Origin of the sequence: Pseudomonas sp. R15(2017), from assembly GCF_002112685.1 — a bacterium.
In the GTDB taxonomy this organism is placed as follows: Bacteria; Pseudomonadota; Gammaproteobacteria; order Pseudomonadales; family Pseudomonadaceae; genus Aquipseudomonas; species Aquipseudomonas glycinae.
In genome coordinates this window covers 285,941-743,787 of record NZ_NEII01000001.1, presented here as the reverse complement: position 1 = coordinate 743,787, position 457,847 = coordinate 285,941, and the positions used below count along the sequence as shown (strand labels likewise).

Annotated in this window: 422 protein-coding genes, 1 tRNA gene, 1 other RNA gene, 1 pseudogene and 1 riboswitch (2 of these 426 running past the window's edge); of the genes and pseudogenes, 214 read left to right on the top strand and 211 right to left on the bottom strand. The window is 61.1% G+C overall.

The window, feature by feature from the left end; all coding sequences use genetic code 11:
- Positions 1-562, bottom strand: the 5' portion of a protein-coding gene (locus CAF77_RS03440) for an aminoglycoside phosphotransferase family protein (protein WP_085654024.1). It extends 458 nt beyond the left edge of the window; only the first 562 of its 1,020 coding nucleotides appear in the window; the start codon lies at positions 560-562; its stop codon lies beyond the left edge, outside the window.
- Positions 563-692: 130 nt separating this feature from the next.
- On the opposite strand from CAF77_RS03440, the gene CAF77_RS03435 reads away from it, so the two are divergent.
- The 11 genes from CAF77_RS03435 to CAF77_RS03385 all read left to right on the top strand — a co-directional run bounded on the left by CAF77_RS03435 (position 693) and on the right by CAF77_RS03385 (position 14,902).
- Positions 693-3,506, top strand: a complete 2,814-nt coding sequence (locus tag CAF77_RS03435; RefSeq protein ID WP_064380348.1) for an LPS-assembly protein LptD — start codon at positions 693-695, stop codon at positions 3,504-3,506.
- Positions 3,487-4,803 (top strand): peptidylprolyl isomerase SurA, encoded by a 1,317-nt coding sequence (gene surA, locus CAF77_RS03430; RefSeq protein ID WP_139831551.1) that lies wholly within the window; start codon positions 3,487-3,489, stop codon positions 4,801-4,803. Before CAF77_RS03435 ends, surA begins: the two co-directional genes overlap by 20 nt.
- On the top strand, positions 4,800-5,789 hold the full coding sequence (gene pdxA, locus CAF77_RS03425; RefSeq protein ID WP_085654023.1) for a 4-hydroxythreonine-4-phosphate dehydrogenase PdxA: 990 nt from the start codon (positions 4,800-4,802) through the stop codon (positions 5,787-5,789). The genes surA and pdxA overlap by 4 nt, the downstream gene beginning before the upstream one ends.
- Positions 5,786-6,604 carry a 16S rRNA (adenine(1518)-N(6)/adenine(1519)-N(6))-dimethyltransferase RsmA gene (gene rsmA, locus CAF77_RS03420; protein ID WP_064380344.1) on the top strand — a complete coding sequence of 273 codons (819 nt, stop codon included), beginning with the start codon at positions 5,786-5,788 and terminating at the stop codon, positions 6,602-6,604. Before pdxA ends, rsmA begins: the two co-directional genes overlap by 4 nt.
- 116 nt (positions 6,605-6,720) lie before the next feature.
- Positions 6,721-7,101 carry a Co2+/Mg2+ efflux protein ApaG gene (apaG, locus tag CAF77_RS03415; protein ID WP_085654022.1) on the top strand — a complete coding sequence of 127 codons (381 nt, stop codon included), beginning with the start codon at positions 6,721-6,723 and terminating at the stop codon, positions 7,099-7,101.
- Positions 7,101-7,982, top strand: coding sequence for a symmetrical bis(5'-nucleosyl)-tetraphosphatase (locus CAF77_RS03410; protein WP_064380339.1), 882 nt, complete (start codon positions 7,101-7,103; stop codon positions 7,980-7,982). Before apaG ends, CAF77_RS03410 begins: the two co-directional genes overlap by 1 nt.
- Positions 7,983-8,015: 33 nt before the next feature.
- The gene (gene glpE / locus CAF77_RS03405; RefSeq protein WP_064380338.1) at positions 8,016-8,345 is read left to right on the top strand and encodes a thiosulfate sulfurtransferase GlpE; all 330 of its coding nucleotides are present in this window, start codon (positions 8,016-8,018) and stop codon (positions 8,343-8,345) included.
- 296 nt (positions 8,346-8,641) lie between these two features.
- Complete coding sequence (locus CAF77_RS03400; RefSeq protein WP_011336211.1) at positions 8,642-10,564, top strand: PrkA family serine protein kinase; 1,923 nt, start codon at positions 8,642-8,644, stop codon at positions 10,562-10,564.
- A gap of 205 nt (positions 10,565-10,769) precedes the next feature.
- The gene (locus tag CAF77_RS03395) at positions 10,770-12,041 is read left to right on the top strand and encodes a YeaH/YhbH family protein (protein WP_011336212.1); all 1,272 of its coding nucleotides are present in this window, start codon (positions 10,770-10,772) and stop codon (positions 12,039-12,041) included.
- A complete protein-coding gene (locus CAF77_RS03390; RefSeq protein WP_064380336.1) occupies positions 12,038-13,609 on the top strand; it encodes a SpoVR family protein in 1,572 nt (523 codons plus the stop codon). Before CAF77_RS03395 ends, CAF77_RS03390 begins: the two co-directional genes overlap by 4 nt.
- A 63-nt stretch (positions 13,610-13,672) precedes the next feature.
- Positions 13,673-14,902, top strand: a complete 1,230-nt coding sequence (locus CAF77_RS03385) for a multifunctional CCA addition/repair protein (RefSeq protein ID WP_085654021.1) — start codon at positions 13,673-13,675, stop codon at positions 14,900-14,902.
- A gap of 39 nt (positions 14,903-14,941) precedes the next feature.
- Here the strand turns inward: CAF77_RS03385 and folK are convergent, their stop codons facing one another.
- The gene (folK, locus tag CAF77_RS03380) at positions 14,942-15,460 is read right to left on the bottom strand and encodes a 2-amino-4-hydroxy-6-hydroxymethyldihydropteridine diphosphokinase (RefSeq protein ID WP_064380332.1); all 519 of its coding nucleotides are present in this window, start codon (positions 15,458-15,460) and stop codon (positions 14,942-14,944) included.
- Positions 15,451-15,807: a dihydroneopterin aldolase gene (folB, locus tag CAF77_RS03375; protein WP_064380331.1), complete on the bottom strand. Its 357-nt coding sequence runs from the start codon at positions 15,805-15,807 to the stop codon at positions 15,451-15,453. The genes folK and folB overlap by 10 nt, the downstream gene beginning before the upstream one ends.
- Positions 15,808-15,881: 74 nt before the next feature.
- Here folB and plsY point away from each other — a divergent pair, with 74 nt between their 5' ends.
- On the top strand, positions 15,882-16,451 hold the full coding sequence (gene plsY / locus CAF77_RS03370; protein WP_007959895.1) for a glycerol-3-phosphate 1-O-acyltransferase PlsY: 570 nt from the start codon (positions 15,882-15,884) through the stop codon (positions 16,449-16,451).
- A 23-nt stretch (positions 16,452-16,474) separates the two neighbouring features.
- On the opposite strand, the gene tsaD is transcribed toward plsY, so the two are convergent.
- Positions 16,475-17,500 carry a tRNA (adenosine(37)-N6)-threonylcarbamoyltransferase complex transferase subunit TsaD gene (gene tsaD, locus CAF77_RS03365; protein ID WP_039768071.1) on the bottom strand — a complete coding sequence of 342 codons (1,026 nt, stop codon included), beginning with the start codon at positions 17,498-17,500 and terminating at the stop codon, positions 16,475-16,477.
- Positions 17,501-17,699: 199 nt separating this feature from the next.
- Between tsaD and rpsU the strand changes: the two genes are divergently transcribed.
- The 16 genes from rpsU (at position 17,700) to CAF77_RS03285 (ending at position 38,058) form a co-directional block, all read left to right on the top strand.
- A complete protein-coding gene (gene rpsU / locus CAF77_RS03360) occupies positions 17,700-17,915 on the top strand; it encodes a 30S ribosomal protein S21 (RefSeq protein ID WP_002551877.1) in 216 nt (71 codons plus the stop codon).
- 480 nt (positions 17,916-18,395) lie between these two features.
- A complete protein-coding gene (gene dnaG, locus CAF77_RS03355) occupies positions 18,396-20,363 on the top strand; it encodes a DNA primase (protein WP_064380327.1) in 1,968 nt (655 codons plus the stop codon).
- Between the two features lie 67 nt (positions 20,364-20,430).
- The gene (gene rpoD / locus CAF77_RS03350) at positions 20,431-22,278 is read left to right on the top strand and encodes an RNA polymerase sigma factor RpoD (protein WP_039768067.1); all 1,848 of its coding nucleotides are present in this window, start codon (positions 20,431-20,433) and stop codon (positions 22,276-22,278) included.
- A 125-nt stretch (positions 22,279-22,403) separates the two neighbouring features.
- Entirely contained in the window at positions 22,404-26,150 is a 3,747-nt protein-coding gene (locus tag CAF77_RS03345; RefSeq protein WP_064380325.1) for a bifunctional diguanylate cyclase/phosphodiesterase, read from the top strand.
- A 15-nt stretch (positions 26,151-26,165) separates the two neighbouring features.
- Positions 26,166-26,242, top strand: a tRNA-Ile gene (locus tag CAF77_RS03340).
- Positions 26,243-26,445: 203 nt separating this feature from the next.
- Positions 26,446-27,006 (top strand): PBECR2 nuclease fold domain-containing protein, encoded by a 561-nt coding sequence (locus tag CAF77_RS03335; RefSeq protein ID WP_064380324.1) that lies wholly within the window; start codon positions 26,446-26,448, stop codon positions 27,004-27,006.
- 308 nt (positions 27,007-27,314) lie between these two features.
- A complete protein-coding gene (locus CAF77_RS03330) occupies positions 27,315-27,776 on the top strand; it encodes an Lrp/AsnC family transcriptional regulator (RefSeq protein WP_007959884.1) in 462 nt (153 codons plus the stop codon).
- 146 nt (positions 27,777-27,922) lie between these two features.
- Positions 27,923-29,605 carry an NAD(P)/FAD-dependent oxidoreductase gene (locus tag CAF77_RS03325; protein WP_064380322.1) on the top strand — a complete coding sequence of 561 codons (1,683 nt, stop codon included), beginning with the start codon at positions 27,923-27,925 and terminating at the stop codon, positions 29,603-29,605.
- Positions 29,606-29,617: 12 nt separating this feature from the next.
- Positions 29,618-30,412: a carbon-nitrogen hydrolase family protein gene (locus CAF77_RS03320; protein WP_064380321.1), complete on the top strand. Its 795-nt coding sequence runs from the start codon at positions 29,618-29,620 to the stop codon at positions 30,410-30,412.
- Positions 30,413-30,450: 38 nt separating this feature from the next.
- Complete coding sequence (pqqF, locus tag CAF77_RS03315; RefSeq protein ID WP_064380319.1) at positions 30,451-32,877, top strand: pyrroloquinoline quinone biosynthesis protein PqqF; 2,427 nt, start codon at positions 30,451-30,453, stop codon at positions 32,875-32,877.
- A gap of 159 nt (positions 32,878-33,036) precedes the next feature.
- Entirely contained in the window at positions 33,037-33,111 is a 75-nt protein-coding gene (pqqA, locus tag CAF77_RS03310) for a pyrroloquinoline quinone precursor peptide PqqA (RefSeq protein WP_003444522.1), read from the top strand.
- Positions 33,112-33,195: 84 nt separating this feature from the next.
- The gene (gene pqqB, locus CAF77_RS03305) at positions 33,196-34,107 is read left to right on the top strand and encodes a pyrroloquinoline quinone biosynthesis protein PqqB (RefSeq protein WP_007959878.1); all 912 of its coding nucleotides are present in this window, start codon (positions 33,196-33,198) and stop codon (positions 34,105-34,107) included.
- A 20-nt stretch (positions 34,108-34,127) separates the two neighbouring features.
- Complete coding sequence (gene pqqC / locus CAF77_RS03300) at positions 34,128-34,880, top strand: pyrroloquinoline-quinone synthase PqqC (RefSeq protein WP_064380316.1); 753 nt, start codon at positions 34,128-34,130, stop codon at positions 34,878-34,880.
- A complete protein-coding gene (gene pqqD, locus CAF77_RS03295) occupies positions 34,877-35,152 on the top strand; it encodes a pyrroloquinoline quinone biosynthesis peptide chaperone PqqD (protein WP_011336229.1) in 276 nt (91 codons plus the stop codon). Before pqqC ends, pqqD begins: the two co-directional genes overlap by 4 nt.
- Positions 35,145-36,284 (top strand): pyrroloquinoline quinone biosynthesis protein PqqE, encoded by a 1,140-nt coding sequence (gene pqqE, locus CAF77_RS03290; RefSeq protein ID WP_371915526.1) that lies wholly within the window; start codon positions 35,145-35,147, stop codon positions 36,282-36,284. The genes pqqD and pqqE overlap by 8 nt, the downstream gene beginning before the upstream one ends.
- Positions 36,250-38,058 (top strand): S9 family peptidase, encoded by a 1,809-nt coding sequence (locus tag CAF77_RS03285; protein WP_085654019.1) that lies wholly within the window; start codon positions 36,250-36,252, stop codon positions 38,056-38,058. Before pqqE ends, CAF77_RS03285 begins: the two co-directional genes overlap by 35 nt.
- A gap of 3 nt (positions 38,059-38,061) precedes the next feature.
- Here CAF77_RS03285 and CAF77_RS03280 read toward each other — a convergent pair whose 3' ends face one another.
- Both CAF77_RS03280 and CAF77_RS03275 read right to left on the bottom strand, forming a co-directional pair.
- Entirely contained in the window at positions 38,062-38,220 is a 159-nt protein-coding gene (locus CAF77_RS03280) for a YqaE/Pmp3 family membrane protein (RefSeq protein WP_003228885.1), read from the bottom strand.
- A 206-nt stretch (positions 38,221-38,426) separates the two neighbouring features.
- Positions 38,427-39,710 carry an aspartate aminotransferase family protein gene (locus CAF77_RS03275; protein WP_085654018.1) on the bottom strand — a complete coding sequence of 428 codons (1,284 nt, stop codon included), beginning with the start codon at positions 39,708-39,710 and terminating at the stop codon, positions 38,427-38,429.
- 169 nt (positions 39,711-39,879) lie between these two features.
- Here CAF77_RS03275 and CAF77_RS03270 point away from each other — a divergent pair, with 169 nt between their 5' ends.
- Positions 39,880-40,809 (top strand): LysR family transcriptional regulator, encoded by a 930-nt coding sequence (locus CAF77_RS03270; RefSeq protein ID WP_064380308.1) that lies wholly within the window; start codon positions 39,880-39,882, stop codon positions 40,807-40,809.
- 227 nt (positions 40,810-41,036) lie between these two features.
- On the opposite strand, the gene CAF77_RS03265 is transcribed toward CAF77_RS03270, so the two are convergent.
- The 11 genes from CAF77_RS03265 to bioB all read right to left on the bottom strand — a co-directional run bounded on the left by CAF77_RS03265 (position 41,037) and on the right by bioB (position 55,849).
- Positions 41,037-42,815: an acyl-CoA dehydrogenase C-terminal domain-containing protein gene (locus CAF77_RS03265; protein ID WP_011336234.1), complete on the bottom strand. Its 1,779-nt coding sequence runs from the start codon at positions 42,813-42,815 to the stop codon at positions 41,037-41,039.
- A 184-nt stretch (positions 42,816-42,999) separates the two neighbouring features.
- Entirely contained in the window at positions 43,000-44,796 is a 1,797-nt protein-coding gene (locus CAF77_RS03260) for an acyl-CoA dehydrogenase C-terminal domain-containing protein (protein WP_064380307.1), read from the bottom strand.
- Positions 44,797-44,886: 90 nt separating this feature from the next.
- On the bottom strand, positions 44,887-46,176 hold the full coding sequence (locus CAF77_RS03255) for a GGDEF domain-containing protein (protein ID WP_064380305.1): 1,290 nt from the start codon (positions 46,174-46,176) through the stop codon (positions 44,887-44,889).
- Between the two features lie 210 nt (positions 46,177-46,386).
- Positions 46,387-48,501: a cytochrome-c peroxidase gene (locus tag CAF77_RS03250; protein WP_064380303.1), complete on the bottom strand. Its 2,115-nt coding sequence runs from the start codon at positions 48,499-48,501 to the stop codon at positions 46,387-46,389.
- Positions 48,502-48,761: 260 nt separating this feature from the next.
- The gene (locus CAF77_RS03245) at positions 48,762-50,567 is read right to left on the bottom strand and encodes a phenylacyl-CoA dehydrogenase (protein ID WP_011336238.1); all 1,806 of its coding nucleotides are present in this window, start codon (positions 50,565-50,567) and stop codon (positions 48,762-48,764) included.
- Positions 50,568-50,842: 275 nt separating this feature from the next.
- The gene (locus CAF77_RS03240) at positions 50,843-51,139 is read right to left on the bottom strand and encodes a hypothetical protein (RefSeq protein WP_064380301.1); all 297 of its coding nucleotides are present in this window, start codon (positions 51,137-51,139) and stop codon (positions 50,843-50,845) included.
- Positions 51,140-51,245: 106 nt separating this feature from the next.
- Positions 51,246-51,926, bottom strand: a complete 681-nt coding sequence (bioD, locus tag CAF77_RS03235; protein WP_011336240.1) for a dethiobiotin synthase — start codon at positions 51,924-51,926, stop codon at positions 51,246-51,248.
- Complete coding sequence (gene bioC, locus CAF77_RS03230) at positions 51,923-52,729, bottom strand: malonyl-ACP O-methyltransferase BioC (RefSeq protein WP_064380299.1); 807 nt, start codon at positions 52,727-52,729, stop codon at positions 51,923-51,925. The genes bioD and bioC overlap by 4 nt, the downstream gene beginning before the upstream one ends.
- Positions 52,722-53,453 carry an alpha/beta fold hydrolase gene (locus CAF77_RS03225; RefSeq protein WP_064380297.1) on the bottom strand — a complete coding sequence of 244 codons (732 nt, stop codon included), beginning with the start codon at positions 53,451-53,453 and terminating at the stop codon, positions 52,722-52,724. The genes bioC and CAF77_RS03225 overlap by 8 nt, the downstream gene beginning before the upstream one ends.
- On the bottom strand, positions 53,446-54,624 hold the full coding sequence (bioF, locus tag CAF77_RS03220) for an 8-amino-7-oxononanoate synthase (protein WP_064380294.1): 1,179 nt from the start codon (positions 54,622-54,624) through the stop codon (positions 53,446-53,448). The genes CAF77_RS03225 and bioF overlap by 8 nt, the downstream gene beginning before the upstream one ends.
- A gap of 169 nt (positions 54,625-54,793) precedes the next feature.
- The gene (gene bioB / locus CAF77_RS03215; protein ID WP_011336244.1) at positions 54,794-55,849 is read right to left on the bottom strand and encodes a biotin synthase BioB; all 1,056 of its coding nucleotides are present in this window, start codon (positions 55,847-55,849) and stop codon (positions 54,794-54,796) included.
- A 91-nt stretch (positions 55,850-55,940) separates the two neighbouring features.
- Here bioB and CAF77_RS03210 point away from each other — a divergent pair, with 91 nt between their 5' ends.
- From CAF77_RS03210 to rarD, 5 genes are all read left to right on the top strand, one after another.
- Entirely contained in the window at positions 55,941-56,681 is a 741-nt protein-coding gene (locus CAF77_RS03210; protein ID WP_064380292.1) for a ComF family protein, read from the top strand.
- Positions 56,682-56,739: 58 nt separating this feature from the next.
- Entirely contained in the window at positions 56,740-57,504 is a 765-nt protein-coding gene (locus CAF77_RS03205) for a TOBE domain-containing protein (protein ID WP_064380291.1), read from the top strand.
- A gap of 69 nt (positions 57,505-57,573) precedes the next feature.
- Entirely contained in the window at positions 57,574-59,475 is a 1,902-nt protein-coding gene (locus CAF77_RS03200) for a PhoX family phosphatase (RefSeq protein ID WP_064380288.1), read from the top strand.
- 116 nt (positions 59,476-59,591) lie between these two features.
- A complete protein-coding gene (locus CAF77_RS03195; protein ID WP_064380286.1) occupies positions 59,592-60,566 on the top strand; it encodes a serine/threonine protein kinase in 975 nt (324 codons plus the stop codon).
- Between the two features lie 66 nt (positions 60,567-60,632).
- The gene (gene rarD, locus CAF77_RS03190) at positions 60,633-61,520 is read left to right on the top strand and encodes an EamA family transporter RarD (RefSeq protein WP_064380284.1); all 888 of its coding nucleotides are present in this window, start codon (positions 60,633-60,635) and stop codon (positions 61,518-61,520) included.
- Positions 61,521-61,743: 223 nt separating this feature from the next.
- Here rarD and CAF77_RS03185 read toward each other — a convergent pair whose 3' ends face one another.
- On the bottom strand, positions 61,744-62,262 hold the full coding sequence (locus tag CAF77_RS03185; RefSeq protein WP_011336250.1) for a glycine cleavage system protein R: 519 nt from the start codon (positions 62,260-62,262) through the stop codon (positions 61,744-61,746).
- A gap of 454 nt (positions 62,263-62,716) precedes the next feature.
- Here CAF77_RS03185 and CAF77_RS03180 point away from each other — a divergent pair, with 454 nt between their 5' ends.
- The gene (locus tag CAF77_RS03180) at positions 62,717-64,894 is read left to right on the top strand and encodes a malate synthase G (protein ID WP_085654017.1); all 2,178 of its coding nucleotides are present in this window, start codon (positions 62,717-62,719) and stop codon (positions 64,892-64,894) included.
- A 71-nt stretch (positions 64,895-64,965) separates the two neighbouring features.
- On the opposite strand, the gene CAF77_RS03175 is transcribed toward CAF77_RS03180, so the two are convergent.
- Positions 64,966-65,412: a response regulator gene (locus tag CAF77_RS03175; RefSeq protein ID WP_085654016.1), complete on the bottom strand. Its 447-nt coding sequence runs from the start codon at positions 65,410-65,412 to the stop codon at positions 64,966-64,968.
- A gap of 253 nt (positions 65,413-65,665) precedes the next feature.
- Between CAF77_RS03175 and CAF77_RS03170 the strand changes: the two genes are divergently transcribed.
- The 8 genes from CAF77_RS03170 to CAF77_RS03135 all read left to right on the top strand — a co-directional run bounded on the left by CAF77_RS03170 (position 65,666) and on the right by CAF77_RS03135 (position 74,585).
- Entirely contained in the window at positions 65,666-67,606 is a 1,941-nt protein-coding gene (locus CAF77_RS03170; protein WP_085654015.1) for a putative nucleotidyltransferase substrate binding domain-containing protein, read from the top strand.
- Positions 67,603-68,310: a PolC-type DNA polymerase III gene (locus CAF77_RS03165; RefSeq protein ID WP_011336254.1), complete on the top strand. Its 708-nt coding sequence runs from the start codon at positions 67,603-67,605 to the stop codon at positions 68,308-68,310. Before CAF77_RS03170 ends, CAF77_RS03165 begins: the two co-directional genes overlap by 4 nt.
- Positions 68,311-68,420: 110 nt before the next feature.
- The gene (locus CAF77_RS03160) at positions 68,421-68,939 is read left to right on the top strand and encodes an RNA polymerase sigma factor (RefSeq protein WP_039768032.1); all 519 of its coding nucleotides are present in this window, start codon (positions 68,421-68,423) and stop codon (positions 68,937-68,939) included.
- Positions 68,936-69,907 (top strand): FecR domain-containing protein, encoded by a 972-nt coding sequence (locus CAF77_RS03155; RefSeq protein WP_085654014.1) that lies wholly within the window; start codon positions 68,936-68,938, stop codon positions 69,905-69,907. Before CAF77_RS03160 ends, CAF77_RS03155 begins: the two co-directional genes overlap by 4 nt.
- A 176-nt stretch (positions 69,908-70,083) precedes the next feature.
- The gene (locus tag CAF77_RS03150; RefSeq protein WP_085654013.1) at positions 70,084-72,510 is read left to right on the top strand and encodes a TonB-dependent siderophore receptor; all 2,427 of its coding nucleotides are present in this window, start codon (positions 70,084-70,086) and stop codon (positions 72,508-72,510) included.
- Positions 72,511-72,583: 73 nt separating this feature from the next.
- A complete protein-coding gene (locus tag CAF77_RS03145) occupies positions 72,584-73,714 on the top strand; it encodes a PepSY domain-containing protein (RefSeq protein WP_085654012.1) in 1,131 nt (376 codons plus the stop codon).
- Complete coding sequence (locus CAF77_RS03140; RefSeq protein ID WP_064380267.1) at positions 73,711-73,890, top strand: hypothetical protein; 180 nt, start codon at positions 73,711-73,713, stop codon at positions 73,888-73,890. The genes CAF77_RS03145 and CAF77_RS03140 overlap by 4 nt, the downstream gene beginning before the upstream one ends.
- A gap of 65 nt (positions 73,891-73,955) precedes the next feature.
- Positions 73,956-74,585, top strand: a complete 630-nt coding sequence (locus CAF77_RS03135; RefSeq protein WP_085654036.1) for a glutathione S-transferase — start codon at positions 73,956-73,958, stop codon at positions 74,583-74,585.
- Positions 74,586-74,672: 87 nt separating this feature from the next.
- Here CAF77_RS03135 and creD read toward each other — a convergent pair whose 3' ends face one another.
- From creD to CAF77_RS03115, 4 genes are all read right to left on the bottom strand, one after another.
- Positions 74,673-76,043 (bottom strand): cell envelope integrity protein CreD, encoded by a 1,371-nt coding sequence (gene creD, locus CAF77_RS03130; protein WP_085654011.1) that lies wholly within the window; start codon positions 76,041-76,043, stop codon positions 74,673-74,675.
- Between the two features lie 82 nt (positions 76,044-76,125).
- Entirely contained in the window at positions 76,126-77,541 is a 1,416-nt protein-coding gene (creC, locus tag CAF77_RS03125; protein WP_085654010.1) for a two-component system sensor histidine kinase CreC, read from the bottom strand.
- Positions 77,541-78,221 carry a two-component system response regulator CreB gene (creB, locus tag CAF77_RS03120; protein ID WP_064380262.1) on the bottom strand — a complete coding sequence of 227 codons (681 nt, stop codon included), beginning with the start codon at positions 78,219-78,221 and terminating at the stop codon, positions 77,541-77,543. Before creB ends, creC begins: the two co-directional genes overlap by 1 nt.
- A 73-nt stretch (positions 78,222-78,294) precedes the next feature.
- Positions 78,295-78,798 carry an ATP-dependent zinc protease gene (locus CAF77_RS03115; protein WP_007959815.1) on the bottom strand — a complete coding sequence of 168 codons (504 nt, stop codon included), beginning with the start codon at positions 78,796-78,798 and terminating at the stop codon, positions 78,295-78,297.
- 265 nt (positions 78,799-79,063) lie between these two features.
- On the opposite strand from CAF77_RS03115, the gene CAF77_RS03110 reads away from it, so the two are divergent.
- The gene (locus CAF77_RS03110) at positions 79,064-79,951 is read left to right on the top strand and encodes an acyltransferase (RefSeq protein WP_085654009.1); all 888 of its coding nucleotides are present in this window, start codon (positions 79,064-79,066) and stop codon (positions 79,949-79,951) included.
- Position 79,952: 1 nt separating this feature from the next.
- Here CAF77_RS03110 and CAF77_RS03105 read toward each other — a convergent pair whose 3' ends face one another.
- On the bottom strand, positions 79,953-80,510 hold the full coding sequence (locus tag CAF77_RS03105; RefSeq protein ID WP_011336267.1) for a DUF2780 domain-containing protein: 558 nt from the start codon (positions 80,508-80,510) through the stop codon (positions 79,953-79,955).
- A 263-nt stretch (positions 80,511-80,773) separates the two neighbouring features.
- Between CAF77_RS03105 and CAF77_RS03100 the strand changes: the two genes are divergently transcribed.
- On the top strand, positions 80,774-81,172 hold the full coding sequence (locus tag CAF77_RS03100) for a hypothetical protein (protein ID WP_085654008.1): 399 nt from the start codon (positions 80,774-80,776) through the stop codon (positions 81,170-81,172).
- An 80-nt stretch (positions 81,173-81,252) separates the two neighbouring features.
- Here the strand turns inward: CAF77_RS03100 and fdhA are convergent, their stop codons facing one another.
- From fdhA to CAF77_RS03060, 8 genes are all read right to left on the bottom strand, one after another.
- Positions 81,253-82,452 carry a formaldehyde dehydrogenase, glutathione-independent gene (gene fdhA, locus CAF77_RS03095; protein WP_011336270.1) on the bottom strand — a complete coding sequence of 400 codons (1,200 nt, stop codon included), beginning with the start codon at positions 82,450-82,452 and terminating at the stop codon, positions 81,253-81,255.
- 201 nt (positions 82,453-82,653) lie between these two features.
- Positions 82,654-83,511 (bottom strand): formyltetrahydrofolate deformylase, encoded by an 858-nt coding sequence (gene purU / locus CAF77_RS03090; RefSeq protein WP_007959808.1) that lies wholly within the window; start codon positions 83,509-83,511, stop codon positions 82,654-82,656.
- A 13-nt stretch (positions 83,512-83,524) separates the two neighbouring features.
- Positions 83,525-84,157, bottom strand: a complete 633-nt coding sequence (locus CAF77_RS03085) for a sarcosine oxidase subunit gamma (protein WP_064380256.1) — start codon at positions 84,155-84,157, stop codon at positions 83,525-83,527.
- Positions 84,158-84,289: 132 nt separating this feature from the next.
- The gene (locus CAF77_RS03080; RefSeq protein ID WP_085654007.1) at positions 84,290-87,307 is read right to left on the bottom strand and encodes a sarcosine oxidase subunit alpha; all 3,018 of its coding nucleotides are present in this window, start codon (positions 87,305-87,307) and stop codon (positions 84,290-84,292) included.
- A complete protein-coding gene (locus tag CAF77_RS03075; protein ID WP_085654006.1) occupies positions 87,304-87,633 on the bottom strand; it encodes a sarcosine oxidase subunit delta in 330 nt (109 codons plus the stop codon). The genes CAF77_RS03080 and CAF77_RS03075 overlap by 4 nt, the downstream gene beginning before the upstream one ends.
- Positions 87,634-87,647: 14 nt before the next feature.
- Positions 87,648-88,898: a sarcosine oxidase subunit beta gene (locus CAF77_RS03070; RefSeq protein WP_003206307.1), complete on the bottom strand. Its 1,251-nt coding sequence runs from the start codon at positions 88,896-88,898 to the stop codon at positions 87,648-87,650.
- Positions 88,899-88,918: 20 nt separating this feature from the next.
- The gene (gene glyA, locus CAF77_RS03065) at positions 88,919-90,172 is read right to left on the bottom strand and encodes a serine hydroxymethyltransferase (protein WP_011336274.1); all 1,254 of its coding nucleotides are present in this window, start codon (positions 90,170-90,172) and stop codon (positions 88,919-88,921) included.
- Positions 90,173-90,454: 282 nt separating this feature from the next.
- Entirely contained in the window at positions 90,455-91,165 is a 711-nt protein-coding gene (locus CAF77_RS03060) for a TraX family protein (protein ID WP_085654005.1), read from the bottom strand.
- 127 nt (positions 91,166-91,292) lie between these two features.
- Here CAF77_RS03060 and CAF77_RS03055 point away from each other — a divergent pair, with 127 nt between their 5' ends.
- The 6 genes from CAF77_RS03055 to CAF77_RS03025 all read left to right on the top strand — a co-directional run bounded on the left by CAF77_RS03055 (position 91,293) and on the right by CAF77_RS03025 (position 96,658).
- The gene (locus tag CAF77_RS03055; protein ID WP_064380249.1) at positions 91,293-92,333 is read left to right on the top strand and encodes a low specificity L-threonine aldolase; all 1,041 of its coding nucleotides are present in this window, start codon (positions 91,293-91,295) and stop codon (positions 92,331-92,333) included.
- Positions 92,334-92,647: 314 nt separating this feature from the next.
- Positions 92,648-93,181: a transposase gene (locus CAF77_RS03045; RefSeq protein WP_085654003.1), complete on the top strand. Its 534-nt coding sequence runs from the start codon at positions 92,648-92,650 to the stop codon at positions 93,179-93,181.
- Between the two features lie 248 nt (positions 93,182-93,429).
- On the top strand, positions 93,430-94,254 hold the full coding sequence (locus CAF77_RS03040; protein WP_085654002.1) for an NAD(P)-dependent oxidoreductase: 825 nt from the start codon (positions 93,430-93,432) through the stop codon (positions 94,252-94,254).
- Between the two features lie 90 nt (positions 94,255-94,344).
- The gene (locus CAF77_RS03035) at positions 94,345-94,830 is read left to right on the top strand and encodes an Hcp family type VI secretion system effector (protein WP_064380246.1); all 486 of its coding nucleotides are present in this window, start codon (positions 94,345-94,347) and stop codon (positions 94,828-94,830) included.
- Positions 94,827-96,275 (top strand): hypothetical protein, encoded by a 1,449-nt coding sequence (locus tag CAF77_RS03030; RefSeq protein WP_085654035.1) that lies wholly within the window; start codon positions 94,827-94,829, stop codon positions 96,273-96,275. Before CAF77_RS03035 ends, CAF77_RS03030 begins: the two co-directional genes overlap by 4 nt.
- Positions 96,272-96,658, top strand: a complete 387-nt coding sequence (locus CAF77_RS03025) for a hypothetical protein (RefSeq protein ID WP_064380244.1) — start codon at positions 96,272-96,274, stop codon at positions 96,656-96,658. The genes CAF77_RS03030 and CAF77_RS03025 overlap by 4 nt, the downstream gene beginning before the upstream one ends.
- A 67-nt stretch (positions 96,659-96,725) precedes the next feature.
- Here CAF77_RS03025 and gbcB read toward each other — a convergent pair whose 3' ends face one another.
- The gene (gene gbcB / locus CAF77_RS03020) at positions 96,726-97,826 is read right to left on the bottom strand and encodes a glycine-betaine demethylase subunit GbcB (RefSeq protein ID WP_011336281.1); all 1,101 of its coding nucleotides are present in this window, start codon (positions 97,824-97,826) and stop codon (positions 96,726-96,728) included.
- A gap of 281 nt (positions 97,827-98,107) precedes the next feature.
- On the opposite strand from gbcB, the gene gbcA reads away from it, so the two are divergent.
- Positions 98,108-99,400 (top strand): glycine-betaine demethylase subunit GbcA, encoded by a 1,293-nt coding sequence (gene gbcA, locus CAF77_RS03010; RefSeq protein ID WP_011336282.1) that lies wholly within the window; start codon positions 98,108-98,110, stop codon positions 99,398-99,400.
- 142 nt (positions 99,401-99,542) lie between these two features.
- Here gbcA and CAF77_RS03005 read toward each other — a convergent pair whose 3' ends face one another.
- The 9 genes from CAF77_RS03005 to CAF77_RS02965 form a co-directional block, all read right to left on the bottom strand.
- A complete protein-coding gene (locus CAF77_RS03005; protein WP_064380242.1) occupies positions 99,543-100,787 on the bottom strand; it encodes a metallophosphoesterase in 1,245 nt (414 codons plus the stop codon).
- A gap of 25 nt (positions 100,788-100,812) precedes the next feature.
- Positions 100,813-102,681 carry a hypothetical protein gene (locus CAF77_RS03000; protein WP_064380241.1) on the bottom strand — a complete coding sequence of 623 codons (1,869 nt, stop codon included), beginning with the start codon at positions 102,679-102,681 and terminating at the stop codon, positions 100,813-100,815.
- A gap of 148 nt (positions 102,682-102,829) precedes the next feature.
- Entirely contained in the window at positions 102,830-106,282 is a 3,453-nt protein-coding gene (locus tag CAF77_RS02995) for a GMC oxidoreductase (protein WP_064380239.1), read from the bottom strand.
- A gap of 995 nt (positions 106,283-107,277) precedes the next feature.
- A complete protein-coding gene (locus CAF77_RS02990; RefSeq protein ID WP_064380237.1) occupies positions 107,278-108,048 on the bottom strand; it encodes an electron transfer flavoprotein subunit beta in 771 nt (256 codons plus the stop codon).
- 9 nt (positions 108,049-108,057) lie between these two features.
- The gene (locus tag CAF77_RS02985; protein ID WP_085654001.1) at positions 108,058-109,278 is read right to left on the bottom strand and encodes an electron transfer flavoprotein subunit alpha/FixB family protein; all 1,221 of its coding nucleotides are present in this window, start codon (positions 109,276-109,278) and stop codon (positions 108,058-108,060) included.
- Positions 109,278-111,227 (bottom strand): dimethylglycine demethylation protein DgcB, encoded by a 1,950-nt coding sequence (gene dgcB, locus CAF77_RS02980; protein ID WP_085654000.1) that lies wholly within the window; start codon positions 111,225-111,227, stop codon positions 109,278-109,280. The genes CAF77_RS02985 and dgcB overlap by 1 nt, the downstream gene beginning before the upstream one ends.
- Before the next feature lie 159 nt (positions 111,228-111,386).
- A complete protein-coding gene (dgcA, locus tag CAF77_RS02975) occupies positions 111,387-113,447 on the bottom strand; it encodes a dimethylglycine demethylation protein DgcA (RefSeq protein WP_085653999.1) in 2,061 nt (686 codons plus the stop codon).
- Positions 113,448-113,462: 15 nt separating this feature from the next.
- Entirely contained in the window at positions 113,463-113,993 is a 531-nt protein-coding gene (locus tag CAF77_RS02970; protein ID WP_007926354.1) for a DUF5943 domain-containing protein, read from the bottom strand.
- A gap of 77 nt (positions 113,994-114,070) precedes the next feature.
- Complete coding sequence (locus tag CAF77_RS02965; RefSeq protein ID WP_007959776.1) at positions 114,071-115,048, bottom strand: dipeptidase; 978 nt, start codon at positions 115,046-115,048, stop codon at positions 114,071-114,073.
- Between the two features lie 234 nt (positions 115,049-115,282).
- Between CAF77_RS02965 and CAF77_RS02960 the strand changes: the two genes are divergently transcribed.
- A complete protein-coding gene (locus CAF77_RS02960; protein ID WP_064380231.1) occupies positions 115,283-115,684 on the top strand; it encodes a lysozyme inhibitor LprI family protein in 402 nt (133 codons plus the stop codon).
- A 44-nt stretch (positions 115,685-115,728) separates the two neighbouring features.
- Here CAF77_RS02960 and CAF77_RS02955 read toward each other — a convergent pair whose 3' ends face one another.
- Positions 115,729-116,694 carry a tyrosinase family protein gene (locus CAF77_RS02955; protein WP_085653998.1) on the bottom strand — a complete coding sequence of 322 codons (966 nt, stop codon included), beginning with the start codon at positions 116,692-116,694 and terminating at the stop codon, positions 115,729-115,731.
- A 261-nt stretch (positions 116,695-116,955) separates the two neighbouring features.
- On the opposite strand from CAF77_RS02955, the gene CAF77_RS02950 reads away from it, so the two are divergent.
- A complete protein-coding gene (locus CAF77_RS02950) occupies positions 116,956-117,372 on the top strand; it encodes a DUF3010 family protein (protein ID WP_007959772.1) in 417 nt (138 codons plus the stop codon).
- Here the strand turns inward: CAF77_RS02950 and CAF77_RS02945 are convergent, their stop codons facing one another.
- Together CAF77_RS02945 and CAF77_RS02940 are read right to left on the bottom strand one after the other, a co-directional pair.
- Positions 117,373-118,545 (bottom strand): hypothetical protein, encoded by a 1,173-nt coding sequence (locus CAF77_RS02945; protein ID WP_085653997.1) that lies wholly within the window; start codon positions 118,543-118,545, stop codon positions 117,373-117,375. It abuts the gene before it with no gap.
- A 68-nt stretch (positions 118,546-118,613) separates the two neighbouring features.
- Positions 118,614-119,558, bottom strand: a complete 945-nt coding sequence (locus CAF77_RS02940) for a GlxA family transcriptional regulator (RefSeq protein WP_011336294.1) — start codon at positions 119,556-119,558, stop codon at positions 118,614-118,616.
- Between the two features lie 193 nt (positions 119,559-119,751).
- Between CAF77_RS02940 and choX the strand changes: the two genes are divergently transcribed.
- The 6 genes from choX to CAF77_RS02910 all read left to right on the top strand — a co-directional run bounded on the left by choX (position 119,752) and on the right by CAF77_RS02910 (position 125,022).
- Positions 119,752-120,696, top strand: a complete 945-nt coding sequence (gene choX, locus CAF77_RS02935; protein ID WP_085653996.1) for a choline ABC transporter substrate-binding protein — start codon at positions 119,752-119,754, stop codon at positions 120,694-120,696.
- Between the two features lie 75 nt (positions 120,697-120,771).
- A complete protein-coding gene (locus tag CAF77_RS02930) occupies positions 120,772-121,659 on the top strand; it encodes a 3-keto-5-aminohexanoate cleavage protein (protein WP_064380223.1) in 888 nt (295 codons plus the stop codon).
- A gap of 140 nt (positions 121,660-121,799) precedes the next feature.
- Positions 121,800-122,765 (top strand): L-carnitine dehydrogenase, encoded by a 966-nt coding sequence (locus CAF77_RS02925; RefSeq protein ID WP_011336297.1) that lies wholly within the window; start codon positions 121,800-121,802, stop codon positions 122,763-122,765.
- 55 nt (positions 122,766-122,820) lie between these two features.
- Positions 122,821-123,297, top strand: coding sequence for a thioesterase family protein (locus CAF77_RS02920; protein WP_064380221.1), 477 nt, complete (start codon positions 122,821-122,823; stop codon positions 123,295-123,297).
- A 24-nt stretch (positions 123,298-123,321) separates the two neighbouring features.
- Complete coding sequence (locus CAF77_RS02915) at positions 123,322-124,485, top strand: gamma-butyrobetaine dioxygenase (protein WP_064380219.1); 1,164 nt, start codon at positions 123,322-123,324, stop codon at positions 124,483-124,485.
- 273 nt (positions 124,486-124,758) lie between these two features.
- Positions 124,759-125,022: a hypothetical protein gene (locus CAF77_RS02910; RefSeq protein WP_064380218.1), complete on the top strand. Its 264-nt coding sequence runs from the start codon at positions 124,759-124,761 to the stop codon at positions 125,020-125,022.
- A gap of 125 nt (positions 125,023-125,147) precedes the next feature.
- On the opposite strand, the gene CAF77_RS02905 is transcribed toward CAF77_RS02910, so the two are convergent.
- Both CAF77_RS02905 and CAF77_RS02900 read right to left on the bottom strand, forming a co-directional pair.
- Positions 125,148-126,251 carry a GlxA family transcriptional regulator gene (locus CAF77_RS02905; protein ID WP_011336300.1) on the bottom strand — a complete coding sequence of 368 codons (1,104 nt, stop codon included), beginning with the start codon at positions 126,249-126,251 and terminating at the stop codon, positions 125,148-125,150.
- Positions 126,252-126,918: 667 nt separating this feature from the next.
- Positions 126,919-128,295 carry an L-serine ammonia-lyase gene (locus CAF77_RS02900; protein WP_064380216.1) on the bottom strand — a complete coding sequence of 459 codons (1,377 nt, stop codon included), beginning with the start codon at positions 128,293-128,295 and terminating at the stop codon, positions 126,919-126,921.
- Between the two features lie 434 nt (positions 128,296-128,729).
- Here CAF77_RS02900 and CAF77_RS02895 point away from each other — a divergent pair, with 434 nt between their 5' ends.
- The 3 genes from CAF77_RS02895 to choV all read left to right on the top strand — a co-directional run bounded on the left by CAF77_RS02895 (position 128,730) and on the right by choV (position 131,778).
- Positions 128,730-129,680, top strand: coding sequence for a choline ABC transporter substrate-binding protein (locus CAF77_RS02895; protein ID WP_085653995.1), 951 nt, complete (start codon positions 128,730-128,732; stop codon positions 129,678-129,680).
- Between the two features lie 77 nt (positions 129,681-129,757).
- The gene (gene choW / locus CAF77_RS02890) at positions 129,758-130,603 is read left to right on the top strand and encodes a choline ABC transporter permease subunit (protein ID WP_064380213.1); all 846 of its coding nucleotides are present in this window, start codon (positions 129,758-129,760) and stop codon (positions 130,601-130,603) included.
- The gene (gene choV / locus CAF77_RS02885) at positions 130,600-131,778 is read left to right on the top strand and encodes a choline ABC transporter ATP-binding protein (RefSeq protein WP_064380211.1); all 1,179 of its coding nucleotides are present in this window, start codon (positions 130,600-130,602) and stop codon (positions 131,776-131,778) included. Before choW ends, choV begins: the two co-directional genes overlap by 4 nt.
- Positions 131,779-131,988: 210 nt before the next feature.
- Here the strand turns inward: choV and CAF77_RS02880 are convergent, their stop codons facing one another.
- Positions 131,989-133,929, bottom strand: a complete 1,941-nt coding sequence (locus tag CAF77_RS02880; protein ID WP_223290698.1) for a BCCT family transporter — start codon at positions 133,927-133,929, stop codon at positions 131,989-131,991.
- A gap of 483 nt (positions 133,930-134,412) precedes the next feature.
- Here CAF77_RS02880 and betI point away from each other — a divergent pair, with 483 nt between their 5' ends.
- From betI to yccS, 12 genes are all read left to right on the top strand, one after another.
- Positions 134,413-135,006 carry a transcriptional regulator BetI gene (gene betI / locus CAF77_RS02875; protein WP_011336305.1) on the top strand — a complete coding sequence of 198 codons (594 nt, stop codon included), beginning with the start codon at positions 134,413-134,415 and terminating at the stop codon, positions 135,004-135,006.
- Between the two features lie 108 nt (positions 135,007-135,114).
- Positions 135,115-136,587 carry a betaine-aldehyde dehydrogenase gene (gene betB, locus CAF77_RS02870; protein WP_064380209.1) on the top strand — a complete coding sequence of 491 codons (1,473 nt, stop codon included), beginning with the start codon at positions 135,115-135,117 and terminating at the stop codon, positions 136,585-136,587.
- A gap of 180 nt (positions 136,588-136,767) precedes the next feature.
- Entirely contained in the window at positions 136,768-138,471 is a 1,704-nt protein-coding gene (gene betA / locus CAF77_RS02865) for a choline dehydrogenase (protein WP_064380206.1), read from the top strand.
- Positions 138,472-138,655: 184 nt separating this feature from the next.
- Positions 138,656-139,654 (top strand): hypothetical protein, encoded by a 999-nt coding sequence (locus CAF77_RS02860; protein ID WP_064380204.1) that lies wholly within the window; start codon positions 138,656-138,658, stop codon positions 139,652-139,654.
- Positions 139,654-140,379 (top strand): AzlC family ABC transporter permease, encoded by a 726-nt coding sequence (locus CAF77_RS02855; protein WP_064380201.1) that lies wholly within the window; start codon positions 139,654-139,656, stop codon positions 140,377-140,379. Before CAF77_RS02860 ends, CAF77_RS02855 begins: the two co-directional genes overlap by 1 nt.
- The gene (locus CAF77_RS02850; protein WP_064380199.1) at positions 140,376-140,720 is read left to right on the top strand and encodes an AzlD domain-containing protein; all 345 of its coding nucleotides are present in this window, start codon (positions 140,376-140,378) and stop codon (positions 140,718-140,720) included. Before CAF77_RS02855 ends, CAF77_RS02850 begins: the two co-directional genes overlap by 4 nt.
- 218 nt (positions 140,721-140,938) lie before the next feature.
- Positions 140,939-142,381 carry a TldD/PmbA family protein gene (locus CAF77_RS02845; protein WP_064380197.1) on the top strand — a complete coding sequence of 481 codons (1,443 nt, stop codon included), beginning with the start codon at positions 140,939-140,941 and terminating at the stop codon, positions 142,379-142,381.
- Positions 142,381-143,718 (top strand): TldD/PmbA family protein, encoded by a 1,338-nt coding sequence (locus CAF77_RS02840; RefSeq protein WP_064380194.1) that lies wholly within the window; start codon positions 142,381-142,383, stop codon positions 143,716-143,718. Before CAF77_RS02845 ends, CAF77_RS02840 begins: the two co-directional genes overlap by 1 nt.
- A gap of 159 nt (positions 143,719-143,877) precedes the next feature.
- Complete coding sequence (gene mdtD, locus CAF77_RS02835) at positions 143,878-145,305, top strand: multidrug transporter subunit MdtD (protein ID WP_011336310.1); 1,428 nt, start codon at positions 143,878-143,880, stop codon at positions 145,303-145,305.
- Between the two features lie 121 nt (positions 145,306-145,426).
- Positions 145,427-146,812 carry an ATP-dependent RNA helicase DbpA gene (gene dbpA / locus CAF77_RS02830; protein WP_007959732.1) on the top strand — a complete coding sequence of 462 codons (1,386 nt, stop codon included), beginning with the start codon at positions 145,427-145,429 and terminating at the stop codon, positions 146,810-146,812.
- 167 nt (positions 146,813-146,979) lie between these two features.
- Positions 146,980-148,158, top strand: coding sequence for an NAD(P)/FAD-dependent oxidoreductase (locus CAF77_RS02825; RefSeq protein WP_064380191.1), 1,179 nt, complete (start codon positions 146,980-146,982; stop codon positions 148,156-148,158).
- 268 nt (positions 148,159-148,426) lie between these two features.
- A complete protein-coding gene (gene yccS / locus CAF77_RS02820; RefSeq protein WP_064380190.1) occupies positions 148,427-150,610 on the top strand; it encodes a YccS family putative transporter in 2,184 nt (727 codons plus the stop codon).
- A gap of 146 nt (positions 150,611-150,756) precedes the next feature.
- Here yccS and CAF77_RS02815 read toward each other — a convergent pair whose 3' ends face one another.
- Positions 150,757-151,494, bottom strand: a complete 738-nt coding sequence (locus CAF77_RS02815; protein WP_064380188.1) for an ABC transporter substrate-binding protein — start codon at positions 151,492-151,494, stop codon at positions 150,757-150,759.
- Between the two features lie 256 nt (positions 151,495-151,750).
- Between CAF77_RS02815 and CAF77_RS02810 the strand changes: the two genes are divergently transcribed.
- The gene (locus CAF77_RS02810) at positions 151,751-152,203 is read left to right on the top strand and encodes a GNAT family N-acetyltransferase (protein WP_064380186.1); all 453 of its coding nucleotides are present in this window, start codon (positions 151,751-151,753) and stop codon (positions 152,201-152,203) included.
- A 138-nt stretch (positions 152,204-152,341) separates the two neighbouring features.
- Here CAF77_RS02810 and CAF77_RS02805 read toward each other — a convergent pair whose 3' ends face one another.
- The 3 genes from CAF77_RS02805 to CAF77_RS02795 are packed head-to-tail and all read right to left on the bottom strand — an operon-like array spanning position 152,342 to position 155,319.
- Positions 152,342-152,638, bottom strand: coding sequence for a helix-turn-helix domain-containing protein (locus CAF77_RS02805; RefSeq protein ID WP_064380184.1), 297 nt, complete (start codon positions 152,636-152,638; stop codon positions 152,342-152,344).
- 24 nt (positions 152,639-152,662) lie between these two features.
- Positions 152,663-153,154, bottom strand: coding sequence for a M48 family metallopeptidase (locus CAF77_RS02800; RefSeq protein ID WP_064380182.1), 492 nt, complete (start codon positions 153,152-153,154; stop codon positions 152,663-152,665).
- 41 nt (positions 153,155-153,195) lie between these two features.
- Positions 153,196-155,319: a bifunctional diguanylate cyclase/phosphodiesterase gene (locus tag CAF77_RS02795; RefSeq protein ID WP_064380180.1), complete on the bottom strand. Its 2,124-nt coding sequence runs from the start codon at positions 155,317-155,319 to the stop codon at positions 153,196-153,198.
- 351 nt (positions 155,320-155,670) lie between these two features.
- Between CAF77_RS02795 and CAF77_RS02790 the strand changes: the two genes are divergently transcribed.
- The 11 genes from CAF77_RS02790 (at position 155,671) to CAF77_RS28765 (ending at position 163,503) form a co-directional block, all read left to right on the top strand.
- Entirely contained in the window at positions 155,671-156,339 is a 669-nt protein-coding gene (locus CAF77_RS02790) for a polysaccharide lyase family 7 protein (RefSeq protein WP_011336318.1), read from the top strand.
- A gap of 366 nt (positions 156,340-156,705) precedes the next feature.
- Complete coding sequence (locus tag CAF77_RS02785; protein WP_064380177.1) at positions 156,706-157,068, top strand: DUF6124 family protein; 363 nt, start codon at positions 156,706-156,708, stop codon at positions 157,066-157,068.
- A gap of 379 nt (positions 157,069-157,447) precedes the next feature.
- Entirely contained in the window at positions 157,448-157,870 is a 423-nt protein-coding gene (locus tag CAF77_RS02780; RefSeq protein ID WP_064380175.1) for a hypothetical protein, read from the top strand.
- A gap of 111 nt (positions 157,871-157,981) precedes the next feature.
- Complete coding sequence (locus tag CAF77_RS02775; protein WP_064380172.1) at positions 157,982-158,398, top strand: hypothetical protein; 417 nt, start codon at positions 157,982-157,984, stop codon at positions 158,396-158,398.
- Positions 158,399-159,470: 1,072 nt separating this feature from the next.
- Complete coding sequence (locus CAF77_RS02765; RefSeq protein WP_064380169.1) at positions 159,471-159,929, top strand: hypothetical protein; 459 nt, start codon at positions 159,471-159,473, stop codon at positions 159,927-159,929.
- 175 nt (positions 159,930-160,104) lie between these two features.
- Entirely contained in the window at positions 160,105-160,593 is a 489-nt protein-coding gene (locus CAF77_RS02760; RefSeq protein WP_064380166.1) for a hypothetical protein, read from the top strand.
- A 154-nt stretch (positions 160,594-160,747) separates the two neighbouring features.
- Positions 160,748-161,482: a hypothetical protein gene (locus tag CAF77_RS28785; protein ID WP_139831549.1), complete on the top strand. Its 735-nt coding sequence runs from the start codon at positions 160,748-160,750 to the stop codon at positions 161,480-161,482.
- A 428-nt stretch (positions 161,483-161,910) separates the two neighbouring features.
- On the top strand, positions 161,911-162,507 hold the full coding sequence (locus tag CAF77_RS28775) for a hypothetical protein (protein WP_139831548.1): 597 nt from the start codon (positions 161,911-161,913) through the stop codon (positions 162,505-162,507).
- 130 nt (positions 162,508-162,637) lie between these two features.
- A complete protein-coding gene (locus CAF77_RS29450; RefSeq protein WP_256576103.1) occupies positions 162,638-162,760 on the top strand; it encodes a hypothetical protein in 123 nt (40 codons plus the stop codon).
- 51 nt (positions 162,761-162,811) lie between these two features.
- Entirely contained in the window at positions 162,812-163,204 is a 393-nt protein-coding gene (locus CAF77_RS28770) for a hypothetical protein (protein WP_139831547.1), read from the top strand.
- A 32-nt stretch (positions 163,205-163,236) separates the two neighbouring features.
- Positions 163,237-163,503: a hypothetical protein gene (locus tag CAF77_RS28765; protein WP_139831546.1), complete on the top strand. Its 267-nt coding sequence runs from the start codon at positions 163,237-163,239 to the stop codon at positions 163,501-163,503.
- Positions 163,504-163,643: 140 nt separating this feature from the next.
- Here CAF77_RS28765 and fba read toward each other — a convergent pair whose 3' ends face one another.
- The 6 genes from fba to tkt all read right to left on the bottom strand — a co-directional run bounded on the left by fba (position 163,644) and on the right by tkt (position 169,884).
- Positions 163,644-164,708, bottom strand: a complete 1,065-nt coding sequence (gene fba / locus CAF77_RS02755) for a class II fructose-bisphosphate aldolase (protein ID WP_064380164.1) — start codon at positions 164,706-164,708, stop codon at positions 163,644-163,646.
- 125 nt (positions 164,709-164,833) lie between these two features.
- Positions 164,834-165,166 carry an MliC family protein gene (locus CAF77_RS02750; RefSeq protein WP_011336325.1) on the bottom strand — a complete coding sequence of 111 codons (333 nt, stop codon included), beginning with the start codon at positions 165,164-165,166 and terminating at the stop codon, positions 164,834-164,836.
- A 56-nt stretch (positions 165,167-165,222) separates the two neighbouring features.
- A complete protein-coding gene (locus CAF77_RS02745; RefSeq protein ID WP_007959706.1) occupies positions 165,223-165,444 on the bottom strand; it encodes a hypothetical protein in 222 nt (73 codons plus the stop codon).
- 34 nt (positions 165,445-165,478) lie between these two features.
- The gene (locus CAF77_RS02740) at positions 165,479-166,642 is read right to left on the bottom strand and encodes a phosphoglycerate kinase (RefSeq protein ID WP_011336326.1); all 1,164 of its coding nucleotides are present in this window, start codon (positions 166,640-166,642) and stop codon (positions 165,479-165,481) included.
- A gap of 12 nt (positions 166,643-166,654) precedes the next feature.
- Positions 166,655-167,707 carry an erythrose-4-phosphate dehydrogenase gene (gene epd, locus CAF77_RS02735; RefSeq protein WP_064380162.1) on the bottom strand — a complete coding sequence of 351 codons (1,053 nt, stop codon included), beginning with the start codon at positions 167,705-167,707 and terminating at the stop codon, positions 166,655-166,657.
- Between the two features lie 179 nt (positions 167,708-167,886).
- The gene (gene tkt, locus CAF77_RS02730; RefSeq protein WP_064380160.1) at positions 167,887-169,884 is read right to left on the bottom strand and encodes a transketolase; all 1,998 of its coding nucleotides are present in this window, start codon (positions 169,882-169,884) and stop codon (positions 167,887-167,889) included.
- A 271-nt stretch (positions 169,885-170,155) separates the two neighbouring features.
- On the opposite strand from tkt, the gene CAF77_RS02725 reads away from it, so the two are divergent.
- The 4 genes from CAF77_RS02725 to CAF77_RS02710 all read left to right on the top strand — a co-directional run bounded on the left by CAF77_RS02725 (position 170,156) and on the right by CAF77_RS02710 (position 174,731).
- Positions 170,156-171,151, top strand: a complete 996-nt coding sequence (locus tag CAF77_RS02725) for a metalloregulator ArsR/SmtB family transcription factor (protein WP_064380157.1) — start codon at positions 170,156-170,158, stop codon at positions 171,149-171,151.
- Between the two features lie 18 nt (positions 171,152-171,169).
- On the top strand, positions 171,170-172,360 hold the full coding sequence (gene metK / locus CAF77_RS02720; protein WP_011336330.1) for a methionine adenosyltransferase: 1,191 nt from the start codon (positions 171,170-171,172) through the stop codon (positions 172,358-172,360).
- Positions 172,361-172,563: 203 nt separating this feature from the next.
- The gene (gene ligB, locus CAF77_RS02715; protein ID WP_064380154.1) at positions 172,564-174,237 is read left to right on the top strand and encodes an NAD-dependent DNA ligase LigB; all 1,674 of its coding nucleotides are present in this window, start codon (positions 172,564-172,566) and stop codon (positions 174,235-174,237) included.
- A 98-nt stretch (positions 174,238-174,335) separates the two neighbouring features.
- Complete coding sequence (locus tag CAF77_RS02710) at positions 174,336-174,731, top strand: DUF1090 domain-containing protein (protein ID WP_007959697.1); 396 nt, start codon at positions 174,336-174,338, stop codon at positions 174,729-174,731.
- A 42-nt stretch (positions 174,732-174,773) separates the two neighbouring features.
- On the opposite strand, the gene CAF77_RS02705 is transcribed toward CAF77_RS02710, so the two are convergent.
- Entirely contained in the window at positions 174,774-175,223 is a 450-nt protein-coding gene (locus tag CAF77_RS02705; RefSeq protein ID WP_064380152.1) for a cytochrome c, read from the bottom strand.
- 128 nt (positions 175,224-175,351) lie between these two features.
- Here CAF77_RS02705 and CAF77_RS02700 point away from each other — a divergent pair, with 128 nt between their 5' ends.
- Positions 175,352-176,524, top strand: a complete 1,173-nt coding sequence (locus CAF77_RS02700) for a murein transglycosylase A (RefSeq protein ID WP_064380151.1) — start codon at positions 175,352-175,354, stop codon at positions 176,522-176,524.
- Between the two features lie 49 nt (positions 176,525-176,573).
- Here the strand turns inward: CAF77_RS02700 and CAF77_RS02695 are convergent, their stop codons facing one another.
- Together CAF77_RS02695 and CAF77_RS02690 are read right to left on the bottom strand one after the other, a co-directional pair.
- Positions 176,574-176,957: an MAPEG family protein gene (locus CAF77_RS02695; protein ID WP_064380149.1), complete on the bottom strand. Its 384-nt coding sequence runs from the start codon at positions 176,955-176,957 to the stop codon at positions 176,574-176,576.
- A 39-nt stretch (positions 176,958-176,996) separates the two neighbouring features.
- Positions 176,997-177,830 carry an EamA family transporter gene (locus CAF77_RS02690; protein ID WP_064380147.1) on the bottom strand — a complete coding sequence of 278 codons (834 nt, stop codon included), beginning with the start codon at positions 177,828-177,830 and terminating at the stop codon, positions 176,997-176,999.
- Between the two features lie 219 nt (positions 177,831-178,049).
- Here CAF77_RS02690 and CAF77_RS02685 point away from each other — a divergent pair, with 219 nt between their 5' ends.
- Positions 178,050-179,219: an MFS transporter gene (locus CAF77_RS02685; RefSeq protein WP_064380146.1), complete on the top strand. Its 1,170-nt coding sequence runs from the start codon at positions 178,050-178,052 to the stop codon at positions 179,217-179,219.
- A gap of 105 nt (positions 179,220-179,324) precedes the next feature.
- Positions 179,325-180,590: a sodium:proton antiporter gene (locus CAF77_RS02680; RefSeq protein ID WP_011336336.1), complete on the top strand. Its 1,266-nt coding sequence runs from the start codon at positions 179,325-179,327 to the stop codon at positions 180,588-180,590.
- Here CAF77_RS02680 and CAF77_RS02675 read toward each other — a convergent pair whose 3' ends face one another.
- Complete coding sequence (locus tag CAF77_RS02675) at positions 180,591-181,478, bottom strand: formate/nitrite transporter family protein (RefSeq protein WP_011336337.1); 888 nt, start codon at positions 181,476-181,478, stop codon at positions 180,591-180,593.
- A 73-nt stretch (positions 181,479-181,551) separates the two neighbouring features.
- Positions 181,552-181,959: an acyl-CoA thioesterase gene (locus tag CAF77_RS02670; RefSeq protein ID WP_011336338.1), complete on the bottom strand. Its 408-nt coding sequence runs from the start codon at positions 181,957-181,959 to the stop codon at positions 181,552-181,554.
- 197 nt (positions 181,960-182,156) lie between these two features.
- Positions 182,157-182,255, top strand: a riboswitch (S-adenosyl-L-homocysteine riboswitch).
- A gap of 23 nt (positions 182,256-182,278) precedes the next feature.
- Here CAF77_RS02670 and ahcY point away from each other — a divergent pair.
- The 4 genes from ahcY (at position 182,279) to CAF77_RS02650 (ending at position 187,772) form a co-directional block, all read left to right on the top strand.
- Complete coding sequence (ahcY, locus tag CAF77_RS02665; protein WP_039767963.1) at positions 182,279-183,688, top strand: adenosylhomocysteinase; 1,410 nt, start codon at positions 182,279-182,281, stop codon at positions 183,686-183,688.
- 187 nt (positions 183,689-183,875) lie between these two features.
- Positions 183,876-184,721 (top strand): methylenetetrahydrofolate reductase [NAD(P)H], encoded by an 846-nt coding sequence (metF, locus tag CAF77_RS02660; RefSeq protein WP_064380144.1) that lies wholly within the window; start codon positions 183,876-183,878, stop codon positions 184,719-184,721.
- 147 nt (positions 184,722-184,868) lie between these two features.
- On the top strand, positions 184,869-185,681 hold the full coding sequence (locus CAF77_RS02655; RefSeq protein ID WP_064380142.1) for an ABC transporter substrate-binding protein: 813 nt from the start codon (positions 184,869-184,871) through the stop codon (positions 185,679-185,681).
- Positions 185,682-185,903: 222 nt separating this feature from the next.
- Complete coding sequence (locus tag CAF77_RS02650; RefSeq protein ID WP_011336342.1) at positions 185,904-187,772, top strand: DEAD/DEAH box helicase; 1,869 nt, start codon at positions 185,904-185,906, stop codon at positions 187,770-187,772.
- 139 nt (positions 187,773-187,911) lie between these two features.
- Here CAF77_RS02650 and CAF77_RS02645 read toward each other — a convergent pair whose 3' ends face one another.
- Together CAF77_RS02645 and CAF77_RS02640 are read right to left on the bottom strand one after the other, a co-directional pair.
- Entirely contained in the window at positions 187,912-188,505 is a 594-nt protein-coding gene (locus tag CAF77_RS02645; RefSeq protein ID WP_039768113.1) for a YceI family protein, read from the bottom strand.
- 32 nt (positions 188,506-188,537) lie between these two features.
- Positions 188,538-189,089 (bottom strand): cytochrome b, encoded by a 552-nt coding sequence (locus tag CAF77_RS02640; RefSeq protein WP_011336344.1) that lies wholly within the window; start codon positions 189,087-189,089, stop codon positions 188,538-188,540.
- Positions 189,090-189,512: 423 nt separating this feature from the next.
- Between CAF77_RS02640 and CAF77_RS02635 the strand changes: the two genes are divergently transcribed.
- Both CAF77_RS02635 and CAF77_RS29270 read left to right on the top strand, forming a co-directional pair.
- On the top strand, positions 189,513-191,210 hold the full coding sequence (locus tag CAF77_RS02635; protein ID WP_064380140.1) for an anti-phage dCTP deaminase: 1,698 nt from the start codon (positions 189,513-189,515) through the stop codon (positions 191,208-191,210).
- 61 nt (positions 191,211-191,271) lie between these two features.
- Complete coding sequence (locus tag CAF77_RS29270) at positions 191,272-191,427, top strand: hypothetical protein (protein WP_159085231.1); 156 nt, start codon at positions 191,272-191,274, stop codon at positions 191,425-191,427.
- A gap of 121 nt (positions 191,428-191,548) precedes the next feature.
- Here the strand turns inward: CAF77_RS29270 and CAF77_RS02630 are convergent, their stop codons facing one another.
- Complete coding sequence (locus CAF77_RS02630) at positions 191,549-193,327, bottom strand: flavin monoamine oxidase family protein (protein ID WP_064380138.1); 1,779 nt, start codon at positions 193,325-193,327, stop codon at positions 191,549-191,551.
- A gap of 223 nt (positions 193,328-193,550) precedes the next feature.
- Between CAF77_RS02630 and CAF77_RS02625 the strand changes: the two genes are divergently transcribed.
- Positions 193,551-194,957: an adenosylmethionine--8-amino-7-oxononanoate transaminase gene (locus CAF77_RS02625; protein WP_064380137.1), complete on the top strand. Its 1,407-nt coding sequence runs from the start codon at positions 193,551-193,553 to the stop codon at positions 194,955-194,957.
- A gap of 145 nt (positions 194,958-195,102) precedes the next feature.
- Positions 195,103-195,822, top strand: coding sequence for a 16S rRNA (uracil(1498)-N(3))-methyltransferase (locus CAF77_RS02620; protein ID WP_064380135.1), 720 nt, complete (start codon positions 195,103-195,105; stop codon positions 195,820-195,822).
- A gap of 4 nt (positions 195,823-195,826) precedes the next feature.
- On the opposite strand, the gene CAF77_RS02615 is transcribed toward CAF77_RS02620, so the two are convergent.
- On the bottom strand, positions 195,827-196,729 hold the full coding sequence (locus CAF77_RS02615) for a transporter substrate-binding domain-containing protein (RefSeq protein WP_064380133.1): 903 nt from the start codon (positions 196,727-196,729) through the stop codon (positions 195,827-195,829).
- A 41-nt stretch (positions 196,730-196,770) separates the two neighbouring features.
- A complete protein-coding gene (locus CAF77_RS02610) occupies positions 196,771-198,012 on the bottom strand; it encodes a D-amino acid dehydrogenase (protein ID WP_085653994.1) in 1,242 nt (413 codons plus the stop codon).
- Between the two features lie 108 nt (positions 198,013-198,120).
- Here CAF77_RS02610 and CAF77_RS02605 point away from each other — a divergent pair, with 108 nt between their 5' ends.
- A complete protein-coding gene (locus tag CAF77_RS02605; protein WP_085654034.1) occupies positions 198,121-199,077 on the top strand; it encodes a LysR family transcriptional regulator in 957 nt (318 codons plus the stop codon).
- A gap of 51 nt (positions 199,078-199,128) precedes the next feature.
- Here the strand turns inward: CAF77_RS02605 and CAF77_RS02600 are convergent, their stop codons facing one another.
- On the bottom strand, positions 199,129-199,746 hold the full coding sequence (locus CAF77_RS02600) for a hemolysin III family protein (protein WP_085653993.1): 618 nt from the start codon (positions 199,744-199,746) through the stop codon (positions 199,129-199,131).
- 142 nt (positions 199,747-199,888) lie between these two features.
- Here CAF77_RS02600 and CAF77_RS02595 point away from each other — a divergent pair, with 142 nt between their 5' ends.
- On the top strand, positions 199,889-200,809 hold the full coding sequence (locus tag CAF77_RS02595; RefSeq protein WP_064380129.1) for a LysR substrate-binding domain-containing protein: 921 nt from the start codon (positions 199,889-199,891) through the stop codon (positions 200,807-200,809).
- A gap of 126 nt (positions 200,810-200,935) precedes the next feature.
- On the opposite strand, the gene madM is transcribed toward CAF77_RS02595, so the two are convergent.
- From madM to pilG, 15 genes are all read right to left on the bottom strand, one after another.
- Positions 200,936-201,700, bottom strand: a complete 765-nt coding sequence (madM, locus tag CAF77_RS02590) for a malonate transporter subunit MadM (protein WP_007953314.1) — start codon at positions 201,698-201,700, stop codon at positions 200,936-200,938.
- A 1-nt stretch (position 201,701) separates the two neighbouring features.
- Positions 201,702-202,118 carry a malonate transporter subunit MadL gene (gene madL, locus CAF77_RS02585; protein ID WP_064380127.1) on the bottom strand — a complete coding sequence of 139 codons (417 nt, stop codon included), beginning with the start codon at positions 202,116-202,118 and terminating at the stop codon, positions 201,702-201,704.
- Positions 202,119-202,180: 62 nt separating this feature from the next.
- On the bottom strand, positions 202,181-203,101 hold the full coding sequence (gene mdcH, locus CAF77_RS02580) for a malonate decarboxylase subunit epsilon (RefSeq protein ID WP_085653992.1): 921 nt from the start codon (positions 203,099-203,101) through the stop codon (positions 202,181-202,183).
- Positions 203,098-203,718 carry a malonate decarboxylase holo-ACP synthase gene (locus CAF77_RS02575; protein WP_085653991.1) on the bottom strand — a complete coding sequence of 207 codons (621 nt, stop codon included), beginning with the start codon at positions 203,716-203,718 and terminating at the stop codon, positions 203,098-203,100. The genes mdcH and CAF77_RS02575 overlap by 4 nt, the downstream gene beginning before the upstream one ends.
- Positions 203,712-204,497 (bottom strand): biotin-independent malonate decarboxylase subunit gamma, encoded by a 786-nt coding sequence (mdcE, locus tag CAF77_RS02570; RefSeq protein ID WP_085653990.1) that lies wholly within the window; start codon positions 204,495-204,497, stop codon positions 203,712-203,714. The genes CAF77_RS02575 and mdcE overlap by 7 nt, the downstream gene beginning before the upstream one ends.
- Positions 204,494-205,345 carry a biotin-independent malonate decarboxylase subunit beta gene (locus CAF77_RS02565; RefSeq protein ID WP_064380119.1) on the bottom strand — a complete coding sequence of 284 codons (852 nt, stop codon included), beginning with the start codon at positions 205,343-205,345 and terminating at the stop codon, positions 204,494-204,496. Before CAF77_RS02565 ends, mdcE begins: the two co-directional genes overlap by 4 nt.
- On the bottom strand, positions 205,338-205,637 hold the full coding sequence (locus CAF77_RS02560) for a malonate decarboxylase subunit delta (RefSeq protein ID WP_039767948.1): 300 nt from the start codon (positions 205,635-205,637) through the stop codon (positions 205,338-205,340). Before CAF77_RS02560 ends, CAF77_RS02565 begins: the two co-directional genes overlap by 8 nt.
- The gene (locus tag CAF77_RS02555; protein WP_085653989.1) at positions 205,637-206,509 is read right to left on the bottom strand and encodes a triphosphoribosyl-dephospho-CoA synthase; all 873 of its coding nucleotides are present in this window, start codon (positions 206,507-206,509) and stop codon (positions 205,637-205,639) included. Before CAF77_RS02555 ends, CAF77_RS02560 begins: the two co-directional genes overlap by 1 nt.
- Positions 206,509-208,179: a malonate decarboxylase subunit alpha gene (gene mdcA / locus CAF77_RS02550; protein WP_085653988.1), complete on the bottom strand. Its 1,671-nt coding sequence runs from the start codon at positions 208,177-208,179 to the stop codon at positions 206,509-206,511. The genes CAF77_RS02555 and mdcA overlap by 1 nt, the downstream gene beginning before the upstream one ends.
- Before the next feature lie 230 nt (positions 208,180-208,409).
- Complete coding sequence (locus CAF77_RS02545; RefSeq protein ID WP_085653987.1) at positions 208,410-208,880, bottom strand: chemotaxis protein CheW; 471 nt, start codon at positions 208,878-208,880, stop codon at positions 208,410-208,412.
- Entirely contained in the window at positions 208,873-214,788 is a 5,916-nt protein-coding gene (locus CAF77_RS02540; RefSeq protein WP_085653986.1) for an Hpt domain-containing protein, read from the bottom strand. Before CAF77_RS02540 ends, CAF77_RS02545 begins: the two co-directional genes overlap by 8 nt.
- A 35-nt stretch (positions 214,789-214,823) precedes the next feature.
- Positions 214,824-216,884: a methyl-accepting chemotaxis protein gene (locus CAF77_RS02535; RefSeq protein ID WP_064380108.1), complete on the bottom strand. Its 2,061-nt coding sequence runs from the start codon at positions 216,882-216,884 to the stop codon at positions 214,824-214,826.
- A gap of 13 nt (positions 216,885-216,897) precedes the next feature.
- Positions 216,898-217,437, bottom strand: a complete 540-nt coding sequence (locus CAF77_RS02530; protein ID WP_064380107.1) for a chemotaxis protein CheW — start codon at positions 217,435-217,437, stop codon at positions 216,898-216,900.
- Between the two features lie 10 nt (positions 217,438-217,447).
- Positions 217,448-217,813 (bottom strand): twitching motility response regulator PilH, encoded by a 366-nt coding sequence (gene pilH / locus CAF77_RS02525; protein ID WP_011336365.1) that lies wholly within the window; start codon positions 217,811-217,813, stop codon positions 217,448-217,450.
- Positions 217,814-217,873: 60 nt separating this feature from the next.
- The gene (pilG, locus tag CAF77_RS02520) at positions 217,874-218,278 is read right to left on the bottom strand and encodes a twitching motility response regulator PilG (protein WP_007953330.1); all 405 of its coding nucleotides are present in this window, start codon (positions 218,276-218,278) and stop codon (positions 217,874-217,876) included.
- A gap of 225 nt (positions 218,279-218,503) precedes the next feature.
- On the opposite strand from pilG, the gene gshB reads away from it, so the two are divergent.
- The 7 genes from gshB (at position 218,504) to CAF77_RS02485 (ending at position 224,435) form a co-directional block, all read left to right on the top strand.
- The gene (gshB, locus tag CAF77_RS02515) at positions 218,504-219,475 is read left to right on the top strand and encodes a glutathione synthase (protein WP_085653985.1); all 972 of its coding nucleotides are present in this window, start codon (positions 218,504-218,506) and stop codon (positions 219,473-219,475) included.
- 106 nt (positions 219,476-219,581) lie between these two features.
- Positions 219,582-220,481: an energy transducer TonB gene (locus tag CAF77_RS02510; RefSeq protein WP_011336367.1), complete on the top strand. Its 900-nt coding sequence runs from the start codon at positions 219,582-219,584 to the stop codon at positions 220,479-220,481.
- 59 nt (positions 220,482-220,540) lie between these two features.
- Complete coding sequence (locus tag CAF77_RS02505) at positions 220,541-221,113, top strand: YqgE/AlgH family protein (protein ID WP_064380103.1); 573 nt, start codon at positions 220,541-220,543, stop codon at positions 221,111-221,113.
- Positions 221,113-221,550 carry a Holliday junction resolvase RuvX gene (gene ruvX, locus CAF77_RS02500; RefSeq protein WP_007953334.1) on the top strand — a complete coding sequence of 146 codons (438 nt, stop codon included), beginning with the start codon at positions 221,113-221,115 and terminating at the stop codon, positions 221,548-221,550. Before CAF77_RS02505 ends, ruvX begins: the two co-directional genes overlap by 1 nt.
- A gap of 81 nt (positions 221,551-221,631) precedes the next feature.
- On the top strand, positions 221,632-222,135 hold the full coding sequence (pyrR, locus tag CAF77_RS02495) for a bifunctional pyr operon transcriptional regulator/uracil phosphoribosyltransferase PyrR (protein ID WP_007953335.1): 504 nt from the start codon (positions 221,632-221,634) through the stop codon (positions 222,133-222,135).
- A 27-nt stretch (positions 222,136-222,162) separates the two neighbouring features.
- Positions 222,163-223,167 carry an aspartate carbamoyltransferase catalytic subunit gene (locus tag CAF77_RS02490; protein ID WP_007913665.1) on the top strand — a complete coding sequence of 335 codons (1,005 nt, stop codon included), beginning with the start codon at positions 222,163-222,165 and terminating at the stop codon, positions 223,165-223,167.
- The gene (locus CAF77_RS02485; protein WP_064380100.1) at positions 223,164-224,435 is read left to right on the top strand and encodes a dihydroorotase; all 1,272 of its coding nucleotides are present in this window, start codon (positions 223,164-223,166) and stop codon (positions 224,433-224,435) included. Before CAF77_RS02490 ends, CAF77_RS02485 begins: the two co-directional genes overlap by 4 nt.
- Positions 224,436-224,543: 108 nt before the next feature.
- On the opposite strand, the gene CAF77_RS02480 is transcribed toward CAF77_RS02485, so the two are convergent.
- Positions 224,544-224,978, bottom strand: a complete 435-nt coding sequence (locus CAF77_RS02480) for a TM2 domain-containing protein (RefSeq protein ID WP_064380099.1) — start codon at positions 224,976-224,978, stop codon at positions 224,544-224,546.
- Positions 224,979-225,227: 249 nt separating this feature from the next.
- Here CAF77_RS02480 and CAF77_RS02475 point away from each other — a divergent pair, with 249 nt between their 5' ends.
- Entirely contained in the window at positions 225,228-225,845 is a 618-nt protein-coding gene (locus CAF77_RS02475) for a C40 family peptidase (RefSeq protein WP_039767935.1), read from the top strand.
- Positions 225,846-226,020: 175 nt separating this feature from the next.
- Here the strand turns inward: CAF77_RS02475 and CAF77_RS02470 are convergent, their stop codons facing one another.
- The gene (locus CAF77_RS02470; RefSeq protein ID WP_039767934.1) at positions 226,021-227,055 is read right to left on the bottom strand and encodes a type IV pilus twitching motility protein PilT; all 1,035 of its coding nucleotides are present in this window, start codon (positions 227,053-227,055) and stop codon (positions 226,021-226,023) included.
- A gap of 56 nt (positions 227,056-227,111) precedes the next feature.
- Here CAF77_RS02470 and CAF77_RS02465 point away from each other — a divergent pair, with 56 nt between their 5' ends.
- From CAF77_RS02465 to CAF77_RS02420, 10 genes are all read left to right on the top strand, one after another.
- Positions 227,112-227,798 carry a YggS family pyridoxal phosphate-dependent enzyme gene (locus tag CAF77_RS02465; RefSeq protein WP_064380097.1) on the top strand — a complete coding sequence of 229 codons (687 nt, stop codon included), beginning with the start codon at positions 227,112-227,114 and terminating at the stop codon, positions 227,796-227,798.
- A 23-nt stretch (positions 227,799-227,821) separates the two neighbouring features.
- On the top strand, positions 227,822-228,640 hold the full coding sequence (proC, locus tag CAF77_RS02460) for a pyrroline-5-carboxylate reductase (protein ID WP_064380095.1): 819 nt from the start codon (positions 227,822-227,824) through the stop codon (positions 228,638-228,640).
- Positions 228,641-228,650: 10 nt separating this feature from the next.
- Positions 228,651-229,241, top strand: coding sequence for a YggT family protein (locus tag CAF77_RS02455; protein ID WP_011336374.1), 591 nt, complete (start codon positions 228,651-228,653; stop codon positions 229,239-229,241).
- The gene (locus CAF77_RS02450) at positions 229,238-229,525 is read left to right on the top strand and encodes a DUF167 domain-containing protein (RefSeq protein WP_039767931.1); all 288 of its coding nucleotides are present in this window, start codon (positions 229,238-229,240) and stop codon (positions 229,523-229,525) included. The genes CAF77_RS02455 and CAF77_RS02450 overlap by 4 nt, the downstream gene beginning before the upstream one ends.
- A gap of 189 nt (positions 229,526-229,714) precedes the next feature.
- Positions 229,715-230,854 carry a homoserine O-acetyltransferase gene (locus tag CAF77_RS02445; RefSeq protein WP_011336376.1) on the top strand — a complete coding sequence of 380 codons (1,140 nt, stop codon included), beginning with the start codon at positions 229,715-229,717 and terminating at the stop codon, positions 230,852-230,854.
- 7 nt (positions 230,855-230,861) lie between these two features.
- Positions 230,862-231,482 (top strand): methionine biosynthesis protein MetW, encoded by a 621-nt coding sequence (gene metW, locus CAF77_RS02440; protein WP_011336377.1) that lies wholly within the window; start codon positions 230,862-230,864, stop codon positions 231,480-231,482.
- A gap of 26 nt (positions 231,483-231,508) precedes the next feature.
- A complete protein-coding gene (locus CAF77_RS02435; RefSeq protein WP_011336378.1) occupies positions 231,509-231,943 on the top strand; it encodes a DUF4426 domain-containing protein in 435 nt (144 codons plus the stop codon).
- Entirely contained in the window at positions 231,940-232,536 is a 597-nt protein-coding gene (gene rdgB / locus CAF77_RS02430; protein WP_011336379.1) for an RdgB/HAM1 family non-canonical purine NTP pyrophosphatase, read from the top strand. Before CAF77_RS02435 ends, rdgB begins: the two co-directional genes overlap by 4 nt.
- Entirely contained in the window at positions 232,533-233,738 is a 1,206-nt protein-coding gene (hemW, locus tag CAF77_RS02425) for a radical SAM family heme chaperone HemW (protein ID WP_064380094.1), read from the top strand. Before rdgB ends, hemW begins: the two co-directional genes overlap by 4 nt.
- A gap of 19 nt (positions 233,739-233,757) precedes the next feature.
- Positions 233,758-234,081, top strand: coding sequence for a DUF3392 domain-containing protein (locus CAF77_RS02420; protein ID WP_011336381.1), 324 nt, complete (start codon positions 233,758-233,760; stop codon positions 234,079-234,081).
- Positions 234,082-234,224: 143 nt separating this feature from the next.
- Here CAF77_RS02420 and trmB read toward each other — a convergent pair whose 3' ends face one another.
- The 4 genes from trmB to CAF77_RS02395 form a co-directional block, all read right to left on the bottom strand.
- On the bottom strand, positions 234,225-234,950 hold the full coding sequence (gene trmB, locus CAF77_RS02410; protein ID WP_064380092.1) for a tRNA (guanosine(46)-N7)-methyltransferase TrmB: 726 nt from the start codon (positions 234,948-234,950) through the stop codon (positions 234,225-234,227).
- 9 nt (positions 234,951-234,959) lie between these two features.
- Entirely contained in the window at positions 234,960-235,754 is a 795-nt protein-coding gene (locus CAF77_RS02405) for a thiazole synthase (protein WP_007953385.1), read from the bottom strand.
- A gap of 60 nt (positions 235,755-235,814) precedes the next feature.
- A complete protein-coding gene (thiS, locus tag CAF77_RS02400; protein ID WP_170928909.1) occupies positions 235,815-236,015 on the bottom strand; it encodes a sulfur carrier protein ThiS in 201 nt (66 codons plus the stop codon).
- A 72-nt stretch (positions 236,016-236,087) separates the two neighbouring features.
- Positions 236,088-236,468 (bottom strand): DUF423 domain-containing protein, encoded by a 381-nt coding sequence (locus CAF77_RS02395; RefSeq protein ID WP_011336384.1) that lies wholly within the window; start codon positions 236,466-236,468, stop codon positions 236,088-236,090.
- Between the two features lie 74 nt (positions 236,469-236,542).
- On the opposite strand from CAF77_RS02395, the gene mtgA reads away from it, so the two are divergent.
- A complete protein-coding gene (mtgA, locus tag CAF77_RS02390; RefSeq protein WP_064380090.1) occupies positions 236,543-237,265 on the top strand; it encodes a monofunctional biosynthetic peptidoglycan transglycosylase in 723 nt (240 codons plus the stop codon).
- A 70-nt stretch (positions 237,266-237,335) separates the two neighbouring features.
- Here the strand turns inward: mtgA and rpoH are convergent, their stop codons facing one another.
- The 4 genes from rpoH to ftsY all read right to left on the bottom strand — a co-directional run bounded on the left by rpoH (position 237,336) and on the right by ftsY (position 241,495).
- Positions 237,336-238,190, bottom strand: a complete 855-nt coding sequence (gene rpoH, locus CAF77_RS02385; RefSeq protein ID WP_007953393.1) for an RNA polymerase sigma factor RpoH — start codon at positions 238,188-238,190, stop codon at positions 237,336-237,338.
- Between the two features lie 115 nt (positions 238,191-238,305).
- On the bottom strand, positions 238,306-239,331 hold the full coding sequence (ftsX, locus tag CAF77_RS02380) for a permease-like cell division protein FtsX (protein WP_064380089.1): 1,026 nt from the start codon (positions 239,329-239,331) through the stop codon (positions 238,306-238,308).
- Positions 239,328-239,999, bottom strand: a complete 672-nt coding sequence (gene ftsE, locus CAF77_RS02375) for a cell division ATP-binding protein FtsE (RefSeq protein ID WP_064380087.1) — start codon at positions 239,997-239,999, stop codon at positions 239,328-239,330. Before ftsE ends, ftsX begins: the two co-directional genes overlap by 4 nt.
- Complete coding sequence (gene ftsY, locus CAF77_RS02370; protein WP_085653983.1) at positions 239,996-241,495, bottom strand: signal recognition particle-docking protein FtsY; 1,500 nt, start codon at positions 241,493-241,495, stop codon at positions 239,996-239,998. Before ftsY ends, ftsE begins: the two co-directional genes overlap by 4 nt.
- Positions 241,496-241,641: 146 nt before the next feature.
- On the opposite strand from ftsY, the gene CAF77_RS29265 reads away from it, so the two are divergent.
- The 6 genes from CAF77_RS29265 to CAF77_RS02340 all read left to right on the top strand — a co-directional run bounded on the left by CAF77_RS29265 (position 241,642) and on the right by CAF77_RS02340 (position 247,179).
- On the top strand, positions 241,642-241,833 hold the full coding sequence (locus CAF77_RS29265; protein ID WP_064380084.1) for a hypothetical protein: 192 nt from the start codon (positions 241,642-241,644) through the stop codon (positions 241,831-241,833).
- Positions 241,834-241,839: 6 nt separating this feature from the next.
- Entirely contained in the window at positions 241,840-243,195 is a 1,356-nt protein-coding gene (locus tag CAF77_RS02360; protein WP_064380081.1) for a pitrilysin family protein, read from the top strand.
- On the top strand, positions 243,188-244,675 hold the full coding sequence (locus CAF77_RS02355; RefSeq protein ID WP_011336388.1) for a pitrilysin family protein: 1,488 nt from the start codon (positions 243,188-243,190) through the stop codon (positions 244,673-244,675). Before CAF77_RS02360 ends, CAF77_RS02355 begins: the two co-directional genes overlap by 8 nt.
- A complete protein-coding gene (gene rsmD / locus CAF77_RS02350) occupies positions 244,675-245,283 on the top strand; it encodes a 16S rRNA (guanine(966)-N(2))-methyltransferase RsmD (protein WP_064380079.1) in 609 nt (202 codons plus the stop codon). The genes CAF77_RS02355 and rsmD overlap by 1 nt, the downstream gene beginning before the upstream one ends.
- A gap of 63 nt (positions 245,284-245,346) precedes the next feature.
- The gene (locus CAF77_RS02345) at positions 245,347-246,345 is read left to right on the top strand and encodes a hydrolase (protein WP_085653982.1); all 999 of its coding nucleotides are present in this window, start codon (positions 245,347-245,349) and stop codon (positions 246,343-246,345) included.
- A 3-nt stretch (positions 246,346-246,348) separates the two neighbouring features.
- Positions 246,349-247,179 (top strand): AraC family transcriptional regulator, encoded by an 831-nt coding sequence (locus CAF77_RS02340; protein WP_064380075.1) that lies wholly within the window; start codon positions 246,349-246,351, stop codon positions 247,177-247,179.
- Between the two features lie 4 nt (positions 247,180-247,183).
- On the opposite strand, the gene CAF77_RS02335 is transcribed toward CAF77_RS02340, so the two are convergent.
- Both CAF77_RS02335 and CAF77_RS02330 read right to left on the bottom strand, forming a co-directional pair.
- Entirely contained in the window at positions 247,184-248,038 is an 855-nt protein-coding gene (locus CAF77_RS02335) for a sulfurtransferase (RefSeq protein WP_064380073.1), read from the bottom strand.
- A gap of 28 nt (positions 248,039-248,066) precedes the next feature.
- Positions 248,067-248,738, bottom strand: a complete 672-nt coding sequence (locus CAF77_RS02330) for a TetR/AcrR family transcriptional regulator (protein WP_011336393.1) — start codon at positions 248,736-248,738, stop codon at positions 248,067-248,069.
- Positions 248,739-248,884: 146 nt separating this feature from the next.
- Between CAF77_RS02330 and CAF77_RS02325 the strand changes: the two genes are divergently transcribed.
- The 5 genes from CAF77_RS02325 to CAF77_RS02305 all read left to right on the top strand — a co-directional run bounded on the left by CAF77_RS02325 (position 248,885) and on the right by CAF77_RS02305 (position 253,472).
- Complete coding sequence (locus tag CAF77_RS02325) at positions 248,885-250,315, top strand: coniferyl aldehyde dehydrogenase (protein WP_085653981.1); 1,431 nt, start codon at positions 248,885-248,887, stop codon at positions 250,313-250,315.
- 24 nt (positions 250,316-250,339) lie between these two features.
- Positions 250,340-250,885: a twin-arginine translocation pathway signal protein gene (locus tag CAF77_RS02320; RefSeq protein ID WP_085653980.1), complete on the top strand. Its 546-nt coding sequence runs from the start codon at positions 250,340-250,342 to the stop codon at positions 250,883-250,885.
- A gap of 42 nt (positions 250,886-250,927) precedes the next feature.
- Complete coding sequence (locus CAF77_RS02315; RefSeq protein ID WP_085653979.1) at positions 250,928-252,523, top strand: GMC family oxidoreductase; 1,596 nt, start codon at positions 250,928-250,930, stop codon at positions 252,521-252,523.
- 115 nt (positions 252,524-252,638) lie between these two features.
- A complete protein-coding gene (gene coaD / locus CAF77_RS02310) occupies positions 252,639-253,118 on the top strand; it encodes a pantetheine-phosphate adenylyltransferase (RefSeq protein ID WP_003229157.1) in 480 nt (159 codons plus the stop codon).
- Positions 253,119-253,220: 102 nt separating this feature from the next.
- Complete coding sequence (locus CAF77_RS02305; RefSeq protein ID WP_003195146.1) at positions 253,221-253,472, top strand: YfhL family 4Fe-4S dicluster ferredoxin; 252 nt, start codon at positions 253,221-253,223, stop codon at positions 253,470-253,472.
- Positions 253,473-253,510: 38 nt separating this feature from the next.
- Here the strand turns inward: CAF77_RS02305 and CAF77_RS02300 are convergent, their stop codons facing one another.
- From CAF77_RS02300 to CAF77_RS02290, 3 genes are all read right to left on the bottom strand, one after another.
- The gene (locus tag CAF77_RS02300) at positions 253,511-253,834 is read right to left on the bottom strand and encodes a hypothetical protein (protein WP_011336397.1); all 324 of its coding nucleotides are present in this window, start codon (positions 253,832-253,834) and stop codon (positions 253,511-253,513) included.
- A 69-nt stretch (positions 253,835-253,903) separates the two neighbouring features.
- The gene (mutM, locus tag CAF77_RS02295; protein ID WP_007953423.1) at positions 253,904-254,716 is read right to left on the bottom strand and encodes a bifunctional DNA-formamidopyrimidine glycosylase/DNA-(apurinic or apyrimidinic site) lyase; all 813 of its coding nucleotides are present in this window, start codon (positions 254,714-254,716) and stop codon (positions 253,904-253,906) included.
- Positions 254,717-254,744: 28 nt separating this feature from the next.
- Positions 254,745-255,557: an HDOD domain-containing protein gene (locus tag CAF77_RS02290; RefSeq protein WP_166673436.1), complete on the bottom strand. Its 813-nt coding sequence runs from the start codon at positions 255,555-255,557 to the stop codon at positions 254,745-254,747.
- Between the two features lie 227 nt (positions 255,558-255,784).
- Here CAF77_RS02290 and CAF77_RS02285 point away from each other — a divergent pair, with 227 nt between their 5' ends.
- The 6 genes from CAF77_RS02285 to ilvD all read left to right on the top strand — a co-directional run bounded on the left by CAF77_RS02285 (position 255,785) and on the right by ilvD (position 263,424).
- Positions 255,785-256,324, top strand: coding sequence for a type 1 glutamine amidotransferase domain-containing protein (locus tag CAF77_RS02285; RefSeq protein WP_064380062.1), 540 nt, complete (start codon positions 255,785-255,787; stop codon positions 256,322-256,324).
- A 123-nt stretch (positions 256,325-256,447) separates the two neighbouring features.
- Complete coding sequence (locus tag CAF77_RS02280) at positions 256,448-257,644, top strand: class I SAM-dependent rRNA methyltransferase (protein WP_064380060.1); 1,197 nt, start codon at positions 256,448-256,450, stop codon at positions 257,642-257,644.
- 446 nt (positions 257,645-258,090) lie between these two features.
- The gene (locus tag CAF77_RS02275; protein ID WP_064380058.1) at positions 258,091-259,164 is read left to right on the top strand and encodes a SagB family peptide dehydrogenase; all 1,074 of its coding nucleotides are present in this window, start codon (positions 258,091-258,093) and stop codon (positions 259,162-259,164) included.
- Positions 259,161-260,117, top strand: a complete 957-nt coding sequence (locus CAF77_RS02270) for a diiron oxygenase (protein WP_064380056.1) — start codon at positions 259,161-259,163, stop codon at positions 260,115-260,117. Before CAF77_RS02275 ends, CAF77_RS02270 begins: the two co-directional genes overlap by 4 nt.
- Positions 260,110-261,327 carry a multidrug effflux MFS transporter gene (locus tag CAF77_RS02265; RefSeq protein WP_064380054.1) on the top strand — a complete coding sequence of 406 codons (1,218 nt, stop codon included), beginning with the start codon at positions 260,110-260,112 and terminating at the stop codon, positions 261,325-261,327. Before CAF77_RS02270 ends, CAF77_RS02265 begins: the two co-directional genes overlap by 8 nt.
- 255 nt (positions 261,328-261,582) lie before the next feature.
- On the top strand, positions 261,583-263,424 hold the full coding sequence (ilvD, locus tag CAF77_RS02260; RefSeq protein WP_064380052.1) for a dihydroxy-acid dehydratase: 1,842 nt from the start codon (positions 261,583-261,585) through the stop codon (positions 263,422-263,424).
- A 201-nt stretch (positions 263,425-263,625) separates the two neighbouring features.
- Here the strand turns inward: ilvD and CAF77_RS02255 are convergent, their stop codons facing one another.
- Entirely contained in the window at positions 263,626-264,687 is a 1,062-nt protein-coding gene (locus CAF77_RS02255) for a phosphorylcholine phosphatase (protein ID WP_011336406.1), read from the bottom strand.
- A gap of 241 nt (positions 264,688-264,928) precedes the next feature.
- Between CAF77_RS02255 and CAF77_RS02250 the strand changes: the two genes are divergently transcribed.
- Positions 264,929-266,320 (top strand): L-cystine transporter, encoded by a 1,392-nt coding sequence (locus tag CAF77_RS02250; RefSeq protein ID WP_064380051.1) that lies wholly within the window; start codon positions 264,929-264,931, stop codon positions 266,318-266,320.
- A gap of 137 nt (positions 266,321-266,457) precedes the next feature.
- Here CAF77_RS02250 and CAF77_RS02245 read toward each other — a convergent pair whose 3' ends face one another.
- Positions 266,458-266,970: a dihydrofolate reductase gene (locus CAF77_RS02245; protein WP_064380044.1), complete on the bottom strand. Its 513-nt coding sequence runs from the start codon at positions 266,968-266,970 to the stop codon at positions 266,458-266,460.
- An 85-nt stretch (positions 266,971-267,055) separates the two neighbouring features.
- Between CAF77_RS02245 and CAF77_RS02240 the strand changes: the two genes are divergently transcribed.
- Entirely contained in the window at positions 267,056-268,429 is a 1,374-nt protein-coding gene (locus tag CAF77_RS02240; RefSeq protein WP_064380043.1) for a DUF2868 domain-containing protein, read from the top strand.
- Positions 268,422-269,807: a GTPase/DUF3482 domain-containing protein gene (locus tag CAF77_RS02235; RefSeq protein WP_064380042.1), complete on the top strand. Its 1,386-nt coding sequence runs from the start codon at positions 268,422-268,424 to the stop codon at positions 269,805-269,807. The genes CAF77_RS02240 and CAF77_RS02235 overlap by 8 nt, the downstream gene beginning before the upstream one ends.
- Here CAF77_RS02235 and CAF77_RS02230 read toward each other — a convergent pair.
- From CAF77_RS02230 to CAF77_RS02195, 8 genes are all read right to left on the bottom strand, one after another.
- On the bottom strand, positions 269,804-270,229 hold the full coding sequence (locus tag CAF77_RS02230; RefSeq protein ID WP_064380040.1) for a hypothetical protein: 426 nt from the start codon (positions 270,227-270,229) through the stop codon (positions 269,804-269,806). The two genes, CAF77_RS02235 and CAF77_RS02230, sit on opposite strands and share 4 nt — an antisense overlap.
- Positions 270,230-270,314: 85 nt before the next feature.
- Positions 270,315-270,881 carry a phosphonate degradation HD-domain oxygenase gene (locus tag CAF77_RS02225; protein ID WP_064380039.1) on the bottom strand — a complete coding sequence of 189 codons (567 nt, stop codon included), beginning with the start codon at positions 270,879-270,881 and terminating at the stop codon, positions 270,315-270,317.
- On the bottom strand, positions 270,881-272,014 hold the full coding sequence (locus CAF77_RS02220; RefSeq protein ID WP_064380038.1) for a TIGR03364 family FAD-dependent oxidoreductase: 1,134 nt from the start codon (positions 272,012-272,014) through the stop codon (positions 270,881-270,883). Before CAF77_RS02220 ends, CAF77_RS02225 begins: the two co-directional genes overlap by 1 nt.
- 167 nt (positions 272,015-272,181) lie before the next feature.
- Positions 272,182-273,207, bottom strand: coding sequence for a putative 2-aminoethylphosphonate ABC transporter substrate-binding protein (locus tag CAF77_RS02215; protein ID WP_085653978.1), 1,026 nt, complete (start codon positions 273,205-273,207; stop codon positions 272,182-272,184).
- Between the two features lie 48 nt (positions 273,208-273,255).
- Positions 273,256-274,980, bottom strand: a complete 1,725-nt coding sequence (locus CAF77_RS02210) for a putative 2-aminoethylphosphonate ABC transporter permease subunit (RefSeq protein WP_064380034.1) — start codon at positions 274,978-274,980, stop codon at positions 273,256-273,258.
- Positions 274,980-276,056, bottom strand: a complete 1,077-nt coding sequence (locus tag CAF77_RS02205) for a putative 2-aminoethylphosphonate ABC transporter ATP-binding protein (protein ID WP_064380032.1) — start codon at positions 276,054-276,056, stop codon at positions 274,980-274,982. Before CAF77_RS02205 ends, CAF77_RS02210 begins: the two co-directional genes overlap by 1 nt.
- Before the next feature lie 224 nt (positions 276,057-276,280).
- Positions 276,281-277,144: a LysR family transcriptional regulator gene (locus CAF77_RS02200; RefSeq protein WP_064380031.1), complete on the bottom strand. Its 864-nt coding sequence runs from the start codon at positions 277,142-277,144 to the stop codon at positions 276,281-276,283.
- A gap of 15 nt (positions 277,145-277,159) precedes the next feature.
- Entirely contained in the window at positions 277,160-279,469 is a 2,310-nt protein-coding gene (locus CAF77_RS02195; RefSeq protein ID WP_064380029.1) for a heavy metal translocating P-type ATPase, read from the bottom strand.
- A gap of 83 nt (positions 279,470-279,552) precedes the next feature.
- Between CAF77_RS02195 and cadR the strand changes: the two genes are divergently transcribed.
- Positions 279,553-280,002 carry a Cd(II)/Pb(II)-responsive transcriptional regulator gene (gene cadR, locus CAF77_RS02190; RefSeq protein WP_011336419.1) on the top strand — a complete coding sequence of 150 codons (450 nt, stop codon included), beginning with the start codon at positions 279,553-279,555 and terminating at the stop codon, positions 280,000-280,002.
- A 119-nt stretch (positions 280,003-280,121) separates the two neighbouring features.
- On the opposite strand, the gene CAF77_RS02185 is transcribed toward cadR, so the two are convergent.
- The 3 genes from CAF77_RS02185 to CAF77_RS02175 form a co-directional block, all read right to left on the bottom strand.
- Positions 280,122-281,093, bottom strand: a complete 972-nt coding sequence (locus tag CAF77_RS02185; protein ID WP_064380027.1) for a thymidylate synthase — start codon at positions 281,091-281,093, stop codon at positions 280,122-280,124.
- A gap of 50 nt (positions 281,094-281,143) precedes the next feature.
- The gene (gene lgt / locus CAF77_RS02180) at positions 281,144-281,959 is read right to left on the bottom strand and encodes a prolipoprotein diacylglyceryl transferase (protein WP_039767887.1); all 816 of its coding nucleotides are present in this window, start codon (positions 281,957-281,959) and stop codon (positions 281,144-281,146) included.
- Positions 281,960-282,055: 96 nt separating this feature from the next.
- Complete coding sequence (locus tag CAF77_RS02175) at positions 282,056-282,838, bottom strand: sulfite exporter TauE/SafE family protein (protein WP_064380026.1); 783 nt, start codon at positions 282,836-282,838, stop codon at positions 282,056-282,058.
- Between the two features lie 131 nt (positions 282,839-282,969).
- Between CAF77_RS02175 and CAF77_RS02170 the strand changes: the two genes are divergently transcribed.
- Positions 282,970-283,716 carry an NRDE family protein gene (locus CAF77_RS02170; protein ID WP_064380024.1) on the top strand — a complete coding sequence of 249 codons (747 nt, stop codon included), beginning with the start codon at positions 282,970-282,972 and terminating at the stop codon, positions 283,714-283,716.
- A gap of 124 nt (positions 283,717-283,840) precedes the next feature.
- Here the strand turns inward: CAF77_RS02170 and ptsP are convergent, their stop codons facing one another.
- Positions 283,841-286,120, bottom strand: coding sequence for a phosphoenolpyruvate--protein phosphotransferase (gene ptsP / locus CAF77_RS02165; RefSeq protein ID WP_064380023.1), 2,280 nt, complete (start codon positions 286,118-286,120; stop codon positions 283,841-283,843).
- A gap of 22 nt (positions 286,121-286,142) precedes the next feature.
- On the bottom strand, positions 286,143-286,622 hold the full coding sequence (locus CAF77_RS02160) for an RNA pyrophosphohydrolase (protein ID WP_003229203.1): 480 nt from the start codon (positions 286,620-286,622) through the stop codon (positions 286,143-286,145).
- Positions 286,623-286,765: 143 nt separating this feature from the next.
- Here CAF77_RS02160 and CAF77_RS02155 point away from each other — a divergent pair, with 143 nt between their 5' ends.
- Entirely contained in the window at positions 286,766-287,422 is a 657-nt protein-coding gene (locus tag CAF77_RS02155; RefSeq protein ID WP_007953472.1) for an HAD family phosphatase, read from the top strand.
- A gap of 134 nt (positions 287,423-287,556) precedes the next feature.
- Here the strand turns inward: CAF77_RS02155 and CAF77_RS02150 are convergent, their stop codons facing one another.
- Both CAF77_RS02150 and ilvA read right to left on the bottom strand, forming a co-directional pair.
- Positions 287,557-287,982 (bottom strand): DUF2269 family protein, encoded by a 426-nt coding sequence (locus CAF77_RS02150; RefSeq protein WP_064380020.1) that lies wholly within the window; start codon positions 287,980-287,982, stop codon positions 287,557-287,559.
- Between the two features lie 39 nt (positions 287,983-288,021).
- Entirely contained in the window at positions 288,022-289,536 is a 1,515-nt protein-coding gene (gene ilvA / locus CAF77_RS02145) for a threonine ammonia-lyase, biosynthetic (RefSeq protein WP_011336426.1), read from the bottom strand.
- A gap of 146 nt (positions 289,537-289,682) precedes the next feature.
- On the opposite strand from ilvA, the gene rpiA reads away from it, so the two are divergent.
- Positions 289,683-290,357 (top strand): ribose-5-phosphate isomerase RpiA, encoded by a 675-nt coding sequence (gene rpiA, locus CAF77_RS02140; RefSeq protein ID WP_007953476.1) that lies wholly within the window; start codon positions 289,683-289,685, stop codon positions 290,355-290,357.
- 147 nt (positions 290,358-290,504) lie between these two features.
- Here the strand turns inward: rpiA and CAF77_RS02135 are convergent, their stop codons facing one another.
- From CAF77_RS02135 to CAF77_RS02120, 4 genes are all read right to left on the bottom strand, one after another.
- A complete protein-coding gene (locus CAF77_RS02135; RefSeq protein WP_064380018.1) occupies positions 290,505-291,422 on the bottom strand; it encodes an SdiA-regulated domain-containing protein in 918 nt (305 codons plus the stop codon).
- A gap of 118 nt (positions 291,423-291,540) precedes the next feature.
- Complete coding sequence (locus CAF77_RS02130) at positions 291,541-292,464, bottom strand: SdiA-regulated domain-containing protein (RefSeq protein WP_085653977.1); 924 nt, start codon at positions 292,462-292,464, stop codon at positions 291,541-291,543.
- Positions 292,465-292,728: 264 nt separating this feature from the next.
- Positions 292,729-293,394, bottom strand: a complete 666-nt coding sequence (locus tag CAF77_RS02125; RefSeq protein ID WP_085653976.1) for a fumarylacetoacetate hydrolase family protein — start codon at positions 293,392-293,394, stop codon at positions 292,729-292,731.
- A 40-nt stretch (positions 293,395-293,434) separates the two neighbouring features.
- Positions 293,435-294,829 carry an FAD-binding oxidoreductase gene (locus CAF77_RS02120; RefSeq protein WP_064380014.1) on the bottom strand — a complete coding sequence of 465 codons (1,395 nt, stop codon included), beginning with the start codon at positions 294,827-294,829 and terminating at the stop codon, positions 293,435-293,437.
- 204 nt (positions 294,830-295,033) lie between these two features.
- On the opposite strand from CAF77_RS02120, the gene serA reads away from it, so the two are divergent.
- On the top strand, positions 295,034-296,263 hold the full coding sequence (gene serA / locus CAF77_RS02115) for a phosphoglycerate dehydrogenase (protein WP_007953487.1): 1,230 nt from the start codon (positions 295,034-295,036) through the stop codon (positions 296,261-296,263).
- Between the two features lie 62 nt (positions 296,264-296,325).
- On the opposite strand, the gene CAF77_RS02110 is transcribed toward serA, so the two are convergent.
- Positions 296,326-296,751 (bottom strand): DUF4399 domain-containing protein, encoded by a 426-nt coding sequence (locus tag CAF77_RS02110; protein ID WP_007953489.1) that lies wholly within the window; start codon positions 296,749-296,751, stop codon positions 296,326-296,328.
- 132 nt (positions 296,752-296,883) lie between these two features.
- Here CAF77_RS02110 and CAF77_RS02105 point away from each other — a divergent pair, with 132 nt between their 5' ends.
- Complete coding sequence (locus tag CAF77_RS02105) at positions 296,884-297,462, top strand: transporter substrate-binding domain-containing protein (RefSeq protein WP_064380012.1); 579 nt, start codon at positions 296,884-296,886, stop codon at positions 297,460-297,462.
- 11 nt (positions 297,463-297,473) lie between these two features.
- Here the strand turns inward: CAF77_RS02105 and CAF77_RS02100 are convergent, their stop codons facing one another.
- Together CAF77_RS02100 and CAF77_RS02095 are read right to left on the bottom strand one after the other, a co-directional pair.
- On the bottom strand, positions 297,474-297,959 hold the full coding sequence (locus tag CAF77_RS02100; protein WP_064380010.1) for a DUF523 domain-containing protein: 486 nt from the start codon (positions 297,957-297,959) through the stop codon (positions 297,474-297,476).
- Position 297,960: 1 nt separating this feature from the next.
- The gene (locus tag CAF77_RS02095) at positions 297,961-298,593 is read right to left on the bottom strand and encodes a 2OG-Fe(II) oxygenase (protein ID WP_064380008.1); all 633 of its coding nucleotides are present in this window, start codon (positions 298,591-298,593) and stop codon (positions 297,961-297,963) included.
- 108 nt (positions 298,594-298,701) lie between these two features.
- Between CAF77_RS02095 and CAF77_RS02090 the strand changes: the two genes are divergently transcribed.
- The gene (locus CAF77_RS02090) at positions 298,702-299,454 is read left to right on the top strand and encodes a DUF2059 domain-containing protein (protein ID WP_011336435.1); all 753 of its coding nucleotides are present in this window, start codon (positions 298,702-298,704) and stop codon (positions 299,452-299,454) included.
- 1 nt (position 299,455) lies between these two features.
- Here CAF77_RS02090 and CAF77_RS02085 read toward each other — a convergent pair whose 3' ends face one another.
- On the bottom strand, positions 299,456-300,406 hold the full coding sequence (locus CAF77_RS02085; protein ID WP_011336436.1) for an alpha/beta hydrolase: 951 nt from the start codon (positions 300,404-300,406) through the stop codon (positions 299,456-299,458).
- Positions 300,407-300,503: 97 nt separating this feature from the next.
- Here CAF77_RS02085 and CAF77_RS02080 point away from each other — a divergent pair, with 97 nt between their 5' ends.
- Complete coding sequence (locus CAF77_RS02080; RefSeq protein WP_085653975.1) at positions 300,504-301,079, top strand: DUF6436 domain-containing protein; 576 nt, start codon at positions 300,504-300,506, stop codon at positions 301,077-301,079.
- A gap of 67 nt (positions 301,080-301,146) precedes the next feature.
- On the opposite strand, the gene CAF77_RS02075 is transcribed toward CAF77_RS02080, so the two are convergent.
- From CAF77_RS02075 to CAF77_RS02065, 3 genes are read right to left on the bottom strand one after another with little or no spacing between them, the layout of a single operon-like run.
- Positions 301,147-301,440 (bottom strand): bacteriocin immunity protein, encoded by a 294-nt coding sequence (locus CAF77_RS02075; protein WP_236195744.1) that lies wholly within the window; start codon positions 301,438-301,440, stop codon positions 301,147-301,149.
- Between the two features lie 23 nt (positions 301,441-301,463).
- Positions 301,464-301,715: a bacteriocin immunity protein gene (locus CAF77_RS02070; protein ID WP_064380002.1), complete on the bottom strand. Its 252-nt coding sequence runs from the start codon at positions 301,713-301,715 to the stop codon at positions 301,464-301,466.
- A complete protein-coding gene (locus CAF77_RS02065) occupies positions 301,708-304,083 on the bottom strand; it encodes an S-type pyocin domain-containing protein (protein ID WP_085653974.1) in 2,376 nt (791 codons plus the stop codon). Before CAF77_RS02065 ends, CAF77_RS02070 begins: the two co-directional genes overlap by 8 nt.
- 254 nt (positions 304,084-304,337) lie before the next feature.
- On the opposite strand from CAF77_RS02065, the gene CAF77_RS02060 reads away from it, so the two are divergent.
- On the top strand, positions 304,338-306,749 hold the full coding sequence (locus tag CAF77_RS02060) for a penicillin acylase family protein (protein WP_085653973.1): 2,412 nt from the start codon (positions 304,338-304,340) through the stop codon (positions 306,747-306,749).
- A 7-nt stretch (positions 306,750-306,756) separates the two neighbouring features.
- On the opposite strand, the gene CAF77_RS02055 is transcribed toward CAF77_RS02060, so the two are convergent.
- Complete coding sequence (locus CAF77_RS02055) at positions 306,757-307,722, bottom strand: GlxA family transcriptional regulator (protein WP_085653972.1); 966 nt, start codon at positions 307,720-307,722, stop codon at positions 306,757-306,759.
- A 190-nt stretch (positions 307,723-307,912) separates the two neighbouring features.
- On the opposite strand from CAF77_RS02055, the gene CAF77_RS02050 reads away from it, so the two are divergent.
- Positions 307,913-308,554, top strand: a complete 642-nt coding sequence (locus CAF77_RS02050) for an HD domain-containing protein (protein WP_085653971.1) — start codon at positions 307,913-307,915, stop codon at positions 308,552-308,554.
- 146 nt (positions 308,555-308,700) lie between these two features.
- Here the strand turns inward: CAF77_RS02050 and CAF77_RS02045 are convergent, their stop codons facing one another.
- From CAF77_RS02045 to CAF77_RS02015, 7 genes are all read right to left on the bottom strand, one after another.
- Positions 308,701-309,591 carry an ABC transporter permease subunit gene (locus CAF77_RS02045; protein WP_085653970.1) on the bottom strand — a complete coding sequence of 297 codons (891 nt, stop codon included), beginning with the start codon at positions 309,589-309,591 and terminating at the stop codon, positions 308,701-308,703.
- The gene (locus tag CAF77_RS02040) at positions 309,588-310,469 is read right to left on the bottom strand and encodes an ABC transporter permease subunit (protein WP_170844921.1); all 882 of its coding nucleotides are present in this window, start codon (positions 310,467-310,469) and stop codon (positions 309,588-309,590) included. Before CAF77_RS02040 ends, CAF77_RS02045 begins: the two co-directional genes overlap by 4 nt.
- 35 nt (positions 310,470-310,504) lie before the next feature.
- The gene (locus tag CAF77_RS02035; RefSeq protein ID WP_007953506.1) at positions 310,505-311,647 is read right to left on the bottom strand and encodes an ABC transporter ATP-binding protein; all 1,143 of its coding nucleotides are present in this window, start codon (positions 311,645-311,647) and stop codon (positions 310,505-310,507) included.
- Positions 311,648-311,720: 73 nt separating this feature from the next.
- A complete protein-coding gene (locus CAF77_RS02030; RefSeq protein WP_064379991.1) occupies positions 311,721-312,818 on the bottom strand; it encodes a polyamine ABC transporter substrate-binding protein in 1,098 nt (365 codons plus the stop codon).
- Between the two features lie 187 nt (positions 312,819-313,005).
- Positions 313,006-314,118, bottom strand: coding sequence for a polyamine ABC transporter substrate-binding protein (locus tag CAF77_RS02025; protein WP_011336446.1), 1,113 nt, complete (start codon positions 314,116-314,118; stop codon positions 313,006-313,008).
- Between the two features lie 172 nt (positions 314,119-314,290).
- Entirely contained in the window at positions 314,291-315,655 is a 1,365-nt protein-coding gene (locus CAF77_RS02020; protein WP_011336447.1) for an aspartate aminotransferase family protein, read from the bottom strand.
- Between the two features lie 56 nt (positions 315,656-315,711).
- Positions 315,712-317,070 (bottom strand): glutamine synthetase family protein, encoded by a 1,359-nt coding sequence (locus tag CAF77_RS02015; protein WP_011336448.1) that lies wholly within the window; start codon positions 317,068-317,070, stop codon positions 315,712-315,714.
- Positions 317,071-317,799: 729 nt separating this feature from the next.
- Here CAF77_RS02015 and CAF77_RS02010 point away from each other — a divergent pair.
- The 3 genes from CAF77_RS02010 (at position 317,800) to CAF77_RS02000 (ending at position 320,861) form a co-directional block, all read left to right on the top strand.
- Positions 317,800-319,176, top strand: coding sequence for a glutamine synthetase family protein (locus CAF77_RS02010; RefSeq protein ID WP_039765386.1), 1,377 nt, complete (start codon positions 317,800-317,802; stop codon positions 319,174-319,176).
- Positions 319,177-319,377: 201 nt separating this feature from the next.
- On the top strand, positions 319,378-320,136 hold the full coding sequence (locus tag CAF77_RS02005; protein WP_256576100.1) for a carbonic anhydrase: 759 nt from the start codon (positions 319,378-319,380) through the stop codon (positions 320,134-320,136).
- A 92-nt stretch (positions 320,137-320,228) separates the two neighbouring features.
- Positions 320,229-320,861, top strand: coding sequence for a TetR/AcrR family transcriptional regulator (locus CAF77_RS02000; protein ID WP_085653969.1), 633 nt, complete (start codon positions 320,229-320,231; stop codon positions 320,859-320,861).
- Positions 320,862-321,034: 173 nt separating this feature from the next.
- Here the strand turns inward: CAF77_RS02000 and CAF77_RS01995 are convergent, their stop codons facing one another.
- The 8 genes from CAF77_RS01995 to CAF77_RS01955 form a co-directional block, all read right to left on the bottom strand.
- The gene (locus CAF77_RS01995) at positions 321,035-321,250 is read right to left on the bottom strand and encodes a molybdopterin-binding protein (RefSeq protein WP_007953520.1); all 216 of its coding nucleotides are present in this window, start codon (positions 321,248-321,250) and stop codon (positions 321,035-321,037) included.
- 106 nt (positions 321,251-321,356) lie between these two features.
- Positions 321,357-322,163 carry an aliphatic sulfonates ABC transporter ATP-binding protein gene (ssuB, locus tag CAF77_RS01990; RefSeq protein WP_064379988.1) on the bottom strand — a complete coding sequence of 269 codons (807 nt, stop codon included), beginning with the start codon at positions 322,161-322,163 and terminating at the stop codon, positions 321,357-321,359.
- Complete coding sequence (gene ssuC / locus CAF77_RS01985; RefSeq protein WP_007953525.1) at positions 322,160-322,942, bottom strand: aliphatic sulfonate ABC transporter permease SsuC; 783 nt, start codon at positions 322,940-322,942, stop codon at positions 322,160-322,162. Before ssuC ends, ssuB begins: the two co-directional genes overlap by 4 nt.
- Positions 322,943-322,951: 9 nt before the next feature.
- On the bottom strand, positions 322,952-324,100 hold the full coding sequence (gene ssuD, locus CAF77_RS01980) for an FMNH2-dependent alkanesulfonate monooxygenase (RefSeq protein ID WP_085653968.1): 1,149 nt from the start codon (positions 324,098-324,100) through the stop codon (positions 322,952-322,954).
- Positions 324,101-324,125: 25 nt separating this feature from the next.
- A complete protein-coding gene (locus tag CAF77_RS01975) occupies positions 324,126-325,106 on the bottom strand; it encodes a sulfonate ABC transporter substrate-binding protein (protein ID WP_011336453.1) in 981 nt (326 codons plus the stop codon).
- A gap of 89 nt (positions 325,107-325,195) precedes the next feature.
- Positions 325,196-325,789, bottom strand: a complete 594-nt coding sequence (ssuE, locus tag CAF77_RS01970; protein ID WP_011336454.1) for an NADPH-dependent FMN reductase — start codon at positions 325,787-325,789, stop codon at positions 325,196-325,198.
- 351 nt (positions 325,790-326,140) lie between these two features.
- Positions 326,141-326,779 carry a peroxiredoxin gene (locus CAF77_RS01960; protein ID WP_085653966.1) on the bottom strand — a complete coding sequence of 213 codons (639 nt, stop codon included), beginning with the start codon at positions 326,777-326,779 and terminating at the stop codon, positions 326,141-326,143.
- Between the two features lie 294 nt (positions 326,780-327,073).
- On the bottom strand, positions 327,074-328,411 hold the full coding sequence (locus CAF77_RS01955; RefSeq protein ID WP_085653965.1) for an OprD family porin: 1,338 nt from the start codon (positions 328,409-328,411) through the stop codon (positions 327,074-327,076).
- Positions 328,412-328,776: 365 nt separating this feature from the next.
- Between CAF77_RS01955 and tauA the strand changes: the two genes are divergently transcribed.
- A complete protein-coding gene (tauA, locus tag CAF77_RS01950) occupies positions 328,777-329,766 on the top strand; it encodes a taurine ABC transporter substrate-binding protein (protein WP_064379983.1) in 990 nt (329 codons plus the stop codon).
- Between the two features lie 82 nt (positions 329,767-329,848).
- Here the strand turns inward: tauA and argA are convergent, their stop codons facing one another.
- Entirely contained in the window at positions 329,849-331,147 is a 1,299-nt protein-coding gene (gene argA, locus CAF77_RS01945) for an amino-acid N-acetyltransferase (RefSeq protein ID WP_007951778.1), read from the bottom strand.
- A gap of 135 nt (positions 331,148-331,282) precedes the next feature.
- Complete coding sequence (argE, locus tag CAF77_RS01940) at positions 331,283-332,431, bottom strand: acetylornithine deacetylase (protein ID WP_064379981.1); 1,149 nt, start codon at positions 332,429-332,431, stop codon at positions 331,283-331,285.
- Between the two features lie 156 nt (positions 332,432-332,587).
- Between argE and CAF77_RS01935 the strand changes: the two genes are divergently transcribed.
- Positions 332,588-333,958 (top strand): inorganic triphosphatase, encoded by a 1,371-nt coding sequence (locus CAF77_RS01935; RefSeq protein ID WP_085653964.1) that lies wholly within the window; start codon positions 332,588-332,590, stop codon positions 333,956-333,958.
- Positions 333,959-334,088: 130 nt separating this feature from the next.
- Here CAF77_RS01935 and CAF77_RS01930 read toward each other — a convergent pair whose 3' ends face one another.
- Positions 334,089-334,559 carry an Lrp/AsnC family transcriptional regulator gene (locus CAF77_RS01930; protein ID WP_064379977.1) on the bottom strand — a complete coding sequence of 157 codons (471 nt, stop codon included), beginning with the start codon at positions 334,557-334,559 and terminating at the stop codon, positions 334,089-334,091.
- Positions 334,560-334,685: 126 nt separating this feature from the next.
- Between CAF77_RS01930 and CAF77_RS01925 the strand changes: the two genes are divergently transcribed.
- From CAF77_RS01925 to CAF77_RS01915, 3 genes are all read left to right on the top strand, one after another.
- The gene (locus tag CAF77_RS01925) at positions 334,686-335,024 is read left to right on the top strand and encodes a hypothetical protein (protein ID WP_085653963.1); all 339 of its coding nucleotides are present in this window, start codon (positions 334,686-334,688) and stop codon (positions 335,022-335,024) included.
- Between the two features lie 90 nt (positions 335,025-335,114).
- Positions 335,115-336,899 carry a GspE/PulE family protein gene (locus tag CAF77_RS01920; protein ID WP_085653962.1) on the top strand — a complete coding sequence of 595 codons (1,785 nt, stop codon included), beginning with the start codon at positions 335,115-335,117 and terminating at the stop codon, positions 336,897-336,899.
- A gap of 69 nt (positions 336,900-336,968) precedes the next feature.
- On the top strand, positions 336,969-337,286 hold the full coding sequence (locus tag CAF77_RS01915; protein ID WP_007951791.1) for a DUF2388 domain-containing protein: 318 nt from the start codon (positions 336,969-336,971) through the stop codon (positions 337,284-337,286).
- 55 nt (positions 337,287-337,341) lie between these two features.
- On the opposite strand, the gene gcvP is transcribed toward CAF77_RS01915, so the two are convergent.
- The 10 genes from gcvP to CAF77_RS01865 form a co-directional block, all read right to left on the bottom strand.
- On the bottom strand, positions 337,342-340,215 hold the full coding sequence (gene gcvP / locus CAF77_RS01910; RefSeq protein WP_085653961.1) for an aminomethyl-transferring glycine dehydrogenase: 2,874 nt from the start codon (positions 340,213-340,215) through the stop codon (positions 337,342-337,344).
- 134 nt (positions 340,216-340,349) lie between these two features.
- Entirely contained in the window at positions 340,350-340,733 is a 384-nt protein-coding gene (gene gcvH, locus CAF77_RS01905) for a glycine cleavage system protein GcvH (protein ID WP_011336464.1), read from the bottom strand.
- Positions 340,734-340,782: 49 nt separating this feature from the next.
- Positions 340,783-341,865 carry a glycine cleavage system aminomethyltransferase GcvT gene (gene gcvT, locus CAF77_RS01900; RefSeq protein WP_085653960.1) on the bottom strand — a complete coding sequence of 361 codons (1,083 nt, stop codon included), beginning with the start codon at positions 341,863-341,865 and terminating at the stop codon, positions 340,783-340,785.
- 157 nt (positions 341,866-342,022) lie between these two features.
- On the bottom strand, positions 342,023-343,639 hold the full coding sequence (locus tag CAF77_RS01895) for an iron ABC transporter permease (RefSeq protein WP_085653959.1): 1,617 nt from the start codon (positions 343,637-343,639) through the stop codon (positions 342,023-342,025).
- 155 nt (positions 343,640-343,794) lie between these two features.
- Entirely contained in the window at positions 343,795-344,799 is a 1,005-nt protein-coding gene (locus tag CAF77_RS01890) for an extracellular solute-binding protein (protein ID WP_064379966.1), read from the bottom strand.
- Positions 344,800-344,906: 107 nt separating this feature from the next.
- Positions 344,907-346,124, bottom strand: coding sequence for a 2-octaprenyl-3-methyl-6-methoxy-1,4-benzoquinol hydroxylase (locus CAF77_RS01885; protein WP_170928911.1), 1,218 nt, complete (start codon positions 346,122-346,124; stop codon positions 344,907-344,909).
- A gap of 9 nt (positions 346,125-346,133) precedes the next feature.
- Positions 346,134-346,619, bottom strand: coding sequence for a DUF4442 domain-containing protein (locus CAF77_RS01880; RefSeq protein ID WP_085653958.1), 486 nt, complete (start codon positions 346,617-346,619; stop codon positions 346,134-346,136).
- Positions 346,612-347,799, bottom strand: a complete 1,188-nt coding sequence (ubiH, locus tag CAF77_RS01875) for a 2-octaprenyl-6-methoxyphenyl hydroxylase (RefSeq protein ID WP_064379959.1) — start codon at positions 347,797-347,799, stop codon at positions 346,612-346,614. The genes CAF77_RS01880 and ubiH overlap by 8 nt, the downstream gene beginning before the upstream one ends.
- The gene (gene pepP, locus CAF77_RS01870; protein ID WP_007951809.1) at positions 347,796-349,130 is read right to left on the bottom strand and encodes a Xaa-Pro aminopeptidase; all 1,335 of its coding nucleotides are present in this window, start codon (positions 349,128-349,130) and stop codon (positions 347,796-347,798) included. The genes ubiH and pepP overlap by 4 nt, the downstream gene beginning before the upstream one ends.
- 27 nt (positions 349,131-349,157) lie before the next feature.
- Positions 349,158-349,718, bottom strand: coding sequence for a YecA family protein (locus CAF77_RS01865; RefSeq protein ID WP_007951810.1), 561 nt, complete (start codon positions 349,716-349,718; stop codon positions 349,158-349,160).
- A 124-nt stretch (positions 349,719-349,842) separates the two neighbouring features.
- Between CAF77_RS01865 and CAF77_RS01860 the strand changes: the two genes are divergently transcribed.
- The 4 genes from CAF77_RS01860 (at position 349,843) to CAF77_RS01845 (ending at position 351,261) form a co-directional block, all read left to right on the top strand.
- Positions 349,843-350,052: a TIGR02449 family protein gene (locus CAF77_RS01860; protein ID WP_064379955.1), complete on the top strand. Its 210-nt coding sequence runs from the start codon at positions 349,843-349,845 to the stop codon at positions 350,050-350,052.
- Positions 350,049-350,366, top strand: a complete 318-nt coding sequence (locus CAF77_RS01855; protein ID WP_007951811.1) for a cell division protein ZapA — start codon at positions 350,049-350,051, stop codon at positions 350,364-350,366. The genes CAF77_RS01860 and CAF77_RS01855 overlap by 4 nt, the downstream gene beginning before the upstream one ends.
- A gap of 30 nt (positions 350,367-350,396) precedes the next feature.
- Positions 350,397-350,575, top strand: a non-coding RNA gene (gene ssrS, locus CAF77_RS01850) — 6S RNA.
- An 80-nt stretch (positions 350,576-350,655) separates the two neighbouring features.
- Positions 350,656-351,261 (top strand): 5-formyltetrahydrofolate cyclo-ligase, encoded by a 606-nt coding sequence (locus CAF77_RS01845; protein ID WP_064379953.1) that lies wholly within the window; start codon positions 350,656-350,658, stop codon positions 351,259-351,261.
- Between the two features lie 35 nt (positions 351,262-351,296).
- Here CAF77_RS01845 and CAF77_RS29260 read toward each other — a convergent pair whose 3' ends face one another.
- Positions 351,297-351,452: a hypothetical protein gene (locus tag CAF77_RS29260; RefSeq protein WP_007911192.1), complete on the bottom strand. Its 156-nt coding sequence runs from the start codon at positions 351,450-351,452 to the stop codon at positions 351,297-351,299.
- Positions 351,453-351,649: 197 nt separating this feature from the next.
- Here CAF77_RS29260 and CAF77_RS01840 point away from each other — a divergent pair, with 197 nt between their 5' ends.
- The 4 genes from CAF77_RS01840 (at position 351,650) to CAF77_RS01825 (ending at position 357,023) form a co-directional block, all read left to right on the top strand.
- A complete protein-coding gene (locus tag CAF77_RS01840; protein ID WP_085653957.1) occupies positions 351,650-352,099 on the top strand; it encodes an EVE domain-containing protein in 450 nt (149 codons plus the stop codon).
- 123 nt (positions 352,100-352,222) lie between these two features.
- Positions 352,223-353,188, top strand: coding sequence for an HlyD family secretion protein (locus tag CAF77_RS01835; RefSeq protein WP_011336474.1), 966 nt, complete (start codon positions 352,223-352,225; stop codon positions 353,186-353,188).
- A complete protein-coding gene (gene rbbA, locus CAF77_RS01830; RefSeq protein ID WP_085653956.1) occupies positions 353,185-355,905 on the top strand; it encodes a ribosome-associated ATPase/putative transporter RbbA in 2,721 nt (906 codons plus the stop codon). Before CAF77_RS01835 ends, rbbA begins: the two co-directional genes overlap by 4 nt.
- A complete protein-coding gene (locus CAF77_RS01825; RefSeq protein WP_064379942.1) occupies positions 355,905-357,023 on the top strand; it encodes an ABC transporter permease in 1,119 nt (372 codons plus the stop codon). The genes rbbA and CAF77_RS01825 overlap by 1 nt, the downstream gene beginning before the upstream one ends.
- Before the next feature lie 16 nt (positions 357,024-357,039).
- Here the strand turns inward: CAF77_RS01825 and CAF77_RS01820 are convergent, their stop codons facing one another.
- Positions 357,040-357,447 (bottom strand): flagellar basal body-associated protein FliL, encoded by a 408-nt coding sequence (locus CAF77_RS01820; RefSeq protein WP_007951814.1) that lies wholly within the window; start codon positions 357,445-357,447, stop codon positions 357,040-357,042.
- Positions 357,448-357,597: 150 nt separating this feature from the next.
- On the opposite strand from CAF77_RS01820, the gene CAF77_RS01815 reads away from it, so the two are divergent.
- Complete coding sequence (locus tag CAF77_RS01815) at positions 357,598-358,575, top strand: NADPH:quinone oxidoreductase family protein (RefSeq protein WP_085653955.1); 978 nt, start codon at positions 357,598-357,600, stop codon at positions 358,573-358,575.
- Between the two features lie 14 nt (positions 358,576-358,589).
- On the opposite strand, the gene CAF77_RS01810 is transcribed toward CAF77_RS01815, so the two are convergent.
- On the bottom strand, positions 358,590-359,219 hold the full coding sequence (locus CAF77_RS01810) for a flagellar basal body-associated protein FliL (protein WP_085654032.1): 630 nt from the start codon (positions 359,217-359,219) through the stop codon (positions 358,590-358,592).
- A gap of 225 nt (positions 359,220-359,444) precedes the next feature.
- Between CAF77_RS01810 and glpT the strand changes: the two genes are divergently transcribed.
- Positions 359,445-360,794, top strand: coding sequence for a glycerol-3-phosphate transporter (gene glpT, locus CAF77_RS01805; RefSeq protein ID WP_011336481.1), 1,350 nt, complete (start codon positions 359,445-359,447; stop codon positions 360,792-360,794).
- Here glpT and CAF77_RS01800 read toward each other — a convergent pair.
- From CAF77_RS01800 to CAF77_RS01770, 7 genes are all read right to left on the bottom strand, one after another.
- On the bottom strand, positions 360,770-361,438 hold the full coding sequence (locus CAF77_RS01800) for a gamma-glutamylcyclotransferase (RefSeq protein ID WP_064379938.1): 669 nt from the start codon (positions 361,436-361,438) through the stop codon (positions 360,770-360,772). The two genes, glpT and CAF77_RS01800, sit on opposite strands and share 25 nt — an antisense overlap.
- A 197-nt stretch (positions 361,439-361,635) precedes the next feature.
- Positions 361,636-362,604, bottom strand: a complete 969-nt coding sequence (locus tag CAF77_RS01795) for a CDP-6-deoxy-delta-3,4-glucoseen reductase (RefSeq protein ID WP_085653954.1) — start codon at positions 362,602-362,604, stop codon at positions 361,636-361,638.
- A complete protein-coding gene (gene ubiD, locus CAF77_RS01790) occupies positions 362,604-364,070 on the bottom strand; it encodes a 4-hydroxy-3-polyprenylbenzoate decarboxylase (protein ID WP_064379935.1) in 1,467 nt (488 codons plus the stop codon). The genes CAF77_RS01795 and ubiD overlap by 1 nt, the downstream gene beginning before the upstream one ends.
- 80 nt (positions 364,071-364,150) lie before the next feature.
- Positions 364,151-366,106: an acyltransferase family protein gene (locus CAF77_RS01785; protein WP_085653953.1), complete on the bottom strand. Its 1,956-nt coding sequence runs from the start codon at positions 366,104-366,106 to the stop codon at positions 364,151-364,153.
- A 135-nt stretch (positions 366,107-366,241) separates the two neighbouring features.
- Positions 366,242-367,501, bottom strand: a complete 1,260-nt coding sequence (gene rho, locus CAF77_RS01780) for a transcription termination factor Rho (protein ID WP_011336486.1) — start codon at positions 367,499-367,501, stop codon at positions 366,242-366,244.
- Positions 367,502-367,751: 250 nt separating this feature from the next.
- Positions 367,752-368,081 carry a thioredoxin TrxA gene (trxA, locus tag CAF77_RS01775; protein WP_085653952.1) on the bottom strand — a complete coding sequence of 110 codons (330 nt, stop codon included), beginning with the start codon at positions 368,079-368,081 and terminating at the stop codon, positions 367,752-367,754.
- A 120-nt stretch (positions 368,082-368,201) separates the two neighbouring features.
- Complete coding sequence (locus CAF77_RS01770; RefSeq protein WP_007951828.1) at positions 368,202-368,909, bottom strand: FadR/GntR family transcriptional regulator; 708 nt, start codon at positions 368,907-368,909, stop codon at positions 368,202-368,204.
- Between the two features lie 256 nt (positions 368,910-369,165).
- On the opposite strand from CAF77_RS01770, the gene CAF77_RS01765 reads away from it, so the two are divergent.
- From CAF77_RS01765 to ppx, 5 genes are all read left to right on the top strand, one after another.
- Positions 369,166-369,951 carry a transporter substrate-binding domain-containing protein gene (locus CAF77_RS01765; protein WP_085653951.1) on the top strand — a complete coding sequence of 262 codons (786 nt, stop codon included), beginning with the start codon at positions 369,166-369,168 and terminating at the stop codon, positions 369,949-369,951.
- Between the two features lie 21 nt (positions 369,952-369,972).
- Positions 369,973-370,653 carry an amino acid ABC transporter permease gene (locus tag CAF77_RS01760; protein WP_039765327.1) on the top strand — a complete coding sequence of 227 codons (681 nt, stop codon included), beginning with the start codon at positions 369,973-369,975 and terminating at the stop codon, positions 370,651-370,653.
- Complete coding sequence (locus tag CAF77_RS01755; protein ID WP_011336490.1) at positions 370,650-371,300, top strand: amino acid ABC transporter permease; 651 nt, start codon at positions 370,650-370,652, stop codon at positions 371,298-371,300. The genes CAF77_RS01760 and CAF77_RS01755 overlap by 4 nt, the downstream gene beginning before the upstream one ends.
- On the top strand, positions 371,287-372,024 hold the full coding sequence (locus CAF77_RS01750) for an amino acid ABC transporter ATP-binding protein (protein WP_011336491.1): 738 nt from the start codon (positions 371,287-371,289) through the stop codon (positions 372,022-372,024). Before CAF77_RS01755 ends, CAF77_RS01750 begins: the two co-directional genes overlap by 14 nt.
- A gap of 247 nt (positions 372,025-372,271) precedes the next feature.
- Entirely contained in the window at positions 372,272-373,774 is a 1,503-nt protein-coding gene (gene ppx, locus CAF77_RS01745) for an exopolyphosphatase (protein WP_064379928.1), read from the top strand.
- Between the two features lie 66 nt (positions 373,775-373,840).
- Here the strand turns inward: ppx and ppk1 are convergent, their stop codons facing one another.
- Positions 373,841-376,066 (bottom strand): polyphosphate kinase 1, encoded by a 2,226-nt coding sequence (gene ppk1 / locus CAF77_RS01740; RefSeq protein ID WP_011336493.1) that lies wholly within the window; start codon positions 376,064-376,066, stop codon positions 373,841-373,843.
- An 18-nt stretch (positions 376,067-376,084) separates the two neighbouring features.
- A complete protein-coding gene (hemB, locus tag CAF77_RS01735) occupies positions 376,085-377,098 on the bottom strand; it encodes a porphobilinogen synthase (RefSeq protein ID WP_085653950.1) in 1,014 nt (337 codons plus the stop codon).
- A gap of 208 nt (positions 377,099-377,306) precedes the next feature.
- On the opposite strand from hemB, the gene CAF77_RS01730 reads away from it, so the two are divergent.
- On the top strand, positions 377,307-377,963 hold the full coding sequence (locus CAF77_RS01730) for a DedA family protein (RefSeq protein ID WP_064379925.1): 657 nt from the start codon (positions 377,307-377,309) through the stop codon (positions 377,961-377,963).
- On the opposite strand, the gene CAF77_RS01725 is transcribed toward CAF77_RS01730, so the two are convergent.
- Positions 377,944-379,179, bottom strand: a complete 1,236-nt coding sequence (locus tag CAF77_RS01725) for a sterol desaturase family protein (protein ID WP_085653949.1) — start codon at positions 379,177-379,179, stop codon at positions 377,944-377,946. The genes CAF77_RS01730 and CAF77_RS01725 overlap by 20 nt on opposite strands.
- A 115-nt stretch (positions 379,180-379,294) precedes the next feature.
- Between CAF77_RS01725 and elbB the strand changes: the two genes are divergently transcribed.
- Positions 379,295-379,963, top strand: a complete 669-nt coding sequence (gene elbB / locus CAF77_RS01720; RefSeq protein ID WP_064379922.1) for an isoprenoid biosynthesis glyoxalase ElbB — start codon at positions 379,295-379,297, stop codon at positions 379,961-379,963.
- Between the two features lie 153 nt (positions 379,964-380,116).
- On the opposite strand, the gene CAF77_RS01715 is transcribed toward elbB, so the two are convergent.
- A complete protein-coding gene (locus tag CAF77_RS01715; protein ID WP_085654031.1) occupies positions 380,117-380,572 on the bottom strand; it encodes a YaiI/YqxD family protein in 456 nt (151 codons plus the stop codon).
- A gap of 4 nt (positions 380,573-380,576) precedes the next feature.
- Positions 380,577-382,472 carry an FTR1 family protein gene (locus CAF77_RS01710; protein ID WP_085653948.1) on the bottom strand — a complete coding sequence of 632 codons (1,896 nt, stop codon included), beginning with the start codon at positions 382,470-382,472 and terminating at the stop codon, positions 380,577-380,579.
- Positions 382,473-382,623: 151 nt separating this feature from the next.
- Here CAF77_RS01710 and CAF77_RS01705 point away from each other — a divergent pair, with 151 nt between their 5' ends.
- The 5 genes from CAF77_RS01705 to CAF77_RS01685 all read left to right on the top strand — a co-directional run bounded on the left by CAF77_RS01705 (position 382,624) and on the right by CAF77_RS01685 (position 387,356).
- Positions 382,624-383,997, top strand: a complete 1,374-nt coding sequence (locus CAF77_RS01705) for a COG3014 family protein (RefSeq protein ID WP_085653947.1) — start codon at positions 382,624-382,626, stop codon at positions 383,995-383,997.
- Between the two features lie 203 nt (positions 383,998-384,200).
- The gene (locus tag CAF77_RS01700) at positions 384,201-385,595 is read left to right on the top strand and encodes a COG3014 family protein (RefSeq protein WP_064379916.1); all 1,395 of its coding nucleotides are present in this window, start codon (positions 384,201-384,203) and stop codon (positions 385,593-385,595) included.
- A gap of 15 nt (positions 385,596-385,610) precedes the next feature.
- A complete protein-coding gene (locus CAF77_RS01695) occupies positions 385,611-385,985 on the top strand; it encodes a YcfL family protein (protein WP_064379914.1) in 375 nt (124 codons plus the stop codon).
- A 36-nt stretch (positions 385,986-386,021) separates the two neighbouring features.
- Positions 386,022-386,609, top strand: a complete 588-nt coding sequence (gene lpoB, locus CAF77_RS01690; RefSeq protein ID WP_007951848.1) for a penicillin-binding protein activator LpoB — start codon at positions 386,022-386,024, stop codon at positions 386,607-386,609.
- Between the two features lie 3 nt (positions 386,610-386,612).
- Positions 386,613-387,356 carry a hypothetical protein gene (locus CAF77_RS01685; RefSeq protein ID WP_064379912.1) on the top strand — a complete coding sequence of 248 codons (744 nt, stop codon included), beginning with the start codon at positions 386,613-386,615 and terminating at the stop codon, positions 387,354-387,356.
- A 60-nt stretch (positions 387,357-387,416) separates the two neighbouring features.
- Here the strand turns inward: CAF77_RS01685 and CAF77_RS01680 are convergent, their stop codons facing one another.
- From CAF77_RS01680 to CAF77_RS01670, 3 genes are all read right to left on the bottom strand, one after another.
- Complete coding sequence (locus tag CAF77_RS01680; protein ID WP_064379910.1) at positions 387,417-388,049, bottom strand: LysE family transporter; 633 nt, start codon at positions 388,047-388,049, stop codon at positions 387,417-387,419.
- Positions 388,050-388,163: 114 nt separating this feature from the next.
- Complete coding sequence (locus CAF77_RS01675; protein WP_064379908.1) at positions 388,164-388,745, bottom strand: mechanosensitive ion channel family protein; 582 nt, start codon at positions 388,743-388,745, stop codon at positions 388,164-388,166.
- Positions 388,745-390,655: an ATP-binding cassette domain-containing protein gene (locus CAF77_RS01670; RefSeq protein ID WP_085653946.1), complete on the bottom strand. Its 1,911-nt coding sequence runs from the start codon at positions 390,653-390,655 to the stop codon at positions 388,745-388,747. The genes CAF77_RS01675 and CAF77_RS01670 overlap by 1 nt, the downstream gene beginning before the upstream one ends.
- Before the next feature lie 50 nt (positions 390,656-390,705).
- On the opposite strand from CAF77_RS01670, the gene CAF77_RS01665 reads away from it, so the two are divergent.
- Positions 390,706-391,167, top strand: coding sequence for a TIGR02444 family protein (locus CAF77_RS01665; protein ID WP_085653945.1), 462 nt, complete (start codon positions 390,706-390,708; stop codon positions 391,165-391,167).
- Here the strand turns inward: CAF77_RS01665 and CAF77_RS01660 are convergent.
- Positions 391,164-392,357: an AlgP family protein gene (locus CAF77_RS01660; protein ID WP_085653944.1), complete on the bottom strand. Its 1,194-nt coding sequence runs from the start codon at positions 392,355-392,357 to the stop codon at positions 391,164-391,166. The two genes, CAF77_RS01665 and CAF77_RS01660, sit on opposite strands and share 4 nt — an antisense overlap.
- Positions 392,358-392,549: 192 nt before the next feature.
- Here CAF77_RS01660 and CAF77_RS01650 point away from each other — a divergent pair, with 192 nt between their 5' ends.
- Complete coding sequence (locus CAF77_RS01650; RefSeq protein WP_064379902.1) at positions 392,550-393,215, top strand: FKBP-type peptidyl-prolyl cis-trans isomerase; 666 nt, start codon at positions 392,550-392,552, stop codon at positions 393,213-393,215.
- A gap of 60 nt (positions 393,216-393,275) precedes the next feature.
- Here the strand turns inward: CAF77_RS01650 and CAF77_RS01645 are convergent, their stop codons facing one another.
- From CAF77_RS01645 to CAF77_RS01615, 7 genes are all read right to left on the bottom strand, one after another.
- Positions 393,276-393,734, bottom strand: coding sequence for an Rsd/AlgQ family anti-sigma factor (locus CAF77_RS01645; protein ID WP_041475458.1), 459 nt, complete (start codon positions 393,732-393,734; stop codon positions 393,276-393,278).
- A 185-nt stretch (positions 393,735-393,919) separates the two neighbouring features.
- Positions 393,920-394,471: a disulfide bond formation protein B gene (locus tag CAF77_RS01640; RefSeq protein WP_085653943.1), complete on the bottom strand. Its 552-nt coding sequence runs from the start codon at positions 394,469-394,471 to the stop codon at positions 393,920-393,922.
- Between the two features lie 219 nt (positions 394,472-394,690).
- A complete protein-coding gene (locus CAF77_RS01635; protein ID WP_085653942.1) occupies positions 394,691-395,929 on the bottom strand; it encodes a heme biosynthesis protein HemY in 1,239 nt (412 codons plus the stop codon).
- Positions 395,926-397,068 (bottom strand): uroporphyrinogen-III C-methyltransferase, encoded by a 1,143-nt coding sequence (locus tag CAF77_RS01630; RefSeq protein WP_085653941.1) that lies wholly within the window; start codon positions 397,066-397,068, stop codon positions 395,926-395,928. The genes CAF77_RS01635 and CAF77_RS01630 overlap by 4 nt, the downstream gene beginning before the upstream one ends.
- Positions 397,069-397,084: 16 nt before the next feature.
- Positions 397,085-397,852, bottom strand: coding sequence for a uroporphyrinogen-III synthase (locus CAF77_RS01625; protein WP_064379895.1), 768 nt, complete (start codon positions 397,850-397,852; stop codon positions 397,085-397,087).
- Positions 397,849-398,790 (bottom strand): hydroxymethylbilane synthase, encoded by a 942-nt coding sequence (gene hemC, locus CAF77_RS01620; protein WP_064379892.1) that lies wholly within the window; start codon positions 398,788-398,790, stop codon positions 397,849-397,851. Before hemC ends, CAF77_RS01625 begins: the two co-directional genes overlap by 4 nt.
- A 138-nt stretch (positions 398,791-398,928) precedes the next feature.
- On the bottom strand, positions 398,929-399,675 hold the full coding sequence (locus CAF77_RS01615) for a LytTR family DNA-binding domain-containing protein (protein WP_064379890.1): 747 nt from the start codon (positions 399,673-399,675) through the stop codon (positions 398,929-398,931).
- A 473-nt stretch (positions 399,676-400,148) separates the two neighbouring features.
- Between CAF77_RS01615 and argH the strand changes: the two genes are divergently transcribed.
- Entirely contained in the window at positions 400,149-401,543 is a 1,395-nt protein-coding gene (gene argH, locus CAF77_RS01610; protein WP_064379888.1) for an argininosuccinate lyase, read from the top strand.
- Between the two features lie 127 nt (positions 401,544-401,670).
- Here argH and CAF77_RS01605 read toward each other — a convergent pair whose 3' ends face one another.
- The gene (locus CAF77_RS01605; RefSeq protein WP_064379887.1) at positions 401,671-402,330 is read right to left on the bottom strand and encodes a glutathione S-transferase family protein; all 660 of its coding nucleotides are present in this window, start codon (positions 402,328-402,330) and stop codon (positions 401,671-401,673) included.
- Positions 402,331-402,453: 123 nt separating this feature from the next.
- On the opposite strand from CAF77_RS01605, the gene CAF77_RS01600 reads away from it, so the two are divergent.
- From CAF77_RS01600 to CAF77_RS01590, 3 genes are all read left to right on the top strand, one after another.
- A complete protein-coding gene (locus CAF77_RS01600; protein ID WP_064379885.1) occupies positions 402,454-402,738 on the top strand; it encodes a hypothetical protein in 285 nt (94 codons plus the stop codon).
- A 191-nt stretch (positions 402,739-402,929) separates the two neighbouring features.
- Positions 402,930-403,175, top strand: a complete 246-nt coding sequence (locus tag CAF77_RS01595) for a TIGR02647 family protein (RefSeq protein ID WP_007951883.1) — start codon at positions 402,930-402,932, stop codon at positions 403,173-403,175.
- A 196-nt stretch (positions 403,176-403,371) separates the two neighbouring features.
- Complete coding sequence (locus CAF77_RS01590; RefSeq protein ID WP_064379884.1) at positions 403,372-406,215, top strand: class I adenylate cyclase; 2,844 nt, start codon at positions 403,372-403,374, stop codon at positions 406,213-406,215.
- A 6-nt stretch (positions 406,216-406,221) separates the two neighbouring features.
- Here CAF77_RS01590 and rnk read toward each other — a convergent pair whose 3' ends face one another.
- The 3 genes from rnk to cyaY all read right to left on the bottom strand — a co-directional run bounded on the left by rnk (position 406,222) and on the right by cyaY (position 407,322).
- Complete coding sequence (gene rnk / locus CAF77_RS01585; protein ID WP_064379882.1) at positions 406,222-406,632, bottom strand: nucleoside diphosphate kinase regulator; 411 nt, start codon at positions 406,630-406,632, stop codon at positions 406,222-406,224.
- Between the two features lie 128 nt (positions 406,633-406,760).
- Positions 406,761-406,985, bottom strand: coding sequence for a DUF1289 domain-containing protein (locus tag CAF77_RS01580; protein ID WP_084776915.1), 225 nt, complete (start codon positions 406,983-406,985; stop codon positions 406,761-406,763).
- A gap of 4 nt (positions 406,986-406,989) precedes the next feature.
- Positions 406,990-407,322, bottom strand: a complete 333-nt coding sequence (gene cyaY / locus CAF77_RS01575) for an iron donor protein CyaY (protein WP_007951887.1) — start codon at positions 407,320-407,322, stop codon at positions 406,990-406,992.
- A gap of 239 nt (positions 407,323-407,561) precedes the next feature.
- On the opposite strand from cyaY, the gene CAF77_RS01565 reads away from it, so the two are divergent.
- The 6 genes from CAF77_RS01565 to CAF77_RS01540 are packed head-to-tail and all read left to right on the top strand — an operon-like array spanning position 407,562 to position 412,169.
- Positions 407,562-407,735, top strand: a complete 174-nt coding sequence (locus CAF77_RS01565; protein ID WP_007951888.1) for a lipoprotein — start codon at positions 407,562-407,564, stop codon at positions 407,733-407,735.
- 9 nt (positions 407,736-407,744) lie between these two features.
- Positions 407,745-408,992, top strand: a complete 1,248-nt coding sequence (gene lysA, locus CAF77_RS01560; protein ID WP_064379880.1) for a diaminopimelate decarboxylase — start codon at positions 407,745-407,747, stop codon at positions 408,990-408,992.
- A 4-nt stretch (positions 408,993-408,996) separates the two neighbouring features.
- Complete coding sequence (gene dapF / locus CAF77_RS01555) at positions 408,997-409,827, top strand: diaminopimelate epimerase (RefSeq protein WP_011336523.1); 831 nt, start codon at positions 408,997-408,999, stop codon at positions 409,825-409,827.
- A gap of 13 nt (positions 409,828-409,840) precedes the next feature.
- Positions 409,841-410,566, top strand: a complete 726-nt coding sequence (locus CAF77_RS01550) for a DUF484 family protein (protein ID WP_007951894.1) — start codon at positions 409,841-409,843, stop codon at positions 410,564-410,566.
- 2 nt (positions 410,567-410,568) lie between these two features.
- Positions 410,569-411,468 carry a tyrosine recombinase XerC gene (xerC, locus tag CAF77_RS01545; RefSeq protein WP_064379878.1) on the top strand — a complete coding sequence of 300 codons (900 nt, stop codon included), beginning with the start codon at positions 410,569-410,571 and terminating at the stop codon, positions 411,466-411,468.
- Positions 411,465-412,169: an HAD family hydrolase gene (locus tag CAF77_RS01540; RefSeq protein ID WP_064379876.1), complete on the top strand. Its 705-nt coding sequence runs from the start codon at positions 411,465-411,467 to the stop codon at positions 412,167-412,169. Before xerC ends, CAF77_RS01540 begins: the two co-directional genes overlap by 4 nt.
- A gap of 65 nt (positions 412,170-412,234) precedes the next feature.
- Here CAF77_RS01540 and sutA read toward each other — a convergent pair whose 3' ends face one another.
- The 4 genes from sutA to glnK form a co-directional block, all read right to left on the bottom strand.
- Positions 412,235-412,561 carry a transcriptional regulator SutA gene (sutA, locus tag CAF77_RS01535; RefSeq protein ID WP_007951900.1) on the bottom strand — a complete coding sequence of 109 codons (327 nt, stop codon included), beginning with the start codon at positions 412,559-412,561 and terminating at the stop codon, positions 412,235-412,237.
- A gap of 102 nt (positions 412,562-412,663) precedes the next feature.
- Positions 412,664-413,089 (bottom strand): secondary thiamine-phosphate synthase enzyme YjbQ, encoded by a 426-nt coding sequence (locus tag CAF77_RS01530; protein ID WP_011336526.1) that lies wholly within the window; start codon positions 413,087-413,089, stop codon positions 412,664-412,666.
- 215 nt (positions 413,090-413,304) lie between these two features.
- Positions 413,305-414,642, bottom strand: coding sequence for an ammonium transporter (locus CAF77_RS01525; protein WP_007951904.1), 1,338 nt, complete (start codon positions 414,640-414,642; stop codon positions 413,305-413,307).
- 37 nt (positions 414,643-414,679) lie between these two features.
- The gene (glnK, locus tag CAF77_RS01520) at positions 414,680-415,018 is read right to left on the bottom strand and encodes a P-II family nitrogen regulator (RefSeq protein WP_002555808.1); all 339 of its coding nucleotides are present in this window, start codon (positions 415,016-415,018) and stop codon (positions 414,680-414,682) included.
- Positions 415,019-415,416: 398 nt separating this feature from the next.
- On the opposite strand from glnK, the gene CAF77_RS01515 reads away from it, so the two are divergent.
- Both CAF77_RS01515 and CAF77_RS01510 read left to right on the top strand, forming a co-directional pair.
- Complete coding sequence (locus tag CAF77_RS01515; RefSeq protein WP_007920416.1) at positions 415,417-415,677, top strand: accessory factor UbiK family protein; 261 nt, start codon at positions 415,417-415,419, stop codon at positions 415,675-415,677.
- 401 nt (positions 415,678-416,078) lie between these two features.
- Positions 416,079-416,600 carry a Bro-N domain-containing protein gene (locus tag CAF77_RS01510; protein WP_064379874.1) on the top strand — a complete coding sequence of 174 codons (522 nt, stop codon included), beginning with the start codon at positions 416,079-416,081 and terminating at the stop codon, positions 416,598-416,600.
- On the opposite strand, the gene CAF77_RS01505 is transcribed toward CAF77_RS01510, so the two are convergent.
- Entirely contained in the window at positions 416,595-416,864 is a 270-nt protein-coding gene (locus CAF77_RS01505) for a HigA family addiction module antitoxin (RefSeq protein WP_064379873.1), read from the bottom strand. The two genes, CAF77_RS01510 and CAF77_RS01505, sit on opposite strands and share 6 nt — an antisense overlap.
- Positions 416,865-417,448: 584 nt before the next feature.
- Between CAF77_RS01505 and CAF77_RS01495 the strand changes: the two genes are divergently transcribed.
- The 3 genes from CAF77_RS01495 to CAF77_RS01490 all read left to right on the top strand — a co-directional run bounded on the left by CAF77_RS01495 (position 417,449) and on the right by CAF77_RS01490 (position 419,778).
- A complete protein-coding gene (locus CAF77_RS01495; protein WP_371915525.1) occupies positions 417,449-417,901 on the top strand; it encodes a GNAT family N-acetyltransferase in 453 nt (150 codons plus the stop codon).
- A gap of 34 nt (positions 417,902-417,935) precedes the next feature.
- On the top strand, positions 417,936-418,106 hold the full coding sequence (locus tag CAF77_RS29255; protein ID WP_170928908.1) for a hypothetical protein: 171 nt from the start codon (positions 417,936-417,938) through the stop codon (positions 418,104-418,106).
- Positions 418,107-418,284: 178 nt separating this feature from the next.
- Positions 418,285-419,778 (top strand): YifB family Mg chelatase-like AAA ATPase, encoded by a 1,494-nt coding sequence (locus tag CAF77_RS01490; protein ID WP_064379868.1) that lies wholly within the window; start codon positions 418,285-418,287, stop codon positions 419,776-419,778.
- Between the two features lie 105 nt (positions 419,779-419,883).
- Here the strand turns inward: CAF77_RS01490 and CAF77_RS01485 are convergent, their stop codons facing one another.
- Positions 419,884-421,860: a methyl-accepting chemotaxis protein gene (locus CAF77_RS01485; protein WP_064379867.1), complete on the bottom strand. Its 1,977-nt coding sequence runs from the start codon at positions 421,858-421,860 to the stop codon at positions 419,884-419,886.
- A 181-nt stretch (positions 421,861-422,041) separates the two neighbouring features.
- Positions 422,042-422,962, bottom strand: a complete 921-nt coding sequence (locus CAF77_RS01480) for a LysR substrate-binding domain-containing protein (RefSeq protein ID WP_064379864.1) — start codon at positions 422,960-422,962, stop codon at positions 422,042-422,044.
- Positions 422,963-423,119: 157 nt separating this feature from the next.
- Here CAF77_RS01480 and CAF77_RS01475 point away from each other — a divergent pair, with 157 nt between their 5' ends.
- Positions 423,120-424,514, top strand: coding sequence for a NorM family multidrug efflux MATE transporter (locus CAF77_RS01475; protein WP_085653940.1), 1,395 nt, complete (start codon positions 423,120-423,122; stop codon positions 424,512-424,514).
- 107 nt (positions 424,515-424,621) lie between these two features.
- Here CAF77_RS01475 and CAF77_RS01470 read toward each other — a convergent pair whose 3' ends face one another.
- Positions 424,622-426,292: a bifunctional diguanylate cyclase/phosphodiesterase gene (locus tag CAF77_RS01470; protein ID WP_085653939.1), complete on the bottom strand. Its 1,671-nt coding sequence runs from the start codon at positions 426,290-426,292 to the stop codon at positions 424,622-424,624.
- 264 nt (positions 426,293-426,556) lie between these two features.
- On the opposite strand from CAF77_RS01470, the gene rep reads away from it, so the two are divergent.
- Positions 426,557-428,566, top strand: a complete 2,010-nt coding sequence (gene rep, locus CAF77_RS01465) for a DNA helicase Rep (protein ID WP_085653938.1) — start codon at positions 426,557-426,559, stop codon at positions 428,564-428,566.
- A gap of 57 nt (positions 428,567-428,623) precedes the next feature.
- Positions 428,624-429,196 (top strand): xanthine phosphoribosyltransferase, encoded by a 573-nt coding sequence (locus CAF77_RS01460; RefSeq protein WP_003229440.1) that lies wholly within the window; start codon positions 428,624-428,626, stop codon positions 429,194-429,196.
- Between the two features lie 138 nt (positions 429,197-429,334).
- Here CAF77_RS01460 and CAF77_RS01455 read toward each other — a convergent pair whose 3' ends face one another.
- The 6 genes from CAF77_RS01455 to dadA all read right to left on the bottom strand — a co-directional run bounded on the left by CAF77_RS01455 (position 429,335) and on the right by dadA (position 435,428).
- Positions 429,335-431,257 carry an acetyl-CoA hydrolase/transferase C-terminal domain-containing protein gene (locus tag CAF77_RS01455; protein ID WP_064379369.1) on the bottom strand — a complete coding sequence of 641 codons (1,923 nt, stop codon included), beginning with the start codon at positions 431,255-431,257 and terminating at the stop codon, positions 429,335-429,337.
- Positions 431,258-431,393: 136 nt separating this feature from the next.
- A complete protein-coding gene (locus CAF77_RS01450; protein WP_039765242.1) occupies positions 431,394-431,810 on the bottom strand; it encodes a cytochrome c5 family protein in 417 nt (138 codons plus the stop codon).
- 182 nt (positions 431,811-431,992) lie between these two features.
- Positions 431,993-432,541: a cupin domain-containing protein gene (locus CAF77_RS01445; RefSeq protein WP_003229444.1), complete on the bottom strand. Its 549-nt coding sequence runs from the start codon at positions 432,539-432,541 to the stop codon at positions 431,993-431,995.
- Between the two features lie 88 nt (positions 432,542-432,629).
- Positions 432,630-433,703: an alanine racemase gene (alr, locus tag CAF77_RS01440; protein ID WP_064379367.1), complete on the bottom strand. Its 1,074-nt coding sequence runs from the start codon at positions 433,701-433,703 to the stop codon at positions 432,630-432,632.
- A gap of 95 nt (positions 433,704-433,798) precedes the next feature.
- Positions 433,799-434,152, bottom strand: a complete 354-nt coding sequence (locus CAF77_RS01435; protein ID WP_039765240.1) for a RidA family protein — start codon at positions 434,150-434,152, stop codon at positions 433,799-433,801.
- Positions 434,124-435,428 (bottom strand): D-amino acid dehydrogenase, encoded by a 1,305-nt coding sequence (gene dadA, locus CAF77_RS01430; protein WP_007954487.1) that lies wholly within the window; start codon positions 435,426-435,428, stop codon positions 434,124-434,126. Before dadA ends, CAF77_RS01435 begins: the two co-directional genes overlap by 29 nt.
- A gap of 155 nt (positions 435,429-435,583) precedes the next feature.
- On the opposite strand from dadA, the gene CAF77_RS01425 reads away from it, so the two are divergent.
- Entirely contained in the window at positions 435,584-436,072 is a 489-nt protein-coding gene (locus tag CAF77_RS01425) for an Lrp/AsnC ligand binding domain-containing protein (protein WP_003177284.1), read from the top strand.
- 2 nt (positions 436,073-436,074) lie between these two features.
- Here CAF77_RS01425 and CAF77_RS01420 read toward each other — a convergent pair whose 3' ends face one another.
- Positions 436,075-436,428 (bottom strand): YkgJ family cysteine cluster protein, encoded by a 354-nt coding sequence (locus tag CAF77_RS01420; protein WP_007954485.1) that lies wholly within the window; start codon positions 436,426-436,428, stop codon positions 436,075-436,077.
- A gap of 145 nt (positions 436,429-436,573) precedes the next feature.
- On the opposite strand from CAF77_RS01420, the gene CAF77_RS01415 reads away from it, so the two are divergent.
- The gene (locus tag CAF77_RS01415; protein ID WP_064379363.1) at positions 436,574-437,884 is read left to right on the top strand and encodes an FAD-binding oxidoreductase; all 1,311 of its coding nucleotides are present in this window, start codon (positions 436,574-436,576) and stop codon (positions 437,882-437,884) included.
- Positions 437,885-437,991: 107 nt separating this feature from the next.
- On the opposite strand, the gene CAF77_RS01410 is transcribed toward CAF77_RS01415, so the two are convergent.
- Positions 437,992-438,237: a DUF1127 domain-containing protein gene (locus CAF77_RS01410; protein ID WP_064379361.1), complete on the bottom strand. Its 246-nt coding sequence runs from the start codon at positions 438,235-438,237 to the stop codon at positions 437,992-437,994.
- A gap of 179 nt (positions 438,238-438,416) precedes the next feature.
- Between CAF77_RS01410 and CAF77_RS01405 the strand changes: the two genes are divergently transcribed.
- On the top strand, positions 438,417-439,838 hold the full coding sequence (locus CAF77_RS01405) for a PLP-dependent aminotransferase family protein (protein WP_039765236.1): 1,422 nt from the start codon (positions 438,417-438,419) through the stop codon (positions 439,836-439,838).
- On the opposite strand, the gene CAF77_RS01400 is transcribed toward CAF77_RS01405, so the two are convergent.
- The 4 genes from CAF77_RS01400 to CAF77_RS01385 all read right to left on the bottom strand — a co-directional run bounded on the left by CAF77_RS01400 (position 439,835) and on the right by CAF77_RS01385 (position 444,261).
- Positions 439,835-440,362, bottom strand: coding sequence for a hypothetical protein (locus CAF77_RS01400; protein WP_064379359.1), 528 nt, complete (start codon positions 440,360-440,362; stop codon positions 439,835-439,837). The two genes, CAF77_RS01405 and CAF77_RS01400, sit on opposite strands and share 4 nt — an antisense overlap.
- A 13-nt stretch (positions 440,363-440,375) precedes the next feature.
- Entirely contained in the window at positions 440,376-442,799 is a 2,424-nt protein-coding gene (locus tag CAF77_RS01395) for a fimbria/pilus outer membrane usher protein (protein WP_064379357.1), read from the bottom strand.
- Positions 442,799-443,509: a fimbria/pilus chaperone family protein gene (locus tag CAF77_RS01390; RefSeq protein ID WP_064379355.1), complete on the bottom strand. Its 711-nt coding sequence runs from the start codon at positions 443,507-443,509 to the stop codon at positions 442,799-442,801. Before CAF77_RS01390 ends, CAF77_RS01395 begins: the two co-directional genes overlap by 1 nt.
- A gap of 101 nt (positions 443,510-443,610) precedes the next feature.
- Positions 443,611-444,261, bottom strand: coding sequence for a DUF1120 domain-containing protein (locus CAF77_RS01385; protein WP_064379354.1), 651 nt, complete (start codon positions 444,259-444,261; stop codon positions 443,611-443,613).
- 392 nt (positions 444,262-444,653) lie between these two features.
- Between CAF77_RS01385 and CAF77_RS01380 the strand changes: the two genes are divergently transcribed.
- Entirely contained in the window at positions 444,654-446,189 is a 1,536-nt protein-coding gene (locus CAF77_RS01380) for a phospholipase D family protein (protein WP_139831553.1), read from the top strand.
- Between the two features lie 21 nt (positions 446,190-446,210).
- On the opposite strand, the gene CAF77_RS01375 is transcribed toward CAF77_RS01380, so the two are convergent.
- Together CAF77_RS01375 and CAF77_RS01370 are read right to left on the bottom strand one after the other, a co-directional pair.
- Positions 446,211-447,356, bottom strand: coding sequence for an MFS transporter (locus CAF77_RS01375; RefSeq protein ID WP_064379350.1), 1,146 nt, complete (start codon positions 447,354-447,356; stop codon positions 446,211-446,213).
- Positions 447,357-447,540: 184 nt separating this feature from the next.
- The gene (locus tag CAF77_RS01370) at positions 447,541-449,034 is read right to left on the bottom strand and encodes an aldehyde dehydrogenase (RefSeq protein WP_064379859.1); all 1,494 of its coding nucleotides are present in this window, start codon (positions 449,032-449,034) and stop codon (positions 447,541-447,543) included.
- A gap of 235 nt (positions 449,035-449,269) precedes the next feature.
- On the opposite strand from CAF77_RS01370, the gene CAF77_RS01365 reads away from it, so the two are divergent.
- Positions 449,270-449,632, top strand: coding sequence for a cupin domain-containing protein (locus CAF77_RS01365; RefSeq protein WP_064379857.1), 363 nt, complete (start codon positions 449,270-449,272; stop codon positions 449,630-449,632).
- 206 nt (positions 449,633-449,838) lie between these two features.
- Here the strand turns inward: CAF77_RS01365 and rpmG are convergent, their stop codons facing one another.
- Both rpmG and rpmB read right to left on the bottom strand, forming a co-directional pair.
- Positions 449,839-449,994, bottom strand: a complete 156-nt coding sequence (gene rpmG, locus CAF77_RS01360; protein ID WP_003177274.1) for a 50S ribosomal protein L33 — start codon at positions 449,992-449,994, stop codon at positions 449,839-449,841.
- A gap of 11 nt (positions 449,995-450,005) precedes the next feature.
- Complete coding sequence (gene rpmB, locus CAF77_RS01355) at positions 450,006-450,239, bottom strand: 50S ribosomal protein L28 (protein WP_003177273.1); 234 nt, start codon at positions 450,237-450,239, stop codon at positions 450,006-450,008.
- Between the two features lie 446 nt (positions 450,240-450,685).
- Between rpmB and CAF77_RS01350 the strand changes: the two genes are divergently transcribed.
- Positions 450,686-452,272 carry an ABC transporter substrate-binding protein gene (locus CAF77_RS01350; protein ID WP_064379855.1) on the top strand — a complete coding sequence of 529 codons (1,587 nt, stop codon included), beginning with the start codon at positions 450,686-450,688 and terminating at the stop codon, positions 452,270-452,272.
- Between the two features lie 135 nt (positions 452,273-452,407).
- Here CAF77_RS01350 and radC read toward each other — a convergent pair whose 3' ends face one another.
- Positions 452,408-453,082, bottom strand: a complete 675-nt coding sequence (gene radC / locus CAF77_RS01345) for a DNA repair protein RadC (RefSeq protein WP_039765208.1) — start codon at positions 453,080-453,082, stop codon at positions 452,408-452,410.
- Between the two features lie 135 nt (positions 453,083-453,217).
- On the opposite strand from radC, the gene coaBC reads away from it, so the two are divergent.
- The 5 genes and pseudogenes from coaBC to CAF77_RS01315 form a co-directional block, all read left to right on the top strand.
- A complete protein-coding gene (gene coaBC / locus CAF77_RS01340) occupies positions 453,218-454,426 on the top strand; it encodes a bifunctional phosphopantothenoylcysteine decarboxylase/phosphopantothenate--cysteine ligase CoaBC (protein ID WP_064379854.1) in 1,209 nt (402 codons plus the stop codon).
- Positions 454,427-454,431: 5 nt separating this feature from the next.
- Complete coding sequence (gene dut / locus CAF77_RS01335; RefSeq protein ID WP_011336556.1) at positions 454,432-454,887, top strand: dUTP diphosphatase; 456 nt, start codon at positions 454,432-454,434, stop codon at positions 454,885-454,887.
- Positions 454,888-455,148: 261 nt separating this feature from the next.
- Positions 455,149-456,525 (top strand): annotated as a pseudogene (locus CAF77_RS01325) (phosphomannomutase/phosphoglucomutase); the annotation flags it as partial.
- A gap of 24 nt (positions 456,526-456,549) precedes the next feature.
- The gene (gene argB, locus CAF77_RS01320; protein WP_007954443.1) at positions 456,550-457,455 is read left to right on the top strand and encodes an acetylglutamate kinase; all 906 of its coding nucleotides are present in this window, start codon (positions 456,550-456,552) and stop codon (positions 457,453-457,455) included.
- A gap of 254 nt (positions 457,456-457,709) precedes the next feature.
- Positions 457,710-457,847: the start of a type IV toxin-antitoxin system AbiEi family antitoxin gene (locus CAF77_RS01315; RefSeq protein ID WP_064379849.1), read on the top strand. Its footprint extends 921 nt past the window's final position; only the first 138 of its 1,059 coding nucleotides appear in the window; its start codon is at positions 457,710-457,712; its stop codon lies off the right edge, out of view.

The following is a 457,847-nucleotide window of genomic DNA, read 5'->3' as shown; positions in this document are numbered from 1 at the left end:
TGTCGATCAGCAGATCGCTGACCTTTTGCCACTGCTGCTGTTGGGTGGCATCGAACTCGACGCCCAGCTCGCGTTTCACGTACCACTCGGGGAACAGCTCCAGCTCGCGGCGTAACAACGCGACGTCATAGCTCGGCAGCGGTGCCACCATCGGCAGCTGCTGAAAAGCCAGCAGCGCTTGCAAGGCATCGCTGAATAACGCGTCGGCATTTTCGCTGTCGATCACGTCCAGATAGGTCTTGTTGCCCAGGTCATTGAGCAAAAGAAACCCGCGTTCGAGGTCCTCGGCATAAATTTTCGGCACGTTGATGCCGGATTTCGCCAGCAAAAAGGCGATATCCACGAACGGTTTGCAGTTTTCCTGAGGTGGCGGCGCGTCCATCACGACGAAACTGCGACCGGCGCCTTCCCAGCGGAAATACCGGCGAAAACTCGCGTCGCTGCTGGCCGCGGTCAACGTGGCCGGGGGTACGGCTCCCCAGCCCTGATCTGCAAAAAGGGTTGCCAACTGTTCATCGAGCCAAACTTTCAGGTGTTGCAAGCGTACATCTTGATCAGGCATTGCAAGGGTCTCCGACGGCGCTAGCCGTCAAGCGGGTCATGCTTTATTATCCAGCATCTTTTTCAGACCATCGAGAGGCGTGCGGCCCACACCGCGGGCAGATGGCACGCAGGAAGCCCGGACTAATAAGATGGCATTGAAATCCCCCGCGTTTCGTAAAAAATTTCCGTTGTTGGTAACCGGCAGTCTGCTGGCTATGCAACCTCTGGCCAGTTCATTCGTTGTTGCCGCCGAGCAGTATGACTGCGCCGCCTCGGCAACGGGTGGCTGGGCCTGCTCGCCGAAGACGCCGGCCGCTGCCTTGCCGCCGCGTCCCGTGCATGACGGCAGTGCCGTCAGCGCCGCTGGCGAAGTCCCGGCCGAGAGCGGCTCCACTGCGGAGTCCGGGCCCAAGCCGGTACTGGTTACCGAGTCCAAGGGCCGTGGCTTGAAATCCCGTAGCGAAGACTACAGTCACCTCGACTGGGTTCCGCGCGAGAAGCTCACCGCCGCCCAACTGGCCGAGACCGGTCCTTACTGCTCTGGTTCCTATATCGAACCGATTCGTCCTGGCATGAATGACAAGACGAATAAAAGTGACGCCCCGACCTTCATCGGTGCCAAGGCATCGCGTTATCAGCAGGATTCGCAGGTCGCGAGTCTCGCCGGTGACGTGGTCATGCGTCAGGGCAGCATGCAGGTCGAAGCCGACGAGGCCAACCTGTATCAGGCCGAAAGCCGTGGAGAACTGGCGGGCAACGTGCGCATTCGCGACAACGGCGCGCTGATCGTCGGCGACCACGCCGATGTGCAGCTGGACACTGGCGAAGCCAAGGTCGACAACGCCGAATACGTGATGCACAAGTCGCGCATCCGCGGTAACGCGCTGTACGCCAAGCGTGCCGAAAACGCGATCATCCGTCTGAAGGACGGCACGTACACCACGTGCGAACCGAACAGCAACGCCTGGCAGCTCAAGGGCAACAACATCACCCTGAACCCTGCCACCGGTTTCGGTACCGCGACCAACGTGACGCTGCGGGTCAAGGACATTCCGGTCCTGTACACGCCATACATCTACTTCCCGATCGACGATCGTCGTCAGTCGGGCTTCCTGCCGCCGACCATCGGCTCCGGCAGCGACACCGGCTTCATGCTGGTCACCCCGTACTACTTCAACCTGGCACCGAACTACGATGCCACGTTGTATCCGCGCTACATGAGCAAGCGCGGCATGCTGATGGAAGGCGAGTTCCGCTACCTGACCAAGTCGAGCGAAGGCCAGTTCGGCGCGGCGTACCTCAACGACGAGGACGACGAACGCAAGGGCCAGACCGACTACGACAAGACTCGCTACATGTACAACTGGCAACACAAGGGTGGTCTCGACTCCCGCGTGTTCACCCAGGTGGACTACACCAAGATCAGCGATCCTTATTACTTCCAGGATCTGCAGACCGACCAGATCGGCGTGAAAAGCGCCGACTACGTGAACCAGCAGGGCTCGGTCACCTATCGTGGCGACAGCTACACCGCCCGCTTGAACGCCCAGGCGTACCAGCTGGCGACCGTATCGAACATCACACCTTATGACCGTCTGCCGCAGATCACCTTCAATGGTCAGCTGCCGTATCACCCGCAAGGCCTGGACTTCGATTACGAGACCGAAATCGTACGTTTCGAACGCGATCTGAAAAATGGCAATTTCATCAACGAAGACGGCACATCCGAACTGCGTCTGGACAACAACGTAACCGGTCTGGCTCGCGCCAACGGTAACCGTTTGAACCTCAAACCAGGTGTCAGCCTGCCTCTGGACTGGACATATGGCTTCCTGAAGCCATCTCTGAAATATCAGTACACCCAGTACGACCTCGATCTGGACGGTACCGGCAAGAACCAGATCGCCCAACAGCAGGCCTTCGCCGCTGCAACGGGTACCGACTTCATCAACGGTAGTTACAGCCGTAACCAGAACCGCGGCGTCCCGATCTTCAGTGTCGACAGCGGCCTGTATTTCGACCGCGACACCTCCTGGTTCGGCAAGAACTATCGCCAGACCCTGGAACCACGCCTGTTCTACCTCTATGTACCTGAGGAAAACCAGGAAGACATTCCGGTGTTCGATACCGGTGAGTACACCTTCAACTACGCATCGCTTTTCCGTGACAACCGGTTCTCCGGCTCCGACCGTGTCGGCGATGAAAACAAGCTGTCGCTGGGTGTCACCAACCGCTGGATCGAGGAAGACGGTTTCGAGCGTCAACGCATCAGCATCGGCCAGGCTCTCTACTTCAAGGATCGCGAAGTCCAGTTGCCGGGCATTGATCCAAAGACCCGCGACGACGCGCATTCCAATGTTTCGCCTTACGCACTGGAATACGAATACCGCTGGAACCGCGACTGGCGCACCACTGCCGATTACAACTGGGATCCGGACAGCCGCAGCCCGCGTTCCGGCAGCGCGATGTTCCATTACCAGCCTGAAGACAACCCGAACAAGGTGGTCAACGTCGGTTATCGCTATCGCAACGACCAGGTTCGTTACGACCAGAACACCGGTAAATGGTCGGTGGGCGGTGGTGATTACGGCACCCCTGGCCAGCCTGGCTACGTGAAGGACTACTACAAGATCCAGCAGCATGACTTCTCGGTCATCTGGCCGATCGTTCCGCAGTGGAGCGCGATCAGCCGCTGGCAGTACGACTACAACCGCAATCGCACGCTGGAAGCCTTCGGTGGTTTCGAATATGACAACTGCTGCTGGAAACTGCGCCTGATCAACCGTTACTGGGTCAGCTATGACGAATTCAGTCAGAACGCCCCGGAAAACGAAAAAGGCGACCACGGCGTCTTCCTCCAAATTGTTCTGAAGGGACTCGGCGGCCTCACTGGCGCCAAGGTAGAGAGCTTCCTCGACAAAGGCATCCAAGGTTATCGTCAACGTGAAGACCAAGCTTTCTGATTGTCTGCGCCCGCTGATGCTGGGCGCGCTGTTCCTGGGTACCGCGGCCAACGCCGCGGTGCAGTCCATCGATAAGGTTGTGGCCATCGTCGACAACGACGTGGTCATGCAGAGCCAGCTGGATCAACGCGTCCACGAAGTTCAGCAAACCATCGCCAAGCGTGGCGGCGGTCTGCCGCCTCCGGGCGTACTGGATCAACAGGTGCTCGAACGCCTGATCGTCGAAAACCTGCAATTGCAGATCGGCGAACGTTCCGGCATCCGTATCACCGATGAGGAACTGAACCAGGCTGTGGGCACCATTGCCCAGCGCAACAACATGACCCCGGAGCAGTTCCGCATCGCCCTGTCCCGTGACGGCCTCTCCTATGAAGACGCTCGCGAGCAGATCCGCCGCGAAATGATCATCAGCCGTGTACGCCAGCGTCGTGTGGCCGAACGTATTCAGGTCTCGGAACAGGAAGTGAAGAACTTCCTCGCCTCCGACCTGGGCAAGATGCAACTGTCCGAAGAACTGCACCTGGCCAACATCCTGATTCCGACCCCGGAAAGCGCCAACTCCGAAGCGATTCAGAGTGCTGCACGCAAGGCGATGGAGGTTTACCAGCAGCTCAAGCAAGGCGCTGACTTCGGCCAGATGGCCGTGGCCAACTCTGCCAGTGACAACGCGCTGGAAGGCGGCGACATGGGCTGGCGCAAAGCTGCTCAACTGCCCCCGCCATTCGACCGTGAACTGAGCAGCATGACACCGGGCGACATCACTCCACCGGCACGCACTCCGGGCGGTTTCATCATCCTGAAGCTGCTGGAAAAGCGTGGTGGCGAAAGCCAGATGCGCGACGAAGTGCATGTGCGCCACATCCTGGTCAAGCCGAGTCCGGTTCGCGACGAAGCCAAGACCAAGGAACTGGCTCAGTCGCTCTATAACCGCATCGAAGCCGGTGAAGATTTCGCCGAACTGGCCAAGAAGTATTCGGAAGACCCGGGCTCTGCGCTCAACGGCGGCGACCTGAACTGGATCGACCCGAACGCACTGGTACCGGAATTCCGCGCCGTGATGGCCAAGTCCCCGCAGGGTCAGCTGTCCAAGCCGTTCCAGACCCAGTACGGCTGGCACGTTCTGGAAGTCCTTGGCCGTCGCGCCACCGACAGCACCGAACAGGCCCGTGAGCAGCAAGCGATGACCGTACTGCGTAACCGCAAATACGACGAAGAGCTGCAAACCTGGCTGCGTCAGATCCGTGACGAAGCGTACGTAGAGATCAAACTCCCTGGTGCAGACCAGGCAGCGCAGTGAAACCCAAGCGTTTCGCGCTGACACCCGGCGAACCGGCCGGCATCGGTCCCGACCTGTGCCTGCTGCTCGCCTCGCAAGCCCAGCCACACCCCCTGATTGCCATCACCAGCCGCGACCTGCTCCAAGAGCGGGCCGCGCAGCTGGGGCTGGCTGTCAGCTTGCTGGAAGTTGCGCCTGACAACTGGCCGGACGCTCCCGCGCCCGCCAACAGCCTGTACGTCTGGGACACCCCGCTCAGCGCCCCCGTGGTCGCCGGGCAACTGGACAAGGCCAACGCCGCATTCGTCCTCGAAACCCTGACCCGAGCCGGCAATGGCTGTCTGAACGGCGACTTCGCCGGGATGATCACCGCGCCTGTGCACAAAGGCGTGATCAACGAATCGGGCATCGCGTTTTCCGGTCACACCGAGTTTCTCGCCGACCTGACCCACACCGCCCAAGTGGTGATGATGCTCGCCACCCGCGGTTTGCGCGTGGCGCTGGTCACCACTCACCTGCCCTTGCGCGACATTGCCGATGCGATCACGCCGGAGCGCCTGGAACGGGTCACGCGGATTCTGCACGCCGACCTGCAACAAAAATTCGGCATCGCCCAACCGCGTATCCTGGTCTGCGGACTCAACCCGCACGCCGGCGAAGGCGGACACCTGGGCCATGAAGAAATCGACATCATCGAACCCACATTGGAGCGCCTGCGCGGCGAGGGCATGGACCTTCGTGGCCCGCTGCCTGCCGACACTCTGTTTACCCCCAAATATCTGGAGCACTGTGACGCAGTGCTGGCGATGTACCACGACCAGGGTCTGCCCGTGCTGAAGTACAAAGGCTTCGGCGCTGCAGTCAACGTGACCCTGGGCCTGCCGATCATCCGCACCTCGGTCGACCATGGCACCGCCCTGGATCTGGCCGGCAGCGGCAGGATCGACACCGGCAGCCTGCAAGTCGCCCTGGAAACCGCCTACCAGATGGCCGAGACCCGTTTATGACCGAGCAATACCAACACAAGGCGCGCAAACGCTTTGGCCAGAACTTCCTGCACGATGCCGGCGTCATCGACCGCATCCTGCGCTCCATCAATGCCAAGGCCGGCGACCGCATGCTGGAAATCGGGCCGGGCCAGGGCGCACTGACCGCCGGCATCCTCAACTCAGGGGCAGAGCTGGATGTGGTGGAGCTGGACAAGGACCTGATCCCGATCCTCAACCAGCAGTTTGCCGGCAAGAGCAACTTCAATCTGCATCAGGGCGATGCGCTGAAGTTCGACTTCAATACCCTGAACGCTGCGCCGAATAGCCTGCGCGTGGTCGGCAACCTGCCGTACAACATCTCCACGCCGCTGATTTTCCACCTGCTGAACAACGCCGGCATCATTCGCGACATGCACTTCATGCTGCAGAAGGAAGTGGTCGAGCGTCTGGCCGCCGGTCCCGGTGGCGGTGACTGGGGCCGTCTGTCGATCATGGTTCAGTACCACTGCCGGGTCGAGCACCTGTTCAACGTCGGCCCGGGCGCATTCAATCCGCCGCCGAAAGTCGACTCGGCGATCGTCCGCCTGGTACCGCACGCGGTGCTGCCGCATCCGGCCAAGGATCATCGCCTGCTCGAGCGTGTGGTGCGTGAAGCCTTCAACCAGCGCCGCAAGACCCTGCGCAACACCCTCAAGCAGTTGCTGAGCAATGCCGAAATCGAAGCCGCCGGCGTCGATGGCAGCCTGCGCCCCGAGCAACTCGATCTGGCCGCGTTCGTACGTCTGGCCGACAAGCTCGCCGAACAGCCGGCGAAAGCACCTGAAGCCGACTGACCGGCAATGATCGCTATCGGGCAGGATGCCAACTCTGGTCTACTGCCCGATACTTGCCTAGACTGAATCCCAATCAGCTACGCCCCGCGTCCCGCTTCGTTTTTAAGGCCTTTTGCATGTCCGATCCTCGCTACCAGGTCGATGTCAGTGTCGTTACCCACTATCTGGCAGACCAATCGCAACCCGAGCACGAGCGCTTTGCCTTCGCCTACACCATCACCGTGCAGAACAATGGCGAGCAGCCGGCCCGCCTGATGTCGCGCCACTGGATCATCACCGATGGCGACGGGCATGTCGAAGAAGTGCGCGGCGCCGGCGTGGTCGGCCAGCAACCGTTGATCGGCGCTGGAAAAAGCCACACCTACAGCAGCGGCACGGTCATGACTACCAAGGTCGGCACCATGCAAGGCACTTACGAAATGGTCGCCGACGACGGCAAGCATTTCGATGCGATCATCAAGCCCTTCCGCCTCGCCGTTCCCGGAGCCCTGCACTGATGGCGACGTATGCCGTCGGCGACCTGCAAGGCTGCCTCGAACCGCTCAAGTGCCTGCTCAAGCAGGTCGCGTTCGACCCGACCCTGGATCGCCTGTGGCTGGTCGGCGATCTGGTCAACCGAGGCCCGCAGTCACTGGAAACCCTGCGCTTTCTTTATGGCATGCGCGACTCGCTGGTCTGCGTGCTCGGCAACCATGACCTGCACTTGCTGGCAGCGGCGAAGAACATCGAGCGCATGAAGAAGTCCGACACGCTGCGTGAAATTCTTGAAGCGCCCGACTGCGCCGAACTGATGGAGTGGCTGCGCCAGCAGAAACTCATGCACTACGACGAACAACGTGAAGTGGCCATGGTGCACGCGGGCATCCCGCCGCAATGGTCGCTGCGCAAAGCGCTCAAATACGCCGCCGAAGTCGAGGCCGCGTTGCGTGATGACAACCTGCTTCCACCCTTCCTCGACGGTATGTACGGCAACGAGCCGGCGAAATGGGACAGCGACCTCAAAGGCGTGACACGCCTGCGGGTAATCACCAATTATTTCACCCGCATGCGTTTCTGCACCGCCGAAGGCAAGCTCGACCTCAAGAGCAAGGAAGGCCTCGACACCGCGCCACCGGGCTACAAACCCTGGTTCCAGCACAAGGAACGCAAGACCCGTGGCCTGCGGATCATTTTCGGCCACTGGGCGGCACTGGAAGGCATCGTCCACGAGCCGGGTATTGCAGCCCTCGACACCGGTTGCGTCTGGGGCGGAAGCCTGACCCTGATGAATGTCGACAGCGGCGAACGACTTTCATGCAAATGCGACGAACATGGGGCCGTACTGCCCACCGTCGCACCACTGATCACCGAATCCTCTCCCGTCAGCGCCCCGCGCTAGACTGCGTTTTCAGCCGAGCCACAGGAGCCCGCCATGAGCGAATTCAAACGTATCCCCCCGGAACAGGCCCAGGCCCTGCGCGAGCAAGGCGCCGTGGTCGTCGACGTCCGTGACCCGGCAACATTTGCCGCACTGCACATCAGCGGCTCGAAGCATCTGGACAATCATTCCCTGCATGCTTTCATCCAGGGCGCCGACCTCGATGCCCCCACCGTCGTGGTCTGCTACCACGGCAACTCGAGCCAGGGTGCCGCCGCGTATCTCGTGAGCCAGGGCTTTTCCGACGTCTACAGCATGGACGGCGGCTTCGAACTGTGGCGTACGACTTTTCCTTCGGAAACCGCGCAAGGCACCGCCGAATAATTTTTTTGTAACGCGCAAGCCCCGGCTCCCGTGGGCTCGCGCGGTGGCAGACGAACGGTCTGCCACAACTAATTACGTATCTCGCCTTTACCTCCCGAATTCCCAACTATCCTTAAGCCCAGGCCATCCAAAACAGGGGAGAGCCGGTACACCGGCGCACGGGTCATCGGGAGTGACTTTCGCGATTGTCGATCGCGGAAGGGTTCTGGGGGGTAAACAACAGCTGCCATCGCGGCTGCTGCCAGCATCGACTGAGTGATCCGGCGTCGGCTCCACGTATCGAGCGAGGTGACGTCATGAGTATCTTTAGCCACTTCCAACAACGCTTCGAGTCCACACGCCAGGAAGAATTCTCCCTGCAGGAGTACCTGGAACTGTGCAAAAAGGATCGCAGTGCCTACGTTTCCGCCGCCGAGCGTCTGTTAATGGCCATCGGCGAACCGGAACTGCTCGACACCTCGACCAATTCGAGGCTGTCGCGCATCTTTTCCAACAAGGTGATCCGCCGCTATCCGGCCTTTGAAGACTTCCACGGGATGGAAGAATGCATCGACCAGATCGTGTCGTATTTCCGCCATGCCGCCCAAGGCCTGGAAGAGAAGAAACAGATCCTCTATCTGCTCGGCCCTGTCGGCGGCGGTAAATCGTCCTTGGCCGAGAAGCTGAAACAACTGATGGAAAAAGTGCCCTTCTATGCCATCAAGGGCTCGCCGGTATTCGAATCGCCACTGGGTCTGTTCAACGCCACCGAAGATGGCGCGATCCTCGAAGAAGACTTTGGCATTCCACGGCGCTACCTGAACACCATCATGTCGCCATGGGCCACCAAGCGCCTGGCCGAATTCGGCGGCGACATCAGCCAGTTCCGCGTGGTCAAGCTGTACCCGTCGATCCTCAACCAGATCGCCGTGGCCAAGACCGAACCGGGTGACGAAAACAACCAGGACATCTCCGCGCTGGTGGGCAAGGTCGATATCCGCAAACTCGAAGAGTTCCCGCAGAACGACGCCGACGCCTACAGCTACTCCGGTGCGCTGTGCCGGGCCAACCAGGGCTTGATGGAATTCGTCGAAATGTTCAAGGCACCGATCAAGGTGCTGCACCCATTGCTGACTGCGACCCAGGAAGGCAACTACAACAGTACCGAAGGCCTCGGTGCGATTCCGTTCACCGGGATTCTGCTGGCTCACTCCAACGAATCGGAGTGGCACACCTTCCGCAACAACAAGAACAACGAAGCCTTCATCGACCGGATCTATATCGTCAAGGTGCCGTACTGCCTGCGGGTCAGCGACGAGGTGAAGATCTACGACAAGCTGTTGTTCAACAGCTCCCTGGCCAAGGCCCATTGCGCGCCGGATACCCTGAAGATGCTGGCGCAGTTCACCGTGCTGTCACGCCTGAAGGAGCCGGAAAACTCCAACATCTATTCGAAGATGCGCGTGTATGACGGCGAAAACCTCAAGGACACCGATCCGAAGGCCAAGTCGATCCAGGAATACCGCGACGCGGCGGGCGTCGACGAAGGCATGAACGGTCTGTCGACCCGGTTCGCTTTCAAGATTCTGTCCAAGGTCTTCAACTTCGATCCGCACGAAATTGCCGCCAACCCGGTACACCTGCTCTATGTGCTGGAACAGCAGATCGAACAGGAACAGTTCCAGGCCGAAACCCGCGAGCGCTATCTGCGTTACCTGAAAGAGTACCTGGCGCCGCGTTATATCGAATTCATCGGCAAGGAGATCCAGACCGCCTACCTCGAGTCTTACAGCGAGTACGGCCAGAACATCTTCGACCGCTACGTGCTGTATGCGGACTTCTGGATTCAGGATCAGGAATACCGCGATCCGGAAACCGGCGAGATCCTCAATCGCGTCGCCCTCAACGAGGAGCTGGAAAAGATCGAGAAACCGGCCGGCATCAGCAATCCGAAGGATTTCCGCAACGAAATCGTCAACTTCGTATTGCGTGCCCGGGCCAATAACAATGGCAAGAACCCGACCTGGCTCAGCTACGAAAAACTGCGGGTGGTCATCGAGAAGAAAATGTTCTCGAACACCGAGGACCTGCTGCCAGTCATCAGCTTCAACGCCAAGGCCAGCAAAGAGGATCAGCAGAAACACAACGACTTCGTTACACGAATGGTCGAACGCGGCTACACCGACAAACAGGTACGACTGCTCTCCGAGTGGTATCTGCGGGTCAGAAAATCACAGTAAACCGCGACCGGTCAGACCGGTTGTCGTCAGCCCGAGGCCTGTGCACGCATTTTCTGCTACACAGGCCTCTGGAAGGTGTTCGAAAGGCGGTAGCGAGGTTCAGGCAGCACCCAAAGCGCTTGGGGGAGCGTGTACGTCCCTTGGCATTCGGTTCAATGCTGCATGACCGCTCGCCCCTTTGCAGGACAGCTTCTAAGGAGCAGTCATGAGCTATGTGATCGACCGACGTCTCAATGGCAAGAACAAAAGCACGGTGAACCGTCAGCGCTTCCTGCGGCGTTACCGTGACCACATCAAGAAGGCTGTCGAAGAGGCGGTCAGCCGGCGTTCCATCACCGATATGGAGCACGGCGAGCAGATCAGCATTCCCGGTCGCGATATCGACGAACCGGTGCTTCACCATGGTCGCGGCGGCAAGCAGACCGTGGTTCATCCCGGCAACAAGGAATTCACCGCTGGCGAACACATCGCGCGTCCGCCGGGAGGTGGCGGAGGCCGTGGGCCGGGCAAGGCCGGCAACTCCGGCGAAGGCATGGACGAATTCGTTTTCCAGATCACCCAGGAAGAATTCCTCGAATTCATGTTCGAGGACCTCGAACTGCCCAACCTGGTCAAGCGCAACCTGACCGGCACCGATACCTTCAAGACCGTGCGCGCCGGGATCAGCAACGAGGGCAATCCGTCGCGGATCAACATCATCCGCACCCTGCGTTCGGCTCATGCGCGACGCATTGCGTTATCGGGCAGCAGCCGCGCCAAATTGCGCGAGGTCAAAGAGGAGCTGGCGCGACTCAAACGCGAAGAACCGGACAACTTCGGCGATATTCAGGATCTTGAAGCAGAAATCGAGCGACTCAGTGCGCGTATCCATCGCGTGCCGTTTCTCGATACGTTCGATTTGAAATACAACCTGCTGGTCAAGCAACCCAATCCAAGCTCCAAAGCCGTGATGTTCTGCCTGATGGACGTTTCCGGCTCCATGACCCAGGCAACCAAGGACATCGCCAAGCGTTTCTTCATCCTGCTGTACCTGTTCCTCAAACGGAACTACGACAAGATCGATGTGGTGTTCATCCGCCACCACACCAGCGCCCGGGAAGTGGACGAAGAGGAGTTTTTCTATTCCCGCGAGACCGGCGGCACCATCGTTTCCAGTGCACTCAAGCTGATGCAGGAGATCATGGCCGAGCGCTACCCGAGCAACGAGTGGAACATCTACGCCGCCCAGGCTTCCGACGGCGACAACTGGAACGACGACTCACCGATCTGCCGCGACATCCTGATCAACCAGATCATGCCGTTCGTGCAGTACTACACTTACGTGGAGATCACCCCGCGCGAACATCAGGCCTTGTGGTACGAGTACGAACGCATCGCCGAAGCTTTTTCCGACACTTTTGCCCAGCAACAACTGGTCTCGGCCGGGGATATCTATCCGGTCTTCCGTGAACTCTTCCAGCGCAGGTTAGTGACATGACCGCCAAGACCGCCAAAGAGCAGAAGCGCCAACCCATTTCCATCGGCTCGGAATGGACTTTCGAGCTGATCCAGACGTACGACCGTGAAATCGCCCGTATCGCGGCCCGTTATGCTTTGGATACCTACCCCAACCAGATCGAAGTGATTACCGCCGAGCAGATGATGGACGCCTACGCGTCGGTCGGCATGCCGCTGGGCTATCACCACTGGTCCTACGGCAAGCACTTCCTCAGCACCGAGAAATCCTACAGTCGCGGGCAGATGGGGCTGGCGTACGAGATCGTGATCAACTCGGATCCGTGCATCGCCTACCTGATGGAGGAAAACACCATCTGCATGCAGGCACTGGTGGTCGCGCATGCATGCTACGGCCACAACAGCTTCTTCAAGGGCAACTATCTGTTCCGCACCTGGACCGACGCCAGTTCGATCATCGATTACCTGGTATTCGCCAAGCAGTACATCATGCAGTGCGAGGAGCGCCACGGGATCGATGCCGTGGAGGATCTGCTCGATTCCTGCCACGCCCTGATGAACTACGGTGTCGACCGCTACAAACGTCCGTACCCGATTTCCGCCGAAGAGGAGCGGCGTCGGCAGAAGGATCGCGAAGAACACCTGCAGAAGCAGATCAACGACCTGTGGCGCACGATTCCCAAAGGCGCGGACAAGTACAGCGACAAGGACAACGCGCGCTTCCCGGCCGAGCCGCAGGAAAACATCCTGTATTTCATCGAGAAACACGCCCCGCTGCTGGAACCCTGGCAGCGCGAGATCGTGCGGATCGTGCGCAAGATCGCCCAGTATTTCTATCCGCAGCGCCAGACTCAGGTGATGAACGAAGGCTGGGCGACGTTCTGGCACTACACGCTGATGAACGACCTGTACGACGAAGGCCTGGTGACGGACGGCTTCATGATGGAGTTCCTGACGTCCCACACCAGCGTGGTGTTCCAGCCGGGGTTCGACAGCCCTTACTACAACGGTATCAACCCGTATGCGCTGGGTTTTGCGATGTATCGCGACATCCGCCGCATGTGCGAAGAGCCCACGGAAGAAGACCGCCGCTGGTTCCCGGAAATCGCCGGCAGCGACTGGCTGTCGACCATCAAGTTCGCCATGAGCAGCTTCAAGGATGAGAGCTTCATCCTGCAGTACCTGTCACCCAAGGTGATCCGTGACCTGAAGCTGTTCAGCATCCTCGATGACGATCAGAAGGACGATCTGCTGGTGCCCGCAATCCATGACGAGGGCGGTTACCGGATCATCCGCGAGACCCTGGCCGCGCAGTACAACCTGGGCAACCGCGAACCGAACGTGCAGATCTACAGCATCGACCGCCGCGGCGACCGCTCGCTGACCCTGCGCCACCAGCAACATGACCGCAAACCGCTGGGCGATTCCACCGAGGAGGTTCTTAAACACCTGCACCGGCTGTGGGGCTTCGACATTCATCTGGAAACCCTGCAGGGCGACCAGATCATGAAGACCCATCATGTTCCGCCCCGCAGCGAACACAGCGAGGGGGATTACGGTCGACTCGACCTGGCCGTCATTCATCTTTGATCCCGTTCAGGCCTCCGAAAGTCCGGCGCAAGGGTTATCCTGTCGGGCCAACGGAGGTTTTTTATGCAGATTTACAAGGTCGGCGGTGCGGTACGTGATCGCCTGCTGGGCAAAGCGGTCACCGATATCGATTGGGTGGTGGTCGGCGCGACTACAGAAGAAATGCTCGCCAAGGGATTTCGCCCGGTCGGTGCGGATTTCCCGGTGTTTCTTCACCCGAAAAGTGGCGAGGAGTACGCCCTCGCCCGCACCGAGCGCAAGAGCGGTCGTGGTTATGGTGGTTTCACCTTTCACGCCAGCCCCGAGGTCACGCTTGAAGAAGACCTGATCCGCCGCGACCTTACGATCAACGCCATGGCCGAGGATGATCAGCAAAACCTGACCGATCCCTACCACGGCCAGCGCGATCTCGAAGAGCGGATTCTGCGTCACGTTTCCCCCGCGTTTGCCGAGGATCCGCTCCGGGTTCTGCGTGTTGCGCGCTTTGCCGCCCGTTACGCGGAGCTGGGTTTCAAGGTAGCGCCCGAGACCCTGGAGCTGATGCGTCAGCTCAGCGCATCGGGCGAATTGCAAGCCCTTACGGCCGAACGCAGCTGGAAAGAGATTTCCCGCGCGCTTATGGAAGATCAGCCCCAGGTGTTCATTCAGGTACTGCGCGATTGCGGCGCCTTGAAGGTGCTGATGCCAGAGGTCGATGCCTTGTTCGGCGTACCGCAACCGGAAGCCCATCACCCGGAAATCGACAGCGGCCTTCACACCCTGAGCGTGCTTGAGCAGTCAGCCCTGCACAAACAACCGCTGACCGTGCGTTGGGCCTGCCTGCTGCACGACCTCGGCAAAGGCCTTACTCCAGAAGAGGAATGGCCACGGCACATCGCCCATGAGCACAAAGGCCTGAAGTTGATCAAAGCGGTCAACGAGCGCTTCAAGGCACCGAAGGACTGTCAGGAGCTGGCCTTGCTGGTTGGCCAGTATCACACCCACGGACATCGTGCTCTAGAACTGAAGGCTTCGACCTTGCTTGAGTTGCTGCAAAGCTTTGACGTTTACCGTCGGCCGCAGCGTTTCGAAGAATTCATCGTCGCGTGCGAGATGGACGCCCGAGGCCTCAAAGGGCTTGAGCAGCGCAGTTATCCACAGGCGGATTACCTGCGCGGCGCGGCCAATGTGGCCCGCAGTGTGGCCGTGCAGCCGTTGCTGGAGAAAGGATTCAAAGGCCCGGAACTGGGCGAGGCGCTCAAGCGCGAACGGCTCAAGGCGTTGAAGGCTTACAAGGAATCGGCGGTGCCTTGAAAACACCCGATCCGCCCTCGCAAGGGCGGATCAAACTGTTCAAGACAGATCTGAAGGCGTGAGCTGAGTACCGCGCCACTCAAATCCGACCGGTGCCAGCACCTGATCGATCTGTGCTTCGGCCCACAATGTGGCAAAGCTTTTTCCTGCACCGGGATGCACCCGATCCGGCGCAATCAGCGACAGCGGCCACAATACAAAGGCATTCTTCAGGATCTCCGCGCGGGGCAGGATCAGTCCGTCGAAGTTGCCGGTCAGATCGCCATACAGCAACACGTCGATATCCAGCGGCAAGCCCTTGCGATCCGGCGCATAGCGGCCATTGTCCGCTTCAATGAACTTCAGGCGGCGATCCAGCTCGATCAACGGCAGATCCGTAAGAGCCGACACCACGAAGTTGAAGAACGGCCCGCTCTTGATCCCCACCGGCTGACTTTCGAATACAGGCGAACAGCGGATATCCACGAGAAACGTGGACAAGGCATCCAGACCGGCCTGCAAATGGGTTTCGCGCTCGATATTGCTGCCGAGCCCGAGATAGACCTGGGTCAGCGGCATCCGCGCTCGATCTCCACACCCACACCACCCTTGGCGGCCGGTACGGCACCTGGCTTGGTCAGCTTCAGGCGCACCCAGGTGATCTTGAATTCGCTCATCAGCACCTCAACCAGACGCTCGGCGAAGGTCTCGACCAGTTGATACCGGGATTGCTCCGCAAAGGCCTGGATCCGTGTGGACACACTGGCGTAATCGAGCGCCAGGGTCAGGTCGTCACCGGCAGCGGCCGGGCGATTGTCCCAGGCGAAGCTCAAATCAAGACGCAGGCACTGTCGGATGCCGCGCTCCCAGTCGTAGGCACCGATCACGGTGTCGACTTCCAGGCCCTCGATAAACACTCTGTCCAAGCACTTTTCTCCGCTGCACGACAAGGGCGCAATGCGCCGTTAGAATCAGGGCGTCCTCGCCCGGAATAGTTAGCATGTTTTGGTTACTGGCGATCCTCGCCTACCTGCTCGGCTCTCTGTCCTTCGCCATTTTGCTCAGCCGCCTGACCGGAAATCCGGATCCGCGAATGAGTGGCTCGGGTAATGCCGGCGCCACCAACATGCTGCGCCTGGCCGGACGCAAACTCGCGATCCTGACCCTGCTGGGTGATCTGTGCAAAGGCCTGCTGCCGGTGCTGATCGCTTCGGCAATGGGCCTCTCGCTACAGGATCAGGCGTGGATCGGCGTCTGCGCCGTGATCGGTCACCTGTTCCCTTTGTACTTTCGCTTTCGCGGTGGCAAGGGCGTCGCCACGGCGGCCGGCATGCTGCTGGGCCTGTATCCACCCGCCGCGCTGCTGGCCGTGTGCGCCTGGCTGCTGACGTTTTACCTGACCCGCACCAGTTCGCTGGCGGCGTTGATCGCCACTCCGCTGACCCTGCCGTTGCTGGCATGGCAGGAACCGGCGGCCCTGTTGCCGATGAGCACGCTGACACTGCTGATCGTCTGGCGCCACCGGGGCAATCTACGCGACCTGTTCGCCGGGCGCGAACGGCATTTTTAAATACCGCCCGTGAGCGCCGCTCATCACAGCGCCGACAATTGCTCCATCGGCCAGCGCGCCTGCACACTGATCGCCAGGCTCTCCTGCTGGCCGGCCTGCAACCGCTGGCAGCCGGCAAACGCGATCATTGCGCCGTTATCGGTGCAAAACTCGGGACGGGCATAAAACACATCGCCCTTCATGTCGCCGAGCATTTTCTCCAGCGAAACCCGCAGCGCCTTGTTGGCACTGACGCCGCCGGCGATTACCAGCCGCTTCATGCCCGCCTGTTTGAGGGCACGCTTGCACTTGATGGTCAAAGTCTCCACCACGGCCTGCTGGAACGCCAGCGCGATGTCGCAACGGGCTTGCTCGCTGTCGTCCCCGGCGCTGACGCACTGCTGCCAGGTGTTGAGAGCGAAGGTCTTCAAGCCGCTGAAGCTGAAATCCAGGCCCGGGCGATCACACATCGGACGCGGGAAGGTGAAACGTCCTGCGACGCCCTTCTCTGCCAGCTTGGCGATTTCCGGACCGCCCGGATAATTCAGGCCCATCATTTTTGCAGTCTTGTCGAAGGCTTCGCCCGCGGCATCATCCAGCGTCTCGCCGAGCAGGCTGTATTGGCCGATGCCATCGACCTGAACCAGCTGCGTATGACCACCGGACACCAACAAAGCGACGAACGGAAATTCCGGCGGTTTTGGCTCCAGCATCGGCGCCAGCAAATGGCCTTCCATGTGGTGCACGCCGAGCGCCGGAATGCCCCAGGCAAACGCCAGCGCCTGGGCACACGAAGCACCCACCAGCAGCGCCCCGACCAGGCCGGGACCTGCGGTGTAGGCGATGGCGTCGATTTCGGTCGGCACGCAGTCGGCCTCGGCCAGCACCTGACGAATCAGGGGCAGCATGCGCTTTACGTGGTCGCGCGATGCGAGCTCCGGCACAACGCCGCCATAGACGCGGTGCAGGTCGATCTGACTGAACAGCGCGTCGGCCAGCAGTCCGCGCTCGCTGTCGTACAAAGCGACGCCGGTTTCGTCGCAGGAAGTTTCTAATCCCAGTACTAGCATGGGTTTGCGCCTTGTTTAGGCTGAATTCGAAGGCGCGCATAATAGTCGCCGCGTGATGCCCCGACCAGCGGTTTTCGATCAGAGGCTTTGCATTCCGAGCGATGAGGGGTTAACATCCGCAACCCTTAAAAACCGACGTCTTCAAGTGCTCTTTTGCCGCGAGGATGTTGACCCCGGTAATGAATGAAGGTAGCTCTGGATGCCAGCCGTCAAAGTTAAAGAGAACGAACCCTTCGACGTAGCTCTGCGTCGTTTCAAGCGCTCCTGCGAAAAAGCCGGTGTACTGGCTGAAGTTCGTAGCCGCGAATTTTACGAGAAGCCAACTTCTGAGCGTAAGCGCAAGGCAGCTGCTGCTGTTAAGCGTCACGCCAAGAAAGTTCAGCGCGAACAGCGCCGCGCCGTTCGTCTGTACTAATACATAGACGATCGTAGCAAGCTTCTGCCAAGCCCGGCCCTCAGCCGGGCTAATGGCATTTGCGTAAAACGCTTGATGCTTCACCGTCGAAGCCGCAGATGCGACCGAGACAAACCCGCTTCACCGCGTCAGGCCTGGCTCTTTTGCCAGCGGTGCACGTCTTTTCTGACGAGCCTTTCAAGGCTACTGACGAGCACACCCACTGATTCCTCTTACGACGATCAGCCCAAGGCACCTGCTTGCGTGCCCGCTTCATGAGCTATCCGAGGCCGATCGCCGGCCGCCAGCGGATTCAGCGCAACATTTTCGAATAGTCGAAGACTGATGAACACTAACGTCAGTGGATTTTCGGCAGATACACTTCCCGACAGCGATTACGCAAACGACACCGGTCGAGCCGCCCAATGTGCGCGCATCACTCAATGACCCGCGTCCGGCTGCCTTTCGCAACGGATCCCTTACAGCACAGACGAGAACGCCATGGCCGGGCTGATTCCCCAGAGCTTCATTGACGACCTTCTGAACCGCACCGACATCGTCGACGTGGTCAGCTCGCGCGTGCAACTGAAGAAGGCCGGCAAAAACTACACCGCCTGCTGCCCCTTTCATAAAGAGAAAACCCCGTCGTTCAGCGTCAGCCCCGACAAGCAGTTCTACTACTGCTTCGGCTGCGGCGCCGGTGGCAACGCCCTTGGCTTTCTCATGGATCACGACAACCTGGACTTCCCCCAGGCTGTCGAAGACCTGGCCAAAGCCGCCGGCATGGAAGTGCCGCGTGAAGAAGGCGGCCGCTCGAACAAACCGCGCCAGCCGACCGACTCACCGCTGTACCCGCTGCTCACCGCCGCCGCCGACTTTTATCGACAGGCGCTCAAAAGCCATCCGGCACGCAAGGCAGCGGTGGATTACCTCAAGGGTCGCGGCCTGACCGGCGAGATCGCCCGCGACTTCGGTCTCGGATTCGCACCACCGGGCTGGGACAACCTGCTCAAACACCTGAGCAGCGACACCTTGCAGCAGAAAGCCATGATCGAGGCCGGCCTGCTGATCGAAAACGCTGAAACCGGAAAACGCTATGACCGCTTCCGCGATCGCGTGATGTTCCCGATCCGCGACACCCGCGGACGGATCATCGCCTTCGGCGGCCGAGTACTCGGCGATGACAAGCCAAAGTACCTGAACTCGCCGGAAACTCCGGTGTTCCATAAAGGCCAGGAACTCTACGGCCTGTATGAGGCACGCAAGAACAATCGCAACCTCGACGAAATCATCGTCGTCGAGGGCTATATGGACGTCATTGCCCTGGCCCAGCAAGGCCTGCGCAATGCCGTCGCGACACTGGGCACCGCCACCAGCGAAGAACACCTCAAGCGCCTGTTTCGCGTCGTGCCGAGCGTGCTGTTCTGCTTCGACGGCGATCAGGCCGGCCGCAATGCTGCCTGGCGCGCACTGGAAGCAACACTGCCCAGCCTGCAGGACGGACGCCGTGCACGCTTTCTGTTTCTGCCCGAAGGCGAAGACCCGGACACATTGATTCGCGCCGAGGGCACTGACGCCTTCCGCGCCCGGATCAATCAGCACGCGCAGCCGCTGGCGGACTACTTCTTCCAGCAACTGACCGAAGAAGCCGACCCGCGCTCGCTGGAGGGCAAGGCCCACATGGCCACGCTCGCAGCACCGCTGATCGACAAGGTACCCGGCGCCAACCTGCGCATCCTGATGCGTCAGCGCCTGACCGAGATCACCGGCCTGAGCAGCGAGAGCGTCAGCCAGCTGGCCCAGAGCGCACCGCAGGAAGCGCCGCCGGCCTACGACCCGGGCATTGATTACGACGCCATGCCGGACTACAGCGACTACCATCAGCCGCAGGCACAGGAAATGTATGTGCCGCAGCAGGAGTGGACGCCGAAGAAACCCGGTGCCGGCGGCAAGAAATGGGACAAAAAACCGTGGGACAAGAATGGCAAGCGCGGGGGTGATCGCGACCAACCACGTGCCCCACGCGTGCCGGCCGCCGTCGAACCACCGACCCTGGCCGCCCTGAGAACCTTGCTGCATCACCCGCAACTGGCGGAAAAAGTCGAGGACGCCGGGCACTTCGCGGACGAGAACCAGACCAACGCACAACTGCTGGTGGCACTGCTCGAAGCCGTACAGAAGAATCCCAAGCTAAACTCATTTCAGTTGATCGCGCGATGGCACGGAACCGAACAGGGTCGCCTGCTCAAGGCGCTGGCGGAAAAGGAATGGCTGATTGACGGAGACAACCTTGAACAACAGTTTTTCGACACCATTACTAGCTTGTCAGCCCGCCAACGCGAGCGAAATCTGGAACAACTGCTCAGGAAAGCGCGTCAAAGCGAACTGAGCGCCGAAGAGAAAAATCAACTGCGCGACCTTTTAAGTCGCAATGTTTCCGCATCAAACCCGACCTCAACTGGCGCGTGAGGTCATAGCTCAGGTATAATCCTCGGCTTGTTTTTTGCCCGCCAAGACCTTCAGTGGATAGGGTGTTATGTCCGGAAAAGCGCAACAGCAGTCTCGTATTATTGAGTTGATCAAACTGGGTCGTGAGCAGAAGTATCTGACTTACGCCGAGGTCAACGACCACCTGCCCGAGGATATTTCAGATCCGGAGCAGGTGGAAGACATCATCCGCATGATTAACGACATGGGGATCCCCGTACACGAGAGTGCTCCGGATGCGGACGCCCTTATGCTGGCCGACGCCGATACCGACGAGGCCGCTGCGGAAGAAGCAGCCGCTGCGTTGGCGGCGGTGGAGACCGATATCGGTCGCACCACTGACCCGGTGCGCATGTACATGCGTGAAATGGGTACGGTCGAGCTTCTGACTCGTGAAGGCGAAATCGAAATCGCCAAACGTATCGAAGAAGGCATCCGTGAAGTGATGAGCGCCATCGCGCACTTCCCCGGCACGGTTGACCATATTCTCTCCGAGTACACTCGCGTCACCACAGAAGGTGGTCGCCTGTCCGACGTTCTGAGCGGTTACATCGACCCGGATGACGGCATTGCGCCGCCTGCCGCCGAAGTGCCGCCGCCGATCGACGCGAAAGCGGCGAAAGCCGAAGAATCCGACGACGATGACGATGCCGAAGCTTCCGATGACGAAGAAGAAGCCGAAAGCGGTCCGGATCCGGTCATTGCCGCACAGCGCTTCGGTGCTGTCGCCGATCAGATGGAAATCACCCGCAAGGCCCTGAAAAAGCACGGTCGTCACAACAAGGCGGCGATTGCCGAACTGTTGGCGCTGGCCGAGCTGTTCATGCCGATCAAACTGGTGCCGAAGCAATTCGAAGCCTTGGTCGAGCGTGTTCGCAGCGCCCTGGATCGTCTGCGTCAGCAAGAGCGTGCGATCATGCAACTGTGCGTACGAGATGCTCGTATGCCTCGTGCCGACTTCCTGCGCCAGTTCCCGGGCAACGAAGTCGACGAAAGCTGGTCCGACGCCCTTGCCAAAGGCAAGAGCAAGTACGCCGAAGCCATCGCCCGCGTGCAACCGGACATCATCCGTTGCCAGCAGAAGCTGACTGCGCTGGAAACCGAGACCGGCCTGACCATCGCCGAGATCAAGGACATCAACCGTCGCATGTCGATCGGTGAGGCGAAAGCCCGCCGTGCGAAGAAAGAGATGGTTGAAGCAAACTTGCGCCTGGTGATCTCCATCGCCAAGAAGTACACCAACCGTGGCCTGCAATTCCTCGACCTGATCCAGGAAGGCAACATCGGTCTGATGAAAGCGGTGGACAAGTTCGAATACCGTCGTGGTTACAAGTTCTCGACTTATGCCACCTGGTGGATCCGTCAGGCGATCACTCGCTCGATCGCCGACCAGGCCCGCACCATCCGTATTCCGGTGCACATGATCGAGACGATCAACAAGCTCAACCGTATTTCCCGGCAGATGCTGCAGGAAATGGGTCGCGAACCGACCCCGGAAGAGCTGGGTGAACGCATGGAAATGCCTGAGGACAAGATCCGCAAGGTATTGAAGATCGCCAAAGAGCCGATCTCCATGGAAACCCCGATCGGTGATGACGAAGACTCTCATCTGGGTGACTTCATCGAAGACTCGACCATGCAGTCGCCAATCGATGTCGCCACTGTCGAGAGCCTGAAAGAAGCGACCCGCGAAGTGCTGTCCGGCCTTACTGCCCGTGAAGCCAAGGTACTGCGCATGCGTTTCGGTATCGACATGAACACCGACCATACGCTCGAAGAAGTCGGCAAACAGTTTGACGTGACCCGTGAGCGGATCCGTCAGATCGAAGCCAAGGCGCTGCGCAAGCTGCGCCACCCGACGCGAAGCGAGCATCTGCGCTCCTTCCTCGACGAGTGATACCAGAACCCCCGGCCCAGGCCGGGGGTTTTGTTTTTACGGCAGATTAAATACCCAGCTCCGCCCTCCCCCGCGCACAGCCCGTCTACACTCGAAACATTCCCCCGAGCCATAACGAGACCGTTATGCCCAGACTGGCGTCCGTGCTTTTTTTGCTGCCACTGATGATCTGGACCGCAACGGCTGACGCGCTGACTCTGAACGATGAAGAACGTAGCTGGCTGGCGGCTCACCCGGACCTGCGCCTGGGTGTCGATGCGTCGTGGCCACCCTTCGAGTTCCGCGACGATCAGAGCCGCTATCAGGGCCTGGCTGCGGACTATATCGATGTGATTCGCCAACGCCTGGCGATCAAACTCACGCCCATCGAGCCGGTGAGCTGGACGGTCGTGCTCGAACAGGCGAAAAACGGCACGATCGACCTGCTGCCGGGGATCATGTCTACCCCGGAACGCCAAAGCTACCTCTCATTTACCCGCCCTTACCTCGACTTTCCGATCGTCATCCTCGCCCACGTCGGCGGCCCGCAACCGCGCAAGCTCGAGGAGCTTTACGGTCTGAAAATCGCCGTAGTGGAAAACTACGCCCCCCATGAGCTGCTGCGCACCCATCACCCCGACCTGAACCTGGTGGCAATGCCCAATGTCAGCTCCGCGTTACAGGCCCTGGCCACCGATGAAGTGGACGCAGTGGTTGGCGACCTGGCCTCCAGTGTCTGGAGCCTGCGCCAGCTCAAACTGGATGGTTTGTATGTCAGTGGCGAAACCCCTTATCGCTACCAACTGGCGATGGGCGTTCCTCGGGACAACAAAATGCTGGTGGGGATTCTGGACAAGGTGCTGGCCGACATGTCCCCGGAAGAAATCAGCAGCATTCAGGAGCATTGGGTCGGCAACGTCCTCGATCACCGGACATTCTGGTCGGATCTGCTGATTTACGGGTTACCGGGCCTCTCGCTTCTGGTCATCGTGCTGGCGGTGGTGATCCGCATCAACCGTCGTCTGAGCTCGGAAATTGCCCGACGCATCGACCTCGAACAGGAGCTGCGCAGCAGCGAATACCATTATCGCGGACTGGTGGAGAGTCTTTCGGCCATCGCCTGGGAAGCGCGGATCAGCGATTTCACCTACAGCTATGTGTCGCCCCACGCCGAAGACCTGCTCGGCTATCCGCTGTCTCATTGGCTGATTCCGGGCTTCTGGCGCAACATCATTCACCCGGCCGATCTGACCCGCGCCCAGAGTTTCTGCGATCACGAAGTCTTGGCTGGACGCGACCACAGCCTCGATTACCGGGTGATCACCGCTGACGGCCGCTGCCTGTGGGTGCGCGACATCGTCAGCCTGATCGAACACGGCCACGAGCCGGTGATGCGCGGTCTGATGATCGACATCAGTGAAACCAAACGCACTGAAGAGGCGCTGCGCCTGTCGGAACAGAAGTTCGCGTCGGTATTCCAGCAATGCCCGGACATCCTGGTCATCGCCCGGCTCTCGGACGGCTGCCTGCTGGAGGTTAACGAGGCTTTTGAGGAACAGATCGGGCTCAAGGCCGAAGAGGTGATTGGCCAGACCGCCACCGAACTCAACATCTGGGGCATTCCCGGAGTCGGCCCGGGCCTCCTTCAGCGCCTGCAAGCCGGCAGCATTCGCAACCTGGAGATGCCCTTTCGCCGCAACAATGGTCAGGTGTTCACCGGGCTGATTTCCGCTGAACCCTTCGAGCTCGACACCACGCCGGCGCTGGTCGTGGTGGTGCGCGACATTACCCAGCTCAAGGAAACCCAGCAGCAACTGCAAACCTCCGAAGAGAAGTTCGCCAAGGCCTTCCACGCCTCGCCTGACGGTCTGCTGCTGTCGCGCCAGAGCGATGGTCTGCTGCTGGAGGTCAACGAAGGTTTCAGTCGTATCACCGGTTTCAACAGCGCCATGTCGGTGGATCGCTCGGCGCTGGACCTGGGCATCTGGGTCAACCTCAACGAACGCAAGCAAATGCTCGACCTGCTGCACCGCGACGGGTTCGTTCGCGACTTCAGCTGCCATATCCGCCGCAGCGACGGGCAGATCCGCCTCTGCGAGGTGTCCAGCCGTCCGCTACCGATCGGTGAAGAAGACTGCATGCTGACCATCGCCCGGGACATCACCGAACGCCACCTGATGCAGGAAAAACTGCAACAGGCCGCAACCGTGTTCGAAAGTACCGCCGAAGGCGTGTTGATCACCGACACCCAGCAACACATCAGTGCCGTAAACCGGGCGTTCACCGAAATCACCGGTTACAGCGAAAGTGAAGCGCTCGGTCATACTCCGCGCCTCCTTGCATCCGGTCTGCACGACAGCGCGTTTTATGCGGCGATGTGGCATCAATTGACCGACGAAGGCCATTGGCAGGGCGAAATCTCCAACCGGCGCAAGAACGGCGAACTGTACCCGAGCTGGCTGACCATCAGCGCCGTGCGCAACCGCGACAAGTTCATCACCCACTTCGTCGCAGTATTTGCCGATATCTCCAGCCTCAAGCACGCCCAGGCCAAACTCGACTACCAGGCGCATCACGACCCGCTCACCGGCCTGCCGAACCGCACGCTGTTCGAAAGCCGTCTGTTGATGGCACTCAACAGCCAGCAGGAAAACGGCGGCCAGGGCGCGGTGCTGTTCCTCGATCTCGACCGCTTCAAGCACATCAATGACAGCCTCGGTCACCCGGTCGGTGATTTGCTGCTCAAGGGCATCGCCGTGCGCCTCAAGGAACAACTGCGTGATATCGACACCGTGGCGCGGCTGGGGGGCGACGAGTTCATTATTCTGCTGCCCGGCCTGCAACAACCCGGCGATGCCGACAACATCGCCACCAAATTGCTGAACTGCTTTGGCGCGCCATTCCAGGCCGGCGAGCATGAGTTTTTCATCAGCGCCAGCATCGGCACCAGCCTTTACCCACGCGACGGCTGCGATGTCGCGACCCTGATCAAAAATGCGGACGCGGCGATGTACCGCTCCAAGGCCAAGGGTCGCAACCGGGTCGAAAGCTACACCCGCGACCTCACCGCCCAGGCCAGCGAACGGGTAGCACTGGAGCACGAACTTCGCCGGGCCATCGAACGCGAAGAGTTGTATCTCTATTACCAACCGAAAATCAGCCTCGACGATCACAGCCTGGTTGGCGCCGAAGCTCTGATCCGCTGGCGCCACCCGAACTTCGGCGATGTGCCACCGGAGCACTTCATCCCGCTGGCGGAAGAGAACGGCATGATTCTGCAAATCGGCGACTGGGTGCTGGAAACCGCCTGCCGGCAGATGTTCGAGTGGGGCCAGATCTATGAATCCCTCGGCCCGCTGTCGGTGAACCTCGCCGGCGCACAACTGCGCCAGCCGAACCTGCTGGGACGCATCGAGCAACTGCTCAAGGACAACCGCCTGCAACCGGAATTACTGCAACTGGAAATTACCGAAAACTTCATCATGAGCCAGGCTGAAGAAGCCCTGGCGGTGCTGCACCAGCTCAAACACCTGGGCGTGCAACTGGCCATCGACGACTTCGGCACCGGTTATTCCTCGCTGAGTTATCTCAAACGCCTGCCACTGGACATCCTCAAGATCGACCAGTCTTTCGTCCGCGGACTGCCCGACGACCCGCACGACGCGGCAATCGTGCGCGCCATCATTGCCCTGGGCCGCAGCATGCAATTCACCGTGATCGCCGAAGGCGTGGAAACCCAGGCCCAGCAACAATTCCTCGCCGCCGAAGGCTGTGAACAGATCCAGGGCTACATCGTCAGCCTGCCGCTGCCGCCCGAGGAATTCGCCGCGACGTTTCTTCGCATATCCGTATCGGATTTTTCGGATAGCACAGCCGAGAAACCGTCGCTATAATCCGCGGCCTACTGAGGGCCTATAGCTCAGTTGGTTAGAGCAGAGGACTCATAATCCTTTGGTCCACGGTTCAAGTCCGTGTGGGCCCACCAAACATGAAAAAGCCGCGCTTATGTGCGGCTTTTTTTCGCCTGTCGTTTGGCGATTACGGTCGTTACAAGCGCCATACTCGGAAGACTACCGCGAGGTCTGTAGGTTATTTCCCAAGCTGTGTTTTCACTCAGTTTTCGGCCTTGTTGGCCTTTTCTCCGAACGAGTAATCTCCGGGCGCCGCTGTTCGCCAGGGATTACTTTCATGCTCGTGAATGCTGCGCCACTTATAAAAGAATCAGGTGGCCAACAAACATGGATCGACTTAGCTTTGCCCGACCTGCGAACACTGGCCAGGGAGCTTCGCTCGGCCGCAATTGATGAAGTGAAAAGGGCAGACGATGCGCAAGGAGCCCTCAGAATTCTCCTGACTCATTTCGGATTCATCGATGAGGCATTACTCGCAGTCACTATCCTCACACCGATCAGAAACGTTGCGGTCATGAGGGACAAACTCGCCCACATCGTCGAAAAACGTGCTGACTCACGAGAGCGCTACGTTCGGCATGCGATTGACACGCTGACGGGGCCGTTTGAAATATGGAGAGTGCTGTACGACAACGGCGGATACCGCATGGCTTTCATCAACGCCTATGAGGCAAAAAATGACATGCTCGTCGTGGTAGATGTCAGGCACGGACACGTCCTGTGGAACTTCATGCATGCTCCGGCAAGAGCGATGAACAAGCACCGTCAGGGCGAACTTCTCTACAAGAGATACATTCTTCAGGACAAACAAAAAGAGGAGCCTGTTGGCTCCCCTTGAATATTTGAATCCTGATATTGGCATCCTCAGGAAATGGGATGAAGAGGTCTCACCTTACACCGATGTTGCAGCATCGCTGAGGTACCTACGTCTGCTGAGGCCCTGCAAGGCAGCAGATTTCGCGCTCTTGAGGCCATTTTTGATAAAGGCAGCAGGCAAGTCAAATCATTTGTCTGTTCTTTTGTTTCAGTTAAATCCCCGATCCGGTGGCTGCCTGATCCCCCGCCGCTCAATCAGCGCTCACAAGCGCCTCGCCGTACGAGCCTGTAACATGCAGCCACATTGATCCGTACCGCTGGAGCCTGCCCTTGCCCGACATCCGCCCACCCGTGCTCGATGAAATCGACCGCCAGCTGATCGCTGCTCTGCAAATCAACGCCCGTGAAAGCGTGGCGATGCTGGCCAGACAATTGGGGATCGCCCGCACGACCGTGACTTCACGACTGGCGCGGCTGGAAAAGGCCAAAGTCATCACCGGCTACGGCGTGCGTCTGGGCCAGCGCGTGGTGGACGGCGGATTGCAGGCTTACGTCGGGATCAAGGTGCAGCCACGCTCCGGCAAAGAGGTGTTGCGCCGTTTGAGCGCAATGGCTCAGGTGCAGCAATTGTGCGCGGTGAGTGGCGAATTCGATTATGTGGCGTGGCTGCGGACCGATTCGCCGGAGCAGCTTGATCAACTTCTGGATCAGATCGGCAGCGTAGACGGTGTGGAGAAAACCACGACCTCGATCATTCTCAGCAGCAAGATTGATCGCGGCCATCCAGTCTGACCAATAAAATCGTCAGATTGCAGCACATACACTCAAAACGACGACACATTGCGTCTTATTAACGTGTTCTACGCTCCCTAGAATGGCTGGCATCTTTTCCTATACTCAGACGCGCCTCCAGCGTCGGGTCGCCAGCAAGGTCAGCCATGAACAAGAACAATCGTCATCCTGCAGACGGTAAGAAACCGATCACCATTTTCGGCCCGGACTTTCCTTTCGCCTTCGACGACTGGATCGAACACCCGGCCGGTCTCGGCAGCATTCCCGAGCACAACCACGGAGCCGAAGTGGCCATCGTCGGGGCCGGCATTGCGGGTCTGGTGGCGGCGTATGAGCTGATGAAACTCGGCTTGAAGCCGGTCGTTTATGAGGCCTCGAAGCTTGGCGGTCGTCTGCGTTCGCAAGCATTCAACGGCACCGACGGCATCGTCGCCGAGCTCGGCGGCATGCGTTTCCCGGTGTCCTCCACCGCGTTCTATCACTACGTCGACAAACTCGGCCTCGAGACCAAGCCCTTCCCCAACCCGCTGACCCCGGCCTCCGGCAGCACCGTGATCGACCTGGAAGGAAAAACCCATTACGCACAGAGCCTGAAGGATCTTCCTGCACTGTTCCAGGAAGTGGCTGACGCCTGGGCTGACGCTCTGGAGGCCGGCTCACAGTTCGCCGATATCCAGCAGGCGATCCGCGACCGTGACGTGCCGCGCCTGAAAGAGCTGTGGAACACGCTGGTTCCTCTGTGGGACGACCGCACCTTCTACGACTTCGTCGCCACGTCGAAAGCCTTCGCCAAACTGTCGTTCCATCACCGCGAAGTGTTCGGCCAGGTTGGTTTCGGTACCGGCGGCTGGGACTCGGACTTCCCCAACTCGATGCTGGAAATCTTCCGCGTGGTGATGACCAACTGCGACGATCACCAGCACCTGGTGGTCGGCGGCGTCGAACAAGTACCGCAAGGCATCTGGCGTCATGCGCCGGAGCGCTGCGTACACTGGCCGGCAGGCACCAGCCTGAAATCGCTGCATCACGGTGCCCCGCGCTCCGGGGTAAAGAAAATCGCCCACGCGCCTGACGGACGTTTCGCGGTCACCGACAACAATGGCGACACCCGCGAATACGCCGCCGTACTGACCACCTGCCAGAGCTGGCTGCTGACCACCCAGATCGAATGCGACGAAACCCTGTTTTCGCAAAAGATGTGGATGGCCCTGGACCGCACGCGCTACATGCAATCATCGAAGACCTTCGTGATGGTCGACCGCCCGTTCTGGAAGGACAAGGACCCGGAAACCGGCCGCGACCTGATGAGCATGACCCTCACCGATCGCCTGACCCGCGGCACCTATCTGTTCGACAACGGCGACGACAAACCCGGTGTGATCTGCCTTTCGTACTCGTGGATGAGCGATGCACTGAAGATGCTCCCGCACCCGGTGGAAAAACGCGTGAAACTGGCGCTGGATGCGTTGAAGAAGATCTACCCGAAGGTCGACATCGCCGCGCGGATCATCGGCGATCCGATCACCGTGTCGTGGGAAGCCGACCCGCACTTCCTCGGTGCGTTCAAGGGCGCCCTGCCCGGCCACTATCGCTACAACCAGCGCATGTACGCGCACTTCATGCAGGACGACATGCCGCCGGAGCAGCGCGGCATTTTCATCGCCGGCGACGACGTATCGTGGACGCCGGCCTGGGTGGAAGGCGCGGTGCAGACGTCGCTTAACGCAGTCTGGGGAATCATGAAGCACTTCGGCGGGTCCACACATAAAGAGAACCCTGGCCCGGGTGATGTGTTCAACGACATCGGCCCGATCGCCCTGCCCGAGTAAGAGGAATCTTCAATGCGTGTAGCCCTTTACCAATGTCCACCGCTGCCACTGGAACCCGCCGCCAACCTTCAGCGCCTGCACCAACTGGCGATGGAAGCCAAAGGCGCCGACCTGCTGGTGGTGCCGGAGATGTTCCTGACCGGCTACAACATCGGCAAGGAGGCGGTCGCGACATTGGCCGAGGTCTACAACGGTGAGTGGGCCCAGCAAGTCGGACGGATCGCCAAGGCTGCCGGCCTGGCGATCCTTTATGGTTACCCGGAGCGCACCGCCGAAGGACAGATCTACAACGCTGTGCAGTTGATCGACTCGAGCGGCGAGCGCCTGTGCAATTACCGCAAGACGCATCTTTTCGGCGATCTGGATCGTTCGATGTTCAGTCCCGGCGATGGTGAGTTCCCCATCGTCGAGCTCAACGGCTGGAAGCTGGGTTTCCTGATCTGCTACGACCTGGAGTTCCCGGAAAACGCCCGGCGCCTGGCCCTTGAAGGCGCCGAGCTGATTCTGGTGCCGACAGCCAACATGATTCCTTTCGATTTCATCGCCGACGTTTCCGTGCGCTCTCGCGCCTTTGAAAACCAGTGCTACGTGGCATACGCCAACTATTGCGGCCACGAAGGCGATATCCATTACTGCGGGCAAAGCAGCATCGCCGCGCCGGATGGCAGCCGCATCGCCCAGGCCGGACTAGACGAAGCACTGATCGTCGGTGAGCTGGATCGCCAGTTGATGGCCGACTCGCGCAGCGCCAACCGCTACTTCAACGACCGCCGCCCCGAACTTTACGACGCGCTCAACAAGCGCTAATCCGCTAGCATTGGCACTTCACTGTTCTGGAAGTGCCCATGCCTGCGCCGACTCACCCCCGCCCCCACACCGAAACCCTGGCCAACGGCTTGCGCGTGACCCTGCGTCACGTGCCCGGAGTGAAGCGCAGCGCCGCCGCGTTGCGGGTGGCTGCCGGCAGTCATGACGTGCCGTTGGCGTGGCCGGGGCTGGCGCACTTCCTTGAGCATTTGCTGTTCCTCGGCACTGAGCATTTTCCTGCAAGCCAAGGGCTGATGGCTTACGTGCAAAGTCACGGCGGTCAAGTGAATGCCAGCACCCGCGAGCGCACCACCGATTTCTTCTTTGAGTTACCGCCTGCGTCCTTCCGCGCTGGGCTGGAGCGCCTATCGGACATGCTCGCCCATCCGCGTATGAATCCGGACGATCAGGTGCGGGAGCGAGAAGTGTTACAGGCGGAGTTTGTCGCGTGGTCGCAGGATGCTGCGGCTCAGCAGAAAGAGGCGCTGTTCGAGGGATTGTCGGCAGCGCATCCTTTGCGCGGCTTTCACGCTGGAAACCGCGACAGCCTGCCGGTTGAACAAGCGGATTTTCAGCAGGCGTTGAGAGATTTCCATCAGCAGTTTTACCGCACCGGGCAGATGATCCTGAGTCTGGTCGGGCCGCAGAGTGTGGAAGAACTGCGAGCGCTGGCGGAGCAGTTTGCCGCCGCGCTGACGGCTGGGGATAAAACTTCACAGGCAGCCCCCGTTCGCTTGATGGACACTCCACAGGCAAGTTATCAACAGGTCGGCGAACGGAACGGCAATCTGCTGTTTGCGTTGGAGGGTTTGCCGAAGTCGTCGGCCGAGGCGCTGGCGTTTCTTTGTCACTGGTTGAACAGTGCCAAGCCCGGTGGGCTGCTCGCTCACTTGCAACAGCAGGGATTCGCGGAAGGCTTACAGGCCTGTGTACCCTATCAATTTGCTGGGCAGGCTTTGCTACATATTCAGTTCACTGGGGCATCCGGGTCACTCGACGCTCTCCGCGCACAGTTTCTCGACTGGTTGAGCTTCTTCGCAGCGCAGCAGGACTGGCCGGCGTTGCGTCAGGAGTATGCAATGCTGCTTGAACGGCAGCAGCAGGTCAGCGGCGCGTTGCAGCTGGCGCGAATCGACAGCGAACGACTTGAAAATGGCCTCTGCGATTCGGCCGTTGCGGCGCTGAAAGTGATTCTCGGCAAAATCGGCACTGTGGATAACTTCAGCAGCCACTGGCATCTACCCGCTGCCAATCCGTTCCTGCGCGCAGCCGAACCGCTGGCCAACGCCGGCCTGATCCGCGGCCAGACCAGCGCCCACCGAGGTCTGCGCACGTTCGCTCAGGATCGCTCGCGCAGCCGTCGCGAACGCTCGCCAATGCAATTCAGCCAGGCGCTGCCGGATAACGGTGACGAAGGTGCGGTGTATGTTCGCTGGCAGACGGAAGCAGCGGCCACGGCCGAGCTGCAAGCGAAACTGCAACGCAGTCTGCGGGAGGTTTCCGACGACGCGCGTCAGGCCGGGGTCGAATTGTCCTTCAACGCCACGGGTAATCAGTGGCTGCTGAATCTCACCGGCCTGCAGGACACGCTGCCCGTTGTGCTGGAGCACGCGCTGAAATCCCTGACTCAAGTGGGCGCCGACTCCGCGAAAGGCGAGCCGCAACCTGCGCTGATACCGATCCGCCAACTGCTCAAGGCATTGCCCGAAAAGTGCCTGACAGCGGTAGGCGAATCCGATGACGCCGCGCACCTGTGGACAACTTCCCGCTGGGACGGCCTGGCCTTGGGGCTCAGCCCACAAACCCAGTCAGCCATGGGTCTGGCCCTGAGCCGCATTCCCGGCATCCCGGACAATCAAATTCCCGCACCTTCTGTCATCAACGCCGGGCTCCAGTGGAATCAGATCGACAGCGACTCCAGCGAACACGCCTTGTTGCTGTTCTGCCCGACCGCCAGCCACGAAATCGCCGATGAAGCCGCGTGGCGCATGCTCGCCCACCTGTGCCAGACGCCGTTCTACCAACGCCTGCGAGTCGAACGGCAACTGGGTTATGCGGTGTTCAGCGGGTTGCGCCAGATTCATGGCCAGAGCGGATTGCTGTTCGGTGTGCAATCGCCCACGGCCACCGCCGCGCAATTGCTCGACCACATTCAGCAGTTTCTCGATGGCCTGCCAGCCCTTGTCGAACAGCTGGATGCCGCCAGCCTCACTCAGCAACGCCAGACGCTTGCCGATCAGTTCGATGACAACGTCCTGTCCGGCAAAGATGCGGCCGAACTCCTGTGGCAGGCCCGCCTCGCCGGCCACTCGTCGGATTATCTGCTGCAATTACGCAGCGCAATCGCTCAACTGGATCGCCCGGCGTTGCTGGCCGCCGCACAACGTCTGATCCGCGCCGAGGGCGGCTGGCACGGTCTGGCCAACAGCCCTTCGCCGGGCGCGCCCTGGCACGCGGCTAAATGATCATTACCGGGGCTGCAAGGAGCTTTCTCAAAGATTCACGGGCAAAGCCCCTGAAATTTTGAGTAACATAGCCACCTAACTATTTGGAACATCCCCGCGCTGCCGTGGACTATACCTATGGATAGCGCTATCTCACCCACCTGAAAAAGGAGTCACCCGATGGCTTGGACTAAACCTGCTTACACCGACCTGCGCATCGGCTTCGAAGTCACCATGTACTTCGCCAGCCGCTGAGTCCTGCCTCAAGCAGAACACTGCAGTGCAACGCCTCGGCTCGCCGGGGCGTTTTATTTTCAGCGTTGAAATGATGGAGCGTTCATGTTCGTCCAGATTCTGGGTTCGGCCGCCGGTGGCGGTTTTCCGCAGTGGAACTGCAACTGCGTCAATTGCGCCGGTTTTCGCGACGGCAGCCTGAATGCCCAGGCCCGCACCCAATCGTCCATTGCCATCTCCGATGACGGCGTGAACTGGGTACTGTGCAACGCCTCCCCGGACATCCGCGCGCAGCTTCAGAGCTTCGCCCCGATGCAACCGGGCCGTGCCCTGCGTGACACCGGCATCAGCGCGATCATCCTGATGGACAGCCAGATCGACCACACCACCGGTCTGCTCAGCCTGCGCGAAGGTTGCCCGCATCAGGTCTGGTGCACCGACATGGTCCACGAAGACCTGAGCACCGGTTTCCCGCTGTTCACCATGCTCAAGCACTGGAACGGCGGGCTGGACTGGAACCGCATCGAACTCGACCAGAGCTTCACCGTCGCCGCGTGCCCGAACCTGCGCTTCACCCCGCTGCCTCTGCGCAGCGCCGCACCGCCTTACTCGCCGCACCGCTTCGACCCGCACCCGGGCGACAACATCGGCCTGATCGTCGAAGACCTCAGCACCGGCGGCAAACTGTTCTACGCCCCGGGCCTGGGCAAGGTCGACGCGCCGCTGCTGGAAATCATGGCCGGCAGCGACTGCGTGCTGGTGGACGGGACGATGTGGGACGACGACGAAATGCAGCGCCGTGGCGTCGGCACCCGCACCGGCCGCGAAATGGGCCACCTGGCGCAGAATGGCCCCGGCGGCATGCTCGAAGTGCTGGAACAGCTTCCCGAGCAGCGCAAGGTGCTCATCCACATCAACAACACCAACCCGATTCTCGACGAAGACTCCCCAGAGCGCGCGGAACTGGTTCGGCGCAATGTTGAAGTGGCGTATGACGGCATGAGCATCGTCCTGTAACGAATGCCCGGAGAACCGCAATGACCGACACCCCGCTGTCCCCCACCGAATTCGAGGCGGCCCTGCGCGCCAAGGGCGCCTATTACCACATTCATCACCCGTATCACGTGGCGATGTATGAAGGCCGGGCCACCCGTGAGCAGATCCAGGGCTGGGTCGCCAACCGCTTCTACTATCAGGTGAACATCCCCCTGAAAGACGCGGCGATCCTCGCCAACTGCCCGGATCGCGAGATCCGCCGCGAGTGGATTCAGCGCCTGCTCGACCACGACGGCGCCCCCGGTGAAGATGGCGGCATCGAAGCCTGGCTGCGCCTCGGCCAGGCCGTCGGTCTCGATCCGGATCAATTGCGCTCCCAGGAACTGGTGCTGCCCGGCGTGCGTTTCGCCGTCGACGCCTACGTCAACTTCGCCCGCCGCGCCAGTTGGCAGGAGGCCGCCAGCAGCTCGCTGACCGAGCTGTTCGCGCCCCAGATCCACCAGTCGCGGCTCGACAGCTGGCCGCAGCATTACCCGTGGATCGACCCGGCCGGCTACGAATATTTCCGCACCCGTCTCGGCCAGGCCCGGCGCGATGTCGAGCATGGTCTGGCGATCACGCTGGAGCACTACAAGACCCGCGAAGGCCAGGAACGCATGCTGGAAATTCTCCAGTTCAAACTGGACATCCTTTGGAGCATGCTCGATGCCATGAGCATGGCCTACGAACTGAACCGCCCGCCGTATCACAGCGTCACCGATCAACGGGTCTGGCATAAAGGAATCGCCTTATGAGTTTCGACCGCAGCAAGACCCCGACCTGGCGTCCCGGCTACCGTTTTCAGTACGAACCGGCACAGAAAGGCCACGTGCTGCTGTACCCGGAAGGCATGATCAAGCTCAATGAAAGTGCCGCATTGATCGGCGGCCTGATCGACGGTGAGCGGGATGTCGCGGCGATCATTGCCGAACTCGACAAACAGTTCCCCGGCGTGCCCGAGCTCGGTGACGACATCGAGCAATTCATGGAGGTTGCCCGTGCGCAGCACTGGATCACCCTTGACTGATCTGCCGCCCAAGCCTGAGGTCGGTCTGCCGCTGTGGCTGCTCGCCGAGCTGACTTACCGCTGCCCGCTGCAATGCCCGTACTGCTCCAATCCGCTGGATTTCGCCGAGCAGGGCAAAGAGCTGAGCACCGAGCAGTGGATCAAGGTGTTCCGCGAGGCGCGGGAGATGGGCGCGGCGCAACTGGGATTCTCCGGGGGCGAGCCGCTGGTGCGCCAAGACCTCGCCGAGCTGATCCGTGAAGCGCGCCAGTTGGGTTTCTACACCAACCTGATCACCTCCGGCATCGGCCTGACCGAGCAGAAGATCAGCGACTTCAAGAAGGCCGGGCTCGATCACATCCAGATCAGCTTCCAGGCCAGCGACGAGCAAGTGAACAACCTGCTCGCCGGCTCGAAAAAAGCCTTCGCGCAGAAACTGGAAATGGCCCGCGCCGTGAAGGCCCACGGCTATCCGATGGTGCTGAACTTCGTCACTCATCGGCTCAACATCGACAAGATCGACCGCATCATCGAACTGTGCATTGCGCTGGAGGCCGACTTCGTCGAACTCGCCACCTGCCAGTTCTACGGTTGGGCGCAGCTCAATCGTGTCGGCCTGTTGCCGACCAAGGAACAACTGGTTCGCGCCGAACGCATCACCAACGAATACCGCGCCAAACTGGAAGCCGAAGGGCATCCGTGCAAGCTGATTTTCGTCACCCCGGACTATTACGAAGAGCGCCCGAAAGCCTGCATGAACGGCTGGGGCAGTCTGTTTCTGACGGTCACACCGGACGGCACCGCCCTGCCCTGTCATGGCGCCCGACAGCTGCCGGTACAATTTCCCAATGTGCGCGACCACAGCATGCAGCACATCTGGTACGACTCGTTCGGCTTCAACCGCTTTCGCGGCTATGACTGGATGCCAGAGCCGTGCCGCTCCTGCGACGAAAAAGAGCAGGATTTCGGCGGCTGCCGCTGCCAGGCCTTCATGCTTACCGGCGATGCCAGCAATGCCGACCCGGTGTGCAGCAAGTCAGAACATCACGGCGTGATTCTCAAGGCCCGCGAAGAAGCCGAGCACGCCACCCAGACCATCGAACAACTGGCCTTTCGCAATGAACGAAACTCGCGCCTCATCGCCAAAGGCTGAGCCTTTCAGCGCCACCGCTGCGGTTGCCGCCGGCGTGGACTTCGCCGAATTGCAGCTCGGCGCCCGTGGTTTGTTCTGGAATGAATATCGCCCGACAGACGCCGCGTGCCGGATCTGGCACTGGCGCGATGGTGTGGCGAAATGTCTGACGCCTACGGGTTTCAGCGTGCGCAGCCGGGTGTACGAATATGGCGGTGGGGCGTTTTGCCTGACGCCTGACGGGGTGGTTTTCGTCAACGAGGCGGATCAACAGCTGTATCGCCAGACGCTGGACGGCGAGCCCGTGGCATTGACGTCTGGCGAGTGTCGTTATGGCGATCTGAACTACGCCAACGGGCAGGTGCTGTCCGTTGAAGAGAACGGTGATCGCCATCGGCTGGTGGCTATCGATCTGGCGAATGGCGAGCGTCATAGGCTGATTGAAGGCGCGGATTTTTATGCATCGCCGATCATCAGTCCGGACGGCCAGCGCCTGGCGTGGATCGAGTGGAGCCGTCCGCATCAGCCGTGGACATCCACACGACTGATGCTCGCCGCGCGCTCGGATAGCGGGTTTTCCGTCCCACGCTGTGTGGCGGGTGAAACCCTTGAAGAGTCGATCCAGCAACCGCGTTTCGATGCCAATGGCCGACTGGGCTGTCTGACCGATCGTGGTGGTTATTGGCAACCGTGGGTCGAGTCGGCAAACGGTTTGCAACCGTTAGCTAGCGCCGAAGCCGATCACGCGCCGGCCCCATGGCAACTTGGCGGCTGCACCTGGCTGCCCACCGGCGAAAGCTTTCTGGCGAGCTGGAGCGAAGGCGGTTTCGGTCGTCTGGCGCTCAACGGCGAAGACTTCACCGGCGACTACAGTCGCTTCCGGCATCTGGCTGTCGATGATCAATTTGTCTACTGCATTGCCGCATCACCGATCAGCCCTTCAGCGGTGATCGCCATTGATCGCGACTCGGGCGAAGTGAACGTCCTGGCCGGCGGTGTTGCACCGCTGCCAGCCGAGCGCATCAGCCGACCGCAAACCCTGCGCTACCCCAGTGGTTCGGGTGAAGCACACGGTTTCTTTTACCCGGCCACGAATGGCGATGCGAAACCGCCGCTGGTGGTGTTCATCCACGGCGGCCCGACATCAGCCTGCTACCCGATGCTCGACCCGCGCATTCAGTACTGGACACAACGAGGCTTCGCCGTCGCCGATCTCAACTACCGAGGCAGCAGCGGTTATGGCCGGGAGTATCGGCAGGCGCTGCATCTGAGTTGGGGCGCGGTGGACGTCGAGGATGCGTGTGCGGTCGTGGCCTACCTTAATGATCGCGGCATGATCGACGGCGAACGTGCATTCATCCGTGGCGGCAGCGCCGGTGGTTACACGACGCTATGTGCCCTGGCGTTCCATCAGGTATTTCGCGCCGGCGCCAGCCTGTACGGCGTCAGCGACCCGGTGGCCCTGGCCCGCGCAACACACAAGTTCGAAGGCGATTACCTGGACTGGCTGATCGGCGACCCAGAGAAGGACGCCGAACGCTACGCCGCCCGCACGCCGTTACTGCACGCAGGCAACATCCGCGTACCGGTGATTTTCTTTCAGGGTGAACTGGACGCCGTCGTCGTGCCGCAACAGACCCGCGACATGGTCGCGGCTCTGGAGCAAAACGGCATTGAGGTCGAGGCGCATTACTACGCCGACGAACGCCACGGCTTCCGCCGGGCCGCCAACCAGGCCCATGCGCTGGAGCAGGAATGGCGGTTCTACCGGCGAGTGATGGGTTTGACGGACTGAGACTCAGCGTTTGGCGATGATGTACACCGCATGCACGATCCCCGGGATGTAACCGCACAACGTCAGCAGAATGTTCAGCCAGAACGCGCCGCCGAACCCGACCTGCAGAAATACACCCAGTGGCGGCAACAGAATGGCAATGATGATGCGGATAAAGTCCATGGGGCAGCTCCTGATTGGGGGTTGGCTCACCTGAGCCATACAAGCTAATCGACCTGTGCCGTTTGTCAGGGTTCAGTGCAAACCGCAATCTCGCCATCTGATTGCCATTACCCGGCCACAAAAAAACGCCCCACGCCAAAAGAATCAGGCGTGGGGCGTGCGTTATACCGCGAGACGGTTCTTGAATTCGGGTGGGAAACTTCAGCTCAGACGGCAATTCCTTTGCGGCATTGCAGTTGCGCGGTGCGTACTCGGGAAAAGGCACGGGCCAGGCGCAAAAGCATTTCGTCGATGTTGGCCTTGCTGACAGTGAGCGCCGGGGTGAAGCGCAGGCAGTTGGCTTGTGGGGCGTTGAGCAGCAAGCCTTCGTGAAGCGCGGCTTTAACGACGGCTTCGGCGGAGTCTTCCGACAGGCTCAGTCCCCAGAACAGGCCCTGCCCGCGTAACTCTCCATGCTCATAGCGATGGGCCAGACGGGCGAGCCCTTCGCGCAGATGCTGGCCGTTGTCCCGGATCTGTTCGAGAAAGGCGCGATCCTGCACACTGTCGAGCACCACCAGGCCTGCGGCGGTCATCAGCGCGTTGCCATGATGCGTACCGCCCAATTCCCCAGGATCGAAACAGCAAGCCTTGCCTCGCGCCAGCAACGCCGCCAGAGGCACGCCACCGCCGAGGCCTTTGCCGAGCACGACGATATCGGCGCGCACCCCATAGGACTGTTCGGCGAGCAAGGTGCCACAGCGGCCGATGCCAGTCTGAACCTCGTCGAGAATCAGCAGAATCCCCAACTCCCGGCACAAACGTTCGACACCCTTGAGGTAATGCTCGGTCGCCGGGATCACCCCGGCATCGCTCTGGATCGGCTCGAGCATGATGGCCACGGTCTGCGCATCCACCGCCGCATGCAGTGCCGGCAGGTCATTGAACGGCACCAGATCGAAACCCGGCAGCAACGGTGCGAAGCGGTTGTACAGGTTGCAACTGTCCGACGCCGAAATCGTCGCCAGACTACGTCCGTGACAGCCTTGTCTGGCGACAATGATCCGCGAGGCGCCGCCGCGATGCAGCTGGCCCCATTTGCGCGCCAGTTTGATCGCTGCCTCACAGGCCTCGCTACCGCTGTTGAGCAGATAGGCCTGATCACTGCCAGTGCTCGCACAAAGACGTTCGGCAAGGCTGAGCATGCCGCGGTTGTACAGATTGAAACCGGGATTGATCAGGGCCTGGGCCTGGCTGGCGATAGCCTTGACCAGCGCCGAAGGACTGTGGCCAAGGCTGTTGGCACCGCCGGCCTGGGAAAAGTCCAGGTAGGCGCGGTCATTGCTGTCCCACAGCCAGGAACCCTGGCCGCGAACGAATACCTGCTGCGGACGCTCGACGCTGGGCATCAGGCGCTCGGCATTCAAGCCATCAGCGGCATCCGATTCACGGGTTTCAAAAGCCAGGTCATCGAGGCTCGGCGTCTGGCGCCGCAAACTGAACAGATTCATTGAAAAAAACCTCGATCGAGGTTTTTTGAACTGCCTATGCAAACACTTTCAAAACAAACGCTGGTCATTGCGCTTTCCGGCCCTGTAAGCCTTGTGAATGCGGTTAGACTAGGCCGGTTCACGGCGTCGAGCCATTTCGATTTCCCAGCATTTTCGATAAGTGTTACTTATGGATTTCAAACAACTGCGTTATTTCGTCGCGGTCTACGAAGAAGGTCATGTCGGACGCGCCGCCGAGCGTCTGTCGATCTCTCAACCCGCGCTGTCCCAGCAGATTCGCCACCTGGAACAAAACCTCGACGTCACCCTGTTCGAGCGCAGCAGCAAACGCCTGCTGCCGACCCTTGCCGCCCATACCTTGTACAACCACGCATTGCCACTGCTCGACGGCATGCAGCGTGCACGCGAGGCGTTGGGTAACTTCAAAGGGCAGGCTCTGCGCACATTGGCGATCGGCGTGCTGCAAACCGTGCACACCAGCCTGGTGCCGCAAATGCTGGAGAGAGTGCGCAAGGCCCAGCCGCATCTGGTGGTGCAGATTTATGAACTGACGGGCCTTGAGATCGAACGGCGGTTGCTCAACGGCTCGCTGGACATCGGCATCAGCTATCTACCGCCACGCCAGCCGGGGCTGCACGGCGTGATGTTGTACGAAGATGAACTGACACTGGTCATCCCGGCGGATCATCCGCTGCGGGAATTCAAGAAAGTCTCGATGAGCCAAGCTGCCGAATTGCCGATGCTCCTACTGGGCGAAGAATTTCAGATCCGTCAGATCTGGCAGGCCCAACTGGCCAGCCTCGGACGTCGCCCGCAAGTGCAGGCCGAGCTGAACAATATGGTGGGGATTCTCGACAGCCTGCCGCATACCCGTCTGGCGACGGTGCTGCCCGGTCGTTCGCAAAAGGAGTACGACGATCAGGATCTGCTGTGGAAACCGTTGAGTGAGCCGCGCGTGCCGTTAAAGGTCGGGCTGGTATGTCGCGATGTGCAGCGCCAGCAAGCGCCATTGGCCTTGCTGCGAACGTTGCTGGAAGAGGTGATGCAGCGCGAAGACAAGCCGCTGAAAGGTGCGCCGCCACTGGACGCTCTGAGCTGAAAACTTTTCTGCGGGCATAAGAAAACCCCGCCGAAGCGGGGCTTTGCAGACTGTTTCCCTGACATCCATTTCACTCCGCCACCCTGGCAGAATCCTACGTGTCCGTGTTGTTGCTTTGCGCTTCCTGCGCGACGTCCATGGAAAGTAGATTAGCTCTGGATCCAATCCACGCCTATGGGAGAACAGCAGCACGTCATGTAAGCGATCGCTTACATGACGTTACATCATCAGAACTGCGCAGCGTCCAGCAGGAACAGCGACTCGCTTCCAGCCTTGACCGACGCGCTCAACGAGTGAATCCGCGGCAGCAGACGGGCGAAATAGAACCGCGCCGTGCCGAGTTTGCTCGCGTAGAAATCGTCCTGCGCTTCTTTGCCCAGCGACGCCTTGGCCATCAGCGCCCACATGTACGCGTAAGCGGTGTAGCCGAATACTTGCAGGTACTCGACCGACGCCGCGCCGATTTCGTTCGGGTTGGTTTTCGCCCGGTCCAGCAACCACGAGGTCAGCTCGTCGAGGGTGTCGACAGCATCATTCAGCGGCTTGGTGAACTCGCCCAGATCGGCACTGGCGGTCGCAGTGAAATGGCGGATCTCGTCGGCGAACAGCTTGTAGAACGCGCCGCCGCTGCCGACGATCTTGCGCCCCACAAGGTCCAGCGCCTGAATGCCGTTGGTGCCTTCGTAGATCTGGGTGATGCGCACGTCACGCACCAGTTGCTCCTGGCCCCACTCACGGATGTAGCCGTGGCCGCCGAAGATCTGCTGGCCGTGGACGGTGGTTTCCAGACCCAGATCGGTCAGGAACGCCTTGGCCACTGGCGTCAGCAAGGCCACCAGATCCTCTGCACGCTTGCGGGTGGCGGCGTCTTCACTGAATTTGGCGGTATCGAGTTGCATCGCCACGTAGGTGGAGAACGCACGGCCGCCTTCGTTCGAGGCTTTCATGGTCAGCAGCATGCGACGCACGTCCGGGTGAACGATGATCGGGTCAGCGACCTTGTCCTTGTTCTGCGCGCCGGTCGGCGAACGGCTTTGCAGGCGGTCGCGGGCGTATTCGATGGCGTTCTGGTACGAGCGCTCGCCGGTGGCCAGGCCCTGGATGCCGACCCCCAGACGCTCGTAGTTCATCATGGTGAACATCGCGGCCAGGCCCTTGTTTGGCTCGCCGACCAGGTAACCCACGGCTTCGTCGAAGTTCATCACGCACGTAGCCGAAGCCTGGATGCCCATCTTGTGTTCGATCGAACCGCAGTTCGCCGGGTTGCGCGCGCCCAGGCTGCCATCGGCATTGACCATGAACTTCGGCACCAGGAACAGTGAAATGCCTTTCGGCCCCGCTGGTGCGTCCGGCAGTTTGGCCAGTACCAGGTGGATGATGTTTTCGGTCAGGTCGTGCTCACCGCCGGTGATGAAGATCTTGGTGCCGCTGACCTTGTAGGAACCGTCGGCCTGAGGTTCGGCCTTGGTGCGAATGATGCCCAGGTCGGTGCCGGCGTGTGGCTCGGTCAGGCACATGGAACCGGCCCAGACACCGGCGTACATGTTCGGCAGGTAAGCGGCTTTCAGCTCTTCGCTGGCGTGGGCGTTGATCGACAGGCAAGCGCCGGCGGTCAGCATCGGGTACAGACCGAAGGACAGGCTGGCGGAGTTGACCATCTCTTCGACCTGGGCCGAGACGGCTTTTGGCATGCCCATGCCGCCGTAGGCCGGATCACCGCCAACACCGACCCAGCCGCCTTCGGCATACGTCTGATAAGCCTGTGGGAAACCGGCCGGCGTAGTGACGGCACCGTCGGCCCAGTGGCAGCCTTCTTCATCGGCGGCACGGCTCAGGGGCGCAATGCTTTTGCTGGTGACCTTGCCGGCCTCTTCGAGAATGGCCTCAACGGTTTCCGCGTCCACCGTCTCGGCCAGGGCCGGCAGTTCGGCCCAGAGTTTGGCGACTTCGAACACTTCATTGAGGACGAAGCGCATATCGCGCAGCGGCGCTTTGTAGTCAGCCATGGCAAACCTCGCAAAGATCTAAACAGGTGATTCGTGGAAGGGTGTTTTCGTTGAGCTGGAGTGTAACCCAACAACTTTTGCGACACATAGGGTCAGGCGGTGACTGATTTGTTATTTTTAGTCACAAGCAATCAACCATAAAGAAGCCCGCAATCAGCGGGCTCTTTTGTTTAACAGTGGCGTGTTACAGCGAGAACAACTGCGCCGGCAGTTTCATCAGGCAATCGCTACCCGCCTCGATCGCCGCACGATGCGCAGCGGTGCGCGGGAGCAACCGCTTGAAGTAAAACTCGCACGTCGCCAGTTTGCCCTGACAGAAATCGCCATCACCCTCCCCCGACTCCAGCTGAGTCTGAGCGACCAGCGCCATGCGCAGCCACAGGTAGCCGAGAACGATGTAACCGCTGTACATCAGGTAATCCACCGAAGCCGCGCCGACTTCATCCGGGTTCTTCATCGCGGCCATACCGACCTTCATGGTCAGCTCGCCCCATTGCTGATTGAGGTCATCGAGTTGCGCGACAAACCCGCCCAGTTGCGCATGACCGGCATTGGCAGCACAGAACTTGTGAACGATTTTGGTGAAGTTGCGCAGCAGTTTGCCCTGGCTGCCGAGCACTTTGCGCCCGAGCAGATCCAGCGCCTGAATGCCGTTGGTGCCTTCGTAGATCGGTGCAATGCGGCAATCGCGAACCAGTTGCTCCATACCCCACTCGCGGATAAATCCATGGCCGCCGAACACTTGCATGCCGAGGTTGGTCACCTCCAGGCCGGTGTCGGTCATGAACGCCTTGCAGATCGGAGTCAGGAACGCCAACAGGTCTTCGGCCTCCTGACGCGCCTCGGCGTCCGGGCTCAGGTGCGCGACATCGAGCATCTGCGCGGTGAAATAGGTCAGCGCACGGTTGCCTTCGTTGAAGGCTTTCATGGTCAGCAGCATGCGTCGCACGTCCGGGTGGACGATGATCGGATCCGCCGGTTTTTCCGGTGCTTTGGCGCCGGTCAGGGCGCGCATCTGCAGGCGGTCGTTGGCGTATTTGATTGCGCCCTGGAAACTCGCTTCGCCCAGACACAGGCCCTGCATCCCGGTGCCGAGACGCGCGTGGTTCATCATGGTGAACATGCAATTCAGGCCCTTGTTCGGCTCGCCGATCAGGAAGCCTTTGGCTTCGTCGAAGTTCAGCACGCAGGTGGCCGAGGCCTTGATGCCCATTTTGTGCTCGATCGAGCCGCAGGAAACACCGTTGCGCTTACCCGCCTCACTGGAGGCGTCCGGGAGAAATTTCGGCACGATGAACAGCGAAATCCCCTTGGTCCCGGCCGGTGCGTCCGGCAGTTTGGCCAGCACCAGATGAATGATGTTGTCACTCATGTCGTGCTCGCCGGCGGAGATGAAAATCTTGCTGCCGGTCACTGCATAACTGCCGTCGGCCTGAGGCACCGCGCGGGTCTTGATAATGCCCAGGTCGGTGCCGCAATGGGCTTCGGTCAGGCACATGGTGCCGGTCCACTGGCCCGCAGTAAGTTTGCGCAGATAGGTGTTTTTCTGCTCGTCGGTGCCGTGGGCGTGGATCGCCGACATGGCGCCATGGGTCAGGCCCGGGTACATGCCCCACGAGGTGTTGCTGGAGGCGACCATTTCGCTGATCACCAGCCCCAGCGAACTCGGCAGGCCCTGGCCGCCGTAAGCCGGATCTGCCGCCAGACCGTGCCAGCCGCCTTCCACGTATTGTGCGAAGGCTTGCTTGAAGCCTGTAGGCGTTGTCACCACGCCATTGTCGAAATGGCAGCCCTCTTCGTCGCCGCTGCGATTGAGCGGCGCCAGAACGTTCTCACAGAACTTCGCGCCTTCGTCGAGGATCGCGTTGATCATGTCCGGGCTGGCGTCGTGGGCGCCGAGGGCCGCGTACTGAGTGTGGAAGTCAAAGACGTGGTCGATCAGAAAGCGCATATCGCGCAACGGAGCTTTGTACTCGGGCATGGTGGCTTCTCCTTCAGCAGATTGCTTCAACCTACTGCCGGCCACCCTGCCCCACAATCACTGTCCAGACGCTGAATGCGCCGTCATCACTCAACCTGCGGCGCTGTCCATGCGCACCGCGCCACGGCGGTTCTGACCGAACGCCATCACGCAGTTTCGGCCTGCGCCCTTGGCGCTGTAGAGCGCCTGGTCGGCGGATTTCAGCACCTCTTCCGGGGTGCGCTGTTCCAGGCGTTCGGCCACGCCGATGCTGACCGTGACCGACACGCTGGACGCCCCCGAACCCGAGCGGCGCTGACGGCCCTGCTGATCATCCTGCGGGCGACTTTCCTGATTGCGCAGCTGAATGTTGTAGGACGCAATCGACTCGCGGATGACTTCCAGGTGCGGCATGCACTCTTCGAGGGTCTTGCCCGCAAACACCAGGGCGAATTCCTCGCCACCGTAGCGATACGCCCTACCGCCGCCGCTGATTTTGGACAGCTTGCTGGCGACCAGACGCAACACCTGATCCCCCACGTCGTGGCCGTGGGTGTCGTTGAATTTCTTGAAATGATCGACGTCGCTCATCGCCAGCACATAGTTGCGACCCAGACGCTGCATGCGCTCGTTGAGTGCGCGGCGGCCCGGCAAACCGGTAAGTTCGTCGCGGAAGGCCATTTGATACGCCTCGTGCGCCACCGCCGCCGCAATCATCAACATCACCTGGCTGCACATGATGTTCAGGGTGAACGGCAGGATGAAAGTTTTCGGCAGCATCCAGAACACCCCGAGCAACCCCACCAGTTGCGCCGCGTGCAGAGGACGCGGGTTGCGCCAGTATTGCCAGGCCAGCAGCAGGAACGCCGAGATGAACACCGGATACGACAACTGGATCAGGCTCATCCATGCGCCGTGCAGCGCCGGCCAGCGGATCTCGGAAAGCCACATCAGCAACGCCTGCGGGTAGCTTTGCTCGAGCCCCAGCGCCACGCTGCCAAAGGCCAGCAGCACGGCGAAGCGCGCAACCATGTCCTGAAACAGATGCGTGCGTTCCTGCCATGCGGCGAACAGACCGAACAGCAACGGCAGCAACAGACAGACCAAGTGGAACACCACGGCCGCATCTTCGCGCACCTTGCCGTTGTCGCGGTAATAGTCAGTCTGAGTGTCGAGCAGGAAGTAGGCGATGTACACCGTGACCATCAGGAACAGCTCGCGCTGGCGTCGGTAAACCGCACAGTACGAGCCGCCCAACAGCAACACCAAGGTCGGCAGCACGTTAAACAGTGAGGTGAAGAATACGTTGAGGTCTTTGACGTACGCAGCCGCCAACCCCGCGAGCAACAACAGCAGTGAAGGTAGAAAATGACTGAAACGTACAGCGGAAGAACGCGGCAAGGGAAAAAGCTCCGACCCGTCATAGCAAAGAGATGGCATTGTGCCTGCAATGTGGCCAGTTAAGCACACACAATGTGATCCAGATCACAGGCTGTCTCTTTAACGGCCGAAATCGGCAGTTGCTGAGTAATTCAGTAAGGTTTTTTGCGCAATGGCCGCTAGACGGCCACCATGGCCATCATTCTTGATGGCCATGGTGTGTTTTTATGCTCAGAGATCGTTGTAGAACGGCTGCAATGGCCCCTCTGCTGCCGGCCGGCCTTCAGCACCGTAAGGCTTGAGATTGAGCGATGCGTCCATCGCCTGGCGAGTCGTGACCTTCGGACTGGCCGGGCGTTGAGTCACGGCATTCTCATCGCCGATGTGGCCCTGCGGGATCACCAGCGACGGATGATCGAACGGCGCGCGCTCCCAGGCCACGCGCGGATCGGTCAGGCCGACCTCCATGAATTTCACCAGCGCGTCGATTTCATCGGGCGTCAGGTTCAGCGCCGTCATGTCCGGATCGAGGTTGGAGGTGTTGTGCTGATTCACCGCCGGATGCTCAAAGCCGCTGGTGTTGTTGGCATCTTCACCACGCCGGTCACCGCCACGGTTATAGAACTCCATCACCTGCTTGAGCGTCGAGCGGCTGCCGTTGTGGAAGTATGGCCCGGTCAGAGCGATGTTGCGCAGGGTCGGAGTCTTGAACGCGCCGTCGACCGAATCGCGGAAGCCGACATTCGGTTTGAGCGTGGCATCGCACGGAATCGCCGCACTCAACGGTGCCTCGAACGTGCAGACATCGACGTCCAGCGGATCCACCGACCGGCCGCCCTGCAACACGCTGTTGTACTGCCGGGTGAACGACCATGGATTGCCCCAGGCATCCGCGCCGCCGAGGGCCAGGTCTTCCGAGGTCGGGCGCACACCGGTGTTGTAGAAGCCGTTGTCGTAAAGGGTGGTCAGGTTGTCGGCCATCACCATCCGCTCGATGCGTTCGCGCGGGTGCATCAGCAAGCGGCTGGCGGCGTTGGTCAGCTCCGGTCCGCCGTGGCAATTGACGCATTTGCCCTTGCCGAGAAACAGGTTCATGCCCTCCACCTGTTGCGCGTTCATTGCCGTGTGATCGCCCTGCAGGTAAGCATCGATCGGCGCCTGATCGGACACCAGCGTGGCCTCATACATCTGGATCGCCAGGCCGAAAAACAGCGGGAAGTTGGCCTCCATCTGGGTGTACGGCACGCCGCCCACCAGAACGTTTTGCGTGGCGTTCCACAGCCGGGGCTGGAAGGCGTTCTTGATCAGCTCGCGATAGGTCGGCCGCCGTGCGCCGGACACCGGAGCCAGTACCGAATCCGTGGACGAGATCCGCTGCTGCTTGAGCATCAACGTGTCGAGCATCCTGCGACCAATGTCGGCAAAAGTGCGGCCACCGCAGGACATTTCCACCGGGCTGCCGGGTGGGCCGACGGCTTGCGAGGCGGCAGACGCATCGTTGAGCGCGAGCCGCACTTTGGTCGCGACCGTGCTGCGTTCGCTGGTCACGTAGATCCCGGCATCCGGGTCGCGATTACCGAACGGCGAGAAGCCGTTGAACACGTTGTTGGCCCGACCGTCCCAGAAGTTGCGCACGTTGAACGCGGCGTTGATCACCGACGGCGCATTGCGCCCCGTGCTGCGGCGAACGTTGATGCCGCCGACCTGGAAAATACCGTCCGGCTGCTGAGTACATTTGTCGAAACGCGCCTGATTGGGTTTGACGAAGTTGGCGTCGAACACGCCTTGCGAGCCGACCACATCGTCCGTCGAGTACACGATGGGCGAGTTGCGCTCCAGCGGATTGCTCAGCACGTGGGTCGGGAAGTCGGTTTTCTTCAGCGTGTAGTTCGGGCCACCCTTGCCACCGGACAATGTCGCGTAGGACGCCACGTCACCGGGAATGTCCGAGGCTACGAACGGTTTGTTGAAGATCGACGCGACGTTGGCGTTGGTATGCGCCTGGCCGGGGTTGAGCTGGTTGGTGATGCGGTGGTCGACGCCGGCGTGGTAGTGGCAGGACGCGCAGGCCGTGGACCCATCGCTGCCGATCTCCATGTCCCAGAACAGCGCCTTGCCCAGCAGGATCGCAGCCTGGCGATTGAGCACGTAGTCGGTCATCAGGTCGACCTTGCGCCCGCCTTCGGTTCCGGACGGATCGGGGGGCACCATCCCGCGCAACGATTGCAGCGAAGGCACCTCCGGCACGGGAGGATCGACCACGGCGGGGTCGGCGGCCCAGGCGCTGTGGACTGACAGCGCGATGGGTAACCAGAAGGTCAAACGAGCGAGTCGACTGATGTTCATAGGCTTCACCCTGACTGTTGTTGTTAAGTGCCGGGCGTCTTGCTTCTTTGAGCAGGCAGTTCTGGTTAGCACCGGTAAATCGGGCAGTGCAATTAATTGGCCACTCTTCTGGAAACATTTTGAATCAATAATCGCAAGGGGTCGGCTGAGCAGCGCCCTCATCAATGCTGGGGAATCAGCCCCGGGATTGGGGAAATCCGGGCACAAAAAAACCGCTGCCCCCGAAGGAGCAGCGGTTTTTCAAAAGACTGCGTTGAGGCTTAGTAGCCCAGTGCGAAGTCTTCTTCTTTCATGTCCATCAGGTTGTTGGCGCCCGACAGCATGGTGGCCACGTGCGTACGGGTACGCGGCAGGATGCGCTGGAAGTAGAAGCGCGCGGTTTGCAGCTTGGCGGTGTAGAACGCCTCATCGGTGGTGCCGGCAGCCAGTTTTTCGGCAGCCAGACGCGCCATGTCAGCCCAGAAGTAGGCCAGGCAGGCGTAACCGGAGTACATCAGGTAGTCCACCGAGGCCGCGCCGACTTCTTCGCGATCTTTCATGGCAGCCATACCGACCTTCATGGTCAGCTCGCCCCACTCTTTGTTCAGTGCAGCCAAAGGTGCGACGAACTCTTTGACGGCTTCGTTGCCTTCGTTGTTCTGGCAGAACTTGTGGACGATCTTGGTGAAGCCTTTCAGAGCCTCGCCTTGAGTCATCAGCACTTTACGGCCCAGCAGGTCGAGTGCCTGGATGCCGGTGGTGCCTTCGTACAGCATCGAGATGCGGCTGTCGCGGACGTTCTGCTCCATGCCCCACTCGGCGATGAAGCCGTGGCCGCCGTAGATCTGTACGCCGTGGTTGGCGGATTCGAAACCGACTTCGGTCATGAACGCTTTGGCGATCGGAGTCATGAAGGCCAGCAGTGCGTCGGCTTTCTTCTTCTCTTCTTCGTCCACGCCGTATTTGACGATGTCGACCTGTTTGGCGGTGAAGTACACCATCGCACGGTTGCCTTCGGCGAATGCCTTCATGGTCAACAGCATGCGGCGTACGTCCGGGTGAACGATGATCGGGTCAGCGGCCTTGTCCGGCGCTTTCGGGCCAGTCAGGGAACGCATTTGCAGGCGATCGCGAGCGTACTTCAGGCCGCCCTGGAAACCGATTTCGGCGTGGGCCAGACCTTGCAGCGCGGTACCCAGACGTGCGGTGTTCATGAAGGTGAACATGCAGTTCAGGCCTTTGTTCGCCGGACCGATCAGGAAACCGGTCGCGCCGTCGAAGTTCATCACGCAGGTCGCGTTGCCGTGGATGCCCATCTTGTGTTCGATCGAACCACAGGTCACGGCGTTACGCGTACCGACGGTGCCGTCGGCGTTCGGCAGGAACTTCGGAACGATGAACAGGGAAATGCCTTTGGTGCCGGCCGGTGCGTCCGGCAGGCGGGCCAGTACGATGTGGACGATGTTGTCGGCCATGTCGTGTTCACCGGCCGAGATGAAGATCTTGGTGCCGGAAACTTTGTAGGAACCGTCGGCCTGAGGTTCGGCCTTGGTACGCAGCATGCCCAGGTCGGTGCCGCAGTGCGGCTCGGTCAGGCACATGGTGCCGGTCCATTCGCCGGAGACCAGTTTGGTCAGATAGGCTTCCTGCTGCTCTGGGGTGCCGTGCTCGGAGATGGTGTTCATCGCGCCGTGCGACAGGCCCGGGTACATGCCCCACGACCAGTTGGCTTCGCCGACCATCTCGCTGACAGCCAGACCCAGCGACTCAGGCAGACCCTGACCGCCGTGCTCGACGTCATGGGCCAGGCTTGGCCAGCCGCCTTCGACGAATTGCTTGTAGGCCTCTTTGAAGCCGGTCGGGGTTTTCACGCCGGACTCGCTCCAGGTGCAGCCTTCGGTGTCACCCACGCGGTTCAGCGGTGCCAGCACCTGCTCACAAAACTTGGCGCCCTCTTCGAGAATGGCGTCAACCATGTCCGGCGTTGCTTCTGCGCACGCTGGAAGGCTCTGATAGTGCGCTTCGTAGCCGAGCAATTCGTCACGAACGAAGCGAATATCACGCAAGGGGGCCTTGTAGTCAGGCATAGCGATAAACCTCTGCTGATGTAACCGGGAATGAACGACCGCATTGATTTGTTGTGACGGTCAAACAGTTGTTTGAAACATACGTTTACGCCGAAATCTTGTCAAGCGTCGTTCTTTTGCCATTCGTCATCACATTTTCCGAACGCCGGACACAGCAGCGCGACATGCACCCGACCGGGCCATGTGCACTGAAAAAAGATTAGTTGAGGGAGAAGGACTTACAACGAAAAACGCCGCGAACAGTCGCGGCGTCTGGCAAAGCTCGGATCAAAAAATCAGGCGAACGTATCGATGATCGTACCGAGCATTTCATCGGAAGCCTTCGCGACTTTCGTGCCCAGCTCCACTTGAAACTTGCCTTGGGCCATCTCGGCCATGGCGCTGCCCGGATCCATTTGCTGGCTGCGATCCACACTGCGCAGGCGATCGATCTGGGCTTCGGAAGACTGGCTGGTAACCGAACGCTCGATGGCGTTGTTGGCGATCTGGCTGGCGGCCTGATCGACGCGGTTCTGCCCGGTCTGAATGGTGCTCAGACCTGCATAAAAAGCTGTGTTTCCAGAGATTTCCATGGGAGCTCTCATCCTTGGGAAGGATCAATGGGTGCCATTGAATCAGAGGCGTCAGAAAAACACCCGTCAAAAACACTAATGGCACAGTGCCTTATCATAGCCAAAATCAGTCGAGCAGATCCAGTTGCAAGTGATCGGCGACCGCTTCGGCGCTGACGGCCTTGAGTTTCGGCACCCGCCCCAGGCAGGGTGCCGGAATCCGCTCGGCCAGTGTCGCGAGGTTTTCTTCGAGCCGCGACGTCTTCGGATCAATGATGTTCGCCACCCATCCGGCCAATTGCAGCCCGTCTCGGGCAATCGCCTCGGCGGTCAACAGCGCGTGGCTGATGCAACCCAGACGCACACCGACCACCAGAATCACCGGCAGCTTCAGCGCAATCGCCAGATCCGACAGATTGTCCTGATCCGCCAACGGAACCCGCCAGCCGCCTGCGCCTTCGATCAGCGTGAAGTCGGCGTTCATGGCCAGAATCTCGCGCATCGGCCCCAGCAACGATTGCACGGTCAGCGCCACACCCGCCTCACGCGCTGCCAGATGCGGCGCGATCGCTGGCTCGAACGCCACCGGATTGACCTGTTGATACGTCAGCGGCAACGAGCATTCGGCCTGCAACGCCAGCGCATCGGAATTGCGTAAACCTCTGGGCGTCACTACGCAACCGGACGCTACCGGTTTGCCCGCCGCCGTACTCAGCCCCGCCGACCGCGCAGCGTGCAGCAACCCGGCGGCGACGGTGGTCTTGCCAACGTCAGTGTCGGTTCCGGTGATGAAATAGGCTGCGCTCATAAGGGTTTCTCCAACACGGCGTAGACCACCTGATAAGTCGCCGGCAAGCCCTGCGGCTGACGGAACTGCTCGTAGGCTTCGACCAGCCCCAGAATCCGCGCCCGTCCGGTCAACCCACCCGGCCGGCCAGGGTTCAGGTTATGCGCGCCCAAGGCCTTGAGTTCATGGGTCAGGCTGCGCACATCCGGGTAATGCAGCACATGCAGCCGGTTCTCCAGACAAACACTGCGCAAACCACTGGCCGCGCACAATTGCTCGTAGCGGGCGAATTCGCGGAAGCGGTTGACGTGCACCAGACCATCGACCTGACGCCAGCTGTCGCGCAACTCGTACAGCGTCCCTGCACAAAGACTAGCAAACGCGAAAATCCCCCCCGGCTTCAGCACCCGAAACGCTTCGCCGAGCACCGCTTCGAAGTCTGCGCACCACTGCACGGCGAGGCTGGAGAAGATCAGATCACACGTCGAATCCTGCAACGGTAAACGTTCGGCATCGCCAGCAATAAAGTGCGTGGCCCCACCCAACGGCCGCGCGTGACGGAGCATGCCCTCGGCGATATCCAGTGCCAGCCCCTCACCAAATCGCTCGGCCAGCGCCCGAGTGAAATAGCCGGTGCCACAGCCCAGATCCAGCCAGCGTGCCGGCCGAAAATCCACCGGCAAGCGATTCATCAACTGTGTACCGACATCGCGCTGCAACTCGGCGACGCTGTCATAGCTGGCCGCTGCGCGAGAAAAAGAAGCCGCGACCTGGCGCTTGTCAGGCAAGCCGCCGGGCAACGCCGCAACAGACAAATCAGTCATCACCGCACTCACTCAAAAACGCCTGGATCGCACCCGCCACACCGTGGGGGTCTTCCAGAAGAAACGCATGGCTGGCCTGCTCGATCAGGCCGACCTCGACATCCGCCAGCAACGCGAACAACTCGCCCGCGGCTTCCGCCGGCACCAGCCCGTCCAGCCCGCCAAACAGATGCAATTGCGGACCACGAAACGCCTGCAAGGCTTCGCGTGTATCGATCTGCGCCAACAATTCCAGACCGGCCATCAACGCGGCTGGCGAGGTATTCGGCGCGCCGCCGAGCAACAGCCGCGACAAGCCGCGCGCGTCTTGCGCGCCCTGGGCGCATAACAGAGAGAATCGCTTGAGGGTCGTGCGCGGGTCGGCGCTGCAGCCGGCCAGGAACGCATCGAAGGTCTCGCCGGGCATCGCGCTCGGCCACTGCTCATGGGCGACAAACGAAGGATTACTCGCCAGGGTCAGCAAGCCGCAGCAATGTTCGCCACGCCGCGCCGCCAGCTCGGACGCGAGCATGCCGCCCAGCGACCAGCCGCCGAGCCAGGCATCTTCGGGGATGCGCTCATCGAGTTCGTCGAGCCAGTCCTGCAGATCGCTGGAGTCCAGCTCCGGTAACGGCTCGATGTCGACCTGCAGGTGTTCGTCGAGTCCGCGCAACGCAGCGGCCAGCGGCTCCAGCGGCGAAACGCCGAGCCCCCAACCCGGCAGCAGAATCAGGCGATCACGCATGGCTTGGCTCCGACTTGAGTTGCGCAAAGCAATCGGCCAGTCCTTCTAACAATAGCCGCACCTGTGCCTCGCTGTGGACGGCGGTCAGCGTCACCCGCAGCCGCGCGCTGCCGGCAGGCACGGTCGGCGGCCGGATTGCGGTGACCATCAGTCCACGCTCGCGCAGCATCTGCGACAGACGCACGGCGCGACCGGCATCGCCGATCAGGATCGGCTGGATCGGCGTGAAGCTGTCCATCAGTTCCAGACCGATCTGTTCGGCGCCATGGCGGAACTGGCGGATCAGCGTCTGCAAATGCTCGCGACGCCAGTGTTCGCTGCGCAGCAACTCCAGACTCTTCAAGGTTGCGCAGGCCAGCGCCGGTGGCTGGCTGGTGGTGTAGATGTACGGGCGGGCGAACTGGATCAGGCTTTCGATCAGTTCTTCACTGCCTGCCACGAACGCACCCGCCGTGCCGAACGCTTTGCCGAGCGTGCCGACCAGCACCGGCACATCTTCCTGGCTCAAACCGAAATGCTCGACGATCCCGCCACCGTTTGCCCCCAGCGGGCCGAAACCGTGGGCGTCATCGACCATCAGCCAAGCGCCTTTGGCCCTGGTTTCCCGGGCCAGCGCCGGCAGATCGGCGAGATCGCCGTCCATGCTGAACACGCCGTCAGTGACCACCAGCGTATTGCCGGTGGCTTTCTCCAGACGCTTGGCGAGGCTGTCAGCGTCGTTGTGCAGATAACGATTGAAGCGCGCGCCGGACAACAATCCGGCATCCAGCAACGAGGCATGGTTGAGCCGATCTTCGAGCACCGTATCGCCCTGCCCGACCAATGCGGTGACCGCGCCGAGGTTGGCCATGTAACCGGTGGTGAATAGCAGCGCACGTGGCCTTCCGGTGAGGTCTGCCAGAGCTTCTTCCAATTCGTGATGCGGGCCGCTGTGGCCGATCACCAGATGCGAGGCACCGCCGCCGACGCCCCACTTCGAGGCACCGGCGCGCCAGGCTTCGATCACTTGCGGATGATTGGCCAGGCCCAGGTAATCGTTGTTGCAGAACGCCAGCAGCGGCTGACCGTCGACCACCACTTGCGGCCCTTGCGGGCTTTCAAGCAGCGGTCGCTGGCGATAGAGATTGTCGGCACGACGGGCAGCAAGGCGTGCGGCGAGATCGAAAGACATGCAAGCCTCGAACTGTCAAATCACATGAATCAGGATGGACACCGATCTTGTGGGAGCTGGCTTGCCAGCGATGGCGGCGCCACATTCAACATCAGTGTCAACTGTCAGTCCGCTATCGCTGGCAAGCCAGCTCCCACAGGAGTGTTGCTTCAGCAAATCGGGGCGAGTTTCAGACCGCCGCGTTGTAGAACTGCTCGCTGCTCTTCTGCTCCACCAGCGCCTGCTCGATGGCAGCCTGATGCACTTCGTCGGCGTGCTCTTCGCGGGCTTCCGGCTGAATGCCCAGACGTGCGAACAACTGCATGTCCTTGTCGGCCTGCGGGTTGGCGGTGGTCAGCAGTTTGTCGCCGTAGAAGATCGAGTTGGCGCCGGCGAAGAACGCCAGGGCCTGCATCTGCTCGTTCATCGCTTCGCGGCCGGCGGACAGGCGCACGTGGGATTGCGGCATCAGGATCCGCGCCACGGCGAGCATGCGGATGAAGTCGAACGGATCGACGTCGTCAGCGTTTTCCAGCGGCGTGCCGGCGACTTTCACCAGCATGTTGATCGGCACCGATTCCGGGTGCTCCGGCAGGTTGGCCAACTGGATCAGCAGGTTCGCGCGGTCATCGAGGGACTCGCCCATACCGAGGATGCCGCCGGAGCAGATCTTCATCCCCGCATCGCGCACATAGGCCAGGGTCTGCAGACGCTCGGCATAGGTGCGGGTGGTGATGATGCTGCCGTAGAACTCCGGCGAGGTGTCGAGGTTGTGGTTGTAGTAGTCGAGCCCGGCCTTGGCCAGTGCTTCGGTCTGATCCTGATCGAGACGACCGAGGGTCATGCAGGTTTCCAGGCCCATGGCCTTCACGCCTTCGACCATCTTCAGCACATAGGGCATGTCCTTGGCCGACGGGTGCTTCCACGCCGCGCCCATGCAGAAACGGGTCGAACCGATGGCCTTGGCGCGTGCAGCCTCTTCGAGGACTTTCTGCACTTCCATCAGCTTCTCTTTTTCCAGCCCGGTGTTGTAGTGACCGGACTGCGGACAATATTTGCAATCTTCCGGGCAGGCACCGGTCTTGATCGACAGCAGGGTGGAAACCTGGACGCGGTTGGCGTCGAAATGCGCGCGGTGCACCGTCTGCGCCTGGAACAGCAAGTCGTTGAATGGCTGAACGAACAGTGCTTTGACTTCAGCCAAAGTCCAGTCGTGACGCAGGGTGGCAGTGGTGCTGGCGCTCATGGGCGTTTCCTTGGTTATGCTTGGCTGGCGCCTGGGGAAACGGAATACCCACAGGCACGACACGGATGTTCGGCATATTTAAGGAAGAGTCATGCGCTGTCAACCAGACTACGAGAGACCGGTTTACATCTGGTTAAAAAACAAACAACGCTGCTTGTTGTGTGACGAACCGGCAGACGCGCAAATCCCGATCTGTAGCGCTTGTGAAACCGATTTGCCGTGGCTGGGCGATCAATGCCTGAACTGCGCCCTGCCCTTGCCCGCCTACGGCCTGACCTGTGGCGGCTGCCTGCAGGAACCGCCGGCCTTTGAAACGGTGGCCGTGCCCTGGACTTACAGCTTTCCGGTGGACACGCTGATCACCCGTTTCAAGCACAACGGCAAATGGCCGCTTGGCCACTTGCTCGCCGACGTTCTTGGCCAATTCCTGCAACATCGCTTCGAAGAAGACCTGCCGCGCCCGGACGCCCTGCTGCCGGTGCCGCTTGCGCCGAAACGCTTGCGCCAGCGCGGCTTCAACCAAGCGGCGATGCTCGCGCAGTGGCTGGGCAAGTCACTCGACCTGCCTTGCGAGGAGCACAGCCTTTTGCGCGTGCAGGATACCGACGCCCAGCAGGCCCTCAACGCCAAGGCGCGTAAACGCAATCTGCGTCACGCCTTCGCCTTGAGCCCCGATGCCCAGGTGCAAGGCCGGCACCTGGCCCTGGTCGACGACGTGCTGACCACCGGCGCCACCGCTCAGGCACTGGCCCGTTTGCTGATGGACGCCGGCGCCGCGCGGGTGGATGTGTACTGCCTGGCCCGCACGCCAAAACCCGGCGACGCGGCTTGACGGATACGCTTCGAGCCGCCAACGTCCTCCCTCAACCCTTCAGCACAAAGCGTCCGCCATGGCCCTGCCCTCTCTGTTGTCCCAGCACATCGTCCGCCGTCCGCAGCGCATCGCCTTGCTGCAACACATCGCCGAACAGGGTTCGATCACCCGCGCCGCAAAAAGCGCCGGCCTGAGTTACAAGGCGGCGTGGGATGCCATCGATGAGCTGAACAACCTTGCGCAAAAGCCTCTGGTCGAGCGCGCGGTCGGCGGCAAGGGCGGCGGTGGCGCCAGACTCTCGAGCGAGGGCGAGCGAGTGCTGCGCCTGTATCAAAAGCTGCAAGCCTTGCAGGCCCAGGTGCTGGAAGCGGCCGAGGACGCCAGCGATCTGGACCTGCTCGGTCGGCTGATGCTCAGGACCAGCGCGCGCAATCAACTGCACGGCAAAGTCGTGCTGATCGAAGGCCAGGGCCGCAACGACCTGATCCGCCTCGAACTGGCCGAAGGCCTGTCGATCGACGCGCAGATCACCCACGACAGCACCGTTCACCTGGAGCTGCAACCGGGCACCGAAGTGGTGGCACTGATCAAGGCCGGCTGGCTCGAACTGCTCGCTCCACAGGCCACACCTGCCGTCGGCCACAATCTGTTGAGCGGCCGGATCGAGGCGATTCTCGACGCCGAAGACGGCCCGAGCGAAGTGCGCATCGCCCTGCCCAACGGCCAGACCCTGTGTGCGCTGGCCGAACCGCTGGACTTGCGCACCCGGGGCCTGACGGTCGAGCAAGCGGTGCAGGTGCAGTTTTCCCCGTCGAATGTGCTGCTGGGAACACCGCTCTAAACAGCGCTGCAACGAAAGCGTCATCGACCCGCATTAAGGTGGCTGCCAAAACCATGCAGGGAGCCTGATGTGAGCCTATTAGAAGAAAACCAATCCACAGACCTGGAAAAAATGGTCGGCCTGAGCCGTCGCGGTTTCATCAGCGCCGGCGCGCTGTGCGGCGCGGCGATGTTCCTCGGCGGCAACCTGCTGAGCCGCAGCGTGCTGGCCGCCAGTGTCAGCGCCGGCAACAGCCGTCTGCTCGGCTTCGACAGCATTCCGGCGGCCACCACCGACACCATCAGCCTGCCCAAGGGCTACAAGTCGTCGGTGCTGATCAGCTGGGGTCAACCGCTGCACAAGAACGGCCCGGCCTTCGACCCGAGCGGCAATGGCACCGCGGCTGCACAGGAAGTGCAATTCGGCGACAACAACGACGGCATGAGCCTGTTCGAATTCCCGGGCGAGAAAAACCGTGCGTTGATGGCGATCAACAACGAATACACCAACTACCGCTACCTCTATCCGCACGGCGGCATGCCGCAATCGGCCGAGGACGTGCGCAAGGCCCTGGCCTGCGAAGGCGTGTCAGTGATCGAAGTGCAGCGCAAGAACGGCCAGTGGCAGTTCGTCCAGGGTTCGCGCTACAACCGGCGCATCCACGGCAACTCGCCGCTGCGTATCAGCGGCCCGGCTGCCGGCCACGAGCTGATGAAAACCAGCGCCGACAAGCATGGCAAGAAAGTCCTCGGCACCTTCCAGAACTGCGCCAACGGCAAGACGCCGTGGGGCACTTATCTGACTTGCGAAGAGAACTTCACCGACTGCTTCGGCAGCAGCAACGCCCAGCAACAATTCGACCCGGCGCAGAAACGCTACGGCGTGTCGGCCGCCAGCCGCGAGATCAACTGGCACCTGTTCGACCCGCGCTTCGACATGGCGAAGAACCCCAACGAGCTCAACCGTCACGGCTGGGTCGTGGAGATCGACCCGTTCGACCCGCAATCGACCCCGGTCAAACGCACCGCGCTGGGCCGCTTCAAACATGAAAACGCCGCACTGGCCGAGACCGACGACGGTCGCGCCGTGGTGTACATGGGCGACGACGAACGCGGCGAGTTCATCTACAAATTCGTCAGCCGCGACAAGATCAATCACCGCAACGCCAAAGCCAACCGCGACATCCTCGATCACGGCACGCTGTACGTCGCCAGGTTCGATGCCGGCGACGGCAATCCGGATCACCCGAAAGGCCAGGGCCAGTGGATCGAACTGACCCACGGCAAGAACGGCATCGACGCCAGCAGTGGTTTCGCCGATCAGGCCGAAGTGCTGATTCACGCACGTCTCGCCGCCAGTGTGGTCGGCGCCACGCGCATGGACCGTCCGGAATGGATCGTGGTCAGCCCGAAAGACGGCCAGGTTTATTGCACCCTGACCAACAACGCCAAACGCGGCGAAGACGGGCAACCGGTGGGCGGGCCGAACCCCCGCGAGAAGAACGTCTACGGGCAGATCCTGCGCTGGCGCACCGACCGCGACGATCACGCGTCGAAGACCTTCGCCTGGGATTTGTTCGTGGTCGCCGGCAACCCGAGCGTCCACGCCGGTACGCCGAAAGGCGGCTCTTCGAATATCACCCCGCAGAACATGTTCAACAGCCCCGACGGCCTCGGCTTCGACAAGGCCGGACGGTTGTGGATCCTCACCGACGGAGATTCGAGCAACGCCGGTGATTTCGCCGGGATGGGTAACAACCAGATGCTCTGCGCCGATCCTGCGACCGGTGAGATTCGCCGGTTCATGGTCGGGCCGATCGGGTGTGAAGTCACCGGGATCAGCTTCTCGCCGGATCAGAAAACCCTGTTCGTCGGGATTCAGCATCCGGGCGAGAACGGCGGTTCGACCTTCCCCGAGCACCTGCCGAACGGCAAGCCACGCTCATCGGTGATGGCGATTACCCGTGAAGATGGCGGGATCGTCGGCGCCTGATCGGGCGACGCTCTGATCGTTCCCGTGCGCTGCACGGGAACGATCCCACTCAAGACAGCCCGTCTGCGCTACCATGCTGAGCCGGACGCGGCAGCCTGCTGCGCGCAGGAGTCAGCATGGCCCACCCGTTTGAAACCCTCACCCCAGACCTCGTGCTCGATGCCGTCGAAAGCATCGGCTTCCTGAGCGACGCGCGCATTCTGGCGCTCAACAGTTACGAAAACCGCGTCTATCAGGTCGGCATCGAAGACTCGGAACCGCTGATCGCCAAGTTCTATCGCCCACAGCGCTGGACCAACGAAGCCATTCTCGAAGAACACCAGTTCACCTTCGAACTGGCCGACGTCGAGATCCCGGTGGTGGCGCCATTGATCCACAACGGCGAAACCCTGCACGAACACGCCGGATTTCGTTTCACCCTGTTTCCCCGTCGCGGTGGTCGGGCGCCGGAGCCGGGCAATCTCGATCAGTTGTATCGCCTCGGCCAATTGCTCGGGCGCATGCACGCGGTCGGCGGGACCAAACCGTTCGAGCACCGCGAAGCGCTGGCGGTGAAGAACTTCGGCCATGACTCGCTGACCACTTTGCTGGAAGGCAACTTCATTCCCAGGAGCCTGCTGCCGGCCTACGAGTCTGTCGCCCGCGACCTGCTCAAGCGTGTGGAAGACGTCTACGCCAGCACGCCGCACCAGAACATCCGCATGCATGGCGACTGCCACCCCGGCAACATGATGTGCCGCGACGAGATGTTCCACATCGTCGACCTCGACGACTGCCGCATGGGCCCGGCAGTGCAGGACATCTGGATGATGCTCGCCGGCGATCGTCAGGATTGTCTCGGGCAGCTGTCGGAATTGATGGACGGCTACAACGAATTCCATGACTTCGACCCGCGCGAACTGGCGCTGATCGAACCGCTACGCGCCTTGCGCCTGATGCATTACAGCGCGTGGCTGGCCCGACGCTGGGACGATCCGGCGTTCCCCCGCAGCTTTCCGTGGTTCGGCAGCGAGCGGTATTGGGGCGATCAGGTGCTGGCGTTGCGTGAGCAACTATCGGCGCTGAACGAAGAGCCGTTGAAGCTTTTCTGACACGACACGTCTATACAACTGCCCGTACAATCGCTGCTTTGTTAGCTGCCTAAGCAAGGATTCTGCATGCAAGCCGCCAACCCGCGTCGCGGGTACATTCTGGGCCTGAGTGCCTACATCATCTGGGGACTGTTCCCGCTCTACTTCAAAGCCATCGCCGAAGTGCCGGCGGTGGAAATCATCATTCATCGAGTGCTGTGGTCGGCGCTGTTCGGCGCGCTGCTGTTGATGGTGTGGAAGCATCCCGGCTGGTGGCAGGAACTGCGCGACAACCCGAAACGCCTGGCGATTCTTGCGCTCAGCGGCACCTTGATCGCGGCCAACTGGCTGACTTACGTGTGGTCGGTGAACAACGGCCGGATGCTGGAGGCGAGCCTCGGTTATTACATCAACCCGCTGGTGAACGTGCTGCTGGGCATGCTGATCCTTGGCGAACGCTTGCGCCGCATGCAGTGGCTGGCGGTCGGTCTGGCGGCTATCGGTGTGGCGCAGCAGGTGTGGCAGGTCGGCAGCCTGCCGTGGGTGTCGCTGGTGCTGGCGCTGACCTTCGGTTTCTACGGGCTGATCCGCAAGCAGGCGCCGGTCAAGGCGCTGCCGGGGCTGGTGGTGGAAACCTGGATGCTGGTGCCGATCGCTCTCGCGTGGCTGCTGTTCAATCCGACCGCGACCAGTGCCCAGGCCGAGTTCTGGACCACTTCCGAAGCCTGGTGGCTGGTGGCGGCCGGTCCGGTGACGCTGGTGCCGCTGGTGTGCTTCAACGCGGCCGCACGACATCTGCCCTACACCACCCTCGGTTTCCTGCAATACCTGGCGCCGACGCTGGTGCTTCTGCAAGCCGTGCTGCTGTTCGGCGAGCACTTGTCATCCAGCACCCTGATCGCCTTCATGTTTATCTGGGCCGGTCTGGCGGTGTACAGCGTCGATGCATGGATGAGTCTGCGCCGGCGCAGCTGATCAAAAAACGCACAAACCTTCACAGGCCACGGTTCTCGTGGCCTGTATCGTTCCTTCCCAAGGTTATCCACAGCGTGATCCCCGCCGTTTGTGCGCAAGTCACTGAATGCTGGCGGTTTTTTGATCAATCTTCGGCAAGCCACGGCGGACGTGGCCTGGCGCTCAGTCTCTACAGGTTATCCACAGGCAGGTGCACGTTTAAACTGGATAACCCGATCCGTCTTCACAGGTCGGTGCGCAGCACCAGTTCCACCATCAAGTCATCGGCCAGGGTTTCCAGGCGCGATTGCAGCACGTCCAGCGACAAAGTCAGCGGCACGGCGAGAATCGCTTCGGCGTGGAACAACGGTTCACTGCTCATCGGTGCCGGACGTACTTCGGTCACCAGCCGTTCGAGGTTCACGCCCTGCTCGCTCAGCAGCCGGGTGATGTCACGCACTATCCCCGGACGATCATTGCCCACCAGTTCCATGGCGATCGGTTTCCAGGTGCAGGCCTGTTCGATACCGCTTTCGGCCACCAGCACGCGAATGCCCTGTGCCGACAGTGCTTGTAAGGCATCGACTAATTCGTCGTAAGCCTCCGCCGGCACGCCCACCCGCAGGATCCCGGCGAACTGCCCGGCCATCCGTGACATGCGGCTTTCCAGCCAGTTGCCGCCGTGCTCGGCGATGCATTGGGCGATGCGCTCGACCTGCCCGGGCTTGTCCGGTGCGAAGACGGTGAGTACGAGGTGATCCATGGCGCAGCCCTCTTGTCATGACTTTTGTTATAGAAGAGCAAGTATAGGCAAGCGTTCCACAGACGCCTCAGACGCTCGAAGTCACAAATCGTGTACAACTTTTTATATTTAACTGGAACAATCCATTGGTTTTTTGAGAACATCCCGTTCCGCGCCGTGACCGCAATGCGTCATGGGGTCGCAGAACGACGTAATTAGTCTGATTTTCACAACCGCAACTCATCATGTAGTATGCCGCAGCGCGCACTACATAACGCTGGATCGATGTCTGCCCAAGGCACGTTCGCAACCCTGAAAGCCCCGTCAGCAAGGCCCCCGAGCCGTTGATTGGTCCCAGCCCAGCCGCCAGCGATGGCATGTACTGGTCGAGGGGTTTGTGGTTTAAATGGCCAGAGGCTTCATTGTTAAATTGAAGAGCTGAAAAGCGAAATAGCTGAGCAGAGTGAGGCAAGCAATGACTGAACACGTTCAAGTCGGTGGCCTGCAGGTCGCCAAAGTCCTGTTCGACTTCGTGAACAACGAAGCCATTCCCGGTACCGGCCTCACCGCCGACAAATTCTGGGAAGGTGCCGACAAGGTCATTCACGACCTGGCGCCAAAGAACAAAGCCCTACTCGCCAAACGCGATGACTTCCAGGCTCGTATCGATGGCTGGCACCAGAGCCGTGCCGGTCAGCCGCACGACGCCGTGGCCTATAAAGCCTTCCTGCAAGAGATCGGTTATCTGCTGCCAGAAGCGGCTGATTTCCAGGCAACGACGCAAAACGTCGATGACGAAATCGCCCGTACCGCCGGCCCGCAACTCGTGGTCCCGGTGATGAACGCCCGCTTCGCCCTCAACGCCTCGAACGCCCGCTGGGGCTCGCTGTACGACGCCCTGTATGGCACCGACGCCATCAGCGAAGCCGGCGGCGCGGAAAAAGGCAAAGGCTACAACAAGGTGCGTGGCGACAAAGTCATCGCCTTCGCCCGTGCGTTCCTCGACGAAGCCGCGCCATTGGCGACCGGCTCCCACGTCGATTCCACCGGCTACAAGATCGCTGACGGCAAACTGGTCGTCACCCTCAAGGGCGGCAGCACCAGCGGCCTGCGCAAAGACGCACAGCTGATCGGCTTCCAGGGCGATGCCAATGCGCCGATTGCGATCCTGCTGAAAAACAACGGCCTGCATTTCGAAATCCAGATCGACGCCAGCACCCCGGTCGGCCAGACCGATGCCGCCGGCGTCAAAGACATCCTGATGGAAGCAGCGCTGACCACCATCATGGACTGCGAAGACTCCGTGGCGGCTGTCGATGCCGACGACAAGGTGGTGATCTACCGCAACTGGCTCGGCCTGATGAAGGGCGACCTGGCGGAATCCGTGTCCAAGGGCGGCCAGACCTTCACCCGTACCATGAACCCGGATCGCACCTACACCAAGGTCGACGGCAGCGAATTGACCCTGCACGGCCGCTCGCTGTTGTTCGTGCGTAACGTCGGTCACCTGATGACCATCGACGCGATCCTCGACAAGCACGGCAACGAAGTGCCGGAAGGTATCCTCGACGGTCTGGTGACTTGCCTCGCAGCGATGCACAACCTGAACGGCAACACTTCACGCAAGAACACCCGCACCGGTTCGGTCTACATCGTTAAACCGAAGATGCACGGCCCGGAAGAAGCGGCGTTCACCAACGAGCTGTTCGGTCGCATCGAAGACGTGCTGGGCCTTGCGCGCAACACCCTGAAAGTCGGGATCATGGACGAGGAACGCCGTACCACAGTCAACCTCAAGGCCTGCATCCAGGCGGCCAGCGAGCGCGTGGTGTTCATCAACACCGGTTTCCTCGACCGCACCGGCGACGAAATCCACACCTCCATGGAAGCCGGCCCGATGGTGCGCAAGGCTGACATGAAGGCCGAGAAATGGATCGGCGCCTACGAGAACTGGAACGTCGATATCGGTCTGAGCACCGGCCTGCAAGGTCGTGCGCAAATCGGTAAAGGCATGTGGGCGATGCCCGACCTGATGGCAGCGATGCTCGAACAGAAAATCGCTCACCCGCTGGCCGGCGCCAACACTGCCTGGGTTCCGTCGCCGACCGCCGCTGCGCTGCACGCGCTGCACTATCACAAGGTCGACGTGTTTGCCCGTCAGGCCGAGCTGGCCAAACGTGCCCGCGCGTCGGTCGATGACATCCTGACCATTCCGCTGGCGGTCAACCCGAACTGGACGCCGGAGCAGATCAAGAACGAACTGGACAACAACGCCCAGGGCATTCTCGGTTACGTGGTGCGCTGGATCGATCAGGGCGTGGGTTGCTCGAAAGTGCCGGACATCAACGACATAGGCCTGATGGAAGACCGTGCGACGCTGCGTATCTCCAGCCAGCACATCGCCAACTGGCTGCGCCACGGTGTAGTGACCGAGGCGCAAGTGATGGAAAGCCTCAAGCGCATGGCGCCGGTGGTGGACCGTCAGAACGCCAACGACCCGCTGTACCGTCCGCTGGCCCCGAACTTCGACAGCAACATCGCCTTCCAGGCGGCAGTCGAACTGGTGATCGAGGGCACCAAACAGCCGAACGGCTACACCGAGCCGGTCCTGCACCGTCGTCGCCGCGAGTTCAAGGCTGCCAACGGCCTGTAACCCGCGCAGATGCCGGACATGAAAAAGCCCTGATCTTTCGATCAGGGCTTTTTTTGTTTGCGCCGGATTGGCTAGGGCTCGATGCCCAGCTCATGTCTGACGAGACCGAGCAATTTGGCGGTATCAATCGGCTTGAGCAAAAAATCCACCACGCTCAAATGCATCGCCGCAATCGCATCCTTCACGTCGGCATCGCCGGACACAATGATGATCGGCATCGCCGCCCTGACGGATTCGCGCACCTGGCGGATCAGCTCCAGGCCATCGACGTTGCCCATGCGCAGATCGGTGATCACCAACCCGATCGAAGGTTTTTCCGCGAGCATTTTCAGCGCGGTTTCGCCGCTGGCGGCGGTCATGCAACGGATACCGTCCAATCCCAGAATCTCCGACAACAGCTCCCGGGCGTCCTTGTCGTCATCGACGATCAATACACGCTGCGGTGGCAGATCGGGTTCGAGCATTACAGCGCTGAGCGCTTCCCGCTCGGCGTCGCTCAAAATATCGTGGTCGGACATGGCGTTCTCTACGTTTTCAATTCGATCCCCTGGCACAGTGGTCAGACATCGCTGGGCAGAGCTTCAATGTGCACTTCGTCGGATTTTTTTCCAAGGGGCGAACCGAAGAATTTCCGACTGATTTTGTAGGGCATATCCGAAAACTACCCAACGGCATGCCCAACCTAGACTTACGTCCAATGGGCACCCCGCGCGATGGGGCCGACCATGGCTGCAACGATCCGACAACAACAATTCGAAAAAGACTGCGGTAATGGTTATGAGTAAAGCGGACGCCTTCACCCAGGCAGGGAAAACCGCGGTGTTGCAGAACATTCAGGGCACTTTGCAATTCCTCCAGCGCTTCCCCCCTTTCAATCAAATGGAACACGCTCACCTGGCCTATCTGGTGGAGCAATGCCAGCTGCGCTTCTACGGTCAGGGCGAGAGCATCATCAAACCCGCCGACGGGCCGGTCGAACACTTCTACATCGTCAAGCAGGGCCGGGTAGTCGGCGAACGTCCGCACACGGCCAAGGGCGGCACCGAAACCACCTTTGAAATCACCACCGGCGAGTGTTTTCCCCTTGCCGCGTTGCTCGGTGAACGGGCGACCCGCACCGAGCATCTGGCTGGCGAAGACACCTTCTGCCTGCAACTGAACAAACTGGCGTTCATCAAGCTGTTCGCCCTCTCCAACACCTTCCGCGACTTCGCCCTGCGCGGGGTCAGCAGCCTGCTGGATCAGGTCAATCAGCAAGTCCAGCAGAAAGCCGTGGAAACCCTCGGCACCCAATACTCGCTAAACACCCGTCTCGGCGAATTGGCCATGCGCCATCCGGTGACCTGCAGCTCTTCCACCCCACTGCGCGAAGCAGTGAAGCTGATGCACGAACAACAGGTCGGCAGCATCGTCGCGGTGGATGAGCACAAGGCGCCGCTGGGGATTTTCACCCTGCGCGATCTGCGGCATGTAGTGGCTGAAGGGGTTGGCGATTTCAGCGAGCCGATCGACCGTCACATGACCCGCTCGCCGTTCTATCTGTCGCCGGATCACAGCGCCTTCGACGCGGCGATTGCCATGACCGAACGGCACATCGCCCACGTCTGTCTGGTCAAGGATCGGCGCCTGTGCGGCGTGGTCTCCGAGCGGGATCTGTTCTCGCTGCAGCGGGTGGATCTGGTGCACTTGGCGCGGACCATTCGCAGCGCCCAGCGGGTCGAACAACTGGTGACCCTGCGCGGCGAGATCGGCCAACTGGTGGAGCGCATGCTGGCTCACGGCGCCTCGTCGACCCAGATCACCCACATCATCACCCTGCTCAACGATCACACCGTGTGCCGGGTGATCGAACTGACCCTCGCCGAAAAAGGCGATCCCGGTGTGCCGTTCAGCTGGCTGTGCTTCGGCAGCGAAGGCCGGCGCGAGCAGACGCTGCACACCGATCAGGACAACGGCATTCTGTTCGATGCGCGGGATGCGGTCCATGCGGCGGAGATTCGCGGCAAGCTGCTGCCCATCGCCCAGCAGATCAATACCAGCCTGGCGCAATGCGGTTTCACCCTGTGCAAGGGCAACGTCATGGCCGGCAATCCGCAGCTGTGCCTGTCCCGTGCCGAATGGGCCCGACGGTTTTCCGCGTTCATTCGCGAGGCGACGCCGGAGAACCTGCTGGGCTCCAGCATCTATTTCGACCTGCGCGTGGTCTGGGGCGACGAACAGGGTTGCGAACAATTGCGCCGGGGGATTCTCGATCAGGTCGGCGACAATCGTTTGTTCCAGCGGATGATGGCCGAGAACGCCTTGCGCAACCGCCCGCCAGTGGGACGTTTCCGTGAGTTCGTGCTGACCCGCAAGAACGGCGAGAAAGCCACCCTGGACCTGAAGATTCAGGGCCTGACCCCGTTTGTCGACGGTGCGCGCCTGCTGGCACTGGCCAACGGCATCGACGCCAACAACACCCTCGAACGCTTCCGCCAACTGGTGGATAAAGAAGTCATCGACCGGCTGGATGGCGCCGCGTACGAAGAGGCGTACCACTTCATTCAGCAGACGCGCATGCAGCAGCATCAATTGCAGACCCGGGAAAACCTGCCGTATTCGAACCGGGTCGATCCCGACAGCCTCAATCATCTGGACCGGCGCATCCTGCGTGAATCCCTGCGCCAGGCCCAGCGCCTGCAAAGCAGCCTGACCCTGCGGTATCAGCTATGAGCCTGTTCTCGTGGCTGCGTCCGGCCAGCCCCGTTGTGCCGGACGACCTGCAACAGCGCCTGACGAAACTGCCGGCCATCGGCGAACTGCGCGAGTGCAGCCTGCGCGAGCAACGCTGGGTAGTGCTGGATCTGGAAACCACCGGGCTGAACCTGAGCAAGGATCGGGTGCTGTCGATCGGCGCGGTGGTGATCGAGGACGGTGCGATCGACTTCAGTCAGCAATTCGAACGCACCCTGCAATGTCACGAGTTGAAACTCGGCCCGAGCGTGTTGATTCACGGCTTGGCCCCGAGCGCGATTGCCGCCGGCAGCGAGCCCACCGAAGCCCTGGTCGAGTTGCTGGAGTTTATCGGCGACAGTCCGGTGCTGGCGTTTCACGCTTCGTTCGACCAGCACATGCTCGGCCGCGCACTGAAGGAACATCTCGGGCACAAGTTGCAGACGGTGTTTCTCGATGTGGCGCAGATCGCCCCGCTGGTTTGCCCGCAGGCACATATTCGCGAGGCGGGGCTGGACGAGTGGATCGACTGGTTCAAGCTCGAAGTGTTCGAGCGCCACCATGCGAGCGCCGATGCTCTGGCCACCGCGGAACTGGCGCTGATCCTGTTCAGTCGGGCGCGCCAGCAGCAGATCCACAGTCCGCTGAATCTGCAGCAACGCCTGAGTCAGTGGAAGCGCCGCCAGCAGACGCATTCGTTCTGAATCCGGGTTGTCGCCCGACAACCCGACCGGTGGCCAATTGCTAACCATTCCCACCTCTGCCACAATCGCGAACAATTCTCGTTAGTTAACACTTCCCAGTCGGTGTCGTCGTGTCTTCAGCCCAAAGCCCTCACAGTGAGCTCGTCGGTGCGTTGTATCGCGACCACCGCGGCTGGCTGCTGGCTTGGCTGCGGCGTAACGTGGCTTGCCCGCAACGGGCCGAAGACCTGAGCCAGGACACTTTCGTCCGCCTGCTCGGCCGCGACGAACTGCTGACACCGCGCGAACCCCGGGCGTTTCTGGTGGCCATTGCCAAAGGCTTGTTGTTCGACTACTTCCGCCGGGCGGCGCTGGAACAGGCGTATCTGACCGAACTGATGCTGATCCCCGAGGGCGAGCAGCCCTCGGTCGAAGAACAGCAACTGATCCTCGAAGACCTCAAGGCCATCGACCGCATGCTCGGCAAGCTGTCGACCAAGGCCCGCGCCGCTTTCCTCTATAACCGCCTCGACGGCCTGACCCACGCCGAGATCGCCGACAAACTCGGCGTGTCGGTCCCGCGCGTGCGCCAGTACCTGGCCCAAGGTATTCGACAGTGCTACATCGCGCTGTACGGTGAGCCAACATGAGCCCGGCCAGTTCTAGACCGGTCCCGGCCCATGTGCTGGACGCGGCGATTGCCTGGCAATTGACCCTCGATTCCAGCACGCCGCTGGAGCGCGAAGAGTTCGCCAAATGGCACGCGGCCAACGAAGAACACGCCCGCGCCTGGCGCCAGCTGGGCATGCTCGACCAGCGTTTCAGCGTGGCCAAGGGCCCGGCACGCAGCGCGTTGCTGCAATCGCGCGAAGGCATCCGCCGCCGGGTGCGCAAGCTGGGCAGCGGATTGGCCAGTGTCGTGGCGGTGGTTGGGCTGGCGCTGTTTGCCGGTGAACGTTATCTGCCGCTGGACTACTGGCTCGCGGATCAACGCACATCCACCGGCGAACAGCGCACCGTGCGCCTGACCGACGGCACCGTGCTCAACCTCAATACCCACAGCGCAGTGGATGTCCGCTTCGATGAAAAACAACGCCTGATCGTGTTGCAGGAAGGCGAAATCCTCGTCGAAACCGGTCACGGCGATGCACGGCCGTTCATCGTCGAAACCGCCGAGGGCAGCATGCGCGCCCTGGGCACGCGGTTCCTGGTCAAGCGCGAAGACGCCGGCACGCGCCTGAGCGTGTTGCAGTCGGCGGTGGCGGCGCATCCGCAATCCGATCCGCAGGAACAGATCCTGCGCGAAGGCCAGCAAGTGCTGATCCGCAATAACGGTCTGGATTCGGTGGTGGCGCTCAACCCCGGCGCCGATGCCTGGACCCGCGGCATGCTGGTAGTGGACAACGCGCGCCTGGAAGACCTGGTGCATGAACTCGGGCGCTATCGTCGCGGCCATCTGGGCATCGCGCCGGAAGTCGCCGACCTGCGCATCACCGGCAGCTTCCCGCTGCACGACACCGACAAGGCGCTGAACGCCCTGCTGCCGACTTTGCCGGTGCAGATCGAACAGCACACGCCATGGTGGGTGACCGTGGCCAAGGCGGATCCGAAGCCCTGACATTCGGTGCTGCCTGCCCGCGACAGGCCACCTGCCCCCCCTGAAAACGGACTTTCTGCTGACTTGCGCAGCGATGCCGTTCGTTAATCGAAATTATTTTCATCCAGCCCTATCACTTTTCGAATCTCGTCCGGCACACAGGCAATTGAGAAATATTTCCATTCAGGAGCCGCCGTATGTCCCGTTCGCTAGACACCTTGTTGCGCCCCAGTTTGCTGGCGGTCGCCATTGCCCTCTGCACCCCGCTGGCCAGCAGCCAACTGATCGCCGCTGAACAGGCGTCGAGCGTACGCGCCTACAACCTGCCGGCGGCTCCGTTGTCGACCACCCTGAATCAGATCGCCAGCCAGGGCGGCCTCACGCTGTCGCTGAACCCGTCGCTGGCGGCGGGCAAGACCTCGGCGCCGGTCAACGGCCAATATGACGCGGCCGGCGCCCTGCGCGCGGCCCTGCGCGGCACCGGTCTGCAACTGGAACAGAGCAGCACCGGCACCTACACCCTGGTCGCCGTGCCGGAAGGCGCGATGGCTCTGCCGGAAACCTCGGTGATCGGCGTGGAAAACTTCGAAAGCGCCTGGGGCCCGGTCGAAGGCTACACCGCCACCCGCACCGCCGCCGGCACCAAGACCGACACCGCGCTGGTCGAAGCACCGCGTTCGATTTCGGTCGCCACACGCCAGCAAATGGAAGACCGCGGCGTGCACAGCCTCGATGACGCCGTGCGCTATATGCCGGGGATCACCGCCAGCAGCTACGGCAGCGACACCCGCGCCGACTGGCTGCGCGTACGCGGTTTCGAACCGACTCAGTTCCTCGACGGCCTGCCCCTGCCAAAAGGCGTGTACGCCAACCCGAAACAGGAAACCTGGAACCTCGATCGCCTCGCCCTGCTGCGCGGCCCGGCCTCGTCCGTCTACGGCCAGACCCCGCCGGGCGGCCTGCTGGACATGGTCAGCCGTCGCCCGAGCGATGTGCAGAGCAGCGAAATCCAACTGCAATACGGCAGCGACAACCACCGCCAGATCAACTTCGCCAGCACCGGCAAGATCGATGACGCCGGCCAGTTTCTCTACGGCCTCAGCGGTGTGGTACGTGACAGCGGCACGCAGATCGACCACGTCGACAACAAGCGCTACAACATCGCGCCGAGCCTGACCTGGAACATCGACGACGACACCAGATTCACCCTGCTGACCCAGTTCACCCGCGACGATACCGGCATCACCAGCCAGTTCCTGCCGGTGCAGGGCACCAAGATCGACATGCCGTTCGGCAAGGTTTCCCATCACAAGAACCTGGGCGATCCGGACTGGGAATACTACGACCGCACCTATTACGCGCTGGGCTATGCCTTCGAACATCGCCTGAACGATGTGTGGCAGTTCAAGCAGAACCTGCGCTACACCAAGTCGGATCTGTCGTTCCAGGGCATCACCGTCGGCTCCTACCCGTTCACTCAAGTGGACAATGACGGCAACGTCGGCCGTACCACCACCATCGTCGACGAAGACATCAGCCAGTTCGCCGTGGACAACAACTTCCAGGCCGACTTCGCCACCGGCGACATCCGCCACACCCTGCTGCTGGGTCTGGATCACCAGCGCAGCAACACCAACTACACCTCGATCTTCGGCAGCGCGCCGGAGATCAACGTGAACAATCCGATCCATGGTCAGCCGATCGTGCGTCCGGCGCGCACCACCGCGTTCTATGACTACAACCAGAAGACCTACCAGACCGGCCTCTACGTTCAGGACCAGATGGCCCTGGACCAATGGCGCCTGACCCTCGGCGGCCGGGAAGACTGGGTGCACACCAGCACTCAATTCATCAACAAGGGCGACGCCACCAACACCCAGCGTGACAAGGCGTTCAGCGGTAACGCGGCGATCAGCTACGTGTTCGATTCCGGTTTCGTGCCGTACCTGTCCTACGCCGAATCGTTCCAGCCGACCACCGGCGCCGACGCCTCGTCGACCGAATCGCTCAAACCGACCGAAGGCAAGCAGTGGGAACTGGGCATCAAGTACCAGCCACCGGGCAGCAAGACCCTGCTGACGGCAGCCGTGTATGACCTGACCCAGAAAAATGTCTCGGTCAGCTCGTTCGTCAACGGCGTATCGATCACCAGTCAGACCGGCGAAGTGAAGGTCAAAGGCCTTGAGCTGGAAGCCGTCTCCGACGTCACCGACAACCTGAAGGTCATCGCCGCGTACACCCTGGCCAAGTCCGAAGTGCAGAACGGCGCCGACAAGGGCAACCGTCTGCAACTGATGCCGAATCAGCAAGCCTCGCTGTGGGCCGATTACACCTGGCACAGCGGTGTGCTCGACGGCTTCGGCATCGGCGCCGGCGCGCGCTACACCGGCAACACCTACGGCGACAAAGCCAATACCTGGCTGGGCAAGGCGGACGCGTACACCGTGTTCGACGCCGCCGTGCATTACGACCTCGGCCGTCTGGACAACAGCCTCAAAGGCGCGTCGCTGGCACTCAACGCCACCAACTTGCTGGACAAGGACTACATCTCCACTTGCGACAGCTTCTACTGCTACTACGGCGACCAGCGCAGTGTCGTCGCCAGCGCCACTTACAAGTGGTAAGCGCCTGAGCTGAACAGGCCCTGCAACCAGGCCGTCCCTCGTGGACGGCTTGGGTGTTTTTGAAGGTCATGAAATGAAAAGTAAAACAATTCGCCGCTGGTCCTTGGTCCACACCTGGACCAGCCTGATCTGCACCGTGTTTTTGCTGCTGCTGGCCCTGACCGGCCTGCCGCTGATTTTCCATCACGAGATCGACCACCTGCTGGGCGATGCGCCCGAGTTGCGGGGGATGCCGGCGAACACGCCGCATCTGAACCTGGCGCAACTGGTCGAAGCGGCGGAGAAGCATCGCCCCGGCGAGGTCGTGCAGTACTTCGGCTTCGAAGACGACGAACCGAATGCCGTGCTGACGATCATGGCCAGGACCGCCGGCACCGAGCCCAATTCCTCGCACACCTTCATGCTCGACGCGCGCACCGGCGAAGCCCTGGAAATGCCTTCGGCCAACGGTGGGCTGATGCTGTTCATCCTGCGCCTGCACGTCGACATGTTCGCCGGGCTGCCGGGCAAATTACTGCTGGCGTTCATGGGTTTGCTGTTCGTGGTCGCGATCGTGTCCGGCACGGTGTTGTACCTGCCGTTCATGCGCCGCTTGGCGTTCGGCACCGTGCGCCAGGACAAATCCACCCGCCTGCGCTGGCTCGACCTGCATAACCTGATCGGCGTGGTCACCCTGACCTGGGCGCTGGTGGTCGGCGTGACCGGGGTGATCAGCGCCTGCGCCGATCTGATCATCGCTGCATGGCGCAACGATTCGCTCAACGCCATGATCGCGCCCTACCGCGATGTCCCGCCGCTGATCCACCTCGCCCCGGCCACGCGACTGCTGGATATCGCCAACGAAGTCGCACCGGGCATGAAACCGGACTTCATCGCCTTCCCCGGCACCCGTTTCTCCAGCGAGCACCATTACTCGGTGTTCATGAAGGGCGGCACCCACCTGACCTCGCACCTGCTGACCCCGGTGCTGATCGACGCCAGCACCCTGCAAGTGACGGCGGTCGCAGAACGACCGTGGTACATGGACGCCATGGGCATGTCGCAGCCGCTGCACTTCGGTGACTACGGCGGCATGCCGATGAAAATTCTCTGGGCCACATTGGACGTGCTGACCATCATCGTCCTCGCCAGCGGCGTGTACTTGTGGGTGGTACGGCGCAAGGCCGCGAAACCGATGCTGGAACCGGCGCAGGCCTCTGCATGAAGCCGCGTCAGTCGAATTTCTGGAAGGTCTTCAGCACACCGCTGGTGATCGCGCTGCTGAGTGCGGCGGGCCTGTTCGCGGCGTTGCTGGGCGACGGGATCTGGGATGGCCTGAGCTGGATTGGTCTGGGCATTCCGGCAGTCATTGCCCTGCGCGGATTGCTGCAACGCCGCTGAACGGCTTGAGCCTGACGGGCAACGCGCTATGCTGCCCGTCATTGCCCCTGACCGAGACCCTGCCGATGTCCGCTCCCAGCATGACCCTGTTCCACAACACCCTGTCCCCGTTCGTGCGCAAAGTCATGGTGCTGCTGCACGAGACCGGCCAGCAGGATCGCGTCGCGCTGCAGGACTGCGTGCTCAGCCCTGTCAGCCCGGACGCCGCCCTCAACGCAGACAACCCGCTGGGCAAGATCCCGGCCCTGCGCCTGGCCGACGGCAATGTCATCCATGACAGCCGGGTGATCCTCGATTACCTCGACCACCAGCACGTCGGCAACCCGCTGATCCCCCGCGACGGCTCGGCCCGCTGGCGGCGCCTGACCCTGGCCTCGATGGCCGACGGGATCATGGACGCCTCGGTCATGGTGCGTTACGAGCAAGTGCTGCGCGCCCCGGAAAAACACTGGGACGAATGGCTCGAAGCCCAGCGCGAGAAGATCCGCCGCGCCCTCGCCTTGCTGGAGCGCGACGCGATTGCCGAACTGACCTGTCACTTCGACGTCGCCGCGATCAGCGTGGCCTGTGCACTGGGTTATCTCGACCTGCGCTTCCCGGATCTGGGCTGGCGTGACGCCAATCCGCAACTGGCCAACTGGTTCTTTGAAGTGAGCCAGCGGCCGTCGATGATTGCGACCATGCCGAAGGCTTGACGCACCGGGCGGGAGGCAACGAGGCAAAGATCAGCGTCATCAACACCTCGGCCTCCCGCTGCTCCTCACGCAATCCCACAAACCGGCTCATTGCACCGCTCCGATATCGAATTGCAGCGGTTTGGCCGGTTTCTGCCCGATCCCGTACCAGTCCAGATTGCGGGTCAGCACCATGAACACACCGAGCAGACCGAACAGCAGCAGCGAACCCATCAGCAGCGCGTAATCCTCGGCGCTCAGCAAGCCGTAGAGCAAGCCGTACAACGCCGCCAGCCCCGCCGAAAAACTCAAGCCATGCCGCACGCTGCGCAGCACGTGGCAGACATAGAAACCGATCAACAGCACGCAACCGCTGGCCGACAACAGATACGCCAGGGCAAACCCGATGTGCTCCGACAACGACAGCAGCAACAGATAAAAGAACGCCAGCGCCACACCCACCAACGCGTATTGCACCGGGTGCACCGCCAGGCTTTTCAGCACTTCGAACAGGAAGAACCCGGCGAACGTCAGGACGATGAACAGCAGCGCATATTTGATCGCCCGGTCACTCTTCAGGTACTGATCCACCGGATCGATGAAGCTCACGCCGAAACTGCGCCCGTTGAACGCCTCGCAATCGTTGCCCGACACACAACGGCTCATCGCCTCCTGCAAATTGGTGGAGAAAAACGAGGTCTGCCAATCGGCGGTGAAACCCTGATCGTTGATCTCGCGTTTGGCCGGCAGAAAGTTGCCGATGAAGCTTGGGTGCGGCCAGTTGGCAGCGAGGTTCACCCGACTGGTCTTGCCCACCGGCAGCACTTGCAACGAGCCGGTGCCTTGCAGGCGCAGGTCGAAGCCGAAGGCCAGTTCCGTGGTCTTGCTGGTGTCCAGCGCCGGCAGCGTCACTCGCACACCCTCGCCCAGCCAGCCGACCTGGGTGCCGGGCACGAAGTCCAGACGCTGCGCGCCCAGTTCCAGCTTCAGCGCGTTTTCAATCCCGCGAATGTCGCTGATGCCGACTGCAAGGAACGGCGCATCGAAGGTGTAATCGGCAAAGTCTTCCTTGACTCCCAACTGCGCAGGCACCGAGAAATGCCCGCTGATACGGTTATCGGCATGGAACAGCCGCGCCTCGTAAATGCCACGCGCGCGCAGCTCGGTCTGCACCTGGCCGTCGAGTTCAAAGCGTTCCGGGAGGAAATACAGGCGTCCGCGTTCTTCGCCGATTTCCTGATAACGCTCGTCGCTCTTCTCTTTGGTCTTCCAGGTGCGAACAACTTTGCGATACGGCACAACCATCACCGGCCCGCTGAGTTGCTGGCTGTAGCTTGAGCTTCTGGCGATGTCTTCGAGCACACCGTCACGCAGTTGCTGGCGATCGTCGATGATGCCGTCGATCATCAGCAGCGGTACCAGCAATACCAGGATCAGCAGGGCAATGGCCCCGAGTTTTATCGTCAGACTTTTGTTCATGGGACTCTCCCTGTTTCGATGGGCAGAGTCTGCAAAGAGGATGTGGGGGTTTTGTGGGAGGAATGTGGAGTTTGTGTGGAGACTACAACTGCAGAACGACTTCCACCCCGGCTTCGACGTTGCCGATGCGCATCGAACCACCGTGCAACTTGACCACCTCTTCGACAAAATTGAGCCCGAGACCAGTGCTTTTACGTCCGCTGTCCGGGCGTGGCAGGGAGTAGAAGCGCTCGCTCAAGCGCGGCAAGGCGTAGTCGGGAATCGGCGTGGTTTCGTTGAACAGGCGAAGCTCGACCCGCTCACCGATTTTCTCGGCGCCGAAGCGCAGCAGACCGTGCGACGGGGTGAAATCCAGTGCGTTCTCCAGCAAATTGCCCAGCGCCTGACGCAACAGAAACGGCTCGCCTATCAACGCCAGATCCGGCGCGATGGTTTGCTCGATCCGCAGTTGCCGGCCTTCGATGCGTGCCATTTGAGCCTGTAACAGCTCATCCACCAGCGCCGCCAATGGCACTGCGACGCGTTCCTCAAGACCCTGCCGCTGTTCGACCTGAGCAAGATTGAGCAGGCGCTCGATCAACTGCTGCATCCGGGCACTTTCACTGTCGATGTTGCCGACAAAACGCAATCGCTGATCCGCCGACATCTCGTCCTGCAACAACTCGGCGGCACCACGAATGGCGGCCAGGGGGCTCTTCAATTCATGGGTCAGGGTGTGCACATAGCGCTCGACGTAGGCCTTGCCTTCGAGCTGGGTGCGCATCTGTTCCACGGCGGTCGCCAACTGCTCCAGCTCGCCGCCGCGATAGTGCGGCACCGCCACCCGACGGCCCTCGCTCACGGCCTGGGCGTACACGGTCAAGCGGTGCAGCGCGCGACTGAGCCACCACGACAGCACGGCGCCAAGCAACAGGCCGAGGCCGATCAATCCGGCGCCGTAACCGAGCAAGCGGCGTTCGGTGCGATCGACATAGGGTTGCAGTGAACTGTTGGGTTTGGCCACGGTGACCACGCCGATGATCGCGCCGTTGTCGCGGATCGGCGCACCGACGTGCATCACTGAAGAATTCGGATCATTCGGGTCACTGCGGCTGGAGCGTGCGCCGTATTCGCCGCGCAGGGTCAGGTAGACGTCGTTCCAGCGCGAGTAGTCCTGACCGACCGCAACACCGCTGGAGTCCAGCACCACGATGCCCTTGGCGTCGGTAACGTAGATCCGGTGGTTGACCTGGTTTTTCGCCAGGCCCCAGATCGTCGCCTTCGGCTGGCGTTCGCCATAGGCGCGGAGCAGCTGCGGCCAGCGATTCTGGTTGAGGGTGCCGGCCTTGAAATCGTCCCGCAGGATTTCTGCCATCAGGTTGGCGGTATCGACCAGGGTTTCTTCGGTGGACTGGCGCACGCCGGGGCGGATTTCTTCCATCACCGTGTTGAGCACGAAATACCCGGTCAGGCCGATGAACAGGACGTACACCAGGAAAATCCGCAGCCCCAGCGACATCAGCTGTGCCCCGGACTGTAGCTGTAGCCGAGGCCGCGGTGGGTCTGGATCGGCTCGGCTTCGGCACGCACCAGACGCAATTTGGCGCGCACGCTTTTTATATGGCTGTCGATGCTGCGCTCGTACCCGGCGTCCGCCGCCACCCCCAGCGCATCGAGCAACTGCTCGCGGCTGAACACCCGCTCGGGCTGTTCGAGCAGGCATTGCAGCAGACGGAATTCGTGGCGGGTCAGGCTCAGGGGTTGGCCGCGATAGCTGATCTGTACACGTTCGGGATCGATGCGAAACAGCGCCGAGGACGCCTCGATGGCCGGGCGTGGCGCCATGCGCTTGAGAATCGCCCGGACCCGCGCCGCCACTTCCCGTGGGCTGAACGGCTTGACCACGTAATCGTCGGCGCCGATTTCCAGACCCACCACCCGGTCAATCTCGGCATTGCGCGCACTGAGAAACAGCACCGGCACTTCACTGAAGCGACGCAGTTGCTTGCAGGTTTCGAAGCCACTGATGTCCGGCAAACCGATGTCGAGGATGATCAGATCCGCCGGGGTCTGGCGCTGATGCTCCAGCGCCGCTGCGCCCAGGCTCAGCCAGGTCGTGGTGAAGCCCTCGCCCTGCAAGGCAAAAATCAGCGTGTCGGCAATCGCCGCTTCGTCTTCGACAATCAGGATATGAGGCATGGCGTCCGAGCCTGTGGGTTAAGTGCGCGAACGGTGCCCCAAGCCCGGCGTTACGTCAATGAGACCACTTGCTTCAGCAATCAGGTTTGTCAGCAGTGAAGCGTCGCGCCGGGTTCACCGCCGCGCCGAACTCGCGCAGGGCCTTGGCACCGATCAGCAACGGGTAGTTGAAGTTGCTGCGGTCGGTCAGGTTGACCTCCACGGTACGCTTGACGTCGCCCAGGCACAGCTCCAGATCGACTACCGGGCGCTTGGCCACTTCGGTGCTTTCGCCCTCGTCTTCTTCATCCGAGCGACTCTTGATCTTGCTGATCCGCGCAACCTTGTGTTCGTACACCTTGTTGCTGGCGTCCTTGGTGGCCAGACGGAAACGCACCCAGTCTTCGCCGTCGCGCTTGAACGTCTCGATGTCCTTGGCCGACAGCGAGGCAGTCAGTGCGCCGGTGTCCATCTTGGCCTTGAGCACTTCGCCGCCGATTTCCGGCAGCGCGATGTATTCGTAACGACCGTACAGGGTCGGCTCGGCTGCCAGGACCGGCAGGGCGACGAGGGAAAGCAGTGCAAGGAGGGATTTCACGTAAAGGGCTTCCTTGGGAAATGGGGGCGTCAGACGCGAGATTTTAGACCGTTGTTTACTTGATCGTTCCCACGCTCCGCGTGGGAATGCATCAGGTGACGCTCCGCGTCACAGGGACGCAGAGCGTCCCCGGCGGCGTTCCCACGCAGAGCGTGGGAACGATCAGACTAACGCCCCACAGGTGAAACATTCGTCACCGGCGGATTTGGCCTGTCGGCCGAAGCCACTTATCATGGCGCGCCCATCCGTTTTCCAAGAGTTGCTTATGCGCCGCCTGCTCACCGGCTGTTTCGTCACCCTGCTGCTGTTGTCCAACACCCTGGTGCTGTTCGGCCCGCTGATGGTGTTTGCCCTGCTCAAGCTGATTCTGCCGGGGCGCTTTCGCGACTACGCTTCGTGGGCGGTGATGTGGATCGCCGAAACCTGGGCGGAAATCGACAAGCTGATCTTCCGCCTGTGCATCCCCACGCAATGGGACATTCGCGGCGGCGAAAACCTGCGCAGCGACACTTCCTACCTGGTGATCAGCAATCATCAGTCCTGGGTCGATATCCCGGCGCTGATCCAGACCCTCAACCGGCGCACGCCATTCTTCAAGTTCTTCCTCAAGAAAGAGCTGATCTGGGTGCCGTTCCTGGGCCTGGCCTGGTGGGCGCTGGACTACCCGTTCATGAAGCGCTACACCAAGGCATTCCTGGCGAAGAACCCCGAGTTGGCCGGCAAGGATCTGGAAATCACCAAAGCCGCGTGCGAGCTGTTCAAGCGCCAGCCGGTGACGGTGGTGAATTATCTGGAAGGCACCCGTTACACCGCCGCCAAAAGCACTCAGCAGCAGTCACCGTTCAGCCATCTGCTCAAGCCCAAGGCCGGCGGCGTGGCGTTCGTACTGGCGGCGATGGGCGAACAGCTGGACGCGATTCTCGATGTGACCGTGGTTTATCCACAGCAGAAGATTCCGGGGTTCTGGGACCTGATCAGCGGCAACGTGCCACGCGTGATCGTCGACATCCAGACCCGCGAGCTGGATCCGGCCCTGTGGCAGGGCGATTACGAAAACGATCCGGCGTTTCGCGAGAAGGTCCAGAACTGGGTCAACCAGCTCTGGACCCTCAAGGATCAGCGCATCGCCGAACTCAAGGGCGAGCGCCGCTGAGTCAACCGTTGGTGCCGGTGCCCCAGATGCTGCCCAGGCTTTGCAGCAACGAGCCGCCGACACCCTGCTGACCGAGGTATTGCAGCAGGATCGGGGCAAACTGGCCAACCATCCCGCTGTCCATGCCCAGCGCACCGAAGGCGTTGTTCAGGTCATTGGTGTCCTTGACGTTGCCCAGCGCATTTTCCAGCCCGGCGGACTTGCCCGACGAGCCGAGCAAACCGCTCAGCGCCGCCAGATTGCCAGCGCCGCCCGACAGCTTGTCGATGCCCGGCACTTCCTTGGCCAGCTCGGAATAGTCCGTGTTGCTCAGCTGGTTCTTCGCCAGTCCCAACATCGCACTGGTGCCGCCGACCGCTTGCTGCGGCGTGACGTTCAGCGCGCTCAAGGCACTCAACAGACCGGCGGTTTCCGAGGTCGGTGCCGCGGCGGCGGCCTTGTCCCCGCCTTGCATGCCCGATACCGCACCGGCCACGTCATTCAAACTGAAACCGGCAAACACCGGCCCTGCCGCCAGGGTCAGGAGCGATGCCAGGGCAAAACCGCGTGAAATCTTCATTCAGACATCCTCTTGTGGCGTGGATTGCGCCGGATACAGGCGCTCAAACTGCCGGTTTGACCGGAGGACCGTCGGCATGTTCCAGCCGGTAAAGATCATTTTCCTTTAAAGAAACGCCACAAGACGACGGCCTTTAGCTCAGAAATTTTAAAAACCGACAGCGGTTATTTCGAAAAATGCTTAAAACCTGTCATTTATGACAGTTAACGAATGGAACATTAACAGACAGCATTACAGCTCAATCCCGTAACGGAGTACGAGTAATGTTGAAAAAAACATTTGCTGCTGCGCTGGTCGCCGTTGCTCTCACCAGCACGGCCTATGCCGATTGCCCCGCTGTCACAACATTTATAAAACTGCCGGACGGCAGGTTCGTCGCGCAGATGAACCCCGAATTAGCGATACCGGTTGACGTCGATCCTGCCACTGCCAGTGAATCGGAGGTCCGGAGCCTTCTCTTCACCGCTGTACGCCTCAAGGAAAAAGATGATAAGGATAACGCCAGGGCCGTCTGCCAGTACGAAGATGGGAAAAATCGTCCCTCACTAGCGGCATCTTTGGTCTGGAAACCCGGGAAACCCATCACGCCTTCCGGTCTGAACTGGAAGAACGATCAGTGTGCGACAAAGAGCGGGAACGTTGGGGACTGCCCGTTCCAGTAACGAGCCAAACAACTTAATTTTTGAAGCGTATGCAACGCAAAAGGGCAGCCCGACGGGCTGCCCTTTTTCATCTATGCAACTTACGCCGCACTGAACAACTTATGCGGATCAATCACAAACTTCTTCGGCACGCCGGCATCGAACTCGCCGTAACCTTCCGGCGCCTGGTCGAGGCTGATGACCTGCACGCCCACCACTTCGGCGATGTTGATGCGGTCCCACATGATCGCCTGCATCAGCTGACGGTTGTACTTCATCACCGGGGTCTGACCGGTGTGGAAGCTGTGGGATTTGGCCCAGCCGAGGCCGAAGCGGATGCTCAGGCTGCCCATTTTCGCGGCGGCATCGACAGCACCCGGATCTTCAGTCACGTACAGTCCCGGAATACCGATCTTGCCGGCTACGCGCACTACGCCCATCAGCGAGTTGAGTACGGTGGCCGGGGCTTCGGATTTGACGCCGTCGTGACCATGACCACGGGCTTCGAAGCCCACGCAGTCCACCGCGCAATCCACTTCAGGCTCGCCCAGCAGCGCGGCGATCTGTTCGTGCAGCGGGGTGTCTTTCGACAGGTCGACGATTTCGAAACCCTGAGCCTTGGCGTGGGCCAGGCGGATGGTGTTGACGTCGCCGACGATCACCACCGCCGCGCCCAGCAGACGGGCCGAAGCAGCAGCGGCCAGACCGACCGGGCCTGCGCCCGCGATGTAAACGGTGCTGCCCGGACCGACGCCAGCGGTAACGGCGCCGTGGTAACCGGTCGGCAGAATGTCGGAGAGGCAGGTCAGGTCACGGATTTTCTCCATGGCCTTGTCGCGGTCCGGCAGTTTCAGCAGGTTGAAGTCGGCGTACGGCACCAGCACGTACTCGGCCTGGCCACCAGTCCAGTCGCCCATGTCGACGTAACCGTAGGCACCACCGGCACGGGCCGGGTTGACGGTCAGGCAGACGCCGGTGTGTTGCTCCTTGCAGGAACGGCAGCGCCCGCAAGCCACGTTGAACGGAACGGACACCAGATCGCCGATTTTCAGGCTTTCGACGTCGCTGCCCTTCTCGATCACTTCACCGGTGATCTCGTGTCCCAGCACCAGACCGACCTGAGCGGTGGTACGGCCGCGCACCATGTGCTGGTCGGAGCCGCAAATGTTGGTTGAAACCACACGCAGGATGACACCGTGCTCAATCTTCCTGCCGCGCGGATCCTGCATTTTCGGATAGTCGATTTTCTGTACTTCGACCTTGCCAGCGCCGAGATACACCACACCACGATTGCCAGACATGCTTTCACCTCGCTGTTGTTTTTATGGAACCGCGCCGCCCAGGCAGGCAGCGCGTTAAGTGCTCGGGTACAGATGCTGATGCTTGTGTTGCCTGTTATGGCCTCATCGCTGGCAAGCCAGCTCCCACAGGGATTCTGGTTGGATTCAAATTTTGTGAACGACACAAAACCCTGTGGGAGCGAGCCTGCTCGCAATGGCGATCTAAAGAACGACGGTTCTGTTGGCGTTCAAGAAAACCCTTCTTTCGATGTGATACCCGACAGCCCGGGCCAGGGTCAGGCCTTCGATGTCGCGGCCCTTGGCGATCAGGTCCTCGGGGTAGTGACTGTGATCCACCGCCTCGACGCCCTGGGCGATGATCGGCCCCTCGTCCAGGTCGTTATTGATGTAGTGCGCGGTAGCGCCGACCAGTTTCACGCCCTTGTTGTAGGCCTGGTGATACGGCTTGGCGCCCTTGAAGCCCGGCAGCAGCGAGTGGTGAATGTTGATCGCCTTGCCATCGAGCTTGCGGCACAGCTCCGGCGACAGCACCTGCATGTAGCGGGCGAGGATCACCAGTTCAGCGCCGGCCTCTTCGATCACCTGCCACACCTGCCGCTCCTGGGCCGGTTTGTCGTTGGGGTCGAGGGGGAAATGGTAGTAGGGAATCTGGTGCCAGTCGGCCAGCGGCTTGAGGTCCGGATGGTTGGACACCACCGCCGCCACGTCCATCGACAACTGGCCGATGCGCTGGCGATAGAGCAAGTCGTTGAGGCAGTGATCGGCCTTGGAGACCATGATCACCACTTTTGGCCGGTAGTTCGGCGCAGTCAGCTCGAAGATCATGCCGAACGCCTGACCGCGTTCGGCGAGGCCGGCGCGGAAGGACTGCTCGTCAAAACCGTCGGGCTGACGGAACTCCACCCGAATGAAGAAGCGGCCCGAGAGCCGGTCATCGAACGAGTGGTGCTCGGTGACGTAGCAGCCCTGCTCGAACAGAAAACGCGTCACCGCGTCCACGGTGCCGAGAACGCTGGGGCAGTCGGCGGTCAGAATCCATGTATCCGGGGCGCGGCTCATCGTTTTCTCCTGATCAGGCCTGAACGCTAAGGCCGTATTCGGCGGACGCATCCTGCAACCACAACCACCAGTAATCCGAGAAGCTGCGGCGGATCAGCAGTTCCCAGGTGTCTTCGGCGGTGTGGCGGATCATCAGCTGCGACTTGGCGAACACCGTGCCGACCGCCTTGCCGACCGGGAAGTTGTTCGGGTGCACGTCGTAGCTGGTGGATTTCATCAGCACCTGACGCACGTTCGGGCCGCTCAGTTCGAGCAACTGCTGGCCGCCGCTGACGTTGACGATTGCGATGTGCAGATCGCCCAGCGCTTCGCGCAGTTTCTGCTCGGCAGCGAACTCTTCACCGCTCGGCACGATCAGCAGCCACTCGTCCGGGCCCATCCATTGCAGGCTGGTTTCACCTTTGACGATCACGCTCAGGGCACCCGGCAATTCGATGCCCAACGCTTTGTGCACACCGGCAGCGAATGCGGCATCGTGGCCGTCGCCACGGATGGTCAGATGGCCGAGGAGTTTCTTCTCGCGCACGGTCACGCCGGCGTTCTTGCGGCCCTTGCCGACCAGGCTGGCGAGGTCGGCATGATGCAGCGACGACTCGGCCTTGGCCCCGGTGGTCGGGCGTTGTTGGTAAACGTTGGCTGCGGTCATAAAACACCTATTCTTTTGTTTGATCGTTCCCACGCTCTGCGTGGGAATGCCGCCATGGACGCTCTGCGTCCGCTCTTGGGACGCGGAGCGTCCCGGGATGCATTCCCACGCAAAGCGTGGGAACGATCAGTATCAAATGTTCTGGCGATCGCCTTTCGGATCGAAGAACACCGAAGAAACGATTTCCGCCTCGATCACGCTGCCATCCGCCAGCGGTGCGAACACCCGCTCGCCCATGCGCTTGAGACCGCCCTTCACCACACCCATGGCAAACGAATAGCCGAGGGAGTTGTGCGCATAGCTGGAGGTCACGTGGCCGACCATGGTCATCGGGATCGACTGCTTGGTGTTGAACACCAGCTGTGCACCTTCCGGCAGCCAGACGTTCGGATCGATCGGCTTCAGGCCCACCAGTTGTTTACGCTGGTCACGCACGCAGTCTTCACGGTTCATGCCGCGCTGGCCGATCCACGAGAACGGCTTGGTGCGACCGACGCACCAGCCCATGTTCAGGTCGTCCGGGGTCATCGAGCCGTCGGTGTCCTGGCCGACGATGATGAAGCCCTTCTCCGCCCTCAAGACGTGCATGGTTTCAGTGCCGTACGGGGTCAGGTTGTACTGCTTGCCCGCCTCGACGATTTTTTCCAGCACGCCCATCGCGTAGTCGGCCTGGACGTTGACTTCGTACGACAGCTCACCGGTGAACGAGATGCGGAACACCCGCGCCGGCACACCGCCGACCAGACCTTCTTTCCAGGTCATGAACGGGAACGCTTCATTGGCCAGGTCGATGTCGGTCACGGCGCTGAGCAGCTTGCGGCTGTTCGGGCCGGACAGGGTCATGGTCGCCCAGTGGTCGGTGACGGAGGTGAAGTACACCTTCAGGTCCGGCCATTCGGTCTGGTGGTACAGCTCCAGCCACTGCAGTACGCGAGCCGCGCCGCCGGTGGTAGTGGTCATGACGAAATGGTTGTCGGCCAGACACGCCGTCACACCGTCGTCGAAGACCATGCCGTCTTCCTTGCACATCAGGCCGTAACGGGCCTTGCCCACGTCGAGCTTGGTCCAGGCGTTGGTGTACACGCGGTTGAGGAACTCGCGGGCGTCCGGGCCCTGGATGTCGATCTTGCCCAGGGTCGAAGCGTCCAGCAGACCGACGCTGTCGCGCACGGCCTTGCATTCGCGCTTGACGGCGGCATGCATGTCTTCGCCGTTTTTCGGGAAGTACCACGGACGCTTCCACTGACCGACGTCTTCGAACTCGGCGCCGTTTTTCAGGTGCCATTGATGCAGTGCGGTGTAACGCACCGGTTCGAAGATGTGCCCGCAGTGACGGCCAGCTACCGCGCCAAACGTCACCGGCGTGTAGTTCGGACGGAACATCGTGGTGCCCATCTGCGGGATGGTCACGTTCAGCGAGCGAGCGGCAATCGCCAGACCGTTGACGTTGCCGAGCTTGCCCTGATCGGTGCCGAAGCCCAGCGCGGTGTAGCGTTTGACGTGTTCGACCGACTCGAAACCTTCGCGGGTCGCCAGTTCGATGGCGGCGGCGGTGACGTCGTTCTGCAGGTCGACGAACTGCTTCGGCGCCCGGGAAGTGCCTTTCTCGTGCGGCACCTGGAACAGCGCCAGGGTTGGTTCTTCGAGACGGCTCAGGGCTTTCGGCAACACGGCTTCAACGGTCTGGAAACCGGCTTCGGACGCCGCTCGCACGCCGCCTTCAAAACCGTCAGCCAGGGAGTCGCCGAGACCGTAGACGCCGTTGATGCCACCGACGCACACGCGTTTCTGCGGTGCTTCGCCCGGTACGAAACCGAGGATGTCTTCGCGCCAGATCGGCTTGCCGCCGAGGTGCGACGCCAGGTGAACCACCGGGCTGTAACCGCCGGAGCTGGCGATCAGGTCGCAGTCGAGCCATTCGCCGGGGCTGGTGACCTTGTGGCCTTTGACATCGATCGCCGCCACGCGGGCAGCGGTGACGTGCTTGCTGCCACGGGCCTCGATCACGGCGCTGCCGGTGAGGATGCGAATGCCTTTGGCGCGCGCCTCTTCAACCAGTGCGCCACGCGGATTGCTGCGGGCGTCGGCGATGGCGACGACTTGCAGGCTGGCGTCGAGCCAGTCCAGCGCCACGCGGTAGGCGTGATCGTTGTTGGTCGACAGCACCAGTTTCTTGCCCGGTGCCACGCCGTAACGGCGCACGTAAGTCGACACCGCACCGGCGAGCATGTTGCCCGGCACGTCGTTGTTGCCGTAGACCAGCGGACGCTCGTGAGCGCCGGTCGCCAGCACCACACGCTTGGCGCGGACGCGGTGAATGCGCTGACGCACCTGGCCGATCGGCGCGCGGTCACCGAGGTGATCGGTGAGGCGTTCATGAATGGTCAGGAAGTTGTGGTCGTGGTAACCGTTGACCGTGGCGCGCGGCAACAGCAGCACGTCCGGAGTATTCTTCAGCTCAGCGATGACGCTGGCGACCCACTCCATCGCAGGCTTGCCGTCGAGGCTTTCGCGGGAGTCGAGCAGGCTGCCGCCGAACTCTTCCTGTTCATCGGCGATGATCACCCGGGCACCGCTGCGGGCAGCAGCCAGGGCAGCGGCCAGACCGGCCGGGCCGGCGCCGACGATCAGCACGTCGCAGTGCTGGTTCATGTAGTCGTAGGTGTCCGGATCGACTTCGGTCGGCGAACGACCAAGACCTGCGGCCTTACGAATGTACTTTTCGTAAGTCATCCAGAACGATTGCGGGTACATGAAGGTTTTGTAGTAGAAGCCCGGCGGCATCAGCTTGCCGCCGACCTTGCCGAGAATCCCCATCATGTCGTTGTTGACGCTCGGCCAGCCGTTGGTGCTGGTGGCGACCAGGCCCTGGTACAACGCCTGTTGCGTGGCGCGCACGTTAGGGATCTGGGTGGCTTCGGTAGCACCGATCTGCAGCACCGCGTTCGGCTCTTCGGCACCGGCGGCGAAGATGCCGCGCGGACGTGAATACTTGAAGCTGCGGCCAATGATGTCAACGCCGTTGGCCAGCAGGGCTGCGGCCAGCGAGTCGCCTTCAAAACCTTTGTAGGTCTGGCCGTTGAAGGTGAAGCTCAGCACTTTGTTGCGGTCGATCCGTCCACCGTTGGACAGGCGATTGGTCTGGCTCATACCTTCTCTCCCAGCGCCGTCGTGGCTGTTTTCGCAGTGTCAGCCTTGTCGGTGAATTGCGGCTTGGTGCCGATCTTGTAGGTTTCGAGAATCTCGTAGGTCACGGTGTCGCGGGTGACGTTGAAGTACTGGCGGCAACCGGCGACGTGATCCCACAACTCGTGGTGCAGACCGCGAGGGTTGTCGCGGAAGAACATGTAGTTGCCCCACTCCTCGTCGGTGCAGCTGTTCGGATCCAGCGGACGCGGGATGTGCGCCTGACCGGATGCGTGGAATTCCTCTTCGGAGCGCAGTTCGCCGCAGTGAGGACAGAAGATATGCAACATGGGGATTTCTCCTGTTAGTGGGCGACAGCCGCAGCGCCGTGTTCGTCGATCAACGCACCGTTGTGGAAACGGTCGATGGAGAAAGGAGCGGCCAGCGGGTGCATTTCACCCTTGGCCAGACTCGCGGCAAACACGTTGCCCGAGCCAGGTGTGGCCTTGAAGCCACCAGTGCCCCAACCGCAGTTGAAGAACATGTTCGGTACCGGGGTTTTCGAAATGATCGGGCACGCATCCGGCGTGGTGTCGACGATACCGCCCCACTGACGGTTCATGCGCACTCGCGACAGCACCGGGAACATCTCGACGATGGCCTGGATGGTGTGCTCGATCACCGGGTACGAACCGCGCTGGCCGTAGCCGTTGTAGCCGTCGATACCGGCGCCGATCACCAGGTCGCCCTTGTCGGACTGGCTGATGTAACCGTGCACGGCGTTGGACATGATCACACTGTCGATGATCGGTTTGATCGGCTCGGACACCAGTGCCTGCAACGGGTGCGACTCGATCGGCAGACGGAAACCGGCCAGCTTGGCCATGTGCCCGGAGTTACCGGCGGTGACCACACCGACGCGTTTGGCGCCGATGAAGCCCTTGTTGGTTTCAACACCGATGCACACGCCGTTTTCCTTGCGGAAACCGATCACTTCGGTCTGCTGGATCAGGTCCACGCCGAGTGCGTCGGCGGCACGGGCAAAACCCCACGCCACGGCATCGTGACGGGCCACGCCACCGCGACGCTGAACGGTTGCGCCCATCACCGGGTAGCGGGTGTTTTTCGAGCAGTCGAGGTACGGAATTTCGTCCGCGACTTGCTTGGCGTTGAGCAGTTCGCCGTCCACGCCGTTGAGGCGGTTGGCGCTGACCCGACGCTCGGAATCACGGATGTCCTGCAGGGTGTGGCACAGGTTGTAGACGCCGCGCTGGGAGAACATCACGTTGTAGTTCAGGTCCTGAGACAGGCCTTCCCACAGTTTCATCGCGTGTTCGTACAGGTGCGCCGACTCGTCCCACAGGTAGTTGGAGCGAACGATGGTGGTGTTGCGCGCGGTGTTGCCGCCGCCCAGCCAGCCCTTCTCGACCACGGCCACGTTGGTGATGCCGTGTTCTTTGGCCAGATAGTAGGCCGTCGCCAGACCGTGCCCGCCGCCGCCGACGATGACCACGTCGTAGACCTTTTTCGGGGTCGGCGTGCGCCACATGCGCTGCCAGTTTTCGTGGTGGCTGAGGGAGTGTTTGAAGAGGCCGAAGCCCGAATAGCGTTGCATAGTCATGTACTCCAGAACGCTCAGCGATAAACCGGGAAGTCAGCGCACAGGGCCGAAACCTGCTGGGCGACGTTGGCCTCGACATCGGCATCGCCGAGGTTGTCGAGGATGTCGCAGATCCAGCCGGCCAGCGTCACGCACTGGGTCACCTTGAAGCCGCGGGTGGTCACCGCCGGGGTGCCGATGCGCAGGCCGGAGGTCACGAACGGCGACTGCGGGTCGTTCGGTACGGCGTTCTTGTTGACGGTGATGTGAGCGCGACCGAGGGCGGCGTCGGCGTCCTTACCGGTGAGGCCCTGACGGATCAGGCTGACCAGGAACAGGTGATTGTCGGTGCCGCCGGACACTACATCGTAGCCACGTTTGATAAATACGCTCGCCATCGCCTGGGCGTTGTCGATCACTTGTTGCTGATAGGCCTTGAAGCCAGGCTCCAGCGCTTCCTTGAAGCACACGGCCTTGCCGGCGATGACGTGCATCAGAGGGCCGCCCTGAGCGCCGGGGAATACCGCCGCGTTGAGCTTCTTCTCGATTTCTTCGTTGGCCTTGGCCAGGATCAGGCCGCCACGTGGACCGCGCAGGGTCTTGTGCGTCGTGGTGGTGACCACGTCGGCGTAAGGCAGCGGGTTCGGGTACAGACCGGCGGCCACCAGACCGGCGACGTGCGCCATGTCGACGAACAGCAGGGCGCCAACCTTGTCGGCGATCTGACGGAAGCGCGGGAAGTCGAGGGTTTTCGAGTAGGCCGAGAAACCGGCGACGATCATCTTCGGTTTGCACTCGACAGCCAGACGCTCGACTTCGTCGTAATCGATCAGGCCGGTCTTGGTGTCGATGCCGTACTGCACGGCGTTGTACAGCTTGCCCGAGGACGAAACCTTGGCGCCGTGGGTCAGGTGACCACCGTGGGCCAGGCTCATGCCCAGAATGGTGTCGCCCGCTTGCAGCAGCGCGAGGTACACGGCGCTGTTGGCCGAAGAACCGGAGTGCGGCTGGACGTTGGCGTAATCGGCGCCGAACAGTTGCTTGGCGCGTTCGATGGCCAGCGCTTCGACCTTGTCGACGTGCTCGCAGCCACCGTAGTAGCGCTTGCCCGGATAGCCTTCGGCGTATTTGTTGGTCAGGCCGCTGCCTTGCGCTTGCATGACGCGTTTGCTGGTGTAGTTCTCCGACGCGATCAGCTCGATGTGATCTTCCTGACGTTGCTCCTCGGCATTCATCGCCGCCAGCAGTGCATCGTCGTAACCCTGGATCTGGTCTTGCTTGCTGAACATCGCGTCTCTCCCAGCGGCATCTGTGCGCCATTCGTCTCGGTAAGGCACGGCGCTCAGCCAGTGCCCTTTGATGCGATGGTATGGCCGGCGCAGGGAGGTCAAATGCCTACGGACGCCACGCAAAGGTGCGTTTACGACATGGCCCGAAATGCCATTGCCAGACTCGATCTCGAAAACACCGGAAAACCTTGTGGGAGCTGGCTTGCCAGCGATGGCGGCGGCACATCCGACATTGATGGTGGCTGACCCACCGCTATCGCTGGCAAGCCAGCTCCCACAGGGTTATGTGAAGAGTTGGCGGACGGCGAGCAGCAGCAGGAAATGCGCGGGATAGAGGGCATACGCCCAGCGGTGCATCGGAGGTGGCTGAAGATGTCGCCCATGTCGCAACAGGAACATTCCGAGCATTGGCGCAAACAGACAGGTGGCAATGCCGAGGATGGCGACCATGTTGCCGAACTGCGCGGATTCGTAGAGCACCCGCCATTGATTCGCGGCCAGACACAGCAGGCCCGGCAACAGGCTGAAATACCAGGGTTTGCGAAACACCAGCAGCGTCGCCAGCGGCAGCAGGACGCCGAACAGACCGAACATCAGTCGCTCCGGGAACAACGCGGCCACCAGCAAGGCGCCGACAGCCAGCAATCGCGAAACCAGTGCCTGATCCTGCCAGCCCCGCGCCACCAGCAAACCCAGCGCCAGCGTGGGCATCACGTTCAAGGTGTCGGGCTCGGGAATGTACAAACGGTAGGGAATCTCGCTGAGCAGGCTGAACAGCAGCAACCAGCCCAGATAGCGCCATTCGGTCTTGCGCGTGCCGTCCCGCGCCAGATTCGCCGCCATCGCCAGGCAGAACCACGGGAACGCCAGCCGCCCCGGCACATACAGCCAATCGGCGCTGATCCCGACATATCGCAGGTGATCGAGCAGCATGCTCAGCAGCGCCAGCCACTTGAGCAGATCGAGTGCGCCGTCACGCTGGCTCAGGTGCATAATCGGCTCGCATCCTTGTAAAGTTCTGACAGCGACATCCCGTGTGCTCCCCGGATGATCTTCGGTAAAGTGCGCACCCTCATTGACCAACGGAGCGCCACAAGCGCACCGATCACGGAAGCCGGCCATGACCGACAAGAGCCAACAATTCGCCAGCGACAACTACTCCGGTATCTGCCCTGAAGCCTGGGCTGCCATGGAACAGGCCAACCACGGCCACCAGCGCGCCTATGGCGACGATGAATGGACAGCCCGCGCCTCGGATGATTTCCGCAAGCTGTTCGAGACCGATTGCGAAGTGTTCTTCGCCTTCAACGGCACCGCCGCCAACTCGCTGGCGCTGTCGTCGCTGTGCCAGAGTTACCACAGCGTGATCTGCTCGGAAACCGCCCACGTCGAAACCGACGAATGCGGCGCACCGGAATTTTTCTCCAACGGTTCGAAACTGCTGATCGCCGGCACTGAAAACGGCAAGATCACCCCGGCCTCGATCCGCGAAGTCGCCCTCAAGCGCCAGGACATCCACTACCCGAAACCGCGCGTGGTGACGCTGACCCAGGCCACCGAGGTCGGCAGTGTCTACACCCCGGAAGAAGTCCGTGCCATCAGCGACACCTGCAAGGAACTGGGCCTGAACCTGCACATGGACGGCGCGAGGTTCTCCAACGCCTGCGCATTCCTCGGCTGCTCACCCGCGGACCTGACCTGGAAGGCCGGCGTCGACGTGTTGTGCTTCGGCGGCACGAAAAACGGCATGGCGGTGGGTGAGGCGATCCTGTTCTTCAACCACAAACTGGCCGAAGACTTCGACTACCGCTGCAAACAGGCCGGGCAACTGGCTTCGAAGATGCGTTTCCTGTCGGCGCCGTGGGTCGGCATCCTGGAAAACGACGCCTGGCTCAAATACGCCCGCCACGCCAACCACTGCGCGCAACTGCTGGCTGAACTGGTCAGCGACATCCCGGGCGTGGAACTGATGTTCCCGGTCCAGGCCAACGGCGTGTTCCTGCAACTCTCGGAACCGGCCATCGCCGCCCTGACAGCTCGCGGCTGGCGCTTCTACACCTTCATCGGCAAGGGCGGCGCCCGCTTCATGTGCTCGTGGGACACCGAGGAAGAACGCGTACGCGAACTGGCACGCGACATCCGCGACGTCATGTCGGCCTGATCGCCTCCTCCTTGATCGTTCCCACGCTCCGCGTGGGAATGCCTCCCGGGACGCTCCGCGTTCCTGCCGCACCGCCGATGCAACGCCTGCCACCGCCATGACGCGGAGCGTCGAGGGCTGCATTCCCACGCAGAGCGTGGGAACGATCAAACGCCGACTCTATGTTGACTTTTCCCACCTTCACTACAGACGTCTCTGCTAGCGAGATCACTTTATCGACCCCACTCTTCTCGTTCCCACGCTCCGCGTGGGAATGCATCCGGGGACGCTCCGCGTTCCTCTCAACAGCACCGCAAGATTCAAGGATGAATCCCATGGGCCGAAGCCGCTACACCATCACCGAACCCGAAAAGCCTCACTTCCTGACCTGCACGCTGGTGGAGTGGCTGCCACTGTTCGTCCGCCCTTACCTCGTCGACCACCTGCTCAACTGTTGGCGCTATCAACAAACCCACCGGCAACTGAAACTCTACGGCTACGTGATCCTGGAAAACCACCTGCACTTCGTCGCCCAGGCGCCTGACCTGAGCAAATGCCTGAGCCAGTTCAAATCCTTCACAGCCCGACAGATCATCGATGACCTGCAAAACAGGGGTGCAGAAAGAGCATTGAAGCGCCTTCGCTTCAGCAAACGGGCACACAAGGAAGATCGGGTGTATCAGATGTGGCAGGAAGGTGCTCACGCGGAGATGGACTACAGCGAAGAAGTCATGCGCCAGAAACTCGATTACATCCACAACAACCCGGTAAAGCGTGGTTATGTGGAGCTGCCGGAGCACTGGCGGTATTCGAGCGCCCGAAACTATGCAGGGCTGGATGGGTTGATCGAGGTTCAGCGCTGGTACTGAAGCCCCTGATATCCCACACGCAGATCGCTTCCTGATCGTTCCCACGCTCTGCGTGGGAATGCATACCGGGACGCTCCGCGTTCCTGCCGCACCGCCGATGCAACGCCAGGCACCGTCATGACGCGGAGCATCAAAGGCTGCATTTCCACGCGGAGCGTGGGAACGATCTGAGACCGCGTTACCTTCACTGCTTGGTCTACATTGTCTGTCGAGCCATCGCTCACATAACAATAAGCAGGAGCTTGCGCATGTCGCTAAAAGGCAAAACCTTGTTCATCACTGGCGCCAGCCGTGGCATCGGGCGCGAGATTGCGCTGCGGGCCGCGCGGGACGGGGCCAATATCGTGATCGCGGCCAAGAGCGCCGAGCCGCACGCCAAGTTGCCCGGCACCATCCACAGCGTCGCCGCTGAAGTCGAAGCGGCCGGCGGCAAGGCCTTGGCGCTTCAACTGGATGTGCGGGATGAGGAGGCGGTGCGACAGGCGCTGGCTCAGGCCAATGAACATTTCGGTGGGATTGATGCGCTGGTGAATAACGCCGGGGCGATCAAGTTGACCGGTGTGCAGCACATCGAGCTCAAGCGTTTCGACCTGATGCACCAGATCAACACCCGCGCGGTTTTGCTGTGCAGCCAGGCGGCCCTGCCCTACCTGAAGAAATCCTCCGGGCACATCCTTAACCTGTCACCGCCGCTGAATCTGGCCAGTAAGTGGTTCGCCCAGTACAGCCCCTACACCGTGACCAAGTACGGCATGAGCATGCTGACGGTCGGGATGAGCGAGGAATTCGCCAACTACGGGATCAGCGTCAATTCGCTGTGGCCGCAGACCATGATCGCCACGGCGGCCATCGAATTTCAGCTGGGCAATCGGGAGTCGTTCAAGCATGCGCGCACGCCGCAGATCATGGCGGATGCGGCGCATGTGATTTTGAGTAGCAGCGGGCGGCGGATTACCGGGCGGTTGCTGATTGATGAGGAGATTTTGCAGGAGAGCGGCGTAACCGAGTTCGATCATTACCGCTTTGATCCGGGGAGTGATGCGAAGTTGATGACAGACCTGTTTATCGACTGAGCATTTTCAGAAACGACCTACGCCAGGGCCTACATAAACCAAACAGGCCTCGCCATAGACTGCCGACTCCATTTTCGAGGAGCGCAGACTATGGCGAACCCTGCCTACATGACCATCACCGGCAAGACCCAAGGCCTTATTTCAGCCGGATGTTCGACGCCGGAATCGGTCGGCAACAAATACCAGACGGCCCATACCGATGAAATCATGGTGTTCGCCCTGAGCCATGAAATGCGCCGCGACGCCAATCTCGGAAAACCCGTCCACCGGCCGGTCATCATCACCAAAGCGGTCGACAAATCTTCCCCACTGCTGGCTCAGGCGCATTCGACCAGCGAAGAACTGGACTGCACGATCAGCCTCTACCGCACTTCGCCCCAGGGGCAGCAGGAAAAATTCTATTCGATCACCCTCGACGGGGCGGTTCTCGCTGAACTGTCGCAGGATGTGCCGCACGTGATTCTGCAAAATGATGCCCAGCCTCAAGAACAACTGGCCATTCGTTACCGCGGCATCAGTTGGGTACACCACATTGCAGGCACCACTGGCTATACCTCGTGGGGCGAAGCGGGTTGAGTTCACGGCAGCATGATCTGTGCGATGTGCAGGACGCTGCCGGCAACCTGCTTGGACAGGCACTGACCATCGGAAACCGTCATCTGGCATTTGGCATTGCACGTGTGCAATTTCATCAACAAGTCGCGTACTTCGCCAAGCAAATTACCGAGGAGGTAGCGGACGGACGCCTGACGCCGCAGCAAGGGATCAATGCGCTTGCGCAGGAACAACGAAACCTGTTGATCCAGTCCCGAGCCCTGCAGCAGAACAGACACGGCACGCTCACCGGCGCGGCCAGGACACCACACTTGTCGATGCTTCCACATGCCGCGGCAAGCCCCGATCCGCACCGTTTACTGCGGGCCGTTCGCCAGCAGAATCTGAGAGTGACGCGCCTGAACTCAGCCCCGCTCTCATCTGTGCATCCAGTCAACGACTTGCGATTTTTCCCCCGCGAACACTGGCCCCAGGAATTGCCGGCACCGGAGGAGCCTGGGTTCTACATCGTGCCCAAAAGTCTGTCCGCCGAGAAACTGCAGGCGCAACTGTTTCCGTCGCCCAAGCCGAATGTCATCGCCAAATTCAAAAGCCTCAATCAGCTGGACGACGTGGTGAAAGCCGGAACGCTGATTGTCCTGAGCGACCCGGACAATCAGCAATGCACCTATGAAGAATCACTGCTGATGGAAACCGCGCACATCGTCAGCATGGCGCTGGCGCCGTTGACGGTGGAGGAAGCGGACTTTTTTGCCCAGCACTATGAGGTCATCAGACGGACGCTTTCAGATGGGTCGAAAGTTATTGGGGTTGGTACCGCTATGGCCGCTAACCATCTGGATGGCATAAAAGCCGCTTTGAAAGATATTGAGGAATTGCATACCAGCACGATCAAGGCCAATGGCAGCCTGAATTCAAAGGCATTCAAAAAGCGCCGCGCCGGATTACTTCAACGGCTGGACGGACAGCTCACCGGATTGACCAAGAGAGCCATCGGCCTCCCTGATTACCCAAACCTTAAAATCGCTTTAGGTATTGAGCATCCTCACCGGGTGCACCGTTGGAGAAAGGCTGGCGGCATCGGCCAGACGCCCGGGTACTCCACTCACATTCAAGGCGTAGTGAAAGCCTCGCAATACATCAAATACGGTGGCTGGATTGGTACGGCCGTGGGTGGCGGAGCCTCGGCAATGAAGGTTCAAGATGTCTGTACGAACGGCAGTGCCGAGGCATGCAAAAAGGTGAAATACACTGAAGCCGGAAGTTTTCTGGGTGGAGCTGTCGGTTCTGCTGTGGGTGCAAGCGCGGCCTCCACCATTTGCGTAGCAATCGGGGTATCGACCGCAGGTATCGCTGGGGTGCTGTGTGGGGTACTGGTTGCGGGAGCCGGATCTTTTACGATCGGCTCTGTGGGCGAAAAAGGCGGCGAAATCGCCGGTGAATTGATTTACGAGAAAATCCGATGAGTTATGCAACTGCAAGAGAAGCATTCATTATTCTAAACATCATAAATTTCGCCACACTCATAATAATAAACTGCATATCGCTATATATCGCAAAAACAAAAATAGAGCTAATTATCAGCAGCCTTCAGAACAGCTCAATATTAAGCGGCCTCATCATGCTATGGCATGGCGGGATACATGGGCGGATCTACATGATGGGAGAAATTTTTGGTTTCCTGAAACGCCCGGAAGTCTACATTTACCAAGGAAAATTGAGTGCAACCGATATAATAAATTTTCCACCAGATTTTAAACGCACGCTGCTGACACTGTATAAATATCAGCGAATTTCAGGCTTCATGTTTGTATTCTTTGGGCTTCTCGCCGTATTCGAAGTCATTTAAAAACAGCAACTAATGCCTTCTTGTGATTTCCCCTATGGGAGATCACAAGAAGGCCTGCAAACTAACCTCAATACTCGATCCGAACATCCCCCTTCGGCACACTGCAGCAAGAAAGAATGTACCCCTCCGCCTCGTCGTCCTCGGTGATCCCGCCGTTGTGATCCATCTCCACCTCGCCGCCCAGCTTCAGCACCTTGCACGTCCCGCAGATCCCCATGCCGCAGGCTTTCGGGATCATCAGGCCGACCTTGGCAGCCGCCGCATGCACGGTCTCGCCCGGCGCGACACGGATGCTCTTGTCCGAAGAGGTGAACTCCACCAGGTGCAGATCCGCCGCCGGGACTTCCGGTGCTTCCGCTGCCTGCTCGGCCTGTTCCACCGCGTCGGCACGAGCTTCCGGCGGCGTGGCGCCGAAGGATTCCTCGTGATAGCGCTTCATGTCGTAGCCGGCGTTTTCCAGCAGGCGCTTGACCGCGGTCATGTACGGCGTCGGGCCGCAGCAGAAGACTTCGCGCTCGAGGAAGTCCGGCACCATCAGTTCGAGCATCTTGTGGTTGAGGTAGCCGCGATAGCCGGCCCACGGCTCGCCGAGTCCGTGTTTCTCGCAGATCAGGTGCAGGCTGAAGTTGTCGATCCGCGACGCCATGTGTTCCAGCTCGCGGTGGTAAATGATGTCTTTCGGCGAGCGGGCGCTGTGGATGAACGTCATGTCGACGTTGCCGTTGGTGTCGTAGAACCAGCGCGCCATGGACATCACTGGTGTGATGCCGACACCACCGCTCAGGTACAGCACTTTCGGGCTCGGGAAATCGATGGCGTTGAACAACCCGACCGGGCCGTGTACCGCCAGTTCCTGGCCTTCATGCAGCGTGTCGTGCAGCCAGTTGGACACCTTGCCCCCCGGCACCCGCTTGATGGTCACCGAAAAGCTGTACGGCACCGACGGCGAGCTGGAGATGGTGTACGAACGCATGATCGGCTGGCCTTCGATTTCCAGCTCCAGGGTCACGAACTGTCCGGGCTTGAAGAAGAACAGGATCGGCTGGTCGGCCATGAAACAGAAGGTGCGCACATCCCAGGTTTCCTGGATGACTTTGACGCAACGGACGATGTGTCGGCCATTGGCCCAGGTCTGGGTGGTGACCGGATTCAGGAAGCTGTTCGACATGCTGTTCTCCACGGCCGACTGTCGGCCTTCATGTGGCGATTCTGCGTATAGCGCAGACGGCCCGTTTACCTATCCGCGACATTCACATACTTATCGCGACCAGCCCCCAACCACCGGGGGTTGCGCGTCGGGAACAGATTGCACCATGTCGCCCATGGATAAGGTTCCGGGCAGCGCCGGCCCCACACTCGCCCCCAACACAAACAGATTCTTTACACCTTGCGCTGCAACCCTGATCAGCCACTTTCGCGGCCACGCAGATGGCCTTGAGGAATTCATCGATGGACACCGCAAAAATCAGCCTGGGCGACCCGCTGGAACCCGCACGCAAGGCCACCGCACAAATGCTCCAGGAACGCGAGCGCACCTATTCGCTGCCGCAACCGTTCTACAGTGACGAGCGCCTGTTCGATATCGACATGCAGGAGATCTTCCAGAAGGAGTGGTTGATCGCCGGCATGACCTGCGAGATTCCGGCAAAGGGCAACTACATCACCCTGCAGATCGGCAAGAACCCGATCATCGTCATTCGCGGTGCCGAAGGCGTGGTGCACGCCTTCCACAACGTCTGCCGTCACCGTGGCTCGCGCCTGTGCACCAGCGACAAGGGCAAGGTCGCCAAACTGGTCTGCCACTACCACCAGTGGACGTATGAGCTGGACGGTCGCCTGCTGTTCGCCGGCACCGAAATGGGTGCCGACTTCGACATGAAGCAGTACGGTCTGAAACCGGTGAACGTGAAGACCGCCGGCGGCTACATCTTCATCAGCCTGGCGGAGAACCCGCCGGCCATCGATGACTTCCTGTCGACCCTGAACCACTACATGGAACCGTACGACATGGAAAACACCAAGGTGGCGGTGCAAACCACCTTGATGGAGAAGGCCAACTGGAAACTGGTGCTGGAAAACAACCGCGAGTGCTACCACTGCAGCGGTTCTCACCCGGAACTGTTGAAAACCCTGCTGGAATGGGACGACGTCACCGACCCGCGTGCCGATCAGGCGTTCAAGGATCACGTCGCCGCCTCCGCTGCCGCGTGGGAAGCCGAAAAGATCCCTTACGCCCACGCCAGTTTCGGCCTGCGCAACCGCATCGTGCGCATGCCGCTGCTCAAGGGCACCGTGTCGATGACCATGGACGGCAAACAGGGCTGCGCCAAGCTGATGGGCCGGATCAAGAACCCGGACCTGGGCTCGATGCGCATCCTGCACCTGCCGCACTCGTGGAACCACTGCATGGGCGACCACATCATCGTGTTCACCGTGTGGCCGATCAGCGCCCAGGAAACCATGGTCACCACCAAATGGCTGGTGCACAAGGATGCGGTCGAAGGCGTGGACTACGACGTCGAACGCATGCGCCAGGTGTGGGACGCGACCAACGATCAGGACCGTCGCCTGGCCGAAGAGAACCAGCGCGGGATCAACTCCACCGCGTACCAGCCGGGCCCGTACTCCAAAACCTATGAGTTCGGCGTGGTCAACTTCGTGGACTGGTACAGCGAGCGGATGCTGAGCAACCTCGGCGCCGAGCCTGCACCGTACCTCAAAGGCGTGCCGGTCCAAGGCTGATTGCATCTGACCGATCGTTCCCACGCTCTGCGTGGGAATGCAGCCGGGGACGCTCTGCGTCCCAAAAGCGGACGCAGAGCGTCCATTGAGGCATTCCCACGCGGAGCGTGGGAACGATCATGGCGTCCTTATAGCAACCGCATCATTGCGATGACCACCTCACCGAGCCATCCTCCCCGATAAACTCCTCGAAAATCTCCTCCCCCACCAACCTGATCTTCGCGTACCCGTTCAACACCCGCAGCGGATAGTCCGGATCGTTCGCATCCTGCGTCTCCGAAAACAACACCCGCGAATGCCCGTTCAGCTCGCTGGTGGTGCCATAGGGAATCGCTCCGTGCCCGGCGCAGCGCGCATGCAGTCCACCCTGCGGCGCATAGACAATGCCGTTGTGCAAATGGCCCCAATACCAATAATCCGGCTCACGCCCCAGCGCATCGCACACCGGTTGATACAGCGCAGTCTTGTGGTGCCCGGTGATGTCGAAGCCCTGATGGTGGCTGAGCACCATGAGTTTCTTGCGTTTCGGCAGGCCCTTCATCCATTCGATCTGCGGCTTGTTCAACGTGCCGTCCATGTACAGGTTCATGACGTCCGAGGCGTACGCCGTGTCCAGCCCGACAATCAGCCAGTCATCGTTGATCAGGGCGAAGTAGCTGGTGCCCTGCTGCCCCGGAAAACGCGCCGCCAGTTCCTTGAAGTAACCGTGGGCGCCGCTGTACATCTCGTGGTTGGAATTGAGGGTGAACGAGCCGTGGGTGCCCATCGGCCAGCCGGCCATGTCGGTGTCTTCCTGGGAGTGAGTGCCGGCGTAATAGACATCCCCCAGGTGAATGGTGAAATCGGCATTGGCCAGTTGCATCTGGTTGGCCACCGACACCGCTGGCGCATGGCTGTTGAACGGCCCGGTGCCCCAGTCGCCGGCAATTGCCAGCGTCACTTCGCGCTCCATGGTCACCAGCGCCGGATCGGTGCCGAAAGTCGCGTGATGGCGCAGGTTCTCGATCCACTTCAGCAGCGCCTCGCTCCACAACAGATCCAGCAGCTCCCATTTGCGGCAGCCCAGCAGCGTGCCGTCCTTGAGCACCTTGGTCTGCAATTGATCGGGCGATTGCGGCAACGGCGTCGCGTTGCCGATGCGCAGGATCGACAAGCCGTGGGACAGTTCCCACGGCACCGCCGGCTCGTCGTCCGGCAGCTCGCCGTGCTTGAGCACGTATTGCGCCTGATCATGACCGCGCTGGAGCAATTTGATGATGGCTTGAAACTCCTGCGGCTCCAGCTCGCTGATGAGCTTCATCCAGGCCATTTCGATGCGCGTGAACAAACCGTGCAGGCGCAGCTTGACCTTGTCGTATTCGTGTTTCAGATGCCCGACCGCTGACATGGCGAAATCCTCTATCCGTAAGGGTTCACAGGGTTTTCATGAATTCGATCAGTGCACGCTTGTCGTCGTCCGACAGCGTCGTGCCGTACAGGTGACCGCTGTTGTGGTTGCCTTCCAGGCGCGTGTCGTAGGTGAAGTCCGCCGAGGCCTTGGCCTGGGCGCCGCTGGTCACGAAGCCGACGTTGACCGGGTCGTAGACATCGGAGCCGGTGATGAACACCTGCGGACGTTTTTCCGGCGGTTGCAGCAAGTCCCACAGGGTCGGTACCGAACCGTTGTGCAGGTAAGGTGCGCGCAGCCAGATGCCGTCGGTGGGCGTGTTGCTGTAGCTCTGGGTCTTGCGGTAGGCGCCGAAATCGAACGGCGGTTTCTTGAAGGTGTGGAACGCCGCCACCAGCCCGGTGGTGAACGAGTTCAGCCGATGCGGATCGGTGCCGAGCTGGTCGATGTTGGTGGTCACCTGCCCGGTGTCGGTACGCCCGAAATCATGACAACTGGCGCAATTGGTTTCCCAGATCGGTTTGCCCTGGGCGACTTTGGCCTGATCCAGTGCCCATGGCCACGCCGGCGCCTTGTGCCCGAGCAGCCAGTTGGTCACCCGGTTGAAACTCGGCGGCAGCACCGATTCCGGCGTCGCGCCTACGGCCATCGCAGCGGCATAGTTGCGCTCGTGAATCTTGTTGTTATTGCCGTCCCAGTGCAGGTACATCGATTCCCGGGGTTTCTGGTTCCACACCTGTGGCAGGTCGACGGTGCCGATGGTCGAGTCATCCGGGAAGCCGAACACCACCATTTTCGTCGGGTTGAAGGTGTCGGTACGGCCCGGTCCCTGTTGCGGGCGCAGCTTCTGCCAGGCGTAGGCCTGCTTCTGTTTGAGCAGCGCGGTCTTGGCCATCGGGATGATCAGGTAGCGGTTGTAGAGCTTCTCGAAAAAGCCCAGCTGGAATTTGCTGTTGATCGCCGCCATCACCGCGTCGGTGGTGAATTTCGGATCGCTGGCGCAATCGTAGGCGAACCACTGGAAGGCCTGCAGTTGCAGGGTGTTGGCCGGTGCACTCGGCACGTTGACTGCAACGTCGCTGGCATTCGCCCGGTAGGAGCCGGTGTGGCACAGCGCGCAGTTCGGCTCGACGGTCGGGTATCCGATCTGCCGCTTGGCCATGCCGATCGGCAGGTCCTTGCCGTTCTCGAACAGGAAACCGAAGACTTCCCAGCCACCGGGTTTCGGCAGTTTTTCCGGGCACATCTGCGGCAGCACGGAGAACAGGTAATACGGAATCCGCGCCTCGATACCCAGGCCAATCGCGGCGTATTTGTAGTGATCTTCGTCGGAGGCGTAATCCTGCTCCGGCACCACGCGCAGCATCTGATACCAGGTCTGGTAACCGATGAACGCCAGCAAAGCCACCACGACCAGCGTGCCGACCTTGAACGCGTGACTCTGCCACTGCCGCGCCCACGCCGCCCGCCACTCGCGCCAGCCGTCACACAGCAGGGCCAGTGGTCGGTTTTCAGGGGTGGTGCCGAGGTACAGCAGGATGCCGAGGATCAGGAAAAAGCTCAGGTCGCCCATCAGCATCGGCACGAACACCGAACCCTGACTACTGGTGTTGATCAGGTAAATCCAGAACGCCACGGCGATCAGCCGCGTCAGCACGCACAGCCAGGAATGCACCACGTAGCGTGGCGCATTGAAGCCCGACGGCATGTAGAACACGCTGATGCCCACCAGCAGCATCCCGGCGTTTTCCAGCCACGGGTCGGAGAGCTGCGGCGGCAGGCCGACCACCGATGTCAGCAACCCCGGCGCGAACAGCGCCGGGATCGCGAACACCATGTTCATCGCAATGCCGAGCCAGATGAAGCGTTGAAACCAGCGGATGTAGCTGTCCATATCAGTTCCCCAGATCGTTCCCCCGTCGAAGCGTCGAACCGTCCGCGGGGGAATGCATCTCGTGACGCTCCGCGTCACAAAAACGGACGCAGAGCGTCCATGGCGGCGTTCCCACGCAGAGCGTGGGAACGATCGACACGATCGGGGGCTATCCGAGGGCTGTTTTCTCCAGGTGTTCAAGGATGATCGGATACACATCGACCACCGCGTTCTTGCCGAACATGCAATCGATGTGGCCGTAACCCGGCACCACATGCCGGCTGTAGCGTTCCGGCCCGTGCTTCTCGCAAACCCGCTGATAGGTCTTGAGCGTGCTTTCCGGCAGATAACACTGGTTGTCGGCACCGCTGATGAAGCAGATCGGCATGGTCAGCCGATCAAAGTGCGGCATGTACACATCGCGCCCTTTGAAATCCACCAGATGCCCTTTGCGCACGATCAGCGCCAGGTGCTCGAAGGTCTCTATGTTCGACTCGCCGAACAGTTCGTGCAGGTTGTCATGCAGCGTTTCATTGAGGGTGTCGTGGCGATACAGCGAGGCGTACATGAAGGTGATGCGGTGGCACACCGGGTTGGTGCAATAGCCCTGGGCTTCGATCCGCGCGTAGCCGTTGAGCGCCTTGTCGTAGAGCCGGTTGAACCAGTTCTCCTTGCTGTCGGCGTAAGCGGTCATCGATTTGATGCCGATCGCATCGAGCATCCCCGGCAGGTGCAGCCCGGCCTTCAACCCCGTTGCGGTCGCGACCACAGTGTCGGCGGCAATCTGCGAGCAGACCACCGAACGCACGCCCTGCAAACCAGCGAGCAGCGACATGAAGAACGTGGTCGCGCCGTAGCAATGCACCACGCACTGCACGTCTTTGGCTTTGGTTTCCTGCTGGATCTGTGCTATGGCGGCCTTGAAGTCGTACTGGGCGATCTGGTCGCCGTTCCATTCCTTCTTGCTTGCCGGCAGCAGGATGCTCACCCGGAAATCCAGCAGCCACACGTCGTAGTCGTGCTTGCACAGAAACTCCAGCAGGTTGGTCTGGATCGTGTCGGTCGAGAAGATATTCGAGCCCACACCCAGACCATGCACCAGCATTACCGGGCCTTTGCTGCCGGCCTGATAACGGGTCAGGCGCAACTGCACGCCATCTTCGGTGGAAAAGAAATGCACGGCCGGCGCCGGCGCATCCAGCGGCCGTTTCAGCCGTGGCGGCGCGTCGGGGTTGAAGTATTTGTCACCGGCAAACACCCCGCCATAACTCTCCCAGAGAATTCCGGCGAAGAACTTGCCGAACCGCGCCAGCCCTTCGATCCGCTCACGCTCGTTGCGCGCGTTGAGGACTTTCATGGTGGTCATCTGCTTGGCGAAGTCGGTCGGTTTGATGTGCATCACTCCGGAGCCGATCACCTCGCCGGTCTTGTCCGGCCCACGATACAGCGTGACGTAGAGGGTGCTGGTGTCGTGCCAGATATTCAGCACGCCGTTGTCTTCCGGCACGGTCTTGAAGGCGCTGAAGAAATAGTCGTTGCCGTCTTCGGCGGTCAGTTTCATGTCGTACTTCATGTGACGCGTATCGACCTGCTGCTCGAATTGCTCGAACAGGTTGAACACGCCGTTGCTGGCGGTCAGCGGTTCCGGCGACAGCGCCGGAGCGATCACCGTGCCGACGATGGTCGCGGCGTGTTCCGGCTCCTTGATCATCCGGTTGAGGTCGTTGGCGGTGATGGTCAGGGTGAAATCGATTGGCGAGTTGTCCGCCTCGCCACGTTTGGCGGCCGCCTCGTAAACCTTCAGGTCGGTACTTTGCGCGGCGGTGAAGGCGCGGGAGAAGTAGCCTTTCATGGTTTCAGTGAACTGCACGCCAAGGGTCGGCGACGCGGTCTGCTTGCGCGGCGCCGACGGCAGCGTGTAGTCGATCGTCCAGCCACGGTCGGCCGCCAGCAGGCCCATGTTGCGCTCGCTCACGGCGGAGATGGTCAGCAGCGGATTGACTGCCAGTGACGTCGGGATCACCGCGCCGTCGGTCACGTAGAGGTTGGCGTAGACATCGGTGCCGGTCGCACCACTGAACACCTGGCCCTTGTGGTTGACCACGCCTTGCGCGGCGTCTTCGCCCATCACGCAACCGCCCAGCGGATGCACCGAGACGATGCTGTGCTTGAGCAGTTTGGTCCAGATCGGATTCTCGACCCAGATCCCGCCCAGGGCCTTGGTGCTCTGGTACAGCCGTTCGTTGCCGATCTTGAAGTTTTCCTGCTCGCCGACGCCCGGCCAGTCGATGCGCAGTTGATCCTTGCTGTCGAGAACCATGCGTCCCTGACCGCTGTCGTGGCTCATGATCAGGTAGGTCTGCAGGTTGTGCAGCGCCCCGTGATACGGGCCGCGCAGGAAGCTTTCGGCTTCGCGCTCTTTGTACTTCACCTTGCCGCTGAAGCTGTCGTCGGTGGGCTTGCCGATCATCTCGGCGAACCCGGCCATCGCCGGCACCATCGGCCGGCCAAGGGCGCCAGGGATCGAACCTTCCTCGATGACCATACGACTGCTGCGGTCACCCTCGGTGCGCATGTCGATGATCGAGGTGATGCACGGGCCGACCGGTTGCAGCTCCTTGGCCGAATGCGCGCCGAAACCGATGCCGTTGATGGTCTGCTCGCAGTTATGGCCAAAGCCGAGGATGTCGCCGTTGCCGCTCATGTTCTCGCCGAGCTGGCCGGACATCACCAGACCTTTGTCCCGTGAGCGCAGCAAAATCTCGGTGGAACCGAGGGTGCCGGCAGAAACCACGACGATGTCGGCCTTCACGAACAAGGTCGGGGCGTCGAACTTCTCGCGGCCGCTGTCCAGGTATTGGAAATGCACGATCCAGCCGTTGCCGTCGCGCTCCAGATGCCGCACCTGGGCCTGGCAGAAAATCTCTGCGCCGTGGTTAGTGGCGTCCGGCAGATAGTTCATCAGCGTGGTGTTCTTGGCCTTGTTGTTACAGCCCGAGACGCAGTCGCCGCAGTGGTTGCACGGCAGTTGCTCGACGCCGACGTGGTTGAGGTTGTTGGGCAGTTTGTCGAAGGTCACGTTGATCGGCGGCTTGTAGAAGTGCGCGCCTTGCTTGAGGAAGTCTGCGGATTTTTTGTTGGCATCAAGCTTCGGCAGATTCGGCGAGGTGCTCGGGTAGGGATTGGGCTTGAGCATCTCCCGGGCCTTGGCGTAACCCGCCTTGAGCAAACCGTCACGGTCCTCGCGCACGGCCAGTGGCCAGCGCGGATCCTGGAACACATCGACGGTTGGCTCCAGAGAAACGTTGGCATTGATCAGCGACGTACCGCCGAGGCCGCAGCCGACCACCACGTTCTGCTGGGCGTTGACGTGCAGGTCGAACAACCCGGTGCGCGAGCCGAGGTGGCCGTCCGGGTCGTGCACCTGCAACTCTTCGGTCGCGGCGATCATGGTGTTGGGGTATTCGCCGGGCTGGATTTCCCGGCCGCGTTCCAGCAGACAGACCTTTTTACCGGCCCGGGCCAGGCGCGACGCGGCAATGCCGCCGCCATACCCGGAGCCGATGACGATCACGTCGTAGTGTTCCTTGATTTCGCTGATGGGCGTTGCGATCCGTGTCATGAGGGGGTTCCTCTCTCAGGCAGATGGGGCAACTCTGCGGTTGCCTGCAATCAATGGGCGAACGGGCACCTGGCCTCCGGGAAATCCCGACGGCAGTACAACGGTTTGGGCAGGAATCAGGTGCTACAGACGGGCGTGCTGATTGACGCCACGACGCAACGTGCGCTTGCGCGGCGAAGGTGCCGGCAGCGCGCGGAGCGTGCAGGGACTGAGGGGTAAGCGGTGTGGCTGGGTATCCATCACGCGTTCTCCCTGAACCAGATGTGGATAAGTGACAGCTGTCCTTGTGCCATTGCAGTGAAGACAGGCACCGGATCGAAGTCAAGGCGGGCTCTTAGAACTGTATGAAATCTGATCAATTGCGATTTGGACTAAGCCCGCCGGGGGCTGCAGGGTTTGGCGAACAAGTTATCCACACAGACACCCACAGCTAATGGGGACAACTGTGGATGAACTGGAACAATAATCGGGGTTTTGTGAAGAAAATTGGTGACTTATCCAGATGCAGGGTTTCCATTAGCGATTGATCGTTTTTTGATCAATCCTCTACATAGCACGGATTACCTGGCTTGCAGAGGATGGCGAACACCTTATCCACAGAAGCGCCAACAGAGTTCGGGGGTAACTTGGCGAGTGCTGTGGAAAAGCGCTGAGGGCGTTGATAAATCGGGGTTTGTTTGGGGATTGGCGGGTTAAAAGGTTGAATTGGACGTTTTTTGATCAGATCCTTGTAAGCCGCGGTTTATAGGGCTCTTGGCGGATAGCGAACATCTTATCCACAGAAGCGCCAACAGAGATTGGGGGCAAGTCTGGGCGTTGTTCTGGGGGAAAACCTCAGAAAAAACCGCGAGTTAGACTGGTTGTTTTTTGACCTGAGGGCTGGAGAGCTTGATTGCCGTGGGGTACAGGGAGGGGCGAACACGTTATCCACAGATCCGCCAACAGGGATTGTGGGTAAAGCACCCTCTCCCGAAGGGAGAGGGTCAGCAAAGGTTTCAGCGGACAACACCTTCTTCGATCAGCAGTTTGAGAATGGCTTCAGCACCGGCCTGCGCCGTCACGCCTTTCAGGACTTGCCCACCACCGCCGCTAGCCTTGGCCGTCGCCGCCTTCATCCGGTCCGCCCCGCTCTTGGCCTTGATCACCTTCAATCGTTTCGGCCGTGGCTTGGCCGGTTGCAGAGTCGCCACCGCGAGCAATTCGTCATCCACCACTTCCACGTCTTTAGCTTGAAGAGCGCCACGCCGCGCAGGCCCGTAAGCACTCTGCCGAGGCTTGGGCGCAGCGTTATCCACAGTCGCCAGAAACGGCAGGCGCACCTTCAACCGGCGGCGCTGCCCACGGGGCAACGCTTGCAGCACCAGCGCCGAACCGTCGTTGATCGACTCGACTTGCGCCAGCCCCACCACCAATGGCCAGCCCAGCCCTTCGGCCAGCAGGAACGGCAGCATCCCCGAACCCTCGCCGGTTTCCGCCTGGCTGCCGGTCAACACGACCTGGGCACCAGCATCACGCAGATACTCGGTCAATGCCGGCAACGCATCGGCGCCGGCCGGTTGTTCCAGCACGTGCATCTGCGCAAGCCCCATGCCCAGATAGGCGCGCAGCGCCGGTTCCGCGATGTCGCCGGCGTGCAGCACTTGCAGGTTGTCCCCCGCCAGTTGCAGGCCGAGCTCCACCGCGCGGGCGTCCTGATCGGCGCGACGCGGGCGGCCGGAGGTCGGGTGGGCGCCGATTGAAACCAGACTGATGATCTTTGTGCTCATAACCGTTCCTTAAGCCGCATCGCGCTTGGCTTCGTTGCGGTAAGCCTCTACCGCCGCGATCAAGGCCTGAAGAATTTCCGCGCTCTCACCGATCACCGACAGGTCGGCACGCTTGATCATGTCGCAGCCCGGATCGAGGTTGATCGCCACTACCTTGTCGCAGGCACCGATGCCTTGCAGGTGCTGGATCGCCCCGGAAATCCCCACGGCCACGTAAACTCGCGCGGTGACCCAGGTGCCGGACGCGCCGACCTGACGGTCGCGGGCCATGAAGCCATCGTCCACCGCCACCCGCGAAGCGCCTTCGGTAGCGCCGAGGGCGGCGGCGGTCTTGTGGAAAAGCTCCCAGTCCTTGACCCCGTTGCCGCCGGAGAAGATGAATTCGGCTTCGGCCATCGGAATCGCCGCCGGGTCCACCGCCACGGCGCCCAGATCCTCGATCCGCGACAGGCTGCGTGCGACGGGTGTGGATAACTCCACCGGCAGCGCTTCGTGACGGGTTTCGCTGACAGGTTCCGCGCATTCGGCTGAAGCCAGAATCAACCGCGCCACCGGGCGGGCCAGATCCTGCAGACCGGCACCGGCGCGGCCGATGCACTCCTGATCCTTGACCTGCCACACCCGTGTCGCCGGGCGTTCACCCAGTGCGGCAGCAAAGCGCCGACCGAGTTCGCCGCCGCCACTGCGGCTGTCCGGCAGCAGCCAGTGACGCGGGTTGAACTGGTTATCCACAGCCCGCAGGCCCTGGATCCGTTGCTCCGGTGCATAACCGCTGAACGCTTCGCCTTCCAGCACCAGCAAGCGGTCAACGCCCGCCGTGGCGAAAGCGTTTTCCTTATGCTCACCGAACACCACCGCCAGCACCGCGCCGTCGCTGCCGGCCAGTTGATGGGCCAGGCCAAGCAAGTCGCGGTCGTGGCTGCTCAAGCGGCCGCCGACCATGTCCGGCACCACGCTGATGTAAAACGCCGGGGCCGGCACCTGATGCAGCGGCAGTTGCACTTCCACCGCGGCCGAGCGTTTGACCGCCCCGCCCTGCTGGGCGCCGCTGCGGTCGATGCGCTTGATGCCGTTCGGCCCGATGAAACCGATGCCGTGCGGATTCTTGCGGATGATCCCATTGGGCCCCATCCAGCTGTGTTGCGCCGGTTGCATGGCCGCGTGCAGCGGGTGCAGGCGGTTGCGTGCGATCCATTCGGCGCGGGGGTCGCGGCGGATAATGTCGCTCATCAGTGGGCCTCCGCAGGTTCACGTTTGGCCGGGGTGGCAGGCTTGTTCGGCGCGGCGTCTTCGAGCAGCGCGTCGGCCACCAGTTCGGCAATGTCCTTGATCAGCGGACGCGGTTCGACCACGCCTTCGAGCATCGCCGTGCACTGTGGACAACCCACGGCCACCAGCTCGGCACCGGTCTCGCGGATGTCTTCCATGCGCATGTCGGGGATCCGCTGCTTGCCCGGAATGTCAGTGATCGGCGCCCCGCCACCGCCGCCGCAGCAGCGCGAACGGAAGCCGGAACGTTGCATCTCCTTGATCTCGATGCCGAGGGCGCGCAGCACTTCGCGCGGCGCCTCGTACTCTCCGTTGTAGCGGCCGAGGTAGCACGGATCGTGATAGGTCACGCTGTTGCCTTTGTGCTGACCGAGGTTCAGCGCGCCGGCCTGGATGATTTCCGCCAGGTAAGTGCTGTGGTGCTGTACGAGGTAGTTGCCGTCGAACGCGCCGTACTCGTTTTTCAGCACATGAAAACTGTGCGGATCGCAGGTAACGATGCGGTTGAAGCTGTATTTGGCCAGGGTCTGGATATTGCGCTTGGCGAGCAGCTGGAAAGTCGCTTCGTCACCCAGACGTCGGGCCACGTCGCCGCTGTCGCGCTCTTCCAGCCCGAGCACCGCGAAGTCGACCTTGGCCGCTTTCAGCACTTTGACGAACGCCCGCAGAGTGCGCTGGTTGCGCATGTCGAAAGCGCCATCGCCGACCCAGAACAGCACGTCGGTGGACTTCTTCTCGCTGAGCAGGTTGAGGTTCAGGTCCGCCGCCCAGTTCATCCGTCCGCCCGGGGCAAAACCGCCAGGGTTGTCGGTGGCGATCAGGTTTTCCAGGACTTCGGCGCCCTTGTTCGGGGTCGCGCCTTTTTCCAGGGTCAAGTGTCGGCGCATGTCGACGATGGCATCGACGTGCTCGATCATCATCGGGCATTCCTCGACGCAGGCGCGGCAAGTGGTGCACGACCACAGGGTTTCGGCATCGACCAGACCGTTGACGATCGGTTGATGCGGATTGCCGCTGTGTTCGCCCACCGGTTTGCCCGGATACGGGCTGCCGGCGAACTGGGCATCGGTGCCGCCGGCGAGGCCGACGACCATGTCCTGAATCAGCTTTTTCGGGTTCAACGGCTGGCCGGCGGCGAACGCCGGGCACGCGGCTTCGCACTTGCCGCACTGCACGCAGGCGTCGAAACCGAGCAACTGGTTCCAGGTGAAATCCTTGGGTTTCTCCACGCCCAGCGGCGCGGTCAGATCATTCAGGTCCAGCGGTTTCAAACCGGTGGAACGGCCGCCACCAAAACGTTCGGCGCGACGGTGCCAGGCCAGGTGCAGGGCACCGGCGAAGGCGTGTTTCATCGGCCCGCCCCAGGTCATACCGAAGAACAACTCGGACACGCCCCACAGCACACCGATCCCGAGAATTGCTGCGAGCACCCAGCCGCCGAAGTTCTCCGGCAGGATTCCGGCCACGGGCAAGGTCACCAGGAAGAACGAGGCCGAGAACGCCAGCAGGCTTTTCGGCAGGCGCATCCACGGGCCTTTCGACAGCCGCGACGGCGGGTTGAGCCGGCGCCGATAAACGAAGATCGCCCCGACGAACATCACCGCCGTCATCAGCAGCAACGCGTAGCCAAGAATGCGGTTATGCAGGCCGAAACCGTGCACCAGAATCGCCAGCACAATCGACGCCACCGCCCCGCCCGCCGTGGCAACGTGGGTGTTGGCAATGTATTTGTCCCGCGCCACCACGTGGTGCAGATCGACCATGTAACGCTTGGGCATGGCGAACAGGCCGCCGATCAGATCGACCTTCGAGGCCCGGCCCCGACGCCACATGGCTACCCGTCGCAACGCCCCCAGCACCGCAAGGGCCAGGGCTGCGAACAACAGGATTGGAAGAAGGGTGTTCAACATGGTGAAGCTCCCACCAGTACAGCCTGGAGAAACACGTGACGATCGTTCCCACGCTCTGCGTGGGAATGCCTCAATGGACGCTCTGCGTCCGCTTTGGGACGCGGAGCGTCCCGGGCTGCATTCCCACGCAGAGCGTGGGAACGATCAGTCCATCAGCGTTTAGAAGTCTTTGCACAATCGCAGGGCGTCGTAGATGGCGGCGTGGGTATTCCGCTGCGCCACGCAGTCACCGATGCGGAACAGCAGGTAACCGTCGCCGGTGCTGCTCAGCGAAGGTTGCGGCTGGATCGCGAACAGCGCCTCGACGTCGATCTGGCCCTTGTTGCGCGAGCCGTCCTTGAGGGCGTAGTAGATTTCTTCGTCCGGGCGCACGCCGTTCTCGACGACCACCTGATCCACCACCCGCTCCTCTTTGGCGCCGGTGTATTCGTTCTCCAGCACGGCGACGAGTTTGTCGCCTTCGCGGTAGACCTTCTCCAGCATCATGTCGCCGGTCATGATCACTTCTTTCGGGTACATGCTGCGGTAGTAGGTCGGGAACGACGTACCGCCGATGGCCACGCCCGGTTTGATGTCGTCAGTGACGATCTCGACCTGGCTGCCCTTGTCGGCGAGGAAGTCGGCCACCGACATCCCGGTGAACTCGCAGATCGTGTCGTAGACCAGCACGTTCTTGCCCGGCGCGACCTTGCCGTCGAGCACGTCCCAGCTGCTGACCACCAGCCCTTCGGCAGCGCCCCAGTGTTCGTTCTGCTCCAGGTACGGATGCCCGCCTACGGCCAGCACCACGATGTCCGGACGCAGGTCCATGATGGTGTCGGCGTCCGCCGCAGTGCCCAGACGCAGGTCGACTTTCAGGCGTGCCAGCTCCAGCTGGAACCAGCGGGTGATACCGGCGATCTGGTCACGCTGCGGCGCTTTCGAGGCCGTAGTGATCTGGCCGCCGATGAATTCTTTCTTCTCGAACAGGGTCACGTCGTGGCCACGTTCGGCCGCCACACGGGCAGCTTCCATCCCCGCCGGGCCGGCACCGACGATCACCACCTTGCGTTTCGGCCCGGTGGATTTCTCGATGATGTGCGGCACGCCCATGTATTCACGGGAGGTCGCGGCGTTCTGGATGCACAGCACGTCCAGACCCTGGTACTGACGGTCGATGCAGTAGTTGGCGCCGACACATTGTTTGATCTGGTCGATCTGACCCATTTTGATCTTGGCGATCAGGTGCGGGTCGGCGATGTGGGCGCGGGTCATGCCGACCATGTCGACATAACCGCCCTCGAGAATCCGCGTAGCCTGATTCGGGTCCTTGATGTTCTGCGCGTGCAGCACCGGAACCTTGACCACTTCCTTGATCCCGGCCGCCAGGTGCAGGAACGGCTCCGGCGGATAACTCATGTTCGGAATCACGTTGGCCAGGGTGTTGTGCGTGTCGCAACCCGAGCCGACGACGCCGATGAAATCGAGCATGCCGGTGTCGTCGTAATACTGGGCGATCTGCTTCATGTCTTCGTGGGACAGACCGTCCGGGTGGAACTCGTCACCGCAGATGCGCATGCCGACGCAGAAGTCGTCACCTACCTCGGCGCGTACGGCTTTCAGGACTTCCAGACCGAATTTCATCCGGCCTTCGAAAGTGCCGCCCCATTCGTCGGTACGCTTGTTGACGCGTGGGCTCCAGAACTGGTCGATCATGTGCTGGTGCACGGCCGACAGTTCGACGCCGTCCAGGCCACCGGCCTTGGCGCGGCGCGCGGCTTGCGCGTAGTTGCCGATCACCCGCCAGATCTCTTCCGGCTCGATGGTCTTGCAGGTGGCGCGGTGCACCGGTTCACGGATGCCCGACGGCGACATCAGGGTCGGCCAGTGGAAACCGTCCCAACGGGAGCGACGACCCATGTGGGTAATCTGGATCATGATCTTGGCGCCGTGCTTGTGCATGGCGTCGGCGAGATTCTGGAAGTGCGGGATGATCCGGTCGGTGGACAGGTTCACCGAACTCCACCATTGCTGCGGGCTGTCGATCGCCACCACGGACGAACCGCCACAGATCGCCAGGCCGATGCCGCCCTTGGCTTTCTCTTCGTAATATTTGACGTACCGCTCGGTGGTCATGCCGCCGTCGGTCGCGTAGACCTCGGCGTGCGCGGTGCTGAGCACGCGGTTGCGGATGGTCAGTTTGCCAATTTGAATTGGCTGGAACATTGCTTCGAAAGCCATGGCGGGTTCCTCGACTTACAACGGCTTGACGGTGAACAGGCCGTCGTCGTGGCCTTCTTCGGAGCCACCGTAGACCTGCTCGGCCACGGTGCGGATCTTGCTGCCGCGAGCGGCGAGGATCTGGTCCATGGCACCGGCAAACCACCCGGTGAACATGTAGTCGACCTTGCGCCCGACCTTGCCGTAGACGTAGACGAACGCCGAGTGTTCGAGCTTGACGCTGGCGGTGCCTTTGTCGAGGTCGATGTCCTGGATCTTGAACAGGCCCCAGCCGCGCTGCGACAGGCGCTTCATGTAGTGTTCGAACACCGCGACGCCTTCCAGGCCGTGGCACTCGGCTTCTTTTTCACACCAGTGCCAGGCGGATTTGTAGCCGGCCTTGTAGAGGATTTCGGCATAGGCGTCAGCGCCCAGCACTTCCTCGATGCCCATGTGGTTGTTGACGAAGAAATGCCGGGGCACGTACAGCATCGGCAGGGCGTCGGAGGTCCAGACACCGGTCTCGCTGTCGACTTCGATTGGCAATTGCGGGGCGATCTTGGCCATGGAAACTTAACTCCAGAAAAATTTTGGTGTTGCCCCCGGCGCGGACGGCCGGGGGAAAGTATTCGGGAAGCGGCGGCTTACTCGCCCCAAACGTCTTTCAAGACGTTGACCCAGTTTTCGCCCATGATCTTGCGTACCACGCGCTCGGAGTGGCCGCGCTTGAGCAGGGTTTCGGTCAGGTTCGGGAACTCGCCGACGGTGCGGATGCCCAGCGGGTTGATGATCTTGCCGAAGTTGGTCAGACGGCGGGCGTAGCCCTTGTCGTGAGTCAGGTATTCGAAGAAGTCCTGGCCGTGACCCTGGGTGAAGTCGGTGCCGATGCCGATGGCGTCTTCGCCGACGATGTTCATGGTGTATTCGATGGCTTCGGCGTAGTCGTCGATGGTCGAATCGATGCCCTTGGCCAGGAACGGCGCGAACATGGTCACGCCGACGAAACCGCCGTGGTCAGCGATGAACTTGAGCTCTTCATCGGACTTGTTGCGCGGGTGCTCTTTCAGCCCCGACGGCAGGCAGTGGGAATAGCAGACCGGTTTTTTCGATTCGAGGATGACTTCTTCGGAGGTCTTGGAGCCGACGTGGGACAGGTCGCACATGACGCCGACACGGTTCATCTCGGCGACGATTTCGCGACCGAAGCCCGACAGGCCGCCGTCACGTTCGTAGCAACCGGTGCCCACCAGGTTCTGGGTGTTGTAGCACATCTGCACGATGCCGACGCCGAGCTGCTTGAACACCTCGACATAACCGATCTGGTCTTCGAACGCATGGGCGTTCTGGAAGCCGAAGAGGATGCCGGTCTTGCCCTGCTCCTTGGCCTTGCGGATGTCGGCGGTGGTGCGGACGGGGATCACCAGATCGCTGTTTTCGCGAATCAGTTTCTGGCTGGCGGCGATGTTGTTGACCGTGGCCTGAAAGCCCTCCCACACCGACACGGTGCAGTTGGCCGCCGTCAGACCGCCCTTGCGCATGTCTTCGAACAGCTCGCGGTTCCATTTGGCAATGATCAGACCGTCGATAACGATGCTGTCGGCGTGTAATTCGGCTGGGCTCATCAGGCGTCCCCTTATTGGCGATTCATGCGCCGAATCGTCTGCCGGCGCTTTGGGGCCAGCATATGCCTCGGTGCGCGACCAGCCGGGTGCAAAAACGACAGGGGAATTGCCGAAAGCGTCAATCCGCGACAAAGGGTCGCCAACCGGTCCGACCGGCCACCTGTTCAAGCCCGCGAGCTTGAGCCAGAATCTGCCGCATCCCGGAAACACCACTGGATTAGAGCGGCGACATCAATGAAATCGATCTTCCTGGCCCTGGCCCTGATTGCGACCGGCGTACACGCCGCCGAAGAGTCCGACAACAACCCGTGCGACGCGGTGGAAAACGACATCCAGACCCTGGAATGCTCGACCTACAGCCGCACCACCGCCGAGGACCTGCTCAAGGACAACTACGCCAGCCTGAACGAGCGCATGCAGACCACCTACGGCAAGAACCCGGCGCAACTGGCCGACATCACCGCCAAAATCAAGGCCGCCCAGCAACAATGGCTGAAAACCCGCGACGCCGACTGCGCCGTTGAAGCCTTCCCGGCGACGGACGGCAGCAAGGCGTTCAAGATTGCGCAGAACGATTGCGTGGCGCGGATGAGTGACGAGCGGTCGGAGTTTTTGGAGTCGATCGGGCAGGAGTGAGGAGCGTTCCCGCACGAATGGGCAGGAACGATGACACCCCATTCTCATGACGCCATGAAAGGCGACTTGAAGGGACGCTTCTGCAACGACGGGATGGGCGCGTATTCATAACCCAACGCGCGGATGTCCATGACGTGTCTGACGGTTCTCGTCCATGGCGCCAGCGTGTCATCAAGGTTATGACCGGGTGGCCCACCACTGATCGGCGTGTAATGCGGAGCCCATTGCGGATTGTCCAGCGCCATTTGTGCCTGCCAATTCGCCCAGATCCTGTCGATATTGCAGTGGTGCAGGAAGAACACCGGATCTTCAGGGGAGGTCATGGCCAACATGTTGCCCCCTATCCACAGATGGACGCGGTTGTGCAGCTGCGAACCCGGGGTTGTGACCTGAGGATCACCTCGTTGCGTGATCCACCCCTCCAGTCGATTGCGAAATCCCCTGGTGTATGGGCCGGAATCGTAAGGCGGCGTATCGTACAACCACTCTCGCATCGCCATGTCTACGTCTGCAGACGTCGGAAGCGAGGTCACAAGAACGCCGAACTGACGCTTGAGACCAGGTTCCGTCTCACCGTTTTCCGGGTAGGCCGGAACCGGCCAGTTTCCGTACTGGTGAGCAAAAGGCCCGGTCTGTACTCGATCATGATCACCTGGGCTGCCATTGCCGCCCATCCATTCATCACTCCAGACGGGTGAGTTTGTCGGATCAAACGTGTCCTGAGTCCAATCCCAATACGGCAGAGTCACTTGAGGATCAATCGCACGCAAGTCCGCCTCGAACTGCATCAACATTTCTCGATGCCATGGCAGAAATGCCGGACCGAGGTGGGCTCCGTTTCGATACTCAGGATCTTGCGGTTCCCAAGGATGCACAGTGGGTTTCATCACTTGGTGATGCCAGTGCACATATTTGTCGTACCCCCCATTGCGCTTGAGGGTGAGCAGACAGTTGATGAATGCGGCCCGCTCGACGGCCGTATGCGAGCGGATGTTTTTCCTGACGATCATTGTGCGACTCCTTTGCCGGAACAGTCGTTCTTGGGTTCAGAGCCGGTGATGGCCCTCGCATCAATCTTCGAAGCAATGTCGATAAGGATCTACTGTCAGAAATAACAGGTAGCGGGCTGTATCCGACAAACGGAAATTCGGCGTTGCCCTAACCGAGCGCCGGTGCAAGGCTACTTGCGCGAAGATTGCAGCGGCATTTGGCATCACCGCCAACCAGCTTGAGCTGTAAGCTGCACCTCTTCAGCCAATCAGGGGATTCACATGAACATCTGCGGTATCGAAATCAAAGGCAGTGAAGCGATCATCGCCGTGGCGTCCCTCGACGGTTCGGTGCTGAGCCATGTCGCGTTGAACACCAAGAAAATCGCGCTGGACGATGACGACGAGGCGGCCAACGTGAAGCTGTTCGCCGCTCAGGTGGCGTCGTTCGTGCGCGAGAACTCCATCGATCGCATCGCGATCAAGAAACGCAGCAAGAAGGGTGAATTCGCCGGTGGGCCGACCACGTTCAAGATCGAGGGCGTGTTTCAGTTGCTGGACGGTTGCGAGGTGACGCTGCTGTCACCGCAGACGATCAATGCCCAGGCCAAGAAGCACAATTTCGAGCTGCCAGGCACGCTGAACAAGTATCAGCATGAAGCCTACAAGGCAGCGTGCTCGGCATTGGTGAAGAAGTAGCTAGCGCGCTTTTCGTGCGCTCAGCCAGTCGCCGAAGGACTTGTCTTCCAGCGCATAGCCACCACGGCTCGACTTCCACACCAGTTCCTTGTCGCGCAGGGCATCGATGCAGGCCTGAATGGTCTGGGTGCCCGGCACCACGTCGCTGCCCATGTTTTCCAGTGCCTTGCCGACCGCCATGAGCGTGCTGTCAGTGAACGGTGCAAAGGGCTCGTTGTTCTGTGAGCGCTCCACCATCACCTCCAGCACGGCGCGCTGAGGAATTGTCAGAGCGTTCCACGCGCTCTCGAACTCGGTCCATACGCCTGCGCGCAACAATTCGGCACGGCTTTGCAGCAGTTGCCCCAGATTGCTGGCCTCGCCCAGCTCCAGCGCGACTTCGCCGATGATGGTGCGCAACATTTCCGGGCGTCGCCCCACCAATTCAAAGGCGTCGTCGATATCAGCCGCGCTGAACTGGTTGGTCTCGGCCAGATGGGCGTTGAGGTGCAAGGTGTACGCCTGGGTGAACTCTTTCCCCAGCAGCGGAAAGGGCGTGATGCTCGAGCCGAAGAACGGTTGGCTCTTGCCCAGCACCAGGTGCGCGAGTTTGTCGCGATTGGAACCGGTGAACACCAGATGCAAACCGCTGCCCTCGCCTTCCCGTCCCTGGTTGAGCTGATCCCGCGCTGCCTTCAGGGCAAACATCGCGTTGATGCCTGCGGCGGTGGTGAGCGCGTGCTGGGCCTCATCGATCACCAGCACTACGGATTTTTCGGCGGCGCTGTGGAGCAGTTCCAGTGCTTGCGTCAGGGTCGCGCCGACCGGCAGTTGCGGCTTGGTGAAATCCCAGGACAAGGTGCGCAGAAAGCTGAGTTTTTCGATGCCGATATTCTTCGCCAGTTTGCGAATGCCCTTTTCGAAGGGGACCAACGCGCCTGCAATGGCACTGGCGATCAGGTCAGCAGGGTCTTTTTCCTTGTCGGCCCACAGGTCGACGTAAACCGTCAGCCAGCCTCGGGCCTGGCATTCCGGGATCAGATCCTCGCGCAGAAAGGTACTTTTGCCGGTGCGACGCGGCGCTGCCAGAAACAGGCCGGAGGTGAAATCCTGCAGACCTGCACCCACCAGACCATCGGCAACGCTGCGGGCCAGAGCGGGGCGGCGGAAAACGAAGCCGTTGTTTCGGGACATGGTTTTACACTCAATTATTCAAACGACTGTAATTTATACCTGGAAGTATAATTAACTATAATCGTCCGTCAAACGGCCTCCCGTCGCCGGTCCTCCCGTGGACACCGGGCAAACTTCGCCCGGTAGCTGCGAGTGAAATACGACGGTGATTCAAATCCGCAGGCAATGCTGACTTCCAGCACGCTCATGTCGGTCTGGCGCAGCAGCTGTCGGGCCTTTTCCAGTCTTAGGCGCAGATAGAAATTGCTCGGTGTGTCGTTCAGGTGCAGACGGAACAACCGCTCCAGTTGCCGGCGCGTCACCTTGATCGATTCCGCCAGCTCCAGGGTGGTCAGCGGCGGTTCGCTGTGCTGCTCCATCTCGCCGATAACATGCACCAGCTTCTTGTTGCTGATGCCGTAGCGCGTGGCAACTTCCATGCGCTGGTGGTCCTTGCGCGGACGAATCCGCCCCAATACAAACTGCTCGCTGACCTGGATCGCCAGTTGCGGGCCGTGGGCCTGGGCAATCAGGTCGAGCATCAGGTCGATGGACGCGGTGCCGCCGGCGGATGTGATGCGCCGACGGTCGATCTCGAACAGCTCCTGGGTGACGCTGAGCTGTGGATAAGATTCCTTGAAGGCGTCGATGGCCTCCCAGTGCAGGGTCAGGCGATGGCCATCGAGCAGACCGGCTTCGGCAAGGACGAAACTGCCGGTGTCGATGGCGCCGAGGGTCACGCCTTCGTTGTCCAGCCGTCGCAGCCAGTGCTCCAGCGCCGGGGTGGCGAATTTCAGCGGCTCGAAACCGGCGACCACCAGCAGCGTCGCCCCTTTCTTCAGCGGCTCCAGCGCCGCATCGGCGTTGACCGACATCCCGTTGCTCGCCAGCACCGCCCCGCCATCGGCGCTCAAGACGTGCCAGCGGTACAGCTCGCCGCGAAAGCGGTTGGCCACCCGCAGCGGTTCGATCGCAGAGATGAAACCGATGGCGGAAAAACCCGGCATCAACAGAAAGTAGAAATCCTGGGACATGGCGCGCACTCGAATCGCGGGTAGCGTGCAACGTTGATACGCCAGTTGTCGGCGGCATTCAAGAGCACAGGTCGCTGCAGTGCAAGAGCTGGTCGCCGCAGTGCGTTTTTGCGGGGGCATTGCTGCGTAATTTGAGCATCACCGGCACGACAGATGCCGGGCCCCACAATAACGACCTGCCGAGGAACCCGACATGAAACGACTGATCAGCAGCTGTGTTCTCGCACTCAGCGGTACCGCGTTTTTAAGCGCCAGTGTCATGGCGGCCGATTCCCCATCGTGTCAGAACGTGCGCATGGGCGTGGTGAACTGGACCGACGTGATCGCCACCAGCGCCATGGCCCAGGTTCTGCTCGACGGCCTCGGCTACAGCACCAAACAGACCAGCGCCTCCCAGCAGATCGTCTTTGCCGGCATCCGCGACCAGCGTCTGGACCTGTTCCTCGGCTACTGGAACCCGCTGATGACCCAGACCATCACCCCGTTCGTCGAGGCCAACCAGGTCAAGGTGCTTGAAGCGCCAAGTCTCAAGGACGCCCGCGCCACCCTCGCCGTGCCGACCTATCTGGCGGACAAGGGCCTGAAAACCTTCGCCGACATCGCCAAGTTTGAAAAAGAGTTGGGCGGCAAGATCTACGGCATCGAGCCTGGCTCGGGCGCCAACACCCAGATCAAGGCGATGATCACCAAGAACCAGTTCGGCCTTGGCAAGTTCCAGCTCGTGGAGTCCAGCGAGGCCGGCATGCTCGCCGCCGTCGATCGCGCCGTGCGCCGCAAGGAAGCCGTGGTGTTCTTCGGCTGGGCACCGCACCCGATGAACGTCAACGTGCAGATGACTTATCTGACCGGCAGCGACGACGCCCTCGGCCCGAACGAAGGCATGGCCACCGTGTGGACCGTCACCGCACCGAAATACGCCGAACAATGCCCGAACGTCAGCCGCCTGCTGAGCAACCTGACGTTCACCGCCGAAGACGAGAGCCGGATGATGCAGCCGCTGCTCGATCACAAGGACGCTTTCGAATCAGCCAAACAATGGCTCAAGGATCACCCGCAGGACAAACAGCGCTGGCTCGAAGGCGTCACCACCTTCGATGGCAAACCGGCGGCAGAAAACCTCCAGCTCACCAGCAAATAAACCGCAACGAACGAACCACTTCGCAGGCCGCCACGGGCTGCGAACAGACCCATCACGCCTGAAGGAAAACGCACCATGAACCACGACGTCATCATCACCTGCGCACTCACCGGTGCTGGCGACACGACCGCCAAGAGCCCTCACGTGCCGGTCACCCCGAAACAGATCGCCGCTGCCGCAGTAGAAGCGGCCAAGGCCGGCGCCACGGTCGTGCACTGCCACGTCCGTGACCCGCAGACCGGAAAGTTCAGCCGCGACGTGGCGCTGTACCGCGAAGTCATGGAGCGCATCCGCGAAGCCGACGTCGACATCATCGTCAACCTCACCGCCGGCATGGGCGGCGACCTGGAAATCGGCCCGGGCGAGAACCCGATGGAGTTCGGCCCGAACACCGATCTGGTCGGCCCGCTGACCCGTCTGGCCCATGTCGAAGAACTGCTGCCGGAAATCTGCACGCTGGATTGCGGCACCCTGAATTTCGGCGACGGCGACACCATTTACGTCTCCACCCCAGCCCAGCTGCGCGCCGGTGCCAAGCGCATCACCGAGCTGGGCGTGAAGGCGGAGCTGGAGATTTTCGACACCGGCCACCTGTGGTTCGCCAAACAGATGATCAAGGAAGGCCTGCTCGACAATCCGCTGTTCCAGCTGTGCCTGGGCATCCCGTGGGGCGCGCCGGCCGACACCACCACCATGAAAGCCATGGTCGACAACCTGCCTGCCGACGCGGTGTGGGCCGGGTTCGGCATCGGCCGGATGCAGATGCCGATGGCCGCGCAAGCGGTGCTGCTCGGCGGCAACGTGCGGGTCGGCCTGGAAGACAACCTGTGGCTGGACAAAGGCGTGCTGGCGACCAACGGCCAACTGGTCGAACGCGCCACCGAGATCCTCAGCCGCCTCGGCGCCCGCGTGCTGACCCCGGCTGAAGGTCGCAAGAAGATGGGCCTGACCCAGCGCGGCTGATTCGAATTCACCTCTGATCCTGTGGGAGCGGGCTTGCCCGCGATGAGGTTTTTTCTACCGACAGATTTTTTCGGTAGTACCGACGCTATCGCGGGCAAGCCCGCTCCCACAGGGTTCTGCGAACTCTTTAGGACATGACCATGAGCTTTATCACCGAAATCAAAACCTTCGCAGCACTGGGCAGCGGCGTCATCGGCAGCGGCTGGGTCGCCCGCGCCCTCGCCCACGGCCTCGACGTGGTGGCCTGGGACCCGGCGCCGGGTGCCGAAGCGGCGCTGCGCAAACGCGTGGCCAACGCCTGGGGCGCGCTGGAGAAAAACGGTCTGGCGCCCGGCGCGTCGCAGGATCGCCTGCGCTTTGTCGCAACCATTGAAGAATGCGTGCGCGATGCGGACTTCATCCAGGAAAGCGCCCCGGAACGCCTCGAACTGAAACTGGATCTGCACAGCAAAATCAGTGCGGCAGCCAAGCCGAATGCCCTGATCGGGTCCAGCACCTCGGGTCTGTTGCCAAGCGAGTTCTACGAGAGTTCGACTCACCCGGAACGTTGCGTGGTCGGTCACCCGTTCAACCCGGTTTACCTGCTGCCATTGGTGGAAGTGGTCGGCGGCAAGAACACCGCGCCCGAAGCCGTGCAGGCCGCGATGAAAGTCTACGAATCCCTCGGCATGCGACCGCTGCATGTGCGCAAGGAAGTGCCGGGCTTCATCGCCGACCGCCTGCTCGAAGCGCTGTGGCGCGAGGCGCTGCACCTGGTCAACGACGGGGTGGCGACCACCGGTGAAATCGATGATGCGATCCGCTTTGGCGCTGGCCTGCGCTGGTCGTTCATGGGCACGTTCCTGACTTACACCCTGGCCGGTGGCGATGCTGGTATGCGCCACTTCATGTCGCAGTTCGGCCCGGCGTTGCAGTTGCCGTGGACATACCTGCCGGCGCCGGAGCTGACCGACAAGTTGATCGACGATGTGGTGGATGGCACCAGCGATCAATTGGGCCGGCACAGTATTTCGGCGCTGGAACGCTATCGTGATGATTGCCTGCTGGCGGTGCTTGAGGCGGTGAAGACCACCAAAGAAAAGCATGGAATGAGTTTCAGCGAGTAATCGCATATTGAGCGTCCCACGCAAAGCGTGGGAACGCTCGTGTCTGGAGATAAACATGCCCACCCTCACCACCTACCAAACCCGCATCATCCCCGACTGGGTCGACTACAACGGCCACCTGCGCGACGCCTTCTATCTGCTGATTTTCAGCTACGCCACCGACGCCCTGATGGATCGCCTCGGCATGGACAGCAACAACCGCGAAGCCAGCGGACACTCGCTGTTCACCCTCGAACTGCACCTCAACTACCTGCACGAAGTGAAGCTCGACGCCGAAGTCGAAGTGCGCACGCAGATCATCGGCCACGACCAGAAACGCCTGCACCTCTATCACAGCCTGCACCTGGCCGGCGGTGACAAGGAGCTGGCCGGCAACGAACAGATGCTGCTGCACGTCGATCTGGCCGGGCCACGTTCCGCGCCGTTTACCCCGGACACCCTGGGCCGTCTGCAAGCCATCGTCGCCGAGCAGGCCGATCTGCCCGCTCCCGCTTACATCGGCCGGGTCATCGCCCTGCCCCCAGCCCGGTAAATCCGTCCCTCACAAGGAGCCGCCATGCAAACCGCCGCTGCAGTTGCCGATTTCCGTACTTATCCGTTGATCAGCGCGCTGAACGGCGTGCAGAACCTGGCGGATCGCGTCCTGATCGAATGGGCCGACGGGCGTGTCAGCCCGTTCCACCACGTGTGGCTGCGCGACAACTGTCCGTGTCCGCAGTGCGTCTACAGCGTCACGCGTGAGCAGGTGTTCGAGATCATCGATGCGGCTCCCGACCTGACGCCATCCGCGGTGCACATCGACACCGATGGCTGCCTGCGTATCGACTGGCAGGACGACCACCTCAGCCGCTTCGATGCCGGCTGGTTGCGCGCCCACGCCTACGATGATGAATCCCGCGCCGAACGCCTCGCCGCCAAGCCGAAACCCTTCCTGTGGCGCGGCGATTTGCAGTTGCCGGTGTTCGACTATGCAGCCCTGATGAACGACAACGCCGCACTGCTGCAATGGTTGCTGGCAGTGCGCGACATCGGCCTGACTCAAGTGCGCGGCGTACCCACCGAACCCGGCTCGCTGAAGCTGATCGCCCAGCGCATTTCGTTCATCCGCGAGAGCAACTTCGGCGTGCTGTTCAACGTGCAATCCAAGGCCGACGCCGACAGCAATGCCTACACCGCTTTCAACCTGCCATTGCACACCGACCTGCCGACCCGCGAGCTGCAACCGGGGCTGCAATTTCTGCATTGCCTGGTGAACGACGCCGAGGGTGGCGAGAGTATTTTCGTCGACGGTTTTGCGATTGCCGAAGCGTTGCGTCAGGAAGATCCCGCATCATTCAAGGCCCTGTGCGAGATCCCGGTGGAGTTTCGCAACAAGGACCGCCACAGCGACTATCGCTGCCTGGCGCCGATCATCGCCCTGGACGCGTTGGGCCGGGTCGCGGAAATCCGCATGGCCAACTTCCTGCGCGGCGCGTTCGACACGTCCGTGGAGCAGATGCCCCTGCTGTATCGCGCTTACCGACGCTTCATCGCCATGACCCGCGAGCCACGTTTCCGGGTCATGCAGCGGCTCAATCCGGGCGAGCTGTGGTGCTTCGACAACCGCCGCACCCTGCACGCACGCAATGCGTTCGACCCGGCCACCGGGGCCCGGCATTTTCAGGGCTGCTACATCGACCGGGATGAGCTGCTGTCGCGGATTCTGGTGTTGCAGCGCTAGACCGCGTCAGCGTAAATCGCAGGCAAAAAAAACCCCGATACAAGCCGTGACAGGATCGGGGCGAGGGTACTGTTGAGGAGCTGCCGTGGCGAGGGTGACCAAACCTTCGTGAAGCAAGCTGAGGCCAGTGTGCCCACTCCCCTTGCCGGCAAGTTAGCCGAAAACGACCTGTTCATAGCCGTCGCGGCCACTGCGACAAATCGCCCTTGCCGTGCCTGGGCATGCCTACCAGAATCGAGCCACGACCTCCGTTGCCGAAGAAGGATTCGCGTCATGATGTATGCCGATTTGATCGATCAGGAAGACCTGTTAGGCCAGCTCAAGTCGTTGGGTTTTCAAGTGCCGGGCGGTTCAACTGCCGAGCAGGCCTGTGAGTATGCGGTGCGCGGTCTGGATAACGTTCGCGCCTTTGAACTGCGCAAGATGGTCAAGGACATGTACACCAGCGGCGCCAGCATCCAGCCTGCAGTGCGTCAGGCCATCGACAAACAATTGTTGCCGGCATTGGCGCAATACCAACAAACCCATAGCGCCTGACGTTGCTCACCTGATCGTTCCCACGCTCTGCGTGGGAATGCCTCAACGGACGCTCCGCGTTCGGCCTTTTGGGACGCAGAGCGTCCCGGGCTGCGTTCCCACGCAGAGCGTGGGAACGATACTTATCAGAGCCTCACACTGGCGAATGTGGATTCGTTGCGTGCCTGACTCAGCGCCGACATCGGCCCGGACAGCGGCGACATCACGATGGCCTGCGGCAGCGGCATCATCGCCACCTGCTGGGTGGTGTTGGAGCCGACGCGCTCGTCACGCGGCGGAATGCCGAAGTATTCGCGGTAGCACTTGGAGAAGTGCGGCGTCGACACAAACCCGCAGACCGACGCCACTTCGATGATCGACATCGGCGTCTGCTTGAGCAGTTGCCGCGCACGGATCAGGCGCAGCTTGAGGTAGTAGCGCGACGGCGAGCAGTGCAGGTATTTCTGGAACAGGCGCTCGAGCTGGCGACGGGACACGGCGACGTACACCGCCAGTTCGTCGAGGTCGATCGGCTCCTCCAGGTTGGCTTCCATCAGCGCGACGATTTCCTGCAGTTTCGGCTGGTTGGTGCCGAGCATGTGCTTGAGCGGCACACGCTGGTGATCCTGCTCGTTGCGGATGCGTTCGTAGACGAACATCTCGGAGATCGCGGCGGAGAGTTCACGGCCGTGATCGCGGCTGATCAGGTGCAGCATCATGTCCAGCGGTGCGGTACCGCCGGAGCTGGTGAAACGGTTGCGGTCGAGGGTGAACAGACGGGTGCTCATCGCAACGCGAGGAAACGCTTCCTGCATCGCCGCCAGACATTCCCAATGCACGCTGCAATCGAAACCATCGAGCAGGCCGGCGCAGGCCAGGGCCCAACTGCCGGTGCACACCGCACCGAGGCGGCGCGACTGACGCGCCTGGCTTTGCAGCCAAGACACGTGTTCACGGGTAACCGTGCGTTGAATCCCGATCCCGCCGCACACGATGACGGTGTCGAGGGCCGGGGCTTTGTGCATGGAAGCGTCGGGGGTGATCTGCAGACCGTCACTGGCCCAGACCTGGCCACCATCGACAGTGAGGGTGGTCCAGCGATACAGCTCGCGACCGGACAACTGGTTGGCCATGCGCAGGGGTTCGACTGCGGATGCCAGGGAAATCAGCGTGAAATTGTCCAGCAGCAGAAAGCCGATGGATTGAGGCGCACGGTTCTGGGGTTGAGCCCCGGAGTTGAACGACGTCATCGCGGTATCTCCTCACACAAAGCGGGTGATGGCCTCAGGCGGAGGCTCTTGTTATTGCCATCGTTCTCTTGCGTGAGACGGGCTTTGTTATGACAGAGCAATTGCCATGCCTAAAATTGAATGGCTGTTCAATAACTCCTGAAAACGACGTCGCGACGCGTCTATACAAGCGCTCCGATGAGAGGTGATTCGAAGTGCCATCAGCGGCCGCGAATGCCCTGCCCCGGAGCGTGTGAGCAAATCGGTAGCACTTGTGGGAACTGGCCTGCGCACGATTGTCCTACAGTGTCACCGCAGGCACAGGTGACGGACGGTAGCGCCTTCGAATCAGGCGCTGGAGGTGGGAAAGGCTCTTATCTGATAACGACGCGCCAAAAGGTGGCGCGTTTTGATTCCGGTGTGCACTTAACGCGCAGTTTTGACTGGTCCGGCCTCATCGCTGGCAAGCCAGCTCCCACAATTGAGCGGGTTCCTCTGCCGGAATGCGATCGAATGTGGGAGCGGGCTTGCTCGCGAAGGCCACACCTCAAATTTACTGACTCAACATTCAACCGCGGCCTCATCGCTGGCAAGCCAGCTCCCACAGTTTGTTTGGTGTTGCTGCTATTTTGGTAACACCTCAAAACCCTGTGGGAGCTGGCTTGCCAGCGATTGGGGCGACCAGGTATCAGCATTCCACCGCGCTGACCGCCAACCCGCCCCGCGATGTCTCTTTATATTTGTCATGCATGTCGGCGCCGGTATCGCGCATGGTGCGGATCACCCGGTCCAGCGAAATAAAGTGCTGACCGTCCCCGCGCAACGCCATCTGTGCCGCGTTGATCGCCTTCACCGCCGCAATCGCATTGCGCTCGATGCACGGCACTTGCACCAGGCCACCCACCGGATCGCAGGTCAGACCCAGGTTGTGTTCGAGGCCGATTTCCGCCGCGTTGCACAACTGCTCAGGACTCGCGCCGAGGATTTCCGCCAGCCCTGCCGCCGCCATCGCACAGGCCGAACCGACTTCACCCTGGCAGCCGACTTCGGCGCCGGAGATCGAAGCATTCTTCTTGCACAGAATCCCCACCGCCGCCGCCCCGAGGAAATAGTCGACCACGTTGGCGTCAGTCACCGCCTCGCTGAATTTCATGAAGTAGTGCAGCACCGCCGGAATGATCCCCGCGGCGCCGTTGGTGGGTGCCGTGACCATGCGCCCGCCGGCGGCGTTTTCCTCGTTCACCGCGAGGGCGAACAGGTTGACCCACTCCATCGCGCTGAGGGTCGAGCCGATCACGTTGGGCTTGTTCAATTCCTGAAGGCTGCGGTGCAACTTCGCCGCGCGGCGGCGCACGTTGAGGCCGCCGGGCAGGATGCCTTCGTGCTTGAGGCCCTGCTCGACGCAATCCTGCATCGCCCGCCAGAGTTTCATCAGGCCGGCGCGGATTTCCTCTTCGCTGCGCCAGACCTTCTCGTTGGCCATCATCAATTCGGCCACGCGCAGGTTGTGGGTCTTGCACAGTTCCAGCAACTCCACCGCGCTGGAAAAATCGTAAGGCAACTCGGTGCGATCCAGATCCACCACGCCGCTGGAGGCCTGCGCCTCGTCCACCACAAAACCGCCGCCGACCGAATAGTAGGTGTCGCGATGCAACTCGCCGTGATCGCCTTCGGCAACCAGGGTCATGGCGTTGGGGTGGAACGGCAGGTTCTCGTCGATCAGGCGCATGTCCCGGCCCCATATAAAGGGCACCGACAAACGACCGTCGAGCAACAGCGTGTGGGTTTCGCGCAGGGCCTGAATCCGCGGGCCGATCTGCGACGGGTCGATCGCGTCCGGCCACTCGCCCATCAGGCCCATGATCACCGCGTTGTCGCTGCCGTGACCGACACCGGTGGCCGACAGCGAGCCGAACAGCTGCACCTCGATGCGGCGCACCTGCTCCAGTAGATATTTGTCGCGCAACGACTCGACGAACAGGGCGGCGGCGCGCATGGGCCCGACGGTGTGGGAACTGGAAGGGCCGATGCCGATTTTGAACAGGTCGAAAACGCTGATAGCCATTGCTGCAGAGCTCCTGAGAGTGCCGGTCCGGGGCGTGAAACGCCCGCTGGCGGAGCTGCTACGCTCAAGCTGCGATCCGCCGGAATGCCCGCATCATCAGGCTTTTCCCGGGTCGTTCGGCGTCTGACACCGACGTACTCATGCCCACCAACGCCGTGCCGGTTTCAGCCCGTGTTTTCGCCGTTTTTATGCGGTTCAGATGGCCAGAAAGGGCAGAAAAAAGCTGTAAACGACGTCACTGACACTGGATGCGACCATCCCTGTACTGGATACGACGCACCCTGTAGGCGTCAGATTTTCACTGGTACATGATCGTATCGACTCGATTGCAAGGCGCTGCGGTAGAGCTGTCTCCAGAACGCCATCCAACCGCAACCCATAAGTGCGGTGGTCCAATCGGAACACTGCCAAAAAAAACACCAAGGAGTCCATTCATGAAAGGTTCCCCGTCGTTGTTGTTGGCCGCCATGCTGAGTCTGCCGTTACTGGCTCAAGCCGCAGAACCGGCGCAGTGCAGTACCGTGAACTTCTCCGATGTCGGCTGGACCGACATCACCGCAACCACCGCCACCACCAGCGTTGTGCTCAACGCCCTCGGCTACAAGACCAAGACCACCATGATTTCCGTACCCGTGACCTACAAGTCGCTGGCCGACGGCAAGAACATGGACGTGTTCCTCGGCAACTGGATGCCGACCATGGAAAACGACATCAAGGCCTACCGCGACGCCGGCACCGTGGAAACCGTGCGCACCAACCTCAAGGGCGCCAAGTACACCCTCGCCGTTCCCCAGGCTTTGTATGACAAGGGCCTGCACGACTTCGCCGACATCGCCAAATTCAAGAAAGAACTCGACGGCAAGATCTACGGGATCGAGCCGGGCAACGACGGCAACCGTCTGATCCAGAGCATGATCGACAAGAACGCCTTCGGCCTGAAAGACGCCGGCTTCAAGGTCGTCGAGTCCAGCGAGGCGGGCATGCTGTCGCAGGTCGACCGCGCACAAAAACGCGACACCGCCGTGGTGTTCCTGGGCTGGGCACCGCACCCGATGAACAAGCGCTTCAAGATTCAGTACCTGACCGGTGGTGACGATTTCTTCGGCCCGGATTTCGGCGCCGCCACCGTGGCGACCAACACCCGCAAGGGCTACGCCGAGGAATGCAGCAACGTTGGCCAGCTGCTGAAAAACCTGGAGTTCACCGTCGACATGGAAAGCGAACTGATGGGCAACATCCTGGACGACAAGATGAAGCCTGACGCGGCCGCCAAGGCCTGGCTGAAAAAGAATCCACAGGTGCTCGATACCTGGCTCGCTGGCGTGACCACCATTGACGGTAAACCAGGCCTGGAGGCCGTGAAAGCCAAACTCAACCAGCCTTGAATTAGAGAGCATCGCTTATGCCGGACGGCCTAAGCCGTCCGGGCTGTTTATTTCCTTGCATGCGGACGTTCACTACCATGCTGATTGATCAGAAAATCCCTTTAGGCCAGTACATCGCGGGCTTCGTTGAATGGTTGACGCAACACGGCGCCAACACCTTCGACGCAATCGCCGTGACACTGGAAACGATGATCCACGGCGTGACGTTTGCGCTGACCTGGTTCAACCCGCTGGTGCTGATCGGCCTCATCGCCCTGCTGGCCCACTTCATTCAACGCAAATGGGGCCTGACCGCGTTCGTGGTCGCCTCCTTCCTGCTGATCCTAAACCTGGGGTACTGGCAGGAAACCATGGAAACCCTCGCCCAGGTCATGTTCGCGACCCTGGTCTGCGTGGTCATCGGCGTGCCGCTGGGCATCGTCGCCGCGCACAAACCGATGTTCTACACTTTGATGAGGCCGGTACTCGATCTGATGCAGACCGTACCGACCTTCGTTTACCTCATTCCTACCCTGACCCTCTTCGGGCTGGGCGTGGTGCCGGGCCTGATCTCGACGGTGGTGTTCGCCATCGCCGCGCCGATCCGCCTGACCTACCTGGGCATCCGCGATGTCCCGGAAGAACTGATGGACGCCGGCAAGGCCTTCGGCTGCTCGCGTCGCCAACTGCTTTCACGGATCGAACTGCCTCACGCCATGCCGAGCATCGCTGCCGGCATCACCCAGTGCATCATGCTGTCGCTGTCGATGGTGGTGATCGCGGCACTGGTGGGCGCCGACGGACTCGGCAAACCGGTGGTCAACGCACTGAACACTGCTGATATCGCCCTGGGCTTCGAAGCGGGCCTGGCGATCGTACTGCTGGCGATCATGCTCGACCGTATCTGCAAACAACCCGACGCCAAAGTAGGGGGTGACGCATGAGCATTATTCGCTTCGATAACGTTGACGTTATCTTCGCCAGGGATCCACGCGAGGCGCTCAAGCTGCTGGATCAGGGCATGACCCGTAACGAGATCCTGAAAAAGACCGGGCAGATTGTCGGCGTTGAAAAGGCCAGCCTGGATATCGAGAAGGGCGAGATCTGTGTACTGATGGGCCTGTCCGGCTCCGGAAAATCCAGCCTGCTGCGCTGCATCAACGGCCTCAACACCGTGAGCCGCGGCAAGCTGTTCGTCGAGCACGAAGGCAAGCAGATCGACATCGCGTCCTGCAGCCCTGCCGAACTGAAAATGATGCGCACCAAGCGCATTGCGATGGTGTTCCAGAAATTCGCCCTGATGCCCTGGCTGACCGTGCGCGAAAACATCAGCTTCGGTCTGGAAATGCAGGGCCGCCCCGAGAAAGAACGCCGCAAACTGGTCGACGACAAGCTTGAGCTCGTGGGCCTGACCCAGTGGCGCAACAAGAAGCCCAACGAGCTGTCCGGCGGCATGCAGCAGCGTGTCGGCCTGGCCCGCGCATTGGCGATGGACGCCGACATTCTGCTGATGGACGAGCCGTTTTCCGCCCTCGACCCGCTGATCCGTCAGGGCCTGCAGGATGAACTGCTGGAACTGCAACGCAAGCTGAGCAAGACCATCGTGTTCGTGAGTCACGACCTCGACGAAGCGCTCAAATTGGGTAGTCGCATCGCGATCATGAAAGACGGCCGGATCATCCAGTACAGCGTGCCGGAAGAGATCGTGCTCAACCCGGCGGACGATTACGTGCGCACCTTCGTCGCCCACACCAACCCGCTGAACGTGCTGTGCGGTCGCAGCCTGATGCGCACCCTGGACAACTGCAAACGCATCAACGGCTCGGTGTGTCTGGATCCGGGCGGCGATTCGTGGCTGGACCTGGCCGAAGGCAACACCATCAAAGGTGCGCGGCAAAACGGTTCGGTGCTGAACCTGCAGAACTGGGCGCCGGGGCAAGCCGTGGAAGGGCTGGAGCGCAAACCGACGCTGGTGGACTCGAACATCGGCATGCGCGACGCGTTGCAGATCCGTTACCAGACCGGCAACAAACTCGTGCTTCACGACAACAACCATGTGGTGGGGATTCTCGGGGACAGCGAGCTGTATCACGCACTGCTCGGCAAGAACCTGGGGTAAAGAGAGCAGACACAAAAACGCCGCGAGAGATCGCGGCGTTTTTGTTTTGATCGTTCCCACGCTCTGCGTGGGAATGCAGCCCGGGACGCTCCGCGTCCCATTGGTGCCAAGCGTGAAATCGGCAGCGTGGCTGGAACGCGGAGCGTCCCTTGAGGCATTCCCACGCAGACGGTTCGACGCCTCGACGTGGGAACGATCCTGAATTACAACTCAGCTATACACCCGGCCAAGGAGCTGCCGATGGCTTTCAAACTGATCGAGCACATCGCGTGTGATCTGATCCTGTGTGAAGCCCATCAAGTCGTAGTCCTGGCTGCCGTTGTGCAGGTACACCTCGGCGCGGTAGAAACGCTGGCGCGCTTCATCGGACTGGACCGACTCGCTCGGGGTCGCCAGGTAGCCGTCCAGGCTCACTTCGTAGACAAAAGGGTTGCCCTCTTCCATCTCGACCCGCACGCCCATGCAGCGCTTGGACTTGCCCAGCAGCGTCTGCACTTCCAGACCCTGTGCACGCATTTGCGCAGCGGCATCTTCCAGTGCCGGGCTGACGTGCTTGTCCATGAAGCGCTGAACCACCGATTGGCTCGGTTGCAGATCCAGCTGGGTCAGGCGCTCGCTGAAACCACGACGACCGCGCTCGGCCAGTTGCGCCTGCTCCTGTTCGATCTGCATGTCCTGGCGCATCGCCTTGTGCAAGCCGAACATGAAGCACACCAGCACCACCGAGAACGGCAGACCGGCCAGCACCACCATGGTCTGCATGGCTTCGAAGTTACCGGCGAACAGCAGGCCGATGGTTACCAGCGTGATCACGACCGACCAGAAGATCCGCAGCCAGTGCGGGGCATCTTCGTCGACGTTGCCGCCCTTGCAGGACAGGTTCGCCATCATCACCGCGCCGGAGTCGGCCGGGGTCAGGAACAGCACGAAACCAACAAAGATCGAAACACCGATCACGACTTTCGACGCCGGGTAGTGTTCCAGCAACTGATAGATCGCCATCGACGGCTGTTCCAGCGCCGTCTTGCCCAGTTCCACCGCGCCCTGGTTCATCACCAGATCCAGCGCCGAGTTACCGAAGATCGACAGCCACGCCAAGGTGAAACCCAGCGGAATCAGCAACACGCCAGCCACCAGTTCACGCACGGTACGACCACGGGAAATCCGCGCGATGAACATGCCGACGAATGGGGCCCAGGAAATCCACCAGGCCCAGTAGAACAGCGTCCACAGGCCCAGCCAGCGGTCGGATTTCTCGCTGTCGCCTTCATAGACGTACAGGTCGAAAGTCTTCAGCACCACGCCGTTGAGGTAGTCGCCGATGTTCTGCACGAAGCCGTTGAGCAAGTGCAGGGTCGGACCGAACAGCAGAACGAAAATCAGCAGGCCGCTGAACAGGATGATGTTGAGGTTGGACAGACGACGGATGCCGTTTTCCACACCGGACACGGCAGCGATGGTCGCCACGGTGCTCATCACGATGATCACGATCAGCAGATTGGTGTTGCTGTGTTCCATGCCGAACAGGTTTTCCAGGCCCGAGGACACTTGCAGCGAGCCGATCCCCAGGTTGGTCACCAGACCCAGCAGGGTCACGAACATGCCGAAGCCGTCCACCGCATGACCGGCTGCGCCCTTGACCCAACGCTCGCCCACCAGCGGGTACAGCGCCGAACGCAGGGCCAGCGGCTGGTTATGACGGTAAGCGAAATAGGCCACGGCCAGACCGACCAGCGCGTAGATCGCCCAGCCGTGCAGGCCCCAGTGCAGGAAGGTCAGCTGAACCGCCTGACGTGCCGCCATGTTGGTCGCGGACGCACCTTCCGGCGGATTGAAGTAGTGATCCAGCGGCTCGGAGGCGCCAAAGTACAGCAGCGAAATACCGATACCCGACGAGAACAGCATCCCGGCCCAGGCGCCGTAGCTGAAGTCCGGGGTGTCGTCCTTGCTACCCAGTTTGAGTTTGCCGTAGGAGGAAAACGCCAGGCCCACCACAAACACCAGGTAAGCGGCGATCACCACCATGTAGTACCAGCCGAAGCTGCGGGACAACCAGGCCTGAGCCACTCCCAGCATTCTGCCGGCCTCTTGCGGGGCGATGATCAGAATGGCGGTCAACAACAGAATCAGCGCGGTAGAGGTGTAGAACACCCAACCGTTGACCGTCACCTTCTCGGGCGGGGTCTTTATTAGCGAGGCAGAACTCATGGCACAAATGCTCCAGGCAGTGCGAGAGAAGAACACAAGGCAACACGGAACCCGACCAATCGGTTAGTTGGCAGCCGACCGGCGGGTGATATAAAGACACCCCGAAAAAAGCCCGAACCTGCAGAGTTGGCACCGCGAATCGCCGTCGTGGCCGAGGCTTGGACGTTCATCCGAAACCTGGCCTTGAGCGTCTTGCCCATTCAACACGTCCATCGAACGTCGAACCGCGCCTTGCCCCGCGCAGGTTTCGAGCATTTTCGGATGTCGGTTTTATCGCCACTTACACGTAAGAAAATTCTGTAGGCAGCGACGATTTGTCGCAGATCTTATTCTTTGTTGATTGAACGTTCAATCAAAACAAAATAGACTGGCCCTCAATCCGATCGGCGTTTGTCGTCCGTCGGAAGGCCTAAGGAGATGTGCAAGATGCCCAAGGTCGGTATGCAACCCATCCGCCGCCAACAACTGATCGAAGCCACTTTGCAGGCGGTTGATCAGGTCGGAATGGGGGACGCCAGCATTGCGCTGATCGCCCGTTTGGCCGGTGTCTCGAATGGCATCATCAGTCACTATTTTCAGGACAAGAACGGCCTGATTGCCGCCACGATGCGGTATCTGATGAGCGTCCTCAGCGAGAACGTCACCGCGCGCCGTCAGGCGCTGGCAGACAGCAGCCCCCGGGCGCATCTGCAGGTGATCATCGAAGGCAACTTCGACGCCAGCCAGGTCAATGGCCCGGCAATGAAAACCTGGCTGGCCTTCTGGGCCACCAGCATGCACCAGCCGTCTTTGCACAGGTTGCAGCGGATCAACGATCACCGTCTGTATTCCAACCTGTGCTGCGAGTTCCGCCGTGTGTTGCCGCTCGAAGATGCGCGCACCGCCGCCCGTGGACTGGCAGCTCTGATCGACGGTTTGTGGTTGCGCGGCGCGCTGTCGGGAGACGCTTTCGACACTGCGCAGGCGCAACAGATCGCTTACGAATACATGGATTTCCAATTGGCCAAGCAGGTGAGCTAGAGCACAGAAAAAACGCTCGGCCCCTGAACTGTCACCGACCAGCGATGCCACAGCTACATGGCTCACCCGGTGACCAACGCCAACCACTAATGCACTTGCGAGGACACTATGGCCCGTTTCGAACTGCAAAAACTCTACATCGATGGCGCGTACTCCGACGCCGGCAGCGATGCCACCTTCGAAGCCATCAACCCGGCTAACGGTGAAGTCCTCGCACTGGTGCAACGCGCGACCAAGGAAGACGTCGAGCGCGCTGTGGTCAGCGCCGAAAAGGGCCAGAAAATCTGGGCCGCGATGACCGCCATGGAGCGTTCGCGCATCCTGCGTCGCGCCGTCGACATCCTGCGCGAGCGCAACGATGAACTGGCTGCCCTGGAAACCCTGGACACCGGTAAAGCCTTCTCCGAAACCAAATACGTCGACATCGTCACCGGCGCCGACGTACTGGAATACTACGCAGGCCTGGTACCCGCCATCGAAGGCGAGCAGATCCCGCTGCGTGACACTTCCTTCGTCTACACCCGTCGCGAGCCGCTGGGCGTCGTCGCCGGTATCGGCGCGTGGAACTACCCGATTCAGATCGCCCTGTGGAAATCCGCTCCAGCCCTGGCGGCCGGTAACGCGATGATCTTCAAGCCAAGCGAAGTCACCTCGCTGACCACCCTGAAACTGGCCGAAATCTACACCGAAGCCGGCGTTCCGAACGGCGTGTTCAACGTACTGACCGGCAGCGGCCGTGAAGTCGGCACCTGGCTGACCGAGCACCCGCGCATCGAGAAGATCTCCTTCACCGGCGGCACCGACACAGGCAAGAAGGTCATGGCCAGCGCTTCGGCTTCGTCGCTCAAAGACGTGACCATGGAACTGGGCGGCAAGTCCCCGCTGATCATCTGCGACGACGCCGACCTGGATCGCGCCGCCGACACCGCCATGATGGCCAACTTCTACAGCTCCGGTCAGGTCTGCACCAACGGCACTCGCGTGTTCGTGCCGAGCCACCTGAAAGCCGCTTTCGAAGCCAAGATCGTCGAGCGCGTTGCCCGCATCCGCGTTGGCAACCCGGAAGACGAAAACACCAACTTCGGCCCGCTGGTCAGCTTCCCGCACATGGAAAGCGTGCTGGGCTACATCGCCAAGGGTAAAGAAGAAGGCGCCCGCGTTCTGTGCGGTGGCGAGCGTCTGACCGACGGCGAATTCGCCAAAGGCGCGTTCGTGGCTCCAACCGTGTTCACCGACTGCACCGACGACATGACTATCGTCCGTGAAGAAATCTTCGGCCCGGTGATGGCGATCCTGAGCTACGAAACCGAAGAAGAAGTGATCCGCCGCGCCAACGACACCGACTTCGGCCTGGCCGCCGGTATCGTCACCCGCGACCTGAACCGCGCCCACCGCGTGATTCATCAGCTGGAAGCCGGTATCTGCTGGATCAACGCCTGGGGCGAGTCCGACGCAAAAATGCCGGTTGGCGGTTACAAGCAGTCGGGCGTGGGCCGTGAGAACGGCATCAGCTCGCTGAACAACTTCACTCGCATCAAATCGGTACAGGTCGAGCTGGGCGATTACGTCTCGGTGTTCTAAGACCCGAGTCTCGTATTGCCTGCGAGGGCCTCTTCGCGGGCAAGCCCGCTCCCACAGGTTTGGGGTCGTCCATCAAATCCGTGGCAACTCCCAATCCCTGTGGGAGCTGGCTTGCCAGCGATTCGAGTGCATAGCACTCGCCGAGGCCCGATCTGACCACATCTAAAGAGGGTGCATTCAATGTCCCAAGAATTCGATTACATCATCGTCGGTGCCGGCTCTGCCGGTAACACCCTGGCGACCCGTCTGACTGAAGACGAAGGCGTCACCGTCCTGCTGCTCGAAGCCGGCGGCCCGGACTACCGTCTCGATTTCCGCACGCAGATGCCGGCAGCCCTGGCATTCCCACTGCAAGGCCGTCGCTACAACTGGGCGTACGAAACCGATCCGGAGCCACACATGGACGGTCGCCGGATGGAATGCGGTCGCGGCAAGGGCCTTGGCGGCTCCTCGCTGATCAACGGCATGTGCTACATCCGTGGCAACGCGATGGACTACGACGGCTGGGCGAAACTGCCAGGCCTGGAAGACTGGTCCTACCTCGATTGCCTGCCGTATTTCCGCAAAGCGGAAACCCGCGACATCGGCCCGAACGACTACCACGGCGGCGACGGTCCGGTCAGCGTGACCACTCCGAAAGCGGGCAACAACCCGCTGTTCCACGCCATGGTTGAAGCTGGCGTGCAGGCCGGTTACCCGCGTACCGAAGACTTGAACGGCTACCAGCAGGAAGGCTTCGGCCCGATGGACCGCACCGTGACGCCGAACGGCCGCCGTGCTTCCACCGCCCGTGGTTACCTGGACGTGGCCAAGAAGCGTTCGACCCTGACCATCGTCACTCACGCCCTGACTGACAAGGTTCTGTTCGAAGGCAAGCGTGCCGTTGGCGTGCGTTACCTGGTCGGTGCCGCTGAAGAACGTGTTGAAGCCCGCGCCCGCAAGGAAGTCATCGTCTGCTCCGGCGCGATCGCTTCGCCGCAACTGCTGCAACGCTCCGGCGTCGGCCCGGCGAAACTGCTGGAAAGCCTCGACATTCCGGTGGTTCACGATCTGCCGGGCGTCGGTGAAAACCTGCAGGATCACCTCGAGCTGTACCTGCAATACGCTTGCACCCAACCGGTCTCGCTGTACCCGTCGCTGCTCTGGTACAACCAGCCGGCCATCGGTGCCGAGTGGCTGTTCAACGGCACCGGCATCGGCGCCAGCAACCAGTTCGAAGCCGGTGGTTTCATCCGTACCCGTCCGGAATTCGAGTGGCCGAACATCCAGTATCACTTCCTGCCGGTGGCGATTAACTACAACGGCAGCAACGGTGTGAAAGAGCACGGTTTCCAGGCGCATATGGGTTCCATGCGTTCGCCAAGCCGCGGTCGCGTCCAGGTCAAATCCAAGGATCCGCGTCAGCACCCGAGCATCCTGTTCAACTACATGGCCACCGAGCAGGACTGGCAGGAGTTCCGCGACGGCATCCGCCTGACCCGTGAAATCATGCAACAGCCTGCACTGGACGCCTTCCGTGGCCGCGAAATCAGCCCGGGCATCGAAGTGCAAACCGATGAGCAGCTGGACAAGTTCATCCGCGAGCACGCCGAAACCGCGTTCCACCCGTCCTGCTCGTGCAAGATGGGCACCGACGAAATGGCAGTAGTGGATGGCGAAGGCCGCGTGCATGGCATGCAGGGTCTGCGTGTGGTCGATGCTTCGATCATGCCGATCATCACCACCGGCAACCTGAACGCGCCGACGATCATGATCGCCGAGAAAATCGCCGACAAGATCCGTGGCCGCCAGCCGTTGCCGCGCAGCAACGCACCGTACTATGTCGCTGGCGATGCGCCGGTGAAAGGCAAGGCGATGCGTGATGTAACGCCTGCCGCTCACTGACAACCTACTGGCACCGCCACTAAAAACCGCCACCTCTTTCAGAGGCTGGCGGTTTTTTATTTAACCCTCCCTACTATTTAAAAGTGCAACTTCAGCCGAACAAAACTCGCAATACTTACCAACTTTACCTCTCGATCAAACACACTAGAATGCGCGCCTCCAAAGTACAAACCAAGGAAGAACAATGCCATTCAACTACGCAAATGAGAATATGTCCGCCAGCTTCTTTCGGCATGCATTATCCAAAGAAAAAACCATCACTTTGGACTTCAGCTATTTAAGCGGCGTTATCGAGTCGTGGTGGAAAAAGAACAAGGGTCAAAACCTGCACACCCTAAAAATACAACTTACAAATTTATTCATTAATTATCTCCACCCGGAAGACACCCTCTACTTTGACCAGGTCGGCACCAACAAAGGCATTGCCGCGGTGTGCATCAGAAATATTTTCAGCATCGACTGCCCCGCACTGGCCCTCACCGTCCATGAGGCGCTGGCCGACCTGTTCCACTTGACTGATATCAAGTACGAATACGAAGACCATAAAGCGCTGTACATGAAACCCTCCGCTGAAAAGTATCGGGAATGGGGTAATGGTTACGGGGACATCACCCCGCACTCAGATGACTTGTATGAAAGCCTGGACGTTGACTATCTTGCACTCACGGTGTGCCGGGACACTACTCGCACGCCGACCGCCTATTATTTTCCAGCCGACTTGCTGCTATCACTTGATGATGAAGAAATTCAAACCTTACTTGGCATGCAGGCGATTTTCGTTTCAGGTAAAAACGTCAAAGGCTCAAAAGAGCGCGTTCGAAATGTCGTTGAATACAGTGAACTGTATGGCTACCGGTTTTCACTTGATTTCCGTATCGACATTCACAGCGGCGAGCGAATGCGTGCGCTCAACGGCGGTCAAGAGGTGTTGGACAAAATCCGCGCAGGGCTGCCCACTGCCAAGTGCAATGTCTCCACGGCGCAGACCGGCACGTTCCTGATCGTTGCCAATAACAAGATATTGCATGCTCGCCCCACTCTGAATATCAGCGCCGATGAGGTTCGCTTGCAAGCCGCAACTTCGACGTTGACCACTACGCCGCGCTTGTTGTTTCGCAGCAAAGGGCCTCGCAAGCAGTATTACTCGCTGGACGAAAAGCACGCAGTCCGAGGAGCGGCTTGATGAACGGCTGCCAGTCTTCATCCGACTCCACCTTCGCGCAAACGCTCAAGGCGGGAGGGCGCGACGCTATCACCTTCGGCATCGCGTTCATTTTTCTGTATTTATCCATCGGAATGGTGGGCGCTGCTCAAGCGCTGACATTGAGTCAGACGATGGCAACGACCCTGTTGATTTTTTCGACACCGTTACAGTTTCTACTCATACAAAACTACAACGACGGATGGTTGCTGATCCCGATTATTCTGGCACTCAACGCCCGATTTGTTTTGCTTTCAGCGACGTTGGCACCGCACCTCAAGCAGACGTCGACGCGTAAGACTCTCGCGTCATTGATACTGCTGACACCCTCGATCTTCACGGCATGCATAACGCGCTTCAAGCACAAGACGAGTTTCCCGTTCGCGTATTTTGTTGGCGTAGGCGCACCCATCTTCGCCTTGTCGATCATCTGCACTTACGTCGGCTTTATCGCCGGCGCAGATTTTGCGTCACCGACCGTTGCAGCCGCCATGACGATGCTCTTGCCACTTCAGTTCACTGCGCTGGCCGGCAAGCACTGGCCGCACTACATGGAGGTCTCCAGCTACTGGCTGGGATTCATCGGTGCCCCTTTGCTGGTGTTGCTCTTCAAGGACTACAACTTGCTGATTACGCCGTTTGTGATCGGCGGCATGCTCGTAATGATTGAAAATACCCGTACTCGCCAAGGAACGGCTTCGCAATGACTCTCTGGATGCTGATCGGCTTTGCCGCAATCACGGCGTTTGCATTTCGTGCATTACCGTTTGCTTTCAAAAACACCACGGCGTTGACGCGCACCGAAGGTTCTTTTTACCGCTTCGTCAGTTACAGCGCCCAGGCGATGTTGGGAGTGATCATTTATGACACGGCATTTGCCAGGCTTGATGGCCCGAGTCTGATGCAACAGTTTCAGATTCTGGATGCGCTGAAACTGCTGCTGTTAGTCGGAACATTTGTCGTCGTGGCCAGAACCCGAAAAATTCTGCCAGGTTTCTTTGCCAGCCTGCTGATTTACGTACTCGCATTCGTCTATTTGAATAACTGAAGTTTTACCGCAGAGCCGACCAGGGGCCCTTGGACACGCTTGCTCAAGTACGCCCCTTTTGCCTGACGGCGATGACGGTCACTCACAGAATGTATTTCCCTCTCAGGCGCTACCCTTGATAGTCCCCCCCACGCAGGCCTACTCTAGTCCTCGCCCAATCGTTCCCCCTCCCCGCCGAATTCGCTTTGCCGCCGCTCCCATGACAAGGAGGTTCCCTGATGTTCGATTTCCACCCCCAGCTCAAGCAGCGCTTTGCTGCCTTGCGCACGGGCGCCGAGTTTTTTTCCCTGCGGTATGTACGCGAATCCGGCCAGTACCTGTCGGTGCGCAAGAACGTTGCCGAACCGCCGAGCCTGAGCCGCGACGAAGGCGCGATGCTCACCGTCCGGGTCAACGGCGTCGAAGCCTACGCCGCGACCAATGACCTGTCGCAACAAGGCCTGCAAGCCGCCCTCGAGCGTGCCGAACAACAGGCCCGTCGGATCAAACCGCACGCCCTGCTCGACTTGAGCAAGCAGCCGGTGTCCAGCGACCGCGCCGATTACTTTTCACCCAATCTGGAACAACCCTTCCCGTCCCTGAGCGAATGCTTCGAGCTGCTCGGCGCGGAATCCGCCTCGGTGCCAAAGGATGAGCGCCTGGTGAACTGGGAAGTGAGCATCGGCATCACCCACGTCGAACAGATCTACCTGAGCAGCGCCGGCGCCGAATTGCGCCAGGCCCAGCGTTTCGTCTATCCGGGCCTGAGCGTCACCGCCTACGACGGCAACGACAGCCAGACCCGCAGCCTCGGTCGCGAGAACTTCGGCCAGCAGGGCGGCGCCGATGTGATCAGCCGTTGCGGCCTGATCGGTGCCGGCCCGCAAGTCGCCGATCAGGCGCTGCAACTGCTGCTCGCGCCGAATACGCCACAAGGCCCGCGCGACCTGCTGCTGATGCCCGACCAGATGATGCTGCAGATCCACGAATCCATCGGCCACCCGCTGGAGCTCGACCGCATCCTCGGCGACGAGCGCAATTACGCCGGCACCAGTTTCGTCAAAGCCGCGGATTTCGGCAGCCTGCAATACGGCTCGAAACTGCTCAACGTGACGTTCGATCCGGGCATCCCGGAAGAACTCGCCAGCTACGGCCATGACGACGAAGGCACCGCCGCCAGCAAGCAATTCCTGATTCGCGAAGGCCTGTTGGTCCGTCCATTGGGCGGTGCCTTGTCGCAATTTCGCGCGGGCCTGGACGGCGTCGCCAACAGCCGCGCCTGCGGCTGGAACCGTCCACCGATCGACCGCATGGCCAACCTCAACATCGAGCCGGGCAACCAGCCGCTGGAGCAACTGATCGGCGGCATCGAAAACGGCATTCTGATGAGCACCAACCGTTCCTGGTCGATCGACGATGCACGCAACAAATTCCAGTTCGGCTGCGAATGGGGCCAGTTGATCGAAAACGGCGAACTCAAGGGTGTAGTGAAAAATCCAAACTACCGGGGCATTTCCGCGCACTTCTGGAAGAGCCTGCGCGCCGTCGGCAACGCCGGCACCACAAAGGTGCTGGGCACGCCGAACTGCGGCAAGGGCGAACCTAACCAGGTGATCCGCGTCGGCCACGCTTCGCCGGCCTGCGTGTTCAGTAATGTAGATGTGTTTGGGGGAGACGCCTGATGAGTATTTCCAAGAACCCGTCCGAGGCGTTCAAGGTGCTGGTCAACTGGCTGCGCGATGCCGTGCGCGAGCCGGAACAGTTCACCCTGAGTTACGACGCCGAATCGTCGGCCTTCGTCCGCTTCAACCACGCCAGGGTGCGTCAGGCCGGGCAAGTGCAGCAAGCCGGTATCGGTCTGAAACTGATCGACGACGGTCGCCATGCCGACCTGCACATTACCCTGTCCGGTGAGCAGGCCACCGACCTGCAACGCCTCGCCGAAGGTTTGCAACAACTGCGCGAAACCCTGCCGCTGCTGCCGCAGGATCCGTACCTGTTGCTCAACCACAACGGCTGGCAGAGCCAGAATGTGCAGGAGCATCCGCTGCCGGACACCGAGCAGGTGGTGGCGGAAATCGCCCAGGCGGCCGAAGGCCTGGATCTGGTCGGCTTCTATGCCGCAGGGCCGATCAGCCGTGGTTTTGCCAGCTCTTCCGGCGCTTTCGGCTGGCATCAGGCCAACAGCTTCAACTTCGATTTCAGTCTGTTCCATGAGAACGGTGAAGCGGTGAAAGCCAGCTACGCCGGGCATGACTGGAACAGCGAAGACTTCGCCAGACGCATCCAGCAGGCCCGCGAACAACTCGAGTTTCTCGGTCGACCGCTGCGCACCCTGCCGCCCGGCCAATACCGCGCCTATCTGGCGCCCGCAGCCCTGGAAGAAATCATGGGCATGTTGTGCTGGGGTGGTTTCTCGGCGCAGTCGATTGCCAGCAAGAGCAGCCCGTTGCAGAAGCTGTATGCCGGCGATCAGGCGTTCAGCCCGCTGGTGTCCCTCGACGAGAAAGTCAGCGACTCGCTGAGCCCGGCGTTTTCCGGCGAAGGTTACCCGCGCAGCGATCTGCGGCTGATCATCGAAGGCAAGGCAGGTGATCAGTTGGTCGGTTCGCGCAGTGCCGCCGAGTACGGTCTGACGGCCAACGGCGCCGGCGGTGGCGAATCGCCGAGCGCGCTGAACATGGGCGCAGGTGACCTACCCCAGGCCGAGATCCTCAAGCAGTTGGGCACCGGGCTGTATATCAGCAACCTGTGGTACCTGAACTTCTCCGATCAACCGGCGGCGCGCCTGACCGGGATGACCCGGTTTGCCACCTTCTGGGTCGAGAACGGCGAGATTCAGGCGCCGGTCAGCACCATGCGTTTCGACGACAGCGCCTACAGCCTGCTGGGTTCGCAGCTGGAAGCGTTGACCGCCGAGCGCGAGCTGCTGCTGTCGGCGAGCACCTACAGCCAGCGCAATACCTCGTCGGCGCTGTTGCCGGGGGCGCTGGTGAGCCGATTGACCCTGACCCTGTAAATCCCGGACCTGATCGTTCCCACGCTCTGCGTGGGAATGCATCCCGTGACGCTCCGCGTCACTTTACAGCGGACGCAGAGCGTCCATGGCGGCATTCCCACGCGGACGGTTCGACGCCTCGACGTGGGAACGATCATCCAACAACCCACAAGAGGTTCCATGCCCAACCGCCCGCCTCTCGACGCCATCACCGCCCGCTGGTTGCCATGGGTCGTCGCCATCGCTTTCTTCATGCAGTCCCTCGACGGGACCATCCTCAACACCGCCCTGCCGGCCATGGCCAGGGATCTGGCCGAGGACCCGCTGCGCATGCAGGGCGTGATCATCGCCTACATGCTCACCGTGGCCCTGCTGATTCCGGCCTCGGGCTGGATCGCCGACCGCTTCGGCACCAAGAAAATCTTCTTCGGCGCGATCCTGCTGTTCAGCCTCGGCTCGCTGCTCTGCGCCTTGTCGAGCAGCCTGAGCATGCTGATCGGCGCGCGGGTGATCCAGGGCCTCGGCGGTGCGCTGATGCTGCCGGTCGGACGCCTGGTGGTGCTGCGCGCCTACCCGCGTTCGGAACTGGTGCGGATCATGGGCTTCATCACCATTCCCGGCCTGCTCGGCCCGCTGATCGGTCCGACCATGGGCGGCTGGATGGTCGAATACCTGACGTGGCACTGGATCTTCCTGATCAACCTGCCGGTCGGCGTCATCGGTTGCTACGCGGTGTGGAAATTCATCCCCGACCTGCGCGGCACCGAGCGTACGCGTTTCGATAGCCTGGGGTTCCTGCTGTTCGGCGCGGCGATGGTGCTGATCACCATCGCCATGGAAGGCCTCGGCGAACTGCACCTGCCGCACCTGCGGGTGATGCTGTTGCTGTTCGGCGGCATGGCATGTCTGGCGGCGTACTGGCTGCGCGCCGGGCACATTGAAAACCCGCTGTTCGCGCCGTCGCTGTTCAAGACCCGCACCTTCGCGGTCGGCATTCTCGGCAACCTGTTCGCCCGTCTGGGCAGCGGCGCCCTGCCGTTTCTGGTGCCGTTGCTGTTGCAAGTGGCGCTGGGTTACTCGCCGTCCCAGGCCGGGATGAGCATGCTGCCGTTGGCGGCTGCGGCGATGGTTGCCAAGTGGGGCGCGCGGCCACTGATCGAGCGCTTGGGCTATCGCATCGTGCTGACCGGCAACACCCTGCTTCTGGGAATCATGCTGGCGAGCATGGGTCTGGTCAGCGAGCAGACGCCGTACTGGCTGCTGCTGTGCCTGCTGGCGGTTCTCGGGGCGATCAACTCGCTGCAATTCACCGCGATGAACACCGTGACCCTGATCGATCTCGACGACGCCAGCGCCAGCAGCGGCAACAGCCTGCTGTCGGTGGTGGCGCAGTTGTCGCTGAGCCTCGGTGTGGCGTGCGCCGGTGCGCTGCTTGGCGGCTTTACGGCGGAAGTCGGCAACGACGGCGTTGAGACCGTGTTGGGCGCATTTCAGCTCACGTTCGTGACCGTGGGGATCATGGCGATGCTGGCGGCGACGATTTTCTCGCAGCTGTCGAAAGAGGACGGAAGGCGCGCCAAACGCCGGGAAGAACATATCGAGCATTGACCGGGGTCTGCGTGGCGAGGGAACCGGCCCTCGTCACAGGCTTTGCGTTCGTCCAGAACTTTCGAGGAAAGTGGCCAGAGGCTGCTACACTGCGCGACATTTTGTTTTGCAGGCCAGTCCCGTGACCACCATCGCCACCGCTTTTAATACTTTGCCGCTGTCCGCCGCCATGCTGGCTAACCTCGACTCCCTCGGTTATGCCCAGATGACGCCGATCCAGGCGCAGAGCTTGCCGGTGATCCTCAAGGGGATGGACCTGATCGCCCAGGCCAAGACCGGCAGCGGCAAGACCGCCGCGTTCGGCATCGGCCTGCTGAACCCGATCAATCCGCGCTACTTCGGTTGCCAGGCGCTGGTAATTTGCCCGACCCGCGAACTGGCCGACCAAGTCGCCAAGGAAATCCGTCGCCTGGCCCGCGCCGAAGACAACATCAAGGTCCTGACCCTGTGCGGCGGCGTGTCCTTCGGCCCGCAGATCGGCTCGCTGGAGCACGGCGCGCACATCATCGTCGGCACGCCGGGGCGCATCCAGCAGCACCTGCGCAAGGGTTCGCTGGTCCTCGACGGCCTCAACACGCTGATCCTCGACGAAGCCGACCGCATGCTCGACATGGGCTTCTACGACGCCATCGAAGACATCATCGAACAGACCCCGGCCCGCCGTCAGACCCTGCTGTTCTCGGCCACCTACCCGGTGGGCATCAAGCAACTGGCGTCGAAGTTCATGCGCGATCCGCAAACGGTCAAGGCCGAAGCGTTCCACGACGACACGCAGATCGAGCAGCGCTTCTACGAGATTTCCCCGGAAGAGCGCATGAGCGCGGTGACCAAGGTTCTGCATCACTTCCGCCCAGCCTCCACCGTGGCCTTCTGCTTCACCAAGCAGCAGGTTCAGGAAACCGTCGATCACCTGACCTCCAAAGGCATTTCCGCCGTCGGCCTGCACGGCGATCTGGAACAGCGTGACCGCGATCAGGTGTTGGCGATGTTCGCCAACCGCAGTACTTCGGTACTGGTTGCCACCGACGTTGCCGCCCGTGGTTTGGACATCGACGCGCTGGACATGGTGATCAACGTCGAACTGGCCCGCGACTCGGAAATCCACATTCACCGCGTCGGCCGTACCGGTCGTGCCGGCGAGAAAGGCATCGCGGTCAGCCTGGTGGCGCCGTCCGAAGCGCACCGCGCGCAAGCCATCGAACAACTGCAGAAGACCCCGCTGAACTGGGATCAGGTGGACAACCTCAAGTCCCAGGGCGGTGCCCCGCTGCAACCGCCGATGAGCACGCTGTGCATCGCTGGCGGGCGTAAGGACAAAGTCCGTCCGGGCGACATTCTCGGCGCACTGACCGGCGAAGCCGGCATCCCGGGCGCCCAGGTCGGCAAGATCGCGATCTTTGACTTCCAGTCCTATGTGGCCGTCGAGCGCACCGTGGTCATGCAGGCGCTGCAGCGTTTGAACAACGGCAAGATCAAGGGCCGTTCGCTGCGCGTCCGGGTTTTGTAAGAACGCTTAAATGATCGTTCCCACGTCGAGGCGTCGAACCGTCCGCGTGGGAATGCCGCCATGGACGCTCTGCGTCCGCTTTTAAATCGTGACGCGGAGCGTCACAGGATGCATTCCCACGCAGAGCGTGGGAACGATCTGCGTGGTCATTGTGTGAGGACACCGTTTTGCGCTCTACCGAAGTCGTGATCATTGGCGCTGGCGCCGCAGGGTTGATGTGTGCACTGACCGCCGCCGGGCGTGGGCGTCAGGTGTTGCTGCTCGACCACGCGAACAAGGCCGGCAAGAAAATCCTGATGTCCGGCGGTGGGCGCTGCAACTTCACCAACATGTACACCGAACCGAGCAATTTCCTCTCGCAGAACGCGCACTTCTGCAAATCCGCACTGGCCCGCTACACCCAGTGGGATTTCATCGGCATGGTCGCCAAGCACGGCGTGCCGTATCACGAGAAGAAGCTCGGCCAACTGTTCTGCGATAACAAATCCAGCGACATCCTCGGCATGCTGCTGGACGAGTGCGATCAGGTCGGCGTCAACCTGCACCTCGACACCTCGATCCAGACCATCGAGAAGGTCGAGGGCGGTTACCTGCTCGACACCACCCTCGGCCAGATCCAGTGCCAGTCGCTGGTGATCGCCACCGGTGGCCTGTCGATCCCGACGTTGGGCGCCACCGGTTTCGGTTATCAGGTCGCCAAACAGTTCGGCCACGACCTGCTGCCGACCCGCGCCGGTCTGGTGCCGTTCACCATCACCGATCAGCTCAAGGATTTGTGCACCGAACTGTCCGGCACCTCGGTGGATTGTCTGGTCAGCTGCAACGACCAGAGCTTTCGCGAGAACATCCTGTTCACTCACCGTGGCCTCAGTGGTCCGGCGATTCTGCAGATTTCCTCGTTCTGGGAGCCGGGCGACACGGTCGAGATCAACTTGCTGCCCGATCACGACGCCGCAAGCTGGCTGCAACAGCAGACTGCCGAACGCCCGAACAGCGAACTGAAAACGCTGCTCGGCGAAATCTTCACCAAGAAAATGGCCAACCTGCTGGCGGACAACTGGTTCGTCTCCAAACCGATGAAGCAGTACACCCATGCCGAACTGGCGGACATCGCCGAGAAGCTGGGCAGCTGGAAAGTCGTCCCGGCCGGCACCGAAGGCTACCGCACTGCCGAAGTGACGCTGGGTGGCGTCGACACCCGCGAAGTTTCGTCCAAGACCATGGAATCGCTGAAAAGCCCGGGCCTGTACTTTGTCGGCGAAGTGCTGGATGTCACCGGGCATCTGGGCGGATTCAACTTCCAGTGGGCATGGGCCTCTGGCTACGCTGCCGCGCAGTACGTCTGACCCGACACTAAATACAAAAACCTGTGGGAGCTGCGGTGCGACGATTCGACTTGCCAGCGATAGCGGGCTGACATTCAACAGTGATGTTGGAGCTGCCGGCCTCATCGCTGGCAAGCCAGCTCCCACAGTTTCTTTTCCAACCTGGAAATTGAGTTCGACACAACGACCCAAAGGAACACTTTTTGCTGTCAGATGTGATCGGCGCCATTGCGTCGGCGTCATTACTGGCTCAATTTAGCGGCATCGCCTCGGAAGGCCTTCGCACTTCATGTCCTCGACCTCGTTTCGTCAGTCTTTGCGGCGCCTGTGGGCGCTGGATAAATTCAGCTACAGCGTGCGGGTGTTCATCGCCCTGACCGGCAGCATGGCGCTGTGCTGGTATCAGGATGAAATGGGGCTGCTGATCCCGTTATTCCTCGGGATTATCGCCAGCGCCCTGGCCGAGACCGACGACAGTTGGCAGGGCCGCCTCAACGCACTGGCGGTGACACTGGTGTGTTTCAGCGTTGCGGCGCTGTCCGTGGAATTGCTGTTCCCCTACCCCATCGTGTTCGTCATCGCTTTGGCATTGGCCAGTTTCGGCCTGACCATGCTTGGGGCGCTCGGCGAGCGTTATGGTGCGATTGCTTCGGCGACCCTGATTCTTTCCGTCTACACCATGATCGGCGTGGATCAGCGCGGCGGCGCGGTCACGGATTTCTGGCACGAGCCGATGCTGCTGGTGGCCGGCGCCGCGTGGTACGGCCTGCTGTCGGTGCTGTGGCAGGCGATGTTTTCCAATCAGCCGGTGCAGCAGAGTCTGGCGCGGTTGTTCCGCGAACTGGGCTATTACCTGAAGCTGAAATCTTCGCTGTTCGAGCCGATCCGTCAGCTGGACGTGGAGGCGCGGCGACTAGAGCTGGCCCAGCAGAATGGTCGGGTCGTCGCAGCCCTGAACAGCGCCAAGGAAATCATCCTGCACCGGGTCGGCAACGGTCGTCCTGGCTCGAAAGTCAGCCGTTACCTGAAGCTGTACTTCCTGGCGCAAGACATCCACGAACGCGCCAGCTCTTCCCACTACCCCTACAACGCCTTGGCCGATGCGTTTTTCCACAGCGATGTCTTGTTCCGCTGCCAGCGGCTGTTGCGCCAGCAAGGCAAGGTCTGCCGTGCATTGGCCGAATCGATCCAGATGCGCCAGCCATTCATCTACGACGCGAGTTTCGCCGAAGCCCTGAGCGACCTGCACGCCTCCCTCGAACACCTGCGCATCCAAAGCAACCCGGCCTGGCGCGGGCTGCTGCGTTCATTGCGCGCACTGGCGGCCAACCTCGGCACCCTCGACCGCTTGCTCAGCGACGCCAGCAACCCCGACGCCTTGGCCGATGCCACCGACAGCAGCCTGCTCGACCGCTCGCCGCGCAACTTCAAGGACGTGTGGATTCGCTTGCGCACGCAGCTGACGCCAACCTCGCTGCTGTTCCGTCACGCCCTGCGCTTGCCGCTGGCGTTGAGCATCGGCTACGGCATGGTGCATTTGATTCACCCGTCGCAGGGTTACTGGATCATCCTCACGACACTGTTCGTCTGCCAGCCGAACTACGGCGCCACCCGGCGCAAACTCGGTCAGCGGATTTTCGGCACGGCGATCGGTCTGACGATTGCCTGGGCGCTGTTCGATCTGTTCCCGAATCCGCTGGTGCAGTCGTGCTTCGCCATCGCCGCCGGCGTGGTGTTCTTTACCAACCGCACCACCCGCTACACCGTGGCCACTGCCGCGATCACGATCATGGTGCTGTTCTGCTTCAACCAGGTCGGCGATGGTTATGGTCTGTTTGTGCCGCGGTTGTTCGATACCTTGCTCGGCAGCCTGATCGCCGGGCTCGCGGTGTTCCTGTTCCTGCCGGACTGGCAGGGTCGGCGCCTGAATAAGGTGCTGGCCAACACCCTCACCTGTAACAGCATTTACCTGCGCCAGATCATGCAGCAATACGCCGCCGGCAAGAGCGACGACCTCGCTTATCGCCTGGCCCGGCGCAACGCGCACAACGCCGACGCGGCACTGTCGACCACGCTGGCGAACATGCTGATGGAGCCGGGGCATTTCCGGAAGGAAGCCGACGTGGGCTTCCGCTTCCTGGTGCTGTCGCACACCTTGCTCAGCTATCTGTCAGGCCTTGGCGCACACCGCGAAACCCAGTTGCCGGCCGAGGTGCGCGAACACCTGATCGACGGCGCCGGGGTGAGTCTGGCGGCGAGCATCGATGAGATCGCCCAGGGTCTGGCGAGCAAACAGCCGATAGCGATTCAAAGCGATGAGGAAGAAGCGCTGGCCAATGAGCTGGAGCAGATGCCGGACGAAATCGACGAAGGCCAGCGGCTGGTGCAGACGCAACTGGCGCTGATCTGCCGCCAGCTCGGCCCATTGCGCACGCTGGCGGCGCATCTGATCAAGGACACCGCCGAGAATTGAGTTGGCCGGACAGGCCTCTTCGCGGGCAAGCCCGCTCCCACAGTGTCGGTGTGGTACACAAAATATGTGGACTACCGCTGTACCTGTGGGAGCTGGCTTGCCAGCGATGAGGCAATCAATCACACCGCAAATTCTGGATCAGCCCCTTACATCCCGTGCTGCCTGAGCAGCTTGTCATAGCTGCCATCGGCCTTCATCGACGCAATCGCCTTGTCGAACCCGGCCACGATCTGTTCGTGCTGCGGGTTCTTCAGGCTGACCAGGATGTGCAGGCTGTTCTCGCTCAGCGGCTTGGGCAGAAACTCCACCGCGTTGCGCACTTTCGGTGATTCCCGGGCCAGGTAATAGCGGGCGACGTATTCGTCTTCCAGGGTCAGCTTGACCCGATCCGCCGCCAGCATGCGCACGGCCATGGCAAAGTTATGCACAGGGACTTTCTGCAACGCGGTGTCAGCATCGAACGGCGCCGAATAGGCATAGCCGCGCACCACCGCAATCGGATAGGTGTGCAGCTCCTGCAGGTTGTTGTATTCGATGGGTGCGTCCTTGCGCTTGAGGAAGCGCACGCGATTGAGCAGGTACTCGGCGGAAAACTGGCCCAGCTTCGTGCGCTCGTCGTTGTACCAGGCGTTGACCAGCACGTCGTAACGTCCTTCGCCAACCCCCATCAACGCCCGCGCCCACGGCACCTGCTCATAACCGCTGGCATAACCGGCACGGGCCAGGGCCGTGCTGACGATGTCGGTCGCCAGCCCACCGTTGACCAGTGTGTCATCGGTAAAGGGCGGCCAGACGTCGAACACCAGACGCAATTTCTCCGCTGCCGCGCTTTGACCCAGCAACAGCAATCCGATCAAAGCAAAGGCTCGATGCAATCGCGGCATGCTTGAAAATCCTTAGCGGGCGGGCCGCCCGGCGTGTTTTCAGTCAAAACCCCAAGGCCCCTTACCGGCGAATCCCAGGCCCTAACATTAGCTCATTGAAGCCATCGCACAGCGCTTCCCAGCAGATTACACAAAGTACGGCGGGCCGCGATATTGGAATGATGGCATTTTGGCCTTTGTCACAGATTTCTCAGCCATACAGACATATTTCGACGCGGCGCTTAGTATCGGGCGACGTAGTTCAAGGAATCGGAAGATGACAATCGAGTGGGTCTGCAAACATCACAGCGATCTGGGACTGGAGCAGCTGTATGCCATTTTGAAATTGCGCTCGGAAGTGTTCGTGGTCGAACAGCGCTGCGCGTACCTGGATCCGGACGGTCAGGATCTGGACGGTGACACCTGCCATTTGATGGGCTGGGACGGTGATCAGCTGGTGGCATACCTGCGCCTGCTGGACCCGGAATCCCAGGGCGGCGACGTGGTGATCGGCCGCGTGCTGACGGCGCCGGCCGGGCGTGGCAAAGGACTGGGGCATGAAATGATGGAACAGGCGCTGAAACAGGCGCAGAGGCGTTGGCCTGAAGTGCCAATCTATCTGTCGGCCCAGGCGCATTTGCAGGGGTATTACGGGCGGTACGGGTTTGTCGTGGCGGGTGAGGAATATCTGGAGGATGACATTCCGCACATCGGGATGCGGCGTTCCTGAAACCCTCATCGCTGCGATGCGGCGGCCCGACAAGCCAGCTCCCACAGGTTTATCTGTCGCTCACAATGACTGTGTTCACTGAAGATCCCTGTGGGAGCTGGCTTGCCAGCGATGGCGCCAGCCCTGTCAACACAGGACTCAGGGATACTCGAGAACAGCTTTTATCTGCCGCAAATTCCGCTCGATCCACCCCCGATCAATCGCCCCCCAATCACGAATCCGATAGCGCCCCGCATGATTGCGCGCGCCCTCTTCCTGTTCGAACTCGCAGACAATATCCAGATCCGCCAGCGCCGCAATGGTGTCCTGCGCCGTGCGCCGGGGCATGCCGGTGACCTCGGTCAGCGCCGGCACACTGCTGGCCAGGCCGCTGTCGATCAGGTACGCCACGTACAAGCGCCGGTAGAAACTGCTCTTGGTCTTGCTTACGTCCATGCATGCGCTCCGCTGTTTGATCTTTTATTGCATGTCTCGCCAGGTCAGATACACCCGCAGGTCGAACTCGACCTGGTGGTAGCCCGGCAGCATGTGCTCACATAACTTATAGAACGCCTTGTTGTGATCCGACTCCTTGAAGTGCGCCAGTTCATGCACGACGATCATCTTCAGAAACTCAGGCGCGGCCTCCTTGAACAGCGAGGCGATACGAATCTCTTTCTTGGCCTTGAGCTTGCCGCCCTGCACCCGCGACACCGTGGTGTGCAGGCCGAGGGCACGATGGGTCAGGTCGAGGCGGTTGTCGAACAGCACCTTGTCGATGGCCGGGGCGTTGCGCAGGTATTCCTGCTTCAAGTCCAGCGCGTAGCCGTACAACGCCTTGTCGCTCTGCACATCGTGGCGGCCCGGATAGCGTTGGCTCAGGTAATCACCGAGGCGGTTGTCAGCGATCAATTGGCGCACCTGATCCTGCAGATTCGCGGGATAGGCCTGGAGGTATTTCAACGCAGTCATGGGGCGGCACGGGTCATGAAAAGGCCGCCAGTGTAGCGAATTCAACCGGCCAACGCGCTCCAGTCGAACGGCTCGGTAAAGCGTGCGGTGTCCTCGGCGACCAACGGCCGCGCCACCAGAAAGCCTTGTACGTACTCACAACCATGAGCTTGCAGCCACCGGTATTGCTCAACGGTTTCCACGCCTTCGGCAATCACCAGCAAGCCGTATTCCTTGCACAGATTGATGACCGTGCGCACCAGCGAAGCATCACGGGACGAGTCCGGCAATCGGGCGATCAGGTGGCGATCGAGCTTTAGAGTGTCCAGTTCCAGATCGCGCAAATGCGCCAGCGAGCAGGCCCCGGAACCGAAATCGTCCAGCGCCACCCGCACCCCGAGATTGCGCAGCAGCTTCAACTGCTTGCGGGTCTCGTCCGGGTTGATCGTCAGCGCCTCTTCAGTCACTTCCACTTCCATCTGGTGCGGCTGCAAACCATGGCGCTCCAGCACCTGGCGCAATTCGGTGACCAGATTCGGCAGGCCGAACTGGGTGTTGCTCAGGCTCACACCGATCACCAGTTCCTTGGAAAATTCGGCCTCCCACGCCTTACGCTGCCCGGCGCTGCGATGATAGATCCAGCTGCCGAGGCGGCTGATCAGCGTCGCCTCTTCCAGCAACGGCAGGAACAACCCCGGCGGCACGTCGCCGACGCTCGGGTGCTGCCAGCGCAGCAACGCCTCGAAACCACGAACGCGACCATCACCAATCGCCACCTGCGGCTGATACACCAGATTGAAATCGCGATTCTCGATGGCGTTGCGCACACTCTCTTCCAGCATCAGCCGCGACCGCGCACGGCCATTCATTTCATGATCGTAGAAGCGATATTGCTGACGCCCGGCACGCTTGGCCTCGTACATGGCAATGTCCGAGGCACGCAGCAAACCGTCGAGGTTGTTGCCGCAATCGGGGTAAGTGGCGATGCCGATGCTCGCGCCCAGGGCAATATCGAGACCTTCGATCTGCTGACAGATCGACACCCGCTCAATGAGTTTCTCGGCAATCTTCGCCGCTTGCTCGGGGAATTCCAGATCCAGCAGCGCGGTGAATTCATCGCCGCCCATCCGCGCCAGAATGTCGAACGGTCGCAGGCAGGCTTTCAATTGTTCGGAGACCCAGCGCAACACTCGGTCCCCGGCATCATGGCCGAGGGAATCGTTGACCCTTTTGAAGCCGTCGAGATCGAGGTACATCAACACCCAACTGCTGTCCGTGCGCTCACCGCGCAGCAGCAGGTTTTCCACAGTCTGGTAGAAACCCCGGCGATTGAGCAGCCCGGTCAGCGGATCGGTGACCGCCTGAAATTCCAGCTGCTGATGCAGATGGCGCACCACCGACATGTCCAGCACCGTCACCACCATCGCGTGCTGTTCACTCGGCAGCGGCGCGCAGGACAAGGCCACCGGCACTTGCTGGCCCGGCGCGGTACGCAGCAACGCGTCGTGTAAGCGCAACGTCTCGCCACGTTTGTAACTGGCATAAAACTCGGAATCGGCCCACAGCGGAATGTGCGGTTTCTGCAGGAAATCGAGAAACTCCTGCCCTTCCAGTTCCTTCACCGGCGCATTGAGCAGCCGGGAAATCGCCGGGTTGGCGAAGCGAATCAAGCCATCCTCGCCCAACACCAGAATGCCTTCGGCAGCGTTGTCCAGCACCGAAGCATTGAAGGCCCGCGCCGATTCCAGATCCTGGCTCAAGCGCTGCAAGGCCCGACGATTGCGCTGGTGTTCGAGCAGCGCCTGGACTTTTGGCTTGAGAATCTGCGGATCGAACGGTTTGAACAGATAATCCACCGCACCGCTGGCATAACCCTTGATCACGGCGTCCTGGGACTGCTCGTTGGCGGTGAGGAAAATAATGGGGGTCAGGCGCGTGCGCTGACTGCCGCGCATCAGGCGCGCGACTTCGAAGCCGTCCATACCCGGCATCTGCACATCCAGCAGCACCAGATCAACGTCGTGTTCGAGCAGCAGGCTGAGGGCTTCAAAACCGGAAGCCGCGGTAATCACCTGCCAGTCCTGGCGCTGCAGCAATGCGCGCATGCTGATCAGATTTTCAGGGTAGTCATCAACGATCAAAAGGACTGAGCTGCCTTCACCTGGCTGGGGTTGCGCGCATTCCATGCTGCTTCTCTTGTCGGGACATCTCGTGTCGGGGCATCTCGGATCAGCGTTCCGGGCGGTTCCTCGTGAAAACCGTACAGTCACTGAGCCTTCACTCTAGTCCGGGATCTGTAAAAGCAATAGCTGTCATCCAGCCATCATTTAACCAAACCGGTCATCAGCCGACTAACGGTCACGGCTGCAAGGCCCGAATTCCGGGAAAGGTGGCATTTCGACAGGATGTTGACGCCAATCATCCGCCAGACGGCCGTTAACAAAAAATCCCTCTACGCTTATAAAGGCCGCCCCCAAGAGGCGCGGGCTAGAGCTTCTGGCACGCGCGTGCAAGAGAAACAGAGTGGAAGAACCGACATGATCGACCTCGCAACCTGGAACCTCAGCGTTCCCGTTGGCAGCCCGCCCTACACCGTCGAAACCTCCAAACTGGTGAACGGCTTCAAGGATCAGTACTTCCATTCCGACACCGGCACCCTGTTCTTCTGGTCCCCGGTGACCGGTTCGAAAACCGAAAACGCCATCTACCCGCGCACCGAACTGCGCGAGACCTACAGCAATGGAACGCTGCGCAACTGGTATTACCCCGACGCCGACAACCTGCTGCGCGCGACCCTTTCGGTCAACAAGGTGCCCAGCTCCGGCAAGATCGTCATCGGCCAGATCCACGCCTATGAAAGCCAGAAGCCGATGCTTAAGCTTGAATACCAATACAAAGAAAAAACCGAGACCGGCAACCTGGTGATCAAGCTGCGCACCCATCCGGATCAGGACGAAAGCCGGGTCATCACCCTCGCCACCGGGATCAAACTCAATCGCGAATTCAACTACCTCATTCACCTGAGCCCCGGCGGTGCACTGGGCGTGAGTGCGGCCGGGTATCAGTGGGATTCGCAGATCAGCGCGACGTGGCGCAACAAACCGCTGTATTTCAAGGCTGGCGTGTATGTGCAGGACAACACCGGGTACACCAGTGAGGGTGGGCAGGTGACGTTCAGCAAGCTGGATATTGATCACGATAAATAGCAGCCGCGCGACCGTTTAAGGCTGCTGTTTAAAGGCAGTGCGCGTAACGTCCCGAAGCCTACAACGGCTTGCGTCGCTGCCTACCACTACGCCAGAATCCGCCGGCTTGTGCGCCTGGAGGGCCATCGGTAACTTGATTCGGGTCACTGATTCGCAGTGATCGGGTTTAGTAGCCCGTGGTTTCAAGCTTGGTGCACAAGCATCTGTCAGTCAGGAATTTTTGATTCCTGCACTCGATGGCGACTGTGCGCAGGGCACCTTCGGGTGCGCCGGCTTGCTCGAAACCCCGGTCTACTAACCTGCGTACAGTTGCCTCCACTTTGATTAGTAGCCAGAGCGGAGGCACTCCAATCAGGTTTCGAGCAAATGATTAAATCTACGCCTCATCCACCGGTCGCAGACCCGGCCTCCCCCTACGATTCCCTCGACCCCAAAAAACTCAACGAAGCCGCCGAACGCGCCCTCGACCATTACCTCTGCCCCGGCGCCCGCATCATGGCCACGGTCAACGAACCCGACCGCATGTACTTCGCCAACCCCGCCTACAACACCGAATCCCTGCTGGCCAACGCCAGCGAAACCCTCGGCTCCGCCAGCGAAATGCTCAACAACTTCGCCGCCTCCCTCACCCCCGCCGACCGCAAGACCGCGATAGGCATTGCACAACTGGTGATGCTGGGGGAACTGGCAGTGAATCAGGCGCTGGATCACGTAGAGCCAAAGGAGTAATGCCAGCCGAGTGAAGCGAAACAAGCGCTTCTGCACTGTAAATCCATTCAACTCTTTTGAATAAGCCTCAGAAAAATGCTCCAGCTTGATTGGGGCACTTTCTGAGGCACGCGTAAAAAAGCACTGAGCCGACGATGGCTAAATGACCCGTTGAGCATCACACGAACAGAGCCACCCAGCTTGTATACCAGCCAATCTCAATAGAATTCACGCCGTCAAAAGATAACCAGCATCAACATATATCCATTCGCTTTTAAAGCAATAAAGAATCGATATAAAAAACTGTCAGATATGACAGTTAAAAAAATCCAGAAAACAACTCACTCTGTTGACGCACAAACCAACAACTTTCTGTTAACCGAGAGAGAGAGAGAGCATCATGGCCAAGTACGTCGTACTCCAAGAAGTAAAACTTTTTTACAGCGACTCCCAAAATCACCCGTTATACTCACCATTCGGGGTTAACATGAAAGACCAGAATAATGCCGCCTACCGAATTCACGGACTACCTTATGGACCTTACCAGCGCCTATCCGGCATCAGCATGAAACTCCCCCCCAACACACCAGATGCAGGGGCTTTGTCCCTCTACATTGACAACGTAACAACAGGTCTCCCCAACAACACTTACAGTTACACGGTGACGACCGCCAATGCAACCTCCGTGGTATTTTATGTTAAACCCGTTGAAATGTTGATAGTTGGTCCCGGACTCTGGGATTTCTACGGAAACATGTATGACCAGCCCAACGATACTTATTACATCTTCACCACGAAAAACGCAACCATGCAGCTCCCTTGATCGTTCAAACCCAACGATTTAAAGCTTTGGTTGATGTAGAGAAAAAGGAAGTTAGTATTTTTTAAGGACCCCTGCCAAAAACAACTTCCGAACCAGCAGGAGGCTACTAGCATGCAAACTTTCATCACAACACCGGCACCGGAAATCTACTACTCTGACGGACCGATAAAAGCCGGACCGATACTCGGATTTGACTATAAAGACACAAAGAATGTTGCCTACACACTCTACAACAAGAACTACGGCACTTTTCAAAGATTCCAAGGATTTAGCATTCTGTTGGATGACGCAACAAAAAGCCAAAGCGGTGATCAGCTGGATTTTTACATTGAAAGTGACAGGGGAATCCCCTCCTATATCTCTATCTACAATATCGTAGTAACCAATAATACCCGTCAGCGCCTATATGTGACGAAAGCAGAAATGGAAAAACTGGGAGTGGGTAAGTTTTGGTTATATGGATCGATCACCTCAGGTAACCGGGTCTATATCATCAGTCCGAGAACGTTAGAGTTTCAAAAGCCATGATATGGATTGCGCTGAGTGATCTGAAACCGACCCGATACAGCTTTGGCTCATGGTAATCGACAAATATATCCAGACACCCTAAGGATTCCCAAAACGTCGCTTATACACGATATGGAAAACCCAATGGGCAATTCCAGAAGTTAGATGAACTCACTGGGCTATTAACTCATCAATCCCTTTACACACGGGCCAAACGCTTGATGCATATCATCTTGATTGCGCCCCCTCAACAACAAAGGAATGTTCCAAAATGACAACCTACACTGAACAGCCTCCAGCCATTCCATTCCCGACTGCACCATTACTGACAACAGCGATCGCTTCTGGCCCACCAGTACCACCAGGATCGCGCCCAGCGACCTCACCGATATTACAAGAACCAAATAATTCCCCATCCGCGAATCCACTTTACTACAATCTAGTTTATATACTTCCCCTCTATACGCGAATCAACGACAAATTGACATTTTAACTTATTGACCAGACATTTAGCTCCACCGTCATTCACACCCGGACCCTGGATCTGCCACTATTAAATTCTTATATCAATTACAAGGGAAGCCAGTACTGGTATGAACTTCTAATTAAACAACTGATTACGCAGCCAGGCACCTATGACTTGAGATGCATTCACAGCAATTCATCAGGACAGCAGGTAGGCATTTCAAACTCAAGAACCTACCTGGCGACCTGATATAAACGTTCAGATTACACTTCGCCGCGATACTGCCGCCATACCACCGCAAAACCGCACTGGGTATCGCTAGTGGTGATAATTGCGGAGCTGGCTGTAAATCAGACGCTGGATCATGTCCTGCCAAGAATGTAATCACTGATCTGCAAGCGAGAAACCAAGAACCCGCCAATGGCGGGTTCTTTGGTTTACCCTCACTTGTTGTTTGAATCATCTTTTATCAACAAATGTGAAACACCCTCAATTCAATCCTGTTAGATATTTCCGGACTGAATAGAGCCCAGATCAAAAAATCATAAAAAACTGTCAACTCTGACAGTTTCAATCAACAAAAAAAGAATTCAATCTGATGCAACACCCTTCAAGGAGATTGAAAAAATGAACGACTCAGGTAACAAGCCAAAAATCTTTTTCACCCCTGGCAGCAATATCTGCGTGATAGTATTAGAAGACCAAAAACGTAAATTAATGGAAGGCAAAATCAAGTCCATCGACAAAGAACTAGGAACTTTAGATTTAACTTTAAAAACTACAAACACCCCATGGACCGTGAAGTTAGAAAGCATAGAATATGTGCTCCTTGATGAAAAATTCAAAGCTCTCATGTTCAGAAAATTGAGCACCGATAAAAACGTAGATTCTTTAATGGACGACCTAGTTGATGTTGAGAACGCCCCGCCAAAACCACCTCAAGCACCCCAACGTTTACTTACTGTCAGGTACGACATGAACGAATTATTAACTATAGAATCAGTAAGCTTTTCAGCTAACCTTGATGATGTTATTTCACACGCACAATCAATGCAAGAATCTGATTTATTATTAGCTGCAAGGTAATAAAAAATCAACTTAAGAAAAACATCCCAACAGCATGGAAGGTAAACGTCATGGCAACTACCGTCCGCCCTCCTCCATTCTTCATTAGATAAGGGGACGGACTTATGTAATCCCTGTGGCCGACGCCGAAAAAAGAATCCAATCTGACGCAACACCCTTCAAGGAGATTGAAAAAATGAGCGAATCAGATAACAAACTAAATATGATTTATATTTTTTATATGCTTGACAGCAAGATCAGCTTGATATCATTAGACAACAAAAAACCTAAAGTACTGAAAGGAAAACTCAGGTCCGTCAACAGCAAACTAAGAACTTTAGAGTTGGAATCAGAAAATAACATCAGAAAAATCGTAAACCTTGATGACATACAAAAAGTAAATTATGAAGAAATTAATGACCGCGCTTTTATAGTAAGCGAATTTAACTTCGATACATCTAGAAATTTTTCTCCACCCGACCTAAATGATGTGAGGCACGCCTCGTCAACACCGACCCAAACGTCCCCAGTATTCGAACCTCAATTTACCAGTACCAGCAATATTGTCATTATCAAAAAACAAACCGATTCGTGCGTATACACTTGGGATAAAGCACCTTTCATGGATCCTTTTTTCTTGCTCATGAGAGCTTTAAAAAATCCTTTTGTCTTAGTTTTAAGCTAATAACAAAAAAATCAACAAAAGAAAAATACCCCAGCAGCATGAAAGGTGAGAATCAAAGGTGACCAGAATCAAAGGTGACAGATTTATTTTTCTGAAATCAAAATCGGAACAAAAAAATCTGTCACTTTTTTCTGTTCTTTAATGGAGAATCCTAATGAGCATTAACGATGACACCATTAGCGTGAGCTACTTTCGATCCAATATCATTCAATTGATAGCACAATCAGATAATAAAATAAAATTAGTGAATGGAAAAATAGCAGAAATAAACACTGACTCTATCCTTATCATCCCGAATACCGGCCAGGCTGTTAACATCCCCGCATCACAAATAAAAGCGATAATCATCGACCAGCCAAACACAGAGCACGTTTATCCGCCAACGCAAAACACATTAAGCGGTTTTATGACGAGAATAGACCTCCCAATTGTTTCTAATGGAAACTTTGGTGCTGGAAATCAATTATCCCATAAGCCACCCGCTTCCACATTGGATTACCAAAACCCGGCGAATTCATTACATTATGGTGAACTCTTTGTTGCTGGTGACAACTCTACTATCCCAGGTATACCGGGTAAATATGATTCAAGGCAAGCCACCTACTCCAACTTCGGACCAATACTAACGTGGAAAGTCCAGTCGATCACAGTAAATGAAGAACCCCTTGAGGTTTTACCAGCAACTCGCGTCATCCATCCACCAGCCGGCATCTCGTCCGCCGACTGGGACAAAAAATTCAATAATGATTCATCAACATCTACGAAGAACAGCTACCCGCAGCCAACTTTGACTGAAAAAATACTGACCGTAACCGTTTTCGCAAAAAAAACAATAGAAACATCGGAAATGCCCGTTACTTTCACCCTTACCAAATATGCACCTTCCTGAAACTAAGAAAAGCGGGACTAATTTAAGAATAGAAGGGACAGATTTATTTATCTTCTGATCGATTACATGAATCTGCCCCCGGCTCTACCCTGGTTTCAACTCAGCCGACAGGAATCAAATACGGGTCGCGCTTCATACTTAGCCGACAGAGTCATTCAGTGCCACTAGCCGCCCTGCATCCCATTCCCGCTGTATATCAGCAAACAACTCACCGTTCACTCGGCCCTGATGATTCGCCAAGGCCTGAGTCATCGCCTCGGCAATACGCCCGATGATCAAGGCTGGCTTCTACGGAAGACTGCGTTTTCACACAGCTATTACTGATCGGACTCGGTGACATAGCGAACCGGTATAAAAACCTGTCAGATGTGACAGTTCCAATGCCAGAAGAAATACCGCATCGTAGATGCTAAAGGGAGGTAAAGAAAATGAATAAAAATGTTCTCGTTCTATATCGAAATTATGTTGCCTTTAATGCAATTGTCAAAAACAGGCTACGAAGTGGAACCATTGAAGAAATTCAGAAAGAAAAAATCATAGTAGTTGATGAAAATGACAGTCTAATAGAGATCCGTCCAAAGGATATTCAGGCACTCATCCTGCAAACGAATAAGAACAACGAAATTCTTATTGTGTCCGACTGTTGTGCATCGAGTAGAAATGATACTGATGCTCAACATAACAACACGCCAGGTATCACATGGACTGTAACTTCTGCCGAAATTCGTGAAGTTAACCCTGGTCAACGGGGGACTGAACCCAATCTACGTCCACTCTTAATACCGTCCTACATCCAGCAACAAGGTGGCAAATATACTGAGAAAGACTGGGATACTCAAACCAATCCAGCTTATGTCAGTGGCACCCAAGGTAAAGAGCTGAATCAGTCCTATATTTGGCAAAAATTAACGTTAATGACTGCGAGACTTGATCCTCATCCAAACTACGAGTTTGCCGCTACAATCAAAGCTGACGAAACCACTGAAGTAGTCGAACTTTGGGGGAATAGACTAAGGCAAATATAATCTGATAACAGCTCTCACGTTGCGACCTCCAATCTGGACAAGCCAGCAGTTTCAACTGACATCTTGGAGATCAAGGTAAAGACACAGCTTAAACCTTGAGCGCTAAAACATTTAACACACAGGACTTGTCATGCAAAACTTCACCACAACGCTGGCTTCGCAACTTTATCAGTCCGTCCCCATGATCAAATACGATCCGATCGGATTTGATTTCAAAGACCTGAAAAACCCTGAACATCGTGATGAGCTTTAATAAACGGCTGGATCCAAAATACAGTCGAATCAAATATCAATGGTGACTCAAATGATCAGTATTATTACAGGCAAATCAACAAATTACATTGCTATACAGCCAACAGCTGCACCTACAACGCAGCCAATACCAATAGCGCTTATTTCGGTTGGCGCTTTTGTATTAGTCTGGCTGTCGGACGGTACGCTAGTTGCTGGCGAAGTTATTGGCTTCGACACCGTCAATGAGACAATCATTGTGAAAGACGAGCGCACCGGTATCTCCACGCCTGTTCCCACAGCCACCTCTATAGTTGCAATAAAAAACGTGTTTGGTCCGATAATTATTGATGAAAGCAGCCTTGGCAATTCCAGCAACTCAAATAACACATTGATCATTTCTCAAACCATCAACCAAGCACTTAAATATATGCAGTCACCCATAGCCGCTCACATGAATAAATAAAGACTAAAACATTCGGAATGGAGATCAGGAAAATGGCCAAACAACCATGGGCTTGGGAAGAAGGCGAAGAAGTAACATTTGAACATAATGGGAAAATTCACCAAAAGATGATTTTCAAAGGAGTTGATACTAAAGCGGGAGCAATTATAGCCTCAGCTCCCAGTTCTCCGGCAAAACTCATAGTTTACCATCTAAAAGACGTTACTCCTTTAACAGTACTTGATACGTCGAGTTTTTTTGCCACCGCACCAAGTCCAAAGCAGAGCATCATAATTTATGAATTCATAAATTTTAAATGATCTACTGAGCTCCAAATTATTGATGGAATAACCCGTGTTTACAGACGAGTTACAGCTCATACGGCGCCGAGGTCCAGCTTCCGGGCAAAAAAAATCCGCCTTTCGGCGGATTTCTTATTCAATCAGCTCAACATACAGTCTCAATTGACCTTGGCGTTCAACTCACCCTTCAGATAACGCTGATACATGTTTTCCAGCGAGATCGGCTTGATCTTTGAAGCGTTGCCGGCAGTACCGAAAGCTTCGTAACGAGCGATACATACATCGCGCATGGCCTTCACGGTTTCGCCGAAGAATTTACGTGGGTCGAACTCGCTCGGGTTGGTGGCCATCAGGCGACGCATGGCGCCGGTGGACGCCAAACGCAGGTCGGTGTCGATGTTGACCTTGCGCACGCCGTGCTTGATGCCTTCGACGATTTCTTCAACCGGTACGCCGTAGGTTTCTTTGATGTCGCCGCCGTACTGGTTGATGATCGCCAGCCACTCTTGTGGCACCGACGAGGAACCGTGCATCACCAGGTGGGTGTTCGGGATGCGTTTGTGGATTTCCTTGATGCGGTCGATTGCCAGCACGTCGCCGGTAGGTGGCTTGGTGAACTTGTAGGCGCCGTGGCTGGTGCCGATGGCGATGGCCAGGGCATCAACCTGGGTCTTCTTGACGAAGTCAGCCGCTTCTTCCGGGTCGGTCAGCATCTGGCTGTGATCCAGAACGCCTTCGGCGCCGATGCCGTCTTCTTCACCGGCCATGCCGGTTTCCAGCGAACCCAGGCAGCCCAGCTCGCCTTCAACCGAAACGCCGCAGGCGTGAGCCATGGCTACGGTTTGTTGGGTCACGCGGACGTTGTATTCGTAGTCGGTCGGGGTCTTGCCGTCTTCGCCGAGGGAGCCGTCCATCATGACCGAGCTGAAGCCCAGCTGGATCGAGCGTTGGCAGACGTCAGGGCTGGTGCCGTGGTCCTGGTGCATGCACACCGGGATGTGCGGAAATTCTTCGATCGCCGCCAGGATCAGGTGACGCAGGAACGGGGCGCCGGCGTATTTGCGGGCACCGGCCGAAGCCTGAACGATCACCGGGGAGTCAGTCTTGTCAGCGGCTTCCATGATGGCGCGCATCTGCTCAAGGTTGTTGACGTTGAAGGCTGGAACGCCGTAGCCGAACTCGGCTGCGTGGTCCAGCATCTGGCGCATGCTGATAAGTGCCATTGTGTGTCTCTCTCCCGGTTTGGGTCGTTAATCGTGCCAGCCTGCCGGAGCGGCGGCGGCTATTCAAGTGATTGCAGATCGGGGGTTGAGGCCCGGCCTGGTGATTCGATACAGCAAATTCTGTTTTATTCGGCTTTGCAGCCCCGGCCGATCAGATCATTGGTGGCGACCCAGTAAACCAGGCCTTCCTCACCTTTGATGTGAAACGCCAGCATGTCATCGCTGTACAGCGCGCCCGAGGCGCCCGGCTCTTCTTTCAGTCGATAGACCTGATCGCCACCGCCCAGGCGCACATCGACTTCCTTGCGGGCGGCATCGGTGAAGCGCCAAAGCACCTTGGCCTGGCTGTCGCAGGTCCAGGTGGTCCAGTTATCGACAGGGGCGGACGACTGGAACGGGTTCCACTGCGCGCAACCACCCAACAATCCCAGTGCCGCAACGGCGATCAGGCCTTTCATCCGTGTTCCTCGACCGGCAGCGCACGCCGCCGGACTTGAGTAAAGAGTCAGACCGGTCAAGGACAACCATGTTCCTTGGCCGGGGTTTGCGTCTCGTATTTGTCCAGACCGTCCGGGCCCGAGCGCTTGTTCAGCACCGGGTTGGTTTCGGCCTGCCAGTCGGCCTGGTAGCAGCCTTTCTGTGCCTCGCCGGGTGCCGGTGTCGGCTCGGCCTTCGGGTTACTCCCGCAGGCCGCCAATGTACCGGTCAGCAACAACAGCGCTAACGACTTGACCATCTGAACACTCCTTTGCCTGGCCAATCGGGCGGCCTCAGGCCTTGGCCCGGCTTTCCAGGACTTCAACGGCCGGCAGCACCTTGCCTTCGACGAATTCGAGGAACGCGCCACCGCCGGTGGAAATGTAGGAGATCTTTTCCGCCACGCCATATTTATCGATGGCCGCCAGGGTGTCGCCACCGCCGGCAATCGAGAACGCCGCGCTTTCGGCGATGGCTTCGGCCAGCACTTTGGTGCCGTTGCCGAACTGGTCGAATTCGAACACGCCGACCGGGCCGTTCCACAGGATGGTTTTCGACGACTTCAGCAGTTCGGCGAAGTTGGCCGCGGTTTGCGGGCCGATGTCGAGGATCATGTCGTCAGCAGCAACATCAGCGATCAGCTTCACGGTCGCTTCGGCGCTTTCAGCGAACTCCTTGGCAACAACCACGTCCACCGGCAGCGGCACGCTGACCTTGGCGGCGATGGCGCGCGCGGTGTCCAGCAGGTCCGGCTCGTACAGCGACTTGCCGACCGGGTGACCGGCCGCCGCGAGGAAGGTGTTGGCGATGCCGCCGCCGACGATCAGTTGATCGCAGATCTGGCTCAGGCTGTTCAGGACGTCGAGTTTGGTCGAGACCTTGGAGCCGGCAACGATGGCAGCCATTGGCTTGGCCGGGGCGCCCAGGGCTTTGCCCAGTGCGTCCAGCTCAGCAGCCAGCAGCGGGCCGGCAGCAGCGACCTTGGCGAACTTGGCCACGCCGTGGGTCGAACCTTCGGCGCGGTGCGCGGTGCCGAAAGCGTCCATCACGAACACGTCGCACAGGGCAGCGTATTGCTGGGCCAGTTCGTCGGCGTTCTTTTTCTCGCCCTTGTTGAAGCGCACGTTTTCGAACAGCACGATGTCGCCGGCCTTGACGTCAACGCCGCCCAGGTAGTCAGCCACCAGCGGCACTTCGCGGCCCAGAGCCTTGCTCAGGTAGTCGGCGACAGGCTTGAGGCTGTTCTCGGCGGAGAATTCGCCTTCGGTCGGACGACCCAGGTGCGAGCAGACCATCACGGCCGCGCCTTTTTCCAAGGCCAGCTTGATGGTCGGCAGCGAAGCCAGGATACGCGCATCGCTGGTGACAACACCGTCCTTGACTGGGACGTTGAGGTCTTCGCGGATCAATACGCGCTTACCTTGCAGATCGAGGTCGGACATCTTCAACACGGTCATGGGTCGCACTTCCTACGGTTTTTTTGAAGTCGCTGTTTGCAGATAGTGTTCTGCAACATCCAGCATTCGGTTGGCAAAACCCCATTCGTTGTCGAACCAGGCCAGGATGTTCACCAGCCGAGGGCCGGAAACGCGGGTCTGACTGGCATCGACGATGGCCGAATGTGGGTCATGGTTGAAATCACAACTGGCGTGAGGCAATTCGGTGTAGGCCAACAGACCTTTGAGCGGGCCGCTGGTGGCGGCGTCGCGCAGGATCCGGTTGACCTCTCCGGCGTCGGTGTCGCTCGCGGTCTGCATCGTGATGTCGAGGCAGGACACGTTGACCGTCGGCACGCGTACGGCTTTGGCCTGAATTCGCCCGGCAAGTTCCGGCAGCAGGCGCTCGATACCACGCGCCAGACCGGTGGACACCGGAATCACCGACTGGAACGCCGAGCGGGTGCGGCGCAGGTCTTCGTGGTGATAGGCGTCGATCACCGGCTGATCGTTCATCGCCGAGTGAATCGTGGTGATCGACACGTAATCCAGACCGACCGCCTGATCCAGCAGCCGCAACAGCGGCACGCCGCAGTTGGTGGTGCAGGAGGCGTTGGACACCAGCAGTTCGTCGCCGGTCAGGCAATCCTGATTGACGCCGTAGACGATGGTGGCGTCGACATCCGCCTCGCTGGCCATCGGCTGCGAGAACAGCACTCGTGGCGCGCCGGCGTCGATAAAGCGCTGGCCGTCTGCGCGAGTGTGGTAAGCGCCGGAGCATTCGAGCACCAGATCGACACCTAGCGACGCCCAATCGATGCCTTCGGGGGTGGCACTGCGCAAAACCTTCACGCAGTCGCCATTAATATGCAGACAATCGCCGTCGACCTTCACCTCGCCGGGGAACCGGCCGTGGGTGGAGTCGAAGCGTGTCAGGTATTCGATGCTGGCCATGTCGGCCAGATCGTTGATCGCGACAATCTCGAACCCGGCCTTCTCGCCTCGCTCGAACAACGCACGCAAGACGCAACGACCAATCCGGCCGTAGCCGTTGAGTGCAACTTTGTAGGGACGCGGTTGAGGCATGGGGGTTCTCGATATACGCAGGCAGACGCAATGCTTATTTGCGACACATCACATGTGGGAGCTGGCTTGCCAGCGATAGCGTCCGGTCAGGCAACATGTATGTTGAAGCGGATGGCCCTATCGCTGGCAAGCCAGCTCCCACAAGGATTGCGGTGATCATGAGATCACCGCGATGTGCCTTAGTCTTCCAGCAGTTCTTCAGCCTGACCCAGGATGTTTTCCAGGGTGAAACCGAACTCTTCGAACAGTGCCGAGGCCGGAGCCGATTCGCCGTAGGTGGTCATGCCGATCACGCGACCTTCCAGACCCACGTACTTGAACCAGAAGTCGGCGTGAGCCGCTTCGATCGCAATACGTGCGCTGACCTGCAACGGCAGGACCGATTGCTTGTAGCTGGCGTCCTGAGCGTCGAACGCGCTGGTGCATGGCATGGAAACCACGCGCACCTTGCGGCCCTGCTCGGTGAGTTTGTCGTAGGCCTGAACGGCCAGACCAACTTCCGAACCGGTGGCGATCAGAATCAGCTCAGGCTCGCCTGCGCAGTCCTTCAGCACGTAGCCACCACGGCTGATGTCGGCGATCTGGCCGGCATCACGGGTCTGGTGCTGCAGGTTCTGACGCGAGAAGATCAGCGCCGACGGGCCGTCCTTGCGCTCCAGCGCGTTTTTCCAGGCCACCGCCGATTCAACGGCATCGGCTGGGCGCCAGGTGTCGAGGTTCGGCGTGCTGCGCAGACTGGTCAGTTGCTCGATCGGCTGGTGCGTCGGGCCGTCTTCGCCCAGACCGATGGAGTCGTGGGTGTAGACGTGGATCACGCGCTGTTTCATCAGGGCGGACATGCGCACGGCGTTGCGGGCGTATTCCATGAACATCAGGAAGGTCGCGCCGTAAGGCACCAGACCGCCGTGCAGGGCAACGCCGTTCATGATCGCGGTCATGCCGAATTCGCGCACGCCGTAGTACATGTAGTTGCCGCTGGCATCTTCGGCGCTGACGCCTTTGCAGCCTTTCCACAGGGTCAGGTTGGAACCGGCCAGGTCAGCCGAACCGCCCAGCACTTCCGGCAGCAGCGGGCCGAACGCGTTCAGGGCGTTCTGGCTGGCTTTACGGCTGGCGATGGTTTCGCCTTTGGCAGCAACGTCGGCGATGTAAGCGTCAGCCTTCTCGGAGAAGTCGGCCGGCAGCTCGCCGCTCAGGCGGCGGATCAGTTCGTTGGCTTCGGTCGGGAACGCGGCGGAGTAAGCAGCGAAACGCTGGTCCCACTCGGCTTCCACAGCGCGGCCTTTTTCCTTGGCATCCCACTCGGCATAAATGTCGGCCGGGATTTCGAACGGGCCGTGGTTCCAGTTCAGCGCCTGACGGGTCAGGGCGATTTCCGCGTCACCCAGCGGGGCGCCGTGGCAATCTTCCTTGCCTTGCTTGTTCGGCGAACCGAAACCGATGGTGGTCTTGCAGCAGATCAGGGTCGGCAGCGGGCTCTTGCGAGCGGTCTCGATGGCGGTCTTGATCTCTTCCGGGTCGTGACCGTCGACGTTGCGGATCACTTGCCAGTTGTACGATTCGAAACGCTTCGGCGTGTCATCGGTGAACCAGCCTTCGACTTCGCCGTCGATGGAGATGCCGTTGTCATCGTAGAAGGCGATCAGCTTGCCCAGGCCCAGCGTGCCGGCCAGGGAAGCGACTTCGTGGGAAATGCCTTCCATCATGCAGCCATCACCCAGGAACACATAGGTGTGGTGGTCGACGATGTTGTGGCCCGGACGGTTGAACTGCGCGCCCAGGACTTTTTCTGCCAGGGCGAAGCCCACGGCGTTGGCCAGACCCTGACCCAGCGGGCCGGTGGTGGTTTCAACGCCCGGGGTGTAACCGAATTCCGGGTGACCCGGGGTGCGGCTGTGCAGTTGACGGAATTGCTTGAGGTCGTCGATCGACAGGTTGTAGCCGGTCAGGTGCAGCAGCGAGTAGATCAACATCGAGCCGTGGCCGTTGGACAGCACGAAGCGGTCACGGTCGGCGAACGATGGATTGCTCGGGTTGTGCTTGAGGTAGTCGCGCCAAAGCACTTCGGCGATATCTGCCATACCCATGGGGGCACCGGGATGGCCGCTGTTGGCTTTTTGCACGGCATCCATGCTGAGGGCACGAATGGCGTTGGCACGCTCACGACGGCTAGGCATCGCTGATCTCCTGGGTGTGAATAGATTGAAACGGAAAAAAGGAGGGCATTTTCCCTCACCGGAGCGCCTCGGGGCAATGACAGATAGTCATCCGGAGGCGTTTTTCCAATGGATAACATCGGTTTCGGTTGGTGAAACCTTTCCGCTGTTCGTTTGTAGAGTTAACCGGGCAGTGAGAAGTGCAATCGAATACGCCATCCATCGAGCAATATCAAAACTTTTTGATATAGACCTTGCGATGCCTTCCGGCCGTCACTAGACTGCCAGCCCTATGAACTTACGCGTGCCTTCCATTCGCCATGACGATTGCGACGAGCTGGCGGCCCTGTGCAAGGCCGGCGGCGATCCGCTGCGGCTGAATGTATTGCGCGCTCTGGCCAACGACTCGTTCGGCGTACTGGAACTGGCGCAGATTTTCGGTATCGGCCAGTCCGGCATGAGCCATCACCTTAAAGTGCTGGCGCAGGCGGATCTGGTGGCGACTCGCCGCGAAGGCAATGCGGTGTTCTATCGCCGCGCCCTGCCTCACACTGAGTTGCTGGGCGGCAAGTTGCACGCTGCGTTGTTAGAAGAAGTCGACAATCTGGCACTGCCGGCGGACGTGGAAACCCGGATCGCACAGGTTCACGGGCAACGCGCGGCCAACAGCCAGGACTTTTTCGCCCGGGTCGCGGAGAAATTCCGCGCCCAGCAGGATTTGATTGCCGGCCTGCCGCAGTACCGTGAAAGCGTGCTGGCCCTGCTCGACAAACTGAACTTCAATGGCGCTGCCACGGCCATTGAAGTCGGCCCCGGCGATGGTGCATTCCTGCCGGAACTGGCGCGCCGCTTCGGCACCGTAACCGCACTGGACAACAGTGCGGCGATGCTCGAACTGGCCCGCCAGGTATGTGAACGTGAACAGCTGGCTAACGTCAGCCTGCAATTGGCCGATGCATTGAATGGCGTGAGCCTTCAGGCCGATTGCGTGGTGTTGAACATGGTGTTGCACCATTTCGCCGCGCCGGCCGAAGCGCTCAAGCACATGGCCAGCCTGCTGCAACCGGGCGGTAGCCTGCTCGTGACAGAGTTATGTAGCCACAACCAGAGTTGGGCCAGGGAGGCCTGCGGTGATCTGTGGTTGGGGTTTGAACAGGACGATCTGGCCCGTTGGGCCACCGCTGCGGGACTCGTTCCCGGGGAAAGCCTCTATGTAGGCTTACGTAATGGTTTCCAGATCCAGGTTCGCCATTTTCAGCGACCGGCTGGCGACACTCACCATCGGTAAATTCAGGAAAACATCGAGATGAGCGAATACTCCCTCTTCACCTCCGAGTCCGTGTCTGAAGGACATCCGGACAAAATCGCCGACCAGATTTCCGATGCAGTGCTGGACGCCATCATCGCCCAGGACAAGCACGCACGCGTTGCGGTGGAAACCCTGGTCAAGACAGGCGTGGCCATCGTTGCCGGTGAAGTGACCACCAGCGCCTGGGTTGACCTGGAGCAGATCGTTCGTGACGTGATCTGCGACATCGGCTACACCAGCTCCGACGTCGGCTTCGACGGCGCTACCTGCGGCGTGATGAACATCATCGGCAAGCAGTCCCCTGACATCAACCAGGGTGTTGACCGTGCCAAGCCTGAAGATCAGGGCGCCGGCGACCAGGGCCTGATGTTCGGCTACGCCAGCAACGAAACCGACGTGCTGATGCCGGCCCCGATCACCTTCTCGCACCAGCTGGTACAGCGTCAGGCCGAAGCCCGTAAATCGGGTCTGCTGCCTTGGCTGCGTCCGGACGCCAAGTCGCAAGTGACCTGCCGTTACGAAGGCGGCAAGGTTGTCGGTATCGACGCCGTGGTTCTGTCGACCCAGCACAACCCGGAAGTGTCGTACAACGACCTGCGCGAAGGCGTGATGGAGCTGATCGTCAAGCACGTGCTGCCTGCCGAACTGCTGAGCAAGGACACCCAGTTCCACATCAACCCGACCGGCCAGTTCATCATTGGCGGCCCGGTAGGTGACTGCGGTCTGACCGGTCGCAAGATCATCGTCGACAGCTACGGCGGCATGGCCCGTCACGGCGGCGGCGCGTTCTCCGGCAAGGATCCATCCAAGGTTGACCGTTCGGCGGCCTATGCTGGCCGTTATGTTGCCAAGAACATCGTGGCGGCCGGCCTGGCCGAGCGTTGCGAAATTCAGGTTTCCTACGCGATCGGTGTGGCCCAGCCTACCTCGATCTCGCTGAACACTTTCGGCACCGGCAAGATCAGCGATGACAAGATCATCAAACTGGTCCGTGAAGTGTTCGACCTGCGTCCATACGCGATCACCACCATGCTGGACCTGCTGCACCCGATGTACCAGGAAACCGCAGCCTACGGCCACTTCGGCCGTGCTCCGCAGACCAAGACCGTTGGCGAAGACACCTTCTCCACGTTCACCTGGGAAAAAACCGACCGCGCCGACGCTCTGCGTTCCGCTGCCGGCCTGTAATTTTCCTGGTGGTACAAGAAGCCCCGCACGGTTCGCCGTGCGGGGCTTTTTCATTCGTACCCTGTGGGAGCGAGCTTGCTCGCGAAGAGGCCCGAGTCAACAACATCACATCCGGATCGGAAACAGCTCGCAAAACACCCACCTCTCTCAACAACAAATCCTCGCCTAGCCTTCAAGCATCTCCCTGAGCAAGGACGCTCACGATGCTTGCCACACTGCGCCTGTTTTTGTTTTTCCTGCCGGTTTTCCACCTCAACGCCTTCGCTGGCGACTGCCCCGACTGGGCCGCCGCCCGGGCATCGAGCGAAGTCGCCGCCCTGCAACAACAGATCGATCGCTGGGACGACGCCTATCATCGCGAAGGCCGCTCGGTGATCGCCGATGAGCTCTACGATCAGTCCCGCCTGCGCCTGAACCAATGGCGCCAGTGCTTCAAACTTCCTTCACCGCCCGAGCCGGTGCGTGCATCAGGCCCGGTTGCGCACCCGGTCGCGCACACCGGCCTGGACAAACTTCATGATGCGGCGAACATCGCCACCTGGCTGCGCGACCGCCAAAACGTCTGGGTACAACCCAAGGTCGATGGCGTGGCGGTGACCCTGATCTATCGCGACGGCCGACTGCATCAGGCGATCAGTCGCGGGGATGGTGTTCGCGGGCAGGACTGGACGGCGTCGGCCAAAAAGATCGGAGCCATTCCGCAACAGCTGACGCAACCGCAGGATCTGCTGGTGCAAGGCGAACTCTACTGGCGCTTGAACGGACACATGCAGGCACGTGCCGGCAGCGCCAACGCCCGCGCCACCGTGGCCGGCCTGCTGGGACGCAAGGATCTCGACGCGGAACACGCCGCCGGCATCGGGCTGTTTGTCTGGGACTGGCCGCAAGGGCCGAAGGACTTGCCGGAGCGAATCGCGGCCCTGACACAATTCGGTTTTCCTACCACGGAGCCCTACACCCAGGCCGTCGCCAGCCTGAACGACGCGCAACACTGGCGCGATCACTGGTATCGCTCGCCATTGCCATTCGCCACGGACGGCGTGGTTCTGCGCCAGAGCCTGCGACCGCCCGCCGAGCGCTGGCAGGCTCGTCCGCCCTACTGGGCTGTCGCCTGGAAATACCCGTTCGCCCAGGCACTGGCCGATGTGCGCAAGGTGAACTTCAAGGTCGGCCGTACCGGGCGCATCACGCCGGTGCTCGAGCTGTCGCCGGTGATGCTCGATGACCGGCAGATCAAACGAGTCAGCGTCAGTTCGCTCAGGCGCTGGCAGGAACTGGACATCCGCCCCGGCGATCAGGTCGCAATCAGCCTGGCCGGGCTGACGATTCCGCGCCTCGACAGCGTGGTACTGCGCAGTACCGAACGCGCTGTTCTGGATGTTCCACTGGCCAGCGACTTTCACGCCCTGAGCTGCTGGCAACCGACGCCGGGCTGCGAAAGCCAGTTCCTCGCGCGCCTGACCTGGCTCAGCGGCAAGCAGGGACTGGCGCTGCCGCATGTCGGTCGCGGCACTTGGGAGAAACTTCTGGAAACAGGCCGCCTGAACAGCCTGCTGGATTGGTTGACCCTCGACGGCCCGGAGCTTGCTAACATTGCCGGTCTCGGCGAGCGCAGCAGTGCCCGCCTGCTGCACAGTTTTCACAGCGCCCGCCAACGACCGTTTGCGCAGTGGCTCAAAGCCCTGGGTTTGCCGCCGACAGGTCAGGCAACACTTGCCGATTCATGGCAGGCGCTGGCACAACGCAATACCGAACAATGGCAGGCAGAAGCCGGGATCGGCCCGGGCCGTGCGGCGCAATTGAGCGCCTTTTTTCGCGACCCGCAGGTGCTGGCCCTGAGTAAAACCTTGCAAGCCGCCGGTGTCGACGGCTTCTGAATGCGCAATCCCCGGCCAACCGGGAACCCAATGTCCGCCGGAGCGCTCCAACAGCGCAGTGCTTCACCGATACGATTGCCTTTGCACATGGAGCTTTTATGAAATTTCTCGCACCGCTCGCCCTGCTGTCTTTCTGCGCAGTCCTCGCCGCCCCCGTGATGGCCGACGAAGACGCGCCGGGCCTGACCGGTTGTGCCGCCAAGAAGCAGGGCATCATCAACCAGATCGAACAGGCCAAGTCCCGCGGCAACGCCGACCAGCAGGCCGGCCTCGAAACCGCCCTGCGCGAAGTCACCGAGCACTGCACCGACGCCGGCCTGAAGAAAGAACGCGAAAACAAGGTGCTCGACGCCAAGCACGAAGTGAGCAAGCGTCAGGCTGATCTGGACAAGGCCATGAAGAAAGGCGATCCGGAGAAGATCGACAAGCGCAAGAACAAGCTCGCCGAATCGCGCAAGGAATTGCAGGACGCGCTGGACGAACTCGACAAGTAAGAAAGCCGGGGATCACAGCCAAAAACCGTGATCCCTTGAACATCAGTGGTCGCGAAACTCTTTATGGCAGGCACTGCAGGCATCTTCGACTTTCTGCACGGCAGGCCCCAGGTTACTGGCTTTGTAGGGTTGAACCTTGCTGGCGATCACCAGTTCACCGGTGGCCGCTTCAAGGGTGCGGGCCATTTCCTGGAAGCGCGCCTGTTTCTGCCAGACATCATCCTTGGCGCTGGTGTGATCTTCTTCGCGCACCTGCGGGAAATGTTTCCACGGCTCATGGGACAACGCATCGAGCTTGACCGCGCCTTCGGCGAATTTCGCTCCGTCGAACGGGATGCGCCCACGCAACATGCCACCCAGGTCTTCACCGGTCTTGAGCATCTGCTTGAAGATCGCCTTGCGCTGACCCAGCGGGGAATTCGGGTCGACACCGCCACAGGCGGACAAGCTCAGACAGGCCAGCAATACAACAGAAATTCTTTTGAGAGTCATGGTGGCTTCAGGTCACGGAAATCGGCGGCCAGTATCCTCGGGTCACCGCCAAACACCAATAGCCCTATTAACAATAAGGGTTGCTTGAGCGCATGGAGCACTTCTGCAACCGGCACAGGAAATTCTCCATGAACAGCCGTTTCAAGGCCTGGCGTCATCCGCTCATCGCTACCCTCCCGCTGCTGGCGATCCTCGCCGGCTGCACCGGTGGCGACAGCGCCAAGCCGAAAACCCACGCCCTGGCCACCTACTCCAGCGCCACCTGGGAAGCCCTGCCGGCGGTGTCCGATAGCGATCTGGTCGCCGGTTTCGGTTCCTGGCGCAGCGCCTGCACCCGGCTCAAGGCTGACCCGGTCTGGGGCCCGACCTGCGCGGCAGCTGCCAACGTGCCGCAGAGCGCTGGCGACATTCGCACCTTCCTCAAGCAGAACCTTGACGTGTTCGGCCTGCGCGCCGAGAACGACAATCCCAACGGCCTGATCACCGGCTACTACGAACCGGTGTACCCCGGCAGCCTGACGCAAACCGCCACCGCCAACGTGCCGGTGTATGGCGTGCCCGAAGACATGATCATTGTGTCGCTGGACAGCATTTACCCGGAGCTGAAAGGCAAGCGTCTGCGCGGACGCCTCGAAGGTCGTGTGCTCAAGCCTTACGACGACGCGGCGACCATCGAGAGCCAGGGCGTCAAGGCGCCGGTCGTGGCGTGGCTGACCGATCCGATGAACCTGCAATTCCTGCAGATTCAGGGTTCGGGGCGGATCCAGACCGAGGACGGTCGCCAGCTGCGCATCGCCTATGCCGACCAGAACGGTCACCCGTACCGACCGATCGGCCGCTGGCTGGTGGAACAGGGCGAGCTGAAAAAAGAAGAGGTGACCATGGGCGCGATCAGCAACTGGGCCAAGGCCAACCCGTCGCGCATTCCGGAACTGCTGGCGAGCAATCCGAGCTACGTGTTCTTCACCCGCAACCCGGACAGCAACGAAGGCCCGCGCGGTTCGCTGAATGTGCCGCTGACCGCTGGTTACAGCGCGGCGGTGGACCGCAAGGTCATTCCGCTGGGCAGCCTGCTGTGGCTGTCGACCACCCGCCCGGACGGCACGCCGTTGGTACGCCCGGTTGCGGCACAGGACACCGGCGGCGCGATTGCCGGCGAAGTTCGTGCGGATCTGTTCTGGGGCACCGGTGATGCCGCCGGACAATTGGCCGGCGACATGAAGCAGCAAGGGCAGATCTGGATGCTCTGGCCGAAAGGCGCGGCGTTGCCGCAAGTGCCGCAGGTGGCCGACAAGCCGTAAGTACAATGCAAAAGATCGCAGGCCTCGTCAGCCTGCGATCTTTTCAGGTTCAGACCGAAACGAAGAAGAAGCTGGCAATCAGCGCCATCCCGACGAACCAGACCAACGAGCGCAAAGCCGCCCAGTCCGCCAGATAGCAAATGATGTAGAGCAGGCGACTGGTGATGAACAGCACCGCCAGCACATTGACCGTCACCAGCTCTGCCGTGCCCACCAGGTGCGCGACGATCACCGCCGCCGCAAACGCCGGCGTCACTTCAAAACTGTTCAGCTGCGCCGCATGGGCACGGCGCGCCACACCATCCACGCTGTCCAGAAAGTCCCGGGGATCATGATTGTCCCGCAGTCTGAAACCACCCGAGGCCTTGGCCACGACGGTGCACAGATAGGGCAGAAAGATCGCGATCAACACACACCACAAAGCCACCGTCATAACACCGTCCTTCTTTCGAGTTTTAGAGTTGCCGGGCGGTCAGAACTTCATCACCAGCATGCCGACCAGTACCAGCCCACAGGCTAAGAGCCGCGGCCGGCCGAAAGGTTCTTTCAGGTAACGCATGCCGAACAGCACCACCAGGATCACGCTGATTTCACGCAACGCCGCCGCTTCGGCAATCGAGCCCAACTTCATCGCCCACAGCACCAGAGCGTAGCTGAACAACACGCAGAACCCGACCGCCAGCCCCAGCTTCCATTGCTCGCGCCAGAACAGTTTGAACGCCGGCCTTTTCGCTACCCCCGCCAGCAACGGGAATGGCCAGGCACTGAGCAGCGTGACCCAGACCAGGTAATCCAGCGGATGCGACCAGCGCCGCAATGCCTGACCGTCGATGTAGGTGTAGCAACCGATGCACAAGCCGATCAGCGCCACTACCGGCAGCATCGCCCACGGCAAATGTTTCCCGCCGCCGCCCTGCCAGAGCAGGCAAGCCATGCCCAGCGGGATCAGCAGGATCCCGAAGATTTGCTGGGTGGTCAGCACCTCGCCGGCGAAGATCAGGGTCAGCGCCAGTACCACCAGCGGCGACAGTCCGCGCATCAACGGATAGACCAGCCCCAGGTCGCCAACCCGATAGGCCTGGATCAACAGATAGCGATAAAGCAGCTCGAACGCCGCCGACGCCAGAATCCACGGCCAGATTTCCGGCGGCGGCAGGCTGATGAAAGGCAACGCCAGCGCGACGAACAACAGCGCCACGCTGTCCATGCAGGCCACCACCAGCAGCCGTTCGGCGCTGAACTTGATCAACGTGTTCCACGCTGCGTGCAACAGCGCCGCCACCAACACCAGAGCTGTCGCCAGCACGTGCCACTCCTTTGTTCTTGTTGTTGAGCCTGAGCCAATTAGTCAGATTATTGATTCGCGATGTGTCAGCAGCTGTTTATACTGCAAGCGACCACGCCGCACTCAGTTGCGCACAGACAAATTCCAATAATTCCTGCCTGCCCCGTTCTCGTCCGAGACCGGTCGCCGGCCTGCGTATGCCTGATCAAAGCGTCAAGACTACCGACAGAGACCTTGCGCATGCCACTCGCCTTGCTTGCACTCGCTGTTGCCGCTTTTGGCATCGGCACCACTGAATTCGTCATCATGGGCCTGCTGCCCGATGTCGCCCGCGACCTTGCGGTGAGCATTCCCCATGCGGGCCTGTTGATCACCGGCTACGCCCTGGGCGTGGTGTTCGGTGCGCCGATCCTCGCGATCGGTACCGCCAACATGCCGCGCAAGGCCACGCTGCTGGGCATGACGCTGATGTTCATCCTCGGCAACGTGCTGTGCGCGCTGGCGCCGAACTACGCAACGTTGATGGCGGCGCGGGTCGTCACCGCACTGTGCCACGGCGCGTTCTTCGGCATCGGTTCGGTAGTGGCCGCCGGGCTGGTCGCGCCGAACAAACGGGCGCAGGCGATTGCCATGATGTTCACCGGCCTGACCCTGGCCAACGTCCTTGGCGTACCGCTGGGCACTGCGCTCGGTCAGTACGCCGGCTGGCGCTCGACCTTCTGGGCGGTCTCGGTGATCGGTGTGATCGCGGCCCTCGCCCAATGGCTGTGGTTGCCGAAACACATCCCGATGGACAAGGCCAACCTCGCCAGCGAGTTCAAGGTGCTGGGCAAGGTCAACGTGTTGCTGGCGCTGGGCATGAGCGTTCTGGCCTCCACCAGTCTGTTCAGCGTGTTCACCTACATCGCGCCGATTCTGCAGGACATCACCGGCGTCAGCCCTCACGGAGTGACCGTGATGCTGCTGTTGTTCGGCGTCGGCCTGACCGGCGGCAGCATGCTCGGCGGGCGCCTGGCCGACAGTCGTCTGCTGCCGTCGCTGGTGGGTGTCGCGCTGGCGGTGGTGGTGATTCTGACGGCGTTCAGCCAGACCAGTCGCTCGGTGGTTCCCGCGGCGATCACGCTGGTGCTGTGGGGAATTTTTGCCTTCGCCCTGTGCCCGATCCTGCAACTGCTGATCATCGATCAGGCGCATGAAGCACCGAACCTAGGCTCGACCCTGAACCAGAGCGCGTTCAACCTCGGCAATGCCGCCGGGGCGTGGATCGGTGGACTGGTAGTAGCCAGCGGCGCGGATCTGGCGGACTTGCCGTGGACCGGCGCGCTGGTGGGCGTGCTAACGGTGCTGACGGCGCTGTTTTTCATCTACCTGCAACGTCGGGGTGTCGCTGCGGTCAATGTGTCCGGCTGATTTTCCCGGGGGACACAATTGTGTCCCCACCCGGCGTCAGTCCATCCAACCCTTGCGTCCATGAACGGGCGCGATGTCTTTCCACCCCCATCCAAAGGACCCCGGATGCTTGAACTCGTCGCCGCTTTCATCTGCCTCACCACCCTCCTCACCTTTGTGAATTTCCGCTTCATCGGCCTGCCCCCAACCATCGGCGTGATGGTTACCGCACTGATGTTTTCCCTGTTGCTGCAAGGCCTGAGCCTGCTCGGTTACCCCGGTCTCGAAGAGCGCGTACAGCAACTGATCGGCCAGATCGACTTCGGCGATCTGCTGATGAACTGGATGCTCTCGTTCCTGCTGTTCGCCGGTGCGTTGCACGTGAACCTCAACGACCTGCGCAGCTACCGCTGGCCCATCGGCCTGCTGGCGACCTTCGGCGTACTGATCGCCACCGCCGTGATCGGCAGCCTCGCCTACTACATTTTTGCCCTGTTCGGCTGGCACGTGAGCTTCCTTTACTGCCTGTTGTTCGGCGCGCTGATTTCCCCGACCGACCCGATTGCGGTACTCGGCGTGCTGCGTACGGCCAACGCCTCGAAGCCGCTGAAGACCACCATCGTCGGCGAATCGCTGTTCAACGACGGCACCGCCGTGGTGGTGTTCACCGTGTTGCTGGGCATCGCGCAACTGGGCGAAACCCCGACCGTCGGCGCCACGGCCATGCTGTTTGCCCATGAAGCCATCGGCGGCGTGCTGTTCGGCGGGCTGATCGGTTATCTGGTGTACCTGATGATCAAAAGCATCGAGCAGCACCAGATCGAGGTCATGCTGACCCTGGCGCTGGTGATCGGCGGTTCGGCGATGGCTACCGAGCTGCACGTCTCGGCGCCGATCGCGATGGTGGTCGCCGGTCTGATCATCGGCAACCTCGGTCGCAACCTGGCGATGAACGACATGACCCGCAAATACCTGGACGGTTTCTGGGAATTGCTCGACGACATGCTCAACGCCCTGCTGTTCGCGCTGATCGGGATGGAGCTGTTGCTGCTGCCGTTCAACTGGCTGCACGTGGCGGCGGCAAGTCTGCTGGCGCTGGCGATTCTGCTGTCGCGCCTGCTCACCGTGGCCCCGGCCATCGTCTTGCTGCGGCGCTGGCGCACCGTGCCGCGCGGCACTATCCGGATTCTGACCTGGGGTGGTTTGCGCGGCGGTGTTTCGGTGGCACTGGCCCTGGCCCTGCCGTTGGGCCCGGAGCGCGATCTGCTGCTGAGCATCACCTACATCGTGGTGCTGTCATCGATCCTGTTGCAGGGCCTGACCATCGGCAAACTGGTCAAACATGCAACGCGCGACGAGCCGGCGAGCGCTGCCGAGCCCGCGCACCATTGATCATTTCTTGATCTGCTGCGGATCGGGCTTTTCGGCCTGATCCGCAGACTCTTTCGGCTTTCCGCTTTCACTGCGGATCTGCGCATGACTGATCAGGGCGAAGATGAAACTGCCGCCGATGATGTTCCCCGCCAGGGTCGGCCCGGCAAACACCGCCCAGAAGTCACTCCATGGCAGCTCGCCGGCAAACACCAGATACGACACCTCCGCCGACCCCACCACGATGTGAGTGAAATCGCCCAGTGCCATCAGATAGGTGATGAGGATGATGATCCACATCTTCGCGCTCTCCATGGACGGAATCATCCAGACCATGGTGGCGATCATCCAGCCCGAGACAATGCCCTTGGCGAACATCTGACTCGCATGGTTCTCCATGACCTTGCGGCCGATTTCGAGGAAGGCTACGTCAGTCTTGCTGTCGAAGATCGGCAGTTCGAGCATCACGTAGGCCACCAGAATCGTCCCGCACAGGTTGCCGAACAGCACCACCGTCCACAGCCGGATCAACCGGCCGAAATTGGCCAGGGTCGGCTTGGTCATCACCGGCAGCACGGCAGTCAGGGTGTTTTCGGTAAACAGTTGCTGGCGGGCGAGGATCACCGCGAGAAAGCCTGCGCAGTAGCCGAAACTGGCGATCACCTTGAATTCATCGCCCTCGGGCAGACGCGAGTTGAGCAGGCCCATGCCCATCAGCGACAGGCCCATGGTCAGCCCGGCCGCGAGCGCCGACCACCACAGCGCGGCGATGCTGCGCTCCAGTTCCTGGTCGCCCTGTTTGCGGATGATTTCATGCAGAACCGCCGCGCGGGGCGGCTGGTTTTTCTCGACTTCGTGTTGTTCCTTGGCCGAGAGATCGGGGGTCTTGCCGTCTGTTGGTGTGGTCATGGCGGGAAACCGGTGGCGGGGTCATAAGGCTACGACACGCGCCGCTCGGCTTCCGTTCGCCGGTGTGACGCGATTACTCGGTAACGGGCACGTCATCCTTGAACTGGTCTTTGACATACCTGATCTCGGTTCGCCCGTGCGGCGCCGGCAAGCCGTCTTCGCCGAGGTTGACGAAGACCATTTTCTCGACGGTCAGGATGCTCTTGCGGGTGATCTTGTTGCGCACTTCACAGGTCAGGGTGATCGAGGTGCGGCCGAACTCGGTGGCGGTGATGCCCAGTTCGATGATGTCGCCCTGGCGCGAGGCGCTGACGAAGTTGATTTCGGAAATGTACTTGGTCACCACGCGCTGGTTGCCCAGTTGCACGATGGCGTAGATCGCCGCTTCTTCGTCGATCCAGCGCAGCAGGCTGCCGCCGAACAGGGTGCCGTTGGGGTTGAGGTCTTCGGGTTTTACCCACTTGCGGGTGTGGAAATTCATCTTCACTCCTGAGCGTCTTGCCGAATGATGGGGCCATCTTGGCAGACTGAGCGGTCATGCTCCATGAGGCATCTACTATGGTCGCGATTGGCGATCTTCATCTGGCCGACAGAAACCCTTTGGAAGATCAGTCTAGACGGCTATAATCGCCCCCGTTTCAAAACGGTAACCTTCACTTGATACCGTTTTCCCGCCACCTGTCCGAGGGGCGCTGCAGCAGGTTCAACCTGTCAGGCTCGGATGGGGCGTTGACCGGCTCAGGCCGGACACTAAACGCACAACGGCGCCCATTCGCATACATTACGAATGGAGGCTCTTCATGAGCGCTGTTATCACGCCTGCAGATTTTAACGATTACAAAGTTGCCGACATGTCCCTGGCTGCCTGGGGCCGTCGCGAAACCATCATCGCCGAGTCGGAAATGCCGGCCCTGATGGGTCTGCGCCGCAAGTACGCTTCCGAGCAGCCTTTGAAAGGCGCAAAAATCCTCGGCTGCATCCACATGACCATCCAGACCGCCGTGCTGATCGAAACCCTGGTTGCCCTGGGTGCCGAAGTGCGCTGGTCGTCCTGCAACATCTTCTCGACTCAGGATCAGGCCGCCGCTTCCATCGCCGCTGCCGGCATCCCGGTTTTCGCCTGGAAAGGCGAGACTGAAGAAGAGTACGAGTGGTGCCTGGAGCAGACCATCCTGAAAGATGGCCAGCCATGGGACGCCAACATGATCCTCGACGACGGCGGCGACCTGACCGAGCTGCTGCACAAGAAATACCCACAGGTCCTGGACCGTGTTCACGGCGTGACCGAAGAAACCACCACCGGCGTACACCGTCTGCTGGACATGCTGGCCAAGGGCGAGCTGAAAATCCCGGCCATCAACGTCAACGACTCGGTGACCAAGTCCAAGAACGACAACAAGTACGGCTGCCGTCACAGCCTGAACGACGCCATCAAGCGTGGTACCGACCACCTGCTGTCCGGCAAGCAAGCGCTGGTCATCGGTTACGGTGACGTGGGCAAGGGTTCGGCCCAGTCCCTGCGTCAGGAAGGCATGATCGTCAAAGTCTCCGAAGTCGACCCGATCTGCGCCATGCAAGCCTGCATGGACGGTTTCGAACTGGTTTCGCCGTTCATCGACGGTATCAACGACGGCACCGAAGCGAGCATCGACAAAGCGCTGCTGGGCAAGATCGACCTGATCGTGACCACCACCGGTAACGTCAACGTTTGCGACGCAAACATGCTCAAAGCCCTGAAGAAGCGCGCCGTTGTCTGCAACATCGGTCACTTCGACAATGAAATCGACACCGCTTTCATGCGCAAGAACTGGGCATGGGAAGAAGTGAAGCCACAGGTACACAAGATCCACCGTACCGGCGCTGGCTCGTTCGATCCACAGAACGACGACTACCTGATCCTGCTGGCCGAAGGCCGTCTGGTGAACCTGGGTAACGCTACCGGTCACCCAAGCCGCATCATGGACGGTTCGTTCGCCAACCAGGTTCTGGCGCAGATCTTCCTGTTCGGCCAGAAGTACGCCGACCTGTCGCCAGCCCAGAAAGCCGAGCGTCTGACCGTTGAAGTACTGCCGAAGAAACTCGACGAAGAAGTGGCCCTGGAAATGGTTCGCGGCTTCGGCGGCGTGGTCACTCAACTGACCAAGCAACAGGCTGACTACATCGGCGTGACCGTCGAAGGCCCGTTCAAGCCGCACGCTTACCGCTACTAAGAGCAGCTGCGAGCTTCAAGCTTCAAGCGGCAAGCAAGGTCAAAAGCCGGACTTGCCGTACGAAGCTTGAAAGCTCTGCCCCTATTTCAAAACAGTTTCAGGCAGCCGGTTTCACGCTCGATAGATCAGCGCACCACCGCTTCTCTCGCAGCTTGTAGCTTGCCGCTCGTAACTGGAGGCTTCCTCCATGTCCCAAGACCGTCGCTACAGCTTCGAGTTCTTCCCGACCAAGACCGATGCTGGGCATGAAAAACTGCTCGCCACTGCCCGTCAGCTGGCCACCTACAACCCTGACTTCTTTTCCTGCACCTACGGCGCGGGCGGTTCGACCCGTGACCGCACGCTGAACACCGTTCTGCAGCTGGAGAGCGAAGTCAAAATCCCCGCCGCACCGCACCTGTCGTGCGTCGGCGACAGCAAGGACGACCTGCGCGGCCTGCTGAACGAGTACAAGGCTGCCGGCATCAAGCGCATCGTCGCCCTGCGCGGTGACCTGCCGTCCGGCATGGGCATGACCAGCGGCGAGCTGCGTCACGCCAATGAACTGGTTGAATTCATTCGTGAAGAAACCGGCAATCATTTCCACATCGAAGTCGCCGCCTACCCGGAGATGCATCCGCAGGCGCGCAACTACGAAGACGATCTCGCCAACTTCGTGCGCAAGGCCCGTGCCGGCGCCGACAGCGCGATCACCCAGTACTTCTTCAACGCCGACAGCTACTTCTACTTCGTCGACCGTTTGCAGGCGCTGGGCGTGGACATTCCGGTGGTGCCGGGGATCATGCCGATCACCAACTACAGCAAACTCGCGCGCTTCTCCGATGCCTGCGGTGCGGAAATCCCGCGCTGGATCCGCAAGCAGCTGGAAGCCTACGGCGATGACAGCCAGAGCATTCAGCGCTTTGGTGAGCAAGTTGTCACCGATATGTGCGAACGCCTGCTGCAAGGCGGCGCGCCCGGCCTGCACTTCTATTCCATGAACCAGGCCGAACCGAGCCTGGCGATCTGGAACAACCTGAAGCTGCCGCGCTAAAAAGACGTAAACGCAGAACCAGAAGATCGCAGCCACGACAGTGCCTACAGCGCTTTCGCCGCTGCGATCTTTTGCTTTTAACGCCCGAAACAGAGCTTCTGCGGCCAGTTTCTGGCTCTTTGCCGTTTCTCGTCGTAATCTCAAGCCATGCCTTTGATCACGCAGTTATTCGCCGTGCTGGTTTTTGCTTGCCTGAGCTTTACCGCTCGGGGCGAGAAGCTGCGTATCGTCACCGAACCGTGGGCGCCGTACGTCTATGAACAAGACGGCAAGAACCTCGGCCTGGACTACGAAACCACCGCCATCGTGTTCAAGCGTTTGGGCATCGAAGTCGAATGGCAGTTTTTGCCGTGGAAACGCTGCCTGTCGATGCTCGAAACCGGCCAGGCCGACGGCGCACTGGACATCTTTCACAGCGACGAGCGCGACGCCACCCTGCTCTACCCGAGCGAACCGTTGTCGGACGTCGAATTCGTGATGTTCTATGCCAACGACCGCCCGCACCCTTTTCGCAGCCTCGAAGACCTCAAGGGTCTGACCATCGGCACCTCACCGGGCTATCTGTACAGCCCCGATTTTCGCGAATCGACCTTGTTTACTCGGGAACCGGCCCCGACCCACGAAGCCAATTTCGGCAAACTGGTGCGCGGGCGCATCGACCTGCTGATCACCGATCGCCGCGTGGGTCAGCATTTGCTCGATGAACTGGGCATTCGCGACAAGATCACTGAGAACCCGACCGTCATCAGCCGCCAGAGCCAGTTTCTGGCCGTGCGGCGCAACGCCGGGATGGATTTGCTGGTGCAGCGCTTCGGTGCCGAGCTCAAGCGTTTCAAGCGCGAACCGGCCTATACCGAGCTCAGTGCCCGCTACGGCGCGGCCCCCGCCCTGACGGCGCCACTGGGCACCGCCACCGCCAGCGGCAAAACCGTTGAGCAGCAGGAAAGCGGCGCGCAGTGATTGCTCTGTTATACTCCGGCGTTCCCGCCAGGCTCACGCCCGGACGCCCGGAACCGTAACAGGCCTCCTGACCCGCTACAGCGCAGCTTTTCAGCCCGCGCGAGCGCTCCGGACGTGCCTTCGGAACCGCAGCAGGACCGGACGGGATTGCGTCCTCTTAAACGCCATTCGCGCCAGGCAAGACTCCCATTGGGCCAAGCCCTAACTAAAACAGGATTACTCATGTCCTTTGCTTCCCTCGGTCTCTCCGAGGCTTTGGTCCGCGCTATCGAAGACGCGGGCTATACCGAGCCTACTCCGGTGCAACAGCGGGCCATTCCCGCCGTGTTGCAAGGTCGCGACCTGATGGTTGCGGCTCAGACAGGTACTGGTAAAACCGGCGGTTTCGCCCTTCCTATCCTGGAGCGGCTGTTCCCCAACGGTCACCCGGACAAATCCCAGCGTCACGGCCCGCGCCAACCGCGCGTGCTGGTGCTGACCCCTACCCGCGAACTCGCGGCGCAGGTTCACGACAGTTTCAAGATCTACGCCCGTGACCTGAAATTCGTCAGCGCGTGCATCTTCGGCGGCGTCGGCATGAATCCGCAGGTTCAGGCCATGTCCCGTGGCGTTGACGTGCTGGTGGCGTGCCCCGGTCGTCTGCTCGACCTGTGCGGCCAGGGCAGTGTCGATCTGTCCCATGTCGAAATCCTCGTGCTCGACGAAGCCGACCGCATGCTCGACATGGGTTTCGTCCACGACGTGAAGAAAGTCCTCGCCCGTCTGCCGGCCAAGCGCCAGAACCTGCTGTTCTCGGCGACCTTCTCCAAAGACATCACGGATCTTGCCGGCAAACTGCTGCACAACCCGGAACGCATCGAAGTGACGCCGCCGAACACCACGGTCGAGCGCATCGAACAACGCGTCTTCCGTCTGCCGGCCAGCCACAAGCGTGCGCTGCTGGCCCACCTGATCACCGCTGGCGCGTGGGAACAGGTGCTGGTGTTCACCCGCACCAAGCACGGCGCCAACCGTCTGGCCGAGTACCTGGACAAACACGGCCTGCCGGCTGTGGCGATCCACGGCAACAAGAGCCAGAACGCCCGCACCAAAGCCCTGGCCGACTTCAAGGCCGGTGAAGTGCGCATTCTGGTTGCCACCGACATCGCGGCACGCGGTCTGGACATCGACCAGTTGCCACACGTGGTCAACTTCGAACTGCCGAACGTCGATGAAGACTACGTCCACCGTATCGGCCGTACCGGCCGGGCCGGTCGTTCGGGCGAGGCGATCTCGCTGGTCGCACCGGACGAAGAAAAACTGCTGAAAAGCATCGAACGCATGACCAAGCAGAAAATCGCCGACGGCGACCTGATGGGCTTCGATGCCAGTACCATCGAGGCCGAGAAGCCTGAAGTTCGCGAGCGTCCGGACATGCGCAACCCGCGCAATGCCCGCGGCCCACGCGGTGACGGCCCTAATGGCGGCGGCGGTGGCGGCGGTCGTAAAGACAAAGGCAAAGACAAGGGCAAGGAAAAACCGGCCGGCGAACGTGGCGAGCGTCCAGCCCGTCAACAGAAGCCGCGCGAAGGCACCCCGGCCCGCGAACAACGCCAGCCAAGCCAGCCGCCACGCGCCGCTGCTGATCGCGCTCCGGACGAGTTCCTCGACGACGATATCGATAACTTCGGTAACCGCGTCGACTACGTGCCGAAGCAGGCTCCGACCGGTGGTCGCAACCGTCGTCCAGGCGCTCCGGCGCAAGGCGCAGGTTCAGGCGCACCCCGCGGCGGTCAGTCGCAAGGTCGCCAGAACGGCCCGCGTAACAGCAACGGCTCGAGCACCGGCACGCCGCCAGGCAAACGCAGTGGCCCACGCAACGGTGCACCGCGTGACGGCCAGGGTCGCCGCGACGAAAACTCGCGCAACCGCCGCCCGGCCCGTGATGATCAGCAACGCGCTGAACCGGCCGTGCAGAACCCGCGCAGCAGCGGGCCGAAGATCATGCACAAGGAATCGAAAGCCGACCGCTTCCCGACGCCTGAGCAACTGGATCAACTGCCAAGCCGTCCACGCGGTGAAAAACCGGCCTTGCTGACCCGCAATCGCTGAGTTTTCGACTGCAATGAAAAATGCCCCGGCCTGAAAACCGGGGCATTTTTTGTGCGCCGCTGAAACGAAAGTGGCGGCAGGCAATAAAAAACGCCCCCGATCGCAAGACCGGGGGCGTTTTTTGTATGGCCGGCGAAAATTACTTCGCTTTGACACCTTCGAACGAGATGTACAGGTCGACTTTGTCAGACTGTGGACCCAGGTCCATCATCTTGCCGAAATCAGAACGCTTGATGCTGGTAGTGCCTTCGAAGCCGGCACGGTAGCCGCCCCATGGATCCTTGCCTTCACCCAGGAAAGTGGCCTTGACCACGATAGGCTTGGTCACGCCGTGCAGGGTCAGGTCACCGGTCACGTCGGCAGTGTCTTTGCCATCGGCGTTCTTGCCGGTGGACTTGACGCTGGTGGAGACGAACTTGGCATCAGCGTATTTGCCCACGTCCAGGAAGTCTTTGCTGGAGATGTGCTTGTCACGCTCGGCGTGGTTGGTGAACACGCTGGCGGTCTTCACGTCGAACTCGATCTTGCTGTCTTCAGGCTTGGCGGCGTCGAAGCTGAACTTGCCGCTGATGTCCTTGAAGGTACCGGTGATGTAGCTGTAGCCCAGGTGGCTGATCTTGAAGTCAACGAAGGCGTGCTGGCCTTCTTTGTCGACTACGTAGTCAGCGGCCATCACATTGGCGGACAGGACGGCAGAGCCGATTGCCAGAGCGGCCAGAGTCTTTTTCAACATGCTTTGTTTTCCTTTGGAGTCGAGGTTGAACATCAGGCTTTGCGTCCCAGCATTCGTGTCAGGGTCGCATCACGATCGATAAAGTGGTGCTTCAATGCTGCCAACGCATGAAGGCCGGAAAAAATTACCAGCGCCCATGCCAGGTACAGATGAATCACACCGGCGGTATCTGCCTGATCCGGTAGTCCGGAAACCAGTGCAGGAACTTCAAACAGGCCAAACACCGGAATCCCGACACCGTCTGCGGTGGAAATCAGGTAACCGGCAATCATCACGGCGAACAGCGCAAGGTAGAGAAACCCATGGCCGAACTTGGCGCCGATGCGGGTCATGCGGCTGTAGCTCTGGAGCGTTGGCGGCGGTGGGCTGACAAAGCGCCACAACACCCGCAACACCATCACAGCCAACAGCACCAGACCGATGCTCTTGTGCAGATCCGGCGCGTCTTTGCGCCAGGTGCTGTAGTAATCCAGCCCCACCATCCACAGACCCAGCGCGAACAGCCCGAAGACCGCCAGCGCCACACCCCAGTGCATGAAGATGCTGACCCAACCGTAGCGCGAAGAAGAGTTACGTAGCTGCATTGCCCAAATCCTGTGAGAACTGCGAACCAAGACTAGCGAGTTATCTATCGAATTAAAGCGGAAAATTTCGCTTTGAAATATCGAGAAATACGATCAAGAGCTTCTGACCGTCGCGTTAAGGAAAGATTAACCCATAGCAGAATCACACGTCTTAGCGAGAAAAATCATACAAACCCGCCACCCTCTGAGGTAGTCGCTCGCCAGAAATATCCTCAATTCATTTAGGCACTCAAAGCGAGTTGAGTGGGATAGCAGGACTGGAGCTATGCGATGTTTTAACCATCGGAACCAAAAATTCGAAGGGGCTTTCGCATCTGGACCTACGACAGAGTGGCTACTACTCTCAGGTGAGGCAAACGTAAGTCCATCGTCCAGAAGCCGGAACAATGCCTAACGGACCGCAATTCAACACAGGGAAAAAAGATGCGTTTTGACGGCGAACTCGAAGAACTAAAACAAAAATTAAGCTCTCTCCGGCATGCTGGAGAATGGAGAGTCGTCAATCCAAACCAATATCAATTCAGAGCTAATAGTAAGGGGATCATGAATTGGTTCCCCTCAACGGGGAGTATCACATTTCAAGGAAACCCGAGATCCGCCGAACAATTAAGACTACTTGTTGAAGGATTGCTGATCAGCGGCACTGATTCGGAACACCCACACATCGAACGAACCTCGATAGAGGTAGAAGCTGCTTTCGCTGAGTTATCTACAAGCTCGACAGAGACAGGCGCATATTTTCTCGATGATTCCTACTCTGACTCTGAGTTGGTTATCGGCCTGGTTGGGACGATTGGCACCAACTTAAACGAAATTGCAAGACTCATAAACGAACGCCTGTCTAAATTCAACTACACGACAGAAAGTATAAAAATATCTACAGATATAATCTCTACATTGGGTTCCCCACTTTCAAGCACAGATGAATTTGGCAGGATCAGTTCCTTTATGGAGGAAGGAAACAATCTTAGAAAAAACAGTAAAGACAACTCAATACTTGCTCTCGGGGCTGCTGCCAGGATCAACTTCCTACGAGGAAAGCAAGAGGCCTTGCGCAGAAAAGCTTTTATTATCAACTCACTGAAAAATCCAGCCGAAGTACAAAGACTACGAAAAATATACTCGAACGGTTTTTTCTTGATTGGTGTCCACGCTGACCACACAAGACGACATGACTATCTGACAAAAGAAAAATCGATTCCAGAAGAGCAAGCCTCTAAATTAATCGACAGAGATGCAGATGAACGTGATGACTATGGGCAGCACACGAAAGACACCTATCACCTATCCGACTTCTTCATCGACTACAACGGCAACTCCGACTCATTGAAAAAACAGATATGGCGAGTTTTTGATCTGCTTTTTGGCAAACCCTACGTTACGCCTACATTCGATGAATACGCAATGTTCATGGCCTTCTCAGCCTCACTAAGATCTGCTGATCTTTCTCGGCAGGTGGGTGCGGTTCTAACAAAAGACAGGTGCATCGTCTCGACTGGAGCTAACGATGTACCAAAAGCACACGGAGGGCTGTACTGGCCTGAAGTAGACGACGTTACCCAGGAAATCGTCGACGCAAAGGATGGGCGTGACTACATGAGAGGAGAAGACTCTAACGCCACACAGAAAAAATTGATCATTGACAGCATTCTTGAAGTAATCCCAGAGGAATACAAAGAAAAACTAAAGCCCTTGATCAAGGGCAGCAAAATAAAAGACATCACCGAATATGGAAGAGTTGTTCATGCAGAAATGGAGGCACTTCTTTCAAGCTCAAGATTGGGCATTAGCACATCAGGCAGCGACTTATACTGCACAACGTTTCCCTGCCACAATTGCGCAAAGCATATCGTTGCGGCTGGAATCAAGAGAGTCGTATATGTTGAGCCATACCCGAAAAGCAAGGCACTGGATTTCCACTCAGATTCCATATCACTAAATCAGAGAAGCAACAACGTTGTATTTGCACCGTTTATCGGAGTTGGCCCACGAAGCTTTTTCAACCTATTCTCCACTAATCTCGGTAGTGGCTATCCAGTAACCAGAAAATCCGAGGATGGTCAGGCTCTTGACTGGAATGAGTCCGATGCTAAATTACGCACCCAAATGCTGCCTTGCTAGTACATTGAACGCGAAACCATAGCTGCAACCCTCCTATCAAGGTACCTAGAGGAAAGCCAAAATGACGCCCACTAAAGAAGAGTTTCTCAACCATTTAGCGGAATCTCGCCGTACTGTTGAGCAATGGCCTTCTTGGAAGCAAGAGGCACTCAAAGCATCTCCTCAGCAGCATTCTTCTTCATCAGCTCCATCTGCTCAGCACAAAGAAAAGCGCTGAACTGTCTCCTCGGCTCTTATCCGATGGAGCTTGAAGCCCAACCTAGGGCAGATTAACCAAAATGGTTGATCCATAAAAAAGCGCGGCCTGAAAGCCGCGCTTTTTCATTCACCGCAAAGCCTTACTGCGCTGTGGTCTCGGTGCTTGCCGCCGGTTTGGCCGCTGGCTTCTTCGCCGGCTCAGCCTTTTTCGCTGCAGGTTTGGCCTGGGCTTTTTTCGCCTCGGCCTTCGCCGCAGGTTTCTTCGCTGCTGGCTTGGCTGCCGCTTTTTTCGCCGGCTCGGCTTTCACCGGGGTCGCTGGCTTCGGTGCTTCCACCGGAGCTGGCGCAGGAGCCGGGGTCGGTGCAGGCGCTGGAGCGGCTGGAGCGGGTGCCGGCTCTGGCGCTTTCACTGGCTCTGGTTTCTTGTCGTCGTCCGAACCGCCGAACAGGTTGGTGAAGAAGTTGCCTTTCTTCGCCGCTACTGCCGCGCCCGCACCCGCTGCTGCGGCGGTGGCCGCTGCCGGGCCGACCTTGACCGGCTCAAACGATTTGCCCGCCGCCAGGTCTTCAACCTGACTGGCCGCGCGCTGGCCGGTGCGCAGTGCGCCTTCCAGGGTGCCCGGGTACAAGGTGTCGGTGTGTTCGCCGGCAAACGCTACGCGCTGCAGCGGACGCTCCCACAGGCGCCAGAATTTGCTGATCTGGCCAGGGCCGAAGGCGAGGTAGGAACCGCCGGTCGACGGGTCGGTGCTGTAGCGACGGATTTCATAACCGGTGAATGCGCCACGGGCCTGTGGATAAAACGCGTGCAGACGGATCAGCACCTGATCGACCATCTGCTTGTCGCCGAAGGCCTGCATGACGCGAGCGTTGTCGCCGGACAGGTTGATCACCACATTGGCGCCACCCTTCAGGGCCGGCTCGATCCACAACATGCCAAGGCCGGTGTTGCTGTAGATCTCGCCGGACATCCGCGCCTTGCTTTCCCACACCGGCGTCTTGAACTTCAGCATGATCTGGTCACGCCAGCCGTAGTTGGTGCCCTTGATCGCAGCCAAGTGCTGGGCGTCCAGCGCCGGGGTCAGCTGGATCTTGTTGAGGGCGCGCAACGGCACCGCCAGCACTACATAATCGGCCTGGTAGCCGACGCTGCCGACCTTGACGGTTACGCCGTCCTTGTCCTGAGTGATGGCAGATACTGGCGAGTTGGTCTTGATGGTTTTCAGCTGCTTGACGAAGGCCTGGGCCAGCACCGGGCTGCCACCGACCAGACGCGAAGCGCGCAGGTCACGGTCGGACACGCCGCGGTACACCCGGCTCTGCTGCGCAAAGTACAGCAGCGACAGGCGCGAAGGCTCGTCGTAGTGGGTGCGGATATCCTGGTTGATCAACTGACGCGCGGTGGCCGGCAGGTTCTGCTTGTCGAGCCAGCTCGAGACGTTGATCTGGTCGAGGGCGTGCAGAGTGTTGGTCGCCGCCGGGTTTTGCGGATCGTCGATCGAACGCGCCAGATCGTCACGGGTTTTCTCGTAGCGCTTCAACGCTTCGGCCGTGGCAGGTTGTTTGGTGGTCAGGTCGGCGGCGGAGAAATACTCGCCATCGATCAGGTAACCCGGGGTCCGAACGAATTCAGGCGCCGGCGTGGTGCTCAGCTTGAACGTCGAAACGTACTTGTTCAGCACCGGTTGAGTCTTGTCGTTGCCGATCCACTCGCTGGTGGCCATGCCCGAACGACCGCCCAGGCTCGGTTTGGCTTCGAGCAGCGTGACCTGCCAGCCCTTGTTCTGCAGTTCGTAAGCCGCCGTCAGGCCCGACAGGCCGCCGCCGATCACGATTGCGGTTTTATCCTTGGCCAGCGCCGTAACGCTGAACAGCCCCAACACCACCAGCGCACAGGCGCGCAGCCAACCGACAGACATTCAGCGAACTCCGGAAATACACGTAGGAAAAAGCAGTTTTGCGGGTCAGACGACCCAAAGAACCGCGAAGAATACGTCAGCCATCAAAACGCCGCCAGCGACGTCTATCGGCCCATACAAAGTAGCTCAATCGACACAATGGGTTGTTCCGGCGCGACGCATTGCATAGGCTTGCGCGATTGTTTGCCCGCGCCTGACGCGAGCCGCCTCGAGGAGACTGAACATGGGCCTGAACAACCAGTGGATGCAACGCGATCTCGCGGTGCTGTGGCATCCCTGCACCCAGATGAAAGACCACGAACAGCTGCCGCTGATCCCGATCAAGCGCGGTGAAGGCGTCTGGCTGGAAGACTTCGAAGGCAAGCGTTATCTGGACGCGGTCAGCTCCTGGTGGGTCAACGTGTTCGGCCACGCCAACCCGCGCATCAACCAGCGCATCAAGGATCAGGTCGATCAGCTGGAACACGTGATTCTGGCCGGTTTCAGCCATCAGCCGGTAATCGAGTTGTCCGAGCGACTGGTGAAGATGACGCCGGAAGGTCTGAACCGAGTGTTCTACGCCGATAACGGCTCGTCCTGCATCGAAGTCGCGCTGAAAATGAGCTTTCACTACTGGCTCAACCGCGGCCAGCCGAACAAGAAACGCTTCGTCACCCTGACCAACAGCTACCACGGCGAAACCATGGCGGCGATGGCGGTCGGTGACGTGCCGTTGTTCACCGAAACCTACAAAGCCTTGCTGATGGACACCATCAAGGTGCCGAGCCCGGATTGCTACCTGCGCCCGCAGGGCATGAGCTGGGAAGAACACTCGCGCAATATGTTCGCGGCGATGGAGCAGACGCTGGCCGAGAATCACGACAGCGTCGCTGCGGTGATCGTCGAGCCGCTGATCCAGGGCGCGGGCGGCATGCGCATGTACCACCCGGCGTACCTCAAGCTGTTGCGCGAAGCTTGCGACCGTTACGGCGTGCACCTGATCCACGACGAAATCGCCGTCGGCTTCGGCCGCACCGGGACCATGTTCGCCTGCGAACAGGCCGGCATCCGCCCGGACTTCCTGTGTCTGTCGAAAGCCCTGACCGGTGGCTATCTGCCGTTGGCCGCGTGCCTGACCACCGACGAGGTGTACAGCGCGTTCTACGACGACTACCCGACCCTGCGCGCCTTCCTGCATTCCCACAGCTACACCGGCAACCCGCTGGCGTGTGCGGCGGCGTTGGCGACCCTGGATATTTTCGAACAGGACAACGTGATCGAGAACAACCGGGCGCTGGCGCAGCGCATGGCTTCGGCGACGGCGCACCTGGTGGATCATCCGAATGTTTCGGAAGTCCGTCAGACCGGCATGGTGCTGGCGATCGAGATGGTCAAGGACAAAGCCACGAAAGAGGCTTATCCGTGGCAGGAACGTCGCGGTCTGAAGGTGTTCCAGCATGCGCTGGAGCGTGGCGCGTTGCTGCGCCCGCTGGGCAGCGTGGTGTATTTCCTGCCGCCGTACGTGATCACCCCGGAGCAGATCGACTTTCTTGCCGAAGTCGCCAGCGAAGGCATCGACATCGCCACCCGCGACAGCGTCAGCGTGGCAGTGCCGAAGGATTTCCATCCCGGGTTTCGTGATCCGGGCTGATCCAAACACTTAAGTTGACGGCTCGTTCCCATGCTCTGCGTGGGAACGCCTCACAGGACGCTCTGCGTCCGCTCTTGGGACGCAGAGCGTCCCGGGCTGCATTCCCACGCGGAGCGTGGGAACGATCTAATCAGAGAGACCCGAAATGAGACTGTCCCGCTTCTTTATCGACGCCCCGCTGAGCACCGGCGAACACGAACTGCCGGAAGCCCAGGCGCATTACATCAGCCGCGTGCTGCGCATGGCCGAGGGCGATGCGGTGCAGTTGTTCGACGGTTCCGGCCACGAGTTTCGCGGATCGCTGGTGGAGGTCGGCAAGAAACGCGTGGTGGTGCAGATCGACGAGCAGTTCGCCGGTCAGGTCGAATCGCCGCTGCAGATCCACCTCGGCCAGGGCCTGTCCCGGGGCGAGCGGATGGACTGGGCGATCCAGAAAGCCACCGAACTGGGCGTGACCGAAATCACCCCGATCTTCAGCGAGCGCTGCGAAGTCCGCCTCAAGGACGAACGCGCCGACAAACGCCTGCTGCACTGGCGTCAGGTGGCGATCAGCGCTTGCGAGCAATGCGGTCGTTCGCGAGTACCGGTGATTCATCCACCACTGTTGCTGGCTGACTGGCTGAAACAGACGCAAGCCGAACTGAAACTGGTGCTGCACCCGGTGGCCGAGCCGCTGGTCAGCCATGCCAAACCATCGACCCTGGCGTTCCTGATCGGCCCCGAAGGCGGCCTGTCCGACACCGAAGTCGAGCAAGCCAAGGCCAACGGTTTCCACGCCGCCCGCCTCGGCCCGCGCGTGCTGCGCACCGAGACCGCGCCGGTTGTGGCACTGGCGGTGGCGCAGCAACTGTGGGGTGACTTCTAACCCGTCACTGCACCGGATCACTGGTTGGTCTGGCGATGATTGCCTTGAGTTCGCTGGTCATCGGGAACTCAAGGTTCAGGCCCTTCGGCGGGATCGGCTGTTCGAACCACTTGCGGTAGATCCCGTTGATCTCCCCAGAGCTGTACAGGTCGGCCAGCACACCGTTGACCAGCGCGAGGAATTGCGGATCATCCTTGCGCACCATGCAGCTGTAGATTTCCCGCGACTGCTCCTCCCCCACCACGACCCAATTGTGCGGATCGCGCGCCTTGGCCCGCTCGCCGTAAAGTAGCGCATCGTCCATGTAGAACGCCGCCGCACGTCCCGATTGCAGCATCTGGAACGCCTCGCCGTGATCCTTGGCACTGATCACGAACATGTTCAGTTTGTGGTCGAGGTTGTAGCTCTTCAGATAGCGCTCGTTGGTGGTGCCGGCGGTGGTCACCACGTTCTTGCCGCGAAGGTCATCGAAGCTGTGGATGCCGCTGTCCCTGGCGGTCAGCAACTGCCCTTTGACGTAGATGAAACCGTAGGAGAACGCGACCTGCTTCTGCCGCTCGGCGGTCACCCCGGTGGAGCCGCATTCAAGGTCGACCGTGCCGTTCTGTACCAGGGGAATCCGCGTCTGCGAGGTCACCAGGTTGTACTTCACCTTCAGCTCCGGCAGCGCCAGTTGCTGCCTGATGCGCTCGACGATCTTGCCCGCAAGCTCCACCGAATACCCCATCGGCTGCCCGGTGTGATCGCCCACATACGAGAACGGCACCGACGCATCGCGATAACCCAGGGTGATGCTGTTGGTGCTGGCAATCTTGCCGAGCGTACCGGTCAGCGGCACTTCATTGGCCTGCGCCTGAGCGCCGAAAACCAGCGCCAGAGTGCAGCCGAGCAACGTGATTTTTTGCATTGTTATTCTCCGTTGTGGGTGGGGTGTTTTAGCAGAAACTGTCACGCCGCACGGGGATTGAACCCGTGCAGATCAATGGATGTGCGCTGCTCGCCAATCAGCTCGCTGAGCAACTGCCCGCTGCCGCAGGCCAGGGTGAAACCCAGCGCGCCGTGGCCGAGGTTGAGCCATAGATTGCGATACGCGGTGGCGCCCAGCAGCGGAACGCCGGTGGGGGTGGCCGGGCGCATGCCGGCCCACTCCACGGCCGCATCGTAGTTGCCAGCGTCGGGAAAGGTGTCGCGGGCCTGACGCGTGATCAGCGCCAGTCGCTCGGGGTCCACCGCCGGGTCGAAACCGACGATGTCGACCATCGCCGCCACGCGCAGTTGTTCGCCGATACGCGCGTAGACGATCTTGCGGTCGTAGTCGGTGATGCTCACGTCCGGCGCCCGGTGCTCGTTGCCGATCGGCACGGTCAGGCTGTAGCCCTTCAGCGGATACAGCGGCAGGCGCAGGCCGGGCAGCGCGAGTAACGGGCTGCGATGGCCGGCGGCGATCACCAGTTGTTCGACCGGCAGGGTTTCGTCGCCAAGTTCAATGGCCGTTACCGCGCCGTGGCTGTGGCGAATGCCCGTGACTGCCTGACCGAGGCGAAACTCGCAGCGACCCGACGCCTTCAAGCGCGCCGCCAACTGCTGGCAGAAGCCATGACAGTCGCCGACTTCTTCATCCGGCGTGTAGATCGCGCCCACAAACGGCGCATCGGTCAGTGCCGGTTCCAGTTGCGCACATTCGGCGGCGGACAACACCTGCTGTTGCTGCGGATCGGCGAGCCCCTTGCGCGCATGCTCAAAGCTGGCGGCATGGCGGAAGCTCACCAGTTTGCCGTTGCGCCGCCAGTTGAAGCCGGCGAGTCCGTCGTCCTCGCGCCAGCGTTTCAGCGTGCTCTGGCTGAACAGCGCCAGACGCAACAGATGCGCGGCGTTTTCACGGTTGACCGAAGTGCGGCACGCAGCGAGAAACGAGGCCATCCAGCGCCACTGTGCCGGGTCCAGGCGCGGGCGCAACTTGAGCGGTGAATCGCCGCGCAGCATCCAGCCGATCGCCTGCAACGGTACGCCGGCATCGGCCAGCGGCGCGACGTAGCGATAGGACAACTGGCCGCCGTTGGCAAAACTGGTTTCGCTGCCCAGCGACTGCCGCGCCTCGACCACCGTCACCTCGAAACCGTCGCGCACCAGCGCCCAGGCCGTCGCCAACCCGATCACGCCGCCGCCGATGATGCACACACGCTGAGCCATGTCCGTCCTTAATGCTGTTTGAAGACGAGGCCGAGGTTAGGGTGAGGTGACAGGCGCCGAACAATGAATAAAGATGCCAAACCTATAAACAAAGGTTATGGGATCGTCATGCGCCTTCGTCATATCGAGATTTTCCAGGCCATCCGCCAGACCGGCTCGGTCAGCGCTGCTGCGCAGTTGCTGCACGTCTCACAACCGGCGGTGACGAAAGTGCTGCAGCACGCCGAACAGCAGTTGGGCTTTCCATTGTTTCTGCGGGTGCGCGGAAAGTTGCAGGCGACCCCGGAAGCGCTGGAGCTGGAGCGCGAAGTCGACAAGGTCACCGAAAGCCTGCAAGGCGTGCGGCGTCTGGCCCAGAGCCTGCGCCGCGAACCCGGCCACAGCCTGCGGATCGGCGCGACCCCGGCGCTGGCGCTGTCGTTGCTGCCGCCGGCGATCCGGCAGTGGACGGCGCAGTTCCCGGACATCGCCTGCGAACTGTCGAGCGCCCACAGCCGCGAGCTGATGCAGAACCTGCTGATGCGCGAAGTGGACGTGGCCCTGACGTTGCAGTTGCCGGACCATCCGGGGCTGAAGGCCCAGGCATTGGCCTCGGGGGTTCTGGTGGCATTGGCGCCGAGAGGTTACTGGCCGGAGGAAGACTCCGGTCAGCCGTTGCCGCTGATGGCGTTGGCGGGAGCGCCGCTGATCGGGCTGTCCAGCGCCGATCCACTGGCCGCGCGCCTCGACAGTTATCTCGAAGCGGTCGAACCGCCGCCGCGTGTGCGGATCGCCGTGCAGACTTACTCACTGGCGCGGGCGATGGTGGAATCCGGCGCCGGCGTGGCGGTGATCGATCCGTTCACGGCACTCGGTGCCTCGCCGACCAACACCGTAATCCGCCCACTCGCCCCGCCGCTGCCGATCACACTTTACGCGGTGACCCGCGCCACCGAACCGCCGCCGCATACCCTCGACGATCTGTTGCAGATATTCGCCAGTCGCGCACAGATACAACTGCAAACCCTGGTCCCTGTGGGAGCTGGCTTGCCAGCGATTGCGGTGGCCCCATCAACACCTGAGTGACTGACACTCCGTCATCGCGGGCAAGCCCGCTCCCACAGGATTTGGGCTGTTCTAAAGGACGTAAAACAGAATCGCCACAAAGTGCAGCAGGCTCCCGGCGATCACAAACAGATGCCAGATCCCGTGGGCATGCCGCAACCGATGGTCGAGGGCGAAGAAGATGATCCCCACGGTGTACAGCACGCCACCCGACGCCAGCCAGGCAAACCCCGCCGTCCCCAGCGCCGCGATCAGCGGTCTGACCGCCACCAGCACGATCCAGCCCATCACCGCGTAGATCACGATCGACAGGATCCGCGCCTCCGAGCGCGGCTTGATCTCCTGCAGGATGCCGATCAGCGCCAACCCCCAGACAATCCCGAACAACGTCCAGCCCCACGGCCCGCGCAGCGTCACCAGGCAGAACGGCGTGTAACTGCCGGCGATCAGCAAGTAGATCGAAAAGTGATCGACCTTCTTCATGATCGCTTTCTTGCGCCCGCGCACGCTGTGGTACACGGTGGACGCGCTGTAGAGCACCAGCAAGGTGAAGGCGTAAATCGCCACGCTGACGATCTTCCACGGGCTGCCGTCGAGGCTGGCAATCACCAGCATCCAGACGCCCCCGACAAACGCCGCTACCGCCCCGACCAGATGCGTCCAGGCGTTCAGTTTTTCTCCGTGATACATGTGTCGCACACCTCGATTTCATTTACCGCAGCGCGCAAGGCTCGGGCCTTGAGCGTAAAAGCGCAATGTTTCCGTTCAACACGGGCAGGCACCTGTCCTGATATTTGGGCACAATCGAGCGATACCAAGAAGAGTCCGCGCCATGCTGATCGACGAAGAATTGACCCTGAAGAAACTCGAGGTGTTCCTCGCCTTCATGCGTACCGGCAACCTCGCCCGCGCCGCCGCCGAGCTGCAGACCAGCAACGTCAGCGTGCACCGCGCGATCCATTCGCTGGAAAGCGCCCTGCGCTGTCCGCTGTTCAAGCACGAAGGGCGCAACCTGACACCGCTGGAAAGCGCCTACGTGCTCGAAGAGCGGGCGCAGAAGCTGATTCAGGACGTGGTCGAAAGCGTACGCCTGACCCGCGAAGCCGCCGGGTTCTCGGCTGAACGCTTCAAGCTCGGCTCGTTGTATTCGCTGACGGTGAAAACCGTGCCGCAGCTGATCATGGGCCTGAAGATCCGCCGCAGCGAACTCAATATCGACCTGATCCTCGGCTCGAACATCGACCTGCTCTACAAGCTGAAAAACATGGAAGTCGACGCGATCCTGGTGTCGCTGGACGACACCGTCAACGACCCGGACTGCGAGCAGATTCCGCTGTTTTCCGACGACATCTTCCTCGCCACCCCGGCCGATTCGCGCTTCGCCCAACGCAGCGAAGTGGACCTGGCGGAGGTGCGCGACGAAACCTTCATCACCCTCACCCAAGGCTTCGCCACCCATCAGGACGGTATTCGAGTGTTCAGGCAGGCGGGGTTCGAGCCGAAGGTGGCGATGCAGGTCAACGACATCTTCACCTTGCTGAGCATGGTCAGTTCCGGGGTCGGTTATGCCTTGCTGCCGGGGAGGATCGCGGCGGTGTACGAGAACCGGGTGAAGCTGATTCCGTTGCAGGAGAAGTACCGGTTGCAGCAGCACATCGGGGTGGTGTTTTTGAAGGCCAAGGAGCGGGATCCGAATTTGCTGGCGTTGCTGGCGGAGTGTCGGATGTATGCGAATCGCCAAGGCTCACAATGATCGCGGCTGATGATCGTTCCCACGCTCCGCGTGGGAATGTCTCAATGGACGCTCTGCGTCCGCTTTTGGGACGCGGAGCGTCCCGGGCTGCATTCCCACGCAGAGCGTGGGAACGATCTTCAGAACCTAGCCAACGATTCCGCGAACAATGAAGAACAGCAGCGAAGGCCCAAGCAGGCAGCCAAGCCCAGTGTGGAAGGTCGCCGTCAACGCCCCATAAGGCACCAACCGCCGATCCGTCGCCGCCAGCCCCGCCGTCACGCCACTCACCGTCCCGGCCAGCCCGCCAAACACCATCGCCGAACGCGGGTTATCCAGGCCCATCCAGCGCGCCGCCACCGGCGTGCCAACCATCACCAGAATCGCCTTGATCAACCCGGTGGCAATCGACAGCGCCATCACATCCGACGTCGCGCCAATCGCTGCACCAGTCACTGGCCCGACGATGTAAGTCACCGCACCGGCGCCGATGGTGGTCATGCTCACCGCATCGCGATAACCGAACGCGTAAGCCATGCACGCACCGACAATGAACGGCAGGATTGTGCCCAGCAACAGCGCGATCACGCCGATCATCCCGGCCTTCTTCGCCTCGGTCGCCTGCACTTCAAACGCTGTGGCAACGATGGCGAAATCCCGCAGCATCGCGCCACCCATCAGGCCGATGCCGGAGAACAGCGTCAGGTCCGCCAGGCCTTTCTGCCCGCCGGTCATGGTGCCGCCGACCCAGGCCAGCACCAGGCCGATGACGATGGCAATCGCCGAGCCGTGAATCCGTCCGAAGGTCAGGCGTTTGGAGAGAATCACCGAAACCCACATGATCACGCCGACGAAGGCGAACGCGGTGATCAGACCGTTGTGTTCCAGACCTTTTTCAATGAGATCCCACATATCAGCGACCTCCTACCGGTGTGCCGACCGGGGAGATTTCCGCCGGTTCGTCGGGCAACGGTTCGCCCTTGTGGGTACGGCTGATCAGGGCAATCGTGCAGCCACAGACCAGCACCGAACCGATCGCCGCCAGCACCGCCACCGGGCCGCCGTGCAGGGCGGTGACGACGTTCTGTTGTGCGGCCATCGCCACCACCACGGGAATGTACATGGCGCCCCAGAAGCCGACGCCCATCTCGCAATCCTTGGTCATGCCGCCGCGTTTCTGCATCCACAACCGCGCGCAGATCAACAGGATCATGGCGATGCCGACCCCGCCGACGTTGGATTTGACGCCCAGAAGAACACCGAGCATGTCACCCATGATCACCCCTGCCAGCGTACAGATCGCCAGCAGCGCCACACCGTAAATAATCATTGTTGTAGTCCTCAAAGTGCATCGTCGAATTGTTTTTGTTGTTCGAAGCCTGAGTCGGTGATTTAGGGTCGTCGGCCCTCCTCTTCACGCAACAGCGCCTGCAAGGTGTCGAGCCGGGCACTGTCGAAGGCAGTGACAGTCCCCTGTTCGAACACCCGGCGCGCCAGCCCGGTCAGCACCGCACCGGGCGGCAGTTCGATCTGTAGACGTACGCCGCGCTCATAGGCGCTTTGCACGGTGCCGCGCCAATCCACCACGCGGCACATGTTGAAGGCGAGGTCGTCGCGCAGCGCTTCTACCTGGATCACAGGCCTTGCGCGACTGCCACTCAGGTAAGCGATTTTCGGTGATTTCAGTTCAACCCTGGTGAACGCTTCGGCGAGGGTTTGCGCAGGCTCATCCAGCAACGGGCAGTGCGACGGCACGCTGACCGCCAGACGTTTCGCCAACCCGGCACCACGACTGCGCGCCAGCTCGGCGACCGCTTGCATCGCCTTGTCGCTGCCGGCAATCACCACCTGGTTATCGGCGTTGATGTTGGCCAGGTACACCGGTGTTTCTGCGCTGTGCACCTGCGCCAGCAGCGTTTCGACTGTGGACAATTGCAGGCCGATGATCGCGGTCATGCCGAAGCCCTGTGGATAAGCCTGCTGCATCAACTCGCCGCGCAGGCTGACCAGATGCAACGCATCACTGAAGCTCAACGCTCCGGCGACCACCGCTGCCGGGTAGGCACCGATGGACAGACCGGCGACGTAATCTGCGGTGAGGCCGTCCTGCAACAATCGCCGCGAGGCTGCGACCCCTGCGATCAACAGACAGAGCTGAACCGCCCGCGTGCTGCGCAACGCTTCGCTGGAATCCAACTGCAAGACATCTTCACCGAGGCTGTCGCTGGCCTCGATCAGCGTTTGCCGAGGCAAACACTGGAGCATGCCGGGCTGCTGCGCGCCCTGGCCGGGAAACACCAGCAGACTGCTCACGCTGCCTGCTCCTGCGGGTTCCACGGATCAGACACCAGACAGGCTTCATGGGCGTTTTTCAGCAGCACCCGCGAAGCATTTCCGGCCCATTCGCGCAGGGCGACAGCACCGAACGGCGTCTGCAATTGCAGGTCGACCCGGCAGATTGCCTGATCGAAAACCGCGACCAACTTGCGCGCCTGATTACGGGTTATGAGTTGCGGTGTACGCAGAATCAAGTCGAGATCGCTGCGCTCGTGCATTGCCGTAAATCCACTGGCCAGCTCAAACCCGACGCTGCCACTGACACCCCAGGTCCAACCGCAATCGTCGAGCACCGGCCGCAATTGCCGCAGCGCCTGCATGACCGGCAGATCACGCGCGCTCTCGACCTGACAAAGCGCTTCCGGGCTGACCCGACAGGCAATCGAATCCACAGACATAAACGCCGCCAGCCGCTGCTCGCGCAACCGACCGCGCACGCCCACCGCCACGCATCCGTCTTCACTCAACGCCCGCCGCACCACCACCGGTTGCCCGGCAGCCAGCGAATCAATCGCCCACTGCGGCGCATCCGCCGGCAGTTGCTCAGGCGTCATGCCCCACAGCAAGTCGTGGGCGAGAACGCTGTTCACCACTGCGCCCTCAGCAGCTCACGTACGCGGCTGGAGGCTTCGCGGTTTTTCGCGCCGAGACGATTGCTCAAATCAGTCGCCGCAATATCGCCGATGGCTTGCTTCAGGCATTCGCCGACCCGCGCCAGATCCTCCGCTGTCGGCTGTTCGATCTGCTGCACCGACAGGGTTTCCCAGAGCAACCCAAGGCTGGCGTAGCTGTCGATGTCATAGGCCATCGGCGGCACGCTGGACGCCAGGGCTTCCAGTTCTTCAACGCTGCGCAAGGTCACCCGCGCCGCCGACGCCTTGCCCATCGCATGCACCATCACCCCCGGATCACGCAGAGCGATCAAGCGGTTGGCCTGGTAGCCGTGAGCCAGAAACGCCCCGGACATGGCCTTGCCCACCAGCAGCGCAATCACCGGATGCCCGGCCAGCCGCGCGCGGGCATAAGCATCTGCCGCACCGGCCAGGGCCTGATGAATGCCGAGGGCTTCTTCGCGGCGACCGTAGGCCTGACTCGGCACATCGACGATGGCGATCAAGGGACGCTTTTGCGCTTTGTCACGGTCGGCGGTGATCGCGTCATCCACAGCCTTGGCCAGACCCCAGCCTTCGAGCAAACCGACTTCGCCGTTGCGAGCGCGAGGGAAACGGTTGTGCGGATCGGCGACCACCGCGATAAAACGCCCGAGTGCCCCGTCAGCGACCTTCAGCGATGGCGGCAAACCTTCAACCGCATTCGCGCCAGCGCTCAAGGCGTTGAACCAGTTCAAACCGCGCACGGAATACCCGCTCATGAGCGCTCTCCTTGATACAGATCGCGAACCACTGAAGGCTCGATTTGCTTGTCAGTGTCCAGGCTCGTCAGGCGTTGCAGGAACCACTCGGCTCGTTGACTGCGCGGTTGCGCTGGCAGGCCTTGTTGCAGCAACTCGCCGACCTGCTGGCGAATCTGCGCCACGTCATCGGCGACATAACGGTCCACCAGACCACTGGCAAACCGTTGCTCGCCACCGGTCAGGCTCCAGATGAAGGGCCGGTCGCGGGAGTCGTATTCCTCGATCCCGGCTTCCTGTTCGATTACCTGCGGGCCGTTCAGACCGAGGCGCGCTTCCTGGGTCACCAGCAAATAGCTGCACAGCGCAGCGGCAATCGACATCCCGCCAAAACAACCGACGCTGCCGGCCACCACGCCAACCACCGGTTGGTACTGCTGCAAGTCGACAATCGCCGCGTGGATGTCGGCAATCGCCGCCAGGCCGAGGTTGGCTTCCTGCAAGCGCACGCCGCCGGTTTCCAGCAGCAGGATGGCGCGGGTCGGGATGCCTTTGCGGTTATCTTCGGCGGCCAGTTCCAGCGCGCCGGCGATTTTTGCGCCGCCGACTTCACCGAGGCTGCCGCCCTGAAACGCGCCTTCGATGGCAGCGATCACCACCGGTAAACCGTCGAGGCTGCCCTTGGCGATCACCACGCCGTCATCGGCCTGCGGCACCACGCCCTGACGTTCAAGCCACGGCGACATGACGCGTTGAAACGGGTCGAGCAGTTCGCGAAAGGTGCCAGCGTCGAGCAAGGCTTTTGCCCGCTGCCGTGCGCCGAGTTCGACGAACGAATGTTTGTGCAGAAGCGCTGAGGTGTCAGTCATGGCCGATCTCCTCGAAGCCTTGTTCCAGGCGCAGACGCACCACGCCCGGGGTCGCGCCGAAGTCGTGGATATCGATGGCCATCGCCGGTGGTGTGGTGCCGTCGAACATCCGCGCAAACAAATGCTGCCAGCGCTGCTCGGCACCGTTGACCGAGGTCTGCACATTGATCGTCAGCTTGCCGGCCAGGCCCGGTTCGATCAGCACTTCCAGATCGCCCGAACCGACACAGCCGACCAGCGCCCGACCGCGTGGCGGCTGCCCGGCGGGGAATTCAAAGGATAAGGTTTCCATCAAAACGCTCCCTGAAGGATGCCGGCGCGCTCGATTCGATCAAGCAGCAGAGTGGCGGCGAGCAAGTCGGCGGCGCCACCGGGCGAGGCATTCAATGCGATGAGTTGTTGATCCAGTTCGTGCAGGCGACGGCGACCGGTGAGGCTGGCGCTGCCGCCGGCGTCGAGCACTGCCTGGGCGCCGTGCTGCATGGCGTGCAGGCCCTGTTCGCCGGCGCGGTACAGGACGCAGGTGTCGGCGAGGTCGGTCATGATTGCGAGCAACGTATCGAGCCGGGCGTTCTGTTCGCCATGGCCGGCGGCGCGGCTGCGCTTGAGTTGCGGCAGACCACGTTGCACCACCGACGGGAAGCCGAGTTGCGCTTCTTCCCGGGCACCGCGAGCGCCGTAGCGTTGGGCGACTTGCGCGCCATGACTCAGCGGGCGCGGCGCATAACGGTCATCGAGCAATGCCAGACGTGCGGCGCGCAGAGTAACGGCGCCAGCGCTGGTGGACTTGGTATCCAGCGCAGCCGCCGTGACCAGCAGGCCCAGCGCCCAGATCGCCCCGCGATGGGTGTTCACGCCGTGGGTGGTGGCGAGCATCGCTTGCTCGCCTTCCCGGCCGATGCGGCCGATGGCTTCGCGCAGCGGCAAGCAGATTTCGCCGAACTCAAGCGCGGCTTCGGCCATTTCCTTGAACGCCGGCCACAGCGCCAGCGCCGAGGCGTGCATCAATCCCAAATGCAGATCGGTGTGCGCACCGTTGCCGCGCCGGTCGACCAGCGCCGGTTTCGGCGACAGATCGGCCTCGTCGATCAGCGCGTCCACGGCCAGATCCGCCAGCCGTTCCGCGAGGGTGATGGTTTTCGGTTGCAGGTTGAGTGCGTGCATTACCAGCTCCTGAACTTGGCGGGCGGGTTGTAGAGGCCGCCGGACCACTCGACCAGATCGGCCACGCTCTTCGCCGCGAGCAATTCGCGGGTGGCGTCGGTGCGACGGATGCCGAGGTCTTCGGGCAAGGCGATCAGGCCTTCACGGCGCATGCGTTCGGTGTCTTTCGGGTTGTGCCGCAGTCCGATGGCGGTGACGCCGGCCACCGCAGCGATCATCGCCTGACGCTCTTCCAGCGAGCGCGCCTTGTACAGGTAGGCGATGCCTTCTTCGGTGAGCAGGTGAGTGACGTCGTCGCCGTAGATCATGATCGGCGCCAGCGGCATGCCGCTTTTCTTCGCCACCTCCACCGCGTCGAGGGTTTCGACGAAGGTCGGTTTGCCGCCCTCCTGGAAGGTCTCGACCATCTGCACCACGAGTTTCTTGCCGCGTTCGAGCATCGGTTGCTGCGAGTCGTCATGACGCATGTCGAGCCAGGCTGGAGTGCCGTGGCGCCGACCGCGTGGGTCGTGCCCCATGTTCGGTGCGCCGCCGAAACCGGCGAGGCGACCTCGGGTGACGGTGGAGGAATGACCATCGCCATCGACTTGCAGGGTCGCGCCGATGAACAGGTCCACCGCGTATTGCCCGGCCAGTTGGCAGAACATCCGGTTGGAACGCAGCGAGCCGTCACGGCCGGTGAAGAACACGTCGGGACGGGCGGCGATGTAGTTTTCCATGCCCAGTTCGGTGCCGAAGCAATGCACACTTTCGACCCAGCCACTCTCGATAGCCGGGATCAGCGTCGGGTGCGGGTTGAGCGTCCAGTTCCGGCAGATCTTGCCCTTGAGGCCGAGGGATTCGCCGTAGGTCGGCAGGATCAGCTCGATGGCGGCGGTGTTGAAACCGATGCCGTGGTTAAGCGACTGCACGTTGTGTTTTTCGTAGATTCCGCGGATCGCCATCATCGCCATCAACACGTGCACTGGCTTGATGTGGCGAGGGTCACGAGTGAACAGCGGCTCGATGTAGAACGGTTTGTCCGCCACCACCACGAAATCGACCCACGACGCGGGGATGTCCACACGGGGCAGCTCGCTGACATCGTCCACCAGTTGATTGACCTGGACGATGACGATGCCGTCGCTGAACGCTGCGGGTTCGATCAGCGCCGGAGTGTCTTCGGTGCTTGGGCCGGTGTAGATGTTGCCGGCGCGGTCGGCCATGAACCCGGCCGAGAGCACGACGTTGGGGATCAGATCCACCACCAGCCGGGCGTAGAGTTCGATGTAGGTGTGGATCGCGCCGATTTCCAGCAGACCGTCTTCGAGCAACTGGCTGATGCGCAGGCTCTGGGTGCCGGCGAAGGAGAAATCGAGCTTGCGGGCGATGCCGCGTTCGAACAGGTCCAGATGCTCGGAACGGCCGACGCTGGGCATGATCATGTGCAGGTCGTGGAGCTTTTCCGGATCGGCCATGGCCAGAGAGCGCGAAAGGAAATCCGCCTGCTTCTGGTTGTTGCCCTCCAGCACCACACGGTCGCCGGGCAGGATCAGCGCCTCAAGCGCCGCGACGATCCTGTCGGTGGGCAACACCGCACCGTCGGCCAGCCCGCGCACCTTGTCGAGGCGCCGCTGCTTCTCGTCACGCCGCCGCGTCCAGCGCGAATCGGGGGATATTGTTGTTGTCATGCTCACTCCACGGGGTTCGCTGTCGTGGAGCTACCTTAGGAGTGTGATGGAGGGGCATCAATCAAGCGCGGTGGCGAACCGTTACGCTCAGCGTAACGAATGCTGGCCTCATCGCTGGCAAGCCAGCTCCCACAGTGATTGTGGTGATCGAAGTTTTTGTGAACGACCTAGAACTTTGTGGGAGCTGGCTTGCCAGCGATGAGGCCAGTGAGATCGCCGCAGACCCTGGTTCAGTGAACCAGTCCGGCATCCACCAACAATTTCTCCAATGCCAACAAATCCGGCACCTTCGCCACCTGCTCCCCCACCTGCACCGCCGCCTGCTCCAGCGTACACAGCGGCACATCGACATAACTCAACTGGCTGTCGAGCTTGTACGAGCGCGGAATCCCCTGCACCAGCAGCGCAATGAACTTCAATTCCGGCCGCCCGCCGAGGGCATTGAGGATGACGATCCGTGCCCGCTCGCCGATGACGATCTTGTTGCCGCACGCCGACTCGAAACTCAGCAGCGGAATCCGCCGCTCGCGCCAGGTCACCCGACCGAGATACCACGGCGGTGTGTCGAGATCGAAGGCGCTGGACTGGTAGTCGATCAGCTCGGCGACGGCGACGTTGGGCAGGATCAGGTTGCGATCCGCCAGCGGCAGCAGCAGCCCGGTGAGTTGGCTGGTGCGCTGGTTGTGCCGGCGTTCATGCATGTTTTTTGCTCCACAGGGCGATGCTTTCGAGCAGCACCGATTCCTGGTACGGCTTGCCGAGGTAGTCGTTGACGCCGATGGCCATCGCGCGGTCGCGGTGTTTCTGCCCGGTGCGCGAGGTGATCATGATGATCGGCAGATGTTGCAGGCGCTCGTCCTGGCGCACCTGAGTCGCCACTTCGAAGCCGTCCATGCGCGGCATTTCGATGTCTAGCAGCATCAGGTCCGGCATGTGTTCTTCCAGCAGCAACATCGCATCGACCCCGTCCTTGGCGGTCAGCACGTTCATGCCGTGGCGTTCGAGCAGACGGCTGGTAACCTTGCGCACCGTCACCGAGTCGTCGACCACCATCACCAGCAACGGCTTGTGCGGTTCGCTCTCGATTTCATGGCCGGCCGGACGCTGCGGCAACCGCGCCTGCATCGCGCGGATCGGCGCCAGCAGGTCGAGAATCAGCACCACCCGACCATCGCCGAGAATCGTCGCCCCGGACACGCTCTGCACCGATGCGAACTGCGGGCCGAGGCTCTTGACCACGATCTCGCGGGTGCCGGCCATCGTGTCGACCTGCACGGCGATGTGCCGGTCGCCGCACTGTACCAGCAACACCGGCACCGGCAGGCTCTGGCCGGACAGTTTCGGCCGTGGTGCGGTTTTCAGCAGCTCGCCCAGGTAGCACAGTTCATAACGCTGGCCGCCGTACTGATAACTCGGCGGATCGAGACGGAAATGCCCTTCCAGTTCATTCGGCAGCACGCGGACGATACCGTCGATGGTGTTCAGCGGAATCGCATACTGATCCTCACCGCACTGCACCATCAACGCACGGTTGACCGACACGGTGAACGGCAGGCGAATGCGGAAGTGCACGCCCTGCCCCGGCACCGAGTCGATGCTCATGGTGCCGCCCAGTTGCCGGACTTCTTCGTGCACCACGTCCATGCCCACGCCGCGCCCGGAAATCTGGGTGATTTTCTCGGCGGTGGAAAAGCCTGGCTGGAGAATGAACTGCAACACCTCGCGGTCGCTGATCTCGGCGTCCGGCGCCAGCAAGCCGCGCTTGATCGCCTTGCGCCGAACGGCATCCAGCGGCACACCGGCGCCATCGTCGCGGATGTCGAACACGATGTCGCCGCCCTCGCGGGACAGGTCGAGGCTGATCTGCCCTTGCGCCGGTTTGCCCGCCGCCAACCGGACTTCGGCCGACTCCAGACCATGGTCGACGGCATTACGCAGCATGTGCTCCAGCGGTGCTGCCATGCGTTCGAGGACGTTGCGATCCATCTCGCCTTCGGCGTTGCCGACGCTGAACGCCACGTCCTTGCCCAGCTCCTCGGCGACCTGGCGGACGATGCGCTTCAGACGCGGCAACATGCGCTCGAACGGCACCATGCGCGTGCGCATCAGGCCTTCCTGCAACTCGGTGTTGATCCGCCCCTGCTGCTGCAACAGGTTCTCGGCGTCGTGGGTGCTCCGGTCGAGGGTTTCCTTCAAGTCCAGCAAGTCGGAGGCGGACTCGAACAGCGCTCGTGACAGTTGCTGCAACTGGGAATGACGGTCCATTTCCAGCGGGTCGAAATCTTCGTAGCCGAGGCGCTCGGCATCCACTTGCTGACGGCTGAGGATCCGCCCCTGGGTTTCGGTGTCGAGCCGGCGCAACTGGTCGCGCATGCGTTCGATGGTGGTTTCCATCTCGTGCAGGGCGGTCTGCGCATCGCTGACCTGCTGCTCGATGCGCCCACGGAAAATCGAGGTTTCGCCGGCAAGGTTGACCAGTTCATCCAGCAACTCGGCGGAGACCTTGACCATGTCCGCCCCGGCCTCGGGCGCCGGGGCGGCAGGCTCGGCCTTGACCGCAACCGGGGGCACGGGCGCCGGGGTCTGCACAACCAGCGGATGGCTGAAATTCTGGATCGCGCTGATCAGCCGATCCGCCGGAGGACATGGCTGGCCGGCGCGCACCGCGTCGAGCATCTGCGCCAAGCGGTCCTGGCCGCGCTGCAACAGCGCGAACAGTTCGGCGCTGCCCTGCAGGGTGCCGGCGGACAGGCTTTCGTAAAGGTTTTCCAGCTCGTGGGCGAGGTCGCCGATCGGGCCGATTTCCACCATCCGCGCGCCGCCCTTGAGGGTGTGCAGGTCACGCAGCAGGGTTTCCACTTCCTGGCGATTGCCGGGTTCGGCCTGCCAGCGCAGCAACGCGGCGCCGGAGTTTTCGATAATGTCGAAACCTTCCTCGAGGAAGATCTCCAGCAGCTCCGGATCGTGTCCGGGGCCGTCCTGTGTGACGCGGGCTGACGACGTTTCGGGACTGGCGCTCGGGTCCTGACGAAAGCGGCGGATCGCCTCGATCAGGTCCTGCGCCGGGTCCAGCGGCTGGTGCCGGTGCAACTGTTCGAGGAATTGCGCCAGACGCTCGTGGCTCTGGCGCAGCAGTCGGTCGAGGGCTTCGCTGTGGCTGTAACGCCGATCCACCAGCCCTCGGTAAAGGCCTTCCAGCTCATGGGCCAGATCGCCGACCGCCGCCACCTCAGCCATCCGCGCGCCACCCTTGAGCGTGTGCAAATCCCGTTGCAGCGACGACAGCGGTGCGCCGTTTTCCGGATCCTTCAACCAGCGCTGCAAGGCTTGCCCGGCGCTGTCGAGAATGTCCACCGCTTCTTCGAGGAAGATCTCGACGATCTCGTCGTCCGGCCCGCTGTCGAGGCTGTTTTGTTGCAGTTCTGCGGTGGCGCTGCCCAGTTCGCGGATGCTCGGGGTGCGGCTGCCGTCGCTACGGATCAAGCCCATGGCCGACGGATCGAGGCTCTCGTCGAGCAGTTCGTGCAAGGCGCGGATGCGCTGCGGTTGCGGGGTGATTTCCTGGCCGGCGGCCAGTTCGTCGAGCATGTTGATCAGCGCTTCGTGGGCCTGCTGCGCCTCATGGAAAAACCGCTCGCTGACCGCCAGGCTGCTTTCTTCGACCGCGCCGTAAAGATCGAGCAAGGCTTCACACAGCACATCCACCGGCAGCAGATCCGCCAGGTGCGCGCCCTCGCCCAGGGTGGTCAGTTCATCCAGCAGCGCGCTGAGTTCCTGACGTTCGCCGGGGTGCTGCTGCCAGCGCTGCAAAAGGTTTTCGGCGTCGAGCAGGATGTCCATGCCCTGGGCCAGGAAATTGTTGATCAGTTGCGGATCGCGCTTGACCCGCACCGCACTGCTCGGGGCATTGAGGATCGATTCCAGACGCTCGTCGAGCAGGGTTTCGGTGCGTTTGATCAGTGACTGCGCACCGACAATCGGCGCCAGTGGATCGTGTTTGAGCTGACGCAGACCGACACGGAACAGGCCCTCGGCTTCGAGCAGCAGTTCCACTTCGTCGAGGTCCAGCGCCAGTTGATGGGCCTTGAATTCCCGGGCCAGTTTATCCAGCGGCGCCGCCAGTTCGGCAATCGGTGACACCCCCGCCATCGAGGCGCTGCCCTTGAGGGTGTGCAGGGCTCGCTGCAACTCGTCGCTGGCCTGCAACGGCACATGCTCGGCAGCCTGATCGAGAAAACGATTGAGGCTGGCGAGGTGGGTTTCGGCTTCGTTGCGGAAGATCTCCAGCAACAGCGGATCGAGGGCCGCGACGTCTTCCACGTCTTCGGCAGGCAGCGGTGTGTCGCCCTTGGCCAGCGCATGGGCGCGGGCCGCCAGTTGATCGACATCGTGGCGCTGACGCTGGCCATTGGTGGCGAATTCGGCGATCAGGTCCGGCAACAGCAGCAGCGTGTCGGCGAGTAACTGGCTCACCGCCGGGCCGGGTTCGACACTGTTTTCCAGCACGCGGTTCAGCAGGTTTTCCACCGCCCAGGCCAGCTCGCCGAGGACCAGCGCGCGCACCATCCGGCCGCTGCCCTTCAGCGTATGGAAACCGCGGCGCAGTTCACTGAGGGCGGCGCGGTCATCAGGCTCGGCAGACCAGCGCGGCAGGTATTCGCTCAGCACCTCGAGCACTTCACCGGTCTCTTCGAGGAACACTTCGCGCAGCTCGTCGTCCACCGGTTCCTCATCGGCCGGTGGCGGCAGCAGGCTGCCCGGCGTGGTCTGCGCCGGCGGATTGACCGCCGAGACCGGGCTGGCCAGCACTTCGGCCAAAGTTTGCACAATCTGCGGGTCATCCAGCTCCTGCAAATCCTGCATCACCAGCGCTTCGCTGGGGCTGAGCACATCATCGAGCACCGGCACCTGCGGCTCGCCGGGCTGTTCGTCAGGGAAGAAGCCGAGACTGGCGAGGCTTTTCTGCGCGATATCCAGCAAGTGCTCGCTCGGTGCCTGCGGATCGTCGGTCAAGCGCTCGAGGTAGTACTCGAGGCTGGTGATGGCATCGGCGAGGCTGTCGAGTTGCTGCCAGCCCGGCTCGTGAGGGTCGAGCAACAGATGCTCGCGGATAAATCCATTGCAGGCTTCGAGCAGGCTGGCCGCCCGCGCCAGCGGAATCATCGCCAGCGCGCCGCGCACCTGAGTCAGCAGCGCCGGCAGGCTTTGCAGTTGCTGGCGATCCCAGTCGGCGTCAATGTAGTCGACGATCATGTCCTTGGCCTGTTGCAGGCAGATGCGCGCTTCCTTGATCACGATCTGATGAATCTGCGTCAGGTCGGTGGTCGGCAGGCGCGAGTCTTCCGGGCTCTCCGGCTCGACGGTGCCGACCATCCCGGCCAGGGTCGCTTCGACGTAGAGCAAGGCGCCGGCGACGTCCATCAGCGTGGCGTCGTTCGGTTCGCGCTGGCCTTGCGCGAGGCTGAGCACCACCGCCAGTTGATCGATGATCACCTTGCGCGGCTGGCCGAAACCGAGCACCGCCAGGGTGTCGGCGATCTGCCGCAGCGGCGCCAGCAGGCTGTCCAGATCCGAGGTGTGCTGGCGGTCGCTGCGCACGAACAGGTCGAGGCGCTCCTTGACCCGCACCAGCTCTTCGCACAGCGCTGCGAGCACCGAGCGCATGGCATCGCGGTCGGGGCCGGCCAGGCGGGCGCGTTCTTCGTCGACCATCGCGCTGTCGGGCAGCGCGTCGTCCAGGGAGTAGCGATCTTTCATGGTCAGCATCTGCCCGGTGGGATGTTCGGCTTTGGCGATATAAAACAGCAGGCTTTTCAGCAGTTCAGGCGGTGGCGGCTGGTTGAGGCCGGGCATGCCCTGTTCGAGCAGGCGCTTGAGTTCCTTGTCGGCGTCCTTGAACAGACTGCGCAGCGCCGGGCTGTTGGCGATCCGCCCTTCGCGCATGCCTTCGACCAGCGCCGAGGCGACCTGCCACAACGGGCTCAGCGGCGAGTTACCGCTGATTGCTTCAAGCCGGGTAAAGACTTTGGCCAGATAAGCGAGATGCGTCTGGTCATCCTGCTCGCGGAGCAGTCCGACCAGCGCCATTTGCAGCATCTGGCGCAATTTGCGCAGCACATTCGGCAGTTCTGCCGGTTCAAGCAGGGCCAGCGCTTGCGGACTCAGGGGTGACAGCTCGGGCAGTTGCGGGCTGAACAGGCTGGTTTCCGACAACCGGCTTTCGCCCCGGGCACTGCGCAAGTCGTTGATCAGCGGCAGCACCACCAGCGGCAGGTCACGGCGGGCGCCCTGCACGCGGTCGAGGTAGATCGGCAATTGGCCCAGCGCCTGCAGCAACAAGTGCAGCGCTTCGTCACGATGGCTGACGCGGTCGTTCTGCAACGCTTCGACCAGGTGTTCCATCTCTTCGGCCAGCAGCGCCGCGCCGTAGAACTCGACCATCTGCAGGCTGCCGTGCACCTGATGGATGCAGGCCAGGCACTCGCCCAGTCCCGGCACCGACTGCGGATCGTCGAGCACGGCTTCGATGGCCTGATGCGCCTGCCTCAGCGTCTCGGCTATTTCACCCTTGACCCATTCGAGGGCCACGTAGTCGTGCCGGTCACCCATAACCACTCCGCTCGACATGAACTCGCCCGCAGGCCTCACGCCTTGTCCGCGACGGGCGCAGGCGTCGTCGGCAAGGTGAACCCGGACACCGAGCGCCGCAACTGGCTGGCCATTTTCGCCAGGTTGCCGATGCTCTCGGCGGTGGCCGTGGAGCCGGACGAGGTCTGCGAGGTGATCTGCTGGATCACGTTCATCGTCAGGGAAATCTGCCCGGCCGAAGACGTCTGCTGCTGCGCCGCGTTGGAAATGCTCTGAATCAGCGCCGCAAGGGTCTTGGACACGCCTTCGATTTCTTCCAGGGCCACACCGGCATCCTGCGCCAGCCGCGCGCCGCGCACCACTTCGGTGGTGGTCTGCTCCATGGAAATCACGGCTTCGTTGGTGTCGGTCTGGATCGCCCGCACCAGCGTCTCGATCTGCCGGGTCGCGGCGGACGAACGTTCCGCCAGCCGTTGCACTTCGTCGGCTACCACGGCAAAACCGCGCCCGGCATCACCGGCCATCGACGCCTGAATCGCGGCATTGAGGGCGAGGATGTTGGTCTGGTCGGCAATGTCATCGATCAGGCTGACGATGTCGCCGATCTCCTGGGACGACTCGCCCAGACGCTTGATGCGCTTGGCGGTGTCCTGGATCTGTTCGCGAATGTTGTCCATGCCGTGGATGGTGTTGTGCACCACCTCGTTGCCCTTGTTGGCGATCTCCACCGAACGCTCGGCCACCGCCGAGGATTCGGCGGCGTTGGCCGACACCTGATCGATCGATTGGGCCATGTCGCTGATCGCGGTCGAGGCTTCGGAAATCTGCTGGGCCTGATGCTCCGAGGCCTGGGCCAGGTGCATGGCGGTGGCCTGGGTTTCCTGCACCGCAGCGGCGACCTGGCCGGCGGTGAGGTTGATGGTGGCGACCAGATCGCGCAGCTGGTCGACGGAATAGTTGATCGAATCGGCGATGGTCCCGGTGAAGTCTTCGGTCACCGAGGCGGTCACCGTCAGGTCGCCGTCGGCGAGGTCTTCGATCTCGTCGAGCAGGCGCATGATCGCGTTCTGGTTGCGCTCGTTTTTCTCGGCGGTCTCGCGCAGTTGACGGTTGGTTTCCCGGACCATGACCATGCCGATCAGAATGATAGAGGCCAGCGCCAGCAGGCCCAGCACATAACCGCCGATGGTGTCGGTGCTGCGCCCGCCTGCCAGGTTTTCGAAACGGCTGGCCAGGTGCGAGGCTTCGTCGAGCAGAGTCTGCGACAGGCTGAAGATATTGGTGGCCGACTCACGGACCTTGAACAGCTCCGGCGAGGTTTCAAGGATTTCATCCACCGAACCGGACACGAACTGGAACAGCTCGGAAATTTCGCTCAAGCGCGCACGGGCGTCGCGGTCTTCGACCTGGCTGATCTTCAGCGCCGGGTTGCCTTGCAACATGCCATTGAGCACCTGACCGAAGCGCGCGGCGTCGCGACCAAACGCGTCGGCAGCCTGCTGGGAGTTTTCATCGCCCGAGAGCACGGTGTTCACCGCGCCGAGAATCCGTTCGGCCAGCAGCGACTGACGCTGGGCCATCGCCACCTGCGCCGCCGGGGCGCCGCGTTGCAGGAGGATTTCCACGACCTTTTCGTATTCGATCTGCAACTGCGGCACGGTTTCGGCCAGGGTCGCGGCCACCTGATGCAGGGACAGCACGGTCTGTTCGCTGGAGAGAATCGCGTCGGTGTTTTTCAGCAGGCGTTCCCAGTCCAGCTGCACGGCGCGCATTTCCGGGCGCACGACGGACGGCGCCGGCGGCAGGCCGGTGCTCGGGTCGCCCTTCTTGAGATAACCCCAGCGCTGGGCAAAATCATTGCGCGCATCGCTGAGCAGCTTGAACGCGGCGGCCTTGCCGGCGGCAGCCTCGGTGGCGTTCTTGGCGATCCGCTGCGACAGCACCCGCAGCTCGCCGGCGTGGCCGATGTACTGCTTGTCGTAGTTGGCCTGGGTGTTGAGGTAAGCGAAGTTGGCGAACAGCAGCATGATGAACACGATCAGTGCGATAAACAGCACGATGATCTGCGAGCGGCTGCGCGAGCCTTCTGCGGGCTTGCCTGTTTTTGCTTTGATCATCGGTCCTCGCCTGTTAAACCGCGACGTGCATGAAACTCGGTGACTGCGCCAGCGCAAACAGGCTGAACACCCGCCAGTTCTGCTCGCGCCGGAAATACCCTTTGACGAACTCGCCCTTGGAGCCTTGCCGTTTACGGATCGAGACGGGTTCGAAGCTGTCCTGATCGAAGTGCTGCAGACCGAAGACCTCATCGACCAGCACACCGGCAAACACGTCCTGATGCTCTACCACCAATACCCGCCGCTGCTTGCGCATCGGTGACAGCTCATGGCCGAAGAATCCGCACAGGTCCATGACCGGCAGCAGCCGCCCGCGCAGGTTGGCCACGCCTTTGACCCAAGGCTTGACGCCCGGCAACTGGGTGACACGCAGTTCGGGCAGCACTTCGCTGACTTCGCCCATCGGCGTGACGTACCAGTGCTCGCCCAGACGAAAGCCGATGCCGCTCCAGCGATCCTGGCGCGCCGGTTGCGACGGCAGGTCCGCCGCCAGCAGGCGACAGCGCTGGTCGATCTGCCACAACAGTTCGAACGCGGTCAGCGACTCGCTCATGGCGGCGCGTTCAACCGGCCAGCACGTTGTTCAGGGTCTTGATCAGCGTGTCTTCGTCGACCGGCTTGGTCAGGTAGTCCCTGGCGCCCTGGCGGGTGCCCCAGACCTTGTCGGTCTCCTGATCCTTGGTGGTGATGATGATCACCGGGATGTGGCTGGTTTCCGCATCCTTGGTCAACTGACGGGTGGCCTGGAAGCCGTTGAGGCCGGGCATGACGATGTCCATCAGTACCGCATCGGGTTTTTCCTGACGGGCCAGGGCCACGCCGTCGGCGCCGTTTTCGGCTTTCAGCACTTCGTGCCCGTGCTTTTCCAGCATGCCGGTGAGTTTGTACATTTCGGTCGGCGAATCGTCGACGATCAGGATACGTGCCATGGTCTTCCCCATTTTTCTTGTCGACACCGGGCCCGCTGGCCGAGCGTCTCTGTGCGTGTCTTACTGCGGCAAAGCGGCAGCGAAGCCCGGAACATGGGCCGAAATCGCGTCGAGCAGTTCTTCCTTGCTGAAAGGCTTGGTCAAAAATTGATCGGAACCGACAATCCGCCCCTTGGCCTTGTCGAACAGCCCGTCCCGGGACGACAGCATGATCACCGGCGTGCCCTTGAACGCGTTGTTGTTCTTGATTAAAGCGCAGGTCTGATAACCATCCAGACGCGGCATCATGATGTCGACAAAGATGATCCCGGGATGGTGGTCGGCGATCTTCGCCAGGGCGTCAAAACCGTCGATCGCGGTGATGACTTCGCACCCTGCATTTTTCAACAGGGTCTCGGCGGTGCGACGAATCGTTTTCGAGTCGTCGATCACCATGACCTTCAAGGCGCTGGACTGCTGTTCCATAAGGGGGCTCTACCGTCGCCTTTGCGAATCAATTTGTCCGTTTTGCGATGCGTAATGGCTGGAAACCCTTGATGTTCAAGGGCCAGCACGACATGGCAGCCTTTTTAGCACAGTCTCCAGATGCAATCTATCGACGGGTTTTTCCTTGACCGAAAACCCGCCCGGCGCCACTCTGGCGGCACTTTTTTCATACCGATCCGGTAGCCAATTTTCGAGGAAAACCCAATGAGCGTTCGCGTCGGGATTGTCATGGACCCTATCGCCAGCATTTCCTATAAAAAGGATAGCTCGCTGGCCATGCTGCTGGCGGCGCAAAAGCGCGGCTGGGAACTGTTCTATATGGAACAGAAAGACCTTTACCAGGGTGAAGGCCAGGCACGGGCGCGGATGAAGCCGCTGAAAGTCTTCGCCAACCCGGAAAAATGGTTCGAACTGGGCACCGAGCAGGATTCGCCGCTGAGCGACCTGAACGTGATCCTGATGCGCAAGGATCCGCCGTTCGACATGGAGTTCGTCTACTCCACCTACCTGCTCGAACAGGCCGAAGCCGCGGGGGTGCTGGTGGTCAACAAGCCGCAGAGCCTGCGCGACTGCAACGAAAAACTGTTCGCCACGCTGTTCCCGCAGTGCACGCCGCCGACAGTGGTCAGCCGCCGCGCCGACGTGCTGCGTGAGTTCGCCGCCAAACATGGCGACGTGATCCTCAAGCCGCTGGACGGCATGGGCGGCACCTCGATCTTCCGTCACCGCGCCGGCGACCCGAACCTGTCGGTGATCCTGGAAACCCTGACCGCCCTCGGCGCCCAGCAGATCATGGGCCAGGCCTACCTGCCGGCGATCAAGGACGGCGACAAGCGCATCCTGATGATCGACGGCGAACCGGTGGATTACTGCCTGGCGCGGATTCCGGCCCAGGGCGAAACCCGTGGCAACCTCGCGGCCGGCGGCCGTGGCGAAGCCCGTCCGTTGACCGACAAGGATCGCTGGATCGCCGCTCAGGTCGGCCCGACCTTGCGCGCGAAGGGCCTGCTGTTCGTCGGCCTGGACGTGATCGGCGAGCACCTGACCGAAATCAACGTCACCAGCCCGACCTGCATCCGCGAAATCGACAATGCCTTCGGCACCGACATCGGCGGCCTGCTGATGGATGCGATCGAAGGCAAGCTGCAAGCGTCGAGCCGCAAGCCGCAAGCTTAAAGCCAGTGGTGTGCAGCTTGTCGCTTGAGACTTCAAGCTTGCAGCTAAAAACCAACATTGCGTTATCATGCCGAGCCCGTAAAAACGCGATGTTGGTTTTTCTCGAATGACACTTCCGTCCGATCTGCCCGCTGAACTCGCCCATAAAGGCGTGCGCCCGGTCGATCGCCTCGGATTTACCCTGTTTCTCGCGGCGCTGATCCATCTGGCGCTGCTGCTCGGCGTGGGTTTCACCATGGTCGAGCCCAAGCAGATCAGCAAAACCCTGGAAATCACCCTCGCCACCTTCAAGAGCGAAAAGAAGCCGGCGAAGGCCGATTTCCTCGCCCAGGAAAACCAGGAAGGCAGCGGTACCCTCGACAAGAAGGCGATCCCCAAGACCACCGAGGTCGCGCCGTTCCAGGCAAACGAAGTCAAGAAAGTCACCCCGCCGCCCGCCGCCAAGCCGGAAGTGCAGGAAGCCGCACCCAAAGCAGCAGTGACGACCGTCGCGCCGAAACCGAAAAAGGCACCGACCAAGAAAGAAGAAGCCAAGACCGAGACCAAACCGACGGTCGACGCCCCGACCTTCGACAGCTCGCAGCTCTCCAGCGACATTGCCAGCCTCGAAGCCGAACTGGCCAACGAACAACAGCTGTACGCCAAGCGCCCGCGTATCCACCGACTGAGCGCCGCATCGACCATGCGCGACAAGGGCGCCTGGTACAAGGATGAATGGCGCAAGAAGGTCGAGCGCATCGGCAACCTCAATTACCCCGACGAAGCCCGGCGCAAGCAGATCTACGGCAATCTGCGCCTGATGGTGTCGATCAACCGCGACGGCTCGCTGTATGAAGTGCTGGTGCTGGAGTCCTCCGGCCAGCCGCTGCTGGATCAAGCGGCGCAACGCATCGTGCGGCTGGCGGCACCGTTCGCACCGTTTACCGGGGACCTGTCGGACATCGACCGACTGGAAATCATCCGCACCTGGAAATTCGCCCGGGGCGACCGGCTGTCCAGTAACTGAGCCGATCTTTTGCCCGCTCCAGCTTGTCAGTTCGCCCCCCGAACGCCACACTAGCGCACATGAAAAACGTCAGCCCCAGCTACCTCAAGCATCACTTCCTGATCGCCATGCCACACATGGCCGACCCGAACTTTGCCCACACCTTGACCTACATCGTCGAGCACACGGCCAATGGCGCCATGGGGCTGGTGGTCAACCGACCGCAAGAGCTGAATCTGGCCGACATCCTCGAACAATTGCGCCCGGACATCGATCCGCCAGCGCTGTGCCAGCATGTGCCGATCTTCATCGGCGGCCCGGTGCAGACTGATCGCGGTTTTGTCCTGCACCCGGCCGGCCAGACATTCCAGGCCACCGTCGAGCTGGAGGGCGATCTGGCCCTGTCCACCTCGCAGGACGTGCTGTTCGCCATCGCCGACGGCGTGGGCCCGGCGAAAAGCGTGATCACTCTCGGCTACGCCGGCTGGGAAGCCGGGCAACTGGAGGCCGAACTGGCCGACAACGCCTGGCTGACCTGCCCGTACGACGCCGACATCCTGTTCAATACCAGCAGTGAACTGCGCCTGGAAGCGGCGGCCAGGCACCTGGGGATCAACCTCAGCCTGCTGACCAGCCAGGCAGGACACGCCTGATGGCCCTGCGCCTGATCCTCGGCTTCGACTACGGCACCAAACAGATCGGCGTGGCGGTCGGCCAGGTGATTACCGGCCAGGCCCGCGAACTGTGCACCTTGAAGGCGCAGAACGGTGTACCGGACTGGAATCAGGTCGAAGCCCTGATAAAGGAATGGAAACCCGACGCCGTGGTGGTCGGCCTGCCGCTGAACATGGACGGTACGCCCAGCGAGATGTGCGCCCGCGCCGAGAAATTCGCCCGTCGCCTCAATGGCCGCTTCAACCTGCCTTTCTATACCCACGACGAACGCCTGACGACCTTCGAAGCCAAGGGCGAGCGACTGGTGCGCGGCGGACAGAAAGGCAGTTACCGCGACAACCCGGTGGACGCCATCGCCGCCGCCCTGCTGCTGCAAGGCTGGCTCGACGAAAACACCGCACTATTTGAATCCTGACAAGCGCTACGGCGCTTTTCTTTTGGTTACAACCCGAGCCACGGTTCGCGAGAACCGGCTCGACCCCAAGAAGGAGCAACCATGAGCCTGCCCAATCCCGCCGATCTGATCAGCCAGATGGCGACCCGCCTCAAGGCGCACCTTGCCCAGCGTGATATCAGCGAACCGCGTTACATCGGCATCCGCACCGGCGGCGTCTGGGTCGCCCAGGCTCTGCTCGCAGAGCTGGGCAGCGACGCGCCATTGGGCACGCTGGATGTTTCCTTCTACCGCGACGACTTCAGCCAGAACGGCCTGCACCCGCAAGTGCGCCCGTCCGCCCTGCCCTTCGAAATCGAAGGCCAGCATCTGGTGCTGATCGACGACGTACTGATGAGCGGCCGGACCATCCGCGCCGCCATGAACGAACTGTTCGACTACGGCCGCCCGGCCAGCGTGACGCTGGTCTGCCTGCTGGACCTGGACGCCGGCGAACTGCCGATCCGCCCGAACGTGGTCGGCGCGACCCTGTCGCTGGCCGCCCACGAGCGGGTCAAGCTGTCCGGGCCGGAGCTGGCCCTCGAACTACAAGACCTTGCCCTTTAATCCGCCCTATTGAGAGTCCCCCTCGCGATGACGCCTCTAGATACCAAGCGCCCGCTGCAGCTCAATGATCAGGGCCAGCTGCGCCACTTCCTCTCGCTCGACGGCCTGCGCCGCGAGTTGCTGACGGAAATCCTCGACACCGCCGACTCGTTCCTCGAAGTCGGTGCCCGGGCCGTGAAGAAGGTCCCGTTGCTGCGCGGCAAGACCGTGTGCAACGTGTTCTTCGAAAACTCGACCCGCACCCGCACCACTTTCGAACTGGCGGCCCAGCGGCTGTCGGCGGACGTGATCACCCTGAACGTGTCGACTTCGTCGGCCAGCAAGGGCGAAACCCTGCTCGACACCCTGCGCAACCTCGAAGCCATGGCCGCCGACATGTTCGTCGTGCGCCACGGTGACTCGGGCGCCGCGCACTTCATCGCCGAACATGTCTGCCCGCAAGTGGCGATCATCAACGGCGGCGACGGCCGGCACGCGCACCCGACCCAGGGCATGCTCGACATGCTGACCATCCGCCGCCACAAGGGTGGCTTCGAAAACCTCTCGGTGGCTATCGTCGGCGACATCCTGCACTCGCGGGTGGCGCGCTCGAACATGCTCGCCCTGAAGACCCTCGGCTGCCCGGACATCCGCGTGATCGCACCGAAGACCCTGCTGCCGATCGGCATCGAGCAATACGGCGTGAAGGTCTACACCGACATGACCGAAGGCCTGAAAGACGTCGACGTGGTGATCATGCTGCGCCTGCAGCGTGAGCGCATGACCGGCGGCCTGCTGCCGAGCGAAGGCGAGTTCTACCGCCTGTTCGGCCTGACCACCGCGCGCCTGGCCGGCGCCAAGCCCGACTGCATCGTCATGCACCCGGGGCCGATCAACCGCGGCGTGGAGATCGAGTCGGCGGTGGCCGACGGCCCGCACTCGGTGATCCTCAATCAAGTCACTTACGGCATCGCGATCCGTATGGCCGTGCTGTCGATGGCCATGAGCGGACAGACTGCCCAGCGCCAATTCGAGCAGGAGAACGCCCAGTGAAGCTCAGCATTCTCGGCGCCCGCGTCATCGATCCAAGCAGCGGCCTGGATCAAATCACCGATATTCACGTTGAAGCCTGCAAGATCGTCGCCCTCGGCGCGGCACCGGCCGGCTTCACCGCCGTCGAAACCATTGATGCCCAAGGCCTTGTCGCCGCTCCAGGCCTCGTAGACCTGAACGTCGCCCTGCGCGAGCCGGGCTACAGCCGCAAAGGCACCATTGCCAGCGAAACCCGCGCCGCAGCGGCCGGCGGCGTGACCAGCCTGTGCTGCCCGCCGAAAACCAAACCGGTACTCGACACCTCGGCCGTGGCCGAACTGATCCTCGACCGCGCCCGCGAGGCCGGCAACACCAAAGTGTTCCCGATCGGCGCGCTGAGCAAAGGTCTGGATGGCGAACAGCTGGCCGAACTGGTGGCCCTGCGCGACGCCGGTTGCGTAGCGTTCGGCAACGGCCTGGAAAGCTTCCGCAACACCCGCACCCTGTGCCGGGCGCTGGATTACGCGGCAACGTTCGACCTGACGGTGATTTTCAACTCGCAGGATCACGACCTGGCCGACGGCGGCCTGGCCCACGAAGGCGCCACCGCTAGCTTCCTCGGCCTGCCGGGCATTCCGGAAACCGCTGAAACCGTGGCTTTGGCCCGGGATCTGCTGCTGGTCGAACAGACCGGCGTGCGCGCGCACTTCAGCCAGTTGACCAGCGCTCGCGGCGTGGCCCTGATCGCTCAGGCCCAGGCTCGTGGCTTGAAAGTCACGGCGGATGTCGCCCTGTATCAGCTGATCCTGACGGACGAAGCGCTGATCGACTTCAGCAGCCTGTATCACGTGCAACCGCCGCTGCGCACCCGCGCCGACCGCGACGGCCTGCGTGAAGCGGTGAAGTCCGGCGTGGTCTCGGCGATTTCCAGCCATCACCAGCCCCACGAGCGCGATGCCAAACTGGCACCGTTCGGCGCGACCGAGCCCGGTATCAGCAGCGTCGAGCTGTTGCTGCCGCTGGCGATGACGCTGGTCGAGGATGGTCTGCTGGACCTGCCGACCCTGCTGGCCCGCCTGAGCACCGGCCCGGCCGAAGCCCTGCGCCTGCCGGCGGGCAAACTGGCGGTGGGTGGCGCGGCGGATATCGTGCTGTTCGATCCGAAGGCTTCGACCGTTGCCGGCGAAACCTGGCTGTCGAAGGGCGAGAACTGCCCGTTCCTCGGCCATAGCCTGCCGGGTGTGGTGCGTTACACCTTGGTGGATGGCCGGATCAGCCATCAGGCTTGATACCGAGTTGCCCCCAATCGCGAGCAAGCTCGCTCCCACAGGGATTTGTGCAGTCACAAATCCCAGGTTACACACAGAACATGTGGGAGCTGGCTTGCCAGCGATGACTTACTGAAAGGCACCGCGCCCTTCGGCATTACGCACCGACACCTGATCGTTCAGCGTCCAGAAGTCATACAGCACGCCAATAAAGAACAACCCGCCGGTCAGCAGGTACAGCAGGCCGCTGATCCACTTGCCCTGATACATCCGGTGCACGCCGAGCGCGCCGAGGAAGGTCAGCAGGATCCACGCCACGTTGTATTCAATTGGGCCCGCCGCGAAACGCAGGTCGGCTTCGCGGTCCATCGCCGGGATCAGGAACACGTCGATCAGCCAGCCGATCCCCAGCAATCCAAAGGTGAAAAACCAGATCGTGCCAGTCACCGGTTTGCCGTAATAGAAGCGGTGTGAGCCTGTGAAACCGAAAATCCACAACAGGTAGCCGATCACCTTGCTATGGGTGTCTTTTTCCTTCACACGGGGCAGTTGATAGCCGTTCATTAAGACCTCGATACACGCGATAGATAAATATTCTTTAATTCTTTGTGACTTTTTTACAGGTAGCCGACGTATGGCAAATGCTACCGTGTGTCCCGTCAAAGCCTTATAGCACCGGACTTCTGTCCGACAATTGCGTCTTTTTGCCGCTTATTTGGTTCCGTTGGCACCCGATTGAATCGACCAACGGCCTCGGAAGTGACAAAAAAGCTGTTATAAAGTTGCGCGCTAACACACCAAGAGCCCTGCCTAATGCGTCCATTTTTCAAGACATGGCTAACCATTTGCCTATTAATGCCACTGGCCGCCCACGCCACCAATCGTGAGCAACGTCTTCCCAACGTTAACGGTTTCACCCCTAAATCCCATGCCTCTGCTCCTTCGAACAAAGGCAAACAGGTCAAGCACACCACGCTGAGCAGCACCGGCCGCAGCAAGTTGGTGCCACCGATGGCGACCAAGGAAAGCAGTAATGTCCTCAGTCGCGCGGTAAACGTCCTCGGTACGCCATACCGTTGGGGCGGCAGCAGCCCGAGTAAAGGCTTCGACTGCAGCGGTCTGGTGAAATACGCGTTCAACGACGCCACGTTCGACCTGCCACGCACCTCGAACGCCATGGCCAGCGGTCACGGCGAGAAAGTCGAACGCAAGGACCTGAAGCCGGGCGACCTGATTTTCTTCAACATCAAGAGCCGTCGGGTCAATCACGTTGCCATCTACCTGGGCAACGACCGTTTCATCCATGCACCACGGCGCGGCAAAGCGGTGAGCATCGACACACTGAACAAGCCGTACTGGGAAAAGCATTACGTGGTGGCCAAACGCGTATTGCCGAAAGAACAGGGGCAGATGCGCGTCGTTCAGCGCTAACACCATACCGATCGTTCCCACGTCGAGGCGTCGAACCGTCCGCGTGGGAATGCCTCAATGGACGCTCCGCGTCCGCTTCGGCAGGGACGCAGAGCGTCCCGGGCTGCATTCCCACGCAGAGCGTGGGAACGATCAGAACAAAAAATCGCAGCCCACGGGCTGCGATTTTTTTTGCCTAGAAGTTATCCGGCGTACGCGCCTTCTCACGTGCATGTTCGCGGCTGATCAAGCCCTTGGTCACCAGATCCTTCAGGCACATGTCGAGTGTCTGCATCCCCAGCGAGCCGCCGGTCTGTATCGCCGAATACATCTGCGCCACCTTGTCCTCGCGGATCAGGTTACGGATCGCCGACGTTCCCAGCATGATCTCGTGCGCCGCCACCCGGCCGCCGCCGATCTTCTTGATCAGCGTCTGCGACACCACCGCCAGCAACGATTCCGAGAGCATCGAGCGCACCATGGACTTTTCGTCCCCGGGGAACACGTCCACGACACGGTCGATGGTCTTGGCTGCCGAGGTGGTGTGCAGCGTTCCGAACACCAGGTGCCCGGTCTCGGCGGCGGTCAGCGCCAGGCGGATGGTTTCCAGATCGCGCATCTCGCCCACCAGGATCACGTCCGGATCCTCACGCAGCGCCGAACGCAATGCGGTGGCGAAACTGCGGGTATCGCGATGGACTTCGCGCTGATTGATCAGGCATTTGCGCGATTCGTGGACAAATTCGATCGGGTCTTCAATGGTCAGGATGTGGTGATGGCGATGGGTGTTGAGGTAATCGATCATTGCCGCCAGCGTCGTCGACTTGCCGGAGCCGGTCGGCCCAGTCACCAGCACCAGCCCGCGCGGCGCATCGGTGATCTTGCGAAAGACGTCGCCCATGGCCAGGTCTTCCATGGTCAGCACTTTCGACGGAATGGTCCGGAACACCGCCCCGGCGCCCCGGTTCTGGTTGAAGGCATTGACCCGAAAGCGCGCCACCCCGGGGACTTCGAAGGAAAAGTCGGTTTCCAGATGTTTCTCGAAGTCCACCCGCTGGGTGTCGTTCATGATGTCGTAGATCAGCTCGTGCACTTGCTTGTGATCCAGCGCCGGCAGATTGATCCGCCGTACATCGCCATCCACGCGAATCATCGGCGGCAGACCGGCCGACAGGTGCAGGTCGGAAGCGCCCTGTTTGGCGCTGAAGGCCAGCAGTTCAGTGATATCCATAGCGTCCCTCAATTCCAGTAGAATGCCGCGAACCTTCAGACCGCTGGCGCCTCTTGATGTCCACGATAGCAGACAACATTCTCCAGGTTAGTTCGCGCATCCAGGCAGCGACCAAAGCCGCCGGGCGCGATGAAAACAGCGTCCAGCTGCTGGCCGTGAGCAAGACCAAACCGGCACAAGCCCTGCGCGAAGCGTACGCCGCCGGCCTGCGCGACTTCGGCGAGAACTACCTGCAAGAGGCCTTGAGCAAACAGCTCGAACTGGCCGACCTGCCCTTGATCTGGCACTTCATCGGCCCCATTCAGTCGAACAAGACCCGCTCGATTGCCGAGCATTTCGCCTGGGTGCACTCCGTGGATCGTCTGAAAATCGCCCAACGCCTGTCCGAACAACGCCCGGCGGATCTGCCGCCACTGAACATCTGCATTCAGGTCAACGTCAGCGGTGAAGCCAGCAAGTCCGGCTGCACGCCGCAGGATCTGCCAGCCCTGGCCCAGGCCATCAGCGCCCTGCCGCGCCTGAAGCTGCGCGGGTTGATGGCGATTCCCGAGCCGACCGACGATCGCGCCGAGCAGGACGCTGCATTCGCCGCCGTTCAGAAGTTGCAGGCCAGCCTCGATCTGCCGCTCGACACACTTTCCATGGGCATGAGCCACGACCTCGAGTCGGCCATTGCCCAGGGCGCGACCTGGGTCCGTATCGGTACGGCCCTGTTCGGCGCCCGCGACTATTCCCAATCTTGACCATTTCCAGATAAGGACCTGACATGAGCAACACACGTATTGCCTTTATCGGTGCCGGCAACATGGCCGCCAGCCTGATCGGCGGCCTGCGGGCCAAGGGTCTGGAAGCTGCACACATCCGCGCCAGCGATCCGGGTGAAGAAACCCGCGCCAAAGTCAGCGCCGAACATGGCGTCGAAACCTTCGCCGACAACGCCCAGGCCATCGACGGCGCCGACGTGGTGGTACTGGCGGTCAAGCCACAAGCCATGAAGCTTGTGTGCGAAGCGATTCGCCCAAGCCTGAAACCGAATCAACTGGTGGTCTCCATCGCCGCCGGCATCACCTGCGCCAGCATGACGGCCTGGCTCGGCGAGCAGCCGATCGTGCGCTGCATGCCGAACACCCCGGCGCTGCTGCGTCAGGGCGTGAGCGGCCTGTACGCCACAGGCAAAGTGAGCGCCGAACAACGCCAACAGGCTGAAGAACTGCTGTCCGCCGTAGGCATCGCCCTGTGGCTGAACGAAGAGCAGCAACTGGACGCGGTCACCGCTGTCTCCGGTTCCGGCCCGGCGTACTTCTTCCTGCTGATCGAAGCCATGACCGCCGCCGGCGTCAAACTCGGCCTGCCGAAGGAAACCGCCGAGCAGCTGACCTTGCAGACCGCGCTGGGCGCCGCGCACATGGCGGTGTCCAGCGACGTCGACGCGGCCGAACTGCGCCGCCGCGTGACCTCGCCGGCCGGCACCACGGAAGCTGCGATCAAATCGTTCCAGACCGGCGGCTTCGAAGCCCTGGTGGAAAAAGCACTCGGCGCCGCCGCGCACCGCTCGGCCGAAATGGCCGAACAACTGGGCAAATAAGGAGCCTTACATGATTGGATTGAACACCGCAGCGGTCTACGTGCTGCAAACCCTCGGCAGCCTGTACCTGCTGATCGTGCTGCTGCGCTTCGTCCTGCAACTGGTGCGGGCGAACTTCTACAACCCGCTGTGCCAGTTCGTGGTCAAGGCCACCCAACCGTTGCTCAAGCCACTGCGCCGGATCATCCCGAGCCTGTTCGGCCTCGACATGTCGTCGCTGGTGCTGGCGATCCTCGTGCAACTGGCGCTGATGGCGCTGACCCTGCTGCTGACCTACGGCACCACCGGTAACCCGCTGCAACTGTTGATCTGGTCGCTGATCGGCGTGACGGCGCTGTTCCTGAAGATTTTCTTCTGGGCCATGATCATCAGCATCATCCTGTCCTGGGTCGCACCTGGCAGCCACAATCCGGGCGCCGAGCTGGTGAACCAGATCTGTGAACCGGCCCTGGCGCCGTTCCGCCGCATCCTGCCGAACCTCGGCGGTCTGGACCTGTCGCCGATCTTCGCCTTCCTCGTGCTGAAGCTGATCGACATGCTGGTGATCAACAACCTCGCGGCGATGACGATGATGCCGGAAATCCTGCGCCTGCTGATGTGAGCTGGTTTCGCTGGGACGGTGACGACCTGATTCTGGAATGTCACCTGCAACCGGCCGCCCGCAGCGATGATTTCTGCGGGCTGCACGGTGATCGCCTGAAAATCCGCCTGACCGCGCCGCCGGTCGAGGGCAAGGCCAATGCCTACCTGATGGGGTTTCTGGCCAAGGCTTTTGGGGTTTCCAAAAGCCAGGTCAGTTTGCTCAGTGGTGAGCTGAACCGGCAGAAGCGGGTGAAGATCTGCTCGCCGAAGAAGTTGCCGGATCTGCCCGGACTAGTCAGCTGATCGTTCCCACGCTCTGCGTGGGAATGCATCCCGGGACGCTCCGCGTCCCCCGCCGAAGCGGACGCGGAGCGTCCAATGAGGCGTTCCCACGCGGAGCGTGGGAACGAGCGCAAATCAGGCCTGATCGTTGCTTGCCGCTAACCCCACCGGTCTTTAGACTTACGCCTCATTTCAACGAGAGCAGGGTCGATGCCAGCTGCCTTTCCCCCCGATTCTGTTGGTCTGGTGACGCCGCAAACGGCGCACTTCAGCGAACCGCTGGCCCTGGCCTGCGGCCGTTCGCTGGCCGATTATGACCTGATCTACGAAACCTACGGCACGCTGAACGCGCAAGCGAGCAACGCCGTGCTGATCTGCCACGCCCTGTCCGGCCACCACCACGCTGCGGGTTATCACAGCGTCGACGACCGCAAGCCCGGTTGGTGGGACAGCTGCATCGGCCCCGGCAAACCGATCGACACCAACAAGTTCTTCGTGGTCAGCCTGAACAACCTCGGCGGTTGCAATGGTTCTACCGGCCCGAGCAGCCTCAATCCGGAAACCGGCAAGCCGTTCGGCGCCGACTTCCCGGTGCTGACCGTGGAAGACTGGGTGCACAGCCAGGCACGCCTGGCCGACCTGCTCGGCATCGGCCAGTGGGCGGCGGTGATCGGTGGCAGCCTGGGCGGCATGCAGGCGCTGCAATGGACCATCACGTATCCGGATCGCGTTCGCCACTGCCTGGCCATCGCCTCGGCCCCCAAGCTGTCGGCGCAGAACATCGCCTTCAACGAAGTGGCGCGCCAGGCGATCCTCACCGACCCGGAATTCCACGGCGGCTCGTTCCAGGAACACGGCGTGATCCCCAAGCGCGGCCTGATGCTGGCGCGGATGGTCGGGCACATCACGTACCTGTCCGACGACTCCATGGGCGAGAAATTCGGCCGTGGCCTGAAGAGCGAAAAGCTCAACTACGACTTCCACAGCGTCGAGTTCCAGGTCGAAAGCTACCTGCGTTATCAGGGCGAAGAGTTCTCAGGGCGCTTCGATGCCAACACCTATCTGTTGATGACCAAGGCGCTGGACTACTTCGATCCGGCAGCGAACTTCAACGATAACCTGGCGAAAACCTTCGAAGGTGCAAAAGCCAAGTTCTGCGTGATGTCGTTCACCACCGACTGGCGCTTCTCCCCGGCCCGCTCGCGGGAACTGGTGGATGCGCTGATGGCGGCGCGCAAAGACGTCAGCTACCTGGAAATCGACGCGCCGCAAGGCCACGACGCCTTCCTGATTCCGATCCCGCGTTATTTGCAGGCGTTCGGCAATTACATGAACCGCATTACGTTGTGAGAAAGCCATGAGAGCTGATCTGGAAATCATCCAGGAATGGATCCCCGCCGGCAGCCGCGTGCTCGACCTCGGCTGCGGTGACGGCGAGTTGCTGACCTGGCTGCGCGACCACAAGCAGGTCACCGGCTATGGCCTGGAAAACGACCCGGACAACATCGCCGAGTGCGTGGCCAAGGGCATCAACGTCATCGAGCAGGACCTGGACAAAGGCCTGGGCAACTTCGCCAGCAACAGCTTCGATATCGTGGTGATGACCCAGGCCCTGCAAGCCGTGCACTACCCGGACAAGATCCTCGACGAAATGCTGCGGGTCGGCCGCCAGTGCATCATCACGTTCCCGAATTTCGGTCACTGGCGCTGCCGCTGGTACCTGGCGAGCAAGGGTCGGATGCCGGTTTCGGAATTTCTGCCGTACACCTGGTACAACACGCCGAACATCCACTTCTGCACCTTCGAAGACTTTGAAGAACTTTGTCGCGAACGTGAGGCGAAGGTCATTGATCGGCTTGCCGTGGATCAACAGCACCGCCACGGGTGGGCCAGTAAGCTATGGCCTAATCTGTTAGGTGAGATCGGTATCTACCGCGTCAGCAGCCCGGGGCTTGCGGATCACAGAATCGCGGTCTGAACCACGACATTGCGAGGAGAACGAACATGGGACGCTTGATTACCGCGCTATTGGCCGCCTGCCTGAGCCTGTCGGCCGTGGCCGCCGATGCCATCAAGGGCGAACGCAAGGAAGTGTTCGGTGATGTCACCGTGCATTACAACACCTTCAACTCGACCTTCCTGACGCCGGACATCGCCAAGGCGGCCGAGCTGATCCGCAGCAAGAACCAGGGTGTGATCAATGTTTCGGTGATCAAGGACGGCAAGCCGCTGATCGCCCAAGTCACCGGCACCGTCAAGGACCTGACCAGCCAGAGCGTGCCGCTGACTTTCCGCCAGATCACCGAACAGGGCGCGATCTATTACATCGCCCAGTACCCGGTGGAGCAGCAGGAAACCCGCACCTTTGAAATCAAGGTGCAGACCGGCGACAAGATCAACACCCTCAATTTCAACCAAGAGCTTTTCCCTGGCCAATGATCAATCTCAAGCAACTCGTACTGGCCAGCCATAACGCCGGCAAACTCAAGGAACTCCAGGCCATGCTCGGCGACTCGGTGCAACTGCGCTCGATCGGCGAATTCAGCAGCGTGGAGCCGGAAGAAACCGGCCTGTCGTTCGTCGAGAACGCGATCCTCAAGGCCCGCAATGCCGCGCGCATTTCCGGTCTGCCGGCGCTGGCCGACGACTCGGGTCTGGCGGTGGATTTCCTTGGCGGTGCGCCGGGCATCTACTCGGCGCGCTACGCCGACGGCAAGGGCGATGCGGCGAACAACGCCAAACTGCTCGACGCCTTGAAGGACGTGCCGGAAGCCGAACGCGGCGCGCAGTTCGTCTGCGTATTGGCACTGGTGCGTCACGCCGACGATCCGCTGCCGATCCTCTGCGAAGGCCTGTGGCACGGGCGCATTCTGACCGCCGCCAGCGGTGAGCACGGTTTCGGCTACGACCCGTTGTTCTGGGTGCCGGAGCGTAATGTGTCCAGCGCCGAACTGAGCCCGAGCGACAAGAACCAGATCAGCCACCGCGCCCGTGCAATGGATCTGCTGCGCCAGCGTCTGGGCTTGAAATGACCGATAGTTCCTCCGCGTCGTCGCTGATTATCGGCGGCGCCGCCTCCTCGTCTCGGGCGCCGTTGCCGACGCTGCCGCCCCTGGCGCTGTACATCCACATCCCGTGGTGTGTGCGCAAATGCCCGTATTGCGACTTCAACTCCCACACCGCCAGCCCGGTGCTGCCGGAACAGGAGTACGTCGACGCGATGCTGGCCGACCTGGATCAAGATCTGCACGCGGTGTATGGCCGTGAGTTGAGTTCGATCTTCTTTGGCGGCGGCACGCCGAGCCTGTTCAGTGCCGAAGCCCTGGGCCGTTTGCTGGAAGGCGTGAAACAGCGCATCCCGTTTGCCGATGACATCGAAATTACCCTGGAAGCCAACCCCGGGACCTTCGAACAAGAGAAGTTCGTCGCCTACCGCAAACTGGGGATCAATCGCCTGTCGATCGGCATCCAGAGCTTCCAGCAGGAAAAACTCAAGGCCCTCGGCCGTATCCACAACGGCGATGAAGCGGTACGCGCCGCCGGCATGGCGCGCCAGGCCGGGTTCGATAACTTCAACCTCGACTTGATGCACGGCCTGCCGGACCAGTCGCTGGACGATGCCCTGAGCGACCTGCGCCAGGCGATCGACCTGAAGCCGACCCACATTTCCTGGTATCAGCTGACGCTGGAGCCGAACACCGTGTTCTGGAACCAGCCGCCGGTGCTGCCGGAAGACGACACGCTGTGGGACATTCAAGAGGCCGGACAGGCACTGCTGGCCGAGCACGGTTACGCGCAGTACGAAGTTTCGGCCTACGCCCAACCGGGTCGCCCGGCGCGGCATAACCTCAATTACTGGAGCTTCGGCGACTTCATCGGCATCGGCGCCGGCGCCCACGGCAAGCTCAGCCATCCGGACGGGCGCATCGTGCGCACCTGGAAGACGCGCCTGCCGAAGGACTACCTCAACCCGGCCAAAAGCTTCCAGGCCGGCGAGAAAGCCCTGACCAACGACGAGATGCCGTTCGAGTTCCTGATGAACGCCCTGCGCCTGACCGCCGGCGTCGAATCGCGCCTGTACCCGGAGCGCACCGGCCTGCCGCTGGAGAGCCTCGACGAACACCGGCGCGAGGCCGAACAAAGCGGTCTGTTGCAGGTCGAACCGTCACGTCTGGCGGCCACCGAGCGCGGACAACTGTTCCTCAACGACTTGCTGCAGAAATTTCTGAGCTGACCGCTCTTAAGGAAACCGCATGGATTTGATACTCGACCTGCTCGCCACCGTGTCCCGCTGGAGCCGCAGCAACCTCTCGGAAATCGCGCTGGCGCTGGTGGGCTGTCTGCTGGTGCTGTTCGGCGCCGACTTCAAGGGCTGGGTCGAGCAACGCCTGGGTAGCATTGCCGGCGCCCTGCGTGTGCCGCTGATGGCCCTGCTGTGCATGATCGGCAGCGGCGCGGCGCTGATCTACGCGACGCCGTGGGTGGTGAAGGGGCTGAGCCAGTTCAACAACTACAGCCTGGCGCCGGTGTTGTTGGTGGTGCTGGTGTTGATTGGCGTGGTCGCCGACCGCCGCTGATCTCCACGTGCTCGTTCCCACGCTCCGCGTGGGAATGCAGCCCGGGACGCTCTGCGTCCCTGAAGCGGACGCGGAGCGTCCATCGAGGCATTCCCACGCAGACGGTTCGACGCCTCGACGTGGGAACGATCACTGCGCAGTACTTACGACTGCTTCTCGAACTTCAGATCCCAAACGCCATGCCCAAGACGTTCGCCGCGGCGTTCGAACTTGGTGATCGGGCGTTCGGCCGGGCGGGGTACGCACTTGCCGTCTTCGGCAAGGTTGCGATAGCCCGGGGCGACGTTCATCACTTCCAGCATGTATTCGGCGTACGGCTCCCAGTCGGTGGCCATGTGCAGAATGCCGCCAACCTTCAGCTTGCTGCGCACCAGCTCAGCGAAAGACGCCTGAACGATACGGCGCTTGTGGTGACGGCTCTTGTGCCACGGATCCGGGAAGAACAGCATCAGGCGATCGAGGCTGTTGTCGGCGATGCAGCGGTTGAGCACTTCGATCGCGTCGCAGTCGTAGACCCGCAGGTTGGTCAGGCCCTGAGTCAGCACGCCGTTGAGCAGTGCGCCGACACCCGGGCGGTGAACCTCGACACCGATGAAATCCTGCTCCGGCGCAGCGGCGGCCATTTCCAGCAGCGAGTGGCCCATGCCGAAACCGATCTCCAGCGAACGCGGCGCGGAACGGCCGAACACCTGGTCGAAATCCACCGGCGCATCGGCCAGCGGCAGGACGAACTTCGGCGCGCCCTGATCCAGGCCGCGCTGCTGGCCTTCGGTCATGCGCCCGGCGCGCATCACGAAACTCTTGATGCGGCGATGTTGGCGCTCGTCGCCTTCTTCCGTCTGGATTGGCGTGTCGTTCGATTCAGTCATCAATAGCTCTTACTTGATCAGACCATCCAGCGGCGAAGAGGCGCTGGCATAGAGTTTTTTCGGCATGCGGCCGGCGAGGTAGGCCAGGCGGCCCGCGACGATCGCGTGTTTCATGGCTTCGGCCATCATGATCGGCTGCTGAGCATGGGCGATGGCCGAGTTCATCAGCACGGCGTCACAGCCCAGTTCCATGGAGATGGTGGCGTCGGAAGCGGTACCGACACCGGCATCCACCAGCACCGGAATTTTGGCTTCTTCGAGGATGATCTGCAGGTTGTACGGGTTGCAGATCCCCAGGCCCGAACCGATCAGACCGGCCAGCGGCATCACCGCGATGCAGCCGATTTCCGCCAGTTGCCGGGCGATGATCGGGTCATCACTGGTGTAAACCATCACGTCGAAACCTTCCTTGACCAGTACTTCGGCGGCCTTGAGGGTTTCGATCACGTTGGGGAACAGGGTTTTCTGGTCGGCCAGCACTTCCAGCTTCACCAGGTTGTGGCCGTCGAGTAGCTCACGGGCCAGGCGGCAGGTGCGCACGGCCTCGACCGCGTCGTAGCAGCCGGCGGTGTTCGGCAGGAAGGTGTAGCGATCCGGCGACAGCACTTCGAGCAGGTTCGGCTCGCCTTCGATCTGGCCCAGGTTGGTGCGGCGCACCGCGAAGGTGACGATCTCGGCACCCGAGGCTTCGATGGCCAGGCGGGTTTCTTCCATGTCACGGTACTTGCCGGTACCGACCAGCAAACGCGACTGGTAAGTACGACCGGCCAGAACGAAAGGCTTGTCGCTACGAACGATGCTCATGGGAAATCCTCTGTTGGGGTGAGGGTCTTGCAGAATTCTCGGCCCATGCAGGCCTGGCGATCAGCCGCCGCCGATGGCGTGCACGACTTCGACGTTGTCGCCGTCGTTCAAAGTGGTGTCGGCATGCTGGCTGCGCGGGACGATATCCAGATTGAGTTCGACCGCGACGCGGCGTCCGGTCAGGTCCAGACGGGTCAGCAGGGCCGCAACGGTTTCACCGTCGGGCATTTCAAAGGATTCACCGTTCAACTGAATGCGCATGCGCAACGCCGCCATCACTTTTTAGGGGGTGGCATTCTAGCCCGATCATGACCTAAAGGTCAGCACCAAGCGTCAAGCGGTTGGCTGCAGGCGCCAGGCGGCGAGTCCGAGGCACAGCCAGCCAATCAGGAACGCCAGGCCACCGAACGGGGTGATGATGCCGAGCTTGCCGATGCCGAGGGTGGTCAACAGGTACAGGCTGCCGGAGAACAGCAGGATGCCGATGGTGAACGAGATGCCGGCCCAGGCGACCAGACGCCCCTGAAGCTGCGTGGCCAGCAGCGCCACGCCGAACAGCGCCAGCGCATGCACGAGTTGATAGGTGACGCCGGTGTGGAAGATCGCCAGGTATTCGGGTGTCAGGCGGTTTTTCAAGCCATGGGCGGCGAATGCGCCGAGGCCGACACCGGTGAAACCAAAAAAGGCAGCCAGCATCAGAAAGCTACGCAGCATGTAGAACTCCAGTCAGACTCGATCGGCAGGGTCTGTATAATGGCCCGCTCAACCGGTTCGGCCAAGCCATCTCTATGCTGCGTTTATTTCTCCGTCGTTTCACGAAGGCCCTGCTCTGGTTCGCGGGTGGCAGCGTATTGCTGGTGCTGGTGTTTCGCTTCGTGCCGCCACCGGGCACGGCGCTGATGATCGAGCGCAAGATCGAATCCTGGGTCGACGGCGAGCCGATCGATCTGCAACGCACCTGGAAACCGTGGGACGAGATCTCCGATGACTTGAAGGTCGCGGTGATTGCCGGCGAAGACCAGAAATTCCCCGAGCACTGGGGGTTTGACCTGCGTGCAATCAAGGCGGCACTGGCCCACAACGAACTCGGCGGCTCGATTCGTGGCGCCAGCACCTTGAGCCAGCAAGTATCGAAAAACCTGTTTTTGTGGTCAGGTCGCAGCTACCTGCGCAAAGGCCTGGAAGCATGGTTTACCGCACTGATCGAAGTTTTCTGGCCCAAGCAGCGGATTCTCGAGGTGTACCTGAACAGCGTCGAGTGGGATGACGGCGTGTTTGGTGCCGAAGCGGCGGCAAGGCATCACTTTGGCGTAGCCGCCAAGTCATTGTCCCGGCAGCAGGCGAGTTATCTGGCGGCCGTGCTGCCGAATCCCCGGGTCTGGAGCGCCAGTCATCCGACCGCTTATGTGTCGCGCCGCGCCGGCTGGATTCGCCAGCAGATGAGCCAGCTGGGTGGCGACAGCTATTTGCTCACACTCAATGATTCGCGCCGCGCGCCCTGGGCCCAATGACTTTCCGACAGGCAAACAAAAACGCCCCGATCATCACTGATCGGGGCGTTTTTTATTGCCGGACTACCGGTTATGCGGCAATCGACAATTTGAGCTTGTTCATCGCGCTCTTCTCGAGCTGACGGATCCGCTCGGCCGACACGTTGTACTTCTGCGCCAAGTCGTGCAGCGTGGCTTTCTCTTCTGCCAGCCAGCGCTGGTAGAGGATGTCGCGGCTACGTTCGTCCAGCACTTCCAGCGCTTCGTGCAGGTTGTGATTGGAGTTGTCGCTCCAGTCGGCATCTTCCAGTTGACGCGCCGGGTCGTACCGGTGGTCTTCCAGGTAGTTGGCCGGCGACTGGAAAGCACTGTCGTCGTCCGCTTCCGCAGCCGGGTCGAAAGCCATGTCATGGCCGGTCAGGCGACTTTCCATCTCACGCACTTCACGCGGCTCGACGCCGAGACTTTCCGCCACACGGTGGACTTCCTCGTTGTTCAGCCAGGCCAGACGTTTCTTCTGGCTGCGCAGGTTGAAGAACAGCTTGCGCTGGGCCTTGGTGGTCGCGACCTTCACGATCCGCCAGTTGCGCAGGATGAACTCGTGAATCTCGGCCTTGATCCAGTGCACCGCGAAGGACACCAGACGCACGCCCATTTCCGGGTTGAAACGCTTCACGGCCTTCATCAGGCCGACGTTGCCTTCCTGGATCAGGTCAGCCTGAGCCAGACCGTAGCCGGAATAGCTACGGGCGATGTGTACAACAAACCGCAGGTGGGCGAGCACCATCTGCCGAGCCGCCCCCAGATCCTGCTCATAGTAGAGACTCTCGGCCAGTTCACGCTCCTGCTCCGGCGTCAGCAAAGGAATGCTGTTGACGGTGTGCACGTAGGCTTCCAGGTTTGCGCCTGGGACCAATGCATACGCAGGTTGCAAAGAATTGGACATACGGAAAAACCTCCGACTTACATACTCATGCTTTTCAGCATTGCGAAAAATTGACCGGAAACTCAAATGAAAGTTTCCTTAACCACTGAAAGGTCAATCACGCGCAAAAAAGATTCTACTTCGGCGCCAGCTCCCTGAGATGACGTGCGACTGCAATCCATGCACCGATATAACCCAACAGCACCGCGCCAAGCAAGAGCGACAGACCGTCGGCCACTGGCACGCCGGCCAGTGCGAAATCACTGCCGTACAAACCGGCCAGCCCGACCACCGCATCGTTCAGCCAGTTCAGGCCGAACGCCAACACACCCCAGGACAGCAGCCCCGCACCGAAGCCATACAGCGCGCCCATATAAAGGAAGGGACGACGCACATAACTGTCGGTGCCGCCGACGAGTTTAATCACTTCTATCTCGGTGCGGCGGTTTTCAATATGAAGACGAATGGTATTGCCTATCACCAAAAGTAATGCGGAAACCAGCAACACCGTCAGACCGAACACGAAACGGTCGCCGAGCTTGAGGATGGCGGCCAGACGCTCGACCCAGACTAGATCAAGTTGCGCCTGTTGTACCTTGGGCAGCTCGGAAAGTTTTTGTCTTAATGCTTCCAGGGTCGACTTGTCGACCTCGTTCGGCGTCACCAGTACCACGCCCGGCAGCGGGTTTTCCGGCAGCTCGCGCAGGGCTTCGCCCAAGCCGGACTGCTGCTGGAACTCTTCCAGCGCCTGATCGCGGCCGACATATTCAGCATCAGCTACGCCCGGCATGCCCTTGATCTGGTCGCGCAATGCTTCGCCCTGAGCCGGAGTCGCCTCGAGCTCCAGGTACAGCGAGATCTGCGCCGCGCGCTGCCACGAGCCGCCCAGGCGCTCGACATTGTTCAGCAACAACGAAAGGCCCATCGGCAGACTCAGCGCAACTGCCATCACCATGCAGGTGAAGAAGCTGCCGATCGGCTGCTTGCCGAGACGGCGCAGGCTGTCGATCCAGCTGGCGCGATGGCTTTCGATCCAGGCACGGAACAACGTGGCGAAATCCGGGCCGTCGTCATCGTCGTGCTTTTTCTTCTTTGGCGGTTGCGGATCGGCGGCCTTCGGGGCCACGCGCTCGGAAACCTTCGGACTGCGTGTTGCACTCATACGCCGGCCTCCCCGTCGCCGATCAATCGGCCGCGTTGCAGGGTCAGCATGCGATGGCGCATGCGCGCGATCAGCGCCAGGTCGTGACTGGCGATCAGCACGCTGGTGCCCAGACGGTTGATATCTTCGAACACGCCCATGATCTCGGCCGCCAGACGCGGGTCGAGGTTACCGGTCGGTTCGTCCGCCAGCAGCAGGGCCGGACGGTGAACGATGGCCCGGGCAATGCCGACGCGCTGTTGCTGACCGGTGGACAGGTCGCCCGGATACAGATCGGCCTTGTCCGACAGCGCCACGCGCTCCAGCGCTGAGTCGACGCGCTTGGCGATTTCGACCTTGGACAGCCCGAGAATCTGCAACGGCAGCGCGACGTTGTTGAACACCGTGCGATCGAACAACAGTTGATGGTTCTGGAACACCACACCGATCTGCCGACGCAGGAACGGAATCTGCGCATTGCTGATGGTGCTCAGGTCCTGCCCGGCCAGCAGCAGCTTGCCACTGGTCGGACGCTCCATCGCCAGCAACAGGCGCAACAATGTGGATTTACCGGCACCGGAGTGGCCGGTGACAAACAGGAACTCGCCGCGACGGACTCGAAAGCTCAGCTCATGCAAGCCGACGTGACCGTTCGGGTAGCGTTTACCGACCTGTTCGAAACGAATCATGAACGCTCCCGCTCGGCAAACAGTGCCTGGACAAAGGGTTCGGCTTCAAAGGTACGCAGATCGTCGATGCCTTCACCGACGCCGATATAGCGGATCGGCAGGCCGAATTGCTTGGCCAGGGCGAAAATCACCCCGCCCTTGGCGGTCCCGTCGAGCTTGGTCAGCGCCAGGCCGGTCAGTTCGACGGTCTGGTTGAATTGCTTGGCCTGGTTGATGGCGTTCTGGCCGGTGCCGGCGTCGAGTACCAGCAGCACTTCGTGCGGCGCATCGGCGTCGAGCTTGCCGATGACCCGGCGAACCTTCTTCAGCTCTTCCATCAGGTTGTCTTTGGTGTGCAGACGACCGGCGGTGTCGGCGATCAGCACGTCGATGCCACGAGCCTTGGCGGCCTGCACGGCATCGAAAATCACCGAAGCCGAGTCCGCGCCCGTGTGCTGGGCGATCACCGGAATCTTGTTGCGTTCGCCCCAGACCTGCAACTGCTCGACAGCCGCAGCACGGAAGGTATCACCGGCGGCCAGCATGACTTTCTTGCCTTCCAGTTGCAGTTTCTTCGCCAGTTTGCCGATGGTGGTGGTCTTGCCGGCGCCGTTGACGCCGACCACCAGAATCACGAACGGCTTGTTCCGGGAAGCGATCTTCAGCGGCTGCTCGACCGGTTTGAGCATTGCGGCCAGCTCGGCCTGCAGGGATTTATACAGGGCGTCGGAATCGGCCAGCTCTTTACGTGCGACCTTCTGGGTCAGGCGCTGGATGATCACCGATGTTGCCTCGACGCCAACGTCGGCCGTCAGCAGGCGGGTTTCAAGATCGTCGAGCAGATCGTCATCGATGGCTTTCTTGCCGAGGAACAGGCTGGCCATGCCTTCGCCGATACTGGCGCTGGTCTTGGACAGGCCTTGCTTGAGACGGGCAAAGAAGCCGGCCTTGGTTTCCTCGGTACGCGGAGCCTCGACCTGGGTTTCAACCTGGGATTCCACTGGCGCTACGGCGACAGGTGCAGGTGCAGGTGCAGGTGCAGGTGCAGGTGCAGGCTCGGGCACTTCGACAATCGGAGCAACCGGAGCAGCAACCACAGGTTCTGGAATGAAAGGAGCAGCGTCCACCACCGGCGCCTGAACAGGCTCTGGCGTGAACGCCACCGGCGCAGGAATCGGCGGTGTAACGTGCGGCGCGGCCTCTTCAACCAGCGCCACCGGCTCTTCCGCCACCGGTAAGCTCAGCCACGGTTCGCTGGCCGGGGTCAGCGGCAACTCGGCGGCAGCCGGCGCTTCAGGCTCGACCTCGGCCACCGGTTGCAGCACCGGCTCGGCGATCGGCAGCACGACCGGTGCCGGCGCTTCTTCTATTACGGGAGCGGGCGCAGGGGCCGGTTCAGGAATGGCAGTCGGCTGTTCGACAACGGGTTCCTGCGGTTTCTTGCGCAGCCATCCGAACAGGCTTTTCTTCTCGCCAGCCGCAGCTGGGGTCTTCTTGTCGTCGTTGGAACCAAACATGGAGGACGGCTATCTCACGGTAGCGACGCGCCACAGGGGCGCCCCGGCAAATAAATATTCGATGCAGAACAGACTGTGTTTCACCCAGCTTGTTCACGCGCAACATTTTGTCGAGGCACCAACGGCACCTCAAAGGAATCGTTTTAATGAAGGACTGGCCGGCAAAATCGGCGAAAAAGCGAAGTTTAGCTGATAAACCAAAGCCTTCTGCCGCAAACCCATACAACCTGATCAAGTTTCAAAACCGGATAGGCGTGGTCGCCGGTAAAACGGATCAGTATCCTAGCACCCTCTCGCCCGCCGACGCTAAGACCAAGCGGGCAGCCCAACAGGTTTAAAAACGAATGAATGCTCTAGCCCGCCGCGCCGCAGGCCTGCTGCTCAGCACAGTCTGCCTGCCACTTTCGGCCCTGGCGGCCGACCCGCAACCGACCCACGAATTCACCCTCGACAACGGCCTGAAGGTTGTCGTGCGCGAAGACCATCGCGCGCCGGTGGTGGTGTCGCAGGTCTGGTACAAGGTTGGTTCCAGCTACGAAACCCCGGGCCAGACCGGTCTGTCCCACGCTCTCGAGCACATGATGTTCAAGGGCAGCGAGAAAGTCGGCCCCGGCGAAGCCTCGCTGATCCTGCGTGACCTCGGCGCCGAAGAGAACGCGTTCACCAGCGACGATTTCACCGCTTATTACCAGGTGCTGGCCCGCGACCGTCTGGGCGTGGCCTTCGAACTGGAAGCCGACCGCATGGCCAACCTGCGCCTGCCGGCCGACGAGTTCGCCAAGGAAATCGAAGTCATCAAGGAAGAGCGCCGCCTGCGCACCGACGACAAGCCGATGGCCAAGGCTTACGAGCGCTACAAGGCCATGGCCTACCCGGCCAGCGGTTATCACACACCGACCATCGGCTGGATGGCCGACCTTGAGCGGATGAAGGTCGAAGAGCTGCGTCACTGGTATCAGTCCTGGTATGTGCCGAACAACGCCACGCTGGTGGTGGTCGGTGACGTGACCCCGGACGAGGTGAAGACCCTTGCTCAGCGCTACTTCGGGCCAATCGCGAAACGCGACGTACCGCCGGCGAAAAAGCCGCTGGAACTGGCAGAACCGGGTGAACGCCAGATCACCCTGCACGTGCAGACTCAACTGCCGAGCCTGATGCTCGGTTTCAACGTCCCGAGCATCGCCACCGCCGAAGACAAACGCTCGGTCAACGCCTTGCGCCTGATTTCGGCGCTGCTGGACGGCGGCTACAGCGGTCGCATCCCGACCCAACTGGAGCGCGGCGAAGAGTTGGTGTCCGGCGGCTCGTCGAGTTACGACGCCTACACCCGCGGTGACAGCCTGTTCACCCTGTCGGCCACGCCGAACACCCAGAAGAAAAAGACCATGGCCCAGGCTGAAGCCGGTCTGTGGAAACTGCTGGAACAGCTGAAAACCACCGCGCCGTCCGCTGAAGAACTGGAACGCGTGCGTGCGCAGGTTATCGCCGGTCTGGTCTTCGAGCGCGACTCGATCACCAGCCAGGCCACCGCCATCGGCCAGCTGGAAACCGTCGGTCTGTCGTGGAAGCTGATGGACACCGAACTGGCCGACCTGGAAAGCGTCACCCCGCAAGACATCCAGAATGCCGCCAAGCTGTATTTCACCCGCGAACGTCTCAGCGTCGCCCACGTACTGCCACTGGAGACGACTCATGAGTGAGCGCAAAACCCCACGTCTGCTGCTCGGCCTGATCGCCGTGGCCATCATCGGCTCCGCTGCGTTCTATCTGGTGCCGAGCGACAACACCAAGGCCAGCGAAGCGCTGGATAACGCCAAGTCCAGCCAGAAGCTGCAATCGCTGGCCGAACTCGACGGCAAGGCCCCGGCCAGCCGCAAGCTCGACGTGCAGACCTGGAACACCGCCGAAGGCGCCAAGGTGCTGTTCGTCGAGGCTCGCGAACTGCCGATGTTCGACATGCGCCTGATCTTTGCCGCCGGCAGCAGCCAGGACGGCAACGCGCCAGGTCTGGCCCTGCTGACCAACGCCATGCTCAACGAAGGTGTGGCGGGCAAGGATGTCGGTGCCATCGCTCAAGGTTTCGAAGGCCTGGGCGCGGATTTCGGCAACGGCGCCTATAAAGACATGGCCATCGCGTCGCTGCGCAGTCTGAGCGCTGCCGACAAACGCGAGCCGGCGCTGAAACTGTTCTCGGAAGTGGTGGGCAAACCGACCTTCCCGGCCGATTCCTTCGCGCGCATCAAGAACCAGATGCTCGCCGGTTTCGAGTACCAGAAACAGAACCCCGGCAAACTCGCCAGCCTGGAGCTGATGAAGCGTCTGTACGGCGATCACCCGTACGCCCATTCCAGCGACGGCAATGCGCAAAGCGTGCCGAAGATCACGCTGGCACAACTGCGTGAGTTCCACGCCAAGGCGTATGCCGCCGGCAACGTGGTGATTGCGCTGGTGGGCGATCTGTCCCGCAGCGAAGCCGAGGCGATTGCCAATCAGGTGTCCGCTGCGCTGCCAAAAGGCCCGGCGCTGGCGAAAGTCGAGCAACCGACCGAGCCGAAAGCCGGCATCGGCCACATCGAGTTTCCGTCGAAGCAGACCAACCTGATGATCGCGCAACTGGGCATCGACCGCGACGACCCGGACTACGCCGCGCTGTCGATGGGCAACCAGATCCTCGGCGGTGGCGGTTTCGGCACCCGGCTGATGAGCGAAGTGCGCGAGAAACGCGGCCTGACCTACGGCGTGTATTCGGCCTTCAGCCCGATGCAGGCTCGCGGCCCGTTCATGATCAATCTGCAGACCCGCGCGGAAATGAGCGAAGGCACCCTGAAACTGGTGCAGGACGTGCTCGCCGACTACCTCAAGACCGGCCCGACCCAGAAAGAACTGGACGACGCCAAGCGCGAACTGGCCGGCAGCTTCCCGCTGTCCACCGCGAGCAACGCCGATATCGTCGGCCAGCTCGGCGCCATGGGTTTCTACAACCTGCCGCTGAGCTATCTGGACGACTTCATGCGTCAGTCCCAGAGCCTGACGGTCGAGCAGGTTCGCGACGTTCTGAACAAACACTTGAGCACGGATAAACTGGTCATCGTCAGCGCTGGCCCGACCGTGCCGCAAAAGCCGTTACCGGCCCCATCTGATAAACCTGCCGAGCAGCCGCTCGGGGTTCCGGAGCATTAATGGCCAGTCCAAAGAAACCTGTACAAAAACTGCACAACGGGGTGAACCAGTTGCGCATCATCGGCGGCGAATGGCGCAGCCGAAAACTGAGCTTCCCTGATGCGCCGGGCCTGCGTCCGACGCCGGACCGGGTGCGTGAAACCCTGTTCAACTGGCTTGCGCCTTACGTTGCCGGGGCCAAGGTACTCGACCCGTTCGCCGGTAGCGGCGCGCTGTTTCTCGAAGCGCTGTCCCGTGGCGCGGCCATGGGCCAGGCGCTGGATGCCAGCCACGTCGCGGTCTCCAGCCTGAAAGAACACCTCGGCACCCTGCGCTGCACCAACGGCCAGGTGCAGACCGCCGATGCGCTGCGCTACCTGGAAACGCAGACCGCGACCGCGTTCGACCTGGTATTCCTCGACCCCCCGTTCAACCAGAACCTGCTGCCAGCGGTGTGCACGCTGCTGGAAGAGCGCCAATGGCTGGCCGATGATTCGTGGATCTACACTGAAAGCGAAACCGCGCCATCGACCCTCGGCCTGCCGGGCAACTGGCGCCTGCACCGCGAGCAGAAATCCGGGCGGGTGTACTACGCGTTGTGGCAACGTATGGCAGTGATCGCCGGTTAACCGACCGGCCTGAAAAAGCGGCGAGTCTCAGCCGAGGCTCGCTGCGCTGCATCGAGAGCAATCGTGTCCCCTTCGTCAAAAACGTTCATCCCCGCCTTCGGCCTCGGCAATCCGCACCTGCAAACCCTGTGGGGGCCGCTGTGGCGTAAAACCGTGCACCTTGATCGCCAGCGCGAACGGCTGTGGCTGGACGACGGCGACTTTCTGGATCTGGACTGGTATGGCCCGCACAGCGCCGAGGCGCCATTGGTGCTGGTGTTGCACGGCCTGACCGGTTCTTCCAATTCGCCTTACGTGGCCGGAATCCAGGCAGCGCTCGCCGCACAAGGCTGGGCCAGTGTTGCACTGAACTGGCGCGGCTGCTCCGGCGAGCCGAACCTGTTGCCGCGCAGCTACCATTCCGGCGCCAGCGAAGACCTCGCCGAAACCCTCCGCCACCTGAAAGCCAAGCGGCCACTGGCGCCGCTGTATGCGGTCGGCTACTCCCTTGGCGGCAACGTGCTGCTCAAGCATCTGGGGGAAACCGGCAGCGCCAGCGGCGTGTTCGGTGCGGTGGCGGTGTCGGTGCCGTTTCGCCTGGATCAATGTGCCGACCGTATCGGCCAGGGTTTCTCGAAGGTCTATCAGGCGCACTTCATGCGCGAGATGGTGGCGTACATCAAGAACAAGCAGCGCCAGTTCCAGCACGACGGCCGCGAGGACGGTCTCGCTGCACTGGCGGCCCTCGGCTCGCTGGAAAACATGCGCACCTTCTGGGATTTCGATGGCCGGGTGACGGCGCCTCTGCACGGTTTCGCCGATGCCGAGGATTACTATCGCCGCGCGTCGAGCCGTTACTTTCTCGGCGAGATCCGCACGCCGACCCTGATCATTCAGGCGGCGGACGATCCGTTCGTGTTCCCCCACAGCCTGCCTTCGGCCAATGAGTTGTCGGCCACGACCCAGTTCGAATTGCAGAATAAGGGCGGGCATGTCGGCTTCGTCGACGGCACACTCCGCCAGCCGGGTTATTACCTGGAACGACGGATTCCACAGTGGCTGGCCGACGCGGGGCGCGAGTGAGTCATGAACGATCAGGGCGAGTCGATCCGTTTCTGGCAAGCCGCGCCTCTGGCCGGTGTCGAGCTGTTGACCGCGCGCTACATCGAGCATCGTTTCGCCCCGCACGTCCACGACGGTTATGTGATCGGCATGATCATGGCCGGCGCCCAGCGCTACCGTTATCGCGGCGCCGAACACCTGGCGGGCAGCGGTACGCTGGTGCTGATCAATCCGGACGAAGTGCATAACGGCCACAAGGGCACCGAGGACGGCTGGCTGTACCGGGCGTTTTATCCCGACACCGGGCAAATCGTCGCGCTGTTGAATGAACTGGAACTGCCGACCGCACCGATGCCGGCCTTCGCTGCGACGCTGTATCGCGATCCGGATCTGGTCAACGGTTTCTGTCAGTTGCATCGCTTGCTGGAAAGCCCCGCCACCGCGTTGCAACAGCAAACGGTGTGGCGAGAAATGATGATGCTGCTGTTGCAGCGTCACGCGGCGGTGCAGATCAACGGCAAGCCCGGCAAAGAGCACCGCGCGGTAGCGATGGCCAAGGAGTTGCTGCACGCGCAACTGGCGGCGCCGCCCTCGCTGGAAGAACTGGCGGCGGCGGTGAATCTCTCGCCTTTCCACTTCGCCCGGGTTTTCCGCCGCGCCACCGGCATGCCGCCGCACAGCTGGCTGATGCAGCAGCGGATCGCCTGCGCGCGGGGTTTACTGCAGAGCGGCTGCCTGCCGGTGGAAGTCGCCACGCAGTTGGGATTTGCCGACCAGAGCCATCTGAGCCGGCAGTTCAAACAGGTTTATGGCGTAGGCCCGGCGGCCTATCGCAGTGCGCGGCTGGATCGCTGATGGCTTACTCGCCCGTAGCGATACCGCGCGACGGCTCGTTGATCCACTCGCTCCACGATCCGGCATACAGCGAACCCAACGGGTAACCCGCCAGGCACAGGGCGAACAGGTTGTGACACGCCGTCACCCCGGAGCCGCAGTAAGCCACCAGATCGCTCGGCGAACGCTCGCCGAGTTTCGCGGCGAAACGCTGTTTGAGCTGATCGGCCGGCAGGAAACGCCCGTCGCTGCCCAGGTTGTCGGTAAACGCCGCGCATTGCGCGCCGGGAATGTGCCCGGCGACCGGGTCGATCGGCTCCACTTCGCCCTTGAAACGCGGCAAGGCGCGGGCATCGAGCAGGGTCAGGGCCGGCTGACCGAGGCGCTGCTGCAATTGCTCGGCGCTGAGCAGCAGGCTCATGTCCGGCTGGCCGCTGAAGCTGCCCCGGCCCGCTGACGGTGGATCAAGACTCAACGGCAATCCCGCCGCATGCCAGGCCTTGAGTCCGCCATCGAGAATGAACACGCCGTCGCGCTTGCCCAGCCACGCCAGCAACCACCAGGCCCGCGCCGCATAGGCGCCCGGGCCGTCGTCATACAAAACCACGTCACTGTCATTGTTGATGCCGAATGCTTGCAGGCGTTCGATCAGCGCCGCCGGCTCCGGCAGCGGATGGCGGCCGGTCACGCCCTTGATGACCGGGCCGCTGAGGTCGCGTTCAAGATCAGCGAAATGTGCCCCGGCAATGTGCCCCTCGGCGTAGCTGCGCTGGCCGTAATCCGGGTCTTCGAGGGCAAAACGGCAGTCGAGAATCACCAGCCCCGGTTGCGCCTTGCGGGCATCCAGTGCGGTCGGGCTGATCAGTTGCGCAATCGGCATAGCGAACGACTCCAGTGAGGAAATGGAATTACGGTCTTTCTTCGAGGGCCTGGGCCAGCGGCACGTAGAACTCTTCGAACAAGGCGTTGACCTCATCGCGGGCCTGCTCGGTGACAAACCCCGCTTCCAGCACCAGCACCTGATACACGCCACGCTTGATGGCCTGTTCACTGAGGTAATTGGAGTTCTCCCGGGTCGTGCACAGGAAGCGCACCCACGAGGTGAGGATGATCCACGCGTTGAGGGTCAGGGATTCGATCTGCACTCGGTCCATCTTCAGGATCCCGGCAGCGACAAAGCCTTCGTAGATCGCTGCGCCCTGGATTACGCAGCGCTGGGAGAAGCGGCGATAACGCGCGGCCAGATCCGGATCGCTGTCGAGCAAGTGTTCGAGATCGCGGTGCAGAAAGCGGTAGCGCCACATCGCCGACAGCAATTCCTTGAGATAGAAGCGCTTGTCTTCGACCGTCGCGGCACGGCCCTGGGGCGGACGCAGGAAGCTGTCCACCAGGCTTTCGTACTCACTGAACAGCACGGCGATGATCGCCTGCTTGTTGGGGAAGTGGTAGTACAGATTGCCCGGAGAAATCTCCATGTGGGCGGCGATGTGATTGGTGCTGATGCTGCGCTCGCCCTGCTGATTGAACAGCTCGAGGCTGTTCTGCACGATGCGCTCGCTGGTTTTGATCCGTGGGGCCATGGCTTGAGCTTTAATTCAGAGTGCGTTGGGGGGCATCTTACGACCTAACCGGAACGGGATAAAACCAGGATGCGCAAGGAAGCCATTTGACTTTCTAGAGCATTGACTCTAAAAAGCTCGTCATAACAATACCTACGGAGCTGACAATGACTGCCGATATTGCCTACCTGCAAACGCTGCAACAGCCGCTGGAAGAGCTCAACCGGCTGTTCAACGCGCAGCGCGCCGCCTACGCCGCCAACCCGATGCCGCCTGCAACCCAGCGCCAGCAATGGCTCAAGGCCCTGCGCGATTTGCTGAGCAGCGAACGGCAGGCCCTGATCGACGCCATCAGCTCCGACTTCAGCCACCGCAGCGCCGATGAAACCCTGCTCGCCGAACTGATGCCGAGCCTGCACGGCATTCACTACGCCAGCCAGCACATCAGCCAGTGGATGAAACCTTCGCGACGCAAAGTGGGTGTGGCTTTCCAGCCGGCGTCGGCGAAAGTCGTGTATCAGCCCCTCGGAGTGGTCGGCGTCATCGTGCCGTGGAACTATCCGCTGTTTCTCGCCATCGGCCCGCTGACCGGCGCGCTCGCGGCCGGCAACCGGGTGATGCTCAAGCTCAGCGAATCGACCCCGGCCACCGGCCTGTTGCTCAAGGAACTGCTGGCGCGGATCTTCCCCGAAGATCTGGTGTGCGTGGTGCTCGGCGAGGCTGATGTCGGCGTGGCGTTTTCGAAAATGCGTTTCGACCACTTGTTGTTCACCGGTTCCACCAGCGTCGGCAAGCACGTGATGCGGGCAGCGGCAGAGAACCTGACGCCGGTGACCCTGGAGCTGGGCGGCAAGTCCCCGGCCATCGTCTCCCGCAACGTTCCGCTCAAGGACGCCGCCGAACGCATCGCCTTCGGCAAGACCCTCAACGCCGGGCAGACCTGCGTTGCCCCTGACTATGTGCTGGTGCCGGAAGAGCGCGTCGGCGGATTCGTCGAAGCCTATCGCCAGGCCGTGCGCGGGTTTTATCCGACGCTTGCCGACAACCCGGACTACACCGCCATCATCAACGAGCGCCAATTGGCGCGGCTCAACAGCTACCTCAGCGACGCCACCAGCAAGGGCGCGCTGCTGATTCCGCTGTTCGACCAGGGCCAGGGCCGGCGCATGCCCCACAGCCTGCTGCTGAATGTCAGCGACGAGATGACGGTGATGCAGGATGAAATCTTCGGCCCGCTGCTGCCGATCGTGCCGTATCAGGATCTGGATCAGGCATTTGCTTACATCAATCAGCGGCCACGTCCTCTGGCTCTTTACTACTTCGGCTACGACAAACGCGAACAGAAACGCGTGCTCAGCGAAACCCATTCCGGTGGCGTCTGCCTCAACGACACGCTGCTGCATGTGGCGCAGGACGACATGCCGTTCGGCGGCATCGGCCCGTCGGGCATGGGCCATTACCACGGGCACGAAGGTTTCCTGACGTTCAGCAAGGCCAAGGGCGTGCTGGTCAAACAGCGCTTCAACGCGGCGAAGCTGATCTACCCGCCCTACGGCAAATCCATTCAGAAACTGATCCAGAAACTGTTCATTCGCTAACGTCACCGCCGGGTAATAACAACAATGCACCCAAGCCTGACCGAAACACCTGCCCTGTCGCGCCGTGGGCTGCTGAAATTCAGCCTCGGCGCCACGGCTTTCCTCACCACCGCCGGCCTTGGTGCCAGCCTCAGCGGCTGTTCTTCGAGCGTTTCAGCCAACGGGTTCGCCACGTTGCGCAGCGGCGATCTGCTGTTTCTGCGCGCACTGATTCCGGTGATGCTGGATGGCGCCGTTGCTGTGGAAAAGCTGCCCGCCGCTGTCGATGGCACCCTGAAGTCGCTGGATTACAGCCTCGATCACCTGTCGCCGGAAATGCTCAAGCTCACCCGGCAACTGTTCGATGTGCTGGGCATGGCAGTGACGCGCGGACCATTGACCGGGATCTGGGGCAGTTGGGAAAACGCCAGCCCCGAAGCGATCCGCCACTTCCTCGAACGTTGGGAAAACAGCTCGCTGAACCTGCTGCGCATGGGCCACAGCTCATTGCTGCAAATGGTGATGATGGCCTGGTACACCCGCGACGGATCGTGGGCCCATTGCGGTTACCCCGGCCCGCCCGCCGTTTGAGCCTGGCGACCCACGCAAAACAATAATAAGAGAACCTGATCGATGCCCGTACCCGACCCGTTTCGCGAAGGCCTTGCCCGTGGCTGGAAAACCTACAACGGCGCACAACTGAACGATGACCTGACCCTGGAAACCGACGTGGCCATCATCGGCAGCGGTGCCGGCGGCGGCACCACGGCGGAAATCCTCAGCGCCGCCGGCTATAAAGTGCTGCTGATCGAAGAAGGCCCGCTCAAGACCAGCAGCGATTTCAAACTGCTGGAAGACCAGGCCTACAGCAGCCTCTATCAGGAAGGCATCGGCCGCATGAGCAAGGACGGCGCGATCACCATCCTTCAGGGGCGCGCAGTCGGCGGCACCACGCTGATCAACTGGACATCGAGTTTTCGCACCCCCGAGCCGACCCTGGAACACTGGGCCAAGGAACACAACGTCAAAGGCCACAGCCCCGCCGACATGGCGCCGTGGTTCGAAAAAATGGAGCAGCGTCTCGGCGTCGCTCCGTGGATGGTGCCGCCCAACGCCAACAACGACGTGATCCGCAAAGGCTGCGAACAGCTCGGCTACAGCTGGCACGTGATCCCGCGCAACGTGCGCGGCTGCTGGAACCTCGGCTATTGCGGCATGGGCTGCCCGACCAACGCCAAACAATCGATGATGGTCACGACCATTCCGGCAACCCTGGAAAAGGGCGGAGAATTGCTGTATCTGGCCCGCGCCGAAAAGCTTTTGATCAACGGCGACAAGGTCACCGGCCTGCAATGCGTGGCGCTGGACGAACGCTGCGTCGAGCCGACCGGACGCACGATCACCGTCAAGGCGCGGCATTACGTGCTGGCCGGCGGCGGGATCAACAGCCCTGCCCTGCTGATGCGTTCGGATGCACCGGATCCCCACCAACGGTTGGGCAAGCGCACCTTCCTGCATCTGGTGAACATGTCCGCCGGGCGTTTCGACGAGGTCATCAACCCGTTCTACGGCGCGCCGCAGTCGATCTACTCGGACCATTTCCAGTGGAGGGACGGCACCACCGGCCCGATGGCCTACAAACTTGAAGTGCCGCCGCTGCACCCGGCGCTCGCTGCCACATTGCTCGGCGGTTTCGGTCAGGAAAGCGCGCAACACATGGCGGACCTGCCGCACACCCACGCGATGCTGGCCCTGCTGCGCGACGGTTTTCACCCGGACAGTCAGGGCGGCAGTGTCGAGCTGCGCGGTGACGGCTCGCCGGTGCTCGACTATCAGGTGTCGCCTTACACTTGGGAGGGTCTGCGCCGCTCATTCCACAGCATGGCCGAGATCCAGTTCGCCGGTGGCGCCAAAGCGGTGATGCCGATGCACGCCGATGCGCGCTATGTGAACAGCCTGGCCGAGGCCCGCTCATTGATCGACAGCCTGAGTCTGGAGTTGTATCGCACACGTCTGGGCAGCGCCCACGTCATGGGCGGTTGCGCCATGGGCGAGGACCCGAAAACCGCCGTCACCGACAGCCTCGGCCGCCATCATCAACTGCGCAATCTGTCGATTCATGACGGCTCGTTGTTCCCCACCAGCATCGGGGCCAACCCGCAGTTGTCGGTGTATGGTCTGACGGCGCAACTGGCGACATCCCTCGGCGAACGGTTGAGAAACCCGTGAAAAAGACGAAATTTCCGATCGTCTATAGTGCTTTCTTACCCAACAGGCGACTTTCCCCACCGGGACGGCTGCGATACCATCCGACTCCCCAACGGATTCCCGCCAGGACGACGCGATGAACCGAGTGTTGTACCCAGGTACCTTCGACCCTATTACCAAGGGCCATGGCGATCTGGTCGAACGCGCCTCGCGCCTGTTCGACCATGTGATCATCGCCGTCGCCGCCAGCCCCAAGAAGAATCCGCTGTTCCCGCTGGAACAACGGGTCGAGCTGGCCCGCGAGGTCACCAAACACCTGCCGAACGTGGAAGTGGTCGGCTTCTCGACGCTGCTGGCGCATTTCGCCAAAGAGCAGAACGCCAACGTGTTCCTGCGTGGCCTGCGCGCGGTGTCGGACTTCGAGTACGAATTCCAGCTGGCCAACATGAACCGCCAGTTGGCGCCGGATGTGGAGAGCCTGTTTCTCACCCCGTCCGAGCGTTATTCGTTCATTTCCTCGACCCTGGTGCGGGAAATCGCGGCCCTGGGCGGCGACATCAGCAAGTTCGTCCACCCGGCGGTGGCCGACGCCCTGACCCTGCGCTTCAAGAAGTAACGACCGTTCAAACGGCGCCCGCGTGCACTACGGGCGCCAATGCGGCACAATTGCGCGCATTGATTCATAGCGCCCGGGCTCCCCGCCCCGGCTGGAGTTAGCATGTCCCTGATCATCACCGACGATTGCATCAACTGCGACGTCTGCGAACCCGAGTGCCCGAACGCCGCCATTTCCCAAGGCGAAGAGATCTACGTGATCGACCCGAACCTGTGCACCCAGTGCGTCGGCCACTACGACGAGCCGCAGTGCCAGCAGGTCTGCCCGGTGGATTGCATTCCACTGGACGAAGCCCATCCGGAGACTGAAGAACAGTTGATGGAGAAGTACCGCAAGATCACCGGCAAGGCTTGAGCCACTGAATCCGATCGCAGCTCCCGGCTGCGATCGCGTCATTCGCGCTGCTCGAATCCCTCCCCTGTGCAGCCCAGGCATCGCACGAATGCCGCTTTCGCCGGCGCCACCACCAGCGCCTCCCCCGCATCGCCAATCCCGCCACCCAGCGCGGTGAACGGCAACGACACGACGAACGCCCCGGCACCGATCACCGTTGCCACCACCAGCAATGGTCGGGCAATCAGCAGATCGCCGAGCATGGCGTAGGCCGGTGGATTCTGGATGGCGTAACGAGGGTCACCGCTGCCGCCTTCCGTGGCCTGAACGGTCAGGCTCAAGCACAGCAGCAGGGCAACGATGAGGGTTTGCAAGGACTTCATGGCACGATCCTTCGGGCTGAACAGTGAGACAACTCACTATAGACCGTAGGACTTTTTCGGACGCTTTGTTCAGCTTTGGCAGCGCGGGCACCAGACGCTGGCGCGCTGGCCGAGCTTCATTTCCCGCAGGCCCGTGCCGCAGACCTTGCAGTGCTCGCCGCCGCGACCGTAGACAAACAGTTCCTGCTGGAAATACCCCGGCTGCCCGTCGCCACCGATGAAATCACGCAACGTGGTGCCGCCGCGCTCAATGGCCGCCGCGAGGATGCGTTTGATCTCGATCGCCAGCTTCAGATACCGCGCCCGGGAAATGCCCTTGGCCTCTCGCCGCGGATCGATTCCGGCGGCGAACAGCGCCTCGGTCGCGTAGATGTTGCCGACCCCCACCACCACCGCGTTGTCCATGATGAACGGCTTGACCGCCATCGAGCGCCCGCGTGATAGCTGATACAACCGCTCGCCATCGAACAGATCGGTCAACGGCTCCGGACCCAGGCGGATCAGCAACTCGTGATTGAGCGGGTCGGTGCTCCAGAGCATCGCCCCGAAGCGCCGTGGATCGGTGTAGCGCAGGGCCAGGCCCGACTCCAGCTCGATATCGACATGCTCATGCTTGGCCGCCGGCATCCCGACCTCAACCAGCCGCAGGTTGCCCGACATGCCCAAGTGGCTGATCAATGTGCCGACTTCGGCGTTGATCAGCAGATACTTGGCGCGCCGCTCGACCAGCACGATGCGCTGCCCGGACAGGCGCACATCGAGGTCTTCGGGAATCGGCCAGCGTAAGCGCCGGTCACGCACGATTACGCGGCTGACCCGTTGGCCTTCCAGGTGCGGAGCAATGCCGCGGCGGGTGGTTTCGACTTCCGGCAGTTCAGGCATCAGTTCCTCGAATCATCAGCTTCTTGAATCAGTGCGCGCCAAGTTCGCGGATCGTCTGCTTCAACGTCTCGAAGTCGTAATCGGAAAGCCCGATATACTCGAGCACCAGCGGCCCGACGGCCTGCCATTCGAAGTCTTCGGTCTGGTTGCCCAGTACCCGGTAGGACGCGCAGATGTGCTCGGCCATTTTCAGGATCGCCAGCAGGTTTTTCATCTGACTGTTGCGCGAGGTCTCGTCGCTGAAGATCGCCAGGGCATTGTGATGGTTGGCGATGGCCGCGCTGACATGCTCCGGCAGGCGCCAGGACTTTGCGGTGTAATAGCCGACGACCGAGTGGTTGGTGTTGTAGACATCGTTCTCGGTGTCCACGACCCGGCGCTCGGCACTCGCATTGGCATAGGCCGTCTCCAGCGTGGTCATGTAGTCGGGGAAACGCTGAAGCATCAGCGGCACGCCGCAATCATGGAAAAGACCCAAGGCATAAGCCTCGTCGCTCGCCTCGGTGCCGACGCGCTTGGCCAGGGTCAGACAAGTCATGGCCACGTCCTGGGCGGTGTCCCAGAAACGGTTGAGGGTGACGATGGTGTCATCGTTCATTTCGCCCTTGATCGACATCGCGTTGATCAGATTGATGATCGAGCGACTGCCCAACAGATTCACCGCGCGCTTGATCGAGGTGATCTTGTTGCTCAGGCCGTAATAGGGCGAATTGACGATTTTCAGCAGCGAGCCGGACAGGCCAGGATCCTGGGAGATCAGCTTGGCGATCGTCTCCAGGTCGGGGTCGGGCATGTACTGCTCCATTTGCAGATCCACCATGATCTGCGGCTGCGCGGGCACACTGATGCCCTGCAGGGACTGTTGAATCTGTTCGGTGGTCAGCTCTTGGGACATAAGTACACACTCTGGGACAGGCGGCGATTCTAACCTCTAAAAACCGACGCACGACACACCAGTGGGCAATTCGCAGGAACTTTCACTTTCCACCAGCCTTCGGAATCTGTAGTGCCCGGAACAGATTCACGTCTGTCTCGGACAGTATTCCCAACAGACTCAGGAGCTTAACGATGGCGACTTCTCTCAGCGGCAAGCGCGTCGCTTTTCTGGTAACCGATGGTTTCGAGCAGGTCGAACTGACCGGCCCCAAACAGGCACTTGAGCAGGCAGGAGCGCAGGTTGACATCCTCTCTGCCGAAGCCGGCAGCGTCAAAGGCTGGAATCACGATAAACCGGCGGACGACTTCAAGGTCGACCAGACCTTCCAGGGCGCAAGCATCGATCAATACGATGCCGTGGTGCTCCCGGGCGGTGTGCAGAACTCTGACACCATCCGCATCGACCAGGACGCCCAGCACCTGGTCAAGACCGGTGCCTCCGCCGGCAAACCGATCGCAGTGATCTGCCATGGCAGCTGGCTGCTGATTTCGGCAGGACTGGTCAATGGCAAGACCATGACCAGCTACAAGACCGTCAAGGACGATCTGGTGAATGCGGGGGCGAACTGGGTTGATCAGGAGGTAGTAAAAGACGGCCACCTGATCAGCAGCCGCCAACCGGACGACATTCCGGCGTTCAGCAATGCGCTGATCGACGCGCTGTCGGCATAGAGCATAAGCGTATGGATACGGGGCGGGCCTGCTCGTGATGAGGTCTGCCGCGTTTCATCGCACACCAAACCCGGCATAAGGCGCAACACGGTATACTCCCGCTCTTTTTTCCGGAGCGACGTCATGTCCCTGCCTAGCTTGCGCCTCAAAGCCAACGCCGACCGTCGCCTGCGCGCCGGTCACCTGTGGATCTACAGCAACGAAATCGACGTGGCGGCGACCCCGTTGCACGGCTTCAAGGCCGGCGACCAGGCGATTCTCGAAGCCGCCGGCGGCAAGCCGCTGGGCATCGTCGCCATGAGTCCGAACAACCTGATCTGCGCCCGCCTGCTGTCGCGCGACATCAAGCTGCCGTTGGACAAGTCGCTGCTGGTCCATCGGCTCAACGTGGCCCTGTCACTGCGCGAGCGCCTGTTCGACAAGCCGTTCTATCGTCTGGTCTACGGTGATTCCGACCTGCTGCCAGGCCTGGTGGTCGATCGTTTCGGCGACATCCTCGTGGTGCAGCTCGCCTCGGCAACCATGGAAGCCCATAAAGATGACGTGATCGCGGCGCTGACCCAAGTGCTCAAGCCAAGCGGCATCCTGTTCAAGAACGACTCCGCCGCCCGCGATGCCGAAGGCCTCGAGCGCTACACCGAAACCGTATTCGGCGTGGTGCCGGAGTGGGTGGCTCTGGAAGAGAACGGTGTGAAATTCGAAGCGCCGGTCATTCAAGGTCAGAAAACCGGCTGGTTCTACGACCACCGCATGAACCGCGCCCGCCTGGCTCCTTACGCCAAAGGCAAACGCGTGCTGGACCTGTACAGCTACATCGGTGGCTGGGGTGTGCAGGCGGCCGCATTCGGCGCCAGCGAAGTGTTCTGCGTCGACGCCTCGGGCTTCGCCCTCGACGGTGTTGAGCGCAACGCTGCACTGAATGGTTTCGCCGACAAGATGACCTGCATCGAAGGCGACGTCTTCGAAGCCCTGAAGGAACTCAAGGCCAGCGAAGAGCGCTTCGACGTGATCGTTGCCGACCCGCCTGCGTTCATCAAACGCAAGAAAGACCTGAAAAACGGTGAAGGCGCGTACCGTCGCCTGAACGAGCAAGCCATGCGCCTGCTCAACAAGGACGGCATCCTGTTCAGCGCTTCGTGCTCGATGCACCTGCCGGAAGATGACCTGCAGAACATCCTGCTGACCAGCGCCCGTCACCTGGACCGCAACATCCAGCTGCTGGAGCGTGGTGGCCAAGGCCCGGATCACCCGGTACACCCGGCCATCCCGGAAACCCGCTACATCAAGAGCATCACCTGCCGCCTGCTGCCCAACAGCTGACAGACGCACGGCGTTGAAGCTATCGAAAGGGGAGCCCACGGGCTCCCCTTCTTTTTGTCTTGAACTTTGTTTTCCTACATTTATCGTCCTGCCGATGTGCAGGATATTTCCTTACATGTTTTATTTATTGGAATTTAACTTACACACTCACTTCCAGCCATAGATCACTCCGACAAAATTACTGGACAATTCCTACTTAATATTTGCTTGCGATTAATCCATTACAAACTATTATTAAGTCGTCACCACGAAGGTGACACCCACTAACCACGAAGCAAAAATGAACAAGGAGTTCAATCATGAAAGCAATTACTCTGGAATCCCGCACCCTCGCAAACCTGGCTTTTCTGGTCGCACCTAAAGCCCGTTAAGTAAGGTGGGCGCTGGGTATAGCCGGCTACCCAGCGCCTCTGACAAAGCACTTATCCAGAGCAGCGTGCCCTAACATGCATATAAATCCTTATTTATTCATACTGCCACGAACGCCCGGCCAGATAGTCTGGAATTACAAAGACCATACTCAACATGAACTTGATCTGGAACATTCCTCCCGACTGGCGCAACTTATCCACGACCCTGACCTATATGACAACAGCAACATAATAGACACACAGTTATTAAATGCGGGAATACTGACTTCTTCAAAAGTTCCGACACCTGTCTGGGGCTGGGATGAACTGTCCAGGATCTACCATATCGGGACTCGGAATATTCCGTGCGAATACACGCCCCGAAACATTCAGGAATGGTCCAGGCAATACCTCGAACACTGCAACACAGTGCTTGCCACTGCACCTGCGCACGACATCCTTGCGGATACAGGTTCGAACGCACTCATCGCCCTGCCCTCACCGCTGGTATTGAATGACGACAGCCTGTCGAATTCACTGATCCGGCGAAAGACCTGCCGCTCCTTCACCGGCACCGCCGTGTCACTGGACGATGTCGGCACCTTGCTTTACCTGTCCCTCGGTTACCTGCGAGAGCGCGAAGCCGACTGCGACGACAGCATCGCCGAAGGCCTTGGCGCGCGGCGCAGCAGTCCTTCCGGGGGCGGCCTCAATGCCTGCGCCGGGTTCGTGTTTGTACAGAACGTCGACGGACTGACGCCTGGGGTTTATGCCTACCACCCCACCGAACACGCCCTGAGCTTCATCAACCCTTTGCCCGACACCGCACCTGGCAATCTGCTGGGGGGCCAGCACTTCATCAATAACCTGCCATTGGGGCTGTTCATCACCGCCCGCTTCGACCGGCTCTGGTGGAAATACCCGCACTCGCGCGCCTATCGAATGGCGCTCGTCGAAGCCGGGCATCTTTCGCAGACGTTTCAACTGGTGGCTACAGCGCTCGGCATGAACACCTGGCTCACGGGTGCGTTTTCCGATGATCAGGTCGAAACGTTGCTGAAGTTCGAAAACAGTGCGGAACAACCCTTGTTCTTCGTCGGTTGCGGGGAAAGCGACGGCCAGGCGATGTGTCAGGAAATGCGCGACCTGCTGCGTGAGGCCCAGCCATGAGCGCTCTCTCCAGGGAGCCGGTCTTTCAATTCTCCCTGAATGACTGGAACACCCGCGCCTCGGTCCGCACCAGCACCCACGATTATCGTTTGCCGGCCAACGTGCAGGAACAACTGGAGACCCGGCACTGGTTTCCGCCGACGTTTCTACCGTACCTGGCCCATCCGGTCATCGAAGCAGCGGGCCGCTCGATGCTGCATCGGCTCACGGCCCGGCATCTGGTGCATTTTCTCGACTACACCACGCTGCTCGAACACCGGATCGTCAATCGCGCCGTCGAAACCATTGTCCACGGCGAGCTGCCCGTCGCGGTGCCGGCGCCGATGAAAACCGCCGCGCTCCAGCTCTACACCGACGAGGGCTACCACGCCCTGTTTTCCAACCAGGTGGCGGAGCAGATCGCCAGCCTCTACGGCATCACCAAGCGTCCGGTCATGCCCAGGCGAATCACCCGGATGAACCTGCTGATCGCACGCACAGACCAGCAGCAAAGGCCGCTGGCGTGCTTCTTACTGGGTTTCGTCTCGGAAACCATCATTGCCCGTGAACTGCTGGATGTCTGCCGCGACAGTCTGGTGTCCGGCGTCAACGACATGTTGCGCGATCACCTCACCGACGAAGCGCGCCACAGCCGGTATTTCACCGAAGTGTTCCACTATCTCTGGCTGCACCTGGACCCAAGGCAGCGAACGTTCACCGCGACGACCTTGCTCGACATTCTGGAAATCTTCTTCGAAGTGGATGAGCACTGGCTGCGGGAAAGCCTCTGCGGCGCGGACATTGCAGGCACCACGGTAATGGAGATTCTCGGCACGATCACAACGGCCCAGGCCAGTCGCCAGCGGGCACGCACCGGCAGCCTCGCCACAATGAGCGCGCTGAAGAAAGCCGGATTTTTCGCCGAACCTCAAAACCAGACACTTTTTGCCAGGGCAGGACTGATTGATGGATGACGGACAATCTGCGGTGACCCAACGACAGCGGCGCGGAGCTGTCAGCCTTTTGCTGGCGATGGTGCTGCTCGGCGTCTTTCCGCTGGATGTCCTGCTGCCTTCGTTTCCGGCACTGGCTGAGCACTTTCGCAGCACTCCGGCGGATATTGCCCTGTCGATCAGCCTGTTCGCGGTCGGGATTGCCTTCGCCCAGTTGCTGATCGGGCCCCTGTCGGATGTGATCGGACGCAAAGGCCTGCTGCTCGCAGGCATGAGCGTATCAATGCTCGGCGCCCTCGGATGCGTGATGACCTCGGATTATTCGCTGTTTCTGGTTTTTCGGGTGGTGCAGGCGCTGGGTTGCGGCTGTTTCGTGCTGTCACAGGCGCTGGTGCAGGATCTGTTCGAAGGCGAGGAACGTGATCGCCTGCGGATTCTGATGGTGACCGCCACCGGGATCTTCATTTCCGTATCTCCATTGGCCGGAACCTTGCTTCAGGCCGCGCTTGGCTGGCGCGGCAGCTTCTGGGTGTTCTCCGCACTGTCCGCCATCGTGCTACTCAAGGCATGGTGGTTTCTGGACAACAGCCGACCGGCAGCCCGTGGTACATCCACCCATTTCCTGAGGGCTTACCGGCGGGTACTGGGAGACTTCGACTTCGTCGGTTACTGGCTGATTTCAGCCTTCGCCTTCGCCTGCCACTTTTCGTTCATCGTGATTTCGCCGCTGATTTTCATGGACCGCCTGCAACTGTCTGCTTATGACTTCTCGCTGATCCTGCTGATCTACGGCGCCGCGTATGTGATCGGGGGCATCCTCGCCAGCGTACTGAGCAGACGCATCAACGGTAGCCAGCAAATTGTTGTCGGGCTGAGCCTGATCCTGTTCGCCGGCCTGACCATGCTGTACCTGGCATCGAACTTCGCACTGACCCCGACCACGGTGCTGATCCCGATGTTGATCTGCACCGCTGGCACCACCATCGCCCGGCCCGCCGCCACGTCGCGGGCTATGAGCCTGTATCCCGAAAATGCTGGCACGTCTGCATCCGCCGGCAGCACGCTGATCTTCATCTGCGGCGGCTTGATCAGTGCGTTGATCAGCCTGAGCCCTGCCAACCTGCAATCCACGCTGGGCTACTGCTTCGTGATACTCAGCGGAGTGGCACTGGCGTTGAACGCGCGGATCAGCCGTCGCAACGATCTGGTGGGGCAACCGGACAGCGATTAACCCTGCCGGTCGTCATCCCGCACGCTTCGTCAGCACTGGAACAACGTTTTGCGCCATTCCCTCCTGACGCCAGCGGTGTAGAATCGCGAGATTCATCGCCATTCATCCCCGGCGGGTTTATGAGCTCAGGCTGAGACCAGCGGCGATCCCGCAACGTCATCGGCAACATCAGGACACACGGCCATTTCTGAGTGTTCCAGACGTCAATAGAAGCTCACTCCCCTTTGATACCTGATTAGCCGCCCGGAGTGCTCCATGCCAGATTACCGCTCGAAAACATCCACCCACGGCCGCAACATGGCCGGCGCCCGCGCACTGTGGCGCGCCACCGGGATGAAGGATGACGACTTCAAGAAGCCGATCATCGCCATTGCCAACTCCTTTACCCAGTTCGTACCGGGCCACGTTCACCTGAAGGACCTGGGTCAGCTGGTTGCCCGTGAGATCGAACGCGCTGGCGGCGTTGCAAAAGAATTCAACACCATCGCCGTGGATGACGGCATCGCCATGGGCCACGACGGCATGCTGTATTCGCTGCCGAGCCGCGAGATCATCGCCGACTCCGTCGAGTACATGGTGAACGCCCACTGCGCCGACGCCATCGTCTGCATCTCGAACTGCGACAAGATCACCCCCGGCATGCTGATGGCCGCGCTGCGCCTGAACATCCCGGTGATCTTCGTCTCCGGCGGTCCGATGGAAGCCGGCAAGACCAAACTGGCCAGCCACGGTCTCGACCTCGTCGACGCCATGGTGATCGCCGCCGACTCCAGCGCTTCTGACGAGAAGGTTGCCGAGTACGAGCGCAGCGCCTGCCCGACCTGCGGTTCGTGCTCCGGCATGTTCACCGCCAACTCGATGAACTGCCTGACCGAAGCCCTTGGCCTTGCATTGCCGGGCAACGGTTCGACCCTGGCCACCCACAGCGATCGCGAGCAACTGTTCCTGCAGGCCGGCCGCACCATCGTCGAACTGTGCAAACGCTACTACGGCGAGAACGACGAGTCGGTACTGCCGCGCAACATCGCCAACTTCAAGGCGTTCGAGAACGCGATGATGCTCGACATCGCCATGGGCGGTTCAACCAACACCATCCTGCACTTGCTGGCCGCTGCCCAGGAAGCCGAGATCGACTTCGACCTGCGTGACATCGATCGTCTGTCGCGCAAGGTGCCGCAACTGTGCAAGGTCGCGCCGAACATCCAGAAGTACCACATGGAAGACGTGCACCGCGCCGGCGGCATCTTCAGCATCCTCGGTTCGCTGGCCCGTGGTGGCCTGTTGCACACCGACCTGCCGACCGTGCACAGCCGCAGCATGGAAGAAGCCATCGCCAAGTGGGACATCACCCAGACCGACGATGAAGCCGTGCATCACTTCTTCAAGGCAGGCCCGGCCGGTATTCCGACGCAAACCGCGTTCAGCCAGTCGACCCGCTGGGAAACCCTGGACGACGACCGTGAAAACGGCTGCATCCGCAGCTTCGAACACGCCTATTCGAAAGAAGGTGGCCTGGCCGTGCTGTACGGCAACATCGCCCTGGACGGTTGCGTGGTGAAAACCGCCGGTGTCGACGAGTCGATCCACGTGTTCGAAGGCAACGCGAAGATCTTCGAAAGCCAGGACAGCGCCGTGCGCGGCATCCTCGCCGACGAAGTGAAGGAAGGCGACATCGTCATCATTCGCTACGAAGGCCCGAAAGGCGGCCCGGGCATGCAGGAAATGCTCTACCCGACCTCGTACCTGAAATCCAAAGGCCTGGGCAAAGCCTGCGCCCTGCTGACCGACGGCCGTTTCTCTGGCGGCACTTCTGGTCTGTCCATCGGCCACGCTTCGCCAGAGGCTGCGGCCGGCGGCGCGATCGGCCTGGTGCAGGACGGCGACAAGGTGCTGATCGACATTCCGAACCGCTCGATCAACCTGTTGATCAGCGACGAAGAGCTGGCGGCACGCCGGGTCGAGCAAGACAAGAAAGGCTGGAAACCGGTCGAGAAGCGTCCTCGCAAAGTGACCACTGCCCTCAAGGCCTACGCCCTGCTGGCGACCAGCGCCGACAAGGGTGCGGTGCGCAACAAGGCGATGCTCGACGGGCTGTAAGCGTCAAATCGCAGAAACAAAAATGCCCCGCCAAGTGCGGGGCATTTTTTTGCCTTCAGGTTTTGATCGTTCCCACGCTCCCGCGTGGGAATGCCTCAAGGGACGCTCTGCGTCCAGTGACGCGGAGCGTCACGGGCTGCATTCCCACGCAGAGCGTGGGAACGATCATCGCGCTCTGCTCGGAAGCGATCACCGTAGCAATTACTGGATTTCTTCCGGTTTGACGATCACCCAGTTCTTGTCCGCCGTCACCGGCAAACCTTCTTTCGCCTGGGCCGCCGCGTGTTTGGCCATCATGCCCTGGATCTGGGTCATGTATTTGTCCTTGCGGTTGACCCACAAGTGAATGCCGCCCTTGGCCACGTCTACATCATGGAACAGCATGTAGCCGTCGCTGGTCGGCGTGTCGCCACCCACCAGTACCGGTTTTTTCCACTCGTCGATGTAGGTCAGAATTGCCGCGTGCTTGCCGGCCATCCAGGTCGCCGGGGTCCACAGGTACGGGGTCAGTTCGAGGCCGAGGTTGGCTTTCTCGTCATATTTGCCGGCGGTGATCTGCTTGCGCGCGGTGGTCAGCTCGCCGGTTTCGCGGTTCTTAAGCAACGTGGTCACGCCGATCACGTTCTGCGGTTTGACGTTGTAGCCGTACTTCGGATCGGCCGCGACCATGCGCACCAGTTCTTCGGAGGCGGCGGTCATCACGTAGACCTCGATGCCGTTCTCCATCAGCTTGTTGTACAGCTCTTTCTGGCCAGTGAAGATCTTCGGCGGATTCACATCCAGATTCTTGACCACATCACCTTCGTAATAAGTCGCCGGCACCGGTTTGCCCGAGGCCATCAGCTCATCGACGTAGCCCTTGAGTTCCTTGAGGGTGAAGCCGGAAAACACCTGCGCGACCCATGGATAGCAGACCATGTCGTCGACTTCGCAGAGGCGGTAGTAGTAGCTGAACAGGCTTTCCTTGTGGTCGGCGGTGTCCTTGAACGGCATCAGTTTGAGGGAGGGGTCGAGCTTGTCGCGGGTGATCAGACCCTTGTTTTCCATGAACGGCAGCAACGACTCTTCGAGGTCGTAGCGGTAACTGGTGTTGTCCATGTCGAACACCGCGTAGTTACCCTTGTTGGCGTTGGCGGCGATCATCGCGTCCAGCGCCTTGGCCTGATCGGCCGGCCAGTGTTTCAGGTCGGTGGCGAATGCCTGAGTGGCCAGGCCCATCCCCACAGTCAGTGCGACAGCCAGAAATTTCGGTGTGAACTTCATTGGCGCTTTCTCCCTGGGTCAAAGAATTCGACGCTAACAAATATGTGTGACAGTCCTCGTCTGTCAGCGACCGTCCACGTCCGTTTCGCGCCAGCTGCATCCCCGAGAGCGACACGCGCTTATTCCAAAAACGACGGTCAACCTTTGATTTCGGTATTAAATCATTGGAAATCAAGCTGTTAGGCTTGCCGGTTCGCAACAGCCCCGGAAGGCTGTTGGCAAAGTCTTTTCTGGAGTTCTCATGAATCTGCCCCTGATTCTCAACTTGCTGGTGTTCCTCGCCCTGCTCTTCGGCTTGGCGCAAACCCGTCACACCTCGTGGAGCCTGGCGAAAAAAGTCCTGCTCGCGCTGGTGCTGGGCGTGGCACTCGGCGTCGCGCTGCACACGATTTACGGCGCCGGCAATCCGGTGCTGAAAGCCTCGATCGGCTGGTTTGATCTGGTCGGCAACGGTTACGTGCAACTGCTGCAAATGATCGTGATCCCGCTGGTATTCGCCTCGATCCTCAGTGCCGTGGCCCGTCTGCACAACGCTTCTTCGCTGGGCAAGATCAGCTTCCTGACCATCGGCACGCTGCTGTTCACCACCGCGATTGCGGCGCTGATCGGCATCGGCCTGACCAACCTGTTCGGCCTGACCGCCGAAGGCCTGGTTGCCGGCACGCAGGAAATGGCCCGTCTGCAAACCATTCAGACCGACTACGCCGGCAAGGTCGCCGACCTGAATGTGCCGCAACTGCTGCTGTCGTTCATCCCGCAGAACCCGTTCGCCGACCTGGCCCGGGCCAAGCCGACCTCGATCATCAGCGTGGTGATTTTCGCTGCGTTCCTGGGGGTTGCCGCGCTGCAACTGCTCAAGGATGACGTCGAGAAAGGTCAGAAAGTGATCAACGCCATCGACACCCTGCAAGCCTGGGTGATGCGCCTGGTGCGTCTGGTGATGAAGCTGACCCCCTACGGCGTGCTGGCGCTGATGACCAAAGTGGTCGCCGGTTCCAACCTGCAGGACATCATCAAGCTCGGCAGTTTCGTGGTGGTGTCGTACCTCGGTCTCGGCCTGATGTTCGTGGTGCACGGCCTGCTGGTGTCGGCGGCCGGGATCAACCCGCTGCGTTTCTTCCGCAAGATCTGGCCGGTGCTGACATTCGCGTTCACCAGCCGCTCCAGCGCAGCGAGCATTCCGCTGAGCATCGAAGCGCAGACCCGTCGTCTGGGCATTCCGCAATCGGTGGCAAGCTTCGCTGCTTCGTTCGGCGCGACCATCGGCCAGAACGGCTGCGCCGGTCTGTACCCGGCGATGTTGGCGGTGATGGTTGCGCCAACCGTCGGCATCAACCCGCTGGATCCGCTGTGGATCGCGACGCTGGTGGCGATCGTGACCCTGAGTTCGGCTGGTGTGGCGGGCGTGGGTGGCGGTGCGACCTTCGCCGCGCTGATCGTGCTGCCGGCCATGGGCTTGCCGGTTTCGCTGGTGGCGTTGCTGATTTCGGTCGAGCCACTGATCGACATGGGTCGCACGGCGCTGAACGTGAGCGGTTCGATCACCGCTGGCGCGATTACCAGCCAGGCGATGCAGCAGACCGACAAGGCACTGCTGGATGCCGATGAGCATGCGGAGCTTGCTCAGGCATAAGTCTTGATACTGATCGTTCCCACGCTCCTGCGTGGGAATGCCTCTAGGGACGCTCCGCGTCCAGTGACGCAGAGCGTCACGGGCTGCATTCCCACGCGGACGGTTCGACGCCTCGACGTGGGAACGATCACATTGAGCTAAACCCGCTCCCAGACTTCGAAGTTGTAAGCCGGTTTGTCGCCTTCAGCCGGATTCGGCACGTTCGACACCAGTTTCCACTGGTTCAGATCGAACTCCGGAAACCACGCATCGCCTTCCGGGCTCAGTGCCACACGGGTCAGATACAGACGATCCGCCTGCGCCAGCCCCTGCGCATACAACTGCGCCCCGCCAATCAGCATCAACTCATCGACGCCCTGCTCTTTCGCCCACGCTTCGGCGCGAACCACGGCCGCTTCCAGCGACGGATAGACTTCCGCGCCTTCCAGCACCAGATCGGTCTGGCGGCTGACCACGATGTTCAAGCGGCCCGGCAGCGGACGACCCAGCGAATCCCAGGTCTTGCGGCCCATGATGATCGGCTTGCCGAGCGTCGTGGCCTTGAAGTATTTGAAGTCCCCCGGCAGGTGCCAGGGCATGCTGTTGTCGACGCCGATCACACGGTTTTCACCGAGGGCTGCAATCAGGCTGAGGGGGAGTGATTTAGTCATGCCGGCGAGGATACCAGAGCCGCCCTTACCCCGATAAGCGCCACAGCGGTTATGCTCACGGCTCAATCAAGCAACGGGATGCCGCGTGACTGAACTGACTTCACTGCAAAACCTCTGGCTCACCGAAACCGTGCGCCTGCGCGAAGAACACGCAGGCCCGCTGGACGATCTGGAAGCCAATCGCCTGGCCCGCGCGGCTGGCGGCGATCTGCCGGGACGCATTCAACGCCGCGCCCTGTGGCTGGCCGAGCGCGATGGCCTGACCTCCGCACTCAAGCACTGGCTGCAAGGCGCACGCCTGGCGCTGGTGCTGCTGGCGATCTTCGCCGTGTTGAGCGGCGCAGGGCTGGCCTTCGCTGCACTGGGCCAGACGCCGGTCAATGTGTTCTGGGCGCTGGGCAGTCTGCTCGGGCTGAACCTGATTCTGCTGCTGAGCTGGTCGCTGGGGCTGATCTTCGCTGGCGAACACGGCGCCACCCTAGGCCGCTTGTGGCTGTGGCTCAGTGAAAAACTCGCCCGCGATGCCAAGGCTGCCCAACTGGCGCCGGCCCTGCTGTTGATGCTGCAACGCAAGAAGCTCAATCGCTGGGCGCTCGGCACGCTGGTCAACGGCCTATGGCTGCTGGCGATGTTCAGCGCGCTGGTTTTGTTGCTGACACTGATGGCGACCCGGCGCTACGGCTTCGTCTGGGAAACCACGATTCTCAGCGCCGACACGTTCATCAACATGACCCAGGCCCTCGGCGCATTGCCGGCGCTGCTGGGCTTCAACGTGCCGACCGTGGACATGATCCGCGCCAGCGGCGACACCGCGCTGAACATCGAAAGCGCCCGTCAGGCCTGGGCGACCTGGCTGGTCGGCGTGCTGGTGGTGTACGGCGTGCTGCCGCGCCTGCTGTTGGCGCTGTTTTGCTTCTGGCGCTGGAACAGCGGCAAAGCGGCGTTGCGGCTGGACCTGAACCTGCCCGGCTACGCCCAACTGCGCGAACGCCTGATGCCGACCAGCGAACGCCTCGGCATCACCGACCCCGAGCCTGCGCAATTGCACCGCGTCGAAAGCACCGTCGGCGAACACGCCAGCGACGGGGCGTTGCTGGTGGCGATCGAACTCGACGATCAACACTCATGGCCGCCGACACTGCCGAAAAACGTCAGCAACGCCGGCATCCTCGACAGCCGTGAATCGCGCAACAAACTGCTCGAACAACTCAGCCGCTTCCCGCCGGCGCGCCTTGCGATTGCCTGCGACCCACGACGTTCGCCGGATCGCGGCAGCCTGGCGCTGATTGCCGAGCTGGCGCGCAATGCCGCCGCGACCCGCGTCTGGCTGTTGCAGGCGCCGCAAGGACAAGCGCTGGACGCCGAACGCCTCGGTGACTGGCACGTGGCGTTGCAACAACTGGAACTGCCGTTCGCCGATTGCGCCCCGTTGAACTGGCTGGAGCACGGACATGACTGATGCCTGGAAAGCGCCGCTGAAACTGGCGGTGGTCGGCCACACCAACGTCGGCAAGACTTCGCTGCTGCGCACCCTGACCCGCGACGTCGGCTTCGGCGAAGTCTCCCATCGCCCGAGCACCACGCGGCATGTCGAAGGTGCACGGTTGTCGGTGGATGGCGAACCGTTGCTCGACCTCTACGACACGCCCGGTCTGGAGGACGCCATCGCCCTGCTGGATTTTCTCGAGCGTCTGGAACGCCCCGGCGAACGCCTCGACGGCCCGGCACGGCTGGCGCGGTTTCTCGATGGCAGTGAAGCGCGCCAGCGTTTCGAACAGGAAGCCAAGGTGCTGCGGCAACTGCTCGATTCCGATGCCGGCCTGTACGTGATTGACGCCCGCGAACCGGTGCTGGCCAAGTACCGCGACGAACTGGAAGTGCTGGCCAGTTGCGGCAAGCCGCTGCTGCCGGTGCTGAATTTCGTCAGCAGCGCCAACCACCGCGAACCGGACTGGCGTGAAGCCCTGGCGCGCCTCGGCCTGCATGCGCTGGTGCGTTTCGACAGCGTCGCCCCGCCCGAAGATGGCGAGCGGCGGCTGTATGAAAGCCTCGCACTGTTGCTGGAAAACGCCCGCCCACAACTTGAACGGCTGATCGCCGATCAACAGGCCCAACGCCTCGCCCGCGAGCAAAGCGCCGCGCGCTTGATCGCCGAACTGTTGATCGACTGCGCCGCGTGCCGACGCAGTGTGGCGAGCAACGCCGAACAGGAACAACAGGCCATCAGTGAACTGCGCAAAGCCGTGCGCCAGCGGGAACAACGCTGCGTCGAAGCGCTGCTCAAGCTCTACGCCTTCCGCCCGCAGGACGCCGCCGCCAGCGATCTGCCGCTGCTCGACGGGCGCTGGGGCGATGACCTGTTCAACCCGGAAACCCTCAAGCAACTCGGCGTGCGGGTCGGCGGCGGGATTGCCGCCGGAGCCGCAGCCGGTGCGGGTGTGGATTTGCTGGTCGGCGGCATCACCCTGGGTGCCGCCGCCCTGGCCGGTGCCATTGCCGGCGGCGCCCTGCAAACTGCCCGCAGCTACGGCAACCGCCTGCTCGGCAAGATCAAAGGGCAGCGAGAGCTGACGGTCGACGACAACGTGTTGCGCCTGCTGGCCCTGCGTCAGCGGCAACTGCTGCAAGCGCTGAACGCCCGAGGCCATGCGGCGCTGGACAGCATTCAGGTGGCGACGCCGCAGGACAAGACCTGGCGCGAGGGCAAGCTGCCGGAGGCGCTGAACATTGCCCGGGCCCACCCGCAATGGTCGTCGCTCAACTCGCATCCGAAACTGAATCAGGCACAGCGTCAGGAACAGATCGACGAGCTGGTCGGCAAGGTTCTCGAACTCTAGAACCAGCCGAGCTTGAGGAACTGTTTGACCAGCGCCGTCACCCGGCTGCGATCGGTGCGATTGGCGCGCCCGTCGTTGTCGACGTCCGAACACAGGACAACCTCGAAGCGGCCATCGTTATCCAGGTCGTGGACGGCGGCCTTGTAAGCAATGGTTTCGCCCTGGTGAAAGTGCAGCCTCACTGATTCCGGTGTTCCATCGCTGCCGGGGTTCAGAGCGAAGATCCGCAGATGTCGCGTGTCCTCGTCGGCCGCGTTGAACCAGGCGCATTTCAGATAGGTTCGGGTGAAGCTGCGCAGTTGCGCGACTTCACGGGCAGAGGCTTCGCGCCAATCCTGTTCGGTGTGATGAAAGCGCAACTGGACAGTGTCCCCTGCGCCGCTGCCGGACCGATCCCGGGCAATCACTTTCATAAAACGCATCCGTGCGCTCCTTCGGCAAAAAACCAGTCTGGGCCGAAGGGGCAACACGCGCCATGCACCGTTTCCCGGTTTGGCGTAAGAAGGTTCAGCGCGCCTCGCGGGACAGTACGGTAAAAGCCTTGCCCTTCAACAACGCAAGATCCATCACCGGCACCGCCATTTCCTTCGCCAGTTCATCCCACTGGCGCATTCGCAGGCTGACGGCGCACAACGGATCCTGCTCGAACGCATCCGCTTCAGCCTCGGTCATCACCCCGCCCTGATATTCCAGGGTGCGGCGGCTGGCTTCGCTCAAGCGGTGGTAATAGCTCGGATCCCTGAGCGTCAGATAGCGCTTGGCCTGGACGTGATACTCCACCAGCCGCGCCATGCGCTCGCTGAAGCCGGCCTCACGCAAGTAATCCGCGCCGAGGCGTTCGTGGCTGACCACGCCGTAACCGCCCATGTTCTCCGCGCCTTCGGCACACAAATGGCCGATGTCGTGGAAGAACGCGGCGAGCACCACTTCATCGTCAAAGCCTTCGGCGATGGCCAGTTGCGCTGCCTGGGACATGTGCTCGATCTGCGACACCGGTTCGCCGATGTAGTCGCTGGCGCCGAAGCGCTCATAGAGGCCGAACACCCGATCGATGACTTGCTCGTGACTCAACATCAGTGCTCTCCAAATAGCTGTGCAACATTGCGCTCGGCCATGGCCGGGCCGACGCTCATGCCGACGCCGCTGTGCATCAGCGCCACACTCAGCCCCGGCGCCGGACGCAGGAATGAAAACGGCCCCGGCCCCCGGGAACCATAGACACCCTGCCAGCGCTCGACCACTTGCACCTTGCAACCGAGGGTGTGCTCGGCCAGTTCGAGCATCCAGTTGTCGACCTGCTCGGCGTTGAACGGTGATGGATCGCTGCCGTAATGGTGCGAATCGCCGATGATCAGCTCGCCATAAGGTGTCGGGCTGATCAGCAGGTGAATGCCGTTTGCCTGCAGGTGCGGTTGTTCGCGCAGGATTAGCGCCTGCACAGCCGCCGCTTCCGGCAAGTCAGCGAAGGCGCCGTAATGCACGCAGCTGAGGCCGGTGAGCAAGGCGTGTTGCAAGTTCAGGTCGATCTGCGGCCGGACGCGGAGCATTTGCAGGCGGCAGATTTGCGGGTCGAGGGCGGCAATCGGCTCGGCCAGCAAGGTCTGATAATCGTGGCCGGAGCAGACGATGATCTGTTCGGCGGAGAAGATCCCGGCGGTACTGTGCAGGCGCCCCGGTTCGACGTCGCGCACCAGCGTCGAGAAGTGAAACTCGACCTTGAGTTCGCGACGCAGGTATTCGATCAGCGCCGGAATCGCTTCCCGGGAATACAGCTGTTGATCGTCCATTCCGTGCAGCGCGGCGCGGTGATGGCTGAACTGGCCGCCGTACAGATCGCGCAACGCGGCACCACGCAGCAGCTCGACGCGGTAGTCGTGCTCAACGGCACGCCCGGCGCAGAACGCTTCGAGCAAATGTTCTTCGGCCTCGGTGCGGGCGAACAGGTACGAGCCGTTGCGCTTGAGTTGCAGGCCGGCGAGCTGCGCCCACTGGCCCCAGATGTCGCGGCTGGCCTTGGCCAGTTCGAGCATCGGGCCCGGTGGCTGGCCGGTGACCAGCGCCTGGCCGAAGTTGCGCACCGAAGCGCCGAGCGGCGTGGCGGTGCGCTCGAAAACCGTGACCTTGAGACCGCGCCGGGCGGCGGCATAGGCGTGGGACAGGCCCAGGATGCCGGCGCCGACGATCAGCAAGTCGTTGTGTTGTGTCATGCAGCTACCTCAATGATCGTTCCCACGTTGATCGTTCCCACGCTCTGCGTGGGAATGAATACCGTGACGCTCTGCGTCACAGAGGACGCGGAGCGTCCTTGGCTGCATTCCCACGCGGAGCGTGGGAACGATCAAAGCTCCGTCAGGGAACGATCGGGTAAGAAGATTTACTTGGCCGCGACTTTCTCGGACTTGCCGTCATAGCGCTTGCGCCATTCGGTCAGGATCTCGTCGCGGTTCTTCGAGGCCCAGGCGAAGTCGTTCTTGATCAGGCGCTGCTCGTAGTCGGCCGGCAGTTCGGTCTGCGGCTTGGCGATGCCCGGCTGGGCGAGGACAGCGAAGTTTTCCTTGTACAGGTCCATCGCCGGGGCACTGGCGGAGAAGTCGGCCAGTTTCTTCGCGGCTTCTTCATGCGGCGTGCCTTTGATCACGGCAGTCGCCTCGATCTCCCAGCCCAGGCCTTCCTTCGGCAGGATGATGTCCAACGGCGCGCCCTGACGCTTGAGCTGAACGGCCGGGTACTCGAAGGAAATGCCGATCGGGAACTCGCCCGCTGCCGCCAGTTTGCAAGGCTTGGAGCCGGAGTGAACGTACTGGCCGATGTTCTGGTGCAGGCCGTCCATGTAAGCCCAGCCCTGCTTCTCGCCGAAGGTTTGCAGCCAGGCGCTGACGTCGAGGAAACCGGTGCCGGACGAGGCCGGGTTCGGCATCACGATCTTGCCTTTGTACTCAGGCTTGGTCAGGTCCTGCCAGCTCACCGGTTTGCTCAGGCCCTGCTTTTCGGCCTCGACGGTGTTGAAGCAAATGGTTGCGGCCCAGACGTCCATGCCGACCCAGGCTGGCGGGTTGGCGGCGTCGCGGTAGTTCGCGCCGATCTTGCCCAGATCTTTCGGCGCATAGCTTTGCAGCATGCCTTGCTGATCGAGGATCGCCAGGCTCGACGCCGCCAAGCCCCACACCGCGTCAGCCTGCGGGCGATCCTTTTCGGCCAGCAGTTTGGCGGTGATGATCCCGGTGGAGTCGCGCACCCACTTGATCTCGACGTCCGGGTTGGCCTTTTCGAACGCCTCTTTATAGGACTTCAACTGCTCGGCTTCGAGGGCGGTGTACACCGTCAACTCGGTTTTTGCCGCGAAGGCATTCAGGCTGAAAGCAGCGAGCACAGCAGCGGCCAGGGCCATAGGCTTGAACATGATCGTTTTCCTGTCTTTTGAGTTGAGGGGGAGTTGAACGGGATGGAATCAGTGGCCCGGCGCCGTTTGCCGCCAGGCCTGGGAACGGCGCAGCAAGCCGCGCGAAGCCCACGCCAGCAGCAAGGACACGCCCGCCGAGGTGAACAGAATCAGGGTCGACATCGCCGCCGCGCCGCCAACGTTGCCGGCGTCGTCCATGTTCAGCACCGCCACCGCCGCGAGGATGGTGTCGGGGCTGTAGAGGAAGATCGCGGCGGACACGGTGGTCATGGCCGATACGAACAGGTAGCGCACGATGTCCAGCAGCGCCGGCAGGCAGATCGGCACGGTGACCCGCAGGTAATGCCGGTACAGCGGTGTTTTCAGCGACAGCGCGGCGGCTTCGAACTCGGCATCGAGCTGACGCAGCGCGGTGGTGGCGGTCATCTGCGCGGTGGTCAAATAGTGAGCAATGGTGCAGACGATCAGCAGGGTCATGGTCCCGTACAGCACGTGCAGCGGGTTGCCGGTCAGGTTGAAAAAGAAGACGTAACCCAGACCCAACACCAGGCCCGGCACCGCCATCGGTACGAAACTGAGCATGCGCAGTGTCAGATTCAGTCCGCGCTGGCTGCGGGTCTTTTCCATCAGGTAGGCGCCGGTGAAGATCAGCACACTGCCGATCAACGCCGTGCCCAGCGCCATCTTCAAACTGTTGCCGTAGGCCAGCCAGCCACCGCCGGCGGTCTCGTTGAACTGGTAGTGGTTGAGCGACAGCGACAGGTTGTACGGCCAGAACTTCACCAGCGACGAGAACACCGCCATGCCGAACACCAGCAGCAACGCGGCGCTGATCAGCAGGACCACGCTGAGATAAAAGGCATCGCGCTTCCTCGATGGCGCCGGTTTGAACACCTGGGCGCGGCCGCTCATGGCGTCGCCGTGACGCCGACGCAGCCAGGCATCGACGCCGAAGCTGAACAGCGCCGGCAGCAGCAGAACCATGCCGATCAACGCGCCGCGACCAAATTGCTGCTGACCGACCACTGCTTTGTAGGCTTCCAGCGCCAGCACTTGATAGTCGCCACCGACCACCACCGGTACACCGAAATCGGTGATGGTCAGGGTGAACACCAGACAGAACGCGGCGAACACGGCCTGACGGGTCGCGGGCCAGGTGATGCTGCGAAAGGCCTTTGCCGGACTGGCACCCATGCTCGACGCAGCGTCGAACAATCGCGCGTCCGCCAGCGACAGGGCTGACAGCAAAATCATCAAGGCGTGTGGGAAGGTGTAGATCACCTCACCCAGAACAATGCCCCAGAAACCGTAGATGTTGTCCGCCAGCAGCCCGCGCAACATCCCCTGATTGCCGAACAGATAGACCAGCGCAATCCCCGGCAGCATCGACGGCGCCATCAGCGGCAGCAGGGAGATCCCGCGCCAGATGCCTTTTGCCGGAATCAACGTGCGCTGCAAGGCGTAGGCAAACAGGTAGGCCAGCGGTACGACGATGGCCGCGACGCTGAGGGAAACCTTCAGGCTGTTGCCGAGCAGCCAGTGGAAATTGTCGCTGCTCACCAGTTCCTTGGCGGCGAGCCAGCCACCGCCCTGCCCGGCTTCGCTGCTGAAGCCGCGCCAGAAGATCGCCAGCAATGGCAACAGCACCGCCACACCGAGCAACACCAGCAGCAGGAGTTTGCCGCCGAGGACGAAGATCCGGTCGCCGACCTCGGCCCCGGACACCTGCCGCGCCTGCTTGTGCGGGAGCGGCAGTGCGAGGTTGCTGTTCATCAGGCAAACACCTGCAGGCTGCGTGGCGGCAAGGCGACCATGATCTGCTGGGCGCCGAGGCGCGGCATGGCTTCCGGTGCCAGTTCAGCGAGCAAGGCGTGACCGGGCAATTGATCGAGTTCGAAGCTCATGCGGCAGCGGTTGCCGAGGAAGGTGATCTCGCGGACCTTGGCCGGGAACAGGTTTTCCTCATGCACCAACGGATTGACGTTGATCGCCTCCGGGCGGCAGAACAAGCGGCCCGACGGGCTGTGGACGCTGCCGTCGGCCAGGCGCAGGTTCATCCCACCGACCTTGGCGTGGCTGTCGCTGCTGCGCTGGAATGGCAACCAGTTGCCCTGGCCGACGAACTCGGCCACGAACGGCGTGGCCGGGCGGTTGTAGATGTCCTGCGGGGTGGCGTACTGCTCGACCTTGCCGTTGTTCATCACGGCGATGCGGTCGGCCATCAACATGGCTTCGTCCTGATTGTGGGTGACCATCAGGGTGGTGATGCCGAGGTTGCGTTGCAGTTGACGCAGCTCGGTGCACAGATGCTCGCGAACCCGGGCATCGAGGGCCGACATCGGTTCGTCGAGCAGCAACAGCGACGGCGCGGGGGCCAGGGCGCGGGCCAACGCCACCCGTTGCTGCTGGCCGCCGGATAACTGGCCCGGGTACTTTTTCTCACTGCCGGTGAGGCCGACCAGTTCCAGCATCTGACCGACGCGACGGCGCACTTCATCGCGACCGCTGCCGGCGAGGCCGTAGGCAATGTTCGCTTCGACGGTCAGATTGGGGAACAGCGCGTAGGACTGGAACAGAATGCCGTAGTCCCGAGCCTGGGGCGCGAGGTGGGAAACGTCGCGCTCGCCGAGATACAACTCGCCGCTGTCCTGTTTCTCCAGGCCGGCGATGCAACGCAACAATGTTGTCTTGCCACAGCCCGACGGGCCGAGCAGACACACCAGCTCACCGGCCGCGACATCGAGGGAGACGTTATCCAGCGCCGTGAAAGCGCCGAAACGCTTCTGCACGCCGCGCACTTTCATCGGCGCGCCGGGATTGGTCAGGGCAGTTGCGATTGCAGGGTTCATGGACAGGCCTCATCAAGCAGATGAGACGAATCCTAGAGTTGTAATGCGTCGGTCATGTGGCAGTGAGGCAAAAACGACCGATAGTGGTATTCAGGATTTTTGGTTCACCACAGATCGTTCCCACGCTCTGCGTGGGAATGCCTCAACGGACGCTCCGCGTTCGGCTCTGGAAGGGACGCGGAGCGTCCCGGGCTGCATTCCCACGCAGAGCGTGGGAACGATCACTAAGCCGGGGACATTTCCTGCGCCAGTCCGAGAAACGCCGCCGGCAACCGGGCGTTCTTGCGTTCCTTGAGGCAGTAAAGGTATTCGGGGATCTGCGGCGCATTTTCGAGCGTCAGCACCCGCAACTGCGGATCGTGCGGCACTTCCTGGCGGGCGATGATGCTGATGCCGATGTTGCGCAGCACCGCTTCGCGGATCGATTCGCGGCTGCCGATTTCCAGCAACGGGCCAAAACTGACCCCGGCACTGGCCAGCAACTCTTCGGTGAGCCGTCGAGTGGTTGACCCCGGTTCGCGCATCAGCAAGGTATGTCCGGCCAGCGCGCTCAGCGTCACATGGTCGTGCGCCGCCAGCGGATGATTGCGATGCACCGCCAGCACCAGCGGGTCGCTGCCGAGCACACGGCGGATCAGCCGGGCATCGTCGAGCAATTGCGACGACGCCGCGACATCCACCCGGTAATCCTCCAGCGCTTCGAGCACGTGTTGCGAGTTGCCGATTTCCACCGACACCTCCACCTGCGGCAGACGCTCGCGGAAGGTCTTCACCAGATCGAGGATGTAATACGGCGCGGTGGCGGCGATGCGCAGCGTGCCCTGCACCTGGCCGCTGTTGCGCAGGAAGAACTCGATATCGGCTTCCTGCTGCAACAAGGCTTTGACCATCGGCAACAGCCGCGCGCCTTCGTCGCTGACACTCAGGCGCCGGCCGCCCCGGTAGAACAGCTCTACCGAATACTGGCTTTCCAGATTGCGGATCTGGGTGGTCACGGTCGGTTGACTGAGGCCGAGCTTTTTCGCCGCCAGCGTGATGCTGCCCAGGCGGGCCACCATGTAAAACGCTTTCAGCTCGGCACTCAGCACAACCGTCCCTCGTCTCTATTTGCGCAACAGGCGCAAACCGTTGAACACCACCAGCAGGCTTACGCCCATGTCGGCAAACACCGCCATCCACATGGTGGCGAGCCCGGCGAAGGTTACCCCAAGAAAGATCGCTTTGATCACCAGCGCCAGCGCGATGTTCTGTTTCAAGATAGTGGCGGTATCGCGCGACAGGCTGATGAAGGCCGGTATCTTGCGCAGATCGTCGTCCATCAGGGCGACATCGGCGGTTTCGATGGCCGTATCGGTGCCGGCCGCCGCCATCGCAAAACCGATCTCCGCCCGAGCCAGTGCCGGTGCATCGTTGATACCGTCGCCGACCATGCCGACCCGACGGCCCTGCGCGTAAAGGTCTTCGATGGCTTGCAGTTTGTCGGTCGGCAGCAGGTCGCCCTTGGCCTGATCGATGCCGACCTGCGCCGCAATCGCCTGCGCGGTGTGGACGTTGTCGCCGGTCAGCATCAGGGTTTTCACGCCCAGGTCGTGCAGTTGGCGGATCGCCTCGCGGCTGGTTTCCTTGACCGTGTCGGCCACGGCGAACAGCGCCAGCGGGCCGGAGCTGTCGAGCAGCAACACCACGGACTTGCCTTGTTTCTCCAGCGCGAACAGCTGTTCTTCCAGTTGCGGCGAGCACAGGCCCAGTTCTTCCACCAGTCTGTGGTTACCCAGGTGGTAGACCTGACCGTTGACCTCGCCTTTTACCCCGCGGCCGGCCAGCGCTTCGAAGTTATCCACAACCCGCGCCGCCAAACCTTTATCCACAGCAGCGTTGGCGATGGCCAGCGACACCGGGTGATCGGAGCGCCCGGCCAGCGCGGCGGCAATTGCCGGGGCCGTGGCGTCGGCGGTCGGGTCGAGGGACAGGTAATCGGTCTGCACCGGTTTGCCGTGGGTGAGGGTGCCGGTCTTGTCGAGGGCCAGATAGTCGAGTTTGAAACCGCCCTCCAGGTACACGCCGCCCTTGACCAGAATGCCTTTGCGCGCCGCAGCCGCGAGGCCACTGACAATGGTCACCGGGGTGGAAATCACCAGCGCACACGGGCAAGCGACCACCAGCAGCACCAGCGCACGGTAGATCCAGTCGAACCACGCGCCCCCCATGAACAGCGGCGGGATGATCGCCACGGCCAGCGCCAGGACGAAGACCACCGGGGTGTAGATTTTCGAGAATTGATCGACGAAGCGCTGGGTCGGCGCTCGCGCGCCTTGCGCCTGCTCCACGGCGTGGATGATTCGCGCCAGAGTGGAATTGTTCGCCGCGGCGGTCACCGCATATTCCAGCGAACCGGCCTGATTGATGGTGCCGGCGAACACTTTGTCGCCGACGGTTTTTTCCACCGGCAGGCTTTCGCCAGTGATCGGCGCCTGATCGATGGTCGAACTGCCGCTGACGACTTCTCCGTCCAGCGCGATACGCTCACCGGGTTTCACCCGCACGCGGGCGCCGAGATCGATGCTTTTCACATCCAGTTCGACCCAGTTGCCGTCCGCCTGCAACACAGTGGCCTGCTCCGGCGTCATTTGCATCAAACCGCTGATGGCGTTGCGTGCGCGATCCAGCGAGCGCGCTTCGATCAGCTCGGCCACGGTGAACAGGAACATCACCATCGCCGCTTCCGGCCATTGGCCGATCAATAAGGCGCCGGTCACGGCGATACTCATCAGGGCGTTGATGTTGAGGTTGCGGTTCTTCAGGGCGATCCAGCCCTTCTTGTAGGTGGTGAGGCCGCCGCTGAGGATCGAGATCAGCGCGATGATCGCCACCACCCAGGTCGGGGCGGCGCTGGTGAAGTGGATTACTTCGGCAGCGAGCGCACCAACGCCGGACAGTGCCAGTGGCCACCAGTGTTTTTTCACCGGCGCTGCAACCGGCGATTCAACGCCTGCTTCCAGCGGCTCGGCCTGCATGCCGAGGGATTTGATCGCGTCGATGATCGGCGCGGTGTCCGGCAAATTGTGGGTCACGCCGAGCACGCGGTTGATCAGGTTGAATTCCAGCTGCTGGATCCCGGCCAGTTTGCCGAGCTTGTTCTGGATCAGGGTCTGTTCGGTCGGGCAGTCCATCGCTTCGATGCGGAAGCTGCTCAGCCGGGCGTCGGCGCTTTTTGCCTCGCTCAGTTGAACAAGCGAAGGTGCGGCGACTTTCGACGAACAGCACGAGTCTTCACTCGAATGAGCCGGCGCAGGCGCAACGGTTTTCGACCCGCAGCAGGAATCGCCGCCGTGGGCATGTTTATGCACAGGCTGCAGTTTGTGACTGTGATCGTGCCCGTCGCCGGGCTTGTGGGTGTGCAGGGAATCGCTCATTGGTCGCGTCCATGAAGGTGCCTGTTGCCAAGTAAAGACCCTGTAGCCACTATAGGGTCAAGCACCCTTTGGAGATTGCCGTCATGAAGATCGGAGAACTGGCGAAACAGACCGATTGCGCCGTGGAAACCATCCGCTACTACGAGCGCGAAAACCTGCTGCCGGAGCCGGCCCGCAGCGACGGCAACTACCGCGTCTACACCCAGGCCCACGCCGAACGCCTGACCTTCATCCGCAACTGCCGCACCCTCGACATGACCCTTGAAGAAATCCGCAGCCTGCTCGCCTTGCGCGACAGCCCGCAGGATCAATGTGAAAGCGTGAATGCGCTGATCGACGAGCACATCCAGCACGTCAAGGCGCGAATCGATGGGTTACTGGCGTTGCAGACGCAACTGCTCGAGCTGCGCCAGCGCTGTGGCGAAGGGCCGGAGGCGGATCAGTGCGGGATCCTGCAGCGGCTGGAAGTCAGTGGCGGAGTTGTGGCAACCGAAGTCGAACATTCCCATGTGGGCAGAAGCCACGGCCACTAACGATTGACGCTCGTTCCCATGCTCCGCGTGGGAATGCCGCCATGGACGCTCCGCGTCCAAAGTGACGCGGAGCGTCACGGGATTCATTCCCACGCAGAGCGTGGGAACGATCCTGCCGACTAGACCGCCATCGGCGCGGTCATCGGCGCATGGTGCTCGTAGCCTTCCAGGGAGAAGTCGCTCGGCTCCACCAGCTCCAGCCATTCCGGCTGATAAACACCGGTCTTGGCAAACTCCGGCACGCGGTCCGAAATCTTCAGCTTCGGCATGGCGAACGGCTCGCGCTTGAGCTGTTCGTTGAGCATGTCCAGGTGGTTCTCGTAGACGTGTGCATCACCGATGAAATAGGTGAACCAGCGCGGCGTGTAGCCGGTCAGGCGACCGATCAGGCTTAGCAGCGCGGCGCCTTCGGTGAGGTTGAACGGCGTGCCCAGGCCCAGGTCGTTGGAGCGGATGTAGAGGGTCAGAGAAATCTCTTTGGTCTCGACATTCGGGTGGAACTGGTACAGCAGATGGCACGGCGGCAAGGCCATTTCATCGAGCTGGGCGCAGTTCCAGCCGTGGAACAGGATGCGCCGGCTGCCCGGGTCCTTGATGATCGTGTCGACGCACTGGCGCACCTGATCGATGGCCTTGTACAGCACCACGTAGGCCTGGCCGTCTTCTTCGCCCTGAGCAATCTGCTTGTAGCCGTTGCTCAGGGTTTGTTCGATGGCGGCGGTGTTGCTCAACGGGATCTGCTTGTACGCCGGCCATTTGCGCCATTGCACGCCGTAGATTTCGCCGAGGTCGTCTTCGCCCTGACGGAACGGATTGGCCAGCCACTGGGCGTTTTCGTTGGCGTTCTGATCCCAGACCTTGCAGCCCAGCGCACGGAATTCGGCGGCGCTGTTCACGCCACGCAGAAAGCCGCACATCTCGCCGATGGCCGATTTGAAGGCCATCTTGCGGGTGGTGATCGCCGGGAAACCTTCCTGCAGATCGAAGCGCAGCATCGCGCCCGGAAAGCTGATGGTGTTCACGCCGGTACGGTTGGCCTGTTTGGTGCCGTTGTTGATGACGTGCGACACCAGATCGAGATATTGCTTCATGAGTTACCTGTGTCCTTGAGCCCCGGCAGACGTCGCCGGGGTTCGAATATTTAAGCTGTCGGTGCAACCGGCGCCGCCGGGGCGCGGTGGTAGGCCAGCCAGATCAGGAACAGCCCGCCGATGATCATCGGTACACAGAGTACCTGACCCATGGTCAGCCAGTTCCAGGCCAGATAGCCCAGTTGCGCGTCCGGCACGCGGACGAATTCGACGATGAAACGGAAGATGCCATAGAACAGCGCGAACATGCCCGAAACCGCCATGGTCGGCCGCGGCTTGCGCGAGAACAGCCAGAGGATCAGGAACAGCGCCACGCCTTCCAGCGCGAACTGATACAGCTGCGACGGGTGACGCGGCAGTTGCGCCGGGTCGCTGAACGGCGGGAATACCATGGCCCACGGCACGTCGGTGGCCTTGCCCCACAGCTCGGCGTTGATGAAGTTGCCGATGCGTCCGGCGCCCAGACCGATCGGCACCATCGGCGCCACGAAGTCCATCAGCTGGAAGAACGACTTGCCGTTACGCTTGCCGAACCACAGCGCGGCCAGCATCACGCCGATGAAACCGCCGTGGAACGACATGCCGCCCTTCCACACTTCAAAAATCAGTGTCGGGTTGGCGAGGTAAGCGCTCAGGTCGTAGAACAGCACATAGCCCAGACGCCCGCCGACAATCACACCCATCGACAGCCAGAACACCAGGTCGGACAGCTTTTCCTTGGTCCAGGTCGGGTCGAAACGGTTGAGCCGGCGCGATGCCAGCAGCCACGCGCCGCCGATGCCGACCAGGTACATCAGGCCGTACCAGTGGATTTTCAGCGGACCGATGGCCAGGGCCACCGGATCGATCTGCGGGTAAGGCAGCATTGCGACTCCTCGTTAGCATTCAAATCTTCAAAAATTCCCGGGCGACGCTGTCACCTCAGGATTAAGCCAGGATTGCGACCTGCCAAAACCGACGGCTCAGAACAGAAAGCTCAGGCCCACGCAAAACAGCAAAGCCGCGAACAGCCGTTTCAGCAACTTCGGCGACAGCCTGTGCGCCAGCCGCGCGCCGAGACGGGCGAACACCATGCTGGTCAGCGCAATGCCGAGCAGTGCCGGCAAATACACAAAACCGAGACTATGGGCCGGCAGCAACGGATCATGCCAGCCCAGAATCATGAAACTTATTGCACTGGCCACAGCAATCGGCAGACCGCAGGCCGACGAGGTCGCCACCGCCTGCTGCATCGGCACGCTGCGCCATGTCAGGAACGGCACGGTCAGCGAGCCGCCGCCAATCCCGAAAATCGCCGATGCCCAGCCGATCACACTGCCGGCCACGGTCAGACCGAGTTTACCCGGCACCGTTCGGCTGGCCTTGGGCTTGACGTCCAGCGCCAGCTGCGCCGCGATCACCAGGGCGAACACACCGATGATCTTTTGCAGGTTGGGTCCGGAGATCGCTTCGGCGGTCAATGCACCGAAACCGGCGCCGAGCAGAATGCCAACGGTCATCCACTTGAAGATCGGCCAGCGCACCGCGCCGCGTCGATGATGCTCGCGCACGGCATTGACCGAGGTAAAGATGATCGTCGCCAGGGACGTGCCGACCGCCAGATGGGTCAGGATCGACGGATCGAAGCCCTGCAAGGTGAAACTGAACACCAGCACCGGGACGATGATGATCCCGCCGCCCACCCCGAACAGCCCGGCCAGTACGCCCGCACAGGCGCCCAGCGCCAGATAGAGCAGAAATTCCATGACTGCCTCCCAAGGCGCGTCCCCAAAACCGGAGCGGCATGGTAACGGATGGATACCCTTCGGCTCCACTGGCGATGGATGCACGGACGATGTCTGCGTAGAGTGGGCAAAAAACACACAAGGACCACCTTATGTGCCTGATTGTTTTCGCTTGGCGGCCGGGGCATGCCCAGCCGCTGATCGTCGCGGCCAACCGTGACGAATTCTACGCCCGGCCCAGCCTGCCGCTGGCGCAATGGCCCGAGTCGCCGCAGGTTCATGCCGGACGGGACCTTGAGGCGGGGGGAACCTGGCTCGGACTGGGTGCCAACGGTCGTTTCGCGGCGCTGACCAACATTCGCGATCCGCATCAGCCGCCGGCTCGACGTTCTCGGGGCGAGCTGGTGGCGGGATTTCTGACCGAAAACCTGTCGATCGATGACTATTTGTCCGACGTTGTCGCCCGTTCGCCGGACTATGCCGGCTTCAACCTGCTTCTGGGCAATGCCAACGAGCTGTGGCACTTCAATGCGCGGTCTTCGGAACCGGTGATGTTGCAGCCCGGCGTCTATGGTCTGTCCAACGCCGGGCTGGATACACCGTGGCCGAAACTGCTCAAGGCCAAAGCGGCATTGAGTGCCGTGCTGGATGATCCGCAGCCCGAGCGGTTGTTGGCTTTATTGAGCGATGCGCAAACGGCACCGTTTGCCGATCTGCCGGACACCGGCGTGGGGCTGGCGACCGAGTCGTTGTTGTCGAGTGTGTTTATTGCCAGCCAGAGTTACGGGACGCGGGCGAGTACGGCGTTGATCGTGCAGGCTGATGGGACGCGGCGGATGGTGGAGCGCAGTTTCGGGCCGTATGGCGGGCACTTGGGGGAAGTGGAAATTCTGATTTAGGCGTTGCTATACGGACGCCATCGCTGGCAAGCCAGCTCCCACAGGATGCTCGGTGGACACATATTTTGTGAACACTGGAGGAAACTGTGGGAGCTGGCTTGCCAGCGATGAGGCCCTCAGAATTTCAGAGGGATTTGACCGCCGCCGGATTGACCATCTTCGCCAACCCAAGATTCTTCAACGCCAGTTGCAGCGAGCTGTGGATCACCTGCGGGTTGTCGATGGTCATCAGTTCCGCCAGCAGATCCCTGGCCTTGCTCAGGTTGATCTGACGCAGCATCCACTTCACCTTCGGCAGGTTGGTGGCGTTCATCGACAGGCTGTCGAAGCCCATCGCCATCAACAGCACCGCTGCCGCCGGGTCACCGGCCATCTCGCCGCAGATGCTCACCGGCTTGCCTTCGGCATGGGCGTCGCGCACCACGGTTTGCAGGGCTTGCAGCACCGCCGGGTGCAGGTAGTCGTAGAGATCGGCCACCCGTGGGTTGTTGCGGTCCACCGCCAGCAGGTACTGGGTCAGGTCGTTGGAGCCGACCGACAGGAAGTCCACCATCCGCGCCAGTTCCCGGGTCTGGTAAACCGCCGCCGGAATTTCGATCATCACGCCCACCGGCGGCATCGGCACGTCGGTGCCTTCGTCGCGCACTTCACCCCAGGCCCGGTGGATCAGGTGCAGCGCCTCTTCGAGCTCGTGGATGCCGGAGATCATCGGCAGCAGGATCCGCAGGTTGTTCAGGCCTTCGCTGGCCTTGAGCATCGCGCGGGTCTGCACCAGGAAGATTTCCGGGTGGTCGAGGGTGACGCGGATCCCGCGCCAGCCGAGGAACGGGTTGTCTTCCTTGATCGGGAAGTACGACAGCGACTTGTCGCCGCCAATGTCCAGGCTGCGCATGGTCACCGGTTGCGGGTGGAACGCGGCGAGCTGCTCGCGGTAGATCGCCAGTTGTTCCTTCTCGCTCGGGAAGCGCTGGTTGATCATGAAAGGCACTTCGGTGCGGTACAGACCGACACCTTCGGCGCCGCGCTTCTGCGCCCGCGCCACGTCCGCCAGCAGGCCGGTGTTGACCCACAGCGGCATGCGGTGGCCATCAAGGGTCACGCACGGCAGGTCGCGCAGGGTATCGAGACCCAGCGCCAGTTGCTTCTCTTCCTCCACCACCTCGGTGAACTGCTTGCGCAGCACTTCGCTGGGGTTGGTGTAGACCTCACCCTTGGTGCCATCGACGATCATGTCGATGCCGTCAACCTTGGCGTATGGCAGGTCGACCAGGCCCATCACCGTCGGGATACCCATGGCCCGGGCGAGGATCGCAACGTGGGAGTTGCCCGAGCCCAGTACCGAGACCAGACCGACCAGCGTGCCTTCCGGCACCTCGCCGAGCATCGCCGGCGTCAGTTCTTCGCTGACCAGAATGGTTTTTTCCGGGTAGACCAGGTTTTGCTGGCGCTCCTCCTGCAGATAGGCGAGCAGCCGGCGGCCGAGGTCCTTGACGTCCGACGCCCGCTCACGCAAGTACTCGTCGTCCATCAAATCGAAGCGATTGACGTGATCGGTCACGACCTGGCGCAGCGCGCCCTGGGCCCATTGACCGGTCTTGATCACGTTGGTGATTTCGCTGCCCAGCGAGGCATCGTCGAGCATCATCAGATAGACGTCGAACAGCGCGCGCTCTTCCGGACGCAGCTGGGTCGCCAGTTTGGCCGACAACGCACGCATGTCGGCGCGCACGCCTTCGATGGCGGTCTTGAACAGCGCCAGCTCCGCGTCGATGTCGGTGATGGTTTTGTCCGGCACCACGTCCAGATCCGCCGGTGGCAACATGACCACCGCGGTACCGACCGCCGCACCCGGTGAACCCGGCACGCCGACGAACTTGGCTTCCTGAATGCCCTTGCCCTGACGGCCCAGACCACGGATGGAACCTGTGGCCTCGGCGTGAGCGATTACGCCCGCGAGCTGCGCGCTCATGGTCACGAGGAAGGCTTCTTCACCCTCATCGAACTGGCGGCGTTCTTTCTGCTGGATGACCAACACGCCGACGACGCGGCGGTGGTGAATGATCGGCGCCCCGAGGAACGAGGCGTAGCGCTCCTCGCCGGTCTCGGCGAAGTAGCGGTAGCGCGGGTGATCCGCGGCGTTTTCGAGGTTCAGGGGTTCTTCACGCGTGCCGACCAGGCCGACCAGACCTTCGTTGGGTGCCATGCTGACCTTGCCGATCGAGCGCTTGTTCAAGCCCTCGGTGGCCATCAGCACGAAGCGGTTGGTCTCTGGATCAAGCAGGTAGACCGAGCAGACCTGGCTGCCCATGGCCTCTTTGACGCGCAACACAATAATCCCCAACGCCGCCTTGAGATCCTTGGCGGAGTTAACTTCCTGGACGATCTTGCGCAGCGTATTGAGCATGGCTCGGGGTCGAACTCCGTCGTCAGTCGCGCGCTAAAAGGCGCGGGGCAAGCTCTTTGAGAGCGCGGCGATACACTTCGCGCTTGAATGTCACCACCTGGCCCAACGGATACCAATAACTGACCCAGCGCCAGCCATCGAACTCCGGTTTACCGGTCAAATCCATCCGCACCCGCTGCTCGTTGGAGATCAGGCGCAGGAGAAACCACTTCTGTTTCTGGCCGATGCACAGCGGTTGGCTGTGGGTTCGCACCAGACGTTGCGGCAAACGATAGCGCAACCAGCCCCGGGTACAGGCGAGAATTTCAACATCTTCGCGTTCCAGGCCAACTTCTTCGTTCAGCTCGCGGTACAAGGCGTCTTCGGGCGTCTCCTCGGGGTTGATTCCCCCTTGTGGAAACTGCCAGGCATCTTGATTGATACGGCGAGCCCATAGCACCTGGCCGGCGTCATTCGTCAGAATGATCCCGACATTAGGGCGGAAACCATCGGGGTCGATCACGGCAACAACCTCGCAAACGCATGTCGCCGCATTGTTCCACAAAGGTTGTGAAGGCGGCAACGAGGCTTCCTACCTTATGTGCACTCTTGTGAAAAGACCGTATTCTGGTCACCTTTTTACTGACTTTTCAGCGGGTAACTGCAATGCGCCTGGCTTTATTCGATTTGGACAACACCCTTCTGGGCGGCGACAGCGATCACGCCTGGGGTGACTATCTGTGCGAGCGCGGCTTCCTCGACCCGATCGCCTACAAGACACGCAACGACGAGTTCTACCAGGATTACCTGGCCGGCAAACTGGATAACGCGGCCTACCTGAACTTCTGCCTGGAAATCCTCGGCCGCACCGAGATGGCCGTGCTTGAGCAATGGCACAACGATTACATGCGCGACTGCATCGAGCCGATCGTTCTGCCCAAGGCGCTTGAGCTGCTGAAAAAGCACCGTGATGCCGGCGACAAACTGGTGATCATCACTGCCACCAACCGCTTCGTCACCGCACCGATCGCCGTGCGCCTGGGCGTCGAAACCCTGATCGCCACCGAGTGCGAAATGCAGGACGGCCGCTACACCGGACGCAGCACCGACGTGCCGTGCTTTCGCGAAGGCAAGGTGACGCGCCTGAACCGCTGGCTGGAGGAAACCGGGCATTCGCTGGAAGGCAGCTATTTCTACAGCGACTCGATGAATGACCTGCCACTGCTGGAGCAGGTGGCGAATCCTGTGGCGGTCGATCCGGATCCGAACCTGCGGGCCGAAGCCGAGAAACGTGGCTGGCCGGTAATCAGTCTGCGCGACTGATGACGTCATCGCTGGCAAGTCGAATCGTCGCACCGCAGCTCCCACAAGTTCTCAAGCGCTCACAAAGTCTGTGTTCACTGAAGATCCCTGTGGGAGCTGGCTTGCCAGCGATTGGGTCGACTCGGTGTGAAGCCTTAAACCGGCTTGGCGCCCATCAACCCGGCAATCGCGATAAAGCAGACCAACCCGAACAACGCCAGCCCCAGACTGAACCGGCCCACGCCGCCCGGCGTCTTGCGCAACCGGTTCAAGCGCACCAGCAGCCAGAACCACGCCAGCGCCGCCACGGTGTAGAGCACGCTCGAGGCCAGAATCCACGTCTGCCCCAGCGGCCAGCCCACCAGATGCACCATCCACCAGCCAGTGAACGGCATGCTCACCAGCGCCAACACGATCAACAGCCAGACAAACAGCCATGGCCGCTGCAACGTACGGCTGCCCGCCGTCGTATCACCGTTGCGCCGTGCGCGCCAGACCCGGATTCCCAAGCCCAGCGCACCGAGCAACAGCACCGCAGTCGCCAGCATGTGCGCCGCTTTCAGGGCGGTTAACGTTTCCATGATCCGATTTCCTTATGGCCTGCCCATCAGCGTAGCCGTTCAGCCAAGAAACAGCTGATAGGCCGGGTTGTCGCTTTCGTCCCAGTACGGGTAGCCGATTTCCTCAAGGGCTGCGGGCACCAGATGACGTTCGTCGTGGGGCACTTGCAGGCCCGCCACTACTCGTCCGTCTGCTGCGCCGTGGTTGCGGTAGTGGAACATCGAGATGTTCCAGCGACCGCCGAGCTTGTTGAGGAAGTTGAACAGCGCGCCCGGACGCTCCGGGAACTCGAAGCGCAGCACCACTTCATCGACCACATGCGCGGCGCGACCGCCGACCATGTGGCGGATGTGCAGTTTGGCCAGTTCGTTGTCGGTCAGGTCGAGTACCGGGAAACCCTGCTCGGTCAGGCTCGCCAGCAGCGCACTGCGCGGATCGTTGTCCGGATGAGTCTGCACGCCGACGAAGATGTGCGCTTCGCTGCCATTGTTGTAGCGGTAGTTGAATTCGGTGATCTGGCGCTTGCCGATGGCCTCGCAGAAGGCCTTGAAGCTGCCGGCCTTCTCCGGAATGGTCACAGCGATGATCGCTTCGCGGCCTTCACCCAGCTCGGCGCGCTCGGCGACGTGGCGCAAGCGGTCAAAGTTGACGTTGGCCCCGGAGTCGATGGCCACGAAGGTCTGGCCGCTGACGCCGCGCTGCTCGACATACTTCTTGATACCGGCCACGCCGAGGGCGCCGGCCGGTTCGGTGATCGAACGGGTGTCGTCGTAGATGTCCTTGATCGCCGCGCAGATCTCGTCAGTGCTGACGGTGATCACTTCGTCGACGTAATCCTTGCAGATGTCGAAGGTGTGCTGGCCGATCTGCGCCACCGCCACGCCGTCGGCGAAGATGCCTACAGTCGGCAGCACCACTCGTTCGCCTGCCGCCATCGCCGCTTGCAGGCAGTTGGAGTCGTCGGGCTCGACGCCGATGACCTTGATGTCCGGACGCAGGTATTTCACGTAGGCCGCGATGCCGGCGATCAGACCGCCGCCACCGACCGGAACGAAAATCGCGTCCAGCGGCTGCGGATGCTGACGCAGAATTTCCATCGCCACGGTGCCCTGCCCGGCAATGGTGTGCGGATCGTCGTACGGGTGGATGTAGACGTAGCCTTTTTCATCGACCAGTTTCAGCGAATAGGCCAGCGCTTCCGGGAACGAATCGCCGTGCAGCACCACCTTGCCGCCACGGGAGCGCACGCCTTCGACCTTGATCTCCGGGGTGGTCTTGGGCATCACGATGGTGGCTTTCACGCCCAGCACTTTCGCCGCCAGGGCCAGGCCCTGGGCGTGGTTGCCCGCCGACGCGGTGACCACGCCACGGGCGCGCTCTTCATCGCTCAACTGGGTCAGCTTGTTGTAGGCGCCGCGAATCTTGAACGAGAACACCGGCTGCAAGTCTTCGCGCTTGAGCCAGATGTCGTTGCCCAGCCGCTCGGAGAGCTGGCGGGCGTTCTGCAGCGGGGTTTCTACGGCAACGTCATAAACGCGCGAGGTGAGGATCTTCTTGACGTACTGTTCGAGCATCGGAAAGCATCACTGGCGGTTGGGCGGGACCAGCGAGTCTAACCCGCCTTTTGGGCGCACGACCACACGAATCCAGAGGTTTTAGCCCGGCTTGAGGCTATAATGCCGGCCTTTCCGTTCTTACCTTGCCCGCTTCCGGAGCCCGCATGACCCAGGATCAACTCAAACAGGCCGTGGCCCAGGCCGCCGTCGACTTCATCCTTCCGAAACTCGACGACAAGAGCATCGTCGGCGTCGGCACCGGCTCCACCGCCAACTGCTTCATCGACGCCCTCGCCCAGCACAAGGGCGCGTTCGATGGCGCGGTCGCGAGCTCCGAAGCCACCGCTGCGCGCCTCAAGGGCCACGGGATTCCGGTGTATGAGCTGAACACCGTGAGCAACCTGGAGTTCTACGTCGACGGCGCCGATGAAAGCGACGAACACCTGAACCTGATCAAGGGCGGCGGCGCAGCCCTGACCCGCGAGAAGATCGTCGCGGCCGTGGCCCAGACCTTCATCTGCATCGCTGACGCCAGCAAACTGGTGCCAGTGCTGGGCGCGTTCCCGCTGCCGGTGGAAGTGATCCCGATGGCCCGCAGCCACGTGGCTCGCCAGCTGGTGAAGCTGGGCGGCGACCCGGTCTACCGCGAAGGCGTGCTGACCGACAACGGCAACATCATCCTCGACGTGCACAACCTGCAGATCACCAACCCGGTGGAGCTGGAAGCACAGATCAATGCGATCGTCGGCGTGGTCACCAACGGTCTGTTCGCGGCGCGTCCGGCGGATCTGTTATTGCTGGGTACTTCCGAAGGTGTGAAAACACTGAAGGCCGAGTAAGCCGAAACTGCTCACATTTTTTGTGGGCAGATGAAAAACCTGTGGGAGCTGGCTTGCCAGCGATAGCGGTGTGTCATTCGACTTGTTTGGCGACTGATCCTCCCTCGTCGCGAGCAAGCTCGCTCCCACAGTGTTTTGTGGTGCGAATTAGTTTTGCGCAGGCTTTCTGAAGACGTAGAACAGATTCGGCTCGCTCACCAGATACAACGTCCCGTCATCATCCATCGCGATACCTTCCGCCTGCGGCACGGTTTTCTTCAGGCCCTGCCGGCCACCGTTCAACGACATGGTGCTCAACGGGCGCCCGTCCACATCCAGCTCCAAAATCAGCCTTGACTCATCGGACAGCGCCAGCAAATGGCCGCTGCGCTCGTCGTATTGCAGGCTCGACAGATCGCGCACGAACATCCCGGCATCGCGCTTGGGATTGTTGATCACGTGCACTGCGTAGGACTTTTCCGGATTGAAGTGCGGGAAACCGTGCACTTCATAAATCAGCATCGGATCCCGCTCCTTGGCCACGAACAGGCGTTTGCCCACCGAGTCGTAAGCCAGGCCTTCAAAGCCCTTGTTGCCGCTCATGTGCACACCGAGGGTCATTTGCTCGGCATCCGCTGCATCAAGGAACGTGGTGTCGTGCTCCAGGCGAATCTTGATCAGCCGCTGCTGGCGCTCGTCGGTGATCACGTAGGTGTCGGCACTGATGAACTCCACCGCCTCCGGATCGCCAAAGCCGATCAAGGCGACACGGCGCAGGATCGTGCCGTCCAGCGACAGCTCGATCAGTTCGGCATTCTTGTTGGTTACGGTGAACAGGCTTTTGCGCACCGGATCGTAAGTCAGCGCCGAGACATCGTCGTCCAGCCCGTCGATGACCTTCGCTTCGATCTCCACCCGATACTGATCCAGCCCGATCGCCTCGCTGCTCATCGGTTGCCAGAGCGCATGCAGGTTGAACCAGGCACGCTCGAACAGACGCATGTATTGGCCGATCGCAATCAGCGCGATCAGGGCAATCACCGACAGGATGATGAATAGAGGCTTGGGACGGGCAAGTCGACGCATTCGGGGCAGGCTCGGTATCAAAACAGGCGGATGAAATATCACGCCTGTCTGAACTGAAGCTTAATGGCCACTTGCCTCAAGCCACAACTCCACAGATCTGCAATTGCTGTAGGAGTCGTTACTTCTGCTTTTCGAAGCGGTAGAACAGGTTCGGCTCGCTGACCATGTACAGCGTGCCCGAGTCGTCCATGGTCACGCCTTCGGCGCGGGGAATGGTTTTCTTCAAACCGTTGAAACCGCCGAGCAGGGTCATGAAGCTGACTTGTTCGCCCTTCTCGTCCAGCTCCAGCAACAGGTGCGAATCGGCAGACAGCACCAGGGTGTGCCCGGTGCGCGGGTCGATCGCCAGGGCCGACAGGTTGCGAATATCGAGTTCGTCGCTGTCGAGTTTCTGCTTGTCGCCCTTGAGGGTCTGGCTGCCGTCGCTTTTCCAGGTGAACAGCGCGGGTGGACGCTCTTCGCCCAGCAGCAGTTGCTGGTTGCGGGCGTCCCAGGTGATGGCTTCGAAGGCTTTGTTCTGATCCTTGGACGGGCCCAGGTCGTATTTCGGGAAATCATCGCGTTTCAGTTCGCGGGTCTCGGCATCGACCTTGACGATGGAGAGCAGGTGCTCGCGCTCATCGACAATCGCCATCAAGCCGTTCTCCATCACCGTCAGGCCTTCCGGATTGCTCCAGCCCACCAGCGGCATCTTGCGCAACACGTCACCTTGAAGGGTGAGTTCGACCAGAAACGGATTCTTGCCCATCACTGAAAACAGGGTTTTGGTCTGCGGGTTATAGGACAAATCCGAAGCTTCGTCCTTTTCCATGCCCGGCAGCAGCTTGGCGTCGATGACCACCCGGTAGTCCGGGAGCCAGACGCTTTCCTGTTTCTCGGCCGGGCTTTCGAAACGCTCCAGAACCCACAACAGGCCACGGTCATCCCAATGCATGGCAAACGCCAGCCCGTACGCAGCGACGGCTGCCAACAAAAGCCAGGAATACCAGCGCAGGGCGAAGCGTGAACGGCGGGGTGGGTTGAGCTGAGTTTGAGATGACATCGAAGGACGCGTTCCGAAAATTCAGGCTACGGGTAATAGCACAAAGAGGCCGGCTCAGACGCCAGAATGACCGGAATTATCCGGACAAAATGTGAAAAAAACGGCAAATGGCCGGATTGCCTTATGCCTTTGCGAGCGACCACACAAAAACAAATGTGGGAGCCGACCTGCTGGCGATGACGGTGGATCAGTCGAATGAAACATCAACTGACAGTCCGTCATCGCCAGCGGGCTGGCTCCCACAAAGGTATTTCAGTGTTGCCGTCAGCGAACGCTGCTGGTGAAGCGACTGGCGCCCGGCAGCTCCAGCACGATCTCATCGCCAACGTTCAGCGGGCCGACGCCCACCGGCGTACCGGTGAGGATCACGTCACCGGCCTGCAGCGAGAAGCAGCCGGCCATGTGCTGGATCATCGGCACGATCGGGTTGAGCATCGCGCTGCTGTTGCCGTCCTGGCGAACTTCGCCGTTGATGGTCAGGCGGATGCCGATGTCGGTCAGGTCGGCGAAAGTGCTGCTGACCACGAACGGCGCAATCACCGCTGCGCCGTCGAACGACTTGGCGATTTCCCACGGCAGGCCCTTGGACTTGAGCTCGGCCTGCTTGTCGCGCAGGGTCAGGTCCAGCGCCGGGGCGAAACCGGAGATCGCGTCCAGCACTTCTTCACGGCTCGGTTTGGTCGACAGCGGCTTGCCGATCAACACGGCGATTTCCGCCTCGTAATGCACCGAGCCACGCTCGGTCGGAATGCTGAACCCGCCTTCCAGCGGCACCACGCAACTGCCGGGCTTGATGAACAGCAACGGCTCGGTAGGCACCGGGTTGTCCAGCTCCTTGGCGTGTTCGGCGTAGTTACGGCCGATGCACACCACCTTCCCCAGCGGAAAATGAATCCGCGTACCGTCGACATACTGGTGCTGATAGCTCATTACCGACTCCTGCCTTCATTGATTCATCAGGGATTGCCAATCAAACCGCGAAAATCTTGCCCGGGTTCATGATGCCGTTCGGGTCGAACACCGCCTTGACCGCTTTCATGTATTCGATTTCCACCGGCGAGCGGCTGTAGGTCAGGTAGTCGCGCTTGGTCATGCCCACGCCGTGTTCGGCGGAAATCGAACCGTTGTACTTCTCGACGGTTTCGAACACCCACTTGTTGACGGTGGCGCACTTGGCGAAAAACTCGTCCTTGCTCAGGTTGTCCGGCTTGAGGATGTTCAGGTGCAGGTTGCCGTCGCCGATGTGGCCGAACCAGACGATTTCGAAATCCGGGTAATGTTCGCCGACGATCGCATCGATTTCCTGCAAAAATGCAGGGACTTTCGAGACGGTGACCGAGATGTCGTTCTTGTATGGTGTCCAGTGGGAGATGGTTTCGGAGATGTACTCGCGCAGCTTCCACAGATTCTGCAACTGGGTTTCGCTCTGGCTCATCACGCCGTCCAGCACCCAACCCTGCTCCACGCAGTGTTCGAAGGTTTCCAATGCGGTGTTGGCCACTTCTTCGGTGGTCGCCTCGAATTCCAGCAAGGCATAGAACGGGCAGTCGGTTTCGAACGGCGCCGGCACATCGCCACGGCCCATGACCTTGGCCAGGGCCTTGTCGGAGAAGAATTCGAACGCAGTCAGGTCGAGCCGGCCCTGAAAGGCGTGCAGTACCGGCATGATCGAATCGAAATCGGCGGTGCCGAGGACCATTGCGGTCAGGTTTTTCGGCGCACGATCCAGGCGCATGGTGGCCTCGACCACAAAACCCAGGGTGCCTTCGGCGCCGATGAACAGCTGCCGCAGGTCATAACCGGTGGCGTTCTTGATCAGATCCTTGTTGAGTTCCAGCACATCGCCCTTGCCGGTCACGACTTTCATGCCTGCCACCCAATTGCGGGTCATGCCGTAGCGAATGACCTTGATTCCGCCGGCATTGGTGCCGATATTGCCGCCAATCTGACTCGAACCGGCCGAAGCGAAGTCGACCGGGTAGTACAAGTCATGTTCTTCGGCAGCGTTCTGCAATTGCTCGGTGACCACGCCCGGCTGACAGACGGCGGTGCGGTCGGTCAGGTTGATGTCGAGAATCTGATTCATGTAGTCGAACGACACGACCACTTCGCCATTGGCGGCCACGGCCGCGGCGGAAAGCCCGGTGCGCCCGCCCGACGGCACCAGCGCCACTTTATGTTCGTTGGCCCAGCGGACGACGCCCTGCACCTGCTCAATGGTCTTGGGGAACACGATGGCGCTGGGCGCCGGGGCGAAGTGTTTGGTCCAGTCCTTGCCGTAAGCGTTCAGGGAGTCGGCATCGGTCAGGACTTTGCCAGGCTCGACCAGGGTCTTCAGTTCATCAATCAGGGCAGGATTGGTCATCGACGGAACTCTCGAACAATTCATGGTCATCCTGAGAACGCTTCACGTCGCAGGAATGAGTGATTAGCGGGGTGGCTATGCTAGCATACCGACCCCGCAGGCCAGTGCCCAAGGCCGGCTCTGCGGTGACGGCTTTCTTGTCGTCCAGGTCAATGTCTGTTGACCATTTCCTGCCATTTTTCTCCGGGATACAGGTTTACGCAGATGAGCAAGACTTCTCTCGATAAGAGCAAGATCAAGTTCCTTCTTCTCGAAGGCGTCCACCAATCGGCTGTCGACGTCCTCAAGGCGGCGGGCTACACCAGCATCGAATACCTGACAGGCTCCCTGCCGGAAGCCCAGCTCAAGGAAAAGATCGCTGACGCTCACTTCATCGGCATTCGCTCACGCACCCAGCTGACCGAAGAGATCTTCGATCACGCGAAGAAGCTGGTCGCGGTCGGCTGTTTCTGCATCGGCACCAACCAGGTTGACCTGGAAGCGGCCCGCGAGCGCGGCATCGCCGTGTTCAACGCACCGTACTCCAACACCCGCTCCGTGGCCGAGCTGGTGCTGGCCGAAGCGATCCTGCTGCTGCGCGGCATCCCTGAGAAAAACGCTTCCTGCCACCGTGGCGGCTGGATCAAGTCCGCAGCCAACTCCTTCGAGATCCGTGGCAAGAAACTGGGCATCGTCGGCTACGGCTCGATCGGTACTCAGCTGTCGGTCCTGGCTGAAGGTCTGGGCATGCAGGTGTTCTTCTACGACACCGTGACCAAGCTGCCACTGGGCAATGCCACCCAGGTCGGCAACCTGCACGAGCTGCTGGGCATGTCCGACATCGTCACCCTGCACGTTCCGGAAACCGCTGCGACCCAGTGGATGATCGGCGAGAAGGAAATCCGCGCCATCAAGAAGGGCGGCATCCTGATCAACGCTGCACGCGGCACCGTGGTCGAACTGGATCACCTGGCCGCTGCGATCAAGGACAAGCACCTGATCGGCGCCGCCATCGACGTGTTCCCGGTCGAGCCGCGCTCCAACGACGAAGAGTTCGAAAGCCCGCTGCGTGGCCTGGACAACGTGATCCTGACCCCGCACATCGGCGGCTCCACCGCTGAAGCGCAGGCCAACATCGGTCTGGAAGTGGCAGAAAAACTGGTCAAGTACAGCGACAACGGTACTTCGGTATCGTCGGTGAACTTCCCGGAAGTGGCCCTGCCGGCGCACCCTGGCAAGCACCGCCTGCTGCACATCCACGAGAACATCCCGGGTGTGATGAGCGAGATCAACAAGGTCTTCGCCGAAAACGGCATCAACATCTCCGGTCAGTTCCTGCAGACCAACGAGAAGGTCGGCTACGTGGTAATCGACGTCGACGCCGAGTACTCGGAACTGGCGCAAGAGAAGCTGCAACACGTCAACGGCACCATCCGTAGCCGCGTGTTGTTCTGATCAAGCGTTGAGCGACAAAAAAAGGGAGCCTTCGGGCTCCCTTTTTCATTCACGCGAAAACGTCATTCGACGTTGACGGTGATCTTCTTCGACACGATCGGCGGATCGAACGCCATGTGGCCGCTGTCACCCAGCTCCAGCTGCAGGGTGTGCTTGCCCGGCGCGAGTTTGATGTCAGCCTGGGTCTGCGCCTTGCCGAAGTGCATATGGTTGGCGTCGGTTGGCACCACGGAACCGGCCGGGACGATTTCCTTGGCATCGATCAGCAGGTGGTGATGACCAGTGTTCTTGGTGACGTCACCGGCCGGTGCCAGCGCGATGTCCTTTACACCGAACTTGACCGTGAAGGTCTGCGGAACCGTGGCTCCGTCCTCGGGAGAAACGATGAACACTTCGGCGCCCTTCGGTGCCGGTGTGGCCGCACTGGCCAGTACCGAAACACCCATCAGCACACCGGCCAACGCTGCACGTGACATAAAGCTTTTCATTTTCTTCTCCAGTTTTTCCGTAAAATCCGCACGGTCATGACAACTTCATGACCATTCGTTGTCGAAGGCACTCGACAACCATAGCAAAGCGAGCCTGGAAAACAGGCCGATATCGATTTCAAAGGAGTGACCATGCGTTTTCTGCCTGGCCTGATCTGCCTGCTTCCCCTTCTGAGCCCTATGGCTCACGCCGAACTGATTGATGACGTAAACGACCGTGGCGAGTTGCGCATTGCCCTTGAGGCTAATACACCGCCCTTCAATTTCAAGGACGGCGACACGCTCACGGGGTTCGAGGTCGAGCTTGGGCAACTGCTGGCCAACGAACTGGATGTGCGCGCCGACTTCATCGTCACCGACGAGGCCGATCTGCTCCAGGGCGTTGAAAGCGGCAAGTACGACGTCGCGCTCAACCACATAGCACTGACCCCGGAACTCAAGGATCGTTTCGACGTGAGCGAGCCTTACACGCAGGTCAATGCGCAATTGCTGGCGAAGAAGGACGAACAACCCCGGCCGATGGTGCTGGTGCAGACGCTGACGGAAGAGAAACCGAAGATCGGGCCACCGGTTGAACTGGCGATCCCGTTCCAGAAGGGCAATCCGGCGTTTCACGCGAGCCTGGAGAATGCGTTGCAGCGGATCAGGGCGGATGGGCGGCTGGAGGCGTTGTCGAAAAAATGGTTGAGCGTGCAGGCTACGGAAAACTGAAGTGAACGTGACTAGTCGAGCAAGCTGAGGGCCTGTGCGGCTTGCGGCAGTTCGAGTTCGCTGAAGACCTGCACCCCATGGCGCTTGAGCAAGGCTGCCGTGACACCTTCGCCACTCACCTTCACCCCACTGAACGTCCCGTCATAGGTCAACAGATTCCCGCACGACGGGCTGTTGGCTTTGAGCACCGCCACCCGAATCCCGTGCTTTTGCACCAGCGCCAACGCCTGCCGCGCACCGTCGAGAAACTGCGCACTGACGTCTTCGCCCTCGGTGGTGATCACCGAGGCGAGCCCGTCCAGCACATCGCTGCCCTGCCCGCCCGGAATCTCCGCTGCCGCGCGTGGCGTCGGCAAACCACCGGCGACTTCCGGGCACAGCGGCACTACCCGGCCTTCGTTCGTCCACTGCTCCAGCAGATCGAACGGCCCGCTGGCTCCACCGTCATAACGCACGCGGTGGCCCAGCAGGCAACGACTGACCAGAATCCTGTGCATATCAGAACGGCTCGTTGCCACGGCGGCGGAACCAGCCTGTCAGCGACAGCCGCTCGCGGCTGGCTGGCAACACTTCATGAGGCACTTCACCGGAGAGAAACACCACCAGACAACCGCCCGTAGGCTGTACGTCATGAACGCGGTCATTCTCCAGGTACATGCGCAGTTGCCCGCCATCCTCCGGCAGCCAGCCGTCATTGAGGTAGATCACCGCAGAGACCATGCGCCGGTCATCGTCGCGAAAACGGTCGACATGCTTGCGATAGAACGCACCCGGCGGGTACAGGGCAAAATGGCACTCGAAGTCTTCAAGCCCCAGGAACAGGCCCCGGTTGAGCGCCTCGCGCAGGCTGTCCATCAGGTTCAGATAGCGGTCGCTGGCCTCGGCCTGACCGGGGTCGATCCATTGGATATGGTCGCCACGAATCCCCTCGCGGATCTCCGTAAACGGGCCACGTCCGACCCCCGCCGGCGCCAGTTCACCTTCGGCGTCACGTTTGCGGCACTCGGCCGCCAGTGCGCGGGTCAAATCCGCAGGCAGGAAAATGTTCTGCTGCGACCAGCCGCGCTCGGCCAGGTCGTCGACGATACGTAACAGCAGCGGGTGATCAGAGGATATTTGCATGGCGCGCATAGTATGCCTGCGGCAAGAAATCCGACAGAGCCACGCGGCGGCTTGATACGAATTCTCGACAAGTACTGGCACCGCACGGAGAATAGTCGGCTGCCGACAGGAGTCCTTATGCGCCGTTTGCTTTTTTCACTGTTGATGTTCTGCGTTTTGCCCGCCTGGGCGGACGGCCACGACCAGCTGTACAAGGTCGCCGGCTGGCCAGAACAACGCGCGCATTTCAACGACGCCCTGAGTGCCGCGCAGCAGCGTTACCAGAACAGCCTGCCGCCGGCGGTGTTTCAGGCGCTGGTGAACAACAGCAACCAGCGCTTCGCCCCCCAGGCCGTGGATCAACGGGCCGAAGCGCAGCTGCGCAAGAACCTCGCCGATCCGCAACCGGCCCTGTCGTTCTTTCAATCACCGCTGGGCAAGAAGATCGTCGCCGCCGAGCTGCTGGCGACCCGCCGCGATCAATTGGCAAAGAACGCCAAGGGCCTGCCGAAGATGCCGGCCAGCGACAGTCGTTTGCTGATCATCGGCCACCTCGCCCAGGCCCTGCCCGCCCGTGAAGCCGGTGCCGAAGTCAGCCTGGCGATTGCCGGCGTGGCGGCGGACAGTCTGAGCTCGATGATCCCCGGCCTGCTAGGCGGCGGTCAGGCCCAGGGCATGTTGAACGGTCAACGCCAGCGCCTGATGGATCAGATCGGCGCCGACCTGAACAACACGCTGCTCTACGTCTATCGCGACCTGTCGGATGAAGAGCTGGAAGAGTTCGCGACCTTTGCCGAATCCACCGAAGGCAAGGCCTACTATCAGGCCGCGCTGGCCGCGATCCGCGCTGGGCTGGCCGTGGGCCAGAGCACCTCGAACCTCAGCCAGTGATCTAGGGGTTGCGGCCCTTGATCCGCTTGCTCAAGAACTCGAAATACTCCTCGCGCATTTCCGCCGTCTCGTTGGCCAGGTGATGCCGCGCCTCGGCCAGCAACAGAATCTGTGGCCGGTCGAACTTCCATTTCAACACTTGCAGGTTGTGCTGCCAGTCCACGGTCATGTCCGCCTGGCCCTGAACGATCAGTGGCCGGCGCGGACTTTTCTTCGCGTATTCCACCCGGTTGATCCAGCGTGACAACGCCCCGACCCACGCGGTCGGCAAGCGTTTTGGCTGCAACGGATCGGCCTGCAGGAACGGCAGGAAATCCGGGTCGTTGGAGTTCTCGCTGAAACGCCGGGCGATGCCCCTGACAAATGGCCTGAGCAGGTAATAACTGAACTGCGACCAGCCCCAGGCACGCGGACGCACCAGCGGCGCCAGCAGAATCAACTGCCCCTGCGCCGGGCTGTTTTCACCATGATTGAGCACGTGATCGACAATGATCGCGCCGCCGGTGCTTTGCCCGCACAAATGCCACGGCTGCGGCAGTGCAATCGAACGCGCCTCGGCGAACAGGCCTTGCAGCGCATCCTGATACTCGGAGAAATCGCGGATGCTCGCCCGCTCGCCACTGGACAGACCATGCCCCGGCAGATCGCATGCGATCACCGCGAAGCCCTGATCCAGCGCCCACTCGATCACATGCCGGTAAAGACCGGTGTGATCATAAAAACCGTGCACCAGAAACAGCGTGGCCTTGGCGGTTTCTGCCGGCCACCAGCAATGACTGACCAGTTGATAGCCATCGATGTCGAACCGGCCCATGCCACGCCAGACATCGCGCTCCGGAAAGTCGGTCTTGTAGAACCGCTGATACGCCTTCGCCTCTTCGGACAACGGCTGCCACTCGGCCAAAGGCTTGAGGCTCGCACGCAGATGATCGGGATCGAAGGCAACAGACATGGGCAATTCCAGAACGGTAAACGGACTTTATCGGCCTGCGATATTCATCTGTCGCGGCAAGCATGGCAAGCTAGCCGGCCTTCGAGGATCGAAAACCATGCGTTCGCCCTACCGCACCGCACTGTTTGCCAGCCTGCTCGCCATCGTGTGTGCCGGCGTGCTGTGGGCCGCGTACAACTGGTTTCAGGGCCGCTACCTGCGCGCCTTCAGCGAACACACCGCGGTATTTTCCGGCGATCCGCTGCGCCTGCCCGCCGACCTCGCCGGCCCCGGCAACATCCGTCTGGTGCATTTCTGGGACCCGGCCTGCCCATGCAACGTCGGCAATCAACAGCACCTGACCGAGATGGTCGAACAGTTCGGCCCCAAGGGCGTGGAATTCTTCGCGGTGCAGAAGGCCGGCAGCCACGGCCAGTTGCCCGCCACCCTCAGCAATCTCAAAACCATCGCGGTGTTGCCCGGCTCCGAACAGATTCCCGCGAGCCCGGCCGTGGCGATCTGGGACCGCAGCGGCAGACTGGCGTACTTTGGCCCGTACAGCGAAGGCCTGACGTGCAACTCCAGCAACAGTTTTATCGAACCGATCCTGCAAGCGTTGAGTGATGATCGTCCGGTCAATGCGACTCATACGTTGGCGGTAGGGTGTTATTGCCCGTGGATTAGTGGGGAGTGAACGGCTTCGCACTGACAATAAAAACTGCATCAACCAAAGACGCCAGAGACATATTGACACTTGAAAACTAAACCGCCTTGAATCCCGGTTTGTTATTAGCAGCGCGCCATTCTTTAACCTCCTTTACAATCCCTTCAGGACTGTCATCCCTATCATCTCTTGGGTAGTAGATAAGATCCGAGCCGTCCGGGTGTTCTGTTAACCGCCTGAATTCCAATACCAGCTTTACATCTTCCTCCTCTGTTCGAGCACTAGCATCACAAATTGAGATTACAAAATCCAAAAACTCTCTTTCCGTATAGTCCGAAATATTTAACAAGCCACCACCATCCTGTAAAAAAGCCCCTGGCAAAACTGCCAGGGGCACAACCACACTTATGAATATCAAACCTCTTTAAAACCAGACTTTCCGTTAGCTGCACGCCACGCCTTGACCTCTGCAACTACAGCTGCCGGTCCACTTTTTCCTGGCTCCGGATAAAAAATCAGATCCGATCCAGATGGATGCTCACTCAAGGCCTTAAACTCGAAAACAGCATCGATGTGTTCCTCTTCACTTTCATAGTCGTTGTCATAAATTCTCGTAACAAACTTCAGAAACTCCGACTCTGACATTTCGTTAATTAACTTAATCATTACCTGACCCTCTATGCATACCAATATGTCTCCGTGGAGTCATTGCGACTATGTTGTCAACCTCATAAACCCCGCCACCTTCAGAAATATATTTCCTGTGATGCAACTCAATTTTCACACGCTTTCCAACTTGCTCACTCTCTTTAACAAAAGGCGATTGGCCGTCTTTCATACTAGCTAGGGCGCTGCGATCAAACTGAGCCGCCAACTCCGGATCCCCAGCCACCGCCTTCCAAAACGCCTCCCGAAACGCCCGAAAATTCCTGAACTCCCGCCCTCGCAACTGATCGGCAATCTGCGCCGGCACCGGCGCGCCTTCGCCCTGCGATGCGCTTCCGAGCCAGTTGCCCGATACCGCCTGCCCCACACCTGATGCGACACCCGGATCCTCCCGCCGATCCCGAAACATCGTGTAGTTCGGTGGCAGCCCGGAGTCCTGCGGGAACACCAGAACATAGTCATCGAATCCGGCTTCGAAAATGCCCGGGAACGAATCGAAGCGTCCCTCGACCGGGACTACCGTCGCCCCAGTATAGGCAGGCACCTCCGGCTGCCCGGCCGGTGAGGTCGTCGAGCTGTTTCCCGGATTGACGATCGGGGTCCACGTCAGGGTGCGTGGTGGAACATCGGAGGTGGTCGCGGTGTAGACGTTGCGTTCGGTGTCGTAGGAGGCCGCCACCACCCTGACGGCCGACGGAATATTCCGCCCATCAGTCTTGACGACAAAAACCTCTGACTGCCCGTTCGCGTCGGTCTTTGAACTGACGCGGAAAGGCATGTCAACCGTACCGCCAGCCGCCGCGATGGCGTGCAGATCGGGTGCGAAATCTGGTGCGAGGTCCGACAGCGGCGTGCTGAACGCGTAACGGTCAGGCAATTCGCCGTTGCCCAGTTTCGACGAGTAGACCAACGCTGAAACACCGACGACAGCGCCAGCCCCGACACTCGCAGCAAGACTGCCCAAGCCCGCGATGGCGCTGCGAACGGCCCCTTGCAGACTGGCCGCAGCAGCCTCGGCAACTGCCACGACTCCAGCTGAAGTCATGAACAACGGCCCTGTCGCCGAAGCGGCACCTGGCGCGCGGAAGGTATGGGCGTTGCGAATGGCTTCTGCCGCTATGCGCGCTTGTTCCTCGGCAAGGCGCCTTGCCTCTGCTTCGGCGGCAATACGTGCCTGTTCCTCGGCAACACGCCTGGCTTCAACCTCCGCGGCTATACGCGCCTGCTCCTGCAAATGCCGGGCCTCTAGCTCCCGGGCAATGCGTATCTGCTCCTGCAGACGCTCCACCTCTTGGGCGCGGGCAATCAGACCGGCAAATGCGTCCGCCGCCGCTGCCATATGCCGGGCACTTTCCGAGTGCAGGAGTGAAGCGTGATAGTCCTGCCAGCGCTTGCCCAGATCGGTAGTGGCCTGCAAGTCGACCAGGTTCTTCAGCGCTTCGAGCTCAGGCTTGCTCAACGGGGCGTTGATCGCCGGATTGGCGATTGCATAGGGCCGGACGGCTGCCTGCTCGACAGCACGAATGTTGTCCGCTGCGATTTTATAATTCGTGAGTGTTTGAGAGAGACTGCCTCCGGTTGAGCCCGCTGCAGCGGCGATTCTTTCAACCAGAAAACCCGGCAGGAAATGCAGGCGAATATTCGTTTCCAGATTCACCACGGATAACCTTTCGGCAGAAAGAATCTGCTGGGCGTCCCTCGTGGTTTGAGTCGCGGCTTCAACCTGGCTTCTTCTTGCGGCCAGTTCCGGAAGTTGATTGGCGATAATGGCCATCACCCAGGAAAGGCGCCGGAGCTCCATTGCCGAGCGATAGGCCCTGTCGATGGCCGCATAGGCGACGGAAACATCCGGAACCGGCAATGCCAGACTGTCTCGTATCTTCTTGAAGGACAAATCCTTCATCAGGAAAAATGGATTATGTCCATACAGCGAGTAAGCGATCTCGGTATGAGCCCGATACTCCAACAACTTTGAATGAATAACCTGAATGGTTATTTCCTGATCAGCCTTGACCTTCTGAGCCGCAGAAAGTCCAGCACTGGCTGCTTGCCTCGCCCTCTCTACTTCATTGTTTGATGCCGCGCCGATATTGCTGAATACTCCAGCATACTCAAGATCAATATATGCCTGAGCATTCTGTTGCTCCTGCATCAAATCATTCCAGATGAATGGAGTTAACGGATCAAGTTTCCCAGACCCTTGGCCCGTCCCTCTATGCGGCCCTTCATTCAACCCCCAACTTCCCGAGAAAAACCCACCCTGTCCCAATCGAACTGGCGTCACCCCCTTGACGGGTATTGGCGCCAGTTCATATCTGCCCGGCCCGGTCTGCTTGTGAGGTCCAAGATAATTTTCAATATCACTCATACGACTTCTCCATGTCAGTTATTCCATGTATCGAATTCGCAAAATTCGTTTTATTCCTCTGCTTTTTTTCGAGGTCTTTTATAGGCCCGCCCCGTTAAACGCAGCAACAACAAACTTGTAGTGCACTTCCCGAAAACCTGAAGGAAACTTCCTATTCAAGAAATACTGTGTTATGAAATCCCGGTTGCGATCTTCAACTAGATCAGCACCATCAATGCCTTCATATAAATAGAACGACAGGGAGCAGATTTTTCATGAAAAAAGGCCTGACCGTACTTGCGTTGCTGATCGTCATTCCCGCCATCGGGGTCGGCGGTTACCTCTACAGCAAGCAACCGACGCGTCAGGGCCAGGTGGAGTTGCGCAACCTGCAAGGCTCGGTGACCGTGCGTTACGACGAGCGCGGCGTGCCGCACATCCGCGCGGAAAACGAGACCGACCTCTACCGCGCCCTCGGTTATGTGCACGCCCAGGATCGCCTGTTTCAGATGGAGGCCATGCGCCGCCTAGCCCGTGGCGAACTGGCCGAAGTGCTCGGGCCTAAACTACTCGACACCGACAAGCTGTTCCGCAGCCTGCGCATCCGCGAGCGCGCTGCCAGTTACGTGGCCGGTCTCGACAAGCAGTCACCGGCGTGGAAGGCCCTGCAAGCCTATCTGGACGGCATCAATCAATATCAGGACTCGCACGCCGCCCCTGTCGAGTTCGACGTGCTGGGCATCCCCAAGCGGCCGTTCACCGCTGAAGACAGCATCAGCGTCGCCGGCTACATGGCCTACAGCTTTGCCGCCGCGTTCCGCACCGAACCGCTGCTGACCTACGTGCGCGATCAACTGGGCGCCGATTACCTCAACGTCTTCGACCTCGACTGGCAGCCCAAGGGCGTGCTCGCCAAGGGCCACGCCAGCAGCGCACCGGCCCTCGCCGCCGAAGACTGGAAAGACCTCAACACCCTCGCCCGCGTCAGCCAACAGGCGCTGATCGACAACGGCCTGCCACAGTTCGAAGGCAGCAACGCCTGGGTGATCGCCGGTAGCCGCAGCAAAAGCGCCAAGCCCTTGCTGGCCGGCGATCCGCACATTCGCTTTTCGGTGCCGTCGGTGTGGTACGAGGCGCAGCTGTCGGCGCCGGGCTTCGAACTCTACGGTCATCATCAGGCGCTGGTGCCGTTTGCGTTTCTCGGCCACAACCTGGATTTCGGCTGGAGCCTGACCATGTTCCAGAACGACGACCTCGATCTGATCGCCGAGAAGGTCAATCCGGACAACCCGGATCAGGTCTGGTATCGCGGCCAGTGGACCGACATGGTCAGCACCGAGCAACAGATTGCGGTGAAAGGCCAGGCGCCGGTGACCATTACCCTGCGCCAGTCGCCCCACGGCCCGATCGTCAACGATGCTCTCGGCAGCGCCGCCGGGAAAACCCCGATTGCGATGTGGTGGGCCTTCCTGGAAACACCGAACCCGATCCTCGAAGGTTTCTACCAGCTCAACCGCGCCGACACCCTGGCCAAGGCCCGCGCCGCTGCCGCCAAGGTGCAGGCGCCGGGGCTGAACATCGTCTACGCCAACGCCAAGGGCGATATCGCGTGGTGGGCCTCGGCCCTGCTGCCCAAGCGTCCGGCCGGGGTGAAGCCTGGCTTCATTCTCGACGGCAGCAGCAATCAGGCCGACAAGGACGGCTACTTCCCGTTCAGCGCCAACCCGCAGGAAGAGAACCCGGCGCGGGGCTATATCGTCTCGGCCAACTTCCAGCCCGTGTCACCCACCGGCATGGAGATTCCCGGCTATTACAACCTCGCCGACCGTGGCCAGCAGCTCAACCGCCAGCTCGCCGACAAGAACGTGAAGTGGGACAACGAGGCCAACCAGAAGCTGCAACTGGGCACTGCCACCGGTTATGGGCCGCGTCTGTTGGCACCGTTGCTGCCGGTGCTGCGTGAAGTGGCGGGCAATCCCGCCGAGCAGAAGCTGATCGAACAACTGGGCCAATGGCAAGGCGACTATCCGCTGGATTCGGTCAGTGCGACGGTGTTCAACCAGTTCCTCTACGACCTCGCCGACGCGGCAATGCGCGATGAGCTGGGCAATGATTTCTTCGAAACCCTGCTGTCGACCCGAGTGATCGATGCCGCCCTGCCCCGGCTCGCGGCGAATGCCGATTCACCGTGGTGGGACAACCGCAGCACGCCGAACAAGGAAACCCGCGTCGACGTCGTACGCGCCGCGTGGCAGGCGAGCATGGCCCACCTGAAGTCGACCCTCGGCGACGACGCTTCCGGCTGGCAATGGGGCAAGGCGCATACGCTGACCCATGGTCATCCGCTGGGTCAGCAGAAGCCGCTGGATCGCATTTTCAACGTCGGCCCGTTCGCCGCACCGGGCTCACATGAAGTGCCGAACAACCTCTCGGCGAAGATCGGCCCTGCACCATGGCCGGTGACCTACGGCCCGTCGACCCGTCGGTTGGTGGACTTCGCAGATCCCGCTCACAGCCTGACCATCAACCCGGTCGGCCAGAGCGGCGTGCCGTTCGACAGTCACTATGACGATCAGGCGGAAGCGTATGTGGACGGGATGTATGTGCAGGCGCATTTCAGTGATGAGGAGGTTACGGCGAATACGCGCAGTACCTTGAAGCTGTTGCCGGCGCGAGCGGCGCAATAAGCGCCACTCAAACCATCGCCGCAAAATTCAGCCGGAATTGCTGCGGCGTCACCCCCAGCCGCCGGTTGAACACGCTGCGCATATGTTGCGCATCGCGAAACCCGCACTGATACGCCACCGTCTTCAGCGGCGCCGTGGTGCTTTCGAGCATCACCCGCGCCGCATCCACCCGCGCCCGTTCGACGAACTCCGCCGGGGTGACTTTCGCCTCCCTCGCAAACACCCGGGAGAAATTCCGCGCACTCATGTTCGCAGCGTTCGCCAGGTCGGCAATGGTCAGGTCGCCGGTGAGATTGGCCAGCACATACAGCTGCACCATCGCCACCGCCGACGTCGGCTCGGCATGGGGCGTGAGGAACGGGCTGAACTGCGACTGCCCGCCCGAGCGCTGGGTGAACACCACCAGCCGCTTGGCCACGCTCAGCGCGACCTCGGCCCCGTGATCACGCGCCAGCAGGTACAGCGACAGATCGATCCCCGCCGTCACCCCCGCCGAGGTGTAGAGCTGGCCGTCCTCGACGTACAACCGATCGGCCTCGACCCGGCTCGACGGGCACAACTGCGCCAGCGCCTCGGCGTCGTTCCAGTGGGTGGTGACCGTGCGCCCGTCCAGCAGTCCTGCACGGGCGAGCATGAACGCACCGTTGCAGATCGAGCCGAATCGCCGCGCCCGTCCACAGGCGTCACGCAGCCAGACATCGAACGCCTCGCCGAAATCCAGGAACGGCAACTGCGGCCCACCCGCCACCAGCAGCAAATCGTAAACCTGCAACGCTTCGCTGAAATGCCGATGCGCACTCAGGGTCAGCCCGTTGGAACACGCCATCGGCCCGCGCTCGACGCCAATCACCTCGAGCCGGTAATGATCCTCCGGCGCCAGGAAGCGGTTCGCCTCGGCGAACACGTCCATCGGCCCGCTGACGTCCAGCGCCTGCACGCCGGGGAACACCACGATGGCGACGGTTCTGTTCATGGCAATGAAGGCTCCCGGGGAATGGCGGATCAGCGCCAACCCTAGCCAATCCTAGCCGCAGAAGCGAGCTGGCACGATTTGCAGGTGCAATGGCAAGAATCGCAGCCATGGATCGATTGTCCGGTCTGGCCCCCGGGAACAGACTTTCCCCATCAGCGCCGTGACGGCGTTTTCGACGAGGAAGCTCAACATGACCACGACCATCGCCGGTATCCGGATCCCCGACAGCGCCCTCGCCCGGGCCACCACCGAATACATCCGCGACATCGAATCCGACCTGCTTTACCACCACTCGCGCCGGGTGTTCCTGTTCGGTGCCTTGAGCGGTGAGCGTCAGCAACTGGCCTACGATCCGGAGCTGCTGTACGTCGGCGCGATGTTTCACGACCTGGGTCTGGTCGAAGGGCACCGCAGCGATGACGAGCGCTTCGAAGTCGATGGTGCCAACGCAGCCGCCGCGTTTCTCAAGCCGTACGGGTTGAGCGATGACGACATCGAGCAGGTCTGGCTGTCGATCGCCCTGCACACTACGCCGGGTGTGCCGAAGCATCTGCGCCCGACCGTGGCGCTGGTGACGGCGGGTGTCGAGATGGACGTGCTGGGCATGGACTACGCGGCGTTCACTACGGTGCAGCGTGAGGCGGTGGTGCATGCGCATCCACGGGGCGAGGGCTTCAAGGAATGCATCATCTGCGCGTTCGCCGACGGCTTGCGTCATCGTCCACAGACGACGTTCGGCAATGTGAAGACCGATGTGCTGAAGGATCAGGTGCCGGGGTTCAAGCCGATGAATTTCGTTGAAGTCATCCGCAGTTCTCCGTGGACTTCCTGATCACCACAAAACACTGTGGGAGCGGGCTTGCCCGCGATGGCGGTCTGACATTCAACATTGCAGTTGACTGTGATGACGTCATCGCGGGCAAGCCCGCTCCCACAGGAAGTGAGGTTGATCACAGAGTTGTGATCAACCTCACTGGCTTAAGCCGCTTCCGGCGTCGGCGCCCGGCGCACGTCCGGTTGCTTCCACGAATCGGCTGCGCCTTCTTCGATGGCCTGCTGAATCGCTTTCTTGCGGGCTTCTTCGGCACGGCGGCTGAAGAACCAGACCAGGAAGGTCACCAGCGATACCGCCAGCAGAATCAGGCTGGCCACGGCGTTGATCTCCGGCTTCACGCCCAGGCGCACCGCCGAGAACACTTCCATCGGCAGGGTCGTCGAACCCGGGCCGGAGACGAAGCTCGCCAATACCAGGTCATCCAGCGACAGGGCGAACGACATCATGCCGCCCGCCGCCAGCGACGGCGCGATCATCGGGATGGTGATCAGGAAGAACACCTTCCACGGCCGCGCACCGAGGTCCATCGCTGCTTCTTCGATCGACAGGTCCAGCTCGCGCAGGCGCGCCGACACCACCACCGCCACATACGCCGCACAGAACGTGGTGTGCGCGATCCAGATGGTGACGATGCCGCGTTCCTGTGGCCAGCCGATCATCTGCGCCATCGCCACGAACAGCAGCAGCAGCGACAGACCGGTAATCACCTCAGGCATGACCAGCGGCGCGGTCACCAGACCGCCGAACAGCGTGCGGCCCTTGAAGCGGGTGATGCGGGTCAGCACGAAAGCTGCCAGCGTCCCCAGCGCCACCGCGGCAACCGCGGTGTAGCAGGCGATTTCCAGCGAGCGCACCACCGAACCCATCAGTTGCGAGTTGTCGAGCAGGCCGACGTACCACTTCACCGACCAGCCGCCCCACACCGTTACCAGTTTCGAGGCGTTGAACGAGTAGATCACCAGGATCAGCATCGGCAGGTAGATGAACAACAGGCCGAGCACCAGCATCAGGCTGGAGAAACGGAAGCGCTTCATTCTTTACCCTCCATTTCCTTGGCCTGACTGCGGTTGAACAGGATGATCGGCACGATCAGGATCGCCAGCATCACCACCGCCAGGGCGGACGCCACCGGCCAGTCACGGTTGTTGAAGAACTCTTGCCAGAGCACTTTACCGATCATCAGGGTTTCCGGACCGCCGAGCAGTTCCGGGATCACGAACTCGCCCACCACCGGGATGAACACCAGCATGCAGCCGGCGATGATGCCGTTCTTGGACAGCGGCACGGTGATTTTCCAGAAGCTGTTGAAGGTGCTCGAACCCAGGTCGGACGCGGCCTCCAGCAGGCTGGTGTCGTGCTTCACCAGGTTGGCGTACAGCGGCAGGATCATGAACGGCAGGTACGAGTAGACGACGCCGATGTATACCGCGAGGTTGGTGTTGAGGATCTGCAGCGGCTCGTCGATCAAACCCATGCTCATCAGGAAACCGTTGAGCAGGCCGTTATTGCTGAGGATGCCCATCCACGCATAGACGCGGATCAGGATCGCGGTCCAGGTCGGCATCATGATCAGCAGCACCAGCACCGTTTGCAGCTCTTTGCGGGCGCTGGCGATGGCGTAGGCCATCGGATAACCGATCAACAGGCACAGCAGCGTGCTGAAAAACGCCATCTTCAGCGAGCCCAGGTAGGCGGCGATGTACAGTTCGTCGTCGCCGAGCATCGCGTAGTTGCCCAGGTTCAGCAGCAATTGCAGCTTCTGCTCGGCGTAGGTGTAGATCTCGGTGTACGGCGGGATGGCCACGTCCGCTTCGGCGAAGCTGATCTTCAGGACGATGAAGAACGGCAACATGAAGAACAGGAACAGCCAGATGAACGGAACCCCGATGACCAGCTGACGGCCACCGGGAATTATTCGATTGAGCCGGCGTTTGAATTTGCGCATGTTCATGAGCGAAGTACCACGCCGCTGTCATCTTCCCACCACACGTAGACCTGATCGCCCCAGGTCGGACGTGCGCCACGACGTTCGGCGTTGGCCACGAACGACTGCACCAGCTTGCCGCTTGGCAATTCGACGTAGAACACCGAGTGACCGCCGAGGTAGGCGATGTCATGCACCTTGCCGCTCGACCAGTTGTATTCGCAGGTCGGCTGATCGGCGGTGACCAGCAGTTTTTCCGGACGGATCGCGTAGGTCACGGACTTGTCCTGCACCGAGGTGCTGATGCCGTGGCCGACGTAGATCTGCCGGTCGAGGTCCTTGCAGGTGATGGTCGCGTGGCCTTCGGCGTCGTCGATCACTTCGCCTTCGAAGATGTTCACGTTACCGATGAATTCGCAGACCAGACGGCTGGTCGGGGTTTCGTAGATATCGATCGGGCTGCCGATCTGGGCGATCCAGCCCAGGTGCATGATCGCGATGCGCTCGGCCATGGTCATGGCCTCTTCCTGGTCGTGGGTCACCATCACGCAGGTCACGCCCACGCGCTCGATGATCTCAACCAGTTCCAGCTGCATCTGCGAACGCAGTTTCTTGTCCAGTGCGCCCATCGGCTCGTCGAGCAGCAGCAGTTTCGGCCGCTTGGCCAGCGAACGCGCCAACGCCACACGCTGACGCTGGCCGCCGGACAACTGGTGCGGCTTGCGCTTGGCGTACTGGCTCATCTGCACCAGCTTGAGCATCTCGGCCACGCGGGCGTCGATCTCGGCCTTGGGAATCTTGTCCTGTTGCAGGCCGAAGGCGATGTTCTGCGCCACGGTCATGTGCGGGAACAAGGCGTAGGACTGGAACATCATGTTGATCGGTCGCTCGTACGGCGGCATGTCGGTGATGTCGACGCCGTCGAGAAAAATGCGCCCCTCCGTGGGCCGTTCGAACCCTGCCAGCATCCGCAGCAGAGTGGATTTGCCCGATCCCGAACCGCCGAGCAGGGCGAAGATCTCGCCCTTCTTGATTTCCAGGGACACATCGTCCACGGCAACCGTCTCGTCGAACTTCTTCGTGACCCGGTCGATTTTGACCAGCACCTGTTTCGGTGTCTGGTCGCCCTCGAGGGCTTTCTTATAGGCGCCGGAGGCAACTGCCATTTACAAAACTCCCAGAAAAAAAGAGTGCAGTTCGCCCACGCAAGACGAACCCAGGATAGTTTGTACGTTGAAGCTATTTACCCGACTTGACCTTGGTCCAGCTGCGGGTCATCAAACGCTGAATGTTCGGTGGCAGCTCGGTCGACACGTAGGTCTTGTCGAGCACAGCCTGCGGTGGATACACCGATTCGTCGGTGCGGATGGACTGCTCCATCAGCTTGCCCGAACCCGGATTGGGGTTGGCATAACCGACGTAATCACTGACCTGGGCGATCACCTCAGGTTTCAGCAAATAGTTGATGAAGGCGTGGGCCTCTTTAACGTTGGCCGAATCCTTCGGAATCGCCAGCATGTCGAACCACAGCGCGCCACCCTCTTTCGGAATCGAATAGGCGATGTTCACACCTTTCTTGGCTTCTTCGGCGCGATGTTTGGCCTGGAAGATGTCGCCGGAAAAACCGATGGCCACACAGATGTCGCCGTTGGCCAGATCGCCGATGTATTTCGAGGAGTGGAAGTAGGTCACGTACGGACGTACCGCCAACAGTTTGGCCGTGGCCTTCTCGTAATCCTTGGTATTGGTGCTGTTGGCATTCAGGCCCATGTAGTTGAGCACGGTCGGCATCATTTCATCGGCCGAATCGAGGAACGCCACGCCACAGCTGTGCAGTTTCTTGATGTTCTCCGGCTCGAACAGCACGCTCCAGGAGTCGATCTTGTCGACGCCGAGCACGGCTTTCACTTTGTCGACGTTGTAGCCGATGCCATTGGTGCCCCACAGGTACGGCACGGCGTACAGGTTGCCCGGATCATTCTGCTCCAGGCGCTTGAGCAGCACTGGATCGAGATTGGAGTAGTTCGGCAGCTGCGCCTTGTCGAGCTTCTGGAACGCGCCCGCCTTGATCTGCTTGCCGAGGAAGTGGTTCGACGGCACGACCACGTCGTAGCCGGTACGTCCGGCGAGCAACTTGCCTTCCAGGGTTTCGTTTGAATCAAACACGTCGTAGACCGGCTTGATCCCGGTGTCTTTCTGGAAATCGGCCAGAGTGGTCTCGCCGATGTAATCCGACCAGTTATAAATATGCACCGTACCGGCGGCCTGGGCACCGACAGCGAACGTCAGGCCGGCAGCGGCCAGCAGTGCATTGCGCAAGGAAGAAAAAATAGGCAAGTGGAGGTCCTCTGATTTAGTTGGGCCCAAGTTGCCCCGTGCTGCGTGACAGTCACGGTTGCCCGGCAACAAAACCGGCGCGCAACTTACCTTCGAAAAACCGTTCCAGCAAAACTTTCTGTCATTTAATTGCACCGCTGGCCGCCTTCGCTTGGGCGACGGCCAGCGGTGACTGGTTCAAACCGGCTTATTTACCGGATTTGATCTTGGTCCAGCTGCGAGTGATCAGGCGCAGGGTGGCCGCGTCCAGATCGCTGATCGCGTAGAGCTGCTTCTTCACTTCAGCCGAAGGGTAGATGCTCGGATCGCTGGTGATTTCCTTGTCCACCAGGGCGGTGGCCGCCTTGTTGCCGTTCGGGAAACGCACGGCGTTGGTGATTTCGGCCATCACTTTCGGCTCGAGCAGGTAGTTCATGAACTTGTAGGCGGCTTCGACGTTTTCGGCATCCTTGGGAATGGCGACCATGTCGTAGAAAGTACCGGCACCTTCTTTCGGAATGGTGTAGGCCAGTTTGACCTTGTCACCGGCTTCCTTGGCGCGGGTCTTGGATTGTTCCAGGTCACCCGAGTAGCCAACCGCTACGCAGATGTTGCCGTTGGCCAGGTCCGAGATGTACTTCGAGGAGTGGAAGTAAGCCACCGAAGGACGAATCTTGAGGAACAGGTCTTCGGCGGCTTTCAGGTCAGCCTTGTCCTTGCTGTTGGTCGGTTTGCCCAGATAGTGCAGAGCCGCCGGAATCATTTCGGTCGGCGCGTCGAGGAAGCTCACGCCACAGCTTTTCAGCTTCTCGATGTTCTCAGGCTTGAACACGATGTCCCAGGAATCGATCTTGTCGATGCCCAGTGCAGCCTTGACCTTGGCCGGGTTGTAGCCGATGCCGATCGAACCCCACATGTACGGGAACGCGTGTTTGTTGCCCGGGTCGCTGGCGTCACCAACGGCCTTGAGCAGGTCTTCGTCGAGGTTCTTCCAGTTCGTCAGCTTGGACTTGTCCAGTTCCTGATAAACACCGGCCTTGATCTGCTTGGCCAGGAAGTTGTTGGAAGGCACCACGATGTCGTAACCGGATTTGCCGGCCAGCAGCTTGGCTTCCAGGGTTTCGTTGCTGTCGAAAACGTCATAGACGACCTTGATGCCCGTCTCTTTTTCGAAATTGGCAACCGTGTCCGGCGCGATGTAGTCGGACCAGTTGTAAACGTGCAACACCTTGTCGTCCGCCTGAACCGCACCCGCCATCACGCCCATCAGGGACATGGCGAGCAGAGTCTTGCCAGCGAGCTTTTTGCCTAATGCCTTCATGCGTTAATGCTCCAAATTTTTCTTTTTTGAACCACTTTGTTCAGCGGCCGAACCCGGACAACTGGAACCGCGGCTAGTCTGGCAAGATCCGAGGCGGTCTTTCAAGAAAAGACCAGCCTTTCTGACAGCTCAGAGCGACAGCGCAACAGCTCCATCGCTCTGAGCCTAGCACTTAGCCCTGCAACGCACTGAGGGTCAGGTCCAGACACTTGCGTGCCTTTGTAACCAGTTCATCGATCTCCGCCTTACTGATCACCAGCGGCGGCGCGATGATCATGGTGTCGCCCACGGCACGCATGATCAGCCCGTTGTCGAAGCAGAACTGGCGGCAGATCATGCCCACACCCTTGCCTTCGTAACGCTTGCGAGTGGCCTTGTCCTGCACCAGCTCGATGGCCCCCAGCAGGCCGACTCCGCGCACTTCACCCACCAACGGGTGATCGTTCAGTTCGCGCAGACGTTTCTGCAAATACGGTGCCGTTTCTTCATGGGCACGTTCGATGATTTTCTCTTCGCGCAGAATCCGGATGTTTTCCAGACCCACCGCCGCCGCCACCGGGTGACCGGAGTAGGTGAAGCCGTGGTTGAAATCGCCGCCCTCGTTGAGTACCGCCACCACTTCGTCGCGCACGATCAGGCCACCCATCGGGATGTAGCCGGACGTCAGGCCTTTGGCGATGGTCATCATGTGCGGCTTGAGATCGTAGAAATCGCTGCCGAACCATTGGCCAGTACGGCCGAAACCGCAGATCACTTCATCGGCCACGAACAGAATGTCGTACTTGGCGAGGATTTCCTTGATGCGCGGCCAGTAGGTGTCCGGCGGAATGATCACGCCGCCAGCGCCCTGGATTGGCTCGGCAATAAAGGCACCGACGTTGTCCACGCCGACTTCCAGAATCTTTTCTTCCAGCTGATTGGCCGCCCAGATCCCGAACTCTTCCGGGGTCATGTCGCCGCCTTCGGCAAACCAGTACGGCTGAGCGATGTGGACGATGCCCGGAATCGGCAAATCGCCCTGCTCGTGCATGTAAGTCATGCCGCCCAGGCTTGCGCCGGCCACGGTGGAGCCGTGGTAGCCGTTCTTGCGGCTGATGATGACTTTCTTGTTCGGCTGGCCCTTGATCGCCCAGTAGTGGCGAACCATACGCAGCATGGTGTCGTTGCCTTCGGAACCGGAGCCGGTGAAGAACACGTGGTTCATGCCTTCTGGCGCCACGTCGGCGATGGCCTTGGCCAACTCCAGTGCTGGCGGGTGGGCGGTCTGGAAGAACAGGTTGTAGTAAGGCAGTTCGCGCATCTGCTTGGCGGCCGCATCGGCCAGCTCATCGCGCCCGTAACCGATCGCCACACACCACAGACCCGCCATGCCATCGAGGATCTTGTTGCCCTCGCTGTCCCACAGGTACACGCCCTTGGCGTTGGTGATGATCCGTGGACCTTTTTCTTTCAGCTGCTTGAAGTCGCTGAACGGAGCCAGGTGGTGATCGCTGCTGAGGGCTTGCCACTCACGGGTTTGCGGGTTGTTGCTGGTCATGCCAATTCTCCTTGTTATCGGTGAAGGCGCGGCGGCTGCCCACCGCGCCCGGCGTATCAGACGGCGAAGAGCAGGTACTCACGCTCCCAGGAACTGATCACGCGCTTGAAGTTTTCATGCTCGGCCCGCTTGACCGCGACGTAGCCGGTGATGAAGGTCTTGCCCAGGTACTTCTCGATGGTCGCGCTGTTTTCCATGCGCTCCAGCGCGTCTTCGATGGTCAGCGGCAGGCGCAGGTTGCGGCGCTCGTAACCACGGCCCACGACCGGCGCGCTCGGGTTGATGCCTTCGACCATGCCGATGTAGCCGCAGAGCAGGCTCGCGGCAATCGCCAGGTACGGGTTGGCGTCGGCGCCCGGCAGGCGGTTTTCCACGCGGCGGTTCTGCGGGCCGGCATCCGGGACGCGCAGGCCCACGGTGCGGTTTTCTTCGCCCCACTCCACGTTCACCGGTGCCGAGGTGTCCGGCAAGAAGCGGCGGAACGAGTTGACGTTCGGTGCGAACAGCGGCAGCAATTCCGGGATCAGTTTCTGCAGGCCACCGATGTGGTGCAGGAACAGCTGGCTCATGGTCCCGTCGTCGTTGGAGAACACGTTTTTGCCGGTCTCGATGTCGATGATGCTCTGGTGCAGGTGCATCGCACTGCCCGGCTCACCGGTCATCGGCTTGGCCATGAAGGTCGCCGCCACGTTGTGCTTGAGCGCGGCCTCGCGCATGGTGCGCTTGAACACCAGAATCTGGTCGGCCAGCGACAGGGCATCGCCGTGACGGAAGTTGATTTCCATCTGCGCCGTGCCGTCCTCGTGGATCAGCGTGTCGAGGTCCAGCTCCTGCAATTCGCACCAGTCGTAGACGTCTTCGAACAGCGGATCGAATTCGTTCGCCGCTTCGATGGAGAACGACTGGCGACCGATTTCCGGGCGCCCGGAACGACCGACCGGCGGCTGCAACGGATAGTCCGGGTCGTCGCTGCGCTTGGTCAGGTAGAACTCCATTTCCGGCGCCACGATTGGCTGCCAGCCCTTGTCGGCATAGAGTTTCAGGACTTTCTTGAGGACGTTGCGCGGCGACAGTTCGATCGGGTTGCCTTGCTTGTCGTAGGTGTCGTGGATCACCTGGGCGGTCGGCTCGATGGCCCAGGGCACCAGGTACACGGCGTTCTGGTCGGGACGGCAGATCATGTCGATGTCGGCCGGGTCGAGCAGTTCGTAATAGATGTCGTCTTCGACGTAGTCGCCGGTCACGGTCTGCAACAGAACGCTCTCTGGCAGGCGCATGCCTTTTTCGGCGATGAATTTGTTGGTCGGCGAGATCTTGCCCCGGGTGATGCCGGTCAAGTCGCCGATCATGCATTCGACTTCTGTGATCTTGTGGTCTTTCAACCAATCGGTGAGCTGGTCGAGGTTGTTACTCATATATGCCTCTGGGCTGAGTCTCCTGACAGATGTCAGGCAATGTTTGACGCACCTGGCGTCGCGTTAAAGGGCCTTGCTTGCGCGCAGTGCCGGCTTACGCCCGGCACCGCGCATAGACAATGAAGGAGGAGCTTACCTGCCCTTTACGCTGGCGTTGCATTTCCTGTGCACATCCAGGGTGTGCAGAATCACGGGCACGGCGACGGGCGCGATGCAGACCGGGAGCGGGAAAGAGATCTATATTGAAAGGAGTACCGCTGAAGAGGGTGCCTTCGCACACGTCCAGAATATCGGACGCTGCCGCTCGATCTGCCATGGATCGGGATATCGCAGAAACGTTGCAGGCCTTGCTGGCCACGCTGCGGACGGACGTGTCGCCACTGATGTGAGAAGCATGCAGACCGGACTGCAAAGAGCAGTCGGTGACGCCGATTAACGGCAGGCGAGACATGAAGCACCCCGGTATTATTGCTGTTATGGGTTTGATCGGAGCTTAGCCTTGTTCATTTTTTTACACAACACCCCCGTAAAAAATACAACACGGCCTGCTCAAGCCTGCGGGTGGCACGTCCTCCACGGATAAAAAAACGCCCCAAAGTGCCCCATAAATGCCCTCGCGGCGCTTTTTCAGGGCACAAAAGGCCTCGCTTGACTTCGGCAGGCCGTTCGGGTTGACTGAAACCAGAAAAGATCAATGATTGATATTTTTAACAACAAAGGTGTTGCATCATGTCGGTACCCCCGCGTGCCGTTCAGCTTAACGAAGCGAACGCGTTCCTTAAGGAACATCCTGAGGTTCTGTACGTTGACCTTCTGATTGCGGATATGAATGGTGTGGTGCGCGGCAAGCGCATCGAACGCACCAGCCTCCACAAGGTTTACGAGAAAGGCATCAACCTGCCGGCCTCTCTATTTGCTCTGGATATCAATGGTTCGACGGTGGAAAGCACCGGCCTGGGCCTGGACATCGGCGACGCCGACCGTATCTGCTATCCAATCCCCGATACCCTGTGCAACGAGCCATGGCAGAAGCGCCCGACCGCGCAACTGTTGATGACCATGCACGAACTCGAAGGTGACCCTTTCTTCGCCGACCCGCGCGAAGTGCTCCGTCAAGTTGTCGCAAAGTTTGACGAGCTCGGCCTGACCATCTGCGCCGCGTTCGAACTCGAGTTCTACCTGATCGACCAGGAAAACGTGAACGGCCGCCCTCAGCCGCCGCGCTCGCCGATCTCCGGCAAACGCCCGCATTCGACCCAGGTTTACCTGATCGACGACCTCGACGAATACGTCGACTGCCTCCAGGACATTCTGGAAGGCGCCAAAGAGCAAGGCATTCCGGCCGACGCCATCGTCAAGGAAAGTGCCCCGGCGCAGTTCGAAGTGAACCTGCACCACGTCGCCGACCCGATCAAGGCATGCGACTACGCGGTCCTGCTCAAGCGTCTGATCAAGAACATCGCCTACGACCATGAAATGGACACCACCTTCATGGCCAAGCCGTATCCGGGCCAGGCAGGCAACGGGCTGCACGTCCACATTTCGGTGCTCGACAAAGAAGGCAAAAACATTTTTGCCAGCGAGGATCCCGAGCAGAACGCCGCGCTGCGTCACGCGATCGGCGGTGTGCTCGAGACCCTGCCCGCGCAGATGGCTTTCCTCTGCCCGAACGTCAACTCCTACCGTCGTTTCGGCGCACAGTTCTACGTGCCGAACTCGCCGAGCTGGGGCCTGGACAACCGCACCGTGGCCCTGCGCGTACCGACCGGCTCCGCCGACGCGGTCCGTCTGGAACACCGTGTTGCCGGCGCCGACGCCAACCCGTACCTGCTGATGGCTTCGGTGCTGGCGGGCGTGCATCACGGCCTGACCAACAAGATCGAGCCGCCGCCTCCGACCGAAGGCAACAGCTACGAGCAGAACGAGCAGAGCCTGCCGAACAACTTGCGTGATGCCCTGCGCGAGCTGGACGACAGTGAGGTGATGGCCAAGTACATCGATCCGAAATACATCGATATCTTCGTTGCCTGTAAGGAAAGCGAGCTGGAAGAGTTTGAACATTCCATCTCCGACCTTGAGTACAACTGGTACCTGCACACCGTTTAAACGGTTGCAGTAACAAAAAACGCCGCAGGCTATTGAGCCTGCGGTTTTTTTTGCCTGGCATTTTCCGTTGAATATTGGCGCAACAAACAAGGACCAGTCCTACGGACTGCTCCGATACGACCTACATATTGGCCCTGACCGCACTCTCACACTCGGAAACGCCGCAACTTGGCCGGCTAACTTTCCTGAGTACTGAGAACAATGACCCTGAAAAAACAACTGTTGGGCGCGACGCTCACTTTGATCATCGCCGGCGTGTACACCACGACCTGGGCGAGCCCGGGACATCTCCCCGCCTGGAGTTACACGGCGCCCAGCGGTCCTGAAAACTGGGGCGATTTGCATGGGGAGTACGCGCTTTGTTCGTCCGGCAAAGTGCAGTCGCCTATTGATATCAACGACGCGACCGTAACAGCGCTTGCACCACTGGTCTTCTCCTATCAGCCAAGCGCCGCGACAGTCCTGAACAATGGCCACACAATCCAGCTTTCACCGACGGATTCAGGCAGTCTGACGCTGGCCTCCGACAACTACAGCTTTGTGCAAATGCACTTCCACACGCCAAGTGAAGAATCCATTCAGGGCCGCACCTATCCAATGGACGCGCATCTGGTTCACCGCAACGCAGCAGGTGAACTCGCGGTGGTTGCGCTGTTGTTTGAAGAGGGCACACACAATCCGGCACTGGAAGTGATCCTGGCGGCCATGCCCACGGTCACAGGTGATGTCGTGAACCTGGAATCAATCGACATTGCAGCATTTCTGCCCGCATCGCATCACTACTACGCCTACATGGGATCTCTGACGACACCTCCATGTGCAGAAGGCGTGCGCTGGCAGGTGCTTTCCAGCGTGGTGCAGCTCTCGTCGGCACAACTCCGGGCTTTCCAGGCCTTGTACCCGATGAATGCACGTCCGGTTCAGCCACTCAATGGCCGGAGTGTGCACGTCGGTAGCTAAACCGCAGTGGCGGGCAGTCCGGGCAGCAGGCCTTGTACAGACAAGGCATCAGACGCCTCGTACAATGCCTGCTGCCCTCGCAGGAGACTTCCATGACTCGACTCGCCCCTCCACGCAAACCCCGTGCCCGCAGTCAGGCGCGGATCGATTCGATACTCGACGCCGCGCGCACGCTGCTGGCCGCCGAGGGTGTGGCGAGCCTGTCGATCTACAGCGTGGCCGAGCGCGCACAGATTCCGCCCTCCTCCGTCTACCACTTCTTCGCCAGTGTCCCGGCGCTGCTCGAAGCCCTGACGGCAGATGTGCACGCAGCCTTCCGCGCCTGCCTGCAAGCGCCGATCGATCACGATGCCCTGCGCGACTGGCGCGACCTGTCGCGGCTGGTCGAGGAGCGGATGCTGGAGATCTACGGCGAGGATGCCGCCGCCCGCCAGCTGATCCTCGCGCAGCACGGCCTCACCGAAGTCACCCAGGCCGATCGCCAACACGACCTCGAACTGGGCGACCTGATGCACAAGCTGTTCGACCATCACTTCGAACTGCCGCGCCTGCCGGATGACGTCGATGTGTTCGCGCTGGCCATGGAGCTGGGCGACCGCGTCTACGCCCGTTCGGTGCAGCAGCACGGGCAGATCACCCCGCGCATGGCCGAGGAAGGCATGCGGGTGTTTGATGCCTATATCGGGCTGTATCTGCCGCCCTATCTGCCCAAACGGATTCTCTAGCGATGATCGTTCCCACGCTCTGCGTGGGAATGCAGCCCGTGACGCTCCGCGTCACTGGACGCGGAGCGTCCCCAGAGGCATTCCCACGCGGAGCGTGGGAACGATCAACATCAGCGATCAACAAAAAACCCCGAAGGGCTCACACCCTTCGGGGTTGTTTTTTACTCACAGGCTTACAACTTGGCGATGGACACCTCGGTGGATTTCACGAAGGCGATCACTTCGCTGCCGACCTCCAGTTCCAGCTCCTTGACCGAACGGGTGGTGATCACCGAAGTGACGATGCCGGAAGCGGTCTGCACGTCGATTTCCGACAGCACGTCGCCGAGAACGATCTCCTTGATCGCGCCTTTGAACTGGTTGCGTACGTTGATGGCTTTGATAGTCATGATATTTCTCCTGAGGTCGAAATAAGCCGCAAGTTGCGAGCTTCAAGCTGCAAGCAAAAGCACTGAGCTTCTACTTGCAGCTTGTAGCTTGCTGCTCGCAGCTGCTTCATTGCGCCCAACGCAGTTGCGTAGGCAAGGGTGAAACGGGTTCCGGCGCCGGCGGTTCGCCGGGCAGGGACAACACACGGTTGAGCACTTCGGTTTCCAGCGCCGCCAGGCGATGGGAGCCACGGACCCGAGGGCGCGGCAGCTCCACTTGCAAGTCGAGGCCGACTTCGCCGTCCTCGATCAGAATCACCCGGTCGGCAACCGCCACCGCTTCGCTGACGTCGTGGGTCACCAGCAACACGGTGAAACCATGCTGTTGCCAGAGACGTTCGATCAGTTGCTGCATCTCGATCCGGGTCAGCGCATCCAGTGCGCCCAATGGCTCGTCCAGCAGCAACAGACGCGGTTGATGAATCAGCGCCCGGGCCAGCGCCACGCGCTGCTTCTGCCCGCCGGACAGTGCCGCCGGCCATTCGTTGGCGCGATCGGCGAGGCCGACTGCATCCAGCGCCTGCAAGGCTTGCGCACGCCAGTTGCCCTTGAGGCCGAGACCGACGTTGTCGATGATCTTTTTCCACGGCAGCAGCCGTGCTTCCTGGAACATCAACCGGGTGTCATCCCGCGCATCGCCGAGCGGTGCAGCTCCGGCAAGCAAATCGCCGCCACTAGGTTGATCAAGGCCTGCGAGCAAGCGCAGGAATGTGCTCTTGCCACATCCGCTGCGACCGACCACGGCGACGAATTGCCCCGCCGGAATGTGCAGATCGATGTCCCGCAGCACTTGTCGCGTGCCGAAGGTCTTTTGCAGGTTGCGCACCACCAGCGGAATCCCGCGCAGCAGGCGTGGAGGTTGTTGAGCGGTCATGCCGCACCTCCTTTCGCCACTTGATACGCCGGATGCCAGCGCAACCAAACACGTTCAAGGCCACGGGCCGCGAGGTCGGCCAGTTTGCCGAGCACCGCGTACATCAGAATCGCCAGCACCACCACGTCGGTCTGCAGGAACTCGCGGGCGTTCATCGCCAGATAACCGATGCCGGAGCTCGCGGAGATGGTTTCCGCCACGATCAGCGTCAGCCACATGAAGCCCAGGGCGAAGCGCACGCCGACCAGAATCGAAGGCAGCGCACCCGGCAGAATCACCTGCCAGAACAGGCTGAAACCGGACAGGCCATAACTGCGCGCCATCTCCACCAGCGCCGGATCGACGTTGCGGATGCCGTGATAGGTGTTGAGGTAGATCGGGAACAAAGTGCCCAACGCCACCAGGAAAATCTTCGCCGACTCATCGATGCCGAACCACAGGATCACCAGCGGAATCAGCGCCAGGTGCGGCACGTTGCGGATCATCTGCACCGAACTGTCGAGCAGGCGTTCGCCCCACTTCGACAGGCCGGTGATGAACCCCAGTACCAGACCGATGCTGCCGCCGATGGTGAAACCCAGCGCGGCGCGCCAGCCGCTGATCGCCAGGTGCGTCCAGATTTCGCCGCTGCGCACCAGGCTCACACCGGCTTCGATCACCGCCACCGGCGCCGGCAGAATCCGCGTCGACAGCCAACCGGCCGACACCGACAACTGCCACACAGCCAGCAACAGCACCGGCAACGCCCAGGGCGCGAGGCTGTGGATAAATTTCTTCATGGCGGCGCCTCAGCTCTGGGACGCGACTTTGGGAAGAATGTCGTTGGCCACCATCTCGCCGAACGGGCTGACGTAGCCGGCGCTTTTTGGCAATTCCGGACGCTCGACGTCGAGGTGCGGGAACAGCAGTTCAGCCACCCGATACGATTCTTCGAGGTGTGGATAACCGGAGAAGATGAAGGTATCGATGCCCAGATCCGCATATTCCTTCACCCGCGCCGCCACGGTCGGGCCGTCGCCGACCAGCGCCGTCCCGGCACCCCCGCGTACCAGACCGACGCCGGCCCACAGGTTCGGGCTGACTTCGAGGTTATCGCGGCTGCCACCGTGCAACGCGGCCATGCGTTGCTGGCCGACCGAATCGAACCGCGCCAGCGAAGCCTGGGCACGTTTGATGGTGTCGTCGTCCAGATGCGAGATCAGGCGATCTGCCGCTTGCCAGGCTTCAGCGTTGGTTTCCCGCACGATCACATGTAGACGAATGCCGAAGCGCACGGTGCGGCCGAGCTTGGCGGCTTTGGCGCGAACCTGTTCGATTTTCTCGGCAACGGCTGCGGGCGGCTCGCCCCAGGTCAGGACCATTTCCACTTGTTCGGCGGCCAGATCCTGCGCGGCTTCCGAAGAACCGCCGAAGTACAGCGGCGGACGCGGTTGCTGGATTGGCGGATAGAGCAATTTGGCGCCCTTCACGCTGATGTGCTCGCCGTCATAATCCACGGTTTCACCTTCCAGCACGCGGCGCCAGATCCGGGTGAATTCCACCGAGGCCTGATAGCGCGCTTCGTGATCGAGGAACAGACCGTCGCCGGCCAACTCTTCCGGATCGCCACCGGTCACCAGGTTGAACAGCGCACGGCCACCGGACAGGCGATCCAGCGTTGCTGCCTGACGCGCTGCCACCGTCGGGGAAATGATCCCGGGGCGCAGGGCGACAAGGAACTTCAGACGCTGGGTCACCGGGATCAGCGAGGCCGCCACCAGCCACGAGTCCTCGCAGGAACGGCCGGTGGGAATCAGCACGCCGCCGAAACCCAGTCGATCCGCCGCTTGCGCGACCTGTTGCAGATAGCCGTGGTCGACGGCGCGGGCGCCTTCGGCGGTGCCAAGGTAATGGCCGTCGCCGTGGGTAGGCAGGAACCAGAAGATGTTGAGGCTCATGGAGTGGTCTCCTTGGGGATTCGATTTACTGGGCTTGGGTGACCGAGCTTTGGGCCACAGCGGCCGGTGGGGTCCAGATCACGTCCTTGATGCTCAACGGCTTGGGAATCAACTTGAGCTGGTAGAAGGTGTCGGCGATTTTCTGTTGCGCGGCGACCACTTCCGGGGTCAGGAACAGCGCGCCGTAGCCCTGGCGTTTCACCGAGGTCAGGGTGATGTCTGCCGGCAGGCCGAGCAACGGCGACACCTGTTGAGTCACGTCTTCAGGATTGGCCTTGGACCATTCGCCGACGGCGCGCACTTCTTCCACGAGCGTCTTGATCACCTCGGGATTTTTCTGTGCGTAGGGTTTGGTCGCCAGGTAGAACTGGTGGTTATCGACGATGCCTTTGCCGTCACGCAGGGTGTGCGCTTGCAGTTGTTTCTCGGCGGCGGCCTGGTACGGATCCCAGATGACCCAGGCGTCGACGCTGCCACGTTCGAACGCGGCGCGGGCATCGGCCGGCGGCAGGAATACGGTTTGAATGTCGCTGTACTTGAGGCCGGCGTCTTCCAGCGCACGCACCAGCAGGTAGTGGACGTTGGAGCCTTTGTTCAGGGCGACTTTCTTGCCCTTGAGATCCGCCACCGATTTGATCGGCGAATCTTTCGGCACGAGGATCGCTTCGCTGTTCGGCGCTGGTGGTTCGTAAGCGACGTAGAGCAGATCGGCACCGGCCGCCTGGGCGAAGACCGGCGGGGTTTCGCCGGTGACACCGAAGTCGATCGAGCCGACGTTCAGGCCTTCCAGCAGTTGCGGGCCGCCGGGGAATTCAGTCCATTGCACGTCGACGCCTTGGGCGGCGAGGCGTTTTTCCAGCGTGCCTTTGGCTTTGAGCAGCACCAGCGTGCCGTACTTCTGATAACCGATCCGAAGCGTCTCGGCTTGAGCTTGAGTGATGGCGCCGAAGGACACAGCCGCAGCAAACAGAGCGACCAGACCACGACGCAAAAATACAGTGCGCATAGCGCTCTCCTTTTTGCTGTTGGGTTTTGGCTGCACCTGCTTGGCCGTTGGCGGCTGAGTAAGGTGAGTACTTCAAGTTTCGGTGTGGCTCAAATGCTCCAGCGAGCACTCAACAAACGTTCGTTCAACAACCCCGGCTCCAGCGGCTTCGGCCGGCGGGCCATGGCGCTGACAAACTGGTCCAGCGCTTCATGCAGCCGCTGCTCCAGCGCCGGCGCCAACTGCGCCTGGGCACTGCCTTCGCCGTAAGCGATCTGGCTGTCCTCGGCAAATATCCCTTGCAGCATTTCCTGGGCCTTCAACGCCGACAGCACAGGCTTGAGGGCGTAATCGACCACCAGCATGTGGGCGATGCTGCCGCCGGTGGCCATCGGCAGAACAATCTTGTGGTTCAGCGCACGCTCGGGCAGCAGATCCAGCACGGTCTTCAGGGCGCCGGAAAACGACGCCTTGTACACCGGCGTCGCGATCAGCAGGCCATCGGCGTTTTCAATCTGTTGCAGCAGGTCGAGCACCTTCGGGCTGTCGAAGCGGGCGTGGAGCAGGTCTTCGGCCGGGAAGTCCCGCACCTGATAACTCACCACTTCCACCCCTTGCTGCTGCAACCAGCGCTGCGAGCGTTCCAGCAACACCCCGGAGCGGGAACGTTGACTGGGACTGCCACCGAGTGAGACGACCAGCATTCAGAGAATTCCTTGCGTGTTACAGGCGATTCGCGGGTTGCGATCTCGCTTCGATGTGAGTGACCTTACCAGCTGATTCATATATCCATAAATCATATTTATTCATTTGGTTATTCTTTATGGAGATATGCATTTCCCTTTCCAGCGGGCAAAAAAACAGGCCGTGAAAACGGCCTGAAACCCTGCATCGTGTTCGTACTGATCGCTCCCTAGCACTGATGATCGTTCCCATGTCGAGGCGTCGAACCGTCTGCGTGGGAATGAATCCATGGACGCTCCGCGTCCACTGTGACGCAGAGCGTCACGGGCGGCATTCCCACGCGGAGCGTGGGAAAGATCTTCCCAGTAAGATTATTTGTTCGGCTGTGGGGTCAGGCGCAGGTACGGCTTCACCGCGCGGTAGCCCTTCGGAAAGCGCTGCTTGATTTCGTCTTCGTCCTTGAGCGACGGCACGATCACCACTTCTTCGCCGTCCTGCCAGTTGGCCGGGGTGGCCACCTTGTAGTTGTCGGTGAGCTGCAGCGAATCGATCACCCGCAACATCTCGTGGAAGTTGCGCCCGGTGCTCGCCGGGTAGGTGATGGTCAGGCGGATCTTCTTGTTCGGATCGATCACGAACAGCGAACGCACGGTCAGGGTGTCGTTGGCGTTCGGGTGGATCAGATCGTACAGATCGGAAACCTTGCGATCGGCATCGGCCAGGATCGGGAAGTTGACGATGGTGTTCTGGGTTTCGTTGATGTCCTCGATCCACTTGTGGTGAGAGTCCACCGGGTCGACCGACAGGGCAATGGCTTTCACGCCGCGCTTGCTGAACTCATCCTTGAGCTTGGCAGTGAAGCCCAGCTCGGTGGTGCAGACCGGGGTAAAGTCCGCCGGGTGGGAAAACAGCACGCCCCAGCTATCGCCCAGCCATTCGTGAAAACGAATCTTGCCGGCGCTGGAATCCTGTTCGAAATCGGGGGCGATGTCGCCAAGTCTGAGGCTCATGGTGCGGCTCCTGATAAGGGGTTGGAGACCTCAACTGTAGCTTGGGATTCGTTCTTCTGAAAAAGAATAAATAACTAGATATTTATATCTTTATTGAATATTAAACTTCTGTTCACTGGACGCCCCGCAGCATCGCGACGAACATCGCCCTCAAGGTTCGAGAAGGCCTTGAGTTGCTGTAAAGAGGGAAACATCGGGAAAGGCTTACGGGGGTGAGCCGGACCCGAAAACGCAAAAGCCCCGTCCGGCGCGATGCCGGACGGGGCTTTTTTACATCAGTGCAGGATCGCGCTATTACAGCAGCGGGATCGAGTAGCTGAGGATCAGACGGTTTTCGTCCTGCGAACGGGTGTTCGGCAGGTCGGTGCGCCAGGTAGCGTTTTTCCACATGAAGCCAACGTTTTTCAGCGGGCCTTCCGGTACGACGTAACCGATGGTCAGGTCACGTTCCCACTCGGTGTGGTCACCGCTAGGGGTATCGATGTTGTCGCCACGCAGGTAAACGACACCGGCGGTCAGGCCAGGTACGCCCACTTTGGCGAAGTCATACGAGTAGCGACCCTGCCAGGTGCGTTCGCCGGCACGGCCGAACTTCTGGATCTGCATGTCGGTGATGGTGTAGTTCGACGAGCCGTCACCCTGGTTCAGCCAAGGGAAGTCGCTGTCGCCGTTGCTCACCTGATAGCCACCACCGAAGGTGTGACCGGCAACGGAGTACAGGAACAGGCCGCTGTACAGGTTGTTGTCCACTTTACCTTTGGTGACGTTGCCGCCGTAGTAGCCAGTGGTGAAGTAGTTGCTGTCGTGACCGTTTGCACCATCGTCACGGCTGTTGAAGTAACGGAAGTCCGACTTCAATACGCCCGGGCCGATTGCCCAGTTGTGTACCAGACCCAGGAAGTGCTGCTTGTAGAAATCTTCCAGGTTGCCGTAGTAGTACTGGGCAGTCAGGTCTTTGGTGATCTTGTAGTCGCCACCAGCGTAGATGAACTTGTTGCTGTCACGGCCTGCGGCGGTACGGCCGTTGGCGCCGGAGATCGAAAGTTGCTCGTTGTTGCTCGAGTTACGACCTTTCACAGCTTCGATCTGGCCACCGACCAGGGTCAGGTCCTTGATGTCGCCGGAAGTGATCTGGCCGCCCTGCCAGGTTTGTGGCAGCAGACGACCGTCGTTGGTCACGATCACTGGCAGTTTTGGCTGCAGGGTGCCCAGTTTCAGCTCGGTCTGGGAGATCTTGGCTTTGGCAGTCAGGCCAAGGCTGGAGAAGTTATCAACGGCTTCGCCATTGTGCTCGCTCGGGAACACGGTGCCGCCGTAGGAGCCGGCGTTGGTACGGGTCGCTGCAGTAGCGCCGTTGGTGCCGCCGCCCGAATCCAGACGCACGCCCAGCAGGCCGATAGCGTCGATACCGAAGCCCACGGTGCCTTGGGTGTAGCCGGAGATGAAACGCAGATCGAAGCCCTGGCCCCACTCTTCGTTCTTGTTGGCGCCAGCGCCATCGCGGTTATCAGTGTTGATGTAGAAGTTACGCAGCCCCAAGGTGGCCTTGCTGTCTTCGATGAAACCGGCTGCGCCTGCCTGCTGCGCAATAACCCCTACGGCCACGGCCAGGGCCAAGGTGGACTTGTTCATGTATCGCTCCTCTCGTTTCTAATTCTTGTGTTCCTGGTCCGGGGTCTGATGCCCCTGGATCCTAAGATGCGCGATTAGCGCCAGACCGTGACTGACAAGTCAATCGTAACCTTGTATGTCTACGACCAAGGTCTAATCGCAGTTATTTGGTCCCTGCAGGGTAAAGACTTCCTGATAAACCCAAAAAGAATTTATTAATTCTTTTTGATACCTTTCAGCTATATGGCCAGCCATTTGCCATCTTCACCGGGATACAGCGTATCGGCGACTAAGCTCATTACTAAATGGTATTTATTAGCCTTTTTTTAGATCGATTAGCTTTGACGCAACCCCGATTCGTCAATCCCTATCAAAAAGGCGACGCCATGATGGCCAAACGCGCACTATCTAGTCAATTTGTTACAGTTTGTGTATCGGCGCTGATTTCTTTTTCAACCCAGGCCGCCAACCTCACCGTGGGTTACCAGACCGGTATCGACCCGAGCAAAGTCCCCCAGGCCGACGGCGTATACGAGAAGACCATCGGCGAGAAGATCGACTGGCGCCGGTTCAACAGTGGCCCGGAAGTTGTGACAGCCATTGCCTCCGGTGATGTGCAGATCGGCAACCTCGGCTCGAGCCCGTTGGCGGCCGCCGCGTCGCGCAATCTGCCGATCGTGGCCTTCATCGTCTCGGCGCAGATCAATGCCGCTGAAGCGCTGGTGGTGCGTAACGGCAGCGGTATCAACAAGCCCGAAGACCTGATCGGCAAGACCATCGCCACCCCGTTCGTTTCCACCTCCCACTACAGCCTGCTCGGAGCGCTCAAGCACTGGGGCCTGGACACCTCGAAAGTCAAAGTGGTGAACCTGCAACCCGCTGAAATCGCAGCCGCCTGGAAACGTGGCGACATCGACGGCGCCTTTGTCTGGTCGCCGGCGCTGGGTGAAATCCGCAAGACCGGCAAGACCCTGACCGACGCCGCGCAGGTCGGCCAATGGGGCGCGCCGACCTTCGAGGTCTGGGTAGCGCGCAAGGACTTTGCCGAGAAGCATCCTGAAGTCGTGGCCAAGTTCGCCAAAGTGACCCTGGACTCGTTCGCTGATTACGCCGCCCATAAAGACAGCTGGACGGCCGACTCGGTGCCTGTGCAGAAAATCGCCAAACTGACCGGTGCCAATGCTGCCGACGTTCCGGAATTGCTCGCAGGTTCGGCCTTCCCGGACGCCAAGGCGCAACAGACCACGGCGCTGCTGGACGGCGGCACGGCGAAGGCGATTGGCGAGACGGCGAAGTTTTTGAAGGAACAGGGCAAGGTCGAAAGCGTTTTGCCTGACTACTCGCCGTATGTCAGTGCGAAGTTTGTAGCCGAATAACCGCTATCGCGAGCAAGCTCGCTCCCACACGGGTTCAGTGAACCTTTGTGGGAGCGAGCTTGCTCGCGATGAGGGCGTCATATCACAGAGACTTTTCGAAGATCTTCGAATTGCGCTGATAGTTATAGAGAGAAGCCCGCGCTGCCGGCAGGCGCTCGACGCTGCTCGGTTCGAAACCGCGCTCGCGGAACCAGTGGGCAGTGCGGGTGGTGAGGACGAACAAAGTCTTCAGGCCCTGCGCCCGGGCACGGGTCTCGATGCGTTCGAGCAGTTCGTCGCCGCGACCGCCATGGCGATACTCGGGATTCACCGCCAGGCACGCCAGCTCGCCGGCATCCGAATCGGCAATCTGATACAGCGCCGCGCAGGCGATGATCATCCCTTCACGTTCGACCACGCTGAACTGTTCGATCTCGCGCTCCAGTACTTCACGGGAACGGCGCACCAGAATCCCCTGCTCTTCCAGCGGACTGATCAGGTCGAGCAAGCCGCCGACGTCTTCAATCGCCGCCTCGCGCACCAGTTCGAATTGCTCCTGGGCCACCAGCGTGCCGCCACCGTCACGGGTGAACAGTTCGGTCAGCAGCGCGCCGTCCTCGGCATAACTGACGATATGGCTGCGCGCCACGCCGCCACGACAGGCTTCGGCGGCGGCATCCAGCAGTTCGGCCTGATAGTTGCTGCCCAGACGCTGCAGATGTGCCGGCACTTGTTGCGGACGCAGTTCGCGCACCAGTTTGCCGTTTTCGTCGATCAGACCGAGGTCGGCGCCGAACAGCAGCAGCTTGTCGGCGCCCAGATCGATGGCGGCGCGGGTGGCGACGTCTTCGCAGGCCAGGTTGAAGATTTCACCGGTCGGCGAATAGCCCAGCGGCGACAGCAATACGATGGAGCGCTCGTCGAGCAGACGGTTGATGCCTTTGCGGTCGACCCGGCGCACTTCGCCGGTATGGTGATAGTCGACACCTTCCAGCACGCCGATCGGCCGCGCCGTCACGAGGTTGCCGCTGGCCACCCGCAGGCGCGAGCCCTGCATCGGCGACGAAGCCATGTCCATCGACAGCCGCGCTTCGATGGCGATGCGCAACTGGCCGACCGCGTCGATCACGCACTCCAGGGTCGCGGCATCGGTGATGCGCATGCCGTGATGGTAATGCGGGGTCAGGCCGCGTGCGGCAAGGCGAGTTTCGATCTGTGGACGGGAACCGTGAACCAGCACCAGCCGCACGCCGAGGCTGTGCAGCAATACGATGTCATGGACGATGTTGCCGAAATTCGGATGCTCGACGCCGTCGCCCGGAAGCATGACGACGAAGGTGCAATCGCGGTGAGCATTGATATAAGGAGACGCGTGGCGAAGCCAATTGACGTATTCGGGCATGAACCTGGGCCTGTAATAAATAGCAGCCGGAAAAGGGGCGAAACGGAAAACGCACAGCGGGCTGATGGTTATCGTCGGAACAGGCTTGGCGACACGCGCGCTCTCCTCATGAATACGGGTGGGTGTGTGGGCAATTTATACAGTTTTGAGACAGTAATGTTCGATCAACTGCCGCAATAGATGCACGGTAGGCTGCAAACGTGACATTTCGAGGTACTCGTCCGGCTGGTGCGCACAGGCAATGTCGCCAGGGCCGAGCACGATGGTTTCGCAGCCAAGGCGCTGAAGATAAGGCGCTTCGGTGCCGAACGCTACCGCTTCGGCCGTGTGGCCGGTGAGTTTTTCGGCAATTCGCACCAGTTCCGCGTCTTCGGCCTGCTCGAACGGCGGCACTTCGGGAAACAGCGGCGCGTAATCGATCTTCACTTTATGCCGTTCGGCGACCGGGTTGAGCTTGCGCAGAATCTCGCTGCGCAAGACTTTCGGGTCCATCCCCGGCAACGGCCGCAGGTCGAACTCCAGTGAACACTGGCCGCAGATACGGTTGGGGTTGTCGCCACCGTGGATACAGCCGAAGTTCATGGTCGGCTGCGGCACGCTGAACTGCGGGTTGTTGAATTCGCGCTGCCACAGCAGGCGCAGGCCGCGCAGCTCGCCGATGGCATCGTGCATCGCTTCGAGGGCGCTGTGTCCCAGACGCGGATCCGACGAATGGCCGCTCTGCCCGAGGATATCAATGCGCTCCATCATGATGCCCTTGTGCATGCGGATCGGCTTGAGCCCGGTCGGCTCGCCGATCACCGCCGCCCGGCCCAGCGGCCGCCCCGCTTCGGCCAGCGCCCGGGCACCGGACATCGAACTTTCTTCATCGCAGGTGGCGAGGATCAGCAGCGGCTGCTTGAACGATTGATCGAGCAGCGGTTGCACGGCTTCGATGATCAGGGCGAAGAAGCCCTTCATGTCACAACTGCCGAGACCGACCCAGCGACCATCGACTTCGGTGAGTTTCAGCGGGTCGGTTTTCCACAGCGCATCGTCGTACGGCACCGTGTCGCTGTGTCCGGCCAGCACCAGCCCGCCGGGGCCGCTGCCGAAACTGGCGAGCAGATTGAATTTTCCGGGGCTGACCTGCTGGATGTCGCAACTGAAGCCCAGATCTCCCAGCCATCCGGCGAGCAGATCGATCACCGCCCGGTTGGACTGGTCGAGGCCCGGCTGGGTGCAGCTGACCGACGGCGCGGCGATCAGTGCAGCGAACTGGTCTTGCATGGACGGCAAAGGCATCGCTGACTCCAACTCCCGGATTGAGGTTCATCATAGAACCATCCGGCGCCGAGAATAAACCGCCGCAAAGCGTAGGAAGGTTCAGTCCTGTACACTGCACGACCTTGGCAGCCACACATTCCCCCGGCTGCGCTCCCGATCCTGGATTTTCCGGCCATGCAGAAAGAAACCGAAATCAAACTCCGCGTCAGCCGCGAAACCCTCGCCGCCCTGCGCGAGCACCCTCTCCTGAAAAAACGCAACAAAAGTGGCTGGGAACGCCGTGAGTTGATGAATCAGTACTTCGACACGCCTGAGCGTGACCTGGCCCGGGCCAAGGTTGCCCTGCGCCTGCGCAAGGACGGCGAAGAGGTGATTCAAACCCTCAAGACCCGTGGCCAGAGCGTCGCCGGCCTGTCCGAGCGTAACGAGTACGACTGGAACCTGCCCAAAGCCAAGCTCGACGTGAAGAAACTCGACGGCGAATGCTGGCCCGAGTCCCTCGCCGAGCTGGACAAGAAAACCCTGAAGCCGATCTTCACCACCGATTTTGTCCGCGAACGCGCCGAAATCGCCTGGGGCCGTGGCAAGACCAAAGTGGTCATCGAAGCCGCGCTGGATCTGGGCCACGTGGTAGTCGGCAAACAGAAAGAAGAAATCTGCGAGCTGGAACTGGAACTGCGCGAAGGCGAGCCTGCCGCGCTGCTGGAACTGGCTGCCGAACTGGCCGAAACCCTGGCCCTGATGCCGTGCGACATCAGCAAGGCCGAGCGCGGCTATCGCCTGTATGACGCCAACAGCTACTCGCTGAGCCTGCCGGCGCCGGCCATTACCGCCGAAACCCCGCTGGACGACGCCTTCGCCGCCCTGGCCTGGCACTTGCTCGGCAGTAGTCAGCGTCTGGCCGAACAGTATCGTTTCAACGGCCACTGGCGCCTGCTGCAGGACTGGGTCGAGAACCTCGCGGAAATGCGCGCCCTGCTAAGCAGCCTCGGCCAGGCCGCGCCGCGTGCGTCGACCCACGACCTGCGCGTTGCCCTTGATGCCCTGCTGGAAGACTGGCGTCCGCTGGTACAGGTCGGCATCGAAGACGAAGACGTGCGCAAAGCCGCGCCGGAGCAGTTCCTCGAAGAGCTGGAAGATCCGCGCTGGGGCCTGTTCTCGCTGAACGCTTCGCGCTGGTTGCTGGCCCGCACCTGGGCTGCCGACCGCAACACCCGTGGCAACCGCCAGGGTGCCGCGCAGTTGCAAAGCTGGCTGCCGCGCCTGCTGGGCGAAGAAGCCACTTCGCTGCAACTGCAGCGTTATCAGCAGCAGCCGGAAGATCTGGCCGAGCAACTGCCGCGCATCGAACGCATCCAGGTCTGGCTGCACCACGCGCGCAACGTGCTGGAAATCCCGGAAATGGATCGTCTGTACGGCGAGCTGAACAAACTGGCGCAACTGGCCAACGAGCCGACCATCACCGAAGAGCTGCTCGATGCACGCAAGCATCAGGCGATTGCGGTGTACCAGAACCGCGCCTGGAAAATGCTGCTGCGCATGTAATTCCGGCGAAAGATCGTTCCCACGCTCTGCGTGGGAATGCAGCCCGGGACGCTCCGCGTCCCAAAGCGGACGCAGAGCGTCCATTGAGGCATTCCCACGCGGAGCGTGGGAACGATCATCCCCCGCGTGATCAGCGCAGTACCGGCAAACTGGTCGTGGACTTGATCTCCGACAACGCCACAATCGAGTTCACTTCCTGAATCCCCGGCACCAGCGACAGCTTCTCGAAGAAGAACCGCTCATACGCCTCGATGTCCGCCGCGACGATCCGCAGCAGGAAATCCACCGCCCCCATCAGCACGTAACACTCCAGCACTTCGGGAAAGCCGCGAATCGCCTCGGTGAACTCAGTGAAGTTCGACCGGCCGTGGGCGTTGAGTTTGATCTCGGCGAAGATCTGCGTGTTCAGACCGATCTTCTTGCGATCGAGCAAGGTCACCTGACCCCGAATGATCCCCTCCTCCTTCATCCGCTGAATCCGCCGCCAGCACGGCGACTGTGACAGGCCCACCTGTTCGGCGATCTGTGCGCTGGACAAGGAAGCGTCCTCTTGCAGCAGGGCGAGAATGCGCCGGTCGTAGCTGTCCAGATCGCTATGCATAAATAATCCTCAAAATCACCCAGTAGCGAATTGATATACCTGTTCAATCGCCTGTTCAGCTCATCTTAGACAAGAAATGCCCGGCATCGAATGTAAAAATTCCTCCACTGATTCCGGAGACCTGTCATGCCACACCTCGAAGCCGTCAACACACCTGCGCCCCGTGCCGATGTGTGGCACGCCAGCAACGCCCATTGCCTTGCGCAATATCAGATCCTGGCTGAGGCCGAGCCGGATTTGCTGGTGCGGGTGCTGAACCTGTTCGCCTTGCAGTGCCTCACGCCGGAGCAGGTCAATGTCCAGCGGCTGGACGATCTGCTGTCGATCGACATCATCATGGGTGGCCTGAGCTGGCACCGCGCCCAGGTGATCGCGGAAAAACTTCGTAACCTGATCAGCGTCTGCTCGGTGAACCTGCAAAACCCCGACGCGGCGTGGGATGCACCGGCGCAGGCGGCCGGCTGACAAGAACCGAAACGTCTTCGTCGGGTAGTGGCCCAACGGTCGGCAGGGCCACGACTATCCTTTGCGCACTGTCGTTCAAAAGGAGCCCGCATGTCCGTTCAACTCGCCACTCAGGATCGCTGGCTGGATCTCAATGAGGTACTGCGTGAACTGGTCGCCCAAGGCTTCATCTGCCAGGACTCGGCGGATCAAGCGCTCAACGCCCGGCGTCGGCATGCCGCCCACGGCCAGAAACACCCGCTGGAATTCATCGCCAGCCAGCAACTGGACGATCTCAGTCGTCCGGGCAAACACCTCGACCTGGAAAGCCTGACGCTGTGGCTGGCGCAGCAGGCCGGCCAGCCGTACCTGCGGATCGACCCGCTGAAGATCAACGTCGCCGCCATCACGCCGCTGATGTCCTATGCCTTCGCCCAGCGCCACAAGATTCTCGCGGTGTCGGTCGATCGCGATGCAGTAACCGTGGCCAGCGCTCAGCCCTACGTCAGCGGCTGGGAGGCCGATCTGACTCACGTCCTGAAACTGCCGATCAAACGGGTGGTGGCCAACCCGGCGGACATTCAGCGTTTCAGCGTCGAATTCTTTCGCCTCGCCAAATCGGTCAGCGGCGCCAGCAATGCCGATGCGCAGGGCGGCAACCTCGGCAACTTCGAACAGTTGCTCAACCTCGGCGCCAGCGATCAGGAGCCCGACGCCAACGACGCGCACATCGTCAACATCGTCGACTGGCTGTTCCAGTACGCCTTCCAGCAACGGGCCAGCGATATCCACATCGAACCCCGGCGCGAGCAAGGCACGGTGCGTTTTCGCATCGACGGCGTGCTGCACAACGTCTATCAATTCCCGCCGCAGGTGACGATGGCCATCGTCAGTCGCCTGAAAAGCCTTGGCCGGATGAACGTCGCCGAGAAGCGCAAACCCCAGGACGGCCGGGTCAAGACCAAGACTCCGGACGGCGGTGAAGTCGAGTTGCGGCTGTCGACCCTGCCCACCGCGTTCGGCGAAAAAATGGTGATGCGGATCTTCGACCCGGAAGTGCTGCTCAAGGATTTCGATCAGCTCGGCTTTTCTGCCGACGACCTGCGGCGCTGGCAGGACATGACCCGCCAGCCCAACGGCATCATCCTGGTCACCGGGCCGACCGGTTCCGGCAAGACCACCACGCTGTACACCACGCTGAAAAAACTGGCGACTCCGGAGGTCAACCTCTGCACCATCGAAGACCCGATCGAGATGGTCGAGCCGGCCTTCAACCAGATGCAGGTCCAGCACAACATCGACCTGACGTTCGCCGCCGGCGTGCGTGCGCTGATGCGGCAGGACCCGGACATCATCATGATCGGCGAGATCCGCGATCTGGAAACGGCCGAAATGGCGATCCAGGCGGCGTTGACCGGACACCTGGTGCTCTCGACCCTGCACACCAACGATGCGCCGAGCGCCATCAGCCGCCTGCTGGAACTCGGCGTGCCGCATTACCTGATCAAGGCCACCGTGCTCGGCGTCATGGCGCAACGACTGGTGCGAACCCTTTGCCCGCACTGCAAGGCGCCGCTGACTCTGGACGAAGAAGACTGGCAAACCCTGACCCGGCCGTGGCAGGCACCGCTGCCGGGCAATGCGCAACGGGCCATCGGTTGCCTGGAGTGCCGTGACACCGGTTATCACGGTCGCGCCGGGGTCTACGAAATCATGCAACTGAGCGACAGCCTCAAGGCCTTGATCAGCCCCGACACCGATCTCACCGCGATCCGCCGGCAGGCGTTCAAGGAAGGCATGCGCAGCCTGCGATTGTCCGGCGCGCAGAAAGTTGCGGCGGGGCTGACAACCCTTGAAGAAGTATTGCGGGTGACACCACAGAGCGAGCAGAAATAAGTGCTCACGGAACCGGATCGGGGAAACGACGATCCAACCGGTTATTCAACACCAGTGGAGTCACCCAACATGCGTCTCAAACTTGCTGTCGCTACCCTCGCCTTGCTGTCCCTCCCTGTTGGTTCAGCGATGGCCGACAGCTTTTGGCGTAACGTCATTTCGTCCGGTGCCACCACCGGCTCGACCTACCTGACTTTCAAGGATCACAAACTGATCGTTGCCGCCCAGGACGACGCCGGCAGCTTCGTCGCCAGCGACGGCGGTATCCGTGGCCCGTACCTGGAAGCCGCGATGCAGAAAGTCCGCGCCGACAACCCGGGCCTGCAGGCCACCGACATGGAACTGGCGAACGCGATTCTGGCGAAGAACGCCGTGGCGTCGGAATAACCTTCCGGACAAACAAAAATGCCGCTCACACGAGCGGCATTTTTTTGCCCGCTGATCAGCGGTAATCGTCAACCGGCACACAGGCACAGAACAGGTTGCGGTCGCCATAGACGTTATCGACCCGGTTCACCGCCGGCCAATATTTGTGCGCCTTGGTGTGCGCATCCGGCGTGATGCCCTGCTCGATGCTGTACGGCCGTTCCCACACGCCGGTTATATCGGCCAGGGTATGCGGTGCCCGTTTGAGCGGGTTGTCCTCGGCCGGCCAGTTGCCGTTCTGCACCTCGGTGATTTCTGCGCGAATGCTCAGCATCGCGCCGATGAAGCGATCCAGTTCGGCCTTGGACTCGCTCTCGGTCGGCTCGACCATCAAGGTGCCCGGCACCGGGAACGACATGGTCGGCGCGTGGAAGCCGTAATCCATCAGGCGCTTGGCGACGTCCTCTTCGCTGATGCCGGTCTGCGCTTTCAGCGGGCGCAGATCCAGAATGCATTCGTGGGCGACCCGCTCGTTGCGACCGGTGTACAGAACAGGGAACGCACCGGACAGGTGCTGCGCCAGGTAATTCGCCGCGAGGATCGCCACTTCGCTGGCATCCGCCAGTTGCGGCCCCATCATCGCGATGTACATCCAGCTGATCGGCAGAATGCTCGCACTGCCCCATGGCGCGGCGCTGACCGCTCCGTTCTGCGGTTGCGGCCCGTCGATCGGGATCACCGGATGGTTGGCAACGAATGGCGCCAGGTGCGCACGCACGCCAATCGGCCCCATGCCCGGCCCGCCTCCGCCGTGGGGAATGCAGAAGGTCTTGTGCAGGTTCATGTGTGACACGTCGGCGCCGATGTCCGCCGGCCGCGCCAGCCCGACCTGAGCGTTGAGGTTGGCGCCGTCCATGTAAACCTGGCCGCCGTGCTGGTGGATAACTTCGCAGATTTCGCTGATGCCTTCCTCGTACACGCCGTGGGTCGACGGGTAAGTCGCCATCAGGCACGACAGCCTGGCCCCGGCCTCGGACGCCTTGGCTTTCAAGTCCTCCAGATCGACATTGCCAGCGTCGTCACACTCGACAATCACCACGCGCATCCCGGCCATCTGCGCCGAGGCCGGGTTGGTGCCGTGGGCCGAAGAAGGGATCAGGCAGATATCCCGCCCGCCCTGCTGGCGGCTCTCGTGGTATTTGCGGATCGCCAGCAGCCCGGCGTACTCGCCCTGGGCGCCGGAGTTGGGCTGCATGCAGATCGCATCGAACCCGGTGATCGCGCACAGCCAGCGCTCCAGCTCCTCGATCATCAGCGTGTAACCAACGGCCTGCTCCCGGGGCACGAACGGGTGCAGATTGGCGAATTGCGGCCAGGTGATGGGGATCATCTCGCTAGTGGCGTTGAGTTTCATGGTGCAGGAGCCCAGAGGGATCATCGACTGGTTGAGCGCCAGATCCTTGTTCTCCAGTTGCTTGAGGTAGCGCAGCATCTCGGTTTCGCTGTGGTGGGCGTTGAACACCGGGTGACGCAGGTACGGCGTGCTGCGCTGCAGCGTGTCGGGAATGCCGTAGGCCAGCGTTTCGGCGTCGAGATCATCGATGCTCAACCCGTGATCGGCGCCCAGCAGCACATCGAACAGTCTGGCCACGGTGTTTTCATCACAGGCCTCGTCGAGGCTCAGACCCAGTTGGCCACGACCGAGGATGCGCAGGTTGATCTGCGCGGCCTGGGCGCTTTCGATGATCGCGGTTTGCGCCCCGCCCACGTCCAGCGTCAGGGTGTCGAAGAAGTGTCGGTTGAGACGCTGGATGCCATGGCGCTCAAGCCCGGCAGCGAGAATGCAGGTCAGCCGGTGCACGCGCTGGGCGATTCGTTTCAGTCCTTCCGGGCCGTGATAGACCGCATAGAAACTGGCGATATTGGCCAGCAACACCTGGGCGGTGCAGATGTTCGAATTGGCCTTCTCCCGACGAATATGCTGCTCGCGGGTTTGCAGGGCCATGCGCAGCGCGACGTTGCCACGGGCATCTTTCGACACGCCGATGATCCGTCCCGGTATCGCCCGTTTGTATTCCTCGCGGCTGGCGAAAAACGCCGCGTGCGGGCCGCCGTACCCCATCGGCACGCCGAAGCGCTGGGATGAACCGAACACCACGTCGGCACCCAGTTCGCCCGGCGGGGTCAGCAGCAACAGACTGAGCAGATCGGCCGCCACGCAGGCCAGCGCCTGCTGCGCGTGCAGGTGATCGATCAGCGGCCGCAGGTCGCGGACTTCGCCGTGGGTGTCGGGGTATTGCAGCAGTGCGCCGAACACCTGGTGCTGCTTCAAGTTATCCACAGCGTCGACGATCAGCTCGAAGCCGAAGCCTTCGGCGCGGGTCTGCACCACGGAAATGGTCTGGGGATGACAGTTTTCGTCGACGAAGAACAGATTGCTTTTCGACTTTGCCACACGTTTGGCCAAGGCCATGGCTTCTGCCGCGGCGGTGGCTTCATCGAGCAGCGAAGCGTTGGCCAGTTCAAGGCCGGTGAGGTCAATGGTCAGTTGCTGAAAGTTGAGCAACGCTTCGAGCCGGCCTTGGGCGATTTCCGGTTGGTAAGGCGTGTAGGCGGTGTACCAGCCGGGATTTTCCAGCACGTTGCGCAGGATGACGGTCGGGGTCAGGGTGCCGTGGTAGCCCATGCCGATCAGGCTGGTCCATACCTGGTTCTGTTCGGCATAACCGCGCAGTCTGGCCAGCGCTGCCTGCTCGTCCAGCGCCGGTGGCAGGTCCAGCTCGCGGTTGAGGCGAATGCCCGGCGGCACGGTCTGTTCGATCAGCTCGACCCGGCTGCCGAGGCCGAGGCTGTCCAGCATCGCCTGTTGCTCGGCAGCATCGGGGCCGAGGTGGCGGCGCAGAAAGGCATGGGGATCGCGTAACTGGCTCAGGGATAGCAACTGGGACATGACGGGCTCTCTCTTGGCTGGCGGCTCGGCGTCAATGCAACACGGTCAAACCAGCATAGCAGCCACCCCGACGGCCAAAGTCCCGGGCAGAAAAAAGCCCCGACGGGTCGGGGCTTTGCGGTGTTGCGTGAAGCTTATTCGCCGATGGCAGCCTTGTAGGCGGCAGCATCGAGCAGCTTGTCCAGCTCGGCCTTGTCGCTTGGCTTGAGCTTGAAGATCCACGCGGCGTACGGGTCGTTGTTCAGTTCTTCCGGCGAACCGGCCAGGTCTTCGTTGACGGCAATCACTTCGCCACCGACCGGGGAGTAGATGTCGGAAGCGGCCTTCACCGACTCGACGACACCGGCGGTATCACCGGCGGCGAACACCTTGCCCACTTCTGCCAGCTCGACAAACACCACATCACCCAACGCTTCCTGGGCATGATCGCTGATGCCCACGGTGACGGTGCCGTCGGCTTCCAGACGCGCCCATTCATGACTTTCGGCAAAACGCAGTTCAGCTGGGATGTTGCTCATGCTCGGTGTCCTCAAGAAATTGTCAGCGGTCGTGCCCGCCGGAAAAGGTTTAGATCAAGGTTTTGCCGTGACGGACAAAGGTCGGTTTGACCACGCGTACCGGATACCACTTGCCACGGATTTCCACTTCGGCGCGGTCGGCAGTCGCCATCGGTACACGCGCCAGGGCAATCGACTTGCTAAGCGTAGGAGAGAAACTACCACTGGTGATCTCCCCTTCGCCAACATCAGCGATACGAACCACCTGATGGGCCCGCAAAACCCCGCGCTCTTCAAGCACCAGGCCGACCAGTTTGTGCTGCACGCCGGCGGTTTTTTCCGCCTCCAGCGCATCGCGACCGATGAACCGACGCGTGGCCGGCTCCCAGGCGATGCTCCAGGCCATGTTCGAGGCCAGAGGCGAAACGTCCTGGTGGATGTCCTGACCGTAGAGATTCATGCCGGCCTCGACCCGCAGCGTGTCGCGGGCACCGAGGCCGATGGGGGAAATGCCGGCGCCCACCAGATCGTTGAAGAACCCGGGGGCCTGATCGGCCGGCAGGGCGATTTCCAGACCGTCCTCACCGGTGTAGCCGGTGCGCGCAATGAACCAGTCGCCGTCGACGTGGCCCTCGAAAGGCTTGAGCATCTGGATCAGGTTGGCGCGGGACTGGGTCACCAGCTCGGCAATCCTGTGCCGGGCATGGGGACCTTGAATGGCGAGCATCGCCAGCTCGGAGCGTTCGGTCATCTGAACATCGAAGCTGCCCAACTGTGCCTGCATCCAGGCCAGGTCCTGATCGCGGGTGGAGGCGTTGACCACCAGACGATAACCGTCCTCGAGGCGGTAGACGATCATGTCGTCGACGATACCGCCGCGCTCGTTGAGCATGGTGCTGTACAACGCACGGCCGGGGCTGTGCAGGCGTTCGACGTCATTGGCCAGCAAATGCTGGAGCCAGACCTTGGCCTGGGGGCCGGTGACATCGATCACGGTCATGTGGGAAACATCGAACACCCCGCAATCGCGACGCACCTGATGGTGTTCCTCGACCTGCGAGCCGTAATGCAGAGGCATGTCCCAACCGCCAAAATCGACCATCTTCGCGCCAAGGGCGAGATGCAGGTCATACAGAGGCGTACGCTGTCCCATGGGTTTCTCCTTCCGGGCGTGGCGAAGGTGCGGGGCGCTGCTGCACGGATCGGAAAACCCTGTCAAAAAGGGCTTTCAGCCGATTTCAGCGACAGGGTCTGTCAGACGGACCGCACCGAATGCCGCGCATTGTAGCCGCATGATTCAGGACTGACGACTAAGTGTTTCTGTGCGCCGAGCGTCGGATCAAACCGATGACCGGCAACAGACCGACCAGCACTAACGTCAGCGCCGGCAACGACGCCCTCGCCCATTCGCCTTCGCTGGTCATTTCGAAGATCCGCACCGCCAGCGTGTCCCAGCCAAACGGGCGCATCAGCAGGGTGGCGGGCATTTCCTTGAGCACGTCGACGAACACCAGCAGCGCGGCGCTGAGCGTGCCGGGCAGCAGCAACGGCAGATACACTTTGAAAAACAGTCGCGGCCCACTGACACCCAGGCTACGTGCCGCTTCAGGCAAAGAAGGCCGTATACGCGCCAGACTGCTTTCCAGCGGCCCATAGGCCACGGCCACGAACCGCACCAGATACGCCAGCAGCAACGCCGCCAGACTGCCCAGCAGCAACGGCTTGCCCGCCCCGCCAAGCCAGCCGGACAGCGGAATCACCAGCTCCCGGTCCAGATAACTGAACGCGAGCATGATCGACACCGCCAGCACCGAGCCCGGCAAGGCATAACCGAGATTGGCCAGACCGACTGCGGAGTTGATCGTCCGGGTCGGCGCCAGACGCCGGGCGAAGGCCAGCAACATCGCCACGCTGACTGTGATCAACGCGGCCATGCCGCCCAGATACAGCGTATGGAGAATCAGCCCGGCGTAGCGCTCATCCAGATCGAAGCGCCCGCGCTGCCAGAACCACACCACCAGTTGCAGCACCGGAATGACAAATGCACAGGCGAACACCAGACCGCACCAGCCGGTCGCCGCCCAGGCCTTGGGCCCGCGCAGGTGATACAGCGCCTTGACCCGTGGCCGCTCATTGCTTGCCCGATTGGCGCCACGCGCGCGACGTTCGCCGTACAACACCAGCATCACCACCAGCAGCAACAGGCTGGCCAGTTGCGCAGCGCTGGGCAGGCTGAAGAAGCCGTACCAGGTCTTGTAGATCGCAGTGGTGAAGGTGTCGAAGTTGAACACCGACACCGCGCCGAAATCCGCCAGGGTTTCCATCAGTGCGAGTGCCACGCCGGCACCGATGGCCGGCCGCGCCATCGGCAATGCCACACGCCAGAACGCTTGCCACGGTGACTGGCCGAGGACTCGTGCAGCTTCCATCAATCCCTTGCCCTGCGCGAGAAATGCGGTGCGCGCCAGCAGGTAGACATAGGGATAAAACACCAGCACCAACACCAGAATCACCCCGCCGGTGGAGCGCACTCGCGGCAGGCGCAGGCCAGTGCCGAACCATTCTCGCAGCAGGGTTTGTACCGGGCCTGCGAAGTCCAGCAGGCCGACGAACACGAACGCCAGCACGTAGGCCGGGATGGCGAACGGCAGCATCAGTGCCCAGTCGAGCCAGCGGCGGCCGGGGAATTCGCAGAGGCTGGTGAGCCAGGCGAGGCTTACGCCGATCAGTGTCACACCGAGACCGACGCCGAATACCAGCGTCAGGGTGTTGCCCAGCAGGCGTGGCATCTGGGTTTCCCACAGGTGCGACCAGATCTGGTGGTCGATGGTTTGCCATGAGAGCAGGAGCACGCTGAGGGGGAGCAGCACCAACGCGGCGATGGCGAAGACGATGGGGTACCAGCGGCGTTGGGCGGGGTGGGCCAAGGAAACAGTCTCGTTCAAATGATTGTGCCCACGTTTTGCGTGGGCACACATTCTGTGACGCTCCGCGTCACGCTGTCGATGATGCGACGCAGAGCGTCGGGGACTGCATTCCCACGCAGAGCGTGGGAACGATCAATGTTGTTGTATGTAAAAACTCAGTTCCAACCCGCCCGATCCATCATCCGGATCGCTTCAGCCTGACGCTTGCCCGCCACTTCAACCGGCAGCGTATCAGCCACGAACTGCCCCCACGCCGCCACTTCTTCCGAAGGCTTCACCCCCGGATTCGCCGGGAATTCCTGGTTCACATCGGCAAAGATCTTCTGCGCCTCAGGCGTGGTCATCCACTCGACCAGCGCCTTGGCGGCTTCCGGGTGCGGCGCATGTTTGGTCAGGCCGATGCCCGACAGGTTGACGTGTACACCACGATCCGCCTGATTCGGCCAGAACAGCTTCACCGGCAGTTCCGGCTTCTGCTTGTGCAGGCGGCCGTAGTAGTAAGTGTTGACGATGCCGACGTCGCACTGGCCAGCGTTGATCGCTTCCAGCACCGCGACGTCGTCGGAGAACACGTCGGTGGACAGGTTGTTGACCCAGCCCTTGAGGATCTTCTCGGTTTTTTCGGCACCGTGGACTTCGATCATGGTGGCGGTCAGCGACTGGTTGTAGACCTTCTTCGCCGTGCGCAGGCACAGGCGGCCTTCCCAGTTCTTGTCGGCCAATGCTTCGTAGGTGGTCAGTTCGCCCGGTTTCACCCGTTCGGTGGAATAGGCGATGGTCCGCGCGCGCAGGCTCAGGCCGGTCCAGGCGTGGCTGGAGGAGCGATATTGCAGGGGAATGTTGGCGTCGATGGTTTTCGAGGTAAACGGCTGGAGAATGCCCATCTGCTCGGCCTGCCAGAGGTTGCCGGCATCGACGGTCAAAAGCAGGTCGGCGGTGGCGTTCTCGCCTTCGGCCTTGATCCGCTGCATCAGCGGCGCTTCCTTGTCGGTGATGAACTTGATCTTCACCCCGGTCTTGGCGGTGTAGGCATCGAACACCGGCTTGATCAGCTCATCGATACGCGAGGAGTAGACCACCACCTCGTCGGCGGCCTGGGCGGCAGTGCTGCCGATCAGGGTCAGGGCCAGTGCGGTCAGAACACGCTTGGATGCCAACATGGGAGCGGTCTCTCGGTCGGGAAAAGTGGCCCAAATGATAAGGACTCACATTTACGAGCTCAATCGATCACTTTCCCAAGGAGTTACCAGATGTTGCACGACCGTCGTCAGGCCTTGGCCAGGGCCGGCAAGTCCCCGGTCAGCCCCAATGCTTCACGCACAAACAACGCCTTGGCCTCGGGCATCTGCTCGACGATTTTCAGCCCGGTGTTGCGCAGCCAGCGCAGCGGCAGCGGGTCAGCCTGGAACAACCGCTCGAAGCCTTCCATCGCCGCCATCAGCGCCAGATTGTGCGGCATGCGCCGACGCTCGTAGCGGCTCAGGACTTTTACGTCCGCCAGGCGTTCGCCACGTTCGTTGGCTTGCAACAGCACCTCAGCCAGCACCGCGGCGTCGAGGAAACCCAGGTTCACACCCTGCCCCGCCAACGGGTGAATGGTGTGTGCGGCATCGCCGATCAGCGCCAGGCCTTCGGCCACGTAGCGCTTGGCGTGACGCTGACGCAGCGGCACACACAGGCGCGGGTCGGCGCTGATGACCTCGCCGAGGCAACCTTCGAACGCGCGCTCCAGCTCACGGCAGAAGTCCGCTTCCTCCAGCGCCATCAGCCGTTCGGCTTCGCTCGGCGTGGTCGACCAGACGATCGAGCACCAGTCCTGCTGACCGTCACGCTCCAGCGGCAAAAACGCCAGCGGCCCGTGATCGGTGAAACGCTGCCACGCGGTCATGCGGTGCGGCTTGCTGCTGCGCACGCTGGTGACGATGGCGTGATGCAGGTAATCCCACTCGCGAGTGGCGACACCGGTCAGACGGCGCACCGCAGAATTGGCGCCGTCTGCCGCGATCACCAGCGGCGCGCGCAAGGTGCGGCCGTCGGCCAGGGTCAGCAGCCAGTCGTCACCGGAACGGCGCATCTGCTCCAGCCGCGCGTTGGCCAGCAGGCCCAGGTCGCAATCGTGCAGACGGTCGAGCAAGGCATCCTGGACCACGCGGTTTTCGACAATGTGGCCGAGCACATCGGCGTGCACGCTGCTGGCCGAGAAATGAATCTGGCCGGTGCCGCTGCCGTCCCAGACGTGCATGTCGGTGTAAGGGCTGCTGCGTCGATTGACGATACCGTCCCATACGCCGAGGCGATCGAGGATCCGCTGGCTGGCCGCCGACAGTGCGCTCACCCGTGGCTCGAACGGTGCGTCGCCATTGAAGGGTTTGACGCTCAACGGGCTGCCGTCGAGCAGCAGGACTTCCAGCCCGCTGCCCTGCAACGCCAGCGCCAGGGCGCTGCCGACCATTCCGGCTCCGACAATCAGCACATCCGCGCGCATTTCCATGCTTTAAGCCTGTCTCGCTGGCGGCTTGAGCCGCACGTAAAGGGTTTTACCGACCCGCGCCACCAGGTTGCCGGCGCCGTCATGAATGTCGACCTGCAACTGCGGCAGGTATTTCTCGCCACTGGCGGTCTGCCGACGGATCTCGTCGAGCAGGGTGTCGTCGATGTTGAACCGGGCGAACACCGGGCCTTTGCCCGGCGATATGAAATCAATGTCGGCGGCCTTGTCCCAGACGATGTAGCGCGAGCCGAGGTTCTCCATGAGCATCAACATGAAGAACGGATCGACCATCGAATACAGACTGCCGCCGAACTGGGTGCCGACGTAATTGCGGTTGTACCAGCCCAGGCCCATCGAGACCTGGATGTCACGAAAGTCATCGCTGATGTGCTGCACCCGGACACCGGCGCCGAAGTACGGCGGGTAGAGCGTCATGATCCAGCGCATCAGCCGCGCCTTGCCAAACCGTCTGATCAGCCACTCACGCATCCGGCCGCGTCCCCAGCCCCATGGCCTGACGGGCGAACCAGCGTTTGGCCGGTGGCAGCAGATCGAGGCCGAGCAGGCCGATGTTGCGCCCCAGCGACACCAGCGGCTGAGTGCTGCCGAACAGGCGCGTAACCTGATCGGAGAAACCGACGGTGAGGTCCTGATCGAGACGCTGACGCTCGCGATAGGCCTGCAGCGTGGCGAAATCTCCCAGCGGTTTGTCGCTGGCCAGCAGCGCGGCGGCCAACGCATCGGCATCGCGCAGGGACAGGTTGAAACCCTGCCCGGCAATCGGGTGCAGGCTGTGGGCGGCGTTGCCGAGCACGGCCAGATGCGAGCGCACCTGCTCTTCGGCTTCCACCAGCGACAGCGGATACAGATGTCGCGCGCCGACCTGCTTCAGGGTGCCGAGGCGGTAACCGAACACGCCTTGCAGCTCGCTGAGGAAATCACGTTCGCTCAGGTCGGCCAGCCGTTGCGCGTCCATGCCCAGACGGGTCCAGACCAGCGCGCAGCGGTTTTCCGGCAGCGGCAGCAGCGCCATCGGACCTTCGTCGGTGAAGCGCTCGAAGGCCATGCCGTTGTGCGCTTCGCTCGGCGTGATGTTGGCGATCAGCGCGCTCTGGTTATACGGACGCTTGCGTACGTTGATGCCCAGTTGCTCGCGCAGACCGGAACGGCCGCCATCGGCGAGCACCGCCAGATCGCACTCGACCGTGGTTTCATCGTTGAGGGTCAGGCGATAGCCGTCGGGCAGCGGCTCCATGCGGGAAACTTCCGCCGGGCAGCGCCAACTGATCACCTCTTTGTCGAGGTGCTGCCACAGGCACTGGCCGAGCCAGGCGTTTTCCACCACGTAACCGAGCGCCGGGACGCCCTCTTCCATCGCCGACAGGCGAGCGGTGGAGAAACGACCACGGTCGGACACATGAATCTGCTTGATCGGCTCGGCGCGGCGGGAGATTTCCTGCCAAACGCCCAGCCGTTGATAGATCTGTCGGGAGCCGAAGGACAGCGCCGACGAACGTGCGTCATAGCTTGGCTGCCACGTATCACCGGGGGCGAACGGTTCGATCAGCACGATCTTCCAGCCACGGGCCTTGGCCCCGGCCTGCAAGGCCAACGCCAGACTGGCACCGACCAGACCGCCACCGATGATTGCCAGATTGACCCGACTCATGCCGCGCAGGTCCGTGCTTGCGCCATCAGGGCTTCGATCTCGGCGACGGTTTTCGGCACGCCGCCGGTCAGGATTTCACAACCGCTCTTGGTCACTACCACGTCATCCTCGATGCGCACGCCAATGCCGCGCCATTTCTTCGCTACGTTCTGATTGTCCGGGGCGATGTAGATGCCCGGCTCCACGGTCAGCGCCATGCCGACTTCCAGCACCCGCCATTCGCCGCCGACCTTGTATTCGCCGACGTCATGCACATCCATCCCAAGCCAGTGGCCGGCGCGGTGCATATAAAACGCCTTGTAGGCCTCGGTAGCGATCAATTCGTCGACTTCGCCCTGCAACAACCCCAGCTTCACCAGCCCGGCGGTGATCACCCGAACCGTGGCTTCGTGCGCCTGGTTCCAGTGCTTGTTCGGAGCAATTTCGGCGAATGCCGCTTCCTGCGAGGCCAGCACCAATTCGTAGATCGCTTTCTGCTCGGCGGAAAACTTGCCGTTGACCGGCCAGGTGCGGGTGATGTCGCTGGCGTAGCAGTCGATCTCGCAACCGGCGTCGATCAGCACCAGATCGCCGTCCTTGAGCAGCGCGTCATTTTGCTGGTAATGCAGGATGCAGCTGTTGCGCCCGGCAGCGACGATCGAGCCGTATGCCGGCATCTTCGCCCCGCCCTTGCGGAACTCGTAATCGAGTTCGGCTTCGAGGCTGTACTCGTACAGCCCGGCACGGCTGGCCTGCATCGCCCGGATGTGAGCCTGGGCGGAAATCCGCGCCGCTTCGCGCATCACCTTCACTTCTGCCGCCGATTTATACAGGCGCATGTCGTGCAGCAGGTGATCCAGGGCAACGAATTCGTTCGGCGGCTGAGCGCCGAGGTGCGCCTTGGAGCGGATCACGTTGATCCAGTCCATCAGGTGGCGGTCGAATTCCGGGTTGCTGCCCATCGCCGAATACACCCGGTCGCGGCCTTCGATCAGGCCCGGCAGAATGTCGTCGATGTCGGTGATGGGGAAAGCGTCATCGGCGCCGAAATCGCGGATCGCACCTTCCTGGCCGGCGCGCAGGCCGTCCCAGAGTTCGCGTTCGGCGTTGCGTTCACGGCAGAACAGCACGTACTCGCCATGTTCGCGACCGGGCATCAGGACGATGACCGCCTGTGGCTCGGGGAAACCGCTGAGGTACTGGAAGTCGCTGTCCTGGCGATAGACGTGCTCGACATCGCGGTTGCGGATGGCGACCGCGGCGGCTGGCAGGATCGCGATGCTGTTGGGTTCCATCTGCGCCATCAGCGCCTTGCGGCGTCGGGCGTATTCCGCTTTCGGGATATGGATCATGGGCAGATGGCTTTCCCTGGCACGCGATCAGTGCAGCGACGGCTTGGCCGCTGGCGGCACGTCGGCCTTTTTGGTTTCGGAGAACAGCAGCAGCGGCGCTACTCGCAGGTACTCCATGACTTCCATATAGTCGCTTTCGCCGTCTTCGGACTCTTCCAGTGCGTCTTGCACCTGGGAGATCGCTGCCAAATCCTGCAACACTTCGGTAGCTTCGGTGCTCAGCATGCTGCTGTCGCGGCAGTTCAGGCCGAAACCGGTGAGGAAGCCCTGGCACCATTCGCCCAGCGCGGCGGCGCGCTCGGCCAGAGGTGCGTCATCGTTCGGCAGCAGCAGAACCACGGTGACGTCGTCGCCGGTGAGTTCGCTCTTGACCATCTCTTGCAGACCGATCAGCGCGTTGCGAACGTTGTCCTGCGGCTCGCTTTCAAGCAGCTCGGCGGCGTCGATCAGCCACTCTTCGGCATTGAAGCCGGCGCCGGCACAACTGCGGCCGAGCAACAGGCCGTGCAGTTCGGCAGGCGAAACGGAGTGACCGCTGGAGTTCAGCAGGGTGGCGAAGCCTTGGTACGGGGAATTCTGAATGGGCATGGGCAGCTAGGCGCCAGACGGCGCTATGTCTAGAATGAGGCCTTGTATCCTACATCGACAGACTCGCCAAGACCATTAAAGGCTGTCCGCCAGCCAAACCCATCAGACCGAATCAGTGGACACAATGGAAGACACCGACCTGCAAGCGCTGATGGCCAGACTCGAACTGCTGATTACCCGAGTCGAGCAACTAAAGAGTCAAAATGCACTCTTACATGCTCAGGAAAAGACCTGGCGCGAGGAACGCGCGCACCTCATTGAAAAAAACGAAATCGCCCGGCGTAAGGTCGAATCGATGATTTCGCGCCTCAAGGCCCTGGAGCAAGACTCATGAGTTCAAGCAATAGCGTTACCGTGCAGATCCTCGACAAAGAGTATTCGATCATCTGTCCCCAGGAAGAGCGCAGCAATCTGATCAGCGCCGCCCGCTATCTGGACGGCAAGATGCGCGAAATCCGCAGCAGCGGCAAAGTCATCGGCGCCGACCGCATCGCCGTGATGGCCGCGCTGAACATCACCCACGATCTCTTGCACAAAGAAGAGCGTCCGGACATCCAGGCCAGCGGTTCGACCCGTGAACAGGTGCGTGACTTGCTCGATCGTGTCGATCTGGTGCTGGCCGACGATCCGGACATCAGCAAGGGCTGATTCGCCAGGCCGCTTGAGTTATACTCGCCGCACTCCCTGGGGTGCTTGCCAGTTGACGATGTCCCTGAGCCGATTTGCACTACCCTGGGGGTTGCACGTTGGGCTGGTGTGCATGTCCGCCAGACGGAAAGCCTTAAAGCCTACTGCATCCTCCACCTTGAACTCTCGGGTTCAAGGGCTAAGTCGACAGCGGCTCATCCGGGGAGCCTGATTCGAATCCGATGCCGGTGCATGCCGGCATCGGATTTTTTATGCGTACGTTTTCGTCCCACCCTGCCGAAGCCGAACCATGACCGAACCCGCGTTGCTGCCCCGCCCCCAACTGCGCCGCCTGTTGCGCAAGGCCCGCCGCTCGCTGACGCGAAGCGAACAACGCCAGGCCGCAGAAGGCCTGTATAAACAACTGGCACAAGACCCGCACTTTCGCCGGGCAAAACACATTTCCCTGTACCTGCCCACCGACGGTGAAATCGACCCGCGCCTGTTGCTGCGCGCCGCCCAGCGTCGGGGCAAGAAAACCTACCTGCCAGTGCTCAGTGCCTGGCCACGGACCAAAATGGTCTTTCAGCAAATCCGCCCCGGCGAAAAACTCAAACCCAACCGTTACCGCATTCTTGAACCGCGCGCCAATCTGGCGCGTCAGCGCAAGGTCTGGGCGCTGGATCTGGTGTTGTTGCCACTGGTGGGGTTTGACGATGTCGGCGGACGCCTGGGTATGGGCGGCGGATTCTACGACCGCAGCCTGGCGTATCTGGCCCGACGACAGAACTGGCGCAAGCCGACGCTGCTGGGCCTGGCCCATGAATGTCAGAAAGTCGAACGTCTCGCGCAAGCGAGCTGGGATGTACCGTTGCAGGGAACGGTGACAGACAAGGCGTGGTATTTCGCGAGATAGACGCCGCGCGGATCAGCGGCGTCGAAAAGGCAGTGTCAGCGCTTGAAGGCTGTCGACTGTTGTACTTGTTGCGCCACTTCAATCGGTGCATCGGCCTTGTTGGCCCACAGACTTTGCGCATAACCGGTGGTCACGACGCCCAGACCGAACAAAATTACCAAAGTCCACAGCAAATCCGGTTTGCGTTTCATCGATTGCCCCCCTCAAGGCACATCATCACGATGACAGCAGCGGTTTCCATTCGTAGGCCGTGCAGCAGCGTCAAGCTTTAAAGGCCGGCATTTTGCGACAACGTGAACCTCTGCGCAAATGCTGACGTCAACCGACCGTCGGTTTGTCATAAAATTGCCGGACAACCTGCCCAATGACCGCTTGAGGAGCACACACCATGGCCTACTGGCTGATGAAATCCGAGCCCGACGAGCTCTCGATCAAGGGCCTGGAAAAGCTCGGCAAAGCGCGCTGGGACGGGGTTCGCAACTATCAGGCACGCAATTTCCTGCGGGCCATGGCGGTGGGAGACGAATTCTTTTTCTACCACTCCAGCTGCCCGGAGCCGGGAATTACCGGAATCGGCAAAATAATCGAAGCCGCGTACCCGGATCCCACCGCACTGGAACCGCAAAGCCATTACTACGACCCGAAAGCCACCCCGGATAAAAACGCCTGGAGCGCAATTGATGTCGCCCACGTCGAAACTTTCAGCCGGGTCTTGAAGCTGGATTATCTGAAACAGCAGACCGCGTTGGCCGAGATGCCGCTGGTGCAGAAGGGCTCGCGACTGTCGGTGATGCCGGTGACGGCCGAGCAGTGGGCGGCAGTACTCGGTTTGCGCTGAGAGGCGTTGCCCCTTGCGACTGACATGACTCAGCGCTGCCTGCGTCGCCGATCATTTGACAGACATCAAGCGATGCCATCGCTTTACCCGTCAGACTGAACGCCCAAGCCGCAGGATGCCCTCATGTCAACGTACCGACGCTCCTCTCTGTTATACGCCGGCGCCCTCATCCTGTTGTTGATGGCGGCCGGAGGCTTCGGCTACTGGAAGTCCATGAGCAACCGCCTTCCCGAGGGGCTTCACAGCGCAAACGGGCGACTCGAGGCCACGCAAGTGCAGATCGCCAGCAAGACCCCGGGACGTCTCGCCGAGGTCTTGGTCGATGAAGGCGACAAGGTCAGCAAAGGGCAACTGCTTGCTCGAATGGACACCCGAACCCTCGAGGCCCAGCGCAATCAGGCCGAAGCCGAGGTTATCCGCGCCCGCGAGAACCTCGCCGCCGCCCAGGCCAACGTACAGTTGCGCCTGAGCGAGCAACTGCTGGCCCAGCAGGAACTTGGCCGCTCACAGTCGTTGTTCAAGCATGGTTTTGTCAGCGCGCAGGTCATCGATCAACTGCAATCACGGATCGGCACCGCTAGCGCTGCTGTGACTGCTGCCCGGGCACAGGTCGCTGCAGTCAGCGCGGCCATCGGTGCAGCCCAGGCCCAGGTTGCGCAACTGGCCAGCGAGATCGATGACAGCCGTCTGCGCGCGCCGATCGACGGGCTGATCCAGCTGCGCATGGCCGAACCCGGCGAAGTGCTGGGTGCCGGCGGCCGAGTCCTGCTGCTGATCGATCCCGGCGACCAATACATGAATCTTTACTTGCCGGCCTCCGTCGCCGGGCGTCTGGCGGTCGGCGATGAAGCGCGGATCCTGCTCGACGCCCTGCCCGACCAGGCATTGCCGGCGAAAGTCAGTTTCGTGGCGGCCAAATCGCAATTCACACCCAAAGAGGTCGAAACCCGCGACGAGCGGCAAAAACTGGTCTTTCGCGTCAAGTTGCGCCTGACCCGACCTGGCGACGTCCCCCAGGCCAAGCCCGGCATGCCCGGCACGGGCTATGTGCGCACCGCGCCGATCGACTGGCCGGCACATCTACAATGAACAGCGTCGCGGTTCACGCGAACGCCATCACTCACCGCTATGGCGAGCGGCAAGCCCTGGATGGCATCGCGTTCAGCCTGCCGGCCGGTACCCGCTGCGGCTTGATTGGCCCTGACGGAGCGGGCAAATCCAGTCTGTTGGGGCTGATTGCGGGCGTGAAAGCCCTCCAGCAAGGGCAACTGGAAGTGCTTGGCGGTCCGATCCAGGATCGCAGCCACCGCAACACGCTGTACGCGCGTATCGCTTTCATGCCGCAGGGATTGGGCGGCAACCTGTACCCGGAACTGTCGATCCGCGAGAACGTGCAATTTTTCGCCACCTTGTTCGGCCTCTCCGCCGACGAAAGCGCGCAGCGCCTGCACAACCTGTTGCTCGCCACTGATCTGCTGAGGTTCGCCGATCGACCGGCCGGCAAACTCTCCGGTGGCATGAAACAGAAACTCGGACTGTGTTGTGCACTGATTCACGAACCGGATCTGTTGATCCTCGACGAGCCGACCACCGGCGTCGATCCGCTCTCGCGCCGCAAGTTCTGGGAGTTGATCGACGATGTTCGGCGCCAACGACCGCAGCTGACCCTGCTGGTCGCCACGGCCTACATGGAGGAAGCTGAACAATTCGAGCATTGCCTGATGCTCGACGGCGGCCGGATGATCGCCACCGGTCTGAGCCGCGAACTGGCTGCTGTCACGCCCAGCGGCAAGCTTGATGACGCCTTCACTCATTTTCAGGGTGAAAGCCGTCACGCCACTCAACCGCTGCACATCCCGCCTTATACCGGCAACACCGACATTGCCATCGAAGCTCACGACCTGACGTTGCGTTTCGGCAACTTTACGGCTGTGGACCACGTCAGCTTCGCGATCGGGCGAGGCGAGATTTTCGGTTTCCTTGGCTCCAATGGCTGCGGCAAGACCACCACAATGAAAGTCCTGACCGGACTGATGCCCGCCAGCGAAGGTAGCGCAACGCTGCTGGGCAATCCGGTGGATGCGAAGGATCTGGCCACGCGCAAACGGGTCGGATTCATGTCTCAGAGCTTTTCGCTGTATGGCGAACTCAGCGTGCGGCAGAACCTTGAACTGCACGCACGCCTGTTCGATTTGCCGAAAACCGAGAGCGCCCGGCGCATCGACGCGCTGATTCAACGCTTCGATCTGCACGGTGTCGCCAATCAATCGTCCGGGGCCTTGCCTCTGGGAATACGCCAGCGCCTGTCACTGGCGGTCGCGGTCTTGCACAGCCCGGAAGTGCTGATTCTGGATGAGCCGACCTCTGGAGTTGATCCCGCGGCGCGAGACGATTTCTGGCGTCTGTTGATCGAACTGTCCCGTGATCAAGGCGTGACCATTTTCCTTTCCACCCATTTCATGAACGAAGCTCAGCGTTGCGACCGCATCTCCCTGATGCACGCGGGCAAAGTGCTGGCCTGTGACACGCCGACGGCACTGCAACAACAGTTTGGCGGCGAGTCCCTGGAGGCGGCGTTCGTGACCTGCCTTGAACAGGCTCAGGGTAGTGCCGAAACCGCTCCGCCTCCCGCGCCGTCACCGGCCCCGAAGGCGCCGGCCAGCTCCGTCAGGGAGCAGGTTTTCAGTTTCGGTCGTCTGACGGCAGTGGCTCGCCGCGAAGGCAAAGAACTGATCCGCGACAAAGTGCGCATGGCGTTTGCACTGCTGGGTGCCATTTTCATGATGGTGATTTTTGGCTTCGGGATTTCCCTGGATGTAGAGAACCTGGCCTTCGCCGTGTATGACCAGGATCAAACGCCACAAAGCCGCGCCTATCTGGAGGCCTTCCGCGGCTCCCGCTATTTCGCCGAACAGCCGCCCATCGAAGATGCACAGGCTCTGCATCGCCGGCTGCAACGTTCGGAAATCAAGCTGGCGCTGGAGATCCCGCCCGGATTCGGCCGCGACCTGTACGCCGGACATCGACCGGAAGTCGCGGCGTGGCTGGATGGCGGCATGCCCTTTCGCGCCGAGACCAGTCGCAACTACGTCGAGGCCGTCCATCTGGCCAATCTTGAGCAACTTGCCGAACAAAGCAGCCCGGCATTGACCCTGCCAGCCCCGGCCACGCTGCAGACCCGCTTTCGCTATAACCAGGATGTGGTCAGCGTCAATGCCATCGGCCCCGGCGTGATGGCGCTGATTCTGGCTTTCATTCCGGCGATGCTGACTGCGCTCGGCATCGTGCGCGAGAAAGAGCTGGGCTCGATCACCAATTTCTACGCCACGCCCCTGACCCGCCTCGAATTTCTGCTGGGCAAACAACTACCCTATCTGCTGGTCAGCCTGGTCAACCTCGCCGTGCTCGTGGCGATGAATCGCTGGCTGTTCGGCGTGCCCTTCAAGGGCAGCCTGCCGACCCTTGCGTTCGGCGGGCTGCTGTATGTACTGGCCACTACCAGCATGGGCCTGCTGATTTCAGCGTTCACCCGAACGCAGATCGCGGCGATCCTCGGCACCATGATCATCACCAGCCTGCCGACCATCCAGTTCTCGGGTCTGATCGTGCCGCGTTCTTCGCTGGAAGGAGCCGCCGCCGTGATGGGCTTGCTGTTTCCGGCCGGTCACTTCCTCGACATCGCCGTAGGAACGTTCACCAAAGCTCTGGACCTGCGTCAACTCTGGCCACAATGTCTGGCGCTGGGCGGCTTTTTTATCGGGTTCACCGGCTTGAGCCTGATCATGCTGAAGAAGCAGGAGGCCTGATGCACAAACTCGTACACATCCTGCGATTGGGTCTCAAGGAACTGACGAGCCTGCGCCATGACAGCGTGTTACTGCTGTTCCTGTTCTACGCCTTCACCGTGGCCATCTATATGCCAGCCGCCGGTTCAGTGATCGGCGTGCATAACGCCAGCGTGGCGATTGTCGACGAGGATCACAGCGCCCTTTCGCGCCAATTGGCTGAGGCGCTGCAGCCTCCGGAATTCCAGACGCCGGTAACGCTGCCCTACGAGCAACTGGATGAAGTCATGGACAGCGGCCGATACACGTTCGTCATCAATATCCCCGCCGGTTTTCAGACCGACCTGCTCGCGGGTCGCCAGCCAGCCCTGCAAGTCAACGTCGACGCCACCGCCATGAGCCAGGCGTTCATGGGCGCCGGCTACATCAGCCGAATATTTCAGCGTGAATTATTGGCATATTCAGGCCAGGGTGATGTGCAGACCGGGTCTGCGGTACAACTGACGACTCGAGCCCTGTTCAATACCAATCTTGAGGGCGGCTGGTTTCTGGCCGTGATTCAGATCGTCAACAACATCACCATTCTGGCGATCATTCTGACCGGCACCGCGCTCCTGCGCGAGCGCGAACACGGCACCCTGGATCATTTGCTGGTGCTGCCACTGACCGCACTGGAAATCATGCTGGCGAAAGTCTGGAGCAATCTGCTGGTGGTGGTGCTATGCACCTGGCTGTCACTGGAAGTGATTGTCAAAGGTGCGTTGGGCGTACCTTTATCCGGCTCATTGAGCCTGTTTTTGCTGGTCACGGCCGTTTATCTGTTCGCCAGCACCGCGCTGGGTATCTTCCTGGCAACGCTGGCGCGTTCGACACCGCAGTTCGGCCTGCTGGCCATCCCGGTAATTATCCCGATGCTGCTGTTGTCGGGCGGCAGCACACCGCTGGACAGCATGCCGCAGTGGTTGCAATGGGTCATGCAAGGGTCACCGTCCACCCACTTCGTCAGCCTCGGCACCGCGATCCTGTTTCGCGACGCCGGGCTGAGCGTAGTGTGGCCTGATTTGCTGGCGCTGGTCGTGATCGGTTTACTGTTCTTTTTCATCGCCCTGGCACGGTTTCGCAAGAGCCTGGCGTCGTGAACAACCGCGACGATGTTTACTGAATGATCAGGTTGTTGAACAACAGATCCTCGACCACCGGCTTGCCGGTCTCGTCATTCATCACCTGCTGGGTCTGCTTCAAGGCTTCCTGACGCAGTTTTTCCTTGCCCTCGATGCTGCCCATCGCATCGGTGGTCTGCTGAGTGAACAGCGCCACCAGTTGATTACGGATCAACGGCTCGTTGGCCTTGACCAGTTTGGTCGCCTCTTCGCCGGTCACCCGCAGTGCCACGTCGGCCTTGTAGACCTTGAGCTTCGGGGTGCCATCGAGCCCGTAGTTGCCCACGAACGGCGGGCTCAGGGTGATGTAGTTGACCTTCGGCGCCTCGCCCTCTTTGGCTTCTTCGGCCAGCGCTGCCACAGGCAGAGACAGGGCCAGCAACAACATGATCCACGCTTTCACAATTCGCTCCTTATCCGGTTTGCGGCCTAGCATAACGACCCGCCGCGCAAGCACAAGCTTATGGCGGACTATCAGGGCCGGGCATGCTCGTTGACCCGTTGACTGCCACACCTACACTTATCGGCCATCACTCCCAAAGGAATAGCCCTGATGAAAGCCGTGCTGTGCAAAGCCTTCGGCCCTGCCGAATCGCTGATGCTGGAAGACGTCGCCAGTCCTGTCGCCAAGAAGAACGAAATCCTGCTGGACGTGCACGCCGCCGGGGTCAACTTCCCGGACACGCTGATCATCGAGGGCAAATACCAGTTCAAGCCGCCCTTCCCGTTCTCGCCCGGTGGCGAGGCCGCCGGCGTGGTCAGCGAAGTGGGTGAAAAGGTCAGTCACCTGAAAGTCGGCGACCGGGTCATGGCCCTGACCGGCTGGGGCAGCTTCGCCGAGCAGGTCGCAGTGCCGGGCTATAACGTGCTGCCGATCCCGCCCTCGATGGATTTCAACACCGCCGCCGCGTTCAGCATGACCTACGGCACGTCGATGCACGCCCTCAAGCAGCGCGGCAACCTGCAACCGGGCGAAACCCTGTTGGTGCTTGGTGCTTCCGGTGGTGTTGGCCTGGCCGCCGTGGAAATCGGCAAAGCCATGGGCGCCCGGGTGATTGCCGCCGCCAGCAGCGCGGAAAAACTTGCCGTGGCCAAGGCTGCCGGTGCCGACGAGCTGATCAACTACAGCGAAACCAGCCTCAAGGACGAGATCAAGCGTCTGACCGACGGCCAGGGCGCCGACGTGATCTACGACCCGGTCGGTGGCGACCTGTTCGACCAGGCCATCCGCGCCATCGCCTGGAACGGCCGCCTGCTGGTAGTCGGTTTCGCCAGCGGACGCATTCCCGAACTGCCGGTCAACCTCGCCCTGCTCAAGGGCGCAGCGGTACTCGGCGTGTTCTGGGGCTCCTTCGCCCAACGCCAGCCGCAGGACAACGCGGCGAACTTCCAGCAATTGTTCGGCTGGTTTGCCGAGGGCAAGCTGAAGCCGCTGGTGTCGCAGGTCTATCCGCTGGGCGAGGCGGCGCAGGCGATCAATGACCTGGGACAGCGCAAGGCAGTGGGTAAGGTTGTGGTGCAGGTGCGCTGAAGGCGCGGCTCGCCTCAACTGCCGGGCGACTGTGCAGTGTCGCCCGGCAACAGATGCTCCTGAACCTTCAGGCTGCGAGACGGAATCAGCCGACCCTCGTCGTCGAAGCGCAGAACGATCAGCCAGTCGAAGACATCATCCGGCCATTTTCGCTGCCCCATCAGCGCTGTTGCGTCGCCGCCGAAGGCTTTCAGCAGTTTGTTGATGTGCCCGTGGTGCCAGGCGATCAGCACCGTCGGCGCCTGATTGCTCTTGCGCAACAGCTTGACCAGTTCATGCACCTCGCCGTTGATATAAGGCTGCTCGATAGACAGATTCAGACGCTCGGCCAGCGGCGTCAGGGTCAAACGTGAGCGCGAGCTCTCGGGACTGTCGCCGGCGGCGATCAGCCGCTCCGGGATCAGCGTCTGGCCATCGAGCTTCAATGGATTGAAGTAGTCGGCATAGGCGCGGGCCCGTTCTTCGCCCCGGGCATTGAGCACCGATCCCTCAGTCGGCTTTTCCGCATGGCGGATGATCAGCACCGTGGCATTGCGCAAACCGGACTGGGCCGGGTGATCGGCGTAAATCAATCCCAGCACCGCAACAGCGATAACCGCCGCCGCCAATAATCGGCGCATGAGCATGCGAACCTTCAAAGCCATCATTCATCTCTGCTGATCAATCGGTCGACGGATCGCGAGTCTAAGCCAGTCCACATTCACAAGTAGTGAAAACGCCCTGTTCTTACAGCAGAGCGACAGGTTCGTAAAAGAATGTGCGACTTCCAACATTTACCACTGTTTTGCCGATGGGAAGCGGTGCTATTTTCGGTAACGAAACTGTAACATTCGCATCCGCAGTCAAAACAAGAAATCTGGAGCTCTTGAATGTTTGCTTTCTTTCGTCCTGCCGCACATCAGGCTCCATTGCCTGAAGAAAAAATCGACAGCACCTACCGACGCCTGCGTTGGCAGATCTTCGCCGGCATCTTCTTTGGCTACGCGGGTTACTACCTGCTGCGCAAGAACTTCTCGCTGGCCATGCCGTACCTGATCGACGAAGGCTACAGCCGTGGCGATCTGGGCCTGGCAATGTCGGCCATCGCCATCGCGTACGGCCTTTCCAAGTTCCTCATGGGCCTGGTGTCCGACCGCTCCAACCCGCGTTACTTCCTGCCGTTCGGCCTGCTGGTATCGGCCGGGGTGATGTTCATTTTCGGTTTCGCGCCTTGGGCAACCTCCAGCGTGACCATGATGTTCATCCTGCTGTTCATCAACGGTTGGGCCCAGGGCATGGGCTGGCCGCCGAGCGGACGCACGATGGTGCACTGGTGGTCGCAGAAGGAACGTGGCGGCGTGGTGTCGGTGTGGAACGTGGCGCATAACGTCGGTGGCGGTCTGATCGGCCCGCTGTTCCTGATCGGCATGGGCCTGTTCAACGACTGGCACGCAGCGTTCTACGTCCCGGCTGCCGTCGCCCTGGCAGTAGCGGTATTCGCTTTCGTCACCATGCGCGACACCCCGCAATCGGTCGGCCTGCCGCCGATCGAGAAGTACAAGAACGACTACCCGGAAGGCTACGACGCCAGCCACGAAGACGAATTCAGCGCCAAGGAAATCTTCGTCAAATACGTGCTGCGCAACAAAATGCTCTGGTACATCGCCATGGCCAACGTCTTCGTCTACCTGCTGCGTTACGGCGTGCTGGACTGGGCGCCGACCTACCTGAAAGAAGCCAAGGGTTTCACCGTGGATAAAACCTCGTGGGCCTATTTCTTCTACGAATGGGCGGGGATTCCGGGCACGCTGCTGTGCGGCTGGATGTCGGACAAGATCTTCCGTGGCAATCGTGGCCTGACCGGCATGGTGTTCATGGCTCTGGTGACCGTCGCGACGCTGGTGTACTGGCTGAACCCGGCCGGCAACCCGACCATCGACATGATCGCGCTGTTCTCAATCGGCTTCCTGATCTACGGCCCGGTCATGCTGATCGGCCTGCAGGCGCTGGAACTGGCGCCGAAGAAAGCCGCCGGCACTGCCGCAGGCTTCACCGGTCTGTTCGGGTATCTGGGTGGTTCGGTCGCGGCCAGTGCAGCGATGGGCTACACCGTGGACCATTTCGGCTGGGATGGTGGTTTCGTGCTGCTGGTGGGCGCGTGCCTGCTGTCGATGGCCTTCCTGGCCCCGACCCTGTGGCACAAGCAAGTCGCCAGTCAGAGCCGCGAAGCAGTCGCCTGATCGGCCTTTGACTTACAGCGCTTGAGCCGCGCCTCCAGATTCCGGTCTGGCATGGCGTGGCTGCGCAGGGCGTGAGCGGTCTGCTCGACATAATCGCGAGTAGTGCCGTAACGTCCGCAAGCGCTTTCGAACACCTGGCTCAGCACATGATCCGGCAAGTTGCCGGCATAGCTGGGCAGGTGTCGCTCCAACACGAATCCCAAGGCCTGAACCTGGCTGCCATCTTCGAGTCGGCAGTTGAGCCAGTGTGGGCGATAGGACGGGAACGGCATTTCGCGTTTCCACAACGCATACAGCGCGCTGTCCAGGTTCTCTTCCGGCAACCGATAGGCGAAGCCGCTGCACGAACCGCCACGATCCAGACCAAAGACCAGACCCGGCATTTCCGGCGTGCCGCGATGCTCGTGAGACCACAGGTACAAGCCACGATGGTAGCCATGCACGCGCCCGCGCACCCGCTCGACGGCTGTGCATTCCGGCCGCCAGATCAGCGAACCGTAGGCGAACAGCCACACCGGCCCGCCCTTGTGGCGTGCCATGGTCGATTGCATGGAAGCGAGAAGTTGTTCGTGCGTCAGCTGCGGCCCAAGATCGAGCCGCGGAGGGTAAGCCAGGTTCAGAAAAGCGTTTTCAATGGCGCTCATGGCGAATAGCGTTCAGCTCCCCGCGGGTGAAGAATTACTTAATAGAACGCACCGCTGTAACAATAAGGCACATATGTTTTAAGGCAATTTGAGTGCCATGGCACAGTTCTTAATTGATTGCCTGATGGATATATAACCTACCGGTATTTATGTAATTACATAAATACCGATCGGCTATATGGAGAGTTATAACGAACTCAGGAGCGGGGTGCGTAAGCAAATACATCCGCACGCATCTGATGGGCATCCATCCCGGCTTCGACCAGCGCATCCAGCGTGCCGTAGACCATGGCCGGAGAGCCACTGGCATAGACGTGCAGCGATTTCAGATCAGGGAAATCCTCACATACCGCTTCGTGCAGCATGCCGCAGCGCCCTTCCCAGCCGCACTGATCACTGACGACCTTGTGCAGGAAAAGATTGGGCAACTTCAGCCATTCGTCCCAATGCTCGATTTCATAAAAATCTTCCGGACGACGCACGCCCCAATACAGATGCACCGGGTGTTTGAAGCCCGTGGCCCGGCAATGCTCGATCAGGCTGTGGATCTGGCCCATGCCAGTACCAGCGGCGATCAGCACCAGCGGCCCGTCCGGCAGTTCCGCCAGGTGGGTATCGCCGAACGGCAGTTCGACCCGCACCATCGGGTTGCGCCTGAGCTGATCGATCAGGCTCAGCGCACTGGATTCGCGCGCCAGCACATGGATTTCCAGATCACGCCCGCCGTGGGGCGCCGAAGCCATGGAGAACGCCGATTTCTCGCCGTTCTCGCGCTCGATCATCAAATACTGACCGGCGTGATAGCGCGGCGGCTTGCCGGCCGGTGCCCGCAGGCGCACACGAAAGGTATCGCCACCGACTTCCCGGCATTCGATGACCTGACACGACACGCTGCGCACCGGCAGTTCTCCCAGCGCGAGCACGCCATCCCACAGCACGATGCAGTCTTCCAGCGGCTCCGCTATGCAAGTGTAGAACTCGCCGTGGTCGTGCACCTTGCCGGCCTGTTCGACCCGACCTTCCACCAGCAGCGCCGCACACACATGGCAGTTACCATTGCGGCAGCTTTGCGGGCATTCGTAGCCCAGGCGCCGTGCACCATCGAGAATCCGCTCTCCGGGCTGTATCTCGAGCATCGCTCCGGAGGGCTGCAGGGTTACACGCATCAATCTATTCCTAACTGATTCCAGATGGCATCGATCCGTTGGGTGACGGCGTCATCCTTGACGATGACGCGGCCCCACTCGCGAGTGGTTTCGCCCGGCCACTTGTGGGTGGCGTCCAGGCCCATCTTCGAGCCAAGCCCCGACACCGGCGAGGCGAAGTCGAGGTAGTCGATCGGCGTGTTGTCGATCATCACCGTGTCGCGCTTGGGGTCCATGCGCGTGGTGATGGCCCAGATCACGTCGTTCCAGTCCCGCGCGTTGATATCGTCGTCGGTGACGATAACGAACTTTGTGTACATGAACTGTCGCAAAAACGACCAGACACCCAGCATCACGCGCTTGGCGTGGCCCGGATACGACTTCTTCATCGTCACCACGGCCATGCGGTACGAGCAGCCTTCCGGCGGCAGGTAGAAGTCGGTGATCTCCGGGAATTGCTTCTGCAGGATCGGCACGAACACTTCGTTCAACGCCACGCCAAGAATCGCCGGCTCATCCGGCGGACGGCCGGTGTAGGTGCTGTGGTAGATCGGCTTGATCCGGTGGGTGATGCGCTCGACGGTGAACACCGGGAAGCTGTCGACTTCGTTGTAGTAACCGGTATGGTCGCCGTACGGGCCTTCATCGGCCATCTCGCCCGGATGAATCACACCTTCGAGGATGATTTCGGCAGTCGCCGGCACTTGCAGGTCGTTGCCACGGCACTTCACCAACTCAGTGCGGCTGTCGCGCAGCAGACCGGCGAAGGCATATTCGGAGAGGCTGTCCGGCACCGGCGTCACCGCGCCAAGAATGGTCGCAGGATCCGCGCCAAGGGCCACGGACACCGGGAACGGCTGGCCCGGATGCTTCTCGCACCACTCACGGAAATCCAGCGCGCCGCCACGGTGGCTGAGCCAGCGCATGATGACCTTGTTGCGGCCGATCACTTGCTGACGGTAGATGCCGAGGTTCTGTCGATCCTTGTTCGGGCCTTTGGTGACGGTCAGGCCCCAGGTGATCAGCGGCGCCACGTCGCCCGGCCAGCAAGTCTGCACCGGCAGCATCGCCAGATCGACGTCGTCGCCTTCGATGACCACTTCCTGGCACGGTGCGTCTTTGATGACTTTCGGCGCCATCGCGATGATCTTGCGGAAGATCGGCAGCTTCGACCACGCGTCCTTCAAGCCCTTCGGCGGTTCCGGTTCCTTGAGGAACGCCAGCAGCTTGCCGATTTCGCGCAGTTCGCTGACCGACTCGGCGCCCATGCCCATGGCCACCCGCTCAGGAGTGCCGAACAGGTTGCCGAGCACCGGAATGTCGTAGCCGGTCGGTTTTTCGAACAGCAGCGCCGGGCCCTTGGCCCGCAGCGTGCGGTCGCACACCTCGGTCATTTCCAGCACCGGCGAGACGGGAATCTGGATGCGTTTCAACTCTCCGCGCTGCTCAAGCTGCTGCACGAAATCCCGAAGATCCTTGAATTTCATTGACGATGGCACCCTCAAAATAGGCGTACATCCTACCTGCTCTGACGGGCAAACAGCAGCCCGTCAGCATCAGGCCTCGCTCAATTGTGGCTCGTCCCCAGCAGCAGAGGCGCAAACAGCGGGCTCAGCCGGGAGCTCCCCGCGTCCGAAAGATGATCCTCATCCTTGTACTGCGAATGGCCGTTGACCTCGATGCTGCAGACGCCATTGCTGCACATCAGCGGTGTTGGATCGATCACGTGCACACCCGGATCAGCGGCGCTCATGGATTCGAACAGGCGGCTGAGGAAATGCTGGCGCGCCAGATGCTCCTCAAGCGGACGACCCAGCCCTTCGGCGGACCTTCCGATCCGCGCCAGGCTGGTCAAGCGGTTGATGGCGCCTTTGCGTTGCAGCGGCACCTCCTTGAACAGCCAGACTTGCGCCCCCGTCGCCCTCAATGCGGCAACCCGCGCTTTCAGCGCTGCGGCCATGCGTTGCTCGGCCTGGACGGTATCGTCTTGCGAATTGAGCAGCACCTTCTTATCGCCGTCTTCGCGGCCATACACGTAAAGGCTCCAGTTGGACGCCAGCACCACATCCTTGATGCCGAGGCTGCGCACACGTTCCATGGTCTGTTCGTTGAAATCCTTGCAGCGCTGACGCGGGTCGTCGCTGAGAATCGGCGGGCACGCGCTCATGCTGTACAGCCAAACCGGACGCCCCTCGCGACGGGCATTATTCTCGATGGCCGGCAGCAAGGCGGCGGCATGGCTGTCGCCCCAGAACAATTGAGTGGCCGGAACATCCTCGTTGCCACCCACCAGACAGGCCTTGTCCAGCTCTTTATCCTGAGTCACCAGCATGCATTTCATCTGCCCTGCACGCCACTCACGGGACTGTGCATACTCCAGCGCTTTACCGGTCAGACGCTGAGGGACACCGTCGGCGGAACGGATCGCCGACCCCGTCGCCACGAGTGCAACGATGGCGGCCAGACCGCCTGCCAGCACTGCATTACGCGAGGCGAGCAAGCGTTTTTCGCGAAACGGCAGCTCGATATAGCGCAGACTCAGCCAGGCCAGGCCCAGCGCCAAGGCTATCCAGCCGATTGCTTCAACAGGCTGAATACCATCGATGGAAATCGCGTTGGCGTAGACAAACACCGGCCAATGCCAAAGATAGAGCGAATACGAAAGCAAGCCGACCCAGACCAACGGCCGCAGACTCAAGAGCCGCCCGGTGAGGCTCGCACCTTGCGCGCCCGACCAGATCAGCGCCGTCGTCCCCAGCACCGGCAACAACGCTGCCCAGCCCGGAAACACGGTGGATTTGTCAAAAGTGAACACCGCGACCAGCACTGCCGCCAGACCGGCCAGCCCCACGGCCTGATACAACCACGGACGCACCGCCTGCTTCGGCGCCGGAATTACCGCGAGCATCGCACCGCAGAGCAACTCCCAGGCCCGGGTAGGCAGCGAGAAGAAGGTGAATTCCGGCTTGTGTTCGATGTTGGCGATGTTCAAGCCGAACGATACCAGCAACACGGCGAACAGCATCCAGCGCCAATGGCGGAAATAGCGGATCAGCACCGCCATCAACAGCGGAAAGAAGATGTAGTACTGCTCCTCCACCGCCAGCGACCAGGTATGCAGCAGCGGCTTCAGATCCGAGGCTGGCTGGAAATAGCCGTCCTCGCGCATGAACAGAATGTTGGAGATGAACAGCGACTGATAGCGCACTGTTCGCCCGAGTTCGGCGAAGTCCTTGGCCGTCAGCAGCAACCAGCCCAGTGCCAGCGTCACCAGCATGACCACGCTCAGGGCAGGAATGATGCGGCGGGCACGGCGTGCCCAGAAATCAATGAAGCTGAAGCGTTGAGCGCTGATTTCGCGGAATAGAATCGTTGTGATCAGGAAGCCGGAAATGACGAAAAAAACGTCAACCCCGACAAAGCCGCCACTGAATGTACTGAATCCAAAATGAAACAGTACGACGGGAATAACCGCCAGAGCTCGTAATCCGTCGATATCACGGCGACTGCCAAACGTGTGCATGACCTTTCTCGTTCTGGATACAGAGTCCTTGGAAAGCGCGAAAGTTATCAGCCACGTGCATTTCAATCCAGATACAAATAATCCGTCGCGAAAAAAAAGCGCCCTCATGGGGCGCTTTTTTCAAACAACAGAGTATTACTTGCGCTTCATCGACAGGAAGAACTCGTCGTTGGTCTTGGTCGTCTTCAGCTTGTCGACCAGGAACTCGATGGCTGCCACTTCGTCCATCGGGTGCAGCAGTTTGCGCAGGATCCACATACGCTGCAGCTCATCGTCGGCAGTCAACAGCTCTTCGCGACGAGTACCGGACTTGTTGATGTTGATGGCCGGGAACACACGCTTCTCGGCGATACGACGGTCCAGTGGCAGCTCCATGTTGCCGGTGCCCTTGAACTCTTCGTAGATCACTTCATCCATCTTCGAGCCGGTTTCAACCAGCGCAGTGGCGATGATGGTCAGCGAGCCGCCTTCTTCGATGTTGCGCGCGGCGCCGAAGAAACGCTTCGGTTTCTCCAGGGCGTGGGCATCGACACCACCGGTCAGCACCTTGCCGGAGCTCGGGATCACGGTGTTGTAGGCACGGGCCAGACGGGTAATGGAGTCGAGCAGGATCACCACGTCCTTTTTGTGTTCGACCAGGCGCTTGGCCTTCTCGATCACCATTTCAGCCACTTGCACGTGACGGGTCGGCGGCTCGTCGAAGGTCGAGGCAACCACTTCGCCGCGCACGGTGCGCTGCATTTCGGTCACTTCTTCCGGACGCTCGTCGATCAACAGCACGATCAGGTGAACTTCAGGATTGTTACGGGCGATGTTCGCTGCAATGTTCTGCAGCATGATCGTTTTACCGGCTTTCGGCGGTGCAACGATCAGACCGCGCTGGCCTTTGCCGATCGGGGCGCACAGGTCGATCACACGACCGGTCAGGTCTTCGGTGGAACCGTTGCCAGCTTCCATCTTCATGCGCACGGTCGGGAACAGCGGGGTCAGGTTCTCGAAGAGAATCTTGTTCTTCGCGTTCTCAGGACGATCGAAGTTGATCGTGTCGACCTTGAGCAGGGCGAAATAACGCTCGCCTTCCTTCGGAGGACGGATCTTGCCAACGATGGTGTCACCGGTGCGCAAGTTGAAACGGCGGATCTGGCTCGGCGAGACATAGATGTCGTCAGGACCGGCGAGATAGGAAGCGTCAGCGGAGCGCAGGAAGCCGAAGCCGTCCTGGAGAATCTCCAGCACGCCATCACCGGAGATTTCCTCACCGCTTTTAGCGTGCTTTTTCAGCAGGGAGAAAATCACGTCCTGCTTGCGCGAACGGGCCATATTTTCTATGCCCATCTGTTCGGCCAATTCGAGCAGTTCGGTAATCGGCTTTTGCTTGAGTTCAGTCAGATTCATATAGGAATGACGTAATCATTTATGGAGGGGGGGAAATTAAGCTTTTGGCTTAATGAGGCCGCGCCGCGGAGAAGGCGACAGGATCGCTTACTTATTCGAAAAGGAGTGCGTCGGCGACGGCTAGCAGGGGGCAGTGGAGAAACCAGTGCGGGGCCGAATGTACCACCTGAGTTTCGGAGCGTCTAGCCCTGAATACGCAAAAAGCCCCGCAATTTGCGGGGCTTTTTCAGGACAATCCTTACCGCGACGCTTAGAGGTTGGCGTCGAGGAAAGCAGCCAGTTGCGACTTCGACAGAGCGCCGACCTTGGTCGCTTCCACGTTGCCGCTCTTGAACAGCATCAGGGTCGGAATACCACGTACGCCGTGCTTGGCAGGGGTTTCCTGGTTTTCGTCGATGTTCAGCTTGGCGACGGTCAGCTTGCCTTTGTAAGTCTCTGCAATCTCGTCCAGAACCGGAGCGATCATTTTGCAAGGGCCGCACCATTCAGCCCAGTAGTCGACCAGGACAGCGCCTTCGGCCTTGAGTACGTCGGCTTCGAAGCTAGCGTCGCTAACGTGTTTGATCAGATCGCTGCTCATGGAATTCTCCAGGTTGTAAGCAAAAAAACGTGGCCCATCATAGCCGCCCTTCCCTTGTTCAGGAAGCCGCAGATGATTGAGTCTTGCTATGGCACTCGATTAGTTTGGGTATAGCTCAAGTCACGCGCTGGCGGGGGCGATGAAGGAAATTCCGGTGCGCAGGGCCGCGTTGCGCACGTGCTCCTGCATGGCTTTCTGTGCAGCGGCTGACGCCCGACGGGCCAGTGCGCGAAGGATCTTGCGATGCTCTTGCCAGGTTTCCATGGCCCGTTCGGCGCGGATGAACGGTAGTTTCTGGCTCTCCAGAAAGATGTCGGCGCTGGCGGTGAGGATGCTCAGCATCGCCTGATTGCCGCTGGCCAGCAGGATCCGCCGGTGGAATTCGAAATCCAGTTTCGCCGCTGCCTCGAAGTCACCGGCGCGCAGTTGCTCGCGCATGGCCGCGACGTTGTCTTCCAGTTCATCCAGATCAAACGTGCTCAACGTCACCGCCGCCAGCCCGGCCGCGAACCCTTCCAGCGCATATCGCAACTGAAAGATTTCCAGCGGCGAAGCCTGGGCTGCAAACGGCCAGGCCGGTGCGCCCTCACCGCGCGGCAATTCCACAGGCGCCTGCACGAACACACCTTTACCCGGCTGGATGCTGACCACACCCAGCGCACTCAAGGACGACAACGCCTCACGCAACGAGGCGCGGCTGACGCCCAGCTGAACCGCCAGATCCCGTTGCGAAGGCAGCGCATCGCCGGGGCCGAAGCCCTGCTCGGTAATCAGTTTGCGGATCGCTTGCAGCGCCACTTCGGGTACGGCGCGGGAGATCGAGTTCATGGTTTTCCAGACGGACCAGGCCAAGGTGCGGCCAGTTGTAATGCTATTCGAGGCATCAGGCAAGTCGTGCCCCAGCGGGGTTCGGCGGCGCAAGCCGATGCGCTATCGCAGTGCGAAACCCGACCTGACTGTTCAGACCAGTAAGACCGAACAAACCCGCTAAACCCGTGGCTTTGCGTAGCGAAATCGGCGTTTTGGCACGGCCCGTGCTCTGTCCGATCGCAGAATTCACTTCCCGCCGATCCGGAGATTGTCCATGACGAAGCGTTACAGCGCCCTCCTCGCCGCCCTGTTTGCCGGTCTGATGCTGAGCCAGGCCCCCGCCCATGCCGACGGTCTGGATGACGTGGTCAAGCGCGGCACCTTGAAAGTCGCGGTGCCCCAGGACTTCCCGCCGTTCGGCTCGGTCGGCCCGGACATGAAACCGCGCGGCCTCGATATCGACACCGCGAAACTGCTGGCCGACCAGCTCAAGGTCAAACTCGAACTGACCCCGGTCAACAGCACCAACCGCATTCCGTTCCTGACCACCGGCAAGGTCGATCTGGTGATTTCCAGCCTCGGCAAGAACCCCGAGCGCGAGAAGGTCATCGATTTCTCCCGCGCCTATGCGCCGTTCTATCTCGCTGTGTTCGGCCCGCCGGACTCGGCCGTCAGCACCCTCGACGACCTCAAGGGCAAGACCATCAGCGTCACCCGTGGCGCCATCGAAGACATCGAGCTGACCAAGGTCGCTCCCGAAGGCGTGACCATCAAACGCTTCGAAGACAACAACTCGACCATCGCCGCCTATCTCGCAGGCCAGGTCGACCTGATCGCCAGCGGCAACGTGGTGATGGTCGCGATCAGCGAAAAGAACCCGAAACGCGTACCGGCGCTGAAAGTGAAGCTCAAGGATTCGCCGGTCTACGTCGGCGTGAACAAGAACGAGCCGGCGCTGCTGGGCAAGGTCAACGAGATCCTGACCACCGCCAAGGCTGACGGCGCACTGGAAAAAAATGCGCAGACCTGGCTCAAAGAGCCGCTGCCGGCCGACCTCTGACCGGCGACGCGGGAGACTTTCATGGCCTATCAGTTCGATTTCTTGCCGGTGGTGGAAAACACCGACCTGCTGCTGCGCGGGGCGTTGTTCACTCTTGAGCTGACGGCCATCGGCGCGCTGTTCGGGGTTGGCGTGGGCATCGTCGGGGCGCTGGTACGGGCGTGGAACATCCGCCCGTTCTCGGCGATCTTCGGCGTGTACGTGGAGTTGATCCGCAACACGCCGTTCCTGGTGCAGCTGTTCTTCATCTTCTTCGGCCTGCCGTCCCTCGGCGTGCAGATTTCCGAGTGGCAGGCAGCGGTACTGGCGATGGTGATCAACCTCGGTGCGTACTCGACCGAGATCATCCGCGCCGGCATCCAGGCGATTCCGCGCGGGCAGCTGGAAGCAGCGGCGGCGTTGGCGATGAGCCGCTTCGAAGCGTTCCGCCACGTGGTGCTGCTGCCGGCACTGGGCAAAGTGTGGCCGGCGCTGAGCAGCCAGATCATCATCGTCATGCTCGGTTCGGCGGTGTGTTCGCAGATCGCCACCGAGGAGTTGAGCTTCGCCGCCAACTTCATTCAGTCGCGCAACTTCCGCGCCTTTGAAACCTACGCCCTGACCACCCTCATTTATCTGTGCATGGCGCTGCTGATCCGGCAGTTGCTGAACTGGCTCGGTCGGCGCTACCTCTCGAAAAGCAGCGCAAGGAGCAGCCAATGAGCGACTTCACGTTCTGGGACATCCTGCGCAACCTGCTCACCGGCCTGCAATGGACGCTGGCGCTGTCGCTGGTGGCGTTCATCGGCGGCGGGATCGTCGGGTTGCTGATCCTGATCATGCGCATCTCGAAGAACCCGCTGCCCAGCAGCATCGCCCGCACCTGGATCGAACTGTTTCAGGGCACACCGCTGTTGATGCAGCTGTTTCTGGTGTTTTTCGGCGTGGCGCTGGCCGGGGTGGAGATTTCGCCGTGGATGGCGGCGGCGATTGCCCTGACGCTGTTCACCAGTGCTTATCTGGCGGAGATCTGGCGCGGCTGCGTCGAGGCGATTCCCCACGGTCAGTGGGAAGCTTCGTCGAGCCTGGCGCTGAATCCGCTGGAGCAACTGCGCTACGTGATCCTGCCGCAGGCGCTGCGCATCGCCGTAGCGCCAACCGTGGGTTTCTCGGTGCAAGTGGTCAAGGGGACCGCGGTGACCTCGATCATCGGCTTCACCGAACTGACCAAGACCGGCGGCATGCTCGCCAACGCCACTTTCGAACCGTTCATGGTCTACGGCCTCGTCGCCCTGGGCTACTTCCTGCTCTGCTACCCCCTGTCCCTCAGTGCGCGCTACCTGGAAAGGAGACTGCATGCCTCTGCTTAGAATTTCCGCCCTGCATAAATACTACGGCGATCACCACGTGCTCAAAGGCATCGACCTGAGCGTCGAGGAAGGCCAGGTGGTGGCGATCATCGGCCGCAGCGGCTCGGGCAAGTCCACCCTGCTGCGCACCCTCAACGGTCTGGAATCGATCAACGACGGCGTGATCGAAGTCGACGGCGAATACCTGGACGCCGCCCGCGCCGACCTGCGCAGCCTGCGGCAAAAGGTCGGGATGGTGTTCCAACAGTTCAACCTGTTCCCGCACCTGACGGTGGGCGAAAACGTGATGCTCGCGCCGCAAGTGGTACAGAAAGTGCCCAAGGCCAAAGCGCAGGAACTCGCGCGGCGGATGCTGGAACGTGTGGGTCTGGGTGAGAAGTTCGATGCCTTCCCTGAGCGTCTCTCCGGCGGTCAGCAACAGCGCGTGGCGATTGCCCGGGCGCTGGCGATGTCGCCGAAGGTGCTGCTGTGCGACGAGATCACCTCGGCGCTGGATCCGGAGCTGGTCAACGAAGTGCTCAGCGTGGTCCGCCAGCTCGCGAAGGAAGGCATGACGCTGATCATGGTCACCCACGAAATGCGCTTCGCCCGGGAGGTCGGGGACAAACTGGTGTTCATGCATCAGGGCAAGGTGCACGAGGTGGGCGATCCGAAAGTGCTGTTTGCCGATCCGCAGACGCCGGAACTGGCGAATTTCATTGGCACCGTGGAAGCGACTGCCTGAAACAGCCTGCTACCCGATCGTTCCCACGCTCTGCGTGGGAACGCAGCGCGGGACGCTCCGCGTCCCAAAAGCGGACGCAGAGCGTCCGTTGAGGCATTCCCACGCAGAGCGTGGGAACGATCAGCGTCGTTGAGTGCGCAACGGTCCCTGGCTTTTATGCGCAGGATCAAGGGTTTGAACCATGCGCGTTGGCGGCAGCGTTTGATCGTGGCACGATGTCGGGGTTATCGACCGAGACCCCCTGACCATGCCGCAATCCCAAGCCAAGAATCTGTCCCTGATCGCCGCGATCGACCTGGGCTCCAACAGCTTCCATATGGTCGTGGCCAAGGCCCAGAACGGCGAAATCCGTATTCTCGAACGGCTCGGAGAAAAAGTTCAGCTGGCCGCCGGCATCGACGATGAGCGCCAGCTCAACGAAGAATCCATGCAGCGCGGCCTCGACTGCCTCAAGCGCTTTGCCCAACTGATCAACGGCATGCCGCTGGGCGCCGTGCGGATCGTCGGCACCAACGCCCTGCGCGAGGCGCGCAACCGTGGCGAATTCATCCGCCGTGCCGAAGAAATCCTCGGCCATCCAGTGGAAGTCATCTCCGGCCGTGAAGAGGCCCGCCTGATCTACCTCGGCGTGTCCCACACCCTCGCCGACACCCCGGGCAAACGCCTGGTCGCCGACATCGGCGGCGGCAGTACCGAATTCATCATCGGCCAGCGTTTCGAACCGCTGCTGCGCGAAAGCCTGCAAATGGGCTGCGTGAGCTTCACCCAGCGCTATTTCAAGGACGGCAAGATCACCCCGGCCCGCTACGCCCAGGCCTACACGGCGGCGCGGCTGGAAATCATGAGCATCGAACACGCCCTGCATCGCCTGACCTGGGATGAAGCCATCGGCTCCTCGGGCACCATCCGCGCCATCGGCCTGGCGCTCAAGGCCGGCGGTCACGGCACCGGCGAAGTGAATGCAGAAGGTCTGGCGTGGCTCAAGCGCCGCCTGTTCAAGCTCGGCGATGTCGACAAGATCGATTTCGAAGGCATCAAGCCGGATCGTCGGGCGATCTTCCCGGCGGGCCTGGCGATTCTCGAAGCGATCTTCGACGCCCTAGAACTGCAACGCATGGATCACTGCGAGGGCGCGCTGCGTGAAGGCGTGCTGTATGACCTGCTCGGCCGCCATCACCACGAAGACGTGCGCGAACGCACCCTGACCTCGCTGATGGAGCGCTACCACGTCGACCTGGAACAGGCCGCGCGCGTCGAGCGCAAAGCCCTGCATGCTTTTGATCAAGTGGCAGAGGACTGGGAACTGGAAGACGGCATCTGGCGCGAACTGCTGGGCTGGGCGGCGAAAGTCCACGAAGTCGGGCTCGACATCGCCCACTATCACTACCACAAGCACGGCGCTTACCTCATTGAGCACTCGGACCTCGCCGGGTTCTCCCGCGAAGATCAGCAAATGCTTGCCCTGCTGGTACGCGGCCACCGCCGCAACATCCCCAAGGACAAGTTCGCCGAGTTCGGCGACGACGGCGACAAACTGATCCGCCTGTGCGTGCTGCTGCGTTTCGCCATCCTGTTCCACCACATCCGTGGCACCCAGGCGATGCCGCAAGTGACGCTGCATGCCAATGGCAACCACCTCGACGTGGAATTCCCGGAGAACTGGCTGGATGAAAACCAGCTGACCCAGGCGGATTTCGGGCTTGAGGCCGAATGGCTGACGCGGGTGGGGATTGTTCTGACCGTGCATTGAGTAACGGGCAGGCACAAAAAAGGCGATCCGGATGGATCGCCTTTTTTATGGCTATGAAACCTGCGGTCAGCTGCTGACCGGCAGAATCGGGCTGCCCAATCGCTCCAGCAGAGTCGCCTGGGCACTGCGCGGGTTCTGGTTGCCGGTTGGCGTGTTGCGGATGTAGCGGCCGTCCGATTGCAGGCTCCAGCTGTGGGTGTTGTCGGTCAGGTACAGCTCCAGCTCTTTCTTGACCCGGGTCAGCAGCTTCTTGCCTTCCACCGGGAAGCAGGTCTCGACGCGCTTGTCGAGGTTACGCTCCATCCAGTCGGCGCTGGACAGGAACATCTGCTCCTCGCCACCGTTGAGGAAGTAGAACACTCGGGTGTGTTCAAGGAAGCGACCGATGATCGAGCGCACGTGAATGTTGTGCGATACCCCGGCGATGCCCGGACGCAGGCAGCACATGCCGCGCACCACCAGATCGATGCGCACGCCGGACTGGCTGGCCTTGTACAGCGCGCGGATGATCTTCGGATCGGTCAGCGAGTTGAACTTGGCGATGATGTGCGCCGGCTTGCCGTCGAGCGCAAATTGCGTCTCGCGGGTAATCATGTCGAGCATGCCCTTCTTCAGGGTGAACGGCGCATGCAGCAGCTTCTTCATGCGCAGCGTCTTGCCCATGCCGATCAATTGGCTGAACAGTTTGCCGACGTCTTCGCACAAGGCGTCGTCGGAAGTCAGCAGGCTGTAGTCGGTGTACAGGCGGGCGTTGCCGGCGTGGTAGTTACCAGTGCCGAGGTGCGCGTAACGCACGATCTCGCCCTGCTCGCGGCGCAGGATCAGCATCATCTTGGCGTGGGTCTTGAAGCCGACCACGCCGTAGATCACCACCGCCCCGGCCGCTTGCAGACGGCTGGCCAGTTGCAGGTTGGATTCTTCGTCGAAGCGCGCACGCAGCTCGATGACCGCCGTCACTTCCTTGCCGTTACGCGCGGCGTCCACCAGCGCATCGACGATTTCCGAGTTGGCGCCGGAGCGGTACAGGGTCTGGCGCACGGCCAGAACGTGCGGATCCTTGGCGGCCTGGCGCAGCAGATCGACCACCGGGGTGAACGACTCGAACGGGTGCAGCAGCAGGATGTCCTGCTTGCTGATCACGCTGAAAATGTTTTCGCTGTTTTGCAGCAGTTTCGGGATCTGCGGCGTGAACGGCGTGTATTGCAGCTCCGGATGGCTGTCCAGGCCGGTGATGCTGAACAGACGCGTCAGGTTCACCGGACCGTTGACCTGATACAGCTCGGTCTCGCTCAGGTTGAACTGCTTGAGCAGGTAGTCCGACAGGTGTTTCGGGCAGGTGTCGGCGACTTCCAGACGCACGGCATCACCGTAACGGCGGGAGAACAGCTCGCCACGCAGGGCGCGCGCCAGGTCTTCGACGTCTTCGGAATCGAGCGCAAGGTCGGCGTTCCGGGTCAGGCGGAACTGGTAGCAGCCCTTGACCTTCATGCCCTGGAACAGATCGTCGGCGTGGGCGTGGATCATCGACGACAGGAACACATAGTTGTCGCCGGGGCCGCCGACTTCTTCCGGCACCTTGATGATCCGCGGCAACAGACGCGGCGCCGGGATGATCGCCAGACCGGAGTCGCGACCGAAGGCATCGATACCTTCGAGCTCGACGATGAAGTTCAGGCTTTTGTTCACCAGCAACGGGAACGGGTGCGTCGGGTCGAGACCGATCGGGGTGATGATCGGCGCGATTTCGTCGCGGAAGTAGCGACGCACCCAGGTTTTGATCTTGGTCGTCCAGTGACGACGACGGATGAAGCGCACCTGATGCTTTTCCAGCTCTGGGAGCAGGATGTCGTTGAGGATCGCGTACTGGCGGTCGACATGACCGTGCACCAGCTCGCTGATGCGGGCCAGGGCCTGATGCGGTTGCAGGCCATCGGCGCCGGCCTGTTCACGGGCGAAAGTGATTTGCTTCTTGAGGCCGGCGACGCGGATTTCAAAGAATTCGTCGAGGTTGCTGGAGAAGATCAGCAGGAACTTCAGCCGCTCCAGCAACGGGTAGGACTCGTCCAGCGCCTGTTCCAGCACGCGGATGTTGAACTGCAGTTGCGACAATTCCCGGTGGATGTACAGGCTGCTGTCATCCAGACCGGGAATCGCGATCGCCGGAACCGCCACGACGGGCTCTGCCGCCTGCGCGGGTGGCGCAGGCTCGAGTTCCGGCGGGGTTTCGGTAATCTGCTCGACCACGGGTTGAGCGTCTTTTACGGCAACTTCAGTGAGTCCTTCGGTATTCATCGAATGTTCCTGGGAGGGCTATTTCTGCTCTCGTAACAATTGAGCGGCACGGACAGCAAAGTAAGTCAGGATGCCATCAGCGCCGGCACGTTTAAAGGCGGTCAGGGATTCGAGGATCACGCCTTCGCTCAACCAGCCATTCTGGATCGCCGCCATGTGCATGGCGTATTCGCCGCTGACCTGATAGACGAAGGTCGGCACTTTGAAGGCATCTTTTACCCGGAACAAAATGTCCAGGTACGGCATGCCGGGTTTGACCATGACCATGTCCGCGCCTTCAGACAAGTCCGCACCCACTTCGTGCAGCGCTTCGTCGCTGTTGGCCGGGTCCATCTGATAGGAGGCCTTGTTCGCCTTGCCCAGGTTCGCCGCCGAACCCACGGCATCGCGGAACGGGCCGTAATAGGCGCTGGCGTATTTGGCCGAGTAGGCCATGATCCGCACGTTGACGTGACCGGCCAGCTCCAGCGCTTCGCGGATCGCCTGGATGCGGCCGTCCATCATGTCCGACGGGGCAACCACCTGGGCGCCCGCAGCAGCGTGGGACAAGGCTTGTTTGACCAGTGCATCGACGGTGATGTCGTTCTGCACATAGCCTTCTTCATCGAGAATGCCGTCCTGACCGTGTGTGGTGAACGGGTCGAGGGCGACGTCGGTGATCACGCCCAGTTCGGGGAATCGGTCACGCAGCGCACGAGTGGCGCGCTGGGCGATACCTTCGGGATTCCAGGCTTCGGCGGCATCGAGGGATTTGAGTTCAGGCGGGGTGACCGGGAACAGCGCCAGCGCCGGAATTCCCAGCTCGACCCATTTGGCGGCTTCTTCAAGCAGCAGATCGATGGTCAGGCGCTCGACACCCGGCATCGAAGCCACAGCTTCGCGGCGATTTTCACCGTCGAGCACGAACACTGGCAGGATCAGGTCATCGACCGTCAACACATTCTCACGCACCAGCCGCCGGGAAAAATCATCACGGCGATTGCGACGCGGGCGGGTGGCAGGGAACAGACGGTTGGCTGGGGTAAAGCTCACGGCAGACTCCTGAGCCCGCGCAAACGGGCGAGCGTGACAGTTATAGATGGCCATTATGACGGTCGTATGACAGTTATGTGCACCCCTGCGACAGGTAGTCGCTTTCCATTGTCCGTGTAGGAAATGTTCACGTCGAGACACATTTCGACACTTTCCTGAATGTGTCCGAAGGGTTAGGCTGCGCGTTCATTTCGCCAGCACCCAGACAATGCTCCAACAATTTCTGCATGACTTCGGCTACTTTGCCCTGTTTCTCGGGACGTTTTTCGAAGGCGAAACCATCCTGGTGCTCGCGGGCTTCCTCGCGTTCCGTGAATACATGGACATCAAACTGGTGGTGGTCGTGGCGTTCTTCGGCAGCTACGCCGGCGATCAGCTGTGGTACTTCCTGGGCCGCAAGCACGGACGCAAATTGCTGGCGCGCAAACCGCGCTGGCAGATGATGGGCGACCGCGCGCTGGAACACATCCGCAAGCACCCGGACATCTGGGTCTTGAGCTTTCGCTTCGTGTACGGCCTGCGCACGGTGATGCCGGTGGCGATCGGCCTCTCGGGCTATCCGCCGGGACGTTATCTGCTGCTCAACGGTATCGGCGCCGCGATCTGGGCCACCGCCCTGGCTGCTGCCGCCTACCACTTCGGCGCCGTGCTCGAAGGCATGCTCGGCAGCATCAAGAAGTATGAGTTGTGGGTACTGGGCGCGCTGTTGATACTCGGCCTGGGCCTGTGGCTGCGCCGCCGGTTCAAGAATGCCCGGCTGGCGAAAAAGGTTTACGAGGAAGAACAGGCCGAGCTGCTGGCCAAGGCCGAACGGCACAAAACCGAAATGACCAACGCCGCCGATCCTAAGACGCCAGCCGAGTAAGCCGCTGGCGACAGCCATACAGTCCGATGCCGCTGAGCAGGCTGTAACAGAGCAGACCGACCCATATCCCCGGGCTGGCCGGCCACAGCCCGACCAGCGGCGCCAGCCACGCCAGCGGCAGGTTCGATGCCAGCCGCAATACTTCCAGTTTGCCCGCCCACGGTCGATTCTCCAAGGCCACGCCCAACACGAACAAACCGAACGCCACCGCGCCCCAGCCGAGTACCAATGCTCCGGTGGGCAGACTGTGTTCCAGATTCATCAGATAACTGCCCAGCGCCACATAGACGCCAAACTGCAACCCCACGTACCACTGCTGACGGCTGTTCAGCGGCACTTCGAATTTGCGGAACTGACTCAGGTCCGGTTTGCACATCGGGTACTTTGCCGCGACGTCTGCCGGACGCCAGCCGGTGCGCATGAACCAGATGCGGATCTTGTCCCAAACATGCTCGGCACGGCGCGCATCGTCCCACAGTTGTGCGTAGAACTGCAGGTTGGCCCACAGCGGGTTCCAGCTCGCCAGCGGCGTGGTCACGCCGAAAATCACCGGCTCGTTGTCGTCCTCTTCCTGGAACGAGCCGAACAGACGGTCCCAAATAATGAACACCCCGCCGTAGTTGCGATCCATGTAGAGAGCGTTCTGTGCATGGTGGGCCCGATGATTGGACGGCGTGACGAAGCACCACTCGAACCAGCCGAGCTTGGGAATGTGCCGGGTATGGACCCAGAACTGATACAGCAGATTCAGCGCCGCAACGCTGACGAACACCAGCAAAGGCACCCCGAACACGGCCATCGGCAGGTAGAAGATCCAGCTCAGCAGAAACCCGGTGCTGGTCTGGCGCAAGGCCGTGGAAAGGTTGTAGTCCTCGCTCTGGTGATGCACCGAATGCGCCGCCCAGAGGATGTTCCGTTCATGACCCATGCGATGCAGCCAGTAATAGCAGAAGTCATAGAAGACAAAGGCAAACACCCAGACCCAGACGCTGTCCGCAGGCAAGCTGAACAGCGCCAGATGCTCCAGGGCAAACCCATAGGTCACCAGGCCCACGCCCTTGGTCAACAGGCCGGTGGTGGTCGACAACACCCCGGTGCTGATGCTGTTCACCGCATCGGCCAGGCGATAGTTGCTCACCCCGCGCCAACGGTCGGCGATGAGCTCCACCGCAATCAATACGAAGAAAAACGGTACCGCATACAGGATGAAGTTCATGACGCGCCCTGGCCGGAGTCTGTAGCACAGATCCTAGGTGTAGCCGCGGCTTGATCCTATGGCAACGAACGACAAATTAGAGGACATTTAGCGCCATGAATCTGGAGAGAAACCCATGAGCAAAAAAGTTGCAGTGATCCTGTCCGGTTGCGGCGTTTACGACGGCGCCGAGATCCACGAGAGCGTCATCACCCTGTTGCGCCTCGACCAGCGCGGCGCCCAGGTACAGTGCTTCGCCCCGAACATCGCGCAATTGCATGTGATCAATCACCTGACCGGTGAGGAAATGCCCGAGTCGCGCAACGTGCTGGTGGAATCGGCGCGCATCGCCCGGGGCAACGTCAAGGATCTGCGCGAGGCCGATGTCGAGGACTTCGATGCGCTGATCGTGCCTGGCGGTTTCGGTGCGGCGAAGAACCTGTCGAACTTCGCCATCGAAGGCGCCGGCTGCAGCGTGCAGCCGCAAGTGCTGGCGCTGGCCGAAGCCTTTGCCGAAGCGGGCAAGCCTGTTGGCCTGATCTGCATCTCGCCGGCACTGGCCGCGAAGATCTACGGCCCGGGCGTGACCTGCACCATCGGCAACGATGCCGACACGGCCGCCGCCATGAACAAGATGGGCGCCACCCATGAAGACTGCGCGGTGACCGATATCGTCGAAGACAAGGCGCGCAAACTGGTGACCACCCCGGCGTACATGCTGGCGCAGACGATCAGCGAGGCGGCTTCGGGGATCAACAAGCTGGTGGATCGGGTGCTTGAGCTGACCCACGAAAACGACGCCTGACCGGCGATAGCGATCGTTCCCACGCTCCGCGTGGGAATGCAGCCTTGGAGCTCCGCGTCTGCCTTGCATCGGCGGTGAGGCTGGGACGCGGAGCGTCCCGAGAGGCATTCCCACGCAGACGGTTCGACGCCTCGACGTGGGAACGATCAATGTTCAGGTTTTGCGGGTGAGCCTGGTGAGGATCCGGTCCAGCGCATTGGCGAACGCCTGCTTTTCGCGGTCACCGAACGGTGCCGGGCCGCCAGTGACCTGGCCCTGTTCACGCAGGTCGGTGAACAGATTGCGTGTCGCCAGCCGCTCCCCCATGTTCTGCGCGTCGAACTCCTTGCCTCGCGGGTCCAGCGCTGCAACGCCCTTCTTCACCAGCCGGTCGGCCAGCGGGATGTCGCTGCAGATCACCAGCTCGCCCGGCACCGCGTGTTCCACCAGATAATCATCCGCCGCATCCGGGCCGCTCGGCACCACGATCAGCTTGACGATCGCCAGCGCCGGTTTGCTTTGCGGTTGCCCCGCCACCAGCACCACTTCGAAGCGACGCTTGAGGGCGAACTTGACCACCAGTTCCTTGGCCATCTTCGGGCAGGCGTCGGCATCGATCCATACGCGCATCATCTCAAGCCGCCACTCGGCGCTTTTCAGCCACCCAACTGCGGCCATACAGCACGATGATCGCCGCAATCGCCACGGCCTGCGCCGTCAGCGAGTAGGCATCGGCATGAATCCCCAGCCAGTCGAAATCGAAGAACGCCACCGGCCGGGTGCCGAAGATCCCGGCTTCCTGCAACGCCTTCACACCATGACCGGCAAACACCACCGACAGCGCGCAGAGCAGCGCCGCGTTGATGCTGAAGAACAGCGCCAGCGGCAGTTTCGCCGAGCCGCGCAGGATCACCCACGCCAGACCGAACAGCAGCACCAGCGCCGTCGCACCTCCAGCAAGTACCGCGTTATGCCCGGCGGGACCGGCCTGCAGCCACAGGGTTTCGTAGAACAGGATCACTTCGAACAGTTCGCGGTACACCGAGAAGAACGCCAGGATCGCAAACCCGAAACGGCCGCCTCCGCCAACCAGATTCTGCTTGATGTAATCCTGCCAGGCTGCCGCGTGCCGACGGTCGTGCATCCACACCCCGAGCCACAACACCATGACGCTGGCGAACAGCGCCGTGGCGCCTTCCAACAGTTCACGCTGGGAGCCGCTGACATCGATCACATAGGCCGCCAGCGCCCAGGTTCCCAGGCCAGCCAGCAACGCCAGCCCCCAGCCGACGTTGACGCTGCGCACCGCCGATTGCTGGCCGGTGTTGCGCAGGAACGCGAGGATCGCCGCCAGCACCAGAATCGCTTCCAGACCTTCGCGCAGCAGAATCAACAGACCGGAGATGTAGCTCAGCGACCAACTCAGACCGTCGCTGCCCAACAGGCCGGCAGATTCCTTGAGCTTGGCCTTGGCCGCGTCCAGACGCTGCTCGGCCTGCTCCACCGGCAAGCCGTCCTGCAGCGATTGCCGATAGGCCATCAGGGATTTTTCGGTGTCCTTGCGCACGTTGGCGTCGACGTTGTCCAGCGAGCTTTCGACCAGTTCGAAGCCTTCCAGATAAGCCGCAACCGACAGGTCATAGGCTTGATCGTGCTCACCGGCGCGGTACGCCGCCAGGCTCTTGTCCAGGGTCGCGGCGGTGTAGTCGAGCAATTGCGCCGGGCCGCGCTTGACCTGCGGCGGCTGCGCCCGTTGCACACGGAAGATCGCGGCGGCTTCAGGGCCCTCGGCAGCCTGCACTTCGGCCGGGGTCTGGCGGGCGAGGTCGGCGATGTTGTAGGTCTTGTCGGATTTGGCCGTGGCCGGATCGGCGCTGAACTGCGCGATATAGGTCGCCAGATCCCAGCGCTGACGGTCGTCCAATTGATCGGCAAAGGCTGGCATGTCAGTGCCTTCGACGCCCTGGCCGAGGGTGCTGTAGATCGCATACAGGCTCAGGTGATCCATCCGCGCAGCGTCGCGCAGATTGGCCGGTGCCGGCGTCATGCCGAGGCCCGCCGGGCCGTCGCCGGCACCCGCGTCGCCGTGGCACACCGAGCAGTTTTGCGCGTAGAGCGGCGCACCACGGGTCGGATCAGGCGTGATGATCGGGGCCTGGCTGACTTCATAAGCCACCGCCAGTTTCGCCCCCAATTGCCGGGCCTGACGGGCGACGTCTGCACCGTCCTGTTTCGCGGTGATCGCGGTGTGCAAGGCACTGACGCCTTGTTCCAGCGCCGCTTTCTCCGGTTTGGCCGGCAGGCCGGCGATCAACCCTTGCAGCACCTGGGTGAATTCCAGCTGCTCGCGGTACTCGCCGTCGTCGATGACTTTGCCTGCCTCTACCGTCGGCGGGTAATCGGCGCTGATGTAATCGAGCAGGTGCAGCGCTTGCGGCGCGCCTTCCACGGTGTCGGCCAGCAGATTGAAGCTGCTCAGGGCGCACAACGGGAACACCAGCCAGGCCAGAAATCGGGACGCGGCAGTCATGAATGAGTCTCAAGTGGAAATGCGAAGTTACATATTGTTCACTTCGAGCGCGATTCCCTCAAGCTTTCTCTCCAATACCCGGCACATGGCCATTGCCCGCCCCTATAATCCGTCACCTATCGCCTCTCTGTTCAAGGAAGAGCTGCACTCCATGCGCCAATGCTTGCTGCTCCCGGTATTAATCAGCGCGATCCTGCAACTGAGCGGCTGCGCGGCTTATCGCAATTACGATCTGGAAATGCAGCAGACCAATGACCGGTTGATGCTCGGCGACTATCAGGGCGCCCTGGATGTGCTGGAGTGGCACAACCCGTGGGAAGACAAGGACCTGCTCTACTACTTCGAGAAGGGTTCGATTCTCAGCTTCGCCAACGCCCGCCCGCAGAGCCAGAAAGCCTGGCGCAGCGCCGACCGGATGGTGTTCCAGCGTGAAGAAGCCGTGCCTTCCGCCCCCATGAAGCTGCTCAACCGGTTTGCCTATGAAATGGGCACCATGCTGGTCAATGACAAGCTCAGCCGCTACGAAGGCTATGACTACGAAAAAGTCATGCTGACCACACAGATGGCCCTCAACCAATTGGGTGAAAGTGATTTCGACGGCGCCCGGGCAGACATCAAGAAGACCCACGAACGTGAAGCACTGATCGCCCGCCAGCGGGAGCGCCAGTATGAAGAGCTCGAGGAACAGGCCAAAGCTCAAGGCATCGTCGTGCAATACAAAGATCTGCAGGGCTATCCCGTCACCACCCTGGATGCGCCGGCGGTGATTGAACTGAAGAACGGCTACCAGAGTGCTTTCAGCCATTACCTGGCCGGATTCACCTATGAAGCGCTGGGTGAACGGGATCTGGCCGCACCGGGTTATCGCCAGGCGATCGAGTTGCGCCCGAACACGCCCTTCCTCGAACAGGCGTTGCGCAATCTCGACAAACCGCCGGCCAAGGATGATGAAAGCGATGTTCTGATCGTCGTCCAGAGCGGTCTGGCGCCGGCCCGCAGCTCGGTAACGGTGCCGATCCCGGTGCGGCTCAATGAAAACCTGGTCATTACCGCGCCGATCTCGTTTCCCATCCTGGTGCCGGACACCATCACACCGGCGTTCGACCACATCCTGGTGGATGGCCGCAAACGCCCGCTGACCTTGATCAACAGCGTCACCGACATGGCGTTTCGTACGCTGCGCGATGACATGCCGGCGATCATTTCCCGGGCGATGTTCCGCGCCAACATGGCCGCCATTTCCCAGGCCCAGGAAAACGAACGCAATCCGGCCAAGGCCTCGCTGGTCGTCACCGAGCACGACCCCTTTGAGGAGGCCGATACCAGAACCTGGCGCACGCTCCCCGACAAGACACTGGTGGCACGCATTAGACTGAAGAAAGGCGATCATCGATTCAATGCACCCAATGCGCCCGGAGCGTCATCGGTCATCCTGCGCATCGACCGCGATCACCAGTTGGTCAACCTGCGAGTTCTGAGAGATGTCGCCAACGTCATCGGCAATGCCAGATTGCCGGATAAGTAATGGCACCCAACTAAACCATGCAATTAAAAAGCTATTACATAGCCAGCATCGCCCGCTTATAATGCCGCGCCCGCGCTATCGCGTTGCGGCATTAAAGCTCCTCTTTTTATGAGGAATTGGCAGGAGGCCAGCGCCACTGCCGATCGGTCCCAGCAGCCCGACCCGCACCCGAGGCTGTCGCTACTCATGGAAGAAGTACCCCCATGGCATTCCGCGCTCCCACTCTGATCGCGCTCAGCGCTGTCACCCTGCTGTCCGGCTGTTCGGCGTTTCGCAACTACGATTCCGAACTGGCCCAGACCAACCAGCAACTGGCTACCGGCAACGTCGACGCCGCCCTGACCCTGCTGGAAAAGAACAACACCGGCCCGGACAAGGACCTGCTCTATTACTTCGAGAAGGGTGAACTGCTGCGCGCCAAGGGCGATCTGTCCGGCAGCCAGAATGCCTGGACCAGCGCCGACCAGGTGGTGGGCAAGTGGGAAGACTCGGTCAAGCTCGACACCGACAAGTACCTGGCCCAGTTCGGCAGTTTCCTGGTCAACGACAAGGTGCGCCGTTACGAAGGCTACGACTACGAAAAAGTCATGCTGACCACGCAGATGGCCCTGAACCTGCTGGCGGTCAACGATTTCGACGGCGCCCGCACCGCGATCAAGAAGACTCATGAACGCGAAGCGGTGATCGCCGACCTGCGCGACAAGGAATACCTCAAGAGCGAAGAGGAAGCCGAGAAAGAAGGCATCAAGACCGAATACAAGGATTTGCAGGGCTACCCGGTGGCCAGCCTCGACGCACCGGAAGTGGTCGGTCTGAAAAACAGCTACCAGAGTGCGTTCAGCCATTACCTGGCCGGTTTCGTCTATGAAGCCCTGGGCGAGAAAGACCTCGCTGCGCCGGGCTACCGCAAGGCTGCCGAGTTGCGCCCGAACACCCCGCTGCTGGAGCAGGCGCTGGTCAATCTCGACAAGCCGGTCAAGAGCGACGACAGCGACATTCTGATCGTGGTGCAAAGCGGTCTGGCGCCGGCCCGCGATTCGATCCGCGTGCCGTTGCCGCTGCCAATCTCCAACAACGTAGTGATTACTCCGCTGTCGTTCCCGATCATCAAGCCTGACACCTCCACCGCGACGTTCGCGCAGATCGGCGTCGATGGCCAACAGGTCGACCTGACCGCACTGAACAGCACCACCGCCATGTCCCGTCGCGCCCTGCGCGATGACATGCCGGGGATCATCCTGCGCACCACCGTGCGCGCGATCACCAAAGGTGTGGCGCAGAAGAAGATCAACGAAACCAACCCGCTGGCGGGTCTGGCGGTGGGTATTTCTTCAGCTGTGCTCGAAGGTGCCGATACCCGTACGTGGCGTACCCTGCCGGACACCACACAAGTGGTACGTCTGCGCTTGAAGAAAGGTGAGCACCAAGTCACTCTGCCGAGCGCCGTCGGTGGCTCTCAGGTCAAGGTCACCGTCGACCAGCGTTATCAGGTGATCACCCTGCGCGCCGTCGGCAATCAGGTGTTCGCTGCCGGCATCGCCGCCCACGTCACCCCGAGCGCTGGCGCCACCGCCGTGGCCAGCCTCAAACAACCTTAAGAACGGAGTCTTTGCATGCGCTTCAAACTCATCGCCGTCGCCGCCCTCGCCCTTTTGGCGAGCGGCTGCGCCACACCGCCACCACCGGAGCCGGGCAGTGCCGCGAGCAAGGTCGTGGCCATGGGCCCGCAGAAGCACATCGTGGTCGGCGCGATGCGCGTGGCTCGCGAAAACGGCTTCATGACCGTCAACGTGCAGTTGAGCAACACACTCAACAGCAACAAGACGTTCTACTACCGCTTCGCCTGGCTCGGCGCGGAAGGTTTCCCGATCGCCGAAGAAGAAGTCTGGAAAAGCCAGATGATGTACGGCGCCCAGACCAGCTTCATCCAGGGCATTGCCCCGACGCCGAAAGCCGTGGATTTCCGTCTGGAACTCAAAACGCCTTAAGCCCGACACCCTATTCCCGATTCAGAGAGCATTCCCATGTTTGCACGCTTTTCCTTCATCGCCGTCCTCGCCCTGCTGGCCAGCGGTTGCGCCAACACCTCGCCGACCCTGGGCAGCAAGAACATCAGCTACGGCGACACCAAGGCCGTTGAAACCGTGACCAACGAGTTCGGTTCCACCGACCTGCAGATGATCGCCGAGTCGATGACCCGTTCCCTGGCCCAGTCCGGCATTCTGCAGGGTCGTCCTGTGGTGCAGGTCTACGACGTGAAGAACAAGACCAGCGAATACATCGACACCCGCGAAATCACCACCAGCATCAAAACCCAACTGATGAAGTCCGGCACCGCCCGTTTCGCCAGCGACAACACCGCGATGCAGAGCCAGGTTGACCAGCTCAAGCTGCAAAACCAGAGCGGCCTGTACAAGAAGAGCACTGTGGCCAAGACTGGCAACATGATCGCCGCCAAATACCGTCTTGAAGGTTCGATCAGCTCGATCGTCAAGCGCAGCAGCGACTACAAGGACGTCTTCTACAAATTCAGCCTGCAACTGATCGACGTTGAAAGCGGTCTGGCCGAGTGGATGGACGAGAAAGAGATCCGCAAAACCACGGAGCGTTAATCGATGCGCACATGGATTGGCATGATGGCCCTGGCTTGCGCGTTCAGCGTGCAAGCGGCCCCGAAAGTCGCGGTGACGGATCTGGCGTACCAGGAACGTGTGGAGCAGTACATCCACATCGTTTCGGCCCAGAACAATTACCGTGAGGGTTACTACAGCTCCAGCGGTTCTTCGAGCTACAACGAGCTCGAAGCCACCACCAGCTATATCGAACAGACCGAACTGCGTAAATTCACCGGCGACATCAAGGGTGAAATCCTGCGTACCGGTATGTTCCAGCTGGTGCAGGGCACGCCGTACACCGCGTCGTCCAAGGGTGACGTCTACGACGTGATCAAGCGGATCAAGGCCGGCAACTTCAAGGGTGCCGACTACGTGCTGTTCGGCACCGTGTCGGACATCGACTTCACCCAGGACGTGAACGAGCTGGCGAACACCGACAGCTATTCCGCCGTACTGGGCCTGACGCTGGTGGCCGATTTCAGCCTGATCAACACCAAGACCTTCGAAATCACTTCGGCCTTCACGGCGATGGGTGAAGCGCAGGACACCAAACTGGTGAACCATCGCGACATCAGGATCTCGCTCAACCGCCCGCGTGTGGTGCGTGACGTGTCGAAGGCGCTGGGCGAAGACGTGGCCGGACAGCTGAGCATGCAGCTCGGCGGCGGAAGCTACGAGCAGCCGCGTGAGCCGCAGCAACGCAACAATCTGCCGCGAGATACCGCGCCGGTAATCCTGCGCTGATCAACCGCCGGAAACGAAAAAGGCGACCTGAGAAGGTCGCCTTTTTTGTGCCTGTACGCTTTATGCGGCCGCTTTGCGCAACGTCGCCATGAACGCCGCCGCGCCGATGAACAGCCCGGCAAACGTGCGGTTCATGCGTCGCTGCTGTGTCGGTGTGCGCAGCAGACGCAGCACCTTCGACGCCAGACCGGTGTAGCCGGCCATGACGATCAGATCGACCGCGATCATGGTCACACCGATCACCACGTACTGGATAAATAACGGCGCATGCGGATTGATGAACTGCGGCAGCACCGCCAGCATGAACACCAGCGCCTTGGGGTTGCTGATGTTCACCAGAAAGCCACGAAACACCAGAGCCAGCGGCTTGCCGATCGGCCGGACCGCCGCGTCGTCACTCATGTCCATCGGCTGTGCGCGCCACTGCTTGATCGCGAGGTAAACCAGGTAGGCAACACCGAACCATTTGATCGCATGAAACGCTGTGGCCGAAGCGGTGAGGATCGCGCCGACGCCGGCGCCCACAATGGCAATCTGCATAGCCAGGCCGATCTGCAGGCCCAGGGCATTCCAGTAACCGCGCCAGAAACCGTACTGCAGGCCGCTGGACATCGACGCAATGGCGCCGGCACCCGGAGAAAGACTGATCACCCAGCAGGCGGCAAAAAACGCCAGCCATGTTTGAAGCTCCATCGCACACCTCGACTCGGACTCGTGACAATCCTCAAAACTAATGCGGTTTGGACTGGATGACTACCGTTTTTTTGTCGGATGTTGTGGCCGCCGACCAACGTGGCCGGCGTCCGGTCACTTTTCGAAACCGCTGGAAGGAAAGACATCCGTGCCGCGCCAGCGTCGCACCGAACGCTGGAAGAACAGGCTGTTGGGTACTTGCACCATGGCGCTGCCGGTGCCGAGCTCTTCAGCTTCGATCAAGGTGGTATAGAGCAGATTGATCGCCACCACCCGGCCTTTGACGCCGGGCTTGTCGGTGGTGTCGACCAGTTCGACCACATCGCCAAGACGGAACGGGCCGACGGTGAAGATCAGAATTGCGCAGAGCAGGTTCGACAGCACACTCCACATGGCGAAGAACGCCACCGCCGCCACCGCGACGAAGCCCGACAGTGCGGTCCACAGCACTGTGGCCGAGACCCCGAGGCGCTCCAGCACGAAGATCAGCGCACTGCCCATGATCAGCCAGCGCAGACCGCCCCGCAGCGGCATCAGCAACTGCGGCGGGAACGGATACTTCTCGCCCAGGCGAGTCAGGAATCGGGCGACGACGCGCTGGGCGAAGTAGCCGGCCAACAGGATCAGCAAAATCTGCACGCCGAGCCAGATCGGCTCGACCCACATCGCCGGCAATGGAAGTTTGAAGACTTCCATCAGGACAACGCCTCCAGCTCCGCCTGCATGCTTTCCAGGGTTTCCAGGGCTTGCATCCACGCTTCTTCAAGTTCGCCTTCGCGGACTTTCAGCTTGGCCTGTTCGGCCAGCAGGTCACGCAATTCGTTCTTGCGCGCCGGCTCGTAGAGGTCGCTGTCGCCAAGGCTGGCATCGACCCTCGCCAGCTTCTCGTGCAGCTTGCCGAGCTCGGCTTCGAGCTTGTCAGCCTCGCGCTTGTGCGGCGCCAGTTGCTGACGCAGCGCAGCAGCGGCTTGACGCTGGGCCTTCTTGTCGGTCTTGTCCGGGTTGACCGGTGTGTTGCTGACCGGCGCATTGCGCTGACGGTATTCCACCAGCCAACGGGCGTAGTCCTCGAGGTCGCCATCGAACTCCTCGACCTTGCCGTCTGCGACCAGGAAGAAGTTGTCAGTGGTGCTCTTGAGCAGATGCCGATCGTGGGAAACCACCAGCACCGCGCCGCTGAATTCCTGCAACGCCATGGTCAGCGCCAGGCGCATTTCCAGATCGAGGTGGTTGGTCGGTTCGTCGAGCAACAACAGGTTCGGCCGTTCCCAGGCGATCAACGCCAGAGCCAGACGGGCCTTTTCGCCACCGGAGAAATTCAGCACAGGCTCGTCGATCCGCGCGCCCCGGAAGTCGAAACCACCAAGGAAATCGCGCAGGGTCTGCTCGCGCTCGGTCGGTGCCAGACGCTGCAAGTGCAGCAACGGGCTGGCCTTGGAATCCAGCGAATCGAGCTGATGCTGGGCGAAGTAGCCGACCACGGTGTTCTCACCGCGAGTCAGGCGCCCGGCCAGCGGTGACAGCTCGCCGGCAAGGTTCTTGATCAGGGTCGACTTGCCCGCGCCGTTGGGGCCGAGCAAGCCGATCCGCGCGCCGGGGGTCAGTTGCAGCTTGACCTTCTCCAGAACGGTTTTCTCGCCATAACCCAGACGCGCATCGGACAGATCGATCAGCGGGCTGGAGATCTTGGTCGACTCGCGGAACACGAAATCGAACGGCGAGTCGACGTGGGCCGCCGACAGCTCTTCCATGCGCTCCAGCGCCTTGATCCGGCTCTGGGCCTGACGGGCCTTGGTCGCCTGGGCCTTGAACCGGGCGATGTAGCTTTCCATGTGCGCACGCTGTGCCTGCTGCTTCTCGTAGGCCTGTTGCTGCTGGGCCAGACGCTCGGCACGGGCGCGTTCGAACGCGGTGTAGCCGCCACGGTAGAGCGTCAGCTTGCGCTGATCGACGTGGGCCACGTGATCGACCACTTCATCAAGGAAGTCCCGGTCGTGAGAAATCAGCAGCAAGGTGCCGGGGTAACTTTTCAGCCACTCTTCGAGCCAGATGATGGCGTCGAGATCCAGGTGGTTGGTCGGCTCATCGAGCAGCAGCAGGTCTGATGGGCACATCAAAGCCTGCGCAAGGTTCAGACGCATCCGCCAGCCACCGGAGAAATCTCCTACCTGACGATCCATCTGCTCGTTGGTGAAACCGAGGCCGGCGAGCAACTTGCGCGCCCGCGCATCGGCGGTGTAGCCATCGGCGCTGTCGAGCTCGGCGTGCAGACGGGCCAGCGCGGTGCCGTCGTGGGCCTCTTCGGCTGCCGCGAGCTCACGCTGTACTTCGCGCAGACGCAGGTCGCCGTCGAGCACATAATCGACCGCCAGGCGCTCGAGTGTGTCGACCTCCTGGCGCATGTGGGCGATACGCCAGTCGGCCGGCAACAGGCAGTCACCCGAGTCCGGGTGCAACTCACCGCGGAGCAAGGCGAACAGGCTGGATTTGCCGGCACCGTTGGCACCGATGAGGCCGGCTTTGTGGCCGGCGTGCAGGGTCAGCTCGGCGTCTTCTAGCAGACGTTGCGGGCCACGCTGTAAAGTCAGGTTCTGAAGTCGGATCATAATGGCGGCGGAGTCTACCAGCTTCGTTCGCAACTGGCGCGAGTAGCACGATGTCCTCTGACCTGTGGAGCTTTGCCCTTGCCGTCTACGCCCGTCCCGGCGTGGAGGATGCCTGCCTGCGCCTGCAATCGGCGGGGGCCAACGTGTGCCTGATGCTGTGCGGTTTATGGCTGGAACAACGCGATGCGACCTGTGACGAGGCACGTGCGCGGCAGCTTCTGGAACTGACAGAGCCCTGGGACCGGGACGTCGTGCAACCGTTGCGCGCATTGCGCATGCAGTGGAAAACCCTGGCCGACACCGATCCGGTGCTCAAGGGGATGCGCGAGCAGATCAAGGGATTGGAGCTGGAGGCGGAGCGTGCGCTGCTGTCGCGACTTGAAGGCGCCGCGCAAGGCTGGAAGCGTCATTCGAAGGAATCGAGTGACTGGCTGGAAGTGCTGGCCGGCCCTGCGGCCAACCTGAACCGCGACGCGCTGCAGGTGCTGCGCGTCGCGGCGACCGGCGCTTAGGAAGCGCTGGAAGGGTTGCTGGCGACGCTCGACACCGGCGCCGGGGATGGCGTGGTTGGGGTGGTCGAGGTAGTGGCGGGTGCAGGCGTTGCGGCCGCAGCCGGAGTTGCCGGTGCGGCAGGTTTGGCAGCAGGCGCCGTGGCCGGTTTCGCTGCAGCTGGTTTTGCTGCTGGCTTGGCAGCGGCAGGTTTTTTCACCGCAGGTTTTGCAGCAGGTTTTGCTGCTGGCTTGGCAGCCGCTTTAGCGGCGGTCGCTGGCTTGGCTGCGGTTGCTGCAGGCTTCGCGGCGGCAGCCGGTTTTGCAGCGGGTTTGGTTGCCGCTTTTGCCGCAGGCTTGGCGGCTGGTTTCGCCGCCGCTTTGGCAGCAGGTTTGGCAGCAACCGGTTTGGCAGCGGTTTTCGCCGCAGGCTTGGCAGCAGCCGTTTTGGCGGCTGGTTTAGCGGCGGCTTTAACGGCTGGTTTTGCTGCTGGTTTAGCGGCCACTTTGGTGGCTGGCTTGGCAGCAGGTTTTGCAGCGGCGGTTCTGGCCGGAGCCGCCTTCGCAGCAGCGGTTTTCGTCGCTGGTTTGGCGGCTGGTTTTGCAGCAGCCGGTTTGGCGGCAGCTGGTTTGGCAGCAGCTGGTTTGGCCGCTGTGGTTTTCGCCGCAGGTTTGGCAGCGCTGGCTGCTGCGGGTTTCTTCGCGGCTGGTTTTGCAGCGGCTTTCACTGGGGCTTTCGCAGGCGCTTTGGCCGGTGTTTTCGCTGCAGGTTTGGCGGCCGCTTTTTTCGCAGGCGCCGCTGCAGGTTTGGCCGAACGCAGGGACAACGCCTTGCCAACAGCCTCTTGAACACGACCGACACCCTGGGCCAGTTTCAGGCTTTCCTGGGCATCGCGCTTGAGTTGCAGAATGTAGCTGCGAGTATCGGACTGACGCTCCTTCAGCGCATCGAGCAGATCTTCGAGTTCCTTCACGGCAGCCTTGGCCTTGGTCTGCGCCTTGGCTTTACCGGCCGCTGCTGCGTCCTGCAATTTGGTGCGGGATTTGTGCAGTTTTTCTTGCGCCTTGCCGCGTTGCTTTTCCAGTTTGGCGAGCAGTTTTTCAGCATCAGCCAAGGCTTGGGAGCAAGCGTTTTCCAGATGCTCGAGCAGGCTGCCCGAGAGTTGTTGGAGTAAATGCAACGGAGTGTTTACAGGCTTCTTGGTGGCCGACATGGTTTACCTCCTGGCTGACGTGAGTGCGGCTCATACTAGACCTCTGCTGCTACCGCCGCTAGGGCATGTTGACAGTATCGAAAGCACTCGGTTGCAGGCTTGCGAAAAACTTCTGCGCATTGGCAAAAGCAGTTCACCGTTGCAGACGTTCGCGCTGGCATAATCCACCGCAATTCTGGATGGAGAGTGCCCATGTCGCGCTACCTTTTTTTATCCCTCTGCATGATTTTTTCCGTGGTTCAGGCCGACGAAAAAACCACTGCAAATGATGCCCACGATCTGGCTTACAGCCTCGGTGCCAGCCTCGGTGAACGACTGCGTCAGGAAGTGCCGCAGCTCCAGATCCAGGCGCTGATCGAAGGTCTGCAACAAGCCTATCAAGGCAAGCCGCTGGCGCTGAGCGAGGCACGCATCGAGCAGATCCTGGCCGATCACGAATCGCAGACAGCCGAGCAGGCAGCCATGCCTTCGACTGAAGCGGCGATGGAAAACGAGCGACGGTTTCTCACCGCCGAAAAAGCCAAGCCGGGTGTGAAGGAGCTGGCCGACGGCATCCTGTTGACCGAGCTGACGCCGGGGAATGGCACGAAGGCCGGCCCGGATGGAAAAGTGCAGGTGCTGTACATCGGTCGACTGCCCGACGGCACCGTGTTCGATCAGAACAGCCAGCCGCAGTGGTTCAATCTCGACAGTGTGATCGCCGGCTGGCGCACCGCGCTGCAGAACATGCCGGTCGGCGCGAAGTGGCGTCTGGTGATCCCATCGGATCAGGCTTATGGCGCCGACGGTGCCGGTGACTTGATCGCGCCGTTCACACCGTTGGTGTTCGAAGTAGAATTGCGCGGCGCGACCAGTTGATCGCCCAATAAAAAACGGTGCGCCTGGGGCGCACCGTTTCTGTGTCTTGCGAGGTTCGATTCAGGCCTGAACCGAATCCTCTTCCTTGTGTGCGGTATGCAGCACTTCGATCAGGCAGTCTTCCAGTTCGAAGCGTTCATGGAGCAGACCGCCCAGCTCCTTGAACTTCTCGGCAACGCATTTGCCTTCATCGCAAAGGTCGTTGAACGCGAGCAGCTTTTCAGTAATGACATCGATCCGTGGATAGATCGTCTCGGCCAGTTCCAGACCGCGCTTGTCGTTGAACGCCTTGGCCTCGCCCGTCAGCTGTTCGTAGATCTCGAAGTGGCCGGCCGAGACGTAATCGACCAGCACGCCACAGAATTCCTGCAAGGGCTTTCGATCCTCGGACAGCGCCTGAGGTTTGGCGCCCAGCCTGTCATAGGCAGCGATCAATTCCTCACGCTCCTGCAGCCAGCGGTCGATCAGCAGATGAACTCCACCCCAACGTTCCTGAGCATTCTGACAACTTTCGAGCATGGCGATCTCTCTTCCCTTGTGGGTCATGCTGCCCTACACCCGCGCCCCTTCTTGTGACTATTGCTTTGAGAGGCGGCCGGGCAGAGCGTCATCGAGCAACACAATTCCAATGACACGTGCGGGCCAGATTATGCCCGCACGCCTATGGCTTCAAGGTACGCAGGAGAGAAAGTTCATACAAGTGTTTAATCCCTGACCAGCGCCGGGTGCGACGGTTGGCCGCTGAGTGGTCGCTGCAAAGCCATCCAGACCTGTCGCAGCAACTGGTAAGCGGCAAGGATCGACATCCCCACGAAGAACAGCAGGCTCCACTCCGGAATGCTCAGATCGAACAGCGTCCAGGACAATTCCGTGCAATCGGCCGTGTCATTGAACATACGCATCAGTGCGCATAACCACGGCAGGCTGCTGAACAATTCCTGGGGATCGGGCGTGCAATGCGCCAGCCTCTGCAGCGAGTCACCTTGCAACAACACTTGCCGCCACGCCGCCGTCATACCGCCGAGACTGCTCAGCAACACCGTTATCCAATACATGGACAGACCGAAACGCTGAGGTCCATGGATCGCCGCCACTCCACAAAAAACGGTGAGTGCGCTCATGAACAGACGCTGGACCAGGCACAGACTACAGGGCACCAGACCGATTGCGTATTCGAGGTAATAGGAAGCTCCCAGGGCCAGAATCCCCGCAGTGAAAGCCATAAAGAACAGGGAACGTGAGCAGGCCAACGACATGGCTTATCCGTAACAATAAAGACAGGCAGTTACGGTAGAGGAAAGGGCCTTGGGCTTTCAAGGCAGGTCAGTGACGACACTTCACCAGAAGTGTAGGGAAATCCCGACAGACGCAGAAGGATTCGGTGTAGTCCGATGTAGGACTTTGCTCAGGAGGAGATTTACCGGTAACTATTCAGTCACCGGGTAAAAAAGGAGGAGCACGCTCCTCCTTTCTGATCACGCTCGAACGGCTACAGGCAATGGCGCAGCCAGCAGGCGTTCATCCAGCATACCGAGACCTTCCTGGAACAGCAGGTTGCTGCGCTCGGTATCACCCAGTCGAGCCAGCAGACGTGCCAACTCGGCGCACGCTTCCGGATTGCGCTGCACTCGCAGGCTGCTTTCCAGATAGTCCCGCGCCTTGCCCCACAGACTGGCTTGCAGGCATAAACGGCCCAGTGTCAGCAGCAGGCTGGCATCACCCGGATGATCCTTGAGCCAACCTTCAGCCGTCTGCAACTGACGCGCCGGATCGCTGCCTCGCACCAGACCATAAAGGCGCGCCAGATGGCTGTCGTACTTGCGCTTGAGCGCCGTGCGCAGCACTTCTTCCGCTTCGACCTGTGCACCCAGCTGGCGCAGCTGCTCGGCGTAGGCCAGCACCAGCGCAGGTTCCTGACGCTGGGCAGACGTCAGTTGCTGCCAGGCCCGATTCAGCGACTGCAAACCGACCGCACCATCTTCTTCACGCTGGGCCGCCAGGGACAGGTTCTCCCCCCAGGCGCGACGCTCGAGCTCGGTCAGCTCGGCCGGCGGAAGGACTTTGTCCTTGCGCAACTCCGGCAACAGGCGGATCACGGACGACCAGTCACCGCGCTGCTGATGCAGGCGCTGCAACTGGCGCAGGGTCTGGGCATTGTGCGGATGGCGTTCATGCATCGCCTGCAAGGTGACCAGCGCCCCATCGGTATCGCCACGATCGGTCTGCAACTGCGCATGGCTGAGGGCGATCGCCAGCTCGGCCTGCGGCTGACGCTCGAGGGCGCGCTCCAGCAGGCGATCGCTTTCCTCGTAGTTGCCTTGTTCGTTGGCGGCGCGGGCTGCACCCAGGTAATACAGCAACGGTTGACGCTCGGCCTCGGCGGCCCGGTAAAGATGACGTTGGGCACTGGCCCAGCGACCCTCTGCCAGGTCAAGCTGACCGTGCTCGATCGCCACCTGCACGCGGCGGCTGCGATTGCGGCGCGACCATGGATTGACCACGCCGCCGGAGGTCAGCACCAGCTCGACCAGCGCCTTGATACCCCAGACCAGCAGCCACAGCACCGCCACCAACGCGAGGGTCGCCCACAGGCTCGATTCATAACGAAAGCTTTTGTAGGCGACCAGCACGTATCCGGAATGCTCGGCAATCGCCAGGCCCAGCGCCGCCGTTGCCGCGATCACCAGAAACACGATCACATACAGGCGCTTCATGGTGTCGCCTCCTGCGCGGTGCTGGCGGCCGGCTTGGCGAAGGGTTTCACCGACTCTTCGGCGTTGACGTTACGGCGCTCCAGGTACGCCTGCACCGCGCTCAAGGTTCCGGCGAGATCCGGCGTGTTGACGGTAACCGGTTGCTTGCTCAATTCCGCGACCTGCTCGAGCATGATTTTGCTCTGCGGGTTGTCCGGGTTGAAGTTGCCCGTGAGGACGTCACGCGCTTCGGACAGTGCCTGGGTGTACACCGGCGCCTGACCGTTGAGCGCGGCCCATTGCGCCTGTTCGAGCGAAAGGCTCAGGGCCAGGCGCACCTGGCTCAGGCTCTGGCCGGCGAGCAGCGGCCGGACGTTTTTGTCGGCATTGAAATCGATGCGGATGTAGCGCGAGATCTGATCCCACCACTGCGCCCAGCGACTGGCGCCGTCGCCATCGGAGGTCAGGCCCAGCAGCGAATCGCCGCGATCCTTGTACTCCGGCGCCAGTTCGGTGAGGCCGACGACCTGATCACGCAAGGCGCCCAGGCGCAGGAACAGCCCGGTACGATCCGGCTGCTCGGTACTGCGCAGCGCTACAAGGGTTTTCGCCACTTGCTCGCGGGCGGCGAACGAGCCGGGATCATTCTGCTCGCGCAGGATTTCATCGGCACCCTGAACCAGCGCCTGAGCGCTGCTGATGTCCTGCAGGGCGGAAAGACGCAGGCTGGCCAGGCGCAGCAAGTGCTCGGCCTCGGCCAGGCGCCAGTCCTTGCGGCTGGCGCCGAGGACGGTTTCCAGACGTTGATTGAGGCGCTGCTGATCGCTCTGAAGTTGCGACACCAGACGCTGGCGATCAGCAAGTTCATCGGCGCCGGGCAATTGCCCGAGGCGCTCGGTCAGTCGCTGCTCGTTGAGCTTCAGGGTCTGGGCCTGATCGTTCAACGCCTGAACCTGACTCAACTGATTTTGCGTGTTGGCCTGCAGGTGTCGCACCTGCCAGACACCCCAGCCACCCACCGCAACACCGGCGGCGCCGAGCAGCAGCGCGAGAATGGCCAATCCGTTGCCTCGGCGCGGTTCCGCGGCCGGTGGCGGTGCATCAACCGGTGCATCGATCACAGGTTGAACGTCATCTTTAGGCAAGGCTGTTTCGCTCACGTATCCATCCTTTGCATTAGAGAACGGGCACGGGATGCTCCCGTAACGCCGTCAGCAAGGCCGCAGCACTGGCGCCGCGACAATCCACAACTGTTCGGGCCCCGGCGGCATGTGCCTGCTCGGAGACCCTTGGGCTTGGAACAAACAACGGCAACTGCGCAAGTACAGGCCAGCTGTCGCCGGCCAGTTGGCGCAGGTGCTCGAAACCCTGTCCACTGCTGACCACCAGCCCGTTCAGGCGTTCCGCTGCAATCCTGCGGGGCAGTTCCTGCGGCGGATAGTCCGGCAGGTCGCGACGGTACAACTCCAGATATTCGACACTAGCACCAAGCGCGCGCAGGCGCTCGGCCAGCAGTTCGCGTCCGCCCTTCCCGCGCAGGATCAATACCTGCGAACCGGGCACGGCCACCGCCGTCAGCAGACGCGGCATTTGCAGCAAGGCTTCGCTGTCGTCGCCCACGTCCGGGAAGCTCACATCCAGCCCGCGATCGCGAAGGATGGCGGCGGTCGCCGCCCCCACGCTGAACCACGGCATGGTCGGCGTCGCCAGCCGCAGAGCGTCGAGCAGATCCACCGCGATCCGTGCCGCCGGCTTGCTGACCACGATCACCGCGCTGTAACGCGGCAGTTGCGCAATCGTGTCGCGCATTGTGTCAGAGACCGGTAGTGGCGTGATTTCCAAAAGCGGCAGACAGCTGCTGAAAATCCCTTGTTCGGTCAGCACGGCAGCGAGCGCCGAGCAGTCCTCCGCCGGGCGCGTCAGCAGCAGGCGCCAGGCGGTCACTCGTGACCTGCCTCGCCGTAGACTGCCTTGAGAATATCGTCAGCGCCCTGGCCGAGCAGGTCTTCGGCAACCTGTACACCGAGCGTCTCGGCTGCCGTACGCGGTGCACGGGCTTGTGCGCTGAGCAGTTTGCCGCCGCTCGGTTCGCCCACCAGACCGCGCAGCCACAACTGATCGCCTTCGAGCACGGCGTAACAGGCGATCGGCACCTGGCAGCCGCCATTCAGGTGTTTGTTGAGCGCCCGTTCGGCGGTGACACGGTCAGCGGTGTCGGCGTGATGCAGGGGTGCGAGCAAGGCGTGGATTTCAGTGTCGGCGCTGCGGCATTCGATACCGACGGCGCCCTGGCCACCGGCAGGCAGACTGTCGTCGACGCTGATGGCCGAGGTGATGCGATCTTCGAAACCGAGGCGGATCAGGCCCGCTGCCGCGAGGATGATCGCGTCGTACTCGCCGGCGTCGAGCTTGGCCAGCCGAGTATTGACGTTGCCACGCAGGAAGCGGATTTCGAGATCCGGACGGCGCGTCAGCAACTGCGCCTGACGCCGCAGGCTGGAAGTGCCGACGATGCTGCCGGCGGGCAATGCATCGAGGCTGGAATACGTATTGGAGACAAACGCGTCACGCGGATCTTCGCGCTCGCAGATGCAGAACAGACCGAGGCCTTCGGGGAAATCCATCGGCACGTCTTTCATCGAATGCACGGCGATGTCGGCTTCGTTTTCCAGCAGCGCGGTTTCCAGCTCCTTGACGAACAGGCCCTTGCCGCCGATTTTCGACAGGGGCGAATCAAGCAGCTTGTCGCCGCGACTGACCATGGGCACCAGCGTCACCAGCAGGCCCGGGTGGGCGGCTTCCAGACGGGCTTTGACGTATTCGGCCTGCCAGAGGGCCAGAGCACTTTTGCGGGTGGCGATGCGGATTTCGCGAGAGGACATGGATCAATCCGTACTGAATAGATACGGCGGATAATAACAGCTCAGCCAAATCCACTTTGACCTGAATCAGATACGGCGTGGCCTCCCTGGCCTGCGATGCCTGGTGAAAGGAACGAAGAACCGCCCGGAGCCTGCGGATTAAAGCCCCTGCATCATTTTTCGCACGCCCGCCACATGTCGGCGGCTGACAATCAGCGCGTCACCGTTGAGGCCCTTGAGGAACAACTGGAAGTGGCCCAGCGGTGTCCGTTGCAATCGCTCGATGCGGTCGCGGGCGACCAGCGCGTTGCGGTGAATCCGCACGAAGCGCTCGCCGAATTCGTCTTCCAGCGCCTTGAGCGGTTCATCCAGCAGGACTTCGCCAGCTTCATGACGCAAGGTCACGTATTTGTGGTCGGCGATGAAGTACACCACCTGATCCAGCGGGATCAGTTCGATGCCTTTGCGGGTACGGGCGCTGATGTGGCTGCGCGGGCCGTTACCGCTTTCGGCGGCAGGACGGGTCAGGGCCGAGAGCTGGGCCCGGTTGGGACGTTCGGCCCGCTTCAGGGCGTCTTGCAGATGTTCGGTTCGCACGGGTTTCACCACATAGCCCACGGCGCTGGCCTGCAGGGCTTCCACGGCAAATTCATCGGGACCTGCGCAAAACACCACGGCCGGCGGGGTTTCGCGTTCGCACAGACGGGCAGCCACCTGCAGGCCATCGAGGCCCGGCATGCGGATATCGAGCAGTACGATATCCGGCTTGTGGCTGTCGATCAGTGCCAACGCCTCTTCGCCATTGGTGGCGCTCGGCTCCAGGACTGTGTAACCCTCGAGCTCGCTCACCATTCGGCTGAGTCGCTCGCGGGCCAGTGGTTCGTCATCAACGATCAGGACATTCATATTGCGCTGGATTCCTGCGTGAGTCTCGCACAAGGATAGCGTAGACAAGTGGAGTGACGTCCGTCACCGCGATCCACGCTAAGACTAGCGCGAGCGTCAAAAAGTGCCGTACGTCGGCCGGCAATATTTGCCGACACCTGCAACGTACCGCCCGACGCCCGTCGCCGACTGCGTTTTACGCAGGGTATGCCAATGGCCAATACACCCACCCCTCTCTCTTCTTATAGCCGGCGGCCGGATCTTTGCCCGATCCGTGGCCATCCGACCCCTATGTCCTACTGTAGACGCTCGTCGGGCCGATATTGCTCAATCGGAAAATATCCTTGTGCAAATCCCCCGAAGACGCCGACGACCATGACGGAGCGAATGAGAAAAAAACGTATCGACCAGTGTCAGCGACAGGATTGGCAACCCTGTTATTATCCGCGCCAGCGTTTCACGCCTTCTTTCTTCAAGCCGATACGAGCGAATTCATGAGCACTGACAAGACCAATCAGTCCTGGGGCGGCCGCTTCAGTGAACCCGTCGACGCCTTCGTCGCCCGCTTCACCGCCTCCGTCACTTTCGACCAGCGCCTGTATCGCCACGACATCATGGGCTCGATCGCCCACGCCACCATGCTGGCCAAGGTCGGCGTGCTGACGGATGCCGAGCGCGACAGCATCATCGATGGCCTGAAGACCATCCAGGGCGAAATCGAGGCCGGCCAGTTCGACTGGCGCGTCGACCTCGAAGACGTGCACATGAACATCGAAGCACGCCTGACCGACCGCATCGGCGTCACCGGCAAGAAGCTGCACACCGGCCGCAGCCGCAACGACCAGGTCGCCACCGACATCCGCCTGTGGCTGCGTGACGAGATCGACTTGATCCTGAGCGAAATCACCCGCCTGCAAAAAGGCCTGCTGGAGCAGGCCGAGCGCGAAGCCGCCAGTATCATGCCGGGCTTCACCCACCTTCAGACCGCTCAGCCGGTGACCTTCGGGCACCACATGCTGGCCTGGTTCGAAATGCTCAGCCGCGACTACGAGCGCCTGGTCGACTGCCGCAAGCGCACCAACCGCATGCCGCTGGGCAGCGCCGCGCTGGCCGGCACCACTTACCCGATCGACCGCGAATACACCGCGCAACTGCTGGGCTTCGACGCCGTCGGCGGCAACTCGCTGGACAACGTGTCCGATCGTGACTTCGCCATCGAATTCTGCTCGGCCGCGAGCATCGCGATGATGCACCTGTCGCGCTTCTCCGAAGAGCTGGTGCTGTGGACCAGCGCGCAGTTCCAGTTCATCGATCTGCCGGACCGTTTCTGCACCGGCAGCTCGATCATGCCGCAGAAGAAAAACCCCGACGTGCCCGAGCTGGTACGTGGCAAGACCGGTCGAGTATTCGGCGCCCTGATGGGCCTGCTGACCCTGATGAAAGGCCAGCCCCTGGCCTACAACAAGGACAACCAGGAAGACAAGGAACCGCTGTTCGACGCCGCCGACACCTTGCGCGACTCGCTGCGTGCCTTTGCCGACATGATCCCGGCGATCAAGCCCAAGCACGCGATCATGCGCGAAGCGGCGCTGCGCGGTTTCTCCACCGCCACCGACCTGGCCGACTACCTGGTTCGCCGTGGCCTGCCGTTCCGTGATTGCCACGAGATCGTCGGCCATGCCGTGAAGTACGGCGTCGACACCGGCAAGGATCTGGCGGAAATGAGCCTGGAAGAACTGCGTCAGTTCAGCGACCAGATCGAGCAGGACGTGTTTGCCGTGCTGACCCTGGAAGGCTCGGTGAATGCCCGTGACCACATCGGCGGCACTGCGCCGGCACAGGTCAAGGCAGCCGTTGCTCGCGGTCAGGCATTGATCGCCAGCCGCTAAAAGCCAAAAACATCGCTGGCAAGCCAGCTCCCACGGGTTCAGTGTCGAACATGCAATTGTGTTTCAACCGAAAACCCTGTGGGAGCGGGCTTGCCCGCGATGACTGGTTTCAAAGCGCTACAAAATTCTACTTTTTGGCTGCGATCATCGCCAAAAACGCCGGCATCGCCGCATCCTTGTCCGCCGCAATCTTCTGCACGTGCGGATTCTGCTCAAGTCGCTCCAGCAGTGCCTTGGCCTTCGGCATCTGCGCCAGCAAATCCAGACCGAACAGCTTGTGCCCCACCGCTGTCGCGAGCGGGACGCTGTAGAGAAAGTACAAATCCGCAATGCTCAGGCTGTCGCCCGCCACATACGGGGCGAACTTGCCGTGACGGCCCAGCGCCGCAAAGCCCAGCAGTAATTCAGCCTTGGCTTTCTCCTTGATCGCCTCCGGCAGCGCCGTGCCGAAAAACGCCTCGCCATAGCAGGCACGGGCCGGCAGCTCGATGTACAGCTCGATTTCCTTGGCCACCGCCAGCACCTGAGCGCGGGCAAACGGCTCGGTCGGCAGCAGCGGCACGCCTTTACCTGCACTTTCGAGGTATTCGAGCATCACCATCGTTTCATTGATATAGCCGCCTTCGGCCCCCAACACCGGCACCTTGCCGCGCGGGCTGATGGCCAGGGACTCCGGCGTTGGCGTCGGGTAGAACGTGACCTCTTCGAACGGCAGGCCTTTTTCCAGCAGCGCCAGCTTGACCATGTTGTAGTAATTGCTGACGGAGAATCCATAGAGCTTGAACATCACATAGCCTCCAGGCCGTGCGGGGTGGGCAGTGCCTGTTTATAGGTCGCTCCAGGGAATCCTGCCAGCAGCATCACGCTGCTGAATGCGGGTAAACTGGCGCCTTTCCTTGAGGAGCCTGCCATGAGCGAGCCGACTGACATCGACAATGATGAAGAAGAGTTCACCGAATCGACGCTGATCGAAGCGATCGAGAACCAGATCGAAAGTGACAACCCGCCAGCGGCCAAGGCAACCTTCAACAAGCTGACGCTGGTCGGTTACGAGCGTGATGACATCCTGAATCTGATGGCCCACGTGCTGGCCTACGAAATCGACGCGATGCTCGACGAAGACCGCGCGTTCGATACCGAGTGGTACGAAACCGCGCTGCGCGCACTGCCCGAGCTGCCCCCGGAAAAGCAGTAAACAGCCCCGCCCTGTGGGAGCAGGCCTGCTCCCACACAATTTGTCACCCATCTTCGCGGCCTTCTGCCGCCCCCTGACTACACTGGAATCCACCCCGGGACAAAAACCCTGACACGCGCACTGGACAGGCCGCGCCGGCAGGTTCACCTTAGGGGCGCTGTCGTCCAATTCCTAGAAAGTCTGGAGTCCTTATGTCGCTTACCCCTGAGTTGGTTGCCGAACTGGAAGTCCTCGCACTCTTCAACCTGGACAGTTCCCAGGAAGGTCTGAAAATTCATCAGACCGCTGCCCCGAAGCACATTGCCGCCGCACAACGCCTGTTCGAAAAAGAACTGACAGACCAGCCTGATGGCGGTTACCTGACCAGCCTCGGTCGCGATGCCGCACAAAACGTGCAAACCGTACTGACGATTCTCAAAGAGCAGCAAACCGCCTGATCCTCCCGACTTTGCCCACGGAAACCCCTGCCACGGGATTTCCGCGGGCCAGCCATGAAAACGTCCCCCATCGCCGCGCGATAGAAATCTGACGTCAAAAAACAAATTCAGCTTAAAACTCCTGCCGCTCAGGCGCTAAACTCCCGGACACCCGAGACCCCTTGCCTCCGAGCCCTGCGCGCCGGTTTGAGCCGACATGACCCGCACCCATGAAATCCGCCCCGACCTGGACGAAGGCATCGACCGCAAGGTACTCAGCCAGCTACGTGCACGTTTTCTGAAACTCAATGAAGGCCGCCTGAACCGGGCGCTGGAAGGTCTGTCGACGCGCCAGCAAAGCGTGCTCACGCTGCTGCCACTGTTTTTCCACGTCAATCATCCGCTGCTGCCCGGCTATGTCTCGGGCAGTACGCCGGCCGGGCTGTCGAATTACGAACCCGACGCCGATGTGCTGGCCGAAGCTCAGCGCCTGACGCGCTCGTTCTCCTATAAGCCGCGTCACGGCAGCAACCCGCCACGGCCGATTCACGGGCTGTTCCTGATGGGCAGCCTCGGCACGCTGGCCCAGGCCGACCAGAGCGACTTGGATGTGTGGGTCTGCCACGCCCCCGACCTGAGCGACAGCGAACTGGCCGAGCTGCGCAAGAAATGCCAGTTGCTCGAAACCTGGGCGGCCAGCCAGGGGGCCGAGGCGCACTTTTTCCTGATCGACCCGGAACGCTTCGTCAAAGGCGAGCGCGATACCCAACTCAGCTCCGAAGATTGCGGCACCACCCAGCATTACCTGCTGCTGGACGAGTTCTACCGCACCGCGATCTGGCTCGCCGGGCGCACGCCGATCTGGTGGCTGGTGCCGGTCTATGAAGAACGCGCCTACGATGCGTATACCCACACCCTGATTTCCAAGCGTTTCATCCGCAACGATGAAACCCTCGACCTGGGGCCGATGGCGCACATTCCGCCGGGCGAGTTTGTCGGCGCCGGGCTGTGGCAACTGTTCAAGGGCATCGAATCGCCTTACAAATCGGTGCTCAAGCTGCTGCTGACCGAGGTCTACGCCAGCGAACATCCCCACGTGCAGTGCCTGAGCCTGCGCTTCAAGCAGGCCGTATTTGCCAACCGGCTGGATCTCGACGAGCTGGACCCGTATATGGTGGTCTACCGCCGGATCGAGGAATACCTCACTGCGCGCAACGAGCCGGAACGCCTGGAGCTGGTACGCCGGGCGCTGTACCTCAAGGTCAACCGCAAGCTCACCGGCAACACCCGCACCCAAAGCTGGCAGCGCTCACTGTTGGAAAGACTGGCCAGCGAATGGCATTGGGATCAGCGGCAACTGGCGCTGCTCGACAGCCGCAGCCAGTGGAAAGTCCGCCAGGTCAGCGCCGAGCGCCGGGCGCTGGTAAACGAGCTGAACTACAGCTACCGCTTCCTGACCCAGTTCGCCCGCAGCGAGCAGACCGTCAGCCTGATCAACAAGCGCGACCTCAACGTTCTCGGCCGGCGCCTGTACGCAGCGTTCGAACGCAAGGCCGACAAGGTCGAGTTCATCAACCCCGGCATCGCCCCGGATCTGGCGGAAGACACCCTGACCCTGGTGCAATCGCCGAACAAAAAGGAACCGGGCCAAACCCAGTGGGGCCTGTACAACGGCAGCCTGACGGCGCTGGAGTGGGAACACTTCGCGCCGATCAAGCGCAGCCGCGAGTTGCTGGAACTGCTGACCTGGTGCCACCGCAACGGCGTGATCGACAGCAGCACCCGACTGGCGCTGCACCCCGGCACCAGCGATTTGAGCGAGTTCGAGCTGTTCAACCTGCTCGGCAGCCTGCAACAGAGCATCGCCCTGCCCTTGTCGACCGTTGCCGAAGAACCGCTGTTGCGTGCCGCCGTGCCGAGCGAAGTGCTGATGCTGGTGAATGTCGGGGTCGATCCGCTCAAGCATCACCGCGACCTGAACATCCTGATGACCACCGAACGCACGGATTCGCTGAGTTACGCCGGCGTGCGCGAGAATCTGGTGCTGACCCTGGATCAGGTCACGCTCAACAGCTGGAACGAAGTGCTGGTCAACCGCTTCGACGGCCCGCATGCCCTGATGGACTGCCTGCGCGATTACCTCAACAACCTGCCGCGCGGGTCGCAACAACCATCGCTGCGAGTGCGCTGTTTCTGTCACAACCGCGCGCAATTCATTGCGCGCCGGGTGGAAGAAATCGTCGACACCGCGCAGACCCTGTTGCTCAGCGACCTGAATCACCGCTACCTGATCCAGGTGCAGCAGTATTACCACGTGCTGGAACTGGTGCCGGGCCAGGTCAGCCATGTGGCCCTCGCCACCCTGCCGGCGCTGCTCGAATACCTGGGCGAGGAACAGCCGCGCTACAGCCCGCTGCACCTGGATCCGATGGCACTGGAAGACCACGATCTGGCGTTGATCCTGCCAATGGGCCAGCCCGAATGCATTCAGGTGTTCTACCGGATCACCGAACAAACCGCCGAGCTGTACGTACTCGACGAATTTAATGCGCTGTGGCAACAGCACCTGCCCTATCACGACGAGCAAAGCCTGTTGGTGCCATTGCAGCGGTTCCTGCAATCGATCCAGTTCCGGCGCGAAGCGCTGCTGCCGATGGACTCGGGCCACGCCGCCAGCCTTGAAATCTTGTATTACCAGTTATTGCCATCAGGACCGGGGCGCGCGCGACGGGTCGAAATGCGCCCCGCACCGCAGACGCCGGTCAACAAACCGTTCTACGACGTGCAGGCGATCGTCGGCAAAGCCGCGCCCGGCGAAGTGCAGGTCACGCTGTATTGCAATCAACGGGAATTCAGCGAACTGGAACATGGCGACCAGCTGTTCAGCGTGGTCGCCCGGGAGATCGTCGGACAGCGCCGGGAAAGCGAGCGCTACCGCTGCTACATCACCGACCTGGACCTGTCGGGTGTGATCGGTGACGGGCAGAGTTCAAGCAATCTGTATCTGCGTTACAAGGCCGACCTGGAACGCTCTCTGAACGAGGCGCTCGAGCAGGTCTGAGGCGGGTTACTCCGGGAAATCACCGCCGTTGGCCGGCTGCGATTCGACTTCGAGCAAAGTCAGTTTCAGGGTCTTGCCGCCCGGGGCCGGCCAGTCGATGTGCTGACCAACCTTCAGGCCCAGCAGCGCACTGCCGACCGGAGCCAGGATCGAGATTTTGCCTTCGTCGGCGTTGGCGTGCTTCGGATAGACCAGGGTCAGGTGGTAGTCCTTGCCACTGCTTTCTTCACGACAGTGCACGCGGGAATTCATCGTCACGACATCGGCAGGTACTTCATCGTGACCGACCAGGGTATCGGCGCGGTCCAGTTCGGTTTGCAGCGCGATCACGCCCGGCAGCGTGTCATCCAGGCTGTCGATCAGGCGCTCCAGACGTTGCACGTCCAGACGGGTAAGGGTGATGGAAGGTGCGGTCATGATCCGGGCAGACTCCTTTCTTCTGCACACAAAAAAAGCAAAACCCCGCCAAAAAAGACGGGGTTTTCACCAGGCCTCGATGGGTTGAGGCGTTTCCGGACACTAACACAGCTCAAAAAATATACAAGCTACGCCCCGGCGAGCTGCCGGCGCTGAGCCGCTCGCGCGCAAATCACCCGGCGGCGCTCGTCATCGGCCGAGCGCCACTCGCGGATGTCTTCGACATGGCGCATGCAACCGAGGCAGACCTTCTGCTCATCCAGCCGGCACACGCCAGTGCACGGCGAAGGCACGGCCGGGCTGACGTTGCTGTAAAGCGGCTTCGGCGGACGGACGGGCGCAGTATCAGTCACGAAATCACAGGCCTTCGAAATCGAATTCGGTGCCGGCCTGCTGCTTGACGATGCGCTCGAGCATTTCGCCCAGCTGCTCTTCGCTCTTGTCGCACATCCAGCGTTCGCTTTCTTCGTCGTAGTCGAAGTGGAAACCACCGGACACGGCGGCCAGCCACAGCTGACGCAACGGTTCCTGACGACTGAAGATCAGCTGGGTGCCGTTCTCGAACTTGACGGTCAGCACACCGGCCGAGTTCTCCATGTCGATGTCCAGGTCGCTGTCGTCGAAGATGTCTTCCAGTTTTTCCTGGGTTTCATCGACCAGATCGTGGAAACGGGCTTCGGACAAACTCATTGCGGCAACCTCAAAAAATGTCTGATCAGGCTCAAGCGCCGCAAGATACGGACGCTGCCAGCCGATTGCAAAGGATAACGACCAAGCGCCCTGCCCGGCGACGAAATATCCACCCGCCACGCGGGAATAGTTTCCGCGCCGCAGCCCGAGCCCCGCCGGACGGGAGTTCCGTCGCATAGGCAAGCTGCCGGGTGGCCGGTATACTCCGGCGCAATTAACGCATTTTCAAGGATTTCGCCATGAAGCGCCTGATCTCTTCCCTTGCTGCGCTCGTCGCGGTTGCCTGTCTCGTTTCGGCCTGCGGTCAGAAAGGCCCGCTGTACCTGCCCGATGAAGATCAGGACCCGGCCGAGCAAGCCCAGTCTTCGCAAAAGCAGCCTGTCTCCAAGGCACACAAGCACGACGTCTACTAAGGGATCGCCATGGACGCTTTTAACTACCGTGGCGGGGAACTGTTCGCGGAAGGTGTGGCGCTGTCCGCCATCGCCGATCGCTTCGGCACTCCTACCTACGTCTACTCCCGCGCGCACATCGAGGCCCAGTACCTGGCCTACGCCGATGCGCTGGCCGGCATGCCGCACCTGGTGTGCTTCGCGGTCAAGGCCAACTCCAACCTCGGTGTCCTGAATGTCCTGGCGCGTATCGGCGCCGGTTTCGACATCGTATCCCGTGGCGAGCTGGAACGTGTTCTGGCCGCCGGCGGCAGCCCGGACAAGATCGTGTTCTCCGGCGTCGGCAAAACCCGTGACGACATGCGCCGCGCGCTGGAAGTCGGCGTGCATTGCTTCAACGTCGAATCCACCGACGAGCTCGAGCGCCTGCAAGTGGTCGCCGCCGAACTGGGCGTTCGCGCGCCGATCTCGCTGCGCGTGAACCCGGACGTCGATGCCGGCACCCACCCGTACATTTCCACCGGTCTCAAAGAGAACAAGTTCGGCATCGCCATCGCCGACGCCGAAGACGTGTACGTGCGTGCCGCGCACCTGCCGAACCTGGAAGTGGTCGGCGTCGACTGCCACATCGGTTCGCAACTGACCACTCTGCCGCCGTTCCTCGATGCCCTCGACCGCCTGCTGGATCTGGTCGATCGCCTCGGCGATTGCGGTATCCACCTGCGCCACATCGATCTCGGTGGCGGCCTGGGTGTGCGTTATCGCGATGAAGAGCCGCCATTGGCCGCCGATTACATCAAGGCTGTGCGCGAGCGCCTGGTCGGTCGTGATCTGGCGCTGGTGTTCGAACCGGGCCGCTTCATCGTCGCCAACGCCGGCGTGCTGCTGACTCAGGTCGAGTACCTCAAGCACACCGAGCACAAAGACTTCGCCATCGTCGACGCGGCCATGAACGACCTGATCCGCCCGGCGCTGTACCAGGCCTGGATGGACGCGACCCCGGTCAAGCCACGCGAGACCGCTGCACGCAAGTACGACGTGGTCGGCCCGATCTGCGAAACCGGCGACTTCCTTGCCAAGGATCGCGAACTGGCGCTGGAAGAAGGCGATCTGCTGGCCGTGCATTCGGCCGGCGCCTACGGTTTCGTGATGAGCTCCAACTACAACACCCGCGGCCGCGCCGCCGAAGTGCTGGTGGATGGCGATCAGGCCTTTGAAGTGCGTCGCCGCGAAACCGTGGCCGAGCTGTTTGCCGGCGAAAGCCTGCTGCCGGAGTGACCCCATGCTGCTGCGTTTTACCAAGATGCATGGCCTGGGCAACGACTTCATGGTTCTCGACCTGGTCAGTCAGCACGCGCATATTCAGCCCAAGCACGCGAAAATGTGGGGCGACCGGCACACCGGCATCGGTTTCGACCAGTTGCTGATCGTCGAAGCGCCGAGCAACCCGGATGTGGATTTCCGTTACCGGATCTTCAACTCCGACGGTTCCGAAGTGGAGCAGTGCGGCAACGGTGCGCGCTGCTTCGCCCGCTTCGTGCTCGACAAACGCCTGACCGCCAAACGGCAGATCCGCGTCGAGACCAAGGGCGGCATCATCGAACTGGACGTGCGTAACGACGGCCAGATCGGCGTGAACATGGGCGCCCCGCGCCTGGTGCCGGCGGACATCCCGTTCCAGGCGCCGGAGCAGGCCCTGAGTTATCAGGTCGATGTCGACGGTACGCCGGTCGATCTGGCGGCGGTGTCCATGGGCAACCCCCATGCGGTGCTGCGGGTCAGCGATATCAACACTGCACCGGTGCATGAACTGGGGCCGAAAATCGAACACCATCCGCGCTTTCCGGCGCGGGTCAATGTCGGCTTTCTCCAGGTCATCGACCGCCATCGCGCGCAACTGCGCGTGTGGGAGCGCGGCGCCGGGGAAACCCAGGCCTGCGGCACCGGTGCCTGCGCTGCTGCTGTAGCGGCGATCAGTCAGGGGTGGATGGATTCGCCACTGTTGATCGACCTGCCGGGCGGGCGTCTGTCCATAGAGTGGGCAGGCCCCGGCCAACCGGTGTTGATGACCGGCCCGGCAGTGCGCGTATACGAAGGACAAGTGCGTCTTTGAGTGAGCAGAAGCCATGACCGATAAGCCTCAGGTACCCGCCCGACAGTCCGGTGAATCAGCGTCCGAGAGCCTGGAGGCGGCAGCAGTTGCCGCGTACCTGGAGGCTCATCCGGACTTCTTCGTCGAGCATGAAGAACTGCTGCCGTCCCTGCGCATCCCCCATCAGCGCGGCGATACCGTCTCGCTGGTCGAGCGCCAGATGGCCATCCTGCGCGACCGCAACATCGAGATGCGTCATCGCCTCTCGCACCTGATGGACGTCGCCCGGGACAACGATCGCCTGTTCGACAAGACCCGTCGCCTGATCCTTGCACTGATGGACGCTGCCACCCTGGAAGACGTGGTGATCAGCGTCGAAGACAGCCTGCGCCAGGATTTCCAGGTGCCCTTCGTCAGCCTGATCCTGCTCGGCGACAACCCGGCCCCGGTTGGCCGCTGGGTGACCCACGCCGACGCGCAGACCGCCATCGGCGGATTGCTCACTGAGGGCAAGAGCGTCAGCGGCAGCCTGCGCGAACATGAACTGGACTTCCTGTTCGGCGAAGAGCAGCGCAAGCAGATCGGCTCCACCGCCGTGGTCGCCGTCAGCCATCAGGGCATCCACGGAATCCTGGCCATCGCCAGCCGTGATCCGCAGCACTACAAGAGCTCGGTCGGCACGCTGTTCCTCAGCTACATCGCCGAAGTCATGGGTCGCGTGCTGCCACGGGTCAACAGCTCCCTGCGCTCGGTACGCTGAGCATGGAACGACAACTGGACGCTTACTGCGAACACCTGCGCAGTGAGCGGCAGGTGTCGCCGCATACGCTGTCGGCCTACCGCCGCGATCTCGATAAAGTCCTCGGCTGGTGCATCAAACAGAACATTGGCAGTTGGCAGGCGCTCGACATCCAGCGCCTGCGCAGCCTGATCGCCCGTCTGCATGCCCAGGGCCAGTCCTCGCGCAGTCTGGCGCGCCTGCTTTCAGCGGTGCGCGGGCTCTATCACTATCTGAATCGTGAAGGTCTCTGCGATCACGATCCGGCCACCGGCCTGGCACCGCCCAAAGGCGAGCGCCGCTTGCCGAAAACCCTCGATACCGACCGAGCGCTGCAATTGCTCGAAGGCGCAGTCGAGGACGACTTTCTGGCCCGGCGCGATCAGGCGATTCTGGAATTGTTCTATTCCTCCGGCCTGCGGCTGTCAGAGCTGACCGGGCTCAATCTCGATCAGCTCGATCTGGCGGACGGCATGGTTCAAGTGCTCGGCAAAGGCAGCAAGACACGCCTGTTGCCGGTCGGCAAAAAGGCCCGTGAAGCACTGGAGCACTGGCTACCACTGCGGGCGCTAACCAACCCGGCAGACGACGCGGTATTCGTCAGCCAGCAAGGCCGACGCCTCGGCCCGCGCGCGATTCAGGTTCGGGTCAAACTCGCCGGCGAGCGCGAACTGGGGCAGAACCTGCACCCGCACATGTTGCGGCACTCCTTCGCCAGCCATTTGCTCGAATCCTCCCAGGACCTGCGCGCAGTGCAGGAACTGCTCGGCCACTCGGACATCAAGACCACCCAGATCTACACCCACCTGGACTTCCAGCACCTGGCGGCGGTCTACGACAGCGCCCATCCACGGGCCAAACGCATGAAAGGCGACGATTCATGAGCATCCAGTTGATCACCTTCGACCTCGACGACACCCTGTGGGACACCGCCCCGGTGATCGTCAGCGCCGAAGCGGTTTTGCGCGAATGGCTGAGCGAACATGCGCCGAATCTGGGCGCGGTGCCGGTGGAGCATCTGTGGTCGATCCGCGAGCGGGTGCTGGCCAGCGAGCCGGGATTGAAGCACCGCATCAGCGCGCTGCGCCGACGAGTGCTGTTCCATGCGCTGGAGGAAGCCGGGTACGCCCATGGCGAAGCTTCGGATCTGGCAGACAAGAGTTTTGAAGTGTTTCTGCATGCGCGGCATCAGATCGAAGTGTTTCCGGAAGTCGAGCCGATCCTGGAAACCCTCGCCAAACACTACGCCCTCGGCGTGGTCACCAACGGCAACGCCGATGTGCGTCGGTTGGGGCTGGCGGATTACTTCAAGTTTGCGCTGTGCGCCGAAGACATCGGCATCGCCAAGCCGGATGTGCGACTGTTCCATGAAGCGTTGCAGCGCGGTGGCGTGAGCGCCGAGGCGGCGGTGCATATCGGTGACCACCCGGGGGACGACATCGCCGGGGCGCAGCAAGCGGGATTGCGTGCGATCTGGTTCAACCCGGCCGGCAAGGTCTGGGAAGCGGAGCGCCTGCCGGATGCCGAGATTCGTAGCCTGAACGATCTGCCCGCGGTGCTCGCCCGCTGGAACAGCCGCGGCTAACTTTCTTTCGCCCATGAAAAAGCCCGCAGCGACGGCGGGCTTTTTCAGCAAGCGAGCGACACGCCTCAGATAGGGCGGCTGCCGTACTTGTTGTCCGGTTTCTTGGGCGGATCGGCGACCACGTTGGCCTCCACTTCCTGCACCTTGCCGCCGCGTGCAAGGAACTCTTCCATGGCCTTGGCCAGGGCATCGCGTTCCTTGTTCTTGGCTTCGATGCTCGGCAACTCGTCGACCGACACCGCAGCCTTGGCCTTGCCTTTGGCAGCCGGGGCCGGCGTATCGTCACCGCCATCGTCTTCAGCAACGTCTTCCGCTGCTGCTTCCAGACCGTCTTCGGCCTCGTCTTCGTCGCCTACTTCGAGGTCGTCGTTTTCCAGATCATCGTCGCTCATGTTCTACCTCATGACTTGCGAAAAGCAGATTAGTTATAGACCAGCTTTGGCGACTGTCGAAAGTCGCCGGAAAAAAATCGGTAACCATTGGTGACCAACGGTTTATGCCCCTTCACCGTGCAAGGTGGCGAGGACTTTACGGGCACCGCCATGATCACGGTGCTCGCCCAGATAAACGCCTTGCCAGGTACCCAGTGCCAGTCGGCCCGCCGTTACCGGCAAACTGATCTGACAGCCCAGCACGCTGGCCTTGAAGTGCGCCGGGAGGTCGTCCAGGCCTTCGTCGTTATGCTCATAGCCGTCTGCTCCTTGTGGGATCAGACGATTGAAAAATCGTTCGAAGTCGCGACGTACCGCCGGATCGGCGTTCTCGTTGATGGTCAACGACGCCGAGGTATGCTGCAGCCACAAATGCAACAGACCGACCCGGCATGCCTTGAGTTCAGGCAGGCCGGCGAGCAACTCGTCGGTCACCAGATGAAAGCCCCGGGGCCGTGCCCGCAGGGTTATCAGAGTCTGTTGCCACATACAGTTCTCCGCACGTTCGGGGCGCATTCTAGCGCGCTCTGGAAAAAAACAAAGGCCCTAATATTCCTTCAATGATGTAAGCCTTTGGCCGCAGAAAAACACTCGTCGTAAACACGACCAAAGCAGTACGAAAAATCCTTTCAGCTGTATCAGGGGAGACAAATTCCAGACAAAAAAATGCCCGGCGAACCGGGCAAGTTTTTTGCGGCGCGTGCTTACAGGTTGTAGCCGCGCTCGTTGTGTTGTGCCAGATCCAGGCCGACCGATTCTTCTTCCTCGGTCACGCGCAGACCCATCACGGCATCCAGTACCTTGAGGATGATGAAGGTGACGATCGCGGTGTAGATCACGGTGAAGCCGACGCCTTTGCACTGAATCCAGACTTGTGCGGCGATGTCGGTGACGGTGCCGAAGCCACCCAGCGACGGTGCAGCGAACACACCGGTCAGGATCGCGCCAAGGATACCGCCGATACCGTGCACGCCGAAGGCATCCAGGGAGTCGTCATAACCGAGTTTGCGTTTCAGGGTGGTGGCGCAGAAGAAGCACACCACGCCTGCCGCCAGACCGATGACCAGGGCGCCCATCGGGCCCACGGTGCCCGCGGCCGGAGTGATCGCCACCAGACCTGCAACGACGCCGGATGCGATACCCAGTGCGCTTGGTTTGCCGTGGGTGATCCACTCGGCGAACATCCAGCCCAGTGCAGCAGCGGCGGTCGCGATCTGGGTCACCAGCATCGCCATGCCGGCGGTGCCGTTGGCGGCCGCAGCGGAACCGGCGTTGAAGCCGAACCAGCCAACCCACAGCATCGCCGCGCCCATCAGGGTGTAACCCAGATTGTGTGGCGCCATCGGGGTGGTCGGGAAGCCTTTGCGCTTGCCCAGAACCAGGCAGGCAATCAGACCGGCCACACCGGCGTTGATGTGCACCACGGTGCCGCCGGCGAAGTCGAGTACGCCCCAGTCCCACATCAGGCCGCCGTTGCCGGACCAGACCATGTGCGCGATCGGTGCATAAACCAGGGTGAACCAGATGCCCATGAAGATCAGCATCGCGGAGAACTTCATCCGCTCGGCGAACGCACCGACGATCAGCGCCGGGGTGATGATCGCGAAGGTCATCTGGAAGGTGATGAAGACCGCCTCGGGGAACAGCGCCGCCGGGCCGGTCAGGCTCGCTGGCGTGACACCGGCGAGGAACGCCTTGCCGAAACCACCCACGAACGAGTTGAAGTTGACGACGCCCTGCTCCATGCCGGTGGTGTCGAACGCGATGCTGTAGCCATAAATGACCCACAGGACGCTGATCAGACCGGTAATGGCGAAGCACTGCATCATCACGGAAAGAATGTTTTTCGACCGAACCATGCCGCCGTAGAACAGCGCGAGGCCGGGAATGGTCATGAATAGCACGAGGGCTGTGGAGGTGAGCATCCAGGCGGTGTCGCCGGAGTTCAGGACTGGAGCTGCCACTTCGTCTGCCGCCATGGCCAGGCCGGGCATTACGATAGACAACAGGGCTCCTAGCCCTGCGAATTTACGCAGAGTCATATTGTTTTCTCCTGGGGCGTTGGGTTTGTGGCGGCGTTTAGATCGCGTCGGTATCGGTTTCGCCGGTACGGATGCGGATCGCCTGTTCCAGATTGACCACGAAGATCTTGCCGTCACCGATCTTGCCGGTGTTGGCAGCCTTGGTTATCGCCTCGATAACCCGATCCAGATCCTTGTCGTCGATGGCAACGTCGATTTTCACCTTGGGCAGAAAATCGACCACATACTCCGCGCCGCGATACAGCTCGGTGTGACCCTTCTGCCGACCGAAGCCTTTGACTTCAGTAACGGTAATGCCCTGCACGCCGATTTCGGACAGCGACTCGCGCACGTCGTCCAACTTGAACGGCTTGATGATGGCAGTGACTAGCTTCATGAAACTCTCTCCCGAATTGATGGACTTGCCCCAGGAAAACAAACCCGACTCAAGTCTAAGCGCAGTGCCTGGCTTTGTAACGCTTCGTTGTCGACGCCAGCTAACCGCTCCAGACGAAACTCCCCGCTCCGTCTGCCGCACTGCATTCGTCACAGCGACTGCATCAGTGCATGGGTCGAAGGTGACTAAGCAGAAAGCTTGCCATCTCGCCAAAAACCACTGATTTCAATCCCTTGGCCGCTGCCGCAGATGCCATCACCCAAATGGCACTCGGGATACGCACAACAACGGTGCGTGGCCGTGCATCCAGTTGCGCGAAAAGCGTGCATCCGTGCCTGCACCAATGACTATAGACACTGCGTGATACACTGCCGGCCATAGTTTCCAGGACATATCCCATGCTCGCGCCCAAAGACTTCCTCGACGCCCTGAGCGGCACCGCCTCCCGCCTGTTCAGCGGCGACACGCCCTTGCCAAAAGCCGAAATCGAAAGCCAGTTCAAGATGCTGCTGCAAAGCGCCTTCAGCAAACTGGACCTGGTGAGCCGCGAAGAGTTTGACAGTCAGATGGTAGTACTGGCGCGCACTCGCGCCCGGCTCGAGAGCCTTGAGGCGAAGGTGGCGGAAATGGAGGCGAAGCTGACGCCGCCGGCTGAGTAACACCTCGTGTCTTTGTGAATGCGGTCCCTTGTGGGAGCGGGCTTGCCCGCGAATGAAGGTCGGAACGACCTTCCCGCGATTCAGGATTCGCTATCGACTTCCGGCAGAATCCTACAGATTGCAACCCCGCCGTCCGATTGCGCCGTGAAGCCCTGATTCCTAAGCTCACCCAATGCTGAATGTTCAGCACTGGGTTTGGCGACCCGGCAACATTTGACGCAGCGCGATGATGTTCGAACGAGGGAAATACTCCCACCTCGAATTATGGCGGCTGTGCGTGGGAGACCTTCGGGTCTGCCGGTTTTCGAATGTCCCGGTTCGCCAATCCGCGCATAGCTGCCACCCTTTTTGTTTGGCGACGATCAGAGGCAGCTTTCTTCACCACATTCGAGAACCGAGTCATGGACGAAAGCTATTTAATTCCCAACGTCTTCATCCGCCACAAACTCCACCTTCACGCCCTTCTTATCCAGAACCAACCCTGGTTCTCCGCCCGCGACCTAGGCCGCCTGCTGCACATCTACCTCAACGAACGCATGCTGCGAAAACTCGACCCCGACCAATACCAAACCCGCAAAACCCTGATCCACAACCAGATCGAAAACACCCTCCTGATCAGCGAATCCGGCATCTACGCCCTCCTCGTCTATCACTACTGCCCCGAATACCGAGCGCTACGCGAATGGCTCACCCATCAGGTCATCCCCACCCTGCGCGACGCCCAGCACCCCACCACAAGCGAACGCCCACAGCTAAGCCTGCTGAATTGGCCCGAGATGTCGTTGAGTTTGCTGCACTGGAATAACCAGCCGTGGATTCGGTTGCAGGATGTGCCGCAGATGGTGGTAGAGCGGAAAAAACGAAAACACCCGGTGCCGAGCAGTTGGTGGAAAAGGGCTTCGCGGATGCTGCAATCGCTATAGGCCCGCATGCCGGAGCTGGGCCCTGCGTAAATCGTAAGTCGACTGAAGATTCATCCAGAACTCAGGCGTGGTGTTGAGGTGAATTGCCAGTCTGATTGCCAAATCGGCGCAGATCCTGAGTTGGCATTTCACAAGCTTCTCGATCTCGGTTTCAGGCCAGTTTGTGGGCATGGCCAAGTCCATGACCGTCATGCCCAACGGCTCCATGAATTCCTTATTCAGAACCTCACCCGGATGAATCGGGCGCATACCATTGCGGTCCATTTTTCGCCTCCAGAGGCTGCACTGAGCGGCCAAACTGGAGCATCCGACTTTGCGATACAAGACCGTCGAGTCGCTTTCGCTGGCGTCCTACAACTATTAGGGCATGCCCCTACAAAAATCAGCGTCTACGCCTGGTTATGCAGTCCTTACACCTGTCATTACATTGGCAAACGAAAATGCACCCATCAGGATGGAGGTCTCTGTGAAGGATAAAGAGAGGAAGACAAAGCTACTTCTGATTGTTGAACTACACCTTGAAGCACTCCGACTGGCTGGAAATATGTCAGCCAATCAACGGAGGTTTATTGAAGTCGCCCTTACGTGCGGACCTGAGCTTGAGCCAAGCGGCTTGTTGGCGGGCAGAAAATCCTGAATCCGTCCAAACCAACGTCCTTCACTTACGTAAGTACCGTCCTACAAGGACTGTCCCCCATGCCTGATTACGTGAGTATCCCTGCCTTCGCTACCTTCTGCGGCCTGATCCAAACAGAACACAGACAATGCGAAGAAAAGGAAAAGGTACCGAGCTCCGTAATCAGACACTCAAATCTGAAGCCCGCAAACTTGCACACCGAACCGTATCTATGGATCCGGAAGCATTAGCGGCCGGGGTGGATGCAACATCACTCGGAATTGAGCCAATTACTCCTGTAGCAATCAATGCATACCACCAGTGGAGCGGGCCCGTGAGCTATCCATGGGATGACGTGCTGAAGTGGAAAACCAAAGACGCAAAGGGTCTGGACCTGGCTTTTTGGTACGAAGGAGAACTGTGCGGCTTGTGTTACGCAACTCCGCGCAAAAGCACGATCTGCATAAAAATCATCCTTTTGCAGGGACGAACTGGCAGAACCCACACCTTGCGAGGCTGGATCGCACCCATGGCGCTACTGACAACTGAATTCTACGCACGGAGACTGGGATGTACTGAAATTGAGGTCCAGGAACCTGACTCTGGCGCCATCCCTTACTACCAAAAACTTGGCTTTCATTTCGACACAACCGACCGCCTTGTCTTTCCACTGGACGACCAATAAGATCGATTCATTCCTCCAGACACGAGAGGTGTCTATGAAACAGAAGAAGCGGAAAAAACAGCCGTTACTTGCATCCAGGCTTCGTGTAGAAGGGCCCAGTTTGGCCGATACGATTTCTGCCAGTCAGCGGAATTTTTTGAAGGTCGCCGCGACCTATGGCAAAGAATTGGAGCCAGATGGCTGGCTCGCCGGTGGCGGAACCTGAATCCCGAATTAAAAGACCGCCTGGTTGGCGGTTTTTTTTACGCCTGACGATTAATCATTTCGACTCCAGCAACATCCAGTGAAGGTTTGCCCAGGCAGCCGTCCCTCCAACACTCTCCTCCCCGACTACCCTTAAAAAACCGCAGGAAGCGGCCCCAGATTCAACTCAAGGAAAGACCATGTCACTCGCCATCGTCCATAGCCGCGCCCAGATTGGCGTGGATGCCCCCGCTGTCACCGTTGAAGTTCACCTCGCCAATGGCTTGCCCTCGCTGACCATGGTCGGCCTGCCCGAAGCGGCGGTGAAGGAGAGCAAGGACCGGGTGCGCAGTGCGATCATCAATTCCGGGCTGCAGTTTCCGGCGCGGCGGATCACCTTGAATCTGGCACCGGCGGATCTGCCCAAGGATGGCGGGCGGTTCGATCTGGCGATTGCGCTGGGGATACTGTCGGCGAGTGTGCAGGTGCCGACGTTGACGCTCGATGACGTGGAGTGTCTGGGTGAGCTGGCGTTATCCGGCGCCGTGCGGGCGGTGCGCGGGGTGTTGCCGGCGGCGCTGGCGGCGCGCAAGGCCGGGCGGACGCTGGTGGTGCCGCGGGCGAATGCCGAGGAGGCGTGTCTGGCGTCGGGACTGAGGGTGATTGCGGTGGATCATCTGCTGGAGGCCGTGGCGCATTTCAACGGGCATACACCGGTCGAGCCTTACGTCTCTGATGGGCTGATCCATGCCGCCAAACCCTATCCCGACTTGAATGAGGTACAAGGCCAACTGGCCGCCAAGCGGGCACTGCTGATTGCCGCCGCCGGTGCGCACAATCTGCTGTTCAGCGGGCCACCGGGGACGGGCAAGACGTTGCTGGCCAGTCGTTTGCCGGGCTTGCTGCCACCGCTGGCCGAGAGTGAAGCGCTGGAAGTGGCGGCGATTCAATCCGTCGCCAGCGGGGCGCCGCTGACTCACTGGCCGCAGCGCCCGTTCCGCCAACCGCATCACTCGGCCTCCGGGCCGGCACTGGTCGGAGGCAGCTCAAAACCGCAACCCGGCGAAATCACCCTCGCCCACCACGGCGTATTGTTTCTTGATGAACTGCCCGAGTTTGACCGCAAGGTGCTGGAGGTCCTGCGCGAACCGCTGGAATCCGGCTGCATCGTCATCGCACGGGCCAAGGAACGGGTGCGGTTTCCCGCCCGATTCCAGCTGGTGGCAGCGATGAATCCCTGCCCTTGTGGATATCTTGGCGAGCCCAGCGGCAAGTGCTCGTGCACGCCGGACATGGTGCAGCGCTATCGCAACAAGTTATCGGGGCCGTTGCTCGATCGGATCGATTTGCACCTGACGGTGGCGAGGGAAGCGACAGCGTTGAACCCGGCGGTGAAACCGGGAGAGGACAGCGCCAGCGCAGCCACATTGGTCGCCGAGGCCCGCGAACGCCAGCAAAGACGCCAGGGGTGCGCCAATGCGTTTCTCGATTTGCCGGGGCTGAAGAAGCACTGCAAGTTATCCACAGCCGATGAAACCTGGCTGGAGACGGCGTGCGAAAGACTGACCTTGTCGCTGCGCTCGGCGCATCGGCTGCTCAAGGTCGCGCGGACACTGGCGGATCTGGAGAAGCGTGCGGATATCAGTCGCGAACATCTGGCCGAAGCGTTGCAGTATCGGCCGGCGACTCAGTAAGTGCCGAGATTGTGGTGGCCCCAAACGCAAGCAGGCTCGCTCCCACAAGTCCAACATAGATCCTGTGGGAGCGAGCCTGCTCGCGATCGCTATTTCAGAGACGCCTCAACGGAAGCGGTCGACCTCTTGGCGCAGGTCGGCTGCCAGGCCTTCCAGCTCCTTGGCGGTGATGGCCAGGTTCGACACCACTTCGCGCTGCTCGCTGTTGGCCATCGCGATGCTCTGCAAGTTACTGCTGAGCAAAGTCGCGGTGCTGCTCTGCTCCTGAGTCGCGGTGGTGATCGCGGCAAACTGCTCACCCGCCGAGCGACTTTGCTCGTCAATGCGCGCAAGTGCCGAGGCCACGTTGGCGTTACGCGACAGGCCTTCCTGCATCAGCAGGTTGCCCTGCTCCATGGTGCTGATGGCGTTACCGGTTTCCTGCTGAATGCTGTGAATCATGCTGGAAATTTCATCCGTCGCCTGACGGGTACGCGAGGCCAGGCTGCGCACCTCGTCGGCCACCACGGCAAAGCCGCGACCTTGCTCACCGGCACGGGCCGCTTCGATGGCCGCGTTGAGTGCCAGCAGGTTGGTCTGTTCGGCAATCGAGGTGATAACGCTGACGATGCCGCCGATTTCCTGGGAGCGCTGACCGAGCGTATTGATCACGGTCGCGGTGGTGTTCAGTGCGCCGGCAATCTGCTCCAGCGAGGAAGACGCCTCTTCCATCGACGTACGACCGATCTGAGTCTGCTGGGCGTTTTCCTGGGCCAGACGCTGGGTGTTGCCCATGTTGTCGGCAATGTTCAGCGAGGTGGCGGAGAACTCCTCTACCGCGCCGGCCATGCTGGTGATCTCGCCGGACTGCTGCTCCATGCCTTCGTACGCGCCACCGGACAGACCGGACAGCGCTTGAGCCCGGCGGTTGACCTCTTCCGAAGCGCGGCGGATGTGCTCGACCATGGTCGACAGTGCCTGACTCATCTGGTTGAACGCGCGAGCCAGCTGACCGATCTCGTCGTTGCTCGACACGCTCAGGCGCACGCTCAGATCACCGGCGCCCAGGGCTTCGGCCTGACGCACCAGATCGCCCAGCGGCGCCAGCTTGCTGCGCAGCAACCAGACCACGGAGCCGACCGCCAGCAACATCGCCAGCAGGCTGCCGATGGCCAGTTGGGTGCCGACGCTCCAGGTCACCGCGCGGATCTCGGTCTTCGGCATGCTTGCCACCACCGACCACGGTCCACCCTCGAACGGCACGGCGATGCTGTAGAAGTCTTCGGACTTGTCGCTCCAGAACCGGCCTTTACCCGGCGCCTTCGCCAAATCGTTGACCACAGGAATCGCTTGATCGAGCGCCTGCACGCCCGCCGGCGCGACCAGCCATTGATTCTTCTCGTCCAGCAGCGCCAGCGAGCCGGTCTGGCCGATGCGGAAGCGCTTGAGGTTGTCGAACTGGGCGTTTTGCGCGTCGGTGTAATCGAAGCCGACGAACAACACCGCAATCACCTTGCCGCTGCTGTCTCGCACCGGGGTGTATTGGGTCATGTAGGAGCGATCGAACAGCAGAGCGCGACCGACGTAGCCCTGCCCTGCCATCAATTTCGCATAGGCCGGGTGAGCGTGATCGAGCACGGTGCCGATGGCGCGGGTGCCATCCTGTTTGGTCAGCGAGGTGCTGACGCGGATGAAGTCTTCGCCGCTGCGCACGAACAGCGTGGCGACACCCGCCGTCATCTGTTTGAACTCGTCGACTTCCTTGAAGTTGTTGTTCAACACTTCGCTGCCTAGGTGCAGGCCCGGCGTCTGGGTGCCGGCCACGGTCACCGGCTCGCTCGGATGAATGCTCAGACCTGCACTGAAGCGCTTCTCGAACAGCCCGCTCAGGCGCTGGGTGCTTTCACGCAGCGTGCCGTGGAAGGTGCTCAATTGGTCGGCGAGCAGGCGTGCCTCGCTGGCCAGGTGTTCTTCACGGGTGGCGAGGTTGGCGGTATCCAGCGAACGCAAAGCAAAGACGGTACTGCCGCTGATGACTATCGCCAGTATCACGGCGAGCGCGAGGCCCAGCTGCGAGGCGATCCGAGCGCGAGGTTGAGACATGGACAGCTCCTGGCCGAACTTCCGATCCTCCTTGATCGCAGCTCGGATAATTTTCTAATGGGGGGTGAATCGTGGAGACCGGCACGACGGTTCCACATGCACGTATTCGGCGGTAAAACCGAATACTTGAGCGAAAAACAGGGTTATGGCGAAAGGCCGGCATTGTGCAGGCTCGAACGATTCAGCTCAAGCGCGTGACCGCCGGCAGCGCCATGCCGCGCACTTCGTTTTGCAGGAAGTCGCTGAGGCGGCGCAAACGTTCACCTCCCGGACGGGTCTTTGGCCACACCAGGTAATAATTCAGTCCGCTGGCGACCGCCGTCGGCCACGGCAGACTCAGGCGCCCTTGCGCGACATCCTCGGCCACCATCAGCAGATCGCCCATGGACACCCCATAGCCCCGGGCCGCCGCGATCATGCCCAGTTCCAGGGTATCGAAAACCTGCCCGCCCTTGAGCGACACCTGATCTGACAGCCCCATGTGCTCCAGCCAGCTACGCCAGTCCCGGCGATCCGGCGTCGGGTGCAACAACTCGGCGCTGGCCAGTCGCGCCACATCCCAGGGCTGATCGTTGAGCAGGTTCGGCGCGCCGACCGGAATCAGCTCTTCGGGAAACAGCAGACTGGCTTCCCAGTCCAGCGGAAAATGCCCGTCGCTCAGCAATACTGCGCAATCGAAGGGCTCGTTGTTGAAGTCCACCGAATCCACATCCATCCACGCACTGGTCAGTTGCACCTCATTGCCGGGCTGCAAATGGCGGAATCGACTGAGCCGCGCCAGCAACCAGCGCATGGTCAGGGTCGACGGGGCCTTCATGCGCAGGATGTCATCTTCCGCACGCAAGGTATTGCAGGCTCGCTCCAGCGCGGCGAAGCCTTCGCGGATGCCCGGCAGCAGCAGGCGTGCCGACTCGGTCAGTTGCAGGTTGCGCCCGCTGCGATGGAACAAGCGGCAGGCGAAGTGCTCTTCGAGCGTACGGATGTGCCGGCTCACCGCACTCTGGGTAATCGACAATTCTTCAGCCGCCCGGGTGAACGAACTGTGGCGCGCCGCCGCTTCGAATGCGCGCAGGGCATACAAGGGTGGAAGACGACGGGACATGCACAGCGCTCCAATAGCGGGATTGCGTCAACTTAGCAGAATCGCGGCAGGATGAGTTTTAATCATGCCACCCATCCTTTTTATCCCTTTGTGCAACCTGCGCCAAACCCTGAGAATCGACGGTCTCTTGCCCCCTCTTTTAAAAGGATGTGAAAACATGCAGCGTCCTGTGCGTACCGAACTCTGGGCCATCCTGCGGCTGGCGGGGCCGTTGATCGCCTCGCAGTTGGCGCACATGCTGATGGTGCTGACCGATACCCTGATGATGGCGCGCCTCAGTCCCGAAGCGCTGGCCGGCGGTGGCCTGGGCGCGGCCACTTATTCATTCGTGTCTATTTTCTGCATCGGCGTGATCGCGGCGGTCGGCACCCTGGTGGCGATTCGTCAGGGCGCCGGCGACATCATCGGTGCCGCTCGCCTGACACAGGCCGGGCTGTGGCTGGCGTGGCTGATGGCGCTCGGTGCCGGGCTGCTGTTGTGGAACCTCAAACCGGTGCTCCTGCTGTTCGGCCAGACCGAGACCAACGTCAACGCCGCCGGACAGTTCCTGATCGCCTTGCCGTTCGCCCTGCCCGGCTACCTGAGCTTCATGGCCCTGCGCGGTTTCACCAGCGCCATCGGCCGGGCAACACCCGTGATGGTTATCAGCCTCGCCGGCACGGTGGCCAACTTCCTGCTCAACTACGCGCTGATCACCGGCATGTTCGGCCTGCCAAAACTCGGGCTGACCGGTATCGGCTTGGTCACGGCGATTGTCGCCAGCTGCATGGCACTGGCACTGGCCTGGCATATTCGCCGGCATCCGGCCTATGACGCCTACCCGTTGCGCGAAGGCCTGTCGCGGCCGAACCGGCAGTACCTGAAAGAGCTCTGGCGCCTGGGCCTGCCGATCGGCGGCACCTACGCAGTGGAAGTCGGGCTGTTCGCTTTCGCGGCGCTGTGCATGGGGACCATGGGCAGCACCCAACTGGCGGCGCACCAGATTGCTCTGCAAATCGTCTCGGTGGCGTTCATGGTTCCGGCGGGGATGTCTTATGCGATCACCATGCGCGTCGGCCAGCATTACGGCGCCGGGCAATTGAGCGATGCGCGGATGTCCGGACGGGTCGGCATCGTCTTCGGTGCGGTGGTGATGCTGGCGTTTGCGATGGTGTTCTGGTTACTGCCGAATCAGCTGGTCGGTTTGTTCCTCGACCATAACGACCCGGCGTTTGCCGAGGTGATTCGTCTGGCCGTCAGCCTGCTGGCTGTGGCGGCGTGGTTCGAGCTGTTCGACGGCACCCAGACGATTGCCATGGGCTGTATTCGCGGGCTCAAGGATGCCAAAACCACGTTTCTGGTCGGACTCGGTTGCTACTGGCTGATCGGCGCGCCGGCCGCGTGGCTGATGGCGTTCCATCTGCACTGGGGGCCGACCGGCGTCTGGTGGGGTCTGGCGCTGGGGCTGGCCTGCGCGGCGGTGAGCCTGACGCTGGCGTTCGAATGGAAGATGAAGCGGATGATTCGGCTGGAACCACAATCTCAAGGCTTCAAGATCGCTCAGCCAGAATGAGTTTCACTGTGGGAGCGAGCTTGCTCGCGATGAGGGTGTGTCAGTGACTAATAATCCGACTGATACTCCGCCATCGCGAGCATGCTCGCTCCCACAGTAATTTGAGGCTAAACCACGATACCCAGCGGCGGCTGACTGGCATCAGCCACCAGGTAATCAACCAGTTCCGTCAACGGCAACGGCTTGCTGATCAGGTAACCCTGCACCTGATCGCAGCCGAACCCGCGCAGCAGATCCAGCTGCTCACGGGTTTCCACCCCTTCGGCCACCACTTCCAGGTGCAGGTTGTGCGCGAGGTTGATCATCGCGTGCACCAGTTTGCGGTTCTCTTCGCGTTGCTCCATGCCGCCGACAAAGCTCTTGTCGATCTTCAGCAAGGTGATCGGCAGGCTGTTGAGGTGCACGAACGATGAGAACCCGGTGCCGAAATCATCCAGCGAAAATCGCACGCCGAGACGACCCAAGGCGTCCATGGTCTGCTTGACCAGATCACTGCGGCGCATCACGGCGGTTTCGGTGAGTTCGAATTCCAGCCACTGCGCCTCGACCCCGCGCTCGGCGATCAGACGGCTGAGCGTCGGCAGCAACTGGCTGTCCTGAAACTGGCGGAACGACAGGTTGATCGCCATGTGCAGCGCCGGCAGACCGCGCTCGCGCAGGGCCTGCATGTCGCGCAGGGCCCGGGAAATCACCCAGTAACCCAGCGGCACGATCAGCCCGCTCTGCTCGGCCAGCGGCACGAATTCGCTGGGTGGCAACAGCCCGCGCTCACTGTGGCGCCAGCGCACCAGCGCTTCGAGACCGACGATCTGACCGTCCTGCAGGTTCAGGCGCGGCTGGTAATGCAGCTCCAGCTCGTCACGGCGCAAGGCCCGGCGCAGCTCGCTTTCGAGGTCGGCCATGCTCCGCGCGTTGCGGTTGATTCGCTCGTTGAAGATATGAAAGGTGCAGCCCTGAGTGCTCTTGGCTTGCTGCATGGCGATGTGCGCGTGCCACATCAACGGATCGGCGCCGCCCTGGGCCCGGGCATGGGCGATGCCGAGGCTGGAGCCAATCAACAGGCTTTCGCCATCGACCCAGTAAGGTTCAGCCAGCGCTTCGGTGATGCGCTCGGCCATCCATTCGGCCCGTTGCGGGGCGCGGCGGGTGTCGATCAGCAGGGCGAATTCGTCACTGCCCAGGCGCGCCAGTTGATCGCCGACTTCCAGCTGACTTTTCAGCCGCGCCACCACTTGCAGGATCAGGCGATCACCGGCCTGATGGCCGAGGGCGTCGTTGGCGTGGCGGAAGTTGTCGAGATCGAGGTGCCCGAGGGCGAGGCCGCGACCGTCGTTTTCCGCCAGACGGGCCGTGAGCAGGGTCTGGAAGCCTTGACGGTTGGCGATGCCGGTCAGCGGGTCCTGTTCGGCCAGGCGTTGCAAGGTGTTTTCCAGCACGCCGCGTTCGCGCACATGCCGCAGGCAGCGTCGAAGCATGTCGGTATCGAGGGCATCAAGTACCAGCCAGTCACTGACGCCGTCGGGCGCAGTCGCCGGCTCGTGTTCCAGAAGCAATACCGTCGGCAGGCTGCAACGGCCGGGGGCCGGCTGCAACGCGGGAACGGTCAATAACACCGCGTGGCGGTTGTCTTCGAACAGACTGCTGACCGACTCCCAGCTCGGCGCGCTGATCAGCACCGCCGCACTCCCCAACGGAGCCAGACACTCGCGCAATAACGCTGTCCACGCTGGCTCTTCGGCCAGTAGCAGCAAACGCAAGGGTTCGACAGGCGTAGTCAAGCTGACTCCCTAGACTCTGCAATGATGTGGGCGGCGGGCATTATGCCGTTGCGGCAACCAATGACCAAACGACAACGGAAAGCAAAACGTTATTTTGTGTCACGAATGAGAACATTAGCCGCAAAATCACCGCGCATCCTGCGTGAAAGTAACAAAACCGGCAAATTTGAATCGCGTGCTGCGTCACAAGTCGGAGAGAGCAGCACAAATCGCTGAGCCTGTTAAAATGCCGGCCCATTTCGTCAACGACTCCCGAATTTTCGTATGTCCCGACTCAATCCCCGGCAGCAAGAAGCCGTGAACTACGTCGGCGGCCCTCTATTGGTGCTCGCCGGTGCTGGCTCCGGCAAGACCAGTGTGATCACGCGCAAGATCGCGCACTTGATCCAGAACTGCGGCATCCGTGCCCAGTACATCGTCGCCATGACCTTCACCAACAAGGCCGCGCGCGAAATGAAAGAGCGGGTCGGCACCCTGCTGCGTCCAGGTGAAGGACGCGGGCTGACGGTCTGCACCTTCCACAACCTTGGCCTGAACATCATCCGCAAGGAACATGAACGACTGGGCTACAAACCCGGTTTCTCGATCTTCGACGAAACCGACGTCAAGTCGCTGATGACCGACATCATGCAGAAGGAATACGCAGGCGACGACGGCGTCGACGAGATCAAGAACATGATCGGCGCCTGGAAAAACGACCTGATTCTGCCGGCCCAGGCCCTGGAAAACGCCCGCAACCCCAAGGAACAGACCGCCGCCATCGTCTACACCCACTACCAGCGCACGCTCAAGGCGTTCAACGCGGTGGACTTCGACGACCTGATCCTGCTGCCGGTGAAACTCTTCGAAGAGCACGCCGACATCCTCGAAAAGTGGCAGAACAAGGTGCGTTACCTGCTGGTCGACGAATACCAGGACACCAACGCCAGCCAGTACCTGCTGGTGAAAATGCTCATTGGCAAGCGCAACCAGTTCACCGTGGTGGGCGACGACGACCAGTCGATCTACGCCTGGCGCGGCGCACGGCCGGAAAACCTGATGCTGCTCAAGGACGACTATCCGTCCCTGAAAGTGGTGATGCTCGAGCAGAATTACCGCTCCACCAGCCGCATCCTGCGCTGCGCCAACGTGCTGATCTCGAACAACCCGCACGAATTCGAAAAACAGCTGTGGAGTGAGATGGGCCACGGCGACGAAATCCGCGTGATCCGCTGCCGCAACGAGGACGCCGAAGCCGAGCGCGTGGCCATGGAAATCCTCAGCCTGCACTTGCGCACCGACCGCCCATACAGCGATTTCGCAATCCTCTATCGCGGCAACTACCAGGCCAAGCTGATCGAGCTGAAACTGCAACACCATCAGGTGCCGTACCGCCTGAGCGGCGGCAACAGCTTCTTCGGCCGTCAGGAAGTGAAAGACCTGATGGCCTACTTCCGCCTGATCGTGAACCCGGACGACGACAACGCCTTCCTGCGCGTGATCAACGTGCCGCGCCGGGAAATCGGCTCGACGACCCTGGAAAAACTCGGCAACTACGCCACCGAACGCAAGATCTCGATGTACGCCGCCACCGACGAGCTCGGCCTGTGCGAACATCTGGACAGCCGCTTCACCGATCGCCTGTCGCGCTTCAAGCGCTTCATGGACAAGGTGCGCGAGCAGTGCGCCGGCGAAGACCCGATCTCCGCCCTGCGCAGCATGGTCATGGACATCGACTACGAGAACTGGCTGCGCACCAACAGTTCCAGCGACAAGGCTGCGGACTACCGGATGAGCAACGTCTGGTTCCTGATCGAAGCCTTGAAGAACACCCTGGAAAAAGACGAAGACGGCGAAATGACCGTCGAGGACGCCATCGGCAAACTGGTTCTGCGTGACATGCTGGAACGTCAGCAGGAAGAGGAAGAAGGCGCCGAAGGCGTGCAGATGATGACCCTGCATGCGTCCAAGGGCCTGGAATTCCCTTACGTGTTCATCATGGGCATGGAAGAGGAAATCCTCCCGCACCGCTCCAGCATCGAAGCCGACACCATCGAAGAAGAACGCCGCCTGGCCTACGTGGGCATTACCCGCGCGCGCCAGACCCTGGCATTCACCTTCGCCGCCAAGCGCAAACAGTACGGCGAGATCATCGACTGCGCGCCAAGCCGCTTCCTCGATGAACTGCCGCCGGACGACCTGGCCTGGGAAGGCAACGACGACACACCGACCGAAGTCAAAGCCGTGCGGGGCAACAGCGCATTGGCTGATATACGCGCGATGTTAAAGCGCTAGAATTGACCACTTTTTACTAGACCTTCGACGCACAAAGCGTCAAATGAGGACAGCTTCATGGAAGCATTGCACCAGAAAATCCGCGAACAAGGCATTGTGCTTTCCGACCAGGTCCTGAAGGTCGACGCCTTCCTGAACCACCAGATCGACCCGGCCCTGATGAAGCTGATCGGCGACGAATTCGCCACGCTGTTCAAGGATTCGGGCATCACCAAGATCGTCACCATCGAAGCGTCGGGCATTGCCCCGGCGATCATGACCGGCCTGAACCTCGGCGTGCCGGTGATCTTCGCCCGCAAGCAACAGTCCCTGACCCTGACTGAAAACCTGCTGTCGGCGACCGTCTACTCGTTCACCAAGAAGACCGAAAGCACCGTGGCCATCTCTCCGCGCCACCTGACCAGCAGCGACCGCGTGCTGATCATCGACGACTTCCTGGCCAACGGTAAGGCGTCCCAGGCGCTGATCTCGATCATCAAACAGGCCGGCGCCACCGTCGCGGGCCTGGGCATCGTGATCGAGAAGTCGTTCCAGGGCGGCCGTGCGGAACTGGATTCGCAGGGTTACCGCGTCGAGTCGCTGGCTCGCGTGAAGTCGCTGAAGGATGGCGTGGTTACGTTCATCGAGTAATCGCTGATAGGCGCAAACACACTGCAATACCTGTGGGAGCTGGCTTGCCAGCGATGGGGCCATATCCTTCAACATCCTAGTTGAGTGATACACCGCCATCGCGGGCAAGCCCGCTCCCACAGGTTTTTTTGTTGTTTGTTATTGCGCGGTGGCCTTCAGGCCGGTGAGGAGCAACCGCTGAAACAGGTCTTCCTTCAGACCTTCGGGATCAGTGAGCTGCATGCGCGCCAGATGCTCGGGATACAGCGAAGCCTCAGGAGCATCCAGCGCTGCCTTGCCCAACTCCAGAATCTCCGTCAGCTTGAACTTGCTCTTGAGCCAGTTCAGCGCCCGCAACAGATCCTTCTCGACCTCAGTGAAGTCGCAGCCCAGCGGATACTCCGGAAACAGATTCGGATGCCGCGCGGCAATCGCCTGCAAGCGTTGCGGGGTGTTGTCGGTAAAGCGCGGATCGAGACGGAAATCCTTCGGCAGCTTGCCGACTTTCTGCGCCTGTTCGATCAGGCCCTGCTGGAAGCGTGAATCGCTGATATTGAGCAACGCCTCGATCACCACCGCATCCGACTTGCCGCGCAGATCGGCGATGCCGTACTCGGTGACCACGATATCGCGCAGGTGCCGTGGAATCGTGCAATGGCCGTATTCCCAGACAATGTTCGAGCTGACATCGCCGCCGGATTCGCGCCAGCTGCGCAGCAGCAGGATGGAGCGCGCATCGTGCAGCGCATGCCCCTGGGCAACGAAGTTGTACTGCCCGCCGACGCCGCTGAGCACCCGCCCGTCTTCCAGTTGATCCGCCACTCCGGCGCCCAGCAGGGTCATGGTGAACACAGTGTTGATGAACCGCGCATCCAGACGCTGCAGGCGTTTGAGCTCTTCCTGGCCGTACAGCTCGTTGATATAGCTGATGCGGGTCATGTTGAATTCGAGGCGTTTGCTCAGCGGTAACTCGCGCAAGCGTTCGTAGAAACTGCGCGGCCCGAGGAAGAAGCCGCCATGCACTGAAATGCCGTCGATTTGCGACGCCTCGTCGAGGATTCCGGCGTTGGCCTGCTCCTGAGTCTGTACATCCGGGTAAACCTTGCGCCGGATGATCCCGGCCTCGGCCAGCACCAGCAGACCGTTGACGAACATTTCGCTGCAACCGTACAGGCCTTTGGCGAAGGGCTCGATGCCGCCCTCGCGTTCGATCAACTGCGCCCACTGGCTGAGGTTCACATCGGCCAGCAAGGCCTGGTAACCGGCGTTGTCGGCCTGCCGCGCCAGCAATGCGGCGGTCAGCGCGTCGCCCATCGAACCGATGCCGATCTGCAAGGTGCCGCCATCGCGTACCAACGTACTGGCGTGCAATCCGATGAAGTGATCCTGAAACCCGACAGGCATGTTCGGCGTGGAAAACAGTGTGCTGCTGTCCTTCTCGTCGATCAGCAGGTCGAAGGTATCGATGTCGACTTCGGCGTCGCCCGGCATGTACGGCAACTCGGTGTGCACCTGGCCGACCAGCAGAATGGTCTCCCCCGCCGCCCGACGTTTGGCGATCATCGGGAACAGGTCGAGGGTGATGTCAGGGTTGCAACTGAGGCTCAGACGATCCGGGTGTTCGCTGCTGCTGGCAAGCAACTGCGCCACCAGGTTCAGGCCGGCGGCGTTGATGTCGCGGGCGGCGTGGCTGTAGTTGCTGCTGACGTAATCCTGCTGGGCCGGCGCGCTGTTGAGCAGGCTGCCCGGCTGCATGAAGAATTGCTCGATGCGGATGTTGGACGGCAGGCTGTCGCGGTGCAGGTCGGCAAGGAATTCCAGCTCCGGGTAATTACCGAACACCCGCTCGACGAAGGGCTCGATGAAGCGCTTCTGCAAACCGTCGCCCAGCGTCGGGCGGCCGAGGCACAGGGCGGTGTAGATCGTCAGTTGCCGTTCGGGCAATCCGGCGACCCGCCGGTACAGCGCGTTGACGAAGGGATTGGGTTTGCCCAGCCCCAGCGGCAGGCCCATGTGGATGTGCGCCGGCAACCGCGCCAGCACGTCGTCCACAGCCTGTTCGATCGAACACAACTGCACCATCTGAAGCCTCCTGCCCGTTCCGTGAATAGAGGTACGACCGAGATTGCCGGTTGTTTGCTGCAATGAACAGCCTCAGACCTGAACCGCGGGCACAAAAAAACCGTCCGAAGACGGTTTTTTTCGTCAGAAGCGCGGCTTATTTCAGGCCGGACATCTTCTGGATGGCGCCCTTCAGCTCTTCATCGGAGCAGTCGGCACAGGTGCCTTTCGGCGGCATGGAATTGATGCCGGTGATGGCCTTGGCCAGGATGCCGTCGAGGCCGCCCTGGTGATCGGCGCGCTCTTTCCAGGCTGCGGTGTCACCGATTTTCGGCGCGCCCAACAGGCCGGAGCCGTGGCAAGCGTTGCAATGTTTGGCAATCACTTCGTCCGGCGTCTTGGCGCCGCCACCGCCGCCTGCCGAAGCAGCGACTTCCATCCCCTTGCACTCTTGCCCTTGAACACACACCTGGCCGACCGGCTCAAGGCGTTTGGCAATGTCGTCATTCGTCGCAGCTTGAGCGCTGACAGCCCAGAGGGCCAGTACGGTTGCTGGTGCAGCCAGCATTTTCATAATTAGGTTCACGCGTTCACCCTCAATGGTGGCTATTCACGCCTGCGGCCACGGTTCGCAGGCGGGCGCAAGTATAGCGGTTAGCCCGCTTCACTGAAACAACCCCAAAGTCGAAGGGGTTATATCGCGCTGTGGAAAAACGTTTCGGGTGCCTTCGCCGGTATGGCCTGGCGCCTCTTTGTTTAAAAATTCGCCGGCGTGGCTGCGCTGATTAGTCGCGCCGGTGCATCGAACGGATTACGGAAACGATGCGGCTTGGTACTTTCAAAGTAGTAGCTGTCGCCGGCTTCGAGGATAAAAGTTTCAAGGCCCACCACCAGCTCCAGGCGCCCTTCCACCAGAATCCCGGTTTCCTCGCCTTCGTGGGTGAGCATTTCCTCGCCGGTATCCGCGCCCGGCGGGTAGATTTCATTGAGGAACGCGATGGCCCGGCTCGGGTGCGCGCGGCCGACCAGTTTCATGGTCACGGCGCCGTCGGAAATGTCGATCAGCTCGTTGGCCTTGTAGACGATCTGGGTCGGTTTTTCCTGCAGGATCTCTTCGGAAAAGAACTCGACCATGGACATGGGAATCCCGCCAAGAACTTTCCTCAGCGAACTGATCGAAGGGCTGACGCTGTTCTTTTCGATCATCGAAATGGTGCTGTTGGTGACGCCCGCGCGCTTGGCGAGTTCACGCTGGGAAAGCCCTTTGAGCTTGCGGATCGATTGCAGTCGTTCACCGACGTCCAAGGCTGGAGCCTCCTGATGTTGTAGAAATATTGAGCGTTATCATGGCGACAGCGTTCAGTATTTACAACACTTGGGCCCCGCTTGCGCTTCAACCCTCGGAATAGAGCCTTGGCACCCGTCGCAGGTTGCAGAAGATCTGGTACGGAATGGTGTCCGCCCACTTCGCCACGTCGCTGGCGAGGATATTCTTGCCCCACAACTCGACGGTCGAACCGAGGCCAGCTTGCGGCACGTCGGTCAGGTCGATGCACAGCATGTCCATCGACACCCGGCCAAGAATGCGGCTGCGCTGGCCGGCCACCAGCACCGGGGTGCCGGTCGGTGCCTGACGCGGGTAACCGTCGGCATAACCCATGGCAACCACGCCGATGCGCATCGGTTTGTCGGTGATGAATTTCGCACCGTAACCCACCGGTTCGCCAGGCGGCAGTTCGCGCACGCTGATGACTTTCGACTCCAGGGTCATCACCGGTTGCAGGCGCTCGGCCACAGCGTTGGCTTCTTCGAACGGGGTGGCGCCGTACAGCATGATGCCCGGGCGCACCCAGTCGCTGTGAATCTGCGGCCAGCCCAGCACCGCCGGCGAATTGCGCAGGCTGACTTCGGCCGCCAGGCCCTGACGCGCAGCTTCGAACACTGCAACCTGATCGGCGCTGCTCTGCTCGTGCAACTCATCGGCCCGGGCGAAGTGACTCATCAGCACGACTTTCGCCACTTTGCCGCTGGCCAGCAAACGCTGGTAAGCCGCTGGGTAATCCTTCGGATGCAGGCCGACCCGGTGCATGCCCGAATCGAGCTTCAGCCACACGGTGATCGGTTTGCTCAACGTCGCCTGCTCGATCGCTTCGAGCTGCCACAGCGAATGCACCACGCACCAGAAGTCGTGCTCGACGATCAGCGCCAGCTCATCGGCCTCGAAAAAGCCTTCGAGCAACAGCACCGGCGCAAGAATCCCGGCGGCACGCAGCTCCAGGGCTTCTTCGATGCATGCCACCGCGAAGCCGTCCGCTTCAGCCTCCAGCGCCTGGGCGCAACGCACTGCGCCATGGCCGTAGGCATCGGCCTTGATCACCGCCAGTGCCTTGGCACCGGTGACTTCACGGGCGATACGGTAGTTGTGACGCAGGGCTTGAAGGTCGATCAGGGCACGGGCAGGACGCATGGCAGCAGACTTCTTGGCGGTCATGGGAATAAAAACCGGCGCTGGCTGACGGCGTGAACCGCCAACAGCACCGGGAGAGGGATCTTTACAACGGGTTACGGCAACGCGGCGACGATGGAGATTTCGACCAGGATGCTCGGCTTGGCCATCTTCGCTTCAACCGTGGCACGGGCCGGGGCGGCGCCTTTGGGCAGCCATTGATCCCACACCGAATTCATGCCGGCAAAGTGCGCCTCGATGTCGTTCAGGTAGATCGTCGCCGACAGCAGGTGCTGTTTGTCGGTACCGGCCAGATCAAGCAAACGCTCGATGTTGGCGAGGACGTCGCGGGTCTGCTGTTCGACACCGGCGTTGAAGTCATCGCCGACCTGCCCGGACAGATACACCGTACCGTTGTGGCTGACGATCTGACTCATGCGCTCATTGGTGAGCTGGCGCTGGATTGCCATGCTTTGCGGACTCCTGGGTGGTGTTGCCATAACGGGAAATATCGAGGCCTTCGGCGCTGATCTGCGGCTTTTTCTTCGCCATCAGGTCAGCCAGCAAGCGACCGGAGCCGCACGCCATGGTCCAGCCGAGGGTGCCGTGACCGGTGTTCAGGAACAGGTTCTTGAACGGGGTGGCGCCGACGATCGGCGTGCCATCCGGGGTAGTTGGACGCAGGCCAGTCCAGAAACTCGCTTCGGCCAGATTGCCGCCCTGAGGATAAAGGTCGTTGACGATCATCTCCAGGGTTTCGCGCCGACGCGGGTTCAGCGACAGATCAAAACCGGCGATCTCCGCCATGCCGCCAACGCGGATGCGGTTGTCGAAACGGGTGATCGCAACCTTGTAGGTCTCGTCAAGAATGGTCGAAGTCGGAGCCATCGCCGGGTTGGTGATCGGCACGGTCAGCGAGTAGCCCTTCAACGGATACACCGGGGCCTTGATGCCCAGCGGCTTGAGCAGCTGCGGGGAGTAGCTGCCGAGGGCCAGCACGTAGCGGTCAGCGGTTTCCAGCTTGCCGTCGATCCACACGCCGTTGATGCGGTCACCGGCGAAGTCGAGGCGCTGGATGTCTTGACCGAAACGGAATTCCACACCGAGTTTGGTGGCCATTTCAGCGAGGCGGGTGGTGAAGATCTGGCAGTCGCCGGTCTGGTCGTTTGGCAGGCGCAGGGCACCGGCAAGGATGTCGGTGACACCGGCCAGCGCCGGTTCGACGCGGGCAATGCCGGCGCGGTCGAGCACTTCGAACGGCACGCCGGATTCTTTCAGTACGGCGATGTCCTTGGCGGCGTTATCCAGTTGTGCCTGGGTGCGGAACAACTGCGTGGTGCCAAGGCTGCGGCCCTCGTAGGCGATGCCGGTCTCGGCGCGCAATTCGTCGAGGCAGTCGCGGCTGTACTCGGACAGGCGCACCATGCGCTCCTTGTTCACCGCGTAACGGTTGGCGGTGCAGTTGCGCAGCATCTGCGCCATCCACAGGTACTGGTCGATGTCGGCGGTGGCCTTGATTGCCAGCGGCGCGTGGCGTTGCAGCAGCCACTTGATGGCTTTGAGGGGTACGCCCGGCGCAGCCCACGGCGAGGCGTAGCCCGGCGAGACCTGGCCGGCGTTGGCGAAACTGGTCTCCATGGCCGCGGCGGGCTGCCGGTCGACCACCACCACTTCAAACCCGGCACGGGCCAGATAGTAAGCACTGGCGGTACCGATGACGCCGCTACCCAAGACCATAACGCGCATTTTTGTATCCCTCATCGCGGCGTGCCGCGCATGTGTGTTGTCAGAGCAATGATGCGCGCAGTGTAAAAAAGATTTGCCAGTGCTTTTCACTGTATAAGCGCCTATATTTGGCGACAATTCTCGGCAAAAACCCTTTTCACGGAGGCGCATCCCCTATGCGTACCAACACTCAGACCAAACGTGAGCTGGACAAGATCGACCGCAACATCTTGCGGATCCTGCAGGCGGACGGACGGATTTCATTCACCGAACTAGGCGAAAAGGTCGGACTCTCCACCACGCCGTGTACCGAGCGGGTGCGGCGCCTGGAGCGCGAGGGGATCATCATGGGCTACAACGCCCGCCTCAATCCCCAGCATTTGAAGGGTAGTCTGCTGGTGTTCGTCGAGATCAGCCTCGACTACAAATCCGGCGATACTTTCGAAGAGTTCCGACGCGCGGTGCTGAAATTGCCCCATGTGCTGGAATGCCATCTGGTTTCAGGGGATTTCGACTATCTGGTGAAGGCGCGGATTTCCGAGATGGCCTCGTACCGCAAGCTGCTGGGCGACATCCTGCTCAAGCTGCCGCACGTGCGCGAATCCAAGAGCTACATCGTGATGGAAGAAGTGAAAGAGAGCCTGAGCCTGCCGATTCCGGACTGAGCTCAGACCAGCACCTGCCGGTTTTCGGCCATGTACTCGAACACCTGCTTCTCGACCCGTGGATGAATCAGCTCCACCGGGCGCCGGCCGTTGGGGCACGGCAAGGTTTGGGTAGTGCCGAACAACCGGCAGATCAGCGGCCGCTCGTCATACACCGTGCAGCCATTTGGCCCCAGATGCACACAGTTGAGTTCTTCCATGGCCGCGTCCTGCTCGGCGCGGGTCTTGCGCGGCAGGCGGGACATTTCTTCGGGTGAGGTGGTCACCGGCCCGCAGCAGTCATGGCAGCCCGGCACGCATTCGAACGTGGGAATCTGCTGACGCAGGGTGCGGATTTTCTGACTGTTGCAGCTCATTGCAGCGGTAACCGGAGCGAAATAGGCGGCAATTGTGCCGCAAAAGCCGTGATCCAGACACCACGGGCCGACCAATGTTGCCCGTCCTCGTGCCTGCGGCTTATGCTCCGTCAAATTTTCTCGACACCCGCTCAGGATGACGCCCATGAATGCCCGCGCCCACGCCTCCGCGAGCCAACCCCACGTTGCCTCTTACTACGCCGCCAGCAGCCTGCCGCAACCCGACCATCCGGTGCTGCAAGGTGAACTGATCGCCGACGTGTGCGTGGTCGGCGGCGGTTTCTCCGGGCTGAACACCGCGCTGGAGCTGGCGGAGCGCGGCTTGAGCGTGGTGTTGCTGGAAGCGCACCGGATCGGCTGGGGCGCCAGCGGTCGCAACGGCGGGCAACTGATTCGCGGGGTCGGTCACGGCCTCGATCAGTTCTCCAACGTGATCGGCACCGACGGCGTGCGTCAGATGAAGCTCATGGGCCTGGAAGCGGTGGAAATCGTCCGCCAGCGCGTCGAGAAATTTCAGATCCCCTGCGACCTGACCTGGGGTTACTGCGACCTCGCCAACAAACCTTCCGACCTTGAAGGTTTTGCCGAAGACGCCGAAGAGCTGCGCAGCCTCGGTTACAGCTACGAAACCCGCCTGCTGCAAGCGAACGAGATGCACACCGTAGTCGGCTCCAAACGCTATGTCGGCGGTCTGATCGATATGGGCTCAGGGCACCTGCACCCACTGAACCTGGCACTCGGCGAAGCCGCAGCGGCCCAACGACTCGGGGTGAAGCTGTTCGAGCAATCGGCGGTCACTCGCATCGACTACGGCCCGGAAGTCCGGGTGCATACAGCGCAAGGTTCGGTGCGGGCGAAGACCCTGGTGCTGGGCTGCAATGCCTATCTCAACAATCTGAATCCGCAACTCAGCGGCAAGGTACTGCCGGCCGGCAGCTACATCATCGCCACCGAACCGCTGAGCGAAGAACAGGCCCACGCCCTGCTGCCACAGAACATGGCGGTCTGCGATCAGCGGGTGGCGCTCGATTACTACAGGCTCTCGGCCGACCGTCGCCTGCTGTTCGGCGGCGCCTGCCATTACTCGGGGCGCGATCCGAAGGACATCGGCGCGTACATGCGGCCGAAGATGCTTGAAGTGTTCCCGCAGCTCGCGTCAGCGAAGATCGATTATCAGTGGGGCGGGATGATCGGCATCGGTGCCAACCGTCTGCCGCAGATTGGCCGGCTCGCCGATCAGCCGAACGTGTATTACGCCCAGGCCTATTCCGGCCACGGCGTGAATGCCACACACCTGGCAGGCAAGCTGTTGGCCGAAGCCATCAGCGGCCAGCACAGCGGCGGCTTCGACCTGTTCGCCAAGGTGCCACACATCACCTTCCCCGGCGGCAAGCATCTGCGCTCGCCGCTGTTGGCGTTGGGGATGTTGTGGCATCGCCTTAAAGAGTTGGTCTGAGATCGTTCCCACGCTCTGCGTGGGAATGCATCCAGTGACGCTCTGCGTCACAGCGGACGCGGAGCGTCCGGGGCGGCGTTCCCACGCAGAGCGTGGGAACGATCCCTCTAAATCCGCCAGAACGGCTTCACCCCCTCCTCCAGCGCCTGCTCGCGGGTTAGCCCGATGTCCTTGAGCTGTTCCGGCGTCAGTCGCAGCAACGCCTTGCGCGTATGCAGACGATGCCAGAACAGGTCCCAGCGACTCAGGCCGGACGGTGCGTTGCACATGCTCTCGTTGCGCGCATTGTCCTGTTGCCCTGCCTCCAGTTCCTGACTGTGTAATGTCAGCCGCACATCGCTCAAGCCGCTCATTTTCGCTGCTCCTGTTTACTTGGGTAGCCAGAGATTCCATGATGCGCGGGCGAGCAAAAGCATTACAGATTCAACACATCTGTATTATTTCCATACAGATTTGCTGTCTCTGCGACTGAATTGTCGATTTACGCCGCATCTGTACTGGTTTAACGAATCATCTGCATCGAGGCAGTGTCATGACGCTCTATGTGAATCTCGCCGAACTGCTCGGCACCCGCATCGAACAAGGCTTCTACCGCCCAGGTGACCGACTGCCGTCAGTGCGTGCCCTGAGCGTCGAACACGGGGTCAGCCTGAGCACGGTGCAGCAGGCCTATCGGATGCTGGAAGACAGCGGCCTGGCCACGCCGAAACCCAAGTCCGGGTACTTCGTGCCGGTCGGTCGCGAGTTGCCGGAACTGCCGGCGGTGGGGCGTCCGGCGCAGCGGCCGGTGGAAATTTCCCAGTGGGATCAGGTGCTGGAACTGATTCGCGCCGTGCCGCGCAAGGACGTGGTGCAGCTCGGTCGCGGCATGCCGGACATCTCGTCACCCACGATGAAACCGCTGCTGCGTGGGCTGGCCCGTATCAGCCGCCGTCAGGACATGCCCGGTCTGTATTACGACAATATCCACGGCACCCTCGAACTGCGCGAACAGATCGCCCGGCTGATGCTTGATTCCGGCTGCCAGTTGAGTGCCAGCGATCTGGTGGTCACCACCGGTTGCCACGAAGCCCTGTCCACCAGCATCCACGCGATCTGCGAGCCCGGCGACATCGTCGCGGTGGACTCGCCAAGCTTTCACGGCGCCATGCAGACCCTCAAGGGGCTGGGCATGAAAGCCCTGGAAATCCCCACCGATCCGCTCACCGGGATCAGCCTTGAAGCGCTGGAACTGGCGCTGGAGCAATGGCCGATCAAGGTCATCCAGCTCACCCCCAACTGCAACAACCCGCTTGGCTACATCATGCCGGAGTCGCGCAAGCGCGCCCTGCTCAACCTGGCCCAGCGCTTCGACGTGGCGATCATCGAGGACGATGTGTATGGCGAACTGGCCTACACCTACCCACGTCCGCGCACGATCAAATCCTTCGACGAAGACGGCCGTGTGCTGCTGTGCAGTTCGTTCTCCAAGACCCTGGCGCCGGGCCTGCGCATTGGCTGGGTCGCGCCCGGCCGCTATCTCGAGCGGGTGCTGCACATGAAATACATCAGCACTGGCTCCACGGCACCGCAACCGCAGATCGCCATCGCCGAATTTCTCAAGGCCGGGCACTTCGAACCGCATTTGCGGCGGATGCGCACGCAATACCAGCGCAATCGCGACGTGATGATCGATTGGGTGACCCGTTATTTCCCGGCCGGCACCCGCGCCAGCCGCCCGCAGGGCAGCTTCATGCTCTGGGTCGAACTGCCGGAAGGTTTCGATACGCTGAAACTGAATCGTGCGCTGCACGATCAGGGCGTACAGATTGCCGTCGGCAGCATCTTTTCCGCCTCGGGCAAATACCGCAATTGCCTGCGCATGAACTACGCGGCCAAACCCACAGCACTGATCGAAGAAGCGGTGCGCAAGGTCGGCGCGGCGGCGATCAAGCTGTTGGCCGAGGCCGATTAATCCACCATAAAGGCGCCCTGACCTTCAAACCGCACCGGATCGACGGGGCGGCTTGAGGCGTCATCGACCCGCGCATCCAGCTCCAGCTCCACTTCCAGCAGACTGCCCTGGATACCGGCGTCCGCCCGCCATGGAACAACGTGGATGCCCGGTCGCAGAAAATCACCTTCGACCGGTTGGCCGCTGTCCAGGCGCCAGTGCACCGCCGCACCGTCGACACGAGCAGCCACGATACGCAGTTGCAACGTGCCCGCCGCCCAACGGAAACGTTGCGGATCGGCGGGGGGCGCGACAAATGCCCAGCGCATCAAGCGCACGTCGGGACAGTGCACCCGCAAGTGCACGCTGCGCAAACCAAAGCCCGGGCCCCGACCATCAAGCGCCTTGCGTTGCAGCAGGTCGGCGCGCGTTGCGCTACCCAGGTTCACGCTCGTGGGCGACAGACTCGACTGACACGTCTCGGCGCTGAACGCCTGTTGAAATACCAGACACGGCAACACGATCCAAACCGGCAGAAATTTCATCAGATGCACTCGTTCAGGACAGCTCGGCCGGAGCGCAGGTGGCATCGACCCGCTCGATGAGCGCGCTGTCTTCAGGGGATTCGGGAAGCGGGAAACGCAATACGCACCGCGTGTTGTCAGGGAGCTGCACATGCAGGCGCTGACCCGCTTTTGCGTCGGGCAGAAAAATCGTTCCGGCGTCCTGGACCGTCGTCAGGTAGCGCCCCTGTTCATCGTGAACGCTCAGTCCCTTGGCCAGCCATTGCCGGTCGACGGTCATCGCATTCAGCAACAATCGCCGGACAGTGACGAGCGAGAAGTCCAGATGCTGCACCGAACCACGGGCGGGCTGCACTTCCTTCACTCCGTCGAGCACTTCAACGTTGCGCGACAGGCTGAGCGGGTCGACTTCCAGCCGTGCCGTCGACCAGGCCGGCAGGCTCGCCGCGACTGCGTGGCCCGAGCCATCGGTCCAGACCGGCCCTTGAGGCGTGTTCAGTTTCACGCCCGATCGATCACCGGCCTTGAGTACGCCGAAAGTGTCGCGCAGGGGATAGGGCGACAACGTTGCGCCATCGCGATGCAATGCCACACCACCGCGCAGCCCCACGTCGTAATCGGTCGCGCCGGATCGCTGGCCGACGCCAACGTCCAGGCTGGTGTAGCGCGGCAGCGCAGTGAAACGTACTCCGTAACCGGCCGCCGTCTCATCGCGGTATTCGGCGTTGGCGTTGTAGGCCAGGTTTTCACTCAGTACATCGCTGACAGCCACGCCCCGGCGCACGCCGGATCGATCATCACGGCGCAAATAGCCGCGCAGTCTTCGCTGGCCACCCAGCGCCATTCCCAGCGTCAGGTAAGCGGAGTTGCCCAGGCGATCAGATGCCGTGTCGCCGATGGCACGTTCCAGGTTCAACGACAGGCTGATGCGCTCAGGCAACGTACGCGACCAGGACAGGCCTAGACGCGACTGCGACGGCTCACCCTGAGTCGAATATCGCGACCAGGTCGCTCCAAACGCGCCCCATTGATCCACCGAACCGGTGAGAGAAAACACCAGGTGATCGCGACCGGGAGACTCAGCCCGGTGAAGCGCCTGATTCCAGCCGGTGTCTGACAGCGTGCGAAAATTCCGACTCTGGCGCACCGCAACCAGACTCGTCGACAGCTGCCCGGACAGCGGCGCACTCAGCGTCAGCTGCGTCTGGCTGCCTCCCGCGCCACTGGAGCGGTCATCGGACAGCACCTGCTTCACGCCCAGTGCGTAGCCGCCGGCCCATTGTCGTTGCAGGCCCCAGCCTGTCGACAGGTAGTCGGTTGCCGCGAGCACACCGGCGGTCAGTCGGGTGGCCTGCCCCCAATCCCAATCCTTGCTGAACGCCGTGAAAGAAGGCGTTTGTCGGTCGTCCGAGCCCAGCCGTCGCACCGTGCCCAGCGCGAAGTTGAACCCGCTCGGCCCGGCCCATTGCGCTTCGTGGAGACTGGCCGCCGGCACGCGCAAGCGGCGCGCCTGGCCATCCTGTTCGTGGACGGTCACGTCCAGATCAATCTGGTTGCTCAGCAATGGCAGCGCTCGCAGCGTGAACGGTCCACTCGGCACCATGGTGGTGTAGATCATCACGCCGTTCTGCCGGACTTCGATGCGGGCCGGCGAATACGCGACACCCTCCACCTGCCCCCGCGCACCGTCCTGCGCCGTTCGCAACTGGGCGAACGCCGCTTCCGGCAGGATCTGCACACCGTTGAATGGTTCACCGGCAAACAAGGTCGACGCGAGATTCAATTGCCCGACCTGCAGACTGACTTCGGCGTCTTCCAGGGTTCGCGCACCGTAGGCATACAGGTGCTCGAACCGCGAGTTGCCGGAGGTCGACGTGTAAGACTGCCGACTGCGCAATACCCAATCCCCGGCGTTCACGCCGACCTCTGAGCCCAGGCTTTGAAACCTGTCGTGTTGGCCTTCGTGCTGACTGCCGACCATCAACGCGTCGTAGTTGAAAACGCCGGCCATTCCGCCATGAGCGAAGTTGTTGGGCGCACGTTCCGGCAGCATCAGACGGTCGGTCGGTACCAGCAGATCAATCCGTTCGCGTCCCGGATCCAGATGCGCGACCGCTTCGGGAAATCCCTCCACCAACGTCGTGCACTGCTCCGGTCGCAACTTGGCCATCGAGGGTGGCGGGTGTACTCCGGCAGCATTCAGCCATTGGGGTTGCAGGCACAGTTCTCCGCGCTCGTTGAACGACACCCGCACACGGCCTCTGGCCTGTCCGTTGACCTCAAGCGCCACGGAATGCTCGCCTTGGGCGAAGCGCGGCGCCTCACGAAAGTACACCGCCAGCGCTGGGTCGATGCCGCGATCCCTCAACACTTGAGCGTCGAACTCCAGTGACTCGGCCGCCAGCACGGTGCCGTTGACCGCCAGCAGCAACACGCCCCAACGAACGCAGACCTTCATCAGCGGGTAACCGGTGCATCGTAATGGTCGACCGCAAAGCCGTAGGTGGTGGCCGGAAAAATCCTCACTGCCATCGTCTGAGCCGAGGCGTGCAAGGGGAAATCGGCGTGCAGTCGCTCGCCGGGCAAGATGTAGGTCTTCGGCAGGTTAACCGAGCGGGTGCCCGGCAGAGGCAAAATGGTTTTCGCCAGCCGAACCACATAGGGGCTCGGATTGACGACCTGCACACCAGCGGCATCTATTGACCAGGTCAGCCGTTTCCAGGGCTCGCGCTCCACCGGCAATCCGGCGGGGCGCAGAATCACCGGCAGGTTCTGACGGACACCGAGGGTGACCCGCGCTCCGGCGGCGTCACTGGTCGGCTGGATCCCCTCGAAGATCACCCGCTTCAGGCGTTCAGTCTTCAACGGTTGCTGACTTTGCAGAATGAATCGCACTTGCTGAATGCCGTCCGGTTCGACACGAGCGATGGGCGGGGTAAAGACCAGCAGTACATCGTCGCTGTCCTCGATATTCTCGACGGTGGTGTGCAGCAATGCGGGGCGCGTATCGGTATTGCGCACATTCATGACCGCTTCACCCATACCCTCCTCCACCAACAGTATCGGCGTCTGCGGAACCATTCCGGCGGCGTGGGCCAGCGGCACTGAAAGCCATGCGAACAGGCACAGCGCTGCAGTCTTGAGAGCAGACTTGAAAGAAATGAGCATCGGGATAATCCGTGAAATCCTGGATGCGGCCCGACAAATGCCGGACCGCGCTCGCGTGTGCCAGCCGGTCCCGGTGCCTGAGAGACACCGGGACGCTGTCATCAGAGGTAGAACATGTCGAACGTCACGGAGCCGTCCAGCGGGATTTCGTTGGCAATCGGCAGGGCGTTGCTTGGGCCGATGATCGGCAGCAGCTGCATCGGGAAACCGTGATGACGAGCCGCAACCGGACCGGTCGCAGCGCTGGCGCCCCACGAGTACAGTTGCGGCGCATTGCTGACCAGCGTGCTGGTCGGCACACGCCATGCCGGGGCCGCCAGCGTCCGGGTCAGCAGCGTCTGGGCATTGCCGTCGGTCTCCGGAATGCCATGGCGCAAGGCGAAACCACCAATAGGCGTACCGTTGATTTCACCCAGCCCGAAAAACAGTGCCGGATCACTCTGACCGGCACCATCACTGATGCCGGGCAACTTGGTGCCGGCCCGGTTGTCACGCACCGACACTTCCACGGGGGCCGGTGCGTCGCAATTGATGTGCAGGGACACATCGCGACCGCCCAACAGGGTCTGTGTGGTCGTATTCAACGTCGCCGCCGAAATCTTGCGCAGATCCACCGTGCCGCCACCGGCAAAGGCCGGAATGCAGGAGGTCGGAATAATGGTGCCGATGACATTCAGGTCAACGCTTTCTGCCATTGCCATTGTTGGCAGCAGCGCCGCCGCCAGTACTGCAAGACGGTATGTCTTTTTCATAAGCCGTAATCTTCCATTTGATTGACAGTTCAATCCCTACAAACCTGGTATGTAAGTAAGCGGGCTGATGATTGCGGCTTATGAGAGATAAATCTGTAGGAAACGGGAACGCTTAAACAGCGAAATCACGACTGGTTTAATAGGCACTTTGAGCCTGGTGGCGGGGTCCTACGCTGCCGTGGCCGGATGCTTTGAACCGCCATGTCTACAGGGCCCGAGTTTCAGTGCGCCTGAAAGCCCACAGCCATGAACCAGGCAGCCGCTCTGTCAGAGATCGGAAGGCCTGACGGTTAAGCCGATAACGGGCGGCGTGCGCCGTGCCATACTCCTGACCTCGCCCACACCCGGAACGACCCGACTTGAGCTCCAGACACTTCCTGCCGCCTGCACTGATGTCCGCCCTGCTGCTCACCGGGTGCGCTTCGCTTGATGTTCCGCGTGACCCGAGCCAGGCACTGCCGGCGTCCGACTCCGCGTTCGGCCGTTCGATCCTGGCCCAGGCGGCGCCCTACAAGGGCCAGTCCGGCTTTCGCCTGCTGTCCAACAGCACCGAAGCCTTCACCGCCCGCGCCGAGCTGATTCGCAACGCTCAACGCAGCCTCGACTTGCAGTACTACATCGTCCATGACGGCATCAGCACGCGAATGCTGGTGGAAGAAGTGCTGAAGGCGGCCGATCGTGGCGTGCGGGTGCGGATCCTGCTGGACGACACCACCAGTGACGGCCTCGATCTGATCATCGCCACCCTGGCGGCACATCCGCAGATCCAGATCCGCCTGTTCAATCCGCTGCACCTGGGGCGCAGCACCGGCGTGACCCGGGCGGCCGGGCGGCTGTTCAATCTGTCGCTGCAACACCGGCGGATGCACAACAAGTTGTGGCTGGCGGACAACAGCGCGGCCATCGTCGGCGGACGCAATCTGGGTGACGAGTACTTCGATGCCGAGCCCAACCTGAACTTCACCGATATCGACATGCTCAGTGTCGGGCCGGTCGCCGAGCAGCTCGGACACAGTTTCGACCAGTACTGGAACAGCGCCCTGAGCAAGCCGATCGACGAGTTCCTCTCCAGCAAACCCACGGCCAAAGACCTGCAGAACACCCGCACGCGCCTGGAAGAATCCCTGGAGGAAACCCGCAAACAGAATCACGCGCTGTATCAGCAGTTGATGACCTACCGCACCAACCCGCGCATGGACATCTGGCGCAAGGAGCTGATCTGGGCCTGGAACCAGGCACTGTGGGACGCGCCGAGCAAGGTGCTGGCCAAGGGCGAACCCGATCCGCAACTGCTGCTGACGACCCAACTGGCGCCGGAGCTCACTGGCGTCAACAAAGAACTGATGATGATTTCTGCCTACTTCGTGCCGGGACAGCCGGGGCTGGTCTACCTGACCGGCCGCGCCGATGCGGGCGTGTCGGTAAGCCTGCTGACCAACTCGCTGGAAGCCACCGACGTGCCGGCGGTGCACGGCGGTTATGCGCCGTATCGCAAGGCGCTGCTGGAGCATGGCGTGAAGCTCTACGAACTGCGGCGCCAGCCTGGGGATAATTACGGCAGCGGCCCGCACCTGTTTTACAGCAAGTCCTATCGCGGCTCGGATTCGAGCCTGCACAGCAAGGCGATGATCTTCGACGGGAAGAAATCGTTCATCGGCTCGTTCAATTTCGACCCGCGCTCGGTGCTGTGGAACACCGAAGTCGGGGTGCTGGTGGACAGCCCGGAACTGGCTGCCCATGTTCGGGAGCTGGCCTTGCAGGGCATGGCACCGGCGTTGAGTTACGAGGCGAAATTGCAGGATGGAAAAGTCGTCTGGGTTACCGAAGACAACGGCCAGATGCACACATTGACCAAGGAGCCCGGCAGTTGGTGGCGGCGCTTTAATGCGTGGTTCAGCACTACGGTGGGACTGGAGCGGATGCTGTAGCAACCCGCTCCGGCCGGCTTATCAAGCGGGCTCCGGCACCTTGCCGAACGCCCCTTGCCGCGACAGCAGTATCACCAGCCCGAACGCCCCGGCCGCCATCAGCCACGGCAACGCATGCCCGCTGATCCACTGACTGCCCGCCCCCGCCATCAACGGCCCGATCAGACAACCGACGCCCCACAGCTGCGCGACATGCGCGTTGGCGCGCACCAGCGCATCGTCGCGGTAGCGCTCGCCAATCAAAATCAGCGACAGGGTGAACAGGCCACCCGCACTGGCGCCGAACAGCACCCACAGCGGCCAGATCAGCAAGGTGTCGAGCAGCATCGGAATCGCCAGACTCGACAACATCAATACCACGGCGCAACCGGTAAACAGGGTTCGCCGTGACAGATAATCGGCCAGCGCACCGATGGGCAATTGCAGCAGCGCATCGCCCACCACCACGGTGCTGACCATCGCCAGCGCAATCTCCGCAGTGAACCCCTGTTGCAGGCAATACACCGGCAACAGGGTCAGGATCATTGCTTCGAACGCGGCGAACAGCGACACCGCCCAGGCGATGGCCGGCAGCTCGCGAGCGAAGCCCCACAGATCCCCGAAGGTCACGCTGCTGGCCTCACTGCTCGGCGCGCCACTGCGGCCCAACAGCAGAAACGGCGAAGCGATCAGCAGACCGACACCCACCCAGAAGCCGTAATCGTGATCGGTGCCAAGCGCACCCAGCAGTAATGGACCAGACAGTTGGCTCAACGCATAACTGCTGCCATACAGTGCCACCAGTCGTCCGCGCCAGTGCTCGACCACCAGTTGATTGATCCAGCTCTCGCCGAGGATGAACACGATGGTCAGAACCACGCCGATCATCAGCCGCAATACCAGCCAGATCGGGTAACTCGGCAGCAGCGCCAGCAGGCCGATGGACAGCGCCCCGGCCCACAGGCACAGGCGCATCAGGTTCGCCGTACCGAAACGCGCGGCCAGATGACTGGAAATCTTCGCCCCCAGCAACACGCCAATGGCCGGCATTGCCGCCATCACGCCAATGGCGAACGAGCCGTAACCCCAACCCTCCAGGCGCAATGACACCAGCGGCATGCTGACACCAAGGGCCAGGCCGACACTCAAGACAGACGCCAACACGGCGAAATACGTCGCCCAACGCATGTTCCACGCTCCTGTGGATAATTTTTATGTGCACCACAAAAGACTGTGGGAGCGAGCTTGCTCGCGATAACGGTTTCACATTCAGCAAATGTGCTGACTGATACACCGCTTTCGCGAGCAAGCTCGCTCCCACAGGGATCTTTGTATCGTTCGGGAGCCCGCCTCGGCAGGCTCCCTCAACGGTTTACAGCTTGATCCAGGTCGCCTTCAGCTCGGTGTATTTGTCGAACGCGTGCAGCGACTTGTCACGACCGTTGCCCGACTGCTTGAAGCCGCCGAACGGCGCGGTCATGTCACCGCCATCGTACTGGTTGACCCACACGCTGCCGGCCCGCAGGGCCTTGGCGGTCAGGTGCGCCTTGGAAATGTCCTGAGTCCACACCGCTGCCGCCAGGCCGTAAGGCGTGTCGTTGGCGATGTTGATCGCTTCCTCGGCGGTATCGAACGCGATGACCGACAGCACCGGGCCGAAGATTTCTTCCTGGGCAATCTTCATCGCATTGCTCACGCCGTCGAAAATCGTCGGCTCGACGTAGGTGCCACCGGTTTCCTGAAGGATGCGCTTGCCGCCGGCCACCAGTTTGGCGCCATCGGAGTGGCCCGACTCGATGTAGGACAACACGGTGTTCATCTGCTGGGTATCGACCAGCGCGCCAACGTTGGTGGCCGGATCCAGCGGGTTGCCCGGTTTCCAGGTTTTCAGCGCCTCGATCACCATCGGCAGGAATTTGTCCTTGATCGAACGCTCGACCAGCAGACGCGAACCTGCGGTGCAGACTTCGCCCTGGTTGAAGGCGATGGCGCTGGCGGCGGATTCGGCAGCGGCTTGCAGATCCGGCGCATCGGCAAACACGATGTTCGGGCTCTTGCCGCCGGCTTCCAGCCACACACGTTTCATGTTCGATTCACCGGAATAAATCATCAGCTGCTTGGCGATCTTGGTCGAACCGGTGAACACCAGGGTGTCGACATCGTTATGCAGAGCGAGCGCCTTGCCGACGGTGTGGCCGTAACCCGGCAGCACGTTCAGCACGCCTTTCGGAATGCCGGCCTCGACTGCCAGCTCGGCGATGCGGATGGCGGTCAGCGGGGATTTTTCCGATGGCTTGAGGATCACCGAGTTACCGGTCGACAGGGCCGGACCGAGTTTCCAGCAGGCCATCATCAGCGGGAAGTTCCACGGCACGATGGCGCCAACCACGCCCACTGGCTCGCGGGTCACCAGACCCAGTTGATCGTGCGGCGTAGCGGCGACTTCGTCGTAGATTTTGTCGATCGCCTCACCGCTCCAGCTCAGCGCTTGCGCAGCGCCCGGCACGTCGATGTACAGCGAATCGCTGATCGGCTTGCCCATGTCGAGGGTTTCGAGCAGGGCCAGTTCTTCGGCGTGCTGCTTGAGCAGGCCGGCGAAACGGATCATGGTGGCTTTGCGTTTGGTCGGCGCCAGGCGCGACCAGACGCCGGAGTTGAAGGTGGCGCGGGCGTTTTCCACGGCGCGCTGGGCGTCGGCGGCGTCACAGCTGGCAATCTTGCCCAGCAGACGGCCATCGACCGGGCTGATGCACTCGAAGGTCTCGCCGGAGACGGCATCGGTGTACTCGCCATTGAGGTAGGCGCGGCCTTCGATCTTCAGGTCGCGGGCGCGTTGTTCCCAGTCGGCACGAGTCAGGGTGGTCATTCGAGTGTCCTCCTCTTGTTCAATACGAGCGCCGCGATCGTCGCGGTCGTCCTCAGGAATACTGCCCGGCCAGCCTGCTTTTCGGCCCAAGGCATCCGCCACCCTAAACCAGCGGCCGGGGTTGTTTCAATATATTTGACATAAGCTCGCCATACGGCCTTGCGGCGTTCAATTTAATCAACATAGACTTTGGCCCTTTCACGCCATCGCGCCGTCATTACGGGAGAAAACAACAATGAACATCCAGCACGTCGTCGACATCAGCCTGACCACAACCGAAGCCGAACGCTATCGCCCGGACCCGGCCAAAGTGCTCAAGGGCGATCCCGAACAAGCGGTGTTCAATCAGTACGACAGTCCTTGCGGGCAAATGGGTGTCGGCGTGTGGGAAGGTGCGGTCGGGCAGTGGACGGTGAACTACACCGAACACGAATACTGCGAGATCCTGCAAGGCGTATCGGTGCTGCGCGACAGCGAAGGCAATGCCAAGACCCTGCGCGTCGGTGATCGCTTCGTGATTCCGGCCGGTTTCCGTGGCACCTGGGAAGTGCTGGAAGCCTGCCGCAAGGTCTATGTGATCTTCGAACAGAAGGCTTGAGGTTTTCGTTGACTGATCTGGCCCCAATCGCTGGCAAGCCAGCTCCCACAATTTCGGCGGTGTGCACAAATCTTGTGAACGCCAATTACCCCTGTGGGAGCTGACTTGCCAGCGATGAGGCCCGCACAGGCACCACAAAATCCTGGGCAACAAAAAAGGCCCGTATCGTGAGATACGGGCCTTTTTCGTAAGTCAGGAAAAATCAATTACTTGATTTTGCCTTCCTTGTAGATCACGTGCTTGCGAACAACCGGATCATATTTCTTGATCTCGATTTTGTCCGGGGTAGTACGCTTGTTCTTGTCGGTAGTGTAGAAGTGACCAGTACCGGCGCTCGAGATCAAACGAATCAATTCACGCATGATTAGCTCCCTTAAACCTTGCCGTCGCGACGCAGCTCGGCCAGCACAACGCTGATGCCACGCTTGTCGATGATACGCATGCCTTTGGCGGAAACGCGCAGGCGTACGAAACGTTTCTCTTCTTCAACCCAGAAGCGGTGATGCTGCAGGTTCGGCAGGAAACGACGACGGGTTTTGTTGTTTGCGTGGGAAATGTTGTTCCCAGTCACCGGACCCTTACCGGTAACTTGACATACTCTAGACATGCCTCAGCCCTCTAAAACCACATGCCCAACCCGGCATGGGTTGGCCGCTTAATCTCTAGTCATTGTGGCGCCAGGCGCCGCGATTCTTTAGAGGTCTTACCGGCTACACCTACAAGCGAAGGAACCGGGCCCCTAGAAAAGAGCGCTGCTTTATACCAGAAAGACCACGGAGCAACAACTTTCCGTGCGCAAAGAATGGCTAAAAAGCCGCTTTTCCCGGCCGCAAGCGCCTTGGACAAAGGCTGCCGGCAATTTTTACCATTCGTCGAAGAAAACCGATCATACCCGCTATCGCGACTTTTCCTGCCGTCACTTGCGACAAATCCTCCGCCGCGCAGCCCCGAAAATGCAAAAAGGGGATAGTCATTTGCAATCGCGACCACTAGGGTAGGACTTTTCCAGACTGCACTTGCAGATGGGCCTTCGATCTGTAAAGGAAGCCGACCATGCGCCTCGCTGCCCTCCCCCTGCTCTTCGCCCCGCTGTTACTGAGTCCACTGGCCCAGGCCGCCGCCCTGAGCGTCTGCACCGAGGCCAGCCCCGAGGGCTTCGACGTGGTGCAGTACAACTCGCTGACCACCACCAACGCCTCGGCTGACGTGCTGATGAATCGTCTGGTGGATTTCGACACCGCCAGCGGCAAGGTCGTCCCAAGCCTGGCCGACAGCTGGGAAGTCAGCACCGATGGCCTGACCTACGTGTTCAAGTTGCATCCGCAGGTGAAGTTCCACACCACCGACTACTTCAAACCGACCCGCGAACTGACCGCCGAAGACGTCAAATTCAGTTTCGATCGCATGCTCGACCCGGCCAACCCGTGGCACAAGGTCGCCCAGAGCGGCTTCCCCCACGCCCAGTCGATGCAGTTGCCGAGCCTGATCAAGAAGATCGACGCACTGGATCCGCTGACCGTGCGCTTCACTCTCGATCATCCGGACTCGACGTTCCTCGCGACCCTGAGCATGGGCTTCGCCTCCATTTATTCTGCTGAATACGCCGACAAGCTGCTGAAGGCTGGCGCGACCGACAAACTCAACAGCCAACCGATCGGCACCGGACCGTTCGTCTTCACCCGATTCCAGAAAGACGCCTCGATCCGCTACAAGGCCAACCCGGACTACTTCCGCGGCAAACCGGCAGTGGACCCGCTGATCTTCGCCATCACTCCGGACGCCAACGTGCGTCTGCAAAAGTTGCGGCGCAACGAGTGCCAGATCGCCCTGTCGCCAAAACCATTGGACGTACAGGCCGCGAAGCAGGAGCCGACGCTGAAAGTCGAAAAGACTGACGCGTTCATGACCGCCTTCGTCGGCATCAACAGCCAGCATCCGCCGCTGGACAAACCGGAAGTGCGCCAGGCGATCAACCTCGCCTTCGACAAGGCCAACTACCTCAAGGCTGTATTCGAAGACACCGCCGAAGCCGCCAACGGTCCGTATCCGCCGAATACCTGGAGCTACGCGAAAAACCTGCCGGGTTACGCCCACGACGTGGACAAGGCCAAGGCACTGCTCGCCAAGGCCGGATTGAAGGACGGTTTCCAGACCACCATCTGGACGCGTCCGTCCGGCAGCCTGCTCAACCCGAATCCGAGCCTCGGCGCACAACTGCTGCAATCGGATCTGGCGGAAATCGGCATTCAGGCAGAAATCCGCGTGATCGAATGGGGCGAGCTGATCCGCCGCTCCAAGGCTGGCGAACATGACCTGCTGTTCATGGGCTGGGCCGGCGACAACGGTGATCCGGACAACTTCCTCACCCCGCAGTTTTCCTGCGCGGCGGTGAAGTCCGGCACCAACTTCGCCCGCTATTGCAATGCCGACCTGGACAAACTGATCAGCGCCGGCAAGACCACCAGCGAGCAAGGTGTGCGCACCAAGCTCTACGAACAGGCACAGGCGCAGATCCAGCAGCAGGCGCTGTGGCTGCCGCTGGCACATCCGACGGCGTATGCGCTGACGCGTAAAGACGTGCAGGGTTACTCGGTGAGCCCGTTCGGGCGGCAGGACTACTCCAAGGTCACCCTTAAATAACCCGCCACAACACAGAACCTTTGTGGGAGCGGGCTTGCCCGCGAATGCGGTGGATCAGCCAACACAGTTGTCGACTGACACTCCGATTTCGCGGGCAAGCCCGCTCCCACAGGGGCTAGCGTTTGTTCTTGAAAGCTACATCCAGCCACATTCCGCCATCGACAACGGCTCACCATCGCCCACGATGAAGTGATCGAGCACCCGCACATCGATCAACTCCAAAGCCTTTTGCAAGCGCTTGGTCAATAATCGATCAGCCTGACTCGGATCGCTGTTTCCCGACGGATGGTTGTGGCACAGGATCACCGCCGCCGCGTTGTTGGCCAGGGAACGCTTCACGACTTCCCGGGGATGCACGGCGGTGTTGTCGATCGAGCCGCGAAACAGCGTTTCAAAGGTCAACACTTGATGTTTGGAGTCCAGAAACAGGCAGCCGAAAACCTCGTGCGGCTCGTGGCGCAACATGGCTTTGAGATAATCACGGACCACTTGTGGATTTTCCAGCGCCGTTTTCTGCCGCATGCGCTCGGCCAAATGTCGCCGCCCCATCTCCAGTACAGCCTGCAGTTGGGCAAACTTCGCCGGCCCCAGGCCTAATTGCTCGCTGAACGCCCCAAGATCAGCCTCCAGCAACGCACGGAGACTACCGAACTGATTCAACAAGTGTCGCGCCAGATCCACCGCGCTTTTGCCGGATACCCCGGTTCGCAGAAAAATCGCCAGCAATTCGGCATCGGAAAGACTTCCCGAGCCCTGTTCCAACAGCTTCTCCCGCGGCCTTTCCGCCGCCGGCCAATCGCGAATACTCATACACATTCCTTGTCTGTGGGCGCCGCTGTTCCGTAGCGGTCGCTGTGATATCGTAGCCCATCTTTTTTGCGGGCGAATTCACCCTGGGGAGGGGGTTTCGCCACGTATGTCACCAACGAAATGAAAGGCAGACCTATGCAGCGGCTGTATCGGAAACGCATCGTTCTGGGCGTCGGCGGCGGCATTGCTGCCTACAAGAGCGCCGACCTCGTGCGCCGCCTGATCGATCAGGGCGCCGAAGTGCGCGTGGTCATGACCCGCGGCGGCAGCGAATTCATCACCCCGCTGACCATGCAGGCGCTGTCCGGCCACCCGGTTCACCTGGACTTGCTCGACCCGGCTGCCGAAGCGGCGATGGGCCACATCGAACTGGCCAAATGGGCCGATCTGGTGCTGATCGCTCCGGCCACCGCCGACCTGCTCGCTCGCCTGGCCCAAGGCATCGCCAATGATTTGCTAACGACATTGGTGCTGGCCACCGACGCCATCGTCGCAGTCGCCCCGGCCATGAACCAGGCCATGTGGCGCGATCCGGCGACCCAGGCCAACCTGCAACTCCTTGAAAGTCGCGGCCTGAAGACCTTCGGCCCGGCCTCGGGCAGCCAGGCCTGCGGCGACGTCGGCATGGGCCGCATGATGGAAGCCACCGATCTGGCCCAGCTTGCGGCGGACTGCTTCCAGCGTCAGGCATTGACCGGCAAACACGTAGTGATCACCGCCGGCCCGACCCAGGAAAACATCGACCCGGTGCGCTACATCACCAACCACAGCTCCGGCAAAATGGGCTTCGCCCTGGCGGAAGCGGCGGTGGAAGCCGGCGCCCGCGTGACCCTGATCAGCGGCCCGGTGCATTTGCCGACGCCGGATCGCGTCACCCGGATCGACGTGGTCAGCGCCCGCGACATGCTCGCCGCGTGTGAAGCCGCGATCCCTTGCGACATCTTTATCGCCTCGGCGGCGGTTGCGGACTACCGTCCGGAAGTCGTCGCCCCGCAAAAATTGAAGAAAGACCCTACGAGCGGCGACGGCTTCGTCCTGCAAATGGTGCGCAACCCGGACATCCTGGCCACCATCGCGACCCGTCCCGACCGTCCGTTCAGTGTCGGCTTCGCCGCCGAGACCGAACACCTGCTCGACTACGCTGCGCGCAAGCTGAAGGACAAGAATCTCGATCTGATCGTCGCCAACGACGTCGCCAACCCGAGCATCGGTTTCAACAGCGAAGAAAACGCCTGCAGCGTCATCGACCGTGCGCTGCACGCCACGGTTTTCGCCCAGACCAGCAAGGGCAAAATCGCTCGCCAACTGGTCACTTTTATCGCCGAACGTCTGAACCAGGTTTAATTTACATGCACGCTTTGCAAGCCAAGATCCTCGACCCACGCATCGGTACCGAATTCCCGCTGCCGCAATACGCCACACCGGGCTCCGCCGGTCTCGACCTGCGCGCCATGCTGCAAGAGGACATCGTGATCAAGCCGGGTGAAACGGTGCTGATTCCTACCGGTCTGTCGGTCTATATCGGCGACCCGAACCTCGCCGCGCTGATCCTGCCGCGCTCGGGCATGGGCCATAAGCACGGGATCGTGCTGGGCAACCTCGTCGGCCTGATCGACTCCGACTACCAGGGCCCGCTGATGGTGTCCTGCTGGAACCGTGGCCAGACCGAATTCACCATGCCGGTCGGCGAGCGCCTGGCTCAACTGGTACTGGTACCCGTGGTGCAGGCGCACTTCGAAATGGTTGAAGAGTTCGTCGAGACCGAGCGCGGCACGGGTGGTTTCGGCCATTCCGGCACCAAGTGATCGGCTGAAAACCCGTCGTGGCGAGGAGGCATCCCCCGCCACGAACTTCAAAATGTCATCTGCAAGGTTTAGCGCTGAAAATCAACGCATTGGCAGGCCAACACCACGCCGGACAAGGCGTCATGGCCCTTTCACACCACGAACTCTCTGTGAAAACCGCCGTCATACCCTTCAGTTTGAGCTTGCCGTCGAATAATCGTCGGTGTGTCCAGCCACTTTCGAGATGGAGCATTTTTGCAGATGAGCACCCCCGCCCAAGTCGCCCCGAAGCTTCCTGACAGCATCTTCCGCGCCTACGACATTCGCGGCACCGTGCCGGAATTCCTCAATGCCGAAACCGCCTACTGGATCGGCCGCGCCATCGGCTCCCAAAGCCTGGCCCAAGGCGAACCGAACGTGTCCGTCGGTCGTGACGGCCGCCTGTCCGGTCCGGAACTGGTTGCCGAACTGATCCGCGGCATCGCCGAGAGCGGCTGCCATGTCAGCGACGTTGGCCTGGTGCCGACGCCTGCGCTGTACTACGCCGCCAACGTGCTGGCCGGCAAATCCGGTGTGATGCTCACCGGCAGCCACAACCCGTCGAACTACAACGGCTTCAAGATCGTGATCGCCGGCGACACCCTCGCCAACGAACAGATCCAGGCCCTGCACGAGCGCCTCAAGACCGGCAACCTGAGCAGCGGCACCGGCAGCGTGACCCAGGTCGAGATCCTTGACCGCTACAACACCGAAATCGTCCAGGACATCAAACTGGCCCGGCGCCTGAAAGTCGTGGTCGACTGTGGCAACGGCGCGGCCGGCGTAATCGCCCCACAACTGATCGAGGCGCTGAACTGCGAAGTCATCCCTCTGTACTGCGAAGTCGACGGTAATTTCCCGAACCATCACCCGGATCCGGGCAAGCCTGAGAACCTCGTCGACCTGATCGCCAAGGTCAAGGAAACCAACGCCGACATCGGCCTGGCCTTCGACGGCGACGGCGACCGCGTCGGCGTGGTGACCAACACTGGCACCATCGTGTTCCCGGATCGCCTGCTGATGCTGTTCGCCCGTGACGTGGTGGCGCGCAACCCGGACGCGGAGATCATCTTCGACGTCAAATGCACCCGCCGCCTGATCCCGCTGATCAAGGAATATGGCGGTCGGCCGCTAATGTGGAAGACCGGTCACTCGTTGATCAAAAAGAAAATGAAACAGTCCGGCGCACTGCTGGCCGGTGAAATGAGCGGGCACATTTTCTTCAAGGAGCGCTGGTTCGGTTTCGACGACGGCATTTACAGCGCCGCACGGCTGCTGGAAATCCTCAGCAAGGAAAAATCTTCGGCCGAAGAGCTGTTCGCGACCTTCCCGAACGATATTTCCACGCCGGAAATCAATATCCATGTGACCGAAGAGAGCAAATTCAGCATCATTGATGCACTGCACGATGCACAGTGGGGCCCAGGCGCCGACCTGACTACCATTGACGGCGTGCGGGTCGACTACGCCAAAGGCTGGGGCCTGGTGCGCGCGTCCAACACCACACCGGTGCTGGTGCTGCGTTTCGAGGCCGATGACGAGGCGGAACTGCAGCGCATCAAGGCTGTGTTCCATGCCCAACTGAAACGCGTTGCACCTGATCTCCAACTACCGTTCTGATTGCTGATTCACCCGGAGCCCTGAATGACCCTCGAACGCGATGCCGCCGCCAACACTGCCAAGGTCCTGTCCGAAGCGCTGCCTTATATCCGCCGATACGTCGGCAAGACCCTGGTGATCAAATACGGCGGCAACGCGATGGAAAGCGAGGAGCTGAAAACCGGCTTCGCCCGCGACATCGTGCTGATGAAGGCCGTGGGCATCAACCCGGTGGTCGTGCACGGCGGTGGCCCGCAGATCGGCGATCTGCTCAAGCGCCTGTCGATCGAAAGCCATTTCGTCGACGGCATGCGCGTCACCGACGCCGCGACCATGGACGTGGTGGAAATGGTCCTCGGCGGCCAGGTCAACAAAAGCATCGTCAACCTGATCAACCGTCACGGCGGCAGCGCCATTGGCCTGACCGGTAAAGATGCCGGGCTGATTCGTGCGAAAAAGCTCACCGTCACCCGCCAGACCCCGGAGATGACCCAGCCGGAAATCATCGACATCGGTCATGTGGGCGAAGTGGTCGGGATCAACACCGAACTGCTGAATCTGCTGGTCAAAGGCAACTTCATCCCGGTGATCGCGCCGATCGGTGTGGGTGAAAACGGCGAGTCGTACAACATCAACGCTGACCTGGTGGCCGGCAAGGTCGCCGAAGCGCTGAAAGCCGAGAAGCTGATGCTGCTGACCAACATCGCCGGCCTGATGGACAAGTCGGGCACCGTGCTGACCGGCCTGAGCACCCAGCAGGTCGACGACCTGATCGCCGACGGCACTATCTATGGCGGCATGCTGCCGAAGATCCGCTGTGCGCTGGAAGCGGTTCAGGGCGGTGTGGGCAGCTCGCTGATCATCGACGGCCGCGTACCGAACGCGATCCTGCTGGAAATCTTCACCGACACCGGTGTGGGTACGCTGATCAGCAATCGCAAGCGTCCGTAATAACCGAAAACGAAAAGATCGCAGCCTTTAGCAGCTCCTACGAGGATTCCGAATGTAAAGGAGAATCCCGCAGGAGATTCTGAAGCCTGCGGTTTTTTTATAGCCGTACGGCAGCCGCGCCGGTACGCTTCTTTACGCGATTTCATTACTTTTCTATCTTTCAGCATCTGATGAAATTATCAAATTGAGTGAAAAATGTAGTTTTTTTTCATCAGAATGATTATTTTCAGCATTCGTTGAAAAGGAGCTGTTTGATGAAAGAGCTCGAAAAAAATTCAAAAGACGCGCTTCACGGCCTTATTGCAAAAATTCCGATTCTTGAAGTTAAAAGCCTTAAATCGACTGAGCACTCCGAAGCCTGGGAGCCTGACTTCGTTGTCGAAATCATCACA

Coding starts and splice junctions, on each gene's coding strand:
- rpmB (WP_003177273.1), bottom strand. CDS start 450,239: ATGTCTAGAGTATGTCAAGTTACCGGTAAGGGTCCGGTGACTGGGAAC.
- thiS (WP_170928909.1), bottom strand. CDS start 236,015: ATGCGCATTCAGTTGAACGGTGAATCCTTTGAAATGCCCGACGGTGAA.
- alr (WP_064379367.1), bottom strand. CDS start 433,703: ATGCGTCCTGCCCGTGCCCTGATCGACCTTCAAGCCCTGCGTCACAAC.
- CAF77_RS02150 (WP_064380020.1), bottom strand. CDS start 287,982: ATGGAAACGTTAACCGCCCTGAAAGCGGCGCACATGCTGGCGACTGCG.
- lysA (WP_064379880.1), top strand. CDS start 407,745: ATGGACGCTTTTAACTACCGTGGCGGGGAACTGTTCGCGGAAGGTGTG.
- CAF77_RS02085 (WP_011336436.1), bottom strand. CDS start 300,406: ATGTCTGTTGCCTTCGATCCCGATCATCTGCGTGCGAGCCTCAAGCCT.
- gbcB (WP_011336281.1), bottom strand. CDS start 97,826: ATGTCGAACAGCTTCCTGAATCCGGTCACCACCCAGACCTGGGCCAAT.
- trmB (WP_064380092.1), bottom strand. CDS start 234,950: ATGACTGAATCGAACGACACGCCAATCCAGACGGAAGAAGGCGACGAG.
- CAF77_RS02620 (WP_064380135.1), top strand. CDS start 195,103: ATGAGACTGTCCCGCTTCTTTATCGACGCCCCGCTGAGCACCGGCGAA.
- purU (WP_007959808.1), bottom strand. CDS start 83,511: ATGAGCCGCGCCCCGGATACATGGATTCTGACCGCCGACTGCCCCAGC.
- CAF77_RS03155 (WP_085654014.1), top strand. CDS start 68,936: ATGAGCCCGGCCAGTTCTAGACCGGTCCCGGCCCATGTGCTGGACGCG.
- CAF77_RS01885 (WP_170928911.1), bottom strand. CDS start 346,124: ATGCGCGCGGATGTGCTGATTGTCGGAGCCGGAATGGTCGGCAGCGCC.
- CAF77_RS02545 (WP_085653987.1), bottom strand. CDS start 208,880: ATGCATGAACGCCGGCACAACCAGCGCACCAGCCAACTCACCGGGCTG.
- CAF77_RS28785 (WP_139831549.1), top strand. CDS start 160,748: ATGAGCATTAACGATGACACCATTAGCGTGAGCTACTTTCGATCCAAT.
- CAF77_RS02895 (WP_085653995.1), top strand. CDS start 128,730: ATGAAAGGTTCCCCGTCGTTGTTGTTGGCCGCCATGCTGAGTCTGCCG.
- CAF77_RS29270 (WP_159085231.1), top strand. CDS start 191,272: ATGACGCCCACTAAAGAAGAGTTTCTCAACCATTTAGCGGAATCTCGC.
- CAF77_RS02675 (WP_011336337.1), bottom strand. CDS start 181,478: ATGACCACACCAACAGACGGCAAGACCCCCGATCTCTCGGCCAAGGAA.
- CAF77_RS01405 (WP_039765236.1), top strand. CDS start 438,417: ATGACGCTCTATGTGAATCTCGCCGAACTGCTCGGCACCCGCATCGAA.
- CAF77_RS01695 (WP_064379914.1), top strand. CDS start 385,611: ATGCGCTTCAAACTCATCGCCGTCGCCGCCCTCGCCCTTTTGGCGAGC.
- ilvD (WP_064380052.1), top strand. CDS start 261,583: ATGCCAGATTACCGCTCGAAAACATCCACCCACGGCCGCAACATGGCC.
- CAF77_RS02015 (WP_011336448.1), bottom strand. CDS start 317,070: ATGAGTAACAACCTCGACCAGCTCACCGATTGGTTGAAAGACCACAAG.
- mdcE (WP_085653990.1), bottom strand. CDS start 204,497: ATGAGCGGGTATTCCGTGCGCGGTTTGAACTGGTTCAACGCCTTGAGC.
- CAF77_RS03105 (WP_011336267.1), bottom strand. CDS start 80,510: ATGAAGATTTCACGCGGTTTTGCCCTGGCATCGCTCCTGACCCTGGCG.
- CAF77_RS01460 (WP_003229440.1), top strand. CDS start 428,624: ATGGAAGCATTGCACCAGAAAATCCGCGAACAAGGCATTGTGCTTTCC.
- lpoB (WP_007951848.1), top strand. CDS start 386,022: ATGTTTGCACGCTTTTCCTTCATCGCCGTCCTCGCCCTGCTGGCCAGC.
- dgcB (WP_085654000.1), bottom strand. CDS start 111,227: ATGTTGAACACCCTTCTTCCAATCCTGTTGTTCGCAGCCCTGGCCCTT.
- CAF77_RS01380 (WP_139831553.1), top strand. CDS start 444,654: ATGTCCGCCCTGCTGCTCACCGGGTGCGCTTCGCTTGATGTTCCGCGT.
- CAF77_RS03145 (WP_085654012.1), top strand. CDS start 72,584: ATGAAAAGTAAAACAATTCGCCGCTGGTCCTTGGTCCACACCTGGACC.
- CAF77_RS28770 (WP_139831547.1), top strand. CDS start 162,812: ATGATCAGTATTATTACAGGCAAATCAACAAATTACATTGCTATACAG.
- CAF77_RS01680 (WP_064379910.1), bottom strand. CDS start 388,049: ATGGAGCTTCAAACATGGCTGGCGTTTTTTGCCGCCTGCTGGGTGATC.
- coaBC (WP_064379854.1), top strand. CDS start 453,218: ATGCAGCGGCTGTATCGGAAACGCATCGTTCTGGGCGTCGGCGGCGGC.
- CAF77_RS02360 (WP_064380081.1), top strand. CDS start 241,840: ATGAATGCTCTAGCCCGCCGCGCCGCAGGCCTGCTGCTCAGCACAGTC.
- CAF77_RS02840 (WP_064380194.1), top strand. CDS start 142,381: ATGAGTATTTCCAAGAACCCGTCCGAGGCGTTCAAGGTGCTGGTCAAC.
- CAF77_RS02130 (WP_085653977.1), bottom strand. CDS start 292,464: ATGTCATCTCAAACTCAGCTCAACCCACCCCGCCGTTCACGCTTCGCC.
- CAF77_RS02740 (WP_011336326.1), bottom strand. CDS start 166,642: ATGACCGTGTTGAAGATGTCCGACCTCGATCTGCAAGGTAAGCGCGTA.
- rbbA (WP_085653956.1), top strand. CDS start 353,185: ATGAACAGCGTCGCGGTTCACGCGAACGCCATCACTCACCGCTATGGC.
- CAF77_RS03055 (WP_064380249.1), top strand. CDS start 91,293: ATGACCGACAAGAGCCAACAATTCGCCAGCGACAACTACTCCGGTATC.
- CAF77_RS29255 (WP_170928908.1), top strand. CDS start 417,936: ATGAAACAGAAGAAGCGGAAAAAACAGCCGTTACTTGCATCCAGGCTT.
- lgt (WP_039767887.1), bottom strand. CDS start 281,959: ATGCTGCCTTACCCGCAGATCGATCCGGTGGCCCTGGCCATCGGTCCG.
- CAF77_RS01995 (WP_007953520.1), bottom strand. CDS start 321,250: ATGACTATCAAAGCCATCAACGTACGCAACCAGTTCAAAGGCGCGATC.
- fba (WP_064380164.1), bottom strand. CDS start 164,708: ATGGCACTTATCAGCATGCGCCAGATGCTGGACCACGCAGCCGAGTTC.
- ppk1 (WP_011336493.1), bottom strand. CDS start 376,066: ATGAATACCGAAGGACTCACTGAAGTTGCCGTAAAAGACGCTCAACCC.
- metF (WP_064380144.1), top strand. CDS start 183,876: ATGTCCCAAGACCGTCGCTACAGCTTCGAGTTCTTCCCGACCAAGACC.
- rpmG (WP_003177274.1), bottom strand. CDS start 449,994: ATGCGTGAATTGATTCGTTTGATCTCGAGCGCCGGTACTGGTCACTTC.
- CAF77_RS02420 (WP_011336381.1), top strand. CDS start 233,758: ATGGATTTGATACTCGACCTGCTCGCCACCGTGTCCCGCTGGAGCCGC.
- CAF77_RS03140 (WP_064380267.1), top strand. CDS start 73,711: ATGAAGCCGCGTCAGTCGAATTTCTGGAAGGTCTTCAGCACACCGCTG.
- CAF77_RS02210 (WP_064380034.1), bottom strand. CDS start 274,980: ATGAACAGCAACCTCGCACTGCCGCTCCCGCACAAGCAGGCGCGGCAG.
- CAF77_RS02610 (WP_085653994.1), bottom strand. CDS start 198,012: ATGGCTCAGCGTGTGTGCATCATCGGCGGCGGCGTGATCGGGTTGGCG.
- rsmD (WP_064380079.1), top strand. CDS start 244,675: ATGGCCAGTCCAAAGAAACCTGTACAAAAACTGCACAACGGGGTGAAC.
- creB (WP_064380262.1), bottom strand. CDS start 78,221: ATGCCTCATATCCTGATTGTCGAAGACGAAGCGGCGATTGCCGACACG.
- rdgB (WP_011336379.1), top strand. CDS start 231,940: ATGATCAATCTCAAGCAACTCGTACTGGCCAGCCATAACGCCGGCAAA.
- CAF77_RS02925 (WP_011336297.1), top strand. CDS start 121,800: ATGAGCTTTATCACCGAAATCAAAACCTTCGCAGCACTGGGCAGCGGC.
- xerC (WP_064379878.1), top strand. CDS start 410,569: ATGGAACGACAACTGGACGCTTACTGCGAACACCTGCGCAGTGAGCGG.
- CAF77_RS02000 (WP_085653969.1), top strand. CDS start 320,229: ATGACTCGACTCGCCCCTCCACGCAAACCCCGTGCCCGCAGTCAGGCG.
- CAF77_RS03110 (WP_085654009.1), top strand. CDS start 79,064: ATGCGCCGCCTGCTCACCGGCTGTTTCGTCACCCTGCTGCTGTTGTCC.
- CAF77_RS02930 (WP_064380223.1), top strand. CDS start 120,772: ATGAACCACGACGTCATCATCACCTGCGCACTCACCGGTGCTGGCGAC.
- CAF77_RS02055 (WP_085653972.1), bottom strand. CDS start 307,722: ATGAACAGAACCGTCGCCATCGTGGTGTTCCCCGGCGTGCAGGCGCTG.
- rho (WP_011336486.1), bottom strand. CDS start 367,501: ATGAATCTGACTGAACTCAAGCAAAAGCCGATTACCGAACTGCTCGAA.
- CAF77_RS03435 (WP_064380348.1), top strand. CDS start 693: ATGGCATTGAAATCCCCCGCGTTTCGTAAAAAATTTCCGTTGTTGGTA.
- CAF77_RS02995 (WP_064380239.1), bottom strand. CDS start 106,282: ATGACACGGATCGCAACGCCCATCAGCGAAATCAAGGAACACTACGAC.
- pqqD (WP_011336229.1), top strand. CDS start 34,877: ATGAGTTTCGACCGCAGCAAGACCCCGACCTGGCGTCCCGGCTACCGT.
- CAF77_RS02710 (WP_007959697.1), top strand. CDS start 174,336: ATGAAATTTCTCGCACCGCTCGCCCTGCTGTCTTTCTGCGCAGTCCTC.
- CAF77_RS02805 (WP_064380184.1), bottom strand. CDS start 152,638: ATGGACGTAAGCAAGACCAAGAGCAGTTTCTACCGGCGCTTGTACGTG.
- CAF77_RS03070 (WP_003206307.1), bottom strand. CDS start 88,898: ATGCAACGCTATTCGGGCTTCGGCCTCTTCAAACACTCCCTCAGCCAC.
- CAF77_RS28775 (WP_139831548.1), top strand. CDS start 161,911: ATGAATAAAAATGTTCTCGTTCTATATCGAAATTATGTTGCCTTTAAT.
- CAF77_RS01730 (WP_064379925.1), top strand. CDS start 377,307: ATGCTCCAACAATTTCTGCATGACTTCGGCTACTTTGCCCTGTTTCTC.
- CAF77_RS01715 (WP_085654031.1), bottom strand. CDS start 380,572: ATGCGCGTATGGATCGATGCCGACGCCTGCCCGAAGATGGCCAAGGAA.
- CAF77_RS02765 (WP_064380169.1), top strand. CDS start 159,471: ATGAACGACTCAGGTAACAAGCCAAAAATCTTTTTCACCCCTGGCAGC.
- plsY (WP_007959895.1), top strand. CDS start 15,882: ATGTTTTGGTTACTGGCGATCCTCGCCTACCTGCTCGGCTCTCTGTCC.
- CAF77_RS03400 (WP_011336211.1), top strand. CDS start 8,642: ATGAGTATCTTTAGCCACTTCCAACAACGCTTCGAGTCCACACGCCAG.
- CAF77_RS01700 (WP_064379916.1), top strand. CDS start 384,201: ATGGCATTCCGCGCTCCCACTCTGATCGCGCTCAGCGCTGTCACCCTG.
- CAF77_RS03245 (WP_011336238.1), bottom strand. CDS start 50,567: ATGCCTGACTACAAGGCCCCCTTGCGTGATATTCGCTTCGTTCGTGAC.
- cadR (WP_011336419.1), top strand. CDS start 279,553: ATGAAGATCGGAGAACTGGCGAAACAGACCGATTGCGCCGTGGAAACC.
- CAF77_RS01760 (WP_039765327.1), top strand. CDS start 369,973: ATGGCCTATCAGTTCGATTTCTTGCCGGTGGTGGAAAACACCGACCTG.
- CAF77_RS03320 (WP_064380321.1), top strand. CDS start 29,618: ATGCGTGTAGCCCTTTACCAATGTCCACCGCTGCCACTGGAACCCGCC.
- CAF77_RS01725 (WP_085653949.1), bottom strand. CDS start 379,179: ATGAACTTCATCCTGTATGCGGTACCGTTTTTCTTCGTATTGATTGCG.
- CAF77_RS02300 (WP_011336397.1), bottom strand. CDS start 253,834: ATGAAGTCCTTGCAAACCCTCATCGTTGCCCTGCTGCTGTGCTTGAGC.
- CAF77_RS01795 (WP_085653954.1), bottom strand. CDS start 362,604: ATGCGTGTAACCCTGCAGCCCTCCGGAGCGATGCTCGAGATACAGCCC.
- argB (WP_007954443.1), top strand. CDS start 456,550: ATGACCCTCGAACGCGATGCCGCCGCCAACACTGCCAAGGTCCTGTCC.
- CAF77_RS01670 (WP_085653946.1), bottom strand. CDS start 390,655: ATGATCCGACTTCAGAACCTGACTTTACAGCGTGGCCCGCAACGTCTG.
- CAF77_RS03345 (WP_064380325.1), top strand. CDS start 22,404: ATGCCCAGACTGGCGTCCGTGCTTTTTTTGCTGCCACTGATGATCTGG.
- rpsU (WP_002551877.1), top strand. CDS start 17,700: ATGCCAGCCGTCAAAGTTAAAGAGAACGAACCCTTCGACGTAGCTCTG.
- rnk (WP_064379882.1), bottom strand. CDS start 406,632: ATGACCGCACCTTCCATCACCCTTACCCGTCTGGACGTGCAACGTCTG.
- CAF77_RS02340 (WP_064380075.1), top strand. CDS start 246,349: ATGAACGATCAGGGCGAGTCGATCCGTTTCTGGCAAGCCGCGCCTCTG.
- CAF77_RS01640 (WP_085653943.1), bottom strand. CDS start 394,471: ATGTCGTTGGCCTGCTCACGTTCCCTGTTCTTTATGGCTTTCACTGCG.
- folK (WP_064380332.1), bottom strand. CDS start 15,460: ATGCCGCTGACCCAGGTCTATCTCGGGCTCGGCAGCAATATCGAGCGC.
- ahcY (WP_039767963.1), top strand. CDS start 182,279: ATGAGCGCTGTTATCACGCCTGCAGATTTTAACGATTACAAAGTTGCC.
- proC (WP_064380095.1), top strand. CDS start 227,822: ATGAGCAACACACGTATTGCCTTTATCGGTGCCGGCAACATGGCCGCC.
- CAF77_RS02435 (WP_011336378.1), top strand. CDS start 231,509: ATGGGACGCTTGATTACCGCGCTATTGGCCGCCTGCCTGAGCCTGTCG.
- CAF77_RS02625 (WP_064380137.1), top strand. CDS start 193,551: ATGGGCCTGAACAACCAGTGGATGCAACGCGATCTCGCGGTGCTGTGG.
- choX (WP_085653996.1), top strand. CDS start 119,752: ATGAAACGACTGATCAGCAGCTGTGTTCTCGCACTCAGCGGTACCGCG.
- CAF77_RS02265 (WP_064380054.1), top strand. CDS start 260,110: ATGGATGACGGACAATCTGCGGTGACCCAACGACAGCGGCGCGGAGCT.
- CAF77_RS02535 (WP_064380108.1), bottom strand. CDS start 216,884: ATGATCAAAGCAAAAACAGGCAAGCCCGCAGAAGGCTCGCGCAGCCGC.
- CAF77_RS02555 (WP_085653989.1), bottom strand. CDS start 206,509: ATGCACGCACTCAACCTGCAACCGAAAACCATCACCCTCGCGGAACGG.
- CAF77_RS01515 (WP_007920416.1), top strand. CDS start 415,417: ATGCTCGCGCCCAAAGACTTCCTCGACGCCCTGAGCGGCACCGCCTCC.
- dnaG (WP_064380327.1), top strand. CDS start 18,396: ATGGCCGGGCTGATTCCCCAGAGCTTCATTGACGACCTTCTGAACCGC.
- CAF77_RS02135 (WP_064380018.1), bottom strand. CDS start 291,422: ATGCGTCGACTTGCCCGTCCCAAGCCTCTATTCATCATCCTGTCGGTG.
- CAF77_RS02305 (WP_003195146.1), top strand. CDS start 253,221: ATGTCCCTGATCATCACCGACGATTGCATCAACTGCGACGTCTGCGAA.
- ubiH (WP_064379959.1), bottom strand. CDS start 347,799: ATGAGTCGGGTCAATCTGGCAATCATCGGTGGCGGTCTGGTCGGTGCC.
- CAF77_RS02635 (WP_064380140.1), top strand. CDS start 189,513: ATGCGTTTTGACGGCGAACTCGAAGAACTAAAACAAAAATTAAGCTCT.
- CAF77_RS02845 (WP_064380197.1), top strand. CDS start 140,939: ATGTTCGATTTCCACCCCCAGCTCAAGCAGCGCTTTGCTGCCTTGCGC.
- CAF77_RS02530 (WP_064380107.1), bottom strand. CDS start 217,437: ATGAGCGAGTCGCTGACCGCGTTCGAACTGTTGTGGCAGATCGACCAG.
- CAF77_RS02670 (WP_011336338.1), bottom strand. CDS start 181,959: ATGAATTTCCACACCCGCAAGTGGGTAAAACCCGAAGACCTCAACCCC.
- sutA (WP_007951900.1), bottom strand. CDS start 412,561: ATGAGCGACGATGATCTGGAAAACGACGACCTCGAAGTAGGCGACGAA.
- CAF77_RS02445 (WP_011336376.1), top strand. CDS start 229,715: ATGCCAGCTGCCTTTCCCCCCGATTCTGTTGGTCTGGTGACGCCGCAA.
- CAF77_RS02780 (WP_064380175.1), top strand. CDS start 157,448: ATGGCCAAGTACGTCGTACTCCAAGAAGTAAAACTTTTTTACAGCGAC.
- CAF77_RS02900 (WP_064380216.1), bottom strand. CDS start 128,295: ATGGCTATCAGCGTTTTCGACCTGTTCAAAATCGGCATCGGCCCTTCC.
- pqqC (WP_064380316.1), top strand. CDS start 34,128: ATGACCGACACCCCGCTGTCCCCCACCGAATTCGAGGCGGCCCTGCGC.
- CAF77_RS01420 (WP_007954485.1), bottom strand. CDS start 436,428: ATGAGCTGCAACAGTCAGAAAATCCGCACCCTGCGTCAGCAGATTCCC.
- mdcA (WP_085653988.1), bottom strand. CDS start 208,179: ATGACAACAACAATATCCCCCGATTCGCGCTGGACGCGGCGGCGTGAC.
- hemC (WP_064379892.1), bottom strand. CDS start 398,790: ATGTCCTCTCGCGAAATCCGCATCGCCACCCGCAAAAGTGCTCTGGCC.
- CAF77_RS03225 (WP_064380297.1), bottom strand. CDS start 53,453: ATGCGTGATCGCCTGATTCTGCTGCCGGGTTGGGGGCTCGGCGTTTCG.
- CAF77_RS02510 (WP_011336367.1), top strand. CDS start 219,582: ATGACACTTCCGTCCGATCTGCCCGCTGAACTCGCCCATAAAGGCGTG.
- CAF77_RS02455 (WP_011336374.1), top strand. CDS start 228,651: ATGATTGGATTGAACACCGCAGCGGTCTACGTGCTGCAAACCCTCGGC.
- CAF77_RS01955 (WP_085653965.1), bottom strand. CDS start 328,411: ATGAACAAGTCCACCTTGGCCCTGGCCGTGGCCGTAGGGGTTATTGCG.
- epd (WP_064380162.1), bottom strand. CDS start 167,707: ATGCCTCAACCGCGTCCCTACAAAGTTGCACTCAACGGCTACGGCCGG.
- gbcA (WP_011336282.1), top strand. CDS start 98,108: ATGGACACCGCAAAAATCAGCCTGGGCGACCCGCTGGAACCCGCACGC.
- metW (WP_011336377.1), top strand. CDS start 230,862: ATGAGAGCTGATCTGGAAATCATCCAGGAATGGATCCCCGCCGGCAGC.
- cyaY (WP_007951887.1), bottom strand. CDS start 407,322: ATGAGTTTGTCCGAAGCCCGTTTCCACGATCTGGTCGATGAAACCCAG.
- CAF77_RS02785 (WP_064380177.1), top strand. CDS start 156,706: ATGATTAAATCTACGCCTCATCCACCGGTCGCAGACCCGGCCTCCCCC.
- CAF77_RS02245 (WP_064380044.1), bottom strand. CDS start 266,970: ATGACTAAATCACTCCCCCTCAGCCTGATTGCAGCCCTCGGTGAAAAC.
- CAF77_RS02645 (WP_039768113.1), bottom strand. CDS start 188,505: ATGTTGAAAAAGACTCTGGCCGCTCTGGCAATCGGCTCTGCCGTCCTG.
- gshB (WP_085653985.1), top strand. CDS start 218,504: ATGAGCGTTCGCGTCGGGATTGTCATGGACCCTATCGCCAGCATTTCC.
- CAF77_RS01595 (WP_007951883.1), top strand. CDS start 402,930: ATGTCGCTTACCCCTGAGTTGGTTGCCGAACTGGAAGTCCTCGCACTC.
- CAF77_RS02695 (WP_064380149.1), bottom strand. CDS start 176,957: ATGACGGTGGCTTTGTGGTGTGTGTTGATCGCGATCTTTCTGCCCTAT.
- CAF77_RS02235 (WP_064380042.1), top strand. CDS start 268,422: ATGACTGATGCCTGGAAAGCGCCGCTGAAACTGGCGGTGGTCGGCCAC.
- CAF77_RS02100 (WP_064380010.1), bottom strand. CDS start 297,959: ATGCACAGGATTCTGGTCAGTCGTTGCCTGCTGGGCCACCGCGTGCGT.
- madM (WP_007953314.1), bottom strand. CDS start 201,700: ATGTGGGATCTCATTGAAAAAGGTCTGGAACACAACGGTCTGATCACC.
- ftsE (WP_064380087.1), bottom strand. CDS start 239,999: ATGATTCGTTTCGAACAGGTCGGTAAACGCTACCCGAACGGTCACGTC.
- ftsY (WP_085653983.1), bottom strand. CDS start 241,495: ATGTTTGGTTCCAACGACGACAAGAAGACCCCAGCTGCGGCTGGCGAG.
- CAF77_RS02905 (WP_011336300.1), bottom strand. CDS start 126,251: ATGACGTCGTTCAACTCCGGGGCTCAACCCCAGAACCGTGCGCCTCAA.
- bioD (WP_011336240.1), bottom strand. CDS start 51,926: ATGAGCGCAGCCTATTTCATCACCGGAACCGACACTGACGTTGGCAAG.
- CAF77_RS03175 (WP_085654016.1), bottom strand. CDS start 65,412: ATGTCCGACCACGATATTTTGAGCGACGCCGAGCGGGAAGCGCTCAGC.
- pilH (WP_011336365.1), bottom strand. CDS start 217,813: ATGGCACGTATCCTGATCGTCGACGATTCGCCGACCGAAATGTACAAA.
- CAF77_RS02095 (WP_064380008.1), bottom strand. CDS start 298,593: ATGCGCGCCATGCAAATATCCTCTGATCACCCGCTGCTGTTACGTATC.
- CAF77_RS02960 (WP_064380231.1), top strand. CDS start 115,283: ATGAAATCGATCTTCCTGGCCCTGGCCCTGATTGCGACCGGCGTACAC.
- CAF77_RS01425 (WP_003177284.1), top strand. CDS start 435,584: ATGCGTACCAACACTCAGACCAAACGTGAGCTGGACAAGATCGACCGC.
- elbB (WP_064379922.1), top strand. CDS start 379,295: ATGAGCAAAAAAGTTGCAGTGATCCTGTCCGGTTGCGGCGTTTACGAC.
- CAF77_RS02605 (WP_085654034.1), top strand. CDS start 198,121: ATGCGCCTTCGTCATATCGAGATTTTCCAGGCCATCCGCCAGACCGGC.
- CAF77_RS01800 (WP_064379938.1), bottom strand. CDS start 361,438: ATGAGCGCCATTGAAAACGCTTTTCTGAACCTGGCTTACCCTCCGCGG.
- CAF77_RS02155 (WP_007953472.1), top strand. CDS start 286,766: ATGCGCCTGGCTTTATTCGATTTGGACAACACCCTTCTGGGCGGCGAC.
- CAF77_RS01565 (WP_007951888.1), top strand. CDS start 407,562: ATGAAGCGCCTGATCTCTTCCCTTGCTGCGCTCGTCGCGGTTGCCTGT.
- CAF77_RS02950 (WP_007959772.1), top strand. CDS start 116,956: ATGAACATCTGCGGTATCGAAATCAAAGGCAGTGAAGCGATCATCGCC.
- CAF77_RS02090 (WP_011336435.1), top strand. CDS start 298,702: ATGCGCCGTTTGCTTTTTTCACTGTTGATGTTCTGCGTTTTGCCCGCC.
- CAF77_RS01540 (WP_064379876.1), top strand. CDS start 411,465: ATGAGCATCCAGTTGATCACCTTCGACCTCGACGACACCCTGTGGGAC.
- CAF77_RS02170 (WP_064380024.1), top strand. CDS start 282,970: ATGTGCCTGATTGTTTTCGCTTGGCGGCCGGGGCATGCCCAGCCGCTG.
- mutM (WP_007953423.1), bottom strand. CDS start 254,716: ATGCCTGAACTGCCGGAAGTCGAAACCACCCGCCGCGGCATTGCTCCG.
- ssuB (WP_064379988.1), bottom strand. CDS start 322,163: ATGACCGCTCAACAACCTCCACGCCTGCTGCGCGGGATTCCGCTGGTG.
- apaG (WP_085654022.1), top strand. CDS start 6,721: ATGTCCGATCCTCGCTACCAGGTCGATGTCAGTGTCGTTACCCACTAT.
- CAF77_RS01810 (WP_085654032.1), bottom strand. CDS start 359,219: ATGGCTTTGAAGGTTCGCATGCTCATGCGCCGATTATTGGCGGCGGCG.
- dapF (WP_011336523.1), top strand. CDS start 408,997: ATGCTGCTGCGTTTTACCAAGATGCATGGCCTGGGCAACGACTTCATG.
- CAF77_RS01880 (WP_085653958.1), bottom strand. CDS start 346,619: ATGCGTGAGTGGCTGATCAGACGGTTTGGCAAGGCGCGGCTGATGCGC.
- CAF77_RS03410 (WP_064380339.1), top strand. CDS start 7,101: ATGGCGACGTATGCCGTCGGCGACCTGCAAGGCTGCCTCGAACCGCTC.
- CAF77_RS01930 (WP_064379977.1), bottom strand. CDS start 334,559: ATGCATAGCGATCTGGACAGCTACGACCGGCGCATTCTCGCCCTGCTG.
- betB (WP_064380209.1), top strand. CDS start 135,115: ATGGCCCGTTTCGAACTGCAAAAACTCTACATCGATGGCGCGTACTCC.
- CAF77_RS01865 (WP_007951810.1), bottom strand. CDS start 349,718: ATGCCCATTCAGAATTCCCCGTACCAAGGCTTCGCCACCCTGCTGAAC.
- argH (WP_064379888.1), top strand. CDS start 400,149: ATGAGCACTGACAAGACCAATCAGTCCTGGGGCGGCCGCTTCAGTGAA.
- choW (WP_064380213.1), top strand. CDS start 129,758: ATGCTGATTGATCAGAAAATCCCTTTAGGCCAGTACATCGCGGGCTTC.
- CAF77_RS28765 (WP_139831546.1), top strand. CDS start 163,237: ATGGCCAAACAACCATGGGCTTGGGAAGAAGGCGAAGAAGTAACATTT.
- CAF77_RS02315 (WP_085653979.1), top strand. CDS start 250,928: ATGCCCGTACCCGACCCGTTTCGCGAAGGCCTTGCCCGTGGCTGGAAA.
- CAF77_RS02280 (WP_064380060.1), top strand. CDS start 256,448: ATGTCCCTGCCTAGCTTGCGCCTCAAAGCCAACGCCGACCGTCGCCTG.
- CAF77_RS01455 (WP_064379369.1), bottom strand. CDS start 431,257: ATGGTGCAGTTGTGTTCGATCGAACAGGCTGTGGACGACGTGCTGGCG.
- CAF77_RS01835 (WP_011336474.1), top strand. CDS start 352,223: ATGTCAACGTACCGACGCTCCTCTCTGTTATACGCCGGCGCCCTCATC.
- CAF77_RS01375 (WP_064379350.1), bottom strand. CDS start 447,356: ATGCGTTGGGCGACGTATTTCGCCGTGTTGGCGTCTGTCTTGAGTGTC.
- CAF77_RS02970 (WP_007926354.1), bottom strand. CDS start 113,993: ATGGCCAAGATCGCCCCGCAATTGCCAATCGAAGTCGACAGCGAGACC.
- CAF77_RS02640 (WP_011336344.1), bottom strand. CDS start 189,089: ATGCAGCTACGTAACTCTTCTTCGCGCTACGGTTGGGTCAGCATCTTC.
- CAF77_RS01410 (WP_064379361.1), bottom strand. CDS start 438,237: ATGAGCGGCTTGAGCGATGTGCGGCTGACATTACACAGTCAGGAACTG.
- CAF77_RS02630 (WP_064380138.1), bottom strand. CDS start 193,327: ATGTCTGTCGGTTGGCTGCGCGCCTGTGCGCTGGTGGTGTTGGGGCTG.
- gcvH (WP_011336464.1), bottom strand. CDS start 340,733: ATGAGCAACATCCCAGCTGAACTGCGTTTTGCCGAAAGTCATGAATGG.
- CAF77_RS02800 (WP_064380182.1), bottom strand. CDS start 153,154: ATGACTGCGTTGAAATACCTCCAGGCCTATCCCGCGAATCTGCAGGAT.
- CAF77_RS02225 (WP_064380039.1), bottom strand. CDS start 270,881: ATGTTGAGTCACGAGCAAGTCATCGATCGGGTGTTCGGCCTCTATGAG.
- CAF77_RS01815 (WP_085653955.1), top strand. CDS start 357,598: ATGAAAGCCGTGCTGTGCAAAGCCTTCGGCCCTGCCGAATCGCTGATG.
- CAF77_RS03080 (WP_085654007.1), bottom strand. CDS start 87,307: ATGAGCCAGACCAATCGCCTGTCCAACGGTGGACGGATCGACCGCAAC.
- CAF77_RS01590 (WP_064379884.1), top strand. CDS start 403,372: ATGACCCGCACCCATGAAATCCGCCCCGACCTGGACGAAGGCATCGAC.
- CAF77_RS03085 (WP_064380256.1), bottom strand. CDS start 84,157: ATGACCGCAGCCAACGTTTACCAACAACGCCCGACCACCGGGGCCAAG.
- CAF77_RS02655 (WP_064380142.1), top strand. CDS start 184,869: ATGCCTTTGATCACGCAGTTATTCGCCGTGCTGGTTTTTGCTTGCCTG.
- CAF77_RS01485 (WP_064379867.1), bottom strand. CDS start 421,860: ATGTCTCAACCTCGCGCTCGGATCGCCTCGCAGCTGGGCCTCGCGCTC.
- CAF77_RS03205 (WP_064380291.1), top strand. CDS start 56,740: ATGGCCCTGCCCTCTCTGTTGTCCCAGCACATCGTCCGCCGTCCGCAG.
- dut (WP_011336556.1), top strand. CDS start 454,432: ATGCACGCTTTGCAAGCCAAGATCCTCGACCCACGCATCGGTACCGAA.
- CAF77_RS02060 (WP_085653973.1), top strand. CDS start 304,338: ATGAAAAAAGGCCTGACCGTACTTGCGTTGCTGATCGTCATTCCCGCC.
- bioC (WP_064380299.1), bottom strand. CDS start 52,729: ATGACTGATTTGTCTGTTGCGGCGTTGCCCGGCGGCTTGCCTGACAAG.
- CAF77_RS01860 (WP_064379955.1), top strand. CDS start 349,843: ATGGAAGACACCGACCTGCAAGCGCTGATGGCCAGACTCGAACTGCTG.
- CAF77_RS01920 (WP_085653962.1), top strand. CDS start 335,115: ATGTCCGTTCAACTCGCCACTCAGGATCGCTGGCTGGATCTCAATGAG.
- CAF77_RS02050 (WP_085653971.1), top strand. CDS start 307,913: ATGACCACGACCATCGCCGGTATCCGGATCCCCGACAGCGCCCTCGCC.
- CAF77_RS01685 (WP_064379912.1), top strand. CDS start 386,613: ATGCGCACATGGATTGGCATGATGGCCCTGGCTTGCGCGTTCAGCGTG.
- CAF77_RS03385 (WP_085654021.1), top strand. CDS start 13,673: ATGCAGATTTACAAGGTCGGCGGTGCGGTACGTGATCGCCTGCTGGGC.
- CAF77_RS01390 (WP_064379355.1), bottom strand. CDS start 443,509: ATGCTCATTTCTTTCAAGTCTGCTCTCAAGACTGCAGCGCTGTGCCTG.
- CAF77_RS02920 (WP_064380221.1), top strand. CDS start 122,821: ATGCCCACCCTCACCACCTACCAAACCCGCATCATCCCCGACTGGGTC.
- CAF77_RS01450 (WP_039765242.1), bottom strand. CDS start 431,810: ATGAAAATGCTGGCTGCACCAGCAACCGTACTGGCCCTCTGGGCTGTC.
- tkt (WP_064380160.1), bottom strand. CDS start 169,884: ATGCCTAGCCGTCGTGAGCGTGCCAACGCCATTCGTGCCCTCAGCATG.
- CAF77_RS02070 (WP_064380002.1), bottom strand. CDS start 301,715: ATGATTAAGTTAATTAACGAAATGTCAGAGTCGGAGTTTCTGAAGTTT.
- CAF77_RS03135 (WP_085654036.1), top strand. CDS start 73,956: ATGTCCGCTCCCAGCATGACCCTGTTCCACAACACCCTGTCCCCGTTC.
- CAF77_RS02405 (WP_007953385.1), bottom strand. CDS start 235,754: ATGAGCATCGTTCGTAGCGACAAGCCTTTCGTTCTGGCCGGTCGTACT.
- CAF77_RS01505 (WP_064379873.1), bottom strand. CDS start 416,864: ATGGACCGCAATGGTATGCGCCCGATTCATCCGGGTGAGGTTCTGAAT.
- metK (WP_011336330.1), top strand. CDS start 171,170: ATGAGCGAATACTCCCTCTTCACCTCCGAGTCCGTGTCTGAAGGACAT.
- CAF77_RS02540 (WP_085653986.1), bottom strand. CDS start 214,788: ATGGGTGACCGGCACGACTACGTGGCCCTCGAATGGGTCAAGGGTGAA.
- argA (WP_007951778.1), bottom strand. CDS start 331,147: ATGCCCGAATACGTCAATTGGCTTCGCCACGCGTCTCCTTATATCAAT.
- ssuC (WP_007953525.1), bottom strand. CDS start 322,942: ATGAAGAAATTTATCCACAGCCTCGCGCCCTGGGCGTTGCCGGTGCTG.
- tauA (WP_064379983.1), top strand. CDS start 328,777: ATGATGGCCAAACGCGCACTATCTAGTCAATTTGTTACAGTTTGTGTA.
- CAF77_RS02760 (WP_064380166.1), top strand. CDS start 160,105: ATGAGCGAATCAGATAACAAACTAAATATGATTTATATTTTTTATATG.
- CAF77_RS01490 (WP_064379868.1), top strand. CDS start 418,285: ATGTCACTCGCCATCGTCCATAGCCGCGCCCAGATTGGCGTGGATGCC.
- ilvA (WP_011336426.1), bottom strand. CDS start 289,536: ATGCTCGAACAGTACGTCAAGAAGATCCTCACCTCGCGCGTTTATGAC.
- CAF77_RS02250 (WP_064380051.1), top strand. CDS start 264,929: ATGAATCTGCCCCTGATTCTCAACTTGCTGGTGTTCCTCGCCCTGCTC.
- CAF77_RS02680 (WP_011336336.1), top strand. CDS start 179,325: ATGCTTGAACTCGTCGCCGCTTTCATCTGCCTCACCACCCTCCTCACC.
- CAF77_RS03265 (WP_011336234.1), bottom strand. CDS start 42,815: ATGGCTGACTACAAAGCGCCGCTGCGCGATATGCGCTTCGTCCTCAAT.
- dgcA (WP_085653999.1), bottom strand. CDS start 113,447: ATGGCTTTCGAAGCAATGTTCCAGCCAATTCAAATTGGCAAACTGACC.
- CAF77_RS02965 (WP_007959776.1), bottom strand. CDS start 115,048: ATGAGCCCAGCCGAATTACACGCCGACAGCATCGTTATCGACGGTCTG.
- CAF77_RS02220 (WP_064380038.1), bottom strand. CDS start 272,014: ATGACACAACACAACGACTTGCTGATCGTCGGCGCCGGCATCCTGGGC.
- CAF77_RS01660 (WP_085653944.1), bottom strand. CDS start 392,357: ATGTCGGCCACCAAGAAGCCTGTAAACACTCCGTTGCATTTACTCCAA.
- CAF77_RS01840 (WP_085653957.1), top strand. CDS start 351,650: ATGGCCTACTGGCTGATGAAATCCGAGCCCGACGAGCTCTCGATCAAG.
- CAF77_RS01395 (WP_064379357.1), bottom strand. CDS start 442,799: ATGAAGGTCTGCGTTCGTTGGGGCGTGTTGCTGCTGGCGGTCAACGGC.
- fdhA (WP_011336270.1), bottom strand. CDS start 82,452: ATGTCTGGCAATCGTGGTGTGGTGTATCTCGGCGCTGGCAAGGTCGAA.
- CAF77_RS02335 (WP_064380073.1), bottom strand. CDS start 248,038: ATGCCGATTGCGCAACTGATCAGCCCGACCGCACTGGATGCCCGCAAG.
- CAF77_RS03195 (WP_064380286.1), top strand. CDS start 59,592: ATGGCCCACCCGTTTGAAACCCTCACCCCAGACCTCGTGCTCGATGCC.
- CAF77_RS01665 (WP_085653945.1), top strand. CDS start 390,706: ATGTCCTCTGACCTGTGGAGCTTTGCCCTTGCCGTCTACGCCCGTCCC.
- CAF77_RS01755 (WP_011336490.1), top strand. CDS start 370,650: ATGAGCGACTTCACGTTCTGGGACATCCTGCGCAACCTGCTCACCGGC.
- CAF77_RS02275 (WP_064380058.1), top strand. CDS start 258,091: ATGCATATAAATCCTTATTTATTCATACTGCCACGAACGCCCGGCCAG.
- CAF77_RS02065 (WP_085653974.1), bottom strand. CDS start 304,083: ATGAGTGATATTGAAAATTATCTTGGACCTCACAAGCAGACCGGGCCG.
- CAF77_RS02705 (WP_064380152.1), bottom strand. CDS start 175,223: ATGACTCTCAAAAGAATTTCTGTTGTATTGCTGGCCTGTCTGAGCTTG.
- CAF77_RS01525 (WP_007951904.1), bottom strand. CDS start 414,642: ATGACTCTGCGTAAATTCGCAGGGCTAGGAGCCCTGTTGTCTATCGTA.
- mtgA (WP_064380090.1), top strand. CDS start 236,543: ATGCTGCGTTTATTTCTCCGTCGTTTCACGAAGGCCCTGCTCTGGTTC.
- glnK (WP_002555808.1), bottom strand. CDS start 415,018: ATGAAGCTAGTCACTGCCATCATCAAGCCGTTCAAGTTGGACGACGTG.
- CAF77_RS03250 (WP_064380303.1), bottom strand. CDS start 48,501: ATGAACATCAGTCGACTCGCTCGTTTGACCTTCTGGTTACCCATCGCG.
- CAF77_RS02750 (WP_011336325.1), bottom strand. CDS start 165,166: ATGAAAGGCCTGATCGCCGTTGCGGCACTGGGATTGTTGGGTGGTTGC.
- CAF77_RS01365 (WP_064379857.1), top strand. CDS start 449,270: ATGAACATCCAGCACGTCGTCGACATCAGCCTGACCACAACCGAAGCC.
- bioB (WP_011336244.1), bottom strand. CDS start 55,849: ATGAGCGCCAGCACCACTGCCACCCTGCGTCACGACTGGACTTTGGCT.
- CAF77_RS01890 (WP_064379966.1), bottom strand. CDS start 344,799: ATGTTGGCATCCAAGCGTGTTCTGACCGCACTGGCCCTGACCCTGATC.
- rpiA (WP_007953476.1), top strand. CDS start 289,683: ATGACCCAGGATCAACTCAAACAGGCCGTGGCCCAGGCCGCCGTCGAC.
- CAF77_RS02325 (WP_085653981.1), top strand. CDS start 248,885: ATGACTGCCGATATTGCCTACCTGCAAACGCTGCAACAGCCGCTGGAA.
- CAF77_RS01530 (WP_011336526.1), bottom strand. CDS start 413,089: ATGTGGCAACAGACTCTGATAACCCTGCGGGCACGGCCCCGGGGCTTT.
- CAF77_RS03100 (WP_085654008.1), top strand. CDS start 80,774: ATGTTGAAAAAAACATTTGCTGCTGCGCTGGTCGCCGTTGCTCTCACC.
- CAF77_RS02775 (WP_064380172.1), top strand. CDS start 157,982: ATGCAAACTTTCATCACAACACCGGCACCGGAAATCTACTACTCTGAC.
- CAF77_RS02480 (WP_064380099.1), bottom strand. CDS start 224,978: ATGAACGGCTATCAACTGCCCCGTGTGAAGGAAAAAGACACCCATAGC.
- CAF77_RS01785 (WP_085653953.1), bottom strand. CDS start 366,106: ATGCACACGTTTGGCAGTCGCCGTGATATCGACGGATTACGAGCTCTG.
- serA (WP_007953487.1), top strand. CDS start 295,034: ATGAGCAAGACTTCTCTCGATAAGAGCAAGATCAAGTTCCTTCTTCTC.
- CAF77_RS02255 (WP_011336406.1), bottom strand. CDS start 264,687: ATGAAGTTCACACCGAAATTTCTGGCTGTCGCACTGACTGTGGGGATG.
- trxA (WP_085653952.1), bottom strand. CDS start 368,081: ATGAGCAGCGATCTGATCAAACACGTTAGCGACGCTAGCTTCGAAGCC.
- ftsX (WP_064380089.1), bottom strand. CDS start 239,331: ATGAGTGCAACACGCAGTCCGAAGGTTTCCGAGCGCGTGGCCCCGAAG.
- CAF77_RS01635 (WP_085653942.1), bottom strand. CDS start 395,929: ATGAAGCGCCTGTATGTGATCGTGTTTCTGGTGATCGCGGCAACGGCG.
- CAF77_RS01705 (WP_085653947.1), top strand. CDS start 382,624: ATGCGCCAATGCTTGCTGCTCCCGGTATTAATCAGCGCGATCCTGCAA.
- CAF77_RS03170 (WP_085654015.1), top strand. CDS start 65,666: ATGGTTATGAGTAAAGCGGACGCCTTCACCCAGGCAGGGAAAACCGCG.
- rpoD (WP_039768067.1), top strand. CDS start 20,431: ATGTCCGGAAAAGCGCAACAGCAGTCTCGTATTATTGAGTTGATCAAA.
- CAF77_RS02045 (WP_085653970.1), bottom strand. CDS start 309,591: ATGAAGCGCTTCCGTTTCTCCAGCCTGATGCTGGTGCTCGGCCTGTTG.
- CAF77_RS02175 (WP_064380026.1), bottom strand. CDS start 282,838: ATGGAATTTCTGCTCTATCTGGCGCTGGGCGCCTGTGCGGGCGTACTG.
- CAF77_RS03180 (WP_085654017.1), top strand. CDS start 62,717: ATGACTGAACACGTTCAAGTCGGTGGCCTGCAGGTCGCCAAAGTCCTG.
- CAF77_RS01385 (WP_064379354.1), bottom strand. CDS start 444,261: ATGAAAAAGACATACCGTCTTGCAGTACTGGCGGCGGCGCTGCTGCCA.
- CAF77_RS03040 (WP_085654002.1), top strand. CDS start 93,430: ATGTCGCTAAAAGGCAAAACCTTGTTCATCACTGGCGCCAGCCGTGGC.
- CAF77_RS02955 (WP_085653998.1), bottom strand. CDS start 116,694: ATGATCGTCAGGAAAAACATCCGCTCGCATACGGCCGTCGAGCGGGCC.
- pqqB (WP_007959878.1), top strand. CDS start 33,196: ATGTTCGTCCAGATTCTGGGTTCGGCCGCCGGTGGCGGTTTTCCGCAG.
- CAF77_RS01415 (WP_064379363.1), top strand. CDS start 436,574: ATGAATGCCCGCGCCCACGCCTCCGCGAGCCAACCCCACGTTGCCTCT.
- rep (WP_085653938.1), top strand. CDS start 426,557: ATGTCCCGACTCAATCCCCGGCAGCAAGAAGCCGTGAACTACGTCGGC.
- CAF77_RS03335 (WP_064380324.1), top strand. CDS start 26,446: ATGCTCGTGAATGCTGCGCCACTTATAAAAGAATCAGGTGGCCAACAA.
- CAF77_RS02020 (WP_011336447.1), bottom strand. CDS start 315,655: ATGACCAGCAACAACCCGCAAACCCGTGAGTGGCAAGCCCTCAGCAGC.
- CAF77_RS02745 (WP_007959706.1), bottom strand. CDS start 165,444: ATGGTCAAGTCGTTAGCGCTGTTGTTGCTGACCGGTACATTGGCGGCC.
- CAF77_RS01475 (WP_085653940.1), top strand. CDS start 423,120: ATGCAGCGTCCTGTGCGTACCGAACTCTGGGCCATCCTGCGGCTGGCG.
- CAF77_RS01645 (WP_041475458.1), bottom strand. CDS start 393,734: ATGCTCGAAAGTTGTCAGAATGCTCAGGAACGTTGGGGTGGAGTTCAT.
- CAF77_RS02285 (WP_064380062.1), top strand. CDS start 255,785: ATGGCGACTTCTCTCAGCGGCAAGCGCGTCGCTTTTCTGGTAACCGAT.
- pepP (WP_007951809.1), bottom strand. CDS start 349,130: ATGATCCATATCCCGAAAGCGGAATACGCCCGACGCCGCAAGGCGCTG.
- CAF77_RS02330 (WP_011336393.1), bottom strand. CDS start 248,738: ATGGCCCCACGGATCAAAACCAGCGAGCGCATCGTGCAGAACAGCCTC.
- CAF77_RS03185 (WP_011336250.1), bottom strand. CDS start 62,262: ATGGATCACCTCGTACTCACCGTCTTCGCACCGGACAAGCCCGGGCAG.
- CAF77_RS02685 (WP_064380146.1), top strand. CDS start 178,050: ATGCCACTCGCCTTGCTTGCACTCGCTGTTGCCGCTTTTGGCATCGGC.
- gcvT (WP_085653960.1), bottom strand. CDS start 341,865: ATGGGACAGCGTACGCCTCTGTATGACCTGCATCTCGCCCTTGGCGCG.
- CAF77_RS01675 (WP_064379908.1), bottom strand. CDS start 388,745: ATGGAAGTCTTCAAACTTCCATTGCCGGCGATGTGGGTCGAGCCGATC.
- CAF77_RS01400 (WP_064379359.1), bottom strand. CDS start 440,362: ATGAAATTTCTGCCGGTTTGGATCGTGTTGCCGTGTCTGGTATTTCAA.
- CAF77_RS03035 (WP_064380246.1), top strand. CDS start 94,345: ATGGCGAACCCTGCCTACATGACCATCACCGGCAAGACCCAAGGCCTT.
- yccS (WP_064380190.1), top strand. CDS start 148,427: ATGTCCTCGACCTCGTTTCGTCAGTCTTTGCGGCGCCTGTGGGCGCTG.
- CAF77_RS03325 (WP_064380322.1), top strand. CDS start 27,923: ATGAACAAGAACAATCGTCATCCTGCAGACGGTAAGAAACCGATCACC.
- CAF77_RS01435 (WP_039765240.1), bottom strand. CDS start 434,152: ATGGCAATCCAGCGCCAGCTCACCAATGAGCGCATGAGTCAGATCGTC.
- CAF77_RS02185 (WP_064380027.1), bottom strand. CDS start 281,093: ATGAAGCAATATCTCGATCTGGTGTCGCACGTCATCAACAACGGCACC.
- CAF77_RS02125 (WP_085653976.1), bottom strand. CDS start 293,394: ATGAGCTATCAGCACCAGTATGTCGACGGTACGCGGATTCATTTTCCG.
- glpE (WP_064380338.1), top strand. CDS start 8,016: ATGAGCGAATTCAAACGTATCCCCCCGGAACAGGCCCAGGCCCTGCGC.
- CAF77_RS01960 (WP_085653966.1), bottom strand. CDS start 326,779: ATGAGCCTCAGACTTGGCGACATCGCCCCCGATTTCGAACAGGATTCC.
- CAF77_RS01550 (WP_007951894.1), top strand. CDS start 409,841: ATGACCGATAAGCCTCAGGTACCCGCCCGACAGTCCGGTGAATCAGCG.
- madL (WP_064380127.1), bottom strand. CDS start 202,118: ATGATTATTTACGGTGTGGCGCTGCTGGCGATCTGTACGCTGGCAGGG.
- CAF77_RS03165 (WP_011336254.1), top strand. CDS start 67,603: ATGAGCCTGTTCTCGTGGCTGCGTCCGGCCAGCCCCGTTGTGCCGGAC.
- CAF77_RS01600 (WP_064379885.1), top strand. CDS start 402,454: ATGAGCGAGCCGACTGACATCGACAATGATGAAGAAGAGTTCACCGAA.
- CAF77_RS02080 (WP_085653975.1), top strand. CDS start 300,504: ATGCGTTCGCCCTACCGCACCGCACTGTTTGCCAGCCTGCTCGCCATC.
- CAF77_RS03285 (WP_085654019.1), top strand. CDS start 36,250: ATGAACGAAACTCGCGCCTCATCGCCAAAGGCTGAGCCTTTCAGCGCC.
- CAF77_RS02560 (WP_039767948.1), bottom strand. CDS start 205,637: ATGGAAACCTTATCCTTTGAATTCCCCGCCGGGCAGCCGCCACGCGGT.
- CAF77_RS02005 (WP_256576100.1), top strand. CDS start 319,378: ATGACCCTGAAAAAACAACTGTTGGGCGCGACGCTCACTTTGATCATC.
- CAF77_RS01925 (WP_085653963.1), top strand. CDS start 334,686: ATGCCACACCTCGAAGCCGTCAACACACCTGCGCCCCGTGCCGATGTG.
- rarD (WP_064380284.1), top strand. CDS start 60,633: ATGCAAGCCGCCAACCCGCGTCGCGGGTACATTCTGGGCCTGAGTGCC.
- ssuE (WP_011336454.1), bottom strand. CDS start 325,789: ATGCTGGTCGTCTCACTCGGTGGCAGTCCCAGTCAACGTTCCCGCTCC.
- CAF77_RS03150 (WP_085654013.1), top strand. CDS start 70,084: ATGTCCCGTTCGCTAGACACCTTGTTGCGCCCCAGTTTGCTGGCGGTC.
- creC (WP_085654010.1), bottom strand. CDS start 77,541: ATGTCGCTGGGGCTGCGGATTTTCCTGGTGTACGTCCTGTTCATCGGC.
- CAF77_RS02470 (WP_039767934.1), bottom strand. CDS start 227,055: ATGGATATCACTGAACTGCTGGCCTTCAGCGCCAAACAGGGCGCTTCC.
- CAF77_RS29265 (WP_064380084.1), top strand. CDS start 241,642: ATGAAGGACTGGCCGGCAAAATCGGCGAAAAAGCGAAGTTTAGCTGAT.
- CAF77_RS01370 (WP_064379859.1), bottom strand. CDS start 449,034: ATGACCACCCTGACTCGTGCCGACTGGGAACAACGCGCCCGCGACCTG.
- CAF77_RS02105 (WP_064380012.1), top strand. CDS start 296,884: ATGCGTTTTCTGCCTGGCCTGATCTGCCTGCTTCCCCTTCTGAGCCCT.
- CAF77_RS29450 (WP_256576103.1), top strand. CDS start 162,638: ATGCAAAACTTCACCACAACGCTGGCTTCGCAACTTTATCAGTCCGTC.
- ppx (WP_064379928.1), top strand. CDS start 372,272: ATGCCGCAATCCCAAGCCAAGAATCTGTCCCTGATCGCCGCGATCGAC.
- ligB (WP_064380154.1), top strand. CDS start 172,564: ATGCTTGCCACACTGCGCCTGTTTTTGTTTTTCCTGCCGGTTTTCCAC.
- creD (WP_085654011.1), bottom strand. CDS start 76,043: ATGAACAAAAGTCTGACGATAAAACTCGGGGCCATTGCCCTGCTGATC.
- rpoH (WP_007953393.1), bottom strand. CDS start 238,190: ATGTCCAATTCTTTGCAACCTGCGTATGCATTGGTCCCAGGCGCAAAC.
- betI (WP_011336305.1), top strand. CDS start 134,413: ATGCCCAAGGTCGGTATGCAACCCATCCGCCGCCAACAACTGATCGAA.
- CAF77_RS03005 (WP_064380242.1), bottom strand. CDS start 100,787: ATGTCAGCGGTCGGGCATCTGAAACACGAATACGACAAGGTCAAGCTG.
- CAF77_RS02205 (WP_064380032.1), bottom strand. CDS start 276,056: ATGAACCCTGCAATCGCAACTGCCCTGACCAATCCCGGCGCGCCGATG.
- dadA (WP_007954487.1), bottom strand. CDS start 435,428: ATGCGCGTTATGGTCTTGGGTAGCGGCGTCATCGGTACCGCCAGTGCT.
- CAF77_RS02945 (WP_085653997.1), bottom strand. CDS start 118,545: ATGTCCCGAAACAACGGCTTCGTTTTCCGCCGCCCCGCTCTGGCCCGC.
- CAF77_RS02700 (WP_064380151.1), top strand. CDS start 175,352: ATGAACAGCCGTTTCAAGGCCTGGCGTCATCCGCTCATCGCTACCCTC.
- rsmA (WP_064380344.1), top strand. CDS start 5,786: ATGACCGAGCAATACCAACACAAGGCGCGCAAACGCTTTGGCCAGAAC.
- CAF77_RS01495 (WP_371915525.1), top strand. CDS start 417,449: ATGGATCCGGAAGCATTAGCGGCCGGGGTGGATGCAACATCACTCGGA.
- CAF77_RS03275 (WP_085654018.1), bottom strand. CDS start 39,710: ATGAATCTGTTCAGTTTGCGGCGCCAGACGCCGAGCCTCGATGACCTG.
- glpT (WP_011336481.1), top strand. CDS start 359,445: ATGTTTGCTTTCTTTCGTCCTGCCGCACATCAGGCTCCATTGCCTGAA.
- CAF77_RS02120 (WP_064380014.1), bottom strand. CDS start 294,829: ATGACCAATCCTGCCCTGATTGATGAACTGAAGACCCTGGTCGAGCCT.
- pilG (WP_007953330.1), bottom strand. CDS start 218,278: ATGGAACAGCAGTCCAGCGCCTTGAAGGTCATGGTGATCGACGACTCG.
- CAF77_RS02940 (WP_011336294.1), bottom strand. CDS start 119,558: ATGTCCCAGGATTTCTACTTTCTGTTGATGCCGGGTTTTTCCGCCATC.
- CAF77_RS03260 (WP_064380307.1), bottom strand. CDS start 44,796: ATGCCCGAGTACAAAGCTCCGTTGCGCGATATGCGCTTTCTGATCGAC.
- CAF77_RS02230 (WP_064380040.1), bottom strand. CDS start 270,229: ATGCGTTTTATGAAAGTGATTGCCCGGGATCGGTCCGGCAGCGGCGCA.
- CAF77_RS02600 (WP_085653993.1), bottom strand. CDS start 199,746: ATGTATCACGGAGAAAAACTGAACGCCTGGACGCATCTGGTCGGGGCG.
- CAF77_RS02990 (WP_064380237.1), bottom strand. CDS start 108,048: ATGAGCACAAAGATCATCAGTCTGGTTTCAATCGGCGCCCACCCGACC.
- CAF77_RS03210 (WP_064380292.1), top strand. CDS start 55,941: ATGCGCTGTCAACCAGACTACGAGAGACCGGTTTACATCTGGTTAAAA.
- CAF77_RS02475 (WP_039767935.1), top strand. CDS start 225,228: ATGCGTCCATTTTTCAAGACATGGCTAACCATTTGCCTATTAATGCCA.
- CAF77_RS03000 (WP_064380241.1), bottom strand. CDS start 102,681: ATGGACAGCTACATCCGCTGGTTTCAACGCTTCATCTGGCTCGGCATT.
- CAF77_RS02215 (WP_085653978.1), bottom strand. CDS start 273,207: ATGTTCAAGCCTATGGCCCTGGCCGCTGCTGTGCTCGCTGCTTTCAGC.
- CAF77_RS02490 (WP_007913665.1), top strand. CDS start 222,163: ATGACGCCTCTAGATACCAAGCGCCCGCTGCAGCTCAATGATCAGGGC.
- ssuD (WP_085653968.1), bottom strand. CDS start 324,100: ATGAGCCTCAACATCTTCTGGTTCCTGCCTACCCACGGCGACGGCCAT.
- tsaD (WP_039768071.1), bottom strand. CDS start 17,500: ATGCTAGTACTGGGATTAGAAACTTCCTGCGACGAAACCGGCGTCGCT.
- CAF77_RS02320 (WP_085653980.1), top strand. CDS start 250,340: ATGCACCCAAGCCTGACCGAAACACCTGCCCTGTCGCGCCGTGGGCTG.
- CAF77_RS02355 (WP_011336388.1), top strand. CDS start 243,188: ATGAGTGAGCGCAAAACCCCACGTCTGCTGCTCGGCCTGATCGCCGTG.
- CAF77_RS03025 (WP_064380244.1), top strand. CDS start 96,272: ATGAGTTATGCAACTGCAAGAGAAGCATTCATTATTCTAAACATCATA.
- CAF77_RS02195 (WP_064380029.1), bottom strand. CDS start 279,469: ATGAGCGATTCCCTGCACACCCACAAGCCCGGCGACGGGCACGATCAC.
- CAF77_RS02010 (WP_039765386.1), top strand. CDS start 317,800: ATGTCGGTACCCCCGCGTGCCGTTCAGCTTAACGAAGCGAACGCGTTC.
- glyA (WP_011336274.1), bottom strand. CDS start 90,172: ATGTTCAGCAAGCAAGACCAGATCCAGGGTTACGACGATGCACTGCTG.
- CAF77_RS02915 (WP_064380219.1), top strand. CDS start 123,322: ATGCAAACCGCCGCTGCAGTTGCCGATTTCCGTACTTATCCGTTGATC.
- CAF77_RS02725 (WP_064380157.1), top strand. CDS start 170,156: ATGAACTTACGCGTGCCTTCCATTCGCCATGACGATTGCGACGAGCTG.
- hemW (WP_064380094.1), top strand. CDS start 232,533: ATGACCGATAGTTCCTCCGCGTCGTCGCTGATTATCGGCGGCGCCGCC.
- CAF77_RS03390 (WP_064380336.1), top strand. CDS start 12,038: ATGACCGCCAAGACCGCCAAAGAGCAGAAGCGCCAACCCATTTCCATC.
- CAF77_RS03045 (WP_085654003.1), top strand. CDS start 92,648: ATGGGCCGAAGCCGCTACACCATCACCGAACCCGAAAAGCCTCACTTC.
- argE (WP_064379981.1), bottom strand. CDS start 332,431: ATGCCTTTGCCGTCCATGCAAGACCAGTTCGCTGCACTGATCGCCGCG.
- ubiD (WP_064379935.1), bottom strand. CDS start 364,070: ATGAAATTCAAGGATCTTCGGGATTTCGTGCAGCAGCTTGAGCAGCGC.
- CAF77_RS01710 (WP_085653948.1), bottom strand. CDS start 382,472: ATGACTGCCGCGTCCCGATTTCTGGCCTGGCTGGTGTTCCCGTTGTGC.
- CAF77_RS03270 (WP_064380308.1), top strand. CDS start 39,880: ATGGATTTCAAACAACTGCGTTATTTCGTCGCGGTCTACGAAGAAGGT.
- CAF77_RS01650 (WP_064379902.1), top strand. CDS start 392,550: ATGTCGCGCTACCTTTTTTTATCCCTCTGCATGATTTTTTCCGTGGTT.
- CAF77_RS03060 (WP_085654005.1), bottom strand. CDS start 91,165: ATGCACCTGAGCCAGCGTGACGGCGCACTCGATCTGCTCAAGTGGCTG.
- CAF77_RS02860 (WP_064380204.1), top strand. CDS start 138,656: ATGCCATTCAACTACGCAAATGAGAATATGTCCGCCAGCTTCTTTCGG.
- CAF77_RS02465 (WP_064380097.1), top strand. CDS start 227,112: ATGTCCACGATAGCAGACAACATTCTCCAGGTTAGTTCGCGCATCCAG.
- CAF77_RS01770 (WP_007951828.1), bottom strand. CDS start 368,909: ATGAACTCGATCTCCCGCGCCGTACCCGAAGTGGCGCTGCAAGCGATC.
- CAF77_RS02615 (WP_064380133.1), bottom strand. CDS start 196,729: ATGCAAAAAATCACGTTGCTCGGCTGCACTCTGGCGCTGGTTTTCGGC.
- bioF (WP_064380294.1), bottom strand. CDS start 54,624: ATGTCTTTCGATCTCGCCGCACGCCTTGCTGCCCGTCGTGCCGACAAT.
- betA (WP_064380206.1), top strand. CDS start 136,768: ATGTCCCAAGAATTCGATTACATCATCGTCGGTGCCGGCTCTGCCGGT.
- CAF77_RS01915 (WP_007951791.1), top strand. CDS start 336,969: ATGCGTCTCAAACTTGCTGTCGCTACCCTCGCCTTGCTGTCCCTCCCT.
- ptsP (WP_064380023.1), bottom strand. CDS start 286,120: ATGCTCAATACGCTGCGCAAGATCGTCCAGGAAGTTAACTCCGCCAAG.
- CAF77_RS01825 (WP_064379942.1), top strand. CDS start 355,905: ATGCACAAACTCGTACACATCCTGCGATTGGGTCTCAAGGAACTGACG.
- CAF77_RS01765 (WP_085653951.1), top strand. CDS start 369,166: ATGACGAAGCGTTACAGCGCCCTCCTCGCCGCCCTGTTTGCCGGTCTG.
- CAF77_RS02795 (WP_064380180.1), bottom strand. CDS start 155,319: ATGGAATGCGCGCAACCCCAGCCAGGTGAAGGCAGCTCAGTCCTTTTG.
- mdtD (WP_011336310.1), top strand. CDS start 143,878: ATGCCCAACCGCCCGCCTCTCGACGCCATCACCGCCCGCTGGTTGCCA.
- CAF77_RS01855 (WP_007951811.1), top strand. CDS start 350,049: ATGAGTTCAAGCAATAGCGTTACCGTGCAGATCCTCGACAAAGAGTAT.
- CAF77_RS02025 (WP_011336446.1), bottom strand. CDS start 314,118: ATGAAGGCATTAGGCAAAAAGCTCGCTGGCAAGACTCTGCTCGCCATG.
- CAF77_RS02110 (WP_007953489.1), bottom strand. CDS start 296,751: ATGAAAAGCTTTATGTCACGTGCAGCGTTGGCCGGTGTGCTGATGGGT.
- coaD (WP_003229157.1), top strand. CDS start 252,639: ATGAACCGAGTGTTGTACCCAGGTACCTTCGACCCTATTACCAAGGGC.
- CAF77_RS02985 (WP_085654001.1), bottom strand. CDS start 109,278: ATGAGCGACATTATCCGCCGCGACCCCCGCGCCGAATGGATCGCACGC.
- CAF77_RS02595 (WP_064380129.1), top strand. CDS start 199,889: ATGCTGATCGACGAAGAATTGACCCTGAAGAAACTCGAGGTGTTCCTC.
- CAF77_RS01510 (WP_064379874.1), top strand. CDS start 416,079: ATGGACGAAAGCTATTTAATTCCCAACGTCTTCATCCGCCACAAACTC.
- CAF77_RS03240 (WP_064380301.1), bottom strand. CDS start 51,139: ATGGAAATCTCTGGAAACACAGCTTTTTATGCAGGTCTGAGCACCATT.
- pyrR (WP_007953335.1), top strand. CDS start 221,632: ATGAGCCTGCCCAATCCCGCCGATCTGATCAGCCAGATGGCGACCCGC.
- CAF77_RS03280 (WP_003228885.1), bottom strand. CDS start 38,220: ATGGACTTTATCCGCATCATCATTGCCATTCTGTTGCCGCCACTGGGT.
- CAF77_RS03395 (WP_011336212.1), top strand. CDS start 10,770: ATGAGCTATGTGATCGACCGACGTCTCAATGGCAAGAACAAAAGCACG.
- CAF77_RS02855 (WP_064380201.1), top strand. CDS start 139,654: ATGAACGGCTGCCAGTCTTCATCCGACTCCACCTTCGCGCAAACGCTC.
- CAF77_RS01615 (WP_064379890.1), bottom strand. CDS start 399,675: ATGAATGTCCTGATCGTTGATGACGAACCACTGGCCCGCGAGCGACTC.
- gcvP (WP_085653961.1), bottom strand. CDS start 340,215: ATGTCCCAGTTGCTATCCCTGAGCCAGTTACGCGATCCCCATGCCTTT.
- CAF77_RS02035 (WP_007953506.1), bottom strand. CDS start 311,647: ATGGCAGTTGCCTCCGGCGCCTATAAGAAAGCCCTCGAGGGCGACCAG.
- CAF77_RS02565 (WP_064380119.1), bottom strand. CDS start 205,345: ATGACTGACACCTCAGCGCTTCTGCACAAACATTCGTTCGTCGAACTC.
- CAF77_RS03075 (WP_085654006.1), bottom strand. CDS start 87,633: ATGTTGCATATCTTCTGTCCTCACTGCGGCGAACTGCGCTCCGAAGAG.
- CAF77_RS02815 (WP_064380188.1), bottom strand. CDS start 151,494: ATGCCGCGATTGCATCGAGCCTTTGCTTTGATCGGATTGCTGTTGCTG.
- CAF77_RS02910 (WP_064380218.1), top strand. CDS start 124,759: ATGATGTATGCCGATTTGATCGATCAGGAAGACCTGTTAGGCCAGCTC.
- CAF77_RS02810 (WP_064380186.1), top strand. CDS start 151,751: ATGACAATCGAGTGGGTCTGCAAACATCACAGCGATCTGGGACTGGAG.
- CAF77_RS02650 (WP_011336342.1), top strand. CDS start 185,904: ATGTCCTTTGCTTCCCTCGGTCTCTCCGAGGCTTTGGTCCGCGCTATC.
- CAF77_RS01350 (WP_064379855.1), top strand. CDS start 450,686: ATGCGCCTCGCTGCCCTCCCCCTGCTCTTCGCCCCGCTGTTACTGAGT.
- CAF77_RS01975 (WP_011336453.1), bottom strand. CDS start 325,106: ATGCGCACTGTATTTTTGCGTCGTGGTCTGGTCGCTCTGTTTGCTGCG.
- CAF77_RS01935 (WP_085653964.1), top strand. CDS start 332,588: ATGCAGAAAGAAACCGAAATCAAACTCCGCGTCAGCCGCGAAACCCTC.
- CAF77_RS02395 (WP_011336384.1), bottom strand. CDS start 236,468: ATGCTGCGTAGCTTTCTGATGCTGGCTGCCTTTTTTGGTTTCACCGGT.
- CAF77_RS29260 (WP_007911192.1), bottom strand. CDS start 351,452: ATGAAACGCAAACCGGATTTGCTGTGGACTTTGGTAATTTTGTTCGGT.
- radC (WP_039765208.1), bottom strand. CDS start 453,082: ATGAGTATTCGCGATTGGCCGGCGGCGGAAAGGCCGCGGGAGAAGCTG.
- CAF77_RS02270 (WP_064380056.1), top strand. CDS start 259,161: ATGAGCGCTCTCTCCAGGGAGCCGGTCTTTCAATTCTCCCTGAATGAC.
- CAF77_RS01480 (WP_064379864.1), bottom strand. CDS start 422,962: ATGTCCCGTCGTCTTCCACCCTTGTATGCCCTGCGCGCATTCGAAGCG.
- CAF77_RS01845 (WP_064379953.1), top strand. CDS start 350,656: ATGACCGAACCCGCGTTGCTGCCCCGCCCCCAACTGCGCCGCCTGTTG.
- CAF77_RS01750 (WP_011336491.1), top strand. CDS start 371,287: ATGCCTCTGCTTAGAATTTCCGCCCTGCATAAATACTACGGCGATCAC.
- CAF77_RS02850 (WP_064380199.1), top strand. CDS start 140,376: ATGACTCTCTGGATGCTGATCGGCTTTGCCGCAATCACGGCGTTTGCA.
- ruvX (WP_007953334.1), top strand. CDS start 221,113: ATGGCCCTGCGCCTGATCCTCGGCTTCGACTACGGCACCAAACAGATC.
- CAF77_RS02505 (WP_064380103.1), top strand. CDS start 220,541: ATGAAAAACGTCAGCCCCAGCTACCTCAAGCATCACTTCCTGATCGCC.
- CAF77_RS02790 (WP_011336318.1), top strand. CDS start 155,671: ATGATCGACCTCGCAACCTGGAACCTCAGCGTTCCCGTTGGCAGCCCG.
- CAF77_RS01605 (WP_064379887.1), bottom strand. CDS start 402,330: ATGTTCAAGCTCTATGGATTCTCCGTCAGCAATTACTACAACATGGTC.
- choV (WP_064380211.1), top strand. CDS start 130,600: ATGAGCATTATTCGCTTCGATAACGTTGACGTTATCTTCGCCAGGGAT.
- pqqF (WP_064380319.1), top strand. CDS start 30,451: ATGCCTGCGCCGACTCACCCCCGCCCCCACACCGAAACCCTGGCCAAC.